Consider the following 453,647-nt stretch of genomic DNA (forward strand, 5'->3'; position numbering starts at 1 on the left):
GCGATCCGGTTCCTGCGAAATATCCAGTCAGTCACTTCGAGATAGTAGGTGCCCGGTAAATCAAGCGTCTCTCGGTTCCAGCGTGTGAAGCAATCGAGCAGCGCCCGTGCATCCTCGGACTTGTCGTCGAGCCGCCGCTGCAGCGCCGCTTCCACGTCAAGCACACTGAGTGGGACGCTCCAGGCCTGCAGCATGTGCTTGCCACTGACGATTCCGTCTCCCTGACGCACCAGCGCTTCAAAGCCTTGCTGCGGAAGCGAGGCGACCATCCTGGAAAGCTCGGAAGGCACCGAGACGTCGACCGGGCTGCCCACTAGCACGAGCCGCCGCACTTTGCCGGGAAAGCGGGCGGCATAGAGCAGCGACAGCCAGCCGCCCTGACAGAGACCTGCGAGGTCGACGGGCGGTCCAATCGTGTCGACGGCCACGTTGAGATCGGACAGATAGGTGTCGATCGAGAAATATCGCATCTCCGGGGTCGCCGAGCGCCAATCGGTGAGATAGAGACGTGCAATGCCCGCCTCCTGTAGCGCTTCCATCAAGCTGTGGCCGGGGGCAAAATCCGCTATCTTCGCACGATGCAGCGCGTAGGGCGCGCAGACCAGCAGCGGCCGGCCTTCGACCGCGTTCGAGAAGTCCAGCAGGCGCATCGACGGCAGTTGCAGCGTCACCGAGTTGGCCGTTGTCCAGGGCAGCGCCGCGACGTCGCCCGCCGCCTGTGACGGCTCAGGCGCGCGACCCGGGTACCACTGCGAGTAGATGTCGAACGCCAATCGCGTGGCTTCAAACGGCCATAGCCAAGCGTGCCCCGCCCAGCTGGTGCTCGCACTCCGCTCTGATGGATCCGCCTCTTCGGGCAAGCTCATTCACCGGTTGATCGCTATCGGGATACTTAGGCCGGCGAGGATCGAAACCTTGACCCTGATCAAGAACCGGCGAATTTAACTATTCAGCTTACGCCGAACACGCTGGAGCAGCCACGCCGGGAGGTCACGATCTCGCGATCCCGGCGCGGCTTGCTGCAGAGCGGCGGCCATCGTTTCGGTGGCTACGCGGCTCGTGCCGTAGCCTTTTCCGCCTCGAGCCGGCGTGCAAACAGCCAGCGGAAATAGGTCAGCGGCGCATCGGCGCCGATCGCAAGCAGCGGATAGTCCGGATCGGCGTCGAGCACCTTCTGCTGCGCCTCGATGAAATCCTTGTCCTCGTTGAAGGCCTCCTCGAGGGAATGCCGCAGCGACAGCGAAATGTTCGGATTGTCGATGTCGAAATCGTGCAGGTAGTTCCAGAAGAAGTGCGTCGACGAGCCCGTCTCCGGCGTCATGAACTGCGCATTGCGGTATTGCCGCGTGCCCGGAACCTGAACGCCCTTCTCCACACCCTGCCCCGCCGGCGCAAATGTCGTGTCGAGCGTGAAGATGCCCGGCACGATCATGCGGCCGATATTGCGACGATCGACCTTGTCGTCGCGGTCGGAGATCACCTTCTTGTGGTAGGGCGGCGCATCGGCGCCCATGTGCCAACGCTCGACGCGGAAGCCGTCGTCCAGTTTCTCGATCGCCACCGGCTTGGTCTTGTAGGCGTATTCCTCGGAGCCGCCGAGCGTGTTGGTGTGCACGAAGGCGAGATGGGCGAAGTCGCTGAGGTTGTCGACGATCAGGAGCCAGTTGGCCTTGTAGTGCATGTAGCCCGGCAGGCCGCGCCATTTGGGATCCTCGAGCGGCGGATAGTCGAGGATCAGCTTCGGATCGGCCTTCTCGGGATCGCCGGTCCAGATGAAGATCATGTTGTAGCGCTCGACCACCGGATAGCTGCGCACGCCGAGCTTGGCCGGGATCGCGTCCTGGCCCGGGATCTGGATGCACTTGCCGTCGGCCGCGAACTTCATGCCGTGATACATGCACCTGATGTCGTCACCCTCGACGCGCCCCATCGAGAGCGGCGCGGCGCGATGGCAGCAGCGGTCGTCGAGCGCGACCACCTTCCCGCTGGCGCCGCGATAGATCACGATCGGCCGCTCCAGGATGGTGCGCGCCAGCTTCTTGCCGTCGATCAGCTCGTGGTTCAGCGCCGCCACGTACCAGGCGTTGCGCAGGAAAATTCCGTCATCAGCCATGTCAGCCTCCCAATGCACTATTGCTTGCAATGAGGTTAGGTGATCCCGGTCATCGGGATAATCCGATTTGGCTGGACACACTGTACCGCTGGATGGACAATCGGCCATGGAGTGGCGCGACTGGGAGCTGTTTTGCGAAGTTGTCGAGCATGGCGGCTTCACCGCGGCCGCGCGCGTGCTCGGGCATCCCAAATCGAGCCTCAGTGCTGCGGTGCAGCGTCTCGAGGCCAATCTCGGGCTGCGACTGATCGAGCGGACCACGCGGCACCTGCGGCTGACCGACTCCGGCGAGACGATCTATCGCAAGGTCCGCCCGCTGTTCGCCGCGCTGCACGACACCCACAGCGAGGCGCTGGCGATGTCCAGCGCGGTCGCGGGCACCCTGCGCATCAAGGCGCCGTACGAATTCGGCGCGCACCACGCAGGACCGGTCGCCTGCGCCGTGATGGGCCGCTATCCCGAGCTCGCGATCCGGATCGATGTCGAGCACGACATCGTCAATCCGATCGCCGAAAACTACGACATCGTGTTCGCGATGCTGGAGGCGCCGCTGCCGTCGGCCGGCATCGTGATCCGCCGCGTCTTCACCCTCGAGCGCGGTCTGTTCGCGGCACCGGCGCTATTGGAGAAGTTCGGCGAGCCGCGCACGCTGGATGAGTTGAGAAAGCTGCCGCTGTTGACCGGCCCCAGCGATCCGCCATGGGCGATCACCGCTCCCGACGGTGTGGTCGAGCATCTCGCGGTGGATCGCGCGCGCCTCACCAGCTCGAATGCCCATGTCCGCCTGCAGGCGGCGCTCGCCGGCCATGGCGTGCTGCGGGTCACTGCGAGCTACACCCGCGCTGCGGTCGCGGCCGGCGAGTTGCGGCGGCTGCTTCCGGACCATGCCTGCGAGCCGCTCAACGTGCATGCGCTGTTGCCGGCGCGGCAATTTGTCCCGGCAAAGGTCCGCTGCTTCCTCGATGCGATGGAGGCGCACGCGCGGGGTGATCCGGAGGCTTACATCAGGCCGTGACCTGCGCAGCCGTCACGCGGCGCATGACGTCAGAGGTAATCGATCGACGCAGGCGAACCTTCGATAGTCCGGACAGCCGACAGTCCGGCACATCAGAAGGAGAGTACCATGACCGACCACACGACCATCGCCCGCCGCTATATCGAGCTCTGGAACGAGCGGACGCCGAGCCGGCGACGCGAGATGCTGAGCGAGAACTGGACAGCCGATGCGCGTTATGTCGACCCGATGATGAGCGGCGACGGCCATGACGGCGTCGACGCGCTGATCGCGGGCGTGCAGCAGAAGTTCCCGGACTTCACCTTCAAGCTGATCGGCGAGCCGAACGGCTTCGGCGACCATGTCCGCTTCTCCTGGGGTCTCGGGCCGGACGGCGTCGACAGCCCGATCAAGGGCACCGACTTCGCCACGCTGAAGGATGGCCGGATCAGGAGCATCACCGGCTTCCTCGACCAGGTACCGGGCGCCTGACGCGATTTTCCTCACGGTCGTCATTCCGGAGCTCGCCAACGGGTCCGCGCAAAGCGCGGCCCGATGACAGGCTCCGCGAGAGCCCGGAATCCATCGGGCCGCAGGTGTCGCGGCCACATGGATTCCGGGCTCGACGCTGCGCGTCGCCCTCAGGTGCGCAATTGCGCACCGGGGAATGACGAGGGAACTTCCACCGCCGCGATGTCGCTGCTAGTCTTCCCGAAACACAGGGAGGACGCCATGAAGGCAGATTACGCCTTCAAGACTTCTGTCGTCAGCGACATCACGCCGGCGCTGCTGGCGATCGGGCGCGACGGCTTTCCGCAAGCCCTGATCGGCGCGTTGCGCCGCGTTGCCGGTGTCGGTCACTGCATGGTGTTCTCGTTCACGGGCCCGCGGTCCGCCGCGTGCCTGCTCGACGTCGGCAACATTCCGACCGGACGCGACCTCGGGATCGCCTATTCCGAACATTTCCATCAGGCTGACCCGAACCGCGATGCGGTGTTCGAGGGCAAGGCGCAAGCCGTGCCGATCGTGCTGCCGACCTTTGCGCGCCGGATGTACAGCGACGGCTACCGCAAGATTTTCTTCGACGATTCCGACATCGTCGACAAGTTCGCCTCTGCCATCTGGACAGGCGACACCTGCTTCTACGTCAATTTCTACCAGATCACCGAGCAAGGCCGCTTCAGCCGCGAGCAGATCGCGCGCCTCGCCGCGGTCGCGCCCGCGTTGACCGCAGCCGTGGCGCGGCACTTCCAGCGCGACCCGGCAACGGATACCGATCCGATCGCGCGGCTGACGACCCTGTTTGCGACCGCCGAACCGCTCGCCAGACTGACCGGCCGCGAGAAGGAGGTCTGCCTTGGCATCCTTTCGGGCCTCAGCTCGGAAGCGATCGCCGCCGAGCTCGGCATCGGGCTGCACTCCGCCCTCACCTATCGCAAGCGCGCCTATGACAAGCTCGGCATCTCCTCGCAAAACGAGCTGTTCGCGATCGCGCTGCGCCTGATGGCGTCGGCACGCCGGCTGAACTGAAGAGCCCGAGCGGCCACCTCGCTCTGTCCCCAACGGTGGGGACAGACCGGCAGCGTCTGCCGGCCTATGCTCGGTTCGGAGACCTGAGCCCAACCAGAGATCGCGCCGTGAGCACCGCTCCCCATTTCGACATCGATGTCCCCGCCTTCTGGCAGGACCCCTATCCGACGCTGGCGCGCATGCGGAAGGAGGCGCCGATCGCCTTCGTGCCACAGCTCGGCAGCACGCTGCTGTGCAACCGCGACGACATCTTCGTCTCCGAGAAGCAGATCGACGTGTTCTCATCGCACCAGCCCGAGGGGCTGATGAACAGGCTGATGGGCCACAACATGATGCGCAAGGACGGCGATGCGCACATGAACGAGCGCAAGGCGATCTTCCCGGCGATCTCGCCGAAGACCGTCAGATCGCACTGGACCGCACGGTTCGCCGGACATGCGACGCGCATCCTCGACGGGTTGACGCCGGACCGTGTGGTCGATTTCGTGCAGGCCTTCGCGCTGCCGTTCTCGGCCGAATGCCTGAAATCGATCACCGGCCTCACCAACATGCGCTTCCAGGACATGAATGCCTGGTCCCAGGGCATGATCGACGGCATCGCCAACTACACCGGCGATCCCGCGATCGAGGCGCGCTGCCATGCGGCGACCTCGGGCATCGACGCCGCTATCGACGACATGGTGCCGGTATTGCGCAAGACACCCGACCTCAGCCTGCTCGGCGTGCTGCTGCAGACCGACATGCCGATGGAGAGCGTGCGCGCCAACATCAAGCTCGCGATCTCGGGGGGCCAGAACGAACCGCGCGACGCGATCGCCGGCACGGTGTGGGCGCTGCTGACCCACCCGGACCAGCTCGCCCTGGCTGTGAGCGGTGCGATCCCGTGGCTGCAGGTGTTCGAGGAATATGCGCGCTGGATCTCGCCGATCGGGATGTCGCCGCGGCGGATCGCAAAGCCCTGGACGATCAGGGACGTTGCATTCGAGACCAACGAGCGCGTGTTCCTGATGTTCGGCTCGGCGAACCGGGACGAGAAGCATTTCGACAGGCCTGATGCATTCGATGTGCGCCGCGACGCCAGCAAGAGCATCGCATTCGGCGCCGGTCCGCATTTCTGCGCCGGCGCCTGGGCCTCGCGCGCCATGGTCGCCGACGTCGCGCTGCCGGCGATTTTCGACAGGCTGACGAATCTGCGCCTGTTCGCCGACAAACCGCCCCGGATCGGCGGCTGGGCGTTCCGCGGCCTGCTGGACTTGCCAGTGACGTGGGACCGGTAGGAGCGACGCCGCCTGTCCCTGCACCGGATCTATGTAAGCACAGACACATCGAGACATGAAAAGATGCCCGCCGAGGCTTGGCGCGCGCCATTCTGGCGCTCCGTCGATGGGCGAATGCGTTGCGACACCATGCCGCCGCAACCGGTCGGACGACTGTAATCAAACTGTCACGAATCCATTTCAATCCGCCGTTATTGATGAAACTGCAGTCAGTTGAGCGGTCACAAGGGATTTCAGATGAACCCGAATACCAATGGTAGCAGTCACGATACCGCCTTCCATCATGACGCCCCCGAACAGGATTCCGAGGAAGGCGGCGGCATCAACAAGACGGTCGCGGTCGTCGCGGTGGTGGCTGTCGGCGCTGCCGTGTTCGAGGCTGCCTTGCTCCCGGGACTTGCACTCGGCGTTGCCGCCGTCGCGGCGCCGAAGTACCTGCCGAAGCTCGCCGGCGCACTCAATCCGCTGTTCAAATCCACCGTTCGCGGCACCTACAAGTTCGCACAGAAGTCGCGCGAGATGTTTGCCGAAGCCCACGAGCAGGTGAACGACATCGTTGCGGAAGTGAAGGCCGAGAACCAGGCGCAGGAAGGCAAGGCGGCGGCTGAGGGCCGGACTTCGTCTGCGGCCTGAACGGGCCCAGACCGGCCGATGTAAAGCGGCGAAGCGCGCCGATGATCGACCTTGCGACGCCGGCACGGCGCGCAATCGTGTTCGATCACGGCAGCATTCGCGTCCCCGCGCCGGCGTTGGAACGCTGTTAGAGGAATGCGATGACCAAGATGAAGCTGCAGATTGCGCATCAGGTTCCAGGCCGGATTCGCATGAAGGTGCCGTCGGCCAAGGAGAACCCCGAGCTTCTCGAACAGATCAAGCAGACCTTCAGCGTCATTCCCGGCATCGAGGATGTCATCGTCAACCCGGCGACGGGAAGCATCGTGCTTCACTACGACACCGACCGGCACGACGAATTTCACGGCAGGCTGGAGCATCACACCGGCGGCCACTACAAGCCGCCGGCCAATGAAATCGAGGCGCTGGCAACCAAGATCGAGCAGGAAGCCGAGTACCTCGCCGAGCACTCGCATACGGCCAGGGTCGTTGTCGATTTCTTCAAGGAGTTCGACAACGGGATCAAGGTCGCCAGCGGAAACGTGGTCGATCTGAAGATTCTGCTCGCCGCGGGCATCGCCGGCTTCACCATCTTCGAGGTCGGCGCCAATGCCGCGACGCCGGTTTGGGTCACGCTGGCGATCTTTGCCCTCAACCACATGATCCAGGCCAACATGGCCGCCGCGGAGCAGGCGGAGCCGGCAGGCGCGACGGCCTGACCCGCCAGGGGCGAGAGCGCACATTCATGGACTTCAGCTTCTGCCACTCCATGCCAGGGCGCATTCGTCTGAGCATTCCCGCGCTCGGGCAAAACCGCAAGCTGGGTGAGATCTGCCTCGGGTGGCTGCGGGCACAGGACGGCATCAGGACTGCGCGGATCAACTACGACTGCGCGAGCCTCGTGCTGGAATACGATCCGGCCCAGGAGCAAAGGCTGCTCGCGCTGCTGAACGGCTTCAGGAGCATGAGCCGGGCCGACGTCAAGGCACTCTGTGCGGGCGCCGCGCAGGACGCGGGCACGCCACGCGCCAGCGTGCCGGAAGTCTCCAAGCGCTCGCCGCTGGCACTGCCGACGCTGTCGCTGTTCATGGCCTTCAGCGCCAATCCGGTGATCGCGGCGATCAACATGCCGCTGATGCTCTGGAACGCGATCCCGATCGCCAAGCGCGCCTGGAAGGTGTGGGCGAACGAGAGCCGGCTGAACATCGACGTGCTCGACACGCTCGCGATCACAGCCTCGGTGCTCCAGGGCAATCCGCTGGCCGGCTGCATCGTCACCTGGCTGATCAAGCTCGGTGACTGGATCCGCGACCTGACCGCGGCGGGCTCGCGGCGGGCGATCAATGAGCTGCTCGAATTCCAGTCAAAGACAGCCTGGCTGCTGCGCGACGGCGAGGTGGTGTCAATTCCGGCCGCTGAGCTGCAGAACGGCGACATCGTCGTGGTGTATCCCGGCGAGATGATCCCGGTCGATGGCGAGATCATCGACGGCTCCGCCACCATCGACCAGAAGACGATCACCGGCGAGGGCCTGCCGGTGCATCGCGGCAAGGGCGAAGCGGCCTTCGCCGCCACCGTGATCCGCGAGGGCCAGATCACGTTGCGCGCGCTGCGCGTCGGAACCGCGACCACCGCCGGCCAGATCGTGCGGCTGATCGAATCCGCGCCGATCGGCGACACCCGCATGCAGAACCATGCCGAACGCTTCGCCGACCGGCTCGTGACCCCGACGCTGGCGCTCGCCACCGGCACCGCCATGGTCTCGGGCGACTTCAATCGCTTCCTCTCACTGGTGATCGTCGACTACGGCACCGGCATCCGCGTCGCCGCCCCCACGTCGGTGCTGTCCTCGATGACGCTGGCTGCGCGCACCGGCATGATCATCAAGAGCGGCGGCCATATGGAGAAGCTTGCCGGGATCGACACCATGGTGTTCGACAAGACCGGCACCCTCACCCACGGCACGCCCGCCGTCATCGACGTGATCTCCTACCAGAACTCGATCACGCCGAACCACCTGCTCGGGCTCGCCGCAGCCGCCGAGACCAAGCTGCAGCATCCGGTCGCGGAAGCGCTGCGCACGCGGGCCCGGCAGCTCGCGGTGAACTTCCCGCCCTGCAACGAGACCACCTACCGCCTCGGCCTCGGCGTCGAGGGCCAGGTCAACGGCTACTACGTCCATGTCGGCAACCAGCGCTTCATGCGCCAGAGCCAGATCGCCGTCGACGCCTCGGCCCTCGATCGCGCCGCGCTCGACGAGCGCGGCTATTCGAGCCTCTACATCGCCGTGGACGGCAAGCTCGCCGGCCTCGTGCCCTACTCCGACGAGATCCGCAAGGAGAGCCGTTCGGTGATCCAGCGGCTGCATGCGCTGGGCGTCAAGAACAGCATCATGCTGACCGGCGACAATGCGGTGGTGGCGCGCGCCGTCTGCGAGAATCTCGGACTCACCGAGCACTTCGCGGACATGCTGCCGGCCGACAAGGCCAGCGTCATCCAGGAGCTGCAACGCCAGGGACGCAGGGTCGCGATGGTCGGCGACGGCATCAACGATTCCCCCGCGCTCAGCTTCGCCGACGTCGGCATCGCGATGAAGCATGGCGCCGAGGTCACGCACGAATCCGCCGACGTCATCCTGATGGAAGATTCGCTCTGGAAGCTCGTCAAGGCGGTCGAGATCTCGCAAGGCGCCGTCAGCCTCATCAAGCAGAACTACGCTATCGTCGCCGCGTTCAACACGCTGGCACTTGGCCTTGCCCTGCCGGGCGGCCTGATCACGCCCGAAGTCACCGCGCTCATCAGCAATGGCTCGGCGATCCTCGCGAGCTTCAACGGCATACGGCCGATCTTGCGCTATCAATGAGCCAGGATCTAACCCAGCTCGCAGCTCTTCCTCCCGGCGATCACGCCGCGCTACAAGCCGCAGTCAGGACGCTGGAGAGCTCCAACCTCGCGGCAAGGATCGCCGACTATGCCGGCGTCCCGGTCAATCGCGTCCTCAACCTGCTGCCGAAGGCCGCCAACCGCCAGCTCAGCGGGCTGGTGCGCACGGCGGTCATGAAGGGGCTGGAAGTCGCCGTCGACACGCTCGACGAGAAGCCGCCGCCCTCACCGGCGGTGACCTTCTCGTCGCTCCTCGCCGGAGTAACGGGAGGCGTGAGCGGCCTGTTCGGCTTCGGCGCGCTCGCGGTCGAACTTCCCCTGACGACGACATTGATGCTGCGCGCGATTGCCGAGATCGCGCGGCACCAGGGTGAGGACCTCTCCAGGATCGAGGCAAGGCTGGCGTGTCTCGAAGTCTTCGCCTACGGCACCAAGCGAACCGACGAGAATGTCGACATCGGCTACTACGCCGCCCGCGCGCTGATCAGCAAATATACCAGCGACGCGGCCGCCTATCTCCTGGAGCGCGGCGCAGTGGATGCCTCCGCCCCCGTGATCTCGAATCTGGTCAGCGAGATCGTCTCCCGGTTTGGGCTGGTGGTCTCGGACAAGGCCGCGGCCGGCGCGGTACCGATCATCGGCGCAGCGTTCGGCGCGACCCTCAACGTCATCTTCATGGACCATTTCCAGAAGATCGCGAAAGGGCACTTCACCGTGCGCCGGCTGGAACGGGTCCATGGCAGCGCCGACGTTCGGCAACATTATGCGGCGATCGCGGCGAGGCTCGCGCCGCGCCGAGGCGTCGCGACGGCATGAGGCGTTTGGCAACAATTGGACATCGGCGCCGTGCTTCCGCCTGAGGACACAAGGCTGCGCGACCTTCGTCGCATGCGGGCGCTCGCCACGGCCCTGCTCGCGCTCATGCTGCTGGTTTTTCTGGCGACCTCGATGGCGCAACCGCACTGGCCGTGGCTGGCCTATCCGCGCGCCTTCGCCGAAGCCGGCATGATCGGCGCCTGCGCCGACTGGTTCGCGGTCGTCGCGCTGTTTCGTCATCCGCTCGGCATCCCGATTCCGCACACCGCGATCGTTCCGCAGAGCAAGCAGCGCATCGCGGTGGCGCTGGGCCGCTTCATCGCCAACAACTTCCTGTCGCCTCGCGTGATCGGCGATCGCATCCGCGACGTCGATATCGCCGGCTGGGCGGCGCACTGGATCGAGCGGCCGTCGCATGCCCGCAGCGCCGCGCAACGCACAGTCTCGGCGGCTCATCAGGCCCTGCAGGCCACGCCGAGCGCCGACCTCAACGCCTTTCTGACGCGCCGGACCCGGCAGGGGATCGCGGCGGTTCCGGTGGCACCGCTCGCCTCGCGCGTGCTGGCGCTGTTGTGGGCGCATGGCGACGCGCAGGCCCTCGTCGAGCGCTTGATCACATCGGCGAGCGTGGCGCTCGCCAACAACAAGGAAACGATCCGCAAGAAGGTCTCGCAGCGCTCCTACCGGTTCGTGCCGAAATGGGTCGACGGCATGGTGGCCGACCGCGTCATCTCCGGCATCGGCCAGACGCTCGACGAGATGCGCGAGCCGAACCATCCCTGGCGGATCGAACTCAAGGCAGAGATCGAGCGTCTGATCGACCGGCTCGCCACCGATCCCGACTACCTCGCCAAAGGCGAGGAGCTGAAGCAGCGCATGCTCGACAATCCCGCCGTGATCCGCCAGATCGACGCGATGTGGCAGGCCATCGAGGCGCGGCTGAACTCAGCGGCGACCTCGGCCGCGATCGCGGACACCATCGAAACCGCCCTGATCTCGGTTGCCGCGCGGGTCCGTGACGATGCCGAGATGCGCGATCGCATCAACCGCTGGCTTCGCGTCGCCGCATTGCGGGCCGTTGCGTCGCGACGCCAGGAGATCGCGGCCTTCATTCGCAAGGTGGTCGAGAACTGGGACACCGAAACGCTGATCGTGCGGATCGAATTGCAGGTCGGACGCGACCTGCAATTCATCCGGATCAACGGGACGGTCGTCGGAGGCCTCGTCGGCCTGCTGATCTTCTCCGTCTCGCGCTGGCTGTAGCTCATGATGAGATTAGGTTGAGTTGGAACGGTGTCGCAAGTTCACCTCTCCCTTGGGAGAGGTCGATTTGCGCAGCAAATCGGGTGAGGGGTTACAGTCTATCGATAGAGCAAGAGCCCTCACCCGGATTGCTTCGCAATCCGACCTCTCCCCAAACGGGGAGAGGTGAACCGAGACCGCGCGAAGCCGATGCAACCAAAACTCATCCCGCTTCTACTAGGATGCGGACTCATTAAGGCGCAGCCACAGCCTGATTGACGCCAGTTGAACGAAGGCAAGGTAGTTGGCGGCAAGTCTGTCGTAGCGTGTCGCTACTCGGCGACATTGCTTGATTCCGTTGAAGAACCGCTCGACCTGGTTGCGAGCTCGGTAGAGATAGGGGCTGAAGCAGATTGGATCGCAGCGGTTGCTCTTCGGCGGAATGTTGACCCACGCCCCCTTCTTCAGGGCAAGCTGTCTAATCCAGTCTGCGTCATAGCCACGATCAGCAAGCAGCATTGACCCAACTTTCAGACGAGACAGCAGTTTTCCGGCAAGCCGCACGTCGTGGGCCTCACCGGGACTCAGCGCCCACCGTACCGGCAGACCATTGCTATCGACCACCGCATGAATTTTGCTCGTCAGGCCGCCGCGTGACCTCCCCATCGATTGGCGCTTGTTTCGTGTGATGCAAGCTCCGTGTTGATGCACTCGGACAATGGAGGTGTCGATCATCTGGACAGCCGCATCGTGGGCAGCGGCAAGTGCGTCGATGATGCGGCTCCAAACACCAGCCCGCCGCCAGCGGACGAAGCGGTTGTAGCAGGTCGTGTATGGGCCAAACGCCTCCGGCAGATCACGCCAAGGTGCTCCTGATCGTAGGATCCAGAAGATGCCGTTGAGGACTCGTCGGTCGTTTACCCGAGGAACGCCACGCGGCTTGTTCGGCAGCATGGGCTTGATGGCGACCCATTCATAGTCAGCGAGTTCGTGGCGCATGAGTTGACTCCAGTTGGGAGTTTGAATGACGGGGTCTGTCTGACGCAACGCTTCTGGAACGTCCTGGTTAGGCGCTCACGGATAGAAACGGACGGCAACCTGCCGACAATCCCCACTGATCAGTCGAAAATGATCCGTCTCTGACAATTGACGGCTGAGCCCGACGCCTAGGGTCCTAAGCAAGTCTATGCCGCATCCAGGCCATCGATCCTCGAGAGAAAGGTCTTCAATATTGGCGAGGCGTTGTCGCGGCGGAAGCCGACCGTTACAGCGATCGTCGGCGCATCACCTTCGAGAGGGCGACTTACAACCGACCAGGGCAGGAAATTCTTCGCGGATGCCGGTAGAATAGCAAAGCCACGGTTAGATGCGACGAGCGAGATCGCCATGGCGTAGTTGTCGATTTCGAATGCCGGTGTGACCTCGATGCCGCAGCGCTCGAGGTATTCGGCAATGAGCGCCCGGAGCACCCGCGGCACTTTCGAGATGCCGATATAGGTTTCGCCGACCAGATCCTTTGGATCGAAAGTCTCTCGCTGAGCGAGCCTGTGATCGCTGGGCAGAACCGCGACCAGAGGCTCCTGCGCCACGACCTTGAATTCGATGTCCGGTGTCTTCTCGCCGCGCAGAAATGCGACGTCCAGCCTGCCACGTGCGAGCTCCTCCGCCAGCGTCGCCGAATGATCGCTGGAGACCCGAATTTCGATGTCGGCCAGTTCGTTGCGCAACAAGCTGGTCGCACGCGGTAGCCAGTCGACCTCCTGGCCGGTGGTGAAGCCAATCGCAAAGACCTGTTTGCTCGGCTGTGCCGCGCGCCGCGCGCCGTCGGTGGCGGCTTCGGCTTGCATCAGTGCCAAGCGAGCATGTTCGAGGAAAACCCGACCAGCCTCCGTCAGCTGCACGCCGTGCACGCTGCGGACCAGGAGCGGCACGCCGACTTCGTATTCCAGGTCCCGAATCTGCCGGCTCAGGGAGGGCTGCGCCGTGTGCAGACGTTTCTCGGCCGCCACGGTGAGGCTGCCTTCTTCGGCGACGGCAACGAAATAGCGTAGATGGCGAAGCTCCATTCCATACTCTCCAGGTATGGGAATGGAACTTACAAAGTCTTTTTAAAAAGCGCTAGTCGGGCCCAAATAGCTTCCAACAGCAACGAGACACCGGCTTCTGACCATGCCCTCTGGGCAGGGAACGGATGGCTTGTGCCCAATTTGAGGAGCTTTCGCCATGTCCAACCCCGTCGTGCTCATCACCGGAGCTCTGACCGGAATCGGCCGGGCCACTGCCATCGCTTTCGTCAAACAGGGCTCGACCGTGGTCGTTTCCGGCCGTCGCGAGGCCGAAGGCCGGTCGCTCGAGGCCGAGCTCCGCGGCCTCGGCGCGGAGGCCGCGTTCGTTTTCGCCGACGTGCGCCGCGAGGACGATATCCGTCGCCTGGTCGATCAGACGGTCGAGCGCTTCGGCCGGCTGGATGTCGCCGTCAACAATGCCGGCACGGAGAGCACTCCGGGGCCGGTGACCTCGACGACGCTGGAAAGCTATGCCGCGATGTTCGACACCAACGTGCTCGGCACCCTGCTCAGCCTGAAGCACGAACTCAGGGTCATGCAGCGGCAGGGCGCGGGCAGCATCGTCAACATCTCGTCAACAATGGGCGAGCGCGGCGCTGCCAACCTGTCGCTCTACGTCGCGAGCAAGCACGCCGTGGAAGGCCTCACCAAATCCGCAGCACTCGAAGCGGCCGCTTTCGGCGTCCGCGTCAACGCGGTGGCGCCGGGGCCGACAGAGACCGCGATGCTCGATCGTCTGACCGGCTCGCCGGACAAGAAGGCTGCCTTCTACGCCGCCGTACCGCTCAAGCGCGGCGCGAGAGCAGAGGAAATCGCAGAGGCCGTCGCTTTCGTGGCTTCGGAGAAAGCCTCTTTCATTACAGGCCAGATCGTACGGGTCAACGGCGGCAAGACTGCAAGCTGAATCCAATCGGTCACATCATCTCAGACATAAAAAGGAGTTCTGCCATGACTACGCACACACACCAAACTGCACCCACCCAATTCGTCGACGCCAACGGCATCCGCTTCGCCTATCGGCGCTTCGGTAAGACAGGCGGCGTGCCGATCGTCATGAACATCCATTTCCGCGGCACCATGGACCATTGGGATCCGGCCGTGACCGATGGGCTGGCACAGCAACGCGAAGTCATCCTGTTCGACAATGCGGGCATCGGCGCCAGCTCGGGCGAGACGCCGGCGACCGTCCCCAGCATGGCGACAGATGCCATCGCCTTCATCAGGGCGCTCGGGATCGGCAAGGCCGACATCCTCGGCTATTCGCTCGGCGGCAAGGTCGCTCAGGAGATCGCCGTGCAGGCGCCCGACCTGGTGCGCAAGCTGGTCCTGGTGGGCACCGGACCGCGCGGCGCCGACACCGCCGCCAGCAAATCCGCAGAGATCTTCTCTGCGACCTACGATCCGCCCGAACATCTCTGGATCGCCGCGCATTTCCTGCCCAATGCAGCCGGCCGTGCCGCCGGACGGAAGTACCTCGAACGCAAGTTCCGTCGCAAGGATCGCAGCCCGGAAGTGAGCGAGACGTCCGCCACGGCTCAGTACGCGGCGATCGTCAAGTCGAACGAGAAGACCGATGGCGTGTGGGATTACCTGGCCGACATCCATCATCCTGCTCTGGTGGTCGATGGCAGCAACGACCTGATCATCCCCACGGTCAACGGATTCACGCTGCAGCAGCGTCTGCCGAACGCGCAACTCATCGTCTATCCGGACTCGAGCCACGGGCCCCAGAACCAGTATCCGGAGCTATTCGTGGCCCACACCGCCATGTTCCTGGACGCGTAGCGAAACGCGGGTCGTCGAGCCGGTCGCGTTTCCGGCATATCCGATCGGTGCCCTAGATTTCCTGGAAGGAAGATCGTTATGAAATCGTGCTGTGGAAAGACCGCCCTCGTCACCGGCGCCTCACGCGGCATCGGGCGCGCCGCTGCTTTGGCGCTCTCCGAAGCCGGAGCCCAGGTCCTGGTTCACTACGGACGTGGCGCTGCAGAAGCGCGTTCGGTGGTCGACGAAATCAATTCCGCCGGAGGCAAGGCCCAGGCGATCGGCTTCGATCTCTCGGATCCTCAAGGTGCGCACAAGCTTGCCGCCAAGGTGCATGAAATCGTCGGCGAACGGCTCGATATTCTGGTCGCCAACGCCGGAGTGGCCAAAGCCGCCACGATCCAGGAGACAACGATCGAAGACTTCGACGCGCTCTTCGCCGTCAACGTGCGGGCCCCGTTTTTTCTGGTCCAGCAGTTGATCCCGATCCTGAAAGAGGGATCCAGCGTTATCTTCACCTCTTCGCTCGCCGCGCATGCGGCCGTGGGAGCGCTCGCCGCCTACGCGGCCACCAAGGGAGCCATCGACACCCTGGTCAAGCACTTCGCCTTTGTTCTGGGAGCGAAGGGCGTGCGCGTCAACGCGGTCGCGCCCGGCGTCGTCGAGACCGACATGTCCAGCTTCGCAAGGACCGAGTCCGGCCGCGAATTCACCCTCTCCATGCAGGCGCTAAAGCGGGTGGCGCAGCCCGACGACATCGCGGGCGCCATCGCCTTCCTGGCGTCCGATGCCGCGCGCTGGGTGTCCGGCGACACGCTGAGGGTGGACGGCGGCTCGAAGCTTTGAGCGACAAGACGCAATGAAAGGACAAACGTCATGACGGAGCGCACGATCAAGATACCCGGCCCCGATCATCCGATCACCATCGAGCAGAACAAAAAGCGGGTCGTCGTCACCGTAGGGGGACGCGTGATCGCCGATACTCGGCGAGCCCTCACGCTGCGCGAGGCCAAGTATCCGCCAGTTCACTACATCCCGCGCGAGGACGTCGATATGGCCGCGCTCGCGAGGTCGGCGACGCGGACTTACTGCCCCTACAAGGGTGATGCGTCCTACTTCAGCATTCCAGCCGGCGGCGAACGTTCGACCGACGCGATCTGGACCTATGAAGCGCCCTATGAGGCCGTGGCCGAGATCGAAAATCACCTCGCCTTCTACCTCGACCGCGTCGACGCGATCGAGGAACAAGCCGCCTGAGCGGCATCTTCAAGGAGTACGTCATGTCTGATCTCACCGGCAAAGTCGCCATCGTCACCGGCGCGTCGAAAGGCATCGGTGCCGCCGTCGCCAAGACCCTGGCCGCGCGTGGCGCCGCGGTCGTTGTCAATTTTGCGTCGAGCAAGGCCGGCGCCGAGGCGGTGGTCAAATCGATCACCGGCTCGGACGGCAAGGCAATCGCCGTCCAGGGCGATGTATCCAAGGCTGCGGAAGCCAAGGCTCTGGTCGACGCAGCGATTTCCGCGTACGGCCGCCTCGACATCCTAGTCAACAACTCCGGCGTCTACGAATTCGGACCGCTGGAGTCGGTCACCGAGTCGCAGTTCCGCAAGATGTTCGACGTCAACGTCCTGGGTCTGCTGCTGGTGACCCAGGCCGCGGCCCCCCATCTGCACGAAGGCGCCAGCATTATCAACATCGGCTCCGGCGTCACCGCCATCACCCCTCCGCAAACGGCGGTCTACACCGCTACCAAGGGGGCCGTGGACGTCATCACCGGCGTGCTGGCCAACGAGCTCGGGCCTCGCAAAATCAGGGTCAACACCGTCAGCCCCAGCCTCACCGAGACCGAAGGCACCCTCAGCGCCGGAATGCTCGCGACCGAGTTCGAGGCGGGCATCATCGCCCAGACGCCGCTCGGCCGGCTGGGCCAGCCCCAGGACATCGCCGACGTCGTTGCCTTCGTGGCCTCGGACGACGCGCGCTGGGTGACCAGCGAAAGGATCTCGGCCGGCGGCGGCTTGCGCTGATGGGACGGATCCATGTCGGCCTCCGGTCATCGGATGGCCGACATTCTCCGCCGAGATTGGTCTGGAGCCGCCGAGCGAGTTTTTGGGTCTCGCTCGGCGTTGCCATGCATACGCTATGGACGAGCGCCGCGCCGGCGCTCAGCTATCGGCTCTATGCGGAGGAATGGCAGCTGTCGCCTATACAGACGACAGGCGTCTTCGCGATCTATCCGTTGTTCGTCGTCGGCACGCTGATTCTCCTGGGCGATCTGTCGGATCATGTCGGCAGGCGATGGACCATGCTTGCCGCTCTGGTGTTCTCATTGATCGGGGCTCTGACACTCGCATGGGCCGTCAATGTGGAATGGCTCCTGGTTGCCCGCGCAGTGATGGGGGTAGGGGTCGGCCTTGCGAGCGGCGCTTCGACTGCGGCCATCCTCGAGTTCAGCTCTACCGGCGATCCCGAACGCGCCGCTTCGGCGACCAATCTGGCGCAAGCGCTCGGATTCGCCACCGCGTTACTGCTCGGCGGCGCTCTGATCCAGTACGCGCCCTATCCGTTGCGGCTAGACTTCTTCGCGCTTGCGGTGGTCATCGCCGCGCTGATCCTGGCAGTCTGGTTTCTTCCGCGTCATGTGTCGAGCCGGACGCCGTGGGCTCCCGATTGCCTCACGTGCCGGCCACCGTTCGCAAGGCATTCCATGTGGCATCGATCGGCGCCGCGACGGCGTTCGCCACAGGCGCCGTCCTCCTTTCGCTCGGCGGCCAAGTGGCACACGATCTGGTCGGGTCCGCCAATGAACTGACGAACGGCGCCATCCTGGCGAGTTTCGCCATCGTGTCCGCGATAGCCACGATCGTCGCGAGAAAGTTACGGCCACGAGCCGCTCTTTTACTCGGTTCGGTCGCGACCACGATCGCTGTCCTCCTTTTGTGGTTGGCAACGAAATTTCATCTACTGTCCGCTTTGCTCATTTCGACCTCGTTGGCGGGAATCAGCTATGCATTTCTATTCTTGGGTGCGTTGACGTTGCTCAATGCCGTCGCGCCGGCTGACAGTCGCGCTGGCGTCCTCTCAGCATTCTATCTAGTCGGATATCTCTGCATGGGATTTTGCGCCCTCGCGTTGGGTGTGGTCGCTCACATATGGGGATTGCCGACGGCAGTGGCAGCGGCGGCGATCGTACTCGCTTCGCTAGAGCATGATGTGTTTATACGGAAACGTACCCTGAATTTTTGAGATAGTTGGCGCACTCCTCCTTAGAGAAGACGTCGAGGAGTTCGCCGACCTTGCGCCAAGTCGCTTCGACATCACGCGGCTGCGCGGCTCGCATCAGGTGTTTGAGCTTGGCGAAGACCTGTTCGATCGGATTGAGATCGGGGCTATAGGGCGGCAGGAAGAGCAGATGGGCTCCTGTGGCGCGGATGGCGTTGCGCGCCGCGTTGCCCTTGTGACTGCCGAGATTGTCGAGAATGACGAGTTCGCCCTTTGCGAGGGTCGGCGCCAGCACCTGCTCGACATAGAGGGTGAAGAGTTCGCCATTGATGGGGCCGTCGATGACCCATGGCGCGCTGATCCGGTCGTGGCGCAGCGCCGCGATGAAGGTCATGGTCTTCCAATGGCCGAAAGGCGCAGACGCCTGGAGGCGTTGCCCACTCGGTCCCCAGCCTCGCAGCGGCGCCATGTTGGTTTTGATCCAGGTCTCGTCGATAAAGACCAGGCGCGAAGCGTCGATCCTGCCCTGATGGGTCTTCCAGCGCGTCCGTTTACGCGCGATATCGGGACGATCTTGTTCGGCCGGCAGGATCGTTTTTTTTGAAGCTCAGCCCTTCGGCATGGACGAACGTCCACACTGCCCGCACGTCGGTCTTGATCCCGCGCGCAGCCAGTTCCTGCGTCAGCTTCCGCAAAGTGAATGGGCCGGAGCGAATGCGTTTGCGCAGCCAGTCGGCATTGGTGCCGGACAGAACCGGCTTCTTGTGACCGCCGATCTTGCCGGGAGAAACGCCGCCGGTCTCCCGCCGCAGATTCTTCCACTTCGTCACACAGGAAGGACTGATCCGAAGCGCTTCTGCAATCGAACGAACCGTCTCGCCAGCATCAGCCCGCGCCAGAGCGAGTTCACGAAGATCTTCCGAATAGGGTCGCGTCATCCATGCTGGCCCCCGTTCCAGCATGGAGTTTGAATCAGAAATTGTCCCCTCTGGGAATCCCGATTCCGGTAAAAAACAACATGCTCTAGGATGTGCGACATTCCTTTTTGCTGTGGCGCGCGTTTCGGCGACGGTCGAATGACCTTCCGCTCCATGGTCCGCAATGGCCCACGCAACCTATTGCGCTGCGGCACAAACTCGGCCGGTACAGGGGAAAAAACAGACAATGCGTCTATCGCATCAAGCCGCTGGCTTTATGGGTACACAGCCTAGCGCGTTCGTTCGCGCTTAGGGAAAACGAATTCGCAACAGCGGCAACTGCTGGAGCCTGTCGAGCAGGCGCACCATTTGGCCCGCAGCCAGGCTGAGGCAGCCGAAGATGAAGTGGCGGCGGGTCAAGCCGCGCTCGCGTTCGGCGAATTCCAGGCGCTGGAGACGCGGTTCGGGAGCAGCGTGCGCACGCAGGGCGGGAAGCGTCGTCATATGCATCAGCCGATCGGAATGCGGATTTCCGGCGCCGTGGTCATCTGCTCGATCGTGTTGTCGAACGACAGACAATCCGGATTCTCGCCCGGCATCCGGCGCAGCGTCTCGGCCAGCTGCTCCTGCTCCAGCAGGAACGAGCGGCCGTCGCGCAGGCGGGCATAGGCCGCCCACGGCACGAATTTGGTGAACGGAAACGGAAAATCCTCGCGCGGCGATACGTCGATATTCAGGCCGGAGACGAACAGGGCGTTCTTGGTCTGAAAGGCCGGCTCACGCAAAATGCTCCGATAGGTGCGATCGAACTCGGCCTGGGTGACGAAGCGGGCGGCATCCAATGCCGGATGCGGCGACGTCACCAGCGTCGGCATCACCGGAGCGAGCGCCGCCTCGAGAATGTCATGACCCTCGGGACCTTCGGCCAGCGCGCGGCGGAAGTGAAACAGATCCGGTGACAACGCCGTGCCGATCGGCGCCGGCGTCTCGCCAAAGCAGGCCTCACCGAGTCGTTCGCGGATCGCCGGACCCGCACGAAAGACCTTCGACGTGGCCAGCGCGCGCAGCGGCTGAAGCGGCGTCTCGACCATGCGGTCGAGCCACAAAATGACACCTTCGTTGCGGCTGTCGTCGAGATATTGATTGTCGATCCGGAACGCCGGCTCGCCATTGAGCCGGCCGCATTGCACCTGCCGGCAGGCATGCGCGTATTCGTCCTCATACCAGCGCAGCACGCCGCAGAGCTTGCCGCAGCAATCCCCGAACCTGCAGTCTTCGGTGCGGTGGCGCTGATAGACCCCGAAGCGGCCATCATCGGGATTATAGCCGACATGGCTGGCCTGGATCAGCACCAGGTCCTCGCCGTGATGGGCATAAGGCCCGTGGCGATTGATGGCGACCTTGCCGCCGACCCGTCCGTGATCGAACGGAAAGGTTCCGAAATGCTGGGCCAGTAGCATGACCGGATAGCCCTGGCTCTCGTCGGAGCAGAAGGCGCGCGACGGCAGCATGTGCTGCCGCTCAAAACCGAGCGACCGGCAGTAATTGTAGAGCCGCGGAACGAAATGGCCGTAGCGCATCGCAAAACGACCAACCCGGAAGGTTTCGATCATCCCGCTGCCGCCCGACCGCCCCGAAGAATCCAGAGTGCACGCGGGCACGTCCCCCGCTTCCCGTACCGAAACGGTAGTTGTCGTTGTTGACGGTTATGTGAACATAGCAGCCGGGTGGCGCGCTCAGCGCCCCCAGCGCAGCACCACCGGATCGAGCATGCGCGCGATCTCGATCAGGCCGGCGCGCGTGGCCGGATGCAGCGGTTGCAACGGGTGCCGCACCGCGTCCGACTTGATGACGCCGCCCTCGCGCATCAGCACCTTGCAGGCCTGCAGCCCGCATTGGCGGTTCTCATAGTTGATCAGCGGCAGCCAGCGCGCATAGGCCTGCGCAGCCTCGTCGCGGCGGCCGGCGAAGAACGGATCGATGATCTGGCGGATGCCGTCGGGATAGCCGCCGCCGGTCATCGCACCGGTGGCGCCGGCATCGAGATCGGCCATCAGCGTGATCGCCTCCTCGCCATCCCAAGGTCCCTCGATCACGCTGCCGCCCCTCTCGATCAGGCCGCGCAGCTTGTTGGCCGCCATCGGCACCTCGATCTTGAAGTACCTGACATTGGCGAGCTCCTTCGCCATTCGCGCCAGAAAGTCCACCGAGAGCGGCGTGCCCGCGACCGGCGCATCCTGGATCATGATCGGGATGTTGATGGCATCCGACACCACCCGATAAAACTCGTAGATGCCCGGCTCGGGAACGCGGAAGGTCGCGCCATGGTAGGGCGGCATGATCATCACCATCGCGGCGCCGGCGGCCTCCGCCTCGCGACTGCGCGCGGCGCACACCGCCGAGGAGAAATGCGTCGTGGTGACGATCACGGGAATGCGGCCCGCGACGTGCTCGAGCACGGCATGCATCACGGTCTCGCGCTCGGCATCGGTCAGCACGAACTGCTCGGAGAAGTTGGCGAGGATGCAGATGCCGTGCGAGCCGGCATCGATCATGAAATCGATGCAGCGCCGCTGTCCGTCGAGGTCGAGGTTGCCGCCGGCGTCGAAGATGGTCGGCGCCACCGGGAAGACCCCTCGATAGGGACGCTGTGCCGAAATCGTCATGTCAAATCCTCCCTCCTGATGTGTCGCAGCTTTTTCCGTCACACCTTGCGGAACGGCAGCGGCGGACCTTCGAGCCTGCGCAGGCCAGGCTCGCGCCGCTCCAGCCACCAACCATACTGCTTCGGCCAGGACGCGAACACCTCGTCGCTTCCGCCGCCGAGCGCAAGCTCGGCATGCAGCGGCCAGTTCGGATCGAACAGCGCCTCGCGCCCGATCGCGACCAGATCGGCGTGGCCGCCCGCCAGGACATCCTCCGCCTGCTGCGGATGCAGGATCAGGCCGACCGCGATGGTGGCGACCTCGGCGGCGCGGCGGATTTCCTCCGCATAAGTCACCTGGAAGCCATAGCCGCGCGGAATCCGCGCCGCGGTTGCCGAGCCGAGCAGGCCGCCCGACGAACAATCGATCAGATCGACACCACGCGCCTTGGCTTCGCGCGCGAATGCGATCTGATCCTCGAGCGTCAGGCCGCCATCGACACCATCGACCGAGGAGATGCGTACCGCCAGCGGCCGCTCGGCGGGCCAGGCGGCGCGCACGGTCTCGATGATCTCGAGCGGATAGCGCATCCGCCCGGCGCGGTCGCCGCCATAGGCGTCGCTGCGGCGGTTCGACAATGGCGAGAGGAATTCGTGCAGGAGATAGCCATGCGCGCAATGCACCTCGACGAATTCGAAGCCGGCCTCCACCGCACGCAAGGTGGCGCGCCGCCATTGCTCGCGCAACGCGGCGAGCTCGGCCGCATCAAGCGCATGCGGCATCAGCCAGCCTTCCTCCATCGGGATCGCGCTCGGCGCCACGGTGCGCCACGGCAGATCGCCGCGGGCGCGGTCGGCCTCGTCGAGTGCGGCATTGCCGCACCAGGGGCGCTGCATGCTGGCCTTGCGGCCGGCATGCGCGAGCTGGATCGAGGGCACCGCGCCGTTGTCCTTCAGGAAGGCCGCGATGCGTTCGAGCGGCGCGATCTGCTCGTCGTTCCAGATGCCGACATCGCCATGGGTGATGCGTCCTTCGGCGGTGACCGCCGCGGCCTCGACCATCACGAGCCCGGCGCCGCCCTGGGCGAACTTGCCGAGATGCACGAGGTGCCAGTCATTGGCGAGGCCGTTGGTTGCCGAATATTGGCACATCGGTGAAATCAGGATGCGGTTTCGGGAGGTCACGCCGCGAAGCGTGATCGGCTGAAACAGAAACGGCTGCGACATCGGGTCCTGCGGGATCGTGGTGGCGGGAGAAATGGTGGCGGAAAACTAGGCGGCGCGCGAGCTGATCGCAAGCCGCGCCGCAGCGCAGGCGGCAAGACCAGCGCGCATGCAGCGCATCCGCAGCGGCGCGGTCCGCAAAACCCGCAACACCTGCTGCAGATATTTTTCCCGGTTGGTAAACATTTTGCGTCATCGCCGGGTCACGCCACGGATCGCAATTCATGCTGGAAATGCCTACATTGCCGACATGAAAAAAATCGGATTCCTCTCGTTCGGGCACTGGACGCCCTCCCCGCAATCCCAAGCCCGCTCGGCCGCGGATGTGCTGCTGCAATCCATCGACCTCGCGGTCGCCGCCGAAGAGCTCGGCGCAGACGGCGCGTATTTTCGCGTCCATCATTTCGCCCGCCAGCTGGCCTCGCCCTTCCCGCTGCTGGCGGCGGTCGGCGCGAAGACCAGCCGGATCGAAATCGGCACCGCCGTGATCGACATGCGCTACGAAAATCCGCTCTACATGATCGAGGACGCCAGCGCGGCCGACCTGATCGCGAGGGGACGTTTGCAACTCGGCATCAGCCGCGGCTCGCCCGAGCAGGTGATCGATGGCTGGCGCTATTTCGGCTATCAGCCGGGCGAAGGCGAGACCGACGCCGACATGGGCCGCCGTCATGCCGAGATCTTCCTCGATATGCTGCGCGGACAAGGTTTTGCGCAGCCGAATCCGCGGCCGATGTTTCCCAACCCGCCCGGCCTGCTGCGGCTCGAACCGCTCTCGGAAGGCTTGCGCGAACGCATCTGGTGGGGCGCCGGTTCGAACGTCACCGCGGTCTGGGCCGCAAAGCTCGGGATGAACCTGCAAAGCTCGACACTGAAGAGCGACGAGACCGGAGAGGCCTTCCATATCCAGCAGGCCGCGCAGATCCGGGCCTACCGCGCCGCCTGGAAGGAGGCCGGCCACACCCGCGAGCCGCGGGTCTCGGTGAGCCGCAGCATCTTCGCGCTGGTCGATGATCGCGACCGCGCCTATTTCGGCAACGGCCAGGAGGAAGACCAGATCGGCTTCATCGACGAGCGGACGCGCGCGATCTTCGGCCGCGGCTACGCCGCCGAACCCGACAAACTGATCGAGCAGCTCGAGACAGACGAGGCGATCGCGGAGGCCGACACCCTGCTGCTGACCGTCCCCAATCAACTCGGCGTCGCCTACAACGCGCATGTGATCGAGAGCATTTTGACGCACGTCGCGCCTGCGATGGGATGGCGGTGAGCCTGCACGAGCAGCACCCGCGGCGGCCGTCCTTCCAGGGGTGTGGTTGAAAGCGGACGACCGGCCGCGGGCTTGAACCGACCGTTCTCTGCCGGAGGCTGGTCGATTCTACATGGCCAATGCCGGAACCCGCGAGATCGTTCCGCCGGAACTCCGTTCTCAAACGCGGAGAACTACGGAAACATAACTGCGTGCTGTGAGAAGAACAGGTCGAGTACAGTTCGTTAGGCGCGCACGTTGCGTGAACAGAGCGCCGTAATATCCCGGGATCATCGCGTGAAGCCAGTTTGTGAATGATCCAGGTCACGCTCGCGGATACGAGTGAAGAAGATCATCGTTCAGACCTGCCGGGACGCACCGGTCGTGGCGTATAAAAGGGGTTGACCAGGCAGGTTGCCGGAGTCCCCACGGCGCTGGCCTGGCACTCCTGCATCGAGGCGAAGATGCAATCCATTCGGTCGCCGACCAGTTCGCCGTAAACGTGCATGCAAACGGGATAGCGAGGATCATAGGCTTGTGCCGATGCCGGCTTCGTCATGCAAAGCGCGCCCAGCGCGAGCAGCAGCGCTCCAAGCAACCTCACGTCAAGTCTCCCGCTATTGCCGCGAAATACATTGTCTCGCCGACAGGACTGTCCCGCGCAATTTAGCCTCGGGGCTGACCTTGGGGCTGGAGCGGGCGAAGGGAATCGAACCCTCGTATGCAGCTTGGGAAGCTGCCGTTCTACCATTGAACTACGCCCGCGATCTTAATTGCTTGAGGTCGACCCTCACGGGTGCGACTGGCGGACCATAGCCCGGGCCGAGGCGGAGGATCAAGCGTGCATTGACACCGGTCGCCGCGTCGCCGCCCGCTACCAGCCCATCCTCACAAGCACGTCATTGATCACAAAGGGTGTCGCGGCGGATGCGTCGCAGCTTCCGCCGCGTGCATAGATGCAGGCATCGCTGAAGCCGACGCGGGCACAGCTCTGCCGTGAAAAATCCGCCGGCAGATCGCCTGCGGCCTCGGGCCGCGCAAGGATGCGGTTGAAGGCCGGCTTGGTGGCCCGCAGCAGCAACGGCGGCAGGATCAACTCGGCGAACGGATCGGCGGGCTGCAGCGCATAGAGCGGCACCGGGCCGACCAATCGCTCCCGCCCCGGCAACTGCTGGAAACGAACATCATAAAGCGCAAGGCCGCACATCTGCGGATCGCGGCGCAGTTCAGCCGCGAGCCGCGCAGCACCGACGCCGCGCGTCCAGTACTCGCGCATATCTTCGCTGGCGCCGGCCAGCGCCACTGACAGCAGCGCCCAGCCGCCGAGGACGATCGGCAACGCCCAGCGGCGCCACGCGGCTTTCGCACGCAGCCATTGGACCCAATCGGCCGATCCCAGCGCCGCGACAATGGTGAACAGCACCACGGACAGGAAGATGAAGCGGTATTCCTTGTGCGCGATCAGGCTGTGGAAGACGAGGTTGACCAGCGCCACGGTCGCGAGCAGCGGTGCGTGCCGCCAGCCGCGCCAGATCGCAGCAAGCGGGAGCAGGATCGCCACCGACCAGACGGTCAGGAAGTCGATGAGATAGGCCGACGGCGGCGACACGCCGAATTCGATGGCGCGATCGTGGACAAGGTTCTCCCTGATATTGGCGATCAGCCAGGCGAACGGCACGCTGCCATGCGCCAGGTCGATCGCGGCGGCGAGCAGCAGCGCAACGAGCCCGCCGGCGACCAGCGGAACCAGGTTTCGCCAGCGCGTCCAGCACGCTCCGAGGGCCAGCACGGCGATGGCCGGCGCAAACTGGAAGCGGCAGACAAAGGCGAAGGCGAGCAAGGCACCCCCAATCGCGAGACGCCGCCGTGACGGACGATCGGTGACCAGCAGCGCCGCCGGCACGATGAGTGCTGTCGCCAGCGGCTCGCCCAATGTGTGGGGCGCGAGCATGATCAATTCGAACCAGGCCGCGGCCGCGAAGGCCGTGACGACGGCATGAGTGCGCGAGATCCGCGCGCCAAAGAACCATGCGCTGACCACGATCGACAGCGACGCGCATGCGGCGATCAGACGCGGCACCAGGAACGCACCCGCGCCACCAGGCACAATCGCATCGCCGAGGGCAACCGGCCCGGCCATCAATGTCGGCAGGAACCAGCCGCGAATGCCGTCGCGCCATTCCCACGTCAAGATGCCGTCATGGCCGAGCATCCGCCACGCCGGCTCGAGATACTGGAAGGTCTCATCGGGATAGATCACGTTGGGCCAGACCGCGGCCGCAAGGCGCAAGACCAACGCCAGCAGCAGCAACGCGAAGAGCGGGTGAACACGCCCGCTCGCGCGCCCGACCACGCCTGCGCTGCCGGGCGCGGCTTCGGCGCTCGTGCTCGTCATCGTTCCGCCGATCGTCTTTTGCAGCAGCATGCCGGCGACCAGATAGCGGGCAAAGCCTTTAAGATGCGTGACCCGAGGCCCGTCGAGCCGCACAGTCCAGCCGTGACATGCTTAACCGAACGTCAAGATTCCAGATGCGGGCGAGATGCGGCCCCCGGGAAGATCGAGGCGATCGTGGGGTACCGCCGCGATCATGCGTGGCAGCAATGATGATCTTGCCGGCGTTGCGCCGCCACGGCCGCCCCCCTAAATCTGGGGTATGACCCGGACCACACTGCTGCAGCGCGATCGCATCACGGTAAACGAGTTTCGCTGCACGGCGGAGCCCGGCGACAAACCGTTTATCGAGCAGTTCGCCTGCCATTCCGTGTCGTATGTGCGCAGCGGCAGCTTCGGCTGCCATTGCCGCGGCCGCTTCCATGAGCTGGTGGCAGGCTCGATCCTGGTCGGCCACCCCGGCGATGAATACACCTGCACGCACGACCATGTGGTCGGCGACGAATGCCTGTCGTTCTTCCTGGACCGGGAGCTGGTCGAGACGATCGGCGACCGCACCTCGGTCTGGCAGGTCGGCTCGGTGCCGCCGCTGCCCGAATTGATGGTGATCGGGGAGCTCGCCCAAACGGCAGCAGCTGGCAACAGCGACGTCGGCCTCGACGAGATCGGCCACCTCCTCACCAGCCGCCTTGTCGAGCTGGTATCCGATCGCAAGGCGAAGCCCCTCACCGCCGGCCTGCGCGACCGCCGCCGCGCCGTTGAAGCGGCGCTGTGGATCGACGCCAATTCACACCGCGCGATCGATCTCGACGATGCCGCGGAGCAGGCCGGGCTCAGCACCTTCCATTTCCTGCGGCTGTTCTCCGCGGTGCTCGGCGTGACCCCGCATCAATATCTCGTGCGCTCGCGGCTGCGCCATGCGGCGCGGCGGCTCGTCGACGACGACAGCCCGGTCACCGACATCGCCTATGACGTCGGCTTCGGCGACCTCTCCAATTTCGTGCGCAGCTTCCACCGCGCGGCCGGTGCCTCGCCGCTGAAATTCCGCCAGGCCTCCCGCGGCGACCGCAAGATTCTCCAAGAACGCCTTGCGCTGCAATAGCTAGGTTCTTTCGGTCCGCGCGTCCATCGACGCGCATAACGACCGGAGAGCCATCATGTACGACCACATCGGATTGCGCGTCGCCGACCTCGACGCCAGCGTGCGCTTCTACACCGCGGTGCTGGCGCCGCTCGGCTTCGTGCTCTGCTCACGCGACGACAGCGGCGCGGGCTTCGGCCCGAAAGGCGAACCGGCGCTCTGGCTGCATCTGCACAAGGGCAAGACCCAAGGCGGCGTGCACGTCGCGTTCCGCGCCCCGAGCCATGACGCGATCAAGAAATTCCATACCGAGGGCCTGAAGGCCGGCGGCAAGGACAACGGCGCGGCGGGCCATCGCAAGGACTACGGCCCGACCTACTATGCGGCGTTCCTGGTCGATCCCGACGGCAACAATGTCGAGGCGGTGTCGACCTAGACGCATTCCCCGCATTCCGCCGTCATTGCGAGCGGAGCGGAGCAATCCATGTTTCCGCCTGCTGCGATATGGATTGCTTCGTCGCCTCGCTCCTCGCAATGACGCCCCCTCTTGAAAGGATCAACACCATGGCTTCGATTCACAAGGACATCCCGATCGACGCGCCGGCCGATCATGTCTGGGACGCACTGCGCGATTTCGGCGCGCTGCACACGCGGCTGGTACCGGGCTTCGTCACCGATACGCAACTCGTCGGCGACGTCCGCACCGTCAGCTTCGCCAACGGCACCGTGGCGCGTGAGACGCTGGTCTATTGCGACGACACGCGACGACGGCTGGTCTATGCGATCACCAGCGAGCGGCTGAAGCAGCATTCCGCCTCGGTGCAGGTGTTTGCCGAGGGCGATGCGCGATGCCGGGTGGTGTGGATCGCCGATGTGCTGCCGCACGAGATCGCGCCATACATGTCCGCGCAGATGGACCTCGGCGCGGCGGCGATGCAAGCGGCGCTGGCCAAATCGGCGCGGGAGAAGAACGCGGCGTGACCTTGCAGGTCACGCGACCGTCCGCGTATTCAACATACGACCGTCACCCTGAGGAGGCCGCGCAGCGGCCGTCTCGAAGGGCGACAGCCCCGCTGTGTCCGCGAGCGGACGCCGAAGCATCGGGGCCGTCGATCCTTCGAGACGGCCGCTGCGCGGCCTCCTCAGGATGACGGATTACGTAAGGTCAAGACAGCGCCGGTTGCGCCCCGGCGACCGGTGCAGATCTGCCCCAGCGCGTCAGGATCACGCTGAGGCAGGAGAGCACGCCGAGCACGCCCATCGAAGCGGCGGCGAGTGCGAAGAAATCTTGCGCACTCGCCTCGTGGGGCGACAGCCACCAGCCGCCGGTGCCGATGAAGATCAGCCGCGCGGTCTGCGCCAGCACCGGACCCAGCACTTTCGCAGCACCTTGCGAGGAGAAATACATCGACATCGCGAGGCCGATGAAAGCGTACATCGGCGCGGCGGTCGAAAGATATTGATGGCTGGTCGCCCGCACATGCGGATCGTTGGTGAACAGGTTGACCCAGAGGTCGGGGAAGACGGCGATGAAGCTGCCGACCACGCCGACCGCGAGGAACGACAGCGTGCCCGCGGTCCAGGCGATGCGCCGCGCCCGCGCGACGCGTTCGGCACCGACGGCCATGCCGATCATCGGCACCGAGGCGATGCCGACCGCGAAGGCGACCGAGGTCAGCATGAATTCGAGCCGCGCGCCGATGCCATAGCCGGCGAGCACCGCGGTGCCGAACTGCGCCAGCATGTGGGTGAAGATCGAGATCGTCAAAACCGATTGCAGCGGCGAGAAGCAGGAGACCGCGCCGACCCTGAGGATGTCGATGAACATCACCCATTGCACGCGCAGTCCCTTGAGTTTCGGCTTCACGCGGGCGCGGCCCGAGAACAGATACCAGCCCATCACGCTGATGCTGATCGAATAGGCGATCAGCGAACCCGCCGCGACGCCGCGCATGCCGAATTGCGGCACCGGCCCGAGGCCGAGCCCGAGCGTGCCGCCGAGAATGATCTGCCACACCGCCGAGGACAGGATCATGGTCGACGGCAGCTTCATGTTGCCGGTGCCGCGCAGGATGCCGGCCATCGTGTTCATCAGCCAGGGCAGGATCGCGCCACCGAAGAAGATTTGCGAATAGGCGGTCGCCTGCGCCAGCACATTGCCGCGGCCGCCGAGCAATTCGAGCAGGCGCGGACCGAAGATCAGCATGCCCAGCATGAAGGTGGCACCAAACGTCAATCCGATCAGCAGCGCATGCATTGCAAGTGTCGAGGCGCGCTCGATCTCGCCGGCGCCAAGCGCACGCGCGATCGCGGATGCAACCCCGCCGCCCATCGCGCCACCGGACATCGTCATGGTCAGGATCACGCAGGGAAACACCAGCGCCATCGCCGCGAGCGATTCGACGCCGAGCCGGCCGATATAGGAGGTCTCCGCGATCACCACGCAGGTGCCGGCGGAAAGCGCGATCACGTTCGGCCACGCCAGCCACAACAGCGTGCGCAAAATCGGCCCGTCGAGCAGCGCGTTGCGCGCCGGCCTGGTCACCGGCGGCGGCAGCGGCCGTTCTTGTTCGTCGACGGGTATTTCGGCGAGGCCGAGATCGGACATTTCCACTCCCACGCGCGATCTTCGGGAGCCGCGCCATGGTGTTTCCCTACCATGGCGAACGCGGATTCCACGTGCGCCGGACGCAAGGGGGGCCTGCGCGATTGCAGGTGAACCTCTGATCTAGCCGATCGACCAGACGAACGGCGCGCCGGCGGCGCCGTTCGGCTTCAGATGCACCGGAATATGCCGTCCGCAGCCGGCTGCCAGCCCTTCGAACAAGCCTGTCAGAACGCTGGCGCAGGCCGGATGATAGTCGGCGACATCGGCCATCAGCTTCCAGCCCTGCTGGCGGATCTCGAACTGTCCCCCGGACTCGCTGATGTCAGCGACATCATCCTGCGACTCGAAGAGGACGCGCAGGAATGCGGCAAATTCCGCGGCACGGCCACGACGGCCACCGAGCGCCTGCGCGACCTCGTCAAAATACTGCATGCCAATGAGCTTGCCGGTGAGATGCAGCAGATAGCTCGCATCCTCGGGGCCGAACACCTGCACGATGACGGGCGCGGCCGTCTTCACATACTCCATCGCGTAGTTGCGATACGCCTTTTCCAGCCGCGGTTTCGGCCAGCTGTCGACCGGCAATGCCGGCGCGGTTCTGGAATCGAACAGCGGCGCCTGGAGGTGGCGCGCGAACACCAGGCGCTGGTCGAGCTCGAGCGGATGATCGTATTCGCAGTAATAGCCCTCGAGCCCGTCCTGGCCGTCGACGCTCTGCTTGGTGCAGACGAAGCCGAGCCTGAGATCGCCGAGCGCGACACCATTGTTGGCGTGCCAGCCGCGCAGCATCGCACGCGAGACCTCGCCGGGCACGCCGCAGATCGCCGTGCCCTTCCAGATCCAACGCGGCGGCGGATAGCGGATCCAGGCCTTGCGGTCGCTCTCGTACATGTATTCGACATGCACGCCGCCGATCCAGTTGGAGAGATAGTGATATTGCGCGGCCGCGACCGCCGGCGGCAGACCGTCGAGGCCGAGCTTCTTCAAGCCGGGCAGGAAGCGCTCCTGTTGCTGGCGGCGAAACACGCGGAAGACGAACTCGGCAGCGTCGGCCGTGCCGCGCCGCGTGACCACGGTGAGGATCAGCCCGGTGAAGAAGGCGTGATAGAGATCGGCAACGCTGCGCCACTTCCGCCACTGCGCTTCGCGCGCGTCCTGTTCTTGGGTCATGCTCGCTCCCTCTTGTCCTTCCTCAGGCCCGGCTTTCGAATCGTCATAGCAGAGCTCCGCCGGACCCAAAACAATGACGCTCCGTGAAAACCCGGGGGTGAGGTCATTCTTAATCAGGCCTTAAAGGGGCGACGTTTAGTCACAGTCTGCGGTCAATGACGACCCGGGAGCACCTTTTATGAAGCTCAGGATTTCCATTGCGAGCATGATCGTCGCGTTTGGTATTGTTACTTCGATAGGTTTGGCCGCCACCGTCGGCGTCAGTGAATTTGCTTCCAGACAGCTCCGTATCGGCGGACCGCTCTACGATCAGATCAAGCTCGGCAACGATCTGGTCGCCGACATTCTTCCTCCCCCGGCCTACGTTCTGGAGAGCTACCTCGAAGCAACCCTGGCCCTGCGCGAGCCCGCAAAGGCTGAAGCCCACAAGGCCAGGCTGCAGCAGCTTCACAATGACTACGACAGCCGGAAGGCCTTCTGGAAATCATCGAGCCTGCCCGAGGATCTGAAGCAGAAGCTGACGGTGACCTCGGACGCGGAGGTACAGAAATTCTGGTCAATCACCGAGGACGAACTGCTGCCGGCCCTGCTGAAGCAGGACACAGCCGCGGCCCAGCACGCCTATGACAAGCTGGACAAGGTCTATGCCGCGCATCGCGCGATCATCGATGAGATCGTCGAGCGGGCAAACAAGCTCAATAGCGCTCTCGAAGCGTCTGCCGCGCAATCGGTCTCGACCTTCACGACGATCGTCTGGATCGTCTCGGCGATCGTCGCGATTCTGATCGTGGGCGGCGTCCTGGTCTTTGCTCTCGGCGTGGTGCGGCCGCTGGGCAGACTGACGGCTGCAATGCGGGCGATGGCGATCGGTGTCACGGATATCGTCGTTCCCGGCGCCGGCCGCGCCGACGAGATCGGAGACATGGCACAAGCCGTCGTGGTGATCCGCGACGAGGCGGAACGGAAAGCGCGCGAGGAGGCCGAGACCCAGGCCCGCCAGCGCGACGAAGCGGCCAGCGAGCGAAAGCAGCAGCTGCACCAGCTGGCCGCAGAGTTCGAGAACGCCGTCGGGGAGATCATCGAGACCGTGTCGTCCTCGTCACAGGAGCTGGAGGCGTCTGCCGCCAGCCTGACTTCGACGGCGACCCGCTCGCAAGGCCTCGCCAGCGACGTTGCATCCGCCTCCGAGGAGGCGTCCGCAAACGTGCAGTCGGTTGCATCGGCGACCGAGGAAATGAGCTCGTCGGTCGGCGAAATCAGCCGGCAGGTCCAGGAATCCGCGAGGATCGCCGGCGAGGCCGTCGACCGCGCGCGCTCAACCTCGGAACTTGCGGCGGAATTGTCTTCCGCAGCCGGGCGCATCGGCGACGTCATCGAGCTCATCAACACGATTGCCTCCCAGACCAACCTGCTCGCGCTCAACGCAACGATCGAGGCCGCGCGCGCCGGTGATGCCGGGCGCGGCTTTGCCGTCGTCGCATCCGAGGTCAAGCAACTGGCGGAGCAGACCGCCAAGGCGACCGGCGACATCGGCGTCCAGATCGCCAGCATCCAGAGCGCCTCAAAGCAATCGGTTCAGGCGATCGAGGGTGTGAGCGACATCATCAGCCGGCTGTCCGAGATCTCGGCGACGATCGCATCCGCGGTCGAAGAGCAGACGGCAGCCACCCAGGAGATCTCGCGCAACGTCCAGCAGGCGGCGCAAGGAACGCATCACGTCAGCGCGAGCGTCAGTGAGGTCCGCCACGGTGCATCGGAGACCGGCGCCGCATCATCGCAGGTGCTCGCATCGGCGCGGACGCTGGCCACCGAGAGCACACGGCTCAAGGATGAAGTCGGGAAATTCCTGTCGACGGTCAGGGTGGCCTAAGCCGGGCCGCGGATCGAACCATCGCGCGGGCTGCGAGACGACGCGGCGGCGGCCGGCGGCCCGCGAAATTACACGCGAAAATGCTTGGAGAGCTTCAGGCCCTGCGCCTGGTAGTTCGAGCCGATGCGCTGGCCATAGAGCGCGTCGGGACGCTCGAGCATGCGTTCATAAACGAGGCGGCCGACGATCTGGCCATGCTCGAGAATGAACGGCACCTCACGCGAGCGCACTTCGAGAACGGCGCGCGCGCCCTTGCCGCCGGCGCCTGCATAGCCGAAGCCGGGATCGAAGAAGCCGGCATAGTGGACGCGGAATTCGCCGACCAGCGGATCGAACGGCACCATCTCCGCGGCGTAGTCCGGCGGCACCTGCACCGCCTCTTTCGAAGCCAGGATGTAGAACTCGCCGGGATCGAGGATGAGGCTGCCGTCGGGCCGCGCCTTGATCGGCTCCCAGAATTCTTCGACCGAATAGCCGCCGCGGCGATCGACATCGACCACGCCGGTGTGACGCTTGGCGCGATAGCCGACGAAGCCGCCCGAGTTCTCGCCGGAGAGATCAACCGACAGCGCGACGCCATGGACGAGATCGGCATTGTCGGCATCGACCAGCCGCTCGGCGGCATGCAGCGCGTCGAGCTCATCGGCGGTCAAGGTCGCCTCGCCGATCCGGAAGCGGACCTGGCTGAGCCGCGAGCCCTCGCGCAGCAGCACGGGAAACGTCTTCGGGCTGATCTCGGCATAGAGCGGACCGTGATAGCCGGCGCCGATCATGTCGAAGCGGCGGGTGCCGTCAGCGATCACGCGGGTGAAGACGTCGAGCCGTCCGGTCGAGCTCTTCGGGTTGGCCGCGGCCACGATCTCCGGCGGCAGCGCCAGGCTTTCCAGCAGCGGGACGATGTAGACGCAATTGGTCTCCAGCACCGCGCCGTCGGAGAGATCGATCTCGTGCAACTTCAGCTGGTCGATCCGCTCCGCGACCGTGGCATCGGGCCCGGGCAGGAAGCTGGCGCGGACGCGGTAGGCGATGTCGCCGAGGCGAAGATCGAGGCTTGCCGGCTGGATCTGGCTCTCGACAAAGTCGTAGGCGGGCAGAATGAGGCCGGCCTCCGCCATCTCCGCAATCATGCGGTCAGGCAGGATTCCGTTGGATTCGTCTTCCAGCGTGAACGACACGGCGCGGTCCCTCGGGATGGCCCAAAAATCATACTCTGAACGGCCACCAAGCCCCAAAATATGGGCTTTTACGGGTTATCCGATGACCGTCTTGACGGAAAGGGCGCGAGGGAATATCAGCTGCACTTATCCCGTGGTGATTTGAGCCGGCCGGCTTGCAGCCACGTTAAATAAGTCGCTAAACAGGCCGGGGACAGTGTGATCCCGGCTTGTGGAGGTTGCTCCAGGCCGGTTTTTTTGTGGCCCTTTTCCGAGGGAAATGGCCACTTCGGAGGTCACATGTCTGAATCCAAGTCTTCTGAATCCAAGTCTACTGCCCACCTTCGTCCCGAAACCCGCCTCGTCCACGGCGGCACGCTCCGCTCGCAATTCGGGGAGACGTCGGAAGGGCTGTTTCTGACCCAGGGCTACGTCTACGACACCGCCGAGCAATGCGAGGCGCGCTTCAAGGGCCAGGATCCCGGCTTCATCTATTCGCGCTATTCCAATCCGACCATTGCGATGTTCGAGCGCCGCATGATCGAGCTCGAGGGCGCGGAAGCCGCGCGCTCGACCGCGACCGGCATGGCCGCGGTAACGACCGCGATCCTCGCACCGCTGAAGGCCGGCGATCACGTGGTGGCGTCGAAGGCCCTGTTCGGCTCCTGCCTCTACGTGGTGCAGGACCTGCTGCCGCGCTACGGCATCGAGACGACGCTGGTCGACGGTCTCGATCTCGACCAGTGGCAGCGCGCATTGCGGCCGAACACCAAAACCTTCTTCCTGGAGAGCCCGACCAATCCGACGCTCGACGTGCTCGACATCGGAGCGATCGCAGAGATCGCGCATAGCGGCGGCGCCCGCCTGATCGTCGACAATGTGTTCGCGACGCCGATCTGGCAGAGCCCGCTGTCGCTCGGCGCCGACGTCGTGGTCTATTCCGCGACCAAGCATATCGACGGCCAGGGCCGCTGCCTCGGCGGCGTCATCCTGTCGTCGGAAGCCTTCATCGCCGAGCACATCCATAATTTCATGCGCCAGACCGGTCCGTCGCTGTCTCCGTTCAACGCCTGGGTGCTGTTGAAGGGACTCGAGACGCTCAGCGTCCGCGTCCGCGCGCAGACCGAGAACGCGGCCAAGATCGCCGAGGCGCTGGCGAAGCATCCGAAGATCACGCGGCTGGTCTATCCCGGCCGCCCCGATCATCCGCAGGCCGAGACAGTGAAGAAGCAGATGGGCGCCGGCTCGACGCTGGTCGGCTTCGAGGTGAAGGACGGCAAGGCCGGCGCCTTCCGCTGCCTCAACGCGCTGAAGATCTCGCGCATTTCCAACAATCTCGGCGATGCCAAGAGCCTGGTCACGCATCCCGCGACCACGACGCATCAGCGCCTGGCGCCGGAGGCCCGCGCCGAGCTCGGCATCAGCGAAGGTTTTATTCGCTTCTCGGCCGGGCTCGAGCACCCTGACGACCTGATCGAGGATCTTGAGCGCGCGCTCGAGCAGGTTTGAGACTGGGGTAGAAGCGCCAAATGGGCTGCGCTCCCTCTCCCGCAAGCCGTCGTCCCTGCGAAAGCAGGGACCCATAACCACAGGGTCGAGTTGTTAGAGCAGGCTGTGGCCACAGCGTGCATAAGCAATGCTGAGCGATGGTTATGGGTCCCTGCTTTCGCTGGGACGACACTGATTCTGCGGTGGCTGGCTCGCGCCGGCATATTCCGCAAGCGGGAGAGGCGAAGGAACAGCCGTTACGTCGCAGCCGTCGTCACGCCGCCGTCGACCACGATGGTCTGGCCGGTCATGAAGGTCGAGGCATCGGAGGCGAGATAGGCCACCGCGCCCGCGATCTCGTCGGGCTCGCCGATGCGGCGGAGCGGCGTCGACGCGGTGCGGCGCTTCAGATTGTCCGGATCCTCCCACAGCGCGCGGGCGAAATCGGTCTTCACCAGGCCCGGCGCCACGCAATTGACCCGCACGCCCTTCGGGCCCCATTCGCCGGCGAGGCTGCGGCACAGCGCAAAGTCCGCCGCCTTGGAGATGCCGTAGGCGCCGATCACGGTCGAGCCGCGCAGGCCGCCGATCGAGGAGATGATGACGACCGAGCCCTTGCCGCGTTCGGCCATCTGCGGGATCGCCAGCGCGGAAAGCCAGATGTTGCTCTTGACGTTCGAGCCCATGATCTTGTCGAAGGCCTCGTCCGTGATGTCGAGCAGCGGGCCGTAATAGGGATTGACCGCGGCGTTGCAGACCAGGATGTCGATCTTGCCGTAGTGCTTGATCGTGCCGGAGATCAGTCCCTCGACTTCCGCGCGGCGCGCGATGTTGCAGGGGATGACGAGCGCGTCACCGCCCGCCTTCTTGATGCCGTCGGCGACTTCCTGGCAGGCATCCGCCTTGCGCGAGGAGATCACGACCTTGGCGCCGAGTTTGGCCAGCAGCTCCGCCGAGGAGCGGCCGATGCCGCGGCTCGAGCCGGTGACGACCGCGACCTGGCCGGTGAGATCGAACGGAGTGTTTTTCATTGTTGTTTTCTCCAAGGCGTCATTCCGGGGCTCGCGAAGCGAGAACCCGGAATCCGCTGAGCCGCATGGTTCGTGGTGGAATGGATTCCGGGCTCAGCCCTTCGGGCTGCCCCGGAATGACGGATGAGACCTACGCCAACAGCCCGCCGCCCTCGCTGACGCGACGGAGGTGGTAGTCGGTATCGCCGAGCGTGTTCTCGATCATGGTGAGCCGCTTGAAGTAGTGGCCGATCTTGGCTTCCATGGTCATGCCGATGCCGCCATGAAGCTGGATCGACTGCTGGCCGACGAACTTCAAGGACTTGCCGACCTGCACCTTGGCGGCCGCGACCGCGGACGAACGCTCCTTGGCATCGCTGAAGTCCGACGCCATGGTCGCGAACATCGACATGCTGCGGGCCTGCTCCAGCGCGACGAACATGTCGGCGGCGCGGTGCTGCAGGCTCTGGAACGAGCCGATCGCAACGCCGAACTGCTTGCGGGTCTTGATGTACTCGACGGTCTCCTTCAGCGACTCGTCCATCGCGCCGACGGCTTCCGCACACAGCGCAATGCGGGCTTCGTCCGCCACGCGCTCGATCAGGGGCAGGCCATTCTCGGGATCGCCGATCGCGGCGTCCGCACCGACCTCGACATTGGTAAAGGTGATGTCAGCTGCATGCAGGCCATCCTGCGTGGGATAACCCTTCCTGGTGACGCCCTTGGCGTCCGCCGGGACCAGGAACACGCCGATGCCGGTCTTGTCGCGCTGGCCGCCCTTGGTGCGCGCGGTCACGATCAAGGTGTCGGCGTTCTCGCCGTTCAGCACGACGAACTTCTCGCCGTCGATCACCCAGCCGTCGCCCTTCTTCTTTGCCGTGGTCACGACGTCGAAGAGATCGTAGCGGGAGTTCTTCTCGAGCTGCGCGAAGCCGAAGGTCTTGCTGCCGTCGATGATGCCGGGGATGTACTTGGCCTTCTGCTCGGCCGAGCCGCCATGGCGCAGGAAGCCGCCGGCGACCACGACAGTGGCGAGGTAGGGCTCGACCACCAGCGCCTTGCCGAGCGCTTCCATCACGATCATGGTCTCGACCGCGCCGGCGCCGAAGCCGCCGTCGGTCTCCGCGAAGGGCAGACCGAGCAGGCCCTGCTCGGCGAGCTTGCCCCAGAGCGCTTTGCTCCAGCCGCCCTTCTCCTTCATGTACTTCTTGCGTGCATCGAAGTCGTAGGCATCAGCCAGCAACCCGTCGACGCTTTCCTTGAGAAGCCGCTGCTCCTCGGACAGATCAAAATCCATTTTACCATCTCTCCAAATTCACGCGGGCATCTGCCCTGATCTCCACTCGTCATCCCCGCGAATGCGGGGATCCAGCAATCGCTGGCAGTCGTTGTCTGCCATGACCGCCGCGGCGTACTGGGTCCCCCGCACCTGTGCGCAATTGCGCACAAGGCGGGGGACGACAGCCAAATGTGCGGCTTAAAGCCCCAGCACCGCCTTGCTGATGATGTTGCGCTGGATCTCGTTGGAGCCGCCGTAGATCGAAACCTTGCGGTTGTTGAAGTAGCTCGGCGCGATCTGGGCGGTCCAATCCATGCTCTCGTTCGAGCCGGCATCGCCGTGCTCGTCGTAGGGCGCGGCGAACGGACCGATGATCTCCATCAGCAACTCGGTGGTGGTCTGCTGGATTTCCGAGCCCTTGATCTTGAGTACCGAGGAAGCCGGGTTGGGCTTGCCCTTGCCGTGCTTGCCCTCGTCGGCGACGACGCGGAGCTGGGTGAGCTCGAGCGCCTTCAGCTCGATCTCGCAGGCCGTGAGCTTTTCGCGGAACGCCGGATCCTCGATGACGGGACGGCCGCCGGACTCGACCTTGGAGGCTAGCGCGCGGATGCGGCGCAGCCGCTCCTTCGACACGCCGACCCGGGCGATGCCGGTGCGCTCATTGCCGAGCAGGAATTTCGCGTAGTCCCAGCCCTTGTTCTCCTCGCCGATCAGGTTCTCGTAGGGCACCTCGACGTCGTCGAAGAACACCTCGTTGACCTCGTGGCCGCCGTCGATGGTCTGGATCGGGCGCACGGTGACACCCTTCGACTTCATGCTGAACACGATGAAGGAGATGCCCATCTGCTTCTTCGCGGCCGGATCGGTGCGGCAGAGGCAGAAGATCATGTCGGCGTGCTGGGCAAGCGTGGTCCAGGTCTTCTGGCCGTTGATGATCCACTTGTCGCCGCGGCGCTCGGCCTTGGTCTTCAGCGACGCAAGGTCCGAACCCGAGCCCGGCTCCGAGAAGCCCTGGCACCACCAGTCGTCGACATTGGCGATGCGCGGCAGATATTCCTTCTTCTGCTTCTCGTTGCCGAAGGTGTAGATGACCGGGCCGACCATGCTGACGCCGAAGGCGAGCGGCTGCGGCGCCGGATAGGACTGCAGCTCTTCGTTGAAGATATAGTGCTGCACGGTGCTCCAGCCGGTGCCGCCATATTCCTTCGGCCAGTGGGTGACGCCCCAACCCTTCTTGTTGAGGATGCGCCACCAGGTGACCATCTCGTCCTTCGACAGATGGCGGCCTTCCTGCAGCTTGCGCCGGGTCTCCGGCGGCACGTTGTTCTTGAAGAACTCCCGTACCTCCTCGCGAAACGCTATCTCTTCCTTGGTGAAAGCGAGATCCATCGGATCCTCCTTTTGAAGTTCAATTGCTTCGTCACTCTCGATGTCGTCCCGGCGAAAGCCGGGACCCATAACCACCGGCCATCGGAATTGGCAAAGCCGGCTGCCGCTTGTGCCTCTTACACAGGCTGCGGCGTATGGGTCCCGGCTTTCGCCGGGACGACGGATTCATTGCACCATATCGTCCATCATGAGCGCGATCCTGATGCGGTTTGTTGTGGTTTGGGTTGAGATGTCTTGGGCTGCTGCTGGCGCAATTCGTGACGCGACAGCTTGCCGACCGGGGTGCGCGGCAGCTCGTCGACGAACTCGACCGCGGCCGGCAATTCATGCTTGCCGACCTTGCCGGTGAGGAACGCGCGCAGCTCGTCGACCGAGAACACTTTCTCGCCGTCGCGCAGCTTGATGAAGGCCTTTGCCGCCTCGCCGCGGTAGTCGTCGGGGATGCCGATCACGATCACTTCCTGCACGGCGGGATGCGTGTAGATCGCCTGCTCGATCATCTGCGGATAGACGTTGAAGCCGCCGGAGATGATCATGTCCTTCTTGCGGTCGACCAGATAGAAATAGCCGTCGGCATCCACGTAGCCGATGTCGCCGGTGAGGAAGCGGTCGCCGACGAAGGCCTCCGCGGTCTCCGCCGGCCTGTTCCAGTAACCTTTGGTGACGTTCGGGCCGCGGATGCGGATTTCGCCGACCTCGCCGACCGGCAGCACCCTGGTGGAATCCTCCAGCGACACCACGTCCATCTCGATGCCGGGCAACATCAACCCGATCGAGCCCGGCTTCTCCGGCCCTTCCTTGGGATGGCCGGTGCCGGGCGAGCAGGTCTCGGTCATGCCCCAGCCGCTCTTCAGCTTCATGCCGACGCGGCGCTCGAAGATCTTTGCGACCTCGACCGGCAGCGGCGCGCCGCCGGAGCCGGCGACCACCAGCGAGGACAGATCGCGCTTGTCGAGGTCGGGAAGCGAGGCGATCGCGATCCACATCGTCGGCACGCCGGGAAACACCGTCGCACGCTTGACCTCGATGTCGCGCATCACGGCCTCGACGTCGAAGCGCTGATGCAGCGAGATCAGATGGCCGCGCCGGATCGTCGACAGCAGCACGACGGTCAGCGCATAGATATGAAACAGCGGCAGCACGCAGATGACGCGCTCGATCGCGTTGCGTTCGAGCCGCCCCGGCTTGCCCCAGACATCATAGATCGACACCGCCGCGGTGAGATTGCCGTGGCTGAGCATCGCCCCCTTGGGCAGACCCGTGGTGCCGCCGGTATATTGCAGCAGCGCGACGTCCTCGACGTCGACCGCGGGCCATTGCGACGGCTTGACTGCGCCGTCGATGAACTGGCGGTGGGTGATGATCGCGGGGTTATCGGGCAGCGCGGCTTGCGGTGTGCCGACCTTGCCCCAATGATCGTCCTCGCAAACGATCAGACGGTCGAGCAGCCCCTTGGCGAGGAATTTCAGCGCAGTTGGCAACAGCGCGGACAGGTTGCTGGTGACCAGCACCCGTGCGCCTGAATCGGACAGCTTGTGCGACAGCGCGATCTCGCCGTCGAGCGGGGACAGATGCACGACGCGTGCTCCGGCCTTCAGCGCACCGAAGAAGTTGATCGGGTGATCGGGCGAGTTGCCGAGAAACAGCGCGACCGAGGTGCCCTTGCCGTAACCGGCCCGCATGAAGGCGGCAGCCGCAGTCTCGACCAGGGCCTCAAGCTCGCTGTAGCTGATCTGCCGGTCGCGGAATTCGAGCACCGGACGCGCGCCGAACTCGGCGGCCGCATTCGAGAGCAGGTCCGGCAGCGTGCCGCGCGTGATCTCGTCGCTCCACTGCACGCCCTTGGGATAATATTGTTCGCCCGGATAGGTCATGGATGCATCGACTACTGATGTGAGGTGAGCACCGGCGCGATGGCTCCCCTCCCCCTTGTGGGGAGGGGTTGGGGAAGGGGGGGCACACTGGCAGTGCCGATGCGGCCACCCCTCTCCCTAACCCTCTCCCACAAGGGGAGAGGGAACCCTGTCACTGCCGTCGTATTGCCAAAGGTGATCACGCCGTCTTCGACGCGGCGGCGAGCGAGGCGAAGGTCTTGCCTTCGTCCGCGAGCTTCTTGAGCAGCGGCGCCGGCTCGAGCGAGGGATCGTTGGTCTCCTTCGCGTAGAAGGCCAGGCGATCGGCGATGTGCTTGAGGCCCACGGTATCGGCCCAGAACATCGGACCGCCGCGATAGATCGGCCAGCCATAGCCATAGAGCCAGACCACATCGATGTCCGACGGCCGCGCCGCGATACCCTCGGCGAGGATCTTCGCGCCCTCGTTGATCATCGGGTACATCATGCGCTCGAGGATCTCGTCGTCGCTGACGACGCGCTTCTTGCGGCCGAGGCGCGCCAGCGTCTCGTCGATCAGCTTCTCGACCTCCGGATCGGGCAGCGCCGCGCGCGAGCCCTGCTCGTACTTGTAGTAGCCCTTGCCGGTCTTCTGGCCGAAACGGCCGGCTTCGCACAGCGCGTCCGCGATTTCCGACTTGATGCCGCGGTCCTTGCGCGAGCGCCAGCCGATATCGAGACCGGCGAGATCGCCCATCGCGAACGGGCCCATCGGCATGCCGAACTTGGTGACGACCGCATCGACCTGCTGCGGCAGCGCGCCTTCGAACAACAGCTTCTCGGACTGCTTGCCGCGCTGCGCCAGCATGCGGTTGCCGACAAAGCCGTCGCAGACGCCGACCACGGCCGGCACCTTGGCGATCTTGCGGGCGATCGAGACGGCGGTGACCAGCGCATCCGGCGCGGTCTTGTCGGCGCGCACGATCTCGCACAGCTTCATGACGTTGGCCGGCGAGAAGAAGTGCATGCCGAGCACGTCCTGCGGACGCTTGGTCGCCTTCGCGATCTCGTCGATGTTGAGGTAGGAGGTGTTGGAGGCCAGCACCGCGCCCGGCTTGGCGTACTGATCGAGCTTGCCGAACACTTCCTTCTTGACCGCCATGGTCTCGAACACCGCCTCGATCACCAGATCGGCGTCGCCGATGTTCTCGATGCCGACGACGCCGTTGATCAGCGCCATGCGCTTGGCGGGCGCGTCCGCCGGGATGCCACCGCGCGCGGCGGTCGCCTCGTAGTTCTTCTGCATGATGCCCATGCCGCGCTTGAGCTGCTCCTCGCCGGTCTCGATCAGGGTGACCGGAATGCCGGCATTGGCGAACGACATCGCGATGCCGCCGCCCATGGTGCCGGCGCCGAGGATGGCGACGCGCGCCACGTTGCGGCCCTTGGTGCCTTCCGGAACGCCGGAGATCTTGGCGGCCTCGCGCTCGGCGAAGAAGGCGTAACGCTGCGCCTTGGACTGTTCGCCGTTCATCAGCTTGAGGAAGCCCTCGCGCTCCTTCTTCAGACCCTCATCGAACGGAAGGTCGATCGCGGCGCCGACGGCGTCGGCGGCGGCGAACGGCGCCTCGAGGCCGCGCGACTTCTTGGTCAGCGCGGCGACCGCATTGGTGAAGATCGAACGGTCGGCCTTGGCCGCGGCGAGCTTGCTGTCGTCATCGCGCAGCTTGCGCAGCGGACGCTTCTCGGCAACCACCTTGCGCGCAAATGCCTCACCGCCCGACGCCGGACCCTCGACGATCTCATCGATCAGGCCGGCCTTCAGCGCCGCGTCCGCACCGATCGGATCGCCGCCGACGATCATCTTGACCGCGAGCTCGGGACCGACCGCACGCGGCAGACGCTGGGTGCCGCCGGCACCCGGCAGCAGGCCGAGCTTCACCTCGGGCAGACCGAGCTTGGCGTCCTTGGTGGCGACGCGATAGTGGCAGGCCAGCGCGACCTCGAGGCCACCGCCGAGCGCGGTTCCGTGGATCGCGGCAACGATCGGCTTCGGCGAGCTCTCCATCAGGCTCAGCACTTCGGCGAGGCCGGGCGGCTTCGGCGGCTTGCCGAATTCGGTGATGTCGGCGCCGGCGATGAAGGTGCGGCCGGCACAGGTCAGCACGATACCCTGGACCTGCGCGTCATCGATGGCGCTCTTGACGCAATCGAAGATGCCGCCGCGCACGGCAGCGCTCAGCGCGTTCACCGGCGGACCGTTAACCGTGACGACGGCAATGTTGTCATGACGTTCGAGCTTGACGACTTCACTCACCGGGACTCTCCCTGGATGCTTGTTCTTGAACTTGTGTTGAGTAGCTGCACGACTTGCGTCGAGCCGCTAGGATTAGACCAATTTCGCACTGCGAAATTTAATTCCACATCTTGACACGGAGGGTTATTTTGAAGCACGAGCCTTGTCAACGAGCATGACAAGGGCAGGGAATGAAGCGCGCCAGCAAGAAAGCAGCGACCGATCGCAATTTCGTCGTCGCGCTTTCCCGCGGACTGGATGTCCTGCGTGCATTTCAGCCCAATGACGGGCTGCTCGGCAATCAGGAGATTGCAGCCCGCACCAAGTTACCGAAGCCGACCATTTCCCGGCTGACCTACACGCTGACCAAGCTGGGATACCTTACACCTGTACCGAAATTCGAAAAGTATCAGCTCGCGCCGTCGGCGATGGCGCTCGGCTACGCCGCGCTCGCCAACCTCGGCGTTCGGCATTTGTCCGAGCCGTATCGAGAAGAAGTGATGCGCGCGACCGGCGGCGCGGTCGCGGTCGGCGGCCGCGACCGTCACAGCATGATCTATTTCGGCCAGAGCCGGAACGGCCTGACGCTCGGCGTGCAACTCGACGTCGGTTCGCGCATTCCGATCGCAACCACTGCGATGGGACGTGCCTATATTTGGGCATTGCCACCCGAAGAACGTGCGGCTCTACTGCGTGAGCTGCGGGATCACTATGGCAGCCGCTGGGCCAAGATCCGCGACGGTATCGAGCGTTCCGGCGAGACGGTGGCGAAGCACGGCTTCACCCTGTCCACCGGCGACTGGCAGGACGACGTCGCCGCGGCCGGCGTTGCATTGAGACTGAACGACGGAACCGGTCCTTACGCCTTCAATTGCGGCGCGCCGGCATTCCGCTTCACGGAAGACAGATTGCTCAACGACATTGGACCTCGCCTTGTCGCGATGGTAAGGAACATCGAGCAGGCGCTCGGTGGAATAGCGCCGCAATCCAAAAAAGAACAAAGCAAAAAGACCAGAGTAGGAGGGAAAGTTGCACGTTTGGCCGAGGGGATCAGATAGCCTCCATCGGGTCCGGCGAAATCCATCGCAGGGCCGCTCGCACCGCTCAGAGATGGCGGGCGAGACGAGATGACGCAGGCACAGCTCGCGCAGGGGAATGATCCCCTGCTCGCGGTTCGCGACGTCAGCGTCGTGTTCGGCGGCATCATTGCACTGAATGGCGTGTCGTTCGACATGCGCCATGGGCAGATCCTCGGCCTGATCGGACCGAACGGCGCCGGCAAGACGACGCTGTTCAATTGCCTGTCGCGGCTCTATCAGCCGTCGTCCGGCGACATCCTGATGGAAGGCAAGAGCATCCTGTCGCGGCCGCCGCACCGGATTGCCGAGATCGGCATCGGCCGCACCTTCCAGAACGTCGCGCTGTTCCCCAATCTGTCCGTGATCGACAATGTGCGCGTCGGCGCGCATGCGCGCACCTCGAGCGACATCGTCAGCGACTCGCTGCGCCTCGCCTGGGTTCGCCGCGGCGAGAACGACATGAACAGGAAGGTGCACGACATCCTCGGCTATCTCGATCTCGAGGACGTCGCCCACACCGTGGTTTCGGGACTTCCGTTCGGCACCCAGAAGCGCGTCGAACTGGCGCGCGCCCTGGCCGCGGATCCGAAGATCCTGTTGCTCGACGAGCCGGCCGGCGGCCTCAATCACGAGGAAGTCTATGTGCTCGGCGATTTGATCCGCAAAATCCGCGATGACCGTAAAATTACGGTGTTGCTGGTCGAGCATCACATGGGTCTCGTGATGTCGATCGCCGACCACGTCGTCGCGCTCAATTTCGGCCGCAAGCTGGCCGAAGGCACGCCGGCCCAGGTCCAGGCCGACCCCGACGTCATCAAGGCCTATCTGGGGAGCAAGGACCAATGACAGCGATGCTCAACGTCAAGGACCTGCGCGCCTATTACGGTCAGGTCCAGGCCCTGCACGGCCTCAGTTTCTCGCTCAACGAGGGTTCTTTGACCACCCTGCTGGGCGCCAACGGCGCCGGCAAGACCACCACGCTGCGGGCGATCTGCAACATGGTGCGTTCGACCGGCGCGATCGAGTTCGAGGGCAAGCCGATCGGCACCCGTTCCACTGAAAATGTGGTCCGCCTCGGCATCGCCCATGTGCCGCAGGGCCGCGGCACCTTCACCAACATGACGGTGGAGGAAAACCTGCAGCTCGGCGCCATCAGCCGTTCCGACAAGAACGCCATCGGCTCCGACATCGAGCGGATGTACGAGCATTTCCCGGTGCTGAAGCAGCGCTACACCCAGCAGGCCGGCACGCTGTCGGGCGGCGAGCAGCAGATGCTCGCCGTGGCGCGCGCCCTGATGCTGCGGCCGCGCCTGATGCTGCTCGACGAACCGTCATTCGGCCTCGCGCCGCTGATCGTGCGCGACCTGTTCCGCATCCTCGGCAAGATCAATCGCGAGGAAAAGGTGACCATCCTGGTGGTCGAGCAAAACGCGCAGCTCGCGCTCGAGCTCGCCGACCAGGCCTACGTGATCGAAACCGGACGGATCGTGATGTCGGGCAATGCCAAGGACATCGCGAACAACGAAGACGTCCGCAAATCCTATCTCGGCTACTGAGGAGCTGGCACAATGGAGCTTTTTGCCAACCAGGTCCTGGCCGGCATCGCCACGGGCGCGATCTATGCCTGCATGGCGCTCGCGGTCGTGATGATCTACCAGGCCATCGACCATCTGAATTTCGCCCAGGGCGAAATGGCGATGTTCTCGACCTTCGTGTCCTGGCAGCTGATGCAATGGGGTGTGCCATATTGGGGCGCCTTCGTGCTCACCGTCGCGTTTTCGTTTGCCGCCGGCATCGTCATCGAGCGGTTGCTGTTCAAGCCGCTGGCCAAGGCCCCGATCCTGACCAATGTCGCCGGCTTCATCGCGCTGTATGCGATCATCAACTCGGTCGCCGGCCTGATCTGGGACTTCACCATCAAGCAGTATCCGACGCCGTTCGGCTCCTCGCCGTTCCTCGGCAGCCAGCTGATCTCGACCCACCAGGCCGGCATGATCGGCATCACGCTGCTGATGCTGGTGCTGCTGTTCTTCTTCTTCCGCTTCACCCGGGTCGGCCTTGCGATGCGGGCGGCCGCCTCGCTGCCTGAATCGGCCCGGCTGGTCGGCATCAATACCTCGTGGATGATCGCGCTGGGCTGGGGCATGGCGTCCGCGATCGGCTCGATCGCCGGCATGATGATCGCGCCGGTGGTGTTCCTCGAGCCGAACATGATGCTCGGCGTGCTGATCTACGGATTCGCCGCGGCCGTGCTCGGCGGCCTGACCTCGCCGTTCGGCGCCGTGATGGGCGGTTTCCTGGTCGGCATCTTCGAGAACCTCGTCGGCACCTACATCCCCGGCGTCGGCAATGAACTGAAACTTCCGATCGCGCTCGCGCTGATCATCGTCGTCCTGGTCGTTAAACCGGCAGGCCTGTTCGGCCGCGCCATCGTCAAGCGAGTTTGATCATGAGCGCCGCTGAAGAAATCGTCACAGAAGCCCCCGCCGTCGAGGCTGTGCCCAAGCGTGCCATGACGCTGGGCTACGGCACCTCGCTCGTCGTGCTCGCCGCGCTGATCCTGATCCCGCTGTTCGTGAAGAACTTCATCATCTTCCAGATGACGATGCTTCTGATCTACGCGCTTGCGGTGATGGCGCTCAACATCCTGACCGGCGGAAGCGGCCAGTTCTCGCTCGGCCAGAGCGCGTTCTACGCCGTCGGCGCCTATACGTCGGCGATCCTGATGGAGCATGCAGGCATGAACTATGCCCTGACGCTGCCGGTCGCCGGCATCGTCTGCTTCGGCTTCGGCTTCCTGTTCGGCCAGCCGGCGCTGCGGCTATCCGGCGTCTATCTGGCGCTCGCGACCTTCGCGCTCGCCACCGCAATGCCGCAACTGCTCAAGCTCGGCTATTTCGAGCACTGGACCGGCGGCGTGCAGGGCCTCGTCGTCACCAAGCCGGATGCCCCGTTCGGCCTGCCGCTGTCGCAGGATATGTGGCTTTATTACTTCACCCTGGCGGTCGGGATCGCGATCTACATCGCCTCGGTAAACCTGTTGCGCTCGCGGTCCGGCCGCGCCTTCATGGCGATCCGCGACAACGAGATCGCGGCCTCCGCGATGGGCGTCGATGTCGCGCTGTACAAGACGCTGGCGTTCGGCGTCTCGGCCGGCATCACCGGCGTTGCCGGCGGTCTCGGCGCCATCGCGGTGCAGTTCGTGGCGCCCGACGGCTACACTATCCAGCTCGCGATCTCGCTGTTCCTCGGCATGGTGGTCGGCGGCGTCGGCTGGCTGCCCGGCTCGATCGTAGGCTCTGCCTTCATCATCTTCGTGCCGAACATCGCCGAAGGCATCTCGAAGGGCCTTTCCGGCGCGGTGTTCGGCGTGCTGCTGTTCCTCGTCATCTTCCTCGTGCCGCACGGCGCCAGGCAGGTTGCGATCGTTGCCCAGCAACTGGCCGCAAAGCTCAAGAAAAACTAAGAATCTTTAGAACCAAACCAGGAGACATTATGCTTTCTACCGTTCGGATCGCCGCGATTTCCGCGGCGATCGTCGCTGTGGCCGCGACGTCCACTGCCGCATTCGCCCAAAAGAAATACGACACCGGCGCAAGCGATACCGAGATCAAGGTCGGCAACATCATCCCCTATTCGGGACCGGCCTCCGCCTACGGCGTGATCGGCAAGACCGAAGAAGCCTACTTCAAGATGATCAACGACCGCGGCGGCATCAACGGCCGCAAGGTCAATTTCGTCAGCTATGACGACGCCTATTCGCCGCCGAAAGCGGTCGAGCAGGTGCGCAAGCTGGTCGAGAGCGACGAAGTGCTGCTGGTCTTCAACCCGCTCGGCACGCCGTCCAACACCGCGATCCAGAAATACCTGAATTCCAAGAAGATCCCGCAGCTGTTCGTCGCCACCGGCGCCACCAAGTGGAACGATCCGAAGAACTTCCCGTGGACCATGGGCTGGCAGCCGAGCTACCAGAGCGAAGCGCAGATCTATGCCAAGTGGCTGATGAAGGAGAAGCCCGACGCCAAGGTCGCGATCCTCTATCAGAACGACGATTTCGGCAAAGACTACCTCAAGGGCACCAAGGACGGTTTCGGCGCCAAGGCGGCCTCCAGCATCATCATGGAGGAGAGCTATGAGGTGTCCGAGCCGTCGATCGACGGCCACATCGTCAAGATCAAGGCCGCCAATCCCGACGTGCTGCTGATCTACACCACGCCGAAGTTCGGCGCGCAGACCATCAAGAAGACCGCCGAGCTCGGCTGGAAGCCGCTGCAGATCATCACCAACGTGTCGGCCTCGGTCGGCAGCGTGATGCAGCCGGCCGGCTTCGACAACGCCCAGGGCGTGCTGTCCGCGGCCTACGCCAAGGACGGCGCCGACTCGCAGTGGAATAACGACCCCGGCATGAAGAAGTGGTCCGAGTTTCTCGACAAGTACATGCCGGGCGCCGACAAGACCGACGGCGGCTATGTCTACGGCTACGGCGCCGCGCAGACGCTCGCCAAGGTGCTGGAAATGTGCGGCGACGACCTTACCCGCGCCAACGTCATGAAGCAGGCGGCGAGCCTGAAGGACTTTACGCCGGACACCCTGCTGCCCGGCGTCAAGATCAACACCTCGGCCACCGACTTCGCCCCTATCGCCCAGTTGCAGATGCAGCGCTTCAAGGGTCAGAAGTGGGAACTGTTCGGTGACATCATTTCCGGCGACGTCCCCTCTGAGTGACGTTGCACTGCGGGAATAAAACAACAGCCTCCGCGATAACAGTCGCGGGGGCTTTTTGTTGACGCCCCGCGCCGATCGTATTGAATACTCCGAACCAAGAACCCGAGGGGAAACCATGACTGCCGCACGTCCGTCCCTGACGGTGCTCTTGTCCGCATTCGCTCTGCTCCTGACGAGCTGCAATGTCGCGCTGGCCCAGAAGAAATACGACACCGGGGCCAGCGACACCGAGATCAAGATCGGCAACATCATGCCCTACAGCGGTCCCGCCTCGGCCTATGGGGTGATCGGCAGGACCGAGGCCGCCTACTTCAAGATGATCAACGAGGCTGGCGGCATCCACGGCCGCAAGATCACGTTCATCTCCTACGACGACGGCTACTCGCCGCCCAAGACGGTGGAGCAGGCGCGCAAGCTGGTCGAGAACGACGAGGTGCTGCTGCTGTTCGGCTCGGTCGGCACCGCAGGCAACGCCGCGATCCGGAAATACATGAACGAGAAGCAGGTGCCGCAGCTGTTCATCGCCTCCGGCGCCTCCAAGTGGAACGACCCCAAGAACTATCCATGGACCATGGGCTGGCAGCCGTCCTACCAGGACGAGGCGCGGGTCTACGCAAAATACATCATGAAGCACAAGCCCGATGCCAAGGTTGCGCTGCTTTACCAGAACGACGATTTCGGCAAGGACTACCTCAAGGGCCTGAAGGACGCCTTCGGCGACAAGGCCTCGATGATCGTCGCCGAAGAAGCTTACGAGACGTCGGAGCCTGCGATCGACAGTCATATCGTCAAGCTGAAAGCCGCCGGCGCCGACACCTTCATCAGCATCACGTCACCGAAATTCGCGGCGCAGGCGATCAAGAAGGCCGCCGAAATCGCGTGGACGCCCTTGCAGTTCGTCGCCAATGTCTCAGCCTCGGTCGGCGGCGTCATGCAGCCGGCCGGCTTCGAGAATTCGCAGGGCATCCTTTCGGCGTCCTATCTCAAGGACGGCGCCGATCCGCAATGGGACAAGGATCCCGGCATGGAGAAATTTCTTGCCTTCCTCAAGAAGGATTATCCCGACGCCAACAAGCTCGACGGCGCCACCTCCTTCGGCTACGCCGCCGCACAGACCATGGTGCAGGTGCTGGAGATGTGCGGTGACGACCTCACCCGCGCCAACATCATGAAGCAGGCTGCGAGCCTGAAGGATTTTGTCCCCGGCACGCTGCTGCCGGGCATCAGCATCAACACCTCGGCCACCGACTTCGCACCGATCAAGCAGTTGCAGCTGATGCGCTTCAAGGGCGAGAAGTGGGAGCTGTTCGGCGACATCATCTCGAGCGGGCTCAGCAACTAGGACGGTGCACGATCTCCACGCAAACGCTTCGCGTGTGCTGCGAGGCGTTTGTGCGGCACCGGCTTTCCTCGCAACGCGTTCGACTAAATGACGCCCTCCGCGGCAGCGCCGCGGGGGGCTTTTTGTTGCTGGCACCTGATGAAAGGTATTCAATGCCGCGAGGGGCCGCAAAGTGCTCCCACTCCAAAAATCGTGACACATTCACCGTGATCCAAGGGAGATCAAAATGCCTGCTATCCATTTGCGGTTGGGGGCCTTTTCGGCTGCCCTCGCATTGCTCGCAGCGACCACGAGTCCCTCCGTCGCGCAGAAGAAATACGACATCGGTGCCTCCGACAGCGAAATCAAGATCGGCAACATCATGCCCTACAGCGGAGCGGCTTCCGCCTATGGCGTGATCGGCAAGACCGAGGAGGCCTATTTCCGCAAGATCAACGCCGAGGGCGGCATCAACGGCCGCAAGGTCACCTTCATCAGCTATGACGATGCCTACACACCACCGAAGACCGTCGAGCAGGCGCGCAAGCTCGTCGAGAGCGACGAGGTGCTGCTGATCTTCAATTCGCTCGGCACGCCGCCGAACTCGGCGATCCAGAAATACATGAACCAGAAGAAGGTGCCGCAGTTGTTCGTCGCCACCGGCGCCACCAAGTGGAACGACCCGAGGGAATTTCCCTGGACGATGGGCTGGCAGCCCAACTACCAGAGCGAGTCCATCATCTACGCAAAGTACATCCTGAAGAACAAGCCTGACGCCAAGATCGCGGTGCTCTACCAGAACGACGATTACGGCAAGGACTATCTGAAGGGGTTCAAGGACGGGCTCGGCGCCAAGGCCGCATCGATGATCGTCGCCGAGGACAGCTACGAGGTGACGGAGCCGACCATCGACTCCCACATCGTCAGGCTCAAGGCCTCCGGCGCCGATGTGTTCTTCAACATCACGACTCCGAAATTCGCGGCGCAGGCGATCAAGAAGAACGCCGAACTCAACTGGCATCCGCTGCATTTCCTCAACAACGTCTCCGGATCGATCGGCAGCGTGATCAAGCCCGCGGGCTTCGAGAACGCCCAGGACATCATCTCATCGCAATATTTCAAGGACCCGACCGACCCGCAGTGGAAGACCGACAAGGCAATGATCGCCTGGAACGAGTTCCTCGATAAATACTATCCGGAAGCGAACCGCGCCGATGCCTCGGTGATGTACGCCTACATCGTCTCGCAGGGCCTGGTGCATGTGCTCAAGGCGTGCGGCGACGACCTGACCCGCGAGAACGTCATGAAGCAGGCGGCCAGCATTCGCGATTACGAACCCGGCGGCCTGTTGCCGGGTGTCAAGGTCAACACCTCGGCGACCGATTTCGCGCCGCTCTCGCAACTGCAATTGATCCGCTTCAAGGGCCAGACCTGGGAGCGCTTTGGCGAGATTTTGAGCGGCGACGTCGGCGGTTAACCCGGAATTGTCGACTAAAGACGAGAGCCCCTGCGGCGTTGTCGCAGGGGCTTTTCATTGAGACGGGCCGCCTGAAATGCTAATCACTACAGTCAAATAACAGAGCCCTCGAAACAAGAGGGCCGCGACACATCGTCTGACAACAGGGAGAGAGACATAGATGTCCGCTACCACAAGACTTGCGGTCCTCGGGGCCGCGCTCGCGCTCGTCGCGACATCCAGCAGCGCTGCGCTTGCCCAGAAGAAATACGACACCGGCGCCAGCGACACCGAGATCAAGATCGGCAACATCATGCCCTACAGCGGACCCGCCTCCGCCTACGGCATCATCGGCCGCACCGAGGCCGCCTATTTCAAGAAGATCAACGATGCCGGTGGCATCAACGGCCGCAAGATCAACTTCATCTCCTATGATGACGCCTACTCGCCGCCGAAAGCCGTGGAACAGGCCCGCAAGCTGGTCGAAAGCGACGAGGTGCTGCTGATCTTCAACTCGCTCGGCACGCCGTCGAACTCGGCGATCCAGAAATACATGAATTCCAAGAAGGTGCCGCAGCTGTTTGTTGCCACCGGCGCCACCAAGTGGAACGACCCGAAGGACTTTCCCTGGACCATGGGTTGGCAGCCCAACTACCAGAGCGAGACCCAGATCTACGCAAAGTACATCCTGAAAAACATGCCGAACGCCAAGATCGCGGTGCTGTTCCAGAATGACGACTACGGCAAGGACTATCTGAAGGGCCTGAAGGACGGCCTCGGCCAGAAGGCCGCCGGCATGATCGTCGCCGAAGAGAGCTTCGAGACCTCCGAGCCGACCATCGACAACCACATCGTCAAGCTGAAGGCCAGCAACGCCGACGTCTTCATCGACATCGCGACGCCGAAATTCGCGGCGCAGGCGATCAAGAAGGTCGCCGAGGTCGGCTGGAAGCCCACGCACTTCCTCAACAACGTGTCGGCATCGGTCGGCAGCGTGATCAGGCCGGCCGGCTACGAGAACGCGCAGGGCATCATCTCTGCCGCCTATCTGAAGGACCCCTCGGACAAGCAGTGGGACAATGATCCCGGCATGAAGGAATTCTACGCCTTCATGGCCAAGGACTTCCCCGAGGGCGACAAGCTCGACGGTGGCACCGTGACCGGCTACGGCGTGGCGCAGACCCTGGTTCAGGTGCTCAAGCAGTGCGGCGACAACCTCACGCGCGAGAACATCATGAAGCAGGCGGCAAGCCTGCAGGATTTCCGCACCGAAGTGCTGCTGCCCGGCATCAAGATCAACACCGCCGCGAATGATTTCGCCCCGATCAGCCAGTTGCAACTGATGAAGTTCAAGGGCGAGAAATGGGAACTGTTCGGCGATATCATCAGCGCCGACGTCGGCGGCTGATTTCCTGCCGACAACCGACTGACAATGGCCCCCTGCGATACCGTCGCAGGGGGCTTTTCATTCACCATGGGCCAACCGGCCCGGGCGATGCCTGCTTACACTTTGCCCGGCAATGCGCTAGGAAAACCGGCAAGAACCGAAGAGAACCCGGCGCCCTTGCGCGCCGGCAACAACAAGGAGTTTTCGGGAGATGCCGAAGCCGATCCGTCACCGTGTTGCAACCGCCCTGCTCGGCCTCGCCGTCGCCGCCGTGACCGGCAATGCCGCGTTGGCGCAGAAGAAATACGACACCGGTGCGACCGATACCGAGATCAAGATCGGCAACATCGTGCCCTATAGCGGCCCGGCGTCGGCCTATGGCGTGGTCGGCAAGGCGATGGCCGCGGTGTTCAAGAAGGTCAACGACGATGGCGGCATCAACGGCCGCAAGATCAATTTCATTTCCTATGATGATGCCTATTCGCCGCCGAAGGCGGTCGAGCAGGCGCGCAAGCTGGTCGAGAGCGACGAGGTGCTGTTCCTGTTTGGCACGCTCGGCACCGCCTCCAACACCGCGATCCAGAAATACCTCAACGCCAAGAAAGTGCCGCAGCTGTTCGTCGCCACCGGCGCGACCAAGTGGAACGATCCGAAGGCGTTCCCGTGGACCATGGGCTGGCTGCCGAGCTACCAGAGCGAGTCGCGGATCTACGCGAAATATCTGCTCAAGGAGAAGCCCTCCGCCAAGGTCGCGGTGCTCTATCAGAACGACGACATGGGCAAGGACTACCTGAAGGGCCTGGAAGACGGCTTCGCCAGCGATCCGGCGCGGATTGCCGCCAAGGAGAGCTACGAGGTCGCCGAGCCCACCATCGATTCCCATGTGGTGCGGCTGAAATCCGCCAACCCCGACGTCATCATCTTCTTCACCACGCCGAAATTCGGCGCCCAGGCGATCAAGAAACTCGGCGAGATGAACTGGAAGCCGGTGACGATCGTCTCCAATGTCTCGGCCTCCACCGCGACGGTGATGCGTCCGGCGGGGCTCGACAATGCGCAGGGCGTGATCTCGGCGGCCTACGCCAAGGACGCCAGCGATCCGCAGTGGAAGGACGATGCCGGCATGAAGGCGTTCGACGAACTGCTCGCCAAGTACATGCCCGACACCAACCGCGTCGATGCCTCGGCGATGACGGGCTACAACATGGCGACCACCATGGTCGAGGTGCTGCGCCGCTGCGGCGACGATCTCACCCGCGCCAACGTGATGAAGCAGGCGGCGAGCCTGAAGCAGTTTGCGCAGGGCGGCCTGCTGCCCGGCGTGACGCTGTCGACCGGGCCGTCCGACTTCCAGCCGATCGAGCAATTGCAGCTGATGCAGTTCAAGGGCGAGCGCTGGCAATTGTTCGGCGACGTCATCAGCGGCGAAGTCGCCGGAAACTGACCGCGTAACGAAAGCACAGCCATGACCGACCGTCGTCCTTTTCTGCGTTCGATCTTCGATGCCGCGGTGGCGGCCGCGCATCCCGATGTCGTGCTGGCATCGCGGCTTCGGCCGGCGCCGAAGGGACGCGTGATCTGCCTCGCCGCCGGCAAGGGCGCCGGCGCCATGGCCGCGGCGGCGGAGCGGCACTATCTCGACACGCTCGGCCTCGCGCCATCGCGACTGGTCGGCATCGCCACCACCCGCCACGGCCACGGCGTGCCGACCCGCCGTATCAAGGTGGTCGAGGCCGGCCACCCGGTGCCCGATGAAGCCGGCCTGCGGGCGGCTGACGATACGCTGCGGCTGGCGGCGGAAGCCACGTCCGACGATCTTCTACTGGTGCTGCTGACCGGCGGCGGCTCGGCGAACTGGATCGCGCCCGTCGAGGGCGTGAGCTTTGCCCAGAAGCAGCAGGTCAACCGCGCGCTGCTGCGCTCCGGCGCGCCGATCGGCGAGATGAACATCGTCCGCAAGCATCTGTCGCGGATCAAGGGCGGACGGCTGGCGCGTGCCGGCCAGCACGCCGCCGAGATCGTCACGCTGGCGATTTCCGACGTGCCGCATGACGATCCCTCCGCGATCGCCTCGGGGCCGACGGTGCCGGACCCGACTACGCTCGCGGATGCCCGCGCGCTGGTCGCGAAGTACAACCTCTCCGTCGATGACGCGGTCCGCCGCGCGCTCGACGATCCCAGGAACGAGAGCTGCAAGCCGGGCGACCCCGCCTTTGCGCGGGCGACGTTCGAGCTGCTGGCAAAGCCCAAGGCCTCGATCGACGCCGCGGTAAAGGTCGCGCAGGACGCCGGCTACGAGACGATCGCGCTCGGCGCCGACCTCGAAGGCGAGGCCCGCGACGTTGCGGCCGGACACGCCAGGCTCGCGCTGAAGGCCCACGGCGAGCGCAAGCGCGTCGCGATCATCTCCGGCGGCGAACTTACGGTGACGGTGCGCGGCAACGGCCGCGGCGGCCCCAACCAGGAGTACGCGCTGGCGCTGGCCGACCTGCTCAAGGACACGCCCGACATCTCGGCGCTCGCCGCCGACACCGACGGTGCCGACGGCGGCGCCGGCAGCGCCACCGACCCCGCCGGAGCCGTGATCGATCAGGCGACATTCGCGAAGATGAAATCGATCGGCCTCGATCCGAGGGCCTATCTCGAGAACAACGATGCCACCGGCTTCTTCGCACAGACCGGCGATTTGTTGCTGACCGGCCCGACGCTGACCAACGTCAACGACGTCAGGGTGATTTTAGTCGACTGACGCGCACCGCTCTCTCCCCGTCATTGCGAGCGAAGCGAAGCAATCCATCGCGTCACGTGCGGAGACATGGATTGCTTCGTCGCTGTCGCTCCTCGCAATGACGGCTGAGGGGCCGAAACCCGCCGCTCAAAACTCCTGCGCGAGCTTGGCCAGCATCTCCAGCAGCGCGGCGTGGTTGGCCGGGCCGAGCACCTCGATCAGGCGCGCCTCGTGCTTGTTGGCGACCAGCTTCTTGGCGCGCGCCAGCACGGCGCGGCCCTTGTCGGTCAGGACGAGGATGTGGGAGCGGCGGTCGTTGGTCGAGCGCATCCGCGCGCAAAGGTCGCGGCTCTCCAGCGCGTCGAGCATGGCGACGAAATTCGGCCTGAGGATGCCGAGCGTGTTGGCGATCTCGGTCTGGTTGCGGCCCGGATTCTTGTCGAGCAGCAGCAGCACCGAGAACTGCGCCGGCGTCAACTGCAGCGGCGCGACGCAGCGCAGGAAGTCCTCGAATACCTTGAGCTGCGCGCGCTTCAGCGAATAGCCGAGCAGTCCGGACAGTTCGCCCAGTTGCAGCATGCTGTCGTCCCCGGCAGGATCGACCGGTTCCCTGCGCAGGGCACGCGACGAACGGACGGCATCGGAGGCGGTTTTGGAAACAGTCATCGCTCCAGGCTCGCAATCCCGGTACAAAAACCCCGCGGGACGCTCGGGGACCTTGAGATTATATCTAATAATCGTTATGCACCATATCAAATATCGACGGCTATCAACAGCCGGTATCGGCCGACCCAACCGGCACAGCCGGCTGCGGCGGTCCGACGCTTGAGGGGGAGCGCTCGGCCTTGAACACAACGATCATGCTGTTCCTGCTGCAGGACGGCATCACCAATGGCGCGATCTACGCACTGCTCGGGCTGGCCCTGGTGCTGGTGTTCGCGGTGACGCGGGTGATCCTGATCCCGCAGGGCGAATTCGTCACCTACGGCGCGTTGAGCTACGCCATGCTGGCAACCGGCCAGGTGCCCGGCACCGTGCGCCTTGCCGTCGCGATGGGCCTCGTCGCGTTCGCGCTGGATCTGTTCTTCGCCCGCAAGGCGCTGCATGCCCGGCTGGTGATCCGCTCGGTCGCGCTCAACATCGTCTTTCCCGCAGCGCTGCTCGGCCTCGTCTATGCGCTGGTTGGTCCCCATACGCCGATCGCCGTCAACATTGCGCTGGCGCTGCTGATCGTGGCGGCGATCGGGCTGTTTCTCTATCGCATCGCCTTCCAGCCGATCGCGCACACCTCCGTGCTGGTGCTCCTGATCGCCTCGGTCGGCTGCCATCTGGCGCTGCAAGGCCTCGGCCTGGTGTTCTTCGGCGCCGAAGGCCTGCGCGGCCCGGCACTGTCGAGTGCCGCGGTGACCGCCGGTCCGCTGCGCTTCACCGGCCAGAGCCTCGCCGTCTACGGCCTGACGGTCGGCTTCATCGTGGGGCTGTGGCTGTTCTTCGGCTACACCAAGACCGGCAAGGCGTTGCGCGCCACCGCGGTCAATCGCCTCGGCGCCCGCCTCGTCGGCATCCGCACCACGCTGTCGGGCCAGATCGCATTCCTGCTCGCCTCCGTAATCGGCGCGATTTCGGGCATTCTGATCGTGCCGATCACGACGCTCTATTACGACACCGGCTTCCTGATCGGCCTGAAGGGTTTTATCGCCGCCATCATCGGCGGCCTGGTCAGCTATCCCCTGACCGCGGTCGCGGCCATCGTGGTCGGCATCGTCGAGGCCTTCTCGTCGTTCTACGCCAGTAATTTCAAGGAAGTCATCGTGTTCACGCTGATCCTTCCCGTCCTGGTGCTGCGCTCGCTCGCAGCGCCCCAGGTCGAGGAAGAGAAGGATTGAACGCGATGACACAGCGCCTCCCTCTCATCATCTTCGCACTCGTGATGGCGGTGATCCCGCTTCTGCCGGGCATCCCGCCGTTCTGGATTGTGCTGCTCGACAATATCGGCCTCGCCGCGCTGGTCGCGATGGGGCTGGTACTGCTAACCGGCGTCGGCGGCCTCACCTCGTTCGGACAGGCCGCGTTCTGCGGCTTCGGCGCCTACACCACGGCGGTGCTGACCACCGCCTACGGCGTCTCGCCGTGGCTGACGCTGCCGGCTTCGCTCGTGGTCAGCGGCATTGCCGCCGTGCTGCTCGGCCTCGTCACGGTGCGGCTGTCAGGCCACTATCTGCCGCTCGGCACCATCGCCTGGGGCATCGGCCTGTTCTACCTGTTCAGCAAGCTCGAATTCCTCGGCCGCAACGACGGCATTTCGGGCATTCCGCCGCTCTCGATCGGCGCGTTCAAGATGCTGAGCCCGGACACGATCTATTACGCGATCTGGGTCGCAGTGCTGTTCTCCGCGCTCCTGACCATGAACCTGCTGGATTCCCGCACCGGCCGCGCCATCCGCGCCTTGCGCCGCGGCCATATCGCAGCCGAGGCGTTCGGCGTGCAGACGCCGCGCGCCAAGCTGCTGGTGTTCATCTATGCCGCGGTGCTGGCCGGCCTGTCCGGCTGGCTCTACGCGCATTTCCAGCGCGCCGCCAACCCGACGCCGTTCGGCGCGCAGGCCGGCATCGAGTACCTGTTCATCGCGGTCGTCGGCGGCGCCGGTTACGTGTGGGGCGGCGTGCTCGGCGCCGGCATCGTCGTGATCCTCAAGGAGGTGCTGCAGAGCTACCTGCCCTACATCTTCGGCGGCCAGAGCCAGCTCGAGACCATCGTGTTCGGCATCATGCTGGTGCTGCTGTTGCAGCTCGCACCGCAGGGCGTCTGGCCTTGGCTGATGTCGCGCCTGCCGTTCAAGCCGACCCGCAAGACGCCGGACACATCCGTGAAGCTGGAACACCGAGAGCGGGCGGCGGGAACGTCCCCGGTGCTGCTGCACATCGACAAGGCGCGCAAACAGTTCGGCGGCGTGCTCGCGGTGAACGACGTCTCCTTCGACGTCAACGCCCGCGAGATCGTCGCGCTGATCGGCCCGAACGGCGCCGGCAAGAGCACGACCTTCAACCTGATCACCGGCGTCCTGGCCGCAACCAGCGGCAAGATCGCCGTGCAGGGCAAGGAGGTCGCGAACGCCCCGCCGCAGGAGGTGGTCAAGCTCGGCGTCGCCCGCACGTTCCAGCACGTCAAGCTGGTGCCCGACATGACCGTGCTGGAGAACGTCGCGATCGGCGCGCATCTGCGCGGCAATTCCGGCGCGATCTCCAGCATGCTGCGGCTCGACCGCACTGATGAGGCGAAGCTGCTGGCGGAAGCCGCGCGTCAGATCGAACGAGTCGGCCTGTCCGACCAGATCGACCAGCTCGCGGGTTCGCTGTCGCTCGGCCAGCAACGCATCGTCGAGATTGCGCGTGCACTGTGCGTCGATCCGACGTTGCTGCTGCTCGATGAACCGGCGGCCGGGCTGCGCCACATGGAGAAGCAGCGGCTGGCCGCGCTGCTCCGGCAATTGCGCGACGGCGGCATGTCGGTGCTGCTGGTCGAGCACGATATGGGGTTCGTGATGGATCTCGCCGACCGCATCGTGGTGCTCGATTTCGGCACCAAGATCGCCGAAGGCACGCCGGCTGCGATCAAGCGCAACCCCGACGTGATCAAGGCCTATCTCGGAGCCGCCGCATGAGTGCGCTGCTATCGGTGACCGACGTCCATATCGCCTACGGCAAGGTCGAGGCCGTGCGCGGCGTCTCGCTCGACGTCGCCGACAACGAGATCGTCACCATCATCGGCGCCAACGGCGCCGGCAAGACCACGCTGCTCAATGCCATCATGGGCGTGCTGCCGCTGCGGGGCCGCACCACCTTCGCCGGCGTCGACATGGCGTCGCTCGATATCGAGGACCGCGTCGCGACAGGCCTGAGCCTGGTGCCCGAGCATCGCGAGTTGTTCGGCACCATGAATGTCGAGGACAATCTCGAGCTCGGCGCCTTCCGGATCACGAAGGCAACCGCAGCACGCTCGCTGGAGCGGGTCTACACGCTGTTTCCGCGGCTCAAGGAGCGGCGCAGGCAGCTCGCCGGCACGCTGTCCGGCGGTGAGCAGCAGATGCTGGCGATGGGCCGCGCGCTGATGGGCGCGCCGAAATTGCTGATGCTGGACGAGCCGAGCCTCGGCCTCGCCCCGATCATCGTCGCCGACATCTTCCGCATCGTCGGCGAGCTCCGCGCAGCCGGCGTCTCGGTGCTGCTGGTCGAGCAGAACGCCCAGGCCGCGCTGCAGATCGCCGACCGCGCCTATGTGATGGAGCTCGGCGAGTTCGTGCTTAGCGGCTCCGCGAAGGACATTGCCGCCAACAAGGGCGTCGCCGCCAGCTATCTCGGCTTCCACCTCGAGGGCGAGAGCGCGATCTAGGCGCCATCGCCCCGCTCATGAAAAGCCGGCCCCTCATCGGGACCGGCTGCTTCGTTTCCGCGGATCGCGACCAGCTCACATTGCCGGGACGTATTTGCCGTCCTTGACCGTCAGCAGGATGCGCGAACGGTCGTCGAGGCCGTAGCGGTCCTTTTCGGTCCAGTTGTAGACGCCCTGGGACGCGACGATCTCCTTCTCGGAGATGAAGGCCTGGCGGATCGCCTCGCGGAATTCCGGCGTGCCGGGCTTGGCGGTCTTCAGCGCCGTCGGGATGATGCGCTTCAGCACCTCGAAGGCGTCATAGGAATGGCCGGCGAACTGGCTGCGGCTGTTGGCGCCGTACTTGGCTTCATAGGCCGCGTTCAGCGTCAGGCCCGGCTTCTTGGTCAGCGCGCTGTCGGGCTGGGTTTCCGGCGACATCACCGGGCCGGCCGACATGATGACGCCTTCCGCGGACGCTCCCGCAATGCGGATGAAGTCCATCGTGGCGGCACCGTGGGTCTGGTAGATCAGGCCCTTGTAGCCGCGCTCGCGCAGCGCAGTCTGCGGCAGCGCCGCGGCGGTGCCGGAGGCGCCGACCAGGATGGCATCGGGATTGGCGGCGACGAGCTTCAGCACCTGGCCCGCGACCGACGTATCCGGACGCGCGAAGCGCTCCTCATCGGTCATGGTCAGGCCCATCGGCACGGCCTGCGCCTTGAAGTCGTTGACCCAGAGATCGCCGTAGGAATCCGAATAGCCGATATAGCCGACGGTCTTGATGTTGTGCGCCTTCATGTGCTCGTAGAGCACCTTGCCCATGATCGGAATCGACTGCGGCAGGTCGACCGACCATTTTGCGCGGGCCTCGTTGATCGGGAACGGCGCGAGGCCGAGATGCGGGATGCCGGCCTCGTTGGCGACCGTCGAGACCGCGATCGTCGTCGGCGTGATGCAGGAGCCCATGATGATGTCGGCCTTGGACTCGGTGACGAAGCGCCGCGTATTGGTGGTCGCAGCCGTCGGATCGCCGGCGTCGTCGAGCACGATCAGCTTCAGCGGCACGCCGCCGATCTCCTTCGGCACGAAATCGAGCGCGTTGCGCTCGGGGATGCCGAGCGCCGCGGCGGGGCCCGTGGTCGAGATCGAGATGCCGATGGTGATTTCATTGGTCTGCGCCAGTGCGGGCGCTGCAGGCAGCGCGAAAACAGCTGCAAGCGCCACGGCGGCGAGAGTGACCTTCCTCATTCATTCCTCCCTGCGGATATGTTTTTTGGGTTTAAACCAGTTTTGCGGGCCAATTCAGCCCCTTCTTTAGGTCATGAGGGGCCGCAAGTCAGCCCTGAACAAGTCAGCCCTTCATGAAGCGGTCGATGACCTCCTGCGGAAATGGCGCCGATTTCAGCCTGGCGGGATCGTCGGGGTGGCGGCCGACCAGCACCCTTGTCTCGAACGCCTCGATCGCCAAGGCCTCGCCCTTGAACACGCGGTGCACCACTTCGAAGCTCGAGCGCTTGATGCTCTCGATCCGGCTCTCGATGGTGATCCAGTCGCCATGGGTCGACGGGATGTGGAATTTCGCCCGCGTGTCGACCATGGGAATGCCGACCAGGCCGTATTTGTGGACGAGATCCTGCTTCGAGCAACCGGCCGCTTCGAACATGATCGAGGTCGAGTCGTCGAACATCGCGAAGTAGCGCGGGTAGTAGACGATGTTGGCGGGGTCGCAATCGCCCCACTGGATCTGCACGTCGCGCCGATTGACGAACATGGTCTATCCTCGATTGAGCGGGATCGATCCGGAAGCGCGTTTTGCGCTCTTCCGGATCATGCTTCAGCGTGGCGCCATCCGGAGCGCGGCATCGAGCCGCACCACTTCGCCGTTCAGATAGGGATTGTCGATCATGTGCAGCACCAGCGAGGCGAACTCGTCGGCCTGCCCCAGCCGGCGCGGGAACGGGATCGCGGCGGCGAGCGAGTCCTGCGCCTCCTGCGGCAGGCCGGCCAGCAAGGGGGTCATGAACAGGCCGGGCGCGATGGTCAGCACGCGAATGCCGAACTGCGCGAGCTCGCGCGCGATCGGCAAGGTCATCGCAACGATGCCGCCCTTGGAGGCCGAATAGCCCGCCTGCCCGATCTGGCCGTCATAGGCCGCGACCGACGCCGTCGAGATCACGACACCGCGCTCGCCGGTCGCGAGCGGCTCGAGCTTCGACATCTCGGCGGTCGCAAGCCGCAGCATGTTGAAGGAGCCGATCAGATTGACCTTGATCACCTTGTCGAAGTCGGCGAGCGCCATCGGCCCTTCGCGCCCGATCACGCGCTTGGCCACCCCGATGCCGGCACAGTTCACCAGCACCCGCGCCGGGCCATGCGCCTTGGTGGCCGCAGCGACCGCGGCTTCGGCGGCCGCTGCATCGGCCACGTCGCAGACAACAGGAATGCCGCCGATCTCGGCGGCGACGCTCTCGGCGAGCTTGGCGTTGAGGTCGCAGACCGCGACCTTGACGCCCTGCGCGGCCAGCCGGCGCGCGGTCGCCGCGCCCAATCCCGATGCACCGCCGGTGACGATGGCGGCCTGGTCCTTCAACTGCATGGTATTCTCTCCTTGAATGGTCAGGCGAGTTTGATCACCGATGCCGGCGGCACCGGCGCATAGAGCGCTTCGATGATGTCAGTGCGATGCTCCAGCACCGCACGCTGGTTGATCGAGCCCTTGTCGGTGACCTCGCCGCGATCGATCGACAGCGGCGCGTCGAGCAGGATCGCCCGCGCGATCCGGTTCGACGAGCCGGTGGCGCCGGCAAGGACCCGCGCGAAACGTTCGCGGAAGGCAGCGCGCACCAAGGGATCATTAGCCGCGGCCGCGATGTCGCCAGAGGCAAGCGCTGGATTGATCAGCCGGCAGCCATCGAGATCGAGGATCACGATCGCCGCCAGTTCGTCGCGGTTGATTCCCGCGATCACGACGTCGCGCACCAGCGGCGCGCAGGTGCCGACGAAGCGCGCCCGCAACGGACCGACGCTGACCCAGGTGCCGCTTGCGAGCTTGAAATCCTCGGCGATGCGGCCGTCGAAATCGAACCTGGCATCGAGATCGACGGCGTTGGCGGGCTTCAGCGCATCGCCGAACTTGTAGAAGCCTTCCTCGTCGAACGCCTTGGCGGTCAGTTCGGGCTGCCGCCAATAGCCGGGCGTCACGTTCGGACCCTTGGCGCGCACCTCGAGCTTGCCGTTGTTCGGCACCAGCTTCGCATCATTTCCAGACACCGGAAGACCGACATGGCCGGAGCGGCTGGTATCGGGCCGCACCGACATGAAGAACGGCGAGGTCTCGGTGGCACCGAGCCCGGTCAGCATCGGGACGCGATAGCCCTTCTCCTGCACCGCGAGCGCATCGAGGCTGTTCCAGATGAACGGCGACAGCGCGGCGCCCGAGAAGAACATCGCATGCAGCCGGTCGAAGAATTTCGCCCGCAAGTCTCCATCGTCGCGCAGATATGGCAGCAGCGATTCATAGCCCTTGGGCACGTTGAAATAGACCGTCGGCGAGATCTCGCGCAGGTTACGCACGGTCTCCTCGATGCCGCCGGGCAGCGGCTTGCCTTCATCGAGATACATCGAGCCGCCGTTATAGAGCGTCAGCCCGACATTGTGGTTGCCGCCGAACGTATGATTCCACGGCAGCCAGTCGACGATCACAGGCGGCTCGTCCTTCAGGAACGCCAATGTCTCACGCAGCATCACCTGGTTGGCGCAGATCATGCGCTGGGTGTTGATGACGGCCTTGGGATTGCCGGTCGAGCCCGACGTCAGCAGGAATTTTGCGATGGTATCCGGACCGATCGCGGAATGGGTCGCGTCGAGGCCCGGATCTTCCGGCGCCGCCATCAGATCGGCGAGTTGCGTCACCTCGCGGCCGGGCACGGTCCCGCGGCTTGCCGCGATCTCGACAACGGGGCCGACATTGGCGCGCAGGGCGTCGGCAAATTTGTCGGCGTCGTCGACGAAGACGAGGCCTGGCGTCAAAAGCTTGATGACGAAGCTGAGCTTCCCGTAGTCGCGCGACACCAGCGAATAGGCCGGCGAGACCGGACAGAACGGAATGCCGGCATAGAGCGCGCCGAGCGCGATCAGCGCGTGATCGATTGAATTGCCCGACAGGATCACGATCGGCCGATCGGCCGACAGCCCGCGCGCGATCAGGGCCGAGGCGATGCGCCGCGTGGCCTCGAGCAATTGCGCATAGGTGATCCGGCGCCAACCGCTGCCGGCTGCACGTTCGGCCATGAACACACGGCTCGGCTCGGCCGCTGCCCAATGATGCAGGCGGTCGGTGAGGCGAGCGGGAAAGTCTGCGAGCTTGAGCTTCGGGCGAACATAGATCGTGCCGTCGTCGCGGCGCTCGACGGTGACGTCGGGATTGCCGAACGAGATCGGGCGCAGCGGATGCGCACTCGCAGGGGACGAAGACGCAGATATATCAGCCTTGGCGCTCATGTCGGCTTCACCTTGGCGGTCTTGCGATCCAGAAAGGCACGGATGCGCTTCTTGGCTTCCTTGTCGCTCTGCGCCACCGTCGCCATCAGCGATTCCATCAAGAGGCCGGTCTGCGGATTGGCCTCGGCGATCATCGGCAGCGCCTGCAACACTGCGAAGTTGGTCAGCGGCGCGTTGGCGGCAACGCGCTCGGCAAGCTCCAGCGCTTTCGGCAACGCGCCGTCGGCCTCGGTGAGATATTGCGAGAAGCCGTAGGCTGCGCCCTCGGTCGCCGAATAGACCCGGCCGGTCAGCATCATGTCCGCCATCCTGGGCACACCGATCAGGCGCGGCAGCCGCACCGATCCGCCGCCGCCGACGAAGATGCCGCGCTGGCCCTCGGGCAGCGCGAAATAGGCCGACGGCTCGGCGACCCGGATATGCGCCGCGCAGGCAAGCTCCAGCCCGCCACCGATCACCGCGCCCTTCAGCGCGGCGATCACCGGCACGCGGCAATACTGGATGCGGTCGAACACGCGGTGCCACATCTGGGAATGCGCCAGACCCTCGGTGGCGTCGCGCTCGGTCAGTTCGGAGAGATCGAGGCCGGACGAGAAATGATCCCCGACACCATGGATGACGACGGCGCCGACCGCGTCCGGAATCGCGGAAAAGCAGTCCCGCAGCGCCAGGATGATGCCGTCATTGAGCGCATTGCGCTTGGCGGGCCGGTTGAGCCCGACGGTCAGCACCGCCCCTCGCGTCTCGATCCTGAGCAGCGAGGCATCACCCGCGTCGGCTGCGTTTCCCATGGAATTATTGCTTCCTGTTCAGAATAGTTATATTTTATAACTATCATCGCAGGAGTCAAGACGGGACGCGTTCGAGACGTCTGGGACAGCGGCCCGCCTTGCGATCGCGCATGACTGCCGATCCTGTCATCCCCGCGCAAAGGCGAGCCCTTGTCGCTGGAGATGCGAGCGCAGCGAGCCTCGAAGGACGTACGGCCCGGTTGGTGGCCGTCGACCCTTCGAGACGGCCGCTGCGCGGCCTCCTCAGGGTGATGGTGATGGAGTTGGTACGCGCGACTCCCTCCATCCGTCGTCCCTGCGAAAGCAGGGACCTATAACCACCGCATTCGGTGATGAGCGGGATCGCGGACCAAGCGTCGTGCACCAATTGATATTTGGGGTGATGGGCCCTGGCTTTCGCCAGGACGACGCCGGATGTGTTGCGCGAGGTGTGAATCTCGCAGATGGGACGAGCAAGTGGGCGAGCTACAACACCTGATGCACGTCGATCACGACGCGGTCGGCGTGGCGGGCGGCGGAGCCTATGAAGATATGCTCCATCAGCCAGCGGTACTTTTCGGCGCCGGTTTCGAATTTCGGCACGGTGCGGAAATAGATCAGCTTCGGGTCGACCGGTTCGCCGCGCTTGAGCTTCTCGAGCAGATCGACCGGCCCGAAGCGGATGCCCTTGTTCTCGACATAGACGACGGCGCCGTCGTCGGTCTCGAAGGCATATTTTGCCTCCAGCTCGATCAGCTCGCTGGGCCGGATGATCTGGAAGTCGGCGCCGAACGGCAGCACCTTGCCGTTGACAGTCTCGCCCCTCACCTCGCCGCCGACGATCGGAATGATGCGGCGCACGCCGGTGCCGATGTCGCCGGCGGAGGTCACCTCCGCGATCCGGGCGGTGATGGTGAAGACGTATCTGGTCTGAAGCTCAGGCAACATGGATTACCCTATCATGCGCTGCGGCAGCCAGGTCGCGAGCAGCGGGAACAGGATCAGGATCCCCAGCCGGATCAGATCCGTGATCACGAACGGCAGCACGCCGACAAAGATCGTCGACATGTTGACGTCCTTGATCACGCTCTTGATCACGAACACGTTCATGCCGACCGGCGGATGGATCAGGCCAAGTTCCACCGTCATGACGATGATGATGCCGAACCAGATCGGATCGAAGCCGAGCGCGGTCACCACGGGAAACACGATCGGCACGGTGAGGATCACCATCGCCATCGCGTCCATCAGGCAGCCGAGCACCAGATACATCAGGAGGATCAGCGCCAGCACACCGTAGGGGCCGATGCCAAGCCCGGTGAGGAATTCGGTGACGTTCTGCGGCGTCTGGGTGATGGTGAGGAAATAGCCGAAGCAGAGCGCGCCGATCAGCACCGTGAACACCGCCGCCGCGGTGCGCGTCGCCTGCAGCAGCGATTGCAGGATGCCGTCCCTGGTCAGCTTGCCCCTGAGAATGCCGATGATGAAGGCACCGACCGCGCCCACCGCGCCCGCTTCGGTCGGGACGAAGAAGCCGCCATAGAGGCCGCCGATCACGAACAGGAACAACAGCAGCGGCGACCAGACGTCGCGCATAGCCATGGCGCGCTCATGCCACGACGCCTTCTTGCCTGCCGGCAAGAAGCCCGGCCGCGTCACGCCGATGATGCCGATCGTGATCATGTGCATCAGGATCGCGAGCAGGCCCGGCACCACGCCGGCGATGAACAGCTTGCCGATATCCTGCTGGGTGATGATGCCGTACACCGCGAGCACGGTGGATGGCGGCAGCATCGCCCCGAGTGTGCCGCCGACCGCGATCACGCCGGTCGAGAACGATTGCGGATAGCCGAAGCGACGCATCTCGGGATAGGCCACCGCCGAGAAGGTCGCGGCGGTCGCAACCGACGAGCCCGAGATCGCGGCAAAGCCGCCGCAGGCGGCGATGGTCGCAATGCCGAGCCCGCCCTTCCAGTGGCCGACGAAGGTGTTGGCGGCGCGGAACAGCTCGCGGCTGATGCCGGAGACGGACACGAAGGCGCCCATCAGCAGGAACATCGGGATCACGCCGAAGGAATAATCCGTCACCGTGCGCATCGTGGTCTGGCCGACCAGCTTCAGCGCCGGAGCGAAGCCGGTGAGATAGCCGAAGCCGGTGATGCCGACGAGGCCCATCGCCATGCCGACGGGCACACGCAGCAGCATCAGCGCGAACAGGCAGACGAATCCGATGACGGCGACGGCCTCGGGACTCAAATCGAGACTCATGGCCGTCTACTCCGCGGTCTTGATCTTGGCATCGTGGATATCTTCCGGATGGAAGATCAGCCGGTAGGTGCGGATCGCGATCAGCAGCACCGCGGAGACGTCACCGAGCCACGACACCAGGAAGAACGGCCAGACCGGCACGCCGAGATCCATCGTGACGATGTGGCTGTTCCGGGTGTCGATCACCTTGTCGACCAGCGTATAGGTCTGCACCGTCACGACGAACAGCAGCACCAGCGTCGCGAAGATGTCGATCCAGCGCTGATAGCGCGGCGAGGCATTGGCCCAGACCAGATCCACGGTGATATGGGTGCCGCGATAGCTCGTCGCCGCGATGCCCCAGAAGATCAGGATGCCGAGCAGGAACTGGCCGAAATTGTAGTAGTCGGGGATCGTCACCGAGAAGAACTTGCGCATGAACACCGCGGTGAAAGTGTTGAGCGCGACGACGCCGACGAAGAAGGCCGCCACCCATTCGATCGAATCGATGAAGCGGTCCATGAAATTCTTGCGCACCGGCTCGGGAGGACCGATGATCGCGCCGTCCTGGGAAACTTCGGCAGATTGCGTCATGCGTTGCTTCGATGAGCTCCCTCGCCCCGCTCTTGCGGGGAGAGGGTTGGGGTGAGTGGCGGCTTCCACGAGTGGTGAATGCGGTGAGACCTGTACCCCTCACCCGAATCGCATCTGACGATGCGATCCGACCTCTCCCCGCAAGCTGGGAGAGGTGAAGGGGTAGCGCAAATCAGATCCCCGCCTCGTACTTCTTCAGCGTGGCCTGCAGATCGGCCTCGATCTTCTCCGCATCGCCACCGGCCTTCTTCACGGCCTCGGCCCAGCTGTCGCGCAGCGGCTTGACCGCCTTCTTCCACTCGGCGAGCTGATCTGGGGTCAGCGGATAGACCTCATGGCCTTGCAGCGCCTTCATCTTGATGCGGCCGTTGGCTTCGAAATCGGTCCAGGGATCGGTGACCTTGGAGGCCCATTCCGGCGTGCAATGATCGTCGATCACCTTCTTCTGGGCGTCCGACATCGCATTATATTTGGCGAGGTTGATGTTGTAGGTGAACACCGTCGTGTAGAGCGGCACGTCCATGTGGTACTTCACCACCTTGTCGATGCCGAACAGAAAGATCGATCCCCAGGGGAAGGTGATCTCGTCGGCGACGCCGCGCTCGATCGCGTCGCGAGATTCCGGGGCGGAGGCCTGCACATTGGTGCCGCCGAACATCTTCACCATCTCGCCGATGGTGCTCTGCGCCGGTCGCACCTTCACGCCGGAGAGGTCGCTCGGCAGCAGGATCTTCTTCTTGCCGTGCAGCGCGCCCGGATCGTGGATGAAGGCGAAGCAGAGCTTGGTGTCCTTCATCTCGGTCGGCGCGTATTTGTGGTACCACTCGTTCAGCGCCAGCGTGCCCTTCTTGCCGTCCGAGAACACGAACGGGAGCTGGCCTGCGGCCGCGATCGGGAACCGGCCGGGCTGATAGCCGGGATTGACATAGGTGACGTCGGCGATGCCGTCGCGCGCCATGTCGTAATGGTCGAATGCCTTGCCGAGCTGCTCGGACGGAAACACGGTGACCTTGATGGTGCCGCCCGATGCCTTTTCGATGTCGGCGGCCCAGGCCTGCGTCGCCGGCACCAGCGGATGGGCCGGCGGCACCCAGAGCGACACTTTGAGATTGACGGTCTTGTCCTGCGCCTGCGAAGGACCTGCGGCCGGCACGACGGCGGCGGCTGCCATCAGCAGCGCCAACAAACTCTTCCTCATCACCTCTCCTCCTCTCCAGGACGGGCTTCGTGCCCGGTCTCATTACTTAACATGTTATCTAATTCGCGCGGATATTCAAGACGAAATCCGAGGTCCGGGCGCCCCGTCGCACCCCGGCCCCTCCGGCATCTTGCGCTGCGGCGAACGCAGGTCCCGCCCAAATCCGTCTTGCCAAAACTGTTATATGATATAGTTGCCTTGGCAAGTTGATGGCGACCGCCCGGCGCGGGCGCCTGCTGAAAGCCTATCCGATCGGGAGGAGCAGGTGTTGCGGACAAAAGTAGCAATCATAGGCGCAGGTCCGGCCGGACTGTTGCTTGGGCAACTACTTCATACTTTCGGCGTAGACAACGTCATTCTGGAGCGGCAGACGCCGGATTACGTGCTGGGGCGGATCCGCGCCGGCCTGCTCGAGGAAGGCACCGTGTCGCTGCTCGACAGCGTCGGCGCGGGCGCCCGGCTGCACCAGGAAGGCCTGGTTCATCACGGCGTCGAGCTGGCGTTCGGGGGGGCGCGACACCGCATCGACATGCATGCGGCGACCGGCAAGACCGTGACCATCTACGGCCAGACCGAGGTCACGCTCGATCTGATGAACGCCCGTAAGGCAGCCGGCCTGACCTCGGTCTACTCCGCCGCCGACGTCACGCCACACGATTTCGACACCGATCATCCGCGCGTCACCTACGTCAAGGACGGCGTCACCCACGAGATCGCCTGCGATTTCATCGCCGGCTGCGACGGCTTCCACGGCGTCAGCCGCGCCAGCGTGCCGGCGTCGGCGATCACCAGCTACGAACGGGTGTATCCATTCGGCTGGCTCGGCATCCTCTCGGAGACGCCGCCGGTCTCGCCGGAGCTGATCTACAACAACCACGCGCGCGGCTTTGCGCTCTGCACGATGCGCTCGACGCATCGCAGCCGCTATTACGTGCAGTGCCCGCTCGACGATCATGTCGATCAATGGTCCGACGAGCGGTTCTGGGATGAATTGAAGCGGCGCCTCGACCAGAAGGCCGCCGACGAGATCATCACCGGCCCGTCGATCGAAAAGAGCATCGCGCCCTTGCGCAGCTTCGTCGCCGAACCGATGCGGTTCGGCCGGATGTTCCTGGCCGGCGACGCCTCGCACATCGTGCCGCCGACCGGCGCCAAGGGGCTGAACCTTGCGGCCAGCGACGTGCATTATTTGTCACAGGCACTGCGCGAATATTACGACGAGAAATCCTCTGATGGCCTCGACGGCTATTCGGCGAAAGCGCTGGCGCGGGTCTGGAAGGCGGTGCGCTTCTCCTGGTGGATGACCTCGATGCTGCACAAATTTCCCGACGAGGGCGAATTCGCCGCGCGCATCCAGATCGCCGAGCTCGACTACCTCGTCAGTTCGAAGGCGGCGTCGGCCTCGCTGTCGGAGAATTATGTGGGGCTGCCGTTCTAGATCGGTCGCTGTTTTTTTGTCGAGCGATCTGGCCGTTATGCCCTCAGCTGTCATACCCCGTGCATGCGGGGATCCAGTCCGCCGTGGCCTCTCCGGACGATGACGGCGAGAGATGATGCGGCGACAGGCCGGAGCCACATTCAAACACCCCTGCAAATCCCGTTTAAAACTTTGTAGGCGGTGAAACCGCGGTCGACATCGCATTCAATGGCGTCAACGCAACGCCATGCACGAGATTCAGATGACTACCGATACGCAAATCGCCCCGGACATTCCCCAAGATGTCCCCGAGGGCTTCGAGCCGCTGTTCCGCAAGAGCCCGCTCACCGAGCCCTGGGAGCCGCTGTACCAAAAGAAGACCGAGCGGTCCGTCATCATCGGCCTGCGGCTGGCGAGGCCGCACACCAACGGCCGCGGCCTGATCCATGGCGGGCTGATCGCCGCCCTTGCCGACAACGCGATGGGCTATAGCTGCGGCCAGGCGACCGGCTGGACGACCTCGTATGTGACGATCTCGCTCACGGTCGATTTCGTCGGCTCCGCCAATGTCGGGCAGTGGCTCGCGATCGAGAGCGACGTGATCAAGACCGGCAGCACGATCTGCTTCGCACAGAGTCTGATCAAGGCCGACGGCGTGACGATCGCTCGCGCCAGCGGCACGTTCCGCGTGGTGCCGAAGAAGGCGCCGGCGAGCTAAACGTCTCGCGCTAGCCGAAATGCCAATCGGTGATCTCGGCGACGAGATCGATGAAGGTCCGAACCTTGGCCGACAACAGCCGCGTCGTCGGATAGACCACGTGGATCGGCACCGCCGGCTGCTCGAACTCGGCGAGCACGATCCTGAGCCGCCGCGCCTTCAGTGATTCGGCGGCCTGGTAGGCCATCACCCGCGTCAGCCCGCCGTCCTGCTCGGCGTATTGGATGGCGGCATCAGAGCTGTTGCTGGTGAAGCGCGGCGTCGGCGTGATGCGGATCTCCTGGCCGTCCTCCATGAAGCGCCAGTCCGGCGTCGCGGTCATCGCGCCGAACTGGATGGTGTCGTGGGCGGAGAGGTCGGCCGGCCGCTTCGGCTCGCCGCGGAGCTTGAGGTAGCCGGCCGAGGCCACGACGATCCGGCGCATCTGGCCGACATGGCGCGCCACCAGCGTCGAGTCCGGGAGATGCCCGATCCTGACCGCGAGGTCGACGCCGTCTTCGACGAGGTTGATCCGGCGGTCCGACAGCCGCAAGTCGACGCCAACATCGGGATAGCGCTTCAGGTAAGCGGTCACGACCGGGCTGACATGCAGCCTCCCGAAGCCGAAGGGCGCCGAGATCACCAGCCGGCCTTCGGGGCGGGTGCGCTCGCTCTCCACCGCGTCCTCGGCCTCCTCGACATCGGCAAGGATCCGCCGCGCCCGCTCCAGATAGCGCGAGCCGGCGTCGGTCAGCGTCACCTGCCGCGTGGTCCGCTGCAAGAGCCGCGCACCGAGCCGCTCCTCCAGCGCCGCGATCAGCCGCGTGATGGCGGATGGCGACAGGCCGAGCTTGCGGGCAGCGGGGGCAAACCCCTCAAGGTCCGCCACCGCGACGAAGGCCTGCATGGCATCGATCCGGTCCATGACACTATTGCATAATCGGCAACAGTTAAGTGTCAATTCCCAAGATTGCCTAAGATCCGGAAATGCCCATGTTACGGTCTGAGGACGGCCGCTTTGTCGCCCGTGGCGGGAGACCCAGATGTCAGACGTTCGCAGCTATTCGAGCGATGTCGGGTTCACCCCGGCAGTAAAGGAAATCCAGACCCGCAAGGGGTCGCGCGCGACCTATGCCGAGGTCGAGGCCCATGGCGGCTGGCAAACCGAGGTCGACGAGAGCCTCGCCGCTTTCCTCGCCAACACCGACAGCTTCTATCTCGCCACCGCCTCGGCCGGGGGTCAGCCCTACATCCAGCATCGCGGCGGGCCGAAGGGCTTCATCAAGGTGCTCGACAAACACACCATCGCGTTCGCCGATTATAGCGGCAACCGGCAGTTCATCACCCAGGGCAATCTCACGGAGAACCCGAAGGCGTATATCTTCGTCATGAATTACGCGTACCGGCAGCGGGTGAAGATCTGGGGCGAGGCGCAAGTGGTGGAAGACGATCCGGCGCTGACGCGGTCGCTGATGCCGCAGGGCTATCGCGCGCGACCTGAGCAGGTGATCCTGTTCAAGGTCGCGGCGTGGGACACCAACTGCCCGCAGCACATCCCACAGAAGTTCGACGCGGCCGATGTGGCCAGCGCGCTTGCCTCACGCGACCAGCGCATCGCTGAACTCGAGGCGGAGCTCGCCGCATTGAAGGGCGAGCCCGCTCCTGCCCCGGCCGGCTAGGCCGCCTGCTGCAGCGGCGCCCACGCGAATTCCGGATAATATTGCTGCATCATCCGGCCGACATAGGCGGTGAGATTGTCGAATTTCTCGGTGCGCTCGCGCAGCGGCGAATCGAAGAACGGCGTCAGGATTCCCGCCAGCGCGCCGAACGCGGTGGCGTCGGTGCCGCATGGGGCGTTGCCCATCAGATAGGGCTTGTCGCCGAGTTGCACCGACAGCGCAAACAGCGAGCGGAGCGCGAGATCGACATCCTCGTCGGGGCCGTGGCGGCCAAGCCCGCTCAGCAGATAGTTCTCGGCGACGCGGAACTGGGCGTCTTCGCGCATTTTGTCGCGCAGGTGATCGGGCGCGCCGTCGAAGAAATGCGCAGGTCCCTTGGCGAAATTGGTGTCGTCGACCCAGCGCGCGCCGACCAGCGCCCAGTAGACGTGGTGCTCGATCATGCGCTCGAAGGCCCAGGCCTGCGCGCGCGCCTGCAGGCTCAGCGGCGCGTCGAAATCGAAGCCATATTTGCCCTCGATATGGGCGCGGATGAAGGTCGAATCGGCAATCGTCTCGCCGTCATCGGCGATGAACGGCAGCTGGCCCTTGGGAGAGGCCGGCGGCATCGCCTTCTCCTTGCGATAGTCGAGCCCGGCCATCTTGAGCTGGACCTCGGTCTTGGTCACGAAGGGGCTGATTTCCGGCAAGCCGAAACCCGTGCCAAAGCCAAAAAGCGTAATCATATGAAGCTCCCGATCGCCTGTGGTCGTGAATTGAAGCTAGCCGCCCCCTGCTGCCAGCATGGTGTCAGCAGTAGTGGCATTCACTGTCGAGCGGGCCGACCGGCGCGAGGCGGCGAACCGCCTCGCGAACGCGCCTGACCAGCCGTGCCCGCCCGTAGGACCAGGCTGCGCTGATGGACTGAGCGACCAGCGCGACGAGGGCCCAGCGCAGGTCGCCGGAGGTGGAGTAGACCGTGACCAATTGTTCCAGCGCGAAGCTCTGGGCCTGCCGGAAACCGAGTTCATCAAGATTCGTCATGGACAAATTCCCTTCACTTGAGGTGTTGTCCTGATATAGCCCCCACCTGCTGCCAACATGCTGTCAGCAGCAGTGACAGGGGGCGCGAAAAGCCGACGCGCCGAGACACTGCGAGACCCGTCAAGATACTCGTCAAGACAGCTGCCAAAACACTGCTAAGACACCCGCCAAGAGAGCGACCAAGAGAATTGCCATGAGACGCGCCGACCGGCTGTTTCAGATCATCCAGGTGCTCCGCCGCACCCGTAAGCCTTTGACCGCGGACGCGATCGCAGCCGAACTCGAGACATCGAAGCGGACCATCTATCGCGACATCGCCAGCCTGATCGAGCAGCGAGTGCCGATCCGCGGCGAGGCCGGCATGGGCTACATCCTGGAGAAGGGCTTTGACCTGCCGCCCTTGATGCTGACACCCGACGAGATCGAGGCCTGCGTGCTCGGCGCGCAATGGGTGGTCGGTCACGCCGATCCGGCGCTGGCGCGCGCGGCCGAGGACCTGATGGCCAAGATCGCCGAGACCGTGCCCGACCGGCTGCGGCCGTTCGTGCTCGAGCCGGCGAGCCGCGCCCGCTCCGCCTGGAACCGGGAGCCCGACCGCATCGACATGGTCAGGACCCGCAGCCAGATCCACGAAGGCAAGAAGATCACGCTCAACTATCGCGACGAGCACGGCCGCGACTCTGAGCGCACGATCTGGCCGATCGCGGTCGGCTATCACGAGGCGGTGCGGCTGCTCGCCGCCTGGTGCGAGCTGCGCAAGGATTTTCGCAGCTTCCGCACCGACCGCGTGGTCACCGCGATCTATCACGACGAGAAATATCCGGAGCGGCGCGACCTGCTCAGGGCGCGCTGGCGGCGCAGCCTGGTGTGGGAAGCACCGAGGGACACCTGATGACCGGCAACGCGATCGACGCGACGGACGCGAGCCCCTGTCAGTCCTGCGGCGCCTGCTGCAGCTATTCGGTGAACTGGCCGCGCTTCACCGTGGAAGACGACGCGCAGCTCGATCTGATCCCAGCGCAATTCGTCAACGCGCGGCAATCAGGGATGCGCTGCGAGGGTGACCGCTGCTCTGCTCTGTCAGGCCGGGTCGGAGAGGCAACGCGCTGCGAGGTCTATGCGGTGCGGCCGGAGGTGTGCCGAACCTGTCTGCCGGGCGACGCAGAATGCGCAATGGCGCGGCGCCGGCACGGGCTGCCGCTCATCCCGAGCGCGCAGCCGAATTGAGCACGACTCTTTTATTTGCGCATGATCTCCGCGCAAACGCGTTCCGCGCTTGTCGCGAGGGAATACCGGTTTCCACTTTTCCGGATCATGCTTAAACCGTCACAGTCACCGTCTCGCTGACGTCCTCGTCGTCGAGTTCGTCATCGACAACAGGCGCAAAGCTCGACAGCGGCTTGGTCGACAGCGTGATCGGCTTGCGGCCGCCATGCGACACGGTCGCGGCCCGGGCCGGCTCACGCGACAGCGCGTACAGCGTCGACCCGACGCGGCCGCCGGAATTGACCAGCTCCCATTCGCTGCAGCTCGACGCAATCGCCACCGCGAGTGCGTGCAGGTGGCTGCGGCGATAGCAGAACAGCGCGAGCATCGCCCTGACGTCGGGCGCGACATTGGCAACCAGCAGCGTAAGCCCGTTCGGATTGGCGCGGTACATCTGGCCGAGCAGGTCGTCCGCAACTGGGCAGGCATCGTTCTCGAACGCGTCGCGGCTTGAAAACATTTGCAAATCCCCCTCAATCGGGAAGATGCCGCGCAATCCTCTAACGAAAGGTTAACCACGGCCTCCGGTCGCCTCCAGGGGCCCTTGCCCGTTGCACGCGAATCACATCCGCCCGCCGCTGGAGCGTTTCCAGGCGAAGCGGATACCGGCTCGCGTGGGGAAGACGCGTCAAGACAAGAACCCGAGCCCCGTTCCGATTCGATCGGAGCGAAAGCGGCTCTGGCGGCCCATCATGGAAATGTGGGAAGAAGCGTGCGCGCGCCGCTCAGTTCGCGGCCATGTAGATCGACAGCGCGAATCCGGTGAGGTGGTGCAGCGCCTGGTCGACCCCGATCAGCGTCCAGAACCAGGGATGGCCGGACTCCAGCGTCACGCCGAAATGCGAGGCGCAGATGCCCTTGCAGCGATCGACGATGATGTGGATCACGAAGTCGACGAAGGCGACGTACCAGAAGCGTGGCGCCACCACCAGGATCAGCGCCAGCGCGACCGCGAGATGGACCAGGCAATGCGCAAGCAGCGGTATGGCCCAGCCGGTCTTCTGGTCCTTGCCGATCGCCATCCAGGCGTTCTGCAGCATGAAGTCGGCGATGATGTGCTTTGCGGTGAGAAGCAACATCCATCCCACCAGGGCACCAACCGACACCGACGATGACATGGAAGGAAACAACAAGCTGACGCCCTTTTACTTCGATGAGTGTGATTGCAAGAAATCCGGGTCAGGCCGTCAGCACGATTCCGCAAAGCGGAGCTTGTCTCATTTATGACATCTCCGGCGGCGGAATGCACCTGCGGCCCCTCGAAAATCACATCTGGGTTCGGGCGTCGATAGTGGCGATGGTCATGTGGCATCGCGGCGCAGGTCAACAGGGATTAAGGTTACGGCGGGTGGCCGGTTTGCATTCCCGCCCGGGAGGTATATCGTCGGCGGCATAGGAAATTTTCTTTCTTTTATAGTCATTTACGGCTTCACCGGGCAGCGCCGCGCCGTTGCGGCAAGGGGCGGTCCCGGACGGGTGATCAGCCATGAGTGCCGAAGCCCCCGCGCCTTCGCCAGTGTTGCCGCGACCACGCCCTCCGGTCGCCAAAAGCAACCGCGCGCAGATCATCATCTTCACCATGCTGACGCTGTTCTTGAGCGCGATCACCGTGGTCGGCGGCCGGGTCTGGCTGCGCAATTCGGAAACGCTGGTGTTCGCGGTCGGCGATGCCAACGGCCCGGAGGCCAAGTTCGCCGCCCGCCTCGCCACCGTGCTGAAGAACAATTCGTCGCGGCTGCGGCTGAAGATCGCGCCGAACCCCGACAACGCCAAGGCGCTGGCGCAGTTCGATCGCCGCGCAGCAACGCTTGCGATCCTGCGCACCGACGCGAAGGTGCCGGCTCGCGCCCGCGCCATCGCGATCCTCGAGCATGACGTGGTGCTGGTGCTGAGCCCCGGCGGCAGGAAGATCAAGTCGCTGATCGAATTGAAGAGGAAGAAGATCGCAGTCGTCGGCGACGGCGAGAACAGCGTCAATTTCGTCCGCAGCGCGCTGGAGATTTCCGACAGCCCGGATGCTGCGCAGCGGGTGCAGCAGCCGCCGCCGAAAACGCCGCTCGACAAGCTGTTCGCTTCGGGCTTCGCCGCCGTGGTCGTGATCGAGCATGCCTCGAAGATCATCAAGGACAAGACCTACGAGCAATATGCAAAGCGCGCCGGCGGCTTCACCTTGAACGCGATCGACGAGGCCAAGGCACTGGCGCGCAAATACCCGGCGATCTCGGAGGAGACGGTCTCGACCGGCATGCTGTCGTCCTCGCCGGCGATCCCCGACGACGACGTCGACACCATCGGACTGGAATGGCTGCTGGTGGCGCAATCCTGGATGCCTGCGACGACGGCGGCCGAGCTCGCTCGCATCGTCTATGAGAACAAGTCCGAGCTCGCGCTCGACGACGGCTTCGCCTCCAAGATCGAGCCGGCGGCGACCGACAAGGACGCCTTCATCGTCGCCCATCAGGGCGCGGCCGAATACATCAACGACGATACCAAATCGTTCATGGATCGCTACAGCGACGTGATGTATCTCGGCGCCGCCGCCCTCAGCATCATCGGCTCGATCTTCGCTGCGATCTTTACCAAGATCACCCGCGTCGCGCCGGAGAAGGCCAGCGAACTGGCGGGCCGGGTCCTCGACATCGGCGAGCGCGTCGAGCACACCACCTGCGCCGAACATCTCGACGAATTGCAGGACGAGCTCGAGGCGATCCTGCGCGGCGCGGTGATCGGCTTGCGCGACGGCATCGTTTCCAGCGACGGCCTCGACACCTTCAAGCTCGGCTACGAGCTGGTCCGCGACGAGATCGCGCTACGCCGCGACTATCTCAAGCGCCACCCGCCGGCAGTCGATGACAATCTCGTGGTGGTGAAGACCGCGAACGGGTGAAGGCGGCTGCGCCACATACGCCGGTGTCGTCCTGGCGAAGGGCGGGACGACACCGGTATGTTGAGCGACCTGTGAATCATGCATCCGCGTTCCCGCGACATGCCCGATCACCCCGCCGCGGCGTCGGTCATCCCGACCGCATCGAGCTGCCGCCCCTCATGGTCCATATGCAGATAGTTCGGGTTGAACAGGCCTGCCCGCATCAACCGATCGAGATTGGGGACGGCCAGGGTCTTTCCCTTGAGCACGATCAGGCCGTCAGCGCGCAGCTCTTGCAAAGTCCTGTTGACGTGGACCTTGGAGAGCCCGGTGGCGTCGGCGAGGTCACCCTGGGTCAGCGGGAAGTCGCAGCTGTTGCCCTGGGTCAGACCGGCCAGCCGCAAACGAAGCCATATCTCGCAGAGCAGATGGGCCATCCGCTCGAGCGCCGTGCGCTGGCCGAGGCTCATGGTCCATTCGCGCTGGATCGCGGCATTGACCAGGGTTTCCCACCAGAACGCGGTGACGATGCGCGGATGTTCGGCTGCGACCTTGTCGAAGAATTCGCGGGAGAGGTCGGCGATCGACACCGCGGTGATGGTGCCGATCGAATGATCCATCTCGCGCAGGATAATGATCCATCTCGCGCAGGATGAAGACGTTCACGTCGCAGATATCACCGGGCAGGAAGAACGACACCACCTGACGCCGGCCGTCCTCGAGCTGCTTGTAGCGGTAGGCCCAGCCGGACAGGATCAGGTGGACGTCTTTCGGCTTCTCGCCTTCGCGGACGATATCGACGCGCGGCCCGAAGTGGCGGACGCGCTCGCTCGACGCGCGATTGAGGACGGCATGGTCAACCGGCGAAAGCCGTACGAACTGCTCCAATTTCCGGACTAGCGACGCCAACGACATTGGTCTCCCCGGCTATCTAATCGAGTAACCGCCGGGCCGATTTCAATAACGTATGTTACATTGCACAGCTATTGACGTAAGTTCACTAGTGTACAGACGCCGGAAGCCGTAGCGGCTACGTCCTCAAGCGCCGTACAGTTCAGCCCGAAGGCCCGCGCCTCTTCAAGCGTGGGACCTCCGGGATTCGTCGCCGCTCAGACGAGCGGCACGCCGTAGTAATCATCCACCGCGCGTGTGCGGCCGATATCGGCCCAATTCCAGTCTCGCTCGCTGCCGTATTTCGGCGCTCCGCGCAGCTGGTCCTCGGTCACGCCGGTGACATAACCGCCCAGCCTGGTGTCGTACTTGAGCGACTGCCAGGGCAACGGATAATGGTCGTTGCCAAGCCCGAGGATGCCGCCGAAGCCGAGCACGGCGTAAGACACCCGTCCGCTCTGCTTGTCGATCATCACGCGCTCGATCGAGCCGATCTTGCGCTCGTCCGATCCATAGACCGCGGTGCCCTCGACCTTGTCGCTGCCGATCAGGTTTCCGACCTCTTTCTCGTCCATCGCCATGTCAGTTCTCCATTGATGTCCCAAGGCTCGATTGATGTCCCAAGGCTCGCAAGGCCAACGGTGAAGCCGGACCGTCGTTCCTGCCGCATTGCCGCACTTGCTGCACAGCAAAATGCTTGTTTCAGCCCGTTGGAGGATCGCCGCGATCGTCTGATGTCATGCCGGAGCCCGGCGTCTTGTCGGGGTCGTTCAGTTTCGGATCACGCGTCGCTTCGCGCGTCGGCAGCTTTCGGGGCTCGGTCCTGTGAGCGCTCTGCGCCCGCTCCTTGTCGACCGGCTGCTCCTGACCCTTGTCATCCTTGACGATACCGTGATTGGAATGTGGCATTGCTAAACTCCCTGGCTGATACCCTCGAAGCTATGCGGGCCCCGGCGATGAAATTCGCCGAGGCCCGTCACCGGAGTGGTCCACCGCTTTTCGGGGAGCAAAGCAGCGAACGCTTGATGTTACGCAGTGCGCCGAAGATCGTTCCTGCGATCGCATGATCGATCTTGCGATCTCAAGATCGCACTTGCGATCTTTCGGCGTGATTTTTCAATTCGCCCGATGTCATGGGTTAACGACGGCCTCCGGGCAACATGCCAAAAATTGCTGGTTCCAGTTCGGAGGTGGCATGATCAAGAAGAAACGCAACAGGGCGCGTCCCCCCGGATCGTTCGAGGACCGCCTGCAAAAATTTGCCGAAGATTCGCGCATCGCAGCCCGCAAGCTGCCGCCGGGACGGGAACGCGAAATGCTGATGAAGAAAGCCAGACAAACCGAGACGGTGATGGAAGTCAGTGATTGGCTGACGCTCCGCAAATAGCCGCGCCGGACACCGGTCCATAGGGAGGGCCGCGATGATCGAGGAGAGATTCGACTCACGTACGCTCGCCGTCATGAATTTTGCGCTGGATCGCGTATGCGCCGATGCGCTGCACGGCGAGGAACACGACACCCGCAAGCGCATTGCCAGATACATCATCAAGTGCGCCAAGAGCGGCAGGACGACGCTCCCCGAGCTTATCGAGGCCGGGCAGCAGGCGCTGGCCAAAGTTGCCGCCGCGGCGGAATAGCCGCCGCAACCTGCCCTGCTCTCGGCCTTGGGCAGAGGCAGCTGCGCATGCGCATTGCAATCAGCATCGGCCCGCTGGTCCTCATGGCCGCCGTCGGCGCCTACGCGTTTGAAGGCTTGATGGTGCCTGATGCACCGGTACCGAACTACGGCATCGTCATGTTCACGATCGGGGTCACCCTGCTGGTCGCGGTCGGCGTCGGCCCGATGGGCCTGCTGTTCTATTCCAGCCGCCGCGGCTACGACGAGCCGCCGCACATCAAGCGGTAGGTCCGTTCCCCGATGATGGCTACAGAGGATTGCGGGGCGGTCAGTCCCCGCGCAAAGGCTTCGCCCTTGTCGCTGGAGGTGCGAGCGCAGCGAGCCTCGAAGGATGCACCGCCATAGTCAGACCGTCGCCCCTTCGAGACGCGCGCAAGAGCGCGCTCCTCAGGGGTGACGGTGAGAGAGTGGTTTCGAATCCTATTGCGCCGCCGGCACCCGCGCGCGAATCTCGGCGACCTTGCGCTTCAGCGACGCCTGCCGCGGATCGGGCATGATGGCGGCGCGTGCCTCGGTGATGGCGGCGGCAAGATCGGGAAGCGCGAGCACGCCGTCGAAGGTCGGCTTGACGAGCCCGTCGATGATCACGTGCCAGTCCGCGATGCCCTGGCGATAGGGATCGCCGTAGCCCTGGATCATGGTCGCGGTCTGCACGATCGCTGAGGCCGCGCCCGGCTGCTTGGTCAGGCTGCGGTCGATCATGTGCAGCCAGCGCTCGACCCAGATCCGCTCCTTGGCATAACGCCCCGAGAACAGCCGCCAGCGCTTCAGGCCCGCCTCGATCCTGAGCCGGCGAATGCTGAAGGGGGTGTTGGCGCTGAAGCGGATCGAGACCCGACGGCGGCGCCAGCCGAACTGGTCAAGCACGGCAAGCACCGGATCGGCGACCATCGCAGGCAAGGCGTCGACCAACTCGTCGAGGCGGAGCTTCTTGACATCGTCGGCCGAGCGCGCCGCAAGGCCGCCCGCCGCATTGACTTCGCCGAGCTTGAGCTGCGCGATGCGGATCGCGTCCTCATAGGCCATGCGCTCGGCCATCAGCCGCGCGATCTCCGCAAGCAGGGCGTCGTCAACGCCGCGGCGGCCGACGAAGCGCTTGAGCCGGTCGATATAGAGCTGGGCGTAGCTCGTGCTCTGATAGGCGATCAACAGATCGATGGCCTCGATGACCGCGGGCCCGAGGTGGTCCGGGCAAGCGTCGGGTAGCACCGGTGGCCCCTCGTCCTCATCGCCGATGATATCGGCAAACAGGTAACGAAGCGAGGCCAGCAGACTGTCGTCATCCGGCACTGCGGCGCCTCCAGAACTCGTCGCAGGACTCATGCAGGTTTTGGCTCCACGACCTGTGGGGTGGCGTACTGCGCGAGCCGCTGCTCGAGCGTCTCGATATTCTGGAACAGGCGGGCGCTGGCCAGACGCAGGAAGTAGAAGCCGAACGCCGGGTTCTGAACGTAAAGCTGCTCGACCTGGTCATAGGTCACCGACAGCACCACGCCGGTTTCGACGCACTCCAGCGTCTGGGTTCGCGTGTTCGACGGCGACAGCATGCCGAACTCGCCGACGAGGGCGCCGACCGGCAGCTCGATGCCGGATTCGACCAGGCGAAAGCGGCCGCTGACAATGTAGAACATGCTGTCGGCCTTCTCGTCCTTGTAGAACAGGACTTCGCCCGCCGTGCATTTGCGCTCGGTGGTGAACGGCCTCAGCCAATCCATCGACAGGTCGCTGTTGACCGATTTCTTCACGTTGCGGACCAGTTGCAGCATCTGGTGCAGCCGATAGGTGTTCACCGGCAGCAGCACGGCATGCAGGATCAGCGTCGCGTAATTATGGGTCGGGACGGCGGTCGCGATCAGGATGATGTTGGTCAGGATGGCGAAGACGCGCAACGGGATCATGGTCCGCATCGACAGCGTGGCGACCACGAAGATCGATGCAAAGAAACTGCCGGCGGCGCCGGCGTGCTCCGCGAGATGTGAGGTATCCATCGGAAACCAACCAATTTCTCAAGAAGTGAACAAGATCGCCTTATTAGTCGCTTCATTCCGGCCAAGGTCGCATTGGTGACCAGCATCCCTGATATACGGTGAAAAAGCGACGATTTGTCTGATTTCTCACATTCGCGGGCGCAAAAACGGGCCAACATGGTTAGGCCATTCGTCCAACATTTGGGACTTTCGCCGCGACCATTCCACCACAGCCTGCGCGTTGACGGCCTCAACCGGGAGAGGCACGTTGTGATACAGGCTCCGCCATTCGCAGGGGCCTCAATTCCAGCAGTTCAGCGACAGGCAAGCTCCGTTCCGATGTCCAAGCCGCTCGTCCTTCCGGCCTTGACGCGCTTCGTTTCCGCGACCGCCGGCCGCAACATGACCACGGCGGCCTATGTCGCGGTCACGGTCGGTGTCGCCATGATGACGCTGCTGACGGTCGCGCCGGCCTATGACGCGGTCCCGCATTGGGTCGATGCGCTGCTGTGGGCCTGCCTTGCCTATTTCGTGTTCGAATGGCTGGTGCGGCTGCGGCACATGCGGCGGCAGGACAAGCTCTGGTTCTACGCGCTGTCCAGCGCTGGCGTCGTCGATGCGGTCGGCGCGCTGGCGGTGCCGCTGGCCCTGCTCGGCGGCATCGAGCCGAAAACCGCTTGGCTGCTCGGCGTGCTCTGGGTGCTCAAGGTGGTGCCGGGCATTCCCGGCCTGCGCCAGCTCCGGCGCGTGCTCGTGGTGGAATCCGGCCCGCTGCTCAGCGTGCTCGTGATCTTCCTGATGGTGGTGTTCCTGGCCTCGGTCGCCGAATATTTCCTGGAGCGGGACGTCCAGCCTCAGACCTTCGGTAGCGTGCCGGCGGCGCTGTGGTGGGCGGTGGTGACGCTGACCACGACAGGCTATGGCGACGTGGTGCCGATCACCCCGCTCGGCCGCATCGTCGCCGCCATGGTGATGATCTCGGGCCTCGGCGTGTTCGGGCTGTGGACCGGTATTCTGGCGACCGGTTTTGCCGCGGAAACCCGCCGCGACAATTTTCTGAGAACCTGGGAGACCGTCAGCAAGGTGCCGTTCTTCGCGCATCTCGGCCCGGCCGCGATCGCCGACGTCACCCAGGTACTGCGGACCATGGACCTGCCGCCGCGCACCATGATCATCCGCAAGGACACCAATGGCGACTGCATGTATTTCGTCGCCGCCGGCGAGGTGGAGGTCGATCTGCCCGGACGCAAGGTGAAGCTCGGCGAAGGCGCATTCTTCGGCGAGATGGCGCTGCTCGGCAACGCCAAGCGGGGCGCCAGCGTCTCGACCAGCAAGGTGACCCGGCTGTTGGTGCTTGACCTCGTCGATTTCCGCCTGTTGATGGCAAGGCATCCCGATCTCGCCGAGACCATCGACGCCGAGGCGAAGCGGCGCGAACGTGAGAACCAATGATGGAGACCAAGAGTGCCGACGCGGCCGACACCGCCAGCGGACCCGTGCTCGAAATCGCGGGCGCCCGCGCCACGATCTGCCTCAACCGGCCGAAGCATCTCAACCGCCTGCAGGCCGAGGATCTCGGCGACCTGGTCAGGTTGTTCGACCGGATCGAGGCCGATCCCGCGATCCGCGTGCTGGTGCTGACCGGGACCGGGCGCGCGTTCTCGGCCGGCTACGACCTCAACTCGGTGGCCGAGCGCGCGGTGAGCGAGAGCGAGCAGCAGAGCGCGGGCTCGGCGTTCGAGGTGGTGGTGAACCGGCTCGAGGACCTGAGCGTGCCGACGATCTGCCGGCTCAATGGCGGCGTCTATGGCGGCTCGACCGACCTGGCGCTCGCCTGCGACTTCCGCATCGGCGTCGATACCGCGGAGATGTTCATGCCGGCGGCGCGGCTCGGGCTGCACTATTACAAGAGCGGCATCCGGCGCTACGTCACACGGCTCGGGGTCGACAACGCCAAGATGCTGTTCCTGACCGCGCAGAAGATCACGGCGCCGGAGATGCTGCGGATCGGCTACCTCACCGCCATGGTGTCGCTCGACCTGCTCGACGAGGAGGTCGACAAGCTCGCCACGATCCTGGCCGGCAATGCGCCCAAGGCGATGGCCGGCATGAAGCGCGCAATCAACGAATTCGCCCGCGGCGAGCTGGATGGGGCCGCCGCCGATCAGCGCCACCGCGACAGCATGCGCGGCGACGAGATCAAGGAAGGCATCAAGGCGTTCGCCGAGAAGCGGGCACCAAGGTTTTAGTTTCTCCTCGTGAGGCACAGTTCACTCACCCTCTCCTGGAGGGGAAGGGTCGTTGCGCATGCAGCGAAGCGGAATGCGCAGCGGGGTGGGGTGATCCTTCAACACGAGCGGTGCCCGAGTGGAGAGATCACCCCACCTCGCCGCTCATTTCATTCGCGTCGATCCTCCCCCTCCAGGGGAGGATGAGAAGATATCTCACGCCCGCTTCGACCGCATCGCACGAACCTGCGTAACCTCCGGATCGCCCGCCAGCGCCTGATAGCGCTTGCTGTCGACCGCGTAGAGCGCGATGCGGCCTTCGGCGTCGGCGTGGACGCCCCAGCCGAAACGTTTGCCGAGCGGCGAGGCGCGCATGCAGGCCTGGCCGCGCGAGAAGAACGTCTCGCGGGCGAGGCTGCGCACCTTCTTCGCCGCCTTGGCATCGAGCGCGCGGCCGGCCGATGACGTCGCGAACACCACGTCGTCGGAGGTGTATTTGTAGGGCGCTTCGGCGATCATCCGGTATTGCAGCACGGCAACCGTCGGCTGGCCGCCACGCAGCTGCGGCTCCTCGCCGCTCTGCGCCGGGCAATCCTCGGCGACGCGGATCAGGGTGTTGAAGCAGTTGGTGCTGTGCAGCGCGCCGTGCAGTGTCTTTGCCATCGGCATTATCCGTATCACACTCCGGCGGCCGCCACATGCTGCGCCGCCATCTCGTCGTCGGCCTTCGAGATCCGGATGAAAGCCGGGCGCGCGGAGATGCGTTCGGCATAATGGACGAACACGTCCCTTTTCGGCACGATGCCGAACATCATGGTCCAGCTGAGCGCGATGCCCCAGAGGATGTCGGCCGCCGTGATCTCCTCGCCGAGCAGATAGGGGCCCTTTGCGAGCTGCGCCTCGAGCGCGCCCAGCATGGTGTCGTAGTCGGCATAGGGCGATTGCGTGATCGGCGCCAGCTCACGCTTCATGAAATGGTCGATCACGGCCGGCTCGAACGACGAGCCGTAATAGGCCGTCCAGCGCAGATACGGGCCGCGGCGCGGATCGTTCAGCGCGGGCGTGAGACCCGCCTGCGGAAACAGATCGGCGAGATAGATGAAGATCGCGACCTGCTCGGTCACCAGCGCGTCGCGATGGCGGATCGCCGGCACCTTGCCGAGCGGATTGATCGCGAGATAGGCGTCCTTGCGCTGCTCGGCCGCCTTCATGTTGAGGACGTGCAGATCATAGGGCGCGCCGAGCTCCTCCAGCAGCACGCGGGTGCCGGTGGCGCGGCTCTGCGGCGAGTAATACAGCGTGATGCGGTCGTTGGGGGCAGCGGTGGTCATAAGTGGGTCTCCTTGCGCCGTCGGGGGGCATGGCCTCCTTATGTCCGCCTATACCTGACATCTTGTGTCAGGTATGATCCCGTCATGCGCGCGAGCCGGCTGTTTTCCATCCTCACCACCCTGCAGGCTCGGGGACAGGTCACCGCGCCCGAGCTGGCCGAGGCCTGCGAGGTCTCGGTGCGCACGATTTATCGCGACATCGATGCGCTCTCGGCCGCCGGCGTTCCCGTCTATGCCGACCGCGGCGCCGAGGGCGGCTACCGCCTGCTCGACGGCTATCGGGTGCGGCTCAACGGCCTGTCGCAGGGCGAGGCCGAGGCGCTGTTCATGGCCGGCCTGCCCGGCCCCGCCGCCGCGCTCGGCCTCGATGCCGCGATGGCGGCGGCGCAGACCAAGCTGATGGCGGCGCTGCCGGAAAATCTGCGCCCCAACGCGCGGGGCATGCAGCAGCGTTTCCATCTCGACGCGCCGGGCTGGTTCGGCGAGACCGAGGAGCCGAAGCATCTGCGCGCCATAGCAACCTCGGTGCTGCGCGAGACTCTGATCGAGATGCGCTACCAGAGCTGGAAAGCCGAGAAGCGGCGGCGCGTGGCGCCGCTCGGCCTCGTGCTGAAGGGCGGCAGTTGGTATCTCGCCGGCCTCGTCGAGGGCAATGTGCGCACCTATCGGGTCGCGCGGGTGCTGGATTGCACTGTGCTGGAGACGCCGTTCGCGCGGCCGGCGGAATTCGATCTCGCCACCTATTGGCGCGCCTCGATCGCGCGGCTCGAGGCCGAACTGCATCCGAACGAGGCCACGGTGCGGCTGTCGCCGCTCGGACTCGAGCTGTTCGATGCGCTGGCCCATCCTTACGTGAAGGCGCGAATGCGGCTTGCCGATGGCACTGAGCCCGACGGCTGGCGCGTCGCCACCATGCCGGTCGGCAAGACGGTGTGGCACGCCGCCTCCGAGCTGCTGCGGCTCGGCGCCGAGGCCGAAGTGATCGCGCCCGCGGAGCTGCGCGAGAAGATGGCCGAGCTGGCGGGCGCGATGGCCGCACGCTATGCCGAGGCGCCGCCGCGCCGCGCGGCACGCCGTTAATACCGGCTGTCGGAGCTGATGACGAAGCGGTCGAGAAAGTTGACGGGCAGGATCTCGAACCGGTCGAGCGTGAGCGTAATCCCGGTCACGAAGTCGACGCCCTTGATCGTGCCGTCGAGATCGATCCGCCGGCCGCGGCGCAGGCCGCGTGTTTCCGGATGTTGCTCGATGTCGATATAGGCATAGATCGGGTTGTCGAGCCGGGAATGGCGGTGCCAGCCGCGTTGCAGAAAGCTGAATTGCAGCACGGAGCCCGCGCCCCAGTCGATCGCGTCGAAGAAGCGGGTCTTCCAGGCAACGGGCTGTCCCAGATAGTGCGCGGCGATGAACGCGTCGCGCTCAAGCGCAGGCAGACGGTGCAGTTGCCAGCTGATCTCCGCCGGCGTCAGGGAGGCGTTATTCGCCATTGTTGTTCTAGTCGTTCTTCTTGTCGTTTCTTCTTGTCCTCGGCGGGAGGGTGAACCGACCTTCCCGCCTTGAAGAAATTATACATCCACAAATGTGACAGTATCCGCCACAGCTGCGCGCGACGTGCGGTAGCTGTTCACCTTGTGCGCGTGATCCGCATAGCCGAACGAGATACCGCAGACAACCCGGCGGTCGTCGGCCAGGTTGAAGTGGCGGCGGATCAGGCCGGAATGGCGTGCGATCGCGGCCTGCGGGATGGTGCCGAGCCCGAGCGCCTGCGCGGCCAGCATGAAGTTCGAGACATAGCCGCCGCAGTCGATCGCACCATAAATGCCGAGCGGCTCGTTGGTGTGGATCACGGCAATGTGCGGCGCGCCGAAGAAATTGTAATTCTCCAGCGCCTGCTTGGCATACGCCGCCCTGTCGCCGCGCGCGATGCCGAGCGTGTTGTAGAGCTGGAAGCCGCTCTCGCGGCGGCGCTCCAGATAGACCCCGACATATTCACGCGGCGGCGTGAAGTCGTAGTCCTCGCCGAGGCCGCGCGAGGCCTCGGCATAGATCGCCTTGCGGAAGCGCTCCTTGGCCTCGCCGGAGACGATCAGGACTTCCCAGGGCTGACTGTTGCACCACGACGCGGTGCGCTGCGCTGTGGCGAGGATGTGCTCGATGACGTCGCGCGGTACCTCGCGCGGCTGGAACGCGCGCACCGAGTAGCGCTCGTTGAGCAACTCCTCGAGCGCGCCGATGCGGTCGTCGGTCGCGTAACGTGGCTTGGTTGTGGCGTCCATGCTCAGCGGCCCTTGGTCGGGATCTTGTTGTAGGGCACGTCCTTGTCGACGCGGATGTCGCCGGGCAGGCCGAGCACGCGCTCGGCGATGATGTTGCGCAGGATCTCGTCGGTGCCGCCGGCGATGCGCATCGAGGGCGACGACAGCAGCATCTGCTGGAACTGGCCGTTGGCCTGCTCCTCGTCGGTGCCGGTGAGGCTGCCGGCCGCGCCCTCGAGGTCCATCGCATAGGTCGCGATGTCCTGCAGCATCAGGCCGGAGACGAGCTTGCCGATCGAGTTTTCCGGACCGGGCCGCTCGCCCTTCGACAGCGCCGAGATCGCGCGGTAGCTGGTGTATTTCAGCCCGCTCGCCTTCACCGCCCAGCTCGCAAGCTTGGAGCGCACCGCCGGATCATCGATCGCAAGACCGTCCTCCAGCATCAGATTGGAGCAGAACTCGAACATCTCCGGCACGCCGGTCGCAAGCCTTGATCCGATCGACATGCGCTCGTTCATCAGCGTGGTCAGCGACACGCTCCAGCCCTCGCCGACGGCGCCTAAGCGCTGGCTGTCCGGGATCACGACGTCGGTGAAATAGACCTCATTGAACTCCTGCATGCCGTTGGCCTGCTTGATCGGCCTGACCTCGACGCCCGGGCTCTTCATGTCGAGGAAGAACATGGTGAGGCCCTTGTGCTTGGGCACATTCGGATCGGTGCGCGCGATCAACAGGCCGTAGTCGGAGTAATGCGCGCCGGAGGTCCAGATCTTCTGGCCGTTGACGACCCAGTTGTCGCCCTTCTTCTCGGCGCGGGTGCGCAGGCCGGCGACGTCGGAGCCGGCCGACGGCTCGGAGAACAGCTGGCACCAGATCTCCTCGCCGGAGGCGAGCTTCGGCAGATAGCGGCGCTTGGCATCTTCGGAGCCCCAGGCCATCACGGTCGGGCCGCACATGCCCTCGCCGATCTGGAACGGCTGGGTCAGCTTGCCGTAGACGCCCTCTTCCTGCTGCCAGATCACGCGCTCGATCGGGGTGGCGCCGCGGCCGCCATATTCCTTCGGCCAGTGCAGGCAGGCCCAGCCGCCCTCCGCCTTCTTCTTCTGCCAGGCCTTGCCGACCTCGACCATGTCGTGCTTGGCGAGCCTGATGCGGCCGAGCGAGGACTTCGAGAGCTCTTCCTCGAACTCCTTCGGCGCGTTGGCCGCGATCCAGTTGCGGGCGACACTACGGAATTCAGCTTCCTGCGGCGTGTCGTCGAAATTCATGGCGAACCTCTTTTGATTTTTCGCGCGCTCAGGCGCGGCCCTTGGTCGGGATCTTGTTGAAGGGAACGTCCTTGTCGACCCTGATGTCGCCGGGCAGACCCAGCACGCGCTCGGCGATGATGTTGCGCATGATCTCGTCGGTGCCGCCCTCGACGCGGGTGCCCGGCGCACGCAGCAGCATCGCCTGGAACTTGCCGGCGACCTCGGCATCCTCGGGTCCGTTCAGCGCGCCGGCGGCGCCCTGCAGGTCGAGCGCGTAGGTCGCGACGTCCTGGATCATCGAACCGGCGACCAGCTTGCCGATCGAGTTCTCCGGCCCGGGGCGCTCGCCACGGGAGAGCGCGGAGATCGCGCGCATGCTGGTGTATTTCAGCCCGCTCGCCTTCACCGCCCAGTTCGCGAGCTTTGCGCGCACCGCGCGGTTCTCGATCGCGGGACCGTCCTCCAGCATCAGGCTGTTGCAGAAGTCGAACAGTTCGGGGAAACCGGTCGCGACGCCGGCGCCGATCGACATCCGCTCGTTCATCAGCGTCGTCAGCGACACGTTCCAGCCGTCATTGACATTGCCGAGCCGTTGCGAGTCCGGAATCCGCACGTCGGTGAAATAGACCTCGTTGAAGTCGGAGGCCCCGCTCGCCTGCTTGATCGGCCTGACCTCGACGCCCGGGCTCTTCATGTCCAGGAAGAACATGGTGAGACCCTTGTGCTTCGGCACGGTCGGATCGGTGCGGGTCAGCAGGATGCCGTAGTCGGAGTAATGTGCGCCCGAGGTCCAGATCTTCTGGCCGTTGACCACCCATTCGTCGCCCTGCTTCTCAGCGCGGGTGCGCAGGCCCGCGACGTCGGAGCCGCCGGCCGGCTCGGAGAACAGCTGGCACCAGACCTTCTCGCCGGAGGCGAGCGGCGGCAGATATTTGCGCTTCTGCTCCTCGCCGGCGAACGCCATCATGGTCGGGCCGCACATGCCGTGGCCGATGATGAACATCGAACTGAGGCGGCCGAACGGGCCCTCCTCCTGCTGCCAGATCACGCGCTCGATCGGCGACGAACCGCGGCCGCCATACTCCTTCGGCCAGTGCAGACAGGCCCAGCCGGCGTCGGCCTTCTTCTTCTGCCAGGCCTTCGCGACCTCGAGAATGTTGGCGCCCTTGAGCTGAACGCGGCCGAGCGAGGCCTTGCGCAGCTCCTCCTCATATTGCTTCGGCGCATTGGCCGCGATCCAGGCTTTCGCCTCGGCGCGGAATGCGGCCTCCTGCGGGGTGTCGTCGAAATTCATGGTCTGTCATCCTTCGCCGGTGTCGTCGGATGGGTAGAGCGAAGCGAAACCCATCTTTGGACCACCCGCGCCATGATGGGTTTCGCTTCGCTCTACCCATCCAACAAGTTGCGAATCCTTACGCCGCGTTCTTCTTGCGCATGCGGTCGATCAGCGCGTCTTCCCAATAGGACAGGCTGCCGAGACCGAGCGCCACCGCATTGGCGCGGCGGTAGTACATGTGGCAGTCGAACTCCCAGGTGAAACCCATGCCGCCATGGACCTGGATGTTGTTCTTGGCGCAGTGCTGGAACGCCTGCGTTGCGCTGATGCGCGCGGCGGCGGCCGCTTCCGGCAGTTCGCCGGCATTGGTCGAGAGCGCCCAGGCACCGTAGTAGCAGTTCGAGCGCGCCAGGGTCGCCGAGACATACATGTCGGCCAGCATGTGCTTGACCGCCTGGAACGAGCCGATCGGACGGCCGAACGCGATACGGTCGAGCGCATAGTCGCGGCCCATCTCCAGCGCGCGGTCGGCGCCGCCGACCTGCTCGAACGCCATCAAAACGGCGGCGCGATCCAGCACCTGGGTGATCACGCCCCAGCCCTCGCCGGTGGCGCCGAGCGGCTCGGCCTTGGCGTCCTTGAAGGTGATCTCGGCCTGGCCGCGGGTCAGATCGATGTTGGTGAGCGACTTGACCTCGACGCCGCCGGCCTTGAGATCGACGATGAACAAGGAAATGTCGGACTCGCGACCGCTCGAGCCGGTGCGGGCGGCGACCACGGCGAAATCGGCGATCGCGCCGTCGGCGACCGGCTTCTTGACGCCGTTGAGCACGCCGCCATTGGCCGTGACCTTGATCGCCTTCGGCGACGGATTGCCCTTGCCCTCGAACAGCGCCAGCGTGCCGATGGCATCGCCGGAGGCAATCTTCGGCAGCCACTTCTGCTTCTGCGCGTCACTGCCTGCGATCAGGAGCGCTTCGGCGGCGAGATAGACCGTGGAGGAGAACGGCACCGGCGCCAGCGCGCGGCCCATTTCCTCCGCGATCACGCAGAGCTCGAGATGGCCGGCACCCGCGCCACCGAACTTCTCCGGAATTGCCACGCCGAGGAAGCCCATCTCGGCGAGACCCTTCCAGAGTGCCTTGTCGTAGGGCGCCTTGCCGTCGAGCACCTCACGCACGGCCTTCGGCGGGCACTGCTCGCTGAGAAATTTCCGCGCCTCGTCGCGCATCTGCTTCTGTTCGTCGGAGAAATCGAAATTCATGGCGCTTACCCGCGTTGCTGTTGTTCGTTGGCGTCGTCAGATGGATGGAGCGAAGCGATACCCATCGATGGCTTGGTCAGAGATGATGGGTTTCGCTACGCTCTACCCATCCTACAATCAGTTCAAAATGATCACCTCGTCACCGGGCTTGTCAGCGTAGAGCTTCTCCACCAGCGCGGCGCGGCGTTCGAGGCCGGCGCGCTGGTTGATGTAGCCCTTGTCGGTGAGCTCGTTGCCGTCGATCGACGGCGGCTCGACCATCAGCATCGCACGCGCGATCCGCATGCTGCTGCCGGTGCAAGATGCATTGTGCGCCTGCAAACCCTTCCTGAGACAGGCGACCACCTCGGGATGCCGGATCACGTCTTCATAGCTCGCATCCACATTGCCGACGAGCTGACGACAGGCATGCAGGTTGGGCCAGCACAGCAGGCCGATGAACTCACGATCCTGCCCCGCCACCAGTGCGTCATGCACTACCGGCGTCGCGGCTGATATCGCATCGGTGCGCAGCGAGCCGACATGGACGAAGGTGCCTGTGGTCAGCTTGAAGTCCTCGACCACGCGGCCGGCAAAGATGATGCCCTGCAGCGGATCCTCAGGGTCGACGAACACGCCGGCGTCGCCGATGCAGTAGAAGCCTTCCTCGTCGAACATCTTTGCCGTCAGGTCCGGCTGGCCGAAATAGCCCGGCGTGACGTTGACGCCGCGCAGCCGCAATTCGTATTTCGAGCCGCACGGCACCATCTTCAGTTCGACGCCGGGGAACGGCAGGCCGATCAGGCCGACGCGCTCGGTGTCCCAATAGGTGCCGGTCGAGGTCGGCGCGGTCTCGGTCGAGCCCCAGCCGGTGTAGAACACGATGCGCTCGCCCGCGGTCTTCACCGCCAGCGCCTGCATCCGGTCATAGAGATCGTCGGGCAGCCGGGCACCGCCATAGGCCATGATCGAGAGGTTCTTGAAGAAGCTCGCGCACAGCGCCTCGTCCTTCTCCATCGCGGCCGCGAGCGCCGCATAGCCGGCCGGCACATTGGCGTAATAGGTCGGCGATACCTCGCGCAGGTTCCGGATGGTCTCCTCGAACTGGCCCGGCATCGGCCGACCGTCGTCGATATAGAGCGTGCCGCCGTCGACCAGCACCGGATTGAACGCGGCGTTGCCGCCCATGGTGTGGTTCCACGGCATCCAGTCGAGCACCGTTGGGATCGGGCCGGCCGTTTCGCGCGGGCGCACCTGCATCATCATCGCCGCATTGGCGCACATCATCTGCTGAGTGTTGATGACGGCCTTGGGCATGCCGGTCGAGCCCGAGGTGAACAGCAGCTTGCCGACCGTGTCGGGCGCGATCTTCGCGATCGACGCGCCGACATCGGCTGTCACGGGCGTTGTCGCGAACTCGGCGAAGGACACGCTCTTGATCCCCTCGCAGGGACGCTGCACGTGAACAACCGTGATGCCGGTAAGATCGATCGCCTTCAGCGCCTTTTCGAAGGTCGGACCGTCCTGCACCATCACGACGGCGGGCTTGATCAGGTTGAAGAGGTATTTGAGCTTGAGATGGTCCTGGCTCATCAGCGAATAGGCCGGTGACACCGGCGCGGCCGGCAGCCGCGCCTGCATCGCAGCCTGCGTCATCAGCGCGTGCTCGATCGAATTGCCGGACAGGATCGCGACGGGCCGGCCGTCGGCGATGCCGAGATCGAGCAGGCCCTGCGTCAGCGCATCGACCGTGCGCTTGGCTTCACCATAGGAGACCTTGCGCCACTGCCGGTCAGGACCGCCGCGTTGCGCCAGCCAGATCCGCTCCGGCGCCTGCGCCGCCCATTTGGCAAGATAGGCCGGGATGTGGGTCTCGTGGGCCTGCAACGGGATCCGCGACTTCAGGACGACCGCACCGTCGGCGCGCCGCTCGACCGCGATGTCACGCGCGAGCCAATCCACCTTGCGAAAGGCAGGCTTCGTCAGCATCGCCGCGTCTCCATCCATTTTGCGCCTCCCGGAATTCTCGTCCTTTTGAGGATCTGTTCTCAGCGCCTGATATAGACAGGCTTTCGTTTCTCGAGAAAGGCCTTGATGCCTTCCTGGAAATCTTCCGAGCGGCTGCACAGCACCTGATTGCGATCCTCCATCGCAATCACGGCCTCGATCGAACCGGCATCAACGCTCATGTTGATGCACTCCTTCGAGAGCCGGAGGCCGACCGGCGAAGCCGTCATCATCGCGTCGACATAAGGATTGGCCGCAGCGTCGAGACCGGACGCCTCCACCACTTCAGACACAAGACCGACGGCAAGCGCGCGGTCCGCGTTGATGAAGCGCCCGGTGAGGATCAATTCGGAGGCGACCGACACGCCGACGAGGCGCGGCAGGAAATAGCTGGTGCCGATGTCGCAGCCGCCGAGGCCGAGCTTGATGAAGGCGCAGTTCATCCGCGCGTTCTTCGCCGCGATGCGGATGTCGGCGGCGAGCGCCAGCGCAAAACCACCGCCGGCGGCCGCGCCCTGCACCAGCGCGATGATCGGCTGCGGACAGCGTCGCATCAGCATCACGATATCGGCAATGCGACGCTGCGAGTCCAGCGACTCGGTGACGCCGGGCGGTTCGGCCTGCCCGCCGCGGCGCGCCATCGCATGCTTGAGGTCGAGCCCGGCGCAGAAATTCGCGCCGGCGCCCTTCAGCACCACGACGCGGGCGTCACGATTGCGCTGCAGGCCCTGGAAGTAGACGTTGAGCGCATCGATCAGCGAGGGATCGAGCGCGTTCAGGCTTTCGGGGCGATTGAGCGTGACCCAATCTGTTCCGTCGTGATGTTCGATCAGCAGCGGATTTGTCACACGTCACACTCCTGCATCTGCAGATGCGGTGCCGGTTAATGCGCCCTCTCCCCTTGCGGGAGAGGGCATGTGCGTCGGTGCCGCGTATTCGCTTCGGAGAGGGGTGGCCGCGGAGAGAACCCCTCTCCCGGCAGCCTTCGCTGCCGCCCTCCCCCGCAAGGGGGGAGGGCAAGGGGGCGGAAGCAAGGTTAGCGCGGCGCCATGCGGATGGCGCCGTCGAGGCGGATGGTTTCGCCGTTGAGCATCGGGTTCTCGACGATGTGGACCGCGAGGTTGCCGTACTCCGAGGCGTCGCCGAGGCGGGCCGGATGCGGCACCTGGGCGCCCAGGCTCTTGCGGGCTTCCTCGTTGAGACCCATCAGCAGCGGCGTCAGGAACAGGCCGGGTGCGATGGTGTTGACGCGGATCTTCAGGCTGGCGAGATCCCGCGCGGCCGGCAGCGTGAGGCCGACGACGCCGCCCTTCGAAGCCGAATAGGCGATCTGGCCGATCTGGCCTTCATAGGCTGCGACCGATGCAGTGTTGATCACGACACCGCGCTCCTCGCCGATCGTCTCGGCGGTGGCCAGGCGCTCGGCGAACAGGCGCAGCACGTTGAAGGTGCCGATCAAATTGACGTTGATGATGCGGACGAACTTCGCCAGCGGATAGACGCCGTCCTTGCCGACGATGCGCTGCGAGCCGCCGATGCCGGCGCAGTTCATCAGCACGCGCGCGATGCCGTGCGCCGCCTCGGCCTTGGCGATCGCGGCCTTGATCGCCTCCTCGTCGGTGACGTCGGCGTGCAGGGCAACGCCCTTCACTTCGGCGGCGACCTTCTCGGCGTTTTCCTTGTTCTGGTCGATCACGCCGATCCTGGCGCCCTTGGAGGCCATGGCGCGCGCGGTTGCGGCACCGAGGCCGGAGCCACCGCCGGTGATGAGAACGGCAACGTCTTTCAACTGCATGGGAGCAACCTTTCCTTGGGCGTTTCTTCTCTAGACTTCGAACTTGCTATCCGGCGGCAACCGCCGCCGTTTCCTTATCGGGATTGAGCACGCCGCCGAAGATCAGGGCTTCCATGTGCTTGATGTATTCGCGGCAGACCTCGTCGGTGACCGGACCGACGCCGACTGCGCGCGACATCGCGTGGCGGCCGAAGAACAGGTGATCGCAGGCGCCGATCAGGCTGGTGTAGAACAGCACCGGATCGATCTTGCGGAATTCGCCGGCCTTGATGCCCTCGGCGAGCAGCCGGCGGTGAAAATCCAAAAGCGGCGCGACGAAGAATTTCGACACCTCGTTCGCGGCGGCAGTCGAGCTCTCGTGCAGGAGATAATGAATCAGCCGGTTCATATAGGGGAACTGGTGATAGGCGCGGATGATGCCGCCGATATGCAGGCGCAGTTTCGCGGACGGCGTGATCGGCTGGCTGATGAGATATTCGAGCTGCGAGATCTCGGTGGCGGCGTCGCGCGCCAACAGCGCCAGCAGCAGCCCGTCCTTGTTGCCGAAATGATATTTCACCAGCGCAGCGTTGACGCCCGACTTCTGCGCGATATCGGACAGCGACACCTCGATCGAGGCGCGCTCGATCATCAGCTCGCTGGCTGCGACCAATAGCTTGTCGGCAGTGGCATTTTTGCCGGCCGGAAGTTTCGTCGGTACGCTGGTATTCAACGCGCTCTGGTCCCGCTCTGTGTCCCCGGCTGTTTCTTGGCTCGCCGGTAAATCGAGGCCGCACATAAGCCCATGGCGGGGCTGCACTCAAGAGTTAATTGATTGATTGACTAAACGCGGAGCCACCCCTTAAATCCCGCCCAACTTTCAAAACGCCCATTCCAGAAACATCAGGGAGATCAGACATGGCCGAGGCATATATCGTCGCCGCCGCCCGCACCGCCGGCGGCCGCAAGGGAGGGCGTCTCGCCGGCTGGCATCCGGCCGATCTGGCCGCCACCGTGCTCGATGCGCTGGTCGAAAGATCAGGCGCGGACCCGGCGCAGGTCGAGGACGTGATCATGGGCTGCGTGATGCAGACCGGCGAGCAGTCCACCAACATCGCGCGCAACGCGGTGATGGCCTCGAAGCTGCCGGAGAGCGTGCCCGCGACCTCGATCGACCGCCAGTGCGGCTCCTCGCAGCAGGCGCTGCACTTCGCAGCGCAGGCCGTGATGAGCGGCACCATGGACTGCGTGATCGCCGCCGGCGTGGAATCGATGACCCGCGTGCCGATGGGCCTCGCCTCCTCGCTGCCCGCCAAGAACGGTTTCGGCCACTACAAGAGCCCGGGCATCGAGGCGAAGTATCCCAACATCGTCTTCAGCCAGTTCACCGGCGCGGAGATGATGGCCGAGAAGTACGGCCTGTCGAAGGACGAGCTCGACGAATATTCGTACAACAGCCATCAGCGCGCGATTGCGGCCACGCAAGCGGGCCACTTCAAGGACGAGATCGTGCCGGTGAAGATCACCCGCGCCGACGGCTCGACCGACACCCACCATATCGACGAAGGCATCCGCTTCGACGCCAGCCTCGACGGCATCAAGGGCGTCAAGCTGATCGCCGAGAACGGCAAGCTGACCGCGGCCAGCGCCAGCCAGATCTGCGACGGCGCCTCCGGCGTGATGGTCGTCAACGAGAAAGGCCTCAAGGCGCTCGGCGTCAAGCCGATGGCGCGCATCCATCATCTCACCATGATGGGCGGCGACCCCGTGATCATGCTGGAAGCGCCGCTGCCGGCGACCCAGCGCGCGCTGCAGAAGGCCGGCATGACAATCGACGACATCGACCTGTTCGAGGTCAACGAGGCCTTCGCCTCGGTGCCCACCGCGTGGCTGAAGACTACCGGCGCCGACCCGGCCCGGCTCAACGTCAATGGCGGCGCGATCGCGCTCGGCCACCCGCTCGGCGGCAGCGGCACCAAGCTGATGACGACGCTGCTGCACGCCCTGAAGCAGCGCAACAAGCGCTATGGCCTGCAAACCATGTGCGAAGGCGGCGGCATGGCGAACGTCACGATCGTCGAGCGACTGTAAGAGAGAGTCCGCATCAACGGACAAACGAGCCGTACAAGCGGCCACACAAACGGTGTCGTCCCGGCCTTGAGCCGGGACCCATAACCACAGGTCGATGTGGTTATGCCGGGCTGCGGCCCCAACTCATTTCAACAACAGAACACGGTGGTTATGGGTCCCTGCTTTCGCAGGGACAACGCACCACCTGAGGAAACGTCTGTGACCCATCCCTCCATCCACGCGCGCAACCATCCGAACAAGATCGCCTACCAGATGGCGGGCAGCGGCAAGGCGATCACCTATCGCGAGCTCGACGAGCTCTCGAACCAGGGCGCGCATCTGTTCCGCTCGCTCGGCCTGAAGGCCGGCGACCACATCGCGATCCTGATGGAGAACCGCCTCGCCTTCATGGAGATCTGCTGGGCCGCGCAGCGCTCGGGGCTCTATTACACGGCGATCAGCCGCTATTTGACCGAAGAGGAGATCGCCTACATCATCAAGGACTGCGGAGCCAAGGTGTTCATCACCACGCCGCAATGCGCCGACAAGGTGAAGGGCCTGATCAAGGGCGAGGTGGGCGAGCCGCTGTTCTACATGATGGACGAGCCGGCCCCTGGCTTCCGCTCCTATGACAAGGAGGCCGCCGCGCAGCCGACCACGCCGGTGGCCGACGAGGTTGCGGGCTACGACATGCTGTATTCCTCCGGCACCACCGGCCGGCCCAAGGGCATCAAGAAGGAATTCGAGGGCAACCGGATCGACGTGCCGAACCCGTTCCTGCGGATTCTCACCGCCGATATGTGCGGCATGAATGCCGACTCGATCTATCTGTCGCCGGCGCCGCTCTATCACGCGGCTCCGCTGCGCTTCAACATGATGGCAACGGTGCTGGGCGGCACCTCCGTCATCATGGAGCATTTCGATGCCGAGGAGTTCCTGAAGCAGGTCGAGAAGCACAAGGTGACGCAGTCGCAGCTGGTGCCGACCATGTTCGTGCGCATGCTGAAGCTGCCCGACGAGGTCCGCGCCCGCTACAACGTCTCATCGCTGAATGGTGCGATCCACGCCGCCGCGCCCTGCCCCGTCGACGTGAAAGCCAAGATGATCGAATGGTGGGGACCGATCCTGATCGAGTATTACGCCGGCTCCGAAGGCAACGGTGTCACCGTCTCGACCTCGCAGCAATGGCTGACCCATCGCGGCACGGTCGGCCGCGCCGTGGTCGGCAAGGTCAAGATTCTCGACGAGAACGACGAGGAGGCGCCGACCGGCCAGATCGGCCAGGTCTATTTCGCCGACGCGCCGGTTTTCAGCTATCACAACGATCCCGAGAAGACGAAGAAGGCCTACAACGCCAAGGGCTGGTCGACGCTCGGCGACGTCGGCTACCTCGACGAAGAGGGCTTCCTCTATCTCACCGACCGCAAGAGCTACATGATCATCTCCGGCGGCGTGAACATCTATCCGCAGGAGACCGAGGACGTGCTGATCACGCATCCCGCGGTCTCCGACGTCGCGGTGTTTGGCGTGCCGAACGAGGAGATGGGCGAAGAGGTCAAGGCCGTTGTGCAGCCGCACGACATCGCCAGGGCCGGCAAGGAGCTCGAGGCCGAGCTGATCGCGTTCTGCCGCCAGCATCTGTCGCCGATCAAATGCCCGAAGAGCATCGACTTCGAGCAAGAGCTGCCGCGGACCCCGACCGGGAAACTGGTGAAGCGGCATCTGCGCGACAGATACTGGCCGAAGGCGGCTGCCAGGGCGTGACCGCGGTTCACCTCCCCTGGAGGGCCACCGCCGCGCGCGGCCAAAATATCGAAAACAACCCCATGCAAAGGAGCTGGCGGCTGCCGCGTTCGCCAATGCAACTTGACACGTCAGGCAACTCAGGGATATATTCCTAGTATTCCGAAATCGTGCAGGCGATCCGCACCCGCCCTCCAGAAGGATGAAGAGCGCATGCGGGACGCCGCTCGCGCCAAACCCGCCGACCTACAAATCCTCTGCCGGTCCGCACGCCACCGACGCCGCGGCACGCAAATGCAGTTGGCCGTGCTTGCCCGATGCCATGGTCGTCCACTGCGCATCGATCTGCTGAAAATCTTCCGACAGCTTGCCGCGGTGGCTGCCGTCGGTCTCGAATGCACCGTTGCCATCGGGCGACCGTTCGAAGATCTCGACCTCGAGATCGGACAGCCTGATGAACATCTGCACGCCGATCCTGGTCACGTGACGGCCGACCTCATACGAACCGCAGCCACGCGCTTCCGCGTTCTGCTCGTTCAAGGCCTGCACCTTGTCGAAGGTGATGACGACGTTCTGCACCGTGTTGTCGCCATCCCACAGGAATTCGCCGATATAGGCGCGCGGCAATTTTTCGGTGAGCTCCTTGATGTCGGCCGCACGGACCGCAGGCGTCAGCAACAGGCCGGCGGCCACGATCATCAGGCCGAGACGCGACATCCGGCCGGGCAGCTCTGCAATCCTCGCGTGGCGCATGCGGTATGCATCCCGTGGCCAAAGTTGCTATCGTGAATCGATGGCCGCCAGCATACAGCAAAATGCGCTGGTTCTGCGGCGAGGCCCAACAGGTGATCTGCACGATGGAAACGCTCCCCGACGTCCCGCTGCCCGCCACCATCCGCTCGCGTTATGTCGACGGGATCAACGGCCTGCGCATGCATGTGCTGGAGGCGGGCTTCGAAACAGCCGGCCGTCCCTGCCTGCTGCTGCTGCACGGTTTTCCCGAGCTGGCGTTCTCCTGGCGCAAGGTGATGCCGAAGCTGGCCGCTGCCGGCTATCACGTGATCGCGCCGGACCAGCGCGGCTATGGCCGCACCACAGGCTGGAGCGCGGATTATGACGGCGACCTCGCCCCCTTCCGCCTTCCCAATCTGGTGCGCGATGCGCTCGGGCTGGTCGCAGCGTTCGGCTACACGCACGTCGATGCCGTGATCGGGCATGATTTCGGCTCGTCGGTCGCGGCATGGTGCGCGCTGATCCGCCCAGACGTGTTCCGCGCTGTCGTCATGATGAGCGCGCCGTTCGGAGGACCGCCGTCGCTGCCGTTCAACACCGCAAGTGAGCCCGCGAAACCCGCGAACGAAGACCCCGTGCATCGCGAGCTGGCGGCGCTGCCGCGTCCGCGCAAGCACTACCAATGGTACTATTCGACGTATCAGGCCAATGCCGACATGCATCGCGCCCCACAGGGCGTGCACGACTTCCTGCGCGCCTACTATCATCACAAGAGCGCGGACTGGAAAGACAACAAGCCGTATCCGCTGCAATCCTGGTCGGCGGGGGAGCTGGCCAAACTGCCGACCTACTATGTGATGGACCTCGCCAAGGACATGGCTGCGACGGTGGCCGAGGAGATGCCGTCGCGCGAGGCGATCGCCGCCAACACATGGCTGCCGGACCGCGACCTCGCTTATTACAGCGCGGAGTATCAGCGCACGGGATTCCAGGGCGGGCTGCAATGGTATCGCTGCGGGACGTCAGGCGCGTTCACTCCGGAATTGCAGACCTGGAGCGGCCGCTGCATCGAACAACCATCCGCGTTCATCTCGGGCAAGCAGGATTGGGGCACCTATCAGCGGCCCGGCGTGTTCGAGACGATGCAGACCAGGGCCTGTACCAAAATGATCGGCTGCCATCTGGTCGACGGCGCCGGCCACTGGGTGCAGCAGGAGCAGCCGGACGAAGTGAGCCGGCTGCTGCTGCAGTTCCTCGATCGCGCAAGCTAGAGCCACTTCGGTTCTGATCGAATCAGTCGCTCCAGATTCTTGTTTTGGCAGGTTTTCTTTGCGCGAACCGGCATCCGTCCCGCGTCAGATGCGGATGCCTGCCGCCACGATCCCGTCACAGGGCGTTAATGCGCGGTTCACGAAACATTCGGCAATGATTGGCGTTGCTAGAAACCGGCACTCGGTCCGGCGACTTTTGAGGAGAGCAAAGATGGATAGGAAAATCGCTGGACTTCTGGGAGCGGTGGCCGCGTTCGGCGCGGTCGGTGCCGCCGAAGCTGCGCCTGGGCCGAACCCGGCCGACGTTCTGCAGGCGAACTCATACGCGGATCTGCTGGAGCCGATCTCGAACGCCTCCGCAAAGCTGCAGGCGCTCGACGAGGCTGCGCCCGCTCCGGTCCCCGAGAACGTGCAGCTTGCACAGTACTACCACCACCATCACCACCACCATCATCACGGTTACTATCGCCGCGGCTACTACGAGCGCCCGGTCATCGTGGTGCCGCGCTATCGGCGCTACCACCATCACCATCATCACCACCATCATCATCACAGCTTCTACCGTCGCGATTACTGAGCGATGGCGACCGATCGGCGATAGCACAACGGGGCCCGCGGGCCCCGTTGTTTTGTCAACTATGATGCGGTATCTCGCTCAATCGTTGCGCGCCTTCTCCTTTGCGGCGCGGTGCAGATGGCGATATGTGCCGTCGAACACCGTGTCCGATGACGACGTCCATTCCGTTCCGGCGGCCAGTTTGGGCCGATTGTTGTAGATGCGGCGCGCCTGCAATTCGCGTTCGGCGGCCTCCTCCTCGCCCATCTGCTCGAGCTGAAAGCTCGCTTCCTCGGGAATCACGATGATCTGGGCGAACGGCTCGTTCGGCCGGAAAATGTGAGTGCGCCCTTCCGCCGGCGCCTTGAACACCGTGAAGAACATCATCGGCCACCAATTGCGCACGAGCGCCGGAACGGCGATCGGCACGGTGTCGGAGCGATCGGTGTAGAAGCGCGGATGCGGTTCGGTACGGATCGCCATGCCCTTCTCGACCTTGAGATCGAGCAATATCTGATAGGTGTAGAACGCGTCGCCGAAATTCCGGAACGGCGGCCACTGCACGCCGCTGTCCGGCGGCTCACCCCAATCGGCGTCGAGTTGTAGCTGGCCATCCCGCGTGGTGACGTGCAGCTCGAAATCATAGGGATAGAACAGCTCGATCCCGTATTGCGCGCCTTCCGAGAACGGCACGCAATGCCAGACCTGCTCGCGCGAACCATCGCTGCGCGGCTCACGGTTGCCGGCCCAGCCCGGAATCTCGAGTTTCGTCCGCCGCGGCGCCAGTCGCGCATCGTTCAGGCGGAATTTGACGGTGTCCATGGCATCCTCTCGTGCACAGCAGAAACTCGAACGGACGTAGCACAGCCTAGTTCCCCTGATCTTGATCGCGAACGGGCAGAGACGCACCCATCCGGGATTGACCTCGGCCTGACGAACAAATATTAGAATTATTCTAATTCTAAACTCCGTAAACAAGGCGTTGCCGTGAAGAATTTCGCCGATCTGACCGAGCGCGAGGTGCTGGCGGTCGCGATTGCCTCCGAGGAGGAGGACAGTCGGATCTACATGTCCTTCGCCGAGGACCTCGCCGGCCGCTATCCCGATACCGCAAAGATCTTCGAGGAGATGGCGGAGGAGGAGCGCGGCCATCGCCATCGGCTGCTGGAGACCTACGAGCAGCGCTTCGGCCCGCATTTGCCGCCGATCCGGCGCGAGGACGTCAAAGGCTTTCTGCGCCGGCGTCCGATCTGGCTGACCAAGAACCTGCCGCTCGACACCATCCGCAAGGAAGTCGAGACCATGGAGCTCGAGGCCGAGCGCTTCTATGCCAAGGCGGCAGAAAAGGCTGAGGATACCGGCGTACGCCGGCTGCTCGGCGATCTCGCCGAAGAGGAGAAGGGCCACGAGAAACTCGCGGTCAAGCTGACCGGCGACATCCTCAAGCCCGATGTGCGCGCGGAAGAAGACCGCACGCGGCGGCGGATGTTCGTGCTGCAATATGTGCAGCCGGGCCTCGCCGGACTGATGGACGGCTCGGTCTCGACCTTGGCGCCGCTGTTCGCCGCCGCCTTCGCCACGCATCACAACTGGCAGACGTTCCTGGTCGGCCTCGCCGCCTCGATCGGCGCCGGCATCAGCATGGGCTTTGCCGAAGCGCTGTCCGACGACGGCTCGCTGACCGGACGCGGCTCGCCCTGGCTGCGCGGCATCACCTGCGGATTGATGACGACGCTCGGCGGCCTCGGCCACACCATTCCCTATCTGGTGCCGGACGCCTGGCCGAACGCATTCTGGATCGCGACTGCGATCGCCGGGATCGTCGTGTTCTTCGAATTATGGGCGATCGCCTTCATCCGGTCGCGCTACATGGACACGCCGTTCCTGCAGGCGGTATTCCAGATCGTGCTCGGCGGCGCGATCGTGCTCGCAGTCGGCATCCTGATCGGCGCGGCGTAGGACGGCGAGGCTCCCGATGCGATCCCGGCACCAATGTAGAGATGTAGCCAGCGCGGTGCTGATTGCGCTCGGCGCGGTCGGATACAGCAGCCATGCGCAGGCGACCGATGAGATCCAGGTCTACAATGCCGGCATCGCGGCGGTCGGCCAGCTCACCGTCCAACAGCATCTCAACTATGTCGGCATCGGCCAGAAGGACCCGCCCTTCCCCGGCGGCTTTCCCTCCAACCACAGCCTCAACGGCACGCCGGAGTTTGCCTATGGCATGACGGATTGGTGGGAGCTCGGCCTTTATCTGCCGTTCGCCGTGCAGGACCGGCAATTCCTGTCCGACGCATTCAAGCTGCGCACGCTGTTCGTCTCGCCGAACGCCGACAAGCGCAACCTGTTCTACGGCATCAATTTCGAGCTGAGCTACGAGATGCCGAAGTTCGCGCAGACCCGCTGGGGCCTGGAAATCCGGCCAATCATCGGCGTGCGCAACGCGGACTATGAATTCATCGTCAACCCGATCGTCGATGTCGGCTTCGGCAGATATGGCGAGGCGGATTTCGCTCCCGCGGCGCGTGTGGCGCGCAAGCTGAAGGACGATGTCTATGTCGGCCTCGAATACTACGCCGATTTCGGCAAGATCGGCGCCTTCAGCCCGCTCGCCGAGCAGCAGCACACATTGTTCGCGGTGACCGACTTCAAGGTGGGTGACGTCGACATCGACTTCGGCGTCGGTTACGGCCTGACGCGGGCATCCGACCGGCTCGTCGTCAAGACCATCATCGGATACGCCTTCCCGGTGCCCGGGACCAAAGACAGCAGCGAGCGCGCCAGCGCGAGCGGCCCGATCAATCCAATGGCGCATCTGTCGGCGCGCAGCACGCCGTATTAGATTAGCTCGACAATCTCAGAAACGGCTCGAAAGTCCATGACCGGTCGTCTGCATTACGGCACCACCGCGAAGCTGCTGCATTGGGTGATCGTCGCCCTGCTGGCGGTGCAATACCCGATCGGCTGGCTGATGCCGGACATTCATCGCGGTCAGGCTCCCGGCGCCGCCATGACGTTCCATATTTCCTTCGGCATCGTCATCCTTGCGCTCATCGTGCTGCGGTTCATCTGGCGGCTGACACACCCGGTCGCGCCGGAAAGCTCGCTGCCTGCGTGGCAACGGCTGAGTTCGGAAGCCGTGCACTGGATGCTCTATGTTCTCGTGCTGGCAACGACCATCAGCGGCTGGCTGTTTGCATCGTTTCGCGGCTGGACCGTCTCGTTCTTCTACGTGATGCCGCTGCCGATGCTGTCCTCGGACAATGCCGCGGCCGGCAAGGCGATCGACGGCCTGCATCAGGCTGCAGAATGGTCTCTGCTGGTGCTGATCTGCCTCCACGTCGCGACCGCGCTGGTGCACTTGCTGATCTACCGCGACCGCGTCATGCAGCGCATGCTTCCGGGCTAGGCGGCCAGCGCAATTGCGATCAAGCCGGTCTTGCCCGCCCGTTCCATTCTGCGCATGATCGCCGCCAGAACAAGGGAGCACGCCGTGGCCAAATCGCAATGGAGTTTCAAGACCGCCGTCGAACTGTCGGAGGCGCTGCGCAACAAGCAGGTCTCGGCCGTCGAACTCGCGGAAGACGCGATCGGCCGCATCGAGCGCCATGACGGCAAGATCAACGCAGTTTGCGTGCGCGATTTCGAGCGGGGCCTCGCTGCTGCCCGCGCTGCCGATGCCGCGATCGCGCGCGGCGAGCACAGACCGCTGCTCGGCATTCCCATGACGGTGAAGGAATCCTTCAACGTCGCGGGATTGCCGACGACCTGGGGCTTCCTGCCGCAAAAGGACTTCGTGCCGGCGGAAGACGCGCTCTCGATCACGCGTGTGAAGGACGCCGGCGGCGTCATCCTCGGCAAGACCAACGTCCCGGTCGGCCTCGCCGACTGGCAGAGCTACAATGAGATCTACGGCACCACCAACAACCCTTACGACCTCGGCCGCACGCCGGGCGGCTCCTCCGGCGGATCGTCAGCGGCGCTTGCCGCGGGCTACGGCGCATTGTCGCTCGGCTCCGACATCGGCGGCTCGCTGCGCGTGCCGGGATTTCACTGCGGCATCTATGCGCACAAGCCGACCTTCGCGCTGCTGCCGTCGCGTGGTCACACCCCGCCGCCGCTGCCGCCGCTGCCGTTCGATCGCGATCTGTCCGTGATCGGCCCGATGGCGCGTGGCGCGGCCGACCTCGCACTCGTGCTCGACGTGATGGCCGGTCCCGATCCGCTCGAAGCGGGCAAGGCGTACCGGCTGGACCTGCCGGCGGCGCGCCACACCGCCCTGAAGGATTTCCGCGTCCTCGTGATCGACAGCGATCCGGTGCTGCCGACCGAAAAGGTGATCCGCGGAAGCATCGACAAGCTCGCGAGCAATCTCGACAAGGCCGGCGCGAAGGTGTCTCGCTCGAGCCCGCTGCTGCCGGACTTCGCCGCGTCCTCGCGGCTTTACATGCGGATGCTGCTGTCGTTCCTTGCGGCGACCTTCCCGCCGGAGGTCTATGCCGGCGCCTGCGCGGCGGCGGCTGCGCTGCCGGCCAGCGACACCAGCCTGCAAGCCGAGCGCCTGCGCGGCATCGCGCTCAGCCATCGCGACTGGGTGATCGCTGACGGCGGCCGCGCGCGGCTGCGCGCGCAATGGCGCGAGCTGTTCAAATCGTTCGACGCCGTGATCTGCCCGATCATGCCGACGCCGGCCTATCCGCACGATCATTCGCCCGACCAGGAGCAGCGGCGGATTTTGATCGACGGTGAGCCGCACGTCTACACCGACCAGCTCGCCTGGCCCGGCATCGCCACCCTGCCCGGCCTGCCCTCCACCGCGATCCCGACCGGCTTTGCGCCCGACGGACTGCCGGTCGGCGTGCAGATCGTCGGCCCCTGGCTCGAGGACCGCACGCCACTCAAGCTCGCCGAGCTGATCGAGCGCGAATTCGGCGGCTTCGTGCCGCCGAAGATGTTCGACGATTAGGCAAACCGTTGTTGCAGAGCAATGCGGCGTACCCAACTCTATCACCGTCACCCTGAGGAGGCCGCGAAGCGGCCGTCTCGAAGGGTCGACGGCCCGACTGTGGCCGTGCATCCTTCGAGGCTCGCACGAGCTCGCACCTCCAGCGACAAAGGCAAAGCCTTTGCGCGCGGAGAACGGTATCGAGAGCGCCGGTGCCCACACGCCAATGACGAGCAACAGGGAGAACACCAATGAGCAAGGACCTCGAAGAGCTCACGAAGCTCAACAAGGACTACGTCGACTCGGTTCAGAACTGCGACGTCAAGCGCTTCGACGAAATCCTGGCGCAGGATTTCTACTGCACCAATCCCGACAAGAGCCTGGTCGATCGCGCCGCCTTCCTGAAGCAGACGGCGATCCCGGTGAAGATCAAGGGGCTGAAGGCCGAGAACGTCAAAATCCGCATCCTCGGCGATTTCGCCATCATCCACGCCCGGACGAGTTACATGACCGCAGACGGCGAGAGTGCGCACGGCCGCTACACCGACTGCTGGGCGAGGCAGAACGGAAAATGGCTCGCGGTGTCCGCGCACGTCGCGCGGTGAATGGTTCAGGTGTCGTCCCGGCGCAGGCCGGGACCCATGACCACCACCGCTCGGATCGCTCAGAAAGTCGTCCACCGACGTGCCCAAAGCGAAGCCGCGGCGTATGGGTCCCGGCCTACGCCGGGACGACACGACCTCAGCTGTCGAACATGATCACGCTGCGCAGCGTCTTGCCGGCTTTCATGTTGGCGAAGCCTTCGTTGATCTCGGAGAGCTTCAGCTTGGCCGAGATCCAGTCCTCCAGATGCAGCTTGCCGCGCATGTAGAAATCGACGAGGCGCGGCATGTCGACGCGGAAGTGGTTGGAGCCCATCGACGAGCCCTGGATGCGGCGCTCGCGCAGGAAGTCGAAGCCGTGCAGCTCGATCTTCTGGCCGAACGGGATCATGCCGACGATGGTCGCGGTGCCGCCGGCCGCCAGCATGGCGAAGGCCTGCTCGGCAGTCTCCTTGCGGCCCAGCACCTCGAAGGAGTGCTGCACACCACCGCCGGTCAGCTCGCGCACCTGCTGGACCACGTCGCCGCGGGCCGGATCGACGATGTCGGTCGCCCCGAGCTTGGTCGCAAGCTGCAGCTTGGCCGGATTGGTGTCGATCGCAATGATGCGGCCGGCGCCGGCAATCTGCGCGCCGTTGATCGCGGCCATGCCGACGCCGCCGCAGCCGATCACAGCCACGGTCTCGCCGGCGGTGACCTTCGCGGTGTTCACCACGGCACCGTAACCGGTGATGACGCCGCAGCCGATCAGCGCGGCGAGATCGAGCGGCATCTCCTTCTTGATCTTCACGATGGCGTTCTCGTGCACCAGCATCTGCTCGGCGAACGACGACAGATTGAGGAACTGATTGAGCTTCTCCTTCCTGTTCCAGGACAGGCGGTTGGAGGCGCCGGGCAGCATCTTCACCGTGGTATCGGTGCACAGCACGGTGCGGCCGGTGGTGCAATTGTCGCAGGTGCCGCAGAAAACCGACAGGCAGGTGACAACGTGATCGCCGGGCTTCACGTAATTGACGTCGGAGCCGACCTTCTCGACCACGCCGGCCGATTCATGGCCCAGCACAGCCGGCAGCGGATGCGGATAAAGGCCTTCCATGAAGTGCAGGTCGGAATGGCAAAGGCCCGCGACCGCGGTGCGGATCAGGACTTCGCGCGGCCCGGGGTTGGGCACGCTGACATCCTCGATCACCAGCGGCTGATTGACTTCATGCAGGACGGCGGCCTTCATCGGGGTCTCCCTTGACGTTCTTGTTTGTTTAAAAAGTTCGCTCGCGCGGCAGCCTACGCTGCGATGAGCAATTCGCCAACCTCGGCCATGCCGATTGCGCGATCGCCGAGCAGGTGTTCGGTCATCCTGCGCTGGACGGTATTTTCCGCAAGCCGGAACGGATCGCCCGGCATCACGCGGTGATCGATCACCATCCGCGACAGCAGCAGCCGGCGCGCGTCGCCCCGCATCTCGTGGATACGTCCGCCCTCCCATGCCAGCGCCACGGCGCTTGCGACATGATAGAGCAGGCTGGTGGCCCGCCGCGCATCGCCCTCATTGTCGATACGGCTTGCGACCTCGCGCGCAAACCCGATCGCACGATCGCTGAGATCACGCAGCCGGTTGCGCCAATCCTCGGGCACGTTCGGGCTGTCATCGAGCCGCGCACGCAGATCGGCGGCGAGCGCATTGTCGGCGCCATGGCGCCCGACCGCGCGCTTCAGCGCATCGATCGCGACGATGTTGCCGGTGCCCTCCCAGATCGAACCGAGATGCGCATCGCGCAGCAGCCGCGGCGTGACGAATTCCTCGATGTAGCCGATGCCGCCGCGCATCTCCATGGCGTCGCCGCAGACCTTGCGCGCGTCGCGGGTGGCGCGGAATTTCAGCGTCGGCGTCAGGATGCGGAGCAGCGCCGCGGCGTCCTGACTGCCGGCCTCGGCGCGGTCCAGCGCGTCGGCGGTCAGGAAGCTCATCGACAGCGCCTGCTCGGTCGGCAGCATGATCTTCATCAGCTGGCGCCGCGCCAGCGGCAGATCGATGATGCGCTGGCCGAACACCACGCGGCCCTTCGCGACCGTGATCGCGTCGTGCCAGGCACGGCGCATCAGCGCGGTCGACTTCACGCCGTTGGAAAGCCGCGACGAATTCACCATCTCGGCCATCTGCACGAAGCCGCGGTCGAGCTTGCCGACGGCGTAAGCGATCGCGCCATCGAGCTTGATCTCGCCCGAGGCCATCGAGCGGGTGCCGAGCTTGTCCTTCAGCCGCACGATCCGGTAGTGATTCTGCGAACCGTCATCGAGGAAACGCGGCATCAGGAACAGGCCGACGCCTTTGGTGCCCGGCCCGGCGCCCTCGGGCCGCGCCAAAAGCATCACCACCTTGGCATCGGCGTTCGAGCAGAACCACTTCTCGCCATAGAGCCGCCAGTGGTCGCCCTCCTGCACGGCGCGCGTGGTCAGCGTGCCGACGTCGGAGCCGCCCTCCTTCTCGGTCATGAACTGGCCGCCCTGCGTCAGCTTGCTCATGTCGGTCTGGGTCAGGCCGTCGAGATATTTCGCCTTCAACGCCTCGCTGCCGAAATTCGCCAGCAGCTTTGCACAACCATCGGTGACGTTGATCGGGCAACCCATGCCGAATTCGGTCTGGTTGAACAGGAAGGTGAAGGCGTGCTTGGCCACGACAGGATATTTGTCGGGCCAGCCCATGATGCCCTTGCGGATCGACAGCGCGTGAATGCCGAACTCGCCGAACGCGGCTTTCTCGATCTCGCGATAGGCCGGATGATATTCGATGTGCTGCACGTCGCGGCCGAACTTGTCGCGCTGGTGCAGCACCGGCGCATGCCGGTCGGCAAGCCGCGCGCATTCGTCGAGAGTGCCGCCGGCCAATCCGCCGAGCCGGTCGAGATGCGGCTCGATGTGGCGGAACAACGCCTCGGGCAGATGCAGCTTCAGAAGATCGGTCAGCGCGGGATCGGCCCGGTAGAAGTTCATTCCCGTCGTATCGGGCGCGAGCAGGCCCGGCTTGCTGGCGGATGGCGTTTTCAGATCCTGCTTGTGCGGCTGCATTGAATTCCCGGTTGCGGTGCTCATTTGTTTGGGCACGACTATCCTCCTCCGGCCGAGCAAAGGAAAGCCCAATGGATATTCCGAAGTACAAGATCGCCCTGATCGTCGGCGCCGGCGAGGGCCTCAGCGCCTCGCTGACGCGGCTATTTTCGCGGGAGGGAATTCGCGTGGCGCTGGGCGCGCGCAGCATCGAAAAGCTCGGTGCGCTCTGCACGGAAACCGGCGCGCGCGCCTATGCTTGCGACGCTACCAAGGCCGAGGACGTCGCGCGCCTGTTCGGCTTGGTCGAGCGCGAGATCGGAACACCGGACCTCGTGGTCTATAACGCCTCCGGGCGCTCGCGCGGACCCTTCGTTGAACTCGTCCCCTCCGAGGTCGAGCAGGCGATCGCGGTCTCCGCGTTCGGCGGCTTTCTGGTGGCGCAGGAGGCGGCGAAGCGGATGCTGCCCAACAAGAAGGGCGCGATCCTGTTCACCGGCGCCTCCGCCAGCGTCAACGGCTACGCGCAATCGGCGCCGTTCGCGATGGGCAAGTTCGCATTGCGCGGGCTGGCGCAGAGCATGGCGCGCGAATTGTCGCCGCAGGGCATCCATGTCGCGCATTTCGTGATCGACGGCGGCATCCGCAGCGCCGCGCGCACCGAGCCCGCCGACCGCCCGGATTCGATGCTCGATCCCGACGCAATCGCGTTGAGCTACTGGAACGTGCTGCAGCAGCCGCGCAGCGCCTGGACCTGGGAGCTGGAATTGCGGCCCTGGGTTGAGAAGTTTTGAGATGACGGAGATCATGCAAACGGCGTAGGGTCCAAGGCGACCGCCGCCACATTCGTCATTGCGAGGCGCGAAGCGACGAGCAATCCATTTCTCCACGCGTGGCGCCATGGAGTGCTTTGCAATGACGGAAAACAGGGGAAGAAACCATGACCGCTGAAATCAAGATCGAGACCGGCACCGACGAACTGCTCTGCGTGATCCGCGACCGCGTCGCCATCATCACGCTGAACCGCCCGGATGCCCGCAACTCGCTGTCGGACACGCTGACGCCTGCGCTGCGCACGATGATCCGGACCTGCGGCGAGAACCCCGAGGTCGGCGTGCTGCTCGTCACCGGCGCCGGCAAGGCATTCTGCGCCGGCGGCAACGTCAAGGGCATGGGCGCCAATCGCGATCCAAAGAAGCTCGAAATGTCCTATGAGGACAAGGTCGCCGACCTGCAGGAGCGCCAGCGCCTGCTCACCGGCGCGCTGGCCTCGGTGCGCAAGCCGACCATTGCAGCACTGCCCGGCCCGGCGGTGGGCGCCGGCCTTGCGATCGCGATGGCCTGCGACCTCCGGATCGCGGCGCAATCCGCCTTCATCTCGACCGGCTATCTGCGCGTGGCGCTGAGCGGCGACTACGGCATGGCCTGGCTCTTGACGCGCCTGGTCGGCACCTCGCGCGCCCGCGAGCTGATGTTCACGTCCGAGAAGGTCGATGCCGCAAGATGCGAGCAGATCGGTCTCGTCAACCGCGTGGTGCCGGACGAGACGCTGCAGGACGAGGCGTTCGCGCTAGCGAAGTCGATGGCCGAAGGTCCGACGCTCGCGCTGCGCTACATGAAGGACAATCTCGACGAGGCGCTGCAATTCGACTTCGCCACCGCGCGCGACCACGAGGCCGAGCGGCTGATCCGCCTGACCACGACGGCCGATCACAAGGAGGCGGTGCAGGCCTTCATCGAGAAGCGCAAGCCGGTGTTCCGCGGGAACTGAGGGCGACCACGCCATCTTCTCCTTCCCCCTGAAGGGGGAAGGTCGGGATGGGGGGCCAGCCACACGCACAGCTGCTCGTGGAGAGAGCTGATCCCCACCCGCTTTGCTCTGACGAGCAAAGCGACCTCCCCTTTTCAAGGGGAGGTGAGAGCAAACGCGGCAGTGGCAAAAGAAAAGGGCCCGGTTCTGGAGGACCAGAACCGGGCCTAGTCAGTCAAACCGCAAGCGAGGACATCGTGGCCGAGCGGGAAGTGGCGGCGAGCCGCCAGCTGGCACAGGGAATGTCTTGCGGTTCGACGTGGATATCTTTCGCAAAGCGCACCAGCTTCCAGTCGCCGGGGCTCGCAGTGAAGGCATAGCCGGACTTGCGGGCGAGACCGATCATCGTCGCGTTGGAACGTAACGTGTCGCCGAAAATGCGCTCGGCTCCGAAAGACGCCGCGCGGCATTCGAGATTCTTCAGCAGCGCCTTGCCAATGCCGTGGCCCTGCCACCGGTCATCGATCGACAGGCCGAACTCGACGCTCGACGTATCGGCATGGAAGGCGTAGCGGGCTTCGCCGACGATGGTCTCAAAGCCATCGACCAGCATCGTCGCGACCACCGTGAACCGGTCAGCCTCGCCGACGTGAATGAAACGCTCGAGCTCCATCTTTGGCAGCTCGCTCAGTGCACCCAGAAAGCGGTTGTAACGGGACCCCGCAGAGAGCGAGCGGATGTAGTTCTGCAGCTCTTCGCGGTCGCGCGGCTCGACGAAGCGCACCTTGATCTCGCTGCCGTTCTTGCCGCGCAGCACATCAGAGTATTGCTTGAGATCGTCGAGATGCAGCGCAATCATGACACGCTCCTCGGGTGAAGGAATTGGCCGGCGCCCCTCGGTCGAGGCAGCGCCGGCGAAGGCGTCCTTGTCAGGCCCGCCAGAACGGCTTGTCGGTCTCGAAAACGATGTCGCTGCGCGACATGCCGATGTCGTGCAGGTCACGCTCGGTCCACTGCGACAGCTCGCGGCGGCGCTCATAGCGATCCCACCAGACGTGCAGCGTGTCGCTGACCTGGTTCAATAGCCCAAGCGTATGATGATTTGTCATCGATTCATGAGTGAAAATGGACATCTGCGGCTCCTATCGGTAACCTCTTGGAGCCAATATCGGAGCTGTTCGGCCTGTTCACAAACGACACTTTGTACCGCTTCGCATGAATTAAAGTCATGCTTTTGGAGATCATCCCGACATGACCAGCCGCCTGCCTTCGTTGAACGGTCTGAGGGCGTTCGAGGCCGCCGCGCGGCACATGAGCTTCACGGTCGCGGCGTCCGAACTGAATGTGACGCAGACTGCGATCAGCCATCAGATCCGACGGCTCGAGGAAGAGCTCGGCGTTCGTCTGTTCGTCCGGCAGAACCGCTCGTTGAGCCTGACGTCGGAGGCCGCCGAATACCTTCCCGGCGTCCGCGCCGCCTTCAACGACCTCAGGCTCGCGACCGACCGCCTGCTGCGCCGGGACGACGATCACGTGCTGACCGTCTCGACGCTGGCATCGCTCGCTGCCAAATGGCTGCTGCCGCGGCTGTCGGCGTTTCAGGAGGCGCATTCCGGCATCGATGTCCGCATCACCACCTCGACCAGTCTGGTCGACTTCCACCGCGACAAGGTGGACGCGGCGATCCGCTATGGCCGCGGACAATGGGCCGGCCTGCGCGCGGACTGGCTGATGGCGGACGAGCTGTTTCCGGTGTGCAGCCCGTCGCTGCTGGATGGAACCAGGCCGCTCAAATGCCCCGAAGATCTCAGGGATCACACGCTGCTGCACACCAGCAACGCCAACAGCGACGACTGGCGGCTGTGGTTGACCGCGGCTGGACTGCCGACCGACATTTCCAAGCAGCCGGGCGTGACCTTCGACCTGCTGTTCGTGACAATCCAGGCTGCGATCGACGGCATCGGCATCGCGATGGGCCGCACCTCCTATGTGCAGGACGACATCGCCAAGGGGCGCCTCGTGGTTCCCTTCAAGATCGCGCTGCCGGCGGACGCCGGCTTCTATCTCGTCACGCCGCAGGGACGCGCCGATTCCCCGAAGCTTTCTGCGTTCCGCTCCTGGCTCGGCGCTGCGGCACATACGACGACTTGATGCGGCGCACGCGGCATCAGCAAATTCCCACCTACGGCTTTTTTCCCATAGCGGCGGCGCGATTTCGGGTTGGTCGCGCCGGACAGCCGTGCCAAATTGCCGCATATGGCAGTTAACTGCCTTGGCCGGCGACACAATTTGCGCCGGCCGTTTTGTCACGGGGAGGAAAGGGCGTTATGTCGCAGTCGAGTTCATCGCAAGTCCCGCAGATCCAGTCGCGTCTCGGCGCCATCCTGCGCGCGACCAGCGGCAATTTCCTCGAGCAATTCGACTTCTTCCTGTTCGGCTTTTACGCGCAGGACATCGCGAAAGCGTTCTTCCCCGCACAGAACGAGACCGCGGCGCTGCTCAATGCGTATGGCGTGTTCTGGCTCGGCGCGCTGATGCGTCCCGTGGGCGCGGTCGTGCTCGGCTCCTACATCGATCGCATCGGCCGCCGCCAGGGCCTGATCGTGACGCTCGCGCTGATGGCGCTTGGTACGGTGGTGATTGCGTTCTGTCCGTCCTACGCATCGATCGGCATTGCCGCGACGATCATCGTGCTGATCGGCCGGCTGATCCAGGGCTTCTCCGCCGGCGTCGAACTGGGCGGTGTCTCCGTTTATCTTTCCGAGATCGCAACACCCGGCAACCGCGGCTTCTACACCTCGTTTCAATCCTCCAGTCAGCAGGTCGCGATCTTCGTCGCCGCCGTGATCGGCTTCGTCCTTCGGGAGGTGATCCCGGGCGACACCTTCCTGGATGCGATCGGCGGTGGCGTCGCCAAATGGCGCATCCCGTTCTTCATCGGATGCCTCATCATTCCCGTCATCTTCATGTTGCGGCGTTCGCTCGAGGAAACGCCGGCCTTCCTGGCCATGAAGAAGCACCCGACGCCGAGCGAAGTGTTCGCCTCGGCGCTAGAGAACTGGCGCATCGTCATCCTGGGCATGATGATCGCGGTCCTCACCACCACGACGTTCTATTTCATCACCGTGTATGCGCCGGGCTTCGGCAAGGAGCTGCACCTTTCGGCCTCCGGGACGCTGCTGGTGACCCTGCTCGTTGCGGTGACGAATTTCATCTGGAATCCGGTCGGCGGCGCGCTGTCCGACCGGATCGGCCGCAAGCCGGTGCTGATCGCGATCGCGAGCCTGTCGTTCGTGACGGCCTACCCGGCACTGTCGTGGCTCGCGCATGAGCCCACGCTCGGGAAGCTGCTGGCGGTGCAGATGATGTTCTCGTTCTACTTTGGCGTCTACAGCGGCACCATGCTGGGATGCCTGGTCGAGATCGTGCCGGCGCATGTCCGCACCACCTGCTTCTCGATCGCGTTCGCGCTGGCGGCGGGCATATTCGGCACATCGACCCCCTTTGTCGCAACCAAGCTCATCGCCATGACCGGCCAGGACAAGGCCTCGCCTGCCTACTGGCTCATGTTCGGCGCTGTTCTCGGCATTATCGCCGCGCTGATCGTCTATCGTGGCGGCCAGACCATCGAGCAGCGCGAGACGGTTGCTGCCTGATCCTGTGCATGCGATTGGGGCAGACTCCTTGATTTGAGCATGATCTTTCGGAACACCGCTACACACTTTTCCGGATCATGCTCATTCGCCTGCCCCTGTTGCTTTCCATGCCAACAACGATAACAAGAGCGCATGGTTGATCTGACGCGCAGGTTCGACGTGCTGGTGATCGGCGGCGGCAACGCCGCGCTCTGTGCTGCGATCAGCGCACGGCGCGCCGGCGCCTCCGTGCTGGTGCTGGAGGGCGCCCCGAAATTCTACCGGGGCGGCAATACCCGCCACACCCGCAACATGCGCTGCGCCCATGACGCGGCGACCGAGATCCTCACCGGTCCCTACACCGAAGAGGAGTTCTGGAAGGATTTGCTGCTGGTGACCGGCGGCCAGACCGACGCGGAACTGGCCCGCTTCATGATCCACGAGTCCAAGGACATCCTGAACTGGATCGTCGAACAGGGCGTGCGCTGGCAGCCCTCGCTCGGCGGCACGCTGAGCCTTGGCCGCACCAACTCGTTCTTCCTCGGCGGCGGCCGCGCGATGCTGAACGCGCTCTATCGCACCGCCGAGGAGCTCGGCGTCGACGTCCTCTACAACGCCGAGGTGATCGATCTCGTGATCGAGGACGGCATGTTCCTCTCGGCACAGCTGAAGCAGCCGGTCGGCGGCAGGACCGAGGTGCGCGCCTCGACGCTGGTCGCGGCCGCGGGCGGCTTCGAGGCCAATATCGAGTGGCTGAAAGAATATTGGGGCGAGGCCGCCGACAATTTCCTGATCCGCGGCACGCCCTATAACCGCGGCGCGATCCTGAAGATGCTGCTCGCCAAGGGCGTGCAGGAGATCGGCGATCCCACGCAATGCCATGCGGTGGCGATCGATGCGCGTGCGCCGAAATTCGACGGCGGCATCATCACCCGCCACGACTCGGTCGTGTTCGGCATCGTCGTCAACAAGCACGCCGAGCGCTTCTACGACGAGGGCGAGGACATCTGGCCGAAGCGCTACGCGATCTGGGGCCGCCTGGTCGCGGCGCAGCCGGACCAGATCGCCTACATCATCTTCGACTCCACCGTCGTGACGAGCTTCATGCCGACGCTGTTTCCGCCGATCGCGGGCGCAACGATTGCCGAGCTCGCCGGCAAGCTCGAGCTCGATGCGTCAGCGCTGGAAAAGACCATCGCCGCGTTCAACGCCGCGGTGCAGCCCGGCACGTTCGACCACACCATCCTCGACGACTGCGCTACCCAAGGCATCACGCCGGCGAAGACGCATTGGGCGCGCAGGATCGAGACGGCGCCCTATCTCGCCTATCCGGTGCGGCCCGGCATCACCTTCACCTATCTCGGCACCCGTGTGAACAAGCAGTCGCGGATGCTGATGAAGGACGGCAAGCCGTCGGCCAACATGTTCGCCGCCGGCGAGATCATGGCCGGCAACGTGCTCGGCAAGGGCTACGCCGCCGGCATCGGCATGACCATCGGCAGCGTGTTCGGCCGCGTCGCCGGGCGGGAAGCGGCGAAGAATGCGCGGAACTGAGGACGGGACTGGCGCGATGCACGGGACGAGGATATTGCAGGAAGCCGACCGTCTGATGACGGTGTGCAATTCCTGCCGCTATTGCGAAGGCCTGTGCGCGGTGTTTCCCGCGATGGAGATGCGCCGCGCCTTCTCCGACGGCGACCTCAACTATCTCGCCAATCTGTGCCACGCCTGCGGCGCCTGCTACACCGACTGCCAGTTCTCGCCACCGCACGAGTTCAACGTCAATGTCCCGAAGACGCTGGCGGTGGCACGCGCGGAATCCTACGCCGCCTATGCCTGGCCGCGCGCATTTGCCGGCGCGTTCGCGCGTAACGGCCTCGTCATCAGCCTGATCGCCGCGCTCAGCGTCGCCGCGTTCATCTTCGGCTTCGCCGCGATCAACGACCGCGGTGTGCTCTATGGCACCCACACCGGCCCCGGCGCGTTCTACAAACTGATGCCGCACAATGCGATGGCACTGCTATTCGGCGCCGCTTTGCTCTACGCGATCCTGGCGCTGGCGATGGGTGTGCGCGCGTTCTGGCACGCGATCGGCGAACCCGTCGGCATGAAAACGGACGCGAAGTCGCTATTGCAGGCGGTCCGCGACGCCGGCGAACTGCGCTATCTCGACGGTGGCGGCGTCGGCTGTTTCAACGAGGACGATCATCCGACCGACCGCCGCAAGCTGTATCACCACTTCACCTTCTACGGCTTCATGCTGTGCTTCGCCGCGACCTGCGTCGGCACGCTGTACCATTACCTTCTGGCGCGCGAAGCGCCCTATGCGTGGTGGGACCTGCCCGTCGTGCTCGGCACGCTCGGCGGCATCGGCCTTGTGGTCGGCCCGATCGGGCTCTTGTCAGAGAAATGGAAACGCGACCGCGTGCTGGTCGACGAGCAGCAGATGGGCATGGACACCGCGTTCATCCTGATGCTGTTCCTGACCAGCGTCAGCGGCCTTGCCTTGCTGCTGTGGCGCGAGAGCGCCGCGATGGGGCCGCTGCTGGCGCTGCATCTCGGCGTGGTGTTCGCGCTGTTCATCACCATGCCCTACGGAAAATTCGTGCACGGCATCTACCGCTTCGTCGCGCTGGTGCGCTACGCGCGCGAACGGCAGATGATGGCGGAATAAGCGTAGGGTGGGTTGCGCTACGCCGGCTCATCCGCATCCTGTCATTGCGGGATGCGCCGAAGGCGCAGGCCCGGAATCCATCGGGCCAAAGAACAAGCGGTGCAATGGATTCCGGGCTCGCCGCTTCGCGGCGTCCCGGAATGACGGGTGGTCAGAGATCCACGACGACGTAGTCGCTTTCCACCGCGACCTTGATGGTCTCGGCGACATACGGCCCCTTCACCACATTGGTGCCCGGCTCGACACTGACGGGATAGGCGCGCACGCGGAAGCGGCGCGGGTCGCAATAGGACTGACCGGTGCGGATATCGAACTCCCAGCCGTGCCAGGGACAGCGCAGGATCTCACCGAGCTTGGTGTATTCGATCTCGCCGGGGTCAGACGACGAGGCAAGCCCGATCAGCGGCCCCTCGCACAGCGCCGCCCCCTGATGCGGGCAGCGGTTCAACAGGCCGAAGAATTCGCCCTTGACGTTGAAGACGGCGATCGGCCGTCCGTCGATCTCGAGGAATTTTCGCGAACCCGGTGGCAACTCATCCACCGGAGCAATTACATGCCTTGCCATCAAGAGACGCCGTACAGCTGCTTCGCATTGTCGAGATAGAACGCCTGGCGATTGGCATCGCTGACGCCGGCCGGCAGCACGCGCGACGGCTCGTCGTAGTCCCAATGCGGGTAATCGGTCGCGAACAACAGCTTGTCCCAGCCGATCCACTCGATGGTCTGGAACAGATCGTCGCGGCTCTCCGGATCCTCCATCGGCTGCGTCGTCCACCAGATGTGATCGCGGATATACTCCGACGGCTTGCGCTTCAGATGCGGCACCTCGGCGTGCAGCCGCGCAAACACCTTGTCGAGCCGCCACGCCAGCGACGGCGCCCAGCCGAACCCGGCCTCGACCATCACCATCTTCAGTTTCGGGAAACGCTCGAACACGCCCTCGAGCACGAGGCTCGCCAGCGCGGTCTGCTGGCACTGCGAATGCCCGACCATCTCCTCGATGTAATAGCTCGGCCAGCCCGACGCGGTGATCGGGTTGCCGCCGAAGCCGAAGGCGTGCACGCCGATCGGAAGGCCGGCCTCCTGGGCTGCTTCATAGATCGGCCAGTAACGGCGCTGGCCGAGCGGCTCGACATTGCGGCTCAGCAGCAGCACCTGGACGAAATTCCTGTCGCCTGCGCGCCTGCGGATTTCGGCCGCGGCCGACACGCCGTCCTCGTTGGCGACAACGACCGAGCCCTTCAGGCGCGAGTCCTTGCTGGTCCATTTCTCGATCTGCCAGTCGTTGATCGCCGCGCAGATCGCGGAGGCGAGATCCTGGTTGCGGATGCCCTGCCCGGTGTTGAGCGGGTTGAGCACGCCGAGCGCGACATTGTTGGGATCGAGATGCTGCTTCTGCATGAAGGACAGCGACGAGCCCTGCGGACCGCCCTCCGGCGGATAGGCATCGCGGCGGGAGGCGTTCGGCTGCGCCTTCGGGTATGGCGGTCCTCCCATCATGCCCTGATAAGGATGGACGCCGAACGTTTCGAGATGGGCGTGCCAGCGCTTGGCGAGGAACGGATTGAGTTCTTCGTTGGTCGCGCGCGCCGGATGGATGTCGCAATCGGCGATCGCGGTTTTGATGGCAGCTGACGCAGCCGCGTCGGGACGTTCCCGAATCTGGATGTTCATGGCGTCATCTCCTTCACCTGCAAGCGCGCATATGTCGCGTGCGGATTGTCGATCATGATCTTGCGGACCAGATCCCGCGACAGCCCCTTCGGCAGTACCTCGTCACCGTCGAACTGCCAGTGCGGATAGTCCGTCGAGAATAGGATCAATTCGTCCGACTGCATATGGTCGAACAGCCGGTTCAGCGTGTCGCCGTCCGGCGGCGCGTCGACCGGCTGCAGCGAGAAACGGATGTTGCTGCGCACAATCTCCAGCGGCGCACGGTCGACCCACGGCGTCTCCATGCGTACGCCGCGCCAGAACTTATGCAGCCGCCACAGGAACGGCGGCAGCCAGGTGAATCCGGACTCCAGCATCACCATTTTCAGGTTCGGATGCCGCGCGAACACGCCCTCGACGATCAGGCTGGTGAGCTGGGTTTGGAACGCCTGCGCCTGCGCGACATAATCCTCGATGTGATAGGAGCCCCAGCCGACCGAGGTCGGCGGGTTGTGATAGGCGCTGCCGGCATGGATGCCGATCGGCAGGCCGAGCCGTTCGGCGGCGGCGTAGACCGGCCAATAGTGACGCTTGCCGAGCGGCATATCGCCCATCACGAGCATCAGTACCTGCACGAAGCGCTTGTCCTGCGCACAGCGCTCGATTTCGGCGACCGCCTTGTCGATGCTCTGCACGGGGATCACGATCGAGCCGCGCAGGCGATCGTCCTTGTCGAGCCACTCCTTGACCAGCCAGTCGTTCAGCGCGCGACAGAAGGCATCGGCCATGTCCTCAGAGAACACCATCTGCACGCCATAGAGCGGATTGCAGATGCCGGTGGCGGTGCCGAACCGGTCGAGCGCCTGGCGCTGCATGTCGGCAAGGCTCGAACCCGGCTTGCCCTGGGCGGGACGCCAATCCGGCCGCGAGGCGATCGGCGAATTGGTCGGATAGGATTGCGAGATCAGGTCGGTCATGCCGCGCGTCGTCACCTGGTCGCGCCAGTAGTCGTTCATATACGGCAGCAGGCTGGTGAGGTGAGGCACGGCGGGATGCAGATCGCAATCCACGCCACCCGCGATCGGCGACGTCATGGTGTTTCCTCCGGCGCACGCTCTCACAACGACTTGTCGGGCGCCGCTTGGTTGTTGTCCGATATTCAATCAGGCCGGGCTGCGGTCCGCAACTCGGCAGGGGCCGGTGTGGTGTGCTAGGAAGGCAGAACGCCCTACAGGATTTTCATGGCAAGCAACGAGAAAGAGCGCTGATGAACGCACTCATATCCATCGCCGAGCAGGTCGCTGCGAAGCTGACCGCGAACAAGCAGACGATTGCGGTCGCGGAATCATCGACGGGCGGACTGATCTCCGCATCGCTGCTGGCGGTTCCCGGCGCATCGGCTTATTTCCTCGGTGGCGGCGTGATCTACACCCGCGATGCACGGCGCGCGCTGATGGACATTCCCGACGATGCCATGCGCGGCCTCCGCTCGTCGTCGGAACCCTATGCGCAGTTGCTGGCACGCCAGATCCGCGAGCGCCTCTCGACCGATTGGGGATTGTCGGAAACCGGCGCCGCCGGCCCGACCGGCAACCGTTACGGCGATGCCGCCGGCCATAGCTGCATGGCGGTCGCAGGCCCCCGGCAACAGGTGATCACGCTGGAAACCGCCAGCGGCGACCGGCAGGCCAACATGCAGGCATTCGCCAAGGCGGCGCTGGAGCTGCTGTTGAAGAATCTGTGATTGCCCCCGGTGTCGTCCCGGGCAAGCGAAGCGCGACCCGGGACCCATAACCACAACTGCCGGCGTTAAAGAACGCTGGGGCCACAGCCGTGCGCAGCAATGATCGACGGTGGTTATGGGTCCCTGCTTTCGCAGGGACGACATGGGAAGGAGCTTGCAATCTAACGAAGAGCAGTAGCCCGGATGGAGCGAAGCGCAATCCGGGGCAGCTGCATCCGCCGCGCGACCGTTCCCGGATTTCGCGAAGCCTGTCGTCGGGCGCGCCTTCGCGCGACCCGTTGGCTTCATCCGGGCTACGAGAGTCTCCGCAAGAAACCTACTTTTCGCGGAATGAGCGCATGAACTGGTCGCTCAGCGGCTTCATCAGATACGACATCATGGTGCGGTCGCCGGTCTGGACGAAGGCTTCCACCGGCATGCCGGGGATGATCTTCACCTCGCTGCCGAGGCGCGCGACTTCTTCGGGCGGCATCGAGACGCGGATCGTGTAGTAGCTCTGCCCGGTGCGCTGGTCGGTGTTGACGTCGGCGGAGACGCGGGTGACGACGCCGTTCAGCTCCGGCGTGGTGCGCTGATTGAACGCGGAGAGCCGCAGCACGGTCTTCTGTCCGACCTGGAGCTTGTCGATGTCCTGCGGATTGACCTTGGCCTCAACCGACAAATCGTCGGCCCTGGGCACGATCATCATGATGGCATCGCCCGCGGTGACGACGCCGCCGACGGTGTGGACGGTCGATTGCAGCACCACGCCGTCCTGCGGCGCGCGGATGTCGATGCGACGGAGCTGGTCTTCGGCGGTCACCTTGCGCTCGACGAATTCGCCGATCTTGTCGTTGGCCTCGCGCAGGTCCTTCGAGACCTCCGAGAGCATGTCCTTGTCGACCTGGATGATCTGCAACTCGGTCTCGGTGATCTTGCCCTTGGCCTGGGCGCGCGACGCAATGTACTGCGCGCGCTCGCCGGAGAGCCGCGCCGCGTCGCGCTCCAGCGTGGTGAGGCGGGTGAGCTGCACCAGATGCTGCTCATACAGCTGGCGGACGCCGACCAGCTCCTGCTGCACCAGTGCGATCTCCTTGTCCTTGGAGGTTTCCTGCGCCTGAAGGCCGGCGATTTCCTCGTTGAGCTGCGTGACGCGTTCGCGCAGCTGCGCCTTCTGGCCGGCGCGGCCGTTGACCCGGACCTCGAACAGCTTGGTTTCGTTCGCCATGATATCGCGGACGTCGGGATCCCTCGCCTGCTCGGTGAGCTGCGGCGGATACACGATCTTGTCGAGGCCCTGCTGCTCGGCCTGGAGCCGGGCCGCACGCGCATAGAGACCGTTCAGCGTCTTGACCACGATCGCAAGGCTCGCCTTCACGACGGTTTCGTCGAGACGCACGACGACGTCGCCCGCCTTGACCGTGTCGCCGTCGCGCGCCAGGATTTCACCGACGACGCCGCCGGTCGGATGCTGCACCTTCTTGACGTTGGTATCGACCACCACCGAGCCCGGCGCGATCAGCGCGCCCGAGATCGGCACCGTCGCGGCCCAGCCGCCGACGCCGCCGCCCAGCACCAGGACCACGACGAGGCCGACCACGAGGTGCTTTCTGATCGAAGCATGTGCGTTGCGCGGCTGATCGGTCATGCGGTCGCTCATGACTTGGTCGCCCCCGCATCGGCTACGATCTTGATCGGCGTGGGCGCCGGCGGCGCGACGCGCTGAAGCACCTGCGCGAGCACGGTCTCCTTCGGCCCGAAGGTCTGCATGCGGCCGTCCTTGAGCACGAGCAGCTGGTCGACGCCCTCGATGCCGACCGGCCGGTGCGCGACCACGATGACGACGGCGCCGCGCGCGCGGGCGCTACGCACCGCGCGGGTCAGCGCCTCGTCGCCTTCGCTGTCGAGATTGGAGTTCGGCTCGTCCAGCACGATCAGGAACGGATTGCCGTAGAGCGCGCGCGCCAGCGCGACGCGCTGCGCCTGGCCTGCGGAAAGCGCCGTGCCCTGCTCGCCGACCTGGGTGTCGTAGCCCTCGCGCATCTTGATGATCATCTCATGCACGCCGGCCTCCTTGGCCGCCGCGATGATGCCGTCGGACTTGGCGTCGGGATCGAACCGGCAGATGTTCTGCGCGACCGTGCCGGCGAACAGTTCGACGTCCTGCGGCAAATAGCCGACATGGCGGCCGAGTTGGTCCGACGACCATTGATCCAGCGCGGCACCGTCGAGCCGTACCTTGCCGCGCGCCGGCACCCAGACGCCGACCAGCGCCCGGATCAGCGACGACTTGCCGGAACCGCTCGGGCCGATCACGCCGACGCCGCTGCCGGCTTCGACGGCGAAGGTGACATCCTGCACGATGGGGCGCTGGTCGCCCGGCGCAACCATGGTCACCGCCTCGACCGACAACTTCTTCTCCGGCGCCTGCAGCAGCGTCTGCTCCGGCCGCGCCGGAATCTGCTGCAGCAGGCGGTTGAGGCGCTGCCAGCTCTGCCGCGCGGCGACGAAGCTCTTCCAATGCGCGATCGCGAGATCGACCGGCGCCAGCGCCCGCGCGCTCAGGATCGAGCCGGCGATGATGATGCCGCCGGTGGCCTCCTGGTGGATCACGAGATAGGCACCGACCGCGAGCACGGCCGACTGCAGCATCATGCGCAGCACCTTGGCGACCGCACCGAGCCCGCCGCTCACGTCGCTCGCACGCTGGTTGCCGGACAGATACTCCTCGTTGGCTTCGTTCCAGCGCTTGTTCATCCGCCCGGCCATGCCCATCGCCACGAGCACTTCGGCGTTGCGGCGACTGGAGGCGGCGAGATCGTTGCGCCGCGCCGCGAGCGACATCGCTTCCCTGGCCGGCGTGCGCGACATGTATTCGGTGATCAGCGTCAGCGTCACCAGGATGACGGCGCCGACCAGCGCCGTGACGCCGAGCAGCCAATGGAACGCGAAGCAGATCAGCATGTAGAACGGCAGCCAGGGAAGGTCGAAAAACGCGCCAGGCCCCATGCTGCCGAGGAAGGAGCGCACATTGTCGAGGTCGCGCAGCGGCTGCAGGCCCTCGCTGCGATTGCCGGCCATCAGCGGCAGCCGAACGATGGTGTCGAACACCCGCGCATTGAGCGCTTCGTCGAGCGAGGTGCCGACGCGGCCGAGGACCCGTCCGCGCAGCAGATCGAGCACGCCCTGGGCCATGTAGAGGACTGCGGCGATGACGACGAGGCCGACCAGGGTCGGAACGCTGCGGCTCGGCAGCACCCGGTCGTAGACCTGCAGCATGAACATCGAGCCTGTCAGATAGAGCAGGTTGATCATGCAGCTGATGAGGCCGACGCCGATGAAGGCACTGCGGCATGCGCGCAGCGCCTCAGCCAGTTCGGAACGCCGGACAGCGGGCGCGACTGCCATAAAGACCGATCTCTGCAAATCAAAAGAGTTACGTGATCACCACGTTGTATAGACGTTTGCGACCACCGTCCATTTCAAGTCGCGCCGACCAAAGCATGGTTCGCGGCCTATTTTTGTGATGCCACAGACAGTTGAAGGAATAATTAGCGTTGGCCGGCCGCGGAACCCGGACCCGCTGCCGGTGCGTTTCCTGGAAAGGGCACGAGAATGACCGACATCGAGACCCGGCCGATCTCGCCATCCACATCGAGCAATACCCCGCTGCCGGCGCCAAGCCCGGCCTCCGGGCGCCAGCGGGCCTCGGCGCGAATGCCGATCCACGCGCCCCGGGGTGGCCTGAACAGCTGCACCGCGAGGTTCGGATTGGGGTCGGCCACAACGTTCTGCACCGGGCGCGCGATGCCGTGGGTCCAGTCGGCCGGACCGAGTACGCGCGCCAGCGGGCCGGCATCCGCGATCACGCTATGATGCATGCGAAACCAGGCGACGTCGCCACCGGCACGAGCTTCCATCGCGTCCATGAACCAGCCGCGGCCGTGAACTGCGTGCGGGCTGTGCAACGGAAAGACCGTGGGATCCACCGGGTCGGCTGCGCTGCCGCGAAAACCGGGGATCTCGACCGCACGTTCGCGCGACAGCGTTACGCGCACCGTCGCACAGGGCTGCTCCTCGCCGGCCGGCCAGAGCGTGTTGTCGACGACGCTGACCCGGCCGCCCTCGGTCACGACGGCGACTTGGGTCCGCAATTCTGCCATCGGCGTCGGCCGCAGGAACCAGGCTGACGCCGATATCGCGGTGCCCCAGTTGCGCGGACCTGCCATCGCCTCGACCTCGGCGGTCAAGAGGCTCGCGACCGCTCCGCCCTGGAGGCCAGCGAACGGCCCCGCCGCCAGCGCGGCCGGCTTCCAGTGATGAGGCGTGGCGAGCGGTTCGAAGATGACCAAGGCGGATGAGATCTCCCGAGGTGAGCAGGATTGAGCGTAGGGACAATCTGATCCAAGAATAGCGGCCATGACAAAAGGCCATTCATCACTTCAGGTGAACAGGATTCACCCATTGGATGCCCCGGATCCACGGGTCATCCCACCGCTGCCGGCGCTGCTCGCCTTCGAGCGCGCGGCAACAGAACTCAGCTTCCGCCGCGCCGCACGCGACCTGTCGCTGAGCCCGTCGGCGATCAGCCATCAGATCCGCGGACTGGAGCAGCAGTTCGGCACCAAGTTGTTCATCCGCGGCGCGCGCTCGGTGCGGCTGACCGCGGACGGCGAGCGCTATCTTGCAAAGGTGTCGGCCGCGCTGGCGACGCTGCAGGAGGCGAGCCGCGACATGCTGCGGCAACGCGGCGAGGCCAGCAGCGAGTTGTGGATCAGCTCACTGCCGTTCTTCACCAGCGCCGTGCTGCTGCCGGCGCTGCCGGAGTTCAAGCGGCGCCATCCGCAACTGACGCTGCGGATCGAGGCCACGCACCAATATGCCGACTTCAACGGCTCGCGCGTCGATGTCGCGATCCGCTACGGGCGGGAACATGCGGCCGGGCTGAAGATCGAGCCGCTGGTCCAGGTCAGGGGATTGCCGGTGTGCACGCCGGCGATGGTCAAGGCGGGGCTTCGGAGCCCTGCGGACCTGTCGCGCGAGGTGCTGATCCATGTCACGACGCAACCGCGGGCGTGGCCGGCCTGGCTGAAGGAGGCCGGGCTGCCGCATCTCGCCCCGCGCGGGCATCTGTGGCTCGACAGCGTGCCGGCGATGCTGGAGGCTGCGGAACACGGGCTCGGCGTGGCGCTCGCAATGGCGCCCCTGATCAAGGTGCGGCCGGGCTTCGGCAAGCGGCTGGTGGCGCCGTTTGCGTTCGAGGCCGCGCATCACGAGACGATCTACCTGGTCTCCCGCACCGAGCAGGCGCGGGACCGGCGGATCGCGGCGGTGCGGCGCTGGATCGCCGACGCGGTCGCGCGGGCGAGCTAAACGACGGCCGTGGCGGCCGGCTCCGCCAGGACGCAGCGCGCCAAATGGCCGGGCGCGACCTGCAGGCTCGGCGGCAGGCTCTCACTGCAGCGCGGTTCGGCAAACTTGCAGCGCGGTGCAAACGAGCAGCTGGCCGGCGCGTGGTCGAGCGAGGGCGGCGTGCCCGGAATGGTCTCCAGCCGCTGACCGCGCGTCGCGCCGTGAATGGTCGAGGCCAGCAAGCCCTTCGCATAGGGATGAACCGGCGTGCGCACGATATCGCGCAGGGCGCCCTGCTCCACGATCTGGCCGGCATACATCACCGCGACCCGGTCGCAGATCTCGATGGCGACGCCGATATCGTGGGTGACGAAGATGACGGACATCCCGAACTCGCGCTGCAACTCGCGCAGCAGCAGCAGGATCTGGATCTGCACGGTGGCGTCGAGCGCGGTGGTCGGCTCGTCCGCGAGCAGGATCTTCGGCTTGCAGGCCAGCGCCAGCGCGATCATCGCACGCTGGCGCATGCCGCCCGACATCTCGTGCGGATAGGAATCGAGCCGTCGTTTCGCGGACGGGATCCGCACCACTTCGAGCATCTCGAGCGCGCGCGCCGTGGCGTCGCGCTCGCTCTTGCCCTCGTGACGCATCACCGTCTCCGCAATCTGGCGGCCGATGGTGTAGACCGGGTCGAGCGCCAGCGCAGGCTCCTGGAAGATCATCGAGACGGTCTGGCCGCGGAATGCGGACAGCGCCTCGTCATCCATCGCCAGCACGTCCCGACCGAGTACCTTGACGCTGCCGGTGATCTGCGTGCGCTTCTTCGGCAACAGCCGCATCAGCGCGCGCAGCGTCACGCTCTTGCCCGAGCCGGACTCGCCGAGCAGCCCCAACACCTCGCCCTCGCCGAGCCGTAGGCTGAGATCGTTCACGGCATGGACCGTGCGATCTCCGGTGAAGCGGATGTTGAGGTTGTTGATCTCGACGAGATTGGTCATGCGAGCTTGGGGACCCTGGCGTGGAAGTCGGTCGCGCGCTGGAAGGCGGCGCCGACCCGGAGCAACACCGCTTCCTCGAAGGAGCGGCCGATCAGCTGCATGCCGACCGGCAGACCCGCCTTGGTGAAGCCCGAGGGGATCGAGAGTGACGGCAAGCCGAGATAGTTGACCGGGCGGGTGAACCGCGTCAGCCGCTGGATCACCGCTTCCGCGCCCGGACCGTTGCCGACATCGCTCTCGGCGATGGTCGGTGCCGGCACCGGCGAGGACGGCGCGATGACCGCATCGATCCCGCTGACCGCCGCGTTGTGCGCGGCGAGCGCGGGTCCGCGCCAGCGCATCGCCTCGAGATAGGTGACGGCCGGAATGGTGAGGCCGTTCTGCAACCGCATCAGGACCTGTGCGCCGTAATCCTGCGGCCGCTCGATCATCCAGCGCTTGTGGTAGGCCGCGGCCTCGGCCGCGAGCACCAGTTGCGACGCGGCGCTGAGCTGGCGTTGATCGGGCAGCTCGACCTTGACGATCTCGGCGCCCTCCTTCTTCAGGATGGCCACGGTCTCGTCGAGGATGCGCGCCACTTCGGGATCGAGGTCGTCGACATAGAACGCCGTCGGCACGCCGATCTTGAGGCCCTTCAACGACTGCCTTGTCGCGGCCAGATAGTCGGGCACCGGCTGCGTCGACGCCGTCAGATCCTCAGGGTCGGCGCCGGCCATCAGGCCGAGCAGCAGCGCGCAATCCTCCGCGGTCTGTGCCAGCGGACCGACGGTATCGAGCGACTGCGACAGCGGCATCGCGCCGGCGCGGCTGACGCGGCCGACCGTCGTCTTCAGGCCGGTGACGCCGCAGAAATGCGCGGGCATGCGCACCGAGCCGCCGGTGTCGGAACCCAACGCAGCAAAGGTGAGCCGCGCGGCGACCGCCGAGCCCGAGCCCGACGACGAGCCGCCGGTGATGTGCGCGACGTTCCAGGGATTGCGCACCGCGCCGTAATGCACGTTGTGGCCGGTCGGCCCATAGGCGAACTCGACCATCTGCAGCGAACCAAGCCGGACCTGCCCGGCATCCTTCAGCCGCTGCAACGCCGTCGCGGTCGTCTTCGGCACGAAGTCGCGGCGGATCAGCGAGCCGCAGGTCACGACCTTGCCGGCCTCGTAATACATGTCCTTGTGCGCCAGCGGCACGCCATGCAATGCGCCTCGGCCGTTGCCCTTGGCGAGCGCGGCGTCGGCCTCGGTGGCGGCGGCAAGCGCCTGTTCGGATTCGATCGCCATATAGGCGTTGAGCCGCGGCTGCCATTCCGCAATGCGATGCAGCACGGCGCGCGTCACCTCATGCGAGGAGACTTTCTTGTCAGCAATCGCCTTGGCGACCGCGGTCAGCGTCATCAGGGCCGGTTCGGTGCTCATTTCGACACCTTCTGGGCCAGCAGGAAGCTCGCGGGTTCGAGATCGAACGGCAGCGTGCCGGCGATCGGCGCGAAGCCGTCGAATGCCGGCCCGATCGAGTTGGCGATGCGGGTCGCGACATCGTCATCGGCGGGCACGTCGGCGACGTGCGCGATCACCTTGACGTCCTTGGGAGTTGGTCTGGTCATGCCGCGCTTTCTCCTTTTGCTTTTGCCGGCGCGCGGCTGTGCCCCGAGCCAGGAATGGCCATGTAGCACGCCGCTTGATGGCCCATTGTATCGAGATCGCTGAGTTTTGGCGTGACGTTTGCGCAGAGCGGCTCCGCAAACGGGCAACGGGTGTGAAACCGGCAACCGGCCGGTGGATCGATCGGATTGGGCGGATCGCCCGAGATCGGCGGCACCTCGGTGCGCCTGTCGGGATCGGATGACGGCATCGCCGCCAGCAGCGCGCGGGTATAGGGATGTGCCGGCGCGTCCCAGACCGCGTCGACCGGGCCGAGCTCGACGACTTCGCCGAGATACATCACCAGCACGCGATCGGAGATGTAGCGGACCACGTTGAGATCGTGGCTGATGAACAGATAGGTCAGGCCGAATTCGCGCTTCAGGTCGGCGAGCAGATTGAGCACCTGCGCCTCGACCGATTTGTCGAGCGCTGAAACCGCCTCGTCGAGGATCACGAGCCGCGGCGACAGCGCGAGCGCGCGGGCGATATTGACGCGCTGGCGCTGGCCGCCGGACACTTCGTGCGGATAGCGGTTGGCGAAGATCTCCGGCCGCAAGCCCACCTTGCCGAGCAGCTCGCGCGCCAGCGTCCGCGCGGTGTCATCGGCCATGCCGTGGACTTTTGGTCCGAAGGCGATCGACTCCTCGATGGTGAGGCGCGGGTTGAGCGAGGCGTAGCTGTCCTGGAACACCATCTGCACGCCGCGCCGCAAATCGCGTAGTGAGAGCGCCGGGCCGACCTGCCGGCCGTCAAAAATGATGTCGCCGGCATCGCGCGCCATCAGATGCATCAACAGCCGCGCGGTGGTCGACTTGCCGCAGCCGGATTCGCCGACAATGCCGACGGTCTCACCCTTCATGACCGCGAAGCTGACGTCGTCGACGGCGCGCACGGTCTTGCGCGGGCTGAACAGCCCGCCGCGCACCGGGAAGTGCTTGGTCAGTCCCTTGACTTGCAGCAGCGGCTGCGCGGCGCCGCCGACATCGGCGACCGGCTCCAGCATATCGACAGAGGGATTGGCCTCGCTCATGCTCTAATTCCTGATGTCCATGGCGCTGCGCATGCCGTCGCTGAGCAGATTGAAGCAGATCGAGACCGCGAAGATCATCGCACCCGGCAGCGCCGCGACCCATGGATTGACATAGATCGCGGTACGCAGCGTGTTCAGCATCAAGCCCCATTCCGGCTCCGGCGGCTTGGTGCCGAGCCCGAGGAAGGAGAGACCGGCCGCGAGGATCATCGACACCGAGATCAGGCCGGTGGCGTAGACGAAGATCGGGCCCAGCACATTGCCGAGCATGTGGACGCGCATGATGGTGAAAGGACCGGCGCCGGACGCGCGGGCCGCCTCGACGAAGTCCATGTTGCGGACGCCGGTGGTGACGCTTTCGGCGACGCGGGTGATCTGCGGCACGAATACGATGGTCAGCGATACGATCGAATTGGTGATGCCGGCGCCGAGCGCGCCCGAGATCGCGATCGCCAGCAGCACCGACGGGAAGGCGTAGAACACGTCGACGGTGCGCATGATCGCGGTGTTGAGCTTGCCGCCGACGTAACCGGCGACGAGACCGAGCGAAGTGCCGATCGTGAAGGCGAGGATCACCGGCAGGATGCCGATGACCAGCGACAGCCGTCCGCCATAGATCAGCCGCGCCAGCATGTCGCGGCCGAGTTCGTCAGTGCCGAGCGGATAGCCCGGCGTGCCGATGTGGCGGAGACGACGGATCATCGAGCCCTGATAGGGATCGGCGAGATGCAGCCATGGCGCCAGCAGCGCGGAGGCAAAGATCAGCACCAGGATGATGGCACAGGCCATGCTGACCTTGTCGCGCCTGATGCGGCGCCCAACCGTCGCCCAGTAGCCGCGTGCCTTGGTGGTCGGGGCGGCCTGCAACGCAATATCGCTCATCGCGCTCATGGCTAGCTCCGCTTGATGCGCGGATCGATCGCGGCCTGCGCGATGTCGACCAGGAGATTGAGCAGCACGAAGAACAGCGCCAACACCAGGATCGTGCCCTGCAGCAGCGGCAGATCGCGCTGGAAGATCGCAGAGTTCAGCAGCAGCCCCGAGCCGGGCCACGAGAACACGGTCTCGATCAGGATCGAGCCGCCGAGCATGTAGCCGAGTTGCAGACCCATCACCGCAAGCGCAGTCGGCGCCGCGTTCTTGATGACGTGGCGGAACACCCCGGTCTCGCGCAGGCCCTTGGCGCGCAACGCCTCGACGAAATCCTGGCTCAGGATGTCGCCGGTCAGCGCGCGCACCGTGCGCGTGACGATGCCCATCGGGATCACCGAGGTGGTGATCGCGGGCAGCACCAGATAGCGCAGATGCTCCCAGTCCCACGCCCAGGCGCCGGAGCCACCAGGCCCGGCACCGACCGCCGGCAGCCAGTTGAGCTGCACCGAGAAGATGATGACCAGCACCATGCCGAGCCAGTAGTGCGGCAGCGAGACGCCGGCGATGGCAATGGACGTCGCGACCTTGTCGACCCAGGTGTCGCGGAAATAGCCGGCGATCAGCCCGAATAGCAGGCCGAGCGTGAAGCCGATCATCGCGGCCGCAATCGCCAGCATCACGGTGTTGCCGACCGCGCGCATCACCTCCGACAGGACCGGCCGTCCCGTGGCGATCGAATTGCCGAGATCGCCATGGATCGCGCGCCACAGCCACAGGCCGAACTGCACCGGCAGCGGGCGATCGAAGCCGTAAGCGCTGCGCAGCTGCGCGGCGAGCTCCTGCGAGGCATCGGCCGGCAGCACCGCGACCAGCGGATCGCCGGGCGTGATGTGCACCAACAGGAAGCACACCAGCGCAACGCTGAGCACGATCGGAATGACGTAGACGATCCGTCTGGACGTATAGGCGAGCACGTTGCGTTCTTTCTTCCTTCCCCCCTTGCGGGAGAAGGTGGCGCGCGGAGCGCGCCGGATGAGGGGTTCTATCCGCGGATACAGTCATTTCATTTCAGCGAGGAGCGTCCGCGGAGACAACCCCTCACCCGGCTTCGCTGTCGCGAAGCCACCCTCTCCCACAAGGGGAGAGGGCACCTAAGAGCGCCGGGCGTTATCTCACGGCACGACCGAGACCGGCGAGAAGTCGACGAACCAGCTCTTCGGCTGCACAAAGCCCTTGACCTTCGGGCTCATCGCGCGCGGCGCAACGTCGTGAGCGACGTACAGGAACGCCGCATCATCGACCGAGGCGGCGTGCAATTCAGCGAGCGCAGCGTCGCGCGCCGCCGGTTCGAAGGTCTGGCGGGCCTTCTTCACCAGCTCATCGAACTTCGGATTGTTGATGAAACCCCAATTGTTCGAGACCGGCGGCGCCATGCCCGATTGCAGGAAGCGCACCAGCGCGAAGAACGGATCCATCGCCGCATAGGTGACGTTGGTCGCGTTCGATCCGTTGGCCGACGGATCCTTGGCGCCGCGCCGCCAGTTGGTGAACAGCGTATTCCACTCGATGACGTCGAGCTGCACATCGAAGTAGCACTCGGCCAAAGCCTGTTGCAGATACTCGTTCATCGGCAGCGGCAGCATCTGGCCCGAGCCCGACGCCGAGGTCTGGATCTTGACCGTCAGCTTCTTGTTGGGACCGAAGCCGGCCTCCTGCATCAGCTTCTGCGCGGCCGGCTTGTCGTACTTGATCTGAAAAGTCGGGTTGCCGCGCCAGGGATGGCCGGGCTCGAACGTGCCGGTGGCCGGCACCATCAGCCCCGCGAGCAGACCGTCACGCAGCCCTTCGCGATCGACGCAGAGATTGGCGGCCTTACGGACCCGGATGTCGTTCCACGGCGAACCCTCGACGCGGGAGAACTGCCACGGCCAGACATGCGGCTCCTCGTTGGAATAGAGGTTGAAGCCACGCTGCTTGATCTCGGGCAGCGCGTCGGGCGCCGGCGCCTCGATCCAGTTCACCTGGCCCGACAGCAGCGCCGCAGTGCGCGCGTTGGCCTCGGGCATCGGCAACAGCACCATCTTGTCGGCCTTTGGCACGCGGGCCTTGTCCCAGTAATTCTCGTTCTTCACCAGCTCGAGCCGCTCGCGCGGCGTGAAGCTCGACATCTTCCACGGGCCGGTGCCCGAAGCGTCCTTGGCGAACGCCGCCCATGCGGCCTGCGACTTCGCCTTGGCATCGGCACCTTCGGCCTTGTCGTAGAATTGCTGCCACTTGGCCGGGCTCGCCATGAACAAATTGGTGAGGTTGATCGGCAGGAAGCTGTCCGGCTCCTTGGTGGTCAACTCGACCGTCATGTCGTCGATCTTGCGCGCCGAGACCAAGGTCGGCATGCGCGAGGCGGTGACGCCGACCTGGCTCGCATCGTATTGCGGCGCGTCCTGCTTCAGCACCTTGTCGACGTTCCAGACCACTGCGTCGGCATTGAACGGTGAACCGTCGTGAAAGCTGACGCCGGGACGCAGCTTAAAGACCCACTTGGTCTTGTCGGAATCGTCGACCTTCCACTCGGTGGCAAGGCCCGGGATCATCGCGCTCGCCTTGTCCGACGAGGACAGGTCCCACATCGTCAGCGCGTCATACATCGTGAGCCCGGTAAAGCGATTGCCCTCAAAACCCTGGTCGGGCTGCCCGAGCGTGCGCGGAATATCGGCAGCCGTCATGCCAATGCGCAGCACGGTCTCGGCACTGGCGATCGCCGGCACACAATTGGCAATCGCAAGCGCCAGCATGATCGCCGTCGCATTGGTCTTCCTGTTACGCATCTGAGCAACCCCTTCGAAGTCTGGTGACGTTTTAGTGATTATTTCTTGGGCAAGCGTATGCAATGCCTGTGCCAAGGGGAATAGTTCTTCAGCAAATAACCGCTGGGCGCGTCATTTCTTCCCACCTCGCGCCCGAACCGTGCGAAGATGCCTATTCTGGCATCATGCTTGCAGGATTTGGCCCCGACTTCCCACCAACGGAGCCTTCATATGCGCGCGCGCAATTCGATCCTGACGGCGGCCATGGCGCTCGCCCTGACCGCGGGCTGGCCAGCCATATCAGCGCGAGCAGAGTCCATTGTGCGCTACGGCATTTCGATGGCCGACATTCCGCTGACGACCGGCCAGCCCGATCGCGGCGCCGGCGCCTATCAGTTCACGGCCTACACGATCTACGATCCGCTGGTGGCCTGGGAGATGGACGTTGCCGACCGGCCGGGCAAACTGGTGCCCGGGCTTGCGACCGAGTGGAAGGTCGACGATAGCGACAAGACCAAGTGGCGCTTCACCCTGCGCCAGGGCGTCAAATTCCACGACGGCAGCGACTTCAACGCCGACGCGGTGATCTGGAATCTCGACAAGGTGCTGAACGACAAGGCACCGCAATTCGACAAGCGGCAGAGCGCGCAGGTCAAGACCCGGCTGCCCTCGGTCGCGAGCTACGCCAAGATCGACGACCAGACCATCGAGATCACGACCAAGACGGTCGACTCCTTCTTCCCCTACCAGATGCTCTGGTTCCTGGTCTCGAGCCCCGCGCAATATGAGAAGCTCGGCAGGGACTGGGACAAGTTCGCGAGCCAACCCTCCGGCACCGGCCCGTTCAAGCTGACCAAGCTGGTGCCGCGCGAACTCGCCGAGCTGACCAAGAACCCGGACTATTGGGACAAGAAGCGGCTGGCGAAGGTCGACAAGATGATCCTGATCCCGATGCCGGAGGCGCTGACCCGCACCAACGCGCTGCTGGCCGGTCAGGTCGACCTGATCGAAACGCCGGCGCCGGACGCCGTGCCGCAGCTCAAGGCCGCCGGCATGAGAATCGTCGACAACGTGACGCCGCATGTCTGGAATTATCACCTGAGCGTGCTGCCGGGCTCGCCCTGGACCGATATCCGCCTGCGCAAGGCGCTCAACCTCGCGATCGACCGCGATGCGGTGGTTGGCCTGATGAACGGCCTAGCCAAGCCGGCCAAGGGCCAGGTCGACCCGTCGAGCCCGTGGTTCGGCAAGCCGAGCTTCGAACTGAAATACGACCTCGCGGCCGCCAAAAAGCTGGTGGAGGAAGCCGGCTATTCCAAGGACAAGCCGCTGAAGACGACCTTCATCATCGCCCAGGGCGGCACCGGGCAGATGCTGTCGCTGCCGATGAACGAATTCCTGCAGCAGAGCTTCAAGGAGATCGGCATCGATATCGACTTCAAGGTGGTCGAGCTCGAGACGTTATATGCGCATTGGCGCAAGGGCGCCGCCGACGAGATGAACGCCGGCATCACCGCCAACAACATCGCCTATGTCACCTCGGACCCGCTCTACGCCATCGTGCGGTTCTTCCATTCGGGCCAGGTGGCGCCGACAGGCGTCAACTGGGGCGGCTACAAGAATCCGAAGGTCGACGCGCTGATCGACGAGGCCAAACAGACCTTCGACAGCGCAAAGCAGGATGCGCTGCTGGCGCAGGCGCACGCGCTGATCGTCGACGATGCCGCGCTGGTGTGGGTGGTGCACGACACCAATCCGCACGCGCTGTCGCCGAAGGTGAAAACCTTCGTGCAGGCGCAGCACTGGTTCCAGGATCTGACGCAGATCGGTCTGGAGTAAGGTGTTGGTCGTCGCCGCGAAACCTCTCGACCGTCGTCCCGGCGAAGGCCGGGACCCATAATCACGAACAGGCGTTGTTGGAAAGCCGTCTGGCCGCCTGCCTATTGCCCAGCCGCGGCGTATGAGTCCGGCCTTCGCCGGGACGACACCGGATTTGTGGCGTCTATTTCGTCGTGAGCCGGGACGACAGCCGGTTTGCTGTCGCCTATTTCGTCGTCAACGCAAAGGCACCGTCCCAATCGTCCGGCGGGGGCTCCTTCTGGAAGGCGCGGATGCGCGCCTCATAGAGGCGGTAGAGATACTGCAGCGTCTGCGCCTCGTCGGTCTTGCGGCCGCGTTCGATCGCGGCGAGCGCACCGTCCCAATCCCGGCTGCGATAGCAGGCGAGCATTTCGATGGTCAGGTTGCGCAGCCGCTGGAAGCGGCCGGAACCGGCCACGTCCTCGCGGCCGGCGATCGCATAGATCACCTCGGGCTCCTTCTTGCCCTTCACCATGATGAAGTCGAGTTCGAGGATCGCGAACTTCTCCTTCACCGCGAGCGCGGTCTTCGATCCCACGATGATCGGAAAGCCGTACTCCTTGGACTGCCCCTCCAGCCGCGAGGCCAGATTGACGCTGTCGCCGAACACCGAATAGTCGAAGCGCACATCGGAGCCCATATTGCCGACCACGCAGGTGCCGGTGTTGAGACCGACCCCGATGTTGAGCGGCACATAGATGTGGCCACCCTCCTTTGCCTCCCGCTCTCGCTCCCGGTTGAGGTCGTCGACGCGCTCCAGCATGTCGAGCGCGGCGTCGCAGGCGTTGAACTGGTGCTGCTTGTCGTCGAGCGGCGCGTTCCAGAACGCCATGATGGCGTCGCCCATGTATTTGTCGATGGTGCCCTTGCGGGCAAGGATCGCGTTGGAAAGCGGGGTGAGGAAACGGTTCATCAGCGCCGTGAGGCCCTGCGGATCGCTCTTGTAGGTTTCCGAGATCGTGGTGAAGCCGCGCATGTCCGAGAGCATGATGGTCATCTCGCGCTCCTCACCGCCGAGCACGAGCCGTTCGGGCGCCTGCGCCAGCTGCTCGACCAGCGCGGGCGACATGTACCGCACGAACTGCGACCGGATCTGCCGCCGCTGCTGCTGTTCGCGCACGAAGGCGGAGAAGATCAGCGTGAGATAGATCGCCGTGGTCGACATCAGCGGATAGGTGAAATCGATCAAGAGCCGGTGCTGGGAGTAGAAATACCAGGAGGTGCCGATCAACACCGAGGCAAACAACCCGCCGACGACGACCAGCGTGACCGGACCGAACTTCGGCGCGAAGGCGATGACCAGGAGCCCCATGATCAGCGCAGCGAAGAACTCGATGCCGATGCCGTAGTTCGGTTGCGAAACCACGTCCCCGGTCAGCGCGCTCTCCAGCACCTGGGCGTGAACCTCGACACCGGGCATCGCCGGCGTCACCGGCGTGGTCTTGATGTCGTTGAGCCCGACCGAGGAGGTGCCGATCAGGATCAGCTTGCCGGCGATCCTGTCCGGCGGCACCCGCCCATCCAGCACATCGACGGCCGAGACGTAGATCGAGGGGTCACGGCGTGCGTAGTGGATCCAGAGCTGGCCATAGAGATCGGTCGGGATCGCAAAGCCCTTGATTCCGAGGCTCTGGATGCCGCCCTTGTCGGCCTTGATCAGGATGGTGCCCGAGCCGCCCGCCACTCGCAGCATTTCGAAGGTCAGCGACGGCATGGTGATGCCCTGCGCGACCATCATCATCGGCACCCGCCTGACGATGCCGTCGCGTTCCGGCCTGATCGTGAACAGGCCTCGTCCGGCCGCGGCCTCCTCGAGCACCGGCACATTGCGCAACAATCCCGGAAACTGGAACATGAAGCGCTGCGGCTCCTCGCCGAGCATCGCAAGCCCGGTGACCGGCAGCTTTTCGTTGAGGTCGGCGCGCACGTTGGGGCCGCCGGACTCGCCGAGCACCACACGCGAGTTCTTGATGGCGTCGGCCAGGATGCTGTCGTTGCTCGGCAGCTGCCGCAGCCTGGCGCGCATCTCCTCGTCGAGGCCGCTGAACGTATCGGCCGCGATAGCGGGGTTGAGACGATCGGGCTCGGAGAACACCGCGTCGAACGCGATCACCACGGCGCCGAGCCGGGTGAGATTGATGACGATGTCGGCGAGCCGCGTCCGCGGCCACGGCCATTGCCCGAGCCGGGGATCGGCGAGGCTCTTCTCGTCGATATCGACGATGGTGACGGGCCGCGCGGTCTTCTGGCGCGGCTCGATCACCTGCAAGGTGTCGAACGTCCTGACGCGAAGCTCCTGAATCGGGCCCGGATCCGCCATCCGCAGCGCGGCAATGCCGATCAAAAGCGCCACGCAGACCAGCCGCGCATAGCCGAAGCGCCGTCCGAACCACCTTCGTATCGCCTTCAGCCGTCTCATGCCGTCTGGATATCACGCGCGGAGAGTTGTTCCAATCGAGCAGACGTTGCGCAATGCGGGATCCAGCCGGCCTTTTCAGGAGGCCGACGCCATCACGTATAATGAATGATGAAGTCGTTCTGGGACAAACTCGCCTTCGCGACATTGTGCAACGTGATCGTGTCTGCACTGTCGATCGTGACCAGCGTATCCGCCGAATTCGTCGGCGAAGTCGCCACATGCTGATCGAACCAGCTGCTGAAGGTGCTTGTCGAGACGACCGTGGACAGGTCGATCTGGTCCTGGCCCGGCGTAAAGTTCAGGATCGTGTCGTGATTGAAGTTCGGCGCAAACACGAACTTGTCCTGATAGCCCGATCCGAAGAACACGTCCTTGTCGCCGGTGCCCGTCAGCGTGACCGGCTGAGACGGATTTTGCTGGACGTTGAAGATCAGGTTGAGCGTATCGCTCGCGCCATGGCCGTCGGTCACGGAGAGCGCGATCTTGTCGGTCGCCGGCGGGGTCTGGCCCGGGTCGTAGACAAGGCCCGGCGACCCGAGCGCGGTGTTGATATCCGGGAGATGGCCGAGCAGCAATGGCGGCGCGACGCTGCTGCCCGAACCGGGGTTCGTCGCGGCCGCCAGGGTGAAGTTCTCGTTGGCGCCGGCATCGACATCCGTCACGGTCAGGCCGGAGATCGTTTCGGTCCCGTTGGGATTGTCGGTGATGCTGATGTTGTCGGCATGGATCACCGGCGCGTCGTTGGCGCCGACGACATCGACCGTCAGCGTCGCCGTCCCGGTGGCGCCATGCGCATCGATGGTCTCGACGGTGAACGTATCGGCATAGGTGCCCTTGGCCAGCGCGTTGATCGCGGCGGCGTCAGGAACGTAGCTGTAGGTGCCGTCGGCGTTGACGGTGAGCGAGCCGTAGAGGCCCGCGATCGACGAGTTGACCGCGACGTGGTCCGCATTGAGGGCGGCATAGGTCAGCGTCGCGGTCTCGCCATCGTCGACGTCATGGCCATGCAGCGCACCGGTGAGCGGGCTGAACGTGTCGTAGGCAGCGGTATCGGTGAGCGTGCCGGCGTTGACGTCAGCCAGCGTCGGCGCGTCGTTGGCGCCGTTGATCGTGATCGTCACGGGCTGGGTGATGACACCGCCATGATGGTCGTCGATCTGGATCGTATAGGTCAGCGTCAGGGTCTCGCCGGCGGCGAGATAGTCGAAATTCTGGTCCGCGGCCGAGAAGGTCCAGGCCTGCGATCCGTTCACGTGGCCGGTCGAATCCGTCAGGGTCCCCAGCGAGAGCCAGTTCAGGACCGTGGACTCGTCCTCAGGCAGGCCGCTGGTCGTGCCGGATTCCGCGACGCCGGTGATGGACACGGTATGGCTGTCGCTGAGATCGACGTCGGCAAACGCCACCACGCCTTGGGCCGTGTCCGGCTTGGTCGAGCCGGTCTCGCCGATCGCCTCGGAGATCGAGGTGGTCGACGGTTGCGATGTGAATGTCGGGGTGTCGTTGGTGCCCGTGATGGTGATCGTGACGGGCTGGGTGACGACGCCGCCGTGGTGGTCGTCGACCTGGATCAGGTAGGTCAGCGTCAGCTTCTCGCCGGCCGCCAGATAGTCGAAATTCTTGTCGGCGGCCGAGAACGTCCAGGCATTGGATCCGGTGACGCCGCCGGTCGTATCCTTCAGCGTGCCGAGCGAGAGCCAGCTCAGGATCGTTGCCTGATCGGGCAGCCCGGTGGTCACGCCCGTTTCGGTGACACCGGCCACGGTGACGCTGTGGGTGTCGCTGAGATCGGCATCGGTGAAGGTCACGGTGCCGGACGCGCTATCCGGATTCGCCGAACCGGTTACGCCCTCGGCCTCGGTGATGGCTGCCGCCTGGGTCGGCGAGGTGATCACCGGCTTGTCGTCGGTTCCGACGATCGTGATCGTGATGGGGACCGTGACGACGCCACCATGATGGTCGTCGATCTGGACGGTGTAGATCAGCGTCAGCGTTTCGCCGGCGGCGAGATAATCGAAACTCTTGTCGGCGGCCGAGAACGTCCAGGAGCGCGATCCCATCAAACCGTCGGTCGAATCGGTCAGTGTGCCCAGCGACAGCCAGCTCAGCATGGTGGCCTGGTTGGGAATTCCGCCCGTGAAGCCGGTCGCGGTGACGCCGGTGATGGCGACCGTGTGCGTGTCGGTCAAATCCGCATCGGTAAACGTCACCGTGCCATGCGCCGCATCTTGCACGGCGGAATTCGTCGTCCATGGCAGTTCGGTGATCGAACCGGCCTGCGCCGGGGACGTCACGACCGGCGTGTCGTTGGTGCCGGTGATCGTGATCGTGATGGTCTTGAATGCGGTCTCGTTGCTCGGCGTGTAGTTGTTATCGACGCGCACCATGTAGGTCAGCGTCAGCGTTTCGCCGGCGGCGAGGAAGTCGAAGGCGCCGTCGGCAAGGCTGTAAGTCCAGGTCGCCGAGCCGATGTTGCTGTTCAGCGGATTGGGGGCGAGCAGCACCGGGACCTCGACGGCCGCGATGGCCGCCTGTTCCGCCGCCGTCAGCGACGAGGTGACGTCGTTGCCGCCGGCGTCGTGGTAGCTGAACGTGCTGAAGTTGATGGTTGCAGTCGGCTTGTCGCCGAGGTTGACGTCCACCCACGTGATCTGGCCGGTCACCGTGTCGAACACCGTGCTATGGGTCTGTCCGGCCTGTTCGGTGAACGCCGCATTCTGTGTCACGACATGCGGCGGTCCGGGGATGTGGTCGGACTTGATGGGCGCGGCCTGCGACCCGGAATTGTTGGCCAACCCCAGCAAAAAGCTGATCGGCACGATGGCGTCGCCGGTCGCGAGCTTCAGGCCGATCGTGACCGGGACGACGCTGTCCGTGAAGTTCGTCGTGAGCTTGGTGTTGGGATTCGAATTGTCGGTGAACTTCAGCGCGAAGACGTCGGAGATCAGCTTCTGCGCGTCGGTCGACAGTTGCGCCGACGAGACGAAGCTGACGCTGCCCTGGCCGTTGACGATGGTCTGGGTGCCGGCCTGATCGACGGTTGCGATCGGATTGAGCGTCGTCTTGTCGAACAGGATGTAGGAGCCGGTGGAGCCGTCGGGCTCGACCAGCACCTGGAATTTGGCCGGCGGCACGCCGCCCGTACCCTGGACGTCGAAATCGATCTCGACCAGCACCGCTGTGCCGCGGATGCCCATGGTCGCGACCGGCGTATCGACCTTCATGTCGCCATGCTTGGCGGTCGCGCCGGCAACGAACGAGATCGTGCCGGAGACGAGGCTCATCAGCGACGAATTGCTCGACCCGTTCGGGTCGTAGATCATCTCGTTCAGCACCATCTTGGCATTCGGTCCGAGACCGAACACGGTGCCGTCGATGAAGGTGATGCCGAGCGTCGAGTCGCCGCCGGACTGCACCACGTCGCCCTTGTAGACGTTGTCGCCCTGGTTGAGGACGACCGAGACGCCGTTGCGGATCGCGGTGGCGTTGCCCGCCAGCTTGGTGACGTGGCCGATGACCTTCGCCGGTTCCACCGCGCCGCCGGCCTGGGCATATTGGGTGTGGCCGGTGAGCGCATTGACGAGATCGCCGCTAAGATGCGCGCCTTCAGGCGACGCCAGGGCCGCGTGTTTCTCGCCCTTGAAGTAGTCGTGCAGGACGAGTTCCCGGTCGTCCTTCGAGATGACGAGATCGAGCCCGGTCCGCTTGAAGTCGCCGGTGAACAGCAATTGCCCGTCGTCGACGGTGATCGCGCCGGGCGGAGCGTGTGTGGAAACGCTGTCGAAATGCGCCGACCCACGGGCATAAGCTTCCGCGTTCGGCAAATGGCCGTCGAATTTCTCGACAAAGTTCACTGCGGATCACCGCACGAAGGTTAATATTGGTAGAATATCCGAATGATTACGCCTGCATATCATCGGATAAAGCTTCGCGAAACCATCCTGTGCTTTCGCAAGGTGCTCTGATTGCGCGGTTTGACTGGGGGTCACTTGGCTCACGCTCTCTCGAGTCGTGTAGTTCTGACTTATTTGACGGTACCAGGAGATGGGATTTGGGCCAAGATGGGTACTGAGCCACGTATTCGTGGTATTAACTGGCATTTCTCTACTTACCTTTACTTCCTCGCAGCCCCGAGAGGGCATTTGACCCCAATTTTCCGGCTAAAGCTGTGACCTGGCTTACAAATCGCAGCTATCCCGTGCGCGGACCGGCCGGGTTAACCAGAAGGCAACGATGAGGCGTTTTGCGGTGGAAAAAGGTTCGCCGGTCCGTTTCACAAACCGGTAAAGTTTTCGGGACCCGGACCACATGCCCTTCAGCCTGCTGCCCGGTTTCCCCACATCTTAAGTCGATTCGAAGGGATCGTTGGCCATGCTGTCGGCATGAAACGATCCGATCGCGTGCGCGGTGCAGTATCCACCCGTCGATGAGCGGACAGGGGGTGTCACATGGGTAACTCGCTTCGCTCGTTTGCGCTGCGCGCCGTCATGCTGGGCTTGGGCCTGGCCCCGGCCGCGCCGATTGCCGAGCTCAATGCCGCCTCGGTGCTTTCGCCCGGCCCGGCGACACTGCTCAGAAAGTCGACCGAACCGTTCGGCCTGTCGACCAGCCTGCTTGCCGGCGGCGGCCTGCGCGACAAATGGCTCGGCGTGCAGCGCCAGCTTGCCGACGAATTGACGCAGCTCGCAGCCTGTGAGAGCGATCGCGCGGGGTGTGCGTCGCCGGAGGCGTTGCGATTCCTGGCGATCGTCGATGCCGGACGCGCGCGCACCGGTCGCGCCCGTCTCGGCGAGATCAACCGCGCGATCAATCTGGCGATCCGCCCCGGCAGCGATCTCGCGACCTATGGCGAGCCCGACGTCTGGGCCACGCCGCTCGCCACCTTTGCCCGCGGCAGCGGCGATTGCGAGGACTATGCGATCGCGAAATTCGTGGCGCTCGGCAAGGCCGGCGTCGCGCCGGAAGATTTGCGCATCGTCGTGATGCATGACCTGCTCGGTGGCGAGGACCATGCCGTGGTCGCGGCGCGGCTCGACGGCCACTGGCTCACGCTCGACAACCGCCGCATGGCGATGATCGAGGACGCCGACATCAGGAGTTTTCGGCCGACCTTCGTCATCGACCAGAACGGCGTCAGCCATTATGTCGATGCACCGCTCGTCACCGAGGCCGCTTGGCGGTCGGCAGCGGCGGTGAATTGAGCACGACAATCAAGTTACCTTTGCGTCATTGCGAGCGAAGCGAAGCAATCCATCGCTCCACGGAGGGATGGATTGCGTCGTCGCTCTGCTCCTTGCAATGACGGAGTTGTGGCCGCCTCTCAGAACATCAAATTATCCTTCACCAGCACCCAGCGGCCGCCCTTGACCTGCTGCACCTGGGTGATGGTGTTGGCGAGATGATCGGTCTTGGAGAACTTGGTCGGCGGCGAGCTGAAGATGTCGAGGAACTTGTCGCCCGACTCCAGCGCGTCCAGCATCTTCTGGCCGGTGAGATCCTTGCCGGCCTTCTGCGCGTAGAACGCGAAGGTCATCACCGCGTTGTAGCCGATGATCGCCTGCGTGTTGGCCTCGCTGTTGAACATCTTCTTGTAGTTGATGAGCCAGTCCTTCACCTTGCCCTTGGCCGTGTCCTCGTAGGGAATCTCGAAGCCCGACGCTGCGTAGAGGCCCTCGACGGCTTCCTTGCCGAGCGCCGGCACTTCAAGCACGTTGGTCGGCGTGGCGCCGAGGAAGGTGACGTCCCAGCCGAGCTTCTTCGCCTCGTTCATGGCGCCGATGGTCTCGCGGATCACGGTGCCGAGCACGACGAGGTCGCAGCCGTCGGACTTCATCTTGGCAACCTGCGCCGAGAAGTCGGAGGCGCCGCGCTTGTAGCTCGTGACCGAGGCAGGCTGCACCTTCATCGCGGCGAGCTGCTGCGTGAAGCCGTCAAGCACGTTCTTACCGTACTCGTCGTCCTGGTGCATGATGCAGGGCTTCTTGAAGTTCTTCCACTCCATCATGTACTTGATCGCGGCGCGGGTGCTCTCGACATAGGGCAGCAGGTTGTTGAACTTCAGCCGCTCCTGCGGCTTGGCAGGATCGAACTTGAAGGTGAACTCGGCGGCGGTCAGCGGGAACAGCTGCAGCACGCCGGCATCGAACAGGATGTCCTGCGCGGCGAGCACGGTCGGCGAGCCCATCGGGCCGATCATCGCGAAGATCTTGTCGCGCTCGACCATCTTCTGCGAGGCCAGCACGGCTTTCTTCGGGTCGTAGCCATTGTCTTCCAGGATCATCTTGATCTTGCGGCCGTTGATGCCGCCGCTGGCGTTGATTTCCTCAACCGCCATCTTCATGCCATTGGACACCGGAACGCCCCAGACCTTGATCGGACCGGACAAATCCTGATGCGTTCCGATCACGATCTCGGTCGGCGAGATGCCTTCATTGGTGACCTTGGTCTGAGCTGCGGCCGGCAGACAGGTCAGCGCCAGCGCGCTCACCGCAAGGCCCAGCGCCTTCAGCGATTTCGACATTGCAGTCTCCTCCTTACATGGCCCATGTTGAGCGAAGGGTCGGGCCTGCTCGCTCCCTCGCCAATTCCTCGTCGTCGCCTCTCTCCTTGAGCATGATCCATTCGGAAAACCGCTTCACACTTTTCCGGATCATGCTCTACGCAACCGCCCGCGCGCCATACATGGCGTCGATCTCGGCCGCGTAACGCTCGTTCACGAAATTGCGCTTCAGCTTCATGGTCGGCGTCAGCTCCTCGTCCTCGGGCGTGAGCTGGCGCTCGATCAGGTAGAATCTCTTGATGGTCTCGACGCGCGCGAACTTCGCGTTGACCGCCTCAATCTCGCGCTGGATCAGGTCCTGGATCTCGCGGGCACGGCACAGGCTCGCGTAGTTGGTGAAGGGGATGTCCTGATCCTGGGCGTATTTCTCGACATTCTCCTGATCGATCATGATCAGGCAGGTGAGATAGGGCCGCTTGTCGCCGATCACGACCGCATCGGAGACGTAAGGCGAGAATTTGAGCTGGTTCTCGATCTCCGACGGCGTGATGTTCTTGCCGCCGGAGGTGATGATGATGTCCTTCATCCGGTCGGTGATCTTCACATAGCCTTCATTGTCGATCGCACCGACGTCGCCGGTGTGCAGCCAGCCCTTCGCGTCGATCGTCTCGGCGGTCTTCTCCGGCTGGTTGAGATAGCCCATGAACAGGAAGTCGCCCTTGATCAGGATCTCGCCCTTCGGGCAGATCATCACCTCGCCCCAGGGCGCGGCCTTGCCCACCGAGCCGAGCTTGATGCGGTCCGCCGGCATCATGGTCGCGACGCCGCAATTCTCGGTCTGGCCGTAGACCTCGCGCATGTCGATGCCGAGCGCGAGATACCAGCGGATCAGATCCGGCGAGATCGGCGCCGCACCGGTCAGTGCGATCCGGCAGCGGTCGAGCCCGAGCATGCGGCGGATGTTGCGGAACACCAGCCAGTAGGCCGCGCGGTTGGCGAGCCGCAGCGACAGCGGCGGCGTCTCGCCCTCCAGCCGGCACTCGGTCATCCGGTTGCCGATCGCAAGCGCCCGGGCGTACATCCAGTTCTGGAACGGGGTCGCGTCCTTCAGCGCGATGGTGATGCCGGAATAGAACTTCTCCCAGATCCTGGGCACCGCGAGGAATGCAGTCGGCTGCACCTCGCGCAGATTGTCCGGCACCGTCTCCGGGCTCTCGGCAAAATTCATCACCGAGCCCAGCGCGAGCGAGATGTAGTAGCCACCGACCCGCTCGGCGACATGGCAGAGCGGCAGGAACACCAGCCGCTCCTCGCTGTCCGTCGAGGGGTAGAGATCGTTGGCGTGGCGCATCTGGTGCGTGACGCTGCGGTTGGAATGCATCGCGCCCTTGGGCGGGCCCGTGGTGCCCGACGTATAGACCAGGATCGCGAGATCGGAGGCGGTGCGGCTGCCGGTCATCTCGTCCCACAGGGCATCATTGTCCTGCGCATGGTTGCGGCCGAGCGCGGTGAATTCGGCGAGCGAGAGCACCATCGGATCGGAGAAGCCGGAGAGGCCCTCCATGTCGAACACGACGATCTTTTCCAGCGTCGGACAGCGCGACCGGCAGGTCAGCACCTTGTCGAGCTGCTCCTCGTCCTCGACGAAGATCGCCCGCGTGCGGGAATCATTGACGAGGTATTCGACCTGCGCCGCCGAATCGGTCGGATAGATGCCGGAGGACACGCCGCCGGCGCACAGGATGCCCATGTCGGCATAGACCCATTCCGGCACCGCGTTGGCGATGATCGAGGCGACGTCGCCGGGGCGGAAGCCGGTCGCATGCAGGCCGAAGGCGATGTCCCTGGATATCTGCAGCCATTCGTGCCAGCTGGTCGGCTGCCAGATGCCGAACTTCTTCTCGCGGATTGCGGGCCTGTCGCCACGCGTTTGCACCGCGAGCAGAAAGCTCCTCGCGATCGTGTCGGCAACCGTCAGCACCGCTGGTCCTGCCATGCGCGCTCCCTCCTCTGCCGCTTGCCTCACCCGCCGGCTCGAATGCCGGTCTTGTTCGCGAAGCAGGCCTGAAATCTAGCTCCAACTCGCTCTCAGCGCCAAACCTTCCTCGGCCAACTTTAGTCGACGCCTACCTTCGTCAGCGCCAACCTTGCTTCAGCGCCAGGTCTTCTTCTTCTTCCAGCGCCGCTCGCCCCGCGCGCCGGCTTCCTTGGCGCCGAGGTAGAACTCCTGGATATCGGGCGAATTCAACAGCCGCTCGCAGGTGTCGTTCATGACGACGCGGCCGATCTCCAGCACATAGCCGTAATGCGCCGTCTCCAGCGCGATCTTGGCATTCTGCTCGACCAGCAGGATCGACATGCCCTGCTCCTCATTGACGCGGCGGATGATGGTGAAGATCTCCTTCACCAGGATCGGCGACAGCCCGAGCGACGGCTCGTCCAGCAGCAGCAGCGTCGGCCGGTTCATCAGCGCCCGCCCGATCGCAAGCATCTGCTGCTCGCCGCCCGAAAGCTGCCCGGCGGGCTGGCCGAGCCGCTCCTTCAGCCGTGGAAAATACCCGTAGACGCGCTCGAGGTCCTGCGCCACACCGTCGCGGTCCTTGCGCAGATAGGCGCCCATCATCAGGTTCTCGCGCACCGACAGGAACGGAAACACCTCGCGTCCCTCCGGCACGTGGCTGAGGCCGAGCCGCACGATCCGGTCGGCCTCCATGCGCTGGATCGGCTTGCCGAGGAATTCGATCGACCCTTTCTGCGGATCGAGGATGCCGGAGATCGTCTTCAAGACCGTGGTCTTGCCGGCGCCGTTGGCGCCGAGCAGCGTCACGATCCGGCCGCGCGGCACCTCGAGGCTGATGCCGCGGATCGCCATGATCGGCCCGTAATAGCTCTCGATGTTGGAGAGTTTCAGGATGATGTCTGCTGCGCTCATGGCATCATCCTCATGCGCCGAGATACGCTGCGACGACGTCGGGATGGTGCTGCACCTCGGACGGGGAGCCCATCGCCAGCACACGGCCGTAGTTCAGCGCGATGACGCGGTCGGAGACGCGGTTGACCAGCGTCATGTCGTGCTCGACCATCAGCACCGTGATGCCGAGCTCGCTCTTCATATCGCGGATCCAGAACGACATGTCGTCGGTCTCCTCAACGTTGAGGCCGGATGACGGCTCGTCGAGCAGGATCAGCTTCGGCTCCGAGCACAGCGCCCGCGCCAGCTCGATCACCTTGCGCACGCCGTAAGGCAGCCCCGAGATCAGCTTGTCGCGGTACGGCTCGAGATCGAGGAATTCGATCACCTGCTCGACCCGGCGGCGATGCGCCTTCTCGCCGGCCCGGACGCTCGGCAGGAACAAGAGTTCCTGCCAGAGCCGGGTGGTGGAATGGCGATGGCGGCCGACCAGGAGATTGCTCAGCACGGTCGCATTCTCGAACAGCTCGATGTTCTGGAAGGTGCGCGCGATGCCGAGCCTGGCGATGTCGTAGGAGGGCTGCTGGGTGATGTCCTGATCCTCGAAGAAGATCTTGCCCGAGGTCGGCGGATAGATCCGCGAGATCAGGTTGAAGATCGAGCTCTTGCCGGCGCCATTGGGCCCGATGATCGAGAGGATCTCGCCCTTCTCCACCGCGAAGCTGACGGCATCGACCGCCTTGAGGCCGCCGAAATGCAGGGACAGGTTCTCGGCGCGGAAATAGCTCATCGGTTCCGCTCCGATTTCACATAGATCTTCTGCCGCTTGAAGGTCGCGCGCTTGTACAGCGGGAACAGCTGGAAGAAGAGCTTGATCTTGAGCCAGCGGCCATAGAGCCCGAGCGGCTCGAACAACACGAACACCACGATGATGATGCCGTAGATCGCGCCCTTCAGCCCGTTGGCGGAGGCGAAGGCTGCGACCGCATCCTGGATGTGCCCCGCGCGCTCCGTGCCGGCGCCGAACGTGGCAGCGACGCCGCCGATCACGCCGGGCATGTCGTCCTTCAGATAGGTCAGGAACGGATCGATCATGACCAGGAAGATCGCGCCCAGCACCGCGCCATGCAGGCTGAAGGTGCCGCCGATCAGGATCACGATGATGAACTCGATCGAGAGCTGCAAAGTGAACATCTCGGGCGAGATGAAGGAGAGCTTGTGGGCGAACAGCACACCGGCAAAGCCGGTGATCGCCGCCGAGATCGCGAACGACTTCACCTTGTAGAGCGCGACGTTGATGCCCATGCTGCGCGCGGCGGTCTCGCTGTCGCGGATCGCGACAAAGGCGCGCCCGGTCGGCGAGCGCAGCAGATTGAGCGTGCCGACGATGGTCAGCACCAGTACCGCGAGGCAGAGATAGTAGAAGGTTGGGCCATCGCGCGATACCGTGGAGCCGAACAGCTGAATGGTCTTGACCCGCATGCCCTCATTGCCGTGGGTCACGCTTTCCCAGCGCGCCAGGATTTCCTCGACGATGAAGGCAAACGAGATCGTCGCGATCACCAGATAGATGCCCTGCAGCCGCAACGCCGGAAATCCGACCAGCGCGCCGACCACGCCGGTCAACAGTCCCGCCGCGAGGAAGTAGACCGGAAACGGCACGTTGAATTGCTGCAGATAGGCCGCCGTGTAGGCGCCGATCGCCAGAAACGCGGCATGGCCGAGCGAGGCCTGTCCGGTGAAGCCGGTCAGGATCATGAGCCCGACACCGACGGTCGCATAGATGCAGACGAAGACGAGCTGGCTCATCAGGTAGCTGGAGAGCAGGTAGGGCGCGATCAGCAGCACCGCCAGCAACAGGCCATAAGAATAGAAGTAACCGGAATGCGGGAACAGCCTGATGTCGTCTTCGTAGTCGGTCTTGAAGAGAAACCGCATGCTTGCTCCTCAGACCTTCTTGCGGACGTGAAGGCCGAACAGGCCCTCGGGCTTGAGCAGCAGCACCGCGAGCAGCACGATATAGGGCGCGACGTCTTTCCATCCCTGCGGCAGATAGAAGCCGGCCATGCTTTCGATCACGCCGATCAGGACGCCGCCGACCACCGCGCCCGGGATCGAGCCGAAGCCGCCGAGCACCGCGGCCGGAAACGCCTTCAGTCCCAGCACCAGGCCGACATTGGAATGGATGAAGGTGATCGGCGCCAGCAGCACGCCGGCGCAGGTGGCCACGGCCGCCGAGATCGCCCAGACGATCGAGACCACGCGCTTGACCGGGATGCCCATGTAATAGGCAGCCAGCATATTCTCGGAGCTGGCGCGCATCGCGGTGCCGAGCATAGTGCGGTTGAAGAACAGATAGAGCAGCGCGCACAGGATGACCGTCGCCGCGATCACCGACAGCTTGTCATAGGCGAGCACCAGACTGCCGATCCTCAAGACGCCCTGGCTGAACGGCGTTTCGATCTTGAAGTCGTCGGTGCCCCAGATCATGCCGGCGACCGAGCGCAGGAAATAGCCGAGCCCGATCGTCGCCATGATGATGGAGAACTGCGGATAGCCGAGGATCGGCCGCACCACCAGCCGCTCGGCCAGCATGCCGAACAGCGCCATGCAGATCACCGCGCCGGCGAAGCCGACCCAGTAATTCAGCCCGAGGATGCCGATGAAGGTGAAGGCGAAAAAGCCGCCCAGCATCATCAAATCGCCTTGCGCGAAATTGACGACCTCGGTTGCCTTGTAGACCAGCACGAAGCCGAGCGCGATCAGGCCGTAAACGCAGCCGAGCGCGATGCCGCTGACGAGCTGCTGAACAAAGTCCAGCATCGTTCCCTCCCCGATGCCCGGCGATTCTTCCCGATCGCTCGTTGCATCCCGCCTTCGCGCCCTTGTGTCGGAAGCACTGAAAGCCGCCTATGTCCGCCCCGATTGAGCCAAAAGGCCCGTTCGCTGTCAACAAACCGCTGATCCGGCTGTATCATCACATTTGCGGAGATATGCCGCAGCACGGACTAATACGGATATCGCGTTCGATTTGCCCCGTGTGATTCACTGCACCGAAACGGTTTTTGTCCAAGCTTGCGCAACCGACGAGCGAACTCCCGGATCGCCACGCACCATGACTTCGGAACTGTCTGCACTCGCCGTGCGAGGGTTAACCAAGCGTTTTGACCGCCCGGCGGTCGACGCGCTCGATCTCACCGTCCGTATCAGCGAGTTCTATGCGCTGCTCGGGCCGAACGGTGCCGGCAAGACCACGACGCTGCGCATGGTGGCGGGCCTGCTGCGGCCCGATGCCGGCTCGGTGTCGATCCTCGGCATCGATGCGCTGGCCGACCCGGTCTCAGCCAAGCAGATCATGGCCTGGGTGTCCGACGAGCCGATGATCTACGACAAGCTGACGCCGCTCGAATATCTCGAATTCGTCGCCGGCCTGTGGGGCATCGATCCCCGCACGTCGGAGAAGTCGGCGCGCAATCTCCTGGTGTCGCTCGGGCTCGAGCCGCATCTCAACGAGCGCTGCGAGGGCTTCTCCAAGGGCATGCGCCAGAAGGTGGCGCTCGCCGGTGCGCTGGTGCACGATCCCCGCCTGATCATTCTCGATGAACCGCTGACCGGCCTCGACGCGCTGTCGGCGCGTCACGTCAAGGGACTGCTGCAGGAGCGCGTCCGCGCCGGCTGCACCGTGATCATGACCACTCACATTCTCGAGGTCGCCGAGCGCATGGCCGACCGGATCGGCGTGATCGCGGCCGGCAGGCTGATCGCCGAGGGCACGCTGGCCGAGCTGCGCGAGCAGAACGGCCGCAACGACACCACCCTCGAGGACATGTTCATCGCGCTGGTCGATACCGAGGCGGCCGCCGCGTGAGCTCGATAGCCCACCTCACCTGGTTCGCCCGCCACGAATTCCGCCTGGCGTGGCGCGAATGGCTGGCGATGATGACCGGCGGCCGGCGCCGGCGCAATCACGCCGTCATCGGCCTGCTGATCTTCGCGGCGATCCTGCATCTGCCGGCCTATGCCGTGGTCGCCCGCTATGTCGACCTGCGGTTTCCGCTCGATCCCTCCTCGCTGATCGTGCTGACCGCGACGATCTTCCTGTCCTGGGCGCTGATGCTCTCGCAGGCGATCGAGTCGGTGACGCGGGTGTTCTACGCCCGCGCCGATCTCGACCTGATCATGTCGTCGCCGGCGAAACTCACCAACATCTTCTCGATCCGGATCGCCGCGATCGCGCTGACGGTGAGCAGCATGGCGCTCTTGCTGTCGACGCCGTTCATCGACGTGCTGGTGTACCTCGGCGGCGCACGCTGGCTCGCCGGCTTCGGCGTCGTCCTTGCGATCGGGCTGTCGGCGGCTGCCGCGGCGATCGCCGTCACCGCGTTGCTGTTTCGCCTGATCGGACCGGGCCGGACGCGGCTGGTGGCACAGATCGTCTCCGCCGTCATCGGCGCCGGCTTCGTCATCGCGTTGCAGGTCGTCGCCGTGCTGTCCTACGGCACGCTGTCGCGCTTTGCCTTTCTGACCTCGGATACCGCGGCACGAATTGCCCCGGTCCTCGACAGCCTCGTCTGGTGGCCGGCGCGCGCATCGCTCGGCGATTTCGAAATCATGATGCTGCTGCTCGCCACCGCGCTCGTGCTGCTCGGCGGCGTGATGGCGGTGTTCGCGCCGCGGTTTGCCGACACCGTCGCGCGCGTCGCAGCCAATCCGGCCACGGTCACGCAAGGACGCGCCCGCGCGTTCCGGACCGGCTCGCGGCAGCAGGCGCTGCGCCGCAAGGAATTCCTGCTGCTGCGCCGCGATCCGTGGCTGCTGTCGCAGAGCCTGATGCAGATGCTCTATTTGCTGCCGCCGGCGCTGATGCTGTGGCGAACCTTCTCCGGCACGTCGACCGCGATCGTGCTGATCACGCCTGTCATCGTGATGGCCGCAGGCCAGCTCGCCGGCGGACTGGCGTGGCTGACCATCTCGGGCGAGGACGCGCCCGATCTGGTGGCGACCGCGCCGCTGCCGCCGGCGCGCGTGACCCGCGCCAAGGTCGAGGTCGTCCTGATCGCGATCGCCGCCGTCTTCGCGCCGCTGGTGGCCGCGCTGGCATTCGCCTCGCCGGGGCAGGCCGCGGTGACGGCGATCGCGATCGTCATCGCGACCGCATCCGCCGCCGCGGTCCAGCTCTGGTTCCGCGCGCAGGCCAAGCGCAGCCAGTTCCGCCGGCGCCAGACCTCCTCCCGCATCGCAACCTTCGCGGAAGCCTTCTCCTCGATCGGTTGGGCCGCAACCGCCGCCCTGGCCCTGACGATCCCGACGGCCGCATTCGTCAGCGGCATTCTGACGCTGTTGACGCTCGCGATCGCCTGGAAGATCAGCCCGCGCCGCGCGTAGGAACCACGCCAAAGCATGATCCGGAAAAGTGCGAAGCGGTTTTCCGAAAAGATCATGCTCAAACAAGGAGCTAAAGCGCGATGACGATTCAACCTGATCTCATCGCGCTTTAGCCCTTCACCAGCTCCATCACCGCCGCGGCGAACGCCTCCGGCGCTTCCTGCGGCAGATTGTGGCCGGCGCCCGGGATCACGCGATGCGCCCGGCGGGCGGTGTATCTTGCCGCGCTGGCGCTGCCGTCGCGCGCAGGCGTCACGCCGTCATCGGCGCCATCGAGCGAGATCGTGGGGACTGTAATCACCGGCAACGCGGCAAGCCGCCGCTGCACCTCCGCATATTGCGGGTCCCCAGCGGCAAGGCCAAAGCGATGCCGGTAGCTGTGGATCACCACATCGACATAGTCCGGATTGTCGAATGCGATGGCAGTGCGCTCGAAACAGGCGTCGTCGAACGCCCAGCTCGGCGACCATTGCGCCCACAATATCCTGGCAATGCCGCCCCGGTTGGCGACAAGCCCGGCGCGTCCGCGCTCGAGCTGGAAGTAATATTGATACCATAGCGCCACTTCGTGATCCGGCCGCGCCGGCACCATCGCATGTGCGATGTCCTGGATCATGTAGCCATTGGTGCAGACGAGCCCGATGCATCGTTCCGGCCACAGCGCCGCACCGATCGATGCGGCGCGGCCGCCCCAGTCGTAGCCGGCGACCACCGCGCGCTTGATGCCGAGCGCATCCATCAGCGCGATCAGGTCGGCCCCGACCGCCGCCTGCTCGCCCGAGCGCGGCGTCGCCTTGTCGCGGAAGGCCGTCGGGCCGTAGCCACGCAGATAGGGCACGATGACCCGGCAACCCTGCGCCGCCAACATCGGGGCGACGTCCACATAGGAATGGATGTCGTAGGGAAAGCCGTGCATCAGCATCACGGCGGGACCGTCGGCCGGGCCAGCCTCATAATAGGCGATGTCGAGCACGCCTGCGTCGACATGGCGCAATGGCTCGAGCCGTTTGGTGGATGATGCGCGCTGCGCGGAGTTATTGTCAGTCACGCAGAACTCCCTGATCGCTGTGATCTGCGCGGCATGATAGCGCCTGCCAACGCAAGAATCGCCCGGATCGTATTGCAACCAACGCCATGGAGCGATGCGCCCGCCTCATCATGACGGCACGCCAATTGCGCGATACTCTCGCTCCGGCGGATATTGCCGAAAGCGGAACAGGTCATGCTGAGATTGCTCGCCGCGCTGGTCTTGCTGGGAACGTTCACCAGCCACGCCCTGGCGCAGGATGCCCCGCGCAGCGAATGCCTGGCGATGGCCAATGCGCCGCCCCGCGCCGTCCCGGTAAACTACCGGCGCGTCGCGGCCAAAGCCGACGAGGTCGCGATCACCTATGCCGGCCATTCCACCTATTACATCGACACGCCCGGCGGCATCAGGATCGCGACCGACTACAACGGCGTCTATCGGACCGGGCGGCTGCCCGACGTCGCGACCATGAACCGGGCGCATGAGACGCACTACACGCTGTTTCCCGACCCGAAAATTCCATACGTGCTGCATGGCTGGGGCGAGAACGGCCAGGCCGCGCATTACGGGATGCGGATCGGCGACGTCTATATCCGCAACGTCACCACCGACATTCGCCGCTATTGGGGCGAGGACTCCAGCGGCGAGATGATCAAGGACGGCAACTCGATCTTCATCTTCGAGGTAGCTGGCCTCTGCATCGGCCATCTCGGCCACCTCCACGTCAAGCTCGACGACAGCCATTTCGCGGCGATCGGTCGGCTCGACATCGTGATGGTTCCGATCGACGGCACCTACACGATGTCGCTCGACGGCATCTCCGAGATCACCAGGCGGCTGCGCGCCGCCGTCGTACTGCCGATGCATCGCTTCGCCACCCCGCTCGACGAGTTCATGCGCCTGATCGGCCAGCAATTCGAGATCGACCGCCGCGGCAGTGAGCGCACCTTGCGGATCTCACGCGACACGCTGCCGGCGACCCCGACGGTGATCATCCTGGATGGCGTATAAGGCGCGACTGCCCCTGACACGATTTCGTGCGCCGGCACTTTCGCGCTTGACCTAGAGTATGCTCTAGCTTGTTCAGTCGGGATTGTCCGGCAACACCCCGGCCACGAGGACCAACCGCATGACACCTTCAAGCAAGCTCCCGCACCGCAGGCTCGGCAATGACGGCCCGCAGGTTTCCGCCATCGGGCTCGGCTGCATGTCATTGTCCGGCGTTTACGGCGCGAATGACGATACGGCGACGCCCGACTTCATCCGCTACGCCATCGACCGGGGCATCGACTTCCTCGACAGCGCCGATCTCTATGGCTGGGGTCACAACGAGGAATTGCTCGGCCGCGCGCTGAAGGGCCTGCGCGACAGGGTCGTGATCGCGACCAAATTCGGGCAGGTGAAGACCGCGACCGGACAGGGCGTGGACGGACGGCCCGCTTATGTCCAAGAAGCCTGCGAGGCGAGCCTGAAGCGGCTCAACATCGAAACCATCGATCTCTACTACCAGCACCGCATCGATCCGAACGTCCCGATCGAGGATACGGTCGGCGCGATGGCGCGTCTGGTCGAGCAAGGCAAGGTTCGCCATCTCGGCCTGTGCGAGGCGCGCCCCAAAACCATTCGCCGCGCGCACAAGGTGCACAGACTGGCCGCGGTGCAGACTGAATATTCCCTGCTGTACCGCAGCGAGGCCGAGGAAACCCTGCAAACGACGCGGGCGCTCGGCATCGCCTTCGTCGCCTATTCGCCACTCGGCCGCGGCTTCCTGACCGGCCAGATCCAGTCGCCGGCCGACATCGCGGGTGATCGCCGCGGCGACCATCCGCGCTTCGCCGGCGATAATTTTGCCCGCAACCGCGATCTCGTCAGCGGCATCGTGACGATCGCACGCGAGAAGAACTGCACGCCGGCTCAGCTCGTGCTCGCCTGGCTGCTGGCTCAGGGACAGGACATCGTGCCGATTCCCGGTACCAAGCAGCGCAGCCGGCTGGACGAGAACATCGACGCCCTCGACGTGGTGCTTTCGCCGGACGAGTTGGCACGGATTTCGGCAGCCATCCCGGCCGGTGCCGCGGCAGGTGAGCGCTATCCGGCCGGCGCGATGAAAGCGGTCTATCTGTGATGGACGCCCGGACACCCGATTCGCAGGCGCCGCCGAACGCACTCTACATCGGCGACATCGCGCGGCGCTCCGGCCGAAGCGTGCATACCATCCGCTGGTATGAAGCGCAGGGCCTGATGCCCGGCGTCGTCAGAGACCGCGGCCGTCGGCGCGTCTACAACGACTATCACATCGGCTGGCTCGATCTGATGGAGCGGCTGCGCTTGACCGGGATGTCGATCAAGCAGCTTCGCGACTATACCACGCTCGTGAAGCAGGGCAGCGCGACCTTGCGCAATCGCCGCGCGCTGCTCGCCGAGCACCAGCTCCGCGTCCGGGCCATGATCGCCAAATGGACCGAAGCGCTCGCGCTGGTCGACGCCAAGATCGAATTCTACGACGAGTGGGTCGCGGCAGGCACGCGGCCCAAGGTCTCGCCACAGCAGCGCGCCCGCGCCAAGCGGTCCGCCACCAGGGCCTGAACGCGCGGCCCGACATCGAATAGCAGGATCCGCGATGGACGATATGCTTCGGCGTAAACCCTTTACCATGCGCGCATCGCACAGGCTCGGGGCGGCGATGCTCGGTGCATGCTAAGCGGCGGCAGCCACGGCCTGCTGCTTTCGATCGTCGCCGGAAGCCTCGTCCAGTTCGCCGGCGCCGGCGCGGCGTGGCTGGTGACAGGGCGCGAGGCACCACGCCTGCGCATTTGACCTGCTCGCGCGCGGCTCGTTATCCTTCGCACAGCCGACACCGGATCGGCGGCCGACAAGAGCAAGAACAGGGAGCATCATCCATGGCCAGCACTCTGCCCGCCTCTGCGAGCGGGCTCTATGCCAATCCGCGCGAAGACTGGCTAGCCCAATACACCGAGGAGATCATCGATCCTGACAGGCCGATCGTCGATCCGCACCATCATCTCTGGGACCGCGGTGGCTTGCGCTATCTGATCGAGGAGATGCGCGACGACATCGCCTCCGGCCACAACATCGTGGCGACCGTCTATGTCGATTGCCGGTCGATGTATCGCGCCGACGGGCCGGAGGCGTTCCGCCCGGTCGGCGAGGTCGAGTTCGCCAACGGCGTCGCGGCGATGGCGGCGAGCGGCGGCTATGGCAAGGCCGCGATCTGCGCCGGCATCGTCAGCCACGTTAACCTTCTGATCGGCGACCAGGCCAAGGCGGTGCTCGAGGCGGAGATTGCCGCCGGCAACGGCCGGTTCCGCGGCATCCGCCACTCGTCGGCCTGGGACGAGGACCCCAATGTCGCCCACATGTATGCCAACCGTCCGAAGGGCATCTTGCTGGATTCCACCTTTCGTAGGGGGTTCGCCTGCCTGGCGCCGCTCGGCCTCAGCTTCGATGCCTGGCTGTTCCACCCGCAGATCGGCGAACTGGCCGACCTCGCCCGCGCCTTTCCCGACACCCGGATCGTGCTCGACCATTGCGGCGGCCCGGTCGGCACCGGCCGCTTCGCCGGCAAGCGCGAGGAGACCTTTCCGGTCTGGAAGGCCTCGATCCAGGAGATCGCCAAATGCCCGAACGTCGTGGTCAAGCTCGGCGGGCTGGCGATGTGCCTGCTCGGCTACGACTTCCACCTGCGCCCCAGGCCGCCCTCGTCGGAGGAACTCGCCGCCGCCTGGCGGCCCTATGTGGAGACCTGCATCGAGGCCTTCGGCCCGAGCCGTTGCATGTTCGAAAGCAACTTCCCACCTGATAAGGGACAGTGCAGCTATCAGGTGATCTTCAACACCTTTAAACGGCTTGCATCACAATATAGCGAAGCCGAGAAGACGGCGTTGTTCTTGCAGACGGCAAAGGATGTCTATCGGCTCGATATCGGGTAAACTTGCGACTCATGGATGACAGCATCACCATCCAGCCGCTTCGTGAGGCTGATGCAGAAGCGGTGGTCGAACTCTACGCAAAGGCGGCTGCGGTGGAACCGCGGCTGGGCCCTATCACGCTGCCGCAGTGGGACCAGTTCCTGAAACTGCCGCAGAACCGTGGCGGCCGCGACTTCCGCGTTGCCGAGCGAAACGGCCGACTCCTTGGCCTCGCTGAATCATCGTTGCGCGATCAGGGCGCGCATCATTCCCGGTTCCTCAAGATCGTCGTCGCGCCCGAGATGCGCCGCCGCCGGATTGGCCTCGCGCTGTTCGACAACGTGCTTGCGATCGACACCGATCCCGATCTCACCGTCCAGACGCTGGTGAGCAGCGATTGGCCGGCGGGAATGGCCTTCGTGGCCGCCTTCGGCTTTGTTCATCTTGAGTCAGGGATCGGGATGAAATGCGTCGAGCCGTTGCAGCCGGCACGCACGCTCGCGGCGGCCCGCGCCACCATCGAGCAGGTCAGCGACGTCACCGCCTGTGCCGGCGAGGTCGCGCGCATCCACAACGCCGCCTATGCCTCGGACTCGGCGTTCCGCCGGTATTCGCCGGAGGAGATGGCGCAGGTCCTGTCCGAGAGCGAAGTCTGGATCGCGTCGGAAGATGGCCAGATGTCGGGCTTCTGCCTGACCGAGCCGGAGCGGAACTCGATGTGGATCGAGTCGGTCGCCGTCGACCCGGCACGGCAAGGACGCGGGCTCGGTCAGCTGCTGGTCTATCGCGTGCTGGCCGCACACGACGTATCGGTCGAGCATCCCTGCTGGCTCAACGTCTCGAGCCGCAACGCGCCCGCGCTGAAAATCTATCGCCGGCTCGGATTCAAGCCGCAGCACGAGACCTGCCGCTTCAGCGCGCCGCGAGGCGAGCTGATCGCGGCACGCAAGCGGCGGTTTCGTTAACAGCAGATTTATCCCCGTCACCCTGAGGAGCGCGTAGCGCGTCTCGAAGGGTCGACGGCCACCGGCGGGGCCGTGCATCCTTCGAGGCTCGCTCCGCTCGCACCTCAAGATGACGGGACTGAGTGGGCAGTCGCCGCTTACGCCCACTCGCCCTTGCGGAACACCGGCACACTGCGGCCATCGGCATGGATGCCGTCGATGTCGGTGTGGGGGGAGCCGATCATCCAGTCGATATGGATCAGGCTCTTGTTGCCGCCCTGCTCGGCGATCTGCTGCGGCGTCAGCTTGTCGCCGTTGACGAAGCATTTCGAGTAGCACTGGCCGAGCGCGATGTGCGAGGCGGCGTTCTCGTCGAACAGCGTGTTGAAGAACAATAGCCCGCTCTTCGAGATCGGCGAGGAATGCGGCACCAGCGCGACCTCGCCGAGGCGGCGCGCGCCCTCGTCGGTGTCGAGCACCTTGTTCAGCACTTCCTCGCCGCGCGAGGCCTTGGCCTCGACGATGCGGCCTTCCTCGAACTTCACCGAGATGTTGTCGATCAGCGTGCCCTGATAAGACAGCGGCTTGGAGCTGACGACGTGGCCGCTGACACGGCGGCAGTGCGGCGTCGTGAACACTTCCTCGGTCGGGATGTTGGCATTGCAGACAATGCCGTTCTTGGCGGTCGACGCGCCGCCTTCCCATTCATGACCGTCGGCAAGGCCAATGGTGAGGTCCATTCCGGGACCGGAATATTTCAGCGCGTGGAAGCGCTGGCCGTTCAGCCATTCGGTGCGCTCGCGCAGCCTGGCATTGTGCCTTTCCCAGTTGGCGACGGCGCCGTCCTGATCGACCCCGGACGCGGAGAAGATCGCGTCGGCAAGCTTGGCCACCGCGACATCCTCGGCATCGTCGGGGAATACCTGCCTCGCCCAGGACGTGCTGGGATAGGCGATGATGTTCCAGTTGGTGTCGAAATTGACGATCTTCTCCAGCGCCGGCTGGTAGGCGATCGAATTGGCCTTGCTGGCGCGTGCCACCTTGGTCGGGTCTTCGCCCGACAGCAGCATCGGATTGTCGCCGACGATCGCAAGCCGTGCGGTGTTGGCGCCGAACGCCTTCGCCATGCCCTCGTAGAGCCAGCCCGCGGCACGATCGAAGCTCGCATCGTTGGCGTAGCGGTAGCGCGCCAGCGTGAGCTCCTCGTCCGAGAAGAACGGGGTCACGAGACCCGCGCCGGCCTTGTAGGCGTGCTCCACCACCCGCCGCACCAGCGGCATCGCCGCCGCCGGCGCCGTTAGCAGCAGATCCTGCCCCGGCTGCAGCTGCAGGCCGACCTTGATCGCGACTTCGGCGAGCCGATCGAGTTTTACAGGATCGATCGAGGCGGAAAGGTTGCGTTGATGTGCGGTCATGAAGCGTCCGGCCGTGTCGTTTGAGGGCTTTGGCGATTCGTAGTCCAATTCGATCCGCATCCGCAAGGTTCCCGCCCGCCGCGCCCGATCACGCGACGGCGAGCAATTGCGGCGAATTTTACCGCTTCACCGAAGCCAGCACCCGATCGACCATCTCGGGCGCGAGGCCGAGATAGTTTTTCGGCGCGGTGAGGCTGTCGATCGTCGCCCGATTGATCCGGCTCGCGACGCGATCATCCGCGGCCAGCGCCTCGGCCAGCGTCAGGCCCTTGTCGTTGGCGACACGGCAGGCGTCGTAGACCACATCATGGGCCTCCTGCCGGCCGATCGCGGGCGCAAGGCCCATCATCACGGCTTCGGCAACGATCAGCCCGCGGCTGATGTCGAGATTGTCGGCCATCCGCTTCTCGTCGACTATCAGGCCGCCAAGCGCGAACCTGGCCTGGTGCAGGGCGCCTGATGTCAGCACGAAACTTTCCGGGATCGCCATCCATTCGGCGTGCCACGGGCCGGTGGCGCGTTCGAAATCCTGCACCATCGCGTCCAGCATCAGGCCAGCATGCTGACGCACTGCCTTGGAAGCGGTGAGCATCAGCTCCGACGAAATCGGGTTGCGCTTCTGCGGCATGGTCGAGGAGGCGCCGCGTCCCTTCACGAACGGCTCGTAGACCTCGCCGAACTCGGTCGACGCCATGATCATGATGTCGAGCGCGATCTTGCCGAGCGTTCCTGTGACCAGCGCGAGGAAATTCACCGCTTCCGCCAGCCCGTCGCGCGCGACATGCCAGGTCGAGGCGGGTACGCCGAGGCCGAGTTCCTCGCACAGCGCCTTCTGGACCTCGAAGCCCTTGTCGCCCAGCGAGGCCAGCGTGCCGGCGGCGCCGGCGAACTGACCAACCAGCGCGCGCGGCTTCAGCTCCGCCAGCCGCGCAGCGTGGCGATCGAACGCGGCAAGCCAGATCGCGGTCTTATAGCCGAAGGTCACCGGCAGCGCCTGCTGCAGATGGGTGCGACCGGCCATCGGCGTGTCGCGGTATCGTTTCGAGAGATCGGCGAGGATGCCGCGCAGCGCGCTGATATCGTCCTCAACGATTTTCAGGCCGTCGCGCAGTTGCAGCACCACGGCGGTATCCATGATGTCCTGCGTGGTCGCGCCCCAATGGACATAGCGGCCGGCCTCGCCGCACTGTTTTGCCATCTGATGCACCAGCGGCAGTATCGGGTAGCCGACGATGTCGGTTTCCTGCCGCAGCAGATCGAAATCGAACGCGGCGACGTCGGTGCGCTTTGCGATCTCCTCGGCCGCTTCAGCAGGGATCACGCCGCAGCGCGCTTCGGCCTTTGCCAGCGCGACTTCGACCTCGGCATAGCGCTGCAGCAACCGCAGGTCGGAAAACACCTCGCGCATCGCGCTTGTGCCGAAGGCATCGCGAAACAGCACGGAATCGAGCACGGTGGTCGAGGTCGGAAAGGCGGACATGGGCAGATCCTGTTGCCGGTCGCAGTCGGCAACGTCCCTATCACGGCGCAGGGCCGTACCCTACCCCTCCGCGGGTGCCTCGCCGAACACCTCGGCTGCAATCTTGCTGGTCTCGATCGCGGCCGGAATACCGCAATACATCGCGACCAGCAGCAGCACATCCTGCACCTGCGCGGCGGTGCAGCCATTGGCCAGCGCGCCCTTGGCATGAACGCGGAACTCGGTCGGCTTACTGCTCGCCGCGGTGATGCCGAGCATCACGAGGCTGCGGATCTGGTCGGACAGCCCGCTGCGCTCCCAGACGTCCCCATAGACATAAGCATTGATGATGTTTTGCAACGGCGTGCCAAAATCGCCCGCGGCCGCCATCCGCTTGGCGACATCGACCTCGCCGAACATCTTCTGGCGCCGGCGCAGCCCGCGGGCATGGAGATCGCTGATGTCCACCATCGTCTGGCTCCCTGTGTGAGCTATTTATACGGATAAATTTGGCGCACCTCAATATTCCGGCAGACCTGATGCTTGCCTCCCCGAGTTATTTGTCCGTATAAATTTGCCGAAAGCAGAAGCGGAGGGGACCGGGATGAAGTTACGGCTGGGGCTGCTCGTCGTCCTGCTCGCTGCGCTTCCAGCCCTGCCGGTTCGGGCAGCGGACGATTTCCCGCAACGGCCGCTCCGGATCATCGTGCCGTTTCCGGCCGGCGCCGGGCCCGACAATGTCGCGCGGCTGGTCGGCCAGCATTTGCAGGATGCGTTCGGCCAGACCGTGCTGATCGAGAACCGCGCCGGCGCGCTCGGCAGCATCGGCGCCCAGGAAGTCGCCCGCAGCGCGCCCGACGGCTACACCCTGTTGATGGGCACCAACACCACCCATGCCAGCAATGTCGCGACGCTCAAGAGCCTGCCCTACGATCCGGTGAAGGATTTTGCGCCGGTGATCCGCACCACCACCACGGCGATGGTGCTGCTGGTCAACCCGAAGCTTGCGGCCAAGGACCTGCCGCAGTTCCTCGCCTACGCCAAGGCCACCCCCAATCTCACCGCCGGCTACGGCTCTGGCGCATCGCAGATCTCGATCGCGCAGCTGCAGTCGCGCGGCGGCCTGTCGCTGATCGCAGCTTCATACCGTGGCGTGCCGCAGGCGATGACCGATGTGATGGCCGGCGTCATCGACCTGACCTTCGGCGACTTCTCGGTCGCGATCCCGCAGATGCAGGGCGGCACCCTGCGCGGGATCGCCGTGACATCGGCGACCCGTAACGAGCTGACGCCCGGCCTGCCCGCGCTCTCCGAAGCGATGCCCGGCTTCGAGGCCACCATCTGGTACGGGCTGTTCGCACCCGCCGGCACGCCGGAACCGGTGGTCAACAAGATCTACGCCGAGTGCGCCAAATACCTCGCAATGCCGGAGACCAGGAAGAAGCTCGCCGATGTCGGCGTGACGGTCGCACCGCTGGCGCCGGTCGAGTTCGGCGCCTTCGTCAAGAGCGAGGTCGTGCGCTGGTCGGCGGAGGTGAGGGCGGCCGGCATCCAGCCGCAATAGACCAGAGCTCCGTCGCATCATGGCTCGCGAGACACCTGTTGGCATGATTGGCCTGGGCCTGATGGGATCGGCGCTTTCCGCGCGGCTGATCGACGCCGGCGTCGGGGTAATCGGCTTCGACATCGATGCGGCGAAGACGGACGGGTTGCGGGCAAGCGGCGCCGAGTTCGCGGCCTTCGCCGCCGACGTGGCGGCCCGCTGCCGGACCATCGTCATTGCGGTGTACGACGCGGCCCAGGTTACGGGCTTACTGCCGGATCTCGCGAACGCCGAGCCGCCGCCGCTCGTCATCTGCACCACCACCTGCGCGCCCGGCGAGATCAAAGCGATCGCCGAGTTCGCCGCGCGCTCGCGCCTCTCCTTCATCGAAGCGCCGCTCTCGGGCACCAGCGCCGAGGTCCGCGCGGGCACGGCCACCGCGCTGGTCGCCGGCGATCGCGACGTCATCGCAGCCGCCGCGGCGACGCTCGACATCCTCTGCCCGCAGCGGATCCATGTCGGCGCGATCGGCAATGCCAGCCGCACCAAGCTCGCCATCAACCTGATCCTGCAGAATAACCGCGCCGCGCTCGCCGAAGGCATCGCCTTTGCCGAGAGCCTCGGCCTCGACGGCACGACGTTCCTTGCGACCGCGCGCCAATCGGCGGCATATTCCGCCGTGATGGACAGCAAGGGACCGAAGATGCTGGCGCGGGATTTCTCGCCGCAATCGCATATCGCGCAGACCCTGAAGGACGCCGAACTGATCCTGCAGGAGGCCGGCCGGCACGGCCTGCCCTTGCCGCTGACCTCGGTGCAGGCCGAGCTGCTGCGCAAGGCGATCGCGCTTCGAGGCCCGGACAGCGACAGCGCCGCTGTCATCGAGGCGATTCGTGCCGGAGGCGATCAGGACAAGGACCACTCATGATCAATTGTGCGATCGCGGGCCTCGGCCGCTGGGGCCGCGCGCTGGTCGAGGCTGCGCAGGGCGAGCCGCGGCTGAGGATCGTCCGCGCGGTGGAACCCGACATGAGCGCCGCCGCGAGCTTTTGCGCAGCGCACGGTCTGTCCCCGGCGGCGAGCCTCGAGGCTGTGCTGGCCGAGCCCGAGATCGATGCCGTGCTGCTGGCAACACCGCATTCGCTGCACCGGAGCCAGGTGATCGCGGCCGCCGCGGCCGGTAAGCAGGTGTTTTGCGAGAAGCCGCTGGCGCTCAAGCGCAGCGATGTGGCCGAGATGTTCGCGGCCTGCCGCAACGCCGGCGTGCTGCTCGCGGTCGGGCATAACCGCCGGTTCTGGCCGTCGATGCAGGCGCTGCGCGCGATGGTCGCCGGCGGCGAGCTCGGCACGATCCTGCATGTCGAGGGCCACAACAGCAACGAGAACTCGCAAGGCATTACGCAGGGCTGGCGGCTGTCGCCCGCGGAGTCGCCGGGCGGCGGGCTGACCGGCGCGGGACTGCATGTGCTCGACGGCTTCGTCAGCCTGCTCGGCCCTGCGCGCCAGGTCTATGCCCGGTTGAGTGCACGCGAGGCCGGACCCCCGCCGCTCGATACTGCAACTTTAGCGATTGAATTTGTGAATGGCGTGAGTGCAACCCTTGCTACAGTCCGCGCAACACCGTTCTATTGGCGCGTGCATGTGTTCGGGACGAAGGGATCCGCAGAGGTGCTCGACGAGGGGACGATGGTGCTACGGAAATCCGGCGAGGCGCCTGCGACGACGCGCTATCCGGCGGTCAACACGCTCACCGCGGAACTTTCGGCCTTTGCCGACGCGGTCGAACGCAGACAGCCGTTCCCGGTGCCCGAAGCGGATGTGCTGGCGACGCTCGCCGCGTTCGAGGCCGCGTTGCAGTCGATGCAGTCTGGATATCCGGTTGCCTGCCATACGGCATACCAGTGATCCGCCATGCCTGAACAACCGGAGAGGGCGAGATCGTCCCGCTACCGCGACATCGCCACCGGACTGCAGAAGGACATCCGTCTCGGCACCTACGCGGTCGGCAATCGGCTGCCGACCGAAAGCGAGTTGATGGCGAGCTATCAGGCAAGCCGCCAAACGGTGCGCGAAGCGCTGCGCATCCTGATCGACCAGGGCCTGATCGTACGCCGCGCCGGCCTTGGTTCGGTGGTGATCGCCTCCGAACCGCCGGTGCTGTTCACCCACAGCGTCAAGTCGCTCGGCGAGTGGCTGCGCTATTCCAACGAGACCTATCGCGACGTGGTCAGCAGCAGCGACATCGTCGCCGACCGCAAGCTGGCTGCGCTTCTGAAATGCGAGCCCGGCAAGAGCTGGTTCCTGATCGAGGCCGTGCGCCGCTCCGACCAGTTCGCTGCGCCGCTCGGCTGGACCGAGATCTACGTGCTGCGCCGGTTCGCCGATGTCGTGACGCGGCCCGACCACGGCCGCACCCCGGTGCATGAGCAGATCGCCAGGATGTACGGCCAGGTCACCGAGCGCGCGCAGATGGAAATCTTCGTGCGCGGCATGCCGGCGCCGATCGCCAAGGCGCTCGGGGTCAAGACCGGATCGCCGGCGCTCACCGTGGTACGCCGCTACTACGGCCTGCGCGAGGAACTGTTCGAGGTCACCATCACGACGCACCCGGAAGGACGCTACACCTACACGATGGATATGCAGCGCTCGCTGCGGCCGAAGCTCTAGGCATTTGCCGAGACGCGCCTTATCGACGCGAGGGGGAATCCACTTCGCTGGAAAACGCTCTATCTCGCCCGAGCCAGATGCGTGCTGGCGGAGGTATGTGCCATCTGCGGGGTCCCGGTCACGCCCCAGATCGCAACTGCGATCAGCGCGGCCGCCCAGACATATGGCCCAGCATTCGGCTTCTTCATTTCCGAGATCATCCCCAACGTCTCAGGAGCACCGATGAATCTTGCAACCTCAATCGTGAACGTCTCACCATGCACCCGTCCTTCACAACGCTACTAAGGTTAGACCTTGTCGGTTTCGGGACGTCTTCGTGCGAATCCGGAAATGATTTCGTGGGAACCGGGGCCGTCTCATCCGAATTGATGAGACCGCGGGTCTAAGGCCCGGCGCTCGCGACAGGACCAAGAGAATTTCCTGCTTAATTTTGAGTCAGATGCACAACAAACATTCCAAAGGGGACCGGCTGAATTCTTTTTGATTGTCCGCCGGACTCCAGCCGTGGCATCAGGGCCTGTGACACTGCGATGACAGGGATTCTCCCGTGACTGCCCAATCGGCCAAACCGCAAGGTGGCTCCCGCCGCCATTCCCAGGAAACGCAGGACCAGGTCGCGCGGTCCCTGGAACAGGAACTGCAGCTCCTGACGGAAGAGCGCCAGGAACGTGCGCTTCGGCTCGGCCTCGACTTCGCAGCCAAGACGCCGAAAACCGACCACTAGGCGCGCTGCCGCGCCGCGACTCAAGGGCGCACAATCTCCGCATTGCTGACCCGCGCGGCCATCTGACAATGGCCGGCGCGCGTGCTCGCATGCGTCAGTCGTGATGGGCCCAAACAGCCACTCGGTGTCATCGCCTCGCGTTGTCGTGACATCGGCGTCCACCGCATCTCACACCGCGTCCGTGACGACCGCGAAGCGCCCCTTGATCGGGTGCAGTCTCGCCGGGTCATTGCGCGGCCTGCGCTTCCGCATCGACTTGCACATCGTGGCCGAAGTGATCCTTGCCGCTGAGCCTGGCCTTGCCGCCGTCGAACGTGAGCAGCCATCTGCGGTCGGTATCGCCGCCGACCAGACGCAGGTCGATCGCAAACGTCTGACCGTCTTGCCACGTCCCTTTCAACGCCATCACGCCGAGTGGCGTTGGCTGGCCGAGACGATAGGTGCCGTCCAGCCCGATCGGTCCCGCCAATTTGATTACCGGCCTCGCCGCATCCGGCGTCGCCGTTTCCAGTTCGTAGTGCGCGGACGGATCGGTCAGATACAGCGTCAGCGCCCGCAGATTGAGACCGTTGGCCGGGAAGCGCCAGGTCTTGCCCGAGATGGCCGTCGCGCTATCGCGCAGCGCCGCGGCAAGCTGATTGCCGCCGGCGGAGTTCACCGGCAGCGCCGTATCGGACTTGACAGCGCCGGAAATGTCGTCGGCCATCCTGCCGAATGAGCAATAGTCGCGCGCGGTCACGGCCGTGACGATGTCGAGCGCGGGAAAGATCATGATCAGCTGGCAACGGTCGCCGACCGCCATGAAGGCCTGCTGCTTCGGCATCACCCAGAAGAAATTGGCATAGTGCAGGGACGGATCGAACGAGGCGTGCATCTCTGTCGTCGCGTGCCTGATGCGATCGACCCAGCCGGACGGCAGCAGCCGCTGCCCCCTCCCATTCGCCGTCATGCAGATAGAGCAGCCCGATCTTGGCGGCGTCGCGCGGCGCGAGCAGAAGACCGCCGCCGCCCTGCGTCAACCCCGGCCCGATGCTGTGCCAGTACGGCGTGGCAATCCCGAGCGGGCGAAACAGTTTCGTCACCGCATAGTCCCGCGCGCTCACGCCGGTGAGCTTGTTGATGATCGCGGCCAATAGCTGCGGATTGCCGGTGTTGTAGTAGAACGTCTCGCCCGGCGCCTTCGCCATCGGACGGTCCAGGATGAACTGGATCGCATCGGGGCTGCGCCCCCATTCGATCAGCGAGTCCCGGCCTGCCGCCCTCGACGCCCTCCGTCCAGACCATTCCCGAAGTCATGTCGAGCATGGTCTGGATCGTGATCGCCCGCTTGCGGTCATCGAGATTGGCGATGGTGCGGTCGCCGAAGAAATCCACCATGCGATGATCGAGGCTGTCGAGCAAATTATCCCTGAGCAGCATCGCAACCAGCGTGCCGGTCACCGCCTTGGTGGCGGAATTGATCAGATGCGGGATCTCCGGCGTGTACGGCGCATAGTAAGCGTCGAGCACGATCCGGCCATGACGCGCAATCAGGAGGCTATCGAAACTGTGAGCCGCGCCAAAGTTGACGAGCCGCGCAAGCGCGGCGGAATCCATCCCCTGCTCTTCCGGCGTCGTGGTCTGCCATTGCCGGGTCGGCCACGCCGGATCGGCGGCCCCTTCTGCGCGGGCTGAACCTGACCAGATCAGCGCGGCAAGCGACAGCCCCCGTAGCGTCGACACGACCAAACGTCTGAGATGCATCGGTGCCCCGTCGGGATGCGGCTGTCACCGGACCATCCGCGATCCCTGGCATACCTGTCAATCTCGGTGCCGTGGCGGCAGCGATTTGCGATGACGGCGCGACTCGGTCCCTCCTGCGTCAATCGCATTATCGCGAGTTCTCCACGAACGTGACCGGCGTTCCCTTCGCGACACCGGCCGCGACTCGCTGCGCATCCCAGTTCGTGAGCCGAACACAGCCATGGGACGCGGCCTTGGAGACCTTGCCGGGATCGGGTGTGCCGTGGATGCCATAGCCTTCTGCCGAAAGGTTGATCCAGATCGATCCGACCGGATTGTTCGGGCCGGGCTTGATCGTGAATGGCTTCTTCGATTTGACGCCCTTGAACTTGTATTTCGGATTATAGCGATAGATCGGGTTCTTGTTGATCGCCGTCACCTTCAACGTGCCGCTCGGCGTCGGCTTCTCCGTGCTGCCGACCGTTGCAGGATAGAAGGCGATGAGCTTCCCTGCGGCGTCGAATGTGCTGAGCGTCTGCCGCGTCTTGTCGACTTCGACGCGTGCAACCGGCGCTGAACCTCCGGCGTCGAGAACGTTTGCAACCGCAATGGAGTCACCGGCCCTGTCGAACCTCTGTCCTGGATTGAGCGCCTGGAGCAACGCCTCGCTCATGTGGAACTTCTCGGCGAGCGCTTCGCGCGGGCTATTGTAGTTCAGCGCGGGCAAGTCCTTCATGCTTTCCATCTTCGCAGGGACCTGCTTCAGGAAGGGGCCTTTCACGTCGGGATCAGCGATCGCATAGTTGACGATCGCGGCCCCTTCGCTGGCGGCGGCGAGTTTGCTCCAGAGTTCCGGCGTCACGGCCTTGTCGAACGACAGTCCATTCGCTCCGGCAAACGCCGTGAGCGCCTTCAGCGCATTCTCGCCGAGCTTGCCGTCGATTTCGCCGGGAGAAAAATGCGCACGATCAAGCAGAATCTCGAGCTTGGCAACGGAGGCGCTGACCTGGTGACGGCCCGGCAATTTTGCCGTCGGCGCTGCGGCGTCGTTGATCGCGGCGGCATCGAGGCCCGCCGCCATCACCGGCGCAGCGGAGACAAGCAAAAGTACAAGACCAAAACGCGCAACGAAAAAATGTCGGAACATCGCGTATCCCAACGTGGCTCCATTCCGTAAAGTTACGGAAAGCGTCGAAGTTCCAATGCAAGCAGCGGCCGAGTTCTGCGGTGGAACAGCTGTTATCGCGGCATCGCCGCAATCGACCCGTTAAAAAGTCGTTATCCGAAGCGCATTTGCGCTTAGCTCACATCACAGTTCAGGTCTCTCGAAGCAGATGCGATTCATCATCGCGGCGCTTGCCGCGTTTCTTGTCTTGATGCTCGACGTCGATCGTTCGCCAAGTTCAATCAACACCTCAACGGCCCAAGCCCCTGCACTCTCGCACGACACCGCAACCGACGCCGTCACTTTCGCGGCTCGCTTCATCGAAAGCGCCGATGCCGGCGAAGCGCCCGGTCCGACGGTCGAGGATGAGGCGCCGCCACCTGCGATCGAGCCGCGAGATGCCGCGGCCGAGCCGCAGGCATCCGCGATCGACACGTTCTGTCACAGCTTGAAGGACGCTGCCCAAAGGAGCGAAATCCCCGTCGCGTTCTTTGCGCGCCTGATCTGGCAGGAGAGCCGCTTTCGTTCGAACGAAGCCAGCCACGCGGGTGCGCAGGGCGTTGCGCAGTTCATGCCCGGGACGGCCGCGGAAGTCGGGCTCGACGATCCCTTCGATCCACTCAAGGCACTGCCTGCTTCGGCCAAGCTGCTGCGCAAGCTGCGCGACGATTTCGGCAATCTCGGCCTTGCGGCTGCCGCCTACAACGCCGGTAGCGGCCGCGTCCTGAAGTGGCTTGCCAGGCAAAGCGAGTTGCCGCGCGAGACCCGGGATTATGTCCGGATCATCACCGGAACCAAGGCTGAGGATTGGATCGAGAACGTCGACACGCTCGCCATTCGCATCGATCTGCCGGGCGAAGCGCCTTGCGAGGGAACCGGCGGCCTGTCGAAGTCGAAGGATGTCGCTTTCGTCTCTGCATCGCCAGCATCTGCCGTGACCACGCTCATTCGCAAGGCGGAGACGGCCCAGCAGGCGGCAAGGTCCGTCGCCAGCCACACACGTAATCGACTCGCACTCCTGCTCAGGAAGGGTTCGCCCGGTGCAGCCTGGCTTGGCAGGTCACGCCCGGCCATCGTCGCAGCCAAGGTAAGGTCAGCGAAGGGCCGTGCCATTCGCGTAGCCTCGCGCTCGCGTTCGTCGGGCTGAAGCTAAACGCAATCCAGGACTGTCGCTGTAGTTCCTGCGGCTGACGGCGACCCGGGTGACGGAGAACGCAGCCCGCGCAATCGGGTTGTCGCGGGCTCGCACTGATGGCGGCCGCTCCGGCATAGACCGCGGCGGGACCTACCTGCGAGCGCGCCGGTGCTACGGCGCGGACGACGCCGCAAGACTCGGCAAGGGCGCGAATTGCATCTCTGCAACGGCCGAGCCGGCGTAAGCACTGGCGATCAGGATCATGACTCGAATGGCGACGAACATGGTGCCTCCTCAGTCTTCTTGTTGGTCTCTTGATGCCAGAGACTTCTTTCCCGCCGGTGAGGAAAGCTGGTTGCCGCAACCTTGAAGGCATTGGTAAGCGAGCCGTTTACGCCAGCTCGTTCATGAGTTGGGAACCGTATCGGCCGATCGGCCGGCGCGCTAAACGCACGGTTCATCGTGACCGGGCATTGTTCGCCTCAATCAAGAAGGCGCAATCACAATGCCGATTTTCAGGACGATCCTTGTTGTCGTATCGATTTTTCTTGCCGTCTTGTACGTCTACGATGCCTGCCGCAGCGACGGCTTGCTGAGGGCGACTCCCGTGAGCGACGTGATTGCACGGCGCTGGCCGGAGCCGGATGCGTTTCGTCCGGAGGCGGCACCCGCCCCCACAGCCACTGCCACAACGACGCCGGCGGCGCGCGTTAGGGAAACGTTTGCGATGTTCATCCCCAGGGACGCGCGACGCCACCTGATGCAGCGCAGCCTTTAAGGCGTTATCAAGCGAAGTGGACGCCGGTTCGCGAGAAGAAAACGCGTCAAAACAGGAATCGAGAGCTTCGTTTCAGCCCAGGGATACGCCGGCCTTGGCGCGGCTGATCCCGAGCGCCACAATGCGATTCAACAGAACCGGATAGTCCAATCCGTCATGCCCGGCGGCTGTCGCGAACTCCTGGCTCTTCGCGATTTCGGGATTGGGATTGGCTTCAATGAAATATGGAACGCCGTTGGTGGACAGGCGGAAATCGATGCGCGCGTAGCCATCGAGCCCCAAGGTCCGGTAGATGCGTTTCGCCAGCCGTTGAATATGAGCGGACAGTTCCGGCGTAAGATCCTCGGCCGGCCCGTCCGCAATTCCGATCCGCTCCTGGTAGCTGGTATCGTGCTTGACCTTTTCGGTGGCGATCTGGCGTGCAGCGGGGCCGCCCATGCTGCCGAACTTCAATTCCCAAACCGGCAGGACGCGCAACCTGTTGTTGCCGATCACGCCGACATAGAGCTCACGGCCCTCGATGAACTGCTCGGCGATCGCCGCCGTTCCGATCCGCTCATGGATGAAGGCGACGCGCTCCGCAAGCTTCTCGTCGGTATCGACGATCGACGCCTGCGAGATGCCGAGCGATCCATCGCTGCTCAGGCTCTTGACGATCAGCGGCAGCGCAAGCCGCGGCGGACGCTTGACCTTGCGGCGCATCGGGAACACGGCGAAGGCCGGCACCGGGATGCGGCGGTGATGCACCAGCGTCTTGGACAGATCCTTGCCGCGCGCCAGGATCAGGCCGCGCGGATTGCACCCGGTATAGGGGATCTTCATCAGCTCGAGATAGCTCGCGATGTGCTGGTCATACACGACGTCGTAGTGAAACTCCTCCAGCAGCGTGAACACCACGTGCGGCTTGAAGCCCTCGATCTCGTCGCGCACCGGCTTGATTTCCTCCTGCACGCCGAGCGGACGAACCTCATGACCCGCGGCGCGCAGGGTACTCACCACGTCGTATTCGGTTTTCCACTCGTTGATTTCCCGCGCGGAGTATCCGTCGCTGGAGTCCGGCGGCACACAGTCCGGGTGCATCAGCACCAGAATGCGAAAGTGTTTCATAGCGCGATCCATTTGCGGCGCGACGGGCCGAACAACGCATGCATGGTCTTGGCTGTCAGCAGGATGGTGAAATTGGTCACGAGCTTCTGCTCGGGGCCGACGGCACGCAGGTTGAGCTCGCGGCAGCGCGAGATCATGTCGTCGAGCACGGCATCGAGCGTCAACTGGTTCTCGCCCGTCCACCGCGCGACCAGCTGCCTGATCTGGGCGCGGTGCCGCCTGATGAAGACCGCGGCCGCCGGATGCCGTTGATGCCGCGGATCGGCGGAGAACAGCTTGGACAGATCGCGGTCGTAGGTCTTCGGCGGCGTGAAGGCGTAGAACGCCTGCTTCTTCTTGTAGTGTTCGCCCAGCGTCTGCTTGAGCGTATGCAGCGGATCGACCCGCTCCCGCGTCGTGAGCAACGGCCGCTCACCTGCGATCTCGCCCATCAGCTCGTCGACATATTCGAGCTTCTTCAGCGCCGGCCAGCCGGCATACCGCGTCCGCCAGTTCGAGCGCGGCCGCAGCCACACCGCGAAGGTCTCGGCGAAATCCTCGTCCGGATGGCTCTGCGCGTACCACAGCCTGAGATGCTGGACGTAATTGCGGCTGGCCGGATTGGGCCGGTAGTAGCGCGGGTAGTGTTGCGACGACGGGCCGAACAGCTGCTGCCAGCGCCGGCGGCGTTGCAGCTGGTAGCCGTGCTGTATTGCGTGCCCCGCCTCGTGGCGGAGGATGGCCATGCACTCGGACCACGAGGCGCCCTCGACGTCGAGCATCATCTTCTTCTCGAGCTTCATCAGCCGGGGATGGGCGAGATAGAAGGGAATGGCGATGCCGGGCACATCCGCCGGGCTGAACCATTCGCTCGAGATCCAAGTGTGCGGCCGCAGCCGGATGCCGCGCTCTTCGAGCTCTTCGTAGAGCGTGCTGACACAATCCGCGAGCCAGGTGCCTTCGACCGCAACCCTCAGACTGCTGAGGCGTTGCTCGAGCAACTGCGCATCTGTGAGCTTCTCCCAGGAATATTTGCGACGCGGCATAGGCTTCCAAAGTCAAAAAAACAAACCGGAATCGCGATGGTGTCATAGGTTGCCGCCGGCAACAACCGCCGGACTTTTCCGCCAGGACTCCGGCCCGCGCCGCTTGGCATCAACCCCGCCCCGGTGCGTCCGCCGCAGGGTCGGCGGGACACGGAGAGCCCAGGCTACGGTCCAGATCGCCGGCGGGGCGCCTTCGTACTTTCTGCTATGATCGGCCGATTCTCAGGCAAGCTATTTGAGAGGCGAGAATGGATTATCGGCGGAGTCTGCTTTTTCACGGCATGGCCCTGTTCCTGATCGGGCTGTTGACCGGCCTTCTCGAGCAGCACTTCAACAATGTGCGGATGGCGCTCGCAGCGCATCTCGAAGGCGTGATGAATGGCACGTTCCTGCTGGCGGTCGGCGCGATCTGGAGCGAGGTCAGGCTGCCGCCCCGCGCGGGCGTCGCGGCTTACTGGGCGCTGCTGTGCGGAACGTATGGCAACTGGGCCGTGACGACGCTCGCCGCCGTTCTCGGAACCGGCGCGCTGTCGCCGGTCACTGCGGCCGGGCGTGGTGCCGCCCCGTGGCAGGAAACGCTGGTGACCATCGGATTCGTCTCGATCGGTCTTGCGATCATCGCAGCATCGATCCTGCTGCTGTGGGGGCTGCGCGGCAAGGCTGCCCTTGCCCATGACGCGAGATAGCTCCTCCTGACTTCTCCGTCGCTTGCGCTCATCCGGGCTACGCAATTACGTTCTTCATCGAGATCGGGATGTATTTTTTCACGACTGGCCGTGATCCTGCGCGGCGCGTGCCGCGACCGCCGCGCGTCGCTTGAGGAACTCGCGCTCGCGTGCGTTGCCGGCTAATGCGGCAGCGGCCTCGAACGCGGCGTGCGCCTCCGCGAAGCGGCTCAACCGTTGCAGCAGATCGCCGCGCACGCTCGGCAGCAGATGGTAGGCTTTCAGCGCCGGCTCGTCCGCAAGGCCGTCGACGATCGCAAGCGCCGCCAGCGGCCCTTCGGCCATGCCGATCGCGACCGCGCGGTTGAGCTCGATCACCGGCGAATTCAGCAGCGCGGCGAGATCGCCGTACAGCGCGGCGATGCGGCGCCAGTCGGTCGCGTCAGGCGTGTCGGCCTCGGCGTGGCATGCGGCGATCGCGGCCTGCAGCGCGTAGAAGCCGCCGCCGCCACCGAGCTCGCGGGCGCGCGCCAGCGCCAGCTGCCCGCGGCGGATCTGCAGGCGATCCCACAGCGCGCGGTTCTGGTCCATCAGCAGGATCGGCTCGCCGGCCGCATCGGTGCGCGCCGCTATCCGCGAAGCGTTGAATTCCATCAGCGCCAGCAATCCGTGCGCCTCCGGCTCCTGCGGCGCGATCGAGCTCAGCACGCGGCCAATGCGCAGCGCCTCGTTGCAGAGCTGCGGCCGCAGCCATTCGTCGCCGCGTGCCGCCGTATAGCCCTCGTTGAAGATCAGGTAGGCGACCTCGAGCACGGAGGCAAGCCGCTCCGACAGCGCCTCGCCGCGCGGCGTCTCGTAGGCCAGACCTGACTCCGACAGCGTGCGCTTGGCGCGCACGATGCGTTGGGCGATGGTCGCCTCCGCCTGCAGGAAGGCGCGCGCGATCTCCTCGGTGGTGAGGCCGCAGATCATCCGAAGCGCCAGCGCGGCGCGGGCCTCGCGCGACAGCAGCGGATGGCAGGCGGTGAAGATCAGCCGCAGCAATTCGTCGCCGATATCGTCGTCGAGCGCGGAATCGAAATCGGGCATGGTCTCCTGCTCCCGCACCAGATCATGCGCAAGCATGCCGTGCTTCTCGGTCAGCATGCGATTGCGCCTGATATGATCGAGCGCACGCCGCTTGGCGGTCGCCATCAGCCAGGCACCCGGCTTCTCCGGCACGCCACCGAGCGGCCAGTGCTCGAGCGCCGCGATCAGCGCTTCCTGGGTAAGATCCTCGGCGAGCGGCACGTCGCGCAGCATCCGCGACAGGCTGGTGATCAGTCGCGGCTGCTCGATGCGCCACACACCGAGGATGGTGCGCTTGATCTCGTCCTCCGTCACGCTGGCCACCGGCATGCGACGGAGGCGACCGTCAGCAGTCCATGAAGGGGCGAACCTCGCATGACAGTTCCCAATCCGGCATATGGTCAAGATGAAGCTGCATGAACTCGACGGCGCGCGCCACGGCTTCCTCCTTGTCCTTCAGCTCGAACACGGCGTAGCCGCCGACCACCTCCTTGGCCTCCATGAAAGGACCGTCGGTGACGGTGAGCTTGCGATCCTTGATCTTCACTTCCGCGCCCGCCGTGCGCGGCAACAGCGCGCCGGTATCGAGCATGCGGCCGGCCGCGATCTCGCGTTCGGCAAGCTTGCCGATCGCCTCCCTCAATGGCGGATTCGGCAGCATCGGCTTCTCGGCCACCAGGACATACATGAAGCGCATCGCCCATCCTCCTCCGGCTCACTCGGGACACTGTCCGGCAAAGCCTGCGAAGGCGCGGACCTCGCAGGTGCCTTGCCAGCCGGGCATGTGATCCTTGTGCAGTTGCATGAACTCGACCGCGAGCGCCACCGCCTCTTCCTTGCTACCCAGCTCGAAGATCGCGTAACCGCCGATCACCTCCTTGGCCTCGACGAACGGACCATCGACGACGCTGAGATGGCCGTCGACAATGCGGACTTGTGCGCCGGTCGCGAGCGGCATCAGCCCGCCGGTATCGACCATGCGGCCGGCCTTGATCTCGCGGTCGGCGAGCTTGTGCATGGCGTCCAGCAGCGCCGGGGTCGGCTGTGCCGGCGACTGGGGCGAAGTGACGATCGACATAAAGCGCATGAAATGCTCCTGTTTGCGGCAAGCCACGGGGATAATCGCGGTGAAATCGGCTCGCTATGGGAGACGACGATCCGGAAGCCGCCGGATCGACAGGGGCTCGGGATTTATTTTCGGGGGCCAGCGAGAAGCAGATCGTACCCGCCCCATCGTCGTCCCTGCGAAAGCGGGGACGGCACGGAGTTTGTGGCAGCGCCGCCTATTGATCCCGCAGCATGATCAGCGGGTCGGCGCTGTCGGGAATGCGGCGCCATTGGGCGTTGTCGTCGGCCTCGAACTGCCAGGTCTCGCCCTTGGCCGACATCAGGATCATCTGGCCATGGTCGAGCCGCCACAGCGTCGGATTGAAGGCCGCGACTGCGGGATCGCATTTGCCTTTCAGGAACACCTGAAAATTGTCGTTGCCGGCGTCGGTGTTGGTCAACACAAGGGCGCAGATCGCCTGGCCGTTGCCGCGGACCATCGACCAGTCGCCGATCATCTGGTCCATCGACTTGGCGAGCGCGCGGGCCGCTGCGAGGTTTTGCAGGATGTAGACGCCCTCGTTGGTGCGCATGCCCTCGAAGATGCCGGTCTCGACCTCGGTGAAATCGATCACGGCCTCGCCGGCCGCATTATGCAGCCGCACGATGTCGCCGAGGCCCTTGATGCTCCAGCCGGTGATGTCCTTGGTGAAGGGCAGCGCTGCGGCGCAGGCCGGTTCGAGCTCGAGCTTGAATCCTTGCGGCGTCGCCTCGCTCTTCAGCGTCACGACGCAGGTCTTGCTGCGCTCGGTGGTGGCGAGCTCCCACTGCCCGATCATGTCCTTCTTCAACGTCGAGACGTCCTGCGCGGCTGCCGGACCGCACGCGGCCAGCAGCAGACACAACACGAGGTTGAAGCGGGACAGCGGCATCAGCGGCCCTTTACCGGCGTTTCCGCAACCGGCGTCAGCGGCGGCTTGCCCGCGAACCAGTTCGTGATGTTATCGACCACGAGCTGGTCCATCGCATTGCGCGTCACCACCGAGGCCGAACCGATATGCGGCAGCAGCACGACGTTCTGCATCGCCTTCAGTTCGTCCGGCACATTCGGCTCGGCCGCGAACACGTCGAGGCCGGCGGCGAGGATGGTGCCGGATTTCAGCGCCGCGACCAGTGCCGGCTCGTCGACCACGGAGCCGCGCGCGACATTGATCAGCACGCCGCGCGGGCCGAGCGCCTTCAGCACGTCGGCATTGATCATCTTCGCGGTCGAGGCGCCGCCCGGCACGATGACGATCAAGGTGTCGACCGCCTTCGCCATCTCGATCAGATCGGGATAGTGCTTGTAGGCGACGTCCTTGGACGGATTGCGCGAATGATATGACACCGGCACGCGCGAGGCCTCGAGCCGCCGCCCTATCGCCTGGCCGATCCGGCCCATGCCGACGATGCCGATCTTGCGGTCGCGCAACGAGCCGACGCTGAGCGGATAATTCTGGGTCTGCCACAGACCGGAGCGCACGTAGCGGTCGGCCTTGACGAATTCGCGCAGTGTCGCGATCAACAGCCCCATCGCGACGTCGGCGACCTCCTCGGTCAGCACGTCGGGCGTGTTGGTGACCACGATATTGTGATCCCGCGCATAGCCGGAATCGACGTGGTCGTAGCCGACGCCGAAGCTGCCGACGATCTCGAGCTTCGGAAACATCGCCATCGCGGTCTTGTCGGTCGCCATCGTGTGATAGGTGACGGCGATGCCGCGGATCCTGGCCATCGTGTCGGGCGTCAGGCGCTCGAGGTCGCCGCGGCTCTCGGCCCGGTGCAGCACGTATTGATCGGAAAAGCCGTTTTCGAGGATTGGCCGGATCGGTCCATAAACCAACAGATCGATCTTTTCGGAAGAAATCGGGGCCATCAATTGTCCTTTCCTAACGCGCTTTCATGCCAACGCCGCAACAGAAGGTGCGAAACTAGCGCCAGCACCCCATAGATGACAATCCCGGCCAGCGATAGCAGCAGAAGTGCTGCGAACATGCGTGGAATATTCAGCCGGTAGCTCGATTCAGCGATCCGGAAGGCAAGGCCCGAGCCGGCGCCGGCGCTGCCGGCCGCGATCTCCGCCACCACGGCACCGATCAGCGACAGGCCGCCGGCAATGCGCAGGCCGCCGAGGATATAGGGCAGCGCCGCGGGCAGCTTCAGGAGCAGCAGCGTCTGCAGCCGTGAAGCGCCATAAAGTTGAAACAATCCGGCGAGGTTGCGATCGACCGAGTTGAGGCCGAGCGTGGTGTTCGACAGCACCGGAAAGAACGCCACGATCCAGGCGCAGACGATCACCGCGGTCTGCTGTTGCAGATAGATCAGGAGCAGCGGCGCGATCGCGATCACGGGCGTGACCTGCAGCACCACCGCGTAAGGGAACAACGAATATTCCAGCCATTTGGACTGGTTGAACAGCAGCGCCAGCACGACGCCGCCGACCGCAGCCGCGACGAAACCTTCGAGCGTGGTCAAGAGCGTGACACCGAGCGATTGCGACAGCACCGGCCAATCCGCAACCAGTGTTTTCAGCACTAGGAGCGGGCTCGGCAGCACATAGGGCTGGATGCCATAGGCGCGGACGATCGCCTCCCAGAGCACGACGCCCGCGGCAAACACCGCGAGCGGCAGCAGAAAGCGGACGAGGTCTTGCGGAGACTTCATGCGCCCGCCTGCCCTGCATAGGACGGCGCCAGCGCGCCCGAGACCTCGCGGCAGAACGCGGCATATTCGGCCGAGGTGCGGAACTCCTCGCCGCGCGGCTCCGGCGAGGTGATGCGAAACTCCGCGCCGATCCGACCCGGTCGCGCCGTCATCACGATCACGCGCTGCGAGAGATAGACCGACTCGAACACCGAGTGCGTCACGAAGATGACGGTCTTGTGCAGGTTGTGCCACAGCGACAGCAGGTCGTTGTTGAGGCGAAAGCGCGTGATCTCGTCGAGCGCGGCGAACGGCTCGTCCATCAGCAGGATATCGGGATCGGTGACCAGCGCGCGCGCCAGCGACACCCGCATCTTCATGCCGCCAGAGAGTTCGCGCGGATAGGCGCCAGCGAACTCCGCCAGCCCGACCTGATCGAGCGCGGCCTCGATGCGCGCTTCGGCGTCGGTCGTAGGCAGCCGGGCGAGCTTCAGCGGCAGGCGGACATTGTCGCGCACATTGGCCCACGGCATCAGCGTCGGCTCCTGAAACACGAAGCCGATCCTGTGGCTGCCGCGCGGCTCCACGCCGTGATGGGCGAGCTCGACCGTGCCGGCGCTCGGCGTGGCGAGGCCGGCAATCAGCCGCAGCGCGGTGGATTTGCCGCAGCCGGAGGGGCCGAGCAGCGAGACGAGCTCGCCGCGTCTCACGTCGAGGTCCAGCGGCCCGAGCGCTCTCACTCTGCTGTCATAGGTCTTGGTGACGCCGCGCAGGCGCACGGCAGACCCGGCATCAGGCCAAGACAACGCAGGCTCCGCCATCGCGCGTCCGCACCCCGTCAGTTCTTCGGCCTGAGCTCGACGCCGACCGCCTTGTTGACGAAGCGCAGCGTGTAGCCCTGGCGATAGTCGATGGTGCTCTTGACCACGCCGGCGCGCACCATCTTGTCGAAGAAGCTCGCCATCCGCTCGTCGGTCATGGCGCCGATGCCGTTCTTGATGGAATCGCCTGAATCGACGATGCCATGCTCGCGCATCTTGGCGACGCAATAGGCCAGCAGCTCGTCGTTCATCTCCGGATTGAGCTTCTTGATCATCGCATTGCCGGCCGAGTTGTCGCCGTAGACGTAAGTGTACCAGCCGACAACGGAAGCATCGACGAAGCGCTGCACCAGATCCGGCTTCTTGTCGACCAGGTCGCGGCGGGTCTCGATCAAGGTCGAATAGGAGTTGAAGCCGTAGTCGGCGAGCAAGAGCACGTTCGGCTTGAAGCCGGCGGCTTTCTCCACCGCAAAGGGCTCCGAGGTGACATAGCCCTGCATCGCGGTCTGCTTGTTCACGATGAAGGGCTGCGGGTTGAAGGTATAGGGCTTCACCTTGTTCTCGTCGAAGCCGTATTCGGATTTCAGCCACTGGAAGTAGCTGGTGATACCTTCCTTCGAGATCAAAAGCGTCAGCGGCTTCAGATCCTCGATCTTGCCGACCTTGACTTCGGGATGGGTCAGGAAGACCTGCGGGTCCTTCTGGAACATCGCCGCGACGGCGACCAGCGGTACGTTGTTGGTGACGGCGTCGAAGGTCTGCAGCGAGTTCGCGCTCATGAAGAAGTCGAGCTTGCCCGCGATCAAGAGCATGCGGTTGTTCTCGTTGGGACCGCCGGGCACGATAGACACGTCGAGGCCGTATTTCTTGTAGGTGCCGTCGGCAAGCGCCTGGAAGAACCCGCCATGCTCGCCCTCGGCGACCCAATTGGTGCCGAACGAGACCTTGTCCAGAGTCTGCGCCCGCGCCGGGAGGAGGCCTGCGGAAACGCCGAGAGTGGCGGCCAGAAGGGCCGTGGTTAACGCTCGCGGCAAAAAGGCCGGGATCATGGTTGGACTCCGTCGATCATTATGGCCCATGATGGAAGGCGGGAAGACGTGGACCGCGCCCGGAGACGCGAACGCCTCGGTGATGTTAAACAAACTAGCCTGCAAATCCATCCCATGAAACGCTTGTATTGAAACGACCGGCTTGATGACCTCGACGCTTCCGCCCCGTGACTGGACCGCCATCCACTGGCCCGACCTCGCGAGGGACGCGGCCGCGCGCTGGATCGCGGTGCTGCCGCTGGCCGCGACCGAGCAGCACGGGCCGCATCTGCCTGTTGGAACCGACGTCATGATTGGCGAGGCGTATCTGGCGCGGGTGCAGGAGCTGCTGCCGGCGGCCATCCCGGCCACGTTCCTGCCCCTGCAGCCGGTCGGCATCTCCACCGAGCACATCGATTTTCCGGGCACGCTGACCCTGCCAACCAAGGTGGCGCTGAATAGCTGGATGGCGCTCGGCGAGAGCGTGGCGCGCGCCGGGATCAGGAAGCTCGTGATGGTGACGAGCCATGGCGGCAATTCCGCCGCGATGCAGCTCGTGGCGCAGGATTTGCGCGCGCAACATCACATGCTGGTGGTGACCACAAGCTGGTCGCGCTTCGGCACGCCCGACGGGCTGTTCGATGCCGACGAATTGCGCCACGGCATCCATGGCGGCGCGGTCGAGACCTCGATCATGCTGGCGAAGTATCCGCAACATGTGCGCAAGAATGCGATCGCGGATTTCAAGCCCGCGAGCGTGCAGATCGAGAAGGATCACCGCTTCCTGTCGACCCAGCGGCCGGCGCCGTTCGCCTGGCAGGCGCAGGACCTCAATCCGAGCGGCGCGATCGGCGATGCGACCAAGGCCTCGGCCGAGAAGGGCGAGAAGCTGCTCGAGCACGGTGCGCGCGCGTTTTGCGAGCTGCTGGCCGACGTCGACAGGTTCGATCCGGGCGTATTTCGGGGCAACTGACCCGGCATTCCTTCGTCTTGGCGGAGGCGACGAAACAATCCACGAAACCATGTTTCCGGCACGGTCTTCGAACCGGAACCGAAAAGCGTCCGTCCAACGGGCATGCGGACCATACAGGCGCCGCCCTCAACAGGATGGAGTATCCCATGTCGATCAAGACCAAGTTTGCCGCCCTCGCCCTCACCGCGCTCGCCGTGACGGGCACCATCGCGTCCACGACGTCGCAGGCCAATGCCAAGCCGTATGGCTGGGGCTGGGGCGTAGGTGCGGGCCTTGTCGGCGCCGCCATCGTCGGCAGCGCGATCGCGGCCAGTGACGGCTATTATGACGGCGGCTATCGGCGCTGCGCCTGGGTGCGCCAGTTCGACGCCTACGGCAACTACATCGGCCGCGTGCGCTCCTGCTACTGATCGACGGGATTTTCGTAGTTTTTTCGAGCGAAGTGGGCACCGGTTCGCGTGAAGAAAACACGTCAAACAAGAATCCAGAGCCGAATAGGCTCTAGGGCTGCGGATCCTGCGTTGGGCACGGGTCCTCATCCACCCCGTGTCGCACACGACCCGTCCGGCGATCCCCCCGGGCGGGTCGATTCTTGAACGCAGCGATCACAGATATTTTGCAATCAGCCGGAAGTCGCGCAGCATGTTGCGGCCCTTCGGACCCGATACCTTCAGCGTCTCCTCCAGGCTGTGGCCGATGTGATCGTGGATCAGCGCCTTCTTGGCACTCTCGATCGCGCTCTCCACCGCCTGCAATTGCTGGGCGATCTGCGCACAGGGCCGGCCCTGCTCGATCATCTCGACAATGGTCTCGAGATGGCCGTTGGCACGCTTCAGGCGCCGGGCGATCGCGGCGTGCGGATGGTCGTCTGACATTCGGTTCTCCTATCCTCCAGGGAGGATAATCATGATCCTCCCTGGAGGATAGCAGAATCGGCTTGACAGGCCATTGTGGCAGGCGTAGTGCCCCATCGTCGGAACATGCGTTCCGCACCGGGGTCTGACCCCGGACATCAACCCGACCACGAGCCAACACAGAAGGCACATGGGCAGTAGCAACTCAGGCGACAGTAGACCGCTGACGGGACTATTGACGCCGCAACACAACAAGACTGATCGCGCAGATTTCGCCTGCGTGGATGGGTGGTCACGCCTCACGTAACCGCCTGCTCCTCACCGGCCTGCCGCGCGACAGCGGAAGTGGAGGTGAGCGATGTTCGAAAAGCTCGCAAAATTCCGGCAAGCAAGCCCGCGGCGCGTTGTCGAGCCGCGGCAGATTCCGCCGCGGGCGGCCACCTATTCCAATGACAACCTGCCGGGCTTTCGCCGCCCGGCGGACCGCTGGCGTCCAACCCCGGCCTGTCATTGGATCCTGATCGACGGCCGCCTGGAGTGCCGGTGGACCGTCGACGACACCGGCGGGGATCTCGATCATCGGCGGCGCGCGGGCCGGTATTTTGGCCCGCGCGTGACAACTGCGCGTCACGCTGCGGCAAAGCCGCGGCTGTGCGCTTGAACCTTTTTCGCATGATCTCGTCCGGAAAACCGCTGCGCACTTTTCCGGATCATGCGCCAGGAGGCCAGTATGGACGACGGACCTAGTCGTCCCGTTGCGCGCCATTGCGGCGCGGCAGCGGGATTCTCGACCTGCATCACATCTGGAAATGCCGCTGCTCACGGCAGCGGAGACGTGCGCGCCTGACGGTCCGCGTCCCTCTTGCCGTGCCCAAAGGGCGGCGAGGAGACGCGATATGACCGAAACCAAGTCCACCCAAACCGCCATTCTCGACACCGCGCATGCCGGCGACATCCGCGGCGCGCTCGGCAGCATCGCGCGGGACGACACCGCGCCACGCGCGACCTTGCTGGCCCGGTTTAAGACCCTGCTGGCGATCGTCGGCCCCGGCCTGATCGTGATGGTCGGCGACAACGATGCTGGCGCGTTCGGCACCTATACCCAGGCCGGTCAGAACTACGGCACCACGCTGCTGTGGACGCTGCTGCTTTTGATCCCCGTGCTCTACGTCAACCAGGAGATGGTGGTGCGGCTCGGCGCCGTCACCGGCGTCGGCCATGCCCGGCTGATCTTCGAGCGCTTCGGCAAGTTCTGGGGCGCCTTCAGCGTCATCGACCTCCTGGTGCTGAACGCGCTGACCATCGTCACCGAATTCATCGGCATCACCTTCGCGCTGCATTTTCTCGGCGTCTCGCAGTTCTGGGGCGTGCTGGCCTCGGCTGTTATCGTGATGCTGGCGGTCTCGACCGGCGACTTCCGCCGTTTCGAACGCTTCGGCATCGTGCTGGTCGCAGGCAGCCTGCTGCTGGTACCCATCATCCTGATGGTGCATCCGCCGGTCGGGCAGATCGCGGCTGATTTCTTCGTGCCGAAGATGCCCGAGGACGCCAAGCTCAGCGAGGTGATGCTGTTGATCGTCGCGATCGTCGGCACCACGGTGGCGCCGTGGCAATTGTTCTTCCAGCAGAGCTATATCGTCGACAAGCGGATCACGCCGCGCTTCATCCGCTATGAGCGGCTGGATCTGTGCATCGGCATCGTGCTGGTCGTGGTCGGCGCCGTCGCGATGATCTCGTTCTGCGCCGAGGTATTTGCCGGACGGCCGGAATTCGGCAATTACACCGACGCGCTGGGGACCGCGGTCGGGTTGGAGAAATATGCCGGCCGGCTGCCGGCGGTGCTGTTTGCCCTCGCACTGCTGGATGCCTGCATCATCGGCGCGGCCGCGGTCTCCCTCTCAACGGCCTATGCGATCGGCGACGTGTTCGCGGTCAAGCACTCGCTGCACCGCAAGCCGTGGGACGCGAAGGGCTTCTACAGCGTCTATTGCGGCCTGATCGTGCTCGCCGCGGTGCTGGTGCTGACGCCGGGCACGCCGCTCGGACTGCTCACCAACGCGGTGCAGACGCTGGCCGGCGTGCTGCTGCCGAGTGCGACCGTGTTCCTGCTGCTGCTGTGCAACGACCGCCACATCCTCGGGCCGTGGGTCAACTCCGTCAGTCTGAACCTGTTCACGGGCGCGGTGGTCGCGGGCCTCGTGATGCTGTCTGTGATCCTGACTGCCGCGGTGCTGTTCCCGGATCTCAGCGAGGCATGGATCATCGGCATCCTGGTCGGCGGCAGCCTGCTCGCGCTCGCAGTCACCGCGGCGGTCAAACTGTACGAGATGTTGTCGCACGGTCGCGCATCCTCCCGCTTCAAGCACAAGCCGCCGCTGTTCGACCGCGACACCTGGCGGATGCCGCCGCTCGACCGGCTGCCACCGGCGCGGCTCAGCCCGTTGAGCCGGATCTGGATGCTGGTGCTGCGCGGCTACCTCGTCGTCGCTGCCGGCCTCGTGCTGCTGCGCATCGTCCAGCTCGCCACGGTGGGGGCGTGACCGCGCCTGGCCGCGGCCGGCGATGGGGCGCGATCGTGTTGTTCAGGCTGGCAAGCGCCATCCTGCGCGGCGCCACCGCGCTCTATCAGCGGCGTGTGATTTCAGGCGCCGAGCTGCGGACGGCGCTGTCGATGGCGCGATGTGTCGAACGAGCCGGCGCCAGGGTCGCGCTCGGCAGGATGTCGCGACCCGCCTTGATCAAGATAAAGGACGAAGACAATGCTGACATCGATTGAACGGTCGGTTCTCGACCGATTTGCCACAGATGCGCGGGCGTTCGCAGCGGATGAGGCCCGCAGCCTCGGGGTGTTACGCGACTGTCATAGTGGCGTGCAAATCGGAGAGGTATCCGGCGCGCATCAGTTGCTATTGCGAATTACTTGCAACAAACCACAGCGGATGCTAGGTGCTGGTCTGGCTTTGGATAGGGCGATACGGATCGGACCGGGGACGGCGGGCGATGAATTCAAATCTCGGGTGGCAAGTGGCCGCCAAATCTGCAATGCCGGGCGAAATCGCCAACCGTTCGCGGAAAGCCGCGTCATGACCTGCGTCCGTCTCTTCCGGGTTCGGATCGCCGCCGGCGCAGCGCTCGGCGCGGCGGCATTCGGCACGCCGGCGGCCGCGGCCGATATGGCCGTCAAGTCACCGGCCATTAACGCGGTGGTCTACAGCTGGACCGGCTTTTATGTCGGCGGCCATGTCGGCTATGGTGACGGCAGCCTCGGTCCCGATACCAATCCGCTTCCCTTGCAGGGTGTCTTCTTTCCTCACAGTGTCACAGGAGGGATCGGCGGCTTCCAGGTCGGATACAATCACCAGTTCGCAAACAGCATCGTGCTCGGCGTCGAGGCGGATGCGACATTCGTGGGCCCGGTCGATCTGCCGCGGCGCAGGCTCGGCCCCTTCAACTCGTCGATCGACTATGTCGGCACCGTGCGCGGCCGCGCCGGTTACAGCTTTGGCACCTGGATGCCCTACCTCACCGGCGGCTTCGCCTGGGGCCACAGCCAGGTCAGGGTCAACGATGCCGCCGGCGACGTGATCTCGGAGCCCGGTCAGTATCAGACCGGCTGGACTGTGGGCGCCGGCGCCGAATTTGCACTGAGCGGCAATTGGACGGCCAAGGTCGAATATGACTACATCGACCTGTCGCGCCGCACGCTCGGTCTCAACGACTTCGGCATGCCCGGCGTCACCATCGACCCGCGGCTGCATCTGCTGAAATTCGGCCTGAACTATCAACTCGGCGACTCGCCATGGTCGGCGACGCCGGCCAAGCCCCTGCTGCCTGAATCCGACAATTGGTCCGTCCATGCGCAGACGACGCTGATCGGACAGGGCTACCCGGCCATTCGTTCAGCCTATAGCGGCACCGACAGCCTTCCGGCGGGCGGACAGACGCGGCAGACATGGACCACGACTGCCTTCCTCGGTGTGCGGCTGTGGGAGGGTGGCGAACTCTACTTCAATCCGGAGACCGCGCAGGGCTTCGGCCTCAACAGCACGCTCGGCCTCGCCGGCTTCCCGAACGGTGAAGCGCAGAAGGCCGGCGCCGAATATCCGAGGATCCGGCCGCAACGCTACTATTTTAAGCAGACCTTCGGCTTCGGCGGCGAGCAGGAAGACGTCACTGATGGCCCCAACCAGATCGCGGGCAAGCGCGACATCGACCGCCTCACGGTCATCGTCGGGCGCTTTGCAGTGGGCGACTTCTTCGACGGCAATTCCTACGCCAAGGACCCGCGCGCCGATTTCATGAACTGGGCGATGTGGGCCTCCGCCGCCTACGACTTCCCGGCGGATCTGCCCGGCTATACCCGCGGCGCCGTAGTCGAGCTCAACCGCAAGGACTGGGCGGTGCGCGCCGGCGTGTTCCAGGTGCCGGATGCGCCGAACAGCGACGTCCTGACGTTCAAGACCGGCGGCGCAGTGGTGGAATTCGAAGGCCGCTACTCGGTCTTCGATCAGCCCGGCAAACTCCGCGTCGGCGTGTTCGGCAATCGCGGCTTCACCGGCAATTACAGCCAGGCGCTTGCGATCGAAGCCACAGACCCTTCGCTCGACATCAACACCGTGATGGCGGGCATCCGCAAGGACAACCTGAAATACGGCTTCTACCTCAACGCCGAACAGCAGATCGCAACCGATGTCGGCCTGTTCGGTCGCCTGAGCTGGAACGACGGCCAGAACGAGATCCTGTCGTTCACCGACGTCGACCGCAGTCTTTCGGGCGGTGTGTCGATCAAGGGCAGCCGATGGGGGCGGCCGGACGACACGATCGGCATCGGCGGCGCGATCAACGGACTCTCCGCCTCGCACCGCGATTACCTCGCCGCCGGCGGCCTCGGCCTCCTGATCGGTGACGGCGCGCTCAACTACCGGAATGAAGGCATCTTCGAGAGCTATTACGCCTACTCAGTCAACAAGCATCTGACGCTGACCGCGGACTATCAGTTCATCACCAACCCCGCCTACAACGCCGATCGCGGACCGGTGCACATCTTCTCCGGCCGCATGCACGGCGAGTTCTGAGGCGCGCCAACAATGTCGTACCGGCGAAAGCCGGGCCGACATCGAATTTGCCGCGCCGCTCTTCGCAATGATGTCTCGGGATTGGTTCGATAGAGCAAGAGCCCTCTCCCCACTCAGATATATGTAGACCCCCCGGGCTTGCCGCAAGCCCGGGGTCATCCCGTAGAACGCGCACCCAATCGAACGGAGGAGTGCGGGATGCGGGAACATGCTGTGGTGATTGCCGGCGGAGGGCCGACCGGGCTGATGCTGGCATGCGAGCTGGCGCTGGCCGGCGTCGATGTTGCGATCGTCGAACGGCGCGAGAGTCCGGACCTGATCGGCGCGCGGGCGGGCGGTCTGCACGCGCGCACCATCGAGGTGTTCGATCAACGCGGCATCGGCGACCGCTTCGTCGCGCTGGGGACGCGCCATCCGGCGGTGCTGTTCCACTCCCATCTGGTTTCGCTCGAGATCAGCGACTTCCCGACCCGGCGCAATTTCACGCTGGGGCTACGGCAGAACCATATCGAGCGCGTGCTCGGCGAATGGGCCGAGCAACTTGCAGTGCCGATCGATCGCGGGTGCGACGTGACCGGCTTCACGCAGGACGACGATGGCGTCGACGTCGCGCTGTCGGATGGCCAGGTGCTCCGGGCACGGTATCTGGTCGGCTGCGACGGCGGCCGCAGCATCGTCCGCAAGGCGGCCGGCATCGAATTCGCCGGCTGGGATCCGACCAGGAGCTGGCTGATCGCCGAGGCCGAGACATCTGGCGAACCGGAATGGGGCTTTCGCCAGGACGAGACCGGCATCTATGCCATCGGCAAGGTGGAAGACGGTGAACGGGTGCGGCTCGTGCTGACCGAGCGGCAACTCGGCACGGACAGGGAGCCGACCCTGCGCGACGTCAGCGAGCGGCTGGCCGCGGTGTACGGCACCGATTTCGGCATCCACAGCCCGGTCTGGATATCACGCTTCACCGACATGACCCGGCAGGCCGTGACCTATCGCAAGCAGCGCGTGCTGCTGGCCGGCGATGCCGCCCATGTGCATCCGCCGATGGGCGGACAGGGCCTCAATATCGGCGTGCAGGACGCGGTGAATCTGGGCTGGAAGCTCGCCCAGGTGGTCAAGCAGACATCGCCGGACGGCTTGCTCGACACCTATCATTCCGAACGGCATCCGGTGGCGGCCCGCGTGCTGCGCAACACCATGGCGCATGTCGCGCTCAGCCGGACCGACGCGCGCAGCAAGGCGCTGCACGAGATCGTCTCCGAACTGCTGCGCATGGACGAACCGCGCCGAAAATTCGCCGCGATGATGTCCGGCCTGGACCTGCACTACGATCTCGGCGATGGCCATCCGCTGCTCGGACGCCGCATGCCCGATCTCGATCTGGTGACGACCAACGGTCCGCTGCGGGTCTTCGCGCTGCTGCACGGCGCGCGACCGGTGCTGCTCAACTTTGGCGAGCCCGGCGGCTTCGACATCACGGGATGGGCTGATCGGGTTCAGCTGGTCGACGCCGATTACGCCGGCACGTGGGAGCTTCCGGCGCTCGGAACGGTTGCGGCGCCCGGCGCGGTGCTGGTCCGGCCCGACGGCTACGTGGCGTGGGTCGGAGACCGAAGTCAGTTGGGCCTCGCCGAGGCGCTGACCAAATGGTTCGGCGCGCCTGGCAGCACATCGTGAGCGTAGCTGGCGCCGCTGTTTGTGGCGAGAGCTGACCCACTCGCTTGCTCTGCGAGCAAAGCGACCTCCCCTTTTCAAGGGGAGGTTGGAGCATTCACAGCCCTAACCGGCCGGCTGGAACGAGTCTACGCGCGCCATTGCCCAGGCTTCACGGAAGCGGGGATCCTGGGTCCCTTCGAGCAGTTCGCCCGGGCGTAGCGCCGGATAGAGCTGTGCGAAAGTGCGGACGTCGGTGGTCGAGGACCGCTGCGAGAAGTGGATCGGCCGCAGATCCTTGGTGTGCTCGAGGCCGGCGGCGGCCAGCAGCTCGGTCAGCGCGTGCAGGGTCGAGTGGTGGTAGTTGTACACGCGCTCGATCTTGTCGGGCACGTAGAGCGCGCGGTTGCGGATCGGGTCCTGCGAGGTCACGCCGGTCGGGCAGCGATCGGTGTGGCAGCTCAGGGATTGGATGCAGCCGAGCGCAAACATGAAGCCGCGCGCCGAATTGCACCAGTCGGCCCCGATCGCCATCGCGCGCGCCATGTCGAAAGCGGTTGCGATCTTGCCGGCAGCGCCGATCTTGATGCGATCGCGCGCCCCGATGCCGATCAGCGCGTTGTGGACGAAATTGACGCCCTCGCGCATCGGCATGCCCAGATGGTCCATGAACTCGAGCGGTGCGGCGCCGGTGCCGCCCTCATTGCCGTCGACCACGATGAAGTCGGGATAGAGCCCGCTCTCCTTCATCGCCTTGCAGATCGCCAGGAATTCCCAGGGATGGCCGATGCACATCTTGAAGCCGGCCGGCTTGCCGCCGGACAGTTTGCGCATCTGCGCCACGAATTCCATCATCTGCAGCGGCGTCGAGAACGCCCTGTGATAGGCCGGCGAGATACAGTCCTCGCCCATCGGCACGCCCCGGATCTTCGAAATCTCCTCGGAGACCTTGGCGGCCGGTAGCACGCCGCCATGGCCGGGCTTGGCGCCCTGGCTGATCTTGAGCTCGACCATCTTGATCTGGTCTTCACCCGAGACGCTTGCGAAGAGCTCCGGGTTGAAAGTGCCGTCGCGGTTGCGGCAACCGAAATAGCCGGAGCCGATCTCCCAGATGATGTCGCCGCCCATCTCGCGGTGATAGGGGCTGACGCCGCCCTCGCCGGTGTCGTGGGCGAAGCCGCCCTTCTTGGCGCCGGCATTCAGCGCCCGCACCGCGTTCGGGCTCAGCGCGCCAAAGCTCATCGCCGAGATGTTGAAGACCGAGGCCGAATACGGCTTGGCGCAGTCGGGGCCGCCGATGGTGATGCGGAATTTCTCGTCGGCGCGCGGCTTCGGCGCCACCGAATGGTGCATCCACTCATAGCCTTCGCGGTAGACATCCTCCTGGGTGCCGAACGGCCGCTTGTCGAGCACCGCCTTGGCGCGCTGATAGACCACCGCGCGGGTGTCGCGGGAGAACGGCATGCCGTCCTTCTCGCTCTCGAAGAAATACTGCCGCATCTCCGGGCGGATTTCCTCGAGCAGGAAGCGGACATGTGCCGAGATCGGGTAGTTGCGCAACACCGCGTGGTTCTTCTGTGTGAGATCGCGGATGCCGAGCAATGTCAGCGCGCCGAAGATCGCCAGCGGGATCAAGACGATCTTGAAGACCTTGTGGTCGAAAATTCCGACCAGCAGCAGCAGCGCGGTGACGACGGCGCAGATCGTCAGCACGATGAAGCGCGGCGAGAACGGAAGCAGCATCGTATCCATGGAATCCCCCGGTCTGCCTTGAATGCCCTGTCGACGGTGAGCCTAATCCAACTCGCGGAACAAGTGCACTACGGTTATACGGCCGAGCAGTCACAGATGTGACAACCGCCCGGTTGGGCGGGTGCGGCATCAATCAAATCGGAACGAAATCGCCTTTTGCAGTGCAACGAAGCAGAGCTCCACAAAGACTGCGCCCCCCTTTCCCGCTTGCGGGCAGGGCTATCGCACATGCGCCCGCGGGCTTCTGCAAACTGACCTGTCCACTCGTCATTGCCCGGCTATGGAACAAGGCCGATAGCCGCCGTCGCCGGGGCGCTGCCAAAATATCGAAAACAACCCCATGCAAAGTAGCCGGCGACTGCCGGCGTTCGACAAGGCAGCTTGACTCGTCGGGCAAATCAGCGGCATTCTTCCATTATCCAGAAATCGTGGAGAGACCCCGAAACTATCGCCCTGCGCTTGCGGGCGAGGTCGCATGCGCCGTTTGCCTAGTGGCTGTGCGGCTGCAATTCGTGGGGGATATGCCCCTGCTTCAGGCCGTCGCTGGCGAGCCACGCATTGGTGACGTCGAGGGCGCGTGCGATGTGATCGGATGTCCGGGAGAAATCGTAGGGCGAGCCGACCAGCGGGCAGAGCGGCGGCACCACGAAATACTCGACGTCGGGACCGATGTTCTCGAGCTCGCTGACGAGTTGCCGCGCGATCAGAAGCGTCAGCGCATGCAGCGCATTGGCGAGCGCGCCGACCGGTGGCGCCTGGTTGGCGCAGGCATATCCGGTCGGCAGCACGATCAGGCGCTTTGCCCCATGCTTCACGGCGACGCGGACCGGTGTGTTGCTGGAGATCGCGCCATCGGCGAGGAAATGATCGCGGTAGTGCACCGGCGTGAATGCGCCGGGGATCGCGGTCGATGCGACGATCGCCTCCGCGGTCGAGCCTTCCGACAGCACCACGCTGTCGCCGCTGATGATGTCCGTCGTGACGATGTGGATCGGGAGCCGCGCGTCCTCGAGATTGCGGAACGGGATGTAATCGTCGATCAGCCTGCGGACCCCGTCATGCGGGATCAGGAAGTCGCGCCGCCACAGGAAGCCCACCAGCGTCCGCCAGGTCACCGGAAACACGTCCTGCCGGTTCAGGCCGCGCCAGATCTCGGCCAGCCGAGCCACGCCCGAGACGGTCGGGTCGCCCGCATAGAACGCGCCGTTCAAGGCCCCAACGCTGGAGCCGACCACCATGTCGGCGGCGACGCCATGCGCGGCAAGCGCCTGCAGCATGCCGACCTGAACCGCGCCAAAGCTGCCGCCGCCGGCAAACACAAAGGCGGTCTTCGGGGCATCCGGATCGGTGATGGACAAGGTACTGCTCCCTTATCGCCGCGTTCGGGAAACGGCTGCACGGCGTTGGCGGGATCATAGCAGTCGGGGATTGGACGGCGCCACATACACAGACGTCGTCCTGGCGAAAGCCAGGCCCCATAACCACAAATGAAAAAGGCTGGAGCCCGATGGGGCCCCAGCCTTTGTCCAATCAGCAACGGTGGTTATGGGTCCGGCTCGCGCGGAGCCTGTCATCGGGCGTGCATTCGCGCGACCCGTTGGCTTGGCCGGGACGACAACTAGCGCTCGACGAACGCCTTCTCGATCACGAAGTGACCGGGAGTGTTGCCGCTGCCTTCCTTGAAGCCGCGGGTCTCGAACAGCTGCTTCAGCTCTTCCAGCATCGCCGGGCTGCCGCACATCATGATGCGGTCGGTCTCGATGTCGAGCGGCCCCTGATGCAGGTCGGCGAACAGCTGGTTCGAGGTGATCAGGTCGGTGATGCGGCCGCGGTTGCGGAACGGCTCGCGCGTCACAGTCGGATAGTAGGAGAGCTTCTCCGACAGCAGCGGCCCGAACAGTTCGTCGTCGCGCAGCTTGGCGACCAGCTCCTCGCCATAGGCGAGCTCGGAGACCTGGCGGCAGCCATGCACCAGCAGGATCTGATCGTAGCGATCGTAGACCTCGGGGTCCTTGATCAGGCTCGCGAACGGCGCAAGGCCGGTGCCGGTCGACAGCAGCATGAGCCGCTTGCCGGGGATCAAATTGTCGGTAATCAGCGTGCCGGTCGCCTTGCGGCCGACCAGGATGGTGTCGCCCTCGCGGATCTTCTGCAGCTTGGAGGTGAGCGGGCCGTCCTGCACCTTGATCGAGAAGAACTCGAGCTCTTCCTCGTGATTGGCGCTCGCCATCGAATAGGCGCGCAGCAGCGGCCGGCCATCGACCTCGAGGCCGATCATGGCAAACTGGCCATTCTGGAAGCGGAAACCGGAATCACGGGTCGCTCGGAAGCTGAAAAGCGTATCGGTCCAGTGCTGAACAGAAAGAACTTTCTCTCGATAGAACGCGCTCATGGGTTTTCGTTTTCTCGACTGGTCAGATTTGGAATGATTTGATTTCTAGTCTGCTCGCGACGGCGCTGAAGTGGCCGAAATCATTGAAGATCTCGCGTGTCCATTGCGCCAATGCATGAGATAGTCAAGATCAACTGGCGTGCAATTGCGATCTCAGAATGGCAGTCGTTCGATTTCGCGCGGAGGTTCAACCGCGACATCGTTAACACGTCATGCTGCAGGTAATTTACTTGCTGAGATCGGCGCCGATCTGGCAATTAATTGCTACCAAAACCGCGGTGAAGGGAAAATGATCTCGTGGTCCTGATCAGCCAGCGAATCTTCCTGGAAACCATCAAAAAATATTGTTTGGCGCACGCGATTGCCGTCGAGGTGCGGTCCGGCGGCTGGCTGGTCCTCATGACCAAGGGCGACGCGCGGCGGCTTGCGATCGGCTACGACATCGGGCTGAACAGCGCGGTCGCGCATCAGGTCGCCAACGACAAATCGGCCTGCGCCGAAGTGCTGGCATCGGCCGGCATATCCGCCATCCCGCACAGCCTGTTTCTCGGCAGCAAGCTCAGCAAGCACATCCCCGGATCGGACTCGCTGGATGCGATGCGGCTTCTGCTCGCGCAGCATCCGCACGGCCTCGCCGTCAAACCCAATGAGGGGACCTCCGGCGAGCTCGTCTTCCGCGTGACGACGCGAACGCAGCTGGAGGCGGCGGTCGCCCGCATCCTCGCCGCGCATCCAAGCCTTGCGATCTCGCCTTACGTCGAGATCAAGGACGAGGTGCGCGTCGTGCTGCTCGATGATCGCGCGCTGATCGTCTACCGCAAGACGCGGCCGTCGGTGGTTGGCGACGGAGTCCACTCGCTGCGCGCGCTGGCGCAGGCGACCGCGACGGCCGAACAGCTGAAGGCCCTCTCCGAGGATTTCGATGCCGCCGCACTCGACGCCATTCCACCCGCCGGCGAGCGGCTTCTGCTCAACTGGCGGCACAATCTCGACGCCGGCGCCGAGCCCGCGCTGCTCACCGATGCCGCGACACGCGAGGCCTGCGTCGGGCTCGCGATCAGGGCCGCACGGGCCGTCGGAATCCGGTTCGCTTCGATCGATGTCGTGCGCGTTGATGGCGCGTGGCAGGTGCTTGAGGTGAATTCCGGCGTGAAGATGGAAGCGTTGGGCCGCCGCCATCCGGCGCTGGTCGAAGCGGCATATTCGGCTGCACTGGACGCCGTGTTTGCATAGGCAGCGTGCCGCGCTTCCCTTGAGCGCCCGATCATTCTCGCGGGTGCTCTTTCTCATAGCCGGCGACGATCAGTTCCGACTGCTCGATCTGCGCCGTGAGACGGTCGATCTCGGCTTGCGTCTCTGGAAACACGTCAGTCCCGGCTGTATTTCCGGATTGCAATTCCGCGAGCAATTCACGGTTCTTCGTGATCTGCTCACGGTGCCAATCGATTTCGGGATCGTCTTGCATAAATCTGCGTCTCTTTCGGCCAGGAGTTACGACGCCAGCTCGCGCAGCAGGGCGGCTGGATAAAACGGTTTGGCAAAAAATTTGACGCCGTCAGGCAGATCGCTGGGCGGCACCAGACCCGAGATCACGAGCACGCGCACGCGTGGGTCGCAATCGAGGGCCAATTGTGCGAGTTCGATGCCGTTCATTCTCCCTGTGAGCTTGATATCGGTGACCAGCAGCGACGGGTGACGCATCTTGATGGCCAGCGCTGCTGTCTCGGCATCTTCGCACTGGATGACGTCGAAATGCCCCTCTTTCAACAACAGCGCAATCATGTCGCGCTGGATCGTGTCGTCTTCGACCACAATTGCGGTCTGGTGAACTGACCTCGCGTAGCCCATGGCAACCTCCAAACGGTCAACCCCAGGGTCAATGACCGAGGACGCTTATTGTTCTGGTTCCAGGCTCGATAACCGGCAGGTTCCGGCGGACGTTTGCAAGTTCCGAGCGGAACAACATTCGAGGTTACCGCGTCATTGATGAGCGACGAGCCAGATGGTTCGGGCCTGGGGAAAGAAAGTCTTGCCAGGAGGCAAATCTCATGAAGAACGCTTTACGGTCGGATCAGGATTTTTCTGAACACTACAAGGCCGACGCGACGGCTGGTGCGCCAGGCTATCTGTCCTCTCGACGCTATCTGTCCTCTCGACGATGGGTCGAAGATCAGATTCCGGATGCCAATGTCATGCAGCATCAGGCGATGGAGCAAGAGACCAACGATCCGCTTGGCGCTCGCCTGCCGCACGACATCGTTTCCGAGATGGAAGCGGAGCTCAAGCAGCAGGTCGAACGGCTCGTCGCAGAGCGACATTAAAGCATGATCCGGAAGAGGGTGAAGCGGTTTTCCGGAAAGATCATGCTCAAACAAAGAGCCAAAGCGCGATGACGATTCAACCTGATCTCGTCGCGCTTTAGCTGGTGAAGCGACGAATTCGCAGACGTCAACACCGGAATCTCGCCTGCCGATGATGCCCAGAGATCGTGGCGTGGAAACTCGTAGCAAGATCCCCGCCGGATCGATGGAGTTTTGATGGGAGCAATCCTTGGACGCACGACTTTCCAGGTCATGATTGTTCTGGCAGCGGTGGGCATCGTTGCCCTCGCTTCCATGGCGGTCCACGGCGGCTACGCGCATGCGGCGGTGCAGCTTGCGGCGAAATTCACTCCGCCACTTTGAGCCATTCGGCGGCTTGCTCATCCCGCTCAAGGGAGTACGCTGATGCGCATTAATCGATCCGGATACAGATTATGCGCAAGATTCTTTTGAGCTTCCTCACGATCACGGCGTTCGTCGCCGCCCTCAATCCACCTGCCGCCAACGCCGTGTTCTGGCGCGGCGTCACGGCCCCGACGAATATCGACATCCACGGATATCCGATCATCAAGGAGCCGCCGCCGAGCCCATGCCAGCTGATCCATGTGAACGGATTCTGGGTTCGACAGTGCCTGGATTTGTCGCATCGCTATTGGCAATGAGCGAAGTCGCGCTTCGCCGGGACAGTTCGGGAACGCTTGGAAAGCCGCGCGCGTTGCGCGAGACCCCTCACCCGGATTGCGCCTGCAACGCAATCCGGCCTCGCCCGCAAGGAGAGAGGCCGGACTTCGAGGCTAGTTCGCTCCGCCCGCCGAATCGTCGAGCGCCTTGAAGGCGTCTTCGAGCTGCGGTGACAGCGCGACATTGAGCTTCTCGCCGGTCGGCAGGCGGGCGACGAACCACTTGTTGTAGAGCGGGATGATGTCGCGGTTCGAGGCGAGCTTGCGGAAGGCGCGCTCGACCACGTCCTTCATCTGCGGCTCGCCCTTGCGGTACATGATGCCGTAGGGATCGTAGGACAGATAGTCGCCGGTGACGCGGAACTTGTCCTGCGACTTGTGCCGCGCGATCAGGCCGTAGAGCAGGATGTCGTCGGTCGCGAACGCATCCGCCTTGCCGTCCACCAGCATCTGGTAGGACTGCTCATGGTCGCCGGCGGTCACGATGTTGAGGCCGAGCTGTTGCCTGGCGTCGACATTGTGCATCGCCTGCTCGTTGGTGGTGCCCTTGGTCACCACCAACGTCTTGCCCTTGAGGTCGCCGACCTGGGTGACGCCGGAGGCCTTCGGCACCATCAGCTTGGTGCCGGCCACGAACATCAGCGGCGAGAATGCGACCTGCTTGCCGCGCTCGGCATTCGCCGTGGTCGATCCGCATTCGAGATCGATCTTCTTGTCGACGACCGCCGCAATGCGGTCGTCGGAGGTGACCTTGACGTAGTCGATCTTGAGGTTGGCGTCGTCGACCTCGGCCGCGATCTCGTCGACGATCGCATCACACAGCTCGAGGCTGTAGCCGATCGGCCGATTGGAGTGATCGAGGAACGAGAACGGCGGCGAGCTTTCGCGATAGCCGATCCGCACCACGTGGGTCGCCTTGATATTGGCGAGCGTGGGGCTGAGCCCCTCGCCCGCCGGCTGTGCGGACACCGGTCCGATCAGCAGGCTTGCCGCCAGCAGACACGCTGACAGCAGGCATGTCGACAGTAGAGGCGCCTCAGCCCGTATCGGCCTCCAGCGGGCACGATGCATGCATCCCTCCCGTCAATGACCGGCCATCACGGCGCCGGGCACCGCATCCTGCGGCACCGCGTCGTCGGGCCCGAGCTCGTGCTCGGCCTTCAGCTCGCCCTCCCACTTCGCGACCACGGCGGTGGCCAGGGAGTTGCCGATCACGTTGGTGGCGCTGCGGCCCATGTCGAGGAAGGTGTCGATGCCCATGATCATCAACAGTCCCGCCTCGGGGATGCCGAACTGGCCGAGCGTCGAGGCGATTACGACGAGGGAGGCGCGTGGCACGCCGGCGACCCCCTTCGAGGTGATCATCAGTGTCGCCAGCATCGCGAACTGCGTGCCGAGCGACATCTCGATGTGGTAGGTCTGCGCGATGAAGATGCTCGCGAAGGTGCAATACATCATCGTGCCGTCGAGGTTGAAGGAATAGCCGAGCGGCAGCACGAAGGCCGAGATCCGCGAGGAAGCGCCGAACCTGTTCAACCCCTCCAGCGTCTTCGGGTAAGCCGCCTCCGAGGAGGCGGTCGAGAACGCGATCATCAGCGGCTCGCGGATCAGCCGCAGCAGATGGCTGTAACGCGGTCCGATCACGATGAAGCCGACGATGACCAGGATGCCCCACAGGATCAGCAGCGACAGGTAGAAGCCGCCCATGAAGACGATCAGCTTCCAGAGCACGCCGAGACCGTTCTTCGAGACGGTCGCCATGATCGCGGCCCACACCGCGATCGGCGCGAACAGCATCACGTAGCTGGTGACCTTCAGCATGATGTGGGCGAGATCGTCGATCAGCGCCATGATCGGCTTGGCCCGCTCAGGCATGGCGCCGAGCGCAACCGCGAAAAACACCGCGAACACCACGATCTGAAGGATCTCGTTCTGCGCCATCGCATCCGCAATCGAGGTCGGGATCAGATGGGTCAGGAATTTCTCGATCGAGAAGGCCGAAACCGGCAGGCCGGTGGACTGGGCCCTGTCGGGCAGCGTGCCGGGGAAGTTGGCGCCGGGCTGCAACAGGTTGACCATCAGGAGGCCGAGCAGCAGCGAGACGAACGAGGCGGAAACGAACCAGCCCATGGTCTTGGCGAAGATGCGCCCGAGCTTGGCGCCCGAGCCCATATGGGCGATGCCGCCGACGAGAGTTGCAAACACGAGTGGCGCGATGATCATCTTGATCAGGCGCAGGAACAGCATTGCGATCAGGTTGACGTCGGCTGCGATCTCGGCCCGGCTGTCAGGAAGGTAGTTAAAGACGATCGTCCCCATCGCAATGCCAAGGACCATCGCAATCAGGATGTACTGCGTAAACCTGTTCGACATTCTCTTACCCCCGTAAGTTCCCGGCGAAGGGCAAGTGTGGCAGATTTACGCAGCTACGCAACACGCTTCGCGCCGAGCGGGACTTTGCCGATATGTTCCCGTTGTGGAATGCCAGCGCGCGGACGAGAGCCTTTTCCGCTCCGATGAATCGGAGCGGGCTCTAGAGCGTTTTCGAGCGAAGTGGATACCGGTTCGCGTAAAGAAAATGCGTCAAAACAAGAATCTAGAGCCCCGTTCCGATTCAATCCGAACGGGATAGGCTCTAGATTCATGTTTTGACGCATTTTCTTTACGCGAACCGGTATCCACTTCGCTCGAAAATGCTCTAGCGTTCGTGCAGCGCACAATCTGTGCAACACGCTGCGCGTGTCGCAGTCAAACTGCATGCGAAACGACCAACGCGAGGGGAGACACCGCCAATGAATGACACCGTCAATCGCCAGATCCTGCTTGTTGAAAAACCGACCGGCAAGCTTGGCCCCGAGCATTTTCGCCTGACCAAGGGCACGGTCCCCGCGCCGAAGGATGGCGAGGCGCTGGTGCGGACGCGCTACATCTCGCTCGACGCCGCCAACCGCGCCTGGATGCACGGCGCCACCTATCGCGCTGCGGTGGAAGCCAACACCGTGATGGCCGGCGGCAGCATCGCCGAAGTGGTGTCGTCGAATGACCCCGCCCTGAAGCCGGGCGATATCGTGTTCGGCGACACCGGCTGGCAGGAATATGCCGCCGTGCCCGCCAAGCACCTCGCGAAGATGCCGAAGCTCGAGCCGATGACGCACCTTCTTAGCGTCTATGGCATTGCCGGCCTGACCGCGTATTTCGGGCTGCTCCATGTCGGCAAGCCGAAGGAGGGCGAGACCGTGGTGGTGTCGGCGGCCGCCGGCTCGGTCGGCTCGATCGTCGGCCAGATCGCCAAGATCAAGGGCTGCCGCGTGGTCGGCATTGCCGGCGGCAAGGACAAGTGCCACTGGCTGACCTCGGAGCTCGGCTTCGACGCCGCGGTCGACTACAAGGACGGCGCCACCTACAAGGCGCTGCGCGCAGCGGCGCCCAAGGGCATCGATGTCTATTTCGACAATGTCGGCGGCGACATCCTGGAGGCCTGCCTGGCGCAGATGAACAATCGCGGCCGGATCGCCTGTTGCGGCGCGATCTCGCAGTATGACGGCGTGCCCTCCGCGCACGGGCCGCGCGGCGTGCCCGGCCTGATCGTGGTGAAGCGGCTGATCATGCAGGGCTTCATCGTGATGGACTACATGGACCAGCGCGATGCCGCGCTCGCCGACCTGCAATCCTGGGTCTCCTCGGGCAAGCTCAAGGTCCAGGAAGACGTCATCGACGGGATCGAGAACACGCCGCAGGCGCTGATCGGTTTGCTCGCCGGCGAGAACCGCGGCAAGCGCATGGTGAAGGTGTAGCCATCTTTCTTACCCGCCTGCGGGGAGGGGCCGGATCGAATCGCAAGATGCGATCCGGGTGAGGGGGTACAGGTCTCGCAACTCGCACCGCCTGCGGAGGGAGCCCCTCGCCCCAACCCTCTCCCCGCAAGAGCGGGGCGAGGGAGTCAGTGCACCGTGCCAGACGCCTGCGGTGCGGCTTGCGGGGTTGCCGCCTTGCCCTTCTTCGCCTTGCGCCAGTTCTCGAAGTTCTGCACCACGACGAAGAACGCCGGCACGAACAGCACCGCGAGGCAGGTCGAGGCGATCATCCCGGAGAACACGGTAATGCCGATCGACTTGCGGGCGTTGGCGCCGGCGCCGGTCGCGATCACCAGCGGCAGCACGCCGAGGATGAAGGCAAACGACGTCATCAGGATCGGGCGGAGCCGGGCCCGCGCCGCGTCGATCGCCGACTCCAGCACCGGCTTGCCGTCGCGGATGTGATGCTCGAGCGCCACCTCCACGATCAGGATCGCGTTCTTGGCCGACAGCGCGATCAGGAGGATGGTGCCGATCTGCGTGTAGAGATTGTTCTCGATCCGAAGCGACGTCAGCACCAGCATGGGCCCGAGCAGCGACAGCGGCACCGCCAGGATCACCGAGATCGGCGCGTACCAGCTCTCATATTGTCCGGCGAGCACGAGGTAGACCAGCAGCAGCGCCAGCGCGAATACGTAGTAGATCTGGCTGCCGACCTCCTTCTCCTGGTACGACATCGCGGTCCACTCATAGCCGGTCCCCGGCGGCAGCGTCTTCGCGGCGATCTCCTCCATCAGCGCCATCGACTGGCCGGAGCTGTAGCCCTGCGACGGCAGGCCGATGATGGTCGCCGACGGATAGAGGTTATAGAGACTGATCAGCGATGGCCCGACCGACGGTGCGATCTTCGCCACGGTGCCGAGCGGGACCATGTCGCCATTGCTGTTGCGCACCATCATGTTTTCGATGTCGCGCAGCGTCAGGCGGTATTGCGCATCGGCCTGGGTGTAGACCTGAAAGGTGCGGCCGAACTTGGTGAACTGGTTGACGTAGCTCGCGCCGAGATAGGACGAGAGCGTCGAGAAGATCTGGTCGGTGGTGACGTGCAGCGTCTCGGTCTTGACGCGGTCGACCTGGACGTCGAACTGCGGCACCATCGAGCGGAACGACGACTGCACCCGCTGCAGCGCGCTTTGCGTCTGCGCATTGCTGACGACGGCGCCGGTGACCGCCTGCAGCTTGCCGTAATCGGCGTTGCCGTCACGGAGCTGCACCTGCATGGCAAAGCCGGCGGCGTTGCCGATGCCCTGGATCGGCGGCGGCGGGATCACCAGGATCCGCGCCTCCGGAATCACCGCAAGCTTGTCGTTTAGGCCGTAGACCAGCGAGCGCAGATCCTCGCCGGGCCCGCGCGAGCCCCAATCCTTCAGGATCACATAGGCGACGCCGGCATTGGCGAGGCTCGACGAATTGTCGAGCGCGGAGATGCCGGCGATGGCGACCACCTGCTCGACACCCGGCGTCTTGCGGGCGATCTCGGTGACCTGATCGAGCACCCGCTGGGTGCGATCGATCGCGGCGCCGTCGGGCAACTGCACCGCGGCCAGCAGGTAACCCTGGTCCTCGATCGGAATGAAACCGGTCGGCACCCGTGACAATCCGTAGCCGGCAATTCCGATCAGGATCAGCGCGACGAGGACCGAGGTCTTGGCATGACCGGCGATGCTGCCGATTATCCGCGCGTAGCCCCGCTCCACCCGGTCATACACCGCGTTGAAGCCGCGGTAGAAGAAATTGCGCTGCTCCGGCGGCACCGGTCGGCGCAACCACAGCGCACATTGCGTCGGCTTCAGGGTCGCGGCATTGACGGCGCTGAGCAGCGCGGTCGCCGCGATCACCAGGGCAAATTGCGCGTACATCCGGCCGGTCAGCCCCGGCAGGAAGGCCGCCGGCAGGAACACCGAGATCAGCACCAGCGTGATGCCGACGATCGGCGCGAACAATTCGTCCATCGCCTTGATCGCGGCATCGTGTCCGGACATGCCGCGCTCGATATTGTGCGCGGCCCCTTCGACCACCACGATGGCGTCGTCGACCACGATGCCGATCGCCAGCACGATCGCAAACAGCGTCGACAGGTTGATGGTGAAGCCGAGCGCGGCCATCGCCGCGAACGCGCCGATGATGGTGACCGGCACCGTCGTCGCAGGCACCAGCATCGCCCGCCAATCCTGCAGGAACACCAGGATCACCACCAGCACCAGCAGGCCGGCCTCGATCAGCGTCCGGTACACCTCGTCGATCGAGGCCTGGACGAACTTGGTGGTGTCGAATGGCGTGTCGTATTTGATGTCCTGCGGGAACTGTTTGGCGAGCTGCGCCACCTTCTTCTGCACTTCCTTCTCGACCTGCAGCGCGTTGGCGCCCGGCGACAGGAATACGCCGATGCCGGTGGCCGGCTTCTGGTTGAGCGAGAATACCTGGCTGTAGGTCTGCGCGCCGAGCTCGACCGAGCCGAGATCGCGGACGCGGATGACGTCGCCGACATTGCCTGTCTTGACGATGATGTTCTCGAACTGGCTCGCATCGTCGAGCCGGCCGTTGACGTTCAGCGTGTACTGGAACGCCTGCCCCTGCGGCGCGGGCGGCGCGCCGACCTGCCCCGCGGTGACCTGCTGGCTCTGCTGCTGGATCGCCTGGATGACGTCCTGCGGCATCAGCCCGCGCGCCTGCAGCTTGTTCGGATCGAGCCACACCCGCATCGAATACTGCCCGGCGCCGAACACGGTGACGTTGCCGACCCCCGGCAGACGCGACAGCTCGTCGCGGATGTTGATGGTGGCATAGTTCGACAGGAACAGGCTGTCGTAGGTCTTGTTCGGCGAGGTGAGTGTCACGAACAGCAGGATCGAGGTCGACCGCTTCTGCACCGTGACGCCCTGGTTCTGCACCGCGGTCGGCAGTTGCGACAGTGCCGAGGAGACGCGGTTCTGCACCAGCACTTGCGCGAAGTTGAGGTCGGTGCCGATCTTGAAGGTCACCGTCAACGTGTAGGTGCCGTCGGCGCCGCTGTAGGACTGCATGTAGAGCATGTCCTCGACGCCGTTGACCTGCTGCTCGATCGGCAGCGCCACCGTGTCGATCACGGTTTTAGCCGACGCGCCGGGATAGCGCGTCGTCACCTGGACCGTCGGCGGCACCACATCGGGATATTGCGCGACCGCGAGATTGAACAGCGCGACGCCGCCGATCAGGATCATCAGGATCGCGATGACGTTGGAAAGGACCGGCCGCTCGATGAAGAATTTCGAGATCATGGCGCGCCCCTCACTTGGCCGGTGCCGGCGTCGCGTCGCCCTTCTGCATCTGCGGATCGACCTTCTGCCCGGGGATCGCGCGCAACAATCCGGCGGTCACGACGCGGTCGTCCGCCTTCAGTCCGCTCTCGATGACGCGCAGCCCTTCGTCGAGCGGACCGGTCGTGACCTTGCGCTGCTCGACCACATTGTCGGCATTGACGACCAGCACGTAGCGGCCGCCCTGGTCGCTGCCGATTGCGACGTCAGGCACCAGCAGCGCGTTGTCCTGCTTGTCGAACGGCACCCGAACGCGGACATAGAAGCCGGGCAGCAGCACGCGATCCGGATTGGGCACCAGGCCGCGGACGGCAAGCGTGCCGGTCGACTGATTGACCGTCGGCGAGACGTAGTCGAGCTTGCCCTTGTGCGGATAACCAGTCTCGGTCTGCAACTCGACCTCGATCGGCAACTGCCTGATCTCGCTGGTCGTCATGCCGCGGCGGCGCGCCTCGTCGCGCACCCGTTGCACGTCCTGCTCATTGACGTTGAAATTCACGTAGATCGGGTCGAGCTGCACGATGGTGGCAAGCTGGGTGGGCGAGGCCACGCCGACCAGTTCGCCGATCGAGACCAGATGATTGCTGACGATGCCGTCGAACGGCGCGGCCACATTGGTATAGCCGTAATTGACCGCGGCGATCTTGGTGTTGACCTGGGCCTGCTGCAGATTGGCCTGGGCGTTGTCCCGGTTCGAGGTCGAGGTGTCCAGCGTCGCCTGCGAGACCGCCTGGCGCTGCACCAGGTCCGCTTGTCGCTTGAAGTCGGCCTCGGCCTGCTTGAGCGTCGCCTGTGCGCCCACTTCCGCGGCCTGCGCCTGCTCCAGCTTCAGCTTGTAGGTCTCCGGCTCGATCGTGAACAGGGTGGTCCCCTCCTTCACCGGCGAGCCGTCCTGATAGTTGATCGACTGCAGAAAACCCTGCACGCGCGCGACCAGATCGACGGTCTTGATCGGCGCGGTGTTTCCGGTGGCGTCCAGGTAGCGCGTGATGGCGCGCTGCACCGGCGGCGCGACATCGACCTTGGGCGGCGGCGGTGCAACAAAACTGTTTTGCTCGCAGGCACTCAAACTGACAAAGGCCGATACGACGAAGGCGATGCGCGGAAGCGGCGCATTTCGCAGCCGCACAAAATCGCTCTGACTGAAATTTGTCGACACGCGCGCATGCCTCATTTCCGAGCCTCAGTCCGAATGACCTAATTCAAAGATGTCGAAGCGAGCAAAAAATTCAGCCGGCTTCTTCCATAGCAACAATCCGCTTGCAGCGGAACTCGAAAGCGAAAATGATGTCGCTCGCGAAGGTTGTTAGAGCAAAATTTTTTCAGACTCAGTTCGGTTGAGCCGGAGGCTTTCGGCACGACGAGAGGATTTATTCAAATGATCAACGCGTTGACACGTGCAACGAGGCTCTCCGCATGGCTTGCGCTTGCGGCATTGATGAGCACCGCACCGGCCTTGTCGCAGGCGCCGACCCAGGCGCAGCGCGACGCCATCAAGTCGCAATGCCGCAACGATTACATCGCACACTGCTCCAGCGTTCCGCCCGGCGGCGAAGCGTCACTGCAATGCCTGCAGAAGAACGTGGCAAGCCTCGGACCTGGCTGCGCCAGCGCCGTGAAGGCCGTGGAAGCACCGGCCGCTGCTCCCGCAGCAGCCAAGACCGACGAGACTCCGGCGGCGACGGCGGCCAAGCCCGCGGAGACGGCGGCGCCGAAGGCCGCGGCGGGAAAGCCAAGCAGCGCACAGATCTCCGCAATCCGCAGCGCGTGCCGCTCCGATTATCCCAAGGTCTGTGCGGGCGTGCCGACCGGCGGTGCGCCGGCGCTGCAGTGCCTTGAGAAGAACAAGGAGAAGCTTTCGCCGGCCTGCGAGAAGGCCGTGGCGGCCGCCGGCGGCGGTGGCGCCGCGCCGGCCGCGGGTACCGCGACAACGGCAGCACCGGCCGCGGCTCCGGCGGCTGCGCCGGCGGTGATCGTGTTGCGGCCGCTGCGGCCGCGCGAGGAGCTGTTCGTGCTGCGCTCGGCTTGCGGCGGTGACGTCCGCTCGATCTGCGGCGGCGTGCAGCCGGGCGGCGGGCGGATCGTGCAGTGCCTGGCGACCAATGCCGGCTCGCTGTCGCCGGCGTGCCGCGATGTGCTGGCGCCGTTCGCGGCGCGATGATCCCGTTGTAACGCGACTGATCGGAAGTGGGAGCAATCGATGCTGCGTCTTGTCCTGACCGCCGTTCTGCTTTGCGGCTCAACCGCCGTCTACGCCCAGGAGCTGACATCGGCGCAACGCGACGCCTGCATGGGCGACTATCAGAAGTTTTGCAAAAGCGTGACGCCCGGCGGCGGGCGCATCATCGCCTGTCTTGCCAAGGAGAGCGACAAGCTGACGCCCGCCTGCAAGAAGGTACTGGCAGAAGCGCAAAAGAAATAGCCGCGCAGGCGGTGAGACGATAGGCGCCCGGCGACTTGCCGGGCATGAAGCCGCAGCACCTTGCTGTCACCCACAGGCCAACCAGCCTCACTCCGGGACAATGTCATGCGCTCATTATTGCTGATCGCTGCGGCCCTGCTGTCCTCTGCCGCGACCATGACCTTCGAGTCCTCCGATGCCAACGCGGTCGTGTGCGGGCGCGGCCCCTATCGCGCCGGATGCGCGAGCACGCGCGGCGCGGTCGTCGTCCGCAAGCCCGTCGTCGCCGGCTGCCGCTGGGTATGGTCGGCGGGGTCAAGGTCCGCCGCTGCTACTGAGCCGTTCGCGGCCACGCTTCCAGTCGCCGCGCGCATTTTCCCTCTGGCGTTCCCGCCAGAGGGCGATTAGTCTGGACCCAAATTGTAAGTACACTGTCAATCTGGGAGGCAGACGTTGCGGATCGCCGTGATCGGCGGAGGGCCCGGCGGGCTCTATTTCGCCTATCTCTGGAAGAAGCGTCATCCTGACGCCGAGATCGATCTGTTCGAGCAGAACGCCGCCGGCGCCACCTGGGGCTTCGGCGTGGTGTTCTCCGAGCAGGCGCTGGAGTTCCTGCGCGCCGACGACCCCGAGACGGTCGACGCCATCGCGCCGCGGATGGAGAGCTGGAAGAACATCACCCTCAATCTGCGCGGCGAGAGCGTCGAGATCGACGGCGTCGGGTTCTCCTCGATCGGCCGGCTGGCGCTGCTGACGGTCCTGCAAGAGCGTGTCCGCAGCACCGGCGTCACGCCGCGCTTCGACACCGTGGTGCAATCGGTTGACCAGCTCAGCGGTTACGACCTGATCGTCGCCGCCGACGGGCTGAATTCGATGGTCCGCCGGGGCTATGAGGCCGCGTTCGGCGCTTCAGTCTCGCATTCCTCCAACAAATTCGCCTGGTACGGCACCACCAAGACGTTCGCGACTCTGTCGCAGACTTTCGTGGCGACCGACCGCGGCAGCTTCAACGCCCATCATTATCGCTATGCAAAGGACATGAGCACCTTCCTGGTCGAGTGCGACGCGGCGACCTGGGCGGCCTATGGCTTCGCCGACAAGACGATCGAGGAATCGCAGGCGATCTGCGAACAGGTGTTCGCCGCGACCTTGGATGGTCACAAGCTGATCTCGAACAAATCGGTGTGGCGCAATTTCCCGTGGATCTGGAACGAGCGCTGGTCGCACGGCAACATGGTGCTGATCGGCGACGCGCTGCATTCGGCGCATTTCTCGATCGGCTCGGGCACCCGGCTGGCGATCGAGGACGCGATCGCGCTAACTAAGGCGCTGGAGAGCGACGGCGGCATCGCCGCCGCGCTGCAACGTTATGAGAGCGAGCGCAAGCCGATCGTCAAGAAGCTCGTTACCGCGGCGCGGACCAGCGCCGACTGGTACGAGCATTTCCCCGCGCACATGAAGCGCGACCTGATGGATTTCGCCTACGGCTACATCACCCGCTCCGGCCGGATCGACGATGCGCGGCTGCGCGCGATGTCACCGGCCTTCATGGCCCGGTACGAAGCCGCAAAGGGACAATCATGACTGGGATCGCCGACCAGGTTCCGCTGGATAGTCCCGGTGCGCGCGAGATCGGCTTCACGATCCCCGAACGCTACAATGCGAGCCGCATCCTGTTCGACAATCTCGGCAACGGCAACGCCGAACGCCTGGCGCTGACCGGCCCTGCCGGCACGCGGACCTATCGCGAGCTGTGCACTGACGCAGCGCGCTGGGGCCACGCATTCCAATCGCTCGGGCTACAACGCGGCGACCGCATCCTGCTGTTCCTCGACGACACGCCGGCCTACCCCGCGGCGTTCTTCGGCGCGGTGCGCGCCGGCTTCGTCCCTCTGCTCATCAACACGCTGACGACGCCGGAACTGCTGCAATTCTATCTGTCCGACGCCGGCGCGCAGGTCGCCGTCACCGATGCCGAGTTCTGTTCGCGCTTCAACGCCGAGGCCTGCAAGGACACGCCGCTGCGCACGCTGATCCTGGTCAATGGCGGCGCTGTCGATCATGCCGTCTGCGACGCGCGCAACGCCGACGAATGGCTGCAAGATTTTCCCGGCGAGCTCGACGCGGCCGACACCCACCGCAACGAGATGGCGTTCTGGATGTATTCGTCGGGCTCGACCGGCCGCCCCAAGGGCATCGTGCATCTGCAGCACGACATGGCCTATAGCGAGCGCGCCTTTGCACGCAACGTGCTGAAGCTCGAGCCCGGCGACATCTGCTTCTCGGTGCCGAAGATCTTCTTCGCCTACGGCTTCGGCAACTCGATCACGTTTCCCTTTTCAGTGGGCGCCGCGACGCTGCTGCTGCCTAGCCAGCCGAAGCCGGCCGCGATCTTCGCGGCCATCGCGCAGTACCGGCCGACCGTGTTCTTCGGCCTGCCGACGCTCTACATCACCCTGACCAAGGCCGAAGGCGCCGAGCAAGCCGACTTCTCCTCGCTGCGGATGGCGGTTTCGGCGGCCGAGGTGCTGTCGTCCGACGTGTTCAACGGCTGGAAGCGGCTCACCGGGCTCGATATCATCGAGGGGCTCGGCTCGACCGAGGTGCTGCACGTCTATCTCAGCAACCGCGCGGAGCGGAAGAAGCTCGGCGCCGCGGGCCTGCGCGTGCCCGGCTACGAGATCATGCTGCGCGACAGCGACGGCCGCGAGGTCGGCGATAATGAGGAAGGCATCCTGTGGGTGCGCGGCGATTCCGCGACGCCGCTGTATTGGAACCAGCCGGACAAGACCGCCGAGACCGTGCGCGAGGACGGCTGGATCTACACCGGCGACCGTTTTGTGCGCGACAGCGACGGCTTCCACTTCTTCCGCGGCCGCGCCGACGATCTGATCAAGATCTCCGGCCAGTGGGTCTATCCGCTGGAAGTCGAGCTGTGTCTTGCCGATCACCCTGACGTCCGTGAATGCGCCGTCTACGCCGCCGAATTGCCTGACCGCCGCATGACGCTGCGCGCCGTGGTGGTGATGAACCAGGCCGGCTTCGACACCGATGAGGCGACGCGGCGGCTGCAGGACTACGTCAAGGCGAAGCTGCTGCCCTACAAATATCCGCGCGAGGTAAAATTCATCGACGAGTTGCCGAAGACCGGCACCGGCAAGATCGATCGCCAGGCGGTGATGCGGATGTGAGGGGCCGGTCAATGGACGCGACCACCGCAAATTCGCTGTCGTCCTGGCGAAGGCCAGGACCCATATGTGGACGGCCCCCGTGGCACAAGAGCTTTCTGGGATTGATCGGATCGCTTGCATCCATATGTCCGGCCTGTTGAGTGCGATCGAATGGATCGCTGGCCAAGATGGTTTGCGCGATGCGAGTTCCAAACAACCACGCGACCTGTTGGCGGCCGATGGGTCCTGCGGATTGTCTCGCATCGTTGCTCGATCGATCGCTCCATCTGCTCTTGCAGCTCCGGGTCGGCTGACGAGCGAGCCCGCCGGCCGGCCAATCTGTTAAGCGGTACCCGTCGTAGCGGCATTCAGCCGTGCGGCGTCATAACTCTCGCCCGTCACCATCAGCTTCCAGGCGATGCGCGCCACCTTGTTGGCGAGCGCTACGGCCGCAAGCTTCGGCGGCTTGCGCTTGATCAGCGCCAGCAGCCAGCGCGAGTGATGACCGCGTCCGCGCCTGGCCTGCTGGATCACCGCCGTGGCCCCGACGACCAGCAAACGGCGCAGGTCCTCATCGCCCGCCCGCGTGATCTTGCCAAGCCTGGTCTTGCCAGCGGTGGAGTGGTCCTTGGGTGTCAATCCCAGCCAGGCCGCAAAGTGACGACCGGAGCGGAACGCGCCCGGATCAGGTGTCTTCATCACCAGCGCGGTTGCAACGATCGGACCGACCGAGGGGATCTGAGCCAGGCGCCGGCCCGTGGCATCGCCGCGGTGCCAGGCCATCAGCTTGGCCTCAACCGCCTCCAACTCACCCTCGAGCCTGACGCGCTCCCGGCCCAGCACCACAAACAGTTCGCGCGCCAGAGCGGGAAGCGTCTCGTCCTGCGCGATCCGCGCCAGCAGTGGTTCGATCGCGTCCAGTCCCTTGGGCGCGATCAGGCCGTACTCCGCCGCATGGCCGCGTATCGTATTGGTCAATTGGGCGCGCCGGGCGATCAATCCGTCGCGGACCCCCATCAGCATCAGCGCAGCCTGCTGCTCGGCCGTCTTCACCGGTACGAAGCGCATGCTCGGCCGGCTCATCGCCTCACACAGGCCTTCTGCATCCCGCCCGTCATTCTTGTTCCGCATCACGTAGGGTTTAACCAATTGCGGCGCCATCAGCTTCACCTCATGGCCCAGCCTGGAAAGCTCTCGCGCCCAATATTGCGACGCCCCGCAGGCCTCCATCCCGATCACGGTCGGCGGCAATTTGGCGAAGAACTCCAGCACCTGTCTGCGCGACAGCTTCTTGCGCAGTACCACCTGCTCCGTCGCATCAACCCCATGCAACACAAAAATATACTTCGACGTATCCATCCCAATGCGGATAATCTGGCTCACGGACGGTCTCCATGTCTGAGATTTGCAACAACCTCATTCTGGCACACTGATGCCGTAGGGGGCCGTCCACACCATCAACCACAAATATTTGTGGCGCGAAGGCTGGGGCCCCATCCTGCTATGACAACAGCCATCGGTGGTCATGGGTCCCGGATCGCGTTCGCTTGTCCGGGACGACACCAGGAATGTGGCGCATGTCGCGCATCTCAGATCGAGTAGCTAGCTACCCAGCCCCGTCCCGCCATACAGCCACGCGATATCGTCGCACCACTCGGTCTGCGACTTCGCGCTCATGATCGCGTTGCGGATTCGAGCGTGGTCGCCGGCGGGATGGTAGACGTGCTCGCCGATTGCACGTGACATCAGCTGCACGCGCGCGGTGCGCGGGAAGCGTTGCGCGCGGTAGGCATCGAGCGCGACCGCATGATCGTCGTGATTGGCCAGCATGTGCGACAGGCATACCGCGTCCTCCATCGCCTGGCAGGCGCCTTGCGCGAAATATTGCAGCATCGGATGCGCGGCGTCGCCGAGCAGCACCACGCGGCCGTCGATCCAGCGCTCGGTGGGATCGCGGTCGCACAGCACCCAAAGCTTCCAGTTGGTGCCGTGGCGGATGATGTTCTGCGCCCGCTCGTGGACGTGGGTAAAGCCCCTCATCACCTCGTCTTCGGAGACCGGCTTGCCCGCGACCGGCTCCGGCGCATCGTTGTGATAGGTGACGACGAGGTTGAACACCTTCCAGCCCGAGAGCGGATAATGCACGATGTGGCATTTCGGGCCGGCCCACAGCGTGGCCGCGTTCCAGCGCAGATCCTGCGGCATCTGCTCGGTCGGGATCACGGAACGATAGGTGGTGTGGCCGGAGACGCGCGGCGGCCCATCTGCCGTCACCTGCTTGCGGATGTTGGACCACAACCCATCGGCGCCGATCAGCAGGCGTCCGGTGATGCGCTCACCACTGGCGAGCTTTGCGGTCACCGATGAACCATTCTGCTCGTAGCCTGTCACCTCGCTGGACACGCGCAGTTCGATCAGCTCGTGATTCTGGCAAGCGCGCAGGAACACGCCGTGCAGGTCGCCGCGATGCACCACGGCATAGGGATTGCCGAACCGTGCGCGGAAGGCGTCGCCGAGGTCGATATGGGTGATCTCATCGGCGGTCAGCGCATCCATCAGCCGAAGCTGGTCGATATAGACGGCCATGTCGCGCGCGGCCTCGCCGACGCCGAGATAGTCGAAGGCGTGGAACGCGTTCGGCCCGAGCTGGATGCCGGCGCCGATCTCGCCGAGCACGGCCGCCTTCTCCAGAAGGATGGAGCGAATGCCCTTCTGCGCGAGGCCGAGCGCCACGGCGAGACCGCCGATGCCGCCGCCTGCGATCAGGACCGACTTGCCCTCCGCCATCAGCCCGCCCTCCCCAGATGTTCGAGCGCATCCTCGGCGCGCAGCGGCACGCGCGACGCCTCGTTGTTGAGGTCGACGAGCTGGGTCAAGAGCGAGAGAAGCGTCTTGCGGTCGGCCGGCTTCAGCGGCTGCAGCATCCGCGCCTGCGCCTTGTCGACCGAGGGCATGATGTCGTTGAGCACCGCGGCGCCGGCCTTGGTGAGGTAGAGCAGCTTGACGCGCTTGTCCTCGGGCGCCGGCTTGCGGACGATATATTCCTTGGCCTGCAGGCGCTCGATCACATTGCCGAGCGTGGAGCGGTCGAACGCGATCACCGCCGAGAGCCGGGTGGCGTCGATGCCGGGATGGGTCGAGATCGTGACCAGCGCGGCATACTGCACCGGCGTCAGGTCGAACGCCTTGCACTCCTCGATGAACAGCGCGACCGCGATCTGCTGCATGCGCCGGAACAGATAACCGGGCGCGGTGTAGACCGCGTCCATGGTGACGGGCGTTGGCTTGCTATTCGGCATCGGGCTGCTTATCCGGCGCGGCGTCGGCGAACGCCTTGACTTGTTTTGCCGCGGCCTCTGCCCTGAGCAGGCGCGGATAGGCTGACACGTCGACGCCGAAGCGCCGCGCATTGGCGAGTTGCGGCACCAGGCAGAGATCGGCCAGCGTCGGCTGATCGCCGAAGCAGAACGGCCCGGCCTCCTCAGCGATCAGGGTTTCGCAGGCCGACAGGCCTTCGCGATTGGCCCAGGCCGCCCACTCGGTCACCTGCTCCTCAGGCAGGCCGAGCTGACGCAGCCGCGCCAGCACTTTCAAATTCTGCACCGGGTGGGTGTCGCAGGCGATCGCCTGCGCTAACGCCCGCACCTTGGCGCGCCGCAGCGGGTCTTTTGGCAGCAGCGGCGGATTGGGATGGGTCTCGTCGAGCCATTCGATGATCGCGAGCGACTGGGTGAGGATCGCGCCGGCATCGCTCTCCAGCGTCGGCACCAGCCCCTGCGGATTGATCGCGAGATAGGCCGGCGCGCACTGCTCGCCCTTGCGCAGATGATGCGGCAGATGCTCTGAAGTCAGTCCCTTCAGATTGAGGGCGATCCGGACCCGGTAGGACGCACTGCTCCGGAAATAGCCATGCAGCTTCATCGGAACCTCCCTTGCATTGCCTCATTGGCTTGGTTTGTTGACGCTAGCCATATTGTAAGTATACTGTCAATCAATTGAACCGACAAGAATGATGGGAGGCTTGCCATGGAAGCCGTGCAGAAGACCCCGGAGCGCGAGGCGTTCTACAAGAAGATCGACGGCCAGAACCTCTCGGCGCTCTGGAACGTGATGAACGATCTGATCACGCCGGAGCCGAAGAGCGCCTGCCGTCCGCATCTGTGGAAGTTCGACCAGATCCGCGATTACATGAACGAGGCCGGCAGGCTGATCACGGCTAAGGAAGCCGAGCGCCGCGTGCTGGTGCTGGAAAATCCGGGACTGCGCGGCCAGTCCAAGATCACGACCTCGCTGTTCGCCGGCGTGCAGATGGTGGTGCCGGGCGACGTCGCCCCCGCTCATCGTCACGCCCAGTCCGCGCTGCGCTTCGTGCTCGAGGGCAAGGGCGCCTTCACTGCCGTTGACGGCGAACGCACCGCGATGTCGCCGGGCGACTTCGTCATCACGCCGTCGATGACCTGGCACGACCATTCCAACGAAACCAGTGAGCCGATGTTCTGGCTCGACGGGCTCGACATCCCGATGGTGCAGTTCTTCGACTGTTCTTTCGCCGAAGGCGCCAAGGAGGATCAGCAGTCGATCTCCAAGCCGGCCGGCGCCAGCTTCGCGCGCTACGGCCACAACCTGCTGCCGATCGACCAGAAGCGGACCTCGAAGACCTCGCCGATCTTCAACTACCCCTATGAATACACCCGCGAGGCGCTGGAGAAGGCCAGGGCGAGCGACGAATGGGACGCCTGTCACGGCCTCAAGCTGAAATTCTCCAACCCCGAGACCGGCGATTTTGCGATGCCGACCATCGGCACCTTCATCCAGCTGCTGCCGAAAAACTTCAAGACCGCGCGCTATCGGTCGACCGATGCCACCGTGTTCGCCGCGATCGAGGGCAAGGGCCGCACCCGGGTCGGCGACCAGACTTTCGAGTGGGGACCGCGCGATTTGTTCGTGGTGCCGAGCTGGCACTGGGTTACCCATGAGGCCGATGCCGATTCCGTGCTGTTCTCGTTCTCCGATCGCCCGGTGCAGCAGAAGCTCGATCTGTTCCGCGAGGACAGGGGCAACGCGTAAGAGGCGCAGCAAAGTGTAATGCTGTCGTCCCGGGCAAGCGAAGCGCGACCCGGGACCCATAACCACAGGGTTTTGTTGTTCGAGGTGCTGGAGCCCCAGCCGCTTCTTACAACGACATCCTGTGGTTATGGGTCCCTGCTTTCGCAGGGACGACAGCGTGCATTGTGGTTCGCAGAGTGCGTCTCACCGCCAGTGCAGCAGCCGCGTCTCCAGCAGGTTGATCAATTTCCCGACCGCAAGCCCGAACAGCGACAGGATCACGACGCCGGCGAGCAGCTGATCGGTCTGCATCAGATTGCCGGCCTGCAGCACGAAGGCGCCGATGCCGTATTGCGCGCCGATCATCTCGGCGCTGACGACGAGCAAGAGCGCGACCGACGCGGTGATGCGGAAGCCGGCGAGGATCGAGGGCAGCGCGCCCGGCCAGATCACGCGGCGCACGATGGCGTGGAACGGCACGTTGAAGCTCTGCGCCATCCGGATCAAATTGCGCGGCACCGCATCGACACCGCTATAGACCGAGATCGCGGTCGAGAAGAACACCCCGAGCGCAATGGTGGCAATCTTCGGCTCCTCGCCGATCCCGAGCCACAGGATGAGCAGCGGCAGCAGCGCGATCTTCGGAATCGGGAACAGCGCCGAGATGAAGGTGATGCCGACGCCGCGCGCCATGGTCGACAGCCCGATCGCGAAGCCGACAATGACGCCCGCTGCCGTGCCGATGATCCAGCCGGTGCCGATCCGCATGATCGACCACGACAGATGCTGCCACAGCGCCCCCGACATCGCGAGCTTGGTGATCGCAACCGCGATCGCCGACGGCGCCGGCAGGAACAGCGGGTTGACCAATCCTGCGCTGCCTGCAAGCTGCCAGACCGCAATGACCAGCGCGAGCGCGATCCAGCCGGCATAGCGGCTGCCGCCGGGAGTGAAGCCGGCACCGCGAAACGCGACCGGCCGCGTCGCTTCCGCGGATTGGGGCTTCGTCTCCTGTGGGGAGCGCTCAAGCATGCTGGACCTCGCGCTCGGCATCGATCGCTTCTTTCCGGATCAGCGACCATAACTCGCCCTGCAAGACGGCCATCTGCGCGCGGGCATCCGCCGCGCCGCGCTCGGCGCGCGTCATCGGGATGGTCACAATCTCCCTGATGCGACCGGGGCGGCGCGACAGCACCACGACGCGGTCGGCGAGACGCACCGCTTCCTCGAGGTTGTGCGTGACATAGACCGCGCCCATCGCGCCGTCGGCGAGCAGGCCGACGAAATCCTCCATCAGGAGCTCGCGGGTCTGCGAATCCAGCGCCGACAGCGGCTCGTCCATCAACAATATGGCTGGGCGAACCGCGAGCGCACGCGCGATGCCGACGCGCTGGCGCATGCCGCCGGACAGCTGCTTCGGATAGGCAGCGCGAAAGTCCAGGAGTCCGGTGCGGCGCAGCGCGTCGTCGATCACAGCGCGGCGCTCGCCGGCGCTCAAGGCCGCGTGCAGCAGCGGAAACGCGACGTTCTCCTCGACCGTATTCCACGGCAGCAAAGCAAAATCCTGGAACACGAAAGTCAACGGATTGAGGCTGCCGGCCGGCGCCACGCCGCGCAGCTCGGCGGCACCGGCGGTTGGCCGCAGCAGGCCGCCGAGGATCGACAGCAGCGTGCTCTTGCCGCAGCCGGACGGCCCGACGATCGCGACGATCTCGCCGGCACGAACTGTGAAGGAGATATCGTCGAGCACGTCGAGCGCGCCGAAGCGATGGCTGATATGGTCGGCGATCAGGTCCATATTGCCCCGCTTTCCCAGCTCGAACCGTCATCCTGAGGAGCGCAAAGCGCGTCTCGAAGGATGCACGGCCCCGATGCCGCCGGGCCGTCGACCCTTCGAGACGCCGCAGCGCGGCTCCTCAGGGTGACGGTGATAGAGTGGTGCGCGCGATCCACCATCAATCCGCCTTCACGTAATCCCTGGCGATGATCGTGCCGGCGTCAAAGCCCTTGTCCACGAAGCCCTGCTCCTGCAGCCATTTGATCTGGTTGTCGACGTTCTTCACGTCGAGCTTGCCGTCGGGATCGACATAGGCGCAGTTGCCGACCACCTGCTCGACCGGAAGATTGGTGTATTTGGCGATGATCTCGAGCAGCGGTTTTGTTTTCTCGTTGATCGGCACCACGCCGTCCTTGATCGCCGTCAGGATCACGTCGTGGTATTCATGGTCGGCACGGGTGAGCGCGGTGAGCAGCCTTGTCACCAGCTTTGCATTGGCCAGCGTCTTCGGCGACGCGAAGATGGCCCCTAACTGCCACGGCGTCTCGTCGCCGACCCAACCCAGGAATTTCGCGCCGCCCGAATCCATCAACGTCCGCGCGGTCGAGACCGGCAACAGCGCCGCGTCGACCGTTTCGCCCTTCAGCGCGGCGGCCGCGTTCGACAGCGACTGCAACGGCACGATCTTCACATCGGACAGCTTGAAGCCGTATTTGTCGGCGAGCAGGCCGAGCGAATAGTGGAAGCTGGAGCCGACCTGGGTCACCGCAACGCGCTTGCCGGCGAGATCCTTCGGGGTCTTGAGGCCGGCCGTGTAGGCATTGTTGCTGGCGAAATAGCCGATCAGGGGATAGCCGGCCTTCTCGCGGCTCATGCCGCCGATCACCTTCAGCGTGCCCTTGCCGGCGAGATTGTAGAGCCCCGCGGTGAACGCCGTGATGCCGAAATCGACATCGCCCGACGTGGTCGCGACCGCGATCGGTTGTGCCGCGTCAAAGAACTTCAGCTCGACATCGAGGCCGGCGTCGCGGAAATAGCCTTTATCCTGCGCGATGAACACCGGCGCAGAGGACGACAGACGCAACACACCGACCTTCGCCTTCAGGAGATCATCGGCCCGCGCGATACCGCTCGCGGCCCACACCAGCAGTCCCGCGAGTGCGAGCCGCGCCCAACCCTTCATTGCCGTCCTCCGCCGGGAGCCATTTCCGTTCCGATCAAATCGAAACGGGGCCCGAGATTCCTGTTTTGACGCCTTTTCTTCACGCGAACCGGTATCCACTTCGCTTGAAAACGCTCTAGAGTCCTTCGGGCACGGCCTGATCGCGGCCGATGAACGCGCCCTGCTTGCCAAGCTGTTGTTGCAACTTTTCGATGGAAATGTCGCGCGGAATCGTATTGCCCGACAGTGCCAGCGCCGCCGCGGTTCCCGCCGCCTCGCCCATCACGAAACAGGCACCGGAGACACGCGCCGCCGATTGCCCCTCATGGGTCATCGAAGCGCAGCGGCCGGCGACCAAGAGATTGTCGACGCCATCAGGCACCAGCATGCGGTAGGGCAACTCATTGTAGCCGCGGCTCTCCGGGATCGGCGGAAACTCGAAGATCACGTCGCCCGGCACGTGCGACTCCTTCGGCCATCCATTGACGCCGATCGAATCCTCGAACGAGGCACACCCCAGCACGTCCTCGCCGGACAGCATGTAGCCGCCGATCACGCGGCGCGTCTCGCGGATGCCGAGTTGCGGCGGCAGATCGACGATGTAGGAATTCTCGAAGCCGGGCACCGTGCGCAGGAACGCAAAGGCCTCGACCGCCTGGCGGCGGCCCTCGATCTCGCCGCGCGTCATGTCATCGGGGTCGATGCCGGAGATGGCGCCGCCATCGCTCCGCGTCACCTGGGTGAAATTCACCCGCCATTCGATCTGCGATTTCTGCGGCCGCACGATCGCGGACTTGCGCGGGAATTTATGCGTGCCGGCGGCCTCGGCCTGCGCCATCAGCGCCAGAATGGTCCGCCACGCATCACCCGCTTTCGCCGGATCGATGCCGTTGAGGCGGAACATCATCGAGGGGTAGAGCATGCCGCCCTTGTTGTCGCCGACCTCATAGGGCGCGCCCGCCCACACCGCGAGGTCGCCGTCCCCGGAGCAATCGATGAAGATGCCGGCCCGCACCGCCTGCCGGCCGGCCTTGGTTTCCACCATCAGCGCGCGGATGTGCGCGCCGTCCATCACGACGCCGGCACCGAGCGCGTGGAACAGGATATCGACCTTGTGATGCGCCAGCAGATCGTCCGCCGCGATCTTGTAGGCCGCGGTGTCATAGGCCTGCGCAAGGATCTTGCCGAGGATCAGATGCGGCGCATTCAACCCGCCGAGCCGGTCGATCCGCGCCAGCAGGTCGGAGGCGATGCCCTGCACCACCCGATGCATCTCGCCGAAGATGTTGGCGTGCAGCCCGCAGAAATTGGTCACGCCCGCCGCGGTGCCCATGCCGCCGAGAAAGCCGTAGCGCTCGATCAAGAGGGTCCGCCGCCCGGCACGCGCCGCGCCGACGGCTGCCGCGATGCCGGCCGGGCCGCCGCCAAGCACCACCACGTCATATTCGCCATAGACCGGGACCTGCCGCGCAGGTTCTTCGATCGTGCTCGCTCGCATCATTTCCGCCCTGAACAAAGTTGATTGGGCCAACTATGAATTGATGCGGATTGCAGTACAATCCACCAAATTATGTAATCAGCTTTCGCGAATCGAGAAAGGCCCCCGGGAAGCGCGGATGGATACGCTGGTCAACCTCGAGGCCTTCCTCGCCACCGCCGACGCCGGCGGCTTCTCCGCCGCGGCACGCAAGCTCAACGTCGCGACGTCGGTCGTCGCCAAGCGCGTCACCCAGCTCGAGGAGCGGATCGGCACCGCGCTGTTCCACCGCTCGACCCGCCAATTGCGGCTGACCGAAGCCGGGCAGCAATATGTCCATCGCGCCCGCGGCGTGGTTGCCGATGTCGGCGATCTCCTGTCGCGGATGGGCGAGAAGCAGCGCGATCTCACCGATCATCTGCGCGTCAAGGCGCCGACCTCGCTGACGGTCGCACGGCTCGCCGATGCCTTCACGGTCTTCCAGAAACAGAACGGAAGCGTGAAGCTCGAGATCGTGATGATCGACCGCCCGGTCGATCCGGTGACCGAAGGTTTTGACATCGCGATCGGCGCCTTCCCGCATTCCTTCGGCGGCGTCGTCGACGAGCCGTTGTGCCGGCTGCCGCGGCTATTGTGCGCCTCATCAGCGTACCTGAAGAGGCACGGCACACCGAAGCATCCACGCGACCTGGTCGATCATCGCTGCCTCAGCTTCCTGCCGACCGGACCGGAATGGCCGTTCGAGGGACCGCGCGGCCGCATCAATGTCCAGGTGCGCCCGATTCTCTCGTCGAACGAAGGCCGTGTGCTGACGCAAAGCGCGATCGCCGGCAACGGCATCGCGCTGCTCTCGCATTATCTGGTCGCGGACGCGCTGCGCGACGGTGCGTTACAGCCGGTGCTGACGGACTTTCCGATCCCGGAACTGTGGGTGAAGGCCGCCGTTCCCGAGCGCCGCATCAATGCCGCCGCGGTGCAGGCGCTGCTGAAGACATTGAAGAAGTCGCTGTCGCAATCGCTTTGACATGGCGGCAGTCTTGCCCTTTGCATGCCGACCTGAGACAAGGACGGATAAGGATCGCCCGCTTTGAAACTCCTGATCTCAGTGTCGCTTGGCCTCATCCTCGCCGCCGGGCCCGCGGCGGCGATCGAGACCTGTCGGTTCATCGAGGCCAAGCCGGAACGCGAGGCCCGCTACCATCGCCAGGAGCAAGAGCTGGCGGCCAAGCGCAAGCCCGAGCCGACGATCACCCAGTCGAGCGAATCCAGGACATTCGAATCGCTGCAGCAGATGCGTCGCGACGACGAAGAGGTCTATCGCAGCATGCACGGCATCTGCCGCGGCTGTTGAGCTGAGCGGCCGAGCTTATGCCGCGCCGCTACCCCAGCGGCCCGCGCGCTTCTCGGCAAAGGATGCGAGCCCTTCGGCGGCCTCGGCGGTCTGCCGCTTCGCCGAGTGCAGGTGCACGAGGCGCTTGTAGGCCTCATCGTCCACACCCATGCCGCCGAACGAGCTTTCCATTGCCAGCTTCTTGGTCTCGGCCATCGCATCCGGCGCGTTGCCGAGCAGCTGCTCGACGACCTTGGCGCCGGCACTTTCGAGATCGGCTGATGGCACCACCTCATGGACTAGGCCGATGCGGCGGGCGTCCTCGGCGCCGAAACGTTCGCCGGTCAGCGCGTAGCGGCGCACCTGGCGCACGCTGATGGCATCGCAGAGCTGCGGGATGATGATCGCAGCCGTCAGGCCCCAGCGCACCTCGGTGATCGAGAACAGCGCGTTATCGGCCGCGATCACGATATCGCAGGCCGCGATCACCCCGGTGCCACCGCCGAAACAGCCGCCCTGCACCAGCGCCACGGTCGGGACCGGCAGCGTGTTGAGGCGCTGCACCGCCTCGAAGGTGGCGCGCGACGCCGCCTCGTTCTCCTCCAGAGATTTCGGCCGCACGCCGTTGATCCATTTCAGGTCGGCGCCGGCCTGGAAATGCTTGCCGTTGCCGTTCAGCACGACGACGCGCACCGGCTTGGTCGAGAGATCCTCGATCGCGGCCAGCACGCCCGCAATCAGCGCGCCGTCATAGGCGTTGTTGACCTCGGGGCGGTTCAGCGTGACGGTCGCGACCCCGCGCGCATTGAGGCTCCACAGGACTGGGCTGGCCGACATGACGTTCTCCCTCGTTCGGCATTGCTGTTATCAGGCACTATGGCGAGCGGAGCTGCCTTGATCCATCACTTTCGAGCGCGCGCGGCCGCGCCGCATGCATGGCGGGTTGCGCAATGCCCCGCGCTTGTGGAAACTGACGCGACACGTTGCAAGGACTTGTTCCACTCATGCGTATTTGCATTTTCGGCGCGGGCGCCGTCGGCAGCCATTTCGCAGTCCGGCTGGCACGCGCCGGCCACGATGTGTCCTGCGTGATGCGCGGACTGCATCTCGACGCGGTCCGGTCCAACGGCTTGACGCTGAAGGTCGGCGACAGCAGCGTGACCGCGAAGGTGAAGGCGTCGGCCGATCCTGCCGAGCTCGGGCCGCAGGACGTCGTGATCAGCACGCTGAAGGCCACCGGCATCGGCGCGCTCGCAACCGGGCTGTTGCCACTATTTGAACGCGACACCGCAATCGTGTTCGCGCAGAACGGCATTCCCTGGTGGTACGACCTCGGCCTGCCGCCGCAGCATCCTGCGATCCCCGATCTCGGCTTCCTCGATCCCGGCGGGCGCCTGCGCAGCGCGATCCCGAAAGAGCGGGTCATCGGCGGCGTGATCTTCTCCTCCAATGAAGTGGTTGCGCCCGGCGTGGTGGCGAACCTGTCGCCGGATCGCAACCGCCTCCTGATCGGCGAATGCGACGATCGCCAGAGCGAGCGCATCGCCACTCTGCGTGCGGCACTTAACGACGCCGCGATCGAATCGCCCGAGGTCAAGGAGATCCGCGAGACGATCTGGTCGAAGCTACTCACCAACATGTCGATGTCGGTGCTCTGCCTGCTGACGGGTCTGACCGCACGCGGCGTCCGCGACGATCCCGACATGCAGGACATGATCCCGCGCCTGCTCGGCGAGGCCAATGCGGTGGCGACGCACTACATTCCGGAGGTCAAGCGCGTCACCCGCTCAGGGCCGGCGCCGGACCACAAGCCGTCGATCCTGCAGGACTACGAGCTCGGCCGCGCCATGGAGATCGATGCGCTGGTGCGCGCACCGGCGGCGTTTGCCCGCGCAGCTAACCTTCCGACCCCGATGGTCGACCTGATGGCCGCGCTCGCGATCCAGAAGGCGCGTGACAAGGGGCTCTATCAGGGCTGACAATCCGCCCCACGACGCTAACAAGCAGGGATATCGAACCATGCAAGTCAAGGACAAGGTCTGCATCGTCACCGGCGGCGCGAGCGGGATCGGCGAAGCGGTGGCGCGGGCCTATGCGGAGGCTGGCGCCCGCGGCGTCGTGGTCGCCGATCTCAAGACCTCGCGCGACCGGCTCGCCAGCGTCGCCGGCGACATCGACGGGCTCGCGGTCACCGCCGATATCGGGCTCGAGGAGGACGTCAAGGCGCTGATCGCCGCGGCCGAGGACAAGTATGGCCCGGTCGACGTGTTCTTCTCCAATGCCGGGCTGTCGCGCAAGGGACAGGAATCAGCGTCCGATGCCGACTGGGATGTGAGCTGGCGCGTGCATGTGATGAGCCACGTGTTCGCGGCGCGCGCGCTGGTGCCCGGCATGCTCGCGCGCGGCTCCGGCTATCTGCTCAATACGGCGTCCGCGGCGGGGCTGCTGGCCTCGCTGAACTCGATGCCTTACGGCGTGACCAAGAACGCCGCCGTCGCGCTCGCCGAACATCTCGCCATCCAGTATGGCGATCGCGGCATCCGAGTCTCCGTGCTCTGCCCGCAATCGGTGCAGACGGGGATGACCACGCCGGGCCCGAGCGCGGCGCGCGTCGACGGCGTGCTGCAGCCCGGCGAAGTGGCACGGATGGTGATCGAGGCGATGGCCGAGGAGCGCTTCCTGATCCTCTCGCATCCCCAGGTGCAGGAATACATGCAGCGCAAGGCCACCAATCGCGAGCGCTGGCTGTCCGGCATGCGCCGCCTGCGCGACCGGATCTATGGCGGCGCGGCGTCAGGCTGATGCGTAGCCCGGATGCAGCGAAGCGCAATCCGGGACGGGTCACACACGGAAAAGCCTGCCCCGGATTTCGCGGAGCCGGTCACCGGGCGCGCGTTCGCGCGACCCGTTGGCTCCATCCGACTTACGAAACAATGCCTGCTCACGCATGCTTCGCGACCCAGGCCGCGAAGCCATCGAGCACCTCGGCCATCACCTCGCGGTCGTTGCGGCCGGAGCGCTTCAGGACATGGAAGGAGTGATCCGCCTCCTGCACCAACTGCAACGTCGCGCGCGCACCCAGCCCCTTCACCACCGGTTCGAGCTGATCGAGCTCCGCCAGGGCGTCGCGCGTGCCCTGCAGAAACAGCATCGGGACCTTGACCTCGGCGAGATGCTTGGCTCGCTCGCTCGACGGCTGGCCGGCGGGATGCAGGGGAAAGCCCAGGAACACCAGCCCGCGCACGCCGGCGAGCGGCGCTTTGGCCTGCGCCTGCGAGGTCATGCGGCCGCCGAACGACTTGCCGCCGGCGAACAGCGGCAGTTCGCCGCAACGGCGCGCAGCCTCCGCGACCGCGGCGCGCACCGTCGCCTGCGCGACGGCGGGCGGATCGGGCCGCTTGCTGCCCTTCTCCATGAAGGGAAACTGATAGCGCAAGGTCGCGATGCCGCGCTCGGCGAGGCCGACCGCAATCGTCTCCATCGACGGATGCGTCATGCCGGCGCCCGCGCCATGCGCAAACACATAGGCGCTACGGGCCTGCGCCGGTCGCAGCAGCAGTGCGGACACCGCGCTGTCGTCCGAGACCGTGATGGTGAGCGGTTGTGCACTTGGCGCGTTCAAGATGACATCTCGAAGTATTGTTGCTCCGTCATTTCTAGCCGTAGGCGTCCATGCGCGCAAATGCCGCCGGGGAGAGCACGCCGCAAGTGAACTGGCTCACAGCCAACCAACATTTCCTCTGCAACATTTCCGTTGTTAGACCAACAGCCGCCACTGTAGGATCGCGCACAGCGCATCACACGCTTAACGCGAACCTGTTTCGACGATTTTTAATATCTCATCAGTATGACCCGCGGGTACCGCGAATTGGGGGACGGGGCATGCCTCGCAAGACGATCTTTTTTATCGGGCTGCTGATTGTCGCCGGCGTCCTCTACCTCAAGGACGATATCGAGACGGTGGCGAGCGGCTTCCGCGTCAAGGTCGTCGACTACCAGCCGCCGGCAAAGACGGTGTGGCTGGATCAGAATGTCAGCGCCGAGCGGCTGCGCTGGTTCTATCACGCCGACCAGGGCACGCGGACTTTCGGCATTCCCCTTGAATGGTTCATGGCGCTGGAGCAGCCGACGGTCTGGCCGCTGCTCACTGCGGCACCGCGGCTCAGCGAGACCACTTATCTCGGCCGCTTCGGCTTCATTCCGGATACCGTGATACCAGGTAAGCCCGATGCACTGCCGATCGGCTTTGCGCCGAGCGGCCCGATGGCCGACGCCAACGGCGCGCCCTGGCGCAACCCGCATAGCAAGGCCGACATGAACGGGGTCGGGCTGACCTGCTCCGCCTGCCACACCGGAAGCTTCAGCTATCGCGGCACCGAGATCGTCATCGACGGCGGGCCCGCCAACACCAATCTGTTCGAGTTCCAGAAGAGCGTCGGCGTCTCGCTGCTGCTGACCCGGTTCTGGCCAGGCCGCTTCTCGCGCTTTGCCGACGAGATCCTCGGCAAGGATGCCAGCCTCGACGAGCGCATGGCGCTGCGCGGCCAGCTCGATCTCGTGCTGAAGCAATACGCCAACATCAACGCACTGGAGACCAAGGTCGCCGCCAACAGCGTCGAGGAAGGCTATACGCGGCTCGACGCACTGAACCGGATCGGCAACCAGGTGTTCTCGATCGATCTGAACAATCCGAACAACTACGCCGCGCATTCGGCGCCGGTGCATTTCCCGCGGATCTGGAACGCGCCATGGTTCAGCTGGGTGCAGTATGACGGCTCGATCATGCAGCCGATGGTGCGCAATGCCGGCGAGGCGCTCGGCGTCAGCGCCGAGCTCAATCTGCTCGACGAGTCCAGGGGCCTGTTCAAATCCAGCGCGCGGATCGACGTGCTGCACGAGATGGAGCGGATGATCGCCGGCGAGCCGCCGAGCAAGACGAAGGGCTTTGGCGGCCTGGCATCGCCCAAATGGCCGGACAATATCCTGCCGAAGATCGACATGGATCTCGCGAGAAAGGGCGGCGAGCTCTACAAGACGCACTGTCAGGGCTGCCATGGCCCCGCGATCGACAGCAAGGCGCTGCCCGCGAGCGAAGCCTTCGCGCTCTTCGAGGACGACAAGCGGTGGGTCAAGAACGATGCAGGCCAGCCGCTGCTCGACGTCGAGATGATTCCGATCAGCCATATCGGCACCGACAGCGCGCAGGCCGAAGGCCTTGCGAGCCGCACCGTCGAGACGCCGGCCAATCTGAATATCAAGGACGGTGGTTTCGGACCGGCGCTCGGCGAATTGGTCGAGAAGACCGTCGACTACTGGTATGACCAGAACAAGACTCCGCCGGAGGACCGCAAGCGCATCAATGGCTACCGGCCGAACGAGATCCAGGCGCCGCTCGCCTACAAGGTCCGGCCGCTCAACGGCATCTGGGCGACCCCGCCCTATCTGCACAACGGATCGGTGCCGTCCATCTACGCGCTGCTGTCGCCGGTGAAGGATCGTCCCTCGACCTTCTATCTCGGCAACCGGGAGTATGATCCCAGGGATCTCGGCTATGTCTGGAAGGACAAGATCAAGAACGCCTTCGTGCTCGACACCACCAAGCGCGGCAACAGCAATTCCGGACATGAATTCTCGAACGAGAAGCGCCTCGGCGTGATCGGACCGGAGTTGAAGGAAGACGAGCGCCGCGCCCTGATCGAGTTCATCAAGACGCTGTAGCGCTCGCGGCATAGATCAACCGCTCGTCATGCCCGAGCATGGTCGCCTGAAGGACGACCTCGCTCCCGCCCGCCTATGGCCCGGCCATGACGAGTGGACCTCTTGATCTGCTCACTCCTTCAACTTGGGCACGGGCTGACGGCGCGCCGGGCGGGTCATGGCTTCGAGCTCGAGCAGCTGGTTGAGCTGGTCCTCGGTCAGGAGCCTTTCCTCCAGCACGATGTCGGCGACCGAGCGGTTCTCCTTCAGCGCGCGGCGCGCCACGCGCGATGAGGCCTCATAGCCGAGCGCCGGCGCCAGCGCCGTGATCAGTCCGATCGAGCCCTGCACCAGGCTGCGGCAACGCTCGCGATCGGCCTCGATGCCGTCGACGCAACGCCTGGTCAGCGTATCGATCGCCGCCGTCAACATGCGCAGCGAGCTCAACACGCAATAGCCGATGGTCGGCTCGAACGCGTTGAGCTGGAGCTGGCCGCCTTCGGCGCACATCGTCACCGTGAGATCGTGCCCGATCACGAGGAAGGCGACCTGGTTGACCACCTCCGGAATCACCGGGTTGACCTTGCCAGGCATGATCGACGAGCCGGCCTGCACCGCAGGCAGCCTGATCTCTCCGATGCCGGTACGTGGCCCCGACGACAGCAGGCGGAGGTCGTTGCAGATCTTCGACACCTTCACCGCGACGCGTTTCAGCACGCCGGAGAACAGCACGAAGGCGCCGAGGTCGGAGGTCGCCTCGATCAGGTTCGAGGCCAGCACCATGGGCTGGCCCGACAACCGCGACAGCTCCTCGACCGCAAGCGCCGCATAGCGCGGATCGGCATTGATGCCGGTCCCGATCGCGGTGGCGCCGAGATTGACTTCGCGGAACAGGCTGGAGATCTCGTTAAGCCGGGCGACGTCCTCCTTCACGGTGGCGTGGAAGGCGTCGAACTCCTGGCCGAGTGTCATCGGCACCGCATCCTGAAGCTGGGTACGGCCCATCTTCAGGACATCGGCGAACTCCACCGCCTTGCCCTTGAAGGCATAGGCAAGGTCATCGAGCGCGCGCACCAGCGGCTGGGTGGCAAAGATCACCGCGAGCCGCAACGCGGTCGGATAGGCGTCGTTGGTCGACTGCGCCATGTTGACGTCGTCGTTCGGATGCAGCACGTGATAATCGCCGGGCTTCCTGCCCATCAGCCGCAGCGCGACGTTGGCGATCACCTCGTTGGCGTTCATGTTGGTCGAGGTCCCGGCGCCGCCCTGGATTGCATCGACGACGAAGGACTCGGCATAGACCTTGTCGGTTGCGATCTGGGTGCAGGCCCTGTCGATCGCATCGGCCTTTTCCGGCGCGAGATAACCCAGGCGTTTGTTGGCACGCGCGGCGGCCTGCTTGACCAGCGCCAGCGCGCGGACGAGCTCCGGAAAGTGGCCGACCGGCACGCCGGTGATCGGAAAGTTCATCACCGCGCGCTTGGTGTGGATGCCCCACAGCGCATTGGCAGGCACATCGTCCTCGCCGAGCAGATCGTGCTCGGTACGGGACTGCGCCTGCTCGATCGGCACGGTGCGGACGGTCGCGATCGCGAGCTCGCTGACGCCGCCGCTGTCGCCGGAGGGTGGCGCGGTGCCTGCAGTGTTGGCGGTCTCAACCTTCGATTCGGCCATCGGTCCCTCCGTTACCTGCTGCAAATCTCGTCGTCAGCGACGCCCGCCATGATGCGCCCGACAGGCATCGAAAGCCAATGCCTATCGGGAAAGTCTTGCACACCGGCGAATGGAAAGACGCATCAAAACGGAATTGGCATGCGCGCTGCACCGGGAATCGAGGGCTTTCCTTATCCGTCATGATAACAACAACTTATGGCTCCATGCCGCAGCTCGTCCTGCGCGAGATGGGGCTGCTTTCTCCGCCCCGTCATCGCGTGCTAGATCAGCATCGACTGGCGCAAGGGCGCTGCCGACAGTGAACGAACCAAGGGCCGAAGCCGTGTCCAACAACAACGAAGCGATGACCATCAAATTCCGCTGCCCGGCGGAGCTCGAGGGCAAGATTCCGCCACCGGTACCCGCGTCATTGGGCCTTCCCGGATGGCTCAAGGCGATGCCGACGCAGGCCTTCAATGCGATGAGCAATCGCGAGGAAGATACCGTCAAGCGGTGCCCGCCATTCGTCGATGCGATGACATCGGGTTTCCTGATGCCGCTGGTCTGCGATCTCGATATCGAGAATGGCGAGATCACATGGGACAACGACCTTCCGTCCGGAGGCGTGCTCGAATTCCCGCGCTCGCCGGTCGGATTCCACGACGAAAGCCAGGTGATCGGCTCGCCGCTGTTCGAGCCGGACCGCTTCCTCATCAAGTTCGTCAATCTGTGGACCATCGAGGCGCCGCCGGGCTATTCGCTGTTCTTCACGCATCCGGTCAACCGGTTCGACCTGCCGTTCACCACGCTGACCGGCATGGTCGATTGCGATCTGTTTCACGACAGCTGGATTCACTTCCCGGCGCGCTGGCACGACACCAATTTCAGCGGCACCTTGCCCAAGGGCACACCGGTTGCGCAATGCTTCCCGGTGAAGCGCGAAAACTGGGCCGCGCAGACCGCGGCGATGACGCCGGATGAAACGTCGCGCGCACAGGAACTGTCCAACAGGATGGCCCGCGAGCCTGGACTCTATCGCCGCCAGTTTCGGACCTAGATCGGGCGCACGAGACGCGCTCCGGCGAGGCTCACGCCATCCGTCGTCCCTGCGCAAGCAGGGACCCATACTCCGCGGCGGATGTGGTGAAGGGACTCGTCGTTCCGGCAGCGGTTGACAATGACCACTCGTGGTTATGGGTCCCTGCTTCCGCAGGGACGACACCGAGTGTGTTGCGCCGCTTGTGAGTCATACACCCACATTCTCGCGACATGATTTGCCCGAGCTTTGCCTAGCTCAGAAATTTCGCAACCGCGCTCGGACGGAAGAAGAAGCGGCCATGCGATGCCATGGCCAGCGCCGACGCCGTGCGGCCGATCATTTGCGGCCGGCCGCGCAGCGCCAGACGCAGATTGGCTTCGCCGGCAGCGCGGTCGCCCATTTCCAGAAGACAGGCGGAGAAGCTGGTCCGCGTCAGGGGATCGTCTGGGCGCTGCGCCAGCACCTGGCGGTAGAGATCCGCCGCAGCCGCGTATTCGCCGTCGAGCAGCAGCACACGCGCCAGCGCGGCCAGAATATCGGGATGTCCCGGCGCCACGGTGCGCAGCTTCTCGAGAATCTCTCGCGCGCGGCCGCGCTCATTGCGATGGGGCAGCAGCTGCGCGAGCAAGAGCAGCAACTCGACGCTGCCGGGCGCGAAAGCAAGCGCGCTCTCGATGACGGCAACCGCCTCGTCGATGCGGCCGGCCGCGCCCAATTGCCCTGCCAGCCCCTGAAATGCAGGCAGGAACGGTGGCCGCCGCGCGGCGGTTCGCCGCAACAGATCGATCGCCTCGTTGCGCCGACCGGCTCCGGCGAGCGCCGCGCCGAGCAAGGTCTCGACTCCGGGATCCTCAACGCGGCGCGCTATCCGTTCGAGTGGCGCGATCGCCTCCTCATTGCGGTTCTGGGCCATCAGCGCCCGTGCCAGGATCGAGGCCGCGCCGACATCGGTCCGGTTTGCCTTCAACACCTCCGCCGCCAGCCGCTCGGCTTCGACGACTTGCCCCATCTGCAGCGCGACCATGGCGCGTTGCAGAGCCGGGGGTGGGCTGGGCCCGCGATTGGCAGGAGGGAGCGGAGGTTTCGGCATGCGGTCCGTCGTGAGATGGTCGTCTCAGCCGTTATCACTGCCGCCGACGGAGCTCCAGCGAAAGTCGCTGCCGGGCATCAAGATACCGCCCGGTTCCAGCAACACCCGCACGGGCCGATGTGATGCATCCTCGTGGCTGTCAGGCGACAGACGGCAAACCATGCTCTGCGCCCGATTTTTCGACTGCTTAACCTATTCGACCTAGCCTGAACGGCCGAAACAGGGCCCGGCTTGATGTTCGCAACTACCCTCGAAGCAATTCGGTCGACAACGTCGAAGCGGACCGCCTACATCCGTGGAGTCCTCACGCTCCTGACCATCGCCATCGTCTTCAAGGCGGTGTGGCTCGCTCAAGTCGGGCTCGGGCATGGCCGCGAGCTCGTCGATTTTGCCGCCTTCTACATCACCGCAAAGCTGGTGTGGCTGGGCACCGTGGATCAGGCCTACCAGTTCGCGAAGCTCGTCGTCATCCAGAGGGAGGCATCGGGCGGGCACGATGGCTTCATGTCGTGGACCTATCCGCCGCAATTCAGCCTGCTGCTGGCGCCGTTCGCGCTGATCCCGGTCGGAATTGCCTATTCGCTGTTCGCCGCCTCGACGCTGACGCTTTACCTTGCCGTGCTGCGCCGTCTCGCAGGCGAGAACTTTGTGCTCGTGCTCATCGTCTTCTTTCCGACGATCGGGATCACATTGGCCTGCGGGCAGAACGGCCTGCTGACGGCCGCGCTGATCGGAATGGTCTGCCTGTTCTTTGAAGAGCGGCCGGTCGTCGCCGGGGCCGCCCTCGGTCTGATGATCATCAAGCCGCACCTCGCGATCGCCTTCGCGGTGTACGCCATCCTGCGCCGTTCATGGATCGTCGTGATGACGGCGGCAGCCGTCGTGCTAATCAGCTCAGCGATCTGTACGGCGGCTTTCGGCGCGGAGATCTGGAGCGCGTTCCTGCAGAGCGTGCGCGATTCGTCGGTGTTCCTGGAGCACGGGAATTACCCGATGCATCGCATGATCTCGATCTATGCCGCGTTGCGAACGGCGGGGATGTCCGCGTCGGCAGCGTTTGTCGCCCAGGGCGCCGTCGCGGTCGTGGCACTTGCGGTCGTTCTCATCGCCGCCTACCGGGCGATGCCGGCCCGCGAGCGCCTCGGCCTCGTCGCGATCGTGTCGGTCTGCATCAGCCCCTACGCCTACGATTACGACTTTCCGATCTTCAGCGTCGGCCTCACGCTGCTGTTGCCGGCGCTCCTGGCGAGCGCGCGTGAGTGGGAACGAGGTATCATCTACGCCTTGCCGATCCCGATCGGAGCGTTTGGCTACCTGCAAGCGACCCAGATGGCGTCCTCTCACAATGGCGAACAGGCGCTCGGCACGCTCTCGATCGGCGGTTTCGCGATCGTTCCGCTGATCGCGCTCATTGTCGGAATTGTGCTGCTGCGCAGTTCAGGGACGGAAGCAGTCAGCGGATCGACCGTCAGATGCGCATCCGCTTGAAGATCGTCTCCGGCAGCGCGCAGATGATCGTCATCACGAGCCAAAACCGTCTGGCCACATAGATTACGTCCCGCGGCCTCGTCACGTCGGCCCGGTAGATATCCTCCGCAACCCGCTCCGGCTGCACGGTCAGGGGCGCCGGCAGCTTCATATGCGCCGTCATCTTCGTGCGCACGAATCCGGGCTTGACGGTGACGACGCGGACCTTGCCCGCGAGCGCCAGGCGATTGCGCAGGCCGGACAGGAATTGCGTGAAGCCGGCCTTGGCCGCGCCGTAGTAGTAGTTCGACGCCCGCCCGCGATCGCCGGCAACCGAGCTGACCCCGACGATGGTTCCCGAGCCGCGCGTCTCGAAAGCTTGCGCGAACTGTTCGAGCAACAGGCTGGGTGCCTCGAAATTGGTACGCATGATCGTCGTCGCAAGCTCGGGATCGGTCTGGGCACGCAGCTGATCGCCGAGTTCTCCGACAACGCACACGACGGTATCCGGAAGCACGGAAAGGCCGGCAACGAAGCTGGCAAGCTGCCCGGTCTGCAGCACGTCGAGCGGTAGAACCGTTGTGTCGACGCCGCTTCGCGTGCTGATATCGTCCGCGTTGCGCTGCGCGGCTGCGAGATCGCGGGCGGCGAGCGTCACGCGCCACCCCTCCTTTGCGTAACGCAGCGCAGTCGCGTGCCCGATATCCGAGCTGCCGCCAATCACCAGAATTGACTTTGTGCCGGTCATCAAATCCCAAGCCGTGCTGAAAGATGCGACGCAAGGCGCGTGGTCGCCCCGGTCTGCTGGCGGATATCCCGCAGGGCCGCAAGGCCGGGATATCCGGATTCGAATGTCGCGCGGGATTGCCGCGCGTCCTTGGCGAGGTAGAGCCGGCCGCCGGCATCGACCACCAGCACGTCGAGCTGATCAAGAAACCCGAACAGCGTGTCGCTGACGGGAAAGTCCATCGTCAGGGTGTAGCCGCGAAGCGGAAACGACATCGGCCCGCCGCCATCGCCGAGTTGCTTGAGCACCGCAAGAAACGACGCATCGCCGCGGCGAGATACCCGATCCAGGATATCGGCAAGCACGCGGCGGGCGCGGTCGCGCGGGATCACGCATTGATACTGCAAGAAGCCGCGCCGGCCGTAGATCCTGTTCCAGTCGGAGATCGCATCGAGCGGAAAGAAGTAGGGATCCCAGTGGACGAGCCGCGGCTTGCCCTGATGCGCAGCGCCGCGGCGGAAATACAGCTCGTTGAACACCCGCATCGATGCGCGATTGAGCAGCCATCCGGGAAACAGCTCCGGCACCGACAGAAGCTGGGTGCGAGGGCCGGGGAACGGCGCGAGGCCGGGCCCCAACCCATCCATGTCGCGGCGCGTGGCATGCTCGGCCAGATAGACCAGCGACCGTCCGAGCGCCGCGCCGCGCGCAAGGCAGTCGATCCAGGCCACCGAATAGGTCGAGGACGCGTTGCTTTCCAATTGATCGATCGCCGCGTCGAGATTGACGGCGACGCGGGTGTCTTGGCGCAGCCAGGCCGTCTCGATCGGGAGCAGCCGCAGTGTCGCCTCGAGGATCATGCCGGTCAGGCCCATGCCGCCCAGTGTCGCCGCGAACAGCGCGGCGTTTTCCGACCTTGAGCAGGAAACGATCTCACCGCCCGGCAGCGCGAGGCGGAATGAATCGACAATCGTGCCGAAGCCGCCGTCGCGATGGTGGTTCTTGCCATGAACGTCGGCTGCGATCGCGCCTCCGACCGTCACGAATTTCGTGCCGGGCACGACTCTCAGGAAGAAGCCCCGCGGCTCGAACGCGGCGAGGATGTCGGCGATCGTCACGCCGGCTTCGACCGTCAACTGAGCGGTCGCGGCATTGAAGCGCCGCATCCGGTTCAGGCCGCGCGATGAAATCGTGGCTTGCGCGCCGATCGCCGCATCGCCATAGGCGCGGCCCGCTCCGCGCGCGACGACGCCGGACCGCCCGAGCAGATCATCCCGTGCGGCCGCTGGCGTCGGTGGCGCCAGCAGTTCGGTCGATGCCTTCGGATAGTTGCCCCAGCCGGAGAGGCAAATCCCGCCCGGATCGGAGATCGCGCTTGCACGTCCTCGCAATGCTACGGTCGGCATCGCTAGATGGCGACGAGCATGACGACGCCGATCGCGCCAAGCGCGACCCAGCTGGCGCGATCCCGGAGCGCGAACATCACGGGATCATCATCGATCAATCCGCGCTGCGCGAACAGCATCACGCGGCCGATCCAGTACATCAGGATCGGACAGCAGACCCAGAGCAGCTGCGGATGGCCGTAGAGCGCGCGAACCGTATCGGACGAGATGTAGAGCGTGAAGATCACGACGGCGTTGAAGCCCGACGCGGCGGCGAGGATCGCGACCATCGACTTGTCTTCGAGCCGGTAGCCGCGCGCCGCCAGCACCACGCCGTCCGGCTGGCTGGCGAGCTCGACATGGCGCTTCACCAGCGCCAGCGACATGAAGATGAACAGCGAGAACGCGAGCAGCCATTCCGACATCGGCACGCTGATCGCGACCGCGCCGCCGATCACGCGGACGGTGTAAAGGGTCGCCAGCACGACGACGTCGACGATCGCGATGCGCTTGAGCCACAGCGAATAGGATGTGGTGAGCACGAAATAGCCGAGCAGGACGCCGCCGAATTCGACCGATATGTACAATCCGATCGCGAACGCGGCGACCAATGCGAGGGCAATCGCACCGGCAGCTTGCGACGCCGCGATGGCGCCGCTTGCGATCGGACGGTGGCACTTGGCCGGATGCGCGCGGTCGGCGTTGATGTCGAGAATGTCGTTCAGGATGTAGGCACCCGACGCACAGAGCGAGAATGCGATCACCGCAAGCAGCGACGTCGCCGCCGACCCCAGTGCAAATTTATGCGCGGTCAGCAGCGGCACCAGCACGAGAGCGTTCTTCGCATATTGATGCACCCGAAGCAGCTTCAGCCAGCTGCGCACACCGGCCGGCGCGGGCGCCGCCGGGGCGGATCGACCGTGGCGCGCTACGCGCGACGCAAAGCCAGGCAGCGCGACCGCTTCACTGCCGATGTAGTCGAAGCCCTGCCGGAGCACGTGCGGCAGGTCGTCGCTCTGTGCCGACGACCGACCGTCCGGTGCAGCGGCCCAGGCCGTGAAGACGCCGAGATGCTGGGCAACCGCGCTGACGAACGGCTCGGGATGGGTTTCCGAACAGAGATAGACCGGGCGGCCTTCACCCAGCACCTGCAAAAGGAAGGTCACGGCGCCGTGGTCGAACCGCGCGCGGGATGGATCGAAGCCCGATATATCAGGAATGCGCGCTGCCAGTCCCAAGGCGGTGGCAATCGCCATGGTGACGGCGCTAGAGCGGCTTGTGATCCCGGAAGCGATATCCGCCGGGAAAGAGCTTCCCGGAACCATCACCTCGTCGACATCGACAACGAGCGGCCGGCCCTTCGAACGCAGCGGATCGCGAAGGGCGTCGCTGCCGCCCTCTTCAACCCGTTCTGGAACGCTGGCTCGCATACGCGCGGTCTTCCGGTGGCCCCCTCCCCATTGTCCCGGGCTTTCCCTAATTTGGGGTGAACTGGGGGCGGGCGCCCCGGCAGACCGTGCCGGAGCCCGTTGCGCAAACGCCGTTGCGACTTCGATGAGAGGTGAAGGGTGCGCCCATGGCGCGCAGCCAAGCGAAAAATGGCGATCCCGGGAAGACTCGAACTTCCGACCTACGGTTTAGGAAACCGTCGCTCTATCCGGCTGAGCTACGGGACCGCACCGCCCGCTAGCCGAAGCATGCGGGCGTCGCCCTCCCATAGCAGAGGTGCCGAATGATCGCCAGCCCGCGTCCCATCGGGCGCGCGCGAAGTTGCGTTGAGCCGGCGCTGCGCGCGTTACGCCACCTGCCGGGTCGGATTCGCGGCGGCATTCGCCGCGCTGGCCCGGCGCGCCGGCAGAAACTCGATCGCCTCATCCTTCAGCGAGCCGAAACGCAGCGTCATGATATCGAGCGCATAGTTCTGGTAGAGCCGCCACGGCCGGCGCGAGCCCTGTTTGGGGAACCTGGCGGCGGCGCGCTGGATATAGCCCGAGGAGAAATCCACCCAGGGCAGTTCGGTCACGGTCGGATCGTTCCGCCGCGGCGTCACTTGCGCGTAGCCGTTCGCCTTCATGTGGTTGAGCATGCGGCAGACATATTCGCAGGTCAGGTCGCATTTCAGCGTCCAGGACGCGTTGGTGTAGCCGAACGCGGCGGCGAGATTCGGCACGCCCGAATACATCAGCCCCTTGTAGTTCATGGTCTTCGACAGATCGACAGGCGCGCCGTCGACCTTGATCTCGAGCCCGCCGAGCACCTGCAGATCGAGGCCGGTCGCGGTCACCACGACGTCGGCGTCGAGCACATTGCCGCTCTTGAGCTTGATGCCGCCGGGCGTGAAGGTCTCGATCTGGTCGGTGACGACGGACGAGCCGCCGCTGCGCAGCGATTGAAACAGATCGCCGTTCGGCACCAGGCAAAGCCGCTGGTCCCACGGATTGTAGCTCGGCGTGAAATGGGTGGCGACGTCGTAATCGGGGCCGAGTGCATGGCGCACGCCGCCGAGGATCAGCTTCTTCACGCGCTCCGGATCGCGCTTGCAGAGCCGGTAGAAATACATGCCGAACAGCACATTCTTCCAGCGCGTGAGGCCGTAAGCGAGTTTTGCGGGCAGCCGCGCCCGCAGCCAGTTGGCGACCTTGTCCTCGTCGGGCCGCGCCACGACATAGGTCGGCGAACGCTGCAGCATCGTGACATGGGCGGCGGTTTTGGCCATTTCCGGCACCAGCGTCACCGCGGTCGCGCCGCTGCCGATCACCACCACCTTCTTGCCGGCATAGTCGATGTCATCGGTCCACTTCTGCGGATGGACGACGCGGCCGGCGAAATCGGCGATGCCGGGGAAGTCAGGCGTGTAGCCGTGCTCATACTTGTAGTAGCCGCTGCACATGAACAGGAAGCTGCAGGTGAGACGCTCGATCGTCTTCTGCGGCCCGCGCTCAACTTCGACCGTCCATTGCGAGTCGGCCGATGACCAGTCGGCGCGCACGACGCGGTGGTTGAAGCGGATCTTCTTGTCGATGCCGTACATGCGCGCGGTCTCGCGCACATAATTCAGGATCGACGGGCCATCGGCGATCGCCTTCGGCTCGGTCCAGGGGCGGAACGAATAGCCGAGCGTGTACATGTCGGAGTCGGAGCGGATGCCGGGATAGCGGAACAGGTCCCAGGTCCCGCCGATGCAATCGCGGCCTTCGAGAATGGCGTAGCTGCGGTCCGGACAGTTGGTCTGCAGATGATAGCCGGCACCGATGCCCGACAGCCCGGCACCCACGATCAACACGTCGAAATGAGCAGACATGCCCTGACCCTCCCGAGCAGAATTGACAATCCGTATTGTCAGATAACTTGACATCTGACAATGGCTCGTGTCAATAGGCTTTCCATGGCAAGCAGCCGGAAAGCCCGCCTCTATGGCGGTATGGACGCCGAGGAACGCCGCGCCGAGCGGCGGCTGAAGCTGATCGATGCGGCGATCGAGGTCTATGGGGAGGTCGGCTATCGCGGCGCCACCGTGAAGGCGATCTGCGAGGCGGCCGAGCTCACCGAACGCTATTTCTACGAATCCTTTTCCAACAGCGAAGCCCTGCTGATCGCCGCCTACAACCATGTCGTCGGCCATCTCCACGAGGAGATGACGGCTGCCGCGGCGGCCGCCGACGGCGATGCCGAGATGAGGCTGCGCGCCGCACTGACGCTGTATTTCACCCGTTTGAAGGAGCACCCGAGGCCCGCGCGGGTCTTCCTGCTGGAGATTTCAGGCATCAGTCCGGCGGTCGATGCCGTCAAGCTCGACGCACTGCGCGTCTTCAGCGACATCCTGGTGCCGCAGACGCTTGATCCTCAACGCGGCGACAAGGCCGCGGCTGCCACGCTGCTCTCGATCGGCATGGTCGGCGCGGTCATTTCGATCGCGCTGCGCTGGGTCTCGAAGCAATATCCGCAATCGGTCGAGGACGTCGTTGCGATCGCCGCCAGCTTCTGCCGCGTGGCGCTGACCGAGGCCGATCGCCGCCGGGATCTGCATTTGGTGTAACGGCGGGCTCGCGCCACTCGCCGATTTTCGATCATGTTTCGCCAGGGTTTGCGGGCCCGGCCCTCGGGAGCGCCGCTGATTTAACTTGCATATTTGGCAGTGCTGGCCTTCTTATGCACGGTAGCGGGCGAAACAGGTCCGACCTGTTTCGTCCTGTGAAACAACAAGAATCTGCATCAGGCGGAGCTGAGCCTTTGGTCGACGTGCATCGGCTGGACGACGCGACCGCGCGCCTTGGCGACGTGGTTCTCGATCCCGCGACCTGGCCGTCCTTCATGGACGAAGTCTGCGCGGCCATCGGCGCGACCGGGGCTGCGATGCTTCAGAGCGATATCCGCACCGAAGACATTCCGCGCACGCAATCGATCACCGACTATTTCACCAAGACCTACTTCCCGCAGAATTTTCATCTCACCGACATTCGCGCCGCGCGCGGCGTGCCGCTGATGCTCGCCGGCACCAACGTCATCACCGACGCCAACCTGTTCGGCGGCGAAACCGAGATGCTGCGCGACCCGCTCTACGCCTCGCTCGGCGAGTTCGGGCTGAAATGGTTCGCAGCGATCGGCTTCCGCGCCGGTCCGGCATTGTGGGCGCTGAGCATCCAGCGCACGCCAAAGGAGGGCATGTTCGAGGCCGACGAGGTCGAGGCGCTCTCGCGCGTGTCGGCGCGGCTCAGCGAAGCCGCGACGCTGTCCACCGTCGTCGGCCGCTCCGCGATCGCGGGCATCACCAGTGCGCTCGACCTGATTCAGGTCGCGGCGATTGCCGTCGGCCGCTTCGGCGCCGTCATCGGCATGAACGGCCAGGCGGAAGCCTGCCTCGGCCATGAACTTGCGATCCGCAACAACCGCCTCACCTTGCTCGACCGGCAGGCCAATACCGATCTGACCAGGCTGATCGATCTGCTGGCCCACAGCTCGGACCTGCACCCGCTCCCGACATCGCCGATCGTGGTGCGCAGGATCGACAAGCGGCCAATCGTGATCCAGATGCAGCCGGTGCCTCCCGCCGCACGTTCACCATTCCTGGGCGCGCGCGCGATCCTGTTGATCCGCGATCTCGAGGGCAACGCCGCATTCGATCAGACGCTGCTGGCGGCGGCGTTCGAGCTGACGCCGGCGCAGGCGCGCCTCGCCACACGACTTGCGCGCGGCGATTCGATCGAGGCGGCCGCACGGGAAGCCGGCATTGCCCTTGCCACCGCGCGCAATCAGCTCAAGACGATTTTCCAGAAGACCGGCACGCATCGACAGGCGGAACTCGTCGCATTGCTGCATAGGGTGAAATGAACTATTCGAGGCGGATTGTTCCAATTTCCGCCGCGCCGTTACGGTAAGAATTCTTGTTACATTGCAATTGCGTACAGCGATTACTCGATCAGGCCAACGGCTGATCTGCGACTCAAATGATCAGGGAAATCGTCGGGTTCCCGGGTGACAAGCGTCACTAAAATGGCGACAATCTGTTTACTCTGTGTGGTTCGGATTTGGTTGCAATGTCCGTGATGCCGTCACGATCATCGACGTTGGCTGGTGCCGTTTTCGGCGCCGCGTTCGCGCTGGCGCCGATGAGCGCGCACGCGCAATGGTGGCGCAGCGCGCCGAAGGATTTTGAGGATTGCGCCGACCTAGCAGAGAAGGCGAAGTCCAAGGAAGACAAGACCGCGCAACTCGCCGACTGCAATGCCAAGTTTGCCGGACGCCGCAAGCCCGGCGGCGGCTACACCTACTACGACTTCATGCAGGATCGCAGCTTCGACATCGCCGGCCCCAATCCGACGCCGGACGAGCAGAAAAAGATCGACCAGGAATATACCGGCTATCTCGAGAAGGAGCGCCGCTCGAGCATCGTCGCGGCGTTCAATGCCAAGCAGCTCGAGCGGCAGGAAAAGCAGCAAGCGCGGCCGCCGCAGCTTCAGCAGGCGTCACTGCACAGCGAGCCCGTACACAGCGAACCGGCGAAAGTCCCGGTCCCGGTCGCACGCCCGGTCAAGCCGCGCGTTGCTGGCGCCCCTCTTCCCAGGGTGCGGCCGCAGGCGGCGAGTTGCGTGAAGGGCACGTTCTCCTGCGAATGGCCGCGGCTTTCCGAAGGATTGGACGGCCTGAAGAAACTGTTCACGCCGGCATCGCCGCCGCCGACCAAGGTTGCGAAGCGAACCGAAGTCAATCGGTAATCAACATCGCCCAGAACCTGCGGTACGGCGACTTCGGATTGTCGACGAAGGCCACACCCACGCGCTTCGCGCCTGGCATCAAGAGATTCTCGCGATGCCCCGCCGAGTTCTCCCACTGCTTCAGCATTTCGGCGAAGGCGATGAAGCCGGCGCCGATGTTTTCGGCGGCGCGCTGCTTCTTCAGCGGCGCGATGCGGGTGAAGAAGCTGCCGCCCGCGGAATGGCTGACCGATCCGGTCGCCGACATCGCCTGCGCCTGCTTCAGCGCCATTGCGTTCAGCTTCGCGTCGAGCTTCACCGCGGGCATGCCATTGGCGCGCCGGTAGGCACTGATCGAACCGGCATAGTCGGCGGCGTCTGCAGCCGTTGCGATGCCGAGCACGAAGGTGAGCGCGAGGAACAGCAGCTTCATCTGATATCTTCTCTGCAGGGGATCAGTGCGCGCGACCGCGCTTGTGGTGTCGGGGCGTAACCGGTTTGCGCGCAGGCCTGACCGATTGGCTCGACGCCGCCGCCGCGCGCTGCTCCTGTAAGCGCGCATCATAGCCCGGCGAAGGTGTCACGGTCGGCGGCGCCGCGCGCACCGGGCCGGAGCCAAGGGCAACAAGCGTGAGCAGCATGATGCTGGATCGTTTCATGATGTCACCTCCTCGGTTATCCGAACGCTACGCCAGACGATCGTCGGCGCTCGCGGTCAGCGGCCATCGCGAATCTGCTCCGGCGTCAGCCCCGGCGAGCCCTTGCCGTCGGCCTCCGCCTTGCGGATCAGCGCGATGACGCGGCGCGACAGCGGAGCCTCCAGCCCGCGGCGATCCGCGATCGCGGTAATCACGCCCTGCAGATAGTCGATCTCGGTACGACGGCCACGCTGCAGATCTTCCCACATCGAGGAGCGCGCTTCGGGATCGATCCTCATGGTGCGGCCGAGCAGCACGTCGAACAGCGCGTCCGGCAGCCGCAACAATGCCGGCATCCAGCTCGAGGGCAGCGGCGTCGGCGACACCGGCACAATCCCTTCGGCGCGGATCGCGGCCAAACCCTCGGCCATCTGGTCGGCGAACAATCGTCGCCAGCCGCGCTGTGCGAGCTGCTGTCGCAGCGGAATGTCGGACAGCGCATTGAGCGCGTTGTTGAGATTGACGATCAGCTTGCCCCACTGCACGCCGTCGATATTGCCGGTGCCCTTCATCGCAAGGCCCGGCACCGAGTGCCGCGCCGCGGTGCCCGCATCATCCTGCGCGATCACGATGTCGCCGGAGGTCGAGCGATGGAAGCGGCCATCGCCGAGCGCGACCACATTGAACGGCACCATGCCGCCGAGCACCTTGCGGCCCGGCAGGCGGTCACGCAGCAGCGGCACATTGCCGACGCCATTCTGCAGGCTGATCACCGCGGCATCGGCAGCTGCGTGGCGTGCGATCAATTCGGCGATCTCGGCCGTATCGGCGCTCTTCACCGTCACCAGCACCGTCTGGACGTCGCGCAGGATCGACGGATCGTCGGACAGAATGAGCCGGTCCGCGGATACCGCCCGCTCCGAGCCGTCGAAACTGCTGACCCGCAAGCCGTTGCCTGCGATCTCCTGGATCAACCGCGGCCGCGCCAGCAGCGCGACGCGGCGGCCGGACGCAGCCAGCATGCCGCCGACGAAGCAACCGATGCTTCCGGCGCCCGCGATGCCGATCGGCCGGTCCGCGTTCATCTGGCTAAATGTCCATTCATCGGGGCTCGATAGCAGACCTTGGGTTGCCTGCCTATTTCCACGCGCCGCCGCCCGGGTGGCCCGCCTTGTAACCGTCATGGGCCGAAGCTATGTTTCCCGCTCGGGGCACGGTTGCGGCAGGAGACGATCATGGGTTTACTCGACGTACTCAACGGCATGCAGAACGGGCCCCGCGGTCCGAGCGCGCCAAGCACACCATCCGACAGCTCCAGCGGCGGCAGCGGAATGTCGCCGATGACCATGGCCATCCTGGCGTTGCTCGCCTGGAAGGCGGTCAAGCATTTCTCCGGCGGCCAGCCGGGCGCGCCGGGCGCGACCGCCCCTCAGCCGACGCCGGCGCAAGCGCCGTCACTCCCCGGCAACGTCACCGCGAGCCTGCCCGGCGGCGCTGGTGGTGGCGGGCTCGGTGATCTGCTCAAGGGCGGTCTTGGCGGCCTGCTTGCCGGCGGTGCAGCCGGCACCGTGCTCAGCGGCGGCCTCGGCGATCTGCTCAGCCAATTGCAGCAGAAGGGCCACGGCGAGGCGGCCAATTCCTGGGTCAGCAACGGCCCCAACAAGCAGATCGCGCCCGGCGATCTCGCCAATGCGCTCGGCGCCGACCAGATCGACTCGCTGGCGTCGCAGAGCGGCATGTCGCGCGACCAATTGCTGCAGGGCCTGAGCCAGTATCTGCCCGAAGCGATCAATCATCTGACGCCGGACGGCCGGCTGCCGAGCGGCGACGAGCTGAGCGGCCGGCTTTAGCGCTGGCGTTGATTCCATCTGAGGAGGACGACAGTCATGGGCGGCATCATCTGGGTCATCATCGTCGGCTTTGTCGCGGGGATCATCGCGCGGCTCCTGTCGCCGGGACCCAACAATCCAAGCGGCTTTATTCTCACCACCGTGCTCGGCATCGCCGGCGCGTTTCTCGCGACCTTCATCGGCCAGGCCATCGGCCACTACGGTCCGGAACAGGGCGCCGGCTTCATCACCGCCACGATCGGCGCGCTGGTGGTGCTGTTCATCTGGAACCGGCTGGTCGCGGCGCGCGTGATCCCGGATATCGGAAACAGGTAAGCCAGCCACAGTACTGCTTTAAAGCCAAAATGCCCGGGCCTGGCCCGGGCATTTTCGTTCTCTGCAACCACTCTGAAGATGTGGGTGGCTACGTCACTGAATGAGATGCATGCCGGCGTCCATGCGGACGAACTCACCGGTCATGTTGCTCGACGCCGGGCTTGCCAGGAAGCAGACGAGATTGGCGATATCTTCGGCTGTTGACGCGACCTTCAGCGGCACACGCGCGATCACGGCATCACGCACCTGCTTGGCGCCCGCCTCGCCGCGGCCCTTGGTGAACCAGGGCGTATCGATGTAGCCCGGACACACCGTGTTGACGCGGATCAAGGGCGCCAGCGCGCGCGCCAGCGACTGCGTCATGGTATTGAGCGCGCCCTTGCTCGCGGCATAGGCAACTGACGAACCGCCGCCGGAAATGCCTGCGACCGAGGAGACGTTCACCACCGCCGACGGACGACCCGAAGCCTTCGCCCCTGCCTCCAGCAGCGCACGCGCGGCCCGGACCATCTGGAACGGGCCGATGGTGTTGACGGCATAGATGCGCTGGAAATCCTCGGCCGTCAGGCCGTCGAGATCGTGATGCGGCACATGCTTCGTGGTGCCGGCATTGTTGACGAGCACGTCGAGGCGGCCCCAGCCCTGGGCGGCGGCCGCGATCTTCTTGCAGTCCTCATCGCGCGAGACGTCGCCCTGCACCACCAGCACCTCGGCGCCCTGCTTGCGGCAGGCTTCTGCGGTCGCCTCGGCTTCCGCCTTGCTGTTGGAATAGTTGATGATGAGGCGCGCGCCCTGCGTGGCGAGGATTTGCGCGGTGGCGGCGCCGAGCCCCGATGCCGATCCCGTCACGATCGCGCACAAACCATCCTTGGACATCTGCATTTTCCTTGTTGTTGTGAGCCAGATGAACTCCGGCGGTGGCATACCATATCGCGCGGGATGCCATCTGCAAACCGCGCCAGGGCCTCAGGTACAAGGCCTCAGCTACAGTCCCTCACATATACGCGTTCGGACCCTTTTGCAGGCTGGCCCATTGCGCATCGTCATGACCGCAGATGATCTTGACGCCGGATGCCTCGAGCCTGGCGATCTCGTCGAGCGAGTCCAGGAATTGGTCGACGTCGAGGCTGTTCCTCGGTGAGGTCCGCTGATCGAGATTGGCGCGCACGCTGAGCGCGTCGGATGCGAGCAGATATTCGCCGCTCTGATCCAGCTTGACCAGCGCGCCGGTCGTACCTTTCGAATGTCCCGGCAGCGGCACCAGCGTCAACTTGCCATCGCCGAACACATCCATCTGTCGGTCGAATATCTCCATCTTCAGCGGATGATCCCAATCCGCCTTGATGTATCCGCGATCGAACGCGTTATCCGCGTTCGCGGCCTCGATCTCGAGCGCATGGACGAAAATCGTCGCCTTCTTGAAGAAGGCGTTGCAGCCGCAATGATCGGTATGCAGGTGAGAGCAGATCACCACATCGATATCATCGGGGCCAAGGCCAACGGCCTTCAGACTCGTCAGCACATGATCGTCAGCCGGCATGATCGGCTGCATGTATTTGGCCAGCGTGCCGAGCCGCCCTTCGGGATCGGTCGCGACGTCGGGATGGCATCCCGTGTCGAACAGCACATTGCCCTGCGTATGCCGCAACAGCACGCAGGCGACCGGCAGATCGATCGTCTCGCCGCGCGCGGCATCAGGCAGATAGGTCCGCCTGGACATCCGCAAACGTCCGCCCGACAGCATATGCATCTTCATCTCGCTACCTCTCATTTTGGAATTCAAACTACATATGAGTTTTCTAGAAACTCATAATAAATTTGACAGCACATTACTCACCCTTATAGGTTCCGCGCAACGCCGCGATCGCGGCACCGCGCTCAACGAAGCTGCTCTCTATGGACCGGTATCGTTGACATCGACCTGCGGCCGCCAGAGGGAAGCTTCGCCACGATGTACACCGTGTTCAGCGTGTTCGCTGCGACTGCAGATGCGGCAGCGTTCAAACCCTTGCTCTGCATTCCCGCGCGTCCCGACCGCGGTTATTTTCCAGATGGCGTCGAACTGTCCTATGGCGACATTGCGCGGCAGGTCTGCGCATTGGGCGAACTATACCGCGCAGCCGGCTTCGGGCATGGACACCGCGCCTGCCTGTTGCTGGAGAACCGGCCTGATTTCATCGTGCATTGGCTGGCGCTCAACGGTCTCGGGGTCTCCATCGTTCCGATCAACCCGGCCTATCGCGCGGCGGAGATCGCGTATCTGATTGCGCATGCCGAGCCCGACCTGATCGTCACGCTGCAGGACCAGAAGGAATTGCAGAAGGCGCGGACCGGCGCGGTGCCGCTGCTCGAGGTGTCCGGCGACGATCTCGGCACGAGTGTGCAGAAAATCCCGCATGCCCGGCGGCCGTCACCGCGCGCCGGCGAGCCGGGAAGCGAGACCGAGGCGGCGCTGCTCTACACGTCGGGCACCACCGCGCATCCGAAGGGCTGCATCCTGACCAACGAATACGTGGTCTCGACCGGCCGCTGGTATGTCAGCCACGGCGGCGAGGCGACGTATCATGCCGGAACGGAGCGCCTCTACAGCCCGCTGCCGCTGTTCCACATGGCCGGCCTGACGCTGCCCCCGATCGCGATGATGCTGACCGGCGGCTGCCTGATCCTGCCGGAGCGCTTCAACGCGAAACTGGCCTGGCGCGATATCGTCACGTGCCGGGCCAGCGTGCTGCACTATCTCGGTGTGATCGTCGCGGCCCTGCTTGCCCAGCCGGAGACGCCGGACGAGAGGGCCCATGCGCTGCGCTTCTCGATGGGCGTCGGCGCCAACCCCGAGCAACGCGCGCGAGCCCGCGAGCGCTTCGGCATCCCCTTCGTCGAGGGCTGGGGCATGACGGAGACCGGACGCAGCCCCTTCAACACGGTCGAGCCGCGCCATCTCGAGACCAACACGATCGGCCGCAGTGTGCCCGGCCTCGAAATGACCATCCTCGATGCCGACGACAAAGCGGTGCCGGCAGGCACGGTCGGCGAACTCTGCGTGCGTCATTCGGAAGCGACGCCACGGCGCGGCTTCTTCTCGGGCTATCTCAGGGATCCCGAGGCCACCGAGCACGCCTGGCGCGGCGGCTGGTTTCACACCGGCGACAGTGCCTGGCAGCACGATGATGTCGCGTTCGTATTCGTCGACCGGCTGAAGCATCTGGTTCGCCGCGCCGGGGAAAACATCTCGGCGGCGGAGATCGAGGCCGTGCTCACGACGTCGCCGCTGGTCAAGCAGGCGGCGGTCGTTGCCGCGCACGATCCAATCCGCGACGAGGAAGTTGCCGCCTTCATCGTGATCAACGACGGCGCTGACGCTTCGCGCGAACTTGCGCAGGAGGTCTTCCATTTCTGCCGCGAGCGCCTCGCGCCATTCAAGCTGCCGGCGTGGATCGCCTTCGTCAGCGATCTGCCGCTGACCTCGACCAACAAGATCCAGAAGCACATGCTGCTCGGCACGGACAAGGACCCGCAGTCGCATCCTGACATGATCGACCTGCGGCAAGAAAAGACCAACGCCATAAGGCAATCGAACTAGAGGAAACCAGGGACAATGACATCGAGTTACGGATGGCTCGCCGCGAGCGCTGCATTGCTGACGGCCACCTTCGCAGCCACTCCATCCCGCGCGCAGATCTCCGACGACATGGTGAAGATTGGCGTGCTCACCGATCAAGCGGGCCTCTATGCCGACGCTGCCGGCCCCGGAGCGGTCGAAGCGGTCCGGATGGCGATCGCGGATTTCGGCGGCAAGGTGTTGGGCAAGCCGATCACGATGGTCGATGCCGACCATCAGAACAAGGCAGACATCGGCGCCGGGATCGCGCGGCGCTGGTACGAGCAGGAGAACGTCGACGTCATCGTCGATTTCGCCAATTCCGCCGTCGCCTTCGCCGTGCTCGAACTCACCAAGCAGAAGAACAAGGCGATGTTGGTGTCATCGGCCGGCTCCTCCGATCTGACCGGAAAGGGCTGCTCGGTGAATTCGGTGCAATGGACCTACAACACCTATGCGCTCGCCAACAGCACGGTTCGGGCGCTAGCCAAATCCGGCGCCAAGAGCTGGTATTTCGTCACGGTCGACTACGCTTTCGGCCACGCTTTGCGCAACGACGCCGCCAAGACCGTGGAGAAGGTCGGCGGCACGATCGCCGGCGAGGTGCGGCATCCGCTCAACAGCATGGATTTCTCGTCCTATCTGCTGCAGGCCCAGAGCTCGAAGGCGGACGTGATCGCCTTTGCCAACACCGGCGGCGATCTCGCCAATTCGATCCGGCAGGCGCAGGAATTCGGGCTGGCGCAGCAGCAGAAGCTGGCAGCCTTCCTGATGCAGACCAGCGACATCCACGCGATCGGCTTGCAGGCCGCCCAGGGCTTGCAGCTCGCGACCGCGTTCTATTGGGACCTCGACGACAAGACCCGGGACTTCGCCGCGCGCTTCATGGCCAAGACCAACAAGCGGCCGACCATGGTGCAAGCCGGCCTCTACTCCGCTGTCATGAACTATCTCAAGGCAATCGAGAAGTCCGGCACCGACGACGGCCCCAAGGTGATCGCGCAGATGAAGGACATGCCGATCGACGACTTCTTTGCCCGCAATGCCTTCCTGCGCGCGGACGGCCAGCTGATCCACGACATGTACCTCGTGCAGGTGAAATCGCCGGCTGAATCCAAGGGCGCCTGGGACTACGAGAAGCTGGTTCAGGTCATCCCGGGCAAGGAGGCATTTGCGACGCCCGAGGAGAGTGCATGCCCGCTGCTCAAGAAATGATTGCCCGCACGAATCCGCAAACCACAAGCAAGGCTGGACATCGCATGACCGAACTGCCGCTGCTCTTCACCCCGCTGCAACTCCGCGATCTCGAATTGAAGAACCGGATCATGGTCTCGCCGATGGCGACCTATTCGGCGCACGAGGGCCGCGCCACCGATTGGCACACCGCCCATATCGGCAAGCTCGCCGCCGGCGGCGCCGGTCTCGTGTTCGTCGAGCAGAGCTCGGTGAACGTCCAGGGACGCATCACCCATGGCTGCCTCGGCATCTGGGATGATACGCACATCGCGGACCACGCCGCCCTCGCCGCGCTGATCCACAGCTTCAACGCCAAGGCCGCGGTCCAGATCGCGCATGGCGGCCGGAAGGGCTCGTCGCAGCGGCCGTGGGAAGGCGGCAATCCGCTCGGCGAAGCCGACATCAAGGCCCGCGGTGAAGGCCCGTGGCAGATCGCGGCCTCGAGCGGCATTCCGTTCGACGACGGCTGGCCCGCACCACAGATGCTGACTTCAGAGCAGATCGATGCCCTGGTGGACGACTACCGCCAGGCGTTTCGCCGCGCCAGAGCCGCCGGTTACGACGTCATCGAGCTGCACTGCGCGCACGGCTACCTGATGCACTCATTCCTGTCGCCGCTCGCCAACAACCGCAACGACGAGTATGGCGGGTCGCGGGAAAATCGCATGCGCCTGCCGCTGCGGATCGCTGCGATCATGCGCGAGGAATGGCCGGATCACCTGCCGGCCTTTGTCCGCATCTCGTCGGTCGACGGCGTCGACATCGGCTGGTCGATCGAGGACTCGATCGCATTTGCCACCGAGCTGAAGGCGATCGGGATCGACATGGTAGACTGCTCCTCGGGCGGCATGAAGCTGCCGCGCGGCAATTCGCTGGTGTCGCGCACACCGGGTTTTCAGGTGCCGTTCGCCGAGCGCATCCAGAAGGAAGCGGGCATGCCGACGGTCGCGGTCGGGCTGATCCGCGAGCCGGACTACGCCGAAGCCATCTTGCGGGACGGCAAGGCGACGCTTATTGCGCTCGGCCGCGAACTGCTGTGGAATCCGAACTGGCCCGCGCAGACGGCACTCGCGCTCGGATGCGATCCCGAGTGGACAAGCTGGCCCGAGCAATATGGCTGGTGGCTGAAGCGGCGGGTGACACAGCAGGGACGATAGCGATGCCGGTGGCGAAGAAAGATGCAGCGAAAGCCGGCGCGGCCGCCGGCCCGCGGTCTTTCGACGGCCCCGATTTCCCCGGCGATACTTCGCGCGACCTGCCGAAGATGGACAATGCGGTCAAGTCGGCGCGGCGCGTGTTCGACGTGCTCGAATTCTTCGAGGAGCACCAGCGCGCAGCTTCCGCCATCGAGGTCGCCGCCGCGCTCAAATTCCCGCAGTCCAGCACCTCGGCGCTGATGCGGACGATGACGGCGTTCGGCTATCTGCATTACGACACCAGCCGCCGCACTTATATCCCGACGCCGCGGATCTCGATGCTGGGGCACTGGCTGAGCCCGGCGCTGTTCACGCGAGGGCGCCTGATCAATTTGATGAACGAGCTCTCTGAGAAAACCGGGGAGACCATCATGCTCGCCGTGCGCAACGGGCTCAGCGCGCAATATGTCCATATCATTCAGGCCAGATTGCCGATGCGGCTGTATGTCAAGGCCGGAACGCTGCGGCCGCTGGCGCGATCCGCATCGGGTTACGCGCTGCTGTCGGCCTATCCGGACAAGGAGGTACGCCGCCTGGTGCGCCTGATCAACGCCAACGAGCCGCGACCCGATCTGCAGATCGACATCAAGGCCTTGCTGCTGGAGCTGAAGAAGGTCCGTGCCAAGGGGCATGCCTTCTCGCTCGGCCTGGTGACGCCAGGCGCCGGCGCCGTTGCCATGAACCTGCCGCCATCAGCGGAGTCGAACGAGCCGCTGGTGCTGTGCGTGGCCGGACTCAACGACGCGCTGGTCACCCAGGAGGCCGAGTTCGCCGACCTCATGCGGAAGGCGATCGCGTTTCATCTGGCGGACTGAACGAATGTCTCCGGCCAGTTCACTCCCGCGCGTGGCATACAAATCGAGGCGGTCGAAAGTTCACTATGCGGAATTCATGCATCGGGTCCGGCTTCATGCCGTCCGCGCAAGTGGCCCTGCGGGCAACGCTTGTCACGGCTATGGCTTTTCCGCATCATTGAGCGCAAGACATCATCGCAAGCAGGGCCAGCCGGACGGCCAACCCCAAGCCAATCAACACGAGGAACGCTGTGGCGGAGAGTGAGAACATCGTCGCCGAGACCGCGGAAAAGATTTTCGCCGATCTCGCGGATGCCCAAACCATCAATCACGACAAGCACGGCGCATGGAAGGCGCCGCTGTGGCGGGCGCTGACCGAAGCCGGCCTGCCGCTGTCCTGGGTGCCAGATGATCTCGGCGGTTCCGGCGCCAGTCTCGCGGAAGGTTTCAGCGTCCTCAACGTCGCCGGGCGGCATGCGATCGCAGTTCCGCTGGCCGAAACAATGCTGGCCGGCTGGCTGCTGACGCAAGGCAAGATCACCTCCCCGGAAGGCGAGATGACCGTGCTGCCGGCAAGCCCGAAGGACCGCGTCACGGTTGGCGCCGACGGCTCGCTCTCCGGCCGCGCCCGCGGCGTACCGTTTGCCAAGGACGCAAAACATTTCGCGGTGCTGGCTGATGGCAATGGCGGCCTCTCGATCGCGCTGGTCGATGCCGCGAAGTGCCGGATCGAATCCGGCGTCGGACTTGGCGGCGATCACAACGACACCGTCACGCTCGACAAGGTGCAGCCGGTCACGACCCGGCCGGCGCCCAAGGGCTTTGACCAGACCACGCTGATGCTGATGGGCGGCGTGGTGCGGTCGCTGCAGATCGCAGGCGCCCTGGAATCGATGCTCGACATTTCCGTGCGCTATTCCAACGAGCGCGTCGCGTTCGAGAAGAAGATCTCCAAGTTCCAGGCGGTGCAGCACAACCTCGCCCGCCTCGCCGGCGAGTCCGCCGCGGCGCTGGCTGCCGCGACTTCGGCCGCCGACACCATCGCCAGCGCCAATTCATTCGACAATGACGCAGTGTTCCTCGAAGCCGCCTCGGCCAAGATCCGCTGCTCGGAAGCAGCCGAGAAGGGCAGCGGCATCGCACACCAGGTGCACGGCGCGATTGGCTTCACCATCGAGCACATCCTGCACCGCTATTCGCTGCGCGCCTTGGCGTGGCGCGACGATTTCGGCTCGGAGAGCTACTGGGCGGTCGAGCTCGGCAAACTCGTCGCCGAGCGTGGCGCCGATGAATTGTGGCCGCTGGTGGCTTCGCGCTGAGATCAGGACAGAGACATCATGACCGCAGCCCTTCGTTTCGATCCGATCCGCCTGCCGGAGAAATGCGAGCAGCTCCGCAAGGAAGTGCGCGCCTTCCTCGCCGAGGAAATCGCCGCCGGCACCTTCGATCCCTACGCGCCCAACCGCGAGGACAATGACGCGCCCGAATTCTCCCGCCGCGTCGGCGCCAAGGGCTGGCTCGGCATGACCTGGCCGAAGAAATATGGCGGTCAGGAACGCTCGTTCCTCGAGCGCTATGTGGTGACCGAGGAGATGCGGGTGGCGAACGCGCCGACCCGACGCTTCTTCGTCGCCGACCGCCAGAGCGGACCGGTGCTTCTGAAATACGCGCCCGAGCACATCAAGATGGATATCCTGCCGCGCATCTGCCGCGGCGAGGTCTGCTTCGCGATCGGCATGAGCGAGCCGAACTCCGGCTCCGACCTGTTCGCGGCGAAGACCCGCGCCACCAAGACCGACGGCGGCTATCTCATCAACGGCACCAAGATCTGGACCTCGTCGGCGCACATCGCCGACTACATGATCGCGATCTTCCGCACCTCGCCGCCGACCAAGGAAAACCGCCGCCACGGCCTGACCCAGTTCCTGGTCAAGATGAAGCAGCCGGGTATCCAAGTGAATCCGATCGGCCAGATCACCGGCCAGTTCGAGTTCAACGAGGTGGTGTTCACCGATTACTTCGTGCCCGACGATCACGTGCTGGGCGAGGTCGACGGCGCCTGGAAGCAGGCGACGTCCGAACTCGCCTATGAGCGCTCCGGTCCCGAGCGCTTCCTCGAAACGTACTACGTACTCACCGAGCTGGTGCGCGCGGTCGGCAAGAACCCGGACACCCGCAGTGCCGAAGGCATCGGCCGGCTGGTGGCGCAGGTGCACACCATGCGCCGCATGTCGGTGTCGGTCGCCGGCATGCTTCAGGCCGGCAAGGAGCCGGTGGTGGAGGCCTCCATCGTCAAGGACATCGGCACAGTGTGGGAGCAGCAGCTGCCGCATCGCGTCCGCGATCTCGCAGCGTTCGTCGAGGAGACCGCGACCAACCGCGAGACGCTGGAAAAGCAGCTCGATTTCGCCATCAAGACCGCGCCCAAGCTGACGATCCAGGGCGGCACCACCGAAGTGCTGCGCGGCATCATCGCCCGGGGCCTTGGTTTGCGCTAGCCGCGCGGGCTGGCCTGCACTAATTCAACGAGGACAGAACATGACAAAGTATACTGATATCGGCGTCGAAACCCACGGCCATGTCGGCCTGATCGAAATTCGCAAACCGCCGCTGAACTTCTTCGACGTCGCGCTGATCAATCAGATCGCCGACGCGCTGGAGGAGTTCGACAACAATATCGAGATCCGCGCCTCGGTGCTCGCGGCCCAAGGCAAGGCGTTCTGCGCCGGTGCCAATTTCGGCGACCCGGCCCGCCAGGAGCAGGAGGAGCGGTCCAAGAGCGATCCGGCCTCGAACCTACCGATCAACCATCTCTATGTTCAGGCGGTACGCATCTTCCGCAACAAGAAGCCGATCGTCGCGGCGATCCATGGAGCCGCGATCGGCGGTGGCCTTGGCCTTGCCGTCTCCGCTGACTTCCGCGTCGCCTGCCCCGAGGCGCGTTTCGCGGCGAATTTCACCAAGCTCGGCTTCCACCCGGGCTTCGGCCTGACCACCACGCTTCCCGAACTGATCGGCAAGAACAATGCGGAGCTGATGTTCTACACCAGCCGCCGCGTCACCGGCGAGGAAGCCTATCGCTGGGGTCTCGCCAACGTGCTGGTGCCGCAGGACCAGGTGCGGGCCGAGGCGATGAAGCTCGCGCAGGAGATCGCCGAATGCTCACCGCTCGGCCTGGTCTCGACCCGCGCCACGATGCGCGCCGGCCTCGCCGACCGCGTGCTCGCCGCAACCAACCATGAGCTGGCCGAGCAGACCAAACTGCGCGCCACCGAAGACTTCAAGGAAGGCGTCAAGGCCACCGCCGAACGCCGCGTGGCGAACTTCAAGGGGCGGTGAGGCCTCGCGCCGGTCTCTCCACGGGTCGTCCCGGCGAAAGCCGGGAGCCCATAACCACCGATGCGAGTGGCGAGACAAGCCGGCTCCCCTTGTGACCTTTCCGCGGGCCGCGGCGTATGGGTCCCGGGTCAAGCCCGGGACGACGTTGGGGAATATCTAGCTAGCCTTTCGGCACCACCAGCGCATCGACGATCGTCACGCCCTGCCCCTGCGGATGCACCAGCACCGGATTGACCTCGATCTCCGCGATCTCGCCTGCATGCTGCGCCGCCAGCCCTGAGATCTGCGAGATCAACCGCGCCAGCGCCGCGACATCAGCCTTTGGCGCACCGCGGAAGCCGTGCAGCAGCGGCGCGGCCCTCAGCGTCTGCAGCATCGTGGTCGCCTCAGCCGGGCTCACCGGCGCCGGACGGTAGACGACGTCCTTGAACAGCTCGGTCGTGATGCCGCCGAGTCCCACCATCACCATCGGCCCGAACGTGGCATCTAGCATGGTGCCGACGATGATCTCGACGCCCTTCTTCGCCATCGGCCCGACCAGCACGCCCTGGATCGCAGCATCCGGCCGCTGCTGCTGCACGCTCTCCAGCATGTCGCGATAAGCCGTGAACGCCGCGCCCTTGGCGGCGATGTTGACGCGGACGCCGCCGACCTCGCTCTTGTGCGCGATGTCAGGCGACTGGATCTTCATGACAAGCGGAAATCCGGCCCGCTCGATCGCCGCGTCGAGCCCGTCGCGATCGGTCACCAGCACCTCGTCCGGCAGCGCGATGCCGGCGGCGCGCAGCAGCGCCTTGCTGTCATGTTCGGACAACGTCTTCGTGAGATGCGCAGAGAGATCGCGCATCTGCGAGGCAGATGCCGCGATCTCGGGCGCGGGCTTGAAGCTGGCATAGTCCGCCAGCCGCCGCATCGCGACGCCGACATGGGTCAGCCCCGAGAGCACCACCACGCCCGACTTGGCCAGCTCCTGCCGCGCGAAGTGCGACGGCAGCGTGTAGGAATAGAACACCACCGGCTTGTTCTGCCTTGAGATCACCGGCTTCAGTTCGGCTTCCTTGAACGGCATCCGGGTCTCGCTCGACAGCGACAACACGACCAAGGTCGCATCGACCTCGTCGGAGGCGTCGAACAGCTCGATGCTCTTCTGCAGGCCGCCGGAGGAGACGCCCTGCGCGGTGACGTCGACCGGATTGCCCGCCGCGCTATAGGACGGCATCCATTGCTTGATCTGGCTCTGGATCGTAGCCGACAGCTCCGGCACACGCAGGCCCTGCATCGACACGGTATCGGCGCCCCAGATACCGGCGCCGCCGGACACCGTCAGCACCGCGACGCGGTCGCCCTTCGGCAGCGGATTGGTAGTCAATACGGCAGCAATCGTCACGGCCTCGTCGAGATCGTTGGAAACGATGAAGCCATACTTTGCAAACACCGCGTCATAGGCCGCGGACCAGCCGGCCATGCTCGCGGTGTGCGAGGCCGCCGCGCGTTCGCCGGCGCCGGAGCGGCCCACTTTGGTTACGATGACGGGCTTCCTGAGCTCTGCCGCGCGCTTCGCTGCAAGCAGGAACTTGTCGACGTCGCGGATGCCCTCGATGAACAGCAGGATCACGTCAGTCGAGGGATCCTGCACCATGTAGTCGAGGAATTCGCCGGCGCCGAGATCGCTCTCATTGCCGGCGCTCACGACATAGCTGAGCGCGACACCAAGCGCCTTGGCGCGGTGATAGATCGCAAAGCCGATGCCGCCGCTCTGCGCGACGATGCCGATCCGCCGCCGGCTCGCAGCCAAGGCAGGTGCATCCGGCTTGACGTCGACTGTCGGGCTGAAGGTCGCTGCGACCTTCTGCACCTGGCTGTAAAACCCTTCGGCGTTCGGACCACTGATCCGCATCCCCGTCCGCTTCGCCAGCGCCACGATCGCGTCCTGCATCGCTGCGCTGTCACCGCCCTCCTCGGCAAAGCCGGACGAGATAATGACCGCGTTCCTGACGCCGGCAGCCGCGCACTGCTCCAGCGCCGGCAGCACCGCGCGCGCCGGAATGACGATGACCGCAAGATCGATCGACGCGCCGACGTCGGCGATCGACTTGAAGCATTTCAGCCCGTCGATCTCGTCATAGTTCGGATTGATCGGATAGAGCGCACCCGGATAGCCGTTCTTGCGCAACATCGAGAGCAGCCGCCCGGGAATCTTCTCATGATCGCGCGAGGCGCCGATCAGCGCGATGCTCTTTGGGGCGAAGAAGGTTTCGAGCGGATGCGGCATGGGGCGTTCCATTGTTCTTGTTGTCAGCCACGATATTGGATAGCGGCCACTCGCTCAATCTTTCCCCGTCATCCTGAGGAGCGCGTAGCGCGTCTCGAAGGATGAACGGCCCGGTCGGTGGCCGTGCATCCTTCGAGGCTCGCTCCGCTCGCACCTCAGGATGACGGAACAATGAATGCGTAGCCCGGATGCAGCGGAGCGCAATCCGGGGGCGGTCCAACCGCGGACGGAGTGGCCCCGGATTTCGCTTCGCTGCATCCGGGCTACAGATCAGTCCGTCAGCTTGAACATCACGCCGCAAAGCTGGAACTCGTCGCCCTCAACCGCACAGCCTCTGGCTTTCGCGGCATCCAGCACCCTGGCCTTGTCGGCTACCTTAAAGGTCAAGCCGCTCATGATCTCGCTGTCGCCCTTGACGAAACGGAAGGTCGCGTTCGGCAGCTTCACCACGGCATCAGCAGCGGGAATGCCGACGATCTTCCCCCAATGCGCCGCCAACCCCTCGGGCTCCGGGCTCTGCATCTCGACCTCGGTCAGCGCCAGGGTCGTGTCCTTGCGGATCGACTTCTGCCAGTCCGGGCCGGCCGGTGGGTATGGCCCCAACGCGTCGTCGCTGCCGTCGGTGTGGTTGAACTCGATGAAGGCGGAGCGGCAGTCGCGCGGGTGCAGTTGCACGCCGTGGTAGGGCGCGTGCGTGATCACGTTGGCGGTGCGCACGCCGATCGCATTGGCTTTCGCGCCGCGCGCGTCGGGATCCTCGCAAGCGAAGATCGCCATATAGCCGCCGCGGCCGCCGGTCTTCTCGATGAAGCGGCCGGCCGCGGTGCCCGGACCCGGCTGGAACGGCGCAACCACCTCGAGGAGGATGGTATCGACCGGCAGCAGCGCGTTCTCGAGGCCGTATTTGGCGACGTTGCCGTCGCGGTAACAGACATCGAGGCCCATGATCGCGGAAATGTCCGCGATCACGGGCGCAAGCTGCGGCGCCACCAGGCAGATCTGCCGCAGCCGCATGTATTCGGCCATGGAATTGGTCACGGCTTATTGCCCCTGGAAGGTGGGCTTGCGCTTCTCGACGAACGCCTTGGCCGCTTCCTTGTGGTCGGTGGTCTCGCCCGCACGCGTATGATGGATCGCCTCGCCGTCGAAGCAGGCTTCGAGCGTCATGGTCTCGGCATTGTTGATGTTGCGCTTGATGTAGCCGAGCGCCACCGACGGCCCCTGCGCCAGCGAGCGCGCCAGCTCCAGCGCCTCGGCCTCGACGTCGGCATCGGGCACCACCTTGGAGACCATGCCGAGGTTGTAGGCTTCCTGCGCCGACAGCACCGGCGACATCATGTAGAGCTCGCGCGCCTTGGCGCTGCCGAGCATCTTGGTCAGGAAATAGGTGCCGCCATAGTCGCCGGAGAAGCCGACCTTGGCAAAGGCGGTGGTGATCTTGCAGGACGCGCTGGCGACGCGCAGATCGCAGGACAGCGCGATCGAGAGCCCGGCGCCGGCCGCAGCGCCGTCGAGCTGCGCCACCACCGGCTTCGGCATCTGGTGCAGGATACGCGAGACCTCCATGCCGCGGCGCAGGTTGGCCATCTTGGCCTCGAACGGCAGCGGCGCGCGGCCTTCGGCCATCGACTTGACGTCGCCGCCGACGCAGAAGGTGCCGCCGGCGCCCCGGATCAGCACCGCACGCACCTCGGCATCGTCCTGCGCACGCCGCGCCGCCTCGACCAGGCCGCGCGTCATGTCGGGATTGAGCGCATTGCGCCGATCCGGGCGGTTCATGGTGATGGTGAGCAGCCCCTTGTCGAGGGATTGGAGAACCATCTGATTATCGCTCATGGCATTTTGCCTTTCGTTGTTGTTGGTTACGCGCGAACTTTGTCCACACCGTCATAGCGAGCGGAGCGAAGCAATCCATTCTCCCACACGCGCGGTTAGATGGATTGCTTCGTCGCTATCGCTCCTCGCAATGACGGCATGGACGGCTTGCTCATTTCTTCACCAGCGGGCAGCGCGACTCCGACAGCGGCTGGAACGCCTGGTCGCCCGGCACGGTCGCGAGCAGCTTGTAGTCGTCCCAGCGGCCTTTCGACTCCGAAGGCTTCTTGACCTCGAACAGGTACATGTCGTGCACCATGCGGCCGTCTTCGCGAATCTTTCCGTTCTTGGCGAACATGTCGTTGATCGGAGTTTCCTTCATCACCTTCATGACGGCGGCCGCGTCCGTAGTGCCGGCGGCCTTCACCGCCTTCAGATAGTGCGTCACGGAGGAGTAGACGCCGGCCTGGGCCGAGGTCGGCACCCGCTTGGTGCGCTCCATGAAGCGCTTGGTGAAGGCGCGGGTGTCGTCATTGAGGTCCCAATAGAACGCTTCCGCGAGCAGCAGCCCCTGCGCGGTCTCGAGCCCGACGCTGTCGATATCGGTCACGAAAGCGAGCAGCGGCGAGATCTTCTGGCCGCCCTTGGTGATGCCGAACTCGGCGCCCTGCTTGATCGCGTTGATGGTGTCGCCGCCGGCATTGGCGAGCCCGATCACCTTGGCCTTGGAGGCCTGGGCCTGCAGCAGGAAGGAGGAGAAGTCCGAGGTATTGATCGGGTGCCGCACGCTGCCGAGCACCTTGCCGCCCGACTTCACCACGACATTGCTGGTGTCCTTTTCCAGGTCCTGGCCGAACGCATAGTCCGCGGTCAGGAAGAACCAGGTGTCGAGGCCGGATTTCACCGCGGCAAGGCCGGTCACATTGGCCTGCGCAAAAGTGTCGAACACGTAGTGCACGGTATAGGGGCCACAGGCCTCGTTGGAGAGGCGGATCGAGCCCGGGCCGTTGAACATGATGATCTTGCCGCGCGCCTTGGCGATCTCGCCGGCGGCGAGCGCAGTCGCGGACGCCGCGACGTCAAAGATCATGTCGACGCCCTGGTTGTCGATCATGTCGCGGGCGATATTGGCGGCAAGGTCGGCCTTGTTGAGATGGTCGCCGACCACGATCTCGACCTTGCGGCCGAGCACCGTGCCGCCGAAATCCTCCACCGCCATCTTGGCGGCGGTCTCGCTGCCCGAACCGGTGATGTCGGCATAGAGACTCGACATATCGAGGATGCCGCCGAGCTTCAGCGGAGGCTTGTCCTGCGCCAGCGACGCATTCGCCGAGATCGCAAACACACAGGCCAACACGCCGGCCAAAACCCGTCTCATTCAAACCCTCCCTTGAGATGCGGACCTCATTCCATCAGGTCCGTTTCGAGGGCCGGATCATGCCGCATGGCCCGCACTGCAGCAAGCCGCTGCGGCAGCAATCTGTTTTCCGCTAAGCGGAATGACGCGCCTGCGCCGGAGTTGGTCTCGCTTCGCTTGTGGCTCGGAGGCGATCTTTCCGTCAGACTGTCCTCGTTGGCGACCCCGCTCCGAACGGAGCGCGCCGAAATGACGAGTGCGGCATGACGCCTCTACGCGATAGAGCATGGCAACGCCGTCCGCGGGCGGTGGCGATGACGGCGTACGCGCTCGCGATCGTCGCGTGCATCGGACGTGCCGAAGCGGGTGGATGCAATTTCGAGATTCAGGGCGAAGGTCGCGTCGCCGCTGTGGTCGATGCGCGCAGCCTGCGGCTGGACGACGGCCGCGAGGTCAAGCTCGCCGGCATCGAGGTGGCGGACCGGGCGAAGGCCACCACAGTACTGTCGGCGCTGCTGGTCGGACGCGCGGTGACGCTGCGCGGACAGGACGACACGCCGGACCGCTACGGCCGGCAGCCGGCCTACGCATTCCTCGAAGGCAGCGAGCATCCCGTACAAAGCGAGTTGCTGCGCCAGGGCCTCGCGCTGGTGTCGTCCGAGATCGCCGACAGGGACTGTGTCAGTACGCTGATGGCGGCGGAGGCCGAGGCGCGGGCCGCCCGATCGGGAACCTGGGCCGAGGCCACGGTCATAAAAAACGCTGAAAGTCCGGACGATATTTTGGCCCGGATCGGGCGCTTTACCGTCGTCGAGGGCAGGGTTTTGTCCGTGCGTCAGGCGGGGGCGACGACCTACCTGAATTTCGGCCGAAACTGGACACGGGACTTTGCTCTGACTATTTCAAGGCGCATAGTCCCTGCGTTTGAGGCGGCCGGGCTTGTACCCAAGTCTCTGGAAAATCGTAGGATTCGAGTGCGAGGCTGGGTGGAAGCGCGACGTGGGCCGCGAATCGAATTGCTCCGGGTGGGGCAGATTGAAGTACTCGGCGGCAATTAGGGGCCCACAGGCCACGGCCTGGCCGATTACGGGACAATTTGTGGGTTTTTGACGTGATTGAGCGCGCTGGACGGCGTGAAGATGGAACTGGCCGCCGGCTTTCGGCTGCGCTGGCGCTCGTCTGCGCGGCCCTGACGCTGTCGGCCTGCGGCAATGTCGGCCGGTTCGAGCAGGTCGCGCCGACCGCGGCGGCGGCGCCGGTGAAGCCTAACCGCGTGGTGCAGCAGACGCCGAACAGCGAGCGCGAGCATGAGCGCATCCTGTCGTCCTATGGCGGCGCCTATGACGACCCGAAGCTCGAGGCGCTGATCGGCAAGACCGTCGACCGGCTGGTCGCCGCGTCCGAACGGCCCGACCAGGCCTACAAGGTCACGATCCTCAATTCCGGCGCGGTGAACGCCTTCGCGCTGCCGACCGGCCAGCTCTACGTCACGCGCGGCCTGATCGCGCTCGCCAGCGACACTTCCGAGCTTTCCTCGGTGCTGAGCCACGAGATGGCGCATGTGCTGGCCAAGCATGCCGCGATGCGCGAGGACCAGGCGCGCCAGGCGGCGGTGGTGACGCGCGTCGTCACCGACATGAGCACCGATCCCGATCTCACGGCGCTGGCGCTTGCCAAGACCAAGCTGACGTTGGCGAGCTTCTCGCGACAGCAGGAGTTCGAGGCCGACGGCATCGGCGTCGGGATCGCCGCGCGCGCGCATTTCGATCCCTACGGCGCGGCGCGCTTCCTGACCGCGATGGAGCGCAATGCCGCGCTCAAGATCGGCAAGACCGCGCTCGATCCGCGGGCGCAGGACTTCACCTCGTCGCATCCGGCAACGCCCGAGCGCATCGCCAATGCGCAGACCACCGCGCGGCAATACTCATCGCCCGAGAGCAACGAGCGCGACCGCGAGACCTATCTCGCCGCGGTCGACAACATCGTCTATGGCGAGGACCCCAGCGAAGGTTTTGTGCGCGGCCGCCGCTTCCTGCATCCCAAACTCGGCTTCACCTTCACCGCGCCCGACAATTTCACGCTCGACAACACCGCGCAGGCGGTGATCGGCGTCCGCGAGGGCGGCAGCCAGGCGATGCGCTTCGACGTGGTGCGGGTGCCGGCCGAGCAGTCGCTCGGCGACTATCTGAATTCCGGCTGGATGGAAGGCGTCGAGAAATCCTCGACCGAGGACCTCAACATCAACGGCTTTCCGGCGGCATCGGCCACCGCGCATGGCGACCAGTGGCAGTTCAAGGTCTACGCGCTGCGCTTCGGCAGCGACGTCTACCGTTTCATCTTCGCCGCCAAGCAGAAATCCACCGAGAGCGAACGCAACGCGCGCGAGACCGTCAACTCGTTCCGCCGCCTGACGCTCGACGAGATCCAGGCCGCGCGCCCGCTGCGCATTAAGGTGATCAACGTGCAGCCCGGCGACACCGTGGAATCGCTGTCGCACCGCATGGCCGGCGTCGATCATCCGGCCGAGCGCTTCCGCGTGCTCAACGGCCTCGACGCCCACGCCCAGGTGAAGCCGCGCGACCGCGTCAAGATCGTGGTGGATTGACGACGGGAAGCCGCCCCGCTCGCGCCTCACTACCGCCGTCGTCCCGGCGAAAGCCGGGACCCATAACCACGGGGCAGCGTTGTTCGAGCGCGCTGTGGCCCCAGCCGCTTCCAACAATCACCTATGGTGGTAATGGGTCCCGGCTTTCGCCGGGACGACGGGTGGAGAAGCTTGGCGCCCTACTTCGCCTTCTCCTTGAGGAAGGCGATGATGTCGGCGCGATCCTTCGGATCCTGAACCTCGTAGAACATCTTGGTGCCGGGAACCATCGCATCCGGACCGGTGAGCCATTTGTCGAGATTGGCCTCGGTCCATACGATCTTCGAGTTTTTCAACGCCGGCGAGTAATTGTAACCCGCGACCGAGCCGGCAAGGCGGCCCACCACCCCCTTGTGCATCGGACCGACGTCGTTCTTGTCGATCGAATGGCAGTCGCCGCAGCCCTGGTACAGCGTGGCGCCGCGCGCCGGATCACCCGCCGCGCGGGCGCTGTTGACGGCGAGCAAGATCGCAATCGCCGCCATCGCGGCGATCTTGGCGTGCCGCGGCGCGACGGCACCGACGATCGAACGAATGGTCATTCCCGGGGGTCTCCTGTTTGCCACCACAACAGGAGCAGCCAGGCTGCCATTCTATTCCCCGAAATTCCGTCCGCCCGCAATCGCGCTGGACGCCGGCCGCATCGACCGCCGACAATCGCACTTCTTGTTGAAGTTTTTTTTCCGCCCGCGAGGAATATCCGCGGCATCAGCCGATCACTATCCTAGCTGCCACCTCCGCAGCGGCGCCGGGTTTTTGGAGCATCCCCAGTGTTTCACAATCGGTTCGGCGCCGTCGCTCGACTTGCCGAACTTGGGTGCGCGCTTGTTGCGTTCACCCTCGCAGCAGCCACCGCCGCGCGCGCGGACGGCTGTCCCAAGCCGAGCGACGAAATTGCGACCGACCGGCCCGACGTCACCAATTCGAGTATCGTCGTGCCGGTCGGGAGCCTGCAGAGCGAAAACGGCATCAACCTCACCGGCCGCAACAGTGGCCGCAGCATCGACGGCAGCAACAGCCGCTGGCGGCTCGGCATCGCGCCCTGCCTCGAAGTCCTGATCGACCCGCCGAGCTATACCGGCACGATGAGATCGCCGGGCGCTGCGGGCTTTTCCGACGTCGCACCCGGGCTGAAATGGCAGATCAGCCCGGTGCCGGGAAAGATCGACCTGTCGATCACCGCCGGCGTCGCGCTGCCGACCGGCGCGGCCGCCATCGCCGGGCGCGGCGCGCAGCCCTACATCCAGCTGCCATGGTCATGGGAGCTGCATGACGGCTGGGGCGTCAGCGGCATGTTCACGGAATTCTTCCGCCCGGCCGAGCTGACCGGTCGGCACTTGTCGGAAGCGACCTTCGTGATCGAGAAGAAATTGACCGAGCGGATCAGCGTGTTCACCGAATATGTCGGCGACTATCCCGACGGCGCGCGGCCGACCCAGCTGATCAATTCCGGCGGCCTCTACCGGATCACGCCGACCCAGCAGCTCGATCTCCACATCGCGTTCGGGCTCAACCGCAACTCGCCGAACACCATCGTCGGCCTGGGGTATTCGTTCCGCGTCGACGGGCTGTTTCGGTAGTTCACCTCCCCTTGGAAAGGGGAGGTCGCTTTGCTCGCCAGAGCAAAGCGGGTGGGGATCTGCTCTCTCCACGCGCGCTGGTGCGTGTGGCTGGTCCCCCATCCCGACCTTCCCCCTTTCAGGGGGAAAGAGCAGATAGGGCCGCGTGACTAATTGACTTCGGCTTCGCGCAGGCCGCTCAGCCAAAGCGCGAGCAGCGTCCACACCGCGCCCGACAACAGATACGCGCCGGCCGAGATCAGGCCGAAATGCGTCGCCAGCAGCAGCGCGGCGAGCGGCGCAAAGCCGGCGCCGAACAGCCAGGCGAAATCCGAGGTCAGCGCCGAGGCGGTGTAGCGATAGGTCCGCGCGAAGTTCGAGGCGATCGCGCCGGACGACTGCCCGAACGACAGCCCGAGCAGCACGAAGCCGAGCACCATGTAGATCGTCTCGCCGAACGCACCGGCGTCGAGCAGCTGCGGGGCAAAGCCGCTATAGACCGCGATCGCGATCGCGGACCCCAGCAGCAACGGCTTGCGCCCGACGCGGTCGGCGATCATGCCGGAAGCGATGATCGCGACGACGCCGACCATGGCGCCGATCATCTCGATGATCAGGAAGCGCACCGGGCTTTCCCTCGTGAACAGGAACACCCAGGACAGCGGAAACACCGTGACCATGTGGAACAGCGCAAAGCTCGCCAGCGGCGCAAAGGCGCCGAGCAGGATGTTGCGGCCCTCCTGCGCCACCGTCTCGCCGACGCGCGCCGGCTCGAGGTCGCGGCTTTCGAACAGCTCGGAATATTCATCGGTCGCCACCATGCGCAGCCGCGCGAACAGCGCCACCACGTTGATGGCGAAGGCGACGAAGAACGGATAGCGCCAGCCCCAATCGAAGAAGTCATCCGCCGAAAGGTTGCCGGCGAAGAACGCGAACAGCGCGCTCGCCACGATCAGGCCGAGCGGCGCGCCGAGCTGCGGCACCATCGCGTACCAGCCGCGGCGATTCGCCGGCGAGTTCATCGCGAGCAGCGAGGCGAGGCCGTCCCACGCGCCGCCCCAGGCGATGCCCTGCAGGACGCGCGCGGCGGCGAGCAGCCAGATCGCCGCGACGCCGATCGTGTCGTAGCCGGGCAGGAAGGCGAGCGCGACCGTGGCGGTGCCGAGCAGGAACAGCGCGATGACGAGCTTGGCGCCCTTGCCGTGGCGGCGGTCGACCGCCATGAAGATGACCGTGCCGAGCGGCCGCGCGGCGAAGGCCAGCGCGAAGATCCCGAATGAATAGAGCGTGCCGGTCAGTTCATTGACGAACGGGAACACCAGCTTCGGAAAAACGATCACCGAGGCGATCGCGTAGACGAAGAAGTCGAAGAATTCCGACGTGCGCCCGATGATGACGCCGATGGCGATTTCGCCGGGTTTCGCCTGCCCGTGACCTGACGCGGTCGGGGTGCCGTGAGCCATTGCTGGGGCCTGTGCCATCGCCGGAGAACCGTCCTTTGGAGCCTGATCCGGAAACGTGGAAACCGGTTTTCCGGACAGATCTTGCTCAGACTAGAGATGAGGCCACGGGCAGCCTTTGCCACGCGGTCCATCTCACCTTCTGACCTCCTATCCCGCAGTGCAACATTGGACAAATTGTCCAATGTCAACTTTGCTGCATCGCAGCTACCCCTTGGCGGAACTCATAAAATTCAAGTGGGGTGAGCCGTGCGCGCCTTGAAATTATTGGCCTTATTGCCGTTCGCGGCGCTCCTTGGCGGGTGCGATTTCGTCGTCCTGGCCCCTGCCGGCGACGTCGCCATCCAGCAGCGCGACCTGGTCGTGATCTCCACCGTGCTGATGCTCATCATCGTGCTTCCGGTGATGGCGCTGACCGTCTTCTTCGCCTGGCGCTACCGCCAATCCAATACCGCGGCTCCCTATGAGCCGGAGTGGGATCACTCCACCCAGCTCGAGCTCGTGATCTGGTCGGCGCCGCTCCTGATCATCATCTGCCTGGGTGCGCTGACCTGGATGGGCACGCATCTGCTCGATCCTTACCGCTCGCTCGGCCGCATCGCCGCCGACAAGCCGATCGAGAGCAAGGACGCCCCGCTCAATGTCGAGGTGGTCGCACTCGACTGGAAGTGGCTGTTCATCTACCCGGACTACGGCGTCGCCGCCGTCAATGAGTTCGCAGCGCCCGTCGACCGCCCGATCCGCTTCCGCATCACGGCCTCCTCCGTGATGAACTCGTTCTACATCCCCGCCCTTGCCGGCCAGATCTACGCCATGCCCGGCATGGAGACCAAGCTGCACGCGGTCGCCAACAAGGAAGGCACGTACAGAGGCTTCTCCGCCAATTACAGCGGCGCCGGCTTCTCCGGAATGCACTTCGAGTTCAAGAGCCTCCCGAGCGCCGATTTCGACAAGTGGATGGGCACCGCCAGGGCCAGCGGCAACATGCTCGGCCGCACCGATTATCTGCAGCTCGAGCGTCCGAGCCAGAACGATCCGGTCCGGCTCTACCGCTCGGTCGATCGCGATCTCTACAAGGCGATCCTCAACATGTGCGTCGAGCCCGGCAAGATGTGCATGAGCGAGATGATGGCGATCGACGCCAAGGGCGGCCTCGGCCGCGAAGGCCTCAACAACACGCTGCCGCTCACCTACGACAAATACGCCCGCCGCGGCGCGCCGCTCGGCGCCTCACCGACCTTCGTCGCCGGCATCTGCTCGATGGACGAGATCAAGGACGCGCCGTCGCGCGACGTGCTCGCGCCGCTCGACTTGACGCCGCTGCGCGGTGTCGGGCTGAAGCGCCCGCCATTCTCGCCCGTCCATCCGTCATCGACATCCTTGCTGCTCGGCCAGCGCCCGAAATCAGACTCCTGAGGAGCGCCGCATGAATCCCGATCTCATCAAGATGATCTTCGGCCGCCTCAATCTGGACGCGCTGCCGCTGCACGAGCCGATCCTGGTCGGCACTTTCGCGGTGGTCGCGACCGGCGGCCTCGCGCTGTTCGCGATCGTCACCTACTTCCGGCTCTGGACCTATCTGTGGCGCGAGTGGTTCACCACCGTCGACCACAAGCGCATCGGCATCATGTACATGATCCTCGGCATCGTGATGCTGCTGCGCGGCTTCGCGGACGCGCTGATGATGCGCCTGCAGCAGGCGATCGCCTTCAACGGCTCCGACGGCTACCTCCCGGCCCATCACTACGACCAGGTCTTCACCGCGCACGGCGTGATCATGATCTTCTTCGTGGCGATGCCGCTGGTCACCGGCCTGATGAACTACGTGGTGCCGCTGCAGATCGGCGCCCGCGACGTCTCCTTCCCCTTTCTCAACAATTTCAGCTTCTGGATGACGGTCGGCGGCGCCGTGCTGGTGATGATGTCGCTGTTCGTCGGCGAATTCGCCCGAACCGGCTGGCTCGCCTACCCGCCGCTGTCGAACATCGGCTACAGTCCCGACGTCGGCGTCGATTATTACATATGGGGACTGCAGGTCGCCGGCGTCGGCACGACGCTATCAGGCATCAACCTGGTCTGCACCATCGTCAAGCTGCGCGCGCCGGGCATGACGATGATGAAGATGCCGGTGTTCACCTGGACCTCGCTCTGCACCAACGTCCTGATCGTCGCCTCCTTCCCGGTGCTGACAGCGGTGCTGGCGCTGCTGTCGCTCGACCGCTACGTCGGCACCAACTTCTTCACGAACGACTTCGGCGGCAACCCGATGATGTACGTGAACCTGATCTGGATCTGGGGCCATCCCGAGGTCTACATCCTGGTGCTGCCGGCGTTCGGCATCTTCTCCGAGGTGACCGCGACGTTCTCCGGCAAGCGGCTGTTCGGCTACACCTCGATGGTCTATGCCACGGTCGTCATCACCATCCTGTCCTATCTGGTCTGGCTGCATCACTTCTTCACGATGGGCTCTGGCGCCAGCGTCAACTCGTTCTTCGGCATCACCACCATGATCATCTCGATCCCGACGGGCGCGAAGATGTTCAACTGGCTGTTCACGATGTATCGCGGCCGCATTCGCTTCGAGCTGCCGATGATGTGGACGGTGGCGTTCATGCTGACCTTCGTGATCGGCGGCATGACCGGCGTGCTGCTCGCAGTGCCGCCGGCCGATTTCGTGCTGCATAACAGCCTGTTCCTGATCGCGCATTTCCACAACGTGATCATCGGCGGCGTGCTGTTCGGCCTGTTCGCCGGCATCAACTACTGGTTCCCGAAGGCGTTCGGCTTCAGGCTCGATCCGTTCTGGGGCAAGCTGTCGTTCTGGTTCTGGGTCTCGGGTTTCTACTTCGCCTTCATGCCGCTCTATGTGCTCGGCCTGATGGGCGTGACCCGCCGGCTCCGCGTGTTCGACGATCCATCCCTGCAGATCTGGTTCGTCATTGCGGCCTTCGGCGCCTTCCTGATCCTGCTCGGCATCGGCGCGATGCTGGTGCAGTTCGCGGTGAGCATCCTGCGCCGCGAGCAGCTGACGGACACCACCGGCGACCCCTGGGATGCGCGCACGCTGGAATGGGCGACCTCGTCGCCGCCGCCGGACTACAACTTCGCCTTCACACCGGTGGTCTACGACAACGATGCCTGGTGGGACATGAAGCGCCGCGGCTACAGGCGGCCGCTGACCGGCTTCAAGCCGATCCACATGCCGTCCAACACCGGCACCGGCGTCATCCTCGCTGCCCTCGCGACGGTGATGGGATTCGGCCTGATCTGGTACATCTGGTGGCTTGCCGCCGTCAGCTTCATTGCGCTGCTCGCGGTCGCGATCGGCCACACCTTCAACTATCACCGCGACTTCCACATCCCGGCGGATGAGGTGGTGCGGACCGAAGACGCGCGGACGCGCGTTCTCGCCGCGGGAGCCCAGACATGACCGTTGCTACCGTCTCCACACAAGGCTCCGAACCGGTCTTCCACGTCATCGACGAGCACGCGCATCCGGAGGGCGCCAGCACCATGCTGGGCTTCTGGATCTACCTGATGAGCGACTGCCTCATCTTCGCGATGCTGTTCGCGACTTATGGCGTGCTCGGCGGCAACTATGCCGCCGGCCCGGCGCCGAAGGATCTGTTCGACCTCAAGCTCGTGGCGCTCAACACCACGATGCTGCTGCTCTCCTCGATCACATATGGTTTTGCCATGCTGACGATGGAGAAATCGAGGATCGGCGCGACGCAGGCCTGGCTCGCCATCACCGGGCTGTTCGGCCTCGCCTTCCTCGGCATCGAGCTCACCGAGTTCGCCCACATGATCCATGAGGGCGCGACGCCGCAGCGCAGCGCCTTCCTGTCGTCGTTCTTCACGCTGGTCGGCACCCACGGCCTGCACGTCACCTTCGGCCTGGTCTGGCTGGTGACGCTGATGGTGCAGACCGCGCGCTTCGGCCTCACCGAAGCCAACCGGCGCCGGCTGATGTGTCTTTCCATGTTCTGGCACTTCCTCGACGTGGTCTGGATCGGCGTCTTCACCTTCGTCTACCTCCTGGGAATGCTGCGATGACAACAGAAGCCCGCACTCTCGAAGCCAATGCCGGCGGTCACGGCCATGATGACCATGGCGGCGCGGCCCATCACGGGGCTGCACACGGCTCGCTGAAGAGCTATCTGATCGGCTTCGGCCTCTCCGTCGTCCTCACCGCGGTGCCGTTCTGGCTGGTGATGACCGGCGCCATCGCCGACAAGCAGGTCACCGCGCTGATCGTGCTGGTGCTCGCCGCGGTGCAGATCGTCGTGCACATGGTGTACTTCCTGCACATGAACACGCGGTCCGAGAACGGCTGGACCATGATGGCGATGATCTTCACCGTGATCATGGTGGTGATCGCGTTGACCGGCTCGCTGTGGGTCATGCATCATCTCAACATCAACATGATGCCGATCCACGACATGAGCCAGATGCCGTGACGACGCGCTCTGCCGGACCATCGCTTGTGCTGCTCACGCTCGGCATGCTGGGCGTGGTGCTGCTCGGCGCGCTCGGTATCTGGCAGATCGAACGCAGGACCTGGAAGCTGGCGCTGATCGAGCGGGTCGAGCAGCGGATGCATGCGGCGCCGACAGCGCCGCCGCCTCCCTCGTCATGGCCGGCGGTTACGGCCGCGAGCGACGAATATCGCCGCGTCACCTTGCGCGGCACCTTCCTCAGCTCCGACGAGACGCTGGTGCAGGCCGTCACCACAGACGGCCCTGGCTTCTGGGTGTTGACCCCGTTGCGCATGGCCGACGGAACCAGCGTGCTGATCAATCGTGGCTTTGTTCCGCCTGACAAGCGCGATCCGGCGACGCGGCGCGACAGCGAGCCGCAAGGCCCAGTCAGCATCACCGGGCTACTGCGGATGTCAGAGCCGAAGGGCGGCTTCCTGCGCAGCAACGATCCCGCGGCGGGCCGCTGGTATTCCCGCGACGTCGCCGCCATCGCCGCCGTGCACGGATTGTCGCACACCGCGCCCTTCTTCATCGACGCCGATGCGACGCCCAATCCGGGCGGCACTCCCGTCGGCGGGCTCACGATCGTGCGGTTTCCGAACAACCACCTGATTTACGCGCTGACATGGTTCGCGCTGGCCTTTATGCTGGCCGGCGCGCTCCTGCGCGTCATCAGCGGCAGGGGCCGCGCCGGCGCCTCCGACCCAAGGTGGGGCTCAAGGCGCGCCGCCGTGCGCCGCCTGATCGGCGCAGCCCGCAATCTGTCTCGCGACACAGGCCCAGATGCTCGAGCGCACATCGGATCTGCATGACGAAAACGCCGCGACCAGCACGGCCGTGATGCCATCTGCCGTGAACGCGGCTGCCGGCATGCCGTTCGATCTCGCAGCACCCGCCGACCTCGCGACCAATCGCAAGAACATGGCCCTGCTGGTCCAGCTGCGCTGGATCGCCGTGATCGGGCAGATCGCCACCATCGGCTTCGTGCAGTTCTGGATGGACGTCGCACTGCCGCTGCTGCCGATGGCCGCCGTGATCTTCGGTCTCGTGGCGCTCAACCTCGTCAGCCTGCTGTGGCTGCGCTACCGCGCCGACATCAACAACCGCGAGCTGCTGGTTGCGCTGGCGCTCGACGTTGCGGCGCTGACCGCCCTGCTCTATCTCAGCGGCGGCGCCACCAATCCTTTCACGTCGCTCTATCTGCTGCAGGTGACGCTCGGCGCGGTGCTGCTCGATGCACCCTCGACCTGGTCGCTGGTGGCGCTGGTCTGCATGAACTTCGCCTGGCTGACCAGCTACTACCGGCCGCTGGAGCTGCCGCAGGGCTTTGCCGAGGCCTTCAATCTCTATATCGCCGGCACGTTCATCGGGCTCGTGCTCGACGCCGTGCTGCTCGTGGTGTTCATGACCCGGATCAACCGCAACCTGCGCGACCGCGACCTCCGCCTCGCGGCGCTGCGCCAGCACGCCACCGAGCAGGACCACATCGTGCGGATCGGCCTGCTGGCCTCGGGCGCCGCGCATGAGCTCGGCACGCCGCTCGCCTCGCTCTCGGTCATCCTGGGCGACTGGCGCCGGATGCCGGCGCTCGCCTCCGATCCCGAGCTGTCGCAAGACCTCGGCGAGATGGAGATCTCGGTGCAGCGCTGCAAGTCGATCGTCACCGGTATTCTGCTGTCGGCCGGCGAAGCTCGCGGCGAAGGCTCCTCGCCGACCACGGTTGCGGCGTTCCTGACCGCACTGGTGGAGGAATGGCGAACGACGCGGCCGTCGGCCACGCTGTATTTCCGTAACGCCTTCGGCACGGATCTCGCGATCGTGTCCGACGTCGCGCTCAAGCAGGCGATCTTCAACGTGCTCGACAATGCCGCCGAGGTCTCGCGCGACTGGATCGAGCTGATGGCCGAGCGCAATGCCGACAAGCTCGTGCTGTCGGTGACCGATCGCGGCCCCGGCTTCTCGCGCGAGATGCTGGCGCATGTCGGCAAGCCGTATCAATCGACCAAGGGCAGTCCCGGCAGCGGCCTCGGCCTGTTCCTGGTCGTCAATGTGGTGCGCAAGCTCGGCGGCGTGGTGACGGCGCGCAACCGGCCGGATATCGGCGCCGCGGTCAAACTCGAGCTGCCGCTCTCGACGCTTGCGATCGGAGACCCTCTTGACGGATGAACGCCAGCTCCTGATCGTCGAGGACGATGCGGGCTTTGCCCGCACGCTGAAGCGCTCGTTCGAGCGCCGCGGTTACGGCGTCGCGGTGTCGGCCTCGCTCGACGAGGTCCGCGAGCTGCTCGAGCAGCAATCACCCGGCTATGCCGTCGTCGACCTGAAGCTCGCCGGCGGCGCGTCGGGCCTCGCCTGCGTCGAGGCGCTGCATGCGCATGATCCTGACATGCTGATCGTGGTGCTAACCGGATTTGCCAGCATCGCGACCGCGGTGGAGGCGATCAAGCTCGGCGCCTGCCATTATCTGGCCAAGCCATCGAACACCGACGACATCGAGGCCGCGTTCCTTAAAGCGCAAGGCAACGCCGCCATCGAGGTCGGTGCGCGGCCGACCTCGATCAAGACGCTGGAATGGGAGCGCATCCACCAGACCCTGATGGAGACCGACTTCAACATCTCCGAAGCAGCCCGCCGCCTCGGCATGCATCGCCGCACCCTGGCGCGCAAGCTCGAGAAGCAGCGGGTGAAGTAGACGATAGATGCGGATGATGCCAACGAGGCACGCGAATCCGCGCCCGATTCAGCCGGCCGCCTCTCGCTCCGTTACGACATCGCCGCGACATCCGCCGCAGTGTCAATGTACTCCTGAAAATAGACCGCCTTTCCTCCACGGTACTTGAAAACGTGGGCCCATTCGTTCTTGACGGTCTTCCCGGTTCTCTTTGCCCGCGCCGTGAGCGTACCCAAGACCACGACAGTGTCGCCCTGCTCAATCATCTCACGCGGTGCAAACTCGCTGAATTCCAGATTCTCGCCGACCTGGACGAAGAAGTTTGCAATCTGCTGCTTTCCCCTAAAGGTCCCAGCCCAAGGCAATTTGTCCTGGGGACCTGGGGTTATCCACGTGCAGTCGTCATCGATCAAATCTCTCATGAGCGCCGGAATGTCACCACGTTGAAACGCCTCATAACCCTTCCTGGTTGCCTCAACATTGGATGTCATCGGATATCTCCTCGCTGCAAATTGATGGGTCACCTGAATGTCGATCAAATAGCGGCCGGGTAGCCAGCATAGCATGTGGCGCTCCGATCGCCGTCGCCATCTGTGAAACAACACAGGACGATTCTGGTCAGGGTTGCTTACGTGGCTTTCGAGCGCCGTTCGGCGTCCGGAGCTCCCTGGCGCGGAAGCTCGAGAGAAACAGCGGGTGAAGTAGCCGATGCGGTAGCCCGGATGGAGTCAACGGGTCGCGCGAATGCGTGCCCGACGACAGGCTCCACTCAGTCGGCAACAGGTCAATCGACAGACCGGACCGTCCAGCGCTACCGCCGAGCTAGGAAGCCCCCTAGCAAGAATGCAATGGCAAGTGATTGAAGGGGAGCAGCCTTGGTCGCTTCACTCAAGTAATGCAACCACCGATCTTGTTGCGGCAAAGGCTCAAATACATCGTGCTCAGCCATCTGACGGATCGCCTCTGACGCCCGCTCTATTCGCTGTTCAGGAGTGTCACTGAAAGCAATGGAGTCTTCATTAGCCATATACAGCCCTCAGGCATAACCACTGGAACGCAGTCCACGGTGTCTGGGCAAAACAGGTCGTAGTAAGCTGGATGCGGCGCTCCGACGTCCGTTATCAAGGCCAGACCAATTGATGGTACTAACGTTCCGAAATCGCTGGCCGTTCCTCGGCTCTCATAAGGGAGCCGCGTTGCCGCGCAATGCGCTCAATCATTCCCGAAGAAATCCGCGAACGGACGAGGTGGGGAGGCATCGCCTTCGGATGCCATAATCGGCACTTCGCGGCGCTCTGCCTGATCTAAGAGCACCGGAACTTCGCGACGTTGTTCGCGCTGCTCGATGCGCCGCTGTTGACGCCTCGCCTGCTCGGACGCAATACGCTTGGCTTTACGTTCAGCGTACTGCTTACGCCGCTCCCTTTCGTCAACTTCGGATTTCCTCGCGTCCGCCGCATCCACCTGCTTCTCGACGGGCGCTTGTACAACCTTGATTGGATCCGGTTGCACCTGCGGCTGCGGAGACGGGGATGCTTCTGGCGTGGCGGACTCCGGCTGGTTGGCAGGTTGGGGGGCCTGCGCGACTTCTGCTGTAGATGGCAGGACAACGCGTGCTGGTTCCGCAGGTGCGGGCGAAGAGACGCGCGTCTGGGCGTTGGCAGTATCCTTGAGCGCCGAACTTGCCATGAGTAGCCCACCACCGAAACCAGCACCGAGAATTATGAAGGTTGTTCCGACGCCAGCGAAAAAAATGGCTGTCTTTGATGTCATGGTCCACTCTCCTCCGATGGCGAGCGAACGCGCGAAAGTTACCGACGTTCCGTTCAGGATAACACGGCAATGAGTGCCCCTCGTCTGAGAGGCTGGCCGTGCGGATAGCTTGGAACATCAACCTGCTCGGCTGAGGGTCACGATCGAGAGCCTGCCCCCTCCCACGCTCTCAGCGCGCGACGTGGCAGCAATAACGGCGTGGTCAGCAAAAGCAGGCCGCTGAGCGCGATCGCCGTCCGGACAGCGGCGAAGCCCGCCAGCAGGCCCCAGAGCGCCGTCAGCACCGCGATGGTTGCACTGCTGGTGATCGTCCAGGCCGAGAGCACGCGCGCGGTCCGCTCGATCTCGATCTGGGCCAGACGATAGGCCGCAAACACCGGATTGAAGATACCGGCGCAGGTGACGAGACCGAACTGAAGCGCAAAGACGACGGCGATGCCCGCCCCACCGTTCGGCATGAAGGCGAGGCCGAGCGACCAGCAGGCACGGAGCGTACCGGCCGCGAGCAACACATTGTGCTGTCCGAAACGCGCGGCCAGCAAAGGCGCGAGCCGGGCGCCGATCAGGCCGCCGATACGGGGCGCCCCGAATGCGAGCCCGTACTGCCAGGGCGCAAAGCCGAGATCGCGCAGCATCAGCACCGCAAGCAGCGGCGCCGTCGCCATGATCAGGCCATTGACCAGCACGGTGTTGAAGAACAGCAGACGGAGCACGGGATGCGCGAGGATCGCCCGCCATCCCTCGATCAGCTCTGCCGCGCGAAATCCCTGCGCATGGCGCTGGGCGGGCGCAGGCTCGCTTCCGCCGATCCGCCGGATGGCCAGCGCCGAGAGCAGAAAGCTGACCGCGTTGGCGACCACGGTCACCACCGGGCCGAAGACTCCGATTGCCGCGCCGCCAAGCGGCGGCCCGATCGCGGTCGCGGTCCAGGTCGTCGCTTCGAGCCGCCCGCTCGCGATCACCAGATCGCCCGGCGCGACCAGCGCCTTCAAGCAGGCGCCGCTCGCCGCACGAAACGCGATGTCCGCGGCGGCCATGATGACGGCAACGACGACGAGCTGGACGAAGGTCAACCGTCCCAGCACGAACGCGATGGGAACGCTGATCGTCGCCGCGAAGCGGATCAGATCCATCGCGATCATCACCGGCCGCTTGCGGCGGAATTCGATCCAGGGCCCGAGCGGCACCGCCACCGCGGCCCCGGCCAGCAGGCCGACCGCTGCGAGCGACGAGACCGCCTCCGGCCTTGCATGCAGCACCAGGATCGCAAGCAGCGGGAACGCGTCGAAGGCGATCCAGGTGCCGAACGTCGAGACCGCGAACGCCGTCCACAGCCAGTCGTAACCGCGCCCCAGCGACCGTCCTGCAAGCATGCCGCGCCCCTCGCCGGTTCCGCGATCTCACCGCCGGCGCGGCGCAGCAGGTCATGAGTCGCGGCGATCAGCCAAGGGGCGATTTGTGCATGCCGGGCCCGAACTGGCCGCGCGCTAGCTCGCTTTTTCGGTGACGAGCTTCAGCCCCAAGCCGATGAAAACGACGCCGCTGACGCGGTCGATCCATTTGCTGGCGCGGGAAAACGCCGCCCGCATCCGGGGCGTTGTCATGAAGTAGCTGACGCCGACAAACCAGAGGATCAGGCAACTCGCCATCACCAGGCCGTAGCCAAGTCGGACCATGGCCGGCGTTTGGACGCTGACGACGGTCGCGAATATTTAAAGGAAAAAGAACACCGGCTTGGGATTGAGGGCGTTGGTGGCGAAGCCAAGGACAAAGGCCTTGATCAGCCCCTGTTCGGCGACAGGCTTCTGCGAGAGAGCAAGCGTGTGGTCCTGCGGCGGGGTCTTCTCCACCGTGAGCGCGCCTGCACGCAACGCCTTGATCCCGATGTAGACTAGATAGGCAGCACCGCACCATTTGACGATGTTGAATAGCGCGACCGATTTCGAGATGATCGCCCCAAGACCAAGGATCGTATAGCTGATGTGAAACAGCAGAGAAACGCCCAGGCCGAATGATGTGACGATGGCGGCTCTGCGGCCGTGAACCATCGACTGACGCAGGACCATGGCGAGATCGGCACCAGGGGAGACGATCACAAGGGAAAAGATCGTCATCAACGTCACGAGTTCGATCACATAGGCGCTCATCGAAATTCCTCGCAAGGCGCCAATCGGCGTGGCCAGCGTAGACGCCGACAAAAATGCGGCGACAAAAAAGCCCGGTCTCTCGACCGGGCTCTTCGAAATCCTGTAACGCTGCTTAGGCGGCTTCGTCTTCGACGGCGGTATCGTCGCCATCGGTATCGGCATCCTCACCGTCGGCATCGCCCTCGCCTTCACCCTCGGCTTCCGCCTTGGCGCCGCGGCGCGGGCTCTTGGCGAGCTGGCCTTCGATCTCCTTGATCGCCTCGGTCTCGGTCGAGTGCTGCACGACCGCGATCTCGCGCGACAGACGGTCGAGCGCCGCTTCGTAGAGCTGGCGTTCAGAGTAGGACTGCTCGGGCTGCGATTCCGAACGATAGAGGTCGCGGACCACCTCGGCGATCGCGACGATGTCGCCCGAATTGATCTTCGCTTCGTATTCCTGGGCGCGGCGCGACCACATGGTGCGCTTGACGCGGGCGCGGCCCTTCAGCGTCTCCAGCGCCTTCTTGACCAGCGCCGGCTCCGACAGCTTGCGCATGCCGACGTTGGCGACCTTCGCCGTCGGGACGCGCAGCGTCATCTTGTCCTTCATGAAATTGATCACGAACAGCTCAAGCTTGGCGCCCGCGATTTCCTGCTCCTCGATCGCCAGGATCTGGCCGACGCCGTGAGCGGGATAGACGACGAATTCGTTGGCCTTGAAGCCCTGGCGCTGGGTCACGACCTTCTTCGGCTCCTCGACGCGCGGCGCGGCGGCCGGCTTGGCAGCAACCTTCGGGGCAGCGGCGGGGACGGCAGCCTTCGGGGCGGCCGGCTTCGGCGCAACAGCAGCAGTCTTGGGGGCGACCTTCGCAGCAGCGGGCTTCGCCGCTGCCGCTTTCGCGGCAGTCTTGGCAGTCTTTTCTGGCATCACGCTTCTTTTGTTCTTTGAGGACTTTGCAGCCGCCGCCTTCTTGGCCCCCTTCACGGGCGCCTTGGCACGGCCCTTGGTTGCGCTGCGAGCAACGACAGCGGCTTTCTTCGTCGTCTTTGAAGCACTCTTTTTACGCGTTTTCTGTGACACAGCCTGCGCGCGGAAACTGCCACGCCCCTGTTCGATGTTTGCGGGAACCTCGAAGCCACAAGGTACGCATGGCAAGGGGTTCTTGGCCTGTAATGGTGCAGATATAGCACATTTTCCGCAAAAATCAATGGTTTACGCCCGATTCCGGGCATAACAGGGCATCCTCAGGTCATATGTCCGTCATTAGGGTTAAATCGGCGGCCGAACGGAGGGCCGCCGCGGGTCCGGGCCCGCCCTTATCGGGGTAGTCTCGTCGGCTATTCGCGAGCGTCAGCGAATCAGTCGCCGCTGCCCGGATTCGGAGAAAAATATTTCTCGAACTTGCCTTCCTTGCCTTCCCACTCCTTGGCGTCCTCGGGCGAGTCCTTCTTCTGGGTGATGTTCGGCCAGCTCTTGGCATACTCGGTGTTGACCTCGAGCCACTTCTCTAGCCCCGGCTCGGTATCCGGCTTGATGGCGTCAGCCGGGCATTCCGGCTCGCACACGCCGCAATCGATGCATTCGTCGGGATGGATGACCAGCATATTCTCGCCCTCGTAGAAGCAATCGACGGGGCAGACCTCGACGCAGTCGGTATATTTGCACTTGATGCAGGCTTCAGTGACGACGTAGGTCATCCAAAACTCCGGAACGATCGATTTTTCTGGGGTTGCGTAGCGCAGGAATACCGGGGCCGCAAGGGAAGCCCGCCTCGAAAAACGCCAGTATTCTCACGCCCCTGCCACCCCAAATTGAGATAGCAAGCGCTAGATAACTACTCCTTACCGGCTTGCAAATTGCCGGCCTGCAAATCCTCGTACAGCACGCGCGCCGAACTGGCATCGCCGCGCCGCTCGGCAAAGCCCGTGACCTTCAGCACGCGGACGCTGTTGTCGAGCGCGACGGTGATGACGTCACCCGCCTTCACGGCATGGCCCGGCGATTTCTCGCGCGTGCCGTTGATGCGGACATGACCTGATGCGACGAGTTCAGCCGCGCTGGTGCGGGCCTTCACCAGGCGCGCGTGCCACAGCCATTTGTCGAGCCGCTGTCTGTCCAAGCGTCAGACCGAGAACTAGCATCAAGGGTTGGATTATTCCTTCCGGCCGGCGAGCTGCTCTTTCAGGGCAGCGAGCTTGGCGAATGGCGAGTTCGGATCGATCGGACGGTCGCGCTCGCGCGGCGCGCTCGAGGCGTAGGGCCGATGCGACGGGCCGCCCTCGCGCTTGTCGCGGCCGCCCTTGCCGAAATCGCGGCCGCCGCGGTCACGATCACCGCCCTTGCGATCGCCGCCGCCGAACTTGTTGTCGCGGCGACGCTCATTGTCGCGATCGCGACCCTTGCCTTCAAAACGCTCGCGGCGCTGGCCCTTGTCCTCGCGCGGCGCGCCATCGGCCGGCGCGGCAGCGGCCGGCGCAGCGCCGTCAGCGGGCGCGCCTGGACGCGGGACGCGGAAATCCTGGTGGCGGCGCGGCCGGCGATGATGCTCGCGCTTCTCGCCCTCACCGCCGCCTTCAGCTGCCTGCGCGCCCTCGGCGGGCTTGTTCTGGTGACGGCCGCGGTTGCGGTCGTGGCCGCGATGATGCGGACGGCGCTCGTCGGAGCGGCCGCCGGGACGCCAGACTTCGACCATTTGCGGCTCGGCCGGCGTCTCCGCGGCGGCGGGAGCGGCCTCGGCGCTTGCTGCCTCGGCGCTCGAGGTCTCCGCAGGCGCATCGGCGGCGGGCTCTGACGGTGTCTCTGCGGCAACGCCCTCAGGCGCCGTCTCCGCAGCGGCTTCCACAGCAGGCGCTGGCTCGGCCGGCACTTCAGCAGCGGGGACTTCAGCAACGGAGGCTTCAGCAGCGGGCGCTTCGGCAACAGCGGGCTCATCGACCGGCGCGGCGCGCTCGGCGACAGCATCCTGCTGGGTCTCGAGCACCACCGGCGCCGCTTCGCTGGCGACCACCTCGGCAAAGCCGACATCGGGCAGCAGCGCGGCCGACGGCGCGGGATCGCCGGACACCGGCTGATCAGCGGGAGTTTCGGCTTCGGGCGCAGCGGCAGCCTCCGGCGCATCGGCCACGACCTCGGCAGCGGCATCGACCGGCGCATCTGCGGCGACGTCGGACGTCACCTCGACCGGCGGCGTCTCCGCAGCAACGGTCTCGGTGGTCACGACCGGCGCAATCTCGACAGCCTTCGGCGGCAGCGGCGGGCGGCGGTCCATGCGGTAGCCGAGCGCGCGCAGGATCGAGGCAAAGTCCTCACCGGCGGAGCCGGTCAGCGAGGTCATCGCCTGGGTGACGACAAAGCCGCGGCCATCGAACGCGCCGGCAGGCTTCTCGCCCGGCGAGGTCTCGCGCCAGGCCAGCGCCGGACGGATCAGATCGGCGAGCCGCTCCAGGATGTCGACGCGCACTGCGCGCTCGCCGCACTGGCGATAGCCGAGCACGCGATAGCCGTCGCGCGGCAGGGCCTTGTCGACCGGGAACGAGGTGCGGCCGCTGGAGGCGAGATGCTGCACATTCGACAGCGCGCCCATGTCGACATTGCTCTGCTTCTCGGCCCACAGCAGCGACGCCAGCGAGCGCGCCGCGGGCTTCAGGAGCTGCGGGAAATAGATGTGATAGGCGCCGAAGCGCACGCCGTATTTGCGCAGCGCGGCGCGCGAGGGCTGGTCGAGATCCTTCATCTCGGCGGCGATCTTGCTGCGCTCGAGCACGCCGAGCGCCTCGACGAGCTGGAAGGCGATGCCGCGGGCGATGCCCTGGATATCCTCGGCCTTGGACAGTTCGAACAGCGGCCCGAGCAGCTTCTCGATATGCGTCTTGAGCCAGAGATCGAGCCGGGTCTGCACGGCCTCGCGCGAGGCGCCGGTCAGCCGCTCGTCGGAAATGATGCGCAGCCGCGGATGCAGCGCGTCGTCGGCGGCCACCAGCTTGGCCACCGCATCGCCGGTCCAGCGGATGGTGCCGTCGGAGGCCAGCACGAACTGCTCGTCGGGAGCGGCGCCCAGTTTCTCGGCACGCGTATCGATCTCGCGCGCCAGCACCTGCTGGGCGGCGGCTTGCAGCGCCTTGGCGTCGCTGCCGGCCTCGGCCGCATCGGGTGCGAAGGTGAAACCATCGAGCCGGCCGATCACGTGGCCTTCCACGATCACTTCACCGGTCTTGCCAATTTCCGTATTCAAAACTGAGTTCTCCCGCAGGCGGCGCATCAATACACTGGTCCGCCTGTCAACGAAACGCTCCGTGAGCCGTTCATGCAGCGCATCGGACAATTTATTTTCGAGATCGCGCGTGATCCCCTGCCAGTGCTCCGGGTCGTAGAGCCAGTCGGGCCGGTTGGCAACGAAGGTCCAGGTCCGGATCTGCGCGATCCGGCCGGATAGCGTGTCGATATCGCCGTCGGTCCGGTTGGCCTGGTCGACCTGGGCGGCAAACCATGCATCAGGGATGCGACCCTTTTGCATCAGGAAGCCGTACAGCGTGGTCACGAGTTCGGCATGGGCGGCCGGCGACAGCTTTCGGTAGTCCGGAACCTGGCAGGCCTCCCACAGCCGCTCCACCGCATCAGCGCCATGCGCGAATTCGCGCACCTCGGCGTCGCGTGCGACGTGTTCGAGCACCCGCATATCCTCGGCCACCGGGGCCCGCGTCAGTGCCTCATGATTGGGCGTCAGCGCCAGCGACACCTGCAGCGCGCCGAGCGAGGCGAAATCGAGCCTGGCGTTGCGCCATTGCAGCATCTTGACGCTGTCGAAGGTGTGGTTCTGCAGCGCATTGACGAGCTCCGGCTCGAACGGCGCGCAGCGGCCCGTGGTGCCGAAAGTGCCGTTGCGCGTGGCGCGCCCGGCGCGGCCCGCGATCTGCGCGAATTCGGCCGGCGTCAGCCGGCGGAACTGATAGCCGTCATATTTGCGGTCGGAGGCGAAGGCGACGTGATCGACGTCGAGATTGAGCCCCATGCCGACCGCGTCGGTGGCGACGAGGTAATCGACGTCGCCGTTCTGGAACATCTCGACCTGCGCATTGCGCGTGCGGGGCGAGAGCGAGCCCAGCACCACGGCCGCGCCGCCATGCTGGCGTCGGATCAGTTCGGCGATCGCGTAGACCTCATCGGCGGAGAACGCGACGATCGCGGTGCGCCGCGGCTGCCGCGTGATCTTGCGGTCGCCGGCGAATTCGAGCTGCGACAATCTGGGCCGCGTGACGATCGAGGCGCCCGGCAACAGTCGCTCGATGATCGGCCGCATCGTGGCTGCGCCAAGCAGCAGCGTCTCGTCGCGGCCGCGGCGGTTGAGCATGCGATCGGTGAACACATGCCCACGCTCGAGATCGGCCGCGATCTGGATCTCGTCGACCGCAAGGAACGAGACATCGAGATCGCGCGGCATCGCTTCCACGGTCGAGACCCAGAAGCGCGGCGCCTTCGGCTTGATCTTCTCCTCGCCGGTGATCAGCGCGACGTTATCGACGCCGGCGCGGGCCGCGACCTTGTTGTAGACCTCGCGCGCGAGCAGCCGCAGCGGCAGCCCGATCAGGCCGGACGAATGCGCCAGCATGCGCTCGATGGCGAGATGCGTCTTGCCGGTGTTGGTCGGCCCCAGCACCGCAGTGACGCCTGCGCCGGGCACGCGGTCATTTCCGAACGAAGTTGAGAAAGCCATATTTTGCAGTTGTTTCTTTACTGAAGGCGGCTGTCAGCCGTCATTGCGAGCGAAGCGAAGCAATCCATTTCGCGTGCGCGTCGGCACGATGGATTGCTTCGTCGCTGCGCTCCTCGCAATGACGCGGAAATCCGGAAACTGATCGATCATGGGCATCATCTGAGGCGAATCTGTCTCACAATGCGACGCTTTCTGCGCCGCCCTTAAGCTTCGGAACGAGTCCGGAACGAATCACGCCCGAATCGGTGACTCCATTCCAGGCCTGAAACGTTCACCGCAACATCTCGGGCTGGCTGAAGGCGGCGGCACTAGATCAAGTTTGAGCGGGCTCCACAAGCACGGGATATGCGGACTGAATTCCTTAAATTCCAGAGGCGGACGAGTCGAATCAGAAGCCGGCAAGAGTCAACTGGATTCCGGTGACGTTTGTTGCATTCCTTGATCCGGTCACCTTCCCTGACCCGTCATCCTGAGGTGCGAGCGGAGCGAGCCTCGAAGGATGCACGGCCCCCGCTGGTGGCCGTCGATCCTTCGAGACGCGCGCAAGAGCGCGCTCCTCCAGCGACAAAGGCGAAGCCTTTGCGCGGGGATGACGGTCAAGCACTTCCGCTGCTCACCCTTACTGCGTCTTCGCCACGCGCGGCGGCGCGGCTGTGGTGACGAACGAGGTGGCTTCCAGCATGGCCTGGCCGAGCGGGGTCGGGATCGTCATGCGGAACGGCACCAGAAGGCGGGTGCCCGCGATCGGCACGAAGGCGACCTCCATGTTGCGCTGGGCGGCGAGATATTTGATGACAGGGCGATCCGGGATGTAGCCCGAGATCGGCACGAAATAGAGCGCGCAGACCAGCGCCGGGCCGTGATAGCCGCGCTCGGCTTTCACGATCTCGACCCGCTTGAAATCGAGCTTGAGGTCGTAGCGCATGCGGCCGTCGAACACGCCGGCGCCGGTGCGGCAGACATCCGGGCTCATCAATTCGGCATTGACGGGCGCGCGCAGGAACGAGCCGGTCATCGGATCGAACACGTTCTTCTTCTGCGCCTCCGTCACCGGCAGCCGGTCGGCATCGACCGGCGGCTCCGGCTCGATCGTGGATTCCTTGATGCCGCCACCCGCCAGCACCATCCGGATCGTCTCCGACTTCTTCGAGGTGGTGGTGGTCGCGGTATAGGAGGTGGCTGTCAGCACGCCGTTGACGACGCGGCCCTGCGAGGCGCCCGAGCCGCTGCCGCCGGAGAACGCCTTCAGGAGGCCCGCGGTGCCGCCCTGGGCCGAGGCCGAGAAGGTGTCGTCGCCGATTTCGATGGTCCAGCTGCCCTTGCCTACCGGGATACCGGCCAAGGTCGCCTCATACTGGGCGTCGAGCCGCCCTTGCGCGCTGGCTCGCTCGGCGCAAAACAGCAAGAGGGCACCGGCGCACAGACCGACGAGCCGGCCGAGCGGGGGCAAAAGGGCAATGGCGGTGGTCACTTAACCTACCTGACGGTCCTGCTATCGGCGCTCTTTCGTCATCCATCTGGACAATTCGGCCGGACAACGCGCGCATCTGTTATGGAACCAAGACTTGCAGCCGAATACGCCCTTTATATGGTTGCCATATCCGCCGTTAAGTGGCTGGAAGCGCTTATGAACCGCCATTTCCCGCGACGGTTATGCGGCGATATAATCTTGACGCTCGGGTATTCTCCCCCTATACACCCGCGGTTCCTGGAAAATGGACGCGAATTCAAAACCCCCGCGCGGGCCGTGTGATTGCACGTCCGATCGAGAGGCGGGGATGCAATAAGGATTTTGGTAATGTCCCGGCGCTGCGAACTGACGGCCAAGGGCCCCCAGACGGGCCACAAGGTGAGCCACTCCAACATCAAGACCAAGCGGCGCTTCCTGCCGAACCTGGCCAACGTGACCTTCATCTCGGACGCGCTCGGCCGCAACGTGCGCCTGCGCGTCTCGACCAATGCGCTGAAGAGCGTCGACCACAATGGCGGCCTCGACGCCTATCTCTTGAAGGCCAAGGCCGACGTGCTCTCGCCCCGTGCGCTCGATCTCAAGCGCGCGATCGAGAAGAAGGTCGGCAAGCCGGCGTTCGTGAAGAAGGCGAGCTGAGCGAAGCCGAGCCACGCGAAAGCGCGGAGGAGTTTTGAACGGCCGGGTCGGATGACCCGGCCGTTTTTGTTTTTGGGCTGGGCTCGCACCTCTCCTCTTAGCGAATCGACCAGAGGTTGATAGATTATTCTTCAGGGGGAATGCCTTGAAGACACTGCCACATGTTGCGGCGACAGCCGAGCAGTTGCCGCTGATCAGTCAAAATCGTTTTGGCGTTGAAGTGATTTGTGGAGCGGCCGGTAGCGGCAAGACGTCCACCGCGATACTCAGGTTGCGGTCGCTTTGCTATATGTTCGCCGCGAGGCGGGCTCGCAGAGGAGACCAGGCGCCGGTTCGGGTCCTCGTTCTTACTTACAATCGCACACTTGCAGGCTATGTGCGTGCGCTTGCTGAGCACCAAATATCAACTGACCTTCAAGTAAGTTTGGAGATCGAAACATTTGGTCGTTGGGCAATGTCCGCGCTCAACTTTCCTGACGTCAAAAATGACAAAGCGAAGACTAAGCTCAAACAGCTCGCGCGACAACTTGGCGTCCTATCGCCAGCCTATATCGTGAAAGAAGCTGAGTACCTACTGGGACGGTTCGAGCCAGAAGATTTAGCGAGATACTTAGTAACGGAACGCACCGGCCGAGGCGCTTTACTGCGACCAATCAGTGAAGAGTACAAATCAGGCGACGCTATCTGGCAGTGGTTCGCTCTGCCATTTGGTCAGTCGATACTTGCGAAACGCAAAGCCAACCTGAGGGACAAAGTGAACTCTTCACAGCTGCCCGGACCACCACAACATCAGAATCGGTCGATCAATTCGAGACCCTCGGGGCAAACGACGCAGTCAAGTTTGCCACTGGAGGATACCTTCCAAGGCAAACTGCAACCTACGAATCGCGGTGCGGTAAGTAGTCCACGACGACCTAACGACGGGATTGATGAGTGGACTGATGTGGTGATCCGCTCAAACTTCAACGATGCTGAACTTGGGCGTTTATTGAATCACTGTATCGATTCGACTAACTCGGTAGATGCCGCAATTGCGTTCTCCGCAATTGTTGCCAAGGCTAAACTTGCGCGAAAGAAACGGCGCTGATTTGTTGTTGCGCCAAAACTCGAATTTTCACTGGCGTTTTCAACGCGACACGCCCTGTCCCGTCCTGCAAAGAAAATATTCTCCCCCTCCGACACCCCAACTCAGCATTACGACCACCGCATCCCGCCTCCTCTTCAAGGGGCGTATCGCGATCATCACGGATGTGGGGTGCGGAATGCGGTGGACGCGAAGGGCGCGCGAGACGAGCGCACCTCATCGCGAACGGTGAAAGCGTGAGGTCCTGACGCCCTGGTGGCTGGTGACCTTGTTGCAAAACGCGAAATCGTTTTGCGAAGACGCTGACAAGCAAACTTTCGCCGACGCTCCTTGCGTTCTCTGCATCACGAGCGAGGATCAAGCTGCCTCACGACCTGGGCCGATCGCGCCGCGCGAATGCACGCAGTCACCTCGCAATGTCGTAGATCTGCATCGAGCGACGATCCGCTTGCGCTATCGCGACCAGCGCCGACGAATTCACCGATCTCGCGGCCGCTGCCGGATCACGCGCTCCCAAACATAACGCGTTACGCGGACAACACGGATCGCGCCGTCGCCCCTCTCACTTCGGCGACCGCAGCCCCGGCGACGTCACCCACGCGTTGATGCGCGAGGCGGTTTCGGCCTGGCGGGCCATGCGGATCAGACGGTCGCGTGCGACGCCGGGCGGCATGACGCGGGCCTGGTCGCGGAGGCGGATCGATTCATCTGCAAGGTGCTGCTCAGGGGACCTGCGCGGGTCGGGAAGGCTGTTCTGCATCACGCTGCTCCATTCCATCTGTAGGCGGGAGCGCAACTGGCGTTCTCGGTCACCGGCAGTGCCGGACATTCGCGCGGTGATGGAGCGAGACTACGCCTGCGGGGCGCGGCTTGACGGTGCACTAATGAACACAGCGAAGGAAATCGACTGCGAGGATTTGAAGGGAGTTGGCGCCACGCCGGCTAGCCCCCCGGGAGCTGGCGCCCCCGGGGGGAGTGCACGGCCCTGGCTTTGGGGGCAGGATTGCAAGGCCGTGCAGGCCGGTAACCAGCCCGCAGCATCAAGTCGGAGCCGCAGCGCAAGTTCCACCGCCGCGGCGGCCGTGCGCCAGAAACCGAATTTCGCCAGCAAGTTCATGGCGACACACCCTGTCCAGTCCGCGCAAAGAAAATATTCCTCTTTTCCGAGACCCCAACTCAGCATTACAAGACCGCGTCCCGCCTCCTCTGAGAGGGGCGTATCGCGATCGTCACGGACGTTGGGTGCGGGATGCGGTGGACGCGAGAAGCGCGCGAGACGAGTGCGCCTCATCGCGGACGGTGAAATCGTGCAGGCCTGACGCCCTAGCGGCAGGTGTCTCTTCACAAGACGCAAGCGCGTCCAGTGAAGACGGTGACAAACAAGCCCAGTCTCGCCGGGGAGAGCACGTATAAGCCGTAAACCAACCGCGCGGGGAACGCCGGGATCGCCCGGCCGTACCTGTGGTCCTACCTCCCGAGCTTTTTGTTGCTCGGGACCCATGGGTGCGTGCTGGCACCCGGCGTTCCCCGCGCCCTCTGCTTCATCAGCGAGGGTCAAGCACCAGCTCAGCTCGGGCCGATCGTGCCGCGAGAACGCGAGCGCATGCCCTCTCCCGCTGTCTGACAGGTGAATCGATCCGACCATGACGTGCATGCGCGGCGCCGGAGAGGATTCTTCTTTGCGTGATGATACGCGGAGTAAAACAATCCATCGCGCCGCGTGAGGAGAGATGGATTGCTTCCGCCTCCGCTGAAGCTACGGCGCGACACGCCTCGCAATGACGACGGCGCGAGTTTATGGCAAGCCAACTGACAGCTGCTGCCAATGACAGCGGTGTCATCACTTCCATCACGCGCACATCACACGAATCTCTGCGTGATGCGTCGAAAGCGCGTGAAAAAAGCCTTAACCCACACGCCATACACATCGAAGAAAGCCTCTAAATCACGGCAAAAAGCGGCTTGTCGCGCTGTAGCTTCAGCGAAGGCGGAAGGCATTAATCACAACCTCACGCGATCAATCACGAGCGCATGAGGCGCATGCAAAACGCCACGATCTCTTCCAACTCATGGTGTGCAAACAAGCCGTCCGACACGAATGCGATTCGACGCGGTCACGCCGCGCGGATCCGAAAACCGTGAAGGACATCACGGCCGGCACAACTGATTGTGAGGCATGTGCGCCGCACTCTTGGGAAGAAGCTTGGCCGTTCCTACATCACGTCCAAAGAACGACTCCAATAAAGGAATTGGTCAATGCAAATTCGCGCAGCCGATACGCGCGGAAGACTGGTGCCTGCGCTCGCAACCGCCGCCGTGGCGGTGCTGGCCACGGCAGTCCTCGTCATCCTCGAATTCAACCCGCCCCGCGATGTGCAGGCCGCGGCCGAGCCCGGTATGATCACCTCCGCCGCCGCCAGTAGAGCCGGCGCCACCGTGCTGCCGACCGATCCGGTCACGACCGGCAGCGTGCGCTACCGCTGAGGGCTCATCACCGTCGTCCCGGCGAAGGCCGGGACCCATAACCACTAATGTTTGCCGGTACGCGGAATGTTGCCCCAGCGTCGCACCACATAAGCAGCCGGGGTAATGGGTCCCGGCTCCCGTGCGCAACTGCGCACTAGGCCGGGACGACGGTAAACGTTGGACCCCGCCGCATTTTCGCATCCCTGCCCCGGCGTCTCGTCGCAAGCCCGCCTTCCCGGACCTGCGTAAGCTCTCCCTCGCGAACAATAAGAACGCCACAGGGAGGCTCACGATGATCTGGAAGGCCATCACGGCTCTAGTCGCGCTTGCGCTCGCGACACAGGCGCACGCCGCCGAGAAGAAATATGGCGCGGGCGCCAGCGACACCGAGATCAAGCTCGGACAGACCTCGCCATTTTCCGGCGCGGCGTCGGCCTACAGCGTGATCGCGAAGACGCAGGCCGCCTATTTCAAGATGATCAACGACCAGGGCGGCGTGAACGGGCGCAAGATCAATCTGATCACGCTCGACGACGGCTACTCGCCGCCGAAGACGGTGGAGCAGACCCGCAAGCTGGTCGAGCAGGAGGAGGTCGCCGCGATCCTCAATCCGCTGGGCACGCCGACGGGGCTTGCCGTGCGCAAATATCTCAACGACAAGAAAGTGCCGCAGCTGTTCGTCGGCGCCGGCGCCACGCTGTGGGGCGACTATGCGCATTATCCGTGGTCGATCGGCTTCCAGCCGTCGTACCAGGCCGAGACCGCGGTCTATGCCAAATACGTGCTGACCAACAAGCCGGACGCGAAGATCGCGCTGTTCTACCAGAACGACGACGCCGGCAAGGATTACGGCAACGGCTTCAAGAAGGGCTTGGGACCGGAGAACACCGCCAGGATGGTGGTGGCGGAGACGACCTATGAATCGACTGACCCAACGGTCGACAGCCAGATCGTGAAGCTGAAATCCTCCGGCGCCAACGTGCTGTTCATGCACGCGATCCCGAAGCAAGCGGCGCAGGCGATCAAGAAGATCGGCGAGATCGGCTGGAAGCCGGACCTGTTCTTCCTCGCGGCGACCTCGACCTCGGTGTCCTCGGTGCTGAAGCCCGCCGGCTTCGACTACGCCAAGGACATCATCTCGTCCTACTCGCTGAAGGATCCGAACGATCCGCAGTGGAAGGACGATAAGGACGTGATCGCCTGGCAGGACTTCATGAAGAGATACTTCCCGGACGGCAATCTGCAGGACCAGCTGATCGTCTACGGCTACGTGGTGGCGGAGACGACGGTGCAGGTGCTCAAGCAATGCGGCGACGACCTCACCCATGAGAACATCATGAAGCAGGCCGCCAACCTCGACATCGAGCTGCCGATGTTCCTGCCCGGCATCAAGGTGAAGACCTCGCCGACCGACTATTTCCCGGTCGAAGCGATGCGGCTGCAGAAGTTCAACGGCGAAACCTGGCAGCTGTTCGGCGACACCATCGGGAATGATTGAGGTGAGTTGTTGAACGCGAACTATCCACACCAAGATTGTCGTCCCTGCGAAAGCAGGGTCCCATAACCCCGAATGTCCGTGTGGCATGACGATGGGACCGCAGGCGACTACAACGGCAGGCCGCGGTGGTTATGGGTCACGGCGCGCGCTTCGCTTGGCCGGGACGACGAGGAGGTTAAACTCCCTTCGCCAACAACGGCCAGGACGACGCGGAGACTAAACTCCCCGCTCCAGCAACACCCGAAAATCCGCCCGCGCCCGCTGCGCCTCGGCGCGCGCCGCCTCCGACGCATCGCCGAGACCGAAGTAACCGTGAATCAGGCCTTCGCCGGCATGATACGCGACCTGCACGCCGGCCGCCTGCAACGCCTTGGCGTAGGCATGGCCCTCGTCGCGCAGCGGGTCGAACCAGGCGGTGGTGACGACCGCCGGCGCGACACCGGCGAGAGACTTCGCGCGCAGCGGAGAGACGCGCCAGTCGGCGCCGTGCGCGAGATCTGCGAGATAATGCCCCGCGAACCACTGCATCGTCGCACGCGTCAGGAAGTAGCCCTCGGCATTCTCGGCACGCGACGGCAATTTCGCGTTCTCGCCCGCATCGGCAAAATTGCCTGCTACGTCGGTGACGGGATAGACCAGCAATTGCCCGGCGAGCCTGATGCCGGCGTCGCGGCAGGCGAGCGCGGTAGTGGCCGCGAGATTGCCGCCCGCGGAATCGCCGGCAACGCCGACGCGGGAGAGATCGCCGCCGAATTCGGCGATGCGCGCGACGACGTCGCGGACAGCAGTGAACGCGTCCTCGAAGGCGCCCGGAAAGCGCGCCTCCGGCGGGCGGCGGTAATCGACCGAGATCACGACAGCGCCGGTCTCGATCACGAGGTTGCGCGCCTGGCGGTCATGGGTCTCGAGATCGCCGGCAACCCAGCCGCCGCCGTGGAAGAAGATCACGGTCGGCGCCGTGCCACGGCCGTTGCGATAGAGCCGCGCCGCGAGCTTGCCCGCGGCGCCGGCGACCGCGATATCATCAGCCACATCGACCGGCGGCGGCGGCACCGCGGCCCGCGCATCGGCCAGCGCACGGAGCGAATCGCGGCAGCTCTGCGGCGTCATGGTTGCGGGATCGCGCAACGGCAGCAGCGGGATGATTGTCTCAATGACGGAGTCGAGCGGAAGCGGCATGGGAGTCCTTCAGTTCGGTGCTTGCAACTAGGTGAGATGCTTGGAAAGGCTGCCGGCCTCGATCGCTGCGATTTGCAGCGCGATGAAGCGGCTGTAGACGCGGGCCTGCGAAAACGCGCCGCCGGTGAACCAGAGGCCGGGCTGCGCTGTGCGCGTCCACATGTTGCGCAGTTCCTGCGTCGCATCGTCGAAGCCCCAGACGCGGCCGACGCGCGCTGCGGCGTCCTCGCCGAACAGCCTGCCGACCAGATGGTCGGGGCCCTTGTAGCCGGTGGCGAGCACGAACAGCTCGGCGGCGAGCGACGTGCCGTCCTTCAGCCCGAGGCCATCGGCGGTGAAGCCGGCGATATCGGCGGCCTGGATCAGGCGGATCTTGCCGTCGGCGATCAATTCGGAGCAGCCGACATTGAAGTAATAGCCGCCCCCGCGGGAGCGGAATTTCAGCGGCCAGCCGGTGCCGTCCTCGCCGAATTCGAGCCGGAAGCCGGCGCGCTCCAGCCGCGACAGCAAGGGCGCATCGAGCCGCTTCACCTCGTCGGTGATGATCCGGTGCGCGATCTTCATGACCGGCAGCGGCACGCCGGAATTGAGGATGTCGCGCACCTCGATCGGCGGACCGTCACCGAGATAGGTCCTGTCGTAGAGCTGCGCCGGCTCGACATTGACCACCATGGTCGGGCTGCGCTGAATCATGGTGACATCGGCGCCGGCAGCGTGCAGCTCCTGGCAGATGTCATGCGCGCTGGTGCCGGTGCCGAACACGACCACCGAGCGCCCTGCCCATTCGCGTCCCGCCGCGAACGCGCTGGAATGCAGCACCCGGCCCTCGAAGCGCTCGATGCCCGGGATCGTGGGGATGTTCGGCGTGCCGCTGACGCTGGTCGCGAGCACGATGTGCTTCGGATGCAGCGTGCGCGGGCCGTCAGGCCGTTGCAGCGTCGCCGTCCAGCGCTGCGCGGTTTCGTCATAGCGCGCGCCGTCGAACGAGGTCTCGGTCCAGAAGTCGAGCTCCATGATGTCGACATAGCTCTCGAGCCAGTTCGCGATCTTGTCCTTCGGGATGTAGTCCGGAAAGGTCGGCGGGAACGGCAGGTAGCGGAACAGATTGACCGGCGTCTTGTTGTGCAGCTTGAGGCCGCGATAGCGCAGCCGCCAATTGTCTCCGATGCGCTGCTGGCGATCGACGATCAGGGCGTCGAGCCCGATCCGTTTGCACTCGACGGCGGCCGCGATGCCCGCATGGCCGCCGCCGACAACAAGCACATCGGGCTCGCGGTCGGCATAGGCGCGCGAGGTCCGCCGCTGTTCCAGCCAGTCTGGCGCGGCGAAATCGCGCGCGTGTGATTGCTCGGCGGCGTGCGTAGCGCGCGCGTCGCAGATGCGGTCGAAGTCAGGCATCGTGGAGAACGTCCACGCCGCGGAATTTCCGTCCGCGCCGCGCAACAAGCGGACCGCGCCGGTGCCGGGGCCATTCGACGTGTCGAAGGTGAAGATCGCCTCGACCACCTCGCGTCCGGCCATCACGGCGCGCCGCGGTATCAAGGCACGGTCATCGAGACGAAATCCACGCGCGTTCGCGGCGGCAGCACGCTGCAACAACTCGGCAACGACGCTCTGCCGCCCGCTGAAGGTCGCAAAATGCCAGGAGATGCCGAAGATGTTGCGCCAGTGGCTGTCGGGCGCAAACAGTGCGGCAAGAGCGTCAAGGGAACGGCTCGTCAGCGCCGCATCCAGCGCACCGATCCAGCGCTCGGCTATGAGTTCAGGCGCGTCCTCGGTAGCCGGGTTCAGTTTGTCCAGCATGATCGTGCTTTCTCGGGAGCAGTTGCCGTCTATCTGACAACATGCTCCCGAAAAGCACAACCATCATGCGACGTGTTGCTGCCGCGACGCCGGCTCGGCCTCGTCCTCCTCGCCGGCAGGCTCGGCCTGCGCCGCAGGCGCCGCAGCGAGTTCCGCTGCTATTTCTTCGGCAAGCGCAGTAGCACCGACATAGTCGGTCTTGCCGGTGCCGAGCAGCGGCACCTTGTCGACCACGCGGATGTCGGCTGGCACGGCGAGCTCGGAAGCGCCGACGCTCTTGGCCTGGCGCTGCATCGCGGCGCGGTCGGCATCCTTCTGCGTGGTGAGCAGCACGATGCGTTCGCCCTTGCGCGCGTCGGGGATCGAGACCGCAACCGACATCGCCTGCGGCCACAGCGCCGATGCCATGGTCTCCACCGCCGAGAGCGAGACCATCTCGCCCGCAATCTTTGCAAAACGCTTGGCGCGGCCCTTGATCGCAATGAAGCCCTGCGCATCGACCGTGACGATGTCGCCGGTGTCGTGCCAGCCTTCCGGCAGCGGCTCGAGCACGCCGGGATTTTCGGCGCGGAGGTAACCGAGCATCACGTTCGGACCCTTCACCGACAGCCGTCCGCCTTCCTCGATGCCGGGGACCGGATCGAGGCGGTATTGCATCAGCGGCGAAATGCGGCCGACGGTGCCCTGGCGGTTCGCCATCGGCGTGTTCATCGCCAGCACCGGCGCGGTCTCGGTGACGCCGTAGCCTTCGAGGATGCGGATGCCGTAGCGCTCCATGTAGATCTGCCGCGTGCGCTCCTTCACCGCTTCCGCGCCGGCAATGACGAGCCGCAGCGTGCGGAAATCATAGGCATGCGCCGAGCGGGCGTAGCCGGTGAGGAACGTGTCGGTGCCGAACAGGATGGTCGCGCCGGTCTGGTAGATCAGCTCCGGCACGATCCGGTAGTGCAGCGGCGACGGATACATGAAGATCGGAATGCCGCCGAGCAGCGGCATCATCATGCCGCCGGTCAAACCGAACGAGTGGAACACTGGCAGGACGTTGAACACCTTGTCGTTGGCGTTGGCATCGACCCGCGCCAGCGCCTGCGCCGCGTTGGCGAGGATGTTGCGGTGGGACAGCACGACGCCCTTCGGCGTGCCTTCCGAACCCGAGGTGAACAGGACGACCGCGGGATCGTTGGCCTGGCGGGTAACGCGCGGCGCGATGCCGGCGCGGAAACCCGCGATCTTGTCGGCGAGGCCGATGCCGGCCCTGATATCCTCGAGATAGACGACGCGGGCCTGGCCCGCCAACGCCGCGATCAGCTTGTCGAGCTTGCCCTTTTCGATGAAGGCCTGCGAGGGTCTTCACCTGAGCCGCCTTCATCGCGGCCAGCACGTTGACCGGACCGGCCGAGAAGTTGAGCATCGCCGGCACGCGGCCGATGGTCTGCAGCGCCATGAAGACGACGGCAACCCCGGCCGAGTTCGGCAACAGCACGCCGACATTCTCGCCGACCGCCGTGCCCTGCTCGAGCTTGCGGCTCAGCACCTGCGCGCCGAGGATCAGCTTGCGATAGGTCAGCTTGGTGCCGAGCGCGTCCTCAATGATCGGCTTGCCGGTGTCGCGGTCGCGATAGGCGTGGCCGAGACCCTCGAACAGCGTGTGGTCGAGCATCGCGTTCTGGACCATGGCGTCGATCATGACGTCCTGCAGCGCGGCGCCGGCGGCATTGCGGCGCGCCTTACCCTTCAGCGACTGGTCGATCGGCAGCTTCACCGGCGGCAGGATCGAGATCGTCACCTTGGGGAACCAGGAGCGCTTGATCTCGCCATTCTTGAGATAGCTGAGATGCGAACGTTGCGCGCCCTCGATGCGGACCGGGACGACGACCGCATCGGCCTTGTCGGCGATCATCGCGGTGCCGTCATAGACCTTCATCAGCGAACCGGAGACCGTGATGCGGCCCTCGGGGAAAATCACGACGGGCTCGCCGGCGGCGACCAGCTTGATCAGGTCGCGCGCCGCCAGCGGCTTGGTAGGGTCCATCGTGTAGTGCTTGATCATCTTCAGGAACGGCTTGGCCCACCACGCCTTGGCGATGCCGGTGTCGACGGCGAAGCTCGCGTCGATCGGCAGCATGGCGTGCAGCAGCGGACCGTCGACCAGGCTGACATGATTGGGCGCGATCAGCATCCGCGTGCCGGCCGGAGGCAGATTCTCCATGCCGCGCACATCGAGGCGGAACAGCGCACGGAACAGCAACGCACCGAAGTCGCGCACGCCTTCCTTGCCCCACTTGTTCAGCACGAACCAGACGGTGCCGAAGCTCGCGATCGCCAGGCCGAAGAAGATCCAGGCGATCGGCAGGCCGGCAGCTTGCAGCGCACCGACGAACACCGCGCCGGCGACCATGAAGCCGGCCTGCAGGATATTGCCGGCGGCAATGATGCGGGCGCGCTCGGACGGCGCGGTCCAGGCCTGCACGGCCGCAAACGACGGCACCACGAACAGGCCGCCGCCGAACGCGAACAGGAAGAAATCAGCCAGCATACGGAAGCCGCCGAACGAGGCCGCGAACGCCGCCGCGGTGACGTCCTTGCCGAGCGAGGTGGCGGCGATCGCCCAGGCGAGGTCGAGGCCGATCACGCCCATCACGATGGCGCCGATCGGCACCAGCGCGAGATTCGGGCGGACGTGGCTCAGCTGCGCGGCGAACAGCGAGCCGGCGGCGATGCCGATCGCGAACACGGCGAGGCACAGCGTGACCACGCCCTCGGTGCCGCCGACGCCTTCCTTGATCAGCGCGGGCAGCAGCGACAGCACGATCGCGCCGACCATCCAGAACCAGGACACGATCACCATGCCGTCCCACAGCCGCTGTTCGGCATAGAGCGACTTCAACAGACGAACCGTCGAGGTCCAGGGATTCTTGGTGATCGGCAGATCGGGCGCGGACGGCTGCGTCACCGGAATGCGCGACGCAAAGCCCCAGGACAGCACCGACAGGCCGACCACGGCGGCACAGATCCAGCCCATATGGCTGGCGCCGGCGACGAACATACCGCCCGCGATGGTGCCAATCAGGATCGCCATGAAGGTTGCGCCCTCGACCAGCGCGTTGCCGGTCGCGAGTTCGGAAACCGACAGCTGGTCGGGCAGCACAGCGTATTTCACCGGGCCGAACAGCGCGGCGACGATGCCGAACAGCGCCAGCGCGATGAACAGCAGCGGGATCGAATGGGTGAAGAAGCCGCCTGCGGCGAAGGCAGCGGCGAAGATCTCGAAGAACTTCAGCCGGCGGGCGACGATGGACTTGATGTAGCGGTCGGCGAGCTCGCCGCCGAGCGCCGACAACACGAAGAACGGCGCGATGAAGACCGCGCCGGCGAGCTGGACCAGCGCCGGCCCCTGCTCGTTGGCGATGCCATACAGCAGCATGATCACCAGCGCATTCTTCAGCACGTTGTCGTTCAACGCCGAGCAGAACTGCGACCAGAACAGCGGCGCGAAGCGGCGGGACGTCATCAATTCCTTGATCATGACCGGTTCCTTGGGTTAGCGCGCGCGGCGTGGCAGGTCTGCGAATTCGCGTGGCAGAGAATGGGGTGGTGAAAATGACGAAGATGCCGCAGCCTTTAGTCTTTTCCGCAACGTATCGGTTCGAGCCGGCGCGCATCAGCTGGCGCCGGGTCGGCGCGACATTGCCCGCCGAAGATGTACGAGACCTTATCCAGACCTGATTCAGGCTTGGGGTTGAACGATCTCGAAACGGCCCGCGAGGGACATGGTGAGCGGTTTGTTGAGGTTTTCGACGACAATTGCGGAGTGGACGCGTCAGGTCAGATCACTCAGGCCGCCGAACGGCCACCAGCGGCAGTTGCGTGACTTGCACAGGCTGCCACGCTGGGCCGCCGTGCGCGGTGCGCGCCGATCGGCACGCCGCTGCTCCAGCACACCTGCGACGTCGCAGGCGCGGGCGATCCGCTCGATCGGGGCGGTCGCCAGGGCGAAGATGGCGCGGCCGAAGCCCCTCATGAGCTCGATCGCGTCATCGACAAAGGTGGTGGTCAACTGAAGTGCTAGTGTCTGCATGTGAGTGGCCTCCTATGCCAACTTGAGCAACGCTCAAATTGGTAGTACGAAAATGAACATTGTTCAAGAAGAATCGCGGCGCGACCGGAAAAAACTTCAGCGGCGAACTCTGCTGATCGAGATCGCGCGCCGATACATCGCCACTAAAGGCTTGAGATCATTGAAAGTTCGTGATGTCGCCGAGGCCGCCGGCTGCTCCATTGGCAGCGTGTATAACGAGTTTGGCGACTTCGACGGCCTGATCCTGACCGTGAACCGGGAGACCGTTCAGGCCCTGACCGCACGGCTCAAGGCAATCCCGGCCGACGATCCCATGCGACAGCTGCACGGGCTTGCCGACGCCTATCTCGGCTTCGCCGCCGAGCACGCCAATCTGCTGCGCTCGCTGTTCGAGCACCGGATGGAGGATGACCGGCCGTTTCCGGAAGATATCCTGGCGATGGTGATGGATGCCTTCGCGCTGATGCATACACCGCTGGTGCGGCTGTTGCCCGATCGCGATCCCGACGATGTCGCGCTGCTGTCGCGGACGATGTTTTCCGCGGTCCACGGCATCATCTCGCTCGGCCTCGAGGAGCGCATGGTCGCGGTGCCGCCGGAGATGTTGCGCGAGCGGCTCGCACAGTTCGTCGACACGCATCTCGCGGGATTGGGCGTTTAGCGTGACACGTAGTCACGCGCGGGTGCGCGCGATGGTGCCGGCGACGATCTGCATGGCAATGCCGAGCACCCAACCCGCCATGATTGCCGCGGTCCAGGCGATGTCCGGCTCGCTGCGCAGCACGACGACGCCGACCGAGAAGAACGCGACCATGGTCGCGAGGAAGGTGCCGATCGCGCTGAGCAGCTCCGCCGCGTCGATCTTGCGTGTCGAGGTCCCGTCCTTCGGATGGAAGAGCTTGGGCGGCGTATCGATGCCGAGATAGAATCCGATCGCGCCGCCCAGCATCATGATCAGCAGGAACGCCTGCGAGGTCAGCGCCGACACGCTCGAGCCGACATGGATGGCGACGAACAGACCGCTGGCTGCTCCCGCCAGGGCGAGGCCGAAGCGCTCCAGGATATGGGCAAATTTTCTGACGCGGCGACGCATTGCTTTGCCTCATCACTGAATTGCACCACCGGTCACGCTAGGCCTTTTCGTTACGCCGCGAAAGTCGTCTCGCCTCACATGGCCGCGACCTCGGGACGCTTTTGTGTGCCAATTCACACCTATCGCGGCGCCGAATGATTAAAGATCGATCCAAGGTAGCAATCGACCCGGCTGCTGCTACGCTGCGCCATCCGCTTCATTCATTTCAGCGAGCGTCATTTCAATGTCGAGCCCCAAGATCATCATCCTGTCCGACGGCACCGGCAACGCCGCCTCCAGCGTCTGGCGCACCAATGTCTGGCGGATATTCCAGTCGCTGGATTTGCAGGGCAACGCGCAGGCCGCCAAGTATGATGACGGCGTCGGCACGTCGTCCTTCGTTCCGCTTGCGCTGCTCGGCGGCGCCTTCGGCTACGGCCTCAAGCGCAATATCCTGGATGCCTACAAATTCATCTGCCGCAACTACGATCACCAAAACGACTCGCAGATATACCTGTTCGGATTCAGCCGCGGCGCATTCACCGTGCGCACGCTCGCCGCACTGATCCTCGATCAGGGCCTGATCGTCGCCGACACCGAAGCCGAACTGCACGACGGCGCAGTGAAGGCCTATCGCGCGTACCGGGCCGCGGGCTACCACTCGATCTGGCGCATCGAGGTGCTGTTCCGCGCGCTGCGCGACTACATCCTCGTGCCGGTGCTGGATCGCCTTCAAGGCAACAAGCCTTATGCGGAGATCGCACGGAAACCAGTGCCGGCGATCGAGTTCATCGGCATCTGGGACACCGTCGCGGCCTATGGCCTGCCGATCGACGAGATGACACGCGGCATCTCCAACTGGGTGTGGCCGCTCGAGCTGCCGAACCGGATTCTCAGCCCGAAGGTCAAATGCGCCCGGCACGCGCTGGCGCTCGACGACGAGCGCACGACCTTCCATCCGGTGCTCTGGACGGAGCGGGAGCCGGGACAGCCCGCACCGCCTGTGCCGGCAACGATCGATGGCGAGCGCCTCGTCCAGGTGTGGTTCGTCGGCATGCACGCCAATGTCGGCGGCGGCTATCCGGACGATGCCGTCGCGTTCGTGCCGCTGGCCTGGCTGGTCGACGAAGCCGTCAAGCGCGGGCTCGTGTTCAAGAGCGCGCCGATTGCCGATCCCGACGCGATCAAGGCGATCAAGTCCTCGGAGGACAAGGATGGCCGCCTCTATGATTCGCGGGCCGGCCTCGGCGCCTATTACCGGTACGGTCCCCGCAAGGTCGCCGATCTCTGCAACGACCCCTACGCCGGCGTCAGCGTGCCGATGCCGAAGATCCACGAAAGCGTGTTCGAGCGGATCGACAGCGGCGCCAATGCCTACGCCCCGATCGGACTTCCGCCGAACTATGTGGTCGTCTCCCGCAGCGGCCAGGTGACACCGCTGGGCAGCAATACGTTTGAAACGCCCAGTGGCGCGCCGGCGCGTCATGCCGCGCAGGAGAAGCTGTGGAATTTCGTCTGGATGCGGCGGATCGCCTACTTCGCCACGCTGGCGGCGTCGCTGCATTTGGCGACGTTCTGGCTGTTCCATAACCAGCACAAGGAGCACGAATTCAGCTCCTGGTTCAGGATGATCTCGGAATTGGTGCGCTTCATCGAATCGTTCCTGCCCGCCTCGTTTCATTGGTGGACCGATTGGTATGCCGGCAACCCGGAATGGTTCGCCGGCGGCATCATCGCCGTTATCGTGCTGATGGCTGTGGGCAGTTCGCTGAGCGCAACGATCAGCGACAGGATGCGGATCATCTGGCGTGACCGCGCGAACCCGACGCCGCTCTCCGGGTCCATGCACGACGCGATCTATCGATTCCGCACCAGCACGATCTATCAGTGGATTCTCAATATCGGGAAGCGGCATGTCGTGCCGTTCCTGCTCACGGCCTTGCTGGTCTGGTTCGGCGCGACGCTGCTGAGCCATTTCCTGTTCAATGCCGCGGATTCGATGGGCGCCTTCTGCAAGGGGAGCGCGGCGGACAAGCTCGTCGCCGTCGACAAGGGTATCCCGCAGGATGCTGCCGACTTCGACACCAGCGCGATCTGTGCGCCGACCGGGCTCAAGGTCCGCACCGGGTTCAAGTACGAGATCGCGATCACGATGTCGGAGCCATGGGAGGACGCCGGACGCGCCGTCACGCCGATCGGATACCGGACCTCGACCATCGAGGGCACAAAACGCTGGCGCGGATACGCCACGATCTTTCTGCGGCGCATCCTGTTCCGGCCATGGTTCAGGCTGATCGCACGGGTCGGAGAGACCGGCGTCGACGAGTATTTCCTCGATCCGCTGCCGGCGCCGAACACCGATCCGCAAGTCTACAAAGCGAGGTTCACCGCCGATCGCAGCGGCGAGATCTTTCTCTACGTCAACCAGGCCGTCATCGGCCTGCCCTGGATCTACAAATGGTTCTACGGCGACCACAAGGGCAACGCGAAGGTCACGGTGAAGTTGCTGTGATCCGGCCCAGCCCGCGTCAACCTATTGCGGTCGGGCGATCAAGATCATGCGCGAGGCAGCGTTGCTGCCCCGCGCTCCTCCCAATCCTCAAACCTACGCCGCGCGGCCGACCGAGGCGTCGAGGTGCTTCAGCTTGGGCAACACCTCCTGCTTCAGCAACCGCAGCGAATTGTGCCAGGCTTCGGGCTTGTGCTTGTAGTCGAAGCCGAACACCAGCAGCACGCCGAAGCCGCCGACCTCCTGATAGATCTTCTCGATCTTCTCGGTGACGGTCGCGGGCGAGCCGACGATCCAGTTGTTGCGGGCGCAATACTCGACCGTGACGTCGCTGTCAGGCACGTCGGGTGACGCCTTCAAATAATCCTTGAAACCGAAGTGGCCGAGCAGCGGCAGGAAGTACTCGCCCATCATCCGTCCCATCATGTCGCCGGTCGAGAGCTTCCATGCCTCCTCGTCGGTATCGGCGACGAACACCTCGCGCACCATCCGCCAATCCCTGCGGCTCGGCTTGCGGCCGGTCTTGGCCGCGCCGGCTTCGACCGAGTCCCAGTGGCTGCCGACATAGGCCGGGTTGAGGTTGAGGCTCATCGGGATGAAGCCGCGCTCGCCGGCGAGCTTGAGCGTATCCGAATTCTTCGACAGGCCGGCGACGCCGATCGGCGGATGCGGTGCTTGCTGAGGCTTGATGTGGGGTTTGAGGAAATCGAACATCGTGTCCGGCTTGGTCACCGTCCAGAACTTGCCCTTGTGGGTCCACGGAGCCGGCTCGGTCCACATCTTCAGGATGATCTCAAGCGCCTCGCGGGTCATGTCGCGGTTCTGGCCGGACATGCCGTCGACATTGAACATTGCCCAGTCGCTCGGCAGGCCCGAGGCCGCGACGCCAAAGTTGAGCCGCCCGTTCGAGAGGTGATCGAGCATCGCAACGCGGTTGGCGAGCTCGGCCGGGTGATGATACGGCAACAGGAAGCCGCCGGGTCCGATGCGGATGTTCTTGGTCTGCAGCAGCGCCTGCGCGATCAACAGATCCGGCGACGGGTGCGGCTCCCAGGGCGCGGTGTGGTGCTCGCCGATCCAGGCTTCCTGATAACCGAGCTCGTCCAGCCAGCGCAGCACCTGCAGGTCCCAGTCGTGGCCCTCTTTCAGTCCGCACTCCGGCGGATGCGACGGCATCGCGAAGTATCCGAGTTCCATGGGTTTCCTCTCTTTGTTCGATGCGTATCTTCCGCACGCGCTCCGGAGAGTAACTGCCCCGGCTACGGCAGAACAATGGCTTTGTCGCATGCCGCCCGGCCGGGAATCACGCGTAAGGCGTCCCCTTCAGCATAATCGCGATGCCTGAAAAGCTGCGCTCCATGATCTGCAGGAAGGCCTCGCGTGTCGAGGCCGCCGATCGGCGGGCCTTGTGCTCGCGAAGCCCTTCCGCATAGGCGACGGTCACGGCGGTGACCACCATCGACGCGGCGAGCCGGGCGTCGGCATCGGCGAGCGGCCGCTTGATGGCGCCCGCCAGCACGGTTGCAAGATCATCGATCAACTCGTCACGCAACGGGCGGCGCCGCATCAGCAATCGCGGCTCGTTGGGACATGTTCGTACGATGCGTACCAAGGCGCGCCGGCCCGTCGCTGCTGATCCGCCCCGATGCCTGCATCGCCTGGGCGGCCGACGATAAGGACTTGGCGGGCCTCGACGCCGCGCTGACGCACTGGTTCGGACCCGCCACGCACTGACCGCGCAGGCGAGGTCAGACGAGACGGCATCTCAGCGCGCCCCGAACGTGGTCTTGCCGAACAGCGCCTTTTGGGTCGAGGGCTGCGAGCGCCAGTATTGCGGCGGCGCACTCACCTCGCCGCCGAGCTCGGCAGCCGCGTGCCAGCCCCAGCGCGGATCGTAGAGCATGCCGCGGGCAAGCGCGACCATGTCGGCCTTGCCTGACGCGACGATCTCCTCGGCCTGCTTCGCTTCGGTGATGAGGCCGACCGCCATCGTGGTGACGCCGGCCTCCTCCTTCACCGCCTGCGCCGCCGGCACCTGGTAGCCCGGACCGAGCGGAATCTTCTGCAGCGGCGACACGCCGCCGGAGGAGACGTCCATCCAGTCGACGCCACGCTTCTTCAGCTCCTTGGCAAATTCGATGGTCTGCGCGAGGTCCCAGGCTCCCTCGACCCAGTCGGTCGCCGACACCCGCATGCCGATCGGCTTGTGATCCGGGAATACGGCGCGCACCGCGTCGAACACTTCCAGCGGGAAGCGCATGCGGTTCTCGAGCGAGCCGCCATAGCGGTCGGTCCGCTTGTTGGCGATCGGCGACAGGAACTGGTGCAGCAGATAACCGTGCGCGCCGTGCAGCTCGAGCGCATCGATGCCGAGCCGGTCGGCCCGCCTGGCGGCCGCGACAAAGGCCTCGCGAATCCGCTTCAGGCCGGCGTCATCGAGCGCCCGCGGCGGCGCCTCACCGTCCTTATGCGGGACAGCCGACGGCCCAACCGTCTGCCAGCCGCCTTCGGCAACCGGGATCAGCTGGCCGCCCTCCCACGGACGCTGGCTCGAAGCCTTGCGGCCGGCATGGGCGAGCTGCATCGCGACCGCGGCCTTCGAATGCTTGCGCACCGAGGCCAGGATCGGCTTCAGCGCCGCCTCGTTGGCATCGCTATAGAGGCCGAGGCAGCCCGGCGTGATCCGCCCGATATCCTCGACATGGGTGGCCTCGATGCAGAACATCGCGGCGCCCGACAGCGCCAGCATGTTGATGTGGGTGAAGTGCCAATCGGTAGCGGAGCCGTCATCGGCCGAATACTGGCACATCGGCGAGACCATGATCCGGTTGGCGAGCTTGAGGCTGCGCAGTTCGATCGGGGAAAACAGAGTGCTCATGCGAGGGGCATCCGGGATCGGGGAAACGGCCACCACAAGATAGAGGCGGCCGCCCCGATCACCAACTGTCGCCGTCGCCGAACGGGCCGGGGCAGATCAGCAATGCGATAACGGTGGCCCGCAGGCCGGCGTCTCAGTCCACCAGCGTGAATTGCAGCAGCAAATTGCGCTGGATCAGGGAGAAATTGTCGTCGGAGATCATGGTCAGCACGGTCTCGCCCTCCGCGGTGACATGGGCGTCGATGCCTTCCATGTTGTCGATCTCGTTGCCGAGATCGGCATTGAAGATCGCCGGACCGTCGACGACGGCGCCGGGCGCGATGTCCGACAAAGCGAGGCGGCGGATGCGAATGCCGGCGCCGCCGAGCCAGGAGAATTTCCGCTCCAGGATCAGCAGATCACCCGACGGCAGCAGGACGGCGTCGCTGATGTCGAAATTCTCGGTGCGGCGGACGCTGAACTGGCCCGGCGTCCTGCCGCCGACCAGGAAGGCGATCAGGTTGCCGCCGGCATCGAGCCCGCGTTCCGAAAGCGCGATCAGCGTACCGGCCAGCGGCTGGCTCACCGGTGTGGCTTTGGGCATGACCTTGGGCACGAAGACGAGCGCCTCGAGCCCCTTGTTGATGGGCAGCTTGCGCGCCGCCGCCGGCAGCGGCACCACCTCGCCGCGCGAGCGGGTGAAGCCCTTGGCGAAATCGTAGCGCAGCACCTGGTTGACCCGCTCGAGCCCGACATAGGCAATGGAGCCGTCGAGCGCGAGCGATTCCGAATCGTACCAGCCGCGGGTGGCGGTGATCGGTTTGCCGTCAGCGCCGAGCAGCGGCGCCGCCTCGACATCGTCGAGCCCGGTCATCTCCCGGCCGCGATAGACGATGCGGCCGGTGAACCAGGTGCCCTGGTCGCTGACCGCAATGAAGCGCTCGCCCTTGGCATCGAGCCGCAGCGCGGACAGGCCGCCGAAGCCGGAGAATGACGAGGTCAGGATCAGGCCGCTGCGATATTCCAGCGCGCCGAACCGCACCCGCGCGCGATCGCGGATATCGAACGACGGCAGCGGCCGTGCGTTGACCTCGACCGCGACGCGTTCGTCGACGCGGTGACGGCCCGGCCTGCCGGGCGGTCCCGGCGTCAGCGCCGGCTCGATCGCGCCCTGCGCCTGCGCGAGACGTGGCAGCGCGGCGGCCGACAGCCCCGCCGCCATCCCTTGCAGGAGGTGGCGGCGGCTAAAGGGTGAGCGCATGTCTCACGAGTGAAGGCGGCGCCGCGTGCCCGGTGCGGGCGCCGAGCCGTGGGTCTCGCTGAACAGCTCGGCGAGCTTTTCGGTGATGGCGCCGCCGAGTTCTTCGGCATCCACGATGGTGACGGCGCGGCGATAGTAGCGCGTCACGTCATGACCGATGCCGATCGCGATCAGCTCGACCGGCGAGCGGGTCTCGATCTCCTCGATGATGTGGCGCAGGTGCCGCTCGAGATAGTTGCCCGGATTGACCGACAGCGTGGAGTCGTCGACCGGCGCGCCGTCGGAGATCATCATCAGGATGCGGCGCTGCTCGGGACGCGCAAGCAGGCGCTTGTGCGCCCAGTCGAGCGCCTCGCCATCGATGTTCTCCTTGAGCAGGCCCTCACGCATCATCAGGCCGAGATTTTTCCGCGCACGACGCCACGGCGCATCCGCCGACTTGTAGATGATGTGGCGCAGATCGTTGAGGCGGCCGGGATTGGCCGGCTTGCCGGCCGCAAGCCACGCCTCGCGCGACTGCCCGCCCTTCCAGGCGCGGGTGGTAAAGCCCAGGATCTCGACCTTGACGCCGCAACGCTCCAGCGTGCGCGCCAAAATGTCGGCGCAGGTGGCGGCAACCGTGATCGGACGACCGCGCATCGAACCTGAATTGTCGAGCAGCAGCGTCACAACGGTGTCGCGGAAGGTCGCCTCCTTCTCATGCATGAAGGACAGCGGGTGATAAGGATCGGTGACAACGCGCGACAGCCGCGCCGGATCGAGGATGCCCTCCTCGAGGTCGAAATCCCAGGCGCGGTTCTGCTGCGCCATCAGGCGGCGCTGCAGGCGGTTGGCGAGCCGCGCCACGATGCCCTGCAGATGCGCGAGCTGCTTGTCGAGATAGGAGCGCAACCGCTCGAGCTCGTCGTGGTCGCAGAGATCTTCGGCGGCGATCACCTCGTCGAACTTCGGCGCAAACGCATGATATTCCGGACCGCGCGGTTCGTTCTGGCCACGCGAATTCGGCCGTGTCGCTTCGCCCGGCGTCTCGTCGTCGCCGAGTTCGCCGTCGTCGAACGTGTCTGACGTGGAGGCCTGCGCGCTCTCCATCGCGCTTTCGCTCATCTCTTCCGCGCTCGTCTGGGCCTGGTCGGCGCTCATCTCCTGCGCGGCGTCGGAATCAGGCGAGCCCTCGGCACCGGACTGATCGTTCTCGCCGTCCTGGTTCTCGTCCTGGTCATCGTCGTCGTCGGAGTCCATGTTGCGGTCGTCGCCGAGATCGAGCGCCGACAGCAGATCGTGGACGAGGTCGCCGAACCTCGCCTGGTCCTCGGTGAAACGGCTGAGCTGGTCGAGCCGCGAGCCGATCTTGTCCTCCAGCGTCGGACGCCAGAGATCGACCATCTTCTTGGCGGCCGCGGGCGGCGCCATGCCGGTCAGGCGTTCGCGCACCAGCATCGCCAGCGCGTCCGACAGCGGCGCATCGGCGCGGTCCGTGATCTCGTCATACTTGCCGCGGTGGAAATGATCGTCGAGCATCGCGGTGAGGTTCTTTGCAACGCCGGCCATCCGCCGCGAGCCGATCGCCTCGACACGCGCCTGCTCGACTGCCTCGAACACGCCGCGCGCCTGCGGATTGCCCGGCATCAGCTTGCGATGCACCTTGGGATCGTGACAGGCGATCTTGAGCGCGATCGAGTCTGCGTGGCCGCGCACGATCGCCGCATCGCGCTTGGTCATCTTGCGCGCCGGCTCCGGCAGCCGCGCCTTGCCGGGCGCAAGCCCCGGCCGCTCGGCGGCGAACGAGACCTCGAGCTCCGGCTTCTTGGCGATCGCCTTCAGGCAGGCCGACACCGAGCGCTTGAACGGCTCGGTCGGCGCTTCCTTCGATCCGGGACGGAATTTGATATTGGAGGTTGTCATAGCGATTTCGTAAACCAGTGACGCGTGACGCCGCCGGGATACCCCTCAATCGAACCGAACTCTTTATATCCATTGGCACGGTAGAAGCCGGGCGCCTGGAAGCTCATCGTATCCAGATAGGATCGCGTCGCTCCGAAGCGCCGCGCCTCGTCTTCGATCGCCTTGATCAGCTTCGCGCCAAAGCCCTTGTTGCGAAACTTCTGCTCCATCCAGAACAGCTGGATGAACAACACCGCGGTCCAGACCTCGCCGACGATGCCGCCGACGATCTCGTCGCCTTGCCGCAGCGAGATGGCGAAGCGCTTGTACTTCTGCTTCCCCATCTTCTCGTTGTTGTAGCGGAGCAATCCGCCGAGCACCGCCTTCTTCGTCTGTGTGACTGTGCGCTCGACGGAGATTTTCGGCATGGACTAGCTGAGCGCCACGTTGACCGAGGATTCCGGCAACTCGACGTTGAAGCAGCGCTGGTAGAACTCGGCGACCAGCGGCCGCTCCAGCTCGTCACACTTGTTGAGGAAGGTGACGCGGAACGCGAAGCCGATGTCGTTGAAGATGTCGGCGTTCTCGGCCCAGGTGATCACCGTGCGCGGGCTCATCACCGTTGACAGGTCGCCATTGGCGAACGCGTTGCGGGTGAGGTCCGCCAGCCGCACCATCTTGTTGACGATGTCGCGGCCTTCCTGCGTGCGATAGTGCTTCGCCTTCGCCAGCACGATCTCCACTTCCTCGTCATGGGCGAGGTAGTTCAGCGTGGTGACGATCGACCAGCGGTCCATCTGGCCCTGGTTGATCTGCTGCGTGCCGTGATAGAGGCCCGACGTGTCGCCGAGGCCGACCGTGTTGGCGGTCGAGAACAGGCGGAACGCCGGGTGCGGCTTGATCACCTTGTTCTGGTCGAGCAGCGTCAGGCGGCCGGACACCTCCAGCACGCGCTGGATCACGAACATCACGTCCGGGCGGCCGGCATCATATTCGTCGAACACCAGCGCGATGTTGTGCTGCAGCGCCCAGGGCAGGATGCCGTCGCGAAATTCGGTGACCTGCTTGCCGTCCTTGACCACGATGGCATCCTTGCCGACGAGATCGATACGGCTGATGTGGCTGTCGAGGTTGACGCGCACGCAGGGCCAGTTGAGTCGGGCCGCAACCTGCTCGATGTGAGTCGATTTGCCGGTGCCGTGATAACCGGTGACCATCACGCGGCGGTTCTTGGCAAAGCCGGCGAGGATCGCGAGCGTGGTGGCGCGGTCGAAGCGATAGTCGCTATCGACTTCCGGCACATGCGGATCGACTTCGGAATAGGCGGGAACTTCCAGATCGCTATCGATCCCGAAGACCTGCCGAACCGACACCTTCATGTCGGGCAACCCGACGGGTTCTTGCGCTTTGGTCTGGACGGCCGTCGTCATTCATCCTCCGAGGTCCCGGGCAGTCCCGAAACCAGATTTAGGTCATTTGGCTGCGGATGGGGTGCTACGCACAAGCCTAGCAGAGAGCATCGGCCGGCAGAAGCCCACGGGCAAATCAAAGTTCCGTTGTTGTATCATAAAGATAGGCGCGAAACTCGGTTTTTGGAAGGCTGCTCTGCAAATCCCGCCGTACTTTCGCCGCAGCGCCACGGCGGCCTGCCCGGCGAGGCACTTTTCAGCCCGGTGGGGAGTTGTTAGCTCTCGGATCTGTTTTCACCGCACCCAGGGATTCTGTGACTTCATTCCTTGACCCATTGATCGCCTTCGTTTCGGCCCATGCCTGGCTCGCCTATCTGACGCTGTTTCTGGCCGCCCTGCTGGAAGCAGTCCCGGTGGTCGGTTCGCTGGTGCCGGGCTCGACCATCATCCTGGCACTGAGCGCGTTGGTCCCGGGCGGCGAATTGAAGCTCGTGCCGGTGCTCGCCGCCGCGGCCGCCGGCGCGATGCTCGGCGACGGCACCGCCTACCTGATCGGCCACCGCAGCCAGCGCGAGATCCTGTCGGCCTGGCCGCTCTCCAATTATCCGCGGGTGGTTGCGCAGAGCGAGGCCTTCTTCAACCGCTGGGGCGTGCTAGCGGTGTTCTTCGCCCGCTTCGTGCCGCCGATCCGCGCCTTTGTGCCGATCACCGCCGGCGCGCTCGACATGCCGCCGGCGCGCTTCTACGCGATCAACATCCCCGCGATCCTGCTCTGGGCACCGGCGCACGTGTTGCCCGGCGTGCTCGCCGTCACCGCGCTGCACGACTATGCCGGCCTGCCGCATCATCAACATGTCGGCAAGCACCTGTGGATGTTCGCGGTCGCGGGTTGCGCCGTCATCCTGTCGCTAGCGATCTGGACCATCCGCCGCCGGCATGGCGGCGGCCTGATCGAACCGGCCAAGCCGGCAAAATAGCTAAACACTATTGGTCGTGCCGGCCCGCCCGGGTGCCGGGCCGACATAGCGCGCGCGGGGCCTGATCAGCTTGCCGAGCTGAAGCTGCTCGCTGGCATGCGCGATCCAGCCGACGCTGCGGGCCATCGCAAACAGCGCGAGTTCGCTCCCCGCCGGCATTCGCAGCGCATGCACCAGCACCGCCAGCGCGTAATCGATGTTGACGAACTCGCCGGTCGCTTCCGCGATCCTATCGGGCACCTCCCTGGTGAATTTGCGCGGCGCGCCGGCCCGCGTCAGGGCCTCGAGCAGCGAGATCGCGCGCGGATCGCCCTTCTTGTAGACGCCGTGCCCGAAGCCGGCGAAGCGCTCGCCGAGCGCGACCCGCTCGCGGACCACGGGCGCGACGTCATTGTCGATCATGGTCTTGACCAGGCGCGAGGCGAGCACGCCGGCGCCGCCATGCATCGGCCCCTTCAACGCGACGAGACCCGCGATCACGGAGTCGTACAGATTGAGGCCAGTCGATGCCGCGCAGCGCGCCGTGAAGGTGGAGGCATTCAGTTCATGATCGGCGAGCAGCACCAGCGCGCGGCGAATCAGGTCGGGCGCGTGCTTCGCTCGGCGAGAGCGTGGCGCGCGCCGGGATCATGTTGTCCGGCGTCCAGACCCGCGCCACCTGCTCATGCAGCGGCTCGGCCGATGGCACGGCGTTCAGCATGGTCGCGACCAGCAGCCGCAGGATGCGCCCGCCGACCATCGCACGGCCATCAGGCGCGCGGGTGAAGGCACCGGGATCGGCACTCGCCGCCAGCGCCAGCACGGCGACCGTCCGATCGATCGGCTGGGCGCGGCGCGCGGCCTCGGCGATCGCACGCATCTCGTCCGAGACATGCGGGCAATTGTCCGACGCGAACGGATCGACGCCGGTGACGTCCCATAGCAGCGTCGCGGTGTGCTCCAGCGTGTCGCGCTCGGCGAGATCGACGCAGTTCACGCCGCGATAGATCGGGCCCTGCTCGGTGATGGTCGCGATCGCCGAATCCATCACCGGCAGGTCGGCGTCGAAATTGCGAAAGCCGCGCGGCTCCGGCGACGGCACGCGGCGCTCCTTCAACCCCCTGATGTCCTCGGCGCGGTAGCGGTGGCTGCGCGAATCCGGCGACGGCTCGGAGCGGATCAGGCCGCGGCTGACATAGGCGTAGAGGGTCGCCGGCGAGATCGCGAGCTCGGCAGCGGCTTCGCGAGCGGAGAGGTAAAGCTCGGCGGATTTTTTCATATTGATTTATATAATCAAGATTGATCAACTCGTCGAGAGGCTCGATCTTTGCGAGGTGAAGCTAGGAGATCGGGCCATGAACATGATTCTCACCAAGAGCCAGATCGGTCTGGACGGCGTTCCCGCTGCCGAGACCGTGTTGAGCCATGTCGACGGCGAGCGCGGCGAATTGATCATCGCCGGCGAGCACGTCGCCAACCTCGCGGGCAAGTCGAGCTTCGAGGGCGTCACGGCGCGGCTGTGGAACGGCGCCACCGGCAAGTCGCTGAGCGAAGCCAACATCCGCGCCGGCCTCGGCGCCGCCCGCGAACGCGCATTTGCGCGGCTGCCGGACCTGATGCCGGCGACGCGCGGCATGTCGATCGTCGACGGCTTCCGGGCCGCGATCGCAGGCCTGCGCGGCGAGAACGGGCTGGAGCACGAGGCAACCATCGTCGGCGCCTTCCCGGTGATCGCGGGCGCCCTGGTCCAGCACGCCAAGGGACATGCCCCGATCGCGCCGGACCCGAATGCCAGCCACGCCGCCGACACGCTGCGGATGCTGCGGGGGCGCAAGGCCGAGCCGCGCGAGGTTGCGGCGCTCGACGCCTATTTCGTCACCGTCTGCGATCACGGCATGAATGCATCGACCTTCACCACGCGGGTGATCGCCTCGACCCAGGCCGATCTGTTCGCGGCCATCACCGGTGGCTACTGCGCGCTGACCGGCCCGCTGCATGGCGGCGCGCCGGAGCCGGTGCTGGAGATGCTGGACGCAATCGGCACCCGTGAGCGCATCCAGCCCTGGGTCGACGGCGCGCTGGCGCATGGCGAACGGCTGATGGGCTTTGGTCATCGGGTCTATCGCGTGCGCGATCCGCGCGCCGACGTGCTGAAGGTTGCGATCGAACACCTGGAAGCCGACGGCGCCGACCTGCCGTTTGCCGGCGAGGTCGAGGCCTATATCCGCGCAGCGCTGCGCAAGAAGAACCCGGACCGGCCGCTCGAGACCAATGTCGAGTTCTTCACCGCGATCCTGCTTGATGCGCTGGAGATCCCGCGGCAGGCGTTCACGCCGATCTTCGCGGTGGCCCGTGCCGCCGGCTGGACCGCGCATGCGCTGGAGCAGCGACGCACCGGCCGGTTGATCCGGCCGAGCTCGTCCTATGTCGGGGCAGTGCCGAAGGGCTGAACAGCAGGAAGCGTCCGACGGCGGAGCCACAAACTCTGCCGTCGTCCCTGCGAAAGCAGGGACCCATACGCCGCGGCCTATCAATGGGACGATGGGGTCGACACCTGACGAGAACAATAACCGTCCGTGGTTATGGGCCCCTGCTTCCGCGGGGGCGACGGACGCAAGAGCTTACGCCTCGCGCACCACGGTCTTCAGATAATTGTACGCCTTGATGATCTCGATCAGGCGATCCTCGGTGGAGCGGTCGCCGCCGTTGGCGTCGGGATGGTGCTGCTTCACCAGCGCCTTGTACTTCGACTTGACGTCTTCGAGCGTCGCGCCGGCGCCGAGCCCCATCACCAGCAACGCCTTGCGCTCGGCGTTCATGACCTTGCGGGTCTCGGGCTTGGGCTCCGCGCCACCCGGTCCGGGGCGCCAGCGGCCGCGGCCGTTGAGCTCGGAGAACACGTGGAACGGATCGGAGGCGGCGTCGAGACCGCTCTCCTTCTTGCCGTTGTTGGCGCCCATCTTCCAGGTCGGACGGTGGCCGGTCAGCGCGTCCTTCTGGTAGCGCGCGACGTCGTCGGGATTCATGCCCTGGAAGAAATTGTAGGACTGGTTGTACTCGCGGACGTGATCGAGACAGAAGTGCCAATACTCGCGCGAATTCTCGCGGCCTTTCGGGGCGCGGTGCGCGCCCTTGTTCTGGCAACCCGCCCACTCGCAGGTCACGGCCTGCTCGCCGGCCTGCGCCTGGCGCTTCGCACTCACCTTGGTCGGCTTGATGCGAATGGAGTCGAAGAATTTTGATGAATCGATCGGCATGTTCTCTTTGACTACGCAATGCACAAATCTTCAAGTCTTGACATTGCGCAGACCTCGTTTCCCGCTTGCACCATTGACGAAAAGCCGTCGCGGACCTAACTCCGCCGCCATGAGCACCAAAGACGCTATCATAAACAAGTTGCGTGAAGCTTTCTTGCCCGAAAGCCTCGACGTGGTCGATGAGTCACATCTACATGAGGGCCACGCCGGCCACAGGCCAGGCGGCGAGACGCATTTCAGGCTATATATTGTGTCTCCGGCCTTCGAAGGGAAGAGCCGGCTCGAACGCCATCGCATGATAAATGCGACGCTGGCGCAGGAACTCGCCGGTTCGGTGCATGCACTGGCGATCCACGCCCACGGCCCCGGGGAAAAGCCGCGCTAGCTCGCGCTTGGCTCAAGACGAGGCAGTGGTTTTCCGTTATGAGAATGGGACCTCGGGCGACGGACCTGCGCCAGATGTGAGCAGGAGAATGATGGATCGTATCGCCACGCTGGATATGGGGCCATTGATGATCCCTTGCTGGCCACGCTTCCGGTCGATTGTCGCCGCCGCCGGTCTGCTCCTGATCTGCGCGATGCGCCCGGCCTCCGCGCTGGATATGCCGAGCCCGTTCGTCCAGGAGGTGCTGATCAAGAGCATCCTGGTCTCGCTCAACGATGCGGTGGCCGCGAACAATTTCGCCGTGTTCCACGCCAAGATGTCAAAGCCGTTCCGCGACCAGTTTTCGCCGGACAAGCTGAAGACGATCTTCAAGGATCTGGTCGACAAGCACGCGGTGTTCGACGCGGTCGTTGCCAAGCCGATCGTGCTCGATGAGGACGCCAAGATCGACGACAAGGGCGTGTTGCGGCTGAAGGGCCATTTCGACACCACGCCCAAACAGGTGAAGTATCAGCTCGGCTTCATCCCCTCCGACGGCGCGTGGAAGCTGTCGGGCATCTCGATCGATATCGAGTAATCCGGCGAGCCGCGGGCCCAACGCTAGAACGCCGTCCCTGCCCGCTTCGGCTTCTTCTCGTCGGGCTCGGCGGCCTCGCGCGGGACCGCGACGATGCGCAGCGCGGTGATGCGATTGCGCTCGCGGCGGAGCACGCGGAAGCGGAAGCCGTGGAAGGTGAAGCTCTGGCCGCGATCAGGAATCGATCGCGCCTCATGGATCACGAGGCCGGCGACCGTGGTCGCTTCCTCGTCCGGCAGGCGCCAGTCCATCGCGCGGTTGAGGTCGCGGATCGGCACCGAGCCGTCGACCACCACCGAGCCGTCCGGCTGGGCACGCACGCCGGCGACCACGACATCGTGCTCGTCGGAGATGTCGCCGACGATCTCCTCCAGGATGTCTTCCAGCGTCACCATGCCTTCGACCTCGCCATACTCGTCGACCACCAGGGCGAAGTGGGTCTTGCGGCGGCGGAACGCCTTCAGCTGTTCGGAGACCGGGCGCATCTCCGGCACGAACCAGGGCGGCAGCGCGATCGCCGAGGCATCGATCGCCGACATGTCGCCTTCATTGGCGCGCATCGCCCGCAGCAGATCCTTGGCGTGGAGCACGCCGACGATGTTCTCCGGCTTCTCGCGCCACAGCGGAATGCGGGTGTATTCGCTCGCGAGCACCTCGCGCACCAATTCCTCGGGCGGCAGGTCGGCATTGACCATGGTCATCTCGGTGCGGTGGACCATCACGTCGGAGACCTGCAGTTCGCTGAGGTCCAGCAACCCGCCGAGCATGTCGCGGTCCTGCTTCTCGACCTTGCCTTCGTGATGCAACAGATCGACCGCGCCGCGCAGGCGTTCGGTCGGCGACAGGATGGCCTGATGCGCGCCGATCTTGATCCCAAGCAGCCGCATCAGGGCGCGAACGATCCATTCAATGATGGTGAGAAGCGGCCCGAGCACGAACACCGTCAACCGCATCGGCCGGGCCACCAGCAGCGACACCCGGTCCGGCGCGTTGATGGCGACGGTCTTGGGCAGCACTTCCGCGAAGATCACCACCAGCACCGTCATCACACCGGTTGCATAAAGCACGCCGACATCGCCGAACCAGGCGGTGAAGATGCCGGTGGCGAGCGCGGAGGCGCCGATATTGGCGATATTGTTGCCGAGCAGCAGCGCGCCGATCATCCGCTCGCGCATCGCCATCAGGCTCGAGACCACCGTGGCCTCGCTGTTGCCCTGCTTCGACAGCCGCAACATGCTGGCGCGCGAGGCGCCGGTCAGCGCCGTCTCACTCGCCGAGAAGAAGGCGGAGACGAGCAGACAGAGCAGCACGATCGAGAAGGTTAACCAGCCCACTGAGTTGATCCGTGGTTTAGGCCTTCAGCTTGGCTTGCAGGAAGTCGCGCACCGGCTGTGGCTCGACATTGTTGGCAATCACGGCGCGGCCGACCGCCTCCAGCAGGATGAAGGTGAGCTTGCCGCGCTTGACCTTCTTGTCCTGCGCCATCAGCGCCAATAAGGCGTCGGCATCGGCAAGCCCTTCCTGCGTGAAGCCTGCGATATCCTGCAGGCGCGTCGGCAATCCTACCGCGGAAAGATGACGCGCGATGCGGGCCGCATCGTCGGATGAAATCATGCCGAGCTGCGCGGAGAATTCCGCCGCGAGCACCATGCCGACCGCGACGCCCTCGCCGTGGAACAGGCGGTCGGAGAAGCCGGTCGCGGCTTCCAGCGCATGGCCGAAGGTGTGACCGAGATTGAGCAGCGCGCGCTCGCCGGTCTCGCGCTCGTCGCGGGAGACGATGGCGGCCTTGGCGCGGCAGGAGGTTGCGATCGAGTGCTCACGCCCCGCGCCGCCCGAGAAAATGTCGGCGTGATTCTTTTCAAGCCAGGCGAAAAAGGCCTCGTCACCGAGGATGCCGTATTTCGCGACCTCGGCGTAGCCGGCGCGGAACTGGCGCGGCGACAGCGTGTCGAGCACCGAGGTATCGGCGATGACAAGCACCGGCTGGTGGAATGCGCCGATCAGGTTCTTGCCCTGCGGCGAGTTGATGCCGGTCTTGCCGCCGACGGAGGAATCGACCTGCGCCAGCAGCGAGGTCGGCACCTGCACGAAATCGACGCCGCGGCGCAGGATGGCGGCCGCGAAGCCGGCGAGATCGCCAACCACGCCGCCGCCGAGCGCGACCACCAGATCGTTGCGCTCGATCTTCGCCGCGATCAGCGCCTCGCTGACCTGCGTCAGGGTGGCGTAGCTCTTCGAGCCCTCGCCCTCCTCGACAACGATCCGCGACGTCGGCACGCCCGCGGCCGCAAGCGACGCCTCCGCCGGCTCCAGCCAGTGCCTGGCGACGGTGCGATCGGTGACGATCGCGGTCCGCACGCCGGGCCGCAGCGCCGCGACACGCTCGCCCAGCGAGACCAGCACGTCGCGGCCGATGACGATGTCATAGGCGCGGTCGCCGAGCGCGACATCGACGGTAACGGAGGCGAAGCGTTTCAAGGGCGCAGTCATGAGGTCGCGTTCAATCCATCAGGTGGTGGCTCGCCGGCCGGACGCACGCCGCACAGATGCGCGTGCAGGGCCTCGAGGCATTCGTCGACAATGCGGTCGTGCGGCACGTCGCGCGAGGCGATCGTCAGATCGGCATTCTGGTAGACCGGCTCGCGCTCGCTGAGCAGCCGGTTGACGGTTGCCTCGGGATCGGCGGTCTGCAACAGCGGACGATCGGCGCGGCGGCGGACCCGGCGCATGATGATATCACTGTCGGCCTTGAGCCAGATCGAGATCGCCTTGTCGCTGATCCGTTTGCGGGTTTCCTCGCGCATGAAGGCGCCACCGCCGGTCGCCAGCACGATCGGGCCGCTGTCGAGGATGCGGGCGATCACCCGCGCCTCGCCGTCGCGAAAATACGGTTCGCCGTGGGTCTCGAAGATCTCCGGGATCGTCATGCCGGCCGCCGCCTCGATCTCGGTGTCGGCATCGGTGAACGCCAGCTTGAGCCGCGTCGCTATCCGCCGGCCGATGGTCGACTTGCCGGCCCCCATCATGCCCACCAGCACGATCGACCGCGGCCCCAGGGCCGCTGTGATATCGGCCTCCAGGGTCGGGTGAGTGGGCGCCGGGACGGCAGCGTCGGACATCAAAAAGCTCGGATATTGGGACGATTTGCTCAGAATTCGAGCCACCTATACTACCCCCGGCGACACCGTTACCAGCGACTCTTGCAACGGCGCGGGGAACATGTTGGATGATTTCATTGGTTAATTCGCCGCCTGAGTCGCCTCCATGCCCAGCCTGTTCCGCTTCCTGACGGTCGTCGCCGTGATTTTCGGGATCGGCTACGGCATCGTCTTCGCGCTGGCCAATTTCGTGCACCCGAAACCGCGGGAAATGAGCGTGACCATTCCGCCGGATAAGTTCCTCAAGAAATAGGCGCTATGATTCTGGCATGCCCGCCGCTGCCAAAAGCCCCGCCAAGACCCAAGCCAGGACCCAAGGCAGGACCCCTGCCAAGTCCTCCGACGCCAAGCTGACCGCGTTGTTCCTCGACATGCTCGCTGCGGAACAGGGCGCCGGCGTCAACACGCTCGACGCCTACCGGCGCGACCTCACCGACTTCTCCGATTACCTCGCCCATGCCGGTGCCGATTTCACCGGCGCCGACACCGAAGCGCTGCGCGGCTACCTTGCCGACCTGGACACGCGCGGCTTCAAGTCGACCAGCGTGGCGCGGCGGCTGTCGGCGATGCGGCATCTCTATCGTTTCCTGCTCAACGAGCGGATCCGCGGTGACGATCCGGCCGCGATCCTGTCCGGCCCGAAGCGCGGTCGCGGCCTGCCCAAGGTGCTGTCGATTGCCGATGTCGACCGCATGCTGACCCGCGCCAAGGAGCTGACCCAGACCGACGTTTCGCCGGCGCAGCGGCTGCGCGCGCTGCGGCTGTACTGCCTGCTCGAGGTGCTCTACGCCACCGGGCTGCGCGTCTCCGAGCTGGTGTCGCTGCCGGTCTCCGCGGCGCGGCGCGATGCGCGGATGATCGTGGTGCGCGGCAAGGGCAACAAGGAGCGGCTGGTGCCGCTCAACGACGCCTCGCGCCAGGCGATGGCGGATTATCTCGCGGCACTGGAGGTGATGCAGCCGAAGGCGAAGAAAACAGCGCCGTCGAAATGGCTGTTTCCGTCCTCCGGCGAGAGCGGCCACCTGACCCGGCAGCATTTCGCCCGCGACCTGAAGGAGCTCGCGGCAGCCTCCGGCCTTGCGCCGCGGCTGGTGTCTCCGCACGTGCTGCGCCACGCCTTCGCCAGCCACCTGCTGCACAATGGCGCGGACCTCCGCATCGTCCAGACCCTGCTCGGCCATACCGATATCTCGACCACCCAGATCTACACCCATGTGGTCGAGGAGCGGCTGAAGAGCCTGGTCCGCGACCTGCATCCGCTCGCCGAGAAGTCGTAGCGACCCGCAGCCAGGATGGAGCGCAACGAAATCCGCGGATCCCAGCCGCGGCTCGACTTGCCCCCGATTGCGCTTCGGCCTTCGCTCTTCGAGCTACGGCGGACAAGCCGCGTCATTCGGGCTACAAGCGTCGGAGACCTCGATACCTTCACCTGATCCGCCTTGACTTCCGCGTCGTCTCCGCAGAAAGAGCGTCACCTGCCTGCGATCCCGAAGCGTGCATTCCGCCCGAATGCGCGTTAACCGATTGAAGTTACAAAACTTCTCTTGCCACCGCCAAAACCGCTTCGCCCCTCGCACTGTTCCTCCCTATATTGAGTTGATGCCCGACCCGATGCGCAGCTATCTCGACTTCGAAAAACCCGTCGCCGAGCTTGAATCCAAGATCGACGAGTTGCGTGCGCTTGCCGCGAGCGGCAGCGACATCGGCGACGAGGTCGCGCGGATCGAGGACAAGGCGGCGCAGGCCCTCACCGACCTCTATGCCAATCTGACGCCGTGGCAGAAGACGCTGGTGGCGCGGCATCCGCAGCGGCCGCACTTCACCGATTTCATTGGCGGCCTGATCACCGAATTCACCCCGATGGCCGGCGACCGCAAATTCGCCGACGACGAGGCCCTGATCGGCGGCTTCGGCCGGTTCCGCGGCGAGAGCATATGCGTGGTCGGCCAGGAGAAGGGCGCTACCACCGATACCCGCATCAAGCACAATTTCGGCATGGCGCGTCCCGAAGGCTACCGCAAGGCGGTGCGCCTGATGGAGATGGCCGACCGCTTCGGCATCCCGGTGCTGTCGATCGTCGATTCCGCCGGCGCCTATCCCGGCATCGGCGCCGAGGAGCGTGGCCAGGCCGAGGCGATCGCGCGCTCGATTGACGCCTGCCTGTCGCTCGGGGTGCCCAACGTCGCGATCGTCACCGGCGAAGGCATGTCGGGCGGCGCCATCGCCATCACCACCGCCAATCGCGTCCTGATGATGGAGCACGCGATCTACAGCGTGATCTCGCCGGAGGCGGCGTCCTCGATCCTGTGGCGCGACGGCACCAAGGCGCAGGAAGCCGCCAACAGCATGAAGATCACGGCGCAGGACATGCTGCGCTTCGGCGTGATCGACCAGATCCTGAAAGAACCCTCGGGCGGCGCTCATCGCGACCCCGCCGCGATGATCACGACCACGGGCGACGCCATCGCCCAGGCGTTCAACGACCTACGAAATCTTGATCCGGACGCGATTCGCAAGCAGCGGCGCCAGAAGTTCCTGGATATCGGCCGCAAGCTGGGCTGAGGCGCCCAAACCGCCGGATTTTTCGACCAAATCAGCCGATTTTGCCGTAATTGGGCCCCGAGCCGGGTCTTTAACGTTCCTTGAACCATGCCTGCTACCGTGAAGGCTGTCAGCCTCGGTTCAGGTTGCGAGCAGGGGTGGTCGAAGGCTAATATTTTACACAATGGCTTCAGGGCATATTCGCCGTGTTGGGGTCGCGAAAATCGCCCGGTGGGTGTGGAGCTCGGACTTGACTCATCGCACGCTCGTACGCGCGCTTCTGACTTCGGCGGTCCTCGCCGCGGGTGTCATGCTCGCCGGCTGTGACAGCGACCAGATCTCGCTCGCCCAGAACGCCAAGGCCAACCAGCCGGTCCCGCCCAAGCTCGTCGCTGCCATGACCGAGAAGGACATGGACATGCAGTCGCCGATCCTGGTGCGGCTGTTCAAGCAGGAGGCCGAGCTCGAGGTCTGGAAGCAGACCCGCTCCGGCAAGTTCGCGCTGCTCAAGACCTATCCGATCTGCCGCTGGTCGGGCGATCTCGGCCCGAAGGTCCGCGAAGGCGACCGCCAGGCGCCCGAAGGGTTCTATTCGATCAACCCGAGCCAGATGAACCCGCAGTCGGCCTATTATTTGTCGTTCAACACCGGCTATCCCAACGCATTCGACAAGGCGCTCGGCCGCACCGGCTCGCAGCTGATGGTGCATGGCGACTGTTCCTCGCGCGGCTGCTACGCGATGACCGACGAGCAGATCGCGGAAATCTATTCGCTCGGCCGCGAGTCGTTCTTCGGCGGCCAGAAGGCGTTCCAGCTGCAGGCCTATCCGTTCCGGATGACGCCGGTGAACATGGCCAAGCACCGCAACAATCCGAATATGCCTTTCTGGAAGATGATCAAGGAAGGCTACGATCATTTCGAGGTAACGAAGCAGGAGCCGAAGGTCGACTTCTGCGAGAAGAAGTACGTGTTCGATGCAGTCAAGGCGCCGAACGCGACACGCGATCCGATATTCGACGCCTCCGCGAAGTGCCCGGCCTATGTGATCCCCGAGGAGATCGCGAGCGCCGTGCGCGAGAAGGAACAGCAGGACGCCGCCGAGACCGCCAAGCTGGTGTCCAAGGGCACGCCCGTGGCGCGCCTCAACACCGGTATCGACGGCGGCATGAACGCGATCTTCGCCTCGAAGATTCCCGAAGGAAACACCGGTCTGTCCGAAGGCGGCGACAGCCAGTCGTTGCAGTCGATGGCGCTGGCGCGCGCGCCCGGCACGATCCCCGGCACGGTCAATCCGCCGCGGCCCAATCTCGCGGTCCAGCAGGAAGAGCCTGTTGTGGCGACGACGTCGTCGACCGCCCGCGTCGCCTCGTCCGAAAAGTCCGAAGGTTTCTTCTCGAGCTTTGCCCAGAAGGTCGGCATCGGCGGCACCGCCGACGCCAGCAAGACCACCGCACCGCCGCCGGCTCCGGTCGCTGCCGCACCGGCCAAGCCGAAGGTCGCCGAGGCCAGGCCGCAATCGGTGGTTCGCGTCGCCCCCAAGGCGGAGCCGAAGCAGGCCGCCAAGCCCGCGCCGAAGCCGCAGGCGACCAACACCGCCGCCGCCGCGCCGGCTCCGGCATCGTCGACCCAGCTCGCCGGCTCTGCACCGGTCGTGCAGACCAACTCGTTCGACACCCGCTTCTCCGCGGTGAAGTAAGCGCGGCCGGCTTGCGCCGCGGCGCTCGTCGTCTCCGATCAACACTTCGAACAGCACAAGGTGTCGTCCCTGCGAAAGCAGGGGCACAAAACGACCGGGCTGTGTTGTTGAAGCGCGCTGTGGCCACAGCTTTTCAAGACAATTCGCATTCGTGATTATGGGTCCCGGCAAGGCCGGGACGACACCGAATGTGTCGCTCGACCAGCGGGGCGCAGTTCCGCACTCTCGCGACATGGCCTCTCAATCGTAGCCCCCTTCGCCACCACATTCCTCTTGCCAACCACGCGTAGATGATCGCCAGATCACGCAAGGGGCACAGCCGGGAGATTGCGATGGATGATGGGGCCGTACGCACGGCGCTGCAGCGCCATTGGGAGGCATCGGACGCGAGCGATTTCGAGCGCGAGCATGAGATCTACCGCGAGGATGCAGTGCTTGATTATCCGCAATCGGGCGAGCGGATCCGTGGTCGGCGCAACATTCAGCAGAGCCGGACGGTTCAGCCGAACGAGAAGCGCTTCACGATCCAGCGCATGATCGGCAGCGGCGATCTCTGGATCACCGAGTTCGTGCTGACCTATGACGGCATCCCGTCCTACACGGTGAGCATCATGGAATTCCGCGACGGTTTGGTCGCCCACGAAACACAGTACTTCGCTGACAGGTTTGAGCCGTCACCCTCGCGCGCGCACCTTGTCGAGCACATCGGCGGACCGTCGTCACGTTGATCGACAGGACGACCCCCGCCGCTCGGTGACGGTTACATGCCGTGACTTTCGAAAACCTTCTTGCAGCTTGAGCTCAAGCTGGCCCGCTTCATCTGAAGGCAGCTCTGCACGGCGCCGTCATTGCCGAGGTCCTTGCGACAGAAACGCTGCGCATCGCGCGAGCATGCGGATTGTTCGGACTTGGTGCCGGCATGCTGCGCCAGCGCGGCACCGCTGCTCATCATGGCAGCAGCACAGAAGAGGGCTATGATTGAAAGATAACGCATCGGTGAATTCCTCCCGCTGCCCAACGGGAGCCGGGGCTCTTCGTTCCCTGGGGAACGAGGATCGAACTGCAGTTGGTTCCTCCGTGGACCTCGCCCACACGCCCGATTAGGACCCATGCCGCGGTTGGCGCGTTGGAAAGGAACCCGGCTTTGGAGGACCATGCGTACCGCAGCCGAACTTCGAGCACGACGCCTTCCAGGCGGACCAACCTTCCCGATGACCATCCGCCCGACCGACGCGGACGTCATGATCGCGCGTGCGATCGCCCGCAATACCGCGCCTGCCCCCGAAGCAATCGCCCGCGGATTGACATGGGGCGCCGACGAAAAGGTGCTGCTCGTTCTCGCCACCGCCGGCTGGCTCGCCTCGCGCGGGCGCGGCGTAGCGCTGGAACGCGCGGGCAATCACGCATTGCTGGTGACGGTCGCAGCATCGCTGCTGCCGCACGGCCTGAAGTTGCTGTTCAACCAGACCCGCCCCGACCGTCTGACCGTGGTTGGCCACCTCAACGGCGTCTCGATCTCCGGCAAGCGTGAAGACGCCTTTCCCTCCGGCCACGCACTGCATATGGGCGCGCTGGCGTCGGCGGCCGCGACGCTGCCCGCCAGCGCTCGCCACATAGTTCAGGGGCTCGCGGTCGGCCTTTCGCTGACGCGCATTCTGGTCCTCGCACACTGGACGAGCGACGTGATCGCGGGATTCGCGCTCGGCGCGGGCCTCGAGCGGCTGCTGCGATTGTGGACCGGCTATCCGGTCGATGATCCGCAGCGGAGCAAGGCGCGATGACCGAATATGTCATCCGCTTTCTCTTGGGCGGGGCCGTCGTATCGGCGCGCGATGCTGGGTGACATTCTCCGCCCGAAGAGCTTCGCCGGCCTGTTCGGCGCGGCGCCTTCCGTTGCGCTCGCCACGCTCGGCATCGCCGTGTACCAGCAGCTCGGCATCGCCGTGTACCAGCACGGCGCCGAATACGCCGCCCTGCAGAGCCGTGCGATGATCGCCGGCGCACTCGCGCTGGCCGTCTATAGCTTCGTGGTCTGCCAACTGCTGATTCGTACCCGGTTGCGCGCGATCCCTGCGACATCGCTGTCGCTTGCCGTCAGGCTGACGTTCGTGTTCGGCCTGCTGGCCCTTGCCGGAGGGCAGGCATGACGCCGGTCCGCTTCTCACCGTCGGCGCTGAGAGAGGGCAGCTGGAGCGAATATCTGATCCGCTTCGTGCTTGGCGGCGGCGCGACGGTCTTCACCGGGCTGATCAGCAGCTACTGCGGCGCGTATATCGGCGGCGCCTTTCTTGCACTTCCTGCCATTTTCTGCGCCAGCGCAACCCTGATCGAGAAGCATGAGATCCGCCGCAAGCGACAAGCGGGACTCAATGGCACGCGGCGCGGCCGGCAAGCCGCCGCACTCGACGCCGCAGGCGCGGTGCTGGGCGCGATCGGCATGCTGGCGTTTGCGATTGTGTTCTCGCTGACGGTGGATCGCAGCGTCCCGGCCGCCTTCATCGCCGCATCGATTGCCTGGCTGAGTTGCTCGGTCGCTGCCTGGTATGCGCGTCGCAAGATGCAATCAGTGCGACGGACGCAGCCCCAGGGAAACGACCCTGTCCGGCGCAAGGCCGACCACATCGTGCACTAAACCTGGCAAGAACGGGACGGAGCAATCGGTTGGACAATTGAGTTTCATTTTTGATCGGTGACGACCGACATTGCGTCGGCGGCCGGTGCGCGGTCATTCGCGATCGCTTCAACCGTCTCGACGACACGTCGTCGTGCGGCACGGTCCCGGATCGAGCGAAAGGCCCGAAGGAGCCGGAATGTATCCGCCGCATCTTCTGCCTGCCGTTCTTTCGTCAAGACTGTCCCCGCACGATGACCGATCCAACGAATGCAAAAATCCATTGCGGCTCCAGGACGCAACCGGAAGCCCGTTGGCGATTCAGCACGTCCTCGCCGGGTCTGCGTTGACCTTTGTCAAGATAACGAACGCTCGTGGCGGCTATGGCCCTCGCCGGCCGGAACGGTCAGAGCCAGGCCAGGGATGGCGCCGCCGTTGCGAGCCGGAGGCGGTCCGCAGCGATCCCGACAATCCAGGAAGGGTTCCAGGCCCCGTTCGCTGGCGGCTATGGCGCCAGATACCGCAGCAGTTCCGGATCGCTTCGCACTTTGCCTGCTGCGCCCTGCAGGGCAACGCGGCCGCGGTCCAGCACATAGGCGTAGTCGGCGACGCGCAGCGCGAGGTCGAGGTGCTGCTCGACGATCACGACCGAGATGTTCTTCGCAAGCTCGATCAGGCGCTCGGTGATCTCCTCGATGACGCCGATCCAGACGCCTTCGGTCGGCTCGTCCAACAGCAGCAATTTCGGATTGCCGAGCATGGCGCGGCCGATCGCCAGCATCTTGCGCTCGCCGCCGGACAGCGTGCCGGCCGGCTGGTCGAGGCGCTGGCCGAGCTTGGGGAAGATCGCCAGCACGCGATCGACCGCGCCGGCGTCGGAATTGGTCAGCGAGCCGACGGCGAGGTTGTCGCGCACCGACAGGCGGGCGAACACCGAATGCTCCTGCGGCACATAGCCGATGCCGGAGCGCACGCGCTCCTCGGTGCGGCGGCGGGTGATGTCGCGGCCGTCGAAGAACAGTTCGCCTTGCGAGCTTGCGAGCTCGCCGACGATGGTCTTCATCAGCGTGGTCTTGCCGGCGCCGTTGCGGCCGAGCACGGCGACGCCGCCGCGCCAGGGAATGCCGATGTTGACATCGAACAGGACCTGGCTGCGGCCATAACCGGCATCGAGATGCCGGATATCGAGGAAGGACTGGTCAGGCACGGCGAAGATAAATCTCCTGGACGTTTCTGTTGGCCTGGATTTCCGCGACCGTACCCGACGCCAGCACCTTGCCCTGGTCGAGCACCGTGAGGCGGTCGCAGATGTCGCGGATGAAATCGAGGTCGTGTTCGACGATGACGAGCGAGCAATGCTGCTTGATCGGCTGCAACAGCTCGCCGGTGACGCGGCGCTCCTCGAGGCTCATGCCGCCGGTCGGCTCGTCCAGCAGCAACAGCCGCGGCTTGCCGGCGAGCGCCATCGCGATCTCGAGCCATTGCTGCTGGCCGTGCGACAGTGCTGCTGCGGCGTCATAAGCCCGATCGGCGAGACGGAACTGGGTCAGCATCGTCATCACCTGATCGTGCAGCCTGTTGCGGGTGCGCGAGAGCACGAGATCGAACAGTGACGAATGCGCCTGCAGCGCCAGCAGGATGTTGTCGTACAGCGTCAGCGTCGGCAGCACCGAGGTGATCTGGAACTTCAGGCTCATGCCGGCGCGAGCACGCTCGGTCGGCGTGAACGCGGTGATGTCGGTGTTGACGAACGCGACCTTGCCGGTGGTCGGCACCTCGGCGCCGGCGACGCATTTCATCAGCGTGCTCTTGCCCGAGCCGTTGGGGCCGATCAGGCCATGAAACTCGTTGTCGCCGACGGTCAGCGCCGCACCGTCGAGCGCGGTGAGCTTGCCGTACACCTTGCTGATTCCTGACGCTTCAAGGAGCGGCATTGCCGGTCTCCTTCTTTGGTGCCTTGTTTGGTCCCTTCTTGTTTGGTCCCTTGCCGAAGCTGCCGACCCGCTCGCGCTCGCCGAGCACGAAAGAGACCAGCCCGAGCGGGCGGAACATGATCACGAGCAGCAGCAGCACGCCGAGGATGATCGGCCAGACATCGCGGTAATTGTCCGACAGCCAGAAGCTGACGCCCTCGATGATCACGGTGCCGATCACCGCGCCGATCAGCGTGCCGGAGCCGCCGAACAAGACGTAGAGCACGACCTGGGTCGAGAACACGACGCCCAGCATGTTGGGCCAGACAAATCCTTCGTGGAAGGCATAGAGGCTGCCGGCGAGACCGGCGATGGTGCCGCCCACCGCGAAGATGATCGCCTTCAGATGCTGCGCCTTGTAGCCGAAGAAGGCGATGCGCTGCTCGTTCTCGCGCAGGCCGGCGAGCGCCAGCCCGAATTGCGAACGGACCAGGAAGCGGCAGAGCAGATAGACGACCACAAGGATGCCGAGCACCATGTAGTAGTAGACCGGCCCCTCCTCGAATTCGTAGCTGCCGAGCGTGAGCGGCGGGATCGACGGGATGCCGTTCTGGCCGCCGAGATAGTACCAGCCGCGCGCCAACCGGTCCGCGGCATAGGAGCCGGTCAGGGTGCCGAGCGAGACGAAGATCACGCTCGAGGGATAGCGCCCGAGCAGCAGGAAGCCGCCGAGCAGCAGCGCCGCCGTGAGGCCGATCAGCATGCCGGCGGGCAGGATCAGAAGAATCGAGGTGACGTTGAGGTCGCGCGCCATCAGCGCCACGCCGTAGCCGGCGGCGCCGAAGAACAGCGCCTGGCCGAAGCTCATGATGCCGGCATAGCCCCACACCAGGTCGAACGACAGCGCGAACAGCGCGAGGATCACCACACGGGTGGCGAACACCGTGAGATAATCCTGAAGCACCCATGGCAGGACCAGTGCGATCAAGAGCACCAGCCCTTCCACGATCGGCAGGACCTTCCACCCTGCCGATGCCCGTTCCGCCGGCGCGCTCGCGGCCGGTACTTCTTCGCGCGTCACGACATCCGGTCCCTCACCGATGCGTGCGACGGCCTGCTCTGCTCCACCCATTGATTGCTCAGCATTCCTTGGGATCGACGAGACCGGCGCTGCGCGCCACGATCTCATAGTTCCCGCCTTTGGCAACAGCGGTGTACATCTTCATCTTGCAGTGACGTTTGCCCGGAACCATTTCGGCGGGGCCGCCGGGCCCTTCGGCGATCTTGGCGTGATCGAGCGCGGCCGCAACCGACTCACGATCGACCTTGTCGGCTTCCTTGACTGCGGCTTCCCACAGCTTGAGGCCACGATAGGTTCCGGTGGCGGCGCTGCCGGCGGCGAACAGGAAGTTACCCGGAAAGTCCTTCTCATAGGCCGCCTGGAGCTTGGCGTTGAACGGATCCTCCTTGGTCAGCACCTTGAAGTAATCGAGGCAGCTCGCCAGTCCCTCGATCTCGTTGGCCTGATTGATGTTGAGCGTGTTCTCGTCATAGTAGACGCAGGCGAGCCGTCCGCCGTTCTTGAGGAAGCCGGCTTCATAGAGCTGCTTGAAGAATGGGCCGACGCCCGGCGGGATCACGGTGTTGAAGACCACATCGACCTTGTTCGAGATGATGCGGTTGACGGTCGACGAGAAATCGACCTGATCGAGCGGGTAATACTCCTCGAACACGACCTCGCCGCCATTGTCCTCGATCACCTTGCGGGCGTAGACGTTGAGCGTATGCGGCCAGACATAGTTGGCGCTCGGCAGCGCGAACTTCTTGCCGCCGTTCTTGATCAGCCACGGAATGAACTCGTCGCATTGCTGCGCCGGCGTCGGCCCGGTGCAGAACAGATAGGGCGTGCACTCCTTGCCCTCGTAGAGCTGCGGATAGATGTAGAGCGTCTTGCCGCGCGCCACGATCGGGTCCTTGATCGCGTTGCGCATCGACGAGGTGATGCCGCCCAGCACCATGTCGACCTTGTCGCGCTGGATCAGCTTGCGGACATTGCCGACCGCCACCGATTCGTTCGAGGCGGTGTCCTCGATATAGAGCTCGAGCGGCCGGCCGAGCAGGCCGCCGCCGGCGTTGATCTCCTTGATCACCATCTTGGCGACGTTGGCGTCGGCATTGCCGGCATAGGCGATCGGGCCGGTCAGGTCGGTTGCGATCCCGACCTTGATCGGGCCCTCGGCGGCGTTGGCCCAATCCGGCCTCACCACCCAGCTGCCGACCCCGGTCGCGAGCGCGCCGGTCGCGAAGGCGAAATTGCTCATGAAGCGGCGGCGTGTGAGATTCATGCGTTCAATCGACATGGTGATTAGACCCCTTTCCCAGCAATGAGGCCTTGCGGCCGGAATTTGATGAAGGCGATGGCGAGCACGAAGACGAGGACATCGGCGACGACAGGAGACATGACCCATGGCAGCGCCGCGCTGAGCGTGCCGATGACACCGGCGCCGGCGACCGGACCGATGAAGGAGCCGACCCCGCCGACCATCACGGCGACGAAGCCCTGGATCAGGAAGCGGATGCCGAGATCGGCAAACAGGCTGAACACCGGCACGATCAGCGCGCCGGCAAGCCCGGCCAGGGCAGCGCCGAACGCAAAGGTCGCGCCGTAGATCAACGGCGTCGAGATGCCCGAGGCGCGCGCCAGCGCCGGATTTTCCAGCGTGGCGCGGACCCGAAGCCCGAAAGAGGTGCGCGCCAGCAGCAGATAGCAGCCGCCCATCACCAAGAGCGTGATCACGATGATGGTGAAGCGCCAGGCCGAGATGTGGACGGAGCCGAGGTCGATCGAACCGCCGATCGGCTCCGGCACCGTGAGATAGAAGCCGCCGATCAGCCCGCGGACGCTTTCGCGGATGATCAGCCCGAGCGCATAGGTGCCGAGCATCGCCACGATCGGCGCGGCATAGAACCGCCTGATGATCAGCGCCTCCAGCACGAAGCCGAGCGCGCCGACCACAAAGGGCGCGGCGACCATGCCGGCCCAGACCGGCGCGCCGTGGGCGTAGGCGAGATAGGTCACATAGGCCCCGAGCAAGACGAATTCGCCCTGCGCGAAGTTGAAGATGCCCATCATGCTGGCGATGATGCCGAGCCCGAGCACGACCAGCACGACGATCGCGCCGAAACTCACGATCTCGAACACCGCGGCGAAGGTGCTAGCCATGGTGTTCGATCCGTTCGGCCTGTTTCTGCGACAAGCGGCGCCTCACATCTTCTTCCAGTCGCCGGCCTGCTCGAAAGCGTGCGCGGCACGGTAGATGGTGGATTCCTCGAACATCCGGCCGACCAGCATCAGGCCGACCGGCAGCCCGTCGACCATGCCGCAGGGCAGCGACATCGCCGGGTGATGGGTGATGTCGAACGGCGCGGTGTTGGAGATCATTTCCAGTGCGCGGGCGACATACTCCTCGCGGCTGGCATTAGCCTCGGGCAATTTCGTCGCCTTCATCGGCGTGGTCGGCATCAGCAAGAGGTCGTAGTCCTTGAAGGCCTTGTCGTACGCTGCAGCGAGCCGCCGCGAGATGTTGAGCGCCTTGCCGTAGAAGCGCGGACCGAAGGTGTTGTTGATGTAGGTGCCGAGCATCATGAACAGCTTCGTAGTCTCGGACAGCGAATCCGCCTGACGGCGCCAGCCGCGGTGGAAATCCATCAGCGAGGTCGAATAGAGGTCGCCGCGGCTGAGGCCGTAGCCGTCGCCGAACATCATGGTCTGGGTCAGGCCTTCGGTGCCGATCGGAGTCCAGATCGCGCCGCCGAGCATGTGCATCGGGATCGACACTGTCTCGACGCTGGCGCCGAGATCCTTGAAGCGCTTGGCCGCCTCGCGCACGCTCTCGTTCACAGCGGCCTCCGCGGTCGGCTGCTCAAAACCTTCCTTGACGATGCCGATCTTCATGCCCTTGACGCCTTTGCCGAGCGCCTTGGTGTAGTCGTCGACCTTCGGCGCCTTGATACGCGGATCGTAGCCGTCGTCGCCGGCCAGCACTTCCAGCAGCAGCGCGTTGTCTTCCACGGTCGCGGTCATCGGGCCGGTGTGGTCGACAAAGATCTCGATCGGCATGATGCCGGTGTAGGGCACGAGGCCCCAGGTCGGCTTCATGCCGTAGGTGCCGCAGAACGAGGACGGCATGCGGATCGAGCCGCCCTGGTCGCCGCCGATCGCCATGTCGACCTCGCCGAGCGCGACCACGACGCCGGAGCCCGACGACGAGCCGCCGGCCGAATAACCCATCTTGTGCGGATTGTGCACCGGCCCGTAGGAGCCGGTGTGGCTGCCGCCGGACAGACAGAAATGCTCGCAGTGCGTCTTGCCAGCAATCTCGGCGCCGGCATCCAGCATGCGCGTGACGATGGTGGCGTCGAAATCGGGCATATAGCCTTCCAGCGTCGACGAGCCGTTGGTCATGGGCACGCCGGCCAGCATGATGTTGTCCTTCAGCGCCACCGTCTTGCCCTTGAGCTTGCCGGAGGCCGCGCCCTTCACCGTCGACTTGACGTACCAGGCGTTGTGCTTGTTGTCCTCCGGTGCCGGACGATGGCCGGGCGTGCGCGGATATTTCACTTCGGGCAATTCGTCCGGCATCTGGGCGACGAGGTTGTAGGCATCGACCGAGCCCTGCATCAGGCCGCGGAACGAGGCCACGTCCTCATCGGTCAGGGACAGGCCGCACTGCTCGGCGACGGCACGAAGTTGCGTTGGGGTGGGAAGGACGACGGTCACGGCGCTCTCCTGAAGCTTTTGATCTTTGGACTTGATTCCTGGATCGGATTCCTTGGGCACGAAGCAGCGGCGGCGCGTTTGCCCCGCGCGAACCGCTCACCCCGATGTTGTATTGAAAACGGAAATATTTTCCTTTTCAAGTATTATTTCATGGATCGGGTAGGCAGGCTGTCGCATCCGGCGTCAGATCGCCTTGATCACCCTGAAGTCGAGGCCATCGGCCTCGGCCAGATACATCGGCATCCTGGCGTGGCCATTGCGCACCGTGACCGGACCGCGCGGGCCGCGATAGACGAGGTTGTCGGCCGCCGCGAGCAGCGGGCGCATGTCCAGCGTGCCAGCGCGGTTGGCGGCAGCCTCCAACAGGCAGAAGCCTTCATAGGCGGACTCGCCGCACGATCCGACCGGCGGCGCGAACGGACCGAACATCGTGCGATAGCGGTCCCTGAAATCGTCGCCGGCCTGCGAGCCGACCGACGGGAAATAGCCGGAGGCGCAGAACAGGTTCTCGGTTTTGTCGGCGCCGATGCCGAGCAGCGCCGTTTCGTCGAAACAGCCGGCAAAGCGCAACGTGGTGGCGGCGAGCCCAGCCTCGGCAAAGGCGCGGTTGAAGGTCACGCCGTCGGTGCCGATCAGCGAGATCAGCACGACATCGGGCTTCGCCGCACGGATCCGCTCCAGATGCGCCTCGTGATCGTCCTCGCCGACCGGCACGAACTCCTCGCCGACCACGAGGCCCCCGGTCTCCTTGATGTAGCGCTTCACCGCGCGGTGCGACTGCCATGGCCAGACATAGTCGCTGCCGATCAGGTACCAGCGCCTGGCGCGCTTCGCCTCGGCCAGCCAGTGGATCGACGGCCGGTTCTGCCAACGCGGCGTCTCGCCGATCGCAATGACGCCCGGCGTCCGCTCGCCGCCTTCATAGACCGGCGTGTAGATGTAGGGAATCTTGCTGCGGGTGATGAGGTGACGCAGCGCGACACGCACCGCGCTGGTGTGCATGCCCATGATGAGATCGACCTCGTCGGAGGCGATCGCCTGCTCGGCGCGGTCGACCACCTCGTCGATCGGGCCGCCGGCGTCGTAGACCGCGAACTCGATCTCGCGGCCGAGGATGCCGCCGCGCCGGTTGATTTCCGCAACGGCGAGCTGCGCGGTCGAGGTCGTTGCGGGTCCCCACATCCCGGGCGAACCGGAACAACAGACGAAGCCGCCGATCCGCAGCCGGTTGCGTGCGCCACGCGGACCGAAACCGCCACGATCCATCGGCGCAAGCAGGCGATCCGACGCCGCCGACGCCAGGTTCCTGAACAGCAGGGTTGGCGGGAACGGGAGGTTTCTTGCCATGACGTTGGGCGTCGAATGCACACCTGCTCCTGTCCGGCACCCGCACGCCGCTCACGGCCTCGCCCTCACGGGCGACGGTGCCACGCTAGATCGTCTTGATCACATTGAAGTCGAGACCGTCGGCCTCGGCAAGATAGATCGGCATTTCGGCACGGCCGTCGCGAATGGTCACAGTGCCGCGGGCGCCGCTGTAGACGAGGTTGCGCGCCGCGGCGGACAACGGCCCCGTCGACAGCGAGCGCGCGCGGTTGGCCGCCGCTTCGAGGAAGCGCATCCCCTCATAGTTGGACTGCCCGACCGAGCCGATCGGCGGCGCGTGCGCCCCGAACATCGCGCGGTAGCTGATCTGGAACTCGTCATTGGCGCGCGAATCGACGCAGCCGAAATAGCCGGAGGCGCAGAACAGGTTCTCGGTCGCGTCCGGCCCGATGCCGAGCAGCACGGTCTCGTCCATCGCGCCGGCATAGCGCAGCGTGGTGGCGGCGAGTCCTGCGTCGGCGAAGGCGCGGTTGAAGGTGATGCTGTCGGTCCCGATCAGGGTGATCAGCACGACATCGGGCCGGGCTGCGCGAATCCGCGCCAGATGCGGCCCGTGATCGTCCTCGCCGAGCGGGACGAATTCCTCGCCAACCACCTGGCCGCCGGCCTCCTTGACGTAGCGCTTCACCGCGCGATGCGATTGCCAGGGCCAGACATAGTCGCTGCCGATCAAATACCAGCGCTGCGCCTTCTTGACCTCGGTGAGCCAGTGGATCGCCGGGCGGCTTTCGGCGCGCGGCGTCTCGCCGATCGCCATTACGCCCGGCGTCCGCTCGCCGCCTTCATAGACCGGCGTGTAGACATAGGGGACGCGGCCGGCCGTGACCTTGCGCAGCGCAAGGCGGACCGCACTGATATGCGAGCCCATGATGACGTCGATCTCGTCGAAGGCGATCGCCCGCTCGGCGCGGCGCACCACCTCCTCGATCGGGCCGCCGGCGTCGTACATCGACAATTCGACCTCGCGGCCGCGGATGCCACCCTGCCGGTTGATCTCGGCGACAGCCAGCATGACGCTGTTGGCCGAGATCGGCCCCCAGATTCCGGGCGCGCCGGAGAAGGTGATGAAATTGCCGATCCTAAGCTTGCCGTCGGTGCCGCCACGGCGCGAGGAGCCCGGCTTGACGGTCAAAGCGAGATCGGCCGCGCTGGACGACGGGCTTCGAAACAGGTGCGGCGGCGCGACGGGCAAGCCGCCATGCGCCTGGAAAGAGACCGTCGAGAGCACGCCAACTCCTGTCTGGGAAGCAAGACGCAACGCAGCCAGCGGGCGGTTGCGGCATCCGCCCCTTGGTTGGGGGAATATCCTAGGGGAAAATATTGAATATTCAACAATTGAAGTGCATATAGAAATGGCATGAGTTGCCGGACATTCATTCACCGGGTCAGGAACCAGGTCTCACGCCGTGGCTAAACCGCCGAAAGAAAATTCCCCGATCACCGAACACCTCACCTACCTGCTCGCGCAAGCCAACCGGGAGATCAACCGGCAGTTGGAGACGCGGCTGGCCAAGGAAGGCGTGCCGGTCGAGCAGTGGCGCATCCTCAAAGTGCTGTCCGACGGCAACGGCCACTCGATGGGCGAGCTTGCGGATGCTGTGCTGCTCAACCATCCGACGCTGACGAAGATGATCGACCGCATGGTGTCGGACGCGCTGGTCTATCGCGTGCAGGATCCGAAGGACCGCCGCAAGGTGCTGATGTTCGTCTCCGACCGCGGCAAGGCGCTGTGCCGCCGGCTGAACTCGCTGGCGGTGAGCCAGGAAGAGCACATCGTCGAGAGCTACGGCGACAAGTCGACCACCGAGCTCAAGCGGTTGCTGGAAAGCCTGATCGGCAGCGCGAACTGAGGCAACAGCTCCGCTACGACGCCACCTCGTCCTGCGCCATCAGTCCGGCCGGCCGCACCGGCTTGAGGGCGGAATCAGCGACCGGATGGGCCAGCCGGTTGCCGACGATCATGATCGCGCACACCGCGTAGCAGCAGACGCCGAGTGTGAACGTCGTGGTGATGCCGAACTGGATCGACAGCGCCATGCCGAGCACGGAAGCAAGCATCGAGGTGATGCCGTTGGTGCTCCAGAAGAAAGGCAGCAGCCCGTCATGCCGCCGCCAGATGCCGAGGCCCAGCGGGAACATCATGCCCATGCAGAAAGCCGGCGGGGCCAGCAGCGCGACCGACACGAGGATGCGGATGTCGGTCGGCGCGGAGCGCGCCCAAGCGGTGACGGCGGGCGTCAGCAGGCCTGCGGCCACCAGCGTTGCGCCCAGCGTCACGAGGCGAGCGATCAACGTGGCCGGCCGCGAAGGCGCGGCACCCACCGTGGCGCTGCCGATACCGCCGAACAGCAGGATCGTGAACAGCACGACGCTGAGCCCGTAGACCGGGTGGCCGAGGAACACCATCAGCCGTTGCATCTGCGAAATCTCGATCAGCATGAAGCCCATGCCGATCGCGGCGAAATAGGAAACCGGCGGCACCAGTGTGGCCGCCGGCATCCGCCGCATCAGGCGCGCGAAGGGAATTCCGATGTAGTAGATGCAGATGCCGAGTTGGAAGACGAGCACCCACTTGATGATGCCGAGCGCTGCGTTGTTCTGCGCCTCGAAGCCGTTCTTGAGGAACAGATCGGCAAGTCGCGCGGTATAGAAGAAGAATGGCTTGTCGTCGGTCGAGGCCGCGATGTTTTCCGGTAATGAATCAAGGAAGCTCTGGTCGGCCTTGCCCGATAGAAGGGTCGAGGTGACACTGTCATAGACGATATCCGGCCCGAGCAGCAGCTTGAATCCCTGTGCTTCCAATCGGTCGCGCGCGCCCCGCCATTGCACCGCCGTGAACGCCTCGGGCCGGGTCATGACCGTGACGACGCTGCCGACATTCGCCGCAATCACATGCTGCGACAGTTCGGTCATCGGCACGCCCTGATGCTGCAGCGCCTCGGCCGCGATCGCAATCAGGCGATAGAACTCGCCGCGATAGACCTTCGGTTCGTACCAGCGCGACACCGAGAGCATGCCGCCCGGCTTCAATGCGCGGAAGAAATCGTCCCACGCCTCCACGGTGTAGAGCCTGTTCTCGGTCAGCGTCAGCCCGCCGGCTGCGGTGGCGGCCCAGGTGTCGATCAGCGAGATCTGGATCAGGTCGTAGCGATCGGGCGAGTGGTTGATGTAACTGCGCGCTTCGGCATTGACCAGCGACACGCCGGGCTGGTGATGGAGATGGCCCGAATAATCGGCGAACTTGTCGGTCAGCACCTCGAAGATCGCGGGATTGATTTCGATGCCGTGAATTCGCTGCGCGCCGAAATAGAGGCCGGAGAGGATGTCGCGGCCGCCGCCGACACCGACCACGGCCACGTCGCCCGGCCGTTGCTGCACCAGATAGGGCGCGTTGATGACGTCGTCCTTGAGATAGGAAACCTTCGTCAAATCGCCGGAGAAGCGGGTGATCGGCGTCGCCGCGTCGGCATCGATGTCGAGATAGAGCTGCTCGATTCTGCTATCCGGGGTGCGCGAGAAGGACCAGCCGAACGGAATGGTGAGCCCGAGATCGGTCACGCGGATGCGCGAATAGGTGTTCCAGCGCTCGAACAACGTTCCGGTCTGCGGGGTGCCCTTGGCCCAGATCACGCCAAGATGGCTGCTGCCGGTTGCGGCAAGCGCGGTGTGAACCGCGGCGAGCGCGGCGAGACCAAGCGCACTGTTGCGGCTCAGGCGCACAGCGCTTCGGCCTTCGCCGTGACCGACCACGAACCAGCCGACGGCCGCGGCGCAGGCGCCGATCCACAGCGTCGCGCTGACCGGATCGATCACCAGCAGCACGAAGATGATGCCGAGGCATCCAACCGCGGCGCCGACCAGATCGGCAGCGTAGAGCCAGCCTCCGACATAGGGCAGCCGGGTCAGGAGAATCGTGATGCAGATGCCGCCCTCGGCAAACGGAATGGTGAAAGCCAGCGCCACCACGGCGAGCGCGGACATGGCATATGCGTCGGGCACGACCAGCGGCGCATACAAAAAGGCGCACATGACAGCGACGCCGCTGAGTGCGAACCGCGCGGCGTGACGGGCAAATTCCGGCGCCACACGCTCCGGCGCATAACGGGCGGAATCCTCATAAACCTTCATTGCACCGCGCGTCAGCCCGAACATCGCGAGGGCGATGGCCCCGAAAGCGAAATGGTAATGCACCATCACGCTGAAGAAGCGGGTGATGAGGATCTGATAGGCCAGCGTGGCCGACGCCAGCACGAAGATCGCCGGATAGTAGCGGCCGGGCATCGTCGTCGCGGTCTGCAAGGCGCGGCCTCCTGATCGAGCCTTGATCAAAGAGACGCTTTGATGCGGTTGGCGGCTCGCCCAACGCGCCCAGCAATATTGAAGCACAGAGCACTAACAAGTGATTGATTGGATGAGCCAACTCCGACTTTGGGTAGTGGCCGGACCGTCGGCGGGCTTAGCGCGGGGTTACCAGGGAACCCAAAATCGCGAAAATACCGCCTCGCCGACGGACAGCCTGCCGGGAGCTCCAACAAAAAGTCCGGGCAACATGTCGGAGTGCCGGACGCGGGCTCGTCCTCCGGATGCGCTAACACTGCGCGCGGTTCCGGCTCATCCTCCTCATCGATCACAAGGATTCCCCCGTCATGACTTCGATCACGCCGTTCCTCTGGCTCGACAACAACGTCCGCGACGCCGTCGCCTTCTACAAATCGGTGTTTCCGAACGCCGAGATCGAGACCGTCAGCGATTTCATGGCGAGTTTCGAGCTCGAGGGGCAGCGGTTCTACGCGCTCAATGGCGGACCGCAGCACAAGTTCAACGAGGCGGTGTCGTTCTTCCTCAGCGTCGAGACCCAGGAGCAGGTGGATTACTTCTGGGAGAAGCTCACCGACGGCGGCCAGGAATCGCGCTGCGGCTGGCTCAAGGACCGCTTCGGCCTGTCCTGGCAGGTAATCCCGACGGCGCTGAGCCGCTATCTCGGCGATCCCGACCGCAAGGCGGCCGATCGCGCGATGCAGGCGATGCTGAAGATGCAGAAGATCATCATCGCCGATCTCGACAAGGCGTTCGCCGGCTGACCGCGATGCAGCTTCGACGGCGGTCCAGGCGCCCGCCGCGTCAGGGCTTGCGACGGCTTACGCGTAGCGGCCGTGGCAGTGCTTGTACTTCTTGCCTGATCCGCAGGGGCAGTCCTCGTTGCGGCCGACCTTGCCCCAGCTTGCCGGGTCATTCGGATTGCGGTCGGCGGCCGGCATCCCCGGCGCCAGCGAGGCCTGGGCGTAGGTGGCCTCGGTCAGGCGGGCCTGGGCGAACTCGTCCTCGCCGGTGTTGGGATCGAGCTTGTGCGCCTCCATCGGCGGCAGCGGCATCGGCGGCTCCTCCGGCGGCACGATCTCGACCCGCATCAGCTGCGCGGTGACGGCCTCTCGCAGATGCGCGCTCATCTCCTGGAAGAGATTGAAGGCCTCGGTCTTGTACTCCTGCAACGGATCGCGCTGGCCGTAGCCGCGCAGGCCGATCACCTGGCGCAGATGGTCGAGCATGATCAGGTGCTCGCGCCAGAGATGGTCGAGCGTCTGCAACAGGATCGTCTTCTCGACGTAACGCATCACGTCGGGGCCCCACTGCGCGACCTTCGCCGCCATGCGCTCGTCGACGTGATTCTCGATGCGCGTCAGCAGCTCCTCGTCGGCGATGCCCTCTTCCTTGGCCCATTCGTCGACCGGCAGGTCAACGTCGAGCACGCGCTTCAACTCTTCCTTGAGGCCAGCGGTGTCCCACTGCTCGGCATAGGCGTGCTCGGGGATGTGCTTGGCGACCACGTCCTCGACGAAGGCGTGGCGCATGTCGGTCACGGTCTCGACGACGCTGTCCTCCTTCATCAGGTCGATGCGCTGGTCGAAGATCACCTTGCGCTGGTCGTTCTGGACGTTGTCGAACTTCAAGAGGTTCTTGCGGATGTCGAAGTTGCGCGCCTCGACCTTCTGCTGGGCCTTCTCCAGCGCCTTGTTGATCCAGGGGTGGATGATGGCTTCGCCTTCCTGCAGGCCGAGCCGCTGCAGCATGCTGTCGAGCCGGTCGGAGCCGAAGATGCGCATCAGATCGTCTTCCAGCGACAGGAAGAATTTCGAGCGGCCCGGGTCGCCCTGACGGCCGGAACGGCCGCGCAGCTGGTTGTCGATGCGGCGGGATTCGTGGCGCTCGGAGCCGATGATGTAGAGGCCGCCCGGCTTCTTCACCGTCTTGGCGGGTTTGTTGCCTTTGGCGGGCTCGACCTCGAAATCCTCTTCCGCCTTCAGCACGAGTTCGCGGAAGCGCTCGATGTCGGCCTTGATCAGCTCGATCTTCCTGGCCTTCTCGGCCTCGTCGGTGATCGCAGCGGTCTCCTGGATCCGCATCTCGAGCGAGCCGCCGAGCTTGATGTCGGTACCGCGGCCGGCCATGTTGGTCGCGATCGTGATCGCGCCCGGCACGCCGGCTTCGGCGACGATATAGGCTTCCTGCTCGTGGAAGCGCGCATTCAGCACCGCGAACAGCTTCGCCGGCTTGCCCGCGCGGGCCGCCGCATAAAGTTTGTCCATGCCGGACTCGGAGCCGAAATCGATCTGCTTGTAGCCGTGCTTCTTGAGGTACTCGGCCAGCACTTCCGATTTCTCGATCGAGGCCGTGCCGACCAGCACCGGCTGCAGCCGCTTGTTGGCGCGCTCGATCTCGGCAAGGATCGCGGCGTATTTCTCGTTCTGGGTGCGGTAGACCTCGTCGTCCTCGTCGAGACGCGCCACCGGCAGGTTGGTCGGGATCTCCACGACCTCGAGCTTGTAGATGTCGAACAGTTCGTCGGCTTCGGTCAGCGCCGTGCCGGTCATGCCGGACAGCTTCTGGTACATCCGGAAATAGTTCTGGAAGGTGATCGAGGCCAGCGTCTGGTTCTCGGGCTGGACCGTGACGTGCTCCTTGGCTTCCAGCGCCTGGTGCAGGCCTTCCGAATAGCGCCGGCCCTGCATCATGCGTCCGGTGAATTCGTCGATGATGATGACCTCGTCGTCGCGGACGATGTAATCCTTGTCGCGCGTGAACAGCGTGTGCGCGCGCAGCGCCTGGTTGACGTGATGCACGACGGAGACGTTCTCGACGTCGTACAGCGACTCGCCCTTGAGCTGGCCGGCGTCGCGCAGCAGGTTCTCCAGCTTCTCCATGCCGCCTTCGGTCAGCGTCACCGTGCGCTGCTTCTCGTCGACCTCGTAGTCGTCCTTCTTGACGAGCTTCGGCATGAAGGTGTCGATGGTGTTGTAGAAATCCGAACGGTCGTCGAGCGGGCCGGAGATGATCAGCGGCGTGCGCGCTTCGTCGATCAGGATGGAGTCCACTTCGTCGACGATCGCGTAGAAATGCTCGCGCTGGACCATGTCCTCCAGGCGGTACTTCATGTTGTCGCGCAGATAGTCGAAGCCGTATTCGTTGTTGGTGCCGTAGGTGATGTCGCAGGCATAGGCGGCCTTGCGCTCGGCGTCGTCGAGGCCGTGCACGATCACGCCGGTGGTCAGCCCCAGGAACGAATAGATCTGGCCCATCCAGCCGGAGTCGCGGCGGGCGAGGTAGTCGTTGACGGTGACGACGTGGACGCCCTTGCCGGCGAGCGCGTTGAGGTAGACCGCGAGCGTCGCGACCAGCGTCTTGCCCTCGCCGGTCTTCATCTCGGCGATGTCGCCCTCGTGCAGCACCATGCCGCCGATCAGCTGGACGTCGAAATGGCGCTGGCCGAGCGTCCGCTTGGCCGCCTCGCGCACCGTCGCGAAGGCCGGAACCAGGAGGTCGTCGAGCGTCTTGCCGCTGGCGAGCTGCTGCTTGAACTCGGCGGTACGGGCCTTGAGCTGGTCGTCCGTCAGTTTGACGAGGTCGGGCTCCAGGGCGTTGATGGCGCTGACGCGGGACTGATACCCCTTGACCCGGCGGTCGTTGGCGGAGCCGAAAAACTTGCGGGCGAGCGCGCCGATCATGCGAAATTCCTGTTCTTCGGTCTCGAGTTCGGTCTGGTTCAGTCTTGAATTTCAGTCTTGAATTTCAGTCTTGGGATACAGCCTGAGATGGCCCGCCGGATTGCCTATCAACTCACCGTGACGCGCTGCGGTTCGAGCCCCGACCCGGAGCTCCTCCGCCAATTGAGTGGGAAACAGGCCATCCTGGGTTCAACGGCGAAAAACGCAGCAAAATAAGCGCTCTCACCACTGATACGGTCGGCCAGAGATATGGCCCGGTCGGGGGGTTGTCAACGCCGCCAAGATGTCAAGGAATTCATCATTTTGACAAGACTTTCGCGTTGCCAATGTAACACGATTGGGCGAGTGTCCGCCCCGCTCGAGCTTCCCCCCTTTAGACCAAGGATTTTGCATGACCACCTCGCCTCCGGAAACCAAAACCGGCCTGCGCCTCGGCCTCGCCACCCTGGCCGCCACGGGCTGTCTTGTCGCAGTGCTGGCTGCCGGCCTCCCGGTCCGCGCCGCGGAATCCGACCCGGTGCTGGCGAAGGTGAACGGTTCCGAGATCCATGCCAGCGACGTCGCGCTCGCCGAGGAGGAACTCGGCCCGAGCCTGGCGCAGATGGACCCCGCGACCAAGAAGGACAACGTGCTGTCCTTCCTGATCGACATGAAGATCGTGTCCAAGGCCGCCGAGGACAAGAAGATCGAGAACAACGACGACTTCAAGAAGCGGCTCGCCTTCACCCGCAACCGCCTGTTGATGGACAGCCTGCTTGCCAGCGAGGGCAAGGCCGCGACCACCGACGACGCCATGAAGAAGGTCTATGAAGAGGCCTCCAAGCAGATCACCGGCGAGCAGGAGGTGCGCGCCCGCCACATCCTGGTCGAGACCGAGGATGAGGCCAAGGCGATCAAGGCCGAGCTCGACAAGGGCGCGGACTTCGCCGAGCTCGCCAAGAAGAAGTCCAAGGATCCCGGCGCCTCCGACGGCGGCGACCTCGGCTTCTTCACCAAGGAGCAGATGGTGCCGGAATTCTCCGCGGTCGCCTTCACGCTCGAGCCGGGCAAGATCTCCGATCCGGTCAAGTCGCAGTTCGGCTGGCACATCATCAAGGTCGAGGAAAAGCGCAACCGCAAGGCGCCCGACTTCGAGCAGGTGAAGGCCCAGATCGAGACCTATGTGACCCGTAAGGCGCAGGCCGATTATGTCGCCAAGCTGCGCGAGGCCGCCAAGGTCGAGCGCCTGGACAAGCCGGCCGAAACGGCCAAGGACGCGACCGCGCCGGCGGATGCCGCCAAGGACGCGCCGAAGCCCGCCGACAACAAGATGGCGCCGGCGAAGAAGTAAGATTCGCGAACGTTGTTGCAGTTGCGATGGCCGGGCATGTCCCGGCCATTTGCGTTTCGAAATGCCCTCGTAGCCCGATGCAGCCAACGGGTTGCGAACCCTCCTCCTTCCCCCTGAACGGGGGAAGGTCGGGATGGGGGTCAGCCGCAAGCGACACTGTGTGCGGAGAGAGCGAATCCCCACCCGCTTTGCTCTTCGAGCAAAGCGACCTCCCCTTTTCAAGGGGAGGTTAGAGGCGGCCCGGACCACGTTCTTGAACAATTGATGACACCACGTTGGCGCCCGAGCCCTCTCCCGCTTCAGCCGGCGAGATGATATGCAGCGCTTCCCTCCCCGCAGCCGGAAGCCTCCCATGTCCACCGCCGTCTCCCCCCTCGCCCCGCCTGACGTTCCCGAGATGCCCGTGATCGCGGGTGTGCGGCTTGCGACCGCTGCCGCCGGCATCCGCTACAAGGGCCGCACCGACGTGCTGCTCGCGCTGCTGGACAAGGGCACCACGGTGGCCGGCGTCTTCACCAAGTCGAAATGCCCGTCGGCGCCGGTCGAGTGGTGCCGCGCCAAGCTGAAGGGCGGGGCTGCGCGCGCCCTGGTGGTCAATTCCGGCAACGCCAACGCCTTCACCGGCAAGACCGGCAAGGCGTCCACCACGCTGACCGCGCAGATCGCGGCGAAAGCGGTCGGCTGTTCGACGGCGGACGTCTTCCTTGCCTCCACCGGCGTGATCGGCGAACCGCTCGACGCCACCAAGTTCGACGGCGTGCTGGCGCAGCTCGCGGAGACCGCGACCCCCGATCTGTGGATGGATGCGGCCAGGGCGATCATGACCACCGATACCTTCCCGAAGGTCGCCACCGCGACCGTCAAGCTCGGCAAGGCCAAGGTGACGATCAACGGCATGGCCAAGGGCGCCGGCATGATCATGCCCGACATGGCGACCATGCTGTCCTTCGTCTTCACCGACGCGCCGCTGTCGGCGTCCGTGCTGCAATCCCTGCTCAAGACAGGTGTCGAGGACACCTTCAATGCGCTGACCATCGACGGCGACACCTCGACGTCCGACACGCTGCTCGCGTTTGCGACCGGTGCTGCTGCAGCCAACGGCGCGCCGAAGATTTCGCGCGCCAGCGACCCGCGCCTGAAGGCCTTCACCAAGGCGTTCCAGCAGATCCTCGCCAATTTGTCCGAGCAGGTGGCGCGCGACGGCGAAGGCGCGCGCAAGCTGGTCGAGGTCGTGGTCGAGGGCGCGACGACAAAGCCGTCGGCGCGCAAGATCGCAATGTCGATCGCCAATTCGCCGCTGGTGAAGACCGCGATCGCCGGCGAGGACGCTAATTGGGGCCGCGTGGTGATGGCGGTCGGCAAGGCCGGCGAGCCCGCCAACCGCGACAAGCTCTCGATCTCCTTCAACGGCATCCGCGTCGCCAAGAGCGGCGCGCGCGATCCGTCCTACAATGAGAAAGAAGTGTCGGAGGCGATGAAAGCGCCGAAGATCCAGATCAAGGTCGCGCTCGGCCTCGGCAAGGCGAGAGACCGGGTGCTGACCTGCGATCTCACCAAGGAATACGTCGCAATCAACGGCGATTACCGGTCGTAAGGTTCACCTCCTTACCCGTCATCCTGAGGTGCGAGCCTTGCGGCGCAATTGCGCCGCTGGGCGAGCCTCGAAGGATGCACGGCCCCGATCGTGCCGCATGGAGAGGGTCGGGCCGTCGACCCTTCGAGACGGCCGCTACGCGGCCTCCTCAGGGTGACGGCGAGAGAGCGTCAGCTCGAGATCCGCGCGTCGGCGACCGCCTTCTTGAACAGCGCGTTCATCGCGTCCGCGATGCCTTGCGTCGGGCTGACTTCGAAATAGAAGCCCGGCGACGCGCAGGCCTGCATGTTCTGCGCGATCTGGCTGTTCGGCGACGGGCCGAACGGGCCCTGATTGAACGGATCGATCCAGGTCATGTACCAGTTGTTGGTCGGCAGTTGCAGATAGGTGGTGTAGAGCACCGCGATCTTGATGTTGCGCTTCTTGATCGCATCGCAGAGCGCCGGATTGATCGGCGACTGGCAGCGATTGCTGCCGGTGATCGGCTTCAGGCAGCTTGAGTTCGGCTCGTCCGCGACCCCGTCGGATACGAAGAACAGATATTTGAGCGGCGCCGACGATGTGCCGGCGCCCGGGTTTGCGATCACGTTGTTGATCTGGGGGAAAATCGTGGTGAACTGGCTGTCCTTGTCCGCGGTGTAGGCATCGTTGTTGCCGTAGACGCCCATCAGATCGATGTTGCCGGCCGCCGACTTCGCGCTCGACAGGCTTGATGACAGCGAGAACAGACTTCGCAGGCCATAGGTCTTCGAGGACGCGCCGAAGTCATAGATCGCCATGCGGAACTGGCTCGAATAGGTCTGGGTCGCCGCCGCGGTGTCCATCAATTGCTGGGTCGCGCTGCGAAGCACGTCGATCCGCGTCGTGACGCCAAGCGATTTCGCCAAATTGTAGTAGTTGTTGGGGTCGTTGTAGTCGTGGCAGGCGAAGGCGCACTGGTCGTTCGGTTTGAAGCTGTTGCCGGTGGTGGCCGTGACCAGCTTGGCGACGTCCGTCGGCGTGGCGCCGACTCCCATCGACGGCGAATTGTCGAGCAGCAGATAGAAATCGATATAGAGCGGCATGTTCGCGGTCGAGGTCGAGGTGCCCGACACGCTCACCTTGCTCCGCCCCAGCACGCCGAGGAACATGGTCGGGACATCTGCGGTGAACTGCACCGTCGAGGTGATGGTGCCGCCGCTCTTGGTCATGGTCGGCGTCACGCTGGTCAGCGTGAAGCCGTTCTGGTTGAAGACGTTGCCGTTGAAGATCTTCCTCGCGTCGGCCTCGCCGGCCGAAATCTCGCCGTCCGACGTCATGGCGCCGGCCGCGATGAAGCCGGGCGATGCCTTGGCGACCGATCCGACGCTCGCCGCGTCGGCGGCGGATATCAGCTTGCTGCGGATCTGGTTGGCGCGGGAATAGTCGACCGCGCATCCGACCGCGACCAGGAGCGGGAGCAGGGACAGGCCGAAGATCATCGCGATGTTGCCCGAGCGGTCGCGGCGGAAACGGCTGACGGTCCGGAGCAAGGTGCGCATGGGTTATATCGGCAGAGAAAATGATGGGCTGATAAATCAGGACCTTCACCCTGCCGGCTGCACATTAAGGCCGACTTATCGCGAATGCAGAAAAAGCGCGCAGGCACAAATCGTTTGGCTGACGGCGCGTTGCTGGTTAATGAAAGCTTGCAAGACAAGAAGGAACATTCGTGCAGCATGGCTGACATCAAGCTGACCCTCGTCGTCGCCTGCGCGCTGGTCGATGCCGACAAGCGCGTGCTGCTGGCGCAGCGTCCCGAAGGCAAGGCGTTGGCGGGGCTGTGGGAATTCCCCGGCGGCAAGATCGAGCCCGGCGAGCGGCCGGAACAGACCCTGATCCGCGAGTTGCACGAGGAGATCGGCATCACCGTGAGCGAGCCGTGCCTCGCACCGCTGACCTTCGCCAGCCATGCCTACGAGACCTTCCATCTGCTGATGCCGCTCTACATCTGCCGGCGCTGGGAGGGCATCGCGGTGGCGCGCGAGGGCCAGAACCTGGCCTGGGTCCGCGCCGGCAAGCTGCGCGACTACCCGATGCCGCCGGCGGATATTCCGCTGCTGCCGCATCTGATGGATCTGTTGCTGTGACCTTCTTCGCCTTCCCGCTTGCGAGGGAGGCGCGGCTACCCAAAATATCGAAAACAACCTCATGCAAAGGTGCCGGCGGCGGTCGGGTTCGACCAGGCGACTTGACACGTCGGGCAACTCACCGGCACTATTCCAATATTCAGAAATCGTGCACACGCCCCCTCGCCCGCGAGACTATCGCACATGGCGTGAGCAGACCTTGTCACCGCCGTCATGCCGGGCTTGTCCCGCGCATCCATGCGGCGACAGTCCCGATGACGCCACGCCTCTCCCCAACCCTCTCCCGCAAGGGGAGAGGGAGCCCTGGCATTGTGCGCTCCTAACCGCTCAACGCTTCACCTGCTTCACTGCCGCCTCCAAACTCGCTTTCGCCGAGCCGGGCCGCAGCGGCTTCGGCTGGCTTTCGTGCGGGGCCCAGCCGGACAGCCAGACGATGTCGAAGGTGGCGCGGATGCGGCCGTCGGAATCGGCGAAACGTTCGCCGTAGATTTGCGCCATCCGCAGCATGGTGGCGCGGCGGGTCGGGGTGTGGCGGCGCTCGCGCAGCACATTGGTCGCGCCCATGCGCCTGAGATCGGCCATCAATGCGAACGCGCTGGCGTAGCGCACCACGACGCGGTCGACGTCGGTCACCGGCAGCGCGAAGCCTGCCCGCTGCAACAGCGCGCCGATATCGCGCAGATCGGCGAATGGCGCGACGCGCGGCGACACCCCGCCCTCGCACTCCGCCTCCGCCGCGGCAAAGCTTTGCCTGAGCTCGGTCAGCGTGTCGCCGCCGAGCATCGCCGCAAGCAGCAGACCGTCGCCCTTCAGCGCCCGGCGGATCTGCGCCAGCACGCCCGGCAAATCGTTGACGAACTGGAACGCCAGCGCGGAGACCGCGAGATCGAGCGACTCCGGCGGCACGCCGAGCGATTCCGGCTCGCTGAAATCAATCGCATCGACCGATGCGACACGCCCGCGCAGGACTTCCGCAATCCCGTCACCCGGCGTCCAGACATCGGCCGCCGCCGAAAAGCTGCGCGATACCGCCTGCAACCGGTCCGCCATGTCCTCGGTGGCACGCTCGAGCAGAAACGTCGCCGGCCCCTCGCGCCGCGCGCGCGCCAGCCGCGCACCGAGCAATGCGCGATCGAACAGGATGGGAGCCGTAGCCGGGGTCGGTGCCATCCGCGCTGGTTACGCCGGACCGCCGCCGCAGGCAATGCGCCTTGAGCCCGTGCGGCTCAAACGCTAGCCTCATCAGCCATGGACGCCGAGGCATCACCGACACGCTCCATTTCCGGTCACATCCAGCGTGCGCTCGGCGCGGTCGGCGGGGCGTGGCTGCGCACCGCACGGCTGGCGCTCGACATCGCGCTGCCGACGCTGTGCGTGTCGTGCCGCGAGCCGGTCGATGGTGAGGGCGTCTGCGCGGCCTGCTGGGCCAAATTGTCGTTCATCGCGCCGCCGTTCTGCCCGCGGCTCGGCGTTCCCTTTGTCTACGATCCCGGACCCGAGCTGCTGTCGATGGAGGCGATCGCCAATCCGCCCGCCTACCAGCGCGCCCGCGCCGCGGTGCGCTATGACGACGTCGCGCGCACCCTGGTGCACGCATTGAAATATCAGGATCGCACCGATCTGGCGCCGACAATGGGCCGCTGGATGGCACGGGCGGGAAAGGAATTGCTGGAGGATGCCGACATGCTGGTGCCGGTTCCGCTGCACTGGCGGCGCGGCTGGAGCCGGCGCTACAACCAGTCCGGCGCACTCGCCAAGGTGATCGCGCGCCAGAGCGGCGTCAAAATGGTCTCCGAAGCGCTGCGGCGCACCCGCGCCACCGAGCAGCAGATCGGGTTGTCTCGCAAGGACCGCACCAGCAATGTGCAGGGCGCATTCGGGGTCGCCGATGAACGCAAGGCTGACATCCAGGGCCGCCGCGTGATCCTGGTCGACGACGTCCTGACCTCGGGCGCCACAGTGGATGCCTGCGCACGGGCGCTGTTGCGCGCCAAAGCCGCGCAGGTCGATGTGCTGGTGTTTGCCCGGGTTGTCGATACCCACCGCGCTCCCATATAATCTGTCATTCAGGTTCAACCGAGCACACCATGACCGCTGCCATCGAAATCTACACCCGCCCGGGCTGCGGTTATTGCACCGCGGCCAAATCGCTTTTGATGCGCAAGAACGCCGCTTTCACCGAACTGAGCGTCGCCAGCAACCCGTCCTATCGCGACGAGATGTACGATCGCGCCGGCACCGGGTCGACGTTCCCGCAGATCTTCATCGGCAAGACCCATGTCGGCGGCTGCGACGAGCTCTACGCGCTCGATCGCGAGGGCAAGCTCGACGGCCTGATCAGCAACGGAGGCGGCGCCTGATGAGCACGGACAACATTTTCACCGCCGCCATGGTGCAGATGCGCACCGGATTGCTGCCCGAGCCGAGCCTCGAGCAGGGCACGCGGCTGATCCGCGAAGCTGCGGCGCAGGGCGCCAAATACGTGCTGACCCCCGAAGTCAGCAACATGATGCAGTTGAACCGCAAGGCGCTGTTCGAGCACCTGGCGAGCGAAGAGGACGACAAATCGCTGCAGGCCTATCGCGCGCTGGCCGCCGAACTGAAGATCCATCTGCATATCGGGTCGCTGGCGCTGCGCTACTCGCCGGAGAAAGCGGTCAACCGCTCGTTCCTGATCGGGCCCGAGGGCAATGTGCTCGCGAGCTACGACAAGATCCACATGTTCGACATCGATCTGCCGGGTGGCGAGAGCTATCGCGAATCGGCCAACTACCAGCCCGGCGAGACCGCCGTGATCTCCGACCTGCCCTGGGGCCGGATCGGACTGACGATCTGCTACGACGTGCGCTTCCCGGCGCTGTATCGCGCGCTTGCCGAGGCCGGCGCGTCGTTCCTCACCGTCCCCTCCGCCTTCACCCGCAAGACCGGCGAAGCGCATTGGCACACTTTGCTGCGCGCCCGCGCCATCGAGACCGGCTGCTTCGTGTTCGCAGCGGCGCAGGCCGGCCTGCACGAGAACAAGCGCGAGACCTTCGGGCATTCGCTGATCATCGACCCCTGGGGCGAGATCCTCGCCGAGGGCGGCGTCGAGCCCGGCGTGTTCCTGGCCGAGATCGATCCCGCCAAGGTCGAGACCGCGCGCAAGACCATCCCTTCACTTCAGCACGGCAGGCGTTTCGGCATCGCCGACCCCAAGGCCGGCCCGGAGCATCTGCACCTCGTCCGGGGTTCGGCATGATCCGCTACACGCTGCGCTGCGAGCGCGGCCATCAGTTCGAGAGCTGGTTCCAGAGCTCGTCGGCCTATGAATCGCAGGAGAGACGTCACCTTATCGATTGCCCGTCCTGCGGCTCTGACAAGATCGAGCGCGCGATCATGGCGCCGCAAATCGTCAGCAAGAAGGGCCGCGAACCGGCTCAGCCGGTGCCGGCCGCCCCGGTCGAGGCGACGCCTGCCGAATCGACGTCGCTGATGATGGCGCAGGAGCGCGAGCTGCGCAGCAAGCTGAAGGAACTGCGCGACCACATCGTGAAGAACGCCGACAATGTCGGCGACCGCTTCCCGAACGAGGCGCGCAAGATGCATTACGGCGATATCGAGCACCGGCCGATCTATGGCGAGGCCTCTCCCGAGGAAGCGCGCGCGCTGATCGACGAAGGCGTCGAGGTCTCGCCACTGCCGACGCTGCCGGAAGACCGGAATTGACCGCGACCTGGCAGGTCTGGGCGTTCCTTTCGGCTATTTTCGCCGCGCTGACCGCGATCTTCGCCAAGGTCGGCGTCGAGGGCATCAACTCCGATCTGGCCACCCTGATCCGCACCGTAGTCGTGCTGATCACGCTGTCCGCCATCCTGTTCGCGACCGGGCAATTCACCCAGGCCGGCCCGATCTCGGGCAAGAGCTGGCTGTTCCTGCTGCTGTCCGGGCTCGGCACCGGCGCGTCGTGGATCTGCTATTTCCGCGCGCTGAAGCTCGGCCCCGCCACACTTGTCGCGCCGATCGACAAGCTCAGCGTGGTACTGGTGGCGCTGTTCGGCGCCGTGTTCCTCGGCGAGCGCCCCTCGGCCTATGGCTGGATCGGGATCGCGCTGATCTCGGCCGGCGCGGTGCTGATCGCGGTGAAGGGGTAATCTTACGCGGCGATCAGCAGCGCGACGCCGATCACGATCAGGACGATGCCCAAAACCTCACGCAGCGAGAACGGCTGCTTGAGCGAGAAATACGCCACGCCCTGCGCGAACAGGACCTCGATCAGCGCCAGCGTGCGCACGTTGGCGGCGGCGGTGAGCGCGAACGCCAGGAACCAGAACTGCGAGGAGAACGCACCCATGAAGCCCGCGAACATCGACGGCCGCCACAGGCCAAGGATTTTTCGCAGCACGTCGGGCGCGCGCAGCAACAGATAGACCGACAGGATCAACGTCTGGACGAACAGGCTCCACATCAGCGTGTAGGAGGCCGCCGTCACAAACGAGACGCCGGGCACGGCAATGATCGCGCCGCGAAAGCTCACCGCCGAAATCGCGAACACCGCGGCGGCGCCGAGGCCGAGCACGGTCGGCCGCAGATCGGCAAAGCTCCTCGAGCCGCCGGGCCTGAGCGCGGTGACGACGACGCCGATCGTGGCGATCACGATCGCGATCACCTTGGCTGACGTGAGATGGTCGCCGAGGAAGATGAAGCCGAAGATCGCGGTCTGGATCGCCTCGGTCTTCATATAGGCCGTGGTCACCACGAAGGAGCGGTCGTTCATCGCCAGCAGCATAAAGCCGGTGCCGACGATCTGGCTGAGCGCGCCGGACAACAGCCACGGCCAGAACGACGCCGCCGGCCACGGCACGCGATCGCCGGTCAGCAGCACCGCCAGCGCGAAGAACACCACCGCGAACGGCAGGCCGAACAGGAAGCGGATATTGGTCGCGCCCCAGGTCCCGAGCGGCCCAGTCAGATGCCGCTGCATCGCATTGCGCGCCACCTGGCCGAACGCAGCGACGATCGTGAAGGGGATCCAGAGCGAGGCGATTGTGAACATGCGGGATGAGTGCGCCGGGGGCGAGAGTGCGCGCACAGCGTGCCGATTACGGCCGACTCGGTCAATCGAAACGGCGCATGACTGGATTGCGCGACGTCCACAAGCGCGGTGTCGTCCCTGCGGAAGCAGGGACCCATAACCACGGGAGGTTTGGGGCATGATGGTTGAACGGGCCATGGCACCGATTAGGTCTGGCGAGGTGTGGAGCAGGACACGTCCTGAACTCAGATCGCGCTCAACAATATCGGCCGGTGGTTATGGGTCCCTGCTTTCGCAGGGACGACACCGGATGTATCCGCGAAAACAGGGCTAACTTTGCAGACCATAAACCGCTAGCAGGGGGCAAGCCGATCCCCCGAACTCCCCGTCGTCCCTGCGGAAGCAGGGATCCATAACCACAGAGAGCGGTTCGTGGCACACCGGTCAGGCAAGCAAGTCACTGAGGTCCCGCCACTCGGGATTATCGCGCTCGATCAGCTCGATCTTCCAGTCGCGCTTCCACCGCTTGAGCTGCTTCTCGCGCGTGATGGCTTCCTCCGCGCGCTGATATGATTCGACATGCACGAGGCGATGGACGCCATATCTCTTGACGAACAGTGAGCCTTTGCCGGCCTTGTGCTCATCCAGCCGTTTGTGAACGGAATTCGTCACGCCGATATACAGCGTGCCATGGCGCTGGCTGGCGAGGATGTAGACATAGTACATGCTCGGAACGCGGATCTCGCCCAGTTATGTGGGCCGGTGGTTATGGGTCCCTGCGTCCGCAGGGACGACACCGGTTGTGTGGATACGGATCGGCCTACACCTCTTCCGCTACCACCATGTAGTTCACGTCCATGTCGGTCGAGACGGTCCATTTGTCGGCGAGCGGGTTGTAGACCACGCCGGCCTGCTCGGTGACGGTGAGATTGACGTCGCCGAGATAGCGCTCGAGCTCGGCGGGGGTGACGAACTTGCTCCATTCGTGGGTGCCGCGCGGCAGCCAGCGCAGCACGTATTCGGCGCCGACGATCGCCAGCGCAAAGCTCTTCCAGTTGCGGTTCAAGGTCGAGACCACCATCAGCCCGCCGGGCTTGAGCATGACAGCGCAGCGCTTGATGAAGGCGCCGACGTCGACGACGTGTTCGACCACCTCCATCGCCAGCACGATGTCGAAGCGCTCGCGTGCGTCCATCTCCTCCACCGTGGTGCAGCGGTAGTCGATCGACAGATGCGCCTTGTCGGCATGCAGCTTCGCGGCTGCGATGTTGGTGGCGGACGGATCGATCCCGATCACCTGGGCCCCGAGCCGGGTGAACGGCTCGCACAACAGGCCGGCGCCGCAGCCGATGTCGAGCAACCGCAGGCCGGACAGGCAGCTCAGGCTCTTGGCGTTACGCTCGAACTTGCGGCAGGCGGCGTCGCGGATATAGGTCAGGCGCAGCGGATTGATCTTGTGCAGCGGCGCCATCTTGCCGCGCGGATCCCACCATTCATCCGACAGTTTTGAGAATTTCGCGATTTCGGCCGGATCGACCGAGGCAGCGGTGGAATTGGAAAGCGTTATGGTCATGAATGCGCGCGCCCCTATCGCGCGGTGATCGAATTGCGAAACGACAGCGGCGAGGCGATGGTCTTGATGGTCTCGATGCCCTCGCCGACGCCGCGGATGGTGACGTCGCCATAATTGAGCAGGCGCCCCATGATGCTCTGGTTGACGTCGACGCTCTCGACCTTGTCGAGGCTCATCTCGAAGGTGCGCCGCTTGATGAAGCCGGTTTTGTGCACGACGCGGAAATTGGTCACGTCAGTCTCGGTAGTCCAGCGATGGAACCAGGCCGCGCCGGTCCAGTACAGCGCCGCGACCGCGACCACTGCGGCGGCCGTAAGGCAGGCCAGCACCAGGCCCTCGACCATCGTCATCCGTGACAGGATCAAGAGCGCCAGGACCAGGATCCAGGCCGCGATCGCCGGCAGATAGAACATCCAGTGCGCATTGGTGGAATACAGCACCTTCTCGCCAGGCTGCAGGATTTCGTCGATGTAGCGTCCCATCCAATTCCGCCTTCGCGTTGCCCCCGCGTTACCCTTGCGCCACAGCCGGCCCGCAACCGGTAAGGCAACCCCAAAAGACCCTCGGGGGACCCCTACCAACCGGCTTGCCCCCGGGCGCGGCGCTATGTATACGCGCGTTTCGGTGCCCGCGCTTGCGGTTTTCGGCGTGGGTTAACCTACTTATCCTCTTAAAGGAATAGACGCGTCGTCATGGGCCGCCTCGTGATGAAATTCGGCGGTACGTCCGTCGCCAATATCGATCGTATCCGCAACGTCGCCCAGCACGTGAAGCGCGAGGTCGACGCGGGCCACGAGGTCGCCGTCGTCGTCTCCGCGATGTCCGGCAAGACCAACGAACTGGTGGCCTGGTGCACCGAGGCCTCGCCGATGCACGACGCGCGCGAATATGACGCGGTGGTCGCCTCCGGCGAACAGGTCACTTCGGGCCTGCTCGCGATCGTGCTGCAGGGCATCGGCATCCAGGCGCGCTCCTGGCAGGGCTGGCAGATCCCGATCAAGACCTCGGACGCGCACGCCTCGGCGCGCATCCTCGATATCGACGGCACCGAGATCATCACCCGCTTCAAGGAGCGCAAGGAAGTCGCCGTGATCGCCGGCTTCCAGGGCATCAATCCCGATACCGGCCGCATCACCACGCTCGGCCGCGGCGGTTCGGACACTTCGGCGGTGGCGATCGCGGCCGCGCTGCGCGCCGACCGCTGCGACATCTACACCGATGTCGACGGCGTCTACACCACCGATCCGCGCGTGGTGCCGAAGGCCCGCCGGCTCGACAAGATCGCATTCGAGGACATGCTGGAGCTGGCCTCGCAGGGCGCCAAGGTGCTGCAGGTTCGCTCGGTGGAACTCGGCATGGTGCACAACATGCCGATCTTCGTACGCTCCAGCTTCGACAAGCCAGAGGATATCGACCCGCACGCCAACCAGCCGCCGGGCACGCTGATCTGCAGCGAGGAGGAAATCATGGAAATGCACGTCGTCACCGGCATCGCCTTCTCCAAGGACGAAGCCCAGATTTCCGTGCGCCAGATCGAGGACAAGCCCGGCGTCGCCGCTGCGATCTTCGGGCCGCTCGCGGATGCCAACATCAACGTCGACATGATCGTGCAGAACGTGTCGGAGGACGGCAAGACCACCGACCTCACCTTCACCGTGCCGGCCACCGACTACAACCGCGCCAGGGACACCATTACGTCCGCCAAGGCCAAGATCGGCTACGCCAGGCTCGACACCGCGACCGATGTCGCCAAGGTCTCGGTGATCGGCAGCGGCATGCGCAGCCATGCCGGCGTCGCCGCGAAGGCGTTCAAGGCGCTGGCCGATCGCAACATCAACATCCGCGCCATCACCACCTCCGAGATCAAGTTCTCGGTCCTGATCGACGCCGCCTATACCGAACTCGCGGTCCGTACGCTGCACACGCTGTACGGGCTGGACCAGGCGTAAGCTTCTCCCGTCATTCCCGGTGCGCAATTGCGTGGCACCGGGGAATGACGAGTGGATGGACCTGGCCCCCTCTCAGGGAATAGGCCGTCCTCCGGTACCGGCGTCCCGGAGTTAGAATTTCTCTTAGCGGGCGCAGCATCGGGCTGACGCAGACGTTATTTGCTACTGGCAGGCGTTTTGCTTGGCAAAGCGAGCCTCGATTGGCTATACGGCCAATCAGGTGGGCTGTCGCGAACTGTGGCACAGTTTGTGCGATCCCGAATCGGCGGGAACTGGCGCGAGCGGCGACGCCGAATGACTAAAATTGTTGTGTTTGACGAGTTTTGCGCCAACGGCCGGCCGGCCCCGTGCGCCGGCCTGGTGGGGAGGGACTGAAGCACATGCGGAGCGCGTCGGGAGGCCCCCGCGTCCTGTTGAGGCGGCTCCGCGAAACCATGGCGGAGCAAGTCTCCGCCCAGGAACGCCTCGACAAGATCGTGGTGCTGATCGCGGCCAACATGGTGGCCGAGGTCTGCTCCTGCTACGTGCTGCGCATCGACAACACGCTCGAGCTCTACGCCACCGAGGGTCTGAACCGCGACGCCGTGCACCGCACCGTGCTGAGCGCGCATGAGGGCCTCGTCGGCCTCGTCGCCAGCGAGGCGACGCCGCTCAATCTCTCCGACGCGCAAAGCCACCCCGCCTTCGCCTACCGCCCGGAGACCGGCGAAGAGATCTACCACTCGTTTCTCGGCGTGCCGATCCTGCGCGCCGGCAACACGCTCGGCGTGCTTGTGGTGCAGAACCGCGCCAAGCGCACCTATGTCGAGGAAGAGGTCGAGGCGCTGCAGACCACCGCCATGGTGCTGGCGGAGATGATCGCCTCAGGCGAGCTTGCCGCGCTGGCCCAGCCCGGCGCCGAGCCCGCCGCGCGGCACTCGCTGCACAAGACCGGCGCGGTGCTCTCCGACGGCATCGCGCTCGGCCATGTCGTGCTGCACGAGCCGCGCGTCGTCATCACCAACTATATCGCCGAGGACCTGCCGAAGGAGATCAAGCGGCTCGACACTGCGCTCGCCAATCTGCGCGCCGATCTCGACCGCATGCTGGAGCGCGGCGACGTCGCCGAAGGTGGCGAGCATCGCGATGTGCTGGAAGCCTACCGCATGTTCGCCAACGACCAGGGCTGGTCGCACAAGCTGCATGAGGCGGTCGCCACCGGCCTCACCGCGGAAGCCGCCGTCGAACGCGTGCAGTCCGACACCCGCGCGCGCATGCTGCGCTCGACCGATCCCTATTTGCGCGACCGCCTGCACGATCTCGAGGATCTCGGCCATCGCCTGATGCGGCAACTGGTCGGCCAGGACCATGCGCCGACGCGCGAACAGCTGCCCGACAACGCCATCCTGATCGCCCGCGCGATGGGCCCCGCGGCACTGCTCGACTATGACCGCAAGCGGCTGCGCGGCCTGGTGCTGGAGGAAGGCACCGCGAATTCCCACGTCTCGATCGTGGCGCGCGCGCTCGGCATTCCCGCGGTCGGCGAGGTGCCGAACGCGCCCGGCATTGCCGATCCGGGCGATGCCATCATCGTCGACGGCATTTCCGGCGAGATCTATGTCCGCCCCTCCGCCGAGATCGAATCCGCCTACGCCGAGCGCGTCCGGTTCCGGGCGCGGCGGCAGGCGCAATATTCGGCGCTGCGCGACAAGCCTTGCGTGACCAAGGACGGCCAGCCGATCGAGCTCCTGATCAATGCCGGCCTGACCATCGACCTGCCGCATATCGAGGACACCGGCAGCGCCGGCATCGGCCTATTCCGCACCGAATTGCAGTTCATGGTGAGCCCGAGCCTGCCGCGTTCGAGCGACCAGCTTGCGCTATACCGCACCGTGCTCGATGCCGCGGGCACCAAGCCCGTCACCTTCCGCACGCTCGACATCGGCGGCGACAAGGCGCTGCCCTACATGGAGACCGTGGTCGAGGAAAATCCCGCGCTCGGCTGGCGCGCGATCCGGCTCGGCCTCGACCGCCCCGGCCTGCTGCGCGGCCAGATCCGCGCACTGCTGCGCGCCGGCGGCGGCCGTGCGCTGAAGATCATGTTCCCGATGATTTCAGAGATCGCCGAGTTCGACCAGGCCAAGGCGATCGTCGAGCGCGAGCTGACCTATCTGCGCCAGCACGGCCATTCGCTGCCGGAGCGGATCGATATCGGCACCATGGTCGAGGTGCCGGCCCTGCTTTACCAGCTCGACGAGCTGCTGAAGAAGGTCGACTTCGTCTCGGTCGGCTCCAACGACTTGTTCCAGTTCCTGTTCGCGGTCGACCGCGGCAATGCCAAGGTCTCGGAACGCTTCGACATCCTGTCGGCGCCGATCCTGCGCGCGCTACGCGACATCGTGCGCAAGGCCAAGATCGCGAAGAAGGCCGCTTCGCTGTGCGGTGAGATGGCGTCGAAGCCGATCGGCGCGCTGGCGCTGATTGCGCTCGGCTATCGCTCGCTGTCGCTGTCGGCGACCGCGCACGGCCCGGTCAAGGCCTTGATCCTCGACCTCGACGCCAAGAAGGCCGAGGCGATGATCAATCCGCTGCTGGACGCGCCGGTCGGCAGCGTCTCGATCCGCGGGGCGCTGACGAAGTTTGCGGAAACCGAGGGGCTGGCCTTGTAGCGACGCTGCCGTCGCCTCTGCCACCCCTTCGCGCTTTCAGCAATTCGAGACTCCGCCATGCTACCCGAAGCCAAACTCGACGTCCTGCTCGCCCATCACGCCTCGCTGGAGGCCGAGCTGCTCGGTCAGGTCAACTCCGAGCGCTATGTTGCGATCACGCGCGAGCTCGCCGAGCTCAATCCGCTGATCGATGCGGTGAAGACCTATCGCTCTGCCCGATCGGAACTCGCCGACACCGAGGCGTTGCTGGCCGATGCGGGGACCGATCCCGAGATGCGCAGCATGGCGGAAGCCGAGCTGGAGACGCTGCAGGCGCGCATCGGCGATCTCGAGCAGAAGATCCGGGTCGCGCTGTTGCCGAAGGACGCGATGGACGACCGCAACGTGGTGCTGGAAATCCGCGCCGGCACCGGCGGCGACGAGGCCTCGCTGTTCGCCGGCGACCTGTTCCGGATGTATGAGCGCTTCGCGGCCTTGCAGGGCTGGAAGGTCGAGGTGATCTCGGCGAGCGAAGGCACTGTCGGCGGCTACAAGGAAATCATCGCCGAGGTGCAGGGCCGCGGCGCCTTCGCCAAGCTGAAATTCGAGTCCGGTGTGCACCGCGTGCAGCGCGTGCCCGACACCGAGACGCAGGGCCGCATCCACACCTCGGCCGCCACGGTCGCCGTGCTGCCCGAGGTCGAGGACGTCGACGTCGACATCAAGGACACGGACTTGCGGATCGAGACCATGCGCGCCGGCGGCGCCGGCGGCCAGCATGTCAACAAGACCGAATCCGCGATCCGCATCACCCATCTGCCGACCGGCATCGTGGTGATGATGCAGGACAGCCGCTCGCAGCACAAGAACCGGGCGTCGGCGATGAACATCCTGCGCTCGCGCATCTATGACGCCGAGCGCCAGCGCGTCGACGCTGCGCGCTCCGCCGACCGCAAGGAGAAGGTCGGCTCCGGCGACCGCTCGGAGCGCATCCGCACCTATAATTTCCCGCAAGGGAGAGTCACCGACCACCGCATCAACCTGACGCTCTACAAGCTGCCGCAGGTGATCGCGGGCGAGGCGCTCGGCGAATTGATCGATGCGCTGACCACCGAGCACCAAGCCGCGCAGCTCGCGGCACAGGGCGCGGCGGCATAACGAGCGCCGCTGCTTCGCTAACGGGCGTGTCGTTCACGTCTCGGCGGGCGGAGAGGACCTCAGCAAGCGGCGCAACGCCGGGCTCGCGGCGCGGCGGAGCTTCTCGATGTTCTTTTTCGAGACCGCCAGGAGCTTCCGCTCTCCCTTCGCCGTCAGCTTGAGCTGAACCCGCCTCCCGTCCACGGGATCGGTGACCCGGCTAACCAACCCGACCTTTGCCATGCGGTTCATCAGCTCGACGGCGGAATTGTGCCGTATCAGTAGAAACCGGGCGATATCACCGACGGTGGGAGGACCGGGTTCGACGAAGCCCTTGATACCGAGCAGCGCCTGGTGCTGCCGCGGCGTCAACCCGGCTTTCCGGGCCCCCTCCTCGCTGAACGCGAGAAACGTCCGCAGCTCGAAGCGAAACTGCGCCAGCGCCCGGTAGTCGACCGTCGCCTTGCGTTTGGTGGCTCCGACGGCGGTTTGTCGCTGCTTGGCTTGAGGCATTCCGTCGTCCCGTTGCTGGCTCGCTCCGCCTGATGGCACGAGCCGGACGACGCTATCAAGCCTGCGCCGGACGGACCATCCTACCGGCCGGCTCCGCAGTCGTGTTTTCAACGGTTTGACGGTCGAGCGGAGCGGGACGACATCACGGCTGCGGCCAGCGGTCGTAGCTCGAACTCAATATCTTCAGCAGCACGATCTGGAAGGCGACCGGAATCCGCGGGCTCCTGCGGCGGATCGACTTCTCCAGCGCCTCGGTGATCTCGCTCTTGGTAAGATGCCCGGCCGAGGCGCGCTCGACCAGATCCCCCCAGACCTCGGACAGCGACTTGCCGATATGGTGCGGTGCCGGGATCGAGATCCCGCGCGACGCCGCCCAGTCGATGATCTCGCGCATGGTTTGTCGTCCGCAATTTCGTGCGGTTGCAAGATGGCGCGCAGTGAGCAGGCGAAGCAGATCGCCCGGCGGTGTCCAGCCCAGCTTCGGCGGCACTTCGTCGAGCAGCTCGACGGCCAGTTCCTTCAGGACGTTCATCGCGCGGATGCTCAGGCCGCCCGAAGGCTCGGCGCCGCCGTCCTCGGTCCCGGCGCGCTCTGCGGTATTTTCGATACGACTGGAAGGCTCCTGGATCATCGCCCCTCACTTACTGGACCCGCACCCGGGCGGTAAACCCTCGATATATATATCGTAGGCCGATATTAGTTCTATCGGAGGCCGATATGATTCGACGAAAGGTGACATTGACTAAATATCCCGGTGGGGAATTGTAGCTGTGTCGGGCTGCTGCATCGCAGCCGGCGCATCCTGCCGCCGATCGGTCCGACCCGGCGACGAGTGAACATGCGCGCCAACAATCAATATAAATGGAGGATATCGAGCGATGAGCACCAAGGATTTTCGGCCGGGCAGCACATTGAACGTCTCGCGTCGCACCCTGCTGCAGGCCGGCGCAAGCCTGATCGGCGGCACCGTGCTGCCGGCCACGATCGCGTCCCGGACATTCGCCGAGGATCATCCGGCGATCGGCACCTTTCCCGCAGGCACGTCCGGCTCCGCGGCCTTCATCGGCATCTCGGTGCCGCGCACCGGCACTTACGCCGTGCAGGGCGAGGATGAGCTGAAGGGCTATCAGCTCGCGATCGAGCACATCAACAGCGGCCACGAGCTGATCAAGAAGATCTCGCCAAAGACCTCAAAAGGCGTGCTCGGCAAGGAGCTGAAATTCGGCGTGGCGGATTCCGCGGCGAAGCCGAACGAGGCGGTGCAGGCGCAGCAGCGCTTCATCTCGGAGAACAAGGCGGTGATGATCACCGGCGGCACGTCGAGCGCGGTCGCGGTCGCGCTGAACAAGCTGGCGCAGCGCGAGAAGGTGATCTTCGTCTGCGGCATCTCCGGCTCCAACGACACCACCGGCAAGGATTGCGTGCGTTACGGCTTCCGGCAGAATTTCTTCGGCCAGACCGCCGCGGCGGCGATCGCGCCGGTGCTGATCAAGCAGTTCGGCAAGGACAAGAAGGCCGCCTACCTGACGCCCGATTACACCTATGGCCACACCGTCACCAAGTCGATGCAGGACTTCCTCGCCCAGGCGGGCTGGACCACCGTCACCAACCAGGTGTCGCCGCTCGGCGCGCCGGATTACTCGTCCTACCTGCTCAATGTCGCGAATTCCGGCGCCGACGTGCTCATCAACGTCAACTGGGGCCACGACGCCGTGCTGTCGACGCAGCAGGCCAAGCAGTTCGGCGTGCTCGACAAGATGAAGCTCGTGGTGCCCTACCAGGTGCCGTTCATCGCGCGCGAGACTGGCGGCTTGATGCAGGGCGTCTACGCCGCGACCGATTACTGGTGGACCATCGAGGACAAGTATCCGCTCGCAAAGATGTTCAACGAGACCTTCGAGAAGAAGTTCGGCTACAAACCCGAATGGGGTGCTGAGAACGCCTATGTCAGCTTCGCGCACTGGGCCCGCATGGTCGAGGAAGCCGGCAGCTTCTATCCACCCGACGTCATCAAGGCCTACGAGAAGGGCGAGACCATCCCCTCGCTCGTCGGCGACGTGCATTATCGCCCCGAGGATCACCAGTGCGTCCGCCCCGTCATCATCGTCCGCGGCAAGATGGAAAAGGAGATGAAAAACAAGGAGGACTATTACGAGGTGGTCGAGATCGTCCCCGGCGACGGTCTGATGCAGAAGCCGGATGCGTTCGGCTGCCATCTCGGCGACTACACCTGATTGACGTGGGACCACTCGGCGCCGTGGGCGGGGTGACCCGGCCCGCGGCGCCGCTTTGTGTCGGAACGTATCCTCCTTGACCGGGCCAACTGAACGCACGCCATGATCAACTGGCCGAATTTTGTCTCGCAATTCTTCAACGGGCTGGCGCTCGGCGCGCTGCTCGCGCTGATCAGCTCCGGGCTGACGATCATCTACGGCACGCTCGGGGTGCTCAATCTCGCCCACGGCGCCATGTTCATGATCGGCGGCTACGCCGGATATGTAGCCTATTCCTACACCGGATCGTTCATTCTCGCCGTCATCGCCGGATCCCTGTTCGTAATGGTGCTCGGCGTCGCGATGGAGCGGATCATCATCCGCCGTTTCTACGATCGCCCGCATGAGGACCAGCTCCTGGTCACATTCGGGCTCGGCATCTGCTTCGTCGAGCTCGTGCGGCTGATCTTCACCAGCCAGTCGCAGGTGGTGCCGCCGCCGGCGATGCTGCAGGGCATCACCTCGCTGGGCTTCCTGTTCTATCCGACCTATCGGCTCGCCGTGGTCGGCATCGTCGCGGTCGCGCTCGGCGGACTGTTCCTGATCCTCTATCGCACCCGGCTCGGGATGATCGTGCGCGCCGGCATCGAGGATTCGGTGATGGTCGATTCGCTCGGCATCAACGTCTACCGCATCTTCATGATCGTGTTCGGCATCGGTGCGATGGCCGCAGGCTTCGCCGGCATCATCAATGCGCCGGTAGTGTCGCTCACCCCCGGTGTCGGCGACGACATTCTGGTCGAGACCTTCGTGGTGGTCGTGATCGGCGGCGTCGGCTCGTTTCCCGGCGCCATTCTGGGCGGACTGATCGCCGGCGAGATCATCAGCGTCACCTCGATGTTCAACCCCGGTTACGCATACGTCATGCTGTTCGCGGCGATGACGCTCGTGCTCGTGCTCCGACCGCACGGCCTGCTCGGCACGCAGGGCCGCGAATGACGACGGATATTCAATGCTGAAACAGCGCCCATACCTCATCGAGTTCCTGACAGCCGCGGGGCTGGTCGCCGCGCCCTTCGTGCTGCCCTGGCTCGGCTTCGCACCCAACACCGTAAACCGGATCCTGGTCTGGGGCCTGTTCGGCCTCGGCTTCGACATCCTGTTCGGCTTCACCGGCCTGCTGTCGTTCGGCCAGTCGGCCTTTTACGGCACCGGGGGCTTCGTCGCCGCCTGGCTGCTCACCCGCGCGGGCTTCCCCAACGTCGTGCTCGCGCTGATCATCGGCATGATCGCCGCCGCCGCCACCGGCTATCTGATCGGCCTGATCGCGCTGCGCCGCACCGGCATCTACTTCGCGATGATCACGGTGGCGATCGCCGAGGTGTTCTTCTTCGTCGAGTTCAATCCGCTGTCCGACTTCACCGGCGGCGAGAACGGACTGCCGGGCGTTCCGACCCCGAGCTTCAATCTCGGCTTCACGACACTGCATTTCACCACCGGCTGGTCGCTCTACCAGTTCCTGGCGCTGTGCTACTTCATCGGCGTCGTGATCGCGCTGCGCATCGTGCGCTCGCCGGTTGGCGCCGTGTTCAGCGCCATCCGCGACAATCCGCTGCGCGCGACGGCAGTCGGCCACAACATACACGGCTACAAGCTGACTGCCTTTGTGATCGCCGCGGCCTATGCCGGCTTTGCCGGCGGCCTTTTGGGCGTGCTGCAGGCCTTCATGCCGCCCGACGCGTTCACCTTCGACACGTCGGGCCAACTCGTGATGCAGACCGCGATCGGCGGCCGCGGCACGCTGTTCGGGCCATTGGTCGGCGCCGCAATGTGGCTGTGGTTGCAGGATTTCCTGCAGTCCGCGCTCGGGCTCGGCGCGGCCTGGAAGCTCGTGCTCGGCATCGTGTTCGTGCTGCTGGTGTGCTTCCTGCGCCGCGGCATCATCGGCGGCCTCGTCGATCTCTATGGCCTGCTGACCGGAAAGCGCGCCGTCGATCCGGACGAGAGCCAGCCGGAGGTCGCAGCCGTCGCAAGCGAGCCACACGCCGCGGTCGCCGCCGCGCCTGCGCGGCCCCGCCCCGCGGGCCGTCCGTCCGGTCCGATCCTCCAGGCCAAGGGCCTGACCAAGCGCTATGGCGGCCTGCTCGCCAACAGCGACATCGACTTCACGGTCAATCACGGCGAGCTGCGCGGCATCATCGGCCCGAACGGCGCCGGCAAGTCGACCTTCTTCAAGATGCTGACCTGCGAGGTGCACCCGACCTCCGGCACCATCGTGTTCGAGGGCCGCGACATCACCGGCATGAACGTCACCGATGTCTGCCAGCTCGGCCTGACCAAGAGCTATCAGGTCAACCAGCTGTTCGACGGCCTTACCGTGCGCGAGAACCTGGTGATCGCGGCCCTGTCGGGACTTCGCGGTAAGTTCAAGCTCGACCTGTTCCGCACCATCGACAGCATTCCCGGCCTGTCCGAGCGCGTGCAGCACACGCTGGAGCTGGTCAATCTCACCTCGCGACCTGATACGTTGGTCTCCGAGCTCGCCTATGGCGAGAAGCGGCGGCTGGAGATCGGACTGGCGCTGGCGACGTCGCCGAGCCTGTTGCTGCTCGACGAGCCGCTGGCCGGCATGAGCCCGCGCGAACGCGTCGAGACCGTGAAGCTGCTGAAGTCGATCAGCCAGGGCCGCACCATGATAATCATCGATCACGACATGGATGCGCTGTTCGAGCTCGCCGAGCGCGTCACCGTGCTGCAGGAAGGCCGCGTGCTGGTTGAGGGGACACCGGAAGAGATCAAGAACAATTCGACCGTCCAGGAAGCCTATCTTGGCGGCGTGCATGGAGTGCTCGCCGCATGAGCCTGCTCAAGGTCAACGGACTGAACAGCTATTACGGCGACTCGCACATCCTGTTCGACGTCTCGATCCGGGTCGAGCGCAACGAGGTGGTCGCGCTGCTCGGCCGCAATGGCGCCGGCAAGAGCACGACGCTGAAGAGCCTGATGGGCGTCGTCACCCCGCGCCGCGGTTCGGTGATGTTCGACGGCGCCGAGATTGCCGGCAAGAAGAGCCACAAGATCGCGCAGGCCGGCATGCAGCTGGTCCATGAGGAGCGCCGCATCTTCGGCAGCCTGAGTGTCGAGGAGAACCTGGTGATCGCCGGCCTGACCGCCTCGCAGCGCTGGCCGCTCGACCGCATCTACGAGATGTTTCCGCGGCTGCGTGAGCGGCGCAGCAATCGCGGCACCGATTTGTCGGGCGGCGAGCAGCAGATGCTGGCGATCGCGCGCGCTTTGGTGCGCGATCCCAAGATCATCCTGCTCGATGAGCCGTTCGAGGGACTGGCGCCGGTGATCGTGCGCGACCTGATGAAGGCGTGCCGCGATCTGGCCGAGGCCGGACAGACCATCGTGCTGGTGGAGCAGAACCTCGCCGCGACGCTCGCGCTGGCCCAGCGCATCTACATCATCAATAACGGGCACATCGTCCATGAAGGACCCGCGCAGGAGATCAAGGCACAGCCCGACGTCCTGCAGCGCTATCTCGGAGTCTAGCCTCCAAGCGCAGCGATCATGCGCTTGGCATGATCGGCGAGTACGTCCATCTCCTCCTTGCGGGTCTGCGCCGGCACCAGCGCGACGCCGGCCTTCACCGGCATCACATGCATGTGCAGGTGAAACACCACCTGACCACTGGCGGGTTCGCTGAACTGCTGGATGATGATGCCGTCGGCGGAAAACGCCTTCATCGCGGCGATCGCGATGCGCTTGGCCGACCGCGCCACCGCGGCAAGGTCGTCTTCGGCGATGTCGAGGATTCCGCGCGCGGGCGCTTTCGGAATCACCAGCGTATGCCCCGGAGAGCGCGGCATGATGTCGAGAAAGGCAAAGGTCCGGTCGGTTTCGAGGACCTTGAAGCTCGGGACCTCGCCCCGCAGGATCCTCGCGAAAATGTTCTGGTCGTCATAGTCCGTCATGGCCGCGCGTTCCGGATCAATCTGCTGAGGCGTCGACGGTGCGCGCCGACCGCGCGGGGTGCAAGCCATATCGACGCCGCATCGACCATCAGCTAACAACGCGCCATGAGCGCATCAGCTGAAAATAGCGGCCAGACCGTCGAGAGTGCCCGCCGCGCACTCGCCGCGCGCCTTGCCGCGGTCGGCAGTGACGCCGCCGAACTCGACGCACGGCTGCTGGTCGGCGCGGCGCTCGGCCTCGATCTGACCGGCATGGTGACCGGCGCCAGACGCATCCTGACGAGGGACGAAGCGGATCGCCTCGAGGGCCTGGCGGGGCGCCGCCTCGCCGGCGAACCGGTCGCGCGCATTCTCGGCATCAAGGAATTTTGGGGACTGCCGCTGCATCTGACCGCCGCGACGCTGGTGCCGCGTCCCGACACCGAGACCGTGGTCGAGCGCGCGCTCGAGCTGCTGCACGCCGAAGGCGCGGCGGATCGCGCGCTGCGGATCGCCGATCTCGGCACCGGTTCGGGCGCGATCCTGCTGGCGCTGCTCTCGGAACTGCCCCACGCGCACGGCTTCGCCACCGACATCTCGGCGGAGGCGCTGCAGACGGCGGGCCGGAACGCCGCCGAACTCGGACTTAGCCAGCGCGCGACATGGATCGCGTGCGACTATGGCAGCGCGCTGACCGGCGCGTTCGACCTGATCGTGTCCAATCCGCCCTACATCCCCTCGGCCGACATCGCCGGTCTCAAGATCGAGGTGCGCGCGCACGACCCACGCGCGGCGCTCGACGGCGGGGCCGACGGGCTCGACGCCTACCGCGCGCTGATTTCGCAATCTGCGGGTCTTCTGACATCAGGTGGATTTCTGGTTGTGGAAGTCGGACAGGGCCAGAGCGGCGACGTTGAAGCGCTGATGACGGCTTCCGGGTTATCCCCAACGGGGCGGCCCAAGGCCGATCTCGGGGGCGTTCCGAGGGCCGTTTCAGCCCGCCGGCTGCCCCGATAAAGTCCTATTGGAACGCAAAAAAACCTCTTGGAATATCCCCCGGGAACGACTACGTTCCGCCCACAACATCGGTGCTGGCCCCGTAGCCGTTACGGGTGATGACCAGGGTTCAGCAGAGCCCACCGATCGAAAGGTTCCAGGAACGCAGGTCTCATTGAGCGCAATAGCCGAAGCTGTGCTGCTCTCGACCGCCAAGCGAACGAAAGCCTGTTATTGCGCTTGAACACTTACGCACGAGAACTGGGCCTGTCTCAACGGGCGGAATGATTTGGTCGCTGGCGCGTTTGGCCGGTGGCGGTTGGGGAACGCGTCTTTGCTGAACGCGACTTTGCTGAACGAGATGGTCGGCGACATCGATGCCACTTCGAACGGTATTGCGATTCCGTGTGCCTAGGGGCGCCCCGAATCGGACTGTGGACTGCAATAACTTCAGGGCTGGAATAAAAGGCGACAGATGAGAAACGGTCAGAACAACAAGCGGATGCGCAATCGGAACAACAACAACAATAACAACAACAATAACCGGCGCGGCCAGAATCCCCTGACACGGGTGTACGAATCGAACGGACCCGACATCAAGATCCGCGGCACGGCCTCCCACGTGGCCGAGAAATACGTCCAGCTTGCGCGCGATGCACGCTCCTCCGGCGATCCGGTGGCAGCCGAGAACTACTACCAGCACGCCGAGCACTACTACCGGATCATCGCGGCCGCGCAGGAGCAGTTCCGGCAGAATCAGCAGCAGCCGCGCCCCGACGCCGAGGTGACGCAGACCGAAGACGGCGACGACGACAGCGACGGCTATTCGAGCTTCGGCCAGGAGCCGGGCTTCGTGCCGCAGCAGCAACAGCCATTCATGCGCGATAACGGCCAGCAGCCCTACCAGCAGCCGCGGGAGCATCGCGAGCGTGACCAGCAGCCGCGCGAGCAGCAGCCGCGTGAGCACCGTGAACGCGAGCATCGTCCGCAGCCGCAATATCAGCCGCAACCGCAGATTCAGCCGCAGCCGGTGCTGGCCGATGCCGGCGGCGTCGATCGTCTGCCCTCATTCATCACCGGCGGCGCGCAGCCGCAGGTGAACGGTGGCGCCTATGAAGCCAACAATGGCGGCGCAGAACGCGGCGAACGCAGCGAGCGCTTTCCGCGCCGTCGCCGCCGTCCGCACGGCCCGCGCCCCGAAATGGCGGCGCAGCCGGCGCCGAGCGACGACTTCAATCCGGGCAACGAGTAACCCTGAAAATCTGTCACCCTCCCTTCACGGGGAGGGTGAATAGTCGCGTCTCGACTCCGAGTCGTTTGACGACTCCGTGTCGCCTTACGACTCCGCGTGACTGGATTTGCGCGTCGCCGTCGAGGACGGCACCAGCACCGGACGCAATGACGGGATCAGTTGCGTGCGTTCGCGGCGCGCCGGGATTGCGCGATAGACCTGCTTGCTCGCTTCCACGATATGCACGCCGGCGAACGGCATCGACAGCGCCGCACCGACCCGCTCCCACGCCATCGCCGAGCGCAGGAACCAGCTGCCCTGCACCGGCGGCATGAACAGCGCCTCGCCCCACGACGCCGGCGTGAACCAGGTCTGCCGCAACAGTTGGGTGATCTGCGCCCGCGAATAGGGCCGGCCGTGGCCGAACGGCGTCGCATCGGTGCGCGTCCAGACGCCGCGCCTGTTCGGAATGATCGCGATCAGCCGCCCCGACGGCGACAGCACCCGCCACACCTCGCGCAGCAGCCGCTCCGGATCGTCGGACATCTCCAGCGCATGCACCAGCAGCACGCGATCGATCGCGGCATCGGGCAGCGGCATCGAGAATTCGTCGATCAGGGCCGCCAGCGCAGGCCGGCCGGTCGGCCATTTGAGCACGCCCTGGGCCGCCGGCATGAAGGCGACGCAGCGCTCGCAGGTATCGCGGAACAGGCCGAGATAAGGTGTCGGATAGCCGAGCCCGAGCACGCGCAGGCCTTCCGCGTTCGGCCACCGCGCACGGATGCCGCGGTTGATCAGCTGCCGTGCCACGATGCCGAGGCGCTGCGAGTAGAAGTCGCGGAGGTCGATGACGTCCATGATCCTAGCCTAACATGCCCGTTGCAGCCGGGGAGCGCCGAAATTTGCGTTGCCGCCGGAGCGTTAACGCCATATTTCACCCCTATATTGGGCGCGGTAAGAGCATGATCCGAAAAACGGCGACGCCGGTTTGTCGAAAGGACCATGCTCTGAAATGTCCGTCCCGTTTGTTCGTGGAGATATCATGACCGCCGAAATTCGCACCTTCAGCTGCCTCACCGACAATTTCGGGTACCTGATCCACGATCCCGCCACCAAGGCGACGGCATCGATCGACGCGCCGGAGGCCGGCCCGATCATCAAGGCGCTGGAGCGCGAAGGCTGGACGCTGACCGACATCCTGATCACCCATCACCATGGCGACCATGTCGGCGGCGTCGCCGAGCTGAAGCAGAAATACGGCTGCCGCGTCGTCGCCCCGCACGACAAATCGGCCAAGATTGCCAATGTCGATCTGCGCGCCGCCAATGCCGACGTCATCAAGGTCGGCAGCCTGCTCGCGCGCGTGGTCGAGACCCCCGGCCATACGCTCGACCATATCTCCTACGTGTTCGACGGCGAGAAGGCGGTGTTCGCCGCCGATACGCTGTTCTCGATCGGATGCGGCCGGGTGTTCGAAGGCACCTATCCCATGATGTGGGATTCGCTGCTGAAGCTGCGTTCGCTGCCGGACGATTTCCGCCTCTATTGCGGCCATGAATACACCGCCTCCAACGTGAAGTTCGCGCTCACCATCGAGGCCGACAATCCGCATTTGCAGGCCCGCGCCGAGGAAGTGACGAAGCTGCGGGCCGAGAACAAGCCGACGATTCCCGTGCTGCTGGGCGACGAGAAGAAGGCCAACGTGTTCCTGCGCGCCGACGAGCCTGTTGTCGCCGCCAAGCTGCACATGAAGGGCGCCGACCCGGCGCTGGTGTTCGGCGAGCTCCGCGAGCGCAAGAACAAGTCCTGATGTCACAGCTCTCTGCTGCCGACATCATCGCGCGGCTCGCGCTGCAGCCGCATCCGGAAGGCGGGCATTATCGCGAGACGTTTCGCGACCAACGCTGCGACGCCAGTGGACGCGCGCATTCGACCGCGATCTATTTCCTGCTCGCGCGCGGCGAGCGCTCGCACTGGCACCGCATCGACGCCGTCGAGATGTGGCACTACTACGCGGGCGCGCCGCTGACGCTGAAGATTGCGCAGGACGGCGCCCCGCCGCGTGCGATCACGCTCGGGCCGGATGTCGCGCGCGGCGAACAGCCCCAGGCGATCGTGCCGGCGGGCGCCTGGCAGACCGCGGAAAGCAGCGGCGACTGGACGCTGGTCGGCTGCACCGTGGCGCCGGGATTTGAATTTGCGAAGTTCGAGCTCGCGCCGAAGGGCTGGGAGCCGGCCTAGTTCGTCAGTCCGGGATGCGCCACTTGGCGCAGGCCCGGAATCCTTAACCACGATTGGGAGTATGGATTCTCAGATGCGCAATTGCGCATCGTAGCTCGTGCTAACGCGCGCCCCGGAATGACGAGTGGTGAGGGCGGACGTCATCGCTTCAGCACCATGTCCTTGGCCGCGATCAGGCCGCCGCCGGCGATCAGGATCGCTGCGATTGCGATGTTGGCGCTGGGCTTGGCGAAACCCGCGGCGATCAGGAACGCGGTCGAGAGCAGCGGCGTGGCATAGGATGCGGCGCCGAGCACGCGGATGTCGCCGCGCTTCATGCCGATGTCCCAGGCGAAGAACGCCGCGCCGACCGGACCGATGCCGAGTGCGATCACGGCCAGCCATTGCAGCGGTGTCGCGGGCCACACCGTGGTTTCCACCAGCATGTGCACCAGTGCCGCGAGCAGGGCCGTGCCAAGGCAGAAGCCCGCCACCGCATCCGTCGGCACCGCCTTGAGCCGGCGCGACATTACCGAATAGGCGGCCCAGACGAACGCCGCGACGAAGGCCGCCGCGAAGCCCGGGATCTGCGCGCTTGTGAATGCGCCGGTGTTGCCGGCGAACAGCAGCACGGTGCCGGCAAGGCCAAGCAGCGCGCCGACGATGTGATGGATCGCAAGCCGCTCGCCCGGCAAGAGCGACGAGAACAGCACGATCAGCAGCGGCCAGAGATAGTTGAGCAGGCCGGCCTCGGCCGGTGGCGCGAACCGCAGCGCCAGGAAATACAGCGCGTGATAGCCGAACAGCCCGCCGACACCGACAACCCAGGCGACCAGCGGCTGCTTCAATGCGCCGAACGCCGCGGGACGGAACAGGAAGCTTGCGAACGCGACCGCGGCGCCGATCGCAAACGTCATGGCGGCGAGCTGGAACGCCGGGATCGCCCCGGTCGCGACCGTCATGACCGACAGCAGAGACCACATCAGGATGGCGGTCAGTCCGACAAGGGTCGCAGTTCGGGTCGTCATCTGAACTCAATCCGTCGTGGCCGCCCCGGCCACGTCTCTGCTTCGCGCCTCGCCGTTGTAACGACGAAAATGCCCGGCACAAGGCCGGGCATCACGACGTGATTGATGGAACCTGCGACGCGTCGACGCTTCTCGCGTCAGGCGTGATACTGGCCGCCATTCACGGTCAGCGTCGAGCCGGTGATGAAGCCGGCCTCGTCAGCCGCGAGGAAGACCACGGCGCGCGCGATCTCCTCGGGTTCGCCGAGCCGGTTGACCGGAATCTGCGGGATCACGTTCTTCTCGAGAACATCTTTCGGCACCGCCTGCACCATCTCGGTGTTGATGTAGCCCGGGCAGATCACGTTGACGGTGATGCCGCCCTTGGCGTTCTCCAGCGCGAGCGCCTTGGTGAAGCCGATGTCGCCGGCCTTTGCCGCGGAGTAGTTGACCTGGCCGAACTGGCCCTTCTGGCCGTTGATCGAGGAGATCGAGATGACGCGGCCGAACTTGCGGGCGCGCATGCCCTCGATCACCTGGCGCGTCATGTTGAACAGCGAGCCGAGGTTGGTGTTGATCACGGCATTCCACTGCTCCAGCGTCATCTTGTGGAATGCGGTGTCCCTGGTGATACCGGCATTGTTGACGAGCACGTCGACTGGGCCGAGATCGGCCTCGACCTGCTTCACGCCGGCCGCGCAGGCGTCGAACGACGCGACGTCCCACTTGTAGACGGGGATTCCAGTATCCGCCTTGAACTTCTCCGCCGCGGCGTCGTTGCCGGCATAGCTTGCCGCCACCTTGTAGCCCGCCGCCTTCATCGCCTTGCTGATTGCAGCTCCAATGCCCCGCGTTCCGCCCGTCACCAATGCAACACGTGCCATGTCCGTCTCCTCCTTGGCCGTCTTTTATAACCGGATCACTCCGGTCCTCGCACTCACTCAACAAAGCGCGATGAGAATAGGCTGCATCGCCATCGCGCTTTAGCTCCTCTTTTTTTTGAGCATGATCTTTCGGAAATCCGCTTCATGCTCTCGAAACAAAAATGCCCGGCGTAAAGCCGGGCATCTTTTCTATCAGCTCGCGCCGTGGTTGACAGATGATCTTTTCATCACCTAACCGACCTCGCTGCCTCTTGTTCAGTCGCGTGCAACGCACATAGCGATGCCCATGCCGCCGCCGATGCAGAGCGTCGCGAGGCCCTTCTTGGCATCGCGCTTCTGCATCTCGTGCAACAGCGTCACCAGCACGCGGGCGCCCGACGCGCCGACCGGATGGCCGATCGCGATCGCGCCGCCATTGACGTTGACCTTGGCCGGGTCCCAGCCGAGGTCCTTGTTGACGGCGCAGGCCTGCGCTGCGAACGCCTCGTTGGCCTCGATCAGATCGAGGTCGGCGATGTTCCAGCCGGCCTTCTTCAGCGCGGTTCGCGAGGCGGGGATCGGCCCGGTGCCCATGATCTTGGGGTCGACGCCGGCCTGGCCCCACGAGACGATGCGGGCGAGCACCTTCTTGCCCTGCTTGGCGGCTTCCTTGGCGGTCATCAGCACGACGGCGGCTGCGCCATCATTGATGCCCGAGGCGTTGCCGGCGGTCACCGTGCCGTCCTTCTCGAAGGCGGCGCGGAGCTTGGCCATTGCATCGATCGTGGCGCCATGACGCGGATACTCGTCGGCGTCGACCACGATATCGCCCTTGCGGGATTTGATGGTGACCGGGACGATCTCGTCCTTGAACCTGCCGGCCTTCTGCGCCGCCTCGGCCTTGTTCTGCGAACCGACCGCGAACTCGTCCTGCTGCGAGCGAGTGATCTGGTACTGCTTGGCGACGTTCTCGGCGGTGTTGCCCATGTGGTAGCCGTTGAAGGCATCCCACAGGCCGTCCTTGATCATGGTGTCGATCAGTTCGAGGCCGCCCATCTTGACGCCGCCGCGCAGATACTGCGCGTGCGGGGCCATGCTCATCGATTCCTGGCCGCCCGCGACAACGATCGAGGAATCGCCGTTCAGCAGCGCCTGGTAGCCGAGCGCCACCGTGCGCAGGCCCGAGCCGCAGAGCTGGTTGACGCCCCAGGCCGGGCTCTCCACCGGGATGCCGGCCGCGATCGAGGCCTGGCGGGCCGGGTTCTGGCCCTGCGCCGCAGTGAGGATCTGGCCCATGATGACTTCGGAGACCTGACCACCCTCGACGCCGGCACGCTCCAGCGCCGCCTTGATGGCGATCGCGCCGAGGTCGTGGGCCGGCGTGGTGGCGAACGCGCCGTTGAAGCTACCGACCGGGGTGCGGGCGGCGCTGACGATGACGACATCGTCTGACATGGACATCTCCTATGGGTTGTAGCTGGGTTTCTCGACGGCGGGCGGCCGGTTTGGCGGACCTGTCTCTTAACGACTATCCTGTAAACCTCATTGAGCCATGTCAATCGCGCTGACGCGCAAATCGCGCCGCGACGCACTCAAAATGACGTCCTTGGCACTTTCCTGAGCAATGCCTTTGCTTTGGGATTAACCGTGCAGCACAAAACGGTAGCCGAACGGCTTTGAAAATGCTTACCTTTGCTGCGATGCGTTGCATTTAGCCCAGCGGCGATGCTGCCGGGTTCCAGGTCCTTCGGTGTTGAAGTGTGAGCCCATGGCAAAATCTGAACAACCGACCACGATCAAGAAATACGCGAACCGGCGGCTCTATAATACCGGTACGAGCACCTATGTGACGCTCGAGGATCTCGCGGCGATGGTGAAGGAAGGCGAGGATTTCCTCGTTTATGACGCCAAGACCGGCGATGACATCACCCGCTCCGTGCTCGCGCAGATCATCTTCGAACAGGAGAACAAGGCCGGGCAGAACCTGCTGCCGACCACCTTCCTGCGCCAGCTGATCCGCTTCTACGGCGACAGCATGCAGATGGTGGTGCCGAAATATCTCGAGCAGTCGATCGATCAGCTGACCCGGGAACAGGAGAGATTTCGCAAGCAGATCGCGGGCGCGCTGAGCGGGACGCCGTTTGCTCCCCTGGAAGAACAGGTCCGCCGCAACATGGAGTTGTTCCAGCAGACCTTCTCGATGTTCAAGCCGTTCGTGCCGCAGCGCGGCGGCGCTGAAGCCGAGAAGGCGCCGGAGCCCGCGGCCGACGACGGCAACATCGACGACCTTCGCCGCCAGATGAAGGACATGCAGGAACGCCTCGAGCGCATGTCGCAGCCGGCGAAGAAGGACGAGTAGGTCTCGTCACCGGCGTCGCCTGGCCTGCCAGGGCGATCTACAACCTACAAAATTTTCGAAGGCAGCTTGCAGGTTCGCAAGAGCGGGTTGCTGCGCAGCAATCGCATCACATGCGACGCACTTCGCATCGCGCGCTAAAGAGATTGCCTACGATAGAAGGCAATCCGAATGACCATCCAGCTTTACGGCTTCTGGTGCTCGAACGCGGCATTCCGCGTCCGGGTCGCGCTTGCACTCAAGAATCTCGCCTTCGAGGAAATCGACATCGACATCCTCTCCGGACGCCAGTTCGATCCGGGCTACGCCGAGGTGAATGCCGAACATGTCGTGCCCACCCTCGTCCATGACGGTCGTCCCATCTTCCAGTCGCTGGCGATCATCGAATATCTCGACGAAATCCAGGCGGAGCCGCAGCTGCTGCCGGCCGACGCACACGAGCGGGCCCATGCGCGGTCGCTGGCAATGATCCTGGCCGCCGATGCGCATCCCCTGACCGTACCGCGCGTCCGCAAGCATCTCGGTCAGGCATTCGGCGCCGATGCGCCCGCCATCGAGTCATGGTGCAGGCATTGGACCACGGAAGGACTTTCGACCTATGAGCGCCTGCTCGAGCGGCGTCCGGCCGCGCCCTTCGCGCTCGGCGCGGCGCCGACAATCGCCGACATCGGCATTGCGGGCCAGGTCGCCCTCGCCGACGTCTATCGCATGGACCTTGCTGCATTTCCCGAGGTGGCGGCGTTGGCACGGCGGTGCTTCGCCTTGCCGGCATTCGCCGACGCGCACCCCTTTCGCCAACCAGGCTACAAGGCTGCGGGTGAGCCTGGCTAGAGCATGATCCGGAAACGTGCGAAGCGGTTTTCCCTCGCGACAGCCGCGGGATGCGTTTGCGCGGAGATCATGCATGCACAATAGGCCAAAGCGCGATGACGCTTCATCGCACGTCAGAGCGCGGCTCGGTTGCGGGAGCGTCCTTCGAGCAGTTGGCGACGCGCCGTCAGCGCCTGCCCCACAACGTCGAAGAAGGCGCGGACACGCGCAGTGTTGCGCAGATCGCGGTGGGTGATGAGCCAGAGTTCGCGCGTCAGCGCGGCCTCCGGGACCGCAATGCTCTCGATGTCGGTCTCCGGGTCGCCGAGATAGCAGGGCAGCAACGCCATCCCGATGCCGGCCTTCACCGCCATCATCTGATTGATCAGGCTGCTGGACCGGTACACGATCCGATCGTTCGGCACGGTCTCGGTAAGCCACTTCGCTGCCGCTGCAACAGCCGAGGTATCCCAGCCGATAAACCTGTGTCCCTCGAACGAGCCGCCGATGAACCGGTCGCGGTCGGCCAGGTATCGCGGACTTGCGTAGAGCGCCCACGCCGTCTCCGCGATTTGGCGTCCGAACAAATCCCCCTCCACCGGGCGCGTCGCCCGGATGGCGATATCAGCCTCGCGTCGCAGCAGATCGAGCTGCCGGTTGTCGACGAGCAGTTCGACCGTGATGCCTTCGTGCCTGGACCGGAACCCGGCCAGCAGGTCGTTGAGGATGCGGTAAGCCAGTGATTCCGAACACGTGATCCGCAAGTTTCCAGACAGACGGGCATCGCGGCCGGCGATGTCGCGATCGAGTGCCAGCGCCTCCGCCTCCATGCGCTCGGCGGCGAGCAACATCCGGTCTCCGGCATCCGTCGGAACATAGACGCCGCCATTGCGCTCGAAGAGCTGGACCCGGAATCTGGCCTCGAGACCGTTGAGCCAGCGAAAGATCGTGGAGTGGTCGTTACCCAGCTCCTTCGCTGCTCCCTTCAGCGAGCCGGTCCGGCTGATCGCAAGGATGAGCCGAAAGTCGTTCCAGTCCATGCCGACATGCTCCCCGGAAAGCGCGGCCGTCCGATTGGAGTACGCGCATGCGCTGCCGGATATGAAGTGAAGGGCCCACGGTCAATCCCGTGACCTGCTTGCGAGGTATGACCAAAGCCGTGGCGCGCTGCGTGGCCGCTCAGCCGGCGGCTGGCACGGCCTTCTCCGCCAGCGCGTTCCACGGCCGGTCCGGTGAGGCGAGGCCGATCAGGCGGCCCTGGATGAAATCGCAGCCCCAATCGCGCAGCATCACGGCGGCTTCTTCGTCCTGCACCCATTCGGCGACGGTCTTGATTTGAAGGCGGCGCGCGAGATCGATCAGCGTTTGCACGAAGGCGCGGTCGTCGGCCGAACGCACGATGTTCTGCACGAACGCGCCGTCGATTTTGACAATATCGACGCCGAGCTTGCGCAAATTGCGGAACGAGGTGTAGCCGGCGCCGAAATCGTCGATCGCGATCCGGCTGCCGAAATTCTTCAGCCGCGTGACGAAGCCGCGGACGTCGTCGATATCCTGGATCGCGACCGTCTCGGTGATCTCGACGATCAGCCGCTCGCCGACGCCGGGATGCGCGTGCATCAGCGATTCGATGGTTGCCCACCAGTCCGGATCCATCGTGGTGTCCGGCGAGATGTTGAGGCTGAGCTGGACGCCAGGGGCTGAGGCGAGCTCGGCGATGGCGAGTTCCAGCACGCGATGATCGACCATCCGGATCAGGCCAAGCCGCTCGGCGACCGGTACGATATCGGGCGCGAGCAGCGCGCGGCCGTCTTCCTGCTCCATGCGGACCAGGCACTCGTAGAACAAGGGCTGCCGTGAGCGCGCATCGACCACCGGCTCGAAGCCGATCAGGATGCGGCGCTCGTTCAGCGCGGTGACGATCTCGTCGGTGACGCGGATGTTGACGCGACGCTGGGCGTCGCGCTCGACATTCGGCTTCCACAGCGCGAACGATCCGGCGCGGCGGCTCTTGGCGGCGTCCAGCGTCTCCTGGGCGCGATTGACCGCCTCCTCCGCCGACTTCGCATGACGCGGGATGGTGACGGCGCCGATCGAGACCGTTACCGACACCGGGCCGGACCTGGTCGGCACCACCTCGTCGCGCACCGCGGCGAGGAAGCGCTCGGCCGCCACGTTGGTGTCGTCGACGGTGCAATTGCGCAGGATTAGGCCGAACTTGTTGCCGGAGAAGCGGCCGAGCATATCGCCGCTGCGCAACCGGGCGCGAATCCGTTTCGCCACCTCGGCGATGACGGCGTCCGCAACATCGAAACCGAAGGCATCGTTGACCCGCGCCAGATGATCGATGCCGATCAGCATGAAGGCGCAGGAGGTGCGGAAGCGCGCGCACTCCTCGATGGTCTCGGCGAGCGAGGCGATCAGATGGGTGCGGTTGAGCTCGTTGGTCAGCGGATCGTGCCGCGACAGCTTCAAGAGCTGCTCGTCGCGGGCGTGCCGCTCATTGTTGATGCGAACGACGCCCTGCACGCGCGCCGGCCTGCCGTCGGCGCCCGCAAACCAGCAGCCGGTCTCCTCGATCCAGATCACCGGCGCCGAGGTGACGGCCCGCACGCCGTATTCGATCCGGTAGGGAACACCCTCGCCGCCCCGCACCGTTCCGGTCTGGCCGAGCGCATCGGATCGAACCGAGCGCATCGGCTCAAGCAGCTTTGCAAGCTCGCCGCCGCTCGCAAGCGCAGCGCCCGGAATGTCCGGGAAGACCGTCGCCACATTGTCGCTCCAGGCAATCGCGTCGCTCGCCAGGTCCCAGGCGAATGTCGCTTGGCCGAGCGAGGCGAGGATGCTGGCAGCTGGCGGGACAGGGGGCATCGAACATGTCTCGATTTGGGACGGCACCCGGTGATTCTACACACCCTCAGGATAGTGGTTCCGGCGAATCGAACGCTAGGAGAACTTGATAAATAATCTGGAAACCACGTTTTCGAGTGCTGCGGAACGAACTGGGGATGGCGGGCATGACCCTTGCCATGAGGGTATTGCAGAGGGACGCAACGTCCCAAACTATGACGCTCCAACGGGTCGCTGGCGATGCGCAACATCGATCAATCAGAAGTCCTGGACGGCGAGTTCACAGACACTGCCGGGGCGACCGGCACGGCTCTGGTGCCGCTGGCCGCGACCACCCATTGGGCACCCAAGATCCCGCTGGTACATGCCGATCCGTCGTTTGTGGCCCATCTGATCGCCACCGCCGCCCACGAGCCGCAGACGCGCGCACAACGGCGCGGGTCATTGGCCGACGCGCAGAGCGCCTACGGCCCGCATGTCGACGAACGCCGCAGCGTCGCGCGGCGGACCAGGCAAATCATCTAGAAGGTCAAACGCTGCACTGCGATCAATGCGCCTTGACGGCCCGGTTGCCGTGGCTGTCCTGCGGCACGCCGCGGCGCAGCGACATGTGGGAATGGATGCCGAGCCAGCGCCCGTCCGGCTGACGCGCGAGAATGATCGTCGCCCGCCCCGGCCGGTCGAAGCGGTTGCCGTCCGCATGGAAGCCGGTGCTCGTCCATGGCGTGATCACCGTCGCCATGCCGCCGTCGGCGCTGATCAGCACTTCCGTATGCGCAAGATCGAAGGCGAAATCCGCGGTGCGGGGCCAGACATTGTCCCATTGCATCTCGGTCCAGCGCGCGCGGCCGTGGATCAGCTCCTGATAGGTGCCGAACGAGATGATGTCCGAATGCCAGAACGGACGGGCGGCAGCATAGTCGACCGCCCTGACGCAGGCGGCGAACCGTTCGAGCCAGTCGAAGATCGATTGAGTGGTCGTCGAATCGGCGATCGGAAGGGCCGTTTCTCCGCTCATGATCGTCCTCGAAAGGGGTCTAGCGCTGCGGCGTGTCCGACGGTGGCTGGCCGCCCGGCTGCAAATCCGGCGAATTGACCGTGGGCTTGGGCGCGGACTGATCCAGCAGCACGGACTCCGCAACCGACGTCGCTGGCGGGACCGGCGCGGCGGGCGCCGGTGTGACGACAGGTGCCGGCGGCGCGGGCCCCACCGCAGGCGCGGGTCGTGGCGTCTCGACCGCTGCGGGCTGCGGCTTGCTGACCGGCACCGGTGCTGCCGGCGCGACCACCGCGCGGCGGCGGGTGCGCAGCGCAATTCCGGAAATGAAATCGACCAGCGCCAGCAGCGTGAGCAGGCAATAGGTCGAGTTGCCGAATTTCGGCCAAAGCACGAATTCGGCGGCCGCCGCGCCGAACACGATCAGCGACAGCAGATGGTCGGTGAGATACTTCGCGCCGGGGCGCGCGCCTTTGATGACCTCGAGCAGCAACAATAGCACGCCGGCGGCAAGCAGCATGTCACTGAGCGTGATCTGCCACTGCTCGCCCGACAGCAATGTCAGCCTGATCAGCGGGTCCGTGAAGGACACGCCGGGCATCAGGAAGGCGATGATGTTGTAGACCGCGAGCGGAACGAGCAGCAGCGGAAAACCGACCATCGGGGCTTGCGCCTTATTCAGGGAGAACCAGCAATGCGGCGATGCTCATTGGCCTCGCCGCCGACGCGCCCGTCTTGGCCGCACTCGTTGGCCGAATTCAGGCGCAGCGCCGTCTTGATTGGAGGATGATCTCCGCGCAAACGCCTTTGGCGTTTGTCGTGAGGGAAAACCGCTACGCACTTTTCCGGATCATGCTCCCGCCAGCGGCGCGAAAGCCGAAGGTCCGATCAGGACTCTTTCTTGGCCTTCAGGACCTGGCGGCCCTTGTACATGCCGGTCTTCAGGTCGAGGTGGTGCGGACGGCGCAGTTCGCCGGAGTCCTTGTCCTCGACATAGGTCGGGGTCTTGATCGCATCGGCCGAACGGCGCATGCCACGGCGCGACGGCGAGGTTTTTCTTCTGGGAACGGCCATGACGGTGTCCTCTAGGGTGTTGCGGAGACATCGTCCGAAATGCGGACGGGCTCAGCGCTTCGAAGCGCAAGCTGCGATGCCGGTAAGGCCGCGCTTATAGAGGAAGGGACCGCGTAAATCTAGGCCCGGAGACAGCAAAATCCGCCCGAAATCGCGCTCAAGAGCCGCGATTTTCGCGCCAGCAGCGCGTCACCGAATTGGCCCGGGCCATATAGGTACCGGACAGCCTGCGGACCCCCGGACCCGGGTTCCGGGCACTCCTTTTGACCGGATTCGGCAGGATCGCCGCCAAAAGCGCCGCCTCCCGGGGTGATAGCTCTGCCGCCGACCGGCCAAAGGCATATTGGGCACCGGCCTCGGCGCCAAACTGACCGGACGGCCCCATTTCCGCGATGTTGAGGTAGATTTCCAGAATCCGCTGTTTCGGCAGCACGAAATCGATCCAGAGCGCCAGCGGCAGTTCCAGTCCCTTGCGGATCACGCTGCGGCCGGGCCACAGGAACAGGTTCTTGGCCACCTGCTGGGTGATGGTCGAGCCGCCCCGGGCCGCCTCACCATCCCCGGCGTCGTCGATCACCTCGCGCAGCGCCCCCCAATCGACGCCCCGGTGCTTGCAGAAATGGGCGTCCTCCGAGCCGACCACGGACCGCGGCAGATAGGGCGACATCGCGCTGAAATCGATCCAATGCCGTGTGACCGGGGCCCCTTGCAGGGTCCGCCACGCCATCAGCGCCGAAACTGGCTGACCGGTGCGGTAGGACGGCGCCACCAGATAGGGCAGCAACAGCAGGGCCAGCAAAAGCAGCAATAAAATCCGGACAATGCGCAAAGCTGGGGTTTCCGGGGAGGACCTTTCCAGGGAGGATTTCGGACCCGCCCACCAGAACACGGCCGGTGCCGTCAGACGTCTGTCGGATAATTCACGGTTTTTCCAGCACTTTTAAGGCGCAATCCGTCGCAGGCCGGGAATTGACGAAGCCGATGCCATCAACGATTGTCCGGCCGAAAATCGATCTGGAGCAATTCTTGATGACGACCGGTACTGCAGAGTTTTCCAAGCGGCTGGACCAGACCGCGGAGGATACCGAAGCCCTGCTCGCCAAACTGCTGTCCGATACGACCGAGAGCGACGAGATCGTGCGCCCGAAGCGGCTGATCGAGGCGATGCGCTATTCGAGCCTCGGCGGCGGCAAGCGGCTGCGGCCGTTCCTCGCGGTCGAGAGCGCCGCGGTGTTCGGCATCCCGCGCGAATCCGCCCTGCTGGTGGGCGCAGCGCTTGAATGCATCCACTGCTACTCGCTGATCCACGACGATCTGCCCGCGATGGACAATTCCGATCTGCGCCGCGGCCGTCCGACCCTGCACAAGGCCTATGACGACGCCACCGCGATCCTCGCCGGCGACGCGCTGCTGACGATTGCCTTCGACATCATCACCCGCGATGCGATCCACAAGGACGCCCAGGTGCGCCTGCTCTTGACCCGCGCGCTGGCGCGCGCCGCCGGCGTCGGCGGCATGGCCGGCGGCCAGATCCTCGACCTCGCCGGCGAAGGCCGCTTCGGCGACCGCGAGCCGGTCGACGTCGCGCGCCTGCAGCAGATGAAGACCGGCGCATTGCTCCGCTTCGGCTGCATCGCCGGCGCGATCCTCGGCCAGTCCTCGCAGAAGGAATACCAGGCGCTGGACGATTACGGCAAAGCGCTCGGCGAAGCCTTCCAGATCGCCGACGATCTGCTCGACGTCGAGGGCGACGCCGCCGCACTCGGCAAGCCGGCCGGCGCCGACGCCGCGCTCGGCAAGACCACATTCGTCACCCAACTCGGCATCGACGGCGCCAAGCAGCGCGTGAGCGACCTGCTGGCGCGCGCCGACGCCGCGCTGTCGGTGTTCGGCAACCGGGGCGACGTGCTGCGCGCGGCCGCCCGCTTCGTCGCCGAGCGCAAGAACTAGCTGAAAGCAAAGCGCGAAATGAGCAAGGAGTTCGACGATCGCCTTGTTCGCTTCCGCAAGCTGCCGATGCCGGTCCGCGTGGTGGTGGGCCGGCCGCGCACCTTCGTTTCGGTCGCGGTCGGCATCGCCGTCGCGCTGCTGATGCCGGGATCGATGCGCCTCGTCACCCGCATGCTCACCGGCTGGGACGCCTTCGCCGCGCTCTATCTCGTGCTCGCCTATGTGATGATGCTGCGCTGTGGGGTCGCCCATATCAAGCGCAGCGCCATATTGCAGGACGATGGCCGTTTCCTGATCCTGCTGCTGACCGCGTTCGGCGCGCTGGCGAGCCTCCTCGCCATCGTATTCGAACTCGGCGCATCCAAGGGCAACCCGGCCGGACTGGCGGTGGCAATCCTCACCATCACGCTGTCATGGACGGCGGTCCACACCGCGTTCGCGCTGCACTACGCCCATGAGTTCTACCGCGGCAAAACGCCCGGCGGATTGCAGTTTCCGAGCGGCGATGCGCATACCGACGCCGATTATTGGGATTTCGTCTATTTCTCGTTCGTGATCGGCATGACCGCGCAGGTCTCCGACGTCGGCATCACAGCCAAGATCATCCGCCGCACCGCGACCGTGCACGGCATCATCTCGTTCGTGTTCAACACCGCGCTGCTGGCCCTGATGGTGAATATCGCAGCGAGCGCGATCTAAAGCGCGATGAGATCAGGTTGATTCGTCATCGCGCTTTAGCTTCCTGTTTGAGCATGATCTTTTCGGAAAACCGCTTCACACTTTTCCGAATCATGCTTCAGCTGCTGCACGCTAGAGCATTTTCGGTTCTGATTGAATCAGAACCGAAGCTCTAGATCCTTCTTTTGACGCGTTTTGTTCACGCGAACCGGTGTCCACTTCGCTCGAAAACGCTCTAGTTGCAGACCTCGACATTGCCGACGTTGCCGCCGGGGCCGCCGCCGCCGCGATACTCGAGATGGCAGCCGCGCCTGACCGGACGGCACAGATAGGCATCGCACATGATCTGACCACTGCCGCCGCCTTCCGCCCTTGCACGGCCCCGCGGGCGCGGAATTTCTGCGGACGGAACCTGTGGCTCGCGCTGCGGACGGAAGGCGCGTTCGCGGTCACGGCGCGACGGACGCTCGTCGCTGTCGCGCTTGGCGACCGGCTTCCGCTCACGCCGCTTCTCGCATTCATTGTCGTCGTTGAGGAACGAGCCGTCGGCACACACGATCCTGCTGCAGCGATCGCCGTCAGCCTTGTAGCCGTGCTCGCAGACCAGCGGGCAGACCCGGGACTGCTTCAGCTTGACGGCATCGAGGGCGTCGACGCTCGCAGTCTTGATGTCGAGCTTGGTGCCGGCATAGCGGTTGAACAATGTCAGCGAGCGCTGCGAGGCTGCGTTCCAGTCGCCATCGACGGTGCCGGTCAGGCAGCCGACGCGGCGCAATTCGTCCTGCACCGATTTGACCACGTCCACCTCGGGTGACCCGGTGGCCAATGCGGCCACGGTCGTGGTCTTCTCGGGAGCAGCCGGCGGAGCCGGCGCTGCGGCCGCAGCCTGCGCTGCCGCTTGATCGGTCACCGCCTTGTTCGTCGCGGCACGATCGGACAGCGCAGCATCGGCCTGGCGCTTTTGCTCGGCGGCCGCGGCCTGTTCCTGTGCGACCTGCTTGGCCCGTTCCGCGGCAAGACGCGCCGCCTCGGCAGCCTTCGCGTCGGCCTCCGCCTTGGCCTGCTGCGCCTTCTGCGCGCCCTCGGCGGCGAGCCGGGCGCGCTCCTGCTCGGCCAGACGCGCCTTCTCGGTGGCGGCCACGCGCGCGTCCTCGGCGGTGAACTTCTCCAGCTGCAACCTGGCGAGGTTGGCGTAGTAGCCGCTCGGATATTGGGCAAGGAAGGCGTTCATCGCGCTCTTATTGCCGATCTGCAGCGCCAGCTCATAATCGCGACGGGCCTCCGACTGCGGCGCCGGCGCAACCGGCGCGGCAGCGGCGGGCGCCGGCTTGGCCGGTGCCGGCACCAGCGGCACGTCCTCACCACCGAGCGAGCCGTAGACGAACGGCTCCTGGCGGTTGTTCGTGGTCTTCAGCACCTCGTCGCGGACATAACCGAAGGCGCGGCGGACATCGAGACCGGGGGTCGGCAGGAACTTCGACAGCGCGATCGTGAACGGACTGTTCTTGCCGTCGCCGTCGGCCGCGGTCGAGCCGGCTTTCGCGGAATAGGCGATCAGCACATTCGGCTGGTCGGCTCGACCTTGGCGAGCCCCTGCCCGATCGCCCGGGTCGCCAGCGTCCGCTTCATGGTCTTGGCAAACGGATTGTCGCGGCAGGCATCGAGGATCACCAGCCGCAGCTTCCGGGCCGGCTCGATCGCGACCAGGATGCGGTCGAGCGAAAGCGCCTCGTCATAGACGTCGGTATCGCGCTCCAGCCGGGCGTCGACCGGGATCAGGTAGTTGGCGCCGTCGACCTCGATGCCGTGGCCGGCGTAATAGACCAGCGCGATATCGGCATCGCGGGCGAGGTCGGCGAATTCGCGCAGCGCGCGGCGGGTCTCGACGGCCGGGAGGTCCTTGCGGAAGTCGACCACGTCGAAGCCGGCATTCTTCAACGTCGCGGCCATCACCGAGGCGTCGTTGACCGGGTTGGCCAGCGGCGCCGTGTTCCGATAGGCCGAGTTGCCAAGCACCAGCGCCACGCGCTTCTCGGCGAAGGCGGGCTGGCAGGCGATCAGCAGCAAGGCCGCGACGGCGAGCAGCAACCGATTCAAGCTCAAGAACCCAGACCCGTTCATGGCGACACTCTGGCCGTTTTCTAGCATGCAGGTCCGTTTACCAGAAGCAGGCGGGGTGCTTTGTGAGGCGCCTCACGATCCGCGACGGCGTGAACCATGCCATCCTGACTGTTAGTCGACGAAACTGACCGGCGGTTCGGATTTGGCCGGGTCGCGCGATTCACGACCGCGGCAACAAGAACAGAGCCACGGAGGACATGATGCAGGGCACAAGCGTGGCGGTTCCAGCCGCCAGGGCCGGCAAGGTCCGCAGCATGGCACGAGCCCTCCTCGCCCGTTGCCGCGCAAGCAGACCAGGCCCCGGACAAGAACTGACAAGCATTGCCTTGGCGCGGATTTATTCCCCGCCTTGCGTGACGTGCTCCTGATATTGCGGCAGGTCGTCCCGTATCTCGTACCAGGGCGCCTTGGAGCCGACGAAGATATGCGCGGTCGGCCGGATCGTCGGCGCATCGCGCAGCGTACCCATCGTGACATGGACATAGGTGCCGTTACGAACGCGCGAATAGAGCAGCGACCCGCAACGGCCGCAATGCGCGTCGTGGGTGAACTCGTCGCCGTAGATCAAAAGACTCTCGGCGCCGCTGGTGACGGTGAATTTTTCGCGAACGATTCCCGCGAACGGCTTGAACGCCGATCCCGTGGCGCGCCGGCAGTTCGAGCAGTGACAATTCAGCGCATAGCCAAACGCGTCGGCCACCTCGTAGCGCACGTCGCGGCAGAAGCATTCGCCGGTCAGGATAGTTTCGCTCGAGCTTGCGTTCGAATTTGCAGATGCGGTCACAACTCACTCCTCACGCGGAATTTTGCCGCCGGGCGTAGCGCAATCCGGCGGTTCATGGCTAAGTTCTAGCAGATCAAATCCTGCCGGGAGGACCACCCAATGAGCCAAGAACGATCTAGCGTCGAAAGCGTCGTGCAAACCTATTTCGACGGCCTCTACGAGAGCAATGCCGACAAGCTCGCGACGGCCTTTCATCCCAGTGCCGACCTGCGCTGGGTGGACAAGGGCGAGTTGAAGGTCCTCAGCGTGCCGGACTGGCTCGCTTTGGTGCGCAAGCGGCCGTCGGCGAAGGCCGAGGGCAAGCCGCGCGAGGACTTCATCGTCACCATCGACCGTTCCGACGACAACACCGCCTTCATCAAGGTGCGTTGCCAGCTGCCGCCGCGCTATTTCACCGACTACCTTGTCGCAATGAAGCTCGCCGACGGCTGGCAGATCGTCTCGAAGTCGTACCGTTACGACGTGCGGGACTGACCGGCGGCCCACCGCGTCCCTGCGCCGGCTTTATGACACGCCTCAACGGTCCGGCTGCGGCCGGACTGCATTGACTGCCGCTGGTTTCCGGGCGAATTGAGCCCGTTATGGAAGCCAAGTTTCAGATCTTTCTCACCCTGCTCGGCGTGCTGGCGGGAACCGCCCTGGTTGCACGGCGGACCGATATCGCGCCGGCGATCCTGCTCCTGCTGGTCGGCATCGTGCTCGCCTTCGTGCCGGGCATGCCGTCGCTGGAACTGCCGCCCGAGCTCGTGCTTCTGGTGGTGCTGCCGCCGCTGATCTATTCGGCGAGCGTCGCGATGAGCTGGCGCGAGTTCAAGGCCAATCTGCGCCCGATCATCCTGCTCTCGGTCGGCTGCGTGATCTTCACCGCCTTCATGGTCGCGGCCGCAACCCACTATCTGATCGGGCTGCCCTGGAGCATCGGCTTCCTGCTCGGGGCGATCGTCGCGCCGCCGGACGTGGTCGCGCCGCTCGCGATCGCGCGCAAGCTCGGCATGCCCCGCCGGATCCTGGTGGTGCTCGAGGGCGAAGGGCTCGCCAATGACGCGACCGCGCTGATCCTCTACCGCTTCGCGCTGGCCGCCATCACCACCGGGCTATTCTCGCTGCCGAAGGCGACCGGCACGTTCCTCGTCATCGTTGCCGGCGAGATCGCGTTCGGCACGGCGGTGGGCTGGCTCAGCCTGCGCGCCCGGCGCCGCGCCCGCGATCCGCAGGTCGAGATCACGCTGTCGCTGATCACGCCCTATCTCGCCTACTGGATCCCCGAGCATTTCGGCGGCAGCGGCGTGATCGCAACCGTCGCCTGCGGCCTCTATATGAGCTGGAACGGACCGCTGCTGATCTCGGCTGCGACGCGCCTGCAGGGCATCTTCTTCTGGGATTTGATCATCTATCTGATCGAGGGCCTGCTGTTCCTTCTGACCGGCTTCCAGATGCGCTCGCTGTACGAGAAGTCGAAGGCGTTTCCGCTGCACGACATCCTGACCGCCACCGCGCTGGTCGCCGTCATCGTGATCGTCGCGCGCTTCCTCTGGGTGTTCCCCGGCACCTATCTGCCGCGCTGGATCAGCCGGCGCATGCGCGAGCGCGATCCGCTGCCGTCATGGCGGGCGGTGTTCGTGGTCGCCTTCACCGGCGTGCGCGGCGCGGTCTCGCTCGCCGCCGCGCTTGCGCTGCCGCTGACATTACCTGGTGGCGAGGCCTTCCCGTATCGCGACCTGATCCTGTTCGTCGCCTTCGGCGTGATCTTCGTGACCCTGGTCGGACTCGGCCTCGGATTGCCGCCGGTGGTGCGCGTGCTCGGCCTCGCCAAGGACGGGCGCAGCGAGCATATTGCCGAGCACGAGCAGGAAATCGAGGCGCGGCGCGAGGCGCTGAATGCCGCGCTGAAATCGCTCGACGCCATCACCGACGATCGCGAGCTCTCCGACGAGGTCATCAAGCTGCTGCGCTCGCGCCACGAAATCCGCGTCAACCAGCTGCCTGATACGCTCGATCCCGACAAGCACGACGTCTCCGCCGCCGGCACCGCGCTGACGCGGGAGCTGATCGCCTCCGAGCGCAAGTTCATCCACATGCTGCTGCGCGACGGCAAGATCACCGACGAGACCAGGCGGCGAATCGAACGCGATCTCGACCTGGAGGAGGCCAGCCTCTCCAACCGGGAGTATCGCAGGATTCCGTTGTAGCGATATCCCTCCCCACGTCGTCCCTGGCAAGCGACTTGTCTGCCGTAGCTCAACGAGCGAAGGCGGAAGCGCGACCCGGACCCATAATCACCGCCGCTCGTTTGGCGAAGGCTATGGCCTCAGCCTGCTTCGACAATTTGCGGCGGTGGTTCTGGGTCCCTGCCTTCGCAGGGACGACGGCGGAGTCTACTCCGCAGCGGCGTTCTGCCCGGGACCGCCGACGAAGCCCGCGGGATCGCCGAACCGTTCGATCATCACGGCGGTGAGGTCCTTGGTCTTGCTGGTGACGCAGGCACCGGAGCGCACGGTGTAGCGATCCTGGTGCGCCGCGTGCGGCGGCGCCTCGCCCTTTTGCAGGGCGCGGGCCGCCTCCATCACCAGCTTGCGGAAGTGCATGATGCCGAGATCGGTCGGCCCGAGATGCTCGCGGGTGCGGTCGGCGATCGGGCCCTGGCTGTCCTGCACCGCGGCGTCCTGCTCGGAGACGCCCTTGATCCCGGTGTAGCTCTTGGTTCGCTGCAGTTGTCGGTCGATCAGATAGTCGTTTGCCTTGTTGCGCAGCGGCACGTAGTTCTCGTCGACCACCGCCATCACGCCATTGCCATTGGCATAGCCGTCGCGTTCGGCATCGGTCAGCGGCCGGTGCGGATTCCAAGCATAGGTGTAGATCCAGCAATTGGTGTCGGTCACGGGCACGAAAGTCTGGCCGAACATGTTCTCGCCGGGCATCGAGCTCGGCGCATAGCTGTGGAACGGCATCAGGAACTGGGCGATGCGCCAGTAGATGTTGTCGCTGCCGGTGAGCCGACCGCCCGCGACCGTGAGGCCGGCCTCGTGCGGATTGATCTTGATCACCGGCCGCGGGTCCTCGGCGATCCAGCGCATGTGGTCGGTCGCGACCCGCGTCAGCGGGTTGACGAAATGCTTCTTGATGTCGAGGATTTCGTTCTCCTCCTTCTCGAAGGAGAGATGCGCGAAGGTGAAATGCGCGGTATCGATCGAGCCTTCCACCGCCTGCACCCAGTTGCAGTCCTGCCACTTCTTGGTGACGAAGCGATGCGAGGCCGGCAGCAGCGCCATCTCCAGCGCCGGCAATTCGGGCATCGCCTCGGCGGGGCCCATATAGGCCCAGATCATATCGCCCCATTCGCGCACCGGATAGGACTTGATGCGGATCAGGTCCTTGGCATTGAGATCCGGATAGGAGGTCGGCATGTCGACGCAGCGGCCATCGGTGTCGAACTTCCAGCCGTGATAGACGCAGCGGATGCCGCATTCCTCGTTGCGGCCGAGCCAGAGATTGGCGCCGCGATGCGGGCAGTACTGATCGATGACGCCGACCACCCCCCTCGAGTCGCGGAAGGCGAGCAGTTCCTCGCCCATGACAACGATCTTCTTCGGGTCACCGTCCGGCTCCGGCAGTTCTTCCGACAGCAGCACCGGAATCCAGAACCGGCGCAGCAATTCGCCCATTCCCGTTCCGGCACCGGATTCGGTGAGGAATTTGTTGTCTTCGGCGCGGAGCATGGCGTTTTCCCGGGAGTTGTTTTTGATTTTCCCGGAGCTTGGCGTAGCCGATGCGCGGCGTCAATGCGATTGGCCGCGCGGCCGGCAGCCCTGCCCCGCAAGCTCAGCGATCTACACCCATCCTCTGCGCGGGCCGGTCCACCGGCCGCACAAAGGGGTTTGAGGCGAGCCGGCCCTCCGGCTCAAGGCTTCACGTAGGCCCATCCCTTCTCCTGCAGTTCCATCACGCGCACGACGCCGGACTTCACGACTTCCGCCTGCTTGATGATCGGGATCGACTTGTTCTCGGCCTTCTGCATCTTCTCCTGGGTGTTGCCGCAGGCCTTGAACGACACCTCGGGTGAACTGAGGGCCATTTCCTCGATGCGAGCCTTCACCGGCGACGTATCCTCGCGGAGCATGTGCAGGCCCGGGCCGAACGTGACCACCTCGATCTTCACCTTTTCGCCAAGGCCCTTGTAATACTCGGCCACGTTCGTTGCGTTGTTGAGCGTGAGATTCATGGCGGCAGGGTCATTGCTGTTCACCTGCAGGATCAGGTGATGCTCCTTCCCTTTCGGCGCCACCGGATCATGCATGCGCGCATATGCGGCGCGCTTGCGCATTTCAGCGGAGGCTCGTGACATTCGCGGTTTCCGAGCGTCGCTCGCCGGATCAGTCGCGGACTGCGCGCCCGGCACCCAGTATTTTCCACCGTGCTCAGCCTCTGCCAACGACGTGGAAGCCAGCACAGCGATGGCACCCATCGCAATAAACTTCGCAACAGATTGAAAATTGAGCATCAAACATCTCCATCTGGAAAAAATCAGCGAACACAGTTCCTCAATTGCTGGGCCTTGCGACAGCGAGCGGCCATTTGCAGGTCGTAGCCATCCTCGCTCGTATCGCGTCCAGCCCCGCGAGCGAGAATGTTGCATCATGGGCAGCCCCGACACCGGGTGAGAGGTGGACAGCAAGGACCGCGCTATCGGGAAGCGATTGCAACAAGCGAACGGCATCGCCCGCGACGGCGACGCCGGAACCAGCCGCCGGCACGGCGGCAGCAACCTGCACAGGCTGACCGTCGTTGATGCGATAGGAGATCACATAGCCGTCGCCCCGGCCGGAGATCGCGGGCCCCACGAAGGACAATTCGGTCCGCCCGCCGCGACACCGGATCGACAGCTTCATGGACGAATCGACCGAATCGGACGTCGTCGCAGTGGCGATCGGTGAATAATCGACCGGAGACGTCGTCTCGCTGATCGTCCAATGATCCGCCTTCGACGCCTCCTCACGGCGGGCCGGCGCAGTGGCGCGCGACAGCTTGTCGAGGCACTCCAGGCGCGCTTCACGTTGCAGCTGCGAACAGGCCCGAAGCTGTGCGATGGGATCTTCCACCCCCTGCGCAAGGGCAACGCCGTTGACGACGGCGATTGCCGCAAGAAGCGGAGCGGCGAGCCTGGTCATTGCGATGCCCGTGCCGTCGCCGACTGACGATCGAGCCACGCCTGCGCCGCAGGAAAGCGCGCGAGACCGGGCACGGTCGCTACGAGGTTGATCGATTTCCACTTCGGGTCGAAGCCGGCTCCCTGCAGCTTGTCGACACGCGAGAACAGATGATCGACGAAACGTGCAACGCGCTCAAACCGGTTGGTGTTGGCCGGCCAATTGAAGGCGACAAGAGCGGTCGGTACGGCGATCGTGGCCACGCGATCACCCTGCTTGATCAGATTTGGGTAATCGGCCGCATCGAGAGCCGCCGGCAGATAGTAGTCTTCGAACTTGCTGTCATATGGCACGGGCAGGAACTTGAAGCCCGATTCAAATCGGCCTTTCACAAAGGCATCGACCGGCTTCGATGTAATGAAGACGACGGCCGCGACTTCGCCTTTTCGCATCTGCTCGAGTGCGATCTGGTGCGGAATGAACGTCTTCTCGACCTCGATGCCGAGGCGACTGAAGATCAGTGGACCTGAATAGGCCGCGGCGGTACCCTGGCTGTTGAAGTTCACCTTCTTGCCGGCGAGGTCGGCCAGACTCTTAATCTCCGGTCGCACGAAGATATGCAACTCGGATGGAAACAAGTTCAGGATGTAGGTGATCCGTCGCTGGATGTCCGGTACCTGGCTCTTGTATTCCTCCAGCGCGTCGGAATTGATGATCGCCGCGTCGATGCCGCGCAGATACAGCAGCGAGTTCAGATTCTCCACGGGCCCTCGCGTCACCACCGGCAGAACGTGCAGATTGTCGCCGTCATCGACCACGCGGGCCATCTCCGCGGCCAGGCGGATCGGCGCGCCTTCGAGAAGGCCCCCGGCGAGGCCCACGGTCCAGGCATTCATGGCCAGAGCCTCAGGCCTGGGTTGGGGCGGTTCGGCTCGGATCGGGCGAGCATTGTGGGGCTGACCTTGTTGCGGCCGCGCATCCGCCGCGGGCGGCTGCGGCGCTGATAGCAACGACACCAGGGCTGCAAGCAGAAGCAGCGGACGCAATCCGGTAGAAATCTTCATCGACCAGCTCCTTTGCACGACATCCCGTCAGCGCGTTCGTCCTAGCTCTGGGAACGCAGCGCCTCGAACGCGCCTTCGCCTCCTTGATTCCACTCGGCCTCAGCCTTCGCGTAGAGATCGCGGGCCTTGGTCGCATCGCCGCGCGTTCCATGCGCTGCCTGGGAGCAGCGCTAACCGCAGCGCTCGTCTTTGCTTGTGCCAGTTGCAGGGAATTTCCGGCGCTGCCATTGGACTGCGCGCGCGAGACACACCGCCAGACCCCGGCACATCCGAAAGACACATGACCGCGAGAGTTGCTGCGAACCATAGCGGGGCCGCCCGGCGCATCATCCTCGGAGCAAATGGCGCTCGATCCGATCTGACGCACGAGCCGGCACGTTCACAAGCTGAGTTCACGTCGACGCGAATGACGATGCTCTCATGTCTGCGCGCGTCCAGTATCACCTGCAGCATGGTGATATCGCCCATTCTGATGCGGCATCATAGGGCTCACCGGCTCGCGGATACTATGACCCGCAAGGATTACCCCTGTTAACCGCACAGCTTTGGGCAGACGGAAGCATCGAGCTCAGCCGCAGCCGGCGCGACGGCGCAACGCCAGCGCTGTGCTCACACCGGCCGCTCGCCCTTCACCGTCACGCGGGTGCCGGAGCGGGTGTGCGGCCAGTAGTCCCACATCGCGCGGTGCTGGGCGCAGCGATTATCCCAGAACGCGATCGCGTTCTCGGTCCAGCGGAAGCGGCACTGGAACAGCGGGTTCTCCGCATGCTGGTAGAGATAGGCCAGCATGGCATCGCTCTCGTCGCGCGGGATGCCGACAATGAAGCGGGTGAAGCCGCGATTGACGTAGAGGGATTTCTTGCCGGTCACCGGGTGGGTGCGCACCACCGGATGCTCGGCGCGGGGATATTCCCGTTTGTCGGCGACGCCATAATTGGCGTACAGGCCACGATAGGTCTGCTCACCGTCATGCAGCGCGGTCAGCCCGTCGAGATAGGCCCTCATGCGGTCCGACAGCGCCTCATAGGCCGCGTACATGTTGGCGAACAGCGTGTCGCCGCCGCGCGGCGGGCACTGCTTGATGTAGAGGATCGAGCCCATCGGCGGCTCGAGATCGCAGGACACGTCGGTGTGCCAGCCTTCGCCGTTGGCGCGCGGTGAATCCTTGTCGGCATAGATCTTCATCAGCGCCGGATCGCCCTCGTTGGGCGCGGCCGGGTGCACGTGCAGCTCGCCGAACTTGCGGCCGAAGGCGAGGTGCTGTTGCGGGCTGATGTGCTGATCGCGGAAGAAGATGACGAGGTTTTCGGCGAGCGCGCGATGGATCTCGTCCATCTGCCGGTTGGAGCGCACATCGTCGCCAACCAGCTTCGCAATATCGACGCCGGAGATTTCCGCGCCAATGATCGGCGTCAGCTTCTCGACGCCGATGGTCTCATAGGGCTCGGATTGGTCGGCGAGGTGGCGGTAGCGCGGACCCTGCTTGCCGGACAGCGAGCTCATGGGCGTTCTCCCAATGGTTCTTGATTGGGAGCATGGTACCGCGCATCGATGGAAGCGCAATCCGCACCGCTAACATATCTGTCGTCCCGGACAAGCGCAGCGCAGATCGGGGAGCCATAACCACAGGATCGGGTTTTGCGAAGGCTCGCAACCCGCATCTCGCGCCATAACCACCGTCTGTGGTTACGGGTCCCTGCTCCCGTGCGCAATTGCGCACTAGGCAGGGACGACATTTGCGTGTGGATCGCGCGCGGAGTGAACCTACTCCGCGGCGCCCGCCGGCTCCGGCACCTTGGCGCCGCTGCCGTAACGCTGGTCGATATAGTCGATCACCAGCGCCTTGAAGTCGGCGGCGATGCCCGGACCGCGCAGGGTGCGGAACTTCTTGCCGTCGACGAACACCGGCGCGGCCGGCGCCTCGCCCGTGCCGGGCAGCGAGATGCCGATATTGGCGTGCTTGGATTCGCCGGGGCCGTTGACGATGCAGCCCATCACAGCGACGTTGAGCTCTTCGACGCCCGGATATTTGGTCTTCCAGGCCGGCATCTCGTCGCGGATGAAATCCTGGATCGAGCGCGCCAGCTCCTGGAACGTGGTCGAGGTGGTGCGGCCGCAACCCGGGCAGGCCGCAACCAGCGGCACGAAGGTGCGGAAGCCCATGGTCTGCAGCAATTCCTGCGCGACCTGCACTTCCAGCGTGCGGTCGCCGCCGGGCTCCGGGGTCAGCGAGATGCGGATGGTGTCGCCGATACCCTGCTGCAGGAGAATGCCGAGCGCGGCCGAGGACGCCACGATGCCCTTCGAGCCCATGCCGGCCTCGGTGAGGCCGAGATGGATCGCATAGTCCGAGCGGCGCACGACTTCCTGATAGACCGCGATCAGATCCTGCACGGCCGAGACCTTCGCCGACAGGATGATCCTGTTCTTGGGCATGCCGAGCTCTTGGGCGCGGGCCGCCGACAGCAGTGCCGACTGCACCATCGCCTCGCGGGTCACCGCGCGGGCATCGCGCGGATTGGCCGATGCCGTGTTCTCGTCCATCAGCTTGGTGAGCAGCTCCTGGTCGAGCGAGCCCCAATTGGCGCCGATGCGCACCGGCTTGTCGTTCTTGTTGGCGATTTCGATGATGTCGGCGAACTGGGTGTCGCGCTTGTTCTTGAAGCCGACATTGCCGGGATTGATGCGGTACTTGTCGAGCGCCTCGGCGCAGGCCGGATATTCGGCGAGCAGCTTGTGCCCGATATAGTGGAAGTCGCCGATCAGGGGCGTCGTGATGCCGCGCTTGCGCAGGCCGTCACGGATGTGCGGCACGGCGGCGGCGGCTTCCTCGCGGTCGACGGTGATGCGCACCATCTCGGAGCCGGCGCGGGAGAGCGCGGCGACCTGGGCGATGGTGCCCTCGATGTCGGCGGTGTCGGTGTTGGTCATCGACTGCACGACGATCGGCGCGCCGCCGCCGACGGCGACGTTGCCGACCATGACCTGCGTGGTTTGGTGCCGCAGCGCGGGACCGGCGACGTCATCTTGCGGCAAAATCTCGGGCTTGTTCATGGCGTCTCGAATATCAGGTTTCGGTGACATTCACCAAGAGGACGATGGGCCTCGCGCGCGGCGGGCCAAACGGTGATGTTTCGGAGTGAATTCAACAGCTTATGGCGCCGATTGAGACCAAAGGCAAGCCATGCAGCGGCGTCCTGCATGGACAACTATATTGGGCCGAATTGGGGTGAATCAAAGGGCAAAGTGACAGCTTTTCATGTGACCTGGCTGACTCCTCCCGGTTTGAGCATGATCTTTCCGAAAAACCGGTACCCACTTTTTCGGATCATGCTCTAGCATCCCGTTAAACACACACCGGGAGGGCGTGACATGGCCGGCCACAGCGAGCTGATCACCACGGCGGAACTTGCCGACATCCTGACCCGGCCGGACCTCCGCCTGTTCGACTGCACGACCTATCTGGAGCCGGCCCCGGCCGGCAGCGGCGTTCCCTATATCGTCGTCTCGGGCCGCCAGACGTTCGAGGCCGGCCACATCCCGGGCGCGAATTTCCTCGATTTGCAGGCCGAGTTCTCCGACCCCCGCACGGAGCTGCGCTTCATGATGCCGCCGAGGGCCCAGCTCGAGGCTGCGTTCGGCCGGCATGGGATCTCGGCCAGCAGCCGCGTGGTGCTCTATTCGATCGGGACGGCGATGTGGGCGACGCGGTTCTGGTGGATGCTGCATTCGCTCGGCTTTGACGGCGCCGCGGTGCTCGACGGCGGCATCGACAAATGGACCGCCGAGGGACGCGACATCGAGACCGGGCTTGCCGGCGGCTATCCGCAGGCCACGTTCTCGGCGCGGCCGAAGGACGGCATGTTCGTCGGCAAGCATGACGTGCTCGCCGCGACCACGGAGCGCGATACCGTGATCGTCAATGCGCTCGGCCCGCAATTCTACAAGGGACTGGAGCCGAGCCGTTACGGCAGGCCGGGCCGCATCCCCGGCAGCGTCAGCGTGCCGGCGGCAACCCTGATCGACCCCAAGGGCAAGACGTTCGTGCCGCTTGCGGAGGCGGAGGCAACCTTCGCCGCGCAGGGCATCAGCAAGGACAAGCGCGTGGTCGCCTATTGCGGCGGCGGCATCTCCGCGACCATCGACCTGTTCCAGCTGCATCGGCTCGGCTACGACAATCTCACGCTCTATGACGGCTCGATGGGCGAATGGGCGAAGGATGAGTCCTTGCCGATCGAGAGGGGTTAGTGAAAAAGAAGCGGGACTCTCTCCACGGGTCGTCCCTGCCTAGTGCGCAATTGCGCACTAGGCCGGGACGACAGTGAGTTTGTTGCGCCGTTGGCGAGTCAGTCATCCGCGATCTCAAACCCTCACGCCGGCACGTTCGGATCCGGCGTCACCTTCGGGTCGGGCTTGTTGACCAGATAGAGGCCGGCGATCACCAGCAGCGCGGCGACGCCGAACACCGGGGTCAACGTGTCGTGCATGACGAAATAGGCCGCGACCACGCCGAACAGCGGCGTGACGAAGGTGAAGGCCGAGAGCTTGCTCGCCGAATAGGTCTTCACCATCGCAAACCAAATGACAAAAGTGCAGCCCACCACCCAGACCGCCTGATAGGCGAGCAGCGAGATCGACAGCGCGCTCGGCACGTGCTCGATGCGCTCGCCGGCGATCCAGGCTGCGAACCCGAGGATCGGAATCGAGATCGCGACCTGGTAGCCGAGCGCCTTTTCCGGCGCGGCCTTGCGCAGGTTTGTGCCCTTGGCGACCAGCGTGGTCGCCGCCCACAGCGCGCCGCCGCCGACCACCATGAGGTCGCCGAGCAGCACCTTGGCATCGACATTCGGCTGCGGCACGCCGATCGCGAGCGCGACGCCGGCAAAGCTCAGCGCCAGCCCGCTCCACTGCACGGTCGAGAGACGCTCGCCGAGGAACTGATGCGAGCCGAGCGCGACGAAGAACGGTGCGGTGTAGAGGAAGACCGAGGCGCGCGAGGCCGAGGTGAAGACGAGCCCGGTGAAGATCAGCACGAACTCGCAGCCGAACATCAGCCCGGCGATCACGCCCGGCAGCAGCGTGCCGTCGCGCTCGAAGAATTTGACCCCGCGCAGCCGGCCGACGATCAGCATGACCGGCAGCGCGCCGGAGGAACGGATCAGCGCCTGCAACATCGGCGGCACATCGGGCAGCGCGAGCTTCACCGCGAGCTGGTTGAAGCCCCAGCTCACGCACAGCATCAGCATCAATGCGATGGCGCCGGGCGGCAGCCCGTGGCCGACGCTGACGGGCCTCGTGACGCTGGCGGAGATCGCTTGGGTCGACATGTTTCCTCGCGGGCCGGCTTGAGTGCCGTGTTGTTGTTTGTGGGCCTCACCTCCCCCGCAAGCGGGAGAGGGGGCGCAAAGTGTTCGCGGTGATTGCTCGGCTCAATCGCATCCGCGCATCACGTCTTCTGGCAATGCGCGCAGGTGCCGGCGATCTCGACCACGGAGAGTTTCGGGATGAAGCCCGAGGCCCGCGCCGCGGCGGTCAGGCTTTGCGCAACCGGGGCGGCGGGGATTTCGCCGACCGAGCCGCAATGATCGCAGATCAGGAACGCCACCATCGAGGTCTCGTCATGATCGTGCGCGCAGGCGAGGAAGGCGTTGCGGCTTTCGATGCGGTGAACGAGGCCGTTCTCCATCAGGAAGTCGAGCGCGCGATAGACGGTAATCGGTGCCGGGCGCGGCATCGTCTTGGCCAGCTCGTCGATCACCTCATAAGCGCCGAGCGGCCGATGGCTCGACAGCAGCGCCTGGAGCACCTGACGCCGGATCGGGGTGAATTTCTGGCCGCGGCGCGCGCACACCTGTTCGGCATGCGCCATCGCGTCCGCGGCGCAGCGGCCGTGATCGTGGTCGGGGGCAGGAAATGTCGGCTTGGCCAGGTTCATTGCGTGGATATGTAGCATTTTTGCGCCGGTTCCCATAGCCCGCCCCAAGCCAGTCCCTCACCGCCTTGCAGCCATGTGCGCCATGCGGGGCAGCCCCCCGTTAACCCGGCATGCAGAATTCATAAGCAAGCTTATTATATTGCAAGCTTATGGAGGCAGGATTGATGCGCGGTTCCGTGGACGCGAACTTCATGTTTACGCTCGGAGAATTGTTCCGGCTGATCCGCGTCTATGCCGACAAGGAAGCCGCGCGCTACGGCATCACGCGTGCGCAATGGGCCGTGCTGTCGAAGGTGGAACGCCAGGAAGGGCTGAAGCAGACCGAGCTCGCCGAGCTGCTCGAGATGCAGCCGATCACGCTGACGCGGCTGATCGACAAGCTCTGCGACAATGACTGGATCGAGCGCCGCAGCGACGAGAACGACCGCCGCGTCAACCGCCTCTATCTGAAGAAGGCCGCGCGCCCGCTGCTCGGGAAGCTGGCCGGCCTGCGCTCCGAGCTCACCGCGACCGCGCTCGAGGGCATCAGCCCGGCTGACGCGCACCGCCTGCTCACTCAATTGGAATCGATCAAGGAAAACGTTCGCAATGCCATCCAAAACCCAGCCGGCGAGCCCCCCCGAAAGGAACAACGCTATGGCTGAACCCGTCCTCAAGCTGGCCCCTGAACAGAAGAGCAATCCGGGTGTATCGGCGCCGTCGGGCAAGGCGAGCCGTGCGCCGCGCCGCCGCCTGATGGCGGGCCTGCGGCGCTATCGCCGGGTGCTGCTGCTCGTCGTGCTGCCGATCGTGGCGGTGATCGGCGGTGGCGTGTTCTATCTCAATGGCGGCCGCTATGTCGGCACCGACGACGCCTATGTCGGCGCGCAGAAGGTGCTGATCACGCCGGAAATCTCCGGCAAGATCGACAAGATCGTCGTGAAGGAAGGCCAGCACGTCAGGAAGGGCGACGAGCTGTTCGAGATCGACCCGGTGCCGTTCCGCCTCGCGGTCGACCAGGCCAAGGCGGCGCTCGACCAGACCAGGACCACCTATGACAATCTGGTCGAGAACATCAAGATCAACACCAGGATGCTGGAATTCGCCCAGCAGAGCATCGAATTGAAGAAGAAGGACGTCGATCGCAAATCGACGCTCGCCAAGCAGAATTTCGGCTCGCAGCTCGACCTCGACAACGCGGCGAATGCGCAGGTCACGGCCGAGAGCCTGGCGCAATACATCAGGCAACAGATCTCCAACGCCAAGACGCAGCTGCTCGGCGATGTCGATTTGCCGATCGAGCGATTCCCGCCCTACGCCCAGGCCAAGGCCAAGCTCGACGACGCCCAGCGCAATCTCGATCACACCGTGCTGCGCGCGCCGATGGACGGTGTGGCGACCCAGGTCGACCAGATCCAGCTCGGCCGCTTCGTCGCCGCAGGCGCGCCGGTGTTCTCGGTGATCGACGTCGACCATCCCTGGGTCGACGCCAACCCGAAGGAAAGCGACTTCACCTATGTCGCGGTCGGCCAGCCGGTGACGCTCGACGTCGATGCGTTCCCGAACCACGAATTCAAGGGCAAGATCGGCTCGCTGTCGCCCGGCACCGGCGCGCAGTTCGCGATCCTGCCGCCGCAGAACGCCACCGGCAACTTCGTCAAGGTGGTGCAGCGGGTGCCGGTGCGGATCTACTTCGACGAGAACGACCCGTTCGTGAAGAAGCTGAAGGCCGGCATGAGCGTCTACGCGACGATCGACACCAACCACCGCCGCACGCTGGCAGGCCTGCTCGGGCTGCGATCGGCCTCAGCGCACCCGGACCACCAGGACTAAGACGCGATGAATGCACCGTCACCATCCGCCGTGCCCGGCATGCGCCGGAATATGGTGACGATCTGCGCGATGACCGCGACGATCATGCAGGCGCTCGACACCACGATCGCCAACGTTGCGCTGCCCTATATGCAGGGCTCGCTGTCGGCCTCGCAGGACCAGATCAACTGGGTGCTGACCTCCTACATCGTCGCGGCCGCGATCATGACCGCGCCGGTGGGCTGGATCGCCAACCGCTTCGGCCGCAAGCGCATCTTCATCATCTGCTCGGCCGGCTTCACCGTCGCCTCGGTGTTCTGCGGCCTGGCGCAGAACATCAACCAGATGGTGCTGTTCCGCCTGTTGCAGGGCGTGTTCGGCGCGGCGCTGGTGCCGCTGTCGCAGGCGGTGATGCTCGATTCCTACGCGCTGCATGAGCGCGCCAAGGCGATGTCGATCTGGGGCATGGGCGTGATGATGGGTCCGATCATGGGCCCCTCGCTCGGTGCCTGGCTGACAGAGACCTATTCGTGGCACTGGGTGTTCTTCGTCAATCTGCCGTTCGGCGCCTTCACCGTGCTCGGCCTCGCGGTGTTCATGGACGAGACCAGGCAGGACCTCAACCTGCGCTTCGACTGGTTCGGCTTCGGCGCGCTCGCGGTCGCAATCGGCGCGCTGCAGCTCGCACTCGACCGCGGCGAGCAGCTCGGCTGGCTGGAATCCAACGAGATCATGATCGAGTTCATTGTGGCGGCGGTCGGCGCCTACTTCTTCTTCGCCCATTCGCTGACCACCGACAAGCCGTTCATCCAGTTCGCGATCTTCAAGGACCGCAATTTCCTGGGCGGTGTCGTGTTCATGACGGTGATGGGCCTCGTGCTGTATTCGACCATGGCGCTGTCCTCGCCGTATCTGCAGAACGTGGTCGGCTATCCGATCATCACCGCCGGCCTGTTGCTGGCGACCCGCGGCGCCGGCACCTTCGTCGCGATGATGCTGGTCGGCCGCCTGATGCGCTACATCGAGGCGCGCACGCTGATCGTCTCCGGCCTGGCACTGACCGCGGCGTCGCTGTTCCAGATGACCGGCTGGACCGACATGACGCAGGCGAGCGAGATCATCGTCGTCAGCGTGATCCAGGGCTTTGGCTTCGGCCTCGTGTTCGTGCCGCTGTCGACGGTGGCGTTCCTGACGCTGCCCAACCAGCTGCGTACCGACGGCACCTCGATGTTGACGTTGTTCCGCAACGTCGCGAGCTCGGTGGGCATCTCGATCGTGATCGCACAGCTCACCGAGGGCGGGCGGCGGATCTACGCAAAGCTGTCCGAGCAGATCAATCCGTTCAACCACGCGCTGCAGATGCCCGACGTCGCCGGCATGATCAATCTCAACACCGATGCCGGCCGCGCGATGGCCGACAGGATGGTGGCCGCGCAGTCGCAGATCATCGCATTCTCGCACGACTACCAGCTGGTGATGCTGTTCATCCTGGTCTCGATCCCGCTCGCGCTGATGATCGGCTCGACCAAGGCCACGCTGCGCGCGCAGTCGGCGCCGCCGGATCATGCCGCGGTGATGGAGTAGGTTGCTACCAAGCAGGCCGACCATAGGACCCGTCATCCTGAGGAGCGAACTCTTGCGCGCGTCTCCAGCGACAAAGGCGAAGCCTTTGCGCGGGGATGACGGGGTGAAAGTTGATTGCGCGCCCCCTCCGAAAGCGCAAGACGCCGCGGCCGCAAGCGCGTTGACTTTCCGGGGTCGCCTCCCAATACTCGCCAGAAAACAAGCAATACCGTCACAGCAATGACGGCTTCAGGGGAGGACGCGATGCCGACTTCACGCAGGACGCTGCTGAAGACTTCAGCGGCTGCCGCCGCTGCTTTCAGCTTCGATTGGACACGCGCGCAAGCGCAGGCCGAAACGGTCCGGATCGGCGTGATCTACGACCTGACCGGCCCGTTTGCCGCCGGCGGCTCGGTCGCCTCCTCGATCGGCACCCAGATCGCGATCGATCTCGTCAATGAGAAGGGTGGCGTCGGCGGCAAGTACAAGATCGCCCCGGTCAACGTCGATTCCCAGAGCAAGCCCGATGTCGCGATCAACGAGGCCAATCGCCTGATCGACCAGGAGAAGGTCGACATCCTCAACGGCGTGTTCGCGAGCTCGCACGCAGTGCCGCTCGCCGCCAAGGTCGAGCAGCAGAAGCGGATCCTCTGGATCACGACCGCGGTCTCGACCGCCGTGTTCAAGGACAAGAACCTGCAATACGTGTTCCGCGCGCAGATCCATTCCGACCAGTACGGCCAGGCCTTCGGCGGCTTCCTCGCCGAGCACGCCAAGGCCAGGCTCGGCATGGAGCCGAAGGACGTCAAGGTCGCGCTGATCCATGAGGACGGTCCCTACGGCGTCGGCGTTGCCGCCGCCGACGAGATGTTCGCGAAGGAGGCCGGGCTGCAGGTCGTGCTCAAGGAAGGCTATTCGGCTTCCGCGCCCGATCTCTCGGTGCTGGTGACCAAATTGAAGCGCGCCAAGGCCGACATCATCTCGCATGCCGGCTACAACCCCGACATCACGCTGTTCCTGCGCCAGGCGCGCGAGAGCGGACTGAAATTCAAGATGCTGTTCGGCGCCGGCGCCGGCTACAGCCAGCTCGACAAGCTGCGCGCGACGTTCGGCGCCGACATCGACAATTTCTGCAACATCGACCCGGTGCCGGCGCAGCTGCTCGATCCCGCCAAGCTGGCGCCGGGGGTCGGCGATCTCACCAAGGTGATGGTCGCGCGGTATCGCGAGAAGACCAGCGCCACCGAAGTGCCGCCGCACTGCTCGATGGGCTTCAACCAGACCTGGGTGCTGCTCAACAATGTGCTGCCGGTCGCCAAGGAGAAATATGGCGGCTTCGATCCCGAGGCGATCCGCAAGGCCGCGCTCGATGTCGACATCCCGCCGGGCGGTACCATCCAGGGCTATGGCGTGAAATTCTATCCGCCGGGCACGCCGATGTCCGGCCAGAACGAGCGCTCGACACCGGTCGTGATGCAGAACGCCGGCGAGCGCATCACCGTGGTGTGGCCGACCAACATCAGGACGCAGGATCCGGTATTCCCGCTGCCGAAGGGCTCGGTGTACGGGGCGTAGTCAACGGCGCGAGCTCAGCCTTCTTGCCTCGCCCCGCTTGCGGGGCGAGGTCGGATTGCATCGTCAGATGCAATCCGGGTGAGGGGGTACAGGTCCATCAGTTTGCAATACTCGCGGACAGAGCCCCTCACCCCCCTTCCCGCAAGAGCGGGGCGAGGGAACGCAGTTCCGACGCGGCTGCAAACGCACCTCAAAACACCACCCGCCTGCCCTCATCCGCCGCCCAATAGCCGGCGTAGTTCACCTTCGTGGTCTCATACGCCAGCGCGAGGTCGGCGAGCGGTGCGCGGCCGGTGGCGATGCACTCCATGAAGTCCTGGATCTCCTGCAGATAGCCGCGGGTCCACTCCTCCTCGAGGCAGACATATTGCCAGCCGGTTTTGCGATCGACCTTCTCGGTGATGTAGACGGAGGCGAGCTTCTCCTCCGAGGTCTGGTAGCTCACAAGATGCGTGTTCGGCGTGATGTTGGCAAACAGCGAACCGCCTGACGTGTAGGTCTCGATCAGATTGCGCACACCGCCCATGATCATGTCGCCGGAAAACACCGTCGCCTTGGTGCCGTCGGAGAAGGTCGCGGTCAGCGTGCCCCAATCCTCGACGTCGACCGGATTGGCCTTGATGTAGCCGCGCTCCTCGGGCTTGAGACCGGCGGTGACGTTGCCGACATCGCAGGTGACGCTCGCAACCGTGATGGTCTCGCCGCGTGCGCGTGCCTCGACCTGCTTGAGATAGAGCACGGCCGACAGCGGATGGCAGCCCATCCGGATCAGCGAGCCGCCGCCGGTCATCGCCCATTCTGCGGCGTGCGCGGCATGCGAGCCGGAATGGCTCTCCTCGCCCTTCATGAACAGGATCTTGTCGCGCGTCGCGCGGATGATCTCCGCAGTCTTGGTCACCGCGGGTGCGTAGATCCAGTCCTCGGCATACATGAAGAGTTTTCCGCTGCGCTCGATCGCGGTGCGGGTCTGCTCCATCTCCTCCATCACCCGCTGGTACATCAGCGCCTTCGGGACGTGCCTGCCGATCGGCGCCGTGTCGCCGTCGCGGCCGAAATAGCCGCTGAACGGCTTCTCGCAGATCACGTGCTTGCCGGCCTGCATCGCGGCGACGATCATCGCGGCGTGCAGGTTGGGCGGCGTGCAGATGTCGATGACGTCGATATCACGGTCGGCGACCAACTCGGCGAAGCTGCGATAGGCGTTGGGGATTCCGTGCTTGCGCGCGAATTCGACCACATGATCGCCGCGCGCCGCGACCGCCCTCACCTCGACATTGACGCCGTAGACGCGTCGATACGCAACGATGTGCAGCTCCGACACGAAGCCGCAGCCGGCCAGGCCGATCCTGATTTTTGTCATTGATGTCTCCGCCCTTCAGGCGGGCGCAGAGTAGCGTGCAGCCATCACGGCGTCGAACGCATTTGCCATCGCCGCATGCGACGGCGTCAATCCCGTGAACAGCTTGAATGCGTCGGCGGAGGCGTTGATCGCCAGGTCCCGTCCGGTCAGGACGTTTGCGCCCCTGGCTTTGGCCGCGGTCAGCAGCGGCGTCCAGAGCGGCGTGTAGACCGCGTCGGCGACCCACATCGAGGAATGCAGCAGCGCGTCCGGCACCGGCGTGTCGCGGCTCGGCAGCATGCCGACCGGCGTTGCATTGACGAGACCGGCGGCGCCGTCCGCCGCGATCGCGACGCTGGCGGCGTGGACCGCGTGGCGATCCCGCAACTGGGCCGCAAGCTGCGCGGCCTTGGCGGCATCGGCGTCGAAGATCCTGATCCCGGCAACGCCGAGGCCGACCAGCGCGAAGGCGATCGCCTTGCCGACGCCGCCGGCACCGATCAGCGCAATCGGGCCGCGCGGCGCTGACGCAAGCAGCGGTTCGATCGCACGCGCAAAGCCGGTCGCATCGGTATTGTGCCCGACCAGACGCACGCCATCGACGACGATGGTGTTGACCGCGCCGATCGCGCGCGCGTCCGGCGCGAGGTCATCGAGCAGATCGACGACCGCCTCCTTGTGGGGAAAGGTGACGTTCACGCCGGCAAAGCCGAGCCGCCTGACGCCCTCGAGCATCGCACGCAGCTCGTCGCGCCCGGCGCCCTTCACCTCGACGAGCTGGTAGTGGCAGCGAACGCCGAGCACTGCAGCGGCCTGCTCGTGCATCGCAGGCGCCGCCGAATGCGCGATCGGATACCCGATCAGGCCGGTCAGGAAACGGTCGCGCATTATCCCTCACGTCAGTCGCACTCAGCTCATGCGGTCGAGCCGAGCATAGCTGTCTTCCATGCCGTGCTCCATGCCGGTCGCGAGCATCGCCGCGCGCGTCTCGGCATCCGGCAGCGTCATGCGCATGGTCATCACGGTGCCGCCACCGTCGGGCGCAAACCGCGTCTCGACATGATTGTCCGGCGTCGGGTCCGGCAGATGCATGCGCTCGACATGCACGATGCGGCTGAACGGTTCGAGCGCGAGATATTCGCCGGTCAGATGAAAGCCGCCGCCCTTGCCGTCGGTCCATTCGTAACGGATCTTGCCGCCGGGCCTGAGTTCGCTGACGCAGACCGGCATAGTCCAGCCTTCCGGACCGAGCAGCCACTTCTGCAGCAGCTCCGGCTCGGTATGCGCGCGATACACCGCCTCAGGTGGCGCGACGAAGCGCCTGGTGACAACGATATGGCGGTCGCCTTCGGTCGTCAGCGTCAACTTGCTCATGGGATACCCTTCACTTCTCAGGCTTCATGGCGGCCAGCACTCCGTCCAGCCGGTCGTAATTGGTTTCGAGCGCCCGCCTGAGCATGCCGAGCCATTGATCGATCTCGGCGACCGCCGTCGGCGCCAGCCGGCACGGCCGCTTGGTGCCTTCAACGCGCCGCACGATCAGGCCCGCGCCTTCGAGCACCTTGAGATGGCGGGAGATCGCGGGCTGGGTCATCTCGAACGGCTCGACCAGTTCCATCACCGTCGCCTCGCCAAGGGCGAGGCGCGCCAGGATCGCCCGGCGGGTCGGGTCGGCGAGCGCGGAGAAGGCGGCGTCGAGGTTGGGCATGCTTGATCTCGTCTCATTTATATAACCGATCTGTTATATAACTAATCGCGCATGTCAAGCGAAATCCGCTGCGGCGAGGGCGCGCAGCGGATTGGGGTCGTCCCTTCAATGCTGGAGTTGCGCGCCGCCGGCGCGGTCAGCGGCTAAAGCATGATCCGGAAAAGTGCGAAGCGGTTTTCCGATAAGATCATGCTCAAACAAGGAGCTAGAGCATGATGTGTTTATACGGAAACGTACCCTGAATTTTTGAGATAGTTGGCGCACTCCTCCTTAGAGAAGACGTCGAGGAGTTCGCCGACCTTGCGCCAAGTCGCTTCGACATCACGCGGCTGCGCGGCTCGCATCAGGTGTTTGAGCTTGGCGAAGACCTGTTCGATCGGATTGAGATCGGGGCTATAGGGCGGCAGGAAGAGCAGATGGGCTCCTGTGGCGCGGATGGCGTTGCGCGCCGCGTTGCCCTTGTGACTGCCGAGATTGTCGAGAATGACGAGTTCGCCCTTTGCGAGGGTCGGCGCCAGCACCTGCTCGACATAGAGGGTGAAGAGTTCGCCATTGATGGGGCCGTCGATGACCCATGGCGCGCTGATCCGGTCGTGGCGCAGCGCCGCGATGAAGGTCATGGTCTTCCAATGGCCGAAAGGCGCAGACGCCTGGAGGCGTTGCCCACTCGGTCCCCAGCCTCGCAGCGGCGCCATGTTGGTTTTGATCCAGGTCTCGTCGATAAAGACCAGGCGCGAAGCGTCGATCCTGCCCTGATGGGTCTTCCAGCGCGTCCGTTTACGCGCGATATCGGGACGATCTTGTTCGGCCGGCAGGATCGTTTTTTTTGAAGCTCAGCCCTTCGGCATGGACGAACGTCCACACTGCCCGCACGTCGGTCTTGATCCCGCGCGCAGCCAGTTCCTGCGTCAGCTTCCGCAAAGTGAATGGGCCGGAGCGAATGCGTTTGCGCAGCCAGTCGGCATTGGTGCCGGACAGAACCGGCTTCTTGTGACCGCCGATCTTGCCGGGAGAAACGCCGCCGGTCTCCCGCCGCAGATTCTTCCACTTCGTCACACAGGAAGGACTGATCCGAAGCGCTTCTGCAATCGAACGAACCGTCTCGCCAGCATCAGCCCGCGCCAGAGCGAGTTCACGAAGATCTTCCGAATAGGGTCGCGTCATCCATGCTGGCCCCCGTTCCAGCATGGAGTTTGAATCAGAAATTGTCCCCTCTGGGAATCCCGATTCCGGTAAAAAACAACATGCTCTAGACGTCGAAAAACACCGTCTCGTTGTCGCCCTGCAGATGGACGTCGAAGGTGTAGGTGTTGCCCGCGCCGGCCTTGCGCTTCGCAATCAGCGTAGCGCGGCGATCCGCCGGCACCAATGCGAGCACAGGATCGCCGGCGTTGCCGGCTTCGTCGTCGAAGTAGATCCGGGTGTAGAGATGCAGCAACATGCCGCGCGCGAACACCGCGAGCACGATGTGGGGCGCCTGCGGCTTGCCGTCGGCGTCAGGCACCACGCCCGGCTTGATGGTGTCGAACGCATAGCCCCCGCTCTTGTCGGTGCCACAGCGGCCAAACCCCTTGAAGGAGGAGTTCGGCAGCGCGCGTGCATCCTGCGGATCGGAGAAGCGGCCCTGGCTGTCTGCCTGCCAGATCTCCAGCATGCAGTCCGGGATCACGGCGCCGTCGCCATCATAGACGGTGCCTTCGACGCGGATGCGCTCGCCAGATACGTCGGGCGTTAGCAGATTGTTGCTGAAGGCGTCGTTCCACTCATATTCGCCGTTCGGCGTCAGGCCGTACTTGAAATAGGGACCGACGGTCTGCGAAGGCGTGATTCCATCAGGACGTTGGTTCGACACGTTACTTGGTCTCCATCGGCGTGGCGTTGCGCCCGCGCAGCACGATATCGAAGCGGTAGCACAGCGCCCATTCCGGCTTGGTGTTCTCGAGATCGAACGACGAGATCATCCGCGCCCGCGCCTTCTCATCCGTCACCGAATTGAAGATCGGATCGAACGGGAACAGCGGATCGCCGGGGAAATACATCTGCGTCACCAGCCGCGAAATGAAGGAATGCCCGAACACCGAGAAGTGGATATGCGCAGGCCGCCACGCATTGTGGTGATTGCCCCAGGGATAGGCGCCGGGCTTGATGGTGACGAACTTGTAGTATCCGGCGGCATCGGATTGCGTGCGGCCGGCGCCGGTGAAGTTCGGATCGAGCGGCGCCGGATGCTGGTCGACGACGTGGATGTAGCGGCCGCAGGCATTGGCCTGCCACAGCTCGACCAGCGTGTTGGGCACGCCGCGGCCGTCCTCGTCGCGCACATGACCATGCACGATGATGCGCTCGCCGAGCGGCTCGCCCTTGGCCTGGATGGTGAGATCGTTGTCGTGCGCGCGCACCGTCTCGTGGCCGTAGACCGGCCCGGTCAATTCCGAGAGCGTGTGCCGCATCGGGATCAACGGCTTTTGCGGCGAGCGCTTGATGGTGGAGCGATAGTCCGGCGACAGCCGCGCCGGATGGGCCGCGAGTGATTGCAGCGGATACAACAAGGTCATGGCGAATTCCTCCGCGGCCCACGCGCCCCGTGGGCTCACATCAGATCATTACAGTGCATAACCAAATTGGAGAAGGGCTGTTTTCAGCCCTTCCAAGTATTTGGATTAATTCAGCTTTTCGATCGCGACCGCGACGCCTTGGCCGACCCCGACGCACATAGTTGCCAAGGCAAGCTTCCCGCCCCGCTTCTCCATGCCGTGCACGGCGGTCAGCACCAGCCGCGCGCCGCTCATGCCGAGCGGATGGCCGAGCGCGATCGCGCCGCCATGCGGATTGACGAAATCGGCGTCCTCCTTGACGCCGAGCTGGCGCAGGCAGGCGATGCCCTGCGAGGCGAAGGCCTCGTTGAGCTCGATCAGGTCGAAGTCCGACACCTTGATGCCGAGACGCTCGACCAGCTTCCTGGTCGCCGGCACCGGGCCTATGCCCATGATGCGCGGCGGCACCGCGGCCGAGGCAAGGCCGAGGATCTTCGCGCGCGGGTTCAGGCCGTGCTTCTTCACAGCGGCCTCCGAGGCCAGGATCATCGCCGCTGCACCGTCATTGACGCCCGACGCGTTGCCCGCGGTCACCGTGCCCGGATTGCGCACGATCGGCTTCAGCTTGGCGAGACCTTCGAGCGTGGTCTCCGGCCGCGGATGCTCGTCCTTGTCGACGGTGATCGGGCCGGCCTTGCCGCCGGGCACCTGGATCGGCACGATCTCCTCGGCGAAATAGCCGGATGCGATCGCCGCGCCCGCGCGCTGCTGCGATCGGATCGCCATCGCGTCCTGATCGGCACGCGAGACCTGGAATTCCTCGGCGACGTTCTCGCCGGTCTCCGGCATCGCATCGACGCCGTACTGCGCCTTCATCAAGGGATTGATGAAGCGCCAGCCGATCGTGGTGTCGTAGATCTCGGACGAGCGCGAGAAGGCTTCCGCGGCCTTGCCCATCACGAACGGCGCGCGCGTCATCGATTCGACGCCGCCCGCGATCGCGAAATCGATCTCGCCGGCGCGGATGGCGCGGCCCGCGGCACCGACCGCGTCGAGACCGGAGGCGCAAAGCCGGTTCAGGGTCTGGCCGGGAACCGACTCGGGCATGCCGGCGAGCAGCAGCGCCATGCGCGCGACGTTGCGGTTGTCCTCGCCGGCCTGGTTGGCGCAGCCGAAAAAGACCTCGTCGACCTCGTTCCAATTGAGCGTCGGGTGCTTGGCCATCAGCGCCTTGATCGGGGCCGCCGCGAGATCGTCGGCGCGCACCTTGGCGAGCGAGCCGCCGAAACGGCCAATTGGAGTCCGGACGGCATCGCAAATATAGACATCACGCATTGAATCTCTCCCTGAATGCCGCGACTTAGGCGCTGGATCGGCTGGAACTTGAGGTGAGTTTTAGGAGCGTGCCCGCGGCAGGTCAATTGACGTGGCTGCGTGGCATCAGCGCATTCCCGTGAGGCCTCGTCATATTTCGAGCCGTGGAGAGGGTGGAAAACCCCATCCTCTTGGATAGGACCGCGCGACGAAATTTTGTAGTTTCCGCTCCCTCATGACCATTCAGCAGCCCATCCCCGTTCCGCCCGAGCCAACTCCCGCCGCCGAGGCGCCGTCGCGCGTCACGCCGATGATGGAACAGTATCTGGAGATCAAGGCGGCCCATCCCGGCCTGTTGCTGTTCTACCGGATGGGCGATTTCTACGAGCTGTTCTTCGAGGACGCCGAGATCGCCTCGAAGACGCTCGGCATCGTGCTGACCAAGCGCGGCAAGCATCAGGGCATGGACATCCCGATGTGCGGCGTTCCGGTCGAACGCTCCGAGGATTATCTGCATCGCCTGATCGGCGCCGGCCACCGCGTCGCGGTGTGCGAGCAGACGGAAAATCCCGCGGAGGCAAAAGCCCGCGGCAACAAGAGCGTGGTCCGCCGCGGCGTCGTGCGGCTGGTGACGCCGGGCACGCTGACCGAAGACACGCTGCTCGACGCCCGCACCAACAATTACCTGATCGCGATCGCGCGCGCCCGCGGTTCGGCCGGCGCTGATCGCCTTGGCCTTGCCTGGATCGACATCTCGACCTCCGAATTCATGGTGACGGAGTGTTCGACCGCAGAGCTTGCGGCAACGCTGGCGCGCATCAACCCGAACGAGGCGATCGTCACGGACGCGCTCTACAGCGACAACGAGCTTGCGCCGACCTTGCGCGAGCTGCCGTCGGTGACGCCGCTGACCCGCGACGTGTTCGACAGCGCCACCGCCGAGCGGCGGCTGTGCGACTATTTCGCGGTCGCGACCATGGACGGCCTCTCCGCGATGTCGCGGCTGGAGGCGACCGCCGCCGCCGCGGCCGTCACCTATATCGACCGCACCCAGGTCGGCAAACGTCCGCCGCTGTCGCCGCCGGCGCGCGAGGCCGCCGGCACCACGATGGCGATCGACCCGGCGACCCGCGCCAACCTCGAACTGACGCGCACGCTGGCCGGCGAGCGCCGCGGCTCGCTGCTCGATGCGATCGACTGCACCGTCACCGCGGCCGGCTCGCGCCTTTTGGCGCAGCGCCTTGCCGCGCCGCTGACCGATGTTGCCGTGATCGCGCGGCGGCTCGATGCCGTCTCCGCCTTCGTCGCGGATTCCGCGGCGCGCGAGGACGTCAGAACCGTGTTGCGCGCGGCACCCGACATGTCGCGCGCGTTGGCGCGGCTCTCGGTCGGCCGCGGCGGCCCGCGCGATCTCGCCAGCCTGCGCGACGGCATCCTGGCCGCCGACCAGGCGCTGGAGTTGCTGGCGCAGCTCGCTAGTCCCCCGGCCGAGGTATCCTCGGTGATGGCTGCGCTGCAACGTCCCTCGCGCGATCTGGCGCAGGAATTCTCCCGCGCACTCTCCGAGCAATTGCCGCTGATCAAGCGCGACGGCGGCTTCGTCCGCGACGGCTATGAGGCCGCGCTCGACGAGAGCCGGAATTTGCGCGATGCGTCGCGCCTCGTCGTCGCCGCGATGCAGGCCCGCTATGCCGAGGACACCGGCATCAAGACGCTGAAGATCCGGCACAACAATGTGCTGGGCTATTTCGTCGAGGTGACCGCGCAGCACGGCGACAAGCTGTTTGCACCACCCCTCAATGCGACCTTCATCCATCGCCAGACGCTGGCCGGGCAGGTTCGTTTCACCACGGCGGAACTCGGCGAGACCGAAGCCAAGATCGCCAATGCCGGCGAGCGCGCGCTCAATCTCGAGCTCGAGATCTTCGAGCGGCTGAGCGCGCTGGCGCTCGCCGCCAGCGACGATCTGCGCAACGCCGCGCATGCCTTTGCGATGCTCGACGTCGCAACCTCGCTGGCGAAGCTTGCGATCGACGACAATTACGTGCGGCCCGACGTCGACGGCTCGCTCGGCTTTGCGATCGAGGGCGGCCGGCATCCGGTGGTCGAGCAGGCGCTGAAGCGCGACGGCCAGCCCTTCATTGCCAATGCCTGTGATCTCTCTCCGGCGCCCGGACAAAAATCCGGCCAGCTCTGGCTGATCACCGGCCCGAACATGGCCGGCAAGTCGACCTTCCTGCGCCAGAACGCACTGATCGCGCTCTTGGCGCAGATCGGCTCTTACGTGCCGGCGTCCCGCGCGCGGCTCGGCATCGTCGACCGGCTGTTCTCGCGCGTCGGCGCCGCCGACGATCTGGCGCGGGGACGCTCGACCTTCATGGTCGAGATGGTCGAGACCGCTGTGATCCTGAACCAGGCGAGCGAGCGGTCGCTGGTGATTCTCGACGAGATCGGCCGGGGAACAGCGACCTTCGACGGCCTGTCGATCGCCTGGGCCGCGATCGAGCACCTGCACGAAAGCAACCGCTGCCGCACGCTGTTTGCGACGCATTATCACGAGCTAACGGCGCTCTCGGCGAAACTGCCGCGGATGTTCAACGCCACGGTGCGGGTCAAGGAGTGGCAGGGTGACGTCGTGTTCCTGCACGAGGTGCTGCCGGGCTCCGCCGACCGCTCCTACGGCATCCAGGTCGCAAAACTCGCCGGCCTGCCGCCCGCCGTGATCACCCGCGCCAAATCAGTGCTAGCGAAACTCGAGGCCCAGGACCGCGGCCAGGCTGCACGCGCTCTGGTCGACGACCTGCCGCTGTTCGCCGTGCCCTCCCGCGCAGCAAGTGAGGACAAGCCGCCGAGCGAGGCCGATCTGCTGATCGAGGCGGTGAAGGCGCTGCATCCCGACGAAATGTCGCCGCGCGAGGCGCTGGATGCGCTGTATGCGTTAAGGGCGAAATTGCCGAAGCAGTAGCCGCGTAGCCCGGATCACCCTTCTCCTTCCTCCTGAAAGGGGGAAGGTCGGGATGGGGTCCAGCCGCAGACGACGCTGTTTGCCGAGAGAGCAGATCCCCACCCGCTTTGCTCTGACGAGCAAAGCGACCTCCCCTTTTCAAGGGGAGGTTTAAGCCTTCCCGCTCTTCCTCCGCCCGATCTGCCACAGCGACAGATTCCAGACAATGCAGGTGGCAAGTGCGCAGCAGAGGCCGATGGGCGAGCCGAATTGCAGCACCGCGACGTGCAGCACGGCGATGCCAAGACCGAAGCCGAGCAGGCCCCACGCGCTGTTGGCGAGCACGGCGGCGGTCGCCGGGCCACCGATCCGCGGATGCAGGATCAGCATCATCGAGGAGAACACGATCGGAAACAGCGCGATCACGCCGGTGACACGCGGACCGACCCAGGTCGACGCAGTGACGACCGTGCCGACCAGGCTTGCGACCAGCGCAGCGCGCAGCGGGATGTCGTACCAGCGCCGCGCGATCAGCGGCATCTTCGCGACGTGCCGATAGGGCCTCAGCAGCGGGATGCAGATCGCAAACGCAATGGCATTGAGGATCAGCCCGCCGGCGAGCGTCCACGCGAACTGACGTATGATGGTGCCGAGCACGAGCCACAATGCGATCGCGCTTCCCGCGCTGATCCACATGCTGCGGCGCTGCGCCAGCACGGCATAGGTGAGGCCCATGAAGATCGTCGCCGCATTGACCGGCAGGCTCGACAGCGCGCCTTCCGCGACGAAGGCGGCGTCATGGTCGAGCGCGAGGAAGGTGTAGGACGGCCCGGCCGAGATCGGCAGGGTTGCGATCAGTGCGCCGATCACCGGCCCCGAACGTTCCGTGATGATGGACGCGCTGACCACGAAGGCAGCGGCAACCGCCATGCGCAGCACGAGGAGCAGGACGAAGTGGAGTTCGGGGGACATCACGTGTCGTCCCGGCGCAGGCCGGGACCCATAACCACGACTATTCGTTGGGTACGAAAGCCGTCGAACAGCGGAGATCGAATCGAGAGAGCACGGCGTATGGGCCCCGGCTTTCGCCGGGGCGACGCGCTAGACCCGCTGCATCGTCACCGACACTTTCGGGCCGTTCTTGATGGTCTGATAGACCACGCAATAGCGCTCGGTGAGCTTCAGCAGCAGATCGAGCTTGTGCTGCGGCGCGTCGGTGCCGACGTCGAAGCGCAGGCGGATCTCGCGGAAGCCGACCGGAGCCTCCTTGTCGACGCCGAGCGTGCCGCGGAAATCGAGATCGCCCTCGGCGAACACATTGCCGACCTTCAGCGGCACCTCGACGGCGGTCGCGACCGATTTCAGCGTAACGCCGGCGCAGGCGACCAGCGCCTCCAGCAGCATGTCGCCGGAGCAGAGCTCGAGCCCGGAGCCGCCGGTGGCAGGATGCAGGCCGGCGACCGCGAGCGCGCGGCCGGTTTCGACCTTGCAGGAAAGGCTTTCGCTGTCGATCGTGCCCTTGGCCTTCAGCGTGATCACGGCGGCCTCGGGGTCGGCCTTGTAACGTTCCTTGATCGGAGCCTGCATTGCGCGGAGTTCGGCGGAGTCCATGGATCTGCTCCCGGCTGTTCTTCTTCATGCCGATGTAAGGCCTTAATGAGCCGATGTCACCACCACATCGCCTCGCCGGCGCTGGATTTAGCGGTGAGATCGCGCAAGCGGTCCGGTCGAGCCGAGATCGATCACACCGGCGTCGAGGAATTCGAGCGCCTTTGTTGAAGCTGGCCGACTGCACAGCGATGATGCCGTCGTTGAGCTCCAAGCGCGCCGGGAAATTTCTGTATCGGCAGATCGGCTCGCGCGAACCAAGAAACAATCATTTAGTTCAAGGAGTTAGACTTGCGATCATCGGGAAAATCTCTACCCTTCACCAGATGGCGCGGGAGTGGTCTTGCGCGAAGCGCCGCCACGAGAGCATGGAGCTGCTGTCAATATACTTTGGTCAGTGACAGCAATGGCTCCGTCCGATATCGGATGAACGTATGGACAGCGTCGCAGCCGAAGTCCGCCCTGAAGCGGATGATCGTTTCGAGACCGAGCGGATCACCGCGGCGGTCAATGCACTCGCCGAGCAACATGCCGGCCGCGAGGACCAGTTCCGCGCCGCGATGGCGCAACTGCTCAAGTCCGAGCTGATCGCAGCGCGCGCCACGGCACAGGCGCTGCTGCTGAAGGACCGTCACGGTCGCCGCTGCGCCGAACGGCTCTGCTTCGTGCAGGACGAGATCATCCGCATCCTCTACGCGGCGGCGACCCGGCATCTCTATCACTCGCCGATCCCCTCGGGCGCCGAGCGCATGGCCGTGGTCGCGACCGGCGGCTATGGCCGCGGGCTGATGGCGCCGGAATCCGACATCGATCTGTTGTTCATCCTGCCCTACAAGCAGACCGCCTGGGGCGAGCAGGTCGCCGAAGCCATCCTCTATTGTCTCTGGGACATGGGGCTGAAGGTCGGCCACGCCACGCGCTCGGTCGATGAATCGATCCGCCAGGCGCGCGGCGACATGACGATCCGCACCGCGATCCTGGAGACCCGCTTCCTGACCGGCGATCAGCCGCTCTATGACGAGCTGGTCGAACGCTTCGACAAGGAAGTGGTGCAGGGCACCGCGGCGGAATTCGTCACCGCCAAGCTCGCCGAGCGCGAGGAGCGGCATCGCCGCGCCGGCCAGTCGCGCTATCTGGTCGAGCCCAACGTCAAGGACGGCAAGGGCGGCCTGCGCGACCTGCATACTCTGTTCTGGATCGCGAAATACGTCTACCGCGTGCGCGAGACCGACGAGCTGCTGGAGCGCGGCGTGTTCGACGCGCAGGAGTACCGCACCTTCCGCCGCTGCGCCGACTTCCTGTGGTCGGTGCGCTGCAATTTGCACTTCTTCGCCGGACGCGCCGAGGAGCGGCTGTCGTTCGACATGCAGCGCGAGATCGCGGTCCGCCTCGGCTACACCTCGCATCCCGGCATGCAGGACGTCGAGCGCTTCATGAAGCACTACTTCCTGATCGCGAAAGACGTCGGCGATCTCACCGCGATCCTGTGCGCCAGGCTCGAGGAGGAGCACAACAAGCCGGCGCCGGTGCTGAGCCGGATGGTGGCGCGGCTGCGGCCCGGAACCAAGCGGCGGCGGGTGGCCGGCAGCGACGACTTCATCGTCGACAACAACCGCATCAACCTCGCCGCCCCTGATGTGTTCAAGCACGATCCGGTCAACCTGATCCGGATCTTCCGCCTCGCGCAGCAGAACAACCTCGCCTTCCATCCCGATGCGATGCGCACGGTGACGCGCTCGCTGAAGCTGATCAACACCCAGCTCCGCGACAACGAGGAAGCCAACCGCCTGTTCATGGAGATCCTGACCTCGAACGATGCGGAGACCGTGCTGCGGCGGATGAACGAGACCGGCGTGCTCGGCCATTTCATCCGCGCCTTCGGCAAGATCGTGTCGATGATGCAGTTCAACATGTACCACCACTATACGGTGGACGAGCATCTGCTCCGCTGCATCGGCTTCCTGCAGGACATCGAGCGCGGCGGCAATGAGGAGTTCACGGTCGCCAGCGACCTGTTCCGGAAGATTCGTCCCGAGCACCGGCCGGTGATCTATATCGCAACCCTGCTGCACGACATCGCCAAGGGCCGGCCGGAAGATCACTCGATCGCAGGCGCCAAGGTGGCGCGGCGGCTCTGCCCGCGGCTCGGCTTCTCCGCGGCCGATACCGAGCTGGTGGCATGGCTGATCGAGGAACATCTGACGATGTCGACGGTGGCGCAATCGCGCGATCTGTCGGACCGCAAGACGATCGAAAATTTCGCCGCCGTGGTGCAGTCGGTCGAGCAGATGAAGCTGCTCACGATCCTGACCACCGCCGACATCCGCGGCGTCGGCCCGGGCGTCTGGAACGGCTGGAAGGCGCAGCTCCTGCGCACGCTGTATTACGAGACCGAGCCGGTACTGACCGGCGGCTTCTCGGAGGTCAACCGCGCCCAGCGCATCGCGGTGGCGCAGGCCGAGTTCCGCCGCGCCTTTACCGAATGGCCGGAGGTCGAGCTCAACGCCTATATCGGCCGGCACTACCCGGCGTACTGGCTCAAGGTCGAGCTGCAACGCAAGATCCGCCAGGCGCGCTTCATCCGCGCCAGCGAGCAGGCCGGCCACAAGCTCGCGATCAATGTCGGCTTCGACGAGGTCCGTGCCGTCACCGAGCTTACGATTCTGGCGACCGACCATCCCTGGCTGCTGTCGATCATCGCGGGCGCCTGCGCCTCCGCCGGCGCCAACATCGTCGACGCGCAGATCTACACCACGACCGACGGCCGCGCGCTCGACACCATCTCGATCTCGCGCGAATACGATCGCGACGATGACGAAGGCCGCCGCGCGACGCGGATCGGCGAGATGATCGAACAGGTGCTGGAAGGCAAGCTCAGGCTGCCCGAGGCGGTGGCGAAGCGCGCGGTGCGCAGCAAGGCGCGGCCATTCGTCGTCGAGCCCGAAGTGACCATCAACAACCAGTGGTCCGACCGCTACACCGTGATCGAGGTCTCCGGCCTCGACCGGCCCGGCCTGCTCTATCAGCTCACCACCGCGATCTCGAAGCTCAACCTCAACATCGCTTCCGCGCACGTCGCGACCTTCGGCGAGCGCGCCCGCGACGTGTTCTATGTCACCGACCTGCTCGGCGCCCAGATCACCGCGCCGACCCGGCAGGCCGCGATCAAGAGCGCGCTGCTGCATCTGTTGTCGACCGAGGACCAGGCGGCAAAGCCGGCGGCTTGAACGCTGGCTTTCTCCGCTCGTGATTCCCTGGTGCGCAATTGGGCGCCGGGGAATGACGAGGAAGGTTCGGCTAGCAGGCTGTTGAAGAAGTCGCTGGCGAAGCGGTTTAGATCGTGATTCCCTAGGATCTGGGCGTGGCGGGGGATTGCGATGCGGGGAAGCGACGAGCGGTCTGGCGCGCTATTCAGTTATATTGACCTGGAGGCTCGGGTTCGCGCCGACCACCCGCTACGGGTGATCAGGGAGCTGGCGAATGCTGCGCTGGGCGATCTGTCAGGCGAGTTCGGCAAGCTCTATACGGACTTCGGCCGGCCCTCGATTGCGCCAGAGAAGTTGCTTCGGGCGATGCTGCTGCAGGCGTTCTATGGGGTTCGCTCGGAGCGGCATCTGATGGAACGAATGGAGTTCGATCTTCTGTTCCGCTGGTTTGTCGGACTTGGGGTCGACGATGCGGTTTGGGACCATTCAACCTTCTCGAAGAACCGGGATCGGCTGCTTGAAGGCGAGATTGCGGCCAAGTTCTTAAACGCGCTTTTGGCGCAGCCGAAGGTGAAGCGTTTGCTGTCAAGCGATCACTTCTCAGTGGACGGCACGCTGATTGAAGCCTGGGCTTCGATCAAAAGCTTCCGGAGGAAGGGCGGCAGCGACAAGGACCATGACGGTCCGGGACGCAATGCCGAGCGTAGCTTCCACAAGGAGAAGCGATCCAACGAGACCCATGAGAGTACGACCGATCCCGAGGCCCGGCTCTACAGGAAGGGCGACGGCCAGCCGGCCAAGCTCTGCTACATGGGCCATGCGTTGATGGAGAATCGCAACGGTTTGGCGATTTTAGGCGGGGTGAGCCAAGCGACTGGCACAGCCGAACGGGAGGCCGCGCTCGCTATGATCGACGGGCGTGGATCCGCGAAGCGGATTACTCTCGGAGCGGACAAAGCCTACGATGTCACCCAGTTCGTGTGCGACCTGAGAGAGCGGTCAGTCACTCCGCATATCGCGATCGACGGACATCTGAGCAAGACCGGCAAGCCACGCAAGACGGCGGTCGACGCCCGCACCACGCGTCACGCCGGCTATGACATCAGCCAGCGCTGCCGCAAACGCATCGAAGAAGTATTCGGCTGGATCAAGAGTTCCGCCGGTCTCGCCAAAATCAAGCTGCGCGGCCGTGCGCGTGTGGACGCCGCCTTCACACTTACGCTGGCAGCTTATAACCTCATTCGCCTGCCCAAGCTTCTGACGGCGCCGGCATGAGCATCCGGGGTCGATGGCGCGTCGTCGAGACCCCGGGCCACGCACGAGATCGGCGGCGAATTCGCCTTCGATTGCCTCACGGGCTCCATCCACGGCTCCTTGCGACAGCGATGCCGTCCAGTTCAGTTGGGAAGGAAACGACGAAATGGAGCCAGCCGGCGGTGATGGCTGGGCCGAACTGCAGGATAACCGATCGCTCGAAGGTGAAATCTGCCTCGTCAACGGCGACGACATCCCATTCATCGCACGTCGTTCCGACATTTCTTCAACAGCCTGCTAGACCTCCACGCCCTCATGTCGCAGCAGCCAGCGCTTGCGCTCCAGTCCGCCGCCATATTTGACCAGCGAACCGTTGGCGCCGATCAGGCGGTGGCAGGGCACGACGACGCTGATCGGGTTGGAGCCGTTGGCGTGGCCGACCGCGCGCATCGCGTTCGGCACTTTCAGTCTTGCCGCCAGCGCGCCGTAGCTCATGGTGGTGCCCGGCGGAATCTCCGGCAACGCGTGCCAGACCTTCTGCTGGAACGGCGTGCCGGCGACACGCCATTTGACATCGGTCAGGCGATCGAGATCGCCGTTGAAGTAATCGCCGAGCGCCTTGCGCATCGCCGCCGGTGCGCGGCCGTCCCGCAGCGTCACGGCGCCACAGTGCAGCCGCAGCAGGTCGAGCATTCGCCCCTCATAGTCGTCCCAGTCGAGCGCACGCAGCACGCCATCGTCATCGGTCACCAGCAGCGCGGTGCCGATCGGCGTCTCGAGGCGGTCGAGGTTGAACGTCTGTGCGGTCTTACGGTCGGCCATATCAGTCACTCTGGAACGTCATTGCTCTCGAAACAGGTCGTTCGGCATACAATTCACCGTGCGCGTGCCAGCGTCCACCCGAATTCCGGTGAGGGGGACCGCGATATGTGCAGGCGGCGCCTGCCGCACTGGCGCTGATCCTGCTCTGGCTCGCCTGACGCGACATCGCGCGCAGGGGCATCGCCTTGCAATGCGTCCGCCGTTCCTCCATCATCCCTGATAACGGTGACATCCGCGGGTTTGAGCCTTGCGGACAAGATCACCGGCAACATGGGAGGTCACGGACATGAGGAGCGTGCAATTGCTCGCTGCGACAGCGCTTGCCATCGCGTTGTCGGTTACATCGGCCACCGCACAGAAGAAATACGACATCGGCGCGACCGACACCGAGATCAAGATCGGCCAGACCGTGCCGTTCTCGGGCCCCGCATCCGCCTATGCAGGCATCGGCAAGACCCAGGCGGCCTACATCAAGATGATCAACGATCAGGGCGGCATCAACGGCCGCAAGCTGAACCTGATCCAGTATGACGACGCCTATTCGCCGCCGAAAGCGGTCGAGCAGGTGCGCAAGCTCGTCGAAGGTGACGAGGTGCTGTTCACCTTCCAGATCATCGGCACGCCCTCAAATGCCGCCGTGCAGAAATACCTGAATGCCAAGAAGGTGCCGCAGCTGCTCGCCTCCACCGGCGCGTCGCGCTTCTCCGATCCGCAGAACGCGCCCTGGACGATCGCCTTCAACCCGAACTACCAGTCCGAGGGACGCATCTACGCAAAATATATCCTGGCCAATCACCCGAACGCCAAGATCGGCATCTTCTACCAGAACGACGATCTCGGCCGCGACTACATCACCGGCCTGAAGAGCGGGCTCGGCGACAAGGCCGCGAGCATGATCGTCGCCGAGGTGTCCTATGAGCTGACCGACCCGACCGTCGATTCCCAGATCGTCAAGCTGAAGGCCGCCGGCGTCGACCTGCTCTATAACGCGTCGACGCCGAAATTCGCCGCTCAAGCGATCCGCAAGGTCGCGGACCTTGACTGGCACCCGGTGCACATCCTCGACATCAATGCGAGCCCGGTGTCGGCAACGCTGAAACCGGCCGGCCTCGACATTTCCAAGGGCATCATCTCGACCAATTACGGCAAGGACCCGGCCGATCCGCAGTGGAAGGACGATCCCGGCGTGAAGGCCTATTTCGCCTTCATGGACAAGTATTACCCGGAGGGCGACAAGCTCAACACCGTCAACACCTACGGCTATTCGACGGCCGAGCTCCTGATCCAGGTGCTCAAGCAGTGCGGCGACGACCTCACCCGCGAGAACCTGATGAAGCAGGTGACCAGCCTGAAGAAGTTCGTGCCGAGCCTTGCGCTGCCCGGCATGTCGATCACGACGGGACCGAACGACTACCGCATCAACAAGCAGATGCAGATGATGAAGTTCAACGGCGAGCGCTGGGAGCTGTTCGGCCCGATCATCGAGGACACCGGGCCGGCGGGTTAGGCTCGCAGCCATCTCCGGCCACGAAAGCCGGCGCAGCGCATCCCCGCTGCGCCGGTTCTTTTTGCGCCGCCCCCTACTTTCGTTGACTGAAATTGCTCGCCTTTTCGGCATCCGTCGTCTTGCGTCGCAGCAACGGTTCCTCCAGTATCCCGGCCAAGCGATGGCGACCGCGGGACCTTGAACCGGCGGACAAGATCATCGGCCAACCATCAGTCACGTGAGGAAAACAGCATTATGAGGAATGGGATTTTCCACCTGGTCACGGGAACGGCGCTCGCGATCGCGCTGTCTGCAACGTCGGCCTCCGCGCAAAAGAAGTACGATCCCGGCGCGAGCGACACCGAGATCAAGATCGGCCAGACCGTCCCCTTCTCCGGACCGGCTTCCGCCTATGCCTCGATCGGCAAGACCCAAGCGGCCTATTTCAAGATGATCAACGATCAGGGCGGCATCAACGGCCGCAAGATCAACCTGATCCAGTATGACGACGCCTATTCGCCGCCCAAGGCCGTCGAGCAGGTGCGCAAGCTCGTCGAGAGCGACGAGGTGCTCTTGACCTTCCAGATCGTCGGCACGCCGTCGAACGCCGCGGTGCAGAAATATCTCAACGCCAAGAAGGTGCCGCAGCTGTTCGCGGCCACCGGCGCCTCGAAGTTCACCGATCCGAAGAACTTCCCGTGGACGCTCGGCTTCAATCCGAACTACTTCGTCGAAGGCCGCATCTACGGCCAGTACATCCTGAAGGAGTATCCGAACGCCAAGATCGGCGTGCTCTATCAGAACGACGACCTCGGCAAGGATTATCTGAACGGCATCAAGGCCGGCCTCGGCGACAAGGCCGCCAAGATGATCGTGGCCGAAGCCTCCTATGAGGTCTCCGACCCGACGATCGATTCCCAGGTGATCAAGATCAAGGACGCCGGCGCCGACCTGTTCTTCTCGGCCTCGACGCCGAAGCAGGCAGCGCAGGCGATCAAGAAGATCGCCGAGCTCGGCTGGCATCCGGTCCACATCGTCGACATCAACGCGACCTCGGTCGGCGCCGTGTTGCAGCCGGCGGGCCTGGAGGCCTCCAAGGGCCTGATCTCGACCAACTACGGCAAGGATCCCGCCGATCCGCAGTGGAAGGACGATCCGGGCATGAAGCGCTATTTCGACTTCATGGCCAAGTACTATCCCGACGGCGACAAGAACTCGAACTTCAACACCTACGGCTACTCTACCGCCCAGCTGATGGTGCATGTGCTGAAGCAGTGCGGCGACGAGCTGACGCGCGAGAACGTGCTGAAGCAGGCCACCAACCTGAAGAATGTCGAACTCGACATGGCGCTGCCCGGCATCAAGGGCAACACCACGCCGAACGACTATCGCGTCAACAAGCAGCTGCAGATGATGAAGTTCAACGGCAAGCGCTGGGAGCTGTTCGGCCCGATCATCGAGGACGCCGGCCCGGCGGGCTAGTCGTTCGCGCAGAGTTGAGATGCAATCGGCGGCCTCCAGGCCGCCGATTTTGTTTTGGCGATTATGTCCGTCATTGCGAGGAGCGACGGCGACGAAGCAATCCATCTCTGCATTAGTGGGGAAATGGATTGCTTCGCTGCGCTCGCAATGACGTGGATGGAGCCGTGTATTCCATACCCGTCACCCTGAGGAGGCCGCAACGCGGCCGTCTCGAAGGGGCGACGGCCACTAGAGCGTTTCACATTTTGACTGAAGCATAACCGGCGTTTGCGAAGTAGTTTGCGCATTCGCGAGGCTGGATGTCCTGAACGAGGTGACCGATGTGGCGCCAAGTGTCTTCGACGGTGCGCCTCTGAGCCTGCCGCATCCAGTGTTTGATCTTGGAGAAGGCCTGTTCGATCGGGTTGAGGTCGGGCGAGTATGGCGGCAGGTACCAGAGCCTGGCGCCAGCAGCCTGGATCATTTGCCTGACAGCTTTCGACTTGTGGCTTCCGAGGTTGTCGAGAATGACGATGTCGCCTTCGCGCAGGGTTGGCAGGAGAAGGTGCTTCACATAAGCGCAGAAGCATTCGCCGTTGATCGGGCCGTCGAAGACGCAGGGTGCCGTGAGTTGGTCATGGCGGAGCGCGCCGAGGAATGTGAGGGTACGCCAGTGACCGTGCGGGGCGAAGCCGCGCAGGCGTGCGCCCTTGGGGCCCCAGCCCCGCAAAGGGGCCATGTTGGTCTTGATCCAAGTCTCATCGATGAAGACGAGCCGGCCCGGATCAAGTCCGGCCTGCCAGGATCGCCAACGCTGGCGCCTACGAGAGACGTCGGCGCGCGCTTGTTCGAGGGCGAACAGTGTTTTTTTTGAACCGCAGCCCTTCCCGGCGCAGGAACAGCCAGACCGCGTTGTGTGAGACCTTGACCCCACGAGCTGCCAGTTCCGCCTTCAGACCATGCAGCGTCAGGTGCGGCGTCTGAATGATCCGCTCGACAATGAAGGCACGATGCGGATCAAGCAAGGGCTTGCGGTGACCGCCCATCTTGCCGGGCGCAACCGAGCCGGTCGCCCGCTGCCGCTGTGACCACTTCACAACCGACGAGACCGCAACACCAAACCGTTCCGCCACAGATCGGCAGCTCTCGCCCGCCAAAACCGACGCCACCACACGCTCGCGAAGATCCAGGGAAAGAGGTCGGGTCATGCGATGCTGGCCTCCAATCCAGTCAGCATCTTGAATCACAAACCGCCAAAAACCGGAATCCCCTCCGATTCAGTTAAGCAATGAAATGCTCTAGCGGGGCCGTGCATCCTTCGAGACGCGCTGCGCTCGCACCTCAGGATGACGGGATAGATATCTCGCTTCGTGCGCTTAGCTCGGAATCTCGCCGAAATTCTTCCCGACCGGCAGCACCGCGTGTCGGATCAGCCGCGAATCCTCGACGCCGGCCTGTCGGTGCTTCACCGCCTCGCGATAGACCGGATCGCGGATCATTTCGACGAAGGCGGCAACGCTCGGATACTCCGCGATGAAACAGTGATCCCAGCGCTCCTCCTGCGGACCGATCAGCATCAGCTCGAAGCGACCCTGCCAGACGATGCGCCCGCCGAGGCGTTCGAACACCGGGCCGCTCTCGCGGCCATAGGCGGCATAGGCCTCCGCGCCGGTCGCCTTGCGGCCGTCGGGATAGGCGGCCCATTCGCGCAACCGCACCAGATTGAGCATGTGGATCGGGCCCGGCCGGTTGTTGTCCCGGAATTGCGCGAAGACGTCCTTGGTCGGATCGATATGGCCCATGCGGTGCTCCTTTTTTCCTTTGTTCCATCTCTATGTAGCACGCGCCGCCTCACCTCCTAATCCCCTGTTAAGCTTTGCGTAACCGCCCCTTAAACCGGGAACGCTAGCGTGCGCCCCTGTCAGGGTGTGAGCGTTGCGGATGGCGTGGGGACGTAAAAAAGGCGGTGCGCGCAAGGAGCCGCTGTTCGGGCTTCCGGCCGCGCTTGCCGACCTCCGATTGTCGCCCTCCGATCGCGTGCCCGGCGGCGGCGACGACAAGCCCGCCAAATTCAAACCCAAAAGCAGCGGCAAGAGCAACGATTCCGGCAGCGAGAAACCGCGCCCGTCGCGCAGCGGCAGCAAGCGGCGCAGCAAGTCGCGCGGCTTCGGCATCGGCCGCCTGTTCTATTGGACCGCGGTGCTCGGCCTGTGGGCGGGCATTGCTGTGATCGGTGTCGTGGTGTGGGTCGGCGCGCATCTGCCGCCAATCCAGTCCCTGGAAATTCCCAAGCGTCCGCCGACGATCCAGATCGTCGGGATCGACGGCAGCGTGCTGGCGCAGCGCGGCGAAATGGCCGGCGCCAACATCGCGTTGAAGGACCTGCCGCCCTATCTGCCGAAGGCGTTCATCGCCATTGAAGACCGCCGCTTCTATTCGCATTTCGGCGTCGACCCGGTCGGCATTCTACGCGCAGCCGTCACCAACGTGCTGCATCGGGGTGTGTCGCAGGGCGGCTCGACCTTGACGCAGCAGCTCGCCAAGAATCTGTTCCTGACCCAGGAACGCACCATGCAGCGCAAGCTGCAGGAGGCCGAGCTGGCGCTGTGGCTGGAACGCAAGCATTCCAAGGACGAGATCCTCGAGCTCTATCTCAACCGCGTCTATTTCGGTTCCGGCGCCTACGGCGTCGAGGCCGCGGCCCAGCGCTATTTCGGCAAGTCGGCGAAGAACGTGACCTTGCCGGAAGCTGCGATGCTCGCGGGCCTCGTCAAGTCGCCGTCGCGGCTTGCGCCAAACCGCAACCCCGAGGGCGCCGAGCAACGCGCGGAGGTGGTGCTCGCGGCGATGGCCGACGCCAAGTTCATCACCGACGCGCAGGCAAAGGCCTCGATCGGGCAGCCCTCGATTGCGGTGAAGCCGGTCGGCGCCGGCACCGTGAACTATGTCGCCGACTGGATCGGCGAAGTGCTCGACGATCTAGTCGGCCAGATCGACCAGGACATCGTGGTGCAGACCACGATCGATCCGAAGCTGCAGAACGTCGCCGAAGCCGCCGTGATCGACGAGCTCGCCGCCAAGAGCGTGAAGTTCAATGTCAGCCAGGGCGCGCTGGTGGCGATGACGCCCGACGGCGCGGTGCGCGCCATGGTCGGCGGCCGGAACTATGCGGAGAGCCAGTACAATCGCGCGGTCACCGCGAAGCGGCAGCCGGGCTCGTCGTTCAAGCCGTTCGTCTATCTCACCGCGGTCGAATCCGGGCTGACGCCGGACACCATCCGCACCGACGCGCCGCTCGACATCAAGGGCTGGAAGCCGGAGAACTACACCCACGAATATTTCGGCTCGGTGACATTGACCCAGGCGCTGGCGATGTCGCTGAACACGGTGGCGGTGCGGCTCGGCGTCGAGGTCGGCGCCAAGAATGTGGTGCGCACCGCGCACCGGCTCGGCATCTCCTCCAAGCTCGAACCCAATGTCTCGATCGCGCTCGGCACCTCGGAAGTATCCGTGATCGAGCTGGTCGGCGCCTATGCGCCGTTCGCCAATGGCGGCTACGCCGTGTCGCCGCATGTGGTGACCAAGATCCGCACCAGCTCCGGCAAGCTGCTCTATGACCGCCCGACGGAGCCGCCCAACCAGGTGATCGAGCCGCGCTATGATGCGATGATGAACAGCATGATGCGCGAGACGCTGATCTCGGGCACCGCGCGCAAGGCGGAGATCCCCGGCTGGACCGCCGCCGGCAAGACCGGCACCAGCCAGGATTATCGCGACGCCTGGTTCATCGGCTACACCGCCAAGCTCGTCACCGGCGTCTGGCTCGGCAATGACGACAATTCGCCGACCAAGAAGGCGACCGGCGGCGGGCTGCCGGTGGAAGTGTGGACCCGCTTCATGAAGGCCGCGCATCAGGGCGTGCCGGTCGCGGCGATCCCGAACTCGCAGGGCAGTTGGGCCCCGGCGAACCTGATGCAGATCTCGTCGCAGATATCAGCACCTTCAGCACCGGCGGCGCCGATGCAGATTCAACCGCCGATGCAGGCGCCACCGCCCGCGCCGGTCCCGTCCGTTGGAGGCTATTATCGCCAGCCACCTCCGACGCCGGCCCGCGCCTCGGCGCCACCGAACCCGAACGCGCGGCCGGAGGCTGCGGCGGGGCTCGACGGATGGCTGGCGGATCGGTTGTTTCGGTGAGCCGTCCCGGATTGCGCTGTGCGTCATCCGGGCTATGCACCGCGCCTTCATTCACACTCAAACCGTCATCCCCCGCGAATGCGGGGGATCCAGTACGCCGCGGCCTATCGGTTGAATACGAACGCCTCTGGAATACTGGATCGCCCGCTTTCGCGCGCGACGACAGCAATAGCCAGGGCGAAGAGTTCGCCCTACTCCTGAATCCCGTAGCGGTGCAGGTCGTTGCCGTAGGTGTCGAGCCAGTTCTTGGCGCGCGTGACCGACGCGCAGACCTTGTCGACCACCCGCCAGAACCGCGCCGAGTGATTCATCTCGACGAGATGCGCGACCTCATGCGCGGCGAGGTAGTCGAGCACAAAGGGTGGCGCCAGGATCAGGCGCCACGAGAACGACAGCGAACCCGCCGAGGTGCACGAGCCCCAACGGCTCGACTGGTCGCGGATCGAGATCCGGCGCACGCGTACGCCGAGTTCCGCGGCGTGCAGCTGCGCCGCCTTCTGCAGATCCTTACGCGCCTCGCGCTTGAGGAAGTCATGCACCCGGCGATCCATGTGCTCGACGCCGCCGGCCACGCAAATGATCTTCTCGCCGCTGTCGCGCGTCTCGGTCCAGACCGTGCCGCGCTCTCCCGAGCGATGCACCAGACGATGCGGCACACCGCGCAACGGCACCACGGTGCCGGGCTGGAACGGCGCCGCCTTCGGCAAGCGGCCAAGACGGGCGGCGATCCAGCCGCCATGGATATTGGCGAACTCCTTCGCCTCCACGATCGTGCCGCGCGGCGGCATGGTCAGGATCGCTTCGCGATCGGTTGGATGAATCCTGAGCGTATAGCGGCGCGCGCGCCTATGCCGGCGCAGCCTGACGGTGAAGAACTGGGAGCCGTGTCTGACCAATACGGTCGCGGGTTCGGCAGGCCGCCGATAGAGGAGCGCGCGAGTAGCCATTTCTGAGAGTCCGGGGAGCAGGAGTTCGCCCGAACTTTGCCATATCCGCCGCCAGGGAAAGCGCTCGGCGCAAAAACAAATCATTTGCCCAATATACAGGGGTTGGCCGTTAATTGACCTCTACCGGCAGGGGGCGGAACCGGATTTTTTCTGATGAATCGGAGTCACGAAAAAGGCCCAAGAGATGAAAACAAATTCATCACTTAGGTCTTGGTTGATTTGAGATTCTTTTAGTTAAATCAGCGACTTGCGCGACCGCGATAATCGCGGCCGGGGCGATACCTATTCGGCCGCGCCGACCAGGGAAAGCCGCGTATTGGCCGCCGAAACCATGAAATCGGAGATCCGCGGCACGATTTCGGAGCGGAACCGCGAGCCGTTGAACACGCCGTAGTGCCCGACGCCCTTCTGCACGTAGTGCACGCGCCGATGGTTCGGAATCGCGGTGCAGAGCGCGTGCGTTGCCTCGGTCTGGCCGAGGCCAGAGATGTCGTCCTTCTCGCCTTCCACCGTCATCAGCGCGACGCGGCGGATCTTCGACGGATCGACCGGCTTGCCGCGATGGGTCATCTCGCCCTTCGGCAGCGCGTGCTTGACGAAGACGAGGTCGACTGTCTGCAGATAATACTCGGCGGTGAGGTCCATCACCGCGAGATATTCGTCATAGAATTCACGGTGCTTGTCGACGAGATCGCCGTCACCCTTCACCAGATTGGCGAACAACGCCTTGTGCGCGTCCATGTGCCGATCCAGGTTCATGCTGATGAAGCCGTTGAGCTGCAGGAAACCCGGATAGACGTCGCGCATTACGCCCGGATGCGGGAACGGCACCTTGGTGATGACATTGTTGCGGAACCATTCGATGCCGCGCTCTCCCGCGAGGTTGTTGACCGCGGTCGGGTTGCGCCGCGTGTCGATCGGGCCGCCCATCAGCGTCATCGACAGCGGCACGAACGGGTCGTGGTTGGCTTCCATGACGGAGACGGCCGCAACGACCGGAACCGAGGGCTGGCACACCGCGACGACGTGCATGTTGCCGCCGAGCGCGTGCAGCATCTCGATCACGTAGTCGACATAGTCGTCGAGATCGAACCGGCCCTCCGCGAGCGGCACCATGCGCGCATCGGCCCAGTCGGTGATGTAGACCTCATGCGTCGGCAGGAACGCCTCGACCGTGCCGCGCAGCAGTGTCGCATAATGGCCCGACATCGGCGCTACGATCAGCACGCGCGGCTGCGGCGAGCGCAGCGGACGCGTCAGCTTGCGATCGAAATGCAGCAGGCGGCAGAACGGCTTTTCCCAAACGGTGCGAACCTCGACCGCCGTGCGGATGCCATTGACCTCGGTCGTCGGCAGGTTCCAATCCGGCTTGCCGTAGCGGCGCGTGGTGCGCTCGAACAGTTCGCAGCCGGCGGCGATCGATTTGCCGAACTCGGTGTGCGTCCACGGATTGAGCGGATTCTGAAACAGGATCTTGGTGGCGTCGGTCACGGCGCGCACCGGATTGAGCGACGCATGCGCCATCTCATACATCCAGTACAGCGGCGTCGTGAGTGCCGGGCTGCCTTCCGCCGCTAGTGGCGGGGCACCGCCAAATTCACCGATGGGCATAGTATTTTCAGACCCCTGTTTTGCGCCGCAGCATACTGACCAATGCGTAACAATGCGTCAATGCGCCGCGAGCCGAATCTGGGGTCGATATCGGGCTAAAACACCGAGAATCCACGGGAAAGTGACATTTATTCACCACCGCCAAGCAGCGATCCGTTGCGCTTGGCGCTCTGCAAAAGGGCAAGGAAGACCGCAAAAGAGGCAACGAACAGAATGGCGTTGATGACCAGCGCCCAGGCCATCAGGTCGGCACGGAAGACGTGATCGATCAGGAGCGACCGCATCCCTTCGAATACATAGGTCGGCGGCAACGTCCAGGCGACATACTGCAGCCAGACCGGCAGCACCTCGACCGGATAGTAGATGCAGGCGAGCGGCATCACCGCGAACATCAGCGTCCAGACGATGCTCTCGGCGCCGAGCCCGTTGCGCAGCACGAGGCCCGAGGCGAACACGCCGACCGACCAGCTCGTGAAGATCAGATTGCAGAAGAACGCGATCAGCGGCAGCCCGATGGCGTAGAAATTGAAGCCGAAAAAGAACAGCGCCAGCAGCGTCATCGGGACCACGCCGATGGCGAGCCGGATCAGGCTCATGATCATCAGCGAGAGCAGGAATTCGATCGGCTTCAGCGGGCTCATCATCAGGTTGCCGAGATTGCGCGCCCACATCTCTTCGAGGAACGAGATGGAGAAGCCGAGCTGGCCGCGAAACAGGATGTCCCACAGGATCACGGCACCGATCAGCGTGCCGCCCGCCTTGGCGAAGAAGCCGGATGCCTGCGAGATGTAGTTCTGCAGGAAACCCCAGGTGATGATCTGCAAGGCCGGCCAGTAGACCAGTTCCAGCAGCCGCGGCCATGACGACATCAGCAGATACCAATAGCGCAGCACCATCGCGTTGATGCGTTGCAGTGAAATGCCGCGCGGTTGATGGCTGACGATCTCGCTCATGATGTGCCCTCTGGCGCGCCCTCCCGGAGGCGGCCGCGCGCCACGTCGAGAAACACCTCTTCCAGCGTGTCGCGGTTGTAGCGCGCCATGATCCCCTCGGGACTGTCGTCATCCTCGATCTTGCCGCGCTTCATGATGATGACGCGGTCACAGAGGCGCTCCACCTCCAGCATGTTGTGCGAGGCCAGCAGGATGGTCGCGTTATGGGTCTTGCGGTAGGTCTCGAGATGCTGCCGCACCCAGTCGGCGGTATCCGGGTCGAGCGATGCGGTCGGCTCGTCCAGCAGCAGCAGGTCCGGCTCGTTGATCAGCGCCTTCGCCAGCGCGACGCGGGTCTTCTGCCCGGCGGAGAGCTTGCCGTTGGAGCGGTCGAGGAATTCCTTCAGATCGAGATCGGCGGCGAGCTGCTCGATCCGCTCGCGCAGATGCTTCACGGCATAGAGGCGCCCGAAAATGGTCAGGTTCTGCCGCACCGTGAGCCGCATCGGCATGTCGACATAGGGGCTCTCGAAATTCATCCGGCCGAGCACGTCGTAGCGCTGTTCGGGAATTTTCGCCCCGAGCACCGTGACGCTGCCCGAGGTCGGCAGCACCAGCCCCATGATCATCGCGATCGTCGTGGTCTTGCCGGCGCCGTTGCCGCCGAGCAGGCCGGTGATGCTGCCGCGCGCGATGCGGAAGGAGATATCGTCGACCGCACGGGTGGTCTTGTAGACCTTGACCAGATGCGCAACGTCGATCGCGGCCGATCCGTCCCGATCGTCCACGGGCGCTTGATTGGCCGCAGGCGCTTGCGCCTGACCTGTCCCGCGCTGTTGCATATGGCCGTCATTGGGGCATTGCGACAATAAGCGCAAGGCTTGCCTCGCGCGCTTGCGCTAAGTCGCGAATTTGTGCGCCGCCCACGGCACAGCTAAAGTCCAGAGATGATCGACTTCGCTTCCGATTTCCGCCAACCCCGCCGTTATGTCCGCCTGGATACGATCCTGCGGCTGCGCTGGCTCGCCGCGCTCGGCCAGCTCGTCGCGATCTTCATCGTGGCCCAGGGGCTGGAATTCGACGTTCCGATCGTCCCCTGCGTCATCATCGTGACGTTCTCGGCGCTGCTTAATCTGGCGCTGCAGATCGCGTTCAACCCGATGCAGCGGCTGGAGCCGGTCTATGCCGCGGCCCTGCTCGCCTTCAACATCGTCGAGCTCGGCGGCCTGCTGTACTTCACCGGGGGCTTGCAGAACCCGTTCTCGTTCCTGTTCCTGGCGCCGGTGCTGATCTCGGCCACGGTGCTGCCGATCCGCCTGACGATCGCGCTCGGTTGCCTTGCGGTCGCCTGCGCCTCGGCGCTGTTCTTCTATCACCTGCCGCTGCCGTGGGACGGCGACGATCCGCTGGTGCTGCCGCCGATCTATCTGATCGGCGTCTGGCTCTCGATCCTGCTCGCGATCGGCGTCACCAGCCTTTACGCATTCCAGGTGACGGAGGAGGCGCGCCAGCTCTCCGATGCGCTTGCCGCGACCGAGCTGATCCTGACGCGGGAGCAGCATCTGACCCAGCTCGACGGTCTCGCCGCCGCCGCCGCGCATGAGCTCGGCACGCCGCTGTCGACGATCTTCCTGATCTCGCGCGAGCTCGAGAAGACGGTGCACGACCCGGCGATCGCCGACGACGTCAAGACCCTGCGCGAACAGGCGCAGCGCTGCCGCGACATCCTGAGCAAGATTGCGCAATTGTCATCGAGCGGCGCACCGTTCGACACCATGAAGCTGTCGACCCTGATCGAGGAGGCGGTGGCGCCGCATCGCGATTTCGGCATCAACATCAAGGTGCGGCTTGCTGTCGCAGCAACGCGCGAACCGGTCGCCGCGCGCAATCCCGCGATCCTTTATGGCGTCGGAAACATTCTGGAAAATGCGGTCGATTTTGCGCACCAGACCGTCGAGGTGAATGCCTGGTGGAACGCCGAAACCATCGAGATCGTGGTCTCCGACGACGGCCCGGGCATCGCGCCCGACATGCTGAAACGGATCGGCGAGCCGTATTTGTCGCGCCGCCGGGGCGCAGACGAGGCCCAAAATGCCCGTGGCGGCCTGGGTCTGGGCGTTTTCATTGCAAGGACGCTGTTGGAACGCACCGGCGCCAAGGTGTCGTTTACCAATCGCACCTTCCCCGATCACGGCGCCGTGGTGCAGATCGTCTGGCCCCGCGAGCGCTTCGAGGAAGCCGCGCCGGCCGACGAAACCGAAGCCTAAGAACGATTCTCAATCGCAACTCTGGCATACCGGATGCATCGCTCTTTCCAGAGCTGCACGCGACTTTCGGCTGCCTTGGCAGCGCCGCAGTAGGACCCCATATAATCGGTGTCTGCCCCAGGGAAAAATGGACCGTGAACGCCATCACTGAACTGAATGACCATGCCGACCGCTCGCTCCTCATCGTCGAGGACGACAAGCCGTTCCTGGAACGCCTGTCGCGCGCGATGGAGACGCGCGGTTTCGCGGTGAAGTCATGCGACACGGTGTCCGATGGTCTCGCTGAGATCGGCCGCGCCGCGCCCGCTTTCGCGGTCGTCGACCTCCGTCTCGGCGACGGCAACGGCCTTGACGTCGTCTCGGCCTTGAAGCGCAAGCGCCCCGAGGCGCGCGCGATCGTGCTGACCGGTTACGGCAACATCGCGACCGCGGTGACCGCGGTGAAGATGGGCGCTGTCGACTATCTCTCGAAGCCCGCCGACGCCGATGACGTCGTCGCCGCGCTGCTCGCGACCGGCACCGAGAAGTCCGAACTGCCGGCCAATCCGATGTCGGCGGATCGCGTGCGCTGGGAACACATCCAGCGCATCTACGAGATGTGCAACCGCAACGTCTCGGAGACCGCGCGCCGTCTCAACATGCACCGTCGCACGCTGCAGCGTATCCTCGCCAAGCGCGCGCCGCGCTAAGCGATCGCTTCATATTGTTTTTCGCGATGGCCGGGCTTTGTCCCGGCCATTTGCTTTTGTAGATTCGCAGGATGGGTAGAGCGAAGCGAAACCCATCGATTTATGCCTGCGGCGCCAATGATGGGTTTCGCTGCGCTCTGCCCATCCTGCGGAATCGCGCTGCTACAACTCGTGCCCTTGCGGATCGAACAGCCGGTTGATCCGCTGCGCCGCGGCCATCGCAAAGCGCACCGTGATCGCCTTGCGGGTTGCTGCCGGCAGGCGGTGCTCCGGCGCCTCGCAATGCAGATGCGCGCCGTAGGCGTCGGCGATGATGAGGCCGGTGTCGGTGGGAAAAATCTCGCACGGCAGATCCTGCGTGAAGGCGAAGAACAGCCGGTCGCAATGCATCCGGTAGTCCTGCCATTTCTGGTCGGCGCGCAGATCCTCGAGAGATGACTTGATCTCGACGATCCAGATCTCGCCGCGTTCATTCAGCGCGACCAGATCGGCGCGGCGGCCGGACGGCAGCGGCAATTCGCTGATGCAGCAAAATCCCAGCGACCTCAGAAGCCGCGCCGTGCCCCGCGCGATCGCCAGCGCGGTCTCCGACTGGCGTCGGTCGGGTGCGGGCACAAGCGCCATCTGGCGGGCGGGCGATTCCATCGCTGCAGAATAGCCGATTCCACGAGAGCATGATCCGGAAAAGTGGAACGGCGCTCCGGGCAGGAACCCGCCGCCGCCTCGCCGCTTATCCCGCAGCCGCCACCATGGGCGGACCGATGAGGGCTGCCTGGTGATCGACGACCTCTGGTACAAGAACGGCGTGATCTACTGCCTGTCCGTCGGCACCTACATGGACGCCAACGGCGACGGCATCGGCGACTTCGGAGGCCTGCTGCGACGTCTGGATTATCTCCACGGGCTCGGCATCACTGCGATCTGGCTGATGCCGTTTCAGCCTTCGCCTTGCAAGGACGATGGTTACGACATTTCGGACTATTACGGGGTCGATCCGCGCTACGGCACGCTGGGCGATTTCGTCGAGTTTACCCATGGCTGCCGGCAACGCGGCATCCGCGTGATCATCGATCTCGTCGTCAACCACACCTCGGACCAGCACGCCTGGTTTCGATCAGCGCGCAACGCAAAGGACTCGCCTTACCGCGACTGGTATGTCTGGTCGGACAAGAAGCCCGCCAATGCCAACACGGGCATGGTGTTTCCCGGCGTCCAGAAATCGACCTGGACGCGCGATAAGCAGGCAGGCGCCTGGTATTTTCATCGCTTCTACGATTTCCAGCCGGACCTCAACACGTCGAACCCGCATGTCCAGGCCGAGATCCTCAAGATCATGGGATTCTGGATTCAACTCGGCGTCTCCGGCTTCCGCATGGACGCCGTGCCCTTCGTGATCGCAACCAAGGGCGCCTCTGTGCGCAAGCCGGTCGAGCAATACGACATGCTGCGATCGTTCCGCGAATTCCTGCAATGGCGCCAGGGCAACGCGATCATCCTTGCCGAAGCCAATGTCTTGCCCGAGACGGACATGGAGTATTTCGGGCACGACGGCGACCGTATGCACATGATGTTCAACTTCCACGTCAATCAGCATCTGTTCTATGCGCTGGCGTCAGCCGATTCGAAGCCATTGGCGAAAGCATTGACGGCGACCAAGCCGCGGCCCGCGACCGCCCAATGGGGCCTGTTCCTCCGCAATCACGATGAACTCGACCTCGGTCGCCTCACCAAGGCGCAGCGCGAGACGGTGTTCAAGGCATTCGGACCCGACAAGAGCATGCAGCTCTACGACCGCGGCATCCGCCGGCGCCTTGCGCCCATGCTGGGCGGCGATCGTCGACGCCTGGAGCTCGCTTACAGTCTGATGTGCACGCTTCCCGGCACGCCCGTGATCCGCTACGGCGATGAACTCGGCATGGGCGATGATCTCGACCTGCCCGAACGCGCTTGCGCGCGCACGCCGATGCAATGGTCGACCGAGCCGCACGGCGGCTTTACCGAAAGCGATCGGCCATGCGTGCCGGTGATCGACAAGGGACCCTACGGCTATGAACACGTCAACGCCGCCAGGCAGCGGCGCGACCCCAATTCGATGTTGAACTGGACCGAGCGCATCATCCGCATGCGCAAGGAAGTCCCCGAGGTCGGCTGGGGAGACTTCAAGATTATCGTAACCCGAAATCCTGCCGTCCTGATCATTCGTTACGACTGGCGCAACAACTCGGTGCTGTTCGTACACAATTTCGCGGAAAGGCCCCTCGAGATTTCGTTCGACGTTGGACTGCCCGATGACGCCGGCAATCTCCTCGTCAACCTTCTGTCCGAGGATCACAGCCGCGCCGACGATGCCGGCCGTCACAAGCTTCTGATCGAAGCCTACGGCTATCGCTGGTACAGGGTCGGTGGGCTCGATTACCTGCTCAAGCGCAGCGATATCGACACCAAGGAGCCCCGCACGTCGCGTTAGGCATGATCCGGAAGAGTGTGAAGCGGTTTTCCGAAAGGATCATGCCCAAACACGAAGCCAAAGCGCGATGATGATTCAACCTGATCTCATCGCGCTTCAGTCGTCCTGATGCGGCCCGAGGATCACGCCTTCATTGCCGCGCAGGTCGAGCGCGCCTTCGACCTTCTCGCCCTGCCGGTCCATGAAGGTCGAGAGCAGAACCTCGTTGCTGAAGCCGATGGCGCTGGAGGAGACCGACGCGGAGGCCGCGCCGAAGTTCAGCGCGATCACGGCGACGCCCTCGGCGCTGCGCCGCCGGTAGAGCAGGACATCGCCGTGCGCCGTCACCGGCTCATAGCTGCCATGGACGAGCTGCGGCAGCTTTCGCCGCAACGCGATCAGCGCCTTGTAAAGGTTGAGTATCGACGCCCGCTCCGCCTCCAGGCTTGCGACATTGTCGCGGGCAAAGTCCTTCGCCAGCGGCAGCCACGGCCTGGCCGTCGAGAAACCGGCATAGCGCTCGGCGCTCCATTGCATCGGGCTGCGGCAGCCGTCGCGGCCGACGCCGATACCAGGCACGTTCTTTTCAAAGGGATCACGCACCTCCTCCGGCGCAATCGCAACCTGGTGCATGCCGATCTCGTCGCCGTAATACAGCGTCGGCGTGCCGCGCAGCGTCAGCAGCAGCATCGCGGCGACCGGCGCCTGCGCGGGCCCCACCCGGCTCGCCACCCGCGGCCGGTCGTGATTGCCGAGCACCCAGTTCGGCCACGCGCCCGGCGGCAGCGCCTTTTCATAGTCGGCAATGATCTGCTCGACCGAGCGCGCGCTCCATAAGGTCGACAGCAGCGCGAAATTGAACGGCATCTGCGCGCCGCGCAGATCGTTGCCGTAATAGGCGACCAGCCGGTGCAGCGGCAGATAGATCTCGCCGATCAGCACGCGGTTGTCGAACTCCTCGGTGAGGCGGCGCATCTCGGTGATGACGGCGTGCACTTCGAGCTGATCGGTCGAATATTGCGTCAGCACCTTCTCGTGCGGCGGCCTGCCCTCCCGGTAATGCGGGTTCGGCGGATTGTCGCGGAATTCGGCATCCTTGATCAGGTGCCAGATCACGTCGACACGAAAGCCGTCGACGCCCTTGCGCAGCCAGAATCGCATCACCTCATAGATCGCGTCCCTGACCTCGCGATTGCGCCAGTTCAGATCAGGCTGCTGGGTAAGGAACGCATGATAGTAGTACTGGCCGGAGGCCTCGTCATACGTCCAGGCGCTGCCGCCGAACTCCGACAGCCAGTTGTTGGGTGGACCGCCATCCGGCGCCGGATCACGCCAGATGTACCAGTCGCGCTTCGGGTTATCGCGCGAGCTCGTCGCTTCGATGAACCACGGATGCTGATTGGATGTATGGTTAGGCACCAGGTCGAGGATCAGCTTGAGGCCGGAATCGTGCGCAGCGGCGACCAGCGCGTCGAAATCCTCCATCGTCCCGAACAGCGGATCGATGCCGGTGTAGTCGGAGATGTCGTAGCCGAAATCGGCCATTGGCGACGGGAAGATCGGCGACAGCCAGACCGCGTCGACGCCAAGCCGCGTCAGATAGGGCAGTCGCGCGATGATCCCCCTGAGATCGCCGACGCCGTCGCCATCGCTATCCCCGAACGAGCGCGGATAGACCTGATAGAAGATGCCGCGCCGCCACCAGTCCCTGCCGTCGTGATCCATCCCGTCCCCCCAAGCTCGCAGCCCGGTCCAGGCCGCGCCGCGCCCCGGGGCGGCCTGTCGGTTCAGGGATGACGCACAATTCGGGACGGAAAAATGGCTGCAATGCGTCAGTGCCGGGCGATCGCGAGCTGATAGATGGTGATCAACACTTCAAACAGGATCAGGAAGACGATGATCAGCTCCAGCCGCAGCGAGCGGCTGGTGTCGATGATATCGGTCAGCACCTGCGCCGTCTCGGCAACCACCGCGAGCTTGCGGTTCAGCGACTCCGCACGCTCCTTCAATTCGTACTCGTCCTCGAGCCGGGCATAGAGCCGCTCGAGATGCGGCTTGTCCCAGAGGATGTCGGGCTTCTCCGACACTTCGACCGGTCCGGCCACGCGATGCCGCACCAACAGCGCGTTGCCGATGTGCTTGAGGATCGCGACGCGGCCGCCATGGACCTGGCCGCCCTTCGCAAGCTCGCGCGCCAAAGGCTCGGTCGTGTCGAAGACCGTTCGGACCTCACGCTCATGCCGCGCCAGCACCACGCTCTTGGCCAGCGCTTCGCCGACCAGGATCAGCCGCTCCGGCGACAGGCTTTGCAGATAGATCGGGCCGCCCGGCGGAATCTGGTCTTCCCTGTCAGCCGCAAGCTCGATGATCGCGATCTCCTCCTCGCGCCGCGTGAACAGACCGGTCATGCGCGACTGCAGGCTGCGCAGGAATTCATCCTCCTCCAGCGCGTTGAGACCGATCAGGACGACGACGCCATAGCGAAACAGGATCGCCACACCATTGTCATTGACGCGAAACGCCAGCGGCGTCGTGGCCAGCACGTCGCCGCGCTCGAGGCCGGACGTATTGATGCGGTCCGCGACGAAGAAGGCGCGGGCGGTGGTCCGGGGTCCGCCGAGCGGTGAATTGGGGGCCTGGGTCATGAAGTTCCGGACTGCGAGGACTTAACGCATGATCGAGAGCAACTGTATACCGGCCTGCTCACGAAGGTGTTCTGCTGGAGGTGACCTTATCACGGTCCGTTTTGGGATCACACGCCGGGGCCGACGCATTTCCCGAGCGTGTTGACGGCATTTTCCGGTAGCCTATGGTGCCCCCATGAACGAGACAACCGACACCAAACCGAAGGCCGGCGCGATCATCGTGCCGGTGACGCTGTTCGAGCAGAACTGCACCATCATCTGGCACGAGCCGACCAAGAAGGCTGTGGTGATCGACCCCGGCGGCGACGTGCCGAAGATCCAGGCCGCGATCAAGCAGACCGGCGTGACGGTCGAGAAGATCTGGCTGACCCACGGCCATATCGATCATGTCGGCGGCGCCGCCGAATTGCGCGATGCGCTGCAGGTCAAGATCGAGGGTCCGCATATCGCCGACAAATATCTGCTCGACAACGTCGTCTCGAGCGGCGAGCGCTTCGGCATGACCGGGGTGCGCAATTTCGGCCCGGACCGCTGGCTCGACGAGGGCGATCAGGTCTCGATCGGCGACCTCGCCTTCGACATCCTGCACTGCCCCGGCCATTCGCCGGGCAGCGTGGTGTTCTTCAACAAGGAACTGCGCTTCGCCCATGTCGGCGACGTGCTGTTTGCCGGCTCGGTCGGGCGCACCGACCTGCCGGGCGGCAGCCATCCGACGCTGATCCAGTCGATCAAGCAGAAGCTGCTGCCGCTCGGCGACGACGTCGGCTTCATCTGCGGCCACGGCGCCGGATCGACCATCGGCCAGGAGCGGATGACGAACCCGTTCCTGACCGGCGAGATGTAACTACTTCATCAACCGTTACTTCATCAGGCCTGCGGCGGTCAGCGCCCGCGTGATGACGGCGCCGACGTCGACACCCTTGCTCCGTCGCTTGCGCGGCCGGTCGCTCTTGCGGCCGGATACGGCCTCGGGCTCGGCCGCAGGCACCGGGATGGTCATCGAGATCGTATCGGCGCGCTCGCGCGGGATTCCGGTCGGAGCGATATGCGGCTGACGGACCTTGTCGGTCAGGCCGAAGAAGCTCGCGATGTGATACGACGAGGAGATCCCGGCCTCGATCAGGAACGCGCCCTCCACGCCATAGCGCTCGTCATTGTCGGCCAGCCCGAGCGGCGTGCCATGCGCCATGTCGGTGATAGAGAAGGATTCGACCAGCGTTTCGCCGTCGGCGTTCCACCAGACCTCGCGCGGATGGCCGTCGACCTCCGCCTTCGACATTGCCGCCAGCGGCAGGCCGTGAACGTCGAGCCACTGCCGGACGATCGCATCGGCATTGCCGGGATGCACGGTGCGGTCGGCGCTGCCGTGCCACACCGAAATCCGCGGCCAGGCGCCGCCATGCGTGGACGCGTTGCGGACGAGACCGCCGAGCTCGGGCGCGGACATCGCGCTCGCATGCATCATCGTTTGCAGCGCTTCGCGCAGATCGGTGGCGACGCCGAACGGCAGGCCGGCGATGATGGCGCCGCCCGCGAACACATCCGGATAGGTCGCGAGCATGGCTGAGGCCATCGCGCCGCCGGCTGACAGCCCCGTCACATAGATGCGTCGCGGGTCGATCTGATGCGCGCCGACCATATGAGCGATCATCTGCCGGATCGAACAGGCCTCGCCCTGCCCGCGCGCGATATCCTGCGGATTGAACCAGTTGAAGCAGGTGTTGCCGTTGTTGATCGCCTGCTGCTCAGGCATCAGCAGCGCAAAGCCGTAATGCTTCGCCAACGTCGACCAGCCGGCGCCGAGATCATAGGACGCAGCCGTCTGGCCGCAGCCATGCAGCACCACGACGAGCGCGGGCGACCGCGCAAGCTGCGGGGGCACGAACGAGAACATCTTCAGATCGCCGGGGTTGACGCCGAATTCGGTCGTCTCGACGAGCGGCGTCGGCACGGCCGGCGCGAACGCGCCGAGGCCGTTGAACGCGTTCATCTTGGGCAGATGACGCAAAAATTCGACGTTGTTGACCAGGGACAACAGCAACTCCTGAGGTGATTTATCCTTCCGGATCACCCGATCAGATAATTGCTGCACTGCAAAATGAAAAGGCCGTGTGCGGTCTTTCCCTGCGGAAATGTGAGAATCGGCGTTAACGCGTGATCGCACTGCGAGCTGATCGAAATTGTTGCCTTAGCACCTTGTTTGAGCACCAACTTTTCAAGATTGCGCGCCAGATCTCTGCGGATTCACGCTGTGGCACGGCGCATCCATGACAGAAATGCGGCTGAAATAGCGATCGACAGCACAAACAATGCGCATGCCGCAAACAGCGCCAGACGTGCGGATGTCGCACTCTCGACGGCGAAGAACACCGCGCCGATCGCGGCGACGCCGGCCGCGTTGCCGATCTGCGTCGTCGTGCCATACATGCCGGAGCCGGCGCCGGCACTCGCAGGCTTCACGCTCGACAGCACCGCACTCGACAGCGGCGCCATCACCAAGCCCTGACCGTAGCCGAAGATGACAAGCACCAGCGCGAGCCAGCGCGCCGATGGTGATGCGATCGCCTGAACCGTCGCGCCGAGCACGGCGAGTCCAACGATCTGCACGGCGCAGCCCTCGATCAGCACCAGCGTGCCGCGATGTCTGGCACGCATGCCGCTGTGGCGCGAGGCGATCACGAAGGTCAACGCCAGCGGCACGAACACCAGCCCGGCCTGCAATGGCGGGATCTGCAAGCCCTGCTGCATGAACATGGTCATGACCAGGTAGAAGGACAGGTTGGCAAAGAAGAAGAAAAACACCGCGACCAGGCCGCGCATGAAGGCGCGATCCGACAGCAGCGCCAGATCGATCAGCGGCATGCCGCCGCGGCGCGCGACGCCGCGCTCGAGCCGCACGAAGGCAGCGATGATCGCAACACCTGCGGCCATCGCCAGCCACACCCACGCCGTCCAGTTGAGATCGTGACCGAACAGCAGCGGCCCGATCAGGCACAGCAAGCCCAGAAACAGCACGATCGCGCCCGGGATATCGAGCCGCGTGCCGGATCGGCGCGGCACCGTCGGCATCATCTTCAGCGCCGCTGCGATGATGATGACGCCGAACGGCACGTTGACGAAAAACACCGCGCGCCAGCCGAGGCCGGCGAGATCGAGCGCCACCAGCACGCCGCCGAGCAGGAAGCCGGCCGCGCCGGCCAGCCCCAGCACGACGCCGTAGATGCCGAACGCCCGCGCACGGGCGGCATCGGAGAACAGCAGATGCAGCGTCGCCAGCACCTGCGGCACCATCAGCGCCGCCGTCGCGCCCTGCGCCAGCCGTGCGACGATCAGCTCCGGTCCGGACTGCGCGAGACCGCACCACAGCGAGGTCACAGAGAAGCCCGCGACGCCGGCGATGAACACGTTCCGGGTGCCGTGGATATCGCCGAGCCGGCCGCCGGTGACAACCAGCGTGGCATAGGCGATCAGATAGATCGCGATCACGGCCTCGATCTGCGCCGGAGTCGCGTGCAGCTCCGCCGCGATCGTCGGGATCGCGACGTTGACGATGAAGGCATCCACGCCGAACATGAACTGCGCGGCGACCACGATCGCAAGCACCCACCAGCGGCGGGAGGTCTCCGCCCGCGTCGAAACGATCTGGTGCATGTGCTGCGGTCCTGCCCGAAATGACGTTGCGGCCGACATCAGCAGATTCCGGTCATCCCATCGATTACCTGCGAGGTAAGCTTGGGATCACGGACGCTCGACCCGGCGCCAATTTGCGTTGATGCGCTGGGAAACATTCCGGAGGGCGGCAATCGCCGCCGATTTGCGCAACAACCATGCGGGCGCCGCGGCCTCGGAGCATTGCCTTGCCTCGGGCCACCCCGTAGGTTGGCGGAAAGCCCCCGATAACAATAATCCGGAGAGAACGACCAATGGCGCGCCTCAAGTTCGGAGCCTTCCTCGCCCCGCATCACCCGATCGGCGAGCATCCGATGCTGCAATTCCGCCGCGACCTCGATTTCGTCGAACAGCTCGACGCGCTCGGTTACGACGAATTCTGGTGCGGCGAGCACCATTCCTCGGGCTGGGAGACGATCGCCTCGCCGGAAATGTTCCTGGCCGCCGCCGGAGAGCGCACCAAGCGCATCAAGCTCGGCACCGGCGTGATCTCGCTGCCCTATCACCACCCCTTCAACGTCGCGCAGCGCATGGTGCAGCTCGATCACATGACCGGCGGCCGTGCCATCTTCGGCTCCGGCCCCGGCGCGCTCGCTTCCGACGCGCATACGCTCGGCATCGACCCGATGACCCAGCGCGACCGTCAGGACGAGGCGATCGCGGTGATCCGCCGCCTGTTCAACGGCGAGCGCGTCACCGCCAAGACCGACTGGTTCGAGATGCACGACGCCGCGTTGCAGATCCTGCCGCTGCAGGAGGACATGCCGTTCGTGGTGGCCTCGCAGATCTCGCCGTCGGGGATGACGCTCGCCGGCAAATACGGCATCGGCATCATCTCGCTGGGCTCGATGTCGACCCAGGGCCTGATGGCGCTGCCGCAGCAGTGGCAGTTCGCCGAGGACGCCGCCAAGAAGGCCGGCACCACGGTGAGCCGTGCCAATTGGCGCGTGCTGCTGTCCTGGCACATCGCCGAAACGCGCGAGCAGGCGCGGCGCGAGGCCGGCCCCGGGCTGATGCGCTGGCACAACGAATATAACGTCGGCACCTTGATGCGGCCGGGCCTGACCGCATTCGCCTCGCCGGACGAAGCCGTCGACAAGACCGCCTTCGTCGAAGGTGCTGCGTCCACCATCGGCACGCCGGATGATCTGATCAAGATGATCAAGAACCTGGTCGACGTCTCCGGCGGCGTCGGCTCGATCATCGGCTTCGCCCATGACTGGGCCAATCCCGAAAACACCCGCCGGAGCTGGGACATGGTCGCGCGCTATGTCGTGCCGGAGATCAACGGCTATATCGACGGCCTGCGCAAGTCGCGCCAGTTCGTAATCGACAACCGCGCCGTGTTCGAACGCGCCGGCCAGGCGGTGATGGCCAAGATCATGCAGAACGACAAGGCCGCCGCCGCGCTTCAGCATACCGGCACCGGCCGCGTCGCGATCCCAGCCGTGAATGCGCCCGACCTCGCGAAGGAAGCGGCGAAGCAGAAGGTGTGATTTGCTACCCTCGCCCCGAGGGGCGAAGGTAACGCACGTCGCGCTACACCCACACGGTCGTCCTGGCGAAAGCCAGGACCCATATGTGGACGGCCCCCGTGGCACAAGAGCTTTCTGGGATTGATCGGATCGCTTGCATCCATATGTCCGGCCTGTTGAGTGCGATCGAATGGATCGCTGGCCAAGATGGTTTGCGCGATGCGAGTTCCAAACAACCACGCGACCTGTTGGCGGCCGATGGGTCCTGCGGATTGTCTCGCTTCGTTGCTCGATCGACCGCTCCATCTGCTCTTGCAGCTCCGGGTCGGCTGACGAGCGAGCCCGCCGGCCGGCCAATCTGTTAAGCGGTACCCGTCGTAGCGGCATTCAGCCGTGCGGCGTCATAACTCTCGCCCGTCACCATCAGCTTCCAGGCGATGCGCGCCACCTTGTTGGCGAGCGCTACGGCCGCAAGCGGCGGCTTACGCTTGATCAGCGCCAGCAGCCAGCGCGAGTGATGACCGCGTCCGCGCCTGGCCTGCTGGATCACCGCCGTGGCCCCGACGACCAGCAAACGGCGCAGGTCCTCATCGCCCGCCCGCGTGATCTTGCCAAGCCTGGTCTTGCCAGCGGTGGAGTGGTCCTTGGGTGTCAATCCCAGCCAGGCCGCAAAGTGACGACCGGAGCGGAACGCGCCCGGATCAGGTGTCTTCATCACCAGCGCGGTTGCAACGATCGGACCGACCGAGGGGATCTGAGCCAGGCGCCGGCCCGTGGCATCGCCGCGGTGCCAGGCCATCAGCTTGGCCTCAACCGCCTCCAACTCACCCTCGAGCCTGACGCGCTCCCGGCCCAGCACCACAAACAGTTCGCGCGCCAGAGCGGGAAGCGTCTCGTCCTGCGCGATCCGCGCCAGCAGTGGTTCGATCGCGTCCAGTCCCTTGGGCGCGATCAGGCCGTACTCCGCCGCATGGCCGCGTATCGTATTGGTCAATTGGGCGCGCCGGGCGATCAATCCGTCGCGGACCCCCATCAGCATCAGCGCAGCCTGCTGCTCGGCCGTCTTCACCGGTACGAAGCGCATGCTCGGCCGGCTCATCGCCTCACACAGGCCTTCTGCATCCCGCCCGTCATTCTTGTTCCGCATCACGTAGGGTTTAACCAATTGCGGCGCCATCAGCCTCACCTCATGGCCCAGCCTGGAAAGCTCTCGCGCCCAATATTGCGACGCCCCGCAGGCCTCCATCCCGATCACGGTCGGCGGCAATTTGGCGAAGAACTCCAGCACCTGTCTGCGCGACAGCTTCTTGCGCAGTACCACCTGCTCCGTCGCATCAACCCCATGCAACACAAAAATATACTTCGACGTATCCATCCCAATGCGGATAATCTGGCTCACGGACGGTCTCCATGTCTGAGATTTGCAACAACCTCATTCTGGCACACTGATGCCGTAGGGGGCCGTCCACACCATCAACCACAGCTCTCACAACGATGAAGGCTGGAGCTCCAGCTCAGTCCAACCATTAATTTCGATGGTTATGGGTCCCTGCGTTCGCCAGGACGACATCGAATTTGTTGCGCGGCCGGTGAGTCATACTTCCGCGTTCTCGCGACATGATCTGTCCGAGCTTTGCCCTTTGTCTACACCCGCTTCACAGAGAGGGCGCAGGGAAAGCCGGGTGCCGATCGCACCCATGGGCTCCGAGCAAAAGGTAGAAGCTCAGCGGCGCCGCTCCGCTTGCGGAAGAGGTTAATGGCTACGCCACTGCCCCGATCCCCACCACATCGATGCCGTCGACGCGGCCGCGGATCGGAAGTCGGCCGAGATCGCTCACCGGAAATGGCGGCGGCGCGGCGAAGCGCACTATCGCCGCGCGCGAGGCGAGGAAGCCGCCGTCGACCTTGCGGCTCAGCTCTTCCAGCCGCGCCGCGGTGTTCATGACATCGCCGTTGAAGACGATCGCCCGCTTGACGTCGCCGATCTCGCCGACGATCACGGGGCCGAAATGCAGGCTGCCGCGGATCTGCGGCACCGCTCCGAATTCGCGCTCGAACTGCGGCGCTGCCTTCTGCAGCGCGCGGCGCATCGCCACGAAACAGCGCAGCGGCCGGCAATCGACCGCGCCGTTATGTTCGGGCCAGGTCACGATGACCTCGTCGCCGATATAGTTGAGCACCTCGCCGCGATAGTCGACCACGGACTGCGTCAGCAGGCGGAAGGTGCGGTCGAGAAAACGATGGATACCGATGCCGCCCAGCCGCTCGGCGAGCCCGGTCGATCCGGCGATATCGACGAACAGCACGAAACGGTCCTCCTCGACCGGCGAGTGATAACGCCCGGTGACGAAGTTCATGAAGGCGCGCGGGCCGATCAGATTGGCGACGCTGAAGCCGAGATTCATCAGCACCGAGATTCCCGCGGAATAGGCGAAGCTCCACCAGAAATCCTCGAACGAGGCCTGCAGTGGCGCGCCCGCGACACGCTCGCCTGCCTGCAGCAGCTGGATGCCGACGATAATGGCGGCGTAGATGGCGCTGCGTGCGATCAGATTGGTGAGAAAAGGCAGTCGGTTGAGCCAATCCCAATCCTCAAGGACGAACAGTTCGATGGCCCCGATGATGCCGGCAAGCAGGAAGCCATAGGTGGCGCCGGCGATCAGCGACGTGGCTCCGCCCCCGCCGCGGCTCAGACCGACCGCGAGGCCGGACAGGATTCCGACCACGACCACGGCAGCAAGACGTTGCAGCTTCCGCTCGAGCTTCGCACTGACGCGGGGCCGTGAGTGCGGAGAGCCTTCCATCGATTTGGTCAGTGCGGACATGGCGATCTTCTCTTCGCGTCATCGCGAGCTCGATCGTTCGGCCTACGCCCCCTGATCGAACGCCTTGCGCAGCGCGACGTAGCCCGCCTGCTGCTGGCTCCAGTTGCGGCCGCCGGTCATGGCGCCATCGACGACAAGGTCATGGCCGTTGATGAAGCTCGACTCGTCGCTCGCCAGGAATACCGCGGCATGCGCGATGTCGTCGGGCAGGCCCGCGCGCGGGATCGGCTGCGCCGCCTTGTAGACCTCGCGCATGACAGCCGGGGTCTGCTCGGCGGCTTCGGTCGACAACCCCAGTGCCTTGCCGAAAATGCCGGTGGCGATCGCGCCGGGTGAGATCGAGTTGACGCGAATGCCGGACTCGCCGAGCTCCATCGCCACGCATTTGGTGAAATGAATCACCGCGGCCTTCGCGGCGCCATAGACCATCGACGAAGAGAAGCCGGCGAGCCGGCCGGCGATGCTGCCATTGTTGATGATGCTGCCAGAACCCTGTTGGCGCATGATGGGCGCAACATGCTTCATGCCGAGCATGACGCTGCGTACCAGGGTTGCCATCGCGGCGTCGAACCGCTCGACATCGAGGCCCTCGATGCCGCCGGTCTGCGCCGGACCGCCGGCGTTGTTGAACAGGCAGTCGATCCGGCCGAACTGCTCCACTGCAAGCGCGATCAGCGCCTGCATCTGCTGCTCGACCGTGACGTCGGTCTGGCGAAAGATGCAGTCGCCGCCGAGCCGGCGCGCCAGTGCCTCGCCCTCCGGCGCGCGGCGCCCGGCGATCACGATCCTCGCGCCCTCCGCGACAAAGATCTCGGCGGTGCGTAACCCGATGCCGCTGGTCGCCCCAGTGATCACCGCGACCTTGCCGTCCAGCCGTCCCATGCCAGTCCCCCGATCTAACCTTTGACGTTGCGGATATTCCCCAGCCGCTCCCGACAACGCAAGCACTGGCGCGGTTAACAGCTGGCGAGGTCCGCCTGTGGCCAGAAGGCCACAACTGCGGTTTTTCGGTCGCAGCGGCCTTATTTTGGATCGCCTGTTCACGTGAACTGGAACGACCGATGGTGAAGTGGATCGACGATTTCAAGGCGGGTTGGCGGGGCGATGCGCAGCCATCGTTGCTGCTTGCGGTCGCGTTCGCGGTGTTCTGTCTCGTTTTGGCCACGGCCGCGCGGTTCGGGCTCGCCCAGATCAGGCCGGACGTGTTCTTCACGCCCTATTTCCCGGCGGTATTCTTCGCGACCGCCCTTGGCGGCTTCCGGATCGGGATCGCAACCGCGCTGGCCAGCGGCCTGCTCGGCGTCCTGCTCAATTTCAGCAGCGCGCACGCCGACCCGGCGCGCTTTGCGCTGCTGATGATCTTCTGGGTGGTGTGCGGCATCGCGATCTGGGGGGTGGAGCACTACCGTTCCCTGGTCGCGCAGCAGCGCGAGGTTTCGAAGCGGCTGATCGAGGAGGAGCAGTACCGCAAGATCGTGGTCGATGAGTTACAGCACCGGCTGAAGAACAAGTCCTCGACCATTCATGCGGTGCTGCATCAAGCGCTGCAGGACCGGCCCGATGTCTGGCAGCGCATCGACCATCGTATCCGCGCGCTCGCGGCGACCGACGATCTGATCGCGCGGGTCGACGGCTATGGTTGCGATATCAAGGATTTGCTGCGCTCGGAGCTCGGGCCCTACGGCCACGTGCGGTTCAATCTCAATGGCGAGCAATTGTTCCTGCCCGCCAAGCTCGCCGTCTCGCTGGCGCTGATCTTCCATGAGCTCGCAACCAACGCCGGAAAATACGGCGCCTTCTCCTCGCCGCGCGGATTTCTGCAGGTGTCATGGACGGTGGACGATGGGCGTCTCAACGTGATCTGGGACGAAACCGAGGGACCGGTGGTCGAGGTCATCGGCGAAGCCGGCTTCGGCACCAAGCTGTTGAAGTCGGCGCTGCGGCCGTTCGACGGCAAGACCGAGATCAGTTACCTGAAGACCGGTGTTCACTGCACCATGCAGTGCAATCTCCCCAGCTGTTGATAAGTCTGCTTTTCGGTACACGCGCTTTGTTCGCGCGTGCCGATGCAACCGCGCGCGCCGCAATCGCTTTCACCGGCGGCCGATGCCGACATTGATACTCTGTTAATGACGATTGCCGCGGCGGCTTGCGAAAGCAGCCCGGGTCTCTTTCTGTCACGGCATTTCGCAAGTCCGCTTAACCAAAACTACAATGGACTTTGCCAAGGTCGGCGCATGCATAGTTTCACCAAGAACGATTTTCAGGCGGGTACGGCAGGGACCGGGCAGGACGACATTTCCAGCAATGAATTGCGCATCTTGCGCGATCTTCTCCAGCTGCTGCCGGCCGGCGTGACCGTCCAGGACGAGCAGGGCCAGTTCATCCTCGTGAACGAAGCGGCAGCAAGCCAGTTGCAGCTGGCCGCGGGCGCCAGCCAGCCGTCGCCGGTCGACGAGCGCCACACCGCCAGCCTGGATCTCTTGCGCAGCGGCCATCCGGTGGTGCTCGAGGAAGTCCTCGCTTGCGGCGCATCCAAATACGTGTTCCTCACCGCGCACCGGCCGGTCCAGATCGCCGGGCGCAATCTCCTGATTTCGACCTCGACCGACATCAGCGAGCAGAAGGCGTTCGAGGATCAGTTGTTCCGCTCGGCCTATTACGATGAACTGACCGGCCTGCCGACCCGGCGGGTGATCGAGCATCGCGTCAATGGTCTGATCCGCGACTCCGCGCAGAGCCATTTCGCGCTCGCCTTCCTCGACGTCGACAACTTCAAGCACATCAACGACTATTACGGCCACGCGATTGGCGACGCGCTGCTGGTCGAGCTGTCCAAGCGTCTCGGCCACGCGCTGCGCGAGACCGATATCCTGTCGCGGATCTCCGGCGACGAATTCCTGCTGCTGCTGAACCCGATCAGCGGCAACGACGAGGTCGCCGAATTCATCCACGTCATGCAGGAACGGCTGAAGGCGCCGTTCTTCATCGAGGACTCCGAGATCTTCGCCTCGACCTCGATCGGCGTCAGCCTCCACCCCATGCATGGCAGGAGCTACGAGGCGCTGCGCCAGAACGCCGACATCGCGATGTACCGCGTCAAGAACAACGGCAAGGGCGCGACCGCGTTCTTCGACAACAGCATGGAGCGCGAGGCGCTGGCGCGGATGAAGATCGAGCAGTCGTTGCGGCTGGCGATCCTGGAAAAGCGCTTCTGCTGCGCATTCCAGCCCAAGGTCGATATCCGCACCCAGGAGATCAAGGGCATCGAGGCGCTGGTCCGGCTGCGCGACGACGAGGGCGTGATCCAGGCGCCGGGCACCTTCATCAATCTCGCCGTGGAGCTCGGCCTGATCGACGAGCTGACGTTTCTGGTGCTGGCGGAGATCGTCAAGTCAATCGACCTGATCAACGACACATTCGGCCCCACGGCGACGATCAGCATCAATATCGCCGCCAAGCAGGCCTCCAACGTCGAGTTCATGCGCCGGTTCGCGCGGGCGATCGAGGAAACCGGCTTCCCGAAACGCTTCATGATCGAGGTGACCGAGGACGCGTTCGTGACCCGGTCGCATTTCCAGGACCAGATCCTGCCGATCCTGCGCGGCATCGGCGTCGGCATCTCGATCGACGATTTCGGCATCGGCTATTCGTCGCTGTCGGCGCTCGCCGACATCACCGCCGACGAGATCAAGATCGATCGCTCGTTCATCACCGACATCCATCAACGGCCGCGCAGCCAGGGCATCCTGCGCGCGATCGAATCGCTGAGCGAAGCGCTCGGCATGACCGTGATCGCCGAGGGCATCGAATCCTACGAGGAGCTCACCTATCTGCAGGCGGCGACCAAGATCCGTTACGCCCAGGGCTATTACTTCGCCAAGCCGATCTTCCTCGAGGACCTGAAGCCCGCGACGCCGGTCGCGAGCGAGACACGCGCCAGCATGGCGGCACGCCCGGCCCAGGAAAGCCGCCAGAGCTACTCGCGCGCCAGCGGTTTTCGGCGATAAAAGGCCGCTTCGTTTCGAACAAGCAGACGCCGCTTGCCACCTCGCCCCGCTCGCGGGGAGAGGTCGGATCGCATCATCAGATGCGATCCGGGTGAGGGGGAGTCTCCGCGAATCCATCTGCCACCGAATCTGTGGAGGGAACACCTCACCCCAACCCTCTAAGAGCGAGCTTCGCTCGTCTCGACCCCGCAAGAGCGGGGCGAGGGAGCGCGATCCCGTCGCGGCCAAGCTCGACAAACCTACCGCCCTACTTCTCCAGCACCGGCAACGGCGGCACGCTGTCATTGGCGGAGCCGGCCTGCATCGTGATCAGCGTCATCGAAACCAGGTCGTAGTAGCCCATGATGCCGATGATATCCATCATGCCGCGCTCGCCGAACTTCTCCAGCGCGGCCTTGTAGACGGCGTCGCTGACCTCCTGTCGCGATAGAGCGCGATGCCGAGATCGTAGAGCGCGGCCTCGTCGTCCTTCATGCCGTCGGGCCGCGTGCCCCTGGCGATGACGTCTGCGATCTTCGGATCGAGCCCGCCCTTCATCGCCAGCGGATAGTGCGCGGACCATTCGTATTGCGCAGTCCAGTGCCGCGCCGTGATCAGGATCGCCATTTCGCTCAGTCGCGGCGGCAGCGAGGTGTTCCAGCGCAGATAGTCCGACAGGTTCGACAGCTTCGGTGCCAGATCGGGGTTGCGGATATAGGCGCGGTAGGGCGGCACGGTGAACTTGGCGTTGCGCGGCGCGAACCGCGCGGCGTCCTCGCTGCGCGCGGCCGGCGCGGTCAATGTCAGGACCGCCAGAACGCCCGCCCCAAGTAATTTTCTCATTGTTGCTCTCCCTTTCCGATGCGGGCTTCTCGTCGTCCTGCACGACCGCGCGAGCTTAGTCGCGATCGAGGGCGATGCAACGAGATCGGCGCGCGCTTGGGCCGCACCTACCGCCGCGCCCGACATCAGCCTATATTGGGGGTGTCCGAAGCGGCGCGAAGGTGTCAGCCATGCAGCCTGTGTCTATCCTCCTGAACATCCTCTGGATCCTGATCGGCGGCGCCTGGATGGCGTTCGGCTGGCTGATCGCCGCGGTGATCATGGCCCTCACCATTATCGGGCTGCCCTGGGCGCGCGCCGCCTTCAATATCGCGGTCTACACGCTGCTGCCATTCGGCTCGCGTGCGGTGCGGCGCGACGAAGTCACCGGCATGTCCGATATCGGCACCGGGCCGCTCGGCGTGATCGGCAATCTGATCTGGTTCGTCCTGGCCGGCTGGTGGCTTGCGATCGGCCATGTGATCACCGCGATCCTGCTCGCGGTGACCATTATCGGCATTCCCTTTGCCTGGGCGCATCTCAAACTCGCCGGCATCGCGCTGTGGCCGATCGGCAAGGTGATCGTGCCGGCGTAAGGCGCTACGCAACGTCGCGGAATCCTAGCGCGCCGCCTCGCAGCCGGGGATGTCGAACACCGCGGTCAGGCCGCAGGGCGAGTTGAGCATCTTGCCGCCCTCGTGACCGACGCCGGGCACATCCCACACGCTGTGGTTCGGCGTGCCGTTGTCGCGCGCCTGCATCGCCGCGACATAGGCTTGCCCGCGCGCGTAGCGATACGGCCCTTCGGCTTCCGCCATGCAGGATTTGTCGAGCGCGGGATGATTGGGGTTGGTGTCGAGCGTTCCCAGGAGATAGATCACGCGGCGCGCGACATAGGCCTGCTCCAGCGCGGCCGGGGTAGGCTCGGCGAGATAGGGCGGACGGTCGTCCATGCCGAACTTCCAGCCGTTGTAGCCTTCGCACTTCGCCGCGATCACGGGCTCCGGCCGCTCCTTGGTGAAATAGGCGTAGGAGGACGGATTGGCGACCACATAACGCACCCCGATGCCCTCGCGCAGCAGCACCCGGTCGCCCTTCACCGCGATCGCATAGCGCTGCACCACCTGGCCACCGCCGGAATGGCCGAACACGACGACCTGCTTCAGGTTGGGAAACAGCTTGCGGTCGCCGAGCCTGGCCAGGATCGCATCGAGCGCCTCGAACGAGCTCGCAGGGCCTGGCGCGACCGCGGGCTCGCCGCCCTGCCAGCCATAGAGGCTCCAGCGCAGCGTTTCCGCCGGCAGCTTGAACGCCTCGACATCGGGCTCGATCAAGAATTGCGGCGCGATCATCAGCGTGCTCTTGCCGATATCGCCGGCCGCGGCCTGCGCGCTCAGGGCCGAGCGGAAATAATCGTCGGCATTGCGCAGCACCCCGTGCAGCACCAGCACCGCACGGGTGACATCAGGCAGCGGATGGGACCAATCGGCCGAGAGATAGACCGGAAACATCGCGCTGCCGACGGCAATGCGACCGCTGGCGATCTCCTTGACCGGCTTCCGGTCACGCTCGATCCGCGCCTGCGTTGCCGACGCGATCGGCACGTGAACGGCCGCGATGAGCAGTGTCAACGCCGCAAGCCAGGCGCGGTAATGCATGGTTTCAACTCCGCTGATGCCGCGAGCGGCGATGCGATCCCGACTAGATCATGGCGCGTCGCACGCCGATTCACCCATGAATTTTCAGAAAGCTTCCGGACGACACCTCACGCCGCGAGCCGCCCGCGATTGTTCGCGGCGAGGATCGGGCGGATCAGGCGGCCGAACCGCTCGGCCTCTTCGTCGTGCAGATAGCCGGACAGGCAGAAGGAGTGGCAGCCGGCGTCGATGAACTGCTGCAAGGTCGCGGCGCATTGCGCGGGATTGCCGACCACCGCGATGCCGGCGCCGGGCCGCACCTTGGTGATCCCGGTCCACAGATGCGGCATCAGGAGGTCGCCATAGTCGCGCGCGAGCTGCTGCACACGCTGGTTGGCCTCGGACCTGACGTAGAGCGTCTTCATCTCCTGCTTCTGCCGCTCGGTGGCGTGGCGCACCAGCTGGTCGGCCGCCTCCCAGGCATCCGCCTCGTTCTCGCGGCAGATCACCTGCAGCCGCATGCCGAAGCCGATCGCGTCCTCGCGGTCATGCGCCCGCGCCATCCGCCGGATCTCGGCGATATTCTCCGCGATACGCTCCGGCAGATCGCCCCAGAACAGATGGACGTCGGAATGCTTCGCCGACACCTCCCAGGCCTGCCGCGAGCCGCCGCCGAGATAGAATCTTGGAAATGGCTGCTGCAGCGGACGCGGCCGGATATGCGCGCCCGAGATGGTGTGAAACTTGCCCTGGAAGTTGACCGGGCCGCGCGTCGTCCACAGCGCCTTAAGGATCGAGACCTCCTCCTCCATCAACGCGTAGCGTTCCTCCTTGGCGTAGCGCACGCCTTCGGCCTCGACCTCGCTCTCGTTCTGCCCGGCGATCAGGTTGATGCAGATCCGCCCGCCCGACATCTGGTCGAAGGTCGAGATCATCTTGGCCATCAGCACCGGGTTGATATAGCCCGGCCTTGCTGCAATCAGCGGCTTGATCCGCGCGGAGCGCGCCGCCATGAACGCGCCGGATATCCAGGCCTCCCAGCACACCGAGCCGACCGGAATCAGGAGATATTCGAACCGGGCGTCCTCGGCCGCCTTGACCACGCGGTCGCAGAGTTCCGGCGAGCCGGCGACCTGCGCCTCCATCAGCCCATAGGCCGTGGTGTCGCCATGCGTGGGCAGATACCAGCCGAATTCCAGCGGACGCATGGGCAAACTCCCTCGCAAGACGGCATTTTCGGAAGGCCCGTCATATTGGCGCAGGCATTTTACAGCCCTGAACCGGCCGGACAACGCCGTTGCCGACCCGGAGCCAATCAGCTAAATGAACCCTGCACGCACCCGTAGCTCAGCTGGATAGAGCGTTGCCCTCCGAAGGCAAAGGTCACACGTTCGAATCGTGTCGGGTGCGCCACTTCGATTTTTTGTCCGCTTCGATGTCCGGCCATGGTGCCGGCCGATCTGCCGGTTTTCGGCAGACCGGCCTCGCCTCAATGATGAGCCGACACGCCCTTCATGCATTGGGACATCAGATCGGCACCGGCAAAGTGGCCTATGTCCCCCAGGCTGACCATGCCGACCATCCGTTTGCTCTTGTTGATGACAGGCAGCCTGCGGATCTTCAGCGTCTCCATGTGATGCACCGCTTTCGCCAGATCGTCGTCTTCCCGGCAGCAGTGGATGCCTTCGGTCATCACATCGCGCGCTGTGGCGCGCGCAGAGTTGAAGCCCTTGCTCGCAAGACCTTTGCAGACGAGGTCGCGATCCGTCACCATCCCGATCAGACGATCGTCTTGCCCGACCGGAATGCACCCGACGTCGTGCCCTTGCATCAACTTCGCGATTTCAGTGATCGGGGTATCGGGGCTGACCCAATCGACGCCCTTGTGCATCACATCCTTGACCTTCATGGAGGACCTCCCTTGCAAGGCAGCAGCCCCCTCGCTCGCGACTATACAGCAGATCGGGCGTGACTGCATGCGTGCGTGCTGCGCCTTGGTCAAGGCGCAGCGACAGGTGGCCCGGCTATCATGCCCTCAGTCGTGCGTACTGAAGCGGCCGTGCAGGGAACCGGCGGTCAAGCGCGCGAATTGCGCACGACCGAGATGAAGCAACGTCTCATGATCGCCGGCTTCGATATAGATCTCGGGCTGCATCTGGATGCTGTCATCAACAATGACGTCGAGCCCGTAGCAGATGCCGGCGGCGGGAACCGCCCCATGCGCACAGTCCGCGAACAGCCGATCGATTTCGCTTTCAGCGGCCATGGCGATATCGTCGCCGAAGCTCGCCCTCAGATCCGCCAGCCTGAGGTGATGCGATGCCGGCAGCACGGCGAGCAAGTAGCCGCCATTGCGGCGCAACACAATGGCCTTGGCCAGGCGATCACCCGGGACGTGACATGCCTGGGCGGTCAGGGCTGACGACAGCGTCAGCACATGCGGGATCTCGTCGTACGCGATGTTTTCGGCGGCGAGATATTTGTGCAGTGTGGGAGAAATGGTCATGGCGTCACCTCCGGTGCGACATGCAACCATCCACCGTGGTCCCTGCCTGCCGCACGATGAGCGGCTGCGTGGTTCTCAACGCAAAATATAAGCCCTGCTGCAGGACACTGCAATTCGATCGCTAGTTTGGGCGCCGCGCCAGGTCCAAGTTCCGGGCCTTGTCCAGATTGCGGGCTTCGGCCAGCGCGGTCGCAGTCGGCAAGAGGGCCGACGCAAGGTCGGTCTCGGTGAAATCGGCGCCGGCGAGATTGGCGCCAGATAGATCGGCTCCCGCCAGGTCAGCCTTGCTGAGGTTGCAGTTAGCCAAATTGGCATTCTGCAACTGCGCGAATTCGAGATCGGCGCGCGCAAGATTGGCGCCGCTCAGATCCGCATTCCGGAGATCGGCGGATTTGAGCACGCCACGCATCAGGCCCATCGATTGGTTGCGCATATCGGCGCTCAAATCCGCGCCCGCGAGCTTGGCCCCGATCAGACCGGCACCGGACAGATCGGCGGTGATGCGAGCGCCGCTCAAATCGGCGCCGCCGAGCTTGGCGCGCTGCATCTGCGTGCCGAGCAGCGATGCCTTGACGAGGGACGCCTCCGTCAGGTCTGCGTCGATGAGCCAAGCCTGGTTCAGTATGGCCCGATCGAAGCGCGCGGCTTTCAGATTGGTTCGGTTGAGCTTAGCGAGATGAAGGTTGCCGCCGGAGAAGTCGAGGCCCGAGAGATCGAGGTGCGACAGCCGCTTTCCCTCCAAATCTACAGTGCGTCGGTCCCCTTGAGGCGCGGCCTTGAGGAGCGCGTCGACCTCGGCGCGCGTCATCTCCGACGTCGTCATGTCGGGACTGTCGAGGTCGACGCTGCGCAACATGTCCTGCGACATGGCGGCAATCGGATCAACGAACAGCGCCGCCATCGATACAAGGGCAAATGCGAGATGAAACCGCATCGCCGTCTTTCCGCTTTTGAGGTATCGCCTCTCGCATCTTCGCACCGGCCGCGCCGTGGAGATGCGCTTCCAGCTTCAGAGTATGAGACCGGATCACGATCCTGGCAATGCTCGTGACCGTTTCGTGCGAAGGGACGGGGCCTC

419 protein-coding genes, 3 tRNA genes, 8 pseudogenes and 1 riboswitch (1 of these 431 only partly in view) are annotated in these 453,647 nt (G+C 64.7%); of the genes and pseudogenes, 196 read left to right on the top strand and 234 right to left on the bottom strand.

Annotated elements, in window-relative coordinates:
• Window positions 1–773 carry the 5' portion of an alpha/beta fold hydrolase gene (locus HAP47_RS38035; RefSeq protein WP_231168661.1) on the bottom strand. Its footprint begins 292 nt before the window's first position, so only the first 773 of its 1,065 coding nucleotides appear in the window; the start codon lies at window positions 771–773; its stop codon lies off the left edge, out of view.
• A gap of 275 nt (window positions 774–1,048) precedes the next feature.
• The gene (locus HAP47_RS38040) at window positions 1,049–2,113 is read right to left on the bottom strand and encodes an aromatic ring-hydroxylating dioxygenase subunit alpha (protein WP_173640383.1); all 1,065 of its coding nucleotides are present in this window, start codon (window positions 2,111–2,113) and stop codon (window positions 1,049–1,051) included.
• A gap of 106 nt (window positions 2,114–2,219) precedes the next feature.
• On the opposite strand from HAP47_RS38040, the gene HAP47_RS38045 reads away from it, so the two are divergent.
• The 9 genes from HAP47_RS38045 to HAP47_RS38085 all read left to right on the top strand — a co-directional run bounded on the left by HAP47_RS38045 (window position 2,220) and on the right by HAP47_RS38085 (window position 11,488).
• Window positions 2,220–3,128: a LysR family transcriptional regulator gene (locus HAP47_RS38045; protein ID WP_173640382.1), complete on the top strand. Its 909-nt coding sequence runs from the start codon at window positions 2,220–2,222 to the stop codon at window positions 3,126–3,128.
• 108 nt (window positions 3,129–3,236) lie between these two features.
• Window positions 3,237–3,599 carry a nuclear transport factor 2 family protein gene (locus tag HAP47_RS38050; protein ID WP_173640381.1) on the top strand — a complete coding sequence of 121 codons (363 nt, stop codon included), beginning with the start codon at window positions 3,237–3,239 and terminating at the stop codon, window positions 3,597–3,599.
• A gap of 240 nt (window positions 3,600–3,839) precedes the next feature.
• Window positions 3,840–4,637, top strand: a complete 798-nt coding sequence (locus HAP47_RS38055) for a helix-turn-helix transcriptional regulator (protein ID WP_173640380.1) — start codon at window positions 3,840–3,842, stop codon at window positions 4,635–4,637.
• A 107-nt stretch (window positions 4,638–4,744) separates the two neighbouring features.
• Window positions 4,745–5,914 (top strand): cytochrome P450, encoded by a 1,170-nt coding sequence (locus tag HAP47_RS38060; RefSeq protein ID WP_173640379.1) that lies wholly within the window; start codon window positions 4,745–4,747, stop codon window positions 5,912–5,914.
• 237 nt (window positions 5,915–6,151) lie between these two features.
• Entirely contained in the window at window positions 6,152–6,547 is a 396-nt protein-coding gene (locus tag HAP47_RS38065; protein WP_173640378.1) for a DUF5132 domain-containing protein, read from the top strand.
• 140 nt (window positions 6,548–6,687) lie between these two features.
• Window positions 6,688–7,245 carry an HMA2 domain-containing protein gene (locus tag HAP47_RS38070; protein ID WP_173640377.1) on the top strand — a complete coding sequence of 186 codons (558 nt, stop codon included), beginning with the start codon at window positions 6,688–6,690 and terminating at the stop codon, window positions 7,243–7,245.
• Window positions 7,246–7,271: 26 nt separating this feature from the next.
• A complete protein-coding gene (locus HAP47_RS38075; RefSeq protein ID WP_173640376.1) occupies window positions 7,272–9,389 on the top strand; it encodes a heavy metal translocating P-type ATPase in 2,118 nt (705 codons plus the stop codon).
• Complete coding sequence (locus HAP47_RS38080) at window positions 9,386–10,225, top strand: EcsC family protein (protein ID WP_173640375.1); 840 nt, start codon at window positions 9,386–9,388, stop codon at window positions 10,223–10,225. Before HAP47_RS38075 ends, HAP47_RS38080 begins: the two co-directional genes overlap by 4 nt.
• A gap of 30 nt (window positions 10,226–10,255) precedes the next feature.
• Window positions 10,256–11,488, top strand: a complete 1,233-nt coding sequence (locus HAP47_RS38085; RefSeq protein ID WP_173640374.1) for a DUF445 domain-containing protein — start codon at window positions 10,256–10,258, stop codon at window positions 11,486–11,488.
• 216 nt (window positions 11,489–11,704) lie between these two features.
• Here HAP47_RS38085 and HAP47_RS38090 read toward each other — a convergent pair whose 3' ends face one another.
• Both HAP47_RS38090 and HAP47_RS38095 read right to left on the bottom strand, forming a co-directional pair.
• Complete coding sequence (locus HAP47_RS38090) at window positions 11,705–12,466, bottom strand: IS5 family transposase (protein ID WP_173640373.1); 762 nt, start codon at window positions 12,464–12,466, stop codon at window positions 11,705–11,707.
• Window positions 12,467–12,651: 185 nt separating this feature from the next.
• Window positions 12,652–13,533 (bottom strand): LysR family transcriptional regulator, encoded by an 882-nt coding sequence (locus HAP47_RS38095; protein WP_173640372.1) that lies wholly within the window; start codon window positions 13,531–13,533, stop codon window positions 12,652–12,654.
• Between the two features lie 157 nt (window positions 13,534–13,690).
• Between HAP47_RS38095 and HAP47_RS38100 the strand changes: the two genes are divergently transcribed.
• From HAP47_RS38100 to HAP47_RS38125, 6 genes are all read left to right on the top strand, one after another.
• Window positions 13,691–14,437, top strand: coding sequence for an SDR family NAD(P)-dependent oxidoreductase (locus HAP47_RS38100; protein ID WP_173640371.1), 747 nt, complete (start codon window positions 13,691–13,693; stop codon window positions 14,435–14,437).
• Between the two features lie 44 nt (window positions 14,438–14,481).
• On the top strand, window positions 14,482–15,318 hold the full coding sequence (locus HAP47_RS38105) for an alpha/beta fold hydrolase (protein ID WP_173640370.1): 837 nt from the start codon (window positions 14,482–14,484) through the stop codon (window positions 15,316–15,318).
• Between the two features lie 78 nt (window positions 15,319–15,396).
• Window positions 15,397–16,143 (top strand): SDR family NAD(P)-dependent oxidoreductase, encoded by a 747-nt coding sequence (locus HAP47_RS38110; RefSeq protein WP_173640369.1) that lies wholly within the window; start codon window positions 15,397–15,399, stop codon window positions 16,141–16,143.
• Window positions 16,144–16,173: 30 nt separating this feature from the next.
• On the top strand, window positions 16,174–16,554 hold the full coding sequence (locus tag HAP47_RS38115; protein WP_173640368.1) for a DUF427 domain-containing protein: 381 nt from the start codon (window positions 16,174–16,176) through the stop codon (window positions 16,552–16,554).
• A 23-nt stretch (window positions 16,555–16,577) separates the two neighbouring features.
• A complete protein-coding gene (locus HAP47_RS38120) occupies window positions 16,578–17,324 on the top strand; it encodes a glucose 1-dehydrogenase (protein WP_173640367.1) in 747 nt (248 codons plus the stop codon).
• A gap of 104 nt (window positions 17,325–17,428) precedes the next feature.
• Window positions 17,429–18,109, top strand: coding sequence for an MFS transporter (locus HAP47_RS38125; RefSeq protein ID WP_173640366.1), 681 nt, complete (start codon window positions 17,429–17,431; stop codon window positions 18,107–18,109).
• Window positions 18,110–18,514: 405 nt separating this feature from the next.
• Here the strand turns inward: HAP47_RS38125 and HAP47_RS38130 are convergent.
• The 6 genes from HAP47_RS38130 to HAP47_RS38155 form a co-directional block, all read right to left on the bottom strand.
• Window positions 18,515–19,457 (bottom strand): IS630 family transposase gene (locus tag HAP47_RS38130; RefSeq protein ID WP_173640059.1). Its coding sequence is split into 2 segments (ribosomal slippage): window positions 18,515–19,120 and window positions 19,122–19,457, totalling 942 coding nucleotides; the frame shifts between segments, so codons are not numbered across the junction.
• A gap of 288 nt (window positions 19,458–19,745) precedes the next feature.
• Window positions 19,746–19,940, bottom strand: a complete 195-nt coding sequence (locus HAP47_RS38135; protein ID WP_173640365.1) for a hypothetical protein — start codon at window positions 19,938–19,940, stop codon at window positions 19,746–19,748.
• Window positions 19,941–19,945: 5 nt separating this feature from the next.
• A complete protein-coding gene (locus HAP47_RS38140; protein WP_173640364.1) occupies window positions 19,946–21,049 on the bottom strand; it encodes a hypothetical protein in 1,104 nt (367 codons plus the stop codon).
• Between the two features lie 123 nt (window positions 21,050–21,172).
• Window positions 21,173–22,102, bottom strand: a complete 930-nt coding sequence (locus HAP47_RS38145; RefSeq protein ID WP_173640363.1) for a dihydrodipicolinate synthase family protein — start codon at window positions 22,100–22,102, stop codon at window positions 21,173–21,175.
• A 38-nt stretch (window positions 22,103–22,140) separates the two neighbouring features.
• Entirely contained in the window at window positions 22,141–23,307 is a 1,167-nt protein-coding gene (locus tag HAP47_RS38150) for an NADH:flavin oxidoreductase/NADH oxidase (RefSeq protein WP_173640362.1), read from the bottom strand.
• Between the two features lie 45 nt (window positions 23,308–23,352).
• Complete coding sequence (locus HAP47_RS38155) at window positions 23,353–23,490, bottom strand: hypothetical protein (protein WP_176396254.1); 138 nt, start codon at window positions 23,488–23,490, stop codon at window positions 23,353–23,355.
• Window positions 23,491–23,554: 64 nt separating this feature from the next.
• On the opposite strand from HAP47_RS38155, the gene HAP47_RS38160 reads away from it, so the two are divergent.
• Window positions 23,555–24,574, top strand: a complete 1,020-nt coding sequence (locus HAP47_RS38160; protein WP_173640361.1) for an LLM class flavin-dependent oxidoreductase — start codon at window positions 23,555–23,557, stop codon at window positions 24,572–24,574.
• A 331-nt stretch (window positions 24,575–24,905) separates the two neighbouring features.
• On the opposite strand, the gene HAP47_RS41905 is transcribed toward HAP47_RS38160, so the two are convergent.
• From HAP47_RS41905 to HAP47_RS38170, 3 genes are all read right to left on the bottom strand, one after another.
• Window positions 24,906–25,112 (bottom strand): DUF3551 domain-containing protein, encoded by a 207-nt coding sequence (locus tag HAP47_RS41905; protein ID WP_371821841.1) that lies wholly within the window; start codon window positions 25,110–25,112, stop codon window positions 24,906–24,908.
• Window positions 25,113–25,244: 132 nt separating this feature from the next.
• Window positions 25,245–25,318: transfer RNA gene (locus HAP47_RS38165), tRNA-Gly, on the bottom strand.
• A gap of 109 nt (window positions 25,319–25,427) precedes the next feature.
• Entirely contained in the window at window positions 25,428–26,948 is a 1,521-nt protein-coding gene (locus HAP47_RS38170; RefSeq protein ID WP_231168664.1) for a 4-amino-4-deoxy-L-arabinose transferase, read from the bottom strand.
• 259 nt (window positions 26,949–27,207) lie between these two features.
• Between HAP47_RS38170 and HAP47_RS38175 the strand changes: the two genes are divergently transcribed.
• The 3 genes from HAP47_RS38175 (at window position 27,208) to HAP47_RS38185 (ending at window position 29,007) form a co-directional block, all read left to right on the top strand.
• On the top strand, window positions 27,208–28,047 hold the full coding sequence (locus HAP47_RS38175) for a helix-turn-helix domain-containing protein (protein WP_173640358.1): 840 nt from the start codon (window positions 27,208–27,210) through the stop codon (window positions 28,045–28,047).
• A 55-nt stretch (window positions 28,048–28,102) separates the two neighbouring features.
• Window positions 28,103–28,462 (top strand): VOC family protein, encoded by a 360-nt coding sequence (locus HAP47_RS38180; RefSeq protein ID WP_173640357.1) that lies wholly within the window; start codon window positions 28,103–28,105, stop codon window positions 28,460–28,462.
• 128 nt (window positions 28,463–28,590) lie between these two features.
• On the top strand, window positions 28,591–29,007 hold the full coding sequence (locus HAP47_RS38185) for an SRPBCC family protein (protein ID WP_173640356.1): 417 nt from the start codon (window positions 28,591–28,593) through the stop codon (window positions 29,005–29,007).
• 184 nt (window positions 29,008–29,191) lie between these two features.
• Here the strand turns inward: HAP47_RS38185 and HAP47_RS38190 are convergent, their stop codons facing one another.
• Together HAP47_RS38190 and HAP47_RS38195 are read right to left on the bottom strand one after the other, a co-directional pair.
• Window positions 29,192–30,634, bottom strand: a complete 1,443-nt coding sequence (locus HAP47_RS38190) for an MATE family efflux transporter (RefSeq protein WP_173640355.1) — start codon at window positions 30,632–30,634, stop codon at window positions 29,192–29,194.
• 120 nt (window positions 30,635–30,754) lie between these two features.
• Complete coding sequence (locus tag HAP47_RS38195) at window positions 30,755–31,804, bottom strand: hypothetical protein (RefSeq protein WP_173640354.1); 1,050 nt, start codon at window positions 31,802–31,804, stop codon at window positions 30,755–30,757.
• A 178-nt stretch (window positions 31,805–31,982) separates the two neighbouring features.
• Here HAP47_RS38195 and HAP47_RS38200 point away from each other — a divergent pair, with 178 nt between their 5' ends.
• A complete protein-coding gene (locus HAP47_RS38200) occupies window positions 31,983–33,674 on the top strand; it encodes a methyl-accepting chemotaxis protein (protein WP_173640353.1) in 1,692 nt (563 codons plus the stop codon).
• A 68-nt stretch (window positions 33,675–33,742) separates the two neighbouring features.
• Here HAP47_RS38200 and HAP47_RS38205 read toward each other — a convergent pair whose 3' ends face one another.
• On the bottom strand, window positions 33,743–34,801 hold the full coding sequence (locus tag HAP47_RS38205; protein ID WP_371821842.1) for a 2'-deoxycytidine 5'-triphosphate deaminase: 1,059 nt from the start codon (window positions 34,799–34,801) through the stop codon (window positions 33,743–33,745).
• Window positions 34,802–34,972: 171 nt separating this feature from the next.
• Window positions 34,973–35,052: riboswitch (SAM riboswitch) on the top strand.
• A 76-nt stretch (window positions 35,053–35,128) separates the two neighbouring features.
• On the opposite strand from HAP47_RS38205, the gene HAP47_RS38210 reads away from it, so the two are divergent.
• Complete coding sequence (locus tag HAP47_RS38210) at window positions 35,129–36,337, top strand: O-succinylhomoserine sulfhydrylase (protein WP_173640351.1); 1,209 nt, start codon at window positions 35,129–35,131, stop codon at window positions 36,335–36,337.
• Window positions 36,338–36,573: 236 nt separating this feature from the next.
• Here HAP47_RS38210 and HAP47_RS38215 read toward each other — a convergent pair whose 3' ends face one another.
• The 5 genes from HAP47_RS38215 to HAP47_RS38235 form a co-directional block, all read right to left on the bottom strand.
• A complete protein-coding gene (locus tag HAP47_RS38215) occupies window positions 36,574–37,347 on the bottom strand; it encodes an SDR family NAD(P)-dependent oxidoreductase (RefSeq protein WP_092119436.1) in 774 nt (257 codons plus the stop codon).
• Window positions 37,348–37,477: 130 nt separating this feature from the next.
• Window positions 37,478–38,623 (bottom strand): pimeloyl-CoA dehydrogenase small subunit, encoded by a 1,146-nt coding sequence (pimD, locus tag HAP47_RS38220; RefSeq protein WP_092119439.1) that lies wholly within the window; start codon window positions 38,621–38,623, stop codon window positions 37,478–37,480.
• A 180-nt stretch (window positions 38,624–38,803) separates the two neighbouring features.
• On the bottom strand, window positions 38,804–39,994 hold the full coding sequence (pimC, locus tag HAP47_RS38225) for a pimeloyl-CoA dehydrogenase large subunit (protein WP_018269091.1): 1,191 nt from the start codon (window positions 39,992–39,994) through the stop codon (window positions 38,804–38,806).
• Between the two features lie 185 nt (window positions 39,995–40,179).
• Complete coding sequence (gene pimA, locus HAP47_RS38230) at window positions 40,180–41,868, bottom strand: dicarboxylate--CoA ligase PimA (RefSeq protein ID WP_173640350.1); 1,689 nt, start codon at window positions 41,866–41,868, stop codon at window positions 40,180–40,182.
• Between the two features lie 178 nt (window positions 41,869–42,046).
• Entirely contained in the window at window positions 42,047–44,143 is a 2,097-nt protein-coding gene (locus HAP47_RS38235; protein ID WP_173640349.1) for a 3-hydroxyacyl-CoA dehydrogenase NAD-binding domain-containing protein, read from the bottom strand.
• A gap of 170 nt (window positions 44,144–44,313) precedes the next feature.
• Between HAP47_RS38235 and HAP47_RS38240 the strand changes: the two genes are divergently transcribed.
• From HAP47_RS38240 to HAP47_RS38290, 11 genes are all read left to right on the top strand, one after another.
• A complete protein-coding gene (locus HAP47_RS38240; RefSeq protein ID WP_173640348.1) occupies window positions 44,314–45,180 on the top strand; it encodes an IclR family transcriptional regulator in 867 nt (288 codons plus the stop codon).
• A 69-nt stretch (window positions 45,181–45,249) separates the two neighbouring features.
• Window positions 45,250–46,047: an ABC transporter ATP-binding protein gene (locus HAP47_RS38245; RefSeq protein ID WP_173640347.1), complete on the top strand. Its 798-nt coding sequence runs from the start codon at window positions 45,250–45,252 to the stop codon at window positions 46,045–46,047.
• Entirely contained in the window at window positions 46,044–46,757 is a 714-nt protein-coding gene (locus HAP47_RS38250; RefSeq protein ID WP_097676739.1) for an ABC transporter ATP-binding protein, read from the top strand. The genes HAP47_RS38245 and HAP47_RS38250 overlap by 4 nt, the downstream gene beginning before the upstream one ends.
• A gap of 12 nt (window positions 46,758–46,769) precedes the next feature.
• Complete coding sequence (locus HAP47_RS38255; RefSeq protein ID WP_076864183.1) at window positions 46,770–47,648, top strand: branched-chain amino acid ABC transporter permease; 879 nt, start codon at window positions 46,770–46,772, stop codon at window positions 47,646–47,648.
• A 2-nt stretch (window positions 47,649–47,650) separates the two neighbouring features.
• Window positions 47,651–48,667 carry a branched-chain amino acid ABC transporter permease gene (locus HAP47_RS38260; RefSeq protein WP_173640346.1) on the top strand — a complete coding sequence of 339 codons (1,017 nt, stop codon included), beginning with the start codon at window positions 47,651–47,653 and terminating at the stop codon, window positions 48,665–48,667.
• 29 nt (window positions 48,668–48,696) lie between these two features.
• A complete protein-coding gene (locus tag HAP47_RS38265; protein ID WP_092119463.1) occupies window positions 48,697–49,926 on the top strand; it encodes an ABC transporter substrate-binding protein in 1,230 nt (409 codons plus the stop codon).
• A 115-nt stretch (window positions 49,927–50,041) separates the two neighbouring features.
• Window positions 50,042–51,268 carry an ABC transporter substrate-binding protein gene (locus tag HAP47_RS38270; RefSeq protein ID WP_173640345.1) on the top strand — a complete coding sequence of 409 codons (1,227 nt, stop codon included), beginning with the start codon at window positions 50,042–50,044 and terminating at the stop codon, window positions 51,266–51,268.
• A 226-nt stretch (window positions 51,269–51,494) separates the two neighbouring features.
• Entirely contained in the window at window positions 51,495–52,724 is a 1,230-nt protein-coding gene (locus tag HAP47_RS38275; protein ID WP_173640344.1) for an ABC transporter substrate-binding protein, read from the top strand.
• 160 nt (window positions 52,725–52,884) lie between these two features.
• On the top strand, window positions 52,885–54,111 hold the full coding sequence (locus HAP47_RS38280) for an ABC transporter substrate-binding protein (RefSeq protein ID WP_173640343.1): 1,227 nt from the start codon (window positions 52,885–52,887) through the stop codon (window positions 54,109–54,111).
• 190 nt (window positions 54,112–54,301) lie between these two features.
• Window positions 54,302–55,534, top strand: coding sequence for an ABC transporter substrate-binding protein (locus HAP47_RS38285; protein WP_173640342.1), 1,233 nt, complete (start codon window positions 54,302–54,304; stop codon window positions 55,532–55,534).
• A gap of 21 nt (window positions 55,535–55,555) precedes the next feature.
• Window positions 55,556–56,839, top strand: a complete 1,284-nt coding sequence (locus tag HAP47_RS38290) for a glycerate kinase type-2 family protein (RefSeq protein ID WP_173640341.1) — start codon at window positions 55,556–55,558, stop codon at window positions 56,837–56,839.
• Between the two features lie 126 nt (window positions 56,840–56,965).
• Here HAP47_RS38290 and HAP47_RS38295 read toward each other — a convergent pair whose 3' ends face one another.
• Entirely contained in the window at window positions 56,966–57,484 is a 519-nt protein-coding gene (locus HAP47_RS38295; protein ID WP_097676731.1) for a MarR family winged helix-turn-helix transcriptional regulator, read from the bottom strand.
• A gap of 179 nt (window positions 57,485–57,663) precedes the next feature.
• Between HAP47_RS38295 and HAP47_RS38300 the strand changes: the two genes are divergently transcribed.
• Genes HAP47_RS38300 through HAP47_RS38310 form a run of 3 tightly spaced genes read left to right on the top strand, consistent with a single transcriptional unit; the run spans window position 57,664 to window position 61,207 of the window.
• Complete coding sequence (locus HAP47_RS38300; protein WP_173640340.1) at window positions 57,664–58,704, top strand: branched-chain amino acid ABC transporter permease; 1,041 nt, start codon at window positions 57,664–57,666, stop codon at window positions 58,702–58,704.
• Window positions 58,705–58,709: 5 nt separating this feature from the next.
• Window positions 58,710–60,479 carry a branched-chain amino acid ABC transporter ATP-binding protein/permease gene (locus tag HAP47_RS38305; RefSeq protein WP_173640339.1) on the top strand — a complete coding sequence of 590 codons (1,770 nt, stop codon included), beginning with the start codon at window positions 58,710–58,712 and terminating at the stop codon, window positions 60,477–60,479.
• Window positions 60,476–61,207, top strand: a complete 732-nt coding sequence (locus HAP47_RS38310; RefSeq protein ID WP_173640338.1) for an ABC transporter ATP-binding protein — start codon at window positions 60,476–60,478, stop codon at window positions 61,205–61,207. The genes HAP47_RS38305 and HAP47_RS38310 overlap by 4 nt, the downstream gene beginning before the upstream one ends.
• Before the next feature lie 75 nt (window positions 61,208–61,282).
• Here the strand turns inward: HAP47_RS38310 and HAP47_RS38315 are convergent, their stop codons facing one another.
• The 9 genes from HAP47_RS38315 to HAP47_RS38355 form a co-directional block, all read right to left on the bottom strand.
• The gene (locus HAP47_RS38315) at window positions 61,283–62,434 is read right to left on the bottom strand and encodes an ABC transporter substrate-binding protein (protein ID WP_173640337.1); all 1,152 of its coding nucleotides are present in this window, start codon (window positions 62,432–62,434) and stop codon (window positions 61,283–61,285) included.
• Window positions 62,435–62,537: 103 nt separating this feature from the next.
• Complete coding sequence (locus HAP47_RS38320; RefSeq protein WP_095731507.1) at window positions 62,538–62,957, bottom strand: acyl-CoA thioesterase; 420 nt, start codon at window positions 62,955–62,957, stop codon at window positions 62,538–62,540.
• Window positions 62,958–63,020: 63 nt separating this feature from the next.
• Window positions 63,021–63,782, bottom strand: coding sequence for an SDR family NAD(P)-dependent oxidoreductase (locus tag HAP47_RS38325; protein WP_176396253.1), 762 nt, complete (start codon window positions 63,780–63,782; stop codon window positions 63,021–63,023).
• Between the two features lie 20 nt (window positions 63,783–63,802).
• Window positions 63,803–65,686, bottom strand: a complete 1,884-nt coding sequence (locus HAP47_RS38330; RefSeq protein WP_173640336.1) for a feruloyl-CoA synthase — start codon at window positions 65,684–65,686, stop codon at window positions 63,803–63,805.
• On the bottom strand, window positions 65,683–66,477 hold the full coding sequence (locus HAP47_RS38335; RefSeq protein WP_173640335.1) for a crotonase/enoyl-CoA hydratase family protein: 795 nt from the start codon (window positions 66,475–66,477) through the stop codon (window positions 65,683–65,685). The genes HAP47_RS38330 and HAP47_RS38335 overlap by 4 nt, the downstream gene beginning before the upstream one ends.
• Window positions 66,478–66,942: 465 nt before the next feature.
• Window positions 66,943–67,404, bottom strand: coding sequence for a DUF3237 domain-containing protein (locus HAP47_RS38340; RefSeq protein WP_173640334.1), 462 nt, complete (start codon window positions 67,402–67,404; stop codon window positions 66,943–66,945).
• Between the two features lie 3 nt (window positions 67,405–67,407).
• On the bottom strand, window positions 67,408–68,712 hold the full coding sequence (locus HAP47_RS38345) for a TRAP transporter large permease (RefSeq protein WP_173640752.1): 1,305 nt from the start codon (window positions 68,710–68,712) through the stop codon (window positions 67,408–67,410).
• Window positions 68,713–68,730: 18 nt separating this feature from the next.
• Window positions 68,731–69,240: a TRAP transporter small permease gene (locus tag HAP47_RS38350; RefSeq protein WP_092126276.1), complete on the bottom strand. Its 510-nt coding sequence runs from the start codon at window positions 69,238–69,240 to the stop codon at window positions 68,731–68,733.
• Window positions 69,241–69,469: 229 nt separating this feature from the next.
• Window positions 69,470–70,495, bottom strand: coding sequence for a TRAP transporter substrate-binding protein (locus tag HAP47_RS38355; protein WP_173640333.1), 1,026 nt, complete (start codon window positions 70,493–70,495; stop codon window positions 69,470–69,472).
• Between the two features lie 268 nt (window positions 70,496–70,763).
• On the opposite strand from HAP47_RS38355, the gene pobA reads away from it, so the two are divergent.
• Both pobA and HAP47_RS38365 read left to right on the top strand, forming a co-directional pair.
• Complete coding sequence (gene pobA / locus HAP47_RS38360; protein WP_176396252.1) at window positions 70,764–71,933, top strand: 4-hydroxybenzoate 3-monooxygenase; 1,170 nt, start codon at window positions 70,764–70,766, stop codon at window positions 71,931–71,933.
• 241 nt (window positions 71,934–72,174) lie between these two features.
• Window positions 72,175–72,630 carry a PaaI family thioesterase gene (locus HAP47_RS38365; protein WP_173640332.1) on the top strand — a complete coding sequence of 152 codons (456 nt, stop codon included), beginning with the start codon at window positions 72,175–72,177 and terminating at the stop codon, window positions 72,628–72,630.
• Between the two features lie 10 nt (window positions 72,631–72,640).
• Here HAP47_RS38365 and HAP47_RS38370 read toward each other — a convergent pair whose 3' ends face one another.
• A complete protein-coding gene (locus tag HAP47_RS38370) occupies window positions 72,641–73,534 on the bottom strand; it encodes a LysR family transcriptional regulator (RefSeq protein WP_173640331.1) in 894 nt (297 codons plus the stop codon).
• Window positions 73,535–73,652: 118 nt separating this feature from the next.
• Between HAP47_RS38370 and HAP47_RS38375 the strand changes: the two genes are divergently transcribed.
• Complete coding sequence (locus tag HAP47_RS38375) at window positions 73,653–74,288, top strand: pyridoxamine 5'-phosphate oxidase family protein (protein ID WP_173640330.1); 636 nt, start codon at window positions 73,653–73,655, stop codon at window positions 74,286–74,288.
• Here HAP47_RS38375 and HAP47_RS38380 read toward each other — a convergent pair.
• Window positions 74,285–75,013 (bottom strand): glutathione S-transferase family protein, encoded by a 729-nt coding sequence (locus tag HAP47_RS38380; RefSeq protein WP_173640329.1) that lies wholly within the window; start codon window positions 75,011–75,013, stop codon window positions 74,285–74,287. The two genes, HAP47_RS38375 and HAP47_RS38380, sit on opposite strands and share 4 nt — an antisense overlap.
• A 64-nt stretch (window positions 75,014–75,077) precedes the next feature.
• Entirely contained in the window at window positions 75,078–75,311 is a 234-nt protein-coding gene (locus tag HAP47_RS38385) for a hypothetical protein (RefSeq protein WP_173640328.1), read from the bottom strand.
• A gap of 193 nt (window positions 75,312–75,504) precedes the next feature.
• On the opposite strand from HAP47_RS38385, the gene HAP47_RS38390 reads away from it, so the two are divergent.
• Both HAP47_RS38390 and HAP47_RS38395 read left to right on the top strand, forming a co-directional pair.
• Window positions 75,505–76,203, top strand: a complete 699-nt coding sequence (locus HAP47_RS38390) for a helix-turn-helix transcriptional regulator (protein ID WP_092119525.1) — start codon at window positions 75,505–75,507, stop codon at window positions 76,201–76,203.
• Window positions 76,203–76,538: a YkgJ family cysteine cluster protein gene (locus tag HAP47_RS38395; RefSeq protein ID WP_173640327.1), complete on the top strand. Its 336-nt coding sequence runs from the start codon at window positions 76,203–76,205 to the stop codon at window positions 76,536–76,538. Before HAP47_RS38390 ends, HAP47_RS38395 begins: the two co-directional genes overlap by 1 nt.
• Before the next feature lie 91 nt (window positions 76,539–76,629).
• On the opposite strand, the gene HAP47_RS38400 is transcribed toward HAP47_RS38395, so the two are convergent.
• Together HAP47_RS38400 and HAP47_RS38405 are read right to left on the bottom strand one after the other, a co-directional pair.
• The gene (locus HAP47_RS38400; RefSeq protein ID WP_173640326.1) at window positions 76,630–77,037 is read right to left on the bottom strand and encodes a hypothetical protein; all 408 of its coding nucleotides are present in this window, start codon (window positions 77,035–77,037) and stop codon (window positions 76,630–76,632) included.
• A gap of 265 nt (window positions 77,038–77,302) precedes the next feature.
• On the bottom strand, window positions 77,303–77,656 hold the full coding sequence (locus HAP47_RS38405) for a DUF3307 domain-containing protein (protein WP_173640325.1): 354 nt from the start codon (window positions 77,654–77,656) through the stop codon (window positions 77,303–77,305).
• A 407-nt stretch (window positions 77,657–78,063) separates the two neighbouring features.
• On the opposite strand from HAP47_RS38405, the gene HAP47_RS38410 reads away from it, so the two are divergent.
• Window positions 78,064–79,464 (top strand): TAXI family TRAP transporter solute-binding subunit, encoded by a 1,401-nt coding sequence (locus tag HAP47_RS38410; protein ID WP_173640324.1) that lies wholly within the window; start codon window positions 78,064–78,066, stop codon window positions 79,462–79,464.
• Window positions 79,465–79,571: 107 nt separating this feature from the next.
• Here HAP47_RS38410 and HAP47_RS38415 read toward each other — a convergent pair.
• The 3 genes and pseudogenes from HAP47_RS38415 to HAP47_RS38425 all read right to left on the bottom strand — a co-directional run bounded on the left by HAP47_RS38415 (window position 79,572) and on the right by HAP47_RS38425 (window position 81,243).
• Window positions 79,572–80,352, bottom strand: a pseudogene (locus HAP47_RS38415) (Crp/Fnr family transcriptional regulator).
• A 200-nt stretch (window positions 80,353–80,552) separates the two neighbouring features.
• Window positions 80,553–80,915 carry a PRC-barrel domain-containing protein gene (locus HAP47_RS38420; protein WP_173640323.1) on the bottom strand — a complete coding sequence of 121 codons (363 nt, stop codon included), beginning with the start codon at window positions 80,913–80,915 and terminating at the stop codon, window positions 80,553–80,555.
• A 121-nt stretch (window positions 80,916–81,036) separates the two neighbouring features.
• A complete protein-coding gene (locus HAP47_RS38425; RefSeq protein WP_173640322.1) occupies window positions 81,037–81,243 on the bottom strand; it encodes a hypothetical protein in 207 nt (68 codons plus the stop codon).
• 286 nt (window positions 81,244–81,529) lie between these two features.
• Between HAP47_RS38425 and HAP47_RS38430 the strand changes: the two genes are divergently transcribed.
• The 3 genes from HAP47_RS38430 to HAP47_RS38440 are packed head-to-tail and all read left to right on the top strand — an operon-like array spanning window position 81,530 to window position 82,240.
• A complete protein-coding gene (locus HAP47_RS38430) occupies window positions 81,530–81,721 on the top strand; it encodes a hypothetical protein (protein ID WP_173640321.1) in 192 nt (63 codons plus the stop codon).
• Window positions 81,722–81,755: 34 nt separating this feature from the next.
• The gene (locus tag HAP47_RS38435; protein WP_173640320.1) at window positions 81,756–81,971 is read left to right on the top strand and encodes a hypothetical protein; all 216 of its coding nucleotides are present in this window, start codon (window positions 81,756–81,758) and stop codon (window positions 81,969–81,971) included.
• A gap of 47 nt (window positions 81,972–82,018) precedes the next feature.
• Window positions 82,019–82,240, top strand: a complete 222-nt coding sequence (locus tag HAP47_RS38440; protein ID WP_173640319.1) for a hypothetical protein — start codon at window positions 82,019–82,021, stop codon at window positions 82,238–82,240.
• Between the two features lie 192 nt (window positions 82,241–82,432).
• Here HAP47_RS38440 and HAP47_RS38445 read toward each other — a convergent pair whose 3' ends face one another.
• Window positions 82,433–83,335 (bottom strand): DUF6537 domain-containing protein, encoded by a 903-nt coding sequence (locus tag HAP47_RS38445; RefSeq protein ID WP_210285293.1) that lies wholly within the window; start codon window positions 83,333–83,335, stop codon window positions 82,433–82,435.
• Entirely contained in the window at window positions 83,332–84,000 is a 669-nt protein-coding gene (locus HAP47_RS38450; RefSeq protein ID WP_173640318.1) for a Crp/Fnr family transcriptional regulator, read from the bottom strand. The genes HAP47_RS38445 and HAP47_RS38450 overlap by 4 nt, the downstream gene beginning before the upstream one ends.
• A gap of 318 nt (window positions 84,001–84,318) precedes the next feature.
• Here HAP47_RS38450 and HAP47_RS38455 point away from each other — a divergent pair, with 318 nt between their 5' ends.
• Window positions 84,319–85,431, top strand: a complete 1,113-nt coding sequence (locus HAP47_RS38455; protein WP_173640317.1) for a cyclic nucleotide-gated ion channel — start codon at window positions 84,319–84,321, stop codon at window positions 85,429–85,431.
• Entirely contained in the window at window positions 85,428–86,228 is an 801-nt protein-coding gene (locus tag HAP47_RS38460) for an enoyl-CoA hydratase/isomerase family protein (RefSeq protein WP_173640316.1), read from the top strand. The genes HAP47_RS38455 and HAP47_RS38460 overlap by 4 nt, the downstream gene beginning before the upstream one ends.
• Before the next feature lie 195 nt (window positions 86,229–86,423).
• On the opposite strand, the gene HAP47_RS38465 is transcribed toward HAP47_RS38460, so the two are convergent.
• The gene (locus tag HAP47_RS38465) at window positions 86,424–86,870 is read right to left on the bottom strand and encodes a DUF6157 family protein (RefSeq protein ID WP_173640315.1); all 447 of its coding nucleotides are present in this window, start codon (window positions 86,868–86,870) and stop codon (window positions 86,424–86,426) included.
• 14 nt (window positions 86,871–86,884) lie between these two features.
• Entirely contained in the window at window positions 86,885–87,538 is a 654-nt protein-coding gene (locus HAP47_RS38470) for a glutathione S-transferase family protein (RefSeq protein ID WP_173640314.1), read from the bottom strand.
• An 84-nt stretch (window positions 87,539–87,622) separates the two neighbouring features.
• Here HAP47_RS38470 and HAP47_RS38475 point away from each other — a divergent pair, with 84 nt between their 5' ends.
• The gene (locus HAP47_RS38475; protein ID WP_173640313.1) at window positions 87,623–88,618 is read left to right on the top strand and encodes a helix-turn-helix transcriptional regulator; all 996 of its coding nucleotides are present in this window, start codon (window positions 87,623–87,625) and stop codon (window positions 88,616–88,618) included.
• On the opposite strand, the gene HAP47_RS38480 is transcribed toward HAP47_RS38475, so the two are convergent.
• The 9 genes from HAP47_RS38480 to HAP47_RS38520 all read right to left on the bottom strand — a co-directional run bounded on the left by HAP47_RS38480 (window position 88,615) and on the right by HAP47_RS38520 (window position 98,076).
• Window positions 88,615–89,025 (bottom strand): hypothetical protein, encoded by a 411-nt coding sequence (locus HAP47_RS38480; protein WP_173640312.1) that lies wholly within the window; start codon window positions 89,023–89,025, stop codon window positions 88,615–88,617. The genes HAP47_RS38475 and HAP47_RS38480 overlap by 4 nt on opposite strands.
• Window positions 89,026–89,103: 78 nt before the next feature.
• Window positions 89,104–89,814, bottom strand: a complete 711-nt coding sequence (locus HAP47_RS38485) for a nitroreductase (RefSeq protein WP_173640311.1) — start codon at window positions 89,812–89,814, stop codon at window positions 89,104–89,106.
• Between the two features lie 2 nt (window positions 89,815–89,816).
• A complete protein-coding gene (locus HAP47_RS38490; RefSeq protein ID WP_173640310.1) occupies window positions 89,817–91,061 on the bottom strand; it encodes an acyl-CoA dehydrogenase in 1,245 nt (414 codons plus the stop codon).
• Between the two features lie 28 nt (window positions 91,062–91,089).
• The gene (locus HAP47_RS38495) at window positions 91,090–92,337 is read right to left on the bottom strand and encodes an acyl-CoA dehydrogenase (protein ID WP_173640309.1); all 1,248 of its coding nucleotides are present in this window, start codon (window positions 92,335–92,337) and stop codon (window positions 91,090–91,092) included.
• A 118-nt stretch (window positions 92,338–92,455) separates the two neighbouring features.
• Entirely contained in the window at window positions 92,456–93,583 is a 1,128-nt protein-coding gene (locus HAP47_RS38500; RefSeq protein ID WP_173640308.1) for an acyl-CoA dehydrogenase family protein, read from the bottom strand.
• Between the two features lie 117 nt (window positions 93,584–93,700).
• Window positions 93,701–95,569: an AMP-binding protein gene (locus tag HAP47_RS38505; RefSeq protein WP_173640307.1), complete on the bottom strand. Its 1,869-nt coding sequence runs from the start codon at window positions 95,567–95,569 to the stop codon at window positions 93,701–93,703.
• A 41-nt stretch (window positions 95,570–95,610) separates the two neighbouring features.
• On the bottom strand, window positions 95,611–96,417 hold the full coding sequence (locus HAP47_RS38510; RefSeq protein WP_173640306.1) for an enoyl-CoA hydratase/isomerase family protein: 807 nt from the start codon (window positions 96,415–96,417) through the stop codon (window positions 95,611–95,613).
• 188 nt (window positions 96,418–96,605) lie between these two features.
• Window positions 96,606–97,364: an SDR family NAD(P)-dependent oxidoreductase gene (locus tag HAP47_RS38515; RefSeq protein WP_173640305.1), complete on the bottom strand. Its 759-nt coding sequence runs from the start codon at window positions 97,362–97,364 to the stop codon at window positions 96,606–96,608.
• Window positions 97,365–97,410: 46 nt separating this feature from the next.
• Window positions 97,411–98,076: a TetR family transcriptional regulator gene (locus HAP47_RS38520; RefSeq protein ID WP_173640304.1), complete on the bottom strand. Its 666-nt coding sequence runs from the start codon at window positions 98,074–98,076 to the stop codon at window positions 97,411–97,413.
• A gap of 185 nt (window positions 98,077–98,261) precedes the next feature.
• Here HAP47_RS38520 and HAP47_RS38525 point away from each other — a divergent pair, with 185 nt between their 5' ends.
• Both HAP47_RS38525 and HAP47_RS38530 read left to right on the top strand, forming a co-directional pair.
• Complete coding sequence (locus HAP47_RS38525; protein WP_173640303.1) at window positions 98,262–99,434, top strand: acetyl-CoA C-acetyltransferase; 1,173 nt, start codon at window positions 98,262–98,264, stop codon at window positions 99,432–99,434.
• Window positions 99,435–99,632: 198 nt separating this feature from the next.
• Entirely contained in the window at window positions 99,633–101,177 is a 1,545-nt protein-coding gene (locus tag HAP47_RS38530; RefSeq protein ID WP_173640302.1) for an acyl-CoA synthetase, read from the top strand.
• Between the two features lie 225 nt (window positions 101,178–101,402).
• Here HAP47_RS38530 and HAP47_RS38535 read toward each other — a convergent pair whose 3' ends face one another.
• Entirely contained in the window at window positions 101,403–101,909 is a 507-nt protein-coding gene (locus HAP47_RS38535) for a hypothetical protein (RefSeq protein ID WP_173640301.1), read from the bottom strand.
• A 104-nt stretch (window positions 101,910–102,013) separates the two neighbouring features.
• Between HAP47_RS38535 and HAP47_RS38540 the strand changes: the two genes are divergently transcribed.
• Both HAP47_RS38540 and HAP47_RS38545 read left to right on the top strand, forming a co-directional pair.
• Window positions 102,014–103,159 (top strand): alpha/beta fold hydrolase, encoded by a 1,146-nt coding sequence (locus tag HAP47_RS38540; RefSeq protein ID WP_173640750.1) that lies wholly within the window; start codon window positions 102,014–102,016, stop codon window positions 103,157–103,159.
• 211 nt (window positions 103,160–103,370) lie between these two features.
• The gene (locus tag HAP47_RS38545; protein WP_173640300.1) at window positions 103,371–103,736 is read left to right on the top strand and encodes a hypothetical protein; all 366 of its coding nucleotides are present in this window, start codon (window positions 103,371–103,373) and stop codon (window positions 103,734–103,736) included.
• A gap of 78 nt (window positions 103,737–103,814) precedes the next feature.
• On the opposite strand, the gene HAP47_RS38550 is transcribed toward HAP47_RS38545, so the two are convergent.
• Window positions 103,815–104,537 (bottom strand): hypothetical protein, encoded by a 723-nt coding sequence (locus HAP47_RS38550; protein WP_173640299.1) that lies wholly within the window; start codon window positions 104,535–104,537, stop codon window positions 103,815–103,817.
• Window positions 104,538–104,702: 165 nt separating this feature from the next.
• Between HAP47_RS38550 and mbfA the strand changes: the two genes are divergently transcribed.
• The 5 genes from mbfA to HAP47_RS38575 all read left to right on the top strand — a co-directional run bounded on the left by mbfA (window position 104,703) and on the right by HAP47_RS38575 (window position 109,265).
• Window positions 104,703–105,674: an iron exporter MbfA gene (gene mbfA / locus HAP47_RS38555; protein ID WP_173640298.1), complete on the top strand. Its 972-nt coding sequence runs from the start codon at window positions 104,703–104,705 to the stop codon at window positions 105,672–105,674.
• Window positions 105,675–105,729: 55 nt separating this feature from the next.
• The gene (locus HAP47_RS38560) at window positions 105,730–106,557 is read left to right on the top strand and encodes a hypothetical protein (RefSeq protein WP_231168666.1); all 828 of its coding nucleotides are present in this window, start codon (window positions 105,730–105,732) and stop codon (window positions 106,555–106,557) included.
• Between the two features lie 36 nt (window positions 106,558–106,593).
• Window positions 106,594–107,124 carry a cytochrome b gene (locus HAP47_RS38565; protein ID WP_173640296.1) on the top strand — a complete coding sequence of 177 codons (531 nt, stop codon included), beginning with the start codon at window positions 106,594–106,596 and terminating at the stop codon, window positions 107,122–107,124.
• Window positions 107,125–107,208: 84 nt separating this feature from the next.
• On the top strand, window positions 107,209–108,681 hold the full coding sequence (locus HAP47_RS38570) for an amidase (RefSeq protein WP_173640295.1): 1,473 nt from the start codon (window positions 107,209–107,211) through the stop codon (window positions 108,679–108,681).
• Window positions 108,682–108,911: 230 nt separating this feature from the next.
• Window positions 108,912–109,265 carry a nuclear transport factor 2 family protein gene (locus HAP47_RS38575; protein ID WP_173640294.1) on the top strand — a complete coding sequence of 118 codons (354 nt, stop codon included), beginning with the start codon at window positions 108,912–108,914 and terminating at the stop codon, window positions 109,263–109,265.
• Window positions 109,266–109,401: 136 nt separating this feature from the next.
• Here HAP47_RS38575 and HAP47_RS38580 read toward each other — a convergent pair whose 3' ends face one another.
• On the bottom strand, window positions 109,402–110,490 hold the full coding sequence (locus HAP47_RS38580) for a Zn-dependent alcohol dehydrogenase (RefSeq protein WP_173640293.1): 1,089 nt from the start codon (window positions 110,488–110,490) through the stop codon (window positions 109,402–109,404).
• 53 nt (window positions 110,491–110,543) lie between these two features.
• Entirely contained in the window at window positions 110,544–112,325 is a 1,782-nt protein-coding gene (locus tag HAP47_RS38585) for an acyl-CoA dehydrogenase family protein (protein WP_173640749.1), read from the bottom strand.
• 71 nt (window positions 112,326–112,396) lie between these two features.
• Here HAP47_RS38585 and HAP47_RS38590 point away from each other — a divergent pair, with 71 nt between their 5' ends.
• The gene (locus HAP47_RS38590; protein ID WP_173640292.1) at window positions 112,397–113,098 is read left to right on the top strand and encodes an SDR family NAD(P)-dependent oxidoreductase; all 702 of its coding nucleotides are present in this window, start codon (window positions 112,397–112,399) and stop codon (window positions 113,096–113,098) included.
• A gap of 146 nt (window positions 113,099–113,244) precedes the next feature.
• Window positions 113,245–114,075 (top strand): enoyl-CoA hydratase, encoded by an 831-nt coding sequence (locus tag HAP47_RS38595; RefSeq protein ID WP_173640291.1) that lies wholly within the window; start codon window positions 113,245–113,247, stop codon window positions 114,073–114,075.
• 214 nt (window positions 114,076–114,289) lie between these two features.
• Here the strand turns inward: HAP47_RS38595 and HAP47_RS38600 are convergent, their stop codons facing one another.
• Both HAP47_RS38600 and HAP47_RS38605 read right to left on the bottom strand, forming a co-directional pair.
• Window positions 114,290–114,913 (bottom strand): GNAT family N-acetyltransferase, encoded by a 624-nt coding sequence (locus HAP47_RS38600; protein WP_173640290.1) that lies wholly within the window; start codon window positions 114,911–114,913, stop codon window positions 114,290–114,292.
• Between the two features lie 70 nt (window positions 114,914–114,983).
• Window positions 114,984–115,187, bottom strand: coding sequence for a DUF1127 domain-containing protein (locus HAP47_RS38605; RefSeq protein WP_173640289.1), 204 nt, complete (start codon window positions 115,185–115,187; stop codon window positions 114,984–114,986).
• A gap of 118 nt (window positions 115,188–115,305) precedes the next feature.
• On the opposite strand from HAP47_RS38605, the gene HAP47_RS38610 reads away from it, so the two are divergent.
• The 4 genes from HAP47_RS38610 (at window position 115,306) to tcuB (ending at window position 120,363) form a co-directional block, all read left to right on the top strand.
• Window positions 115,306–116,205, top strand: a complete 900-nt coding sequence (locus tag HAP47_RS38610; RefSeq protein ID WP_173640288.1) for a transcriptional regulator GcvA — start codon at window positions 115,306–115,308, stop codon at window positions 116,203–116,205.
• Between the two features lie 176 nt (window positions 116,206–116,381).
• Window positions 116,382–117,710, top strand: coding sequence for an MFS transporter (locus HAP47_RS38615; protein WP_173640287.1), 1,329 nt, complete (start codon window positions 116,382–116,384; stop codon window positions 117,708–117,710).
• A 132-nt stretch (window positions 117,711–117,842) separates the two neighbouring features.
• Window positions 117,843–119,243, top strand: a complete 1,401-nt coding sequence (gene tcuA, locus HAP47_RS38620) for an FAD-dependent tricarballylate dehydrogenase TcuA (RefSeq protein ID WP_173640286.1) — start codon at window positions 117,843–117,845, stop codon at window positions 119,241–119,243.
• 16 nt (window positions 119,244–119,259) lie between these two features.
• Window positions 119,260–120,363 (top strand): tricarballylate utilization 4Fe-4S protein TcuB, encoded by a 1,104-nt coding sequence (gene tcuB / locus HAP47_RS38625; protein WP_173640748.1) that lies wholly within the window; start codon window positions 119,260–119,262, stop codon window positions 120,361–120,363.
• 151 nt (window positions 120,364–120,514) lie between these two features.
• Here tcuB and HAP47_RS38630 read toward each other — a convergent pair whose 3' ends face one another.
• The 3 genes from HAP47_RS38630 to HAP47_RS38640 are packed head-to-tail and all read right to left on the bottom strand — an operon-like array spanning window position 120,515 to window position 123,110.
• Window positions 120,515–120,928 (bottom strand): Rieske (2Fe-2S) protein, encoded by a 414-nt coding sequence (locus HAP47_RS38630; protein WP_016846808.1) that lies wholly within the window; start codon window positions 120,926–120,928, stop codon window positions 120,515–120,517.
• Entirely contained in the window at window positions 120,928–122,037 is a 1,110-nt protein-coding gene (locus tag HAP47_RS38635; protein WP_173640285.1) for an amidohydrolase family protein, read from the bottom strand. Before HAP47_RS38635 ends, HAP47_RS38630 begins: the two co-directional genes overlap by 1 nt.
• Window positions 122,034–123,110, bottom strand: coding sequence for an amidohydrolase family protein (locus HAP47_RS38640; protein WP_173640284.1), 1,077 nt, complete (start codon window positions 123,108–123,110; stop codon window positions 122,034–122,036). The genes HAP47_RS38635 and HAP47_RS38640 overlap by 4 nt, the downstream gene beginning before the upstream one ends.
• Window positions 123,111–123,283: 173 nt before the next feature.
• Between HAP47_RS38640 and HAP47_RS38645 the strand changes: the two genes are divergently transcribed.
• Window positions 123,284–123,760: a CinA family protein gene (locus HAP47_RS38645; protein ID WP_173640283.1), complete on the top strand. Its 477-nt coding sequence runs from the start codon at window positions 123,284–123,286 to the stop codon at window positions 123,758–123,760.
• Between the two features lie 316 nt (window positions 123,761–124,076).
• Here HAP47_RS38645 and HAP47_RS38650 read toward each other — a convergent pair whose 3' ends face one another.
• The 3 genes from HAP47_RS38650 to HAP47_RS38660 form a co-directional block, all read right to left on the bottom strand.
• Window positions 124,077–125,399, bottom strand: a complete 1,323-nt coding sequence (locus HAP47_RS38650; RefSeq protein WP_231168668.1) for an HlyD family type I secretion periplasmic adaptor subunit — start codon at window positions 125,397–125,399, stop codon at window positions 124,077–124,079.
• On the bottom strand, window positions 125,396–127,147 hold the full coding sequence (locus tag HAP47_RS38655) for a type I secretion system permease/ATPase (protein WP_173640282.1): 1,752 nt from the start codon (window positions 127,145–127,147) through the stop codon (window positions 125,396–125,398). The genes HAP47_RS38650 and HAP47_RS38655 overlap by 4 nt, the downstream gene beginning before the upstream one ends.
• Window positions 127,148–127,290: 143 nt before the next feature.
• Entirely contained in the window at window positions 127,291–128,091 is an 801-nt protein-coding gene (locus tag HAP47_RS38660) for an acyl-CoA thioesterase domain-containing protein (RefSeq protein ID WP_173640281.1), read from the bottom strand.
• 112 nt (window positions 128,092–128,203) lie between these two features.
• Here HAP47_RS38660 and HAP47_RS38665 point away from each other — a divergent pair, with 112 nt between their 5' ends.
• A complete protein-coding gene (locus tag HAP47_RS38665; RefSeq protein WP_173640280.1) occupies window positions 128,204–129,112 on the top strand; it encodes a LysR substrate-binding domain-containing protein in 909 nt (302 codons plus the stop codon).
• Here the strand turns inward: HAP47_RS38665 and HAP47_RS38670 are convergent.
• From HAP47_RS38670 to HAP47_RS38700, 7 genes are all read right to left on the bottom strand, one after another.
• Window positions 129,109–130,089, bottom strand: a complete 981-nt coding sequence (locus tag HAP47_RS38670; protein WP_173640279.1) for an ABC transporter ATP-binding protein — start codon at window positions 130,087–130,089, stop codon at window positions 129,109–129,111. The genes HAP47_RS38665 and HAP47_RS38670 overlap by 4 nt on opposite strands.
• Window positions 130,086–131,498: an amidase gene (locus HAP47_RS38675; RefSeq protein WP_173640278.1), complete on the bottom strand. Its 1,413-nt coding sequence runs from the start codon at window positions 131,496–131,498 to the stop codon at window positions 130,086–130,088. Before HAP47_RS38675 ends, HAP47_RS38670 begins: the two co-directional genes overlap by 4 nt.
• Window positions 131,495–131,686 carry a hypothetical protein gene (locus HAP47_RS38680; RefSeq protein ID WP_173640277.1) on the bottom strand — a complete coding sequence of 64 codons (192 nt, stop codon included), beginning with the start codon at window positions 131,684–131,686 and terminating at the stop codon, window positions 131,495–131,497. The genes HAP47_RS38675 and HAP47_RS38680 overlap by 4 nt, the downstream gene beginning before the upstream one ends.
• The gene (locus HAP47_RS38685) at window positions 131,683–132,756 is read right to left on the bottom strand and encodes an ABC transporter ATP-binding protein (RefSeq protein WP_173640276.1); all 1,074 of its coding nucleotides are present in this window, start codon (window positions 132,754–132,756) and stop codon (window positions 131,683–131,685) included. Before HAP47_RS38685 ends, HAP47_RS38680 begins: the two co-directional genes overlap by 4 nt.
• 3 nt (window positions 132,757–132,759) lie before the next feature.
• Window positions 132,760–133,638, bottom strand: coding sequence for an ABC transporter permease (locus tag HAP47_RS38690; RefSeq protein WP_173640746.1), 879 nt, complete (start codon window positions 133,636–133,638; stop codon window positions 132,760–132,762).
• Between the two features lie 11 nt (window positions 133,639–133,649).
• On the bottom strand, window positions 133,650–134,603 hold the full coding sequence (locus HAP47_RS38695) for an ABC transporter permease (protein WP_021080294.1): 954 nt from the start codon (window positions 134,601–134,603) through the stop codon (window positions 133,650–133,652).
• Between the two features lie 198 nt (window positions 134,604–134,801).
• Complete coding sequence (locus tag HAP47_RS38700) at window positions 134,802–136,454, bottom strand: ABC transporter substrate-binding protein (RefSeq protein ID WP_173640275.1); 1,653 nt, start codon at window positions 136,452–136,454, stop codon at window positions 134,802–134,804.
• A gap of 210 nt (window positions 136,455–136,664) precedes the next feature.
• On the opposite strand from HAP47_RS38700, the gene HAP47_RS38705 reads away from it, so the two are divergent.
• Window positions 136,665–138,272, top strand: a complete 1,608-nt coding sequence (locus tag HAP47_RS38705; protein WP_176396251.1) for an ABC transporter substrate-binding protein — start codon at window positions 136,665–136,667, stop codon at window positions 138,270–138,272.
• Window positions 138,273–138,477: 205 nt separating this feature from the next.
• On the opposite strand, the gene HAP47_RS38710 is transcribed toward HAP47_RS38705, so the two are convergent.
• Window positions 138,478–140,712: a CHASE2 domain-containing protein gene (locus HAP47_RS38710; protein ID WP_173640274.1), complete on the bottom strand. Its 2,235-nt coding sequence runs from the start codon at window positions 140,710–140,712 to the stop codon at window positions 138,478–138,480.
• 92 nt (window positions 140,713–140,804) lie between these two features.
• The gene (locus tag HAP47_RS38715) at window positions 140,805–144,563 is read right to left on the bottom strand and encodes a VCBS domain-containing protein (RefSeq protein WP_173640273.1); all 3,759 of its coding nucleotides are present in this window, start codon (window positions 144,561–144,563) and stop codon (window positions 140,805–140,807) included.
• Between the two features lie 594 nt (window positions 144,564–145,157).
• Here HAP47_RS38715 and HAP47_RS38720 point away from each other — a divergent pair.
• Window positions 145,158–145,910, top strand: coding sequence for a transglutaminase-like cysteine peptidase (locus HAP47_RS38720; protein WP_173640272.1), 753 nt, complete (start codon window positions 145,158–145,160; stop codon window positions 145,908–145,910).
• A gap of 119 nt (window positions 145,911–146,029) precedes the next feature.
• Here the strand turns inward: HAP47_RS38720 and HAP47_RS38725 are convergent, their stop codons facing one another.
• The 6 genes from HAP47_RS38725 to HAP47_RS38750 all read right to left on the bottom strand — a co-directional run bounded on the left by HAP47_RS38725 (window position 146,030) and on the right by HAP47_RS38750 (window position 152,942).
• Window positions 146,030–147,229, bottom strand: a complete 1,200-nt coding sequence (locus HAP47_RS38725) for an ABC transporter substrate-binding protein (RefSeq protein ID WP_173640271.1) — start codon at window positions 147,227–147,229, stop codon at window positions 146,030–146,032.
• A 136-nt stretch (window positions 147,230–147,365) separates the two neighbouring features.
• Entirely contained in the window at window positions 147,366–149,204 is a 1,839-nt protein-coding gene (locus HAP47_RS38730; RefSeq protein ID WP_173640270.1) for an AMP-dependent synthetase/ligase, read from the bottom strand.
• Between the two features lie 156 nt (window positions 149,205–149,360).
• A complete protein-coding gene (locus tag HAP47_RS38735) occupies window positions 149,361–150,140 on the bottom strand; it encodes an ABC transporter ATP-binding protein (protein WP_173640269.1) in 780 nt (259 codons plus the stop codon).
• A gap of 10 nt (window positions 150,141–150,150) precedes the next feature.
• Complete coding sequence (locus HAP47_RS38740) at window positions 150,151–150,909, bottom strand: ABC transporter ATP-binding protein (protein ID WP_173640268.1); 759 nt, start codon at window positions 150,907–150,909, stop codon at window positions 150,151–150,153.
• Window positions 150,906–152,057 carry a branched-chain amino acid ABC transporter permease gene (locus HAP47_RS38745; RefSeq protein WP_173640267.1) on the bottom strand — a complete coding sequence of 384 codons (1,152 nt, stop codon included), beginning with the start codon at window positions 152,055–152,057 and terminating at the stop codon, window positions 150,906–150,908. Before HAP47_RS38745 ends, HAP47_RS38740 begins: the two co-directional genes overlap by 4 nt.
• A gap of 9 nt (window positions 152,058–152,066) precedes the next feature.
• Entirely contained in the window at window positions 152,067–152,942 is an 876-nt protein-coding gene (locus HAP47_RS38750) for a branched-chain amino acid ABC transporter permease (RefSeq protein ID WP_173640266.1), read from the bottom strand.
• A gap of 292 nt (window positions 152,943–153,234) precedes the next feature.
• On the opposite strand from HAP47_RS38750, the gene HAP47_RS38755 reads away from it, so the two are divergent.
• Both HAP47_RS38755 and HAP47_RS38760 read left to right on the top strand, forming a co-directional pair.
• Entirely contained in the window at window positions 153,235–153,987 is a 753-nt protein-coding gene (locus HAP47_RS38755; RefSeq protein ID WP_173640265.1) for an ABC transporter ATP-binding protein, read from the top strand.
• Window positions 153,984–155,504 carry a permease gene (locus HAP47_RS38760; protein ID WP_173640264.1) on the top strand — a complete coding sequence of 507 codons (1,521 nt, stop codon included), beginning with the start codon at window positions 153,984–153,986 and terminating at the stop codon, window positions 155,502–155,504. Before HAP47_RS38755 ends, HAP47_RS38760 begins: the two co-directional genes overlap by 4 nt.
• Window positions 155,505–155,613: 109 nt before the next feature.
• Here HAP47_RS38760 and HAP47_RS38765 read toward each other — a convergent pair whose 3' ends face one another.
• Window positions 155,614–156,552 (bottom strand): alpha/beta fold hydrolase, encoded by a 939-nt coding sequence (locus tag HAP47_RS38765; RefSeq protein ID WP_231168670.1) that lies wholly within the window; start codon window positions 156,550–156,552, stop codon window positions 155,614–155,616.
• A 174-nt stretch (window positions 156,553–156,726) separates the two neighbouring features.
• Between HAP47_RS38765 and HAP47_RS38770 the strand changes: the two genes are divergently transcribed.
• From HAP47_RS38770 to HAP47_RS38790, 5 genes are all read left to right on the top strand, one after another.
• The gene (locus tag HAP47_RS38770) at window positions 156,727–157,542 is read left to right on the top strand and encodes an MBL fold metallo-hydrolase (protein ID WP_173640263.1); all 816 of its coding nucleotides are present in this window, start codon (window positions 156,727–156,729) and stop codon (window positions 157,540–157,542) included.
• Between the two features lie 118 nt (window positions 157,543–157,660).
• Window positions 157,661–158,656, top strand: coding sequence for an aldo/keto reductase (locus HAP47_RS38775; RefSeq protein ID WP_173640262.1), 996 nt, complete (start codon window positions 157,661–157,663; stop codon window positions 158,654–158,656).
• The gene (locus tag HAP47_RS38780) at window positions 158,656–159,117 is read left to right on the top strand and encodes a MerR family transcriptional regulator (protein WP_173640261.1); all 462 of its coding nucleotides are present in this window, start codon (window positions 158,656–158,658) and stop codon (window positions 159,115–159,117) included. Before HAP47_RS38775 ends, HAP47_RS38780 begins: the two co-directional genes overlap by 1 nt.
• Window positions 159,118–159,431: 314 nt before the next feature.
• On the top strand, window positions 159,432–160,481 hold the full coding sequence (locus tag HAP47_RS38785) for an amidohydrolase family protein (protein ID WP_173640260.1): 1,050 nt from the start codon (window positions 159,432–159,434) through the stop codon (window positions 160,479–160,481).
• A gap of 11 nt (window positions 160,482–160,492) precedes the next feature.
• On the top strand, window positions 160,493–161,425 hold the full coding sequence (locus HAP47_RS38790) for a GNAT family N-acetyltransferase (RefSeq protein ID WP_173640259.1): 933 nt from the start codon (window positions 160,493–160,495) through the stop codon (window positions 161,423–161,425).
• Window positions 161,426–161,562: 137 nt separating this feature from the next.
• Here HAP47_RS38790 and HAP47_RS38795 read toward each other — a convergent pair whose 3' ends face one another.
• The 3 genes from HAP47_RS38795 to HAP47_RS38805 all read right to left on the bottom strand — a co-directional run bounded on the left by HAP47_RS38795 (window position 161,563) and on the right by HAP47_RS38805 (window position 164,749).
• Window positions 161,563–162,819: an aminopeptidase gene (locus HAP47_RS38795; protein ID WP_173640258.1), complete on the bottom strand. Its 1,257-nt coding sequence runs from the start codon at window positions 162,817–162,819 to the stop codon at window positions 161,563–161,565.
• Between the two features lie 118 nt (window positions 162,820–162,937).
• Window positions 162,938–164,299: a 3-carboxy-cis,cis-muconate cycloisomerase gene (gene pcaB, locus HAP47_RS38800; protein WP_173640257.1), complete on the bottom strand. Its 1,362-nt coding sequence runs from the start codon at window positions 164,297–164,299 to the stop codon at window positions 162,938–162,940.
• Window positions 164,300–164,359: 60 nt separating this feature from the next.
• A complete protein-coding gene (locus tag HAP47_RS38805) occupies window positions 164,360–164,749 on the bottom strand; it encodes a carboxymuconolactone decarboxylase family protein (RefSeq protein ID WP_092119719.1) in 390 nt (129 codons plus the stop codon).
• Between the two features lie 133 nt (window positions 164,750–164,882).
• On the opposite strand from HAP47_RS38805, the gene HAP47_RS38810 reads away from it, so the two are divergent.
• From HAP47_RS38810 to HAP47_RS38830, 5 genes are all read left to right on the top strand, one after another.
• Window positions 164,883–165,842 (top strand): Bug family tripartite tricarboxylate transporter substrate binding protein, encoded by a 960-nt coding sequence (locus HAP47_RS38810; protein WP_173640256.1) that lies wholly within the window; start codon window positions 164,883–164,885, stop codon window positions 165,840–165,842.
• A gap of 43 nt (window positions 165,843–165,885) precedes the next feature.
• A complete protein-coding gene (locus HAP47_RS38815; protein ID WP_173640255.1) occupies window positions 165,886–166,749 on the top strand; it encodes an NAD(P)-dependent oxidoreductase in 864 nt (287 codons plus the stop codon).
• Window positions 166,746–167,726 (top strand): Gfo/Idh/MocA family protein, encoded by a 981-nt coding sequence (locus tag HAP47_RS38820; protein WP_173640254.1) that lies wholly within the window; start codon window positions 166,746–166,748, stop codon window positions 167,724–167,726. The genes HAP47_RS38815 and HAP47_RS38820 overlap by 4 nt, the downstream gene beginning before the upstream one ends.
• A gap of 6 nt (window positions 167,727–167,732) precedes the next feature.
• The gene (locus HAP47_RS38825; protein WP_173640253.1) at window positions 167,733–168,488 is read left to right on the top strand and encodes a GntR family transcriptional regulator; all 756 of its coding nucleotides are present in this window, start codon (window positions 167,733–167,735) and stop codon (window positions 168,486–168,488) included.
• A 547-nt stretch (window positions 168,489–169,035) separates the two neighbouring features.
• Entirely contained in the window at window positions 169,036–169,212 is a 177-nt protein-coding gene (locus tag HAP47_RS38830) for a hypothetical protein (protein ID WP_173640252.1), read from the top strand.
• A 226-nt stretch (window positions 169,213–169,438) separates the two neighbouring features.
• On the opposite strand, the gene HAP47_RS38835 is transcribed toward HAP47_RS38830, so the two are convergent.
• The 4 genes and pseudogenes from HAP47_RS38835 to HAP47_RS38845 all read right to left on the bottom strand — a co-directional run bounded on the left by HAP47_RS38835 (window position 169,439) and on the right by HAP47_RS38845 (window position 172,081).
• Window positions 169,439–170,161: a hypothetical protein gene (locus HAP47_RS38835; RefSeq protein WP_173637099.1), complete on the bottom strand. Its 723-nt coding sequence runs from the start codon at window positions 170,159–170,161 to the stop codon at window positions 169,439–169,441.
• A 130-nt stretch (window positions 170,162–170,291) separates the two neighbouring features.
• Window positions 170,292–170,399, bottom strand: a pseudogene (locus tag HAP47_RS41910) (hypothetical protein); the annotation flags it as partial.
• A gap of 139 nt (window positions 170,400–170,538) precedes the next feature.
• Window positions 170,539–170,955 (bottom strand): annotated as a pseudogene (locus tag HAP47_RS41915) (serine hydrolase); the annotation flags it as partial.
• A gap of 127 nt (window positions 170,956–171,082) precedes the next feature.
• Window positions 171,083–172,081 (bottom strand): L,D-transpeptidase family protein, encoded by a 999-nt coding sequence (locus HAP47_RS38845; RefSeq protein ID WP_173640250.1) that lies wholly within the window; start codon window positions 172,079–172,081, stop codon window positions 171,083–171,085.
• Between the two features lie 187 nt (window positions 172,082–172,268).
• Between HAP47_RS38845 and HAP47_RS38850 the strand changes: the two genes are divergently transcribed.
• A complete protein-coding gene (locus HAP47_RS38850; protein ID WP_173640249.1) occupies window positions 172,269–173,246 on the top strand; it encodes a lytic transglycosylase domain-containing protein in 978 nt (325 codons plus the stop codon).
• A gap of 838 nt (window positions 173,247–174,084) precedes the next feature.
• On the opposite strand, the gene HAP47_RS38855 is transcribed toward HAP47_RS38850, so the two are convergent.
• A complete protein-coding gene (locus tag HAP47_RS38855; RefSeq protein ID WP_171947882.1) occupies window positions 174,085–175,119 on the bottom strand; it encodes a D-alanine--D-alanine ligase family protein in 1,035 nt (344 codons plus the stop codon).
• Window positions 175,116–176,144, bottom strand: a complete 1,029-nt coding sequence (locus tag HAP47_RS38860) for a putative zinc-binding metallopeptidase (protein ID WP_173640248.1) — start codon at window positions 176,142–176,144, stop codon at window positions 175,116–175,118. The genes HAP47_RS38855 and HAP47_RS38860 overlap by 4 nt, the downstream gene beginning before the upstream one ends.
• A 248-nt stretch (window positions 176,145–176,392) precedes the next feature.
• On the opposite strand from HAP47_RS38860, the gene HAP47_RS38865 reads away from it, so the two are divergent.
• A complete protein-coding gene (locus HAP47_RS38865) occupies window positions 176,393–176,830 on the top strand; it encodes a hydrogenase (protein WP_173640247.1) in 438 nt (145 codons plus the stop codon).
• Between the two features lie 78 nt (window positions 176,831–176,908).
• Here the strand turns inward: HAP47_RS38865 and HAP47_RS38870 are convergent, their stop codons facing one another.
• The 8 genes from HAP47_RS38870 to HAP47_RS38905 form a co-directional block, all read right to left on the bottom strand.
• Window positions 176,909–178,207: an RNA polymerase sigma factor gene (locus HAP47_RS38870; protein ID WP_173640246.1), complete on the bottom strand. Its 1,299-nt coding sequence runs from the start codon at window positions 178,205–178,207 to the stop codon at window positions 176,909–176,911.
• Window positions 178,208–178,223: 16 nt separating this feature from the next.
• The gene (locus tag HAP47_RS38875) at window positions 178,224–178,574 is read right to left on the bottom strand and encodes a YciI family protein (RefSeq protein WP_173640245.1); all 351 of its coding nucleotides are present in this window, start codon (window positions 178,572–178,574) and stop codon (window positions 178,224–178,226) included.
• Between the two features lie 18 nt (window positions 178,575–178,592).
• Window positions 178,593–178,964, bottom strand: coding sequence for a YciI family protein (locus HAP47_RS38880; RefSeq protein WP_173640244.1), 372 nt, complete (start codon window positions 178,962–178,964; stop codon window positions 178,593–178,595).
• Between the two features lie 196 nt (window positions 178,965–179,160).
• Window positions 179,161–179,856 (bottom strand): AprI/Inh family metalloprotease inhibitor, encoded by a 696-nt coding sequence (locus HAP47_RS38885; protein WP_173640243.1) that lies wholly within the window; start codon window positions 179,854–179,856, stop codon window positions 179,161–179,163.
• Complete coding sequence (locus HAP47_RS38890) at window positions 179,856–180,839, bottom strand: 2-hydroxyacid dehydrogenase (protein ID WP_173640242.1); 984 nt, start codon at window positions 180,837–180,839, stop codon at window positions 179,856–179,858. Before HAP47_RS38890 ends, HAP47_RS38885 begins: the two co-directional genes overlap by 1 nt.
• Complete coding sequence (locus tag HAP47_RS38895; RefSeq protein ID WP_173640241.1) at window positions 180,839–181,627, bottom strand: ABC transporter permease; 789 nt, start codon at window positions 181,625–181,627, stop codon at window positions 180,839–180,841. Before HAP47_RS38895 ends, HAP47_RS38890 begins: the two co-directional genes overlap by 1 nt.
• Window positions 181,624–182,412, bottom strand: coding sequence for an ABC transporter ATP-binding protein (locus HAP47_RS38900; RefSeq protein ID WP_231168673.1), 789 nt, complete (start codon window positions 182,410–182,412; stop codon window positions 181,624–181,626). Before HAP47_RS38900 ends, HAP47_RS38895 begins: the two co-directional genes overlap by 4 nt.
• Window positions 182,413–182,444: 32 nt before the next feature.
• Window positions 182,445–183,476 carry an ABC transporter substrate-binding protein gene (locus HAP47_RS38905; RefSeq protein WP_173640239.1) on the bottom strand — a complete coding sequence of 344 codons (1,032 nt, stop codon included), beginning with the start codon at window positions 183,474–183,476 and terminating at the stop codon, window positions 182,445–182,447.
• Window positions 183,477–183,621: 145 nt separating this feature from the next.
• Between HAP47_RS38905 and HAP47_RS38910 the strand changes: the two genes are divergently transcribed.
• Window positions 183,622–184,428, top strand: a complete 807-nt coding sequence (locus tag HAP47_RS38910) for a creatininase family protein (protein ID WP_173640238.1) — start codon at window positions 183,622–183,624, stop codon at window positions 184,426–184,428.
• A 146-nt stretch (window positions 184,429–184,574) separates the two neighbouring features.
• A complete protein-coding gene (locus HAP47_RS38915; RefSeq protein WP_173640237.1) occupies window positions 184,575–184,838 on the top strand; it encodes a hypothetical protein in 264 nt (87 codons plus the stop codon).
• A gap of 195 nt (window positions 184,839–185,033) precedes the next feature.
• Here the strand turns inward: HAP47_RS38915 and HAP47_RS38920 are convergent, their stop codons facing one another.
• Window positions 185,034–185,303: a metal-sensing transcriptional repressor gene (locus HAP47_RS38920; RefSeq protein WP_173640236.1), complete on the bottom strand. Its 270-nt coding sequence runs from the start codon at window positions 185,301–185,303 to the stop codon at window positions 185,034–185,036.
• A gap of 337 nt (window positions 185,304–185,640) precedes the next feature.
• Here HAP47_RS38920 and HAP47_RS38925 point away from each other — a divergent pair, with 337 nt between their 5' ends.
• The 5 genes from HAP47_RS38925 (at window position 185,641) to HAP47_RS38945 (ending at window position 192,031) form a co-directional block, all read left to right on the top strand.
• Window positions 185,641–185,943, top strand: a complete 303-nt coding sequence (locus tag HAP47_RS38925) for a hypothetical protein (protein ID WP_173640235.1) — start codon at window positions 185,641–185,643, stop codon at window positions 185,941–185,943.
• 235 nt (window positions 185,944–186,178) lie between these two features.
• Window positions 186,179–187,822, top strand: coding sequence for an NRAMP family divalent metal transporter (locus tag HAP47_RS38930; RefSeq protein WP_173640234.1), 1,644 nt, complete (start codon window positions 186,179–186,181; stop codon window positions 187,820–187,822).
• Window positions 187,819–188,058, top strand: coding sequence for a hypothetical protein (locus HAP47_RS38935; protein ID WP_173640233.1), 240 nt, complete (start codon window positions 187,819–187,821; stop codon window positions 188,056–188,058). Before HAP47_RS38930 ends, HAP47_RS38935 begins: the two co-directional genes overlap by 4 nt.
• Before the next feature lie 307 nt (window positions 188,059–188,365).
• Entirely contained in the window at window positions 188,366–190,357 is a 1,992-nt protein-coding gene (locus tag HAP47_RS38940; protein WP_173640232.1) for a carbohydrate porin, read from the top strand.
• A 198-nt stretch (window positions 190,358–190,555) separates the two neighbouring features.
• A complete protein-coding gene (locus tag HAP47_RS38945) occupies window positions 190,556–192,031 on the top strand; it encodes an FAD-dependent monooxygenase (protein WP_173640231.1) in 1,476 nt (491 codons plus the stop codon).
• Between the two features lie 102 nt (window positions 192,032–192,133).
• Here HAP47_RS38945 and HAP47_RS38950 read toward each other — a convergent pair whose 3' ends face one another.
• From HAP47_RS38950 to HAP47_RS38960, 3 genes are all read right to left on the bottom strand, one after another.
• Window positions 192,134–193,759, bottom strand: coding sequence for an FMN-binding glutamate synthase family protein (locus HAP47_RS38950; RefSeq protein ID WP_173640230.1), 1,626 nt, complete (start codon window positions 193,757–193,759; stop codon window positions 192,134–192,136).
• Window positions 193,760–194,247: 488 nt separating this feature from the next.
• Window positions 194,248–195,117: a patatin-like phospholipase family protein gene (locus tag HAP47_RS38955; RefSeq protein WP_173640229.1), complete on the bottom strand. Its 870-nt coding sequence runs from the start codon at window positions 195,115–195,117 to the stop codon at window positions 194,248–194,250.
• A 260-nt stretch (window positions 195,118–195,377) separates the two neighbouring features.
• Entirely contained in the window at window positions 195,378–196,151 is a 774-nt protein-coding gene (locus HAP47_RS38960) for a ferredoxin--NADP reductase (RefSeq protein WP_173640228.1), read from the bottom strand.
• Between the two features lie 297 nt (window positions 196,152–196,448).
• Here HAP47_RS38960 and HAP47_RS38965 point away from each other — a divergent pair, with 297 nt between their 5' ends.
• Window positions 196,449–197,384 (top strand): ATP-grasp domain-containing protein, encoded by a 936-nt coding sequence (locus HAP47_RS38965; protein ID WP_173640227.1) that lies wholly within the window; start codon window positions 196,449–196,451, stop codon window positions 197,382–197,384.
• Window positions 197,385–197,415: 31 nt separating this feature from the next.
• Here the strand turns inward: HAP47_RS38965 and HAP47_RS38970 are convergent, their stop codons facing one another.
• Complete coding sequence (locus tag HAP47_RS38970; protein ID WP_173640226.1) at window positions 197,416–197,616, bottom strand: hypothetical protein; 201 nt, start codon at window positions 197,614–197,616, stop codon at window positions 197,416–197,418.
• A 26-nt stretch (window positions 197,617–197,642) separates the two neighbouring features.
• Entirely contained in the window at window positions 197,643–197,999 is a 357-nt protein-coding gene (locus tag HAP47_RS38975; protein WP_173640225.1) for a response regulator, read from the bottom strand.
• 200 nt (window positions 198,000–198,199) lie between these two features.
• Between HAP47_RS38975 and HAP47_RS38980 the strand changes: the two genes are divergently transcribed.
• From HAP47_RS38980 to HAP47_RS38990, 3 genes are all read left to right on the top strand, one after another.
• The gene (locus HAP47_RS38980) at window positions 198,200–198,472 is read left to right on the top strand and encodes a hypothetical protein (RefSeq protein ID WP_173640224.1); all 273 of its coding nucleotides are present in this window, start codon (window positions 198,200–198,202) and stop codon (window positions 198,470–198,472) included.
• A gap of 216 nt (window positions 198,473–198,688) precedes the next feature.
• Window positions 198,689–198,835, top strand: a complete 147-nt coding sequence (locus tag HAP47_RS38985; protein ID WP_173640223.1) for a hypothetical protein — start codon at window positions 198,689–198,691, stop codon at window positions 198,833–198,835.
• A gap of 71 nt (window positions 198,836–198,906) precedes the next feature.
• Window positions 198,907–199,134 (top strand): hypothetical protein, encoded by a 228-nt coding sequence (locus HAP47_RS38990; protein ID WP_173640222.1) that lies wholly within the window; start codon window positions 198,907–198,909, stop codon window positions 199,132–199,134.
• A 132-nt stretch (window positions 199,135–199,266) separates the two neighbouring features.
• Here the strand turns inward: HAP47_RS38990 and HAP47_RS38995 are convergent, their stop codons facing one another.
• Entirely contained in the window at window positions 199,267–200,223 is a 957-nt protein-coding gene (locus HAP47_RS38995; protein WP_173640221.1) for an amino acid ABC transporter substrate-binding protein, read from the bottom strand.
• Window positions 200,224–200,235: 12 nt separating this feature from the next.
• Complete coding sequence (locus HAP47_RS39000; protein ID WP_173640220.1) at window positions 200,236–201,525, bottom strand: dicarboxylate/amino acid:cation symporter; 1,290 nt, start codon at window positions 201,523–201,525, stop codon at window positions 200,236–200,238.
• Window positions 201,526–201,944: 419 nt separating this feature from the next.
• On the opposite strand from HAP47_RS39000, the gene HAP47_RS39005 reads away from it, so the two are divergent.
• On the top strand, window positions 201,945–202,946 hold the full coding sequence (locus tag HAP47_RS39005; protein WP_173640219.1) for an NADP-dependent oxidoreductase: 1,002 nt from the start codon (window positions 201,945–201,947) through the stop codon (window positions 202,944–202,946).
• 146 nt (window positions 202,947–203,092) lie between these two features.
• On the opposite strand, the gene HAP47_RS39010 is transcribed toward HAP47_RS39005, so the two are convergent.
• Window positions 203,093–206,263, bottom strand: a complete 3,171-nt coding sequence (locus tag HAP47_RS39010; protein ID WP_173640218.1) for an efflux RND transporter permease subunit — start codon at window positions 206,261–206,263, stop codon at window positions 203,093–203,095.
• Between the two features lie 10 nt (window positions 206,264–206,273).
• Window positions 206,274–207,431 carry an efflux RND transporter periplasmic adaptor subunit gene (locus tag HAP47_RS39015; protein WP_173640744.1) on the bottom strand — a complete coding sequence of 386 codons (1,158 nt, stop codon included), beginning with the start codon at window positions 207,429–207,431 and terminating at the stop codon, window positions 206,274–206,276.
• 249 nt (window positions 207,432–207,680) lie between these two features.
• Here HAP47_RS39015 and HAP47_RS39020 point away from each other — a divergent pair, with 249 nt between their 5' ends.
• The 5 genes from HAP47_RS39020 (at window position 207,681) to HAP47_RS39040 (ending at window position 211,894) form a co-directional block, all read left to right on the top strand.
• On the top strand, window positions 207,681–208,463 hold the full coding sequence (locus HAP47_RS39020; protein WP_173640217.1) for a cysteine rich repeat-containing protein: 783 nt from the start codon (window positions 207,681–207,683) through the stop codon (window positions 208,461–208,463).
• 39 nt (window positions 208,464–208,502) lie between these two features.
• Window positions 208,503–208,724, top strand: coding sequence for a cysteine rich repeat-containing protein (locus HAP47_RS39025; RefSeq protein ID WP_173640216.1), 222 nt, complete (start codon window positions 208,503–208,505; stop codon window positions 208,722–208,724).
• A 105-nt stretch (window positions 208,725–208,829) separates the two neighbouring features.
• The gene (locus HAP47_RS39030) at window positions 208,830–209,111 is read left to right on the top strand and encodes a hypothetical protein (protein ID WP_371821723.1); all 282 of its coding nucleotides are present in this window, start codon (window positions 208,830–208,832) and stop codon (window positions 209,109–209,111) included.
• Window positions 209,112–209,156: 45 nt separating this feature from the next.
• Window positions 209,157–210,287, top strand: coding sequence for an FAD-dependent monooxygenase (locus tag HAP47_RS39035; protein WP_173640215.1), 1,131 nt, complete (start codon window positions 209,157–209,159; stop codon window positions 210,285–210,287).
• Entirely contained in the window at window positions 210,284–211,894 is a 1,611-nt protein-coding gene (locus tag HAP47_RS39040) for a benzoate-CoA ligase family protein (RefSeq protein ID WP_210285290.1), read from the top strand. The genes HAP47_RS39035 and HAP47_RS39040 overlap by 4 nt, the downstream gene beginning before the upstream one ends.
• 321 nt (window positions 211,895–212,215) lie before the next feature.
• Here HAP47_RS39040 and HAP47_RS39045 read toward each other — a convergent pair whose 3' ends face one another.
• From HAP47_RS39045 to maiA (HAP47_RS39060), 4 genes are all read right to left on the bottom strand, one after another.
• Complete coding sequence (locus HAP47_RS39045) at window positions 212,216–213,256, bottom strand: IS110 family transposase (protein WP_173640214.1); 1,041 nt, start codon at window positions 213,254–213,256, stop codon at window positions 212,216–212,218.
• Between the two features lie 219 nt (window positions 213,257–213,475).
• Complete coding sequence (locus HAP47_RS39050; protein ID WP_173640213.1) at window positions 213,476–214,660, bottom strand: 3-hydroxybenzoate 6-monooxygenase; 1,185 nt, start codon at window positions 214,658–214,660, stop codon at window positions 213,476–213,478.
• Window positions 214,660–215,172, bottom strand: coding sequence for a MarR family winged helix-turn-helix transcriptional regulator (locus HAP47_RS39055; RefSeq protein WP_173640212.1), 513 nt, complete (start codon window positions 215,170–215,172; stop codon window positions 214,660–214,662). Before HAP47_RS39055 ends, HAP47_RS39050 begins: the two co-directional genes overlap by 1 nt.
• Window positions 215,162–215,794, bottom strand: coding sequence for a maleylacetoacetate isomerase (gene maiA / locus HAP47_RS39060; RefSeq protein ID WP_173640211.1), 633 nt, complete (start codon window positions 215,792–215,794; stop codon window positions 215,162–215,164). Before maiA (HAP47_RS39060) ends, HAP47_RS39055 begins: the two co-directional genes overlap by 11 nt.
• A 105-nt stretch (window positions 215,795–215,899) precedes the next feature.
• Here maiA (HAP47_RS39060) and gtdA point away from each other — a divergent pair, with 105 nt between their 5' ends.
• Window positions 215,900–216,940 (top strand): gentisate 1,2-dioxygenase, encoded by a 1,041-nt coding sequence (gene gtdA / locus HAP47_RS39065; protein ID WP_173640210.1) that lies wholly within the window; start codon window positions 215,900–215,902, stop codon window positions 216,938–216,940.
• A 183-nt stretch (window positions 216,941–217,123) separates the two neighbouring features.
• Here the strand turns inward: gtdA and HAP47_RS39070 are convergent, their stop codons facing one another.
• The 4 genes from HAP47_RS39070 to HAP47_RS39085 form a co-directional block, all read right to left on the bottom strand.
• Entirely contained in the window at window positions 217,124–217,951 is an 828-nt protein-coding gene (locus HAP47_RS39070; RefSeq protein WP_173640209.1) for an ABC transporter permease, read from the bottom strand.
• Window positions 217,944–218,717 carry an ABC transporter ATP-binding protein gene (locus tag HAP47_RS39075; RefSeq protein ID WP_173640208.1) on the bottom strand — a complete coding sequence of 258 codons (774 nt, stop codon included), beginning with the start codon at window positions 218,715–218,717 and terminating at the stop codon, window positions 217,944–217,946. Before HAP47_RS39075 ends, HAP47_RS39070 begins: the two co-directional genes overlap by 8 nt.
• Before the next feature lie 157 nt (window positions 218,718–218,874).
• The gene (locus tag HAP47_RS39080; protein ID WP_371821844.1) at window positions 218,875–220,020 is read right to left on the bottom strand and encodes an ABC transporter substrate-binding protein; all 1,146 of its coding nucleotides are present in this window, start codon (window positions 220,018–220,020) and stop codon (window positions 218,875–218,877) included.
• A complete protein-coding gene (locus HAP47_RS39085) occupies window positions 219,995–221,356 on the bottom strand; it encodes an FAD-dependent oxidoreductase (protein WP_173640206.1) in 1,362 nt (453 codons plus the stop codon). Before HAP47_RS39085 ends, HAP47_RS39080 begins: the two co-directional genes overlap by 26 nt.
• A 118-nt stretch (window positions 221,357–221,474) precedes the next feature.
• On the opposite strand from HAP47_RS39085, the gene HAP47_RS39090 reads away from it, so the two are divergent.
• Entirely contained in the window at window positions 221,475–222,359 is an 885-nt protein-coding gene (locus tag HAP47_RS39090) for a LysR family transcriptional regulator (protein ID WP_173640205.1), read from the top strand.
• A gap of 63 nt (window positions 222,360–222,422) precedes the next feature.
• Entirely contained in the window at window positions 222,423–222,686 is a 264-nt protein-coding gene (locus HAP47_RS39095) for a hypothetical protein (RefSeq protein WP_210285289.1), read from the top strand.
• Window positions 222,687–222,701: 15 nt separating this feature from the next.
• On the opposite strand, the gene HAP47_RS39100 is transcribed toward HAP47_RS39095, so the two are convergent.
• Window positions 222,702–223,502: an enoyl-CoA hydratase-related protein gene (locus HAP47_RS39100; protein WP_173640204.1), complete on the bottom strand. Its 801-nt coding sequence runs from the start codon at window positions 223,500–223,502 to the stop codon at window positions 222,702–222,704.
• A gap of 167 nt (window positions 223,503–223,669) precedes the next feature.
• On the opposite strand from HAP47_RS39100, the gene HAP47_RS39105 reads away from it, so the two are divergent.
• Entirely contained in the window at window positions 223,670–224,644 is a 975-nt protein-coding gene (locus tag HAP47_RS39105) for a ketopantoate reductase family protein (protein WP_173640203.1), read from the top strand.
• A gap of 40 nt (window positions 224,645–224,684) precedes the next feature.
• The gene (locus HAP47_RS39110; RefSeq protein ID WP_173640202.1) at window positions 224,685–225,467 is read left to right on the top strand and encodes an SDR family oxidoreductase; all 783 of its coding nucleotides are present in this window, start codon (window positions 224,685–224,687) and stop codon (window positions 225,465–225,467) included.
• A 139-nt stretch (window positions 225,468–225,606) separates the two neighbouring features.
• Here HAP47_RS39110 and HAP47_RS39115 read toward each other — a convergent pair whose 3' ends face one another.
• Window positions 225,607–226,287 carry an alpha/beta hydrolase family protein gene (locus tag HAP47_RS39115; RefSeq protein WP_173640201.1) on the bottom strand — a complete coding sequence of 227 codons (681 nt, stop codon included), beginning with the start codon at window positions 226,285–226,287 and terminating at the stop codon, window positions 225,607–225,609.
• Between the two features lie 260 nt (window positions 226,288–226,547).
• Between HAP47_RS39115 and HAP47_RS39120 the strand changes: the two genes are divergently transcribed.
• Window positions 226,548–228,383: a c-type cytochrome gene (locus HAP47_RS39120; protein WP_173640200.1), complete on the top strand. Its 1,836-nt coding sequence runs from the start codon at window positions 226,548–226,550 to the stop codon at window positions 228,381–228,383.
• Between the two features lie 111 nt (window positions 228,384–228,494).
• Here HAP47_RS39120 and HAP47_RS39125 read toward each other — a convergent pair whose 3' ends face one another.
• A complete protein-coding gene (locus tag HAP47_RS39125; protein WP_173640199.1) occupies window positions 228,495–230,036 on the bottom strand; it encodes an aspartate ammonia-lyase in 1,542 nt (513 codons plus the stop codon).
• Window positions 230,037–230,379: 343 nt separating this feature from the next.
• Here HAP47_RS39125 and HAP47_RS39130 point away from each other — a divergent pair, with 343 nt between their 5' ends.
• Window positions 230,380–231,072, top strand: a complete 693-nt coding sequence (locus HAP47_RS39130; RefSeq protein WP_173640741.1) for a hypothetical protein — start codon at window positions 230,380–230,382, stop codon at window positions 231,070–231,072.
• Window positions 231,073–231,304: 232 nt separating this feature from the next.
• On the opposite strand, the gene HAP47_RS39135 is transcribed toward HAP47_RS39130, so the two are convergent.
• Window positions 231,305–232,063 carry a tetratricopeptide repeat protein gene (locus HAP47_RS39135; protein WP_231169040.1) on the bottom strand — a complete coding sequence of 253 codons (759 nt, stop codon included), beginning with the start codon at window positions 232,061–232,063 and terminating at the stop codon, window positions 231,305–231,307.
• Between the two features lie 315 nt (window positions 232,064–232,378).
• On the opposite strand from HAP47_RS39135, the gene HAP47_RS39140 reads away from it, so the two are divergent.
• Window positions 232,379–233,632: a glycosyltransferase family 87 protein gene (locus HAP47_RS39140; protein ID WP_173640197.1), complete on the top strand. Its 1,254-nt coding sequence runs from the start codon at window positions 232,379–232,381 to the stop codon at window positions 233,630–233,632.
• On the opposite strand, the gene HAP47_RS39145 is transcribed toward HAP47_RS39140, so the two are convergent.
• The 5 genes from HAP47_RS39145 to HAP47_RS39165 form a co-directional block, all read right to left on the bottom strand.
• Window positions 233,613–234,359 carry an SDR family oxidoreductase gene (locus HAP47_RS39145; protein WP_173640196.1) on the bottom strand — a complete coding sequence of 249 codons (747 nt, stop codon included), beginning with the start codon at window positions 234,357–234,359 and terminating at the stop codon, window positions 233,613–233,615. The genes HAP47_RS39140 and HAP47_RS39145 overlap by 20 nt on opposite strands.
• The gene (locus tag HAP47_RS39150) at window positions 234,359–235,744 is read right to left on the bottom strand and encodes an FAD-binding oxidoreductase (protein WP_173640195.1); all 1,386 of its coding nucleotides are present in this window, start codon (window positions 235,742–235,744) and stop codon (window positions 234,359–234,361) included. Before HAP47_RS39150 ends, HAP47_RS39145 begins: the two co-directional genes overlap by 1 nt.
• A gap of 2 nt (window positions 235,745–235,746) precedes the next feature.
• Window positions 235,747–237,153, bottom strand: coding sequence for a UbiA family prenyltransferase (locus tag HAP47_RS39155; protein ID WP_173640194.1), 1,407 nt, complete (start codon window positions 237,151–237,153; stop codon window positions 235,747–235,749).
• 169 nt (window positions 237,154–237,322) lie between these two features.
• Window positions 237,323–237,399, bottom strand: a tRNA-Arg gene (locus HAP47_RS39160).
• Window positions 237,400–237,518: 119 nt separating this feature from the next.
• Window positions 237,519–239,024: a flavin-containing monooxygenase gene (locus HAP47_RS39165; RefSeq protein ID WP_173640193.1), complete on the bottom strand. Its 1,506-nt coding sequence runs from the start codon at window positions 239,022–239,024 to the stop codon at window positions 237,519–237,521.
• Between the two features lie 84 nt (window positions 239,025–239,108).
• On the opposite strand from HAP47_RS39165, the gene HAP47_RS39170 reads away from it, so the two are divergent.
• The 3 genes from HAP47_RS39170 (at window position 239,109) to HAP47_RS39180 (ending at window position 241,935) form a co-directional block, all read left to right on the top strand.
• Window positions 239,109–239,759 (top strand): TetR/AcrR family transcriptional regulator, encoded by a 651-nt coding sequence (locus HAP47_RS39170; protein ID WP_173640192.1) that lies wholly within the window; start codon window positions 239,109–239,111, stop codon window positions 239,757–239,759.
• Window positions 239,760–239,953: 194 nt separating this feature from the next.
• The gene (locus tag HAP47_RS39175; protein WP_173640191.1) at window positions 239,954–241,051 is read left to right on the top strand and encodes a helix-turn-helix transcriptional regulator; all 1,098 of its coding nucleotides are present in this window, start codon (window positions 239,954–239,956) and stop codon (window positions 241,049–241,051) included.
• A 215-nt stretch (window positions 241,052–241,266) separates the two neighbouring features.
• Complete coding sequence (locus HAP47_RS39180) at window positions 241,267–241,935, top strand: hypothetical protein (protein WP_231169041.1); 669 nt, start codon at window positions 241,267–241,269, stop codon at window positions 241,933–241,935.
• On the opposite strand, the gene HAP47_RS39185 is transcribed toward HAP47_RS39180, so the two are convergent.
• The 3 genes from HAP47_RS39185 to HAP47_RS39195 are packed head-to-tail and all read right to left on the bottom strand — an operon-like array spanning window position 241,925 to window position 243,637.
• Window positions 241,925–242,347 (bottom strand): CAP domain-containing protein, encoded by a 423-nt coding sequence (locus HAP47_RS39185; RefSeq protein WP_173640189.1) that lies wholly within the window; start codon window positions 242,345–242,347, stop codon window positions 241,925–241,927. The genes HAP47_RS39180 and HAP47_RS39185 overlap by 11 nt on opposite strands.
• 22 nt (window positions 242,348–242,369) lie before the next feature.
• Entirely contained in the window at window positions 242,370–242,573 is a 204-nt protein-coding gene (locus HAP47_RS39190; RefSeq protein ID WP_173640188.1) for a hypothetical protein, read from the bottom strand.
• A 56-nt stretch (window positions 242,574–242,629) separates the two neighbouring features.
• A complete protein-coding gene (locus HAP47_RS39195) occupies window positions 242,630–243,637 on the bottom strand; it encodes a 2-dehydropantoate 2-reductase (protein WP_173640187.1) in 1,008 nt (335 codons plus the stop codon).
• Window positions 243,638–243,787: 150 nt separating this feature from the next.
• On the opposite strand from HAP47_RS39195, the gene HAP47_RS39200 reads away from it, so the two are divergent.
• Both HAP47_RS39200 and HAP47_RS39205 read left to right on the top strand, forming a co-directional pair.
• Entirely contained in the window at window positions 243,788–244,402 is a 615-nt protein-coding gene (locus HAP47_RS39200) for a YidB family protein (RefSeq protein ID WP_173640186.1), read from the top strand.
• 36 nt (window positions 244,403–244,438) lie between these two features.
• On the top strand, window positions 244,439–244,717 hold the full coding sequence (locus HAP47_RS39205; protein WP_173640185.1) for a GlsB/YeaQ/YmgE family stress response membrane protein: 279 nt from the start codon (window positions 244,439–244,441) through the stop codon (window positions 244,715–244,717).
• 93 nt (window positions 244,718–244,810) lie between these two features.
• On the opposite strand, the gene HAP47_RS39210 is transcribed toward HAP47_RS39205, so the two are convergent.
• Window positions 244,811–245,593: an SDR family NAD(P)-dependent oxidoreductase gene (locus tag HAP47_RS39210; protein WP_173640184.1), complete on the bottom strand. Its 783-nt coding sequence runs from the start codon at window positions 245,591–245,593 to the stop codon at window positions 244,811–244,813.
• 118 nt (window positions 245,594–245,711) lie between these two features.
• Window positions 245,712–246,473, bottom strand: a complete 762-nt coding sequence (locus HAP47_RS39215) for an N-acyl homoserine lactonase family protein (protein WP_173640183.1) — start codon at window positions 246,471–246,473, stop codon at window positions 245,712–245,714.
• 195 nt (window positions 246,474–246,668) lie between these two features.
• Between HAP47_RS39215 and HAP47_RS39220 the strand changes: the two genes are divergently transcribed.
• The 7 genes from HAP47_RS39220 to HAP47_RS39250 all read left to right on the top strand — a co-directional run bounded on the left by HAP47_RS39220 (window position 246,669) and on the right by HAP47_RS39250 (window position 254,880).
• Window positions 246,669–248,297: an AMP-binding protein gene (locus HAP47_RS39220; RefSeq protein ID WP_231168677.1), complete on the top strand. Its 1,629-nt coding sequence runs from the start codon at window positions 246,669–246,671 to the stop codon at window positions 248,295–248,297.
• Window positions 248,298–248,312: 15 nt separating this feature from the next.
• Entirely contained in the window at window positions 248,313–249,530 is a 1,218-nt protein-coding gene (locus HAP47_RS39225; RefSeq protein ID WP_173640182.1) for an ABC transporter substrate-binding protein, read from the top strand.
• Window positions 249,531–249,574: 44 nt separating this feature from the next.
• Window positions 249,575–250,708 carry an NADH:flavin oxidoreductase/NADH oxidase gene (locus tag HAP47_RS39230; protein WP_173640181.1) on the top strand — a complete coding sequence of 378 codons (1,134 nt, stop codon included), beginning with the start codon at window positions 249,575–249,577 and terminating at the stop codon, window positions 250,706–250,708.
• A gap of 2 nt (window positions 250,709–250,710) precedes the next feature.
• Window positions 250,711–251,562, top strand: a complete 852-nt coding sequence (locus tag HAP47_RS39235) for an IclR family transcriptional regulator (RefSeq protein WP_173640180.1) — start codon at window positions 250,711–250,713, stop codon at window positions 251,560–251,562.
• Window positions 251,563–251,792: 230 nt separating this feature from the next.
• Complete coding sequence (locus HAP47_RS39240) at window positions 251,793–252,860, top strand: acyl-CoA dehydrogenase family protein (RefSeq protein ID WP_173640179.1); 1,068 nt, start codon at window positions 251,793–251,795, stop codon at window positions 252,858–252,860.
• Between the two features lie 18 nt (window positions 252,861–252,878).
• Window positions 252,879–254,039, top strand: a complete 1,161-nt coding sequence (locus HAP47_RS39245) for an acyl-CoA dehydrogenase family protein (RefSeq protein WP_097671039.1) — start codon at window positions 252,879–252,881, stop codon at window positions 254,037–254,039.
• Between the two features lie 40 nt (window positions 254,040–254,079).
• Complete coding sequence (locus HAP47_RS39250) at window positions 254,080–254,880, top strand: enoyl-CoA hydratase/isomerase family protein (protein ID WP_173640178.1); 801 nt, start codon at window positions 254,080–254,082, stop codon at window positions 254,878–254,880.
• Between the two features lie 160 nt (window positions 254,881–255,040).
• Here the strand turns inward: HAP47_RS39250 and HAP47_RS39255 are convergent, their stop codons facing one another.
• From HAP47_RS39255 to HAP47_RS39270, 4 genes are all read right to left on the bottom strand, one after another.
• The gene (locus tag HAP47_RS39255) at window positions 255,041–257,152 is read right to left on the bottom strand and encodes an acetate--CoA ligase family protein (RefSeq protein WP_173640177.1); all 2,112 of its coding nucleotides are present in this window, start codon (window positions 257,150–257,152) and stop codon (window positions 255,041–255,043) included.
• Window positions 257,153–257,422: 270 nt separating this feature from the next.
• Window positions 257,423–258,178 (bottom strand): hypothetical protein, encoded by a 756-nt coding sequence (locus tag HAP47_RS39260; RefSeq protein ID WP_173640739.1) that lies wholly within the window; start codon window positions 258,176–258,178, stop codon window positions 257,423–257,425.
• 15 nt (window positions 258,179–258,193) lie between these two features.
• On the bottom strand, window positions 258,194–258,988 hold the full coding sequence (locus HAP47_RS39265; protein ID WP_173640176.1) for an enoyl-CoA hydratase: 795 nt from the start codon (window positions 258,986–258,988) through the stop codon (window positions 258,194–258,196).
• Window positions 258,989–259,139: 151 nt separating this feature from the next.
• Window positions 259,140–260,345 carry an ABC transporter substrate-binding protein gene (locus HAP47_RS39270; protein WP_173640175.1) on the bottom strand — a complete coding sequence of 402 codons (1,206 nt, stop codon included), beginning with the start codon at window positions 260,343–260,345 and terminating at the stop codon, window positions 259,140–259,142.
• Window positions 260,346–260,638: 293 nt separating this feature from the next.
• Here HAP47_RS39270 and HAP47_RS39275 point away from each other — a divergent pair, with 293 nt between their 5' ends.
• The gene (locus tag HAP47_RS39275) at window positions 260,639–261,382 is read left to right on the top strand and encodes a thermonuclease family protein (protein ID WP_173640174.1); all 744 of its coding nucleotides are present in this window, start codon (window positions 260,639–260,641) and stop codon (window positions 261,380–261,382) included.
• A 53-nt stretch (window positions 261,383–261,435) separates the two neighbouring features.
• Window positions 261,436–262,929 carry a M48 family metalloprotease gene (locus tag HAP47_RS39280; protein WP_173640173.1) on the top strand — a complete coding sequence of 498 codons (1,494 nt, stop codon included), beginning with the start codon at window positions 261,436–261,438 and terminating at the stop codon, window positions 262,927–262,929.
• A 179-nt stretch (window positions 262,930–263,108) separates the two neighbouring features.
• Here the strand turns inward: HAP47_RS39280 and HAP47_RS39285 are convergent, their stop codons facing one another.
• Window positions 263,109–263,510 carry a c-type cytochrome gene (locus HAP47_RS39285; protein WP_173640172.1) on the bottom strand — a complete coding sequence of 134 codons (402 nt, stop codon included), beginning with the start codon at window positions 263,508–263,510 and terminating at the stop codon, window positions 263,109–263,111.
• Between the two features lie 228 nt (window positions 263,511–263,738).
• Between HAP47_RS39285 and HAP47_RS39290 the strand changes: the two genes are divergently transcribed.
• On the top strand, window positions 263,739–264,548 hold the full coding sequence (locus HAP47_RS39290; RefSeq protein ID WP_173640171.1) for a transporter: 810 nt from the start codon (window positions 263,739–263,741) through the stop codon (window positions 264,546–264,548).
• A gap of 149 nt (window positions 264,549–264,697) precedes the next feature.
• Here HAP47_RS39290 and HAP47_RS39295 read toward each other — a convergent pair whose 3' ends face one another.
• Window positions 264,698–265,990 carry an MFS transporter gene (locus HAP47_RS39295; protein WP_173640170.1) on the bottom strand — a complete coding sequence of 431 codons (1,293 nt, stop codon included), beginning with the start codon at window positions 265,988–265,990 and terminating at the stop codon, window positions 264,698–264,700.
• Between the two features lie 246 nt (window positions 265,991–266,236).
• Here HAP47_RS39295 and cyoA point away from each other — a divergent pair, with 246 nt between their 5' ends.
• From cyoA to HAP47_RS39330, 7 genes are read left to right on the top strand one after another with little or no spacing between them, the layout of a single operon-like run.
• Window positions 266,237–267,403, top strand: a complete 1,167-nt coding sequence (cyoA, locus tag HAP47_RS39300) for a ubiquinol oxidase subunit II (RefSeq protein WP_173640169.1) — start codon at window positions 266,237–266,239, stop codon at window positions 267,401–267,403.
• Between the two features lie 10 nt (window positions 267,404–267,413).
• Window positions 267,414–269,417: a cytochrome o ubiquinol oxidase subunit I gene (gene cyoB / locus HAP47_RS39305; protein WP_173640168.1), complete on the top strand. Its 2,004-nt coding sequence runs from the start codon at window positions 267,414–267,416 to the stop codon at window positions 269,415–269,417.
• Window positions 269,414–270,043, top strand: coding sequence for a cytochrome o ubiquinol oxidase subunit III (gene cyoC, locus HAP47_RS39310; RefSeq protein WP_173640167.1), 630 nt, complete (start codon window positions 269,414–269,416; stop codon window positions 270,041–270,043). Before cyoB ends, cyoC begins: the two co-directional genes overlap by 4 nt.
• The gene (gene cyoD, locus HAP47_RS39315; protein WP_173640166.1) at window positions 270,040–270,447 is read left to right on the top strand and encodes a cytochrome o ubiquinol oxidase subunit IV; all 408 of its coding nucleotides are present in this window, start codon (window positions 270,040–270,042) and stop codon (window positions 270,445–270,447) included. The genes cyoC and cyoD overlap by 4 nt, the downstream gene beginning before the upstream one ends.
• A 44-nt stretch (window positions 270,448–270,491) precedes the next feature.
• On the top strand, window positions 270,492–271,280 hold the full coding sequence (locus tag HAP47_RS39320; protein WP_173640738.1) for an SURF1 family protein: 789 nt from the start codon (window positions 270,492–270,494) through the stop codon (window positions 271,278–271,280).
• Between the two features lie 28 nt (window positions 271,281–271,308).
• Window positions 271,309–272,634, top strand: coding sequence for an ATP-binding protein (locus HAP47_RS39325; protein ID WP_371821845.1), 1,326 nt, complete (start codon window positions 271,309–271,311; stop codon window positions 272,632–272,634).
• Window positions 272,624–273,160, top strand: coding sequence for a response regulator transcription factor (locus tag HAP47_RS39330; RefSeq protein WP_173640164.1), 537 nt, complete (start codon window positions 272,624–272,626; stop codon window positions 273,158–273,160). The genes HAP47_RS39325 and HAP47_RS39330 overlap by 11 nt, the downstream gene beginning before the upstream one ends.
• Window positions 273,161–273,231: 71 nt before the next feature.
• Here HAP47_RS39330 and HAP47_RS39335 read toward each other — a convergent pair whose 3' ends face one another.
• The 9 genes and pseudogenes from HAP47_RS39335 to HAP47_RS39375 form a co-directional block, all read right to left on the bottom strand.
• Complete coding sequence (locus tag HAP47_RS39335) at window positions 273,232–273,630, bottom strand: nuclear transport factor 2 family protein (protein ID WP_173640163.1); 399 nt, start codon at window positions 273,628–273,630, stop codon at window positions 273,232–273,234.
• A gap of 721 nt (window positions 273,631–274,351) precedes the next feature.
• Entirely contained in the window at window positions 274,352–274,912 is a 561-nt protein-coding gene (locus HAP47_RS39340) for a hypothetical protein (protein WP_173640162.1), read from the bottom strand.
• A gap of 137 nt (window positions 274,913–275,049) precedes the next feature.
• Complete coding sequence (locus HAP47_RS39345) at window positions 275,050–276,285, bottom strand: MFS transporter (protein ID WP_173640161.1); 1,236 nt, start codon at window positions 276,283–276,285, stop codon at window positions 275,050–275,052.
• A 114-nt stretch (window positions 276,286–276,399) separates the two neighbouring features.
• Window positions 276,400–277,059: pseudogene (locus HAP47_RS39350) on the bottom strand (LysE family transporter).
• Window positions 277,060–277,171: 112 nt separating this feature from the next.
• A complete protein-coding gene (locus tag HAP47_RS39355) occupies window positions 277,172–277,966 on the bottom strand; it encodes a CarD family transcriptional regulator (RefSeq protein ID WP_171947894.1) in 795 nt (264 codons plus the stop codon).
• Between the two features lie 431 nt (window positions 277,967–278,397).
• Window positions 278,398–278,736, bottom strand: coding sequence for a ferredoxin FdxA (gene fdxA, locus HAP47_RS39360; protein ID WP_092120017.1), 339 nt, complete (start codon window positions 278,734–278,736; stop codon window positions 278,398–278,400).
• A gap of 137 nt (window positions 278,737–278,873) precedes the next feature.
• On the bottom strand, window positions 278,874–279,158 hold the full coding sequence (locus HAP47_RS39365) for an RNA-binding S4 domain-containing protein (RefSeq protein WP_092120020.1): 285 nt from the start codon (window positions 279,156–279,158) through the stop codon (window positions 278,874–278,876).
• 33 nt (window positions 279,159–279,191) lie between these two features.
• A complete protein-coding gene (locus HAP47_RS39370) occupies window positions 279,192–282,749 on the bottom strand; it encodes a helicase-related protein (protein WP_173640160.1) in 3,558 nt (1,185 codons plus the stop codon).
• A 619-nt stretch (window positions 282,750–283,368) separates the two neighbouring features.
• Window positions 283,369–284,199 (bottom strand): DUF3108 domain-containing protein, encoded by an 831-nt coding sequence (locus HAP47_RS39375; RefSeq protein WP_173640737.1) that lies wholly within the window; start codon window positions 284,197–284,199, stop codon window positions 283,369–283,371.
• A 348-nt stretch (window positions 284,200–284,547) separates the two neighbouring features.
• Between HAP47_RS39375 and rpmB the strand changes: the two genes are divergently transcribed.
• Window positions 284,548–284,856 (top strand): 50S ribosomal protein L28, encoded by a 309-nt coding sequence (gene rpmB / locus HAP47_RS39380; RefSeq protein ID WP_173640159.1) that lies wholly within the window; start codon window positions 284,548–284,550, stop codon window positions 284,854–284,856.
• Window positions 284,857–285,001: 145 nt separating this feature from the next.
• Window positions 285,002–285,943: a hypothetical protein gene (locus tag HAP47_RS39385; RefSeq protein WP_173640158.1), complete on the top strand. Its 942-nt coding sequence runs from the start codon at window positions 285,002–285,004 to the stop codon at window positions 285,941–285,943.
• 559 nt (window positions 285,944–286,502) lie between these two features.
• Here the strand turns inward: HAP47_RS39385 and HAP47_RS39390 are convergent.
• Window positions 286,503–286,700 carry a hypothetical protein gene (locus HAP47_RS39390; protein ID WP_173640157.1) on the bottom strand — a complete coding sequence of 66 codons (198 nt, stop codon included), beginning with the start codon at window positions 286,698–286,700 and terminating at the stop codon, window positions 286,503–286,505.
• A gap of 1,496 nt (window positions 286,701–288,196) precedes the next feature.
• Here HAP47_RS39390 and HAP47_RS39395 point away from each other — a divergent pair.
• Window positions 288,197–288,424 (top strand): hypothetical protein, encoded by a 228-nt coding sequence (locus HAP47_RS39395; RefSeq protein WP_173640156.1) that lies wholly within the window; start codon window positions 288,197–288,199, stop codon window positions 288,422–288,424.
• A gap of 274 nt (window positions 288,425–288,698) precedes the next feature.
• Window positions 288,699–289,904, top strand: coding sequence for an ABC transporter substrate-binding protein (locus tag HAP47_RS39400; RefSeq protein WP_173640155.1), 1,206 nt, complete (start codon window positions 288,699–288,701; stop codon window positions 289,902–289,904).
• 216 nt (window positions 289,905–290,120) lie between these two features.
• On the opposite strand, the gene HAP47_RS39405 is transcribed toward HAP47_RS39400, so the two are convergent.
• The 4 genes and pseudogenes from HAP47_RS39405 to HAP47_RS39420 all read right to left on the bottom strand — a co-directional run bounded on the left by HAP47_RS39405 (window position 290,121) and on the right by HAP47_RS39420 (window position 296,964).
• Entirely contained in the window at window positions 290,121–291,083 is a 963-nt protein-coding gene (locus tag HAP47_RS39405) for an alpha/beta hydrolase (RefSeq protein ID WP_173640154.1), read from the bottom strand.
• 27 nt (window positions 291,084–291,110) lie between these two features.
• Complete coding sequence (locus HAP47_RS39410; RefSeq protein ID WP_173640153.1) at window positions 291,111–292,886, bottom strand: NAD(P)-binding domain-containing protein; 1,776 nt, start codon at window positions 292,884–292,886, stop codon at window positions 291,111–291,113.
• A 63-nt stretch (window positions 292,887–292,949) separates the two neighbouring features.
• Window positions 292,950–296,412, bottom strand: a pseudogene (locus HAP47_RS39415) (acyl-[ACP]--phospholipid O-acyltransferase).
• Between the two features lie 294 nt (window positions 296,413–296,706).
• Window positions 296,707–296,964, bottom strand: coding sequence for a hypothetical protein (locus HAP47_RS39420; RefSeq protein WP_173640152.1), 258 nt, complete (start codon window positions 296,962–296,964; stop codon window positions 296,707–296,709).
• 52 nt (window positions 296,965–297,016) lie between these two features.
• Between HAP47_RS39420 and HAP47_RS39425 the strand changes: the two genes are divergently transcribed.
• Window positions 297,017–297,625 (top strand): TetR/AcrR family transcriptional regulator, encoded by a 609-nt coding sequence (locus HAP47_RS39425; protein ID WP_173640736.1) that lies wholly within the window; start codon window positions 297,017–297,019, stop codon window positions 297,623–297,625.
• 12 nt (window positions 297,626–297,637) lie between these two features.
• On the opposite strand, the gene HAP47_RS39430 is transcribed toward HAP47_RS39425, so the two are convergent.
• The gene (locus HAP47_RS39430; RefSeq protein WP_173640151.1) at window positions 297,638–298,057 is read right to left on the bottom strand and encodes a hypothetical protein; all 420 of its coding nucleotides are present in this window, start codon (window positions 298,055–298,057) and stop codon (window positions 297,638–297,640) included.
• A 223-nt stretch (window positions 298,058–298,280) separates the two neighbouring features.
• On the opposite strand from HAP47_RS39430, the gene HAP47_RS39435 reads away from it, so the two are divergent.
• Entirely contained in the window at window positions 298,281–300,548 is a 2,268-nt protein-coding gene (locus tag HAP47_RS39435) for a DUF2235 domain-containing protein (protein WP_173640150.1), read from the top strand.
• A 93-nt stretch (window positions 300,549–300,641) separates the two neighbouring features.
• Here HAP47_RS39435 and HAP47_RS39440 read toward each other — a convergent pair whose 3' ends face one another.
• Entirely contained in the window at window positions 300,642–301,742 is a 1,101-nt protein-coding gene (locus tag HAP47_RS39440) for an LLM class flavin-dependent oxidoreductase (protein WP_173640149.1), read from the bottom strand.
• Between the two features lie 106 nt (window positions 301,743–301,848).
• Window positions 301,849–302,112, bottom strand: coding sequence for a hypothetical protein (locus HAP47_RS39445; protein ID WP_231168680.1), 264 nt, complete (start codon window positions 302,110–302,112; stop codon window positions 301,849–301,851).
• 23 nt (window positions 302,113–302,135) lie between these two features.
• Here HAP47_RS39445 and HAP47_RS41920 point away from each other — a divergent pair, with 23 nt between their 5' ends.
• Entirely contained in the window at window positions 302,136–302,279 is a 144-nt protein-coding gene (locus HAP47_RS41920; RefSeq protein WP_371821724.1) for an aromatic-ring hydroxylase C-terminal domain-containing protein, read from the top strand.
• A 31-nt stretch (window positions 302,280–302,310) separates the two neighbouring features.
• Here HAP47_RS41920 and HAP47_RS39450 read toward each other — a convergent pair whose 3' ends face one another.
• From HAP47_RS39450 to cobS, 5 genes are all read right to left on the bottom strand, one after another.
• On the bottom strand, window positions 302,311–303,423 hold the full coding sequence (locus HAP47_RS39450; protein ID WP_173640148.1) for an NADH:flavin oxidoreductase/NADH oxidase: 1,113 nt from the start codon (window positions 303,421–303,423) through the stop codon (window positions 302,311–302,313).
• A 133-nt stretch (window positions 303,424–303,556) separates the two neighbouring features.
• On the bottom strand, window positions 303,557–304,663 hold the full coding sequence (locus HAP47_RS39455) for an esterase-like activity of phytase family protein (RefSeq protein WP_173640147.1): 1,107 nt from the start codon (window positions 304,661–304,663) through the stop codon (window positions 303,557–303,559).
• Window positions 304,664–304,666: 3 nt separating this feature from the next.
• Complete coding sequence (gene cobT / locus HAP47_RS39460; RefSeq protein WP_173640146.1) at window positions 304,667–306,565, bottom strand: cobaltochelatase subunit CobT; 1,899 nt, start codon at window positions 306,563–306,565, stop codon at window positions 304,667–304,669.
• Window positions 306,562–306,972 carry a GNAT family N-acetyltransferase gene (locus HAP47_RS39465; RefSeq protein WP_173640145.1) on the bottom strand — a complete coding sequence of 137 codons (411 nt, stop codon included), beginning with the start codon at window positions 306,970–306,972 and terminating at the stop codon, window positions 306,562–306,564. Before HAP47_RS39465 ends, cobT begins: the two co-directional genes overlap by 4 nt.
• Before the next feature lie 3 nt (window positions 306,973–306,975).
• Window positions 306,976–307,974, bottom strand: coding sequence for a cobaltochelatase subunit CobS (cobS, locus tag HAP47_RS39470; protein ID WP_173640144.1), 999 nt, complete (start codon window positions 307,972–307,974; stop codon window positions 306,976–306,978).
• A 293-nt stretch (window positions 307,975–308,267) separates the two neighbouring features.
• Here cobS and HAP47_RS39475 point away from each other — a divergent pair, with 293 nt between their 5' ends.
• The gene (locus HAP47_RS39475; protein ID WP_173640143.1) at window positions 308,268–308,930 is read left to right on the top strand and encodes a DedA family protein; all 663 of its coding nucleotides are present in this window, start codon (window positions 308,268–308,270) and stop codon (window positions 308,928–308,930) included.
• Here the strand turns inward: HAP47_RS39475 and HAP47_RS39480 are convergent.
• Window positions 308,931–310,188, bottom strand: a pseudogene (locus tag HAP47_RS39480) (citrate/2-methylcitrate synthase).
• Window positions 310,189–310,264: 76 nt separating this feature from the next.
• Between HAP47_RS39480 and HAP47_RS39485 the strand changes: the two are divergent.
• A complete protein-coding gene (locus HAP47_RS39485; protein ID WP_173640142.1) occupies window positions 310,265–311,359 on the top strand; it encodes a citrate synthase/methylcitrate synthase in 1,095 nt (364 codons plus the stop codon).
• A 171-nt stretch (window positions 311,360–311,530) separates the two neighbouring features.
• On the opposite strand, the gene HAP47_RS39490 is transcribed toward HAP47_RS39485, so the two are convergent.
• Window positions 311,531–312,166 carry a J domain-containing protein gene (locus HAP47_RS39490; protein WP_021082239.1) on the bottom strand — a complete coding sequence of 212 codons (636 nt, stop codon included), beginning with the start codon at window positions 312,164–312,166 and terminating at the stop codon, window positions 311,531–311,533.
• A gap of 109 nt (window positions 312,167–312,275) precedes the next feature.
• On the opposite strand from HAP47_RS39490, the gene HAP47_RS39495 reads away from it, so the two are divergent.
• Together HAP47_RS39495 and HAP47_RS39500 are read left to right on the top strand one after the other, a co-directional pair.
• Window positions 312,276–312,551 carry a BolA family protein gene (locus tag HAP47_RS39495; protein ID WP_173640141.1) on the top strand — a complete coding sequence of 92 codons (276 nt, stop codon included), beginning with the start codon at window positions 312,276–312,278 and terminating at the stop codon, window positions 312,549–312,551.
• Between the two features lie 88 nt (window positions 312,552–312,639).
• The gene (locus HAP47_RS39500) at window positions 312,640–313,128 is read left to right on the top strand and encodes a hypothetical protein (protein WP_231168682.1); all 489 of its coding nucleotides are present in this window, start codon (window positions 312,640–312,642) and stop codon (window positions 313,126–313,128) included.
• A gap of 23 nt (window positions 313,129–313,151) precedes the next feature.
• Here the strand turns inward: HAP47_RS39500 and HAP47_RS39505 are convergent, their stop codons facing one another.
• The 3 genes from HAP47_RS39505 to HAP47_RS39515 are packed head-to-tail and all read right to left on the bottom strand — an operon-like array spanning window position 313,152 to window position 316,250.
• Window positions 313,152–314,462, bottom strand: a complete 1,311-nt coding sequence (locus tag HAP47_RS39505; RefSeq protein ID WP_173640140.1) for an HlyC/CorC family transporter — start codon at window positions 314,460–314,462, stop codon at window positions 313,152–313,154.
• A gap of 16 nt (window positions 314,463–314,478) precedes the next feature.
• Window positions 314,479–315,621, bottom strand: a complete 1,143-nt coding sequence (gene aroB, locus HAP47_RS39510; protein ID WP_173640139.1) for a 3-dehydroquinate synthase — start codon at window positions 315,619–315,621, stop codon at window positions 314,479–314,481.
• Window positions 315,618–316,250, bottom strand: coding sequence for a shikimate kinase (locus HAP47_RS39515; protein ID WP_173640138.1), 633 nt, complete (start codon window positions 316,248–316,250; stop codon window positions 315,618–315,620). The genes aroB and HAP47_RS39515 overlap by 4 nt, the downstream gene beginning before the upstream one ends.
• Window positions 316,251–316,395: 145 nt before the next feature.
• Here HAP47_RS39515 and HAP47_RS39520 point away from each other — a divergent pair, with 145 nt between their 5' ends.
• The 5 genes from HAP47_RS39520 to HAP47_RS39540 all read left to right on the top strand — a co-directional run bounded on the left by HAP47_RS39520 (window position 316,396) and on the right by HAP47_RS39540 (window position 321,254).
• Window positions 316,396–316,542 carry a hypothetical protein gene (locus tag HAP47_RS39520; protein WP_050405944.1) on the top strand — a complete coding sequence of 49 codons (147 nt, stop codon included), beginning with the start codon at window positions 316,396–316,398 and terminating at the stop codon, window positions 316,540–316,542.
• A 16-nt stretch (window positions 316,543–316,558) separates the two neighbouring features.
• Complete coding sequence (xerD, locus tag HAP47_RS39525; protein WP_173640137.1) at window positions 316,559–317,566, top strand: site-specific tyrosine recombinase XerD; 1,008 nt, start codon at window positions 316,559–316,561, stop codon at window positions 317,564–317,566.
• A gap of 322 nt (window positions 317,567–317,888) precedes the next feature.
• A complete protein-coding gene (locus HAP47_RS39530; RefSeq protein WP_173640136.1) occupies window positions 317,889–318,851 on the top strand; it encodes an acetyl-CoA carboxylase carboxyltransferase subunit alpha in 963 nt (320 codons plus the stop codon).
• Window positions 318,852–319,080: 229 nt separating this feature from the next.
• Window positions 319,081–320,526: a L,D-transpeptidase family protein gene (locus HAP47_RS39535; RefSeq protein WP_173640135.1), complete on the top strand. Its 1,446-nt coding sequence runs from the start codon at window positions 319,081–319,083 to the stop codon at window positions 320,524–320,526.
• Window positions 320,527–320,858: 332 nt separating this feature from the next.
• Window positions 320,859–321,254, top strand: a complete 396-nt coding sequence (locus HAP47_RS39540) for a nuclear transport factor 2 family protein (RefSeq protein ID WP_173640134.1) — start codon at window positions 320,859–320,861, stop codon at window positions 321,252–321,254.
• A gap of 32 nt (window positions 321,255–321,286) precedes the next feature.
• On the opposite strand, the gene HAP47_RS39545 is transcribed toward HAP47_RS39540, so the two are convergent.
• Complete coding sequence (locus HAP47_RS39545; protein WP_173640133.1) at window positions 321,287–321,520, bottom strand: hypothetical protein; 234 nt, start codon at window positions 321,518–321,520, stop codon at window positions 321,287–321,289.
• A 217-nt stretch (window positions 321,521–321,737) separates the two neighbouring features.
• Between HAP47_RS39545 and HAP47_RS39550 the strand changes: the two genes are divergently transcribed.
• The 3 genes and pseudogenes from HAP47_RS39550 to HAP47_RS39560 all read left to right on the top strand — a co-directional run bounded on the left by HAP47_RS39550 (window position 321,738) and on the right by HAP47_RS39560 (window position 323,158).
• Window positions 321,738–322,307 carry a phosphatase PAP2 family protein gene (locus HAP47_RS39550; protein ID WP_231168683.1) on the top strand — a complete coding sequence of 190 codons (570 nt, stop codon included), beginning with the start codon at window positions 321,738–321,740 and terminating at the stop codon, window positions 322,305–322,307.
• Window positions 322,304–322,673 (top strand): annotated as a pseudogene (locus HAP47_RS39555) (DUF3147 family protein). Before HAP47_RS39550 ends, HAP47_RS39555 begins: the two are co-directional and overlap by 4 nt.
• Complete coding sequence (locus HAP47_RS39560) at window positions 322,670–323,158, top strand: DUF3147 family protein (protein ID WP_173640131.1); 489 nt, start codon at window positions 322,670–322,672, stop codon at window positions 323,156–323,158. Before HAP47_RS39555 ends, HAP47_RS39560 begins: the two are co-directional and overlap by 4 nt.
• Window positions 323,159–323,202: 44 nt before the next feature.
• Here HAP47_RS39560 and HAP47_RS39565 read toward each other — a convergent pair whose 3' ends face one another.
• From HAP47_RS39565 to HAP47_RS39605, 9 genes are all read right to left on the bottom strand, one after another.
• A complete protein-coding gene (locus HAP47_RS39565) occupies window positions 323,203–323,421 on the bottom strand; it encodes a hypothetical protein (RefSeq protein WP_176396206.1) in 219 nt (72 codons plus the stop codon).
• A 221-nt stretch (window positions 323,422–323,642) separates the two neighbouring features.
• Complete coding sequence (locus HAP47_RS39570) at window positions 323,643–324,344, bottom strand: branched-chain amino acid ABC transporter ATP-binding protein (RefSeq protein ID WP_173640129.1); 702 nt, start codon at window positions 324,342–324,344, stop codon at window positions 323,643–323,645.
• Complete coding sequence (locus HAP47_RS39575) at window positions 324,337–325,071, bottom strand: ABC transporter ATP-binding protein (RefSeq protein WP_173640128.1); 735 nt, start codon at window positions 325,069–325,071, stop codon at window positions 324,337–324,339. The genes HAP47_RS39570 and HAP47_RS39575 overlap by 8 nt, the downstream gene beginning before the upstream one ends.
• The gene (locus tag HAP47_RS39580; RefSeq protein ID WP_231168684.1) at window positions 325,058–326,182 is read right to left on the bottom strand and encodes a branched-chain amino acid ABC transporter permease; all 1,125 of its coding nucleotides are present in this window, start codon (window positions 326,180–326,182) and stop codon (window positions 325,058–325,060) included. The genes HAP47_RS39575 and HAP47_RS39580 overlap by 14 nt, the downstream gene beginning before the upstream one ends.
• A gap of 7 nt (window positions 326,183–326,189) precedes the next feature.
• Entirely contained in the window at window positions 326,190–327,410 is a 1,221-nt protein-coding gene (locus HAP47_RS39585) for a substrate-binding protein (protein ID WP_173640126.1), read from the bottom strand.
• A 5-nt stretch (window positions 327,411–327,415) separates the two neighbouring features.
• A complete protein-coding gene (locus HAP47_RS39590) occupies window positions 327,416–328,273 on the bottom strand; it encodes a branched-chain amino acid ABC transporter permease (protein WP_173640125.1) in 858 nt (285 codons plus the stop codon).
• A 42-nt stretch (window positions 328,274–328,315) separates the two neighbouring features.
• Window positions 328,316–329,830 carry an amidase gene (locus HAP47_RS39595; protein ID WP_173640124.1) on the bottom strand — a complete coding sequence of 505 codons (1,515 nt, stop codon included), beginning with the start codon at window positions 329,828–329,830 and terminating at the stop codon, window positions 328,316–328,318.
• Between the two features lie 183 nt (window positions 329,831–330,013).
• A complete protein-coding gene (locus tag HAP47_RS39600; RefSeq protein WP_173640123.1) occupies window positions 330,014–331,177 on the bottom strand; it encodes a substrate-binding domain-containing protein in 1,164 nt (387 codons plus the stop codon).
• An 85-nt stretch (window positions 331,178–331,262) separates the two neighbouring features.
• On the bottom strand, window positions 331,263–332,444 hold the full coding sequence (locus HAP47_RS39605) for a substrate-binding domain-containing protein (protein WP_173640122.1): 1,182 nt from the start codon (window positions 332,442–332,444) through the stop codon (window positions 331,263–331,265).
• 178 nt (window positions 332,445–332,622) lie between these two features.
• Between HAP47_RS39605 and HAP47_RS39610 the strand changes: the two genes are divergently transcribed.
• Window positions 332,623–333,066, top strand: coding sequence for a MarR family winged helix-turn-helix transcriptional regulator (locus HAP47_RS39610; protein ID WP_038387042.1), 444 nt, complete (start codon window positions 332,623–332,625; stop codon window positions 333,064–333,066).
• A gap of 13 nt (window positions 333,067–333,079) precedes the next feature.
• Here the strand turns inward: HAP47_RS39610 and HAP47_RS39615 are convergent, their stop codons facing one another.
• Window positions 333,080–335,515, bottom strand: a complete 2,436-nt coding sequence (locus HAP47_RS39615) for a hypothetical protein (RefSeq protein ID WP_173640121.1) — start codon at window positions 335,513–335,515, stop codon at window positions 333,080–333,082.
• Between the two features lie 347 nt (window positions 335,516–335,862).
• Here HAP47_RS39615 and HAP47_RS39620 point away from each other — a divergent pair, with 347 nt between their 5' ends.
• Window positions 335,863–336,297 (top strand): VOC family protein, encoded by a 435-nt coding sequence (locus HAP47_RS39620; protein WP_173640120.1) that lies wholly within the window; start codon window positions 335,863–335,865, stop codon window positions 336,295–336,297.
• A 57-nt stretch (window positions 336,298–336,354) separates the two neighbouring features.
• Here HAP47_RS39620 and secA read toward each other — a convergent pair whose 3' ends face one another.
• Entirely contained in the window at window positions 336,355–339,216 is a 2,862-nt protein-coding gene (secA, locus tag HAP47_RS39625; RefSeq protein WP_173640119.1) for a preprotein translocase subunit SecA, read from the bottom strand.
• A gap of 391 nt (window positions 339,217–339,607) precedes the next feature.
• On the opposite strand from secA, the gene HAP47_RS39630 reads away from it, so the two are divergent.
• Together HAP47_RS39630 and argJ are read left to right on the top strand one after the other, a co-directional pair.
• Window positions 339,608–340,546 (top strand): peptidylprolyl isomerase, encoded by a 939-nt coding sequence (locus tag HAP47_RS39630; protein ID WP_176396250.1) that lies wholly within the window; start codon window positions 339,608–339,610, stop codon window positions 340,544–340,546.
• A 352-nt stretch (window positions 340,547–340,898) separates the two neighbouring features.
• Window positions 340,899–342,140, top strand: a complete 1,242-nt coding sequence (argJ, locus tag HAP47_RS39635) for a bifunctional glutamate N-acetyltransferase/amino-acid acetyltransferase ArgJ (protein WP_173640118.1) — start codon at window positions 340,899–340,901, stop codon at window positions 342,138–342,140.
• Window positions 342,141–342,310: 170 nt separating this feature from the next.
• Here the strand turns inward: argJ and HAP47_RS39640 are convergent, their stop codons facing one another.
• A complete protein-coding gene (locus HAP47_RS39640) occupies window positions 342,311–343,660 on the bottom strand; it encodes a TadE/TadG family type IV pilus assembly protein (RefSeq protein ID WP_173640117.1) in 1,350 nt (449 codons plus the stop codon).
• Between the two features lie 177 nt (window positions 343,661–343,837).
• Between HAP47_RS39640 and HAP47_RS39645 the strand changes: the two genes are divergently transcribed.
• The gene (locus HAP47_RS39645) at window positions 343,838–344,248 is read left to right on the top strand and encodes a (deoxy)nucleoside triphosphate pyrophosphohydrolase (protein WP_173640116.1); all 411 of its coding nucleotides are present in this window, start codon (window positions 343,838–343,840) and stop codon (window positions 344,246–344,248) included.
• A 327-nt stretch (window positions 344,249–344,575) separates the two neighbouring features.
• Here HAP47_RS39645 and HAP47_RS39650 read toward each other — a convergent pair whose 3' ends face one another.
• A complete protein-coding gene (locus tag HAP47_RS39650) occupies window positions 344,576–345,418 on the bottom strand; it encodes a methyltransferase domain-containing protein (RefSeq protein WP_173640115.1) in 843 nt (280 codons plus the stop codon).
• Between the two features lie 78 nt (window positions 345,419–345,496).
• Between HAP47_RS39650 and HAP47_RS39655 the strand changes: the two genes are divergently transcribed.
• Genes HAP47_RS39655 through HAP47_RS39675 form a run of 5 tightly spaced genes read left to right on the top strand, consistent with a single transcriptional unit; the run spans window position 345,497 to window position 348,378 of the window.
• The gene (locus HAP47_RS39655; RefSeq protein ID WP_173640114.1) at window positions 345,497–346,306 is read left to right on the top strand and encodes a ComF family protein; all 810 of its coding nucleotides are present in this window, start codon (window positions 345,497–345,499) and stop codon (window positions 346,304–346,306) included.
• Window positions 346,307–346,335: 29 nt separating this feature from the next.
• Entirely contained in the window at window positions 346,336–346,608 is a 273-nt protein-coding gene (grxC, locus tag HAP47_RS39660) for a glutaredoxin 3 (RefSeq protein ID WP_173640113.1), read from the top strand.
• Complete coding sequence (locus tag HAP47_RS39665; RefSeq protein WP_173640112.1) at window positions 346,608–347,486, top strand: carbon-nitrogen hydrolase family protein; 879 nt, start codon at window positions 346,608–346,610, stop codon at window positions 347,484–347,486. Before grxC ends, HAP47_RS39665 begins: the two co-directional genes overlap by 1 nt.
• On the top strand, window positions 347,483–347,953 hold the full coding sequence (locus tag HAP47_RS39670) for a DUF1178 family protein (protein WP_173640111.1): 471 nt from the start codon (window positions 347,483–347,485) through the stop codon (window positions 347,951–347,953). Before HAP47_RS39665 ends, HAP47_RS39670 begins: the two co-directional genes overlap by 4 nt.
• Window positions 347,950–348,378: an EamA family transporter gene (locus HAP47_RS39675; protein WP_173640110.1), complete on the top strand. Its 429-nt coding sequence runs from the start codon at window positions 347,950–347,952 to the stop codon at window positions 348,376–348,378. Before HAP47_RS39670 ends, HAP47_RS39675 begins: the two co-directional genes overlap by 4 nt.
• A gap of 2 nt (window positions 348,379–348,380) precedes the next feature.
• Here HAP47_RS39675 and HAP47_RS39680 read toward each other — a convergent pair whose 3' ends face one another.
• The 4 genes from HAP47_RS39680 to HAP47_RS39695 all read right to left on the bottom strand — a co-directional run bounded on the left by HAP47_RS39680 (window position 348,381) and on the right by HAP47_RS39695 (window position 351,314).
• Window positions 348,381–349,280 carry a DMT family transporter gene (locus HAP47_RS39680; protein WP_173640109.1) on the bottom strand — a complete coding sequence of 300 codons (900 nt, stop codon included), beginning with the start codon at window positions 349,278–349,280 and terminating at the stop codon, window positions 348,381–348,383.
• Window positions 349,281–349,703: 423 nt separating this feature from the next.
• A complete protein-coding gene (locus tag HAP47_RS39685) occupies window positions 349,704–349,985 on the bottom strand; it encodes a GIY-YIG nuclease family protein (protein WP_173640108.1) in 282 nt (93 codons plus the stop codon).
• 94 nt (window positions 349,986–350,079) lie between these two features.
• The gene (ubiG, locus tag HAP47_RS39690; RefSeq protein ID WP_173640107.1) at window positions 350,080–350,832 is read right to left on the bottom strand and encodes a bifunctional 2-polyprenyl-6-hydroxyphenol methylase/3-demethylubiquinol 3-O-methyltransferase UbiG; all 753 of its coding nucleotides are present in this window, start codon (window positions 350,830–350,832) and stop codon (window positions 350,080–350,082) included.
• A gap of 14 nt (window positions 350,833–350,846) precedes the next feature.
• Window positions 350,847–351,314, bottom strand: a complete 468-nt coding sequence (locus HAP47_RS39695; protein WP_173640106.1) for a PH domain-containing protein — start codon at window positions 351,312–351,314, stop codon at window positions 350,847–350,849.
• Window positions 351,315–351,524: 210 nt separating this feature from the next.
• On the opposite strand from HAP47_RS39695, the gene HAP47_RS39700 reads away from it, so the two are divergent.
• From HAP47_RS39700 to prfA, 3 genes are all read left to right on the top strand, one after another.
• A complete protein-coding gene (locus HAP47_RS39700; protein ID WP_173640105.1) occupies window positions 351,525–352,781 on the top strand; it encodes an aspartate kinase in 1,257 nt (418 codons plus the stop codon).
• 380 nt (window positions 352,782–353,161) lie between these two features.
• Window positions 353,162–355,429: a phosphoenolpyruvate--protein phosphotransferase gene (gene ptsP, locus HAP47_RS39705; protein WP_173640104.1), complete on the top strand. Its 2,268-nt coding sequence runs from the start codon at window positions 353,162–353,164 to the stop codon at window positions 355,427–355,429.
• 57 nt (window positions 355,430–355,486) lie between these two features.
• Complete coding sequence (prfA, locus tag HAP47_RS39710; protein ID WP_173640103.1) at window positions 355,487–356,566, top strand: peptide chain release factor 1; 1,080 nt, start codon at window positions 355,487–355,489, stop codon at window positions 356,564–356,566.
• 33 nt (window positions 356,567–356,599) lie between these two features.
• On the opposite strand, the gene HAP47_RS39715 is transcribed toward prfA, so the two are convergent.
• Both HAP47_RS39715 and HAP47_RS39720 read right to left on the bottom strand, forming a co-directional pair.
• Window positions 356,600–357,058: a MarR family winged helix-turn-helix transcriptional regulator gene (locus tag HAP47_RS39715; protein WP_173640102.1), complete on the bottom strand. Its 459-nt coding sequence runs from the start codon at window positions 357,056–357,058 to the stop codon at window positions 356,600–356,602.
• 142 nt (window positions 357,059–357,200) lie between these two features.
• Entirely contained in the window at window positions 357,201–357,689 is a 489-nt protein-coding gene (locus HAP47_RS39720) for a hypothetical protein (protein ID WP_173640101.1), read from the bottom strand.
• A gap of 247 nt (window positions 357,690–357,936) precedes the next feature.
• Between HAP47_RS39720 and HAP47_RS39725 the strand changes: the two genes are divergently transcribed.
• From HAP47_RS39725 to HAP47_RS39740, 4 genes are all read left to right on the top strand, one after another.
• On the top strand, window positions 357,937–359,292 hold the full coding sequence (locus HAP47_RS39725) for a substrate-binding protein (RefSeq protein WP_173640100.1): 1,356 nt from the start codon (window positions 357,937–357,939) through the stop codon (window positions 359,290–359,292).
• Window positions 359,293–359,394: 102 nt separating this feature from the next.
• Complete coding sequence (locus HAP47_RS39730) at window positions 359,395–360,270, top strand: branched-chain amino acid ABC transporter permease (RefSeq protein ID WP_173640099.1); 876 nt, start codon at window positions 359,395–359,397, stop codon at window positions 360,268–360,270.
• A gap of 13 nt (window positions 360,271–360,283) precedes the next feature.
• Window positions 360,284–362,131, top strand: coding sequence for a branched-chain amino acid ABC transporter ATP-binding protein/permease (locus tag HAP47_RS39735; RefSeq protein WP_173640098.1), 1,848 nt, complete (start codon window positions 360,284–360,286; stop codon window positions 362,129–362,131).
• Window positions 362,128–362,826 carry an ABC transporter ATP-binding protein gene (locus HAP47_RS39740; RefSeq protein ID WP_173640097.1) on the top strand — a complete coding sequence of 233 codons (699 nt, stop codon included), beginning with the start codon at window positions 362,128–362,130 and terminating at the stop codon, window positions 362,824–362,826. The genes HAP47_RS39735 and HAP47_RS39740 overlap by 4 nt, the downstream gene beginning before the upstream one ends.
• On the opposite strand, the gene HAP47_RS39745 is transcribed toward HAP47_RS39740, so the two are convergent.
• Window positions 362,823–363,248 carry an HIT family protein gene (locus tag HAP47_RS39745; RefSeq protein WP_173640096.1) on the bottom strand — a complete coding sequence of 142 codons (426 nt, stop codon included), beginning with the start codon at window positions 363,246–363,248 and terminating at the stop codon, window positions 362,823–362,825. The genes HAP47_RS39740 and HAP47_RS39745 overlap by 4 nt on opposite strands.
• Before the next feature lie 105 nt (window positions 363,249–363,353).
• Here HAP47_RS39745 and prmC point away from each other — a divergent pair, with 105 nt between their 5' ends.
• On the top strand, window positions 363,354–364,244 hold the full coding sequence (prmC, locus tag HAP47_RS39750) for a peptide chain release factor N(5)-glutamine methyltransferase (RefSeq protein ID WP_173640095.1): 891 nt from the start codon (window positions 363,354–363,356) through the stop codon (window positions 364,242–364,244).
• A 454-nt stretch (window positions 364,245–364,698) separates the two neighbouring features.
• On the top strand, window positions 364,699–365,475 hold the full coding sequence (locus tag HAP47_RS39755; protein WP_173640094.1) for a DUF4167 domain-containing protein: 777 nt from the start codon (window positions 364,699–364,701) through the stop codon (window positions 365,473–365,475).
• Between the two features lie 84 nt (window positions 365,476–365,559).
• Here HAP47_RS39755 and HAP47_RS39760 read toward each other — a convergent pair whose 3' ends face one another.
• Window positions 365,560–366,312 (bottom strand): class I SAM-dependent methyltransferase, encoded by a 753-nt coding sequence (locus tag HAP47_RS39760; protein WP_173640093.1) that lies wholly within the window; start codon window positions 366,310–366,312, stop codon window positions 365,560–365,562.
• Window positions 366,313–366,496: 184 nt separating this feature from the next.
• Here HAP47_RS39760 and gloB point away from each other — a divergent pair, with 184 nt between their 5' ends.
• Both gloB and HAP47_RS39770 read left to right on the top strand, forming a co-directional pair.
• Window positions 366,497–367,264, top strand: a complete 768-nt coding sequence (gene gloB / locus HAP47_RS39765; RefSeq protein ID WP_173640092.1) for a hydroxyacylglutathione hydrolase — start codon at window positions 366,497–366,499, stop codon at window positions 367,262–367,264.
• Window positions 367,264–367,695: a cupin domain-containing protein gene (locus HAP47_RS39770; RefSeq protein WP_173640091.1), complete on the top strand. Its 432-nt coding sequence runs from the start codon at window positions 367,264–367,266 to the stop codon at window positions 367,693–367,695. Before gloB ends, HAP47_RS39770 begins: the two co-directional genes overlap by 1 nt.
• Before the next feature lie 140 nt (window positions 367,696–367,835).
• Here HAP47_RS39770 and yddG read toward each other — a convergent pair whose 3' ends face one another.
• The 3 genes from yddG to HAP47_RS39785 form a co-directional block, all read right to left on the bottom strand.
• Window positions 367,836–368,702, bottom strand: coding sequence for an aromatic amino acid exporter YddG (yddG, locus tag HAP47_RS39775; RefSeq protein ID WP_173640090.1), 867 nt, complete (start codon window positions 368,700–368,702; stop codon window positions 367,836–367,838).
• Between the two features lie 137 nt (window positions 368,703–368,839).
• A complete protein-coding gene (gene phbB, locus HAP47_RS39780; RefSeq protein ID WP_173640089.1) occupies window positions 368,840–369,565 on the bottom strand; it encodes an acetoacetyl-CoA reductase in 726 nt (241 codons plus the stop codon).
• A 255-nt stretch (window positions 369,566–369,820) separates the two neighbouring features.
• The gene (locus HAP47_RS39785; RefSeq protein ID WP_173640088.1) at window positions 369,821–370,999 is read right to left on the bottom strand and encodes an acetyl-CoA C-acetyltransferase; all 1,179 of its coding nucleotides are present in this window, start codon (window positions 370,997–370,999) and stop codon (window positions 369,821–369,823) included.
• A 313-nt stretch (window positions 371,000–371,312) separates the two neighbouring features.
• Here HAP47_RS39785 and phaR point away from each other — a divergent pair, with 313 nt between their 5' ends.
• Together phaR and maiA (HAP47_RS39795) are read left to right on the top strand one after the other, a co-directional pair.
• Entirely contained in the window at window positions 371,313–371,903 is a 591-nt protein-coding gene (phaR, locus tag HAP47_RS39790; RefSeq protein WP_173640087.1) for a polyhydroxyalkanoate synthesis repressor PhaR, read from the top strand.
• A 168-nt stretch (window positions 371,904–372,071) separates the two neighbouring features.
• Complete coding sequence (gene maiA / locus HAP47_RS39795; RefSeq protein WP_173640086.1) at window positions 372,072–372,731, top strand: maleylacetoacetate isomerase; 660 nt, start codon at window positions 372,072–372,074, stop codon at window positions 372,729–372,731.
• A gap of 113 nt (window positions 372,732–372,844) precedes the next feature.
• Here maiA (HAP47_RS39795) and HAP47_RS39800 read toward each other — a convergent pair whose 3' ends face one another.
• Window positions 372,845–373,750 (bottom strand): LysR family transcriptional regulator, encoded by a 906-nt coding sequence (locus tag HAP47_RS39800; protein WP_173640085.1) that lies wholly within the window; start codon window positions 373,748–373,750, stop codon window positions 372,845–372,847.
• 139 nt (window positions 373,751–373,889) lie between these two features.
• Window positions 373,890–375,581, bottom strand: a complete 1,692-nt coding sequence (locus HAP47_RS39805) for a putative bifunctional diguanylate cyclase/phosphodiesterase (RefSeq protein ID WP_173640084.1) — start codon at window positions 375,579–375,581, stop codon at window positions 373,890–373,892.
• A 219-nt stretch (window positions 375,582–375,800) separates the two neighbouring features.
• Here HAP47_RS39805 and HAP47_RS39810 point away from each other — a divergent pair, with 219 nt between their 5' ends.
• Window positions 375,801–376,085, top strand: a complete 285-nt coding sequence (locus tag HAP47_RS39810) for a hypothetical protein (protein WP_173640083.1) — start codon at window positions 375,801–375,803, stop codon at window positions 376,083–376,085.
• A 22-nt stretch (window positions 376,086–376,107) separates the two neighbouring features.
• Here HAP47_RS39810 and HAP47_RS39815 read toward each other — a convergent pair whose 3' ends face one another.
• The 4 genes from HAP47_RS39815 to mtgA form a co-directional block, all read right to left on the bottom strand.
• The gene (locus HAP47_RS39815; protein WP_173640082.1) at window positions 376,108–376,578 is read right to left on the bottom strand and encodes a YybH family protein; all 471 of its coding nucleotides are present in this window, start codon (window positions 376,576–376,578) and stop codon (window positions 376,108–376,110) included.
• A 19-nt stretch (window positions 376,579–376,597) separates the two neighbouring features.
• Entirely contained in the window at window positions 376,598–377,218 is a 621-nt protein-coding gene (locus tag HAP47_RS39820) for a hypothetical protein (protein ID WP_173640081.1), read from the bottom strand.
• A 227-nt stretch (window positions 377,219–377,445) separates the two neighbouring features.
• Complete coding sequence (rpmF, locus tag HAP47_RS39825; RefSeq protein WP_021077536.1) at window positions 377,446–377,631, bottom strand: 50S ribosomal protein L32; 186 nt, start codon at window positions 377,629–377,631, stop codon at window positions 377,446–377,448.
• 157 nt (window positions 377,632–377,788) lie between these two features.
• On the bottom strand, window positions 377,789–378,460 hold the full coding sequence (mtgA, locus tag HAP47_RS39830; protein WP_173640080.1) for a monofunctional biosynthetic peptidoglycan transglycosylase: 672 nt from the start codon (window positions 378,458–378,460) through the stop codon (window positions 377,789–377,791).
• A 200-nt stretch (window positions 378,461–378,660) separates the two neighbouring features.
• Here mtgA and HAP47_RS39835 point away from each other — a divergent pair, with 200 nt between their 5' ends.
• Complete coding sequence (locus HAP47_RS39835; RefSeq protein WP_173640079.1) at window positions 378,661–379,581, top strand: polyprenyl synthetase family protein; 921 nt, start codon at window positions 378,661–378,663, stop codon at window positions 379,579–379,581.
• Window positions 379,582–379,599: 18 nt separating this feature from the next.
• Window positions 379,600–380,280 (top strand): DUF1345 domain-containing protein, encoded by a 681-nt coding sequence (locus HAP47_RS39840; RefSeq protein WP_173640078.1) that lies wholly within the window; start codon window positions 379,600–379,602, stop codon window positions 380,278–380,280.
• A gap of 214 nt (window positions 380,281–380,494) precedes the next feature.
• On the opposite strand, the pseudogene HAP47_RS39845 reads toward HAP47_RS39840, so the two are convergent.
• A pseudogene (locus HAP47_RS39845) lies at window positions 380,495–382,380 on the bottom strand (caspase family protein).
• Between the two features lie 337 nt (window positions 382,381–382,717).
• A complete protein-coding gene (locus HAP47_RS39850; RefSeq protein WP_173640077.1) occupies window positions 382,718–383,164 on the bottom strand; it encodes a GFA family protein in 447 nt (148 codons plus the stop codon).
• Between the two features lie 99 nt (window positions 383,165–383,263).
• Between HAP47_RS39850 and HAP47_RS39855 the strand changes: the two genes are divergently transcribed.
• Both HAP47_RS39855 and HAP47_RS39860 read left to right on the top strand, forming a co-directional pair.
• Complete coding sequence (locus HAP47_RS39855; RefSeq protein ID WP_173640076.1) at window positions 383,264–383,638, top strand: nuclear transport factor 2 family protein; 375 nt, start codon at window positions 383,264–383,266, stop codon at window positions 383,636–383,638.
• Window positions 383,639–383,745: 107 nt separating this feature from the next.
• The gene (locus tag HAP47_RS39860; protein WP_173640075.1) at window positions 383,746–385,353 is read left to right on the top strand and encodes a Na+/H+ antiporter; all 1,608 of its coding nucleotides are present in this window, start codon (window positions 383,746–383,748) and stop codon (window positions 385,351–385,353) included.
• Window positions 385,354–385,539: 186 nt separating this feature from the next.
• Here the strand turns inward: HAP47_RS39860 and HAP47_RS39865 are convergent, their stop codons facing one another.
• The 6 genes from HAP47_RS39865 to ispG all read right to left on the bottom strand — a co-directional run bounded on the left by HAP47_RS39865 (window position 385,540) and on the right by ispG (window position 392,426).
• Complete coding sequence (locus HAP47_RS39865; RefSeq protein ID WP_173640074.1) at window positions 385,540–386,880, bottom strand: Rieske 2Fe-2S domain-containing protein; 1,341 nt, start codon at window positions 386,878–386,880, stop codon at window positions 385,540–385,542.
• Between the two features lie 182 nt (window positions 386,881–387,062).
• A complete protein-coding gene (locus HAP47_RS39870) occupies window positions 387,063–387,662 on the bottom strand; it encodes a DsrE family protein (RefSeq protein WP_173640073.1) in 600 nt (199 codons plus the stop codon).
• A 40-nt stretch (window positions 387,663–387,702) separates the two neighbouring features.
• A complete protein-coding gene (locus tag HAP47_RS39875) occupies window positions 387,703–388,329 on the bottom strand; it encodes a hypothetical protein (protein ID WP_176396249.1) in 627 nt (208 codons plus the stop codon).
• Window positions 388,326–389,372, bottom strand: a complete 1,047-nt coding sequence (locus tag HAP47_RS39880; protein ID WP_173640072.1) for a TAXI family TRAP transporter solute-binding subunit — start codon at window positions 389,370–389,372, stop codon at window positions 388,326–388,328. Before HAP47_RS39880 ends, HAP47_RS39875 begins: the two co-directional genes overlap by 4 nt.
• 609 nt (window positions 389,373–389,981) lie before the next feature.
• Window positions 389,982–390,875: a TauD/TfdA dioxygenase family protein gene (locus tag HAP47_RS39885; RefSeq protein ID WP_173640071.1), complete on the bottom strand. Its 894-nt coding sequence runs from the start codon at window positions 390,873–390,875 to the stop codon at window positions 389,982–389,984.
• A gap of 261 nt (window positions 390,876–391,136) precedes the next feature.
• Window positions 391,137–392,426, bottom strand: a complete 1,290-nt coding sequence (gene ispG / locus HAP47_RS39890; RefSeq protein ID WP_173640070.1) for a flavodoxin-dependent (E)-4-hydroxy-3-methylbut-2-enyl-diphosphate synthase — start codon at window positions 392,424–392,426, stop codon at window positions 391,137–391,139.
• 318 nt (window positions 392,427–392,744) lie between these two features.
• Here ispG and HAP47_RS39895 point away from each other — a divergent pair, with 318 nt between their 5' ends.
• The gene (locus tag HAP47_RS39895) at window positions 392,745–393,620 is read left to right on the top strand and encodes a sulfurtransferase (protein WP_173640069.1); all 876 of its coding nucleotides are present in this window, start codon (window positions 392,745–392,747) and stop codon (window positions 393,618–393,620) included.
• A gap of 122 nt (window positions 393,621–393,742) precedes the next feature.
• Here HAP47_RS39895 and HAP47_RS39900 read toward each other — a convergent pair whose 3' ends face one another.
• Together HAP47_RS39900 and HAP47_RS39905 are read right to left on the bottom strand one after the other, a co-directional pair.
• Window positions 393,743–394,699, bottom strand: coding sequence for a DMT family transporter (locus HAP47_RS39900; protein ID WP_173640068.1), 957 nt, complete (start codon window positions 394,697–394,699; stop codon window positions 393,743–393,745).
• Between the two features lie 119 nt (window positions 394,700–394,818).
• Entirely contained in the window at window positions 394,819–395,307 is a 489-nt protein-coding gene (locus HAP47_RS39905; RefSeq protein ID WP_092090572.1) for a Fur family transcriptional regulator, read from the bottom strand.
• Between the two features lie 161 nt (window positions 395,308–395,468).
• Between HAP47_RS39905 and HAP47_RS39910 the strand changes: the two genes are divergently transcribed.
• The 4 genes from HAP47_RS39910 to HAP47_RS39925 all read left to right on the top strand — a co-directional run bounded on the left by HAP47_RS39910 (window position 395,469) and on the right by HAP47_RS39925 (window position 400,236).
• The gene (locus HAP47_RS39910; protein WP_173640067.1) at window positions 395,469–395,951 is read left to right on the top strand and encodes a MarR family winged helix-turn-helix transcriptional regulator; all 483 of its coding nucleotides are present in this window, start codon (window positions 395,469–395,471) and stop codon (window positions 395,949–395,951) included.
• Window positions 395,944–397,119: an HlyD family secretion protein gene (locus HAP47_RS39915; RefSeq protein ID WP_173640066.1), complete on the top strand. Its 1,176-nt coding sequence runs from the start codon at window positions 395,944–395,946 to the stop codon at window positions 397,117–397,119. Before HAP47_RS39910 ends, HAP47_RS39915 begins: the two co-directional genes overlap by 8 nt.
• Before the next feature lie 6 nt (window positions 397,120–397,125).
• Window positions 397,126–398,682: an MDR family MFS transporter gene (locus HAP47_RS39920; RefSeq protein ID WP_173640065.1), complete on the top strand. Its 1,557-nt coding sequence runs from the start codon at window positions 397,126–397,128 to the stop codon at window positions 398,680–398,682.
• A 243-nt stretch (window positions 398,683–398,925) separates the two neighbouring features.
• Window positions 398,926–400,236: an ABC transporter substrate-binding protein gene (locus tag HAP47_RS39925; RefSeq protein ID WP_173640064.1), complete on the top strand. Its 1,311-nt coding sequence runs from the start codon at window positions 398,926–398,928 to the stop codon at window positions 400,234–400,236.
• 190 nt (window positions 400,237–400,426) lie between these two features.
• Here HAP47_RS39925 and HAP47_RS39930 read toward each other — a convergent pair whose 3' ends face one another.
• The 8 genes from HAP47_RS39930 to pcaF all read right to left on the bottom strand — a co-directional run bounded on the left by HAP47_RS39930 (window position 400,427) and on the right by pcaF (window position 407,152).
• Complete coding sequence (locus tag HAP47_RS39930; RefSeq protein WP_173640063.1) at window positions 400,427–401,596, bottom strand: Gfo/Idh/MocA family protein; 1,170 nt, start codon at window positions 401,594–401,596, stop codon at window positions 400,427–400,429.
• A gap of 15 nt (window positions 401,597–401,611) precedes the next feature.
• A complete protein-coding gene (locus HAP47_RS39935) occupies window positions 401,612–402,463 on the bottom strand; it encodes a shikimate dehydrogenase (protein WP_173640062.1) in 852 nt (283 codons plus the stop codon).
• Window positions 402,464–402,484: 21 nt separating this feature from the next.
• Window positions 402,485–402,949 (bottom strand): SRPBCC domain-containing protein, encoded by a 465-nt coding sequence (locus HAP47_RS39940; protein ID WP_173640061.1) that lies wholly within the window; start codon window positions 402,947–402,949, stop codon window positions 402,485–402,487.
• Window positions 402,950–402,959: 10 nt separating this feature from the next.
• Window positions 402,960–403,283 carry an ArsR/SmtB family transcription factor gene (locus HAP47_RS39945; RefSeq protein ID WP_173640060.1) on the bottom strand — a complete coding sequence of 108 codons (324 nt, stop codon included), beginning with the start codon at window positions 403,281–403,283 and terminating at the stop codon, window positions 402,960–402,962.
• Between the two features lie 221 nt (window positions 403,284–403,504).
• Window positions 403,505–404,447 (bottom strand): IS630 family transposase gene (locus tag HAP47_RS39950; protein ID WP_173640059.1). Its coding sequence is split into 2 segments (ribosomal slippage): window positions 403,505–404,110 and window positions 404,112–404,447, totalling 942 coding nucleotides; the frame shifts between segments, so codons are not numbered across the junction.
• A gap of 85 nt (window positions 404,448–404,532) precedes the next feature.
• On the bottom strand, window positions 404,533–405,135 hold the full coding sequence (pcaG, locus tag HAP47_RS39955) for a protocatechuate 3,4-dioxygenase subunit alpha (RefSeq protein WP_173640058.1): 603 nt from the start codon (window positions 405,133–405,135) through the stop codon (window positions 404,533–404,535).
• A gap of 1 nt (window position 405,136) precedes the next feature.
• On the bottom strand, window positions 405,137–405,838 hold the full coding sequence (pcaH, locus tag HAP47_RS39960) for a protocatechuate 3,4-dioxygenase subunit beta (RefSeq protein WP_173640057.1): 702 nt from the start codon (window positions 405,836–405,838) through the stop codon (window positions 405,137–405,139).
• Window positions 405,839–405,943: 105 nt separating this feature from the next.
• Window positions 405,944–407,152: a 3-oxoadipyl-CoA thiolase gene (pcaF, locus tag HAP47_RS39965; protein ID WP_173640056.1), complete on the bottom strand. Its 1,209-nt coding sequence runs from the start codon at window positions 407,150–407,152 to the stop codon at window positions 405,944–405,946.
• A gap of 214 nt (window positions 407,153–407,366) precedes the next feature.
• On the opposite strand from pcaF, the gene mutS reads away from it, so the two are divergent.
• Complete coding sequence (mutS, locus tag HAP47_RS39970; RefSeq protein WP_173640055.1) at window positions 407,367–410,096, top strand: DNA mismatch repair protein MutS; 2,730 nt, start codon at window positions 407,367–407,369, stop codon at window positions 410,094–410,096.
• Between the two features lie 150 nt (window positions 410,097–410,246).
• Here mutS and HAP47_RS39975 read toward each other — a convergent pair whose 3' ends face one another.
• Complete coding sequence (locus HAP47_RS39975; RefSeq protein ID WP_173640054.1) at window positions 410,247–411,047, bottom strand: hypothetical protein; 801 nt, start codon at window positions 411,045–411,047, stop codon at window positions 410,247–410,249.
• A 129-nt stretch (window positions 411,048–411,176) separates the two neighbouring features.
• Window positions 411,177–411,686 (bottom strand): OsmC family protein, encoded by a 510-nt coding sequence (locus tag HAP47_RS39980; RefSeq protein ID WP_173640053.1) that lies wholly within the window; start codon window positions 411,684–411,686, stop codon window positions 411,177–411,179.
• A 164-nt stretch (window positions 411,687–411,850) separates the two neighbouring features.
• Here HAP47_RS39980 and HAP47_RS39985 point away from each other — a divergent pair, with 164 nt between their 5' ends.
• The 4 genes from HAP47_RS39985 to HAP47_RS41460 all read left to right on the top strand — a co-directional run bounded on the left by HAP47_RS39985 (window position 411,851) and on the right by HAP47_RS41460 (window position 416,444).
• Window positions 411,851–412,084 (top strand): hypothetical protein, encoded by a 234-nt coding sequence (locus tag HAP47_RS39985; protein WP_173640052.1) that lies wholly within the window; start codon window positions 411,851–411,853, stop codon window positions 412,082–412,084.
• 33 nt (window positions 412,085–412,117) lie between these two features.
• Window positions 412,118–414,910 (top strand): [protein-PII] uridylyltransferase, encoded by a 2,793-nt coding sequence (locus tag HAP47_RS39990; RefSeq protein ID WP_173640051.1) that lies wholly within the window; start codon window positions 412,118–412,120, stop codon window positions 414,908–414,910.
• A 150-nt stretch (window positions 414,911–415,060) separates the two neighbouring features.
• Window positions 415,061–416,164, top strand: coding sequence for an IS5 family transposase (locus HAP47_RS39995; protein ID WP_173640050.1), 1,104 nt, complete (start codon window positions 415,061–415,063; stop codon window positions 416,162–416,164).
• A gap of 145 nt (window positions 416,165–416,309) precedes the next feature.
• The gene (locus HAP47_RS41460; protein ID WP_256459761.1) at window positions 416,310–416,444 is read left to right on the top strand and encodes a hypothetical protein; all 135 of its coding nucleotides are present in this window, start codon (window positions 416,310–416,312) and stop codon (window positions 416,442–416,444) included.
• Here HAP47_RS41460 and HAP47_RS40000 read toward each other — a convergent pair.
• Window positions 416,441–416,965 carry a methylated-DNA--[protein]-cysteine S-methyltransferase gene (locus HAP47_RS40000; protein ID WP_173640049.1) on the bottom strand — a complete coding sequence of 175 codons (525 nt, stop codon included), beginning with the start codon at window positions 416,963–416,965 and terminating at the stop codon, window positions 416,441–416,443. The two genes, HAP47_RS41460 and HAP47_RS40000, sit on opposite strands and share 4 nt — an antisense overlap.
• A gap of 286 nt (window positions 416,966–417,251) precedes the next feature.
• Between HAP47_RS40000 and HAP47_RS40005 the strand changes: the two genes are divergently transcribed.
• The gene (locus tag HAP47_RS40005; protein WP_173640048.1) at window positions 417,252–418,472 is read left to right on the top strand and encodes an ABC transporter substrate-binding protein; all 1,221 of its coding nucleotides are present in this window, start codon (window positions 417,252–417,254) and stop codon (window positions 418,470–418,472) included.
• 234 nt (window positions 418,473–418,706) lie between these two features.
• A complete protein-coding gene (locus HAP47_RS40010; RefSeq protein ID WP_173640047.1) occupies window positions 418,707–419,933 on the top strand; it encodes an ABC transporter substrate-binding protein in 1,227 nt (408 codons plus the stop codon).
• A gap of 238 nt (window positions 419,934–420,171) precedes the next feature.
• On the opposite strand, the gene HAP47_RS40015 is transcribed toward HAP47_RS40010, so the two are convergent.
• A protein-coding gene (locus tag HAP47_RS40015; protein ID WP_173637148.1) for an IS630 family transposase occupies window positions 420,172–421,120 on the bottom strand; the annotation gives its coding sequence in 2 pieces (ribosomal slippage) (window positions 420,172–420,783 and window positions 420,785–421,120; 948 coding nt in all).
• A 168-nt stretch (window positions 421,121–421,288) separates the two neighbouring features.
• Entirely contained in the window at window positions 421,289–421,714 is a 426-nt protein-coding gene (locus HAP47_RS40020; RefSeq protein ID WP_173640046.1) for a DUF1330 domain-containing protein, read from the bottom strand.
• A 139-nt stretch (window positions 421,715–421,853) separates the two neighbouring features.
• On the opposite strand from HAP47_RS40020, the gene HAP47_RS40025 reads away from it, so the two are divergent.
• Window positions 421,854–424,109 (top strand): transglycosylase domain-containing protein, encoded by a 2,256-nt coding sequence (locus HAP47_RS40025; RefSeq protein WP_173640045.1) that lies wholly within the window; start codon window positions 421,854–421,856, stop codon window positions 424,107–424,109.
• A gap of 191 nt (window positions 424,110–424,300) precedes the next feature.
• Here HAP47_RS40025 and HAP47_RS40030 read toward each other — a convergent pair whose 3' ends face one another.
• From HAP47_RS40030 to HAP47_RS40045, 4 genes are all read right to left on the bottom strand, one after another.
• Window positions 424,301–425,140, bottom strand: coding sequence for a M48 family metallopeptidase (locus HAP47_RS40030; protein ID WP_092120354.1), 840 nt, complete (start codon window positions 425,138–425,140; stop codon window positions 424,301–424,303).
• 198 nt (window positions 425,141–425,338) lie between these two features.
• Window positions 425,339–426,667, bottom strand: a complete 1,329-nt coding sequence (locus HAP47_RS40035; protein WP_173640044.1) for a polyhydroxyalkanoate depolymerase — start codon at window positions 426,665–426,667, stop codon at window positions 425,339–425,341.
• A gap of 128 nt (window positions 426,668–426,795) precedes the next feature.
• The gene (locus HAP47_RS40040; protein WP_173640043.1) at window positions 426,796–427,620 is read right to left on the bottom strand and encodes an ABC transporter permease; all 825 of its coding nucleotides are present in this window, start codon (window positions 427,618–427,620) and stop codon (window positions 426,796–426,798) included.
• Complete coding sequence (locus tag HAP47_RS40045; protein WP_210285286.1) at window positions 427,617–428,441, bottom strand: ABC transporter ATP-binding protein; 825 nt, start codon at window positions 428,439–428,441, stop codon at window positions 427,617–427,619. Before HAP47_RS40045 ends, HAP47_RS40040 begins: the two co-directional genes overlap by 4 nt.
• Before the next feature lie 105 nt (window positions 428,442–428,546).
• On the opposite strand from HAP47_RS40045, the gene HAP47_RS40050 reads away from it, so the two are divergent.
• Together HAP47_RS40050 and HAP47_RS40055 are read left to right on the top strand one after the other, a co-directional pair.
• Window positions 428,547–429,866, top strand: a complete 1,320-nt coding sequence (locus tag HAP47_RS40050) for an ActS/PrrB/RegB family redox-sensitive histidine kinase (RefSeq protein WP_173640041.1) — start codon at window positions 428,547–428,549, stop codon at window positions 429,864–429,866.
• Between the two features lie 134 nt (window positions 429,867–430,000).
• Window positions 430,001–430,555, top strand: coding sequence for an ActR/PrrA/RegA family redox response regulator transcription factor (locus HAP47_RS40055; RefSeq protein WP_016845514.1), 555 nt, complete (start codon window positions 430,001–430,003; stop codon window positions 430,553–430,555).
• Between the two features lie 162 nt (window positions 430,556–430,717).
• Here HAP47_RS40055 and HAP47_RS40060 read toward each other — a convergent pair whose 3' ends face one another.
• Entirely contained in the window at window positions 430,718–431,200 is a 483-nt protein-coding gene (locus HAP47_RS40060; protein ID WP_173640040.1) for an MmcB family DNA repair protein, read from the bottom strand.
• A gap of 130 nt (window positions 431,201–431,330) precedes the next feature.
• Here HAP47_RS40060 and HAP47_RS40065 point away from each other — a divergent pair, with 130 nt between their 5' ends.
• Window positions 431,331–433,022, top strand: a complete 1,692-nt coding sequence (locus HAP47_RS40065; protein ID WP_173640039.1) for an alpha-amylase family protein — start codon at window positions 431,331–431,333, stop codon at window positions 433,020–433,022.
• A 96-nt stretch (window positions 433,023–433,118) separates the two neighbouring features.
• On the opposite strand, the gene HAP47_RS40070 is transcribed toward HAP47_RS40065, so the two are convergent.
• Together HAP47_RS40070 and HAP47_RS40075 are read right to left on the bottom strand one after the other, a co-directional pair.
• Complete coding sequence (locus HAP47_RS40070; RefSeq protein ID WP_173640038.1) at window positions 433,119–434,726, bottom strand: alpha-amylase family glycosyl hydrolase; 1,608 nt, start codon at window positions 434,724–434,726, stop codon at window positions 433,119–433,121.
• A gap of 107 nt (window positions 434,727–434,833) precedes the next feature.
• Window positions 434,834–435,646, bottom strand: a complete 813-nt coding sequence (locus tag HAP47_RS40075) for an RMD1 family protein (RefSeq protein ID WP_173640037.1) — start codon at window positions 435,644–435,646, stop codon at window positions 434,834–434,836.
• A 175-nt stretch (window positions 435,647–435,821) separates the two neighbouring features.
• On the opposite strand from HAP47_RS40075, the gene HAP47_RS40080 reads away from it, so the two are divergent.
• Window positions 435,822–436,490 carry an MBL fold metallo-hydrolase gene (locus HAP47_RS40080; protein ID WP_173640036.1) on the top strand — a complete coding sequence of 223 codons (669 nt, stop codon included), beginning with the start codon at window positions 435,822–435,824 and terminating at the stop codon, window positions 436,488–436,490.
• Between the two features lie 15 nt (window positions 436,491–436,505).
• On the opposite strand, the gene HAP47_RS40085 is transcribed toward HAP47_RS40080, so the two are convergent.
• Window positions 436,506–437,681 (bottom strand): extracellular catalytic domain type 1 short-chain-length polyhydroxyalkanoate depolymerase, encoded by a 1,176-nt coding sequence (locus HAP47_RS40085; protein ID WP_173640035.1) that lies wholly within the window; start codon window positions 437,679–437,681, stop codon window positions 436,506–436,508.
• Window positions 437,682–437,890: 209 nt separating this feature from the next.
• A complete protein-coding gene (locus HAP47_RS40090; RefSeq protein WP_173640034.1) occupies window positions 437,891–439,297 on the bottom strand; it encodes an MFS transporter in 1,407 nt (468 codons plus the stop codon).
• A gap of 272 nt (window positions 439,298–439,569) precedes the next feature.
• Here HAP47_RS40090 and HAP47_RS40095 point away from each other — a divergent pair, with 272 nt between their 5' ends.
• A complete protein-coding gene (locus HAP47_RS40095; protein WP_173640033.1) occupies window positions 439,570–440,811 on the top strand; it encodes an LLM class flavin-dependent oxidoreductase in 1,242 nt (413 codons plus the stop codon).
• Between the two features lie 340 nt (window positions 440,812–441,151).
• Here the strand turns inward: HAP47_RS40095 and HAP47_RS40100 are convergent, their stop codons facing one another.
• The 3 genes from HAP47_RS40100 to HAP47_RS40110 form a co-directional block, all read right to left on the bottom strand.
• A complete protein-coding gene (locus HAP47_RS40100) occupies window positions 441,152–442,189 on the bottom strand; it encodes an IS110 family transposase (RefSeq protein ID WP_173640032.1) in 1,038 nt (345 codons plus the stop codon).
• Between the two features lie 361 nt (window positions 442,190–442,550).
• Window positions 442,551–443,615, bottom strand: coding sequence for an adenylate/guanylate cyclase domain-containing protein (locus HAP47_RS40105; RefSeq protein ID WP_231168685.1), 1,065 nt, complete (start codon window positions 443,613–443,615; stop codon window positions 442,551–442,553).
• Window positions 443,616–443,657: 42 nt separating this feature from the next.
• Window positions 443,658–444,497: an SDR family NAD(P)-dependent oxidoreductase gene (locus tag HAP47_RS40110; protein WP_173640031.1), complete on the bottom strand. Its 840-nt coding sequence runs from the start codon at window positions 444,495–444,497 to the stop codon at window positions 443,658–443,660.
• Window positions 444,498–444,676: 179 nt separating this feature from the next.
• On the opposite strand from HAP47_RS40110, the gene HAP47_RS40115 reads away from it, so the two are divergent.
• Window positions 444,677–445,639 (top strand): sensor histidine kinase, encoded by a 963-nt coding sequence (locus HAP47_RS40115; RefSeq protein WP_173640030.1) that lies wholly within the window; start codon window positions 444,677–444,679, stop codon window positions 445,637–445,639.
• Between the two features lie 213 nt (window positions 445,640–445,852).
• Window positions 445,853–447,625, top strand: coding sequence for a putative bifunctional diguanylate cyclase/phosphodiesterase (locus HAP47_RS40120; protein WP_173640029.1), 1,773 nt, complete (start codon window positions 445,853–445,855; stop codon window positions 447,623–447,625).
• A gap of 360 nt (window positions 447,626–447,985) precedes the next feature.
• On the opposite strand, the gene HAP47_RS40125 is transcribed toward HAP47_RS40120, so the two are convergent.
• Window positions 447,986–448,447 carry a carboxymuconolactone decarboxylase family protein gene (locus HAP47_RS40125; RefSeq protein WP_231168686.1) on the bottom strand — a complete coding sequence of 154 codons (462 nt, stop codon included), beginning with the start codon at window positions 448,445–448,447 and terminating at the stop codon, window positions 447,986–447,988.
• A gap of 170 nt (window positions 448,448–448,617) precedes the next feature.
• On the opposite strand from HAP47_RS40125, the gene HAP47_RS40130 reads away from it, so the two are divergent.
• The gene (locus HAP47_RS40130; protein ID WP_173640028.1) at window positions 448,618–449,022 is read left to right on the top strand and encodes a YccF domain-containing protein; all 405 of its coding nucleotides are present in this window, start codon (window positions 448,618–448,620) and stop codon (window positions 449,020–449,022) included.
• 24 nt (window positions 449,023–449,046) lie between these two features.
• Here the strand turns inward: HAP47_RS40130 and HAP47_RS40135 are convergent, their stop codons facing one another.
• Window positions 449,047–450,084 carry an alpha/beta fold hydrolase gene (locus HAP47_RS40135; protein ID WP_173640027.1) on the bottom strand — a complete coding sequence of 346 codons (1,038 nt, stop codon included), beginning with the start codon at window positions 450,082–450,084 and terminating at the stop codon, window positions 449,047–449,049.
• A gap of 107 nt (window positions 450,085–450,191) precedes the next feature.
• Entirely contained in the window at window positions 450,192–451,271 is a 1,080-nt protein-coding gene (locus HAP47_RS40140; RefSeq protein WP_173640026.1) for an LLM class flavin-dependent oxidoreductase, read from the bottom strand.
• Window positions 451,272–451,399: 128 nt separating this feature from the next.
• Between HAP47_RS40140 and HAP47_RS40145 the strand changes: the two genes are divergently transcribed.
• Window positions 451,400–451,476: transfer RNA gene (locus HAP47_RS40145), tRNA-Arg, on the top strand.
• A gap of 76 nt (window positions 451,477–451,552) precedes the next feature.
• Here the strand turns inward: HAP47_RS40145 and HAP47_RS40150 are convergent.
• The 3 genes from HAP47_RS40150 to HAP47_RS40160 form a co-directional block, all read right to left on the bottom strand.
• On the bottom strand, window positions 451,553–451,972 hold the full coding sequence (locus tag HAP47_RS40150) for a CBS domain-containing protein (protein ID WP_173640025.1): 420 nt from the start codon (window positions 451,970–451,972) through the stop codon (window positions 451,553–451,555).
• Between the two features lie 126 nt (window positions 451,973–452,098).
• Complete coding sequence (locus tag HAP47_RS40155; protein ID WP_173640024.1) at window positions 452,099–452,569, bottom strand: aminoacyl-tRNA deacylase; 471 nt, start codon at window positions 452,567–452,569, stop codon at window positions 452,099–452,101.
• Window positions 452,570–452,690: 121 nt separating this feature from the next.
• Window positions 452,691–453,503 (bottom strand): pentapeptide repeat-containing protein, encoded by an 813-nt coding sequence (locus HAP47_RS40160; RefSeq protein ID WP_173640023.1) that lies wholly within the window; start codon window positions 453,501–453,503, stop codon window positions 452,691–452,693.
• Between the last annotated feature and the right edge of the window lie 144 nt (window positions 453,504–453,647).

The organism is Bradyrhizobium sp. 41S5 (genome assembly GCF_011516665.3).
GTDB lineage: Bacteria > Pseudomonadota > Alphaproteobacteria > Rhizobiales > Xanthobacteraceae > Bradyrhizobium > Bradyrhizobium quebecense.

Excerpts from the sequence above, each read along its gene's own strand:
- HAP47_RS38040 (WP_173640383.1), bottom strand. The coding sequence starts at position 2,113 with ATGGCTGATGACGGAATTTTCCTGCGCAACGCCTGGTACGTGGCGGCG.
- HAP47_RS38045 (WP_173640382.1), top strand. The coding sequence starts at position 2,220 with ATGGAGTGGCGCGACTGGGAGCTGTTTTGCGAAGTTGTCGAGCATGGC.
- HAP47_RS38050 (WP_173640381.1), top strand. The coding sequence starts at position 3,237 with ATGACCGACCACACGACCATCGCCCGCCGCTATATCGAGCTCTGGAAC.
- HAP47_RS38055 (WP_173640380.1), top strand. The coding sequence starts at position 3,840 with ATGAAGGCAGATTACGCCTTCAAGACTTCTGTCGTCAGCGACATCACG.
- HAP47_RS38065 (WP_173640378.1), top strand. The coding sequence starts at position 6,152 with ATGAACCCGAATACCAATGGTAGCAGTCACGATACCGCCTTCCATCAT.
- HAP47_RS38070 (WP_173640377.1), top strand. The coding sequence starts at position 6,688 with ATGACCAAGATGAAGCTGCAGATTGCGCATCAGGTTCCAGGCCGGATT.
- HAP47_RS38075 (WP_173640376.1), top strand. The coding sequence starts at position 7,272 with ATGGACTTCAGCTTCTGCCACTCCATGCCAGGGCGCATTCGTCTGAGC.
- HAP47_RS38080 (WP_173640375.1), top strand. The coding sequence starts at position 9,386 with ATGAGCCAGGATCTAACCCAGCTCGCAGCTCTTCCTCCCGGCGATCAC.
- HAP47_RS38090 (WP_173640373.1), bottom strand. The coding sequence starts at position 12,466 with ATGCGCCACGAACTCGCTGACTATGAATGGGTCGCCATCAAGCCCATG.
- HAP47_RS38095 (WP_173640372.1), bottom strand. The coding sequence starts at position 13,533 with ATGGAGCTTCGCCATCTACGCTATTTCGTTGCCGTCGCCGAAGAAGGC.
- HAP47_RS38100 (WP_173640371.1), top strand. The coding sequence starts at position 13,691 with ATGTCCAACCCCGTCGTGCTCATCACCGGAGCTCTGACCGGAATCGGC.
- HAP47_RS38105 (WP_173640370.1), top strand. The coding sequence starts at position 14,482 with ATGACTACGCACACACACCAAACTGCACCCACCCAATTCGTCGACGCC.
- HAP47_RS38110 (WP_173640369.1), top strand. The coding sequence starts at position 15,397 with ATGAAATCGTGCTGTGGAAAGACCGCCCTCGTCACCGGCGCCTCACGC.
- HAP47_RS38115 (WP_173640368.1), top strand. The coding sequence starts at position 16,174 with ATGACGGAGCGCACGATCAAGATACCCGGCCCCGATCATCCGATCACC.
- HAP47_RS38120 (WP_173640367.1), top strand. The coding sequence starts at position 16,578 with ATGTCTGATCTCACCGGCAAAGTCGCCATCGTCACCGGCGCGTCGAAA.
- HAP47_RS38125 (WP_173640366.1), top strand. The coding sequence starts at position 17,429 with ATGCATACGCTATGGACGAGCGCCGCGCCGGCGCTCAGCTATCGGCTC.
- HAP47_RS38135 (WP_173640365.1), bottom strand. The coding sequence starts at position 19,940 with ATGACGACGCTTCCCGCCCTGCGTGCGCACGCTGCTCCCGAACCGCGT.
- HAP47_RS38140 (WP_173640364.1), bottom strand. The coding sequence starts at position 21,049 with ATGATCGAAACCTTCCGGGTTGGTCGTTTTGCGATGCGCTACGGCCAT.
- HAP47_RS38145 (WP_173640363.1), bottom strand. The coding sequence starts at position 22,102 with ATGACGATTTCGGCACAGCGTCCCTATCGAGGGGTCTTCCCGGTGGCG.
- HAP47_RS38150 (WP_173640362.1), bottom strand. The coding sequence starts at position 23,307 with ATGTCGCAGCCGTTTCTGTTTCAGCCGATCACGCTTCGCGGCGTGACC.
- HAP47_RS38155 (WP_176396254.1), bottom strand. The coding sequence starts at position 23,490 with ATGTTTACCAACCGGGAAAAATATCTGCAGCAGGTGTTGCGGGTTTTG.
- HAP47_RS38160 (WP_173640361.1), top strand. The coding sequence starts at position 23,555 with ATGAAAAAAATCGGATTCCTCTCGTTCGGGCACTGGACGCCCTCCCCG.
- HAP47_RS41905 (WP_371821841.1), bottom strand. The coding sequence starts at position 25,112 with ATGACGAAGCCGGCATCGGCACAAGCCTATGATCCTCGCTATCCCGTT.
- HAP47_RS38170 (WP_231168664.1), bottom strand. The coding sequence starts at position 26,948 with ATGACGAGCACGAGCGCCGAAGCCGCGCCCGGCAGCGCAGGCGTGGTC.
- HAP47_RS38175 (WP_173640358.1), top strand. The coding sequence starts at position 27,208 with ATGACCCGGACCACACTGCTGCAGCGCGATCGCATCACGGTAAACGAG.
- HAP47_RS38180 (WP_173640357.1), top strand. The coding sequence starts at position 28,103 with ATGTACGACCACATCGGATTGCGCGTCGCCGACCTCGACGCCAGCGTG.
- HAP47_RS38185 (WP_173640356.1), top strand. The coding sequence starts at position 28,591 with ATGGCTTCGATTCACAAGGACATCCCGATCGACGCGCCGGCCGATCAT.
- HAP47_RS38190 (WP_173640355.1), bottom strand. The coding sequence starts at position 30,634 with ATGTCCGATCTCGGCCTCGCCGAAATACCCGTCGACGAACAAGAACGG.
- HAP47_RS38195 (WP_173640354.1), bottom strand. The coding sequence starts at position 31,804 with ATGACCCAAGAACAGGACGCGCGCGAAGCGCAGTGGCGGAAGTGGCGC.
- HAP47_RS38200 (WP_173640353.1), top strand. The coding sequence starts at position 31,983 with ATGAAGCTCAGGATTTCCATTGCGAGCATGATCGTCGCGTTTGGTATT.
- HAP47_RS38205 (WP_371821842.1), bottom strand. The coding sequence starts at position 34,801 with ATGATTGCGGAGATGGCGGAGGCCGGCCTCATTCTGCCCGCCTACGAC.
- HAP47_RS38210 (WP_173640351.1), top strand. The coding sequence starts at position 35,129 with ATGTCTGAATCCAAGTCTTCTGAATCCAAGTCTACTGCCCACCTTCGT.
- HAP47_RS38215 (WP_092119436.1), bottom strand. The coding sequence starts at position 37,347 with ATGAAAAACACTCCGTTCGATCTCACCGGCCAGGTCGCGGTCGTCACC.
- pimD (WP_092119439.1), bottom strand. The coding sequence starts at position 38,623 with ATGGATTTTGATCTGTCCGAGGAGCAGCGGCTTCTCAAGGAAAGCGTC.
- pimC (WP_018269091.1), bottom strand. The coding sequence starts at position 39,994 with ATGGATCTCGCTTTCACCAAGGAAGAGATAGCGTTTCGCGAGGAGGTA.
- pimA (WP_173640350.1), bottom strand. The coding sequence starts at position 41,868 with ATGACCTATCCGGGCGAACAATATTATCCCAAGGGCGTGCAGTGGAGC.
- HAP47_RS38240 (WP_173640348.1), top strand. The coding sequence starts at position 44,314 with ATGAAGCGCGCCAGCAAGAAAGCAGCGACCGATCGCAATTTCGTCGTC.
- HAP47_RS38245 (WP_173640347.1), top strand. The coding sequence starts at position 45,250 with ATGACGCAGGCACAGCTCGCGCAGGGGAATGATCCCCTGCTCGCGGTT.
- HAP47_RS38250 (WP_097676739.1), top strand. The coding sequence starts at position 46,044 with ATGACAGCGATGCTCAACGTCAAGGACCTGCGCGCCTATTACGGTCAG.
- HAP47_RS38255 (WP_076864183.1), top strand. The coding sequence starts at position 46,770 with ATGGAGCTTTTTGCCAACCAGGTCCTGGCCGGCATCGCCACGGGCGCG.
- HAP47_RS38260 (WP_173640346.1), top strand. The coding sequence starts at position 47,651 with ATGAGCGCCGCTGAAGAAATCGTCACAGAAGCCCCCGCCGTCGAGGCT.
- HAP47_RS38265 (WP_092119463.1), top strand. The coding sequence starts at position 48,697 with ATGCTTTCTACCGTTCGGATCGCCGCGATTTCCGCGGCGATCGTCGCT.
- HAP47_RS38270 (WP_173640345.1), top strand. The coding sequence starts at position 50,042 with ATGACTGCCGCACGTCCGTCCCTGACGGTGCTCTTGTCCGCATTCGCT.
- HAP47_RS38275 (WP_173640344.1), top strand. The coding sequence starts at position 51,495 with ATGCCTGCTATCCATTTGCGGTTGGGGGCCTTTTCGGCTGCCCTCGCA.
- HAP47_RS38280 (WP_173640343.1), top strand. The coding sequence starts at position 52,885 with ATGTCCGCTACCACAAGACTTGCGGTCCTCGGGGCCGCGCTCGCGCTC.
- HAP47_RS38285 (WP_173640342.1), top strand. The coding sequence starts at position 54,302 with ATGCCGAAGCCGATCCGTCACCGTGTTGCAACCGCCCTGCTCGGCCTC.
- HAP47_RS38290 (WP_173640341.1), top strand. The coding sequence starts at position 55,556 with ATGACCGACCGTCGTCCTTTTCTGCGTTCGATCTTCGATGCCGCGGTG.
- HAP47_RS38295 (WP_097676731.1), bottom strand. The coding sequence starts at position 57,484 with ATGACTGTTTCCAAAACCGCCTCCGATGCCGTCCGTTCGTCGCGTGCC.
- HAP47_RS38305 (WP_173640339.1), top strand. The coding sequence starts at position 58,710 with ATGACACAGCGCCTCCCTCTCATCATCTTCGCACTCGTGATGGCGGTG.
- HAP47_RS38310 (WP_173640338.1), top strand. The coding sequence starts at position 60,476 with ATGAGTGCGCTGCTATCGGTGACCGACGTCCATATCGCCTACGGCAAG.
- HAP47_RS38315 (WP_173640337.1), bottom strand. The coding sequence starts at position 62,434 with ATGAGGAAGGTCACTCTCGCCGCCGTGGCGCTTGCAGCTGTTTTCGCG.
- HAP47_RS38320 (WP_095731507.1), bottom strand. The coding sequence starts at position 62,957 with ATGTTCGTCAATCGGCGCGACGTGCAGATCCAGTGGGGCGATTGCGAC.
- HAP47_RS38325 (WP_176396253.1), bottom strand. The coding sequence starts at position 63,782 with ATGCAGTTGAAGGACCAGGCCGCCATCGTCACCGGCGGTGCATCGGGA.
- HAP47_RS38330 (WP_173640336.1), bottom strand. The coding sequence starts at position 65,686 with ATGAGCGCCAAGGCTGATATATCTGCGTCTTCGTCCCCTGCGAGTGCG.
- HAP47_RS38335 (WP_173640335.1), bottom strand. The coding sequence starts at position 66,477 with ATGGGAAACGCAGCCGACGCGGGTGATGCCTCGCTGCTCAGGATCGAG.
- HAP47_RS38340 (WP_173640334.1), bottom strand. The coding sequence starts at position 67,404 with ATGTTGCCTGAGCTTCAGACCAGATACGTCTTCACCATCACCGCCCGG.
- HAP47_RS38355 (WP_173640333.1), bottom strand. The coding sequence starts at position 70,495 with ATGAGGAAGAGTTTGTTGGCGCTGCTGATGGCAGCCGCCGCCGTCGTG.
- HAP47_RS38365 (WP_173640332.1), top strand. The coding sequence starts at position 72,175 with ATGACTACCGATACGCAAATCGCCCCGGACATTCCCCAAGATGTCCCC.
- HAP47_RS38370 (WP_173640331.1), bottom strand. The coding sequence starts at position 73,534 with ATGGACCGGATCGATGCCATGCAGGCCTTCGTCGCGGTGGCGGACCTT.
- HAP47_RS38375 (WP_173640330.1), top strand. The coding sequence starts at position 73,653 with ATGTCAGACGTTCGCAGCTATTCGAGCGATGTCGGGTTCACCCCGGCA.
- HAP47_RS38380 (WP_173640329.1), bottom strand. The coding sequence starts at position 75,013 with ATGATTACGCTTTTTGGCTTTGGCACGGGTTTCGGCTTGCCGGAAATC.
- HAP47_RS38385 (WP_173640328.1), bottom strand. The coding sequence starts at position 75,311 with ATGACGAATCTTGATGAACTCGGTTTCCGGCAGGCCCAGAGCTTCGCG.
- HAP47_RS38390 (WP_092119525.1), top strand. The coding sequence starts at position 75,505 with ATGAGACGCGCCGACCGGCTGTTTCAGATCATCCAGGTGCTCCGCCGC.
- HAP47_RS38395 (WP_173640327.1), top strand. The coding sequence starts at position 76,203 with ATGACCGGCAACGCGATCGACGCGACGGACGCGAGCCCCTGTCAGTCC.
- HAP47_RS38400 (WP_173640326.1), bottom strand. The coding sequence starts at position 77,037 with ATGTTTTCAAGCCGCGACGCGTTCGAGAACGATGCCTGCCCAGTTGCG.
- HAP47_RS38405 (WP_173640325.1), bottom strand. The coding sequence starts at position 77,656 with ATGTTGCTTCTCACCGCAAAGCACATCATCGCCGACTTCATGCTGCAG.
- HAP47_RS38410 (WP_173640324.1), top strand. The coding sequence starts at position 78,064 with ATGAGTGCCGAAGCCCCCGCGCCTTCGCCAGTGTTGCCGCGACCACGC.
- HAP47_RS38420 (WP_173640323.1), bottom strand. The coding sequence starts at position 80,915 with ATGGCGATGGACGAGAAAGAGGTCGGAAACCTGATCGGCAGCGACAAG.
- HAP47_RS38425 (WP_173640322.1), bottom strand. The coding sequence starts at position 81,243 with ATGCCACATTCCAATCACGGTATCGTCAAGGATGACAAGGGTCAGGAG.
- HAP47_RS38430 (WP_173640321.1), top strand. The coding sequence starts at position 81,530 with ATGATCAAGAAGAAACGCAACAGGGCGCGTCCCCCCGGATCGTTCGAG.
- HAP47_RS38435 (WP_173640320.1), top strand. The coding sequence starts at position 81,756 with ATGATCGAGGAGAGATTCGACTCACGTACGCTCGCCGTCATGAATTTT.
- HAP47_RS38440 (WP_173640319.1), top strand. The coding sequence starts at position 82,019 with ATGCGCATTGCAATCAGCATCGGCCCGCTGGTCCTCATGGCCGCCGTC.
- HAP47_RS38445 (WP_210285293.1), bottom strand. The coding sequence starts at position 83,335 with ATGAGTCCTGCGACGAGTTCTGGAGGCGCCGCAGTGCCGGATGACGAC.
- HAP47_RS38450 (WP_173640318.1), bottom strand. The coding sequence starts at position 84,000 with ATGGATACCTCACATCTCGCGGAGCACGCCGGCGCCGCCGGCAGTTTC.
- HAP47_RS38455 (WP_173640317.1), top strand. The coding sequence starts at position 84,319 with ATGTCCAAGCCGCTCGTCCTTCCGGCCTTGACGCGCTTCGTTTCCGCG.
- HAP47_RS38460 (WP_173640316.1), top strand. The coding sequence starts at position 85,428 with ATGATGGAGACCAAGAGTGCCGACGCGGCCGACACCGCCAGCGGACCC.
- HAP47_RS38465 (WP_173640315.1), bottom strand. The coding sequence starts at position 86,870 with ATGGCAAAGACACTGCACGGCGCGCTGCACAGCACCAACTGCTTCAAC.
- HAP47_RS38470 (WP_173640314.1), bottom strand. The coding sequence starts at position 87,538 with ATGACCACCGCTGCCCCCAACGACCGCATCACGCTGTATTACTCGCCG.
- HAP47_RS38475 (WP_173640313.1), top strand. The coding sequence starts at position 87,623 with ATGCGCGCGAGCCGGCTGTTTTCCATCCTCACCACCCTGCAGGCTCGG.
- HAP47_RS38480 (WP_173640312.1), bottom strand. The coding sequence starts at position 89,025 with ATGGCGAATAACGCCTCCCTGACGCCGGCGGAGATCAGCTGGCAACTG.
- HAP47_RS38485 (WP_173640311.1), bottom strand. The coding sequence starts at position 89,814 with ATGGACGCCACAACCAAGCCACGTTACGCGACCGACGACCGCATCGGC.
- HAP47_RS38490 (WP_173640310.1), bottom strand. The coding sequence starts at position 91,061 with ATGAATTTCGACGACACGCCGCAGGAAGCTGAATTCCGTAGTGTCGCC.
- HAP47_RS38495 (WP_173640309.1), bottom strand. The coding sequence starts at position 92,337 with ATGAATTTCGACGACACCCCGCAGGAGGCCGCATTCCGCGCCGAGGCG.
- HAP47_RS38500 (WP_173640308.1), bottom strand. The coding sequence starts at position 93,583 with ATGAATTTCGATTTCTCCGACGAACAGAAGCAGATGCGCGACGAGGCG.
- HAP47_RS38505 (WP_173640307.1), bottom strand. The coding sequence starts at position 95,569 with ATGGATGGAGACGCGGCGATGCTGACGAAGCCTGCCTTTCGCAAGGTG.
- HAP47_RS38515 (WP_173640305.1), bottom strand. The coding sequence starts at position 97,364 with ATGCAGTTGAAAGACGTTGCCGTTCTCATCACCGGCGGTGGCTCCGGC.
- HAP47_RS38525 (WP_173640303.1), top strand. The coding sequence starts at position 98,262 with ATGGCCGAGGCATATATCGTCGCCGCCGCCCGCACCGCCGGCGGCCGC.
- HAP47_RS38535 (WP_173640301.1), bottom strand. The coding sequence starts at position 101,909 with ATGCGCCACGCGAGGATTGCAGAGCTGCCCGGCCGGATGTCGCGTCTC.
- HAP47_RS38540 (WP_173640750.1), top strand. The coding sequence starts at position 102,014 with ATGGAAACGCTCCCCGACGTCCCGCTGCCCGCCACCATCCGCTCGCGT.
- HAP47_RS38545 (WP_173640300.1), top strand. The coding sequence starts at position 103,371 with ATGGATAGGAAAATCGCTGGACTTCTGGGAGCGGTGGCCGCGTTCGGC.
- HAP47_RS38550 (WP_173640299.1), bottom strand. The coding sequence starts at position 104,537 with ATGGACACCGTCAAATTCCGCCTGAACGATGCGCGACTGGCGCCGCGG.
- HAP47_RS38565 (WP_173640296.1), top strand. The coding sequence starts at position 106,594 with ATGACCGGTCGTCTGCATTACGGCACCACCGCGAAGCTGCTGCATTGG.
- HAP47_RS38575 (WP_173640294.1), top strand. The coding sequence starts at position 108,912 with ATGAGCAAGGACCTCGAAGAGCTCACGAAGCTCAACAAGGACTACGTC.
- HAP47_RS38580 (WP_173640293.1), bottom strand. The coding sequence starts at position 110,490 with ATGAAGGCCGCCGTCCTGCATGAAGTCAATCAGCCGCTGGTGATCGAG.
- HAP47_RS38585 (WP_173640749.1), bottom strand. The coding sequence starts at position 112,325 with ATGCAGCCGCACAAGCAGGATCTGAAAACGCCATCCGCCAGCAAGCCG.
- HAP47_RS38590 (WP_173640292.1), top strand. The coding sequence starts at position 112,397 with ATGGATATTCCGAAGTACAAGATCGCCCTGATCGTCGGCGCCGGCGAG.
- HAP47_RS38595 (WP_173640291.1), top strand. The coding sequence starts at position 113,245 with ATGACCGCTGAAATCAAGATCGAGACCGGCACCGACGAACTGCTCTGC.
- HAP47_RS38600 (WP_173640290.1), bottom strand. The coding sequence starts at position 114,913 with ATGATTGCGCTGCATCTCGACGATCTCAAGCAATACTCTGATGTGCTG.
- HAP47_RS38605 (WP_173640289.1), bottom strand. The coding sequence starts at position 115,187 with ATGTCCATTTTCACTCATGAATCGATGACAAATCATCATACGCTTGGG.
- HAP47_RS38610 (WP_173640288.1), top strand. The coding sequence starts at position 115,306 with ATGACCAGCCGCCTGCCTTCGTTGAACGGTCTGAGGGCGTTCGAGGCC.
- HAP47_RS38615 (WP_173640287.1), top strand. The coding sequence starts at position 116,382 with ATGTCGCAGTCGAGTTCATCGCAAGTCCCGCAGATCCAGTCGCGTCTC.
- tcuA (WP_173640286.1), top strand. The coding sequence starts at position 117,843 with ATGGTTGATCTGACGCGCAGGTTCGACGTGCTGGTGATCGGCGGCGGC.
- tcuB (WP_173640748.1), top strand. The coding sequence starts at position 119,260 with ATGCACGGGACGAGGATATTGCAGGAAGCCGACCGTCTGATGACGGTG.
- HAP47_RS38630 (WP_016846808.1), bottom strand. The coding sequence starts at position 120,928 with ATGGCAAGGCATGTAATTGCTCCGGTGGATGAGTTGCCACCGGGTTCG.
- HAP47_RS38635 (WP_173640285.1), bottom strand. The coding sequence starts at position 122,037 with ATGAACATCCAGATTCGGGAACGTCCCGACGCGGCTGCGTCAGCTGCC.
- HAP47_RS38640 (WP_173640284.1), bottom strand. The coding sequence starts at position 123,110 with ATGACGTCGCCGATCGCGGGTGGCGTGGATTGCGATCTGCATCCCGCC.
- HAP47_RS38645 (WP_173640283.1), top strand. The coding sequence starts at position 123,284 with ATGAACGCACTCATATCCATCGCCGAGCAGGTCGCTGCGAAGCTGACC.
- HAP47_RS38650 (WP_231168668.1), bottom strand. The coding sequence starts at position 125,399 with ATGAGCGACCGCATGACCGATCAGCCGCGCAACGCACATGCTTCGATC.
- HAP47_RS38655 (WP_173640282.1), bottom strand. The coding sequence starts at position 127,147 with ATGGCAGTCGCGCCCGCTGTCCGGCGTTCCGAACTGGCTGAGGCGCTG.
- HAP47_RS38670 (WP_173640279.1), bottom strand. The coding sequence starts at position 130,089 with ATGACCAATCTCGTCGAGATCAACAACCTCAACATCCGCTTCACCGGA.
- HAP47_RS38675 (WP_173640278.1), bottom strand. The coding sequence starts at position 131,498 with ATGAGCACCGAACCGGCCCTGATGACGCTGACCGCGGTCGCCAAGGCG.
- HAP47_RS38680 (WP_173640277.1), bottom strand. The coding sequence starts at position 131,686 with ATGACCAGACCAACTCCCAAGGACGTCAAGGTGATCGCGCACGTCGCC.
- HAP47_RS38685 (WP_173640276.1), bottom strand. The coding sequence starts at position 132,756 with ATGAGCGAGGCCAATCCCTCTGTCGATATGCTGGAGCCGGTCGCCGAT.
- HAP47_RS38690 (WP_173640746.1), bottom strand. The coding sequence starts at position 133,638 with ATGAGCGATATTGCGTTGCAGGCCGCCCCGACCACCAAGGCACGCGGC.
- HAP47_RS38700 (WP_173640275.1), bottom strand. The coding sequence starts at position 136,454 with ATGCGTAACAGGAAGACCAATGCGACGGCGATCATGCTGGCGCTTGCG.
- HAP47_RS38705 (WP_176396251.1), top strand. The coding sequence starts at position 136,665 with ATGCGCGCGCGCAATTCGATCCTGACGGCGGCCATGGCGCTCGCCCTG.
- HAP47_RS38710 (WP_173640274.1), bottom strand. The coding sequence starts at position 140,712 with ATGAGACGGCTGAAGGCGATACGAAGGTGGTTCGGACGGCGCTTCGGC.
- HAP47_RS38720 (WP_173640272.1), top strand. The coding sequence starts at position 145,158 with ATGGGTAACTCGCTTCGCTCGTTTGCGCTGCGCGCCGTCATGCTGGGC.
- HAP47_RS38725 (WP_173640271.1), bottom strand. The coding sequence starts at position 147,229 with ATGTCGAAATCGCTGAAGGCGCTGGGCCTTGCGGTGAGCGCGCTGGCG.
- HAP47_RS38730 (WP_173640270.1), bottom strand. The coding sequence starts at position 149,204 with ATGGCAGGACCAGCGGTGCTGACGGTTGCCGACACGATCGCGAGGAGC.
- HAP47_RS38735 (WP_173640269.1), bottom strand. The coding sequence starts at position 150,140 with ATGAGCGCAGCAGACATCATCCTGAAACTCTCCAACATCGAGAGCTAT.
- HAP47_RS38740 (WP_173640268.1), bottom strand. The coding sequence starts at position 150,909 with ATGAGCTATTTCCGCGCCGAGAACCTGTCCCTGCATTTCGGCGGCCTC.
- HAP47_RS38745 (WP_173640267.1), bottom strand. The coding sequence starts at position 152,057 with ATGCGGTTTCTCTTCAAGACCGACTACGAAGACGACATCAGGCTGTTC.
- HAP47_RS38750 (WP_173640266.1), bottom strand. The coding sequence starts at position 152,942 with ATGCTGGACTTTGTTCAGCAGCTCGTCAGCGGCATCGCGCTCGGCTGC.
- HAP47_RS38755 (WP_173640265.1), top strand. The coding sequence starts at position 153,235 with ATGACTTCGGAACTGTCTGCACTCGCCGTGCGAGGGTTAACCAAGCGT.
- HAP47_RS38770 (WP_173640263.1), top strand. The coding sequence starts at position 156,727 with ATGCTGAGATTGCTCGCCGCGCTGGTCTTGCTGGGAACGTTCACCAGC.
- HAP47_RS38775 (WP_173640262.1), top strand. The coding sequence starts at position 157,661 with ATGACACCTTCAAGCAAGCTCCCGCACCGCAGGCTCGGCAATGACGGC.
- HAP47_RS38780 (WP_173640261.1), top strand. The coding sequence starts at position 158,656 with ATGGACGCCCGGACACCCGATTCGCAGGCGCCGCCGAACGCACTCTAC.
- HAP47_RS38785 (WP_173640260.1), top strand. The coding sequence starts at position 159,432 with ATGGCCAGCACTCTGCCCGCCTCTGCGAGCGGGCTCTATGCCAATCCG.
- HAP47_RS38790 (WP_173640259.1), top strand. The coding sequence starts at position 160,493 with ATGGATGACAGCATCACCATCCAGCCGCTTCGTGAGGCTGATGCAGAA.
- HAP47_RS38795 (WP_173640258.1), bottom strand. The coding sequence starts at position 162,819 with ATGACCGCACATCAACGCAACCTTTCCGCCTCGATCGATCCTGTAAAA.
- pcaB (WP_173640257.1), bottom strand. The coding sequence starts at position 164,299 with ATGTCCGCCTTTCCGACCTCGACCACCGTGCTCGATTCCGTGCTGTTT.
- HAP47_RS38805 (WP_092119719.1), bottom strand. The coding sequence starts at position 164,749 with ATGGTGGACATCAGCGATCTCCATGCCCGCGGGCTGCGCCGGCGCCAG.
- HAP47_RS38810 (WP_173640256.1), top strand. The coding sequence starts at position 164,883 with ATGAAGTTACGGCTGGGGCTGCTCGTCGTCCTGCTCGCTGCGCTTCCA.
- HAP47_RS38815 (WP_173640255.1), top strand. The coding sequence starts at position 165,886 with ATGATTGGCCTGGGCCTGATGGGATCGGCGCTTTCCGCGCGGCTGATC.
- HAP47_RS38820 (WP_173640254.1), top strand. The coding sequence starts at position 166,746 with ATGATCAATTGTGCGATCGCGGGCCTCGGCCGCTGGGGCCGCGCGCTG.
- HAP47_RS38825 (WP_173640253.1), top strand. The coding sequence starts at position 167,733 with ATGCCTGAACAACCGGAGAGGGCGAGATCGTCCCGCTACCGCGACATC.
- HAP47_RS38835 (WP_173637099.1), bottom strand. The coding sequence starts at position 170,161 with ATGACGGCGAATGGGAGGGGGCAGCGGCTGCTGCCGTCCGGCTGGGTC.
- HAP47_RS38845 (WP_173640250.1), bottom strand. The coding sequence starts at position 172,081 with ATGTTCCGACATTTTTTCGTTGCGCGTTTTGGTCTTGTACTTTTGCTT.
- HAP47_RS38850 (WP_173640249.1), top strand. The coding sequence starts at position 172,269 with ATGCGATTCATCATCGCGGCGCTTGCCGCGTTTCTTGTCTTGATGCTC.
- HAP47_RS38855 (WP_171947882.1), bottom strand. The coding sequence starts at position 175,119 with ATGAAACACTTTCGCATTCTGGTGCTGATGCACCCGGACTGTGTGCCG.
- HAP47_RS38860 (WP_173640248.1), bottom strand. The coding sequence starts at position 176,144 with ATGCCGCGTCGCAAATATTCCTGGGAGAAGCTCACAGATGCGCAGTTG.
- HAP47_RS38865 (WP_173640247.1), top strand. The coding sequence starts at position 176,393 with ATGGATTATCGGCGGAGTCTGCTTTTTCACGGCATGGCCCTGTTCCTG.
- HAP47_RS38870 (WP_173640246.1), bottom strand. The coding sequence starts at position 178,207 with ATGCCGGTGGCCAGCGTGACGGAGGACGAGATCAAGCGCACCATCCTC.
- HAP47_RS38875 (WP_173640245.1), bottom strand. The coding sequence starts at position 178,574 with ATGCGCTTCATGTATGTCCTGGTGGCCGAGAAGCCGATGCTGCCGAAT.
- HAP47_RS38880 (WP_173640244.1), bottom strand. The coding sequence starts at position 178,964 with ATGCGCTTTATGTCGATCGTCACTTCGCCCCAGTCGCCGGCACAGCCG.
- HAP47_RS38885 (WP_173640243.1), bottom strand. The coding sequence starts at position 179,856 with ATGCCGCTGTCCCGCTTCAACCTCGTGTTGTGTCTGCTGCTGGCCGCG.
- HAP47_RS38890 (WP_173640242.1), bottom strand. The coding sequence starts at position 180,839 with ATGGCCCCGATTTCTTCCGAAAAGATCGATCTGTTGGTTTATGGACCG.
- HAP47_RS38895 (WP_173640241.1), bottom strand. The coding sequence starts at position 181,627 with ATGAAGTCTCCGCAAGACCTCGTCCGCTTTCTGCTGCCGCTCGCGGTG.
- HAP47_RS38905 (WP_173640239.1), bottom strand. The coding sequence starts at position 183,476 with ATGATCCCGGCCTTTTTGCCGCGAGCGTTAACCACGGCCCTTCTGGCC.
- HAP47_RS38910 (WP_173640238.1), top strand. The coding sequence starts at position 183,622 with ATGACCTCGACGCTTCCGCCCCGTGACTGGACCGCCATCCACTGGCCC.
- HAP47_RS38915 (WP_173640237.1), top strand. The coding sequence starts at position 184,575 with ATGTCGATCAAGACCAAGTTTGCCGCCCTCGCCCTCACCGCGCTCGCC.
- HAP47_RS38920 (WP_173640236.1), bottom strand. The coding sequence starts at position 185,303 with ATGTCAGACGACCATCCGCACGCCGCGATCGCCCGGCGCCTGAAGCGT.
- HAP47_RS38925 (WP_173640235.1), top strand. The coding sequence starts at position 185,641 with ATGTTCGAAAAGCTCGCAAAATTCCGGCAAGCAAGCCCGCGGCGCGTT.
- HAP47_RS38930 (WP_173640234.1), top strand. The coding sequence starts at position 186,179 with ATGACCGAAACCAAGTCCACCCAAACCGCCATTCTCGACACCGCGCAT.
- HAP47_RS38940 (WP_173640232.1), top strand. The coding sequence starts at position 188,366 with ATGACCTGCGTCCGTCTCTTCCGGGTTCGGATCGCCGCCGGCGCAGCG.
- HAP47_RS38945 (WP_173640231.1), top strand. The coding sequence starts at position 190,556 with ATGCGGGAACATGCTGTGGTGATTGCCGGCGGAGGGCCGACCGGGCTG.
- HAP47_RS38950 (WP_173640230.1), bottom strand. The coding sequence starts at position 193,759 with ATGGATACGATGCTGCTTCCGTTCTCGCCGCGCTTCATCGTGCTGACG.
- HAP47_RS38960 (WP_173640228.1), bottom strand. The coding sequence starts at position 196,151 with ATGAGCGCGTTCTATCGAGAGAAAGTTCTTTCTGTTCAGCACTGGACC.
- HAP47_RS38970 (WP_173640226.1), bottom strand. The coding sequence starts at position 197,616 with ATGCAAGACGATCCCGAAATCGATTGGCACCGTGAGCAGATCACGAAG.
- HAP47_RS38975 (WP_173640225.1), bottom strand. The coding sequence starts at position 197,999 with ATGGGCTACGCGAGGTCAGTTCACCAGACCGCAATTGTGGTCGAAGAC.
- HAP47_RS38980 (WP_173640224.1), top strand. The coding sequence starts at position 198,200 with ATGAAGAACGCTTTACGGTCGGATCAGGATTTTTCTGAACACTACAAG.
- HAP47_RS38985 (WP_173640223.1), top strand. The coding sequence starts at position 198,689 with ATGGGAGCAATCCTTGGACGCACGACTTTCCAGGTCATGATTGTTCTG.
- HAP47_RS38990 (WP_173640222.1), top strand. The coding sequence starts at position 198,907 with ATGCGCAAGATTCTTTTGAGCTTCCTCACGATCACGGCGTTCGTCGCC.
- HAP47_RS38995 (WP_173640221.1), bottom strand. The coding sequence starts at position 200,223 with ATGCATCGTGCCCGCTGGAGGCCGATACGGGCTGAGGCGCCTCTACTG.
- HAP47_RS39000 (WP_173640220.1), bottom strand. The coding sequence starts at position 201,525 with ATGTCGAACAGGTTTACGCAGTACATCCTGATTGCGATGGTCCTTGGC.
- HAP47_RS39005 (WP_173640219.1), top strand. The coding sequence starts at position 201,945 with ATGAATGACACCGTCAATCGCCAGATCCTGCTTGTTGAAAAACCGACC.
- HAP47_RS39010 (WP_173640218.1), bottom strand. The coding sequence starts at position 206,263 with ATGATCTCGAAATTCTTCATCGAGCGGCCGGTCCTTTCCAACGTCATC.
- HAP47_RS39020 (WP_173640217.1), top strand. The coding sequence starts at position 207,681 with ATGATCAACGCGTTGACACGTGCAACGAGGCTCTCCGCATGGCTTGCG.
- HAP47_RS39025 (WP_173640216.1), top strand. The coding sequence starts at position 208,503 with ATGCTGCGTCTTGTCCTGACCGCCGTTCTGCTTTGCGGCTCAACCGCC.
- HAP47_RS39030 (WP_371821723.1), top strand. The coding sequence starts at position 208,830 with ATGCGCTCATTATTGCTGATCGCTGCGGCCCTGCTGTCCTCTGCCGCG.
- HAP47_RS39040 (WP_210285290.1), top strand. The coding sequence starts at position 210,284 with ATGACTGGGATCGCCGACCAGGTTCCGCTGGATAGTCCCGGTGCGCGC.
- HAP47_RS39050 (WP_173640213.1), bottom strand. The coding sequence starts at position 214,660 with ATGGCGGAGGGCAAGTCGGTCCTGATCGCAGGCGGCGGCATCGGCGGT.
- HAP47_RS39055 (WP_173640212.1), bottom strand. The coding sequence starts at position 215,172 with ATGCCGAATAGCAAGCCAACGCCCGTCACCATGGACGCGGTCTACACC.
- maiA (WP_173640211.1), bottom strand. The coding sequence starts at position 215,794 with ATGAAGCTGCATGGCTATTTCCGGAGCAGTGCGTCCTACCGGGTCCGG.
- gtdA (WP_173640210.1), top strand. The coding sequence starts at position 215,900 with ATGGAAGCCGTGCAGAAGACCCCGGAGCGCGAGGCGTTCTACAAGAAG.
- HAP47_RS39070 (WP_173640209.1), bottom strand. The coding sequence starts at position 217,951 with ATGCTTGAGCGCTCCCCACAGGAGACGAAGCCCCAATCCGCGGAAGCG.
- HAP47_RS39075 (WP_173640208.1), bottom strand. The coding sequence starts at position 218,717 with ATGGACCTGATCGCCGACCATATCAGCCATCGCTTCGGCGCGCTCGAC.
- HAP47_RS39085 (WP_173640206.1), bottom strand. The coding sequence starts at position 221,356 with ATGCGAGCGAGCACGATCGAAGAACCTGCGCGGCAGGTCCCGGTCTAT.
- HAP47_RS39090 (WP_173640205.1), top strand. The coding sequence starts at position 221,475 with ATGGATACGCTGGTCAACCTCGAGGCCTTCCTCGCCACCGCCGACGCC.
- HAP47_RS39100 (WP_173640204.1), bottom strand. The coding sequence starts at position 223,502 with ATGTCGGCCAGCCCAGTCCTGTGGAGCCTCAATGCGCGCGGGGTCGCG.
- HAP47_RS39105 (WP_173640203.1), top strand. The coding sequence starts at position 223,670 with ATGCGTATTTGCATTTTCGGCGCGGGCGCCGTCGGCAGCCATTTCGCA.
- HAP47_RS39110 (WP_173640202.1), top strand. The coding sequence starts at position 224,685 with ATGCAAGTCAAGGACAAGGTCTGCATCGTCACCGGCGGCGCGAGCGGG.
- HAP47_RS39120 (WP_173640200.1), top strand. The coding sequence starts at position 226,548 with ATGCCTCGCAAGACGATCTTTTTTATCGGGCTGCTGATTGTCGCCGGC.
- HAP47_RS39125 (WP_173640199.1), bottom strand. The coding sequence starts at position 230,036 with ATGGCCGAATCGAAGGTTGAGACCGCCAACACTGCAGGCACCGCGCCA.
- HAP47_RS39130 (WP_173640741.1), top strand. The coding sequence starts at position 230,380 with ATGACCATCAAATTCCGCTGCCCGGCGGAGCTCGAGGGCAAGATTCCG.
- HAP47_RS39135 (WP_231169040.1), bottom strand. The coding sequence starts at position 232,063 with ATGGGGCAAGTCGTCGAAGCCGAGCGGCTGGCGGCGGAGGTGTTGAAG.
- HAP47_RS39140 (WP_173640197.1), top strand. The coding sequence starts at position 232,379 with ATGTTCGCAACTACCCTCGAAGCAATTCGGTCGACAACGTCGAAGCGG.
- HAP47_RS39145 (WP_173640196.1), bottom strand. The coding sequence starts at position 234,359 with ATGACCGGCACAAAGTCAATTCTGGTGATTGGCGGCAGCTCGGATATC.
- HAP47_RS39150 (WP_173640195.1), bottom strand. The coding sequence starts at position 235,744 with ATGCCGACCGTAGCATTGCGAGGACGTGCAAGCGCGATCTCCGATCCG.
- HAP47_RS39155 (WP_173640194.1), bottom strand. The coding sequence starts at position 237,153 with ATGCGAGCCAGCGTTCCAGAACGGGTTGAAGAGGGCGGCAGCGACGCC.
- HAP47_RS39165 (WP_173640193.1), bottom strand. The coding sequence starts at position 239,024 with ATGTCTGCTCATTTCGACGTGTTGATCGTGGGTGCCGGGCTGTCGGGC.
- HAP47_RS39170 (WP_173640192.1), top strand. The coding sequence starts at position 239,109 with ATGGCAAGCAGCCGGAAAGCCCGCCTCTATGGCGGTATGGACGCCGAG.
- HAP47_RS39180 (WP_231169041.1), top strand. The coding sequence starts at position 241,267 with ATGCCGTCACGATCATCGACGTTGGCTGGTGCCGTTTTCGGCGCCGCG.
- HAP47_RS39185 (WP_173640189.1), bottom strand. The coding sequence starts at position 242,347 with ATGAAGCTGCTGTTCCTCGCGCTCACCTTCGTGCTCGGCATCGCAACG.
- HAP47_RS39190 (WP_173640188.1), bottom strand. The coding sequence starts at position 242,573 with ATGAAACGATCCAGCATCATGCTGCTCACGCTTGTTGCCCTTGGCTCC.
- HAP47_RS39195 (WP_173640187.1), bottom strand. The coding sequence starts at position 243,637 with ATGAACGCGGACCGGCCGATCGGCATCGCGGGCGCCGGAAGCATCGGT.
- HAP47_RS39200 (WP_173640186.1), top strand. The coding sequence starts at position 243,788 with ATGGGTTTACTCGACGTACTCAACGGCATGCAGAACGGGCCCCGCGGT.
- HAP47_RS39205 (WP_173640185.1), top strand. The coding sequence starts at position 244,439 with ATGGGCGGCATCATCTGGGTCATCATCGTCGGCTTTGTCGCGGGGATC.
- HAP47_RS39210 (WP_173640184.1), bottom strand. The coding sequence starts at position 245,593 with ATGTCCAAGGATGGTTTGTGCGCGATCGTGACGGGATCGGCATCGGGG.
- HAP47_RS39215 (WP_173640183.1), bottom strand. The coding sequence starts at position 246,473 with ATGAAGATGCATATGCTGTCGGGCGGACGTTTGCGGATGTCCAGGCGG.
- HAP47_RS39220 (WP_231168677.1), top strand. The coding sequence starts at position 246,669 with ATGTACACCGTGTTCAGCGTGTTCGCTGCGACTGCAGATGCGGCAGCG.
- HAP47_RS39225 (WP_173640182.1), top strand. The coding sequence starts at position 248,313 with ATGACATCGAGTTACGGATGGCTCGCCGCGAGCGCTGCATTGCTGACG.
- HAP47_RS39230 (WP_173640181.1), top strand. The coding sequence starts at position 249,575 with ATGACCGAACTGCCGCTGCTCTTCACCCCGCTGCAACTCCGCGATCTC.
- HAP47_RS39235 (WP_173640180.1), top strand. The coding sequence starts at position 250,711 with ATGCCGGTGGCGAAGAAAGATGCAGCGAAAGCCGGCGCGGCCGCCGGC.
- HAP47_RS39245 (WP_097671039.1), top strand. The coding sequence starts at position 252,879 with ATGACCGCAGCCCTTCGTTTCGATCCGATCCGCCTGCCGGAGAAATGC.
- HAP47_RS39250 (WP_173640178.1), top strand. The coding sequence starts at position 254,080 with ATGACAAAGTATACTGATATCGGCGTCGAAACCCACGGCCATGTCGGC.
- HAP47_RS39255 (WP_173640177.1), bottom strand. The coding sequence starts at position 257,152 with ATGCCGCATCCGCTCGAAACCTTCTTCGCCCCAAAGAGCATCGCGCTG.
- HAP47_RS39260 (WP_173640739.1), bottom strand. The coding sequence starts at position 258,178 with ATGGCCGAATACATGCGGCTGCGGCAGATCTGCCTGGTGGCGCCGCAG.
- HAP47_RS39265 (WP_173640176.1), bottom strand. The coding sequence starts at position 258,988 with ATGAGCGATAATCAGATGGTTCTCCAATCCCTCGACAAGGGGCTGCTC.
- HAP47_RS39270 (WP_173640175.1), bottom strand. The coding sequence starts at position 260,345 with ATGAGACGGGTTTTGGCCGGCGTGTTGGCCTGTGTGTTTGCGATCTCG.
- HAP47_RS39275 (WP_173640174.1), top strand. The coding sequence starts at position 260,639 with ATGACGGCGTACGCGCTCGCGATCGTCGCGTGCATCGGACGTGCCGAA.
- HAP47_RS39285 (WP_173640172.1), bottom strand. The coding sequence starts at position 263,510 with ATGACCATTCGTTCGATCGTCGGTGCCGTCGCGCCGCGGCACGCCAAG.
- HAP47_RS39295 (WP_173640170.1), bottom strand. The coding sequence starts at position 265,990 with ATGGCTCACGGCACCCCGACCGCGTCAGGTCACGGGCAGGCGAAACCC.
- cyoB (WP_173640168.1), top strand. The coding sequence starts at position 267,414 with ATGAATCCCGATCTCATCAAGATGATCTTCGGCCGCCTCAATCTGGAC.
- cyoC (WP_173640167.1), top strand. The coding sequence starts at position 269,414 with ATGACCGTTGCTACCGTCTCCACACAAGGCTCCGAACCGGTCTTCCAC.
- cyoD (WP_173640166.1), top strand. The coding sequence starts at position 270,040 with ATGACAACAGAAGCCCGCACTCTCGAAGCCAATGCCGGCGGTCACGGC.
- HAP47_RS39320 (WP_173640738.1), top strand. The coding sequence starts at position 270,492 with ATGCTGGGCGTGGTGCTGCTCGGCGCGCTCGGTATCTGGCAGATCGAA.
- HAP47_RS39325 (WP_371821845.1), top strand. The coding sequence starts at position 271,309 with ATGCCATCTGCCGTGAACGCGGCTGCCGGCATGCCGTTCGATCTCGCA.
- HAP47_RS39335 (WP_173640163.1), bottom strand. The coding sequence starts at position 273,630 with ATGACATCCAATGTTGAGGCAACCAGGAAGGGTTATGAGGCGTTTCAA.
- HAP47_RS39340 (WP_173640162.1), bottom strand. The coding sequence starts at position 274,912 with ATGACATCAAAGACAGCCATTTTTTTCGCTGGCGTCGGAACAACCTTC.
- HAP47_RS39345 (WP_173640161.1), bottom strand. The coding sequence starts at position 276,285 with ATGCTTGCAGGACGGTCGCTGGGGCGCGGTTACGACTGGCTGTGGACG.
- HAP47_RS39355 (WP_171947894.1), bottom strand. The coding sequence starts at position 277,966 with ATGCCAGAAAAGACTGCCAAGACTGCCGCGAAAGCGGCAGCGGCGAAG.
- fdxA (WP_092120017.1), bottom strand. The coding sequence starts at position 278,736 with ATGACCTACGTCGTCACTGAAGCCTGCATCAAGTGCAAATATACCGAC.
- HAP47_RS39370 (WP_173640160.1), bottom strand. The coding sequence starts at position 282,749 with ATGGCTTTCTCAACTTCGTTCGGAAATGACCGCGTGCCCGGCGCAGGC.
- rpmB (WP_173640159.1), top strand. The coding sequence starts at position 284,548 with ATGTCCCGGCGCTGCGAACTGACGGCCAAGGGCCCCCAGACGGGCCAC.
- HAP47_RS39390 (WP_173640157.1), bottom strand. The coding sequence starts at position 286,700 with ATGCAGAACAGCCTTCCCGACCCGCGCAGGTCCCCTGAGCAGCACCTT.
- HAP47_RS39395 (WP_173640156.1), top strand. The coding sequence starts at position 288,197 with ATGCAAATTCGCGCAGCCGATACGCGCGGAAGACTGGTGCCTGCGCTC.
- HAP47_RS39400 (WP_173640155.1), top strand. The coding sequence starts at position 288,699 with ATGATCTGGAAGGCCATCACGGCTCTAGTCGCGCTTGCGCTCGCGACA.
- HAP47_RS39405 (WP_173640154.1), bottom strand. The coding sequence starts at position 291,083 with ATGCCGCTTCCGCTCGACTCCGTCATTGAGACAATCATCCCGCTGCTG.
- HAP47_RS39410 (WP_173640153.1), bottom strand. The coding sequence starts at position 292,886 with ATGCTGGACAAACTGAACCCGGCTACCGAGGACGCGCCTGAACTCATA.
- HAP47_RS39420 (WP_173640152.1), bottom strand. The coding sequence starts at position 296,964 with ATGCAGACACTAGCACTTCAGTTGACCACCACCTTTGTCGATGACGCG.
- HAP47_RS39425 (WP_173640736.1), top strand. The coding sequence starts at position 297,017 with ATGAACATTGTTCAAGAAGAATCGCGGCGCGACCGGAAAAAACTTCAG.
- HAP47_RS39430 (WP_173640151.1), bottom strand. The coding sequence starts at position 298,057 with ATGCGTCGCCGCGTCAGAAAATTTGCCCATATCCTGGAGCGCTTCGGC.
- HAP47_RS39435 (WP_173640150.1), top strand. The coding sequence starts at position 298,281 with ATGTCGAGCCCCAAGATCATCATCCTGTCCGACGGCACCGGCAACGCC.
- HAP47_RS39440 (WP_173640149.1), bottom strand. The coding sequence starts at position 301,742 with ATGGAACTCGGATACTTCGCGATGCCGTCGCATCCGCCGGAGTGCGGA.
- HAP47_RS39445 (WP_231168680.1), bottom strand. The coding sequence starts at position 302,112 with ATGCGGCGCCGCCCGTTGCGTGACGAGTTGATCGATGATCTTGCAACC.
- HAP47_RS41920 (WP_371821724.1), top strand. The coding sequence starts at position 302,136 with ATGTTCGTACGATGCGTACCAAGGCGCGCCGGCCCGTCGCTGCTGATC.
- HAP47_RS39450 (WP_173640148.1), bottom strand. The coding sequence starts at position 303,423 with ATGAGCACTCTGTTTTCCCCGATCGAACTGCGCAGCCTCAAGCTCGCC.
- HAP47_RS39455 (WP_173640147.1), bottom strand. The coding sequence starts at position 304,663 with ATGCGCTCACCCTTTAGCCGCCGCCACCTCCTGCAAGGGATGGCGGCG.
- cobT (WP_173640146.1), bottom strand. The coding sequence starts at position 306,565 with ATGACAACCTCCAATATCAAATTCCGTCCCGGATCGAAGGAAGCGCCG.
- HAP47_RS39465 (WP_173640145.1), bottom strand. The coding sequence starts at position 306,972 with ATGCCGAAAATCTCCGTCGAGCGCACAGTCACACAGACGAAGAAGGCG.
- cobS (WP_173640144.1), bottom strand. The coding sequence starts at position 307,974 with ATGACGACGGCCGTCCAGACCAAAGCGCAAGAACCCGTCGGGTTGCCC.
- HAP47_RS39485 (WP_173640142.1), top strand. The coding sequence starts at position 310,265 with ATGAACATGATTCTCACCAAGAGCCAGATCGGTCTGGACGGCGTTCCC.
- HAP47_RS39490 (WP_021082239.1), bottom strand. The coding sequence starts at position 312,166 with ATGCCGATCGATTCATCAAAATTCTTCGACTCCATTCGCATCAAGCCG.
- HAP47_RS39495 (WP_173640141.1), top strand. The coding sequence starts at position 312,276 with ATGAGCACCAAAGACGCTATCATAAACAAGTTGCGTGAAGCTTTCTTG.
- HAP47_RS39500 (WP_231168682.1), top strand. The coding sequence starts at position 312,640 with ATGATGGATCGTATCGCCACGCTGGATATGGGGCCATTGATGATCCCT.
- aroB (WP_173640139.1), bottom strand. The coding sequence starts at position 315,621 with ATGACTGCGCCCTTGAAACGCTTCGCCTCCGTTACCGTCGATGTCGCG.
- HAP47_RS39515 (WP_173640138.1), bottom strand. The coding sequence starts at position 316,250 with ATGTCCGACGCTGCCGTCCCGGCGCCCACTCACCCGACCCTGGAGGCC.
- HAP47_RS39520 (WP_050405944.1), top strand. The coding sequence starts at position 316,396 with ATGCCCAGCCTGTTCCGCTTCCTGACGGTCGTCGCCGTGATTTTCGGG.
- xerD (WP_173640137.1), top strand. The coding sequence starts at position 316,559 with ATGCCCGCCGCTGCCAAAAGCCCCGCCAAGACCCAAGCCAGGACCCAA.
- HAP47_RS39530 (WP_173640136.1), top strand. The coding sequence starts at position 317,889 with ATGCCCGACCCGATGCGCAGCTATCTCGACTTCGAAAAACCCGTCGCC.
- HAP47_RS39540 (WP_173640134.1), top strand. The coding sequence starts at position 320,859 with ATGGATGATGGGGCCGTACGCACGGCGCTGCAGCGCCATTGGGAGGCA.
- HAP47_RS39545 (WP_173640133.1), bottom strand. The coding sequence starts at position 321,520 with ATGCGTTATCTTTCAATCATAGCCCTCTTCTGTGCTGCTGCCATGATG.
- HAP47_RS39550 (WP_231168683.1), top strand. The coding sequence starts at position 321,738 with ATGACCATCCGCCCGACCGACGCGGACGTCATGATCGCGCGTGCGATC.
- HAP47_RS39560 (WP_173640131.1), top strand. The coding sequence starts at position 322,670 with ATGACGCCGGTCCGCTTCTCACCGTCGGCGCTGAGAGAGGGCAGCTGG.
- HAP47_RS39565 (WP_176396206.1), bottom strand. The coding sequence starts at position 323,421 with ATGGATTTTTGCATTCGTTGGATCGGTCATCGTGCGGGGACAGTCTTG.
- HAP47_RS39575 (WP_173640128.1), bottom strand. The coding sequence starts at position 325,071 with ATGCCGCTCCTTGAAGCGTCAGGAATCAGCAAGGTGTACGGCAAGCTC.
- HAP47_RS39580 (WP_231168684.1), bottom strand. The coding sequence starts at position 326,182 with ATGGGTGGAGCAGAGCAGGCCGTCGCACGCATCGGTGAGGGACCGGAT.
- HAP47_RS39585 (WP_173640126.1), bottom strand. The coding sequence starts at position 327,410 with ATGTCGATTGAACGCATGAATCTCACACGCCGCCGCTTCATGAGCAAT.
- HAP47_RS39590 (WP_173640125.1), bottom strand. The coding sequence starts at position 328,273 with ATGGCTAGCACCTTCGCCGCGGTGTTCGAGATCGTGAGTTTCGGCGCG.
- HAP47_RS39600 (WP_173640123.1), bottom strand. The coding sequence starts at position 331,177 with ATGGCAAGAAACCTCCCGTTCCCGCCAACCCTGCTGTTCAGGAACCTG.
- HAP47_RS39620 (WP_173640120.1), top strand. The coding sequence starts at position 335,863 with ATGACTTCGATCACGCCGTTCCTCTGGCTCGACAACAACGTCCGCGAC.
- secA (WP_173640119.1), bottom strand. The coding sequence starts at position 339,216 with ATGATCGGCGCGCTCGCCCGCAAGTTTTTCGGCTCCGCCAACGACCGC.
- HAP47_RS39630 (WP_176396250.1), top strand. The coding sequence starts at position 339,608 with ATGACCACCTCGCCTCCGGAAACCAAAACCGGCCTGCGCCTCGGCCTC.
- argJ (WP_173640118.1), top strand. The coding sequence starts at position 340,899 with ATGTCCACCGCCGTCTCCCCCCTCGCCCCGCCTGACGTTCCCGAGATG.
- HAP47_RS39640 (WP_173640117.1), bottom strand. The coding sequence starts at position 343,660 with ATGCGCACCTTGCTCCGGACCGTCAGCCGTTTCCGCCGCGACCGCTCG.
- HAP47_RS39645 (WP_173640116.1), top strand. The coding sequence starts at position 343,838 with ATGGCTGACATCAAGCTGACCCTCGTCGTCGCCTGCGCGCTGGTCGAT.
- HAP47_RS39650 (WP_173640115.1), bottom strand. The coding sequence starts at position 345,418 with ATGGCACCGACCCCGGCTACGGCTCCCATCCTGTTCGATCGCGCATTG.
- HAP47_RS39655 (WP_173640114.1), top strand. The coding sequence starts at position 345,497 with ATGGACGCCGAGGCATCACCGACACGCTCCATTTCCGGTCACATCCAG.
- grxC (WP_173640113.1), top strand. The coding sequence starts at position 346,336 with ATGACCGCTGCCATCGAAATCTACACCCGCCCGGGCTGCGGTTATTGC.
- HAP47_RS39665 (WP_173640112.1), top strand. The coding sequence starts at position 346,608 with ATGAGCACGGACAACATTTTCACCGCCGCCATGGTGCAGATGCGCACC.
- HAP47_RS39670 (WP_173640111.1), top strand. The coding sequence starts at position 347,483 with ATGATCCGCTACACGCTGCGCTGCGAGCGCGGCCATCAGTTCGAGAGC.
- HAP47_RS39680 (WP_173640109.1), bottom strand. The coding sequence starts at position 349,280 with ATGTTCACAATCGCCTCGCTCTGGATCCCCTTCACGATCGTCGCTGCG.
- HAP47_RS39685 (WP_173640108.1), bottom strand. The coding sequence starts at position 349,985 with ATGTACTATGTCTACATCCTCGCCAGCCAGCGCCATGGCACGCTGTAT.
- ubiG (WP_173640107.1), bottom strand. The coding sequence starts at position 350,832 with ATGACCATAACGCTTTCCAATTCCACCGCTGCCTCGGTCGATCCGGCC.
- HAP47_RS39695 (WP_173640106.1), bottom strand. The coding sequence starts at position 351,314 with ATGGGACGCTACATCGACGAAATCCTGCAGCCTGGCGAGAAGGTGCTG.
- HAP47_RS39700 (WP_173640105.1), top strand. The coding sequence starts at position 351,525 with ATGGGCCGCCTCGTGATGAAATTCGGCGGTACGTCCGTCGCCAATATC.
- ptsP (WP_173640104.1), top strand. The coding sequence starts at position 353,162 with ATGCGGAGCGCGTCGGGAGGCCCCCGCGTCCTGTTGAGGCGGCTCCGC.
- prfA (WP_173640103.1), top strand. The coding sequence starts at position 355,487 with ATGCTACCCGAAGCCAAACTCGACGTCCTGCTCGCCCATCACGCCTCG.
- HAP47_RS39715 (WP_173640102.1), bottom strand. The coding sequence starts at position 357,058 with ATGCCTCAAGCCAAGCAGCGACAAACCGCCGTCGGAGCCACCAAACGC.
- HAP47_RS39720 (WP_173640101.1), bottom strand. The coding sequence starts at position 357,689 with ATGATCCAGGAGCCTTCCAGTCGTATCGAAAATACCGCAGAGCGCGCC.
- HAP47_RS39725 (WP_173640100.1), top strand. The coding sequence starts at position 357,937 with ATGAGCACCAAGGATTTTCGGCCGGGCAGCACATTGAACGTCTCGCGT.
- HAP47_RS39730 (WP_173640099.1), top strand. The coding sequence starts at position 359,395 with ATGATCAACTGGCCGAATTTTGTCTCGCAATTCTTCAACGGGCTGGCG.
- HAP47_RS39735 (WP_173640098.1), top strand. The coding sequence starts at position 360,284 with ATGCTGAAACAGCGCCCATACCTCATCGAGTTCCTGACAGCCGCGGGG.
- HAP47_RS39740 (WP_173640097.1), top strand. The coding sequence starts at position 362,128 with ATGAGCCTGCTCAAGGTCAACGGACTGAACAGCTATTACGGCGACTCG.
- HAP47_RS39745 (WP_173640096.1), bottom strand. The coding sequence starts at position 363,248 with ATGACGGACTATGACGACCAGAACATTTTCGCGAGGATCCTGCGGGGC.
- prmC (WP_173640095.1), top strand. The coding sequence starts at position 363,354 with ATGAGCGCATCAGCTGAAAATAGCGGCCAGACCGTCGAGAGTGCCCGC.
- HAP47_RS39755 (WP_173640094.1), top strand. The coding sequence starts at position 364,699 with ATGAGAAACGGTCAGAACAACAAGCGGATGCGCAATCGGAACAACAAC.
- HAP47_RS39760 (WP_173640093.1), bottom strand. The coding sequence starts at position 366,312 with ATGGACGTCATCGACCTCCGCGACTTCTACTCGCAGCGCCTCGGCATC.
- gloB (WP_173640092.1), top strand. The coding sequence starts at position 366,497 with ATGACCGCCGAAATTCGCACCTTCAGCTGCCTCACCGACAATTTCGGG.
- HAP47_RS39770 (WP_173640091.1), top strand. The coding sequence starts at position 367,264 with ATGTCACAGCTCTCTGCTGCCGACATCATCGCGCGGCTCGCGCTGCAG.
- yddG (WP_173640090.1), bottom strand. The coding sequence starts at position 368,702 with ATGACGACCCGAACTGCGACCCTTGTCGGACTGACCGCCATCCTGATG.
- phbB (WP_173640089.1), bottom strand. The coding sequence starts at position 369,565 with ATGGCACGTGTTGCATTGGTGACGGGCGGAACGCGGGGCATTGGAGCT.
- HAP47_RS39785 (WP_173640088.1), bottom strand. The coding sequence starts at position 370,999 with ATGTCAGACGATGTCGTCATCGTCAGCGCCGCCCGCACCCCGGTCGGT.
- phaR (WP_173640087.1), top strand. The coding sequence starts at position 371,313 with ATGGCAAAATCTGAACAACCGACCACGATCAAGAAATACGCGAACCGG.
- maiA (WP_173640086.1), top strand. The coding sequence starts at position 372,072 with ATGACCATCCAGCTTTACGGCTTCTGGTGCTCGAACGCGGCATTCCGC.
- HAP47_RS39800 (WP_173640085.1), bottom strand. The coding sequence starts at position 373,750 with ATGGACTGGAACGACTTTCGGCTCATCCTTGCGATCAGCCGGACCGGC.
- HAP47_RS39805 (WP_173640084.1), bottom strand. The coding sequence starts at position 375,581 with ATGCCCCCTGTCCCGCCAGCTGCCAGCATCCTCGCCTCGCTCGGCCAA.
- HAP47_RS39810 (WP_173640083.1), top strand. The coding sequence starts at position 375,801 with ATGCGCAACATCGATCAATCAGAAGTCCTGGACGGCGAGTTCACAGAC.
- HAP47_RS39815 (WP_173640082.1), bottom strand. The coding sequence starts at position 376,578 with ATGAGCGGAGAAACGGCCCTTCCGATCGCCGATTCGACGACCACTCAA.
- HAP47_RS39820 (WP_173640081.1), bottom strand. The coding sequence starts at position 377,218 with ATGGTCGGTTTTCCGCTGCTGCTCGTTCCGCTCGCGGTCTACAACATC.
- rpmF (WP_021077536.1), bottom strand. The coding sequence starts at position 377,631 with ATGGCCGTTCCCAGAAGAAAAACCTCGCCGTCGCGCCGTGGCATGCGC.
- HAP47_RS39835 (WP_173640079.1), top strand. The coding sequence starts at position 378,661 with ATGACGACCGGTACTGCAGAGTTTTCCAAGCGGCTGGACCAGACCGCG.
- HAP47_RS39840 (WP_173640078.1), top strand. The coding sequence starts at position 379,600 with ATGAGCAAGGAGTTCGACGATCGCCTTGTTCGCTTCCGCAAGCTGCCG.
- HAP47_RS39855 (WP_173640076.1), top strand. The coding sequence starts at position 383,264 with ATGAGCCAAGAACGATCTAGCGTCGAAAGCGTCGTGCAAACCTATTTC.
- HAP47_RS39860 (WP_173640075.1), top strand. The coding sequence starts at position 383,746 with ATGGAAGCCAAGTTTCAGATCTTTCTCACCCTGCTCGGCGTGCTGGCG.
- HAP47_RS39865 (WP_173640074.1), bottom strand. The coding sequence starts at position 386,880 with ATGCTCCGCGCCGAAGACAACAAATTCCTCACCGAATCCGGTGCCGGA.
- HAP47_RS39870 (WP_173640073.1), bottom strand. The coding sequence starts at position 387,662 with ATGCTCAATTTTCAATCTGTTGCGAAGTTTATTGCGATGGGTGCCATC.
- HAP47_RS39875 (WP_176396249.1), bottom strand. The coding sequence starts at position 388,329 with ATGACCAGGCTCGCCGCTCCGCTTCTTGCGGCAATCGCCGTCGTCAAC.
- HAP47_RS39880 (WP_173640072.1), bottom strand. The coding sequence starts at position 389,372 with ATGAAGATTTCTACCGGATTGCGTCCGCTGCTTCTGCTTGCAGCCCTG.
- HAP47_RS39885 (WP_173640071.1), bottom strand. The coding sequence starts at position 390,875 with ATGAGCTCGCTGTCCGGCAAGCAGGGTCCGCGCTACCGCCACCTCGCC.
- ispG (WP_173640070.1), bottom strand. The coding sequence starts at position 392,426 with ATGAACAAGCCCGAGATTTTGCCGCAAGATGACGTCGCCGGTCCCGCG.
- HAP47_RS39895 (WP_173640069.1), top strand. The coding sequence starts at position 392,745 with ATGGCCGGCCACAGCGAGCTGATCACCACGGCGGAACTTGCCGACATC.
- HAP47_RS39900 (WP_173640068.1), bottom strand. The coding sequence starts at position 394,699 with ATGTCGACCCAAGCGATCTCCGCCAGCGTCACGAGGCCCGTCAGCGTC.
- HAP47_RS39905 (WP_092090572.1), bottom strand. The coding sequence starts at position 395,307 with ATGAACCTGGCCAAGCCGACATTTCCTGCCCCCGACCACGATCACGGC.
- HAP47_RS39915 (WP_173640066.1), top strand. The coding sequence starts at position 395,944 with ATGGCTGAACCCGTCCTCAAGCTGGCCCCTGAACAGAAGAGCAATCCG.
- HAP47_RS39920 (WP_173640065.1), top strand. The coding sequence starts at position 397,126 with ATGAATGCACCGTCACCATCCGCCGTGCCCGGCATGCGCCGGAATATG.
- HAP47_RS39925 (WP_173640064.1), top strand. The coding sequence starts at position 398,926 with ATGCCGACTTCACGCAGGACGCTGCTGAAGACTTCAGCGGCTGCCGCC.
- HAP47_RS39930 (WP_173640063.1), bottom strand. The coding sequence starts at position 401,596 with ATGACAAAAATCAGGATCGGCCTGGCCGGCTGCGGCTTCGTGTCGGAG.
- HAP47_RS39935 (WP_173640062.1), bottom strand. The coding sequence starts at position 402,463 with ATGCGCGACCGTTTCCTGACCGGCCTGATCGGGTATCCGATCGCGCAT.
- HAP47_RS39940 (WP_173640061.1), bottom strand. The coding sequence starts at position 402,949 with ATGAGCAAGTTGACGCTGACGACCGAAGGCGACCGCCATATCGTTGTC.
- HAP47_RS39945 (WP_173640060.1), bottom strand. The coding sequence starts at position 403,283 with ATGCCCAACCTCGACGCCGCCTTCTCCGCGCTCGCCGACCCGACCCGC.
- pcaH (WP_173640057.1), bottom strand. The coding sequence starts at position 405,838 with ATGACCTTGTTGTATCCGCTGCAATCACTCGCGGCCCATCCGGCGCGG.
- pcaF (WP_173640056.1), bottom strand. The coding sequence starts at position 407,152 with ATGCGTGATGTCTATATTTGCGATGCCGTCCGGACTCCAATTGGCCGT.
- mutS (WP_173640055.1), top strand. The coding sequence starts at position 407,367 with ATGACCATTCAGCAGCCCATCCCCGTTCCGCCCGAGCCAACTCCCGCC.
- HAP47_RS39975 (WP_173640054.1), bottom strand. The coding sequence starts at position 411,047 with ATGTCCCCCGAACTCCACTTCGTCCTGCTCCTCGTGCTGCGCATGGCG.
- HAP47_RS39980 (WP_173640053.1), bottom strand. The coding sequence starts at position 411,686 with ATGGACTCCGCCGAACTCCGCGCAATGCAGGCTCCGATCAAGGAACGT.
- HAP47_RS39990 (WP_173640051.1), top strand. The coding sequence starts at position 412,118 with ATGGACAGCGTCGCAGCCGAAGTCCGCCCTGAAGCGGATGATCGTTTC.
- HAP47_RS39995 (WP_173640050.1), top strand. The coding sequence starts at position 415,061 with ATGCGGGGAAGCGACGAGCGGTCTGGCGCGCTATTCAGTTATATTGAC.
- HAP47_RS41460 (WP_256459761.1), top strand. The coding sequence starts at position 416,310 with ATGGAGCCAGCCGGCGGTGATGGCTGGGCCGAACTGCAGGATAACCGA.
- HAP47_RS40000 (WP_173640049.1), bottom strand. The coding sequence starts at position 416,965 with ATGGCCGACCGTAAGACCGCACAGACGTTCAACCTCGACCGCCTCGAG.
- HAP47_RS40005 (WP_173640048.1), top strand. The coding sequence starts at position 417,252 with ATGAGGAGCGTGCAATTGCTCGCTGCGACAGCGCTTGCCATCGCGTTG.
- HAP47_RS40010 (WP_173640047.1), top strand. The coding sequence starts at position 418,707 with ATGAGGAATGGGATTTTCCACCTGGTCACGGGAACGGCGCTCGCGATC.
- HAP47_RS40020 (WP_173640046.1), bottom strand. The coding sequence starts at position 421,714 with ATGGGCCATATCGATCCGACCAAGGACGTCTTCGCGCAATTCCGGGAC.
- HAP47_RS40025 (WP_173640045.1), top strand. The coding sequence starts at position 421,854 with ATGGCGTGGGGACGTAAAAAAGGCGGTGCGCGCAAGGAGCCGCTGTTC.
- HAP47_RS40030 (WP_092120354.1), bottom strand. The coding sequence starts at position 425,140 with ATGATTTGTTTTTGCGCCGAGCGCTTTCCCTGGCGGCGGATATGGCAA.
- HAP47_RS40035 (WP_173640044.1), bottom strand. The coding sequence starts at position 426,667 with ATGCCCATCGGTGAATTTGGCGGTGCCCCGCCACTAGCGGCGGAAGGC.
- HAP47_RS40040 (WP_173640043.1), bottom strand. The coding sequence starts at position 427,620 with ATGAGCGAGATCGTCAGCCATCAACCGCGCGGCATTTCACTGCAACGC.
- HAP47_RS40045 (WP_210285286.1), bottom strand. The coding sequence starts at position 428,441 with ATGCAACAGCGCGGGACAGGTCAGGCGCAAGCGCCTGCGGCCAATCAA.
- HAP47_RS40050 (WP_173640041.1), top strand. The coding sequence starts at position 428,547 with ATGATCGACTTCGCTTCCGATTTCCGCCAACCCCGCCGTTATGTCCGC.
- HAP47_RS40060 (WP_173640040.1), bottom strand. The coding sequence starts at position 431,200 with ATGGAATCGCCCGCCCGCCAGATGGCGCTTGTGCCCGCACCCGACCGA.
- HAP47_RS40070 (WP_173640038.1), bottom strand. The coding sequence starts at position 434,726 with ATGGATCACGACGGCAGGGACTGGTGGCGGCGCGGCATCTTCTATCAG.
- HAP47_RS40075 (WP_173640037.1), bottom strand. The coding sequence starts at position 435,646 with ATGACCCAGGCCCCCAATTCACCGCTCGGCGGACCCCGGACCACCGCC.
- HAP47_RS40080 (WP_173640036.1), top strand. The coding sequence starts at position 435,822 with ATGAACGAGACAACCGACACCAAACCGAAGGCCGGCGCGATCATCGTG.
- HAP47_RS40090 (WP_173640034.1), bottom strand. The coding sequence starts at position 439,297 with ATGCACCAGATCGTTTCGACGCGGGCGGAGACCTCCCGCCGCTGGTGG.
- HAP47_RS40095 (WP_173640033.1), top strand. The coding sequence starts at position 439,570 with ATGGCGCGCCTCAAGTTCGGAGCCTTCCTCGCCCCGCATCACCCGATC.
- HAP47_RS40105 (WP_231168685.1), bottom strand. The coding sequence starts at position 443,615 with ATGTCCGCACTGACCAAATCGATGGAAGGCTCTCCGCACTCACGGCCC.
- HAP47_RS40110 (WP_173640031.1), bottom strand. The coding sequence starts at position 444,497 with ATGGGACGGCTGGACGGCAAGGTCGCGGTGATCACTGGGGCGACCAGC.
- HAP47_RS40115 (WP_173640030.1), top strand. The coding sequence starts at position 444,677 with ATGGTGAAGTGGATCGACGATTTCAAGGCGGGTTGGCGGGGCGATGCG.
- HAP47_RS40120 (WP_173640029.1), top strand. The coding sequence starts at position 445,853 with ATGCATAGTTTCACCAAGAACGATTTTCAGGCGGGTACGGCAGGGACC.
- HAP47_RS40125 (WP_231168686.1), bottom strand. The coding sequence starts at position 448,447 with ATGAGAAAATTACTTGGGGCGGGCGTTCTGGCGGTCCTGACATTGACC.
- HAP47_RS40130 (WP_173640028.1), top strand. The coding sequence starts at position 448,618 with ATGCAGCCTGTGTCTATCCTCCTGAACATCCTCTGGATCCTGATCGGC.
- HAP47_RS40135 (WP_173640027.1), bottom strand. The coding sequence starts at position 450,084 with ATGCATTACCGCGCCTGGCTTGCGGCGTTGACACTGCTCATCGCGGCC.
- HAP47_RS40140 (WP_173640026.1), bottom strand. The coding sequence starts at position 451,271 with ATGCGTCCGCTGGAATTCGGCTGGTATCTGCCCACGCATGGCGACACC.
- HAP47_RS40150 (WP_173640025.1), bottom strand. The coding sequence starts at position 451,972 with ATGAAGGTCAAGGATGTGATGCACAAGGGCGTCGATTGGGTCAGCCCC.
- HAP47_RS40155 (WP_173640024.1), bottom strand. The coding sequence starts at position 452,569 with ATGACCATTTCTCCCACACTGCACAAATATCTCGCCGCCGAAAACATC.
- HAP47_RS40160 (WP_173640023.1), bottom strand. The coding sequence starts at position 453,503 with ATGCGGTTTCATCTCGCATTTGCCCTTGTATCGATGGCGGCGCTGTTC.